Origin of the sequence: Xanthobacter luteus, from assembly GCF_040049235.1 — a bacterium.
GTDB lineage: Bacteria > Pseudomonadota > Alphaproteobacteria > Rhizobiales > Xanthobacteraceae > Xanthobacter.
Map to the genome: position 1 here is coordinate 495840 of NZ_JBDZDO010000001.1, position 448621 is coordinate 944460.

405 protein-coding genes, 8 tRNA genes, 3 pseudogenes and 2 riboswitches (2 of these 418 only partly in view) are annotated in these 448621 nt (G+C 69.5%); of the genes and pseudogenes, 239 read left to right on the top strand and 177 right to left on the bottom strand.

Annotation, left to right across the window (positions count from 1 at the left end):
• The 16 genes from ABLE88_RS02455 to ABLE88_RS02530 all read left to right on the top strand — a co-directional run.
• Positions 1 to 782 carry the 3' portion of a 2-oxo acid dehydrogenase subunit E2 gene (locus ABLE88_RS02455; RefSeq protein ID WP_348829826.1) on the top strand. Its footprint begins 367 nt before the window's first position, so the window shows 782 of its 1149 coding nt (coding positions 368-1149); the start codon falls outside the window, past its left edge; it ends in the stop codon at positions 780 to 782.
• 86 nt (positions 783 to 868) lie between these two features.
• Positions 869 to 1810 (top strand): LysR family transcriptional regulator, encoded by a 942-nt coding sequence (locus tag ABLE88_RS02460; protein WP_348829828.1) that lies wholly within the window; start codon positions 869 to 871, stop codon positions 1808 to 1810.
• A gap of 685 nt (positions 1811 to 2495) precedes the next feature.
• Positions 2496 to 3527, top strand: coding sequence for a helix-turn-helix domain-containing protein (locus ABLE88_RS02465; RefSeq protein WP_348829830.1), 1032 nt, complete (start codon positions 2496 to 2498; stop codon positions 3525 to 3527).
• Positions 3527 to 4258, top strand: a complete 732-nt coding sequence (locus tag ABLE88_RS02470) for a hypothetical protein (RefSeq protein ID WP_348829831.1) — start codon at positions 3527 to 3529, stop codon at positions 4256 to 4258. Before ABLE88_RS02465 ends, ABLE88_RS02470 begins: the two co-directional genes overlap by 1 nt.
• Complete coding sequence (locus tag ABLE88_RS02475) at positions 4251 to 6482, top strand: DotA/TraY family protein (RefSeq protein ID WP_348829832.1); 2232 nt, start codon at positions 4251 to 4253, stop codon at positions 6480 to 6482. Before ABLE88_RS02470 ends, ABLE88_RS02475 begins: the two co-directional genes overlap by 8 nt.
• Positions 6483 to 6567: 85 nt before the next feature.
• Positions 6568 to 7152, top strand: coding sequence for a hypothetical protein (locus tag ABLE88_RS02480; RefSeq protein ID WP_348829834.1), 585 nt, complete (start codon positions 6568 to 6570; stop codon positions 7150 to 7152).
• Between the two features lie 30 nt (positions 7153 to 7182).
• Entirely contained in the window at positions 7183 to 7563 is a 381-nt protein-coding gene (locus tag ABLE88_RS02485; protein WP_348829836.1) for a hypothetical protein, read from the top strand.
• The gene (locus ABLE88_RS02490; RefSeq protein ID WP_348829838.1) at positions 7553 to 7861 is read left to right on the top strand and encodes a hypothetical protein; all 309 of its coding nucleotides are present in this window, start codon (positions 7553 to 7555) and stop codon (positions 7859 to 7861) included. The genes ABLE88_RS02485 and ABLE88_RS02490 overlap by 11 nt, the downstream gene beginning before the upstream one ends.
• Positions 7861 to 8193 carry a helix-turn-helix transcriptional regulator gene (locus tag ABLE88_RS02495; RefSeq protein WP_348829839.1) on the top strand — a complete coding sequence of 111 codons (333 nt, stop codon included), beginning with the start codon at positions 7861 to 7863 and terminating at the stop codon, positions 8191 to 8193. Before ABLE88_RS02490 ends, ABLE88_RS02495 begins: the two co-directional genes overlap by 1 nt.
• Positions 8194 to 8411: 218 nt before the next feature.
• Positions 8412 to 9635, top strand: a complete 1224-nt coding sequence (locus tag ABLE88_RS02500) for a plasmid recombination protein (protein ID WP_348829841.1) — start codon at positions 8412 to 8414, stop codon at positions 9633 to 9635.
• Between the two features lie 10 nt (positions 9636 to 9645).
• A complete protein-coding gene (locus ABLE88_RS02505; RefSeq protein WP_348829842.1) occupies positions 9646 to 10380 on the top strand; it encodes a metallophosphoesterase in 735 nt (244 codons plus the stop codon).
• Positions 10381 to 10406: 26 nt separating this feature from the next.
• Entirely contained in the window at positions 10407 to 10622 is a 216-nt protein-coding gene (locus ABLE88_RS02510) for an AbrB/MazE/SpoVT family DNA-binding domain-containing protein (RefSeq protein WP_348829844.1), read from the top strand.
• The gene (locus ABLE88_RS02515) at positions 10609 to 10953 is read left to right on the top strand and encodes a type II toxin-antitoxin system PemK/MazF family toxin (RefSeq protein WP_348829846.1); all 345 of its coding nucleotides are present in this window, start codon (positions 10609 to 10611) and stop codon (positions 10951 to 10953) included. The genes ABLE88_RS02510 and ABLE88_RS02515 overlap by 14 nt, the downstream gene beginning before the upstream one ends.
• 343 nt (positions 10954 to 11296) lie before the next feature.
• The gene (locus ABLE88_RS02520) at positions 11297 to 14791 is read left to right on the top strand and encodes a hypothetical protein (protein ID WP_348829848.1); all 3495 of its coding nucleotides are present in this window, start codon (positions 11297 to 11299) and stop codon (positions 14789 to 14791) included.
• The gene (locus tag ABLE88_RS02525; RefSeq protein WP_348829849.1) at positions 14788 to 15651 is read left to right on the top strand and encodes a hypothetical protein; all 864 of its coding nucleotides are present in this window, start codon (positions 14788 to 14790) and stop codon (positions 15649 to 15651) included. The genes ABLE88_RS02520 and ABLE88_RS02525 overlap by 4 nt, the downstream gene beginning before the upstream one ends.
• A gap of 647 nt (positions 15652 to 16298) precedes the next feature.
• On the top strand, positions 16299 to 17660 hold the full coding sequence (locus ABLE88_RS02530; RefSeq protein ID WP_348829850.1) for a hypothetical protein: 1362 nt from the start codon (positions 16299 to 16301) through the stop codon (positions 17658 to 17660).
• A gap of 456 nt (positions 17661 to 18116) precedes the next feature.
• Here ABLE88_RS02530 and ABLE88_RS02535 read toward each other — a convergent pair.
• Positions 18117 to 18287: pseudogene (locus ABLE88_RS02535) on the bottom strand (IS3 family transposase); the annotation flags it as partial.
• Between the two features lie 197 nt (positions 18288 to 18484).
• Between ABLE88_RS02535 and ABLE88_RS02540 the strand changes: the two are divergent.
• Together ABLE88_RS02540 and ABLE88_RS02545 are read left to right on the top strand one after the other, a co-directional pair.
• Complete coding sequence (locus ABLE88_RS02540; protein WP_348831066.1) at positions 18485 to 20641, top strand: KAP family P-loop NTPase fold protein; 2157 nt, start codon at positions 18485 to 18487, stop codon at positions 20639 to 20641.
• Positions 20642 to 21003: 362 nt separating this feature from the next.
• Positions 21004 to 21192 carry a recombinase family protein gene (locus ABLE88_RS02545; RefSeq protein WP_510182840.1) on the top strand — a complete coding sequence of 63 codons (189 nt, stop codon included), beginning with the start codon at positions 21004 to 21006 and terminating at the stop codon, positions 21190 to 21192.
• Here the strand turns inward: ABLE88_RS02545 and ABLE88_RS02550 are convergent.
• A protein-coding gene (locus tag ABLE88_RS02550) for an IS5 family transposase (protein WP_348829851.1) occupies positions 21177 to 21937 on the bottom strand; the annotation gives its coding sequence in 2 pieces (ribosomal slippage) (positions 21177 to 21604 and positions 21604 to 21937; 762 coding nt in all). The genes ABLE88_RS02545 and ABLE88_RS02550 overlap by 16 nt on opposite strands.
• On the opposite strand from ABLE88_RS02550, the gene ABLE88_RS02555 reads away from it, so the two are divergent.
• The gene (locus tag ABLE88_RS02555) at positions 21854 to 22402 is read left to right on the top strand and encodes a recombinase family protein (protein ID WP_348829852.1); all 549 of its coding nucleotides are present in this window, start codon (positions 21854 to 21856) and stop codon (positions 22400 to 22402) included. The genes ABLE88_RS02550 and ABLE88_RS02555 overlap by 84 nt on opposite strands.
• A complete protein-coding gene (locus ABLE88_RS02560; RefSeq protein ID WP_348829853.1) occupies positions 22399 to 22812 on the top strand; it encodes a hypothetical protein in 414 nt (137 codons plus the stop codon). The genes ABLE88_RS02555 and ABLE88_RS02560 overlap by 4 nt, the downstream gene beginning before the upstream one ends.
• 448 nt (positions 22813 to 23260) lie before the next feature.
• Here the strand turns inward: ABLE88_RS02560 and ABLE88_RS02565 are convergent, their stop codons facing one another.
• The 6 genes from ABLE88_RS02565 to ABLE88_RS02590 all read right to left on the bottom strand — a co-directional run bounded on the left by ABLE88_RS02565 (position 23261) and on the right by ABLE88_RS02590 (position 26316).
• A complete protein-coding gene (locus ABLE88_RS02565; RefSeq protein ID WP_348829854.1) occupies positions 23261 to 23509 on the bottom strand; it encodes a hypothetical protein in 249 nt (82 codons plus the stop codon).
• A gap of 25 nt (positions 23510 to 23534) precedes the next feature.
• Positions 23535 to 23972 carry a type II toxin-antitoxin system VapC family toxin gene (locus ABLE88_RS02570; RefSeq protein ID WP_348829856.1) on the bottom strand — a complete coding sequence of 146 codons (438 nt, stop codon included), beginning with the start codon at positions 23970 to 23972 and terminating at the stop codon, positions 23535 to 23537.
• A gap of 2 nt (positions 23973 to 23974) precedes the next feature.
• A complete protein-coding gene (locus ABLE88_RS02575; protein ID WP_348829857.1) occupies positions 23975 to 24226 on the bottom strand; it encodes a type II toxin-antitoxin system Phd/YefM family antitoxin in 252 nt (83 codons plus the stop codon).
• A 92-nt stretch (positions 24227 to 24318) separates the two neighbouring features.
• The gene (locus ABLE88_RS02580; protein ID WP_348829859.1) at positions 24319 to 24936 is read right to left on the bottom strand and encodes a hypothetical protein; all 618 of its coding nucleotides are present in this window, start codon (positions 24934 to 24936) and stop codon (positions 24319 to 24321) included.
• 94 nt (positions 24937 to 25030) lie between these two features.
• Complete coding sequence (locus ABLE88_RS02585) at positions 25031 to 25381, bottom strand: hypothetical protein (protein WP_348829860.1); 351 nt, start codon at positions 25379 to 25381, stop codon at positions 25031 to 25033.
• Between the two features lie 14 nt (positions 25382 to 25395).
• Entirely contained in the window at positions 25396 to 26316 is a 921-nt protein-coding gene (locus ABLE88_RS02590) for a BrxR family helix-turn-helix transcriptional regulator (protein WP_348829861.1), read from the bottom strand.
• Between the two features lie 117 nt (positions 26317 to 26433).
• On the opposite strand from ABLE88_RS02590, the gene mblB reads away from it, so the two are divergent.
• Genes mblB through ABLE88_RS02605 form a run of 3 tightly spaced genes read left to right on the top strand, consistent with a single transcriptional unit; the run spans position 26434 to position 31064 of the window.
• Positions 26434 to 27564: an anti-phage 6A-MBL system MBL-fold protein gene (mblB, locus tag ABLE88_RS02595; protein ID WP_348829863.1), complete on the top strand. Its 1131-nt coding sequence runs from the start codon at positions 26434 to 26436 to the stop codon at positions 27562 to 27564.
• Complete coding sequence (cap2-3, locus tag ABLE88_RS02600) at positions 27564 to 29840, top strand: anti-phage 6A-MBL system cap2_3 protein (protein ID WP_348829864.1); 2277 nt, start codon at positions 27564 to 27566, stop codon at positions 29838 to 29840. The genes mblB and cap2-3 overlap by 1 nt, the downstream gene beginning before the upstream one ends.
• Before the next feature lie 15 nt (positions 29841 to 29855).
• The gene (locus ABLE88_RS02605; protein WP_348829865.1) at positions 29856 to 31064 is read left to right on the top strand and encodes a patatin-like phospholipase family protein; all 1209 of its coding nucleotides are present in this window, start codon (positions 29856 to 29858) and stop codon (positions 31062 to 31064) included.
• On the opposite strand, the gene ABLE88_RS02610 is transcribed toward ABLE88_RS02605, so the two are convergent.
• Positions 30988 to 31599 carry a nucleotidyl transferase AbiEii/AbiGii toxin family protein gene (locus tag ABLE88_RS02610; RefSeq protein WP_348829866.1) on the bottom strand — a complete coding sequence of 204 codons (612 nt, stop codon included), beginning with the start codon at positions 31597 to 31599 and terminating at the stop codon, positions 30988 to 30990. The two genes, ABLE88_RS02605 and ABLE88_RS02610, sit on opposite strands and share 77 nt — an antisense overlap.
• Positions 31600 to 33042: 1443 nt before the next feature.
• Positions 33043 to 33411 (bottom strand): hypothetical protein, encoded by a 369-nt coding sequence (locus tag ABLE88_RS02615; RefSeq protein WP_348829867.1) that lies wholly within the window; start codon positions 33409 to 33411, stop codon positions 33043 to 33045.
• Between ABLE88_RS02615 and ABLE88_RS23775 the strand changes: the two are divergent.
• Positions 33370 to 33741, top strand: a pseudogene (locus ABLE88_RS23775) (tyrosine-type recombinase/integrase); the annotation flags it as partial. The gene ABLE88_RS02615 and the pseudogene ABLE88_RS23775 sit on opposite strands and share 42 nt — an antisense overlap.
• A gap of 190 nt (positions 33742 to 33931) precedes the next feature.
• Here the strand turns inward: ABLE88_RS23775 and ABLE88_RS02620 are convergent.
• Positions 33932 to 34007: transfer RNA gene (locus ABLE88_RS02620), tRNA-Phe, on the bottom strand.
• 641 nt (positions 34008 to 34648) lie between these two features.
• On the opposite strand from ABLE88_RS02620, the gene ABLE88_RS02625 reads away from it, so the two are divergent.
• From ABLE88_RS02625 to ABLE88_RS02655, 7 genes are all read left to right on the top strand, one after another.
• A complete protein-coding gene (locus ABLE88_RS02625; RefSeq protein ID WP_348829868.1) occupies positions 34649 to 35308 on the top strand; it encodes a helix-turn-helix domain-containing protein in 660 nt (219 codons plus the stop codon).
• A 273-nt stretch (positions 35309 to 35581) separates the two neighbouring features.
• Positions 35582 to 36481 carry a class II glutamine amidotransferase gene (locus tag ABLE88_RS02630; RefSeq protein ID WP_348829869.1) on the top strand — a complete coding sequence of 300 codons (900 nt, stop codon included), beginning with the start codon at positions 35582 to 35584 and terminating at the stop codon, positions 36479 to 36481.
• Positions 36478 to 37185 (top strand): GltB/FmdC/FwdC-like GXGXG domain-containing protein, encoded by a 708-nt coding sequence (locus ABLE88_RS02635; protein WP_348829870.1) that lies wholly within the window; start codon positions 36478 to 36480, stop codon positions 37183 to 37185. Before ABLE88_RS02630 ends, ABLE88_RS02635 begins: the two co-directional genes overlap by 4 nt.
• Positions 37186 to 37370: 185 nt before the next feature.
• Positions 37371 to 38708 (top strand): FMN-binding glutamate synthase family protein, encoded by a 1338-nt coding sequence (locus ABLE88_RS02640; protein ID WP_348829871.1) that lies wholly within the window; start codon positions 37371 to 37373, stop codon positions 38706 to 38708.
• Positions 38709 to 38818: 110 nt separating this feature from the next.
• Positions 38819 to 40180, top strand: a complete 1362-nt coding sequence (gene glnT / locus ABLE88_RS02645; protein WP_348829873.1) for a type III glutamate--ammonia ligase — start codon at positions 38819 to 38821, stop codon at positions 40178 to 40180.
• A 476-nt stretch (positions 40181 to 40656) separates the two neighbouring features.
• On the top strand, positions 40657 to 42066 hold the full coding sequence (locus ABLE88_RS02650; protein ID WP_348829874.1) for an ammonium transporter: 1410 nt from the start codon (positions 40657 to 40659) through the stop codon (positions 42064 to 42066).
• A 40-nt stretch (positions 42067 to 42106) separates the two neighbouring features.
• Positions 42107 to 42307, top strand: a complete 201-nt coding sequence (locus tag ABLE88_RS02655; protein ID WP_348829875.1) for a hypothetical protein — start codon at positions 42107 to 42109, stop codon at positions 42305 to 42307.
• Between the two features lie 118 nt (positions 42308 to 42425).
• Here ABLE88_RS02655 and ABLE88_RS02660 read toward each other — a convergent pair whose 3' ends face one another.
• The 3 genes from ABLE88_RS02660 to ABLE88_RS02670 form a co-directional block, all read right to left on the bottom strand.
• Positions 42426 to 43019: an OmpA family protein gene (locus ABLE88_RS02660; protein WP_348829877.1), complete on the bottom strand. Its 594-nt coding sequence runs from the start codon at positions 43017 to 43019 to the stop codon at positions 42426 to 42428.
• Positions 43020 to 43057: 38 nt separating this feature from the next.
• Positions 43058 to 43477 (bottom strand): hypothetical protein, encoded by a 420-nt coding sequence (locus ABLE88_RS02665; protein WP_348829878.1) that lies wholly within the window; start codon positions 43475 to 43477, stop codon positions 43058 to 43060.
• 146 nt (positions 43478 to 43623) lie between these two features.
• Positions 43624 to 44601, bottom strand: coding sequence for a LysR family transcriptional regulator (locus ABLE88_RS02670; RefSeq protein WP_348829879.1), 978 nt, complete (start codon positions 44599 to 44601; stop codon positions 43624 to 43626).
• 178 nt (positions 44602 to 44779) lie between these two features.
• Here ABLE88_RS02670 and ABLE88_RS02675 point away from each other — a divergent pair, with 178 nt between their 5' ends.
• From ABLE88_RS02675 to atzF, 7 genes are all read left to right on the top strand, one after another.
• Positions 44780 to 46048 (top strand): sarcosine oxidase subunit beta family protein, encoded by a 1269-nt coding sequence (locus ABLE88_RS02675; RefSeq protein ID WP_348829880.1) that lies wholly within the window; start codon positions 44780 to 44782, stop codon positions 46046 to 46048.
• Positions 46049 to 46274: 226 nt separating this feature from the next.
• On the top strand, positions 46275 to 46547 hold the full coding sequence (locus ABLE88_RS02680; protein ID WP_348831067.1) for a sarcosine oxidase subunit delta: 273 nt from the start codon (positions 46275 to 46277) through the stop codon (positions 46545 to 46547).
• Complete coding sequence (locus ABLE88_RS02685) at positions 46544 to 49495, top strand: sarcosine oxidase subunit alpha family protein (protein WP_348829882.1); 2952 nt, start codon at positions 46544 to 46546, stop codon at positions 49493 to 49495. The genes ABLE88_RS02680 and ABLE88_RS02685 overlap by 4 nt, the downstream gene beginning before the upstream one ends.
• Entirely contained in the window at positions 49488 to 50111 is a 624-nt protein-coding gene (locus tag ABLE88_RS02690) for a sarcosine oxidase subunit gamma (RefSeq protein WP_348829883.1), read from the top strand. The genes ABLE88_RS02685 and ABLE88_RS02690 overlap by 8 nt, the downstream gene beginning before the upstream one ends.
• Before the next feature lie 94 nt (positions 50112 to 50205).
• Positions 50206 to 51075: a formyltetrahydrofolate deformylase gene (gene purU / locus ABLE88_RS02695; protein WP_348829884.1), complete on the top strand. Its 870-nt coding sequence runs from the start codon at positions 50206 to 50208 to the stop codon at positions 51073 to 51075.
• Positions 51076 to 51163: 88 nt separating this feature from the next.
• Entirely contained in the window at positions 51164 to 51367 is a 204-nt protein-coding gene (locus tag ABLE88_RS02700) for a hypothetical protein (RefSeq protein ID WP_348829885.1), read from the top strand.
• A gap of 286 nt (positions 51368 to 51653) precedes the next feature.
• Complete coding sequence (atzF, locus tag ABLE88_RS02705) at positions 51654 to 53447, top strand: allophanate hydrolase (RefSeq protein ID WP_348829886.1); 1794 nt, start codon at positions 51654 to 51656, stop codon at positions 53445 to 53447.
• Positions 53448 to 53457: 10 nt separating this feature from the next.
• Here atzF and accC read toward each other — a convergent pair whose 3' ends face one another.
• The 4 genes from accC to ABLE88_RS02725 all read right to left on the bottom strand — a co-directional run bounded on the left by accC (position 53458) and on the right by ABLE88_RS02725 (position 56727).
• Positions 53458 to 54819 (bottom strand): acetyl-CoA carboxylase biotin carboxylase subunit, encoded by a 1362-nt coding sequence (gene accC / locus ABLE88_RS02710; protein WP_348829887.1) that lies wholly within the window; start codon positions 54817 to 54819, stop codon positions 53458 to 53460.
• 25 nt (positions 54820 to 54844) lie between these two features.
• Complete coding sequence (accB, locus tag ABLE88_RS02715; RefSeq protein ID WP_510182868.1) at positions 54845 to 55312, bottom strand: acetyl-CoA carboxylase biotin carboxyl carrier protein; 468 nt, start codon at positions 55310 to 55312, stop codon at positions 54845 to 54847.
• Positions 55313 to 55376: 64 nt separating this feature from the next.
• Positions 55377 to 55817: a type II 3-dehydroquinate dehydratase gene (gene aroQ, locus ABLE88_RS02720; protein WP_348829889.1), complete on the bottom strand. Its 441-nt coding sequence runs from the start codon at positions 55815 to 55817 to the stop codon at positions 55377 to 55379.
• Between the two features lie 130 nt (positions 55818 to 55947).
• Positions 55948 to 56727 carry an SDR family NAD(P)-dependent oxidoreductase gene (locus ABLE88_RS02725; protein WP_348829891.1) on the bottom strand — a complete coding sequence of 260 codons (780 nt, stop codon included), beginning with the start codon at positions 56725 to 56727 and terminating at the stop codon, positions 55948 to 55950.
• A gap of 681 nt (positions 56728 to 57408) precedes the next feature.
• On the opposite strand from ABLE88_RS02725, the gene xth reads away from it, so the two are divergent.
• The 13 genes from xth (at position 57409) to ABLE88_RS02790 (ending at position 68859) form a co-directional block, all read left to right on the top strand.
• A complete protein-coding gene (xth, locus tag ABLE88_RS02730) occupies positions 57409 to 58197 on the top strand; it encodes an exodeoxyribonuclease III (protein ID WP_348829893.1) in 789 nt (262 codons plus the stop codon).
• 31 nt (positions 58198 to 58228) lie between these two features.
• Positions 58229 to 58636 carry a GFA family protein gene (locus tag ABLE88_RS02735; RefSeq protein WP_348829895.1) on the top strand — a complete coding sequence of 136 codons (408 nt, stop codon included), beginning with the start codon at positions 58229 to 58231 and terminating at the stop codon, positions 58634 to 58636.
• A gap of 357 nt (positions 58637 to 58993) precedes the next feature.
• Positions 58994 to 59866, top strand: a complete 873-nt coding sequence (locus tag ABLE88_RS02740; protein ID WP_348829896.1) for a branched-chain amino acid ABC transporter permease — start codon at positions 58994 to 58996, stop codon at positions 59864 to 59866.
• On the top strand, positions 59866 to 60708 hold the full coding sequence (locus tag ABLE88_RS02745) for a branched-chain amino acid ABC transporter permease (RefSeq protein WP_348829898.1): 843 nt from the start codon (positions 59866 to 59868) through the stop codon (positions 60706 to 60708). The genes ABLE88_RS02740 and ABLE88_RS02745 overlap by 1 nt, the downstream gene beginning before the upstream one ends.
• Positions 60705 to 61484 (top strand): ABC transporter ATP-binding protein, encoded by a 780-nt coding sequence (locus tag ABLE88_RS02750; RefSeq protein WP_348829899.1) that lies wholly within the window; start codon positions 60705 to 60707, stop codon positions 61482 to 61484. Before ABLE88_RS02745 ends, ABLE88_RS02750 begins: the two co-directional genes overlap by 4 nt.
• Positions 61484 to 62242, top strand: coding sequence for an ABC transporter ATP-binding protein (locus ABLE88_RS02755; protein WP_510182841.1), 759 nt, complete (start codon positions 61484 to 61486; stop codon positions 62240 to 62242). The genes ABLE88_RS02750 and ABLE88_RS02755 overlap by 1 nt, the downstream gene beginning before the upstream one ends.
• Positions 62239 to 63411 (top strand): ABC transporter substrate-binding protein, encoded by a 1173-nt coding sequence (locus ABLE88_RS02760; RefSeq protein WP_348829901.1) that lies wholly within the window; start codon positions 62239 to 62241, stop codon positions 63409 to 63411. The genes ABLE88_RS02755 and ABLE88_RS02760 overlap by 4 nt, the downstream gene beginning before the upstream one ends.
• Positions 63412 to 63538: 127 nt before the next feature.
• Positions 63539 to 64237, top strand: coding sequence for a DUF2848 domain-containing protein (locus ABLE88_RS02765; RefSeq protein ID WP_348829902.1), 699 nt, complete (start codon positions 63539 to 63541; stop codon positions 64235 to 64237).
• A 51-nt stretch (positions 64238 to 64288) separates the two neighbouring features.
• A complete protein-coding gene (locus ABLE88_RS02770) occupies positions 64289 to 65278 on the top strand; it encodes an ABC transporter substrate-binding protein (RefSeq protein WP_348829903.1) in 990 nt (329 codons plus the stop codon).
• A 65-nt stretch (positions 65279 to 65343) separates the two neighbouring features.
• Positions 65344 to 66150, top strand: coding sequence for an ABC transporter permease (locus tag ABLE88_RS02775; protein ID WP_348829904.1), 807 nt, complete (start codon positions 65344 to 65346; stop codon positions 66148 to 66150).
• 8 nt (positions 66151 to 66158) lie between these two features.
• Complete coding sequence (locus ABLE88_RS02780) at positions 66159 to 66947, top strand: ABC transporter ATP-binding protein (RefSeq protein WP_348829905.1); 789 nt, start codon at positions 66159 to 66161, stop codon at positions 66945 to 66947.
• A 14-nt stretch (positions 66948 to 66961) separates the two neighbouring features.
• Positions 66962 to 68161 carry an FAD-dependent oxidoreductase gene (locus ABLE88_RS02785; protein WP_348829906.1) on the top strand — a complete coding sequence of 400 codons (1200 nt, stop codon included), beginning with the start codon at positions 66962 to 66964 and terminating at the stop codon, positions 68159 to 68161.
• A complete protein-coding gene (locus ABLE88_RS02790) occupies positions 68158 to 68859 on the top strand; it encodes a GntR family transcriptional regulator (RefSeq protein WP_348829907.1) in 702 nt (233 codons plus the stop codon). The genes ABLE88_RS02785 and ABLE88_RS02790 overlap by 4 nt, the downstream gene beginning before the upstream one ends.
• Positions 68860 to 69052: 193 nt before the next feature.
• Here the strand turns inward: ABLE88_RS02790 and ABLE88_RS02795 are convergent, their stop codons facing one another.
• The gene (locus ABLE88_RS02795) at positions 69053 to 69787 is read right to left on the bottom strand and encodes a Crp/Fnr family transcriptional regulator (protein WP_348829908.1); all 735 of its coding nucleotides are present in this window, start codon (positions 69785 to 69787) and stop codon (positions 69053 to 69055) included.
• A gap of 370 nt (positions 69788 to 70157) precedes the next feature.
• Between ABLE88_RS02795 and ABLE88_RS02800 the strand changes: the two genes are divergently transcribed.
• Positions 70158 to 70766 carry a biliverdin-producing heme oxygenase gene (locus tag ABLE88_RS02800; RefSeq protein WP_348829909.1) on the top strand — a complete coding sequence of 203 codons (609 nt, stop codon included), beginning with the start codon at positions 70158 to 70160 and terminating at the stop codon, positions 70764 to 70766.
• Between the two features lie 2 nt (positions 70767 to 70768).
• Positions 70769 to 73300: an HWE histidine kinase domain-containing protein gene (locus ABLE88_RS02805; RefSeq protein WP_348829910.1), complete on the top strand. Its 2532-nt coding sequence runs from the start codon at positions 70769 to 70771 to the stop codon at positions 73298 to 73300.
• Between the two features lie 83 nt (positions 73301 to 73383).
• Here the strand turns inward: ABLE88_RS02805 and ABLE88_RS02810 are convergent.
• Positions 73384 to 73460 (bottom strand) — tRNA-His (locus ABLE88_RS02810).
• Positions 73461 to 73619: 159 nt separating this feature from the next.
• Here ABLE88_RS02810 and ABLE88_RS02815 point away from each other — a divergent pair.
• Positions 73620 to 74105, top strand: coding sequence for a cupin domain-containing protein (locus tag ABLE88_RS02815; protein ID WP_348829911.1), 486 nt, complete (start codon positions 73620 to 73622; stop codon positions 74103 to 74105).
• 72 nt (positions 74106 to 74177) lie between these two features.
• On the opposite strand, the gene thiC is transcribed toward ABLE88_RS02815, so the two are convergent.
• Positions 74178 to 76046, bottom strand: a complete 1869-nt coding sequence (thiC, locus tag ABLE88_RS02820) for a phosphomethylpyrimidine synthase ThiC (protein WP_348829912.1) — start codon at positions 76044 to 76046, stop codon at positions 74178 to 74180.
• An 83-nt stretch (positions 76047 to 76129) separates the two neighbouring features.
• Positions 76130 to 76264, bottom strand: a riboswitch (TPP riboswitch).
• A 179-nt stretch (positions 76265 to 76443) separates the two neighbouring features.
• Between thiC and ABLE88_RS02825 the strand changes: the two genes are divergently transcribed.
• The 6 genes from ABLE88_RS02825 (at position 76444) to ABLE88_RS02850 (ending at position 81996) form a co-directional block, all read left to right on the top strand.
• Entirely contained in the window at positions 76444 to 77238 is a 795-nt protein-coding gene (locus ABLE88_RS02825; protein ID WP_348829913.1) for a thymidylate synthase, read from the top strand.
• Between the two features lie 142 nt (positions 77239 to 77380).
• Positions 77381 to 78436 (top strand): tellurite resistance TerB family protein, encoded by a 1056-nt coding sequence (locus tag ABLE88_RS02830; RefSeq protein ID WP_348829914.1) that lies wholly within the window; start codon positions 77381 to 77383, stop codon positions 78434 to 78436.
• Between the two features lie 79 nt (positions 78437 to 78515).
• Positions 78516 to 79424, top strand: a complete 909-nt coding sequence (msrQ, locus tag ABLE88_RS02835; protein ID WP_348829915.1) for a protein-methionine-sulfoxide reductase heme-binding subunit MsrQ — start codon at positions 78516 to 78518, stop codon at positions 79422 to 79424.
• Positions 79425 to 79553: 129 nt separating this feature from the next.
• A tRNA-Cys gene (locus ABLE88_RS02840) sits at positions 79554 to 79627 on the top strand.
• Between the two features lie 231 nt (positions 79628 to 79858).
• Positions 79859 to 81700 (top strand): ABC transporter ATP-binding protein, encoded by a 1842-nt coding sequence (locus tag ABLE88_RS02845; RefSeq protein ID WP_348829916.1) that lies wholly within the window; start codon positions 79859 to 79861, stop codon positions 81698 to 81700.
• A 220-nt stretch (positions 81701 to 81920) separates the two neighbouring features.
• Positions 81921 to 81996 (top strand) — tRNA-Asn (locus tag ABLE88_RS02850).
• 187 nt (positions 81997 to 82183) lie between these two features.
• On the opposite strand, the gene ABLE88_RS02855 is transcribed toward ABLE88_RS02850, so the two are convergent.
• From ABLE88_RS02855 to ABLE88_RS02955, 21 genes are all read right to left on the bottom strand, one after another.
• Positions 82184 to 82546 carry a hypothetical protein gene (locus ABLE88_RS02855; protein WP_348829917.1) on the bottom strand — a complete coding sequence of 121 codons (363 nt, stop codon included), beginning with the start codon at positions 82544 to 82546 and terminating at the stop codon, positions 82184 to 82186.
• Complete coding sequence (locus ABLE88_RS02860) at positions 82543 to 82773, bottom strand: hypothetical protein (protein WP_348829918.1); 231 nt, start codon at positions 82771 to 82773, stop codon at positions 82543 to 82545. Before ABLE88_RS02860 ends, ABLE88_RS02855 begins: the two co-directional genes overlap by 4 nt.
• Positions 82774 to 83845: 1072 nt before the next feature.
• Positions 83846 to 84130 carry a hypothetical protein gene (locus ABLE88_RS02865; protein ID WP_348829919.1) on the bottom strand — a complete coding sequence of 95 codons (285 nt, stop codon included), beginning with the start codon at positions 84128 to 84130 and terminating at the stop codon, positions 83846 to 83848.
• On the bottom strand, positions 84127 to 86241 hold the full coding sequence (locus ABLE88_RS02870) for a tape measure protein (RefSeq protein ID WP_348829920.1): 2115 nt from the start codon (positions 86239 to 86241) through the stop codon (positions 84127 to 84129). The genes ABLE88_RS02865 and ABLE88_RS02870 overlap by 4 nt, the downstream gene beginning before the upstream one ends.
• A 10-nt stretch (positions 86242 to 86251) precedes the next feature.
• Positions 86252 to 86395, bottom strand: a complete 144-nt coding sequence (locus ABLE88_RS02875; RefSeq protein ID WP_348829921.1) for a hypothetical protein — start codon at positions 86393 to 86395, stop codon at positions 86252 to 86254.
• Positions 86392 to 86757 carry a hypothetical protein gene (locus ABLE88_RS02880; protein ID WP_348829922.1) on the bottom strand — a complete coding sequence of 122 codons (366 nt, stop codon included), beginning with the start codon at positions 86755 to 86757 and terminating at the stop codon, positions 86392 to 86394. The genes ABLE88_RS02875 and ABLE88_RS02880 overlap by 4 nt, the downstream gene beginning before the upstream one ends.
• A gap of 7 nt (positions 86758 to 86764) precedes the next feature.
• Positions 86765 to 87850, bottom strand: coding sequence for a phage major capsid protein (locus tag ABLE88_RS02885; protein WP_348829923.1), 1086 nt, complete (start codon positions 87848 to 87850; stop codon positions 86765 to 86767).
• Positions 87851 to 87911: 61 nt separating this feature from the next.
• Entirely contained in the window at positions 87912 to 88304 is a 393-nt protein-coding gene (locus ABLE88_RS02890) for a hypothetical protein (RefSeq protein ID WP_348829924.1), read from the bottom strand.
• 156 nt (positions 88305 to 88460) lie between these two features.
• The gene (locus tag ABLE88_RS02895; protein ID WP_348829925.1) at positions 88461 to 89522 is read right to left on the bottom strand and encodes an AAA family ATPase; all 1062 of its coding nucleotides are present in this window, start codon (positions 89520 to 89522) and stop codon (positions 88461 to 88463) included.
• Complete coding sequence (locus tag ABLE88_RS02900) at positions 89519 to 90175, bottom strand: hypothetical protein (RefSeq protein WP_348829926.1); 657 nt, start codon at positions 90173 to 90175, stop codon at positions 89519 to 89521. Before ABLE88_RS02900 ends, ABLE88_RS02895 begins: the two co-directional genes overlap by 4 nt.
• Before the next feature lies 1 nt (position 90176).
• Positions 90177 to 90416, bottom strand: coding sequence for a helix-turn-helix transcriptional regulator (locus ABLE88_RS02905; protein WP_348829927.1), 240 nt, complete (start codon positions 90414 to 90416; stop codon positions 90177 to 90179).
• 94 nt (positions 90417 to 90510) lie between these two features.
• Positions 90511 to 90963, bottom strand: a complete 453-nt coding sequence (locus tag ABLE88_RS02910; protein WP_348829928.1) for a hypothetical protein — start codon at positions 90961 to 90963, stop codon at positions 90511 to 90513.
• Entirely contained in the window at positions 90956 to 92149 is a 1194-nt protein-coding gene (locus ABLE88_RS02915; protein WP_348829929.1) for a tyrosine-type recombinase/integrase, read from the bottom strand. Before ABLE88_RS02915 ends, ABLE88_RS02910 begins: the two co-directional genes overlap by 8 nt.
• Positions 92150 to 92409: 260 nt before the next feature.
• Positions 92410 to 93813 carry an FAD-dependent oxidoreductase gene (locus ABLE88_RS02920; protein WP_348829931.1) on the bottom strand — a complete coding sequence of 468 codons (1404 nt, stop codon included), beginning with the start codon at positions 93811 to 93813 and terminating at the stop codon, positions 92410 to 92412.
• On the bottom strand, positions 93810 to 94106 hold the full coding sequence (locus ABLE88_RS02925) for a (2Fe-2S)-binding protein (protein WP_348829932.1): 297 nt from the start codon (positions 94104 to 94106) through the stop codon (positions 93810 to 93812). Before ABLE88_RS02925 ends, ABLE88_RS02920 begins: the two co-directional genes overlap by 4 nt.
• Complete coding sequence (locus ABLE88_RS02930) at positions 94087 to 95217, bottom strand: NAD(P)/FAD-dependent oxidoreductase (RefSeq protein WP_348829933.1); 1131 nt, start codon at positions 95215 to 95217, stop codon at positions 94087 to 94089. Before ABLE88_RS02930 ends, ABLE88_RS02925 begins: the two co-directional genes overlap by 20 nt.
• A gap of 25 nt (positions 95218 to 95242) precedes the next feature.
• Entirely contained in the window at positions 95243 to 96529 is a 1287-nt protein-coding gene (locus ABLE88_RS02935) for an NAD(P)/FAD-dependent oxidoreductase (RefSeq protein ID WP_348829934.1), read from the bottom strand.
• A complete protein-coding gene (thmT, locus tag ABLE88_RS02940) occupies positions 96526 to 96729 on the bottom strand; it encodes a 2-hydroxymuconate tautomerase (RefSeq protein ID WP_348829936.1) in 204 nt (67 codons plus the stop codon). The genes ABLE88_RS02935 and thmT overlap by 4 nt, the downstream gene beginning before the upstream one ends.
• Positions 96730 to 96757: 28 nt before the next feature.
• A complete protein-coding gene (locus tag ABLE88_RS02945; RefSeq protein ID WP_348829937.1) occupies positions 96758 to 97435 on the bottom strand; it encodes an amino acid ABC transporter permease in 678 nt (225 codons plus the stop codon).
• 11 nt (positions 97436 to 97446) lie between these two features.
• A complete protein-coding gene (locus ABLE88_RS02950; RefSeq protein ID WP_348829938.1) occupies positions 97447 to 98238 on the bottom strand; it encodes an amino acid ABC transporter ATP-binding protein in 792 nt (263 codons plus the stop codon).
• Between the two features lie 9 nt (positions 98239 to 98247).
• Complete coding sequence (locus ABLE88_RS02955) at positions 98248 to 99045, bottom strand: transporter substrate-binding domain-containing protein (RefSeq protein WP_348829940.1); 798 nt, start codon at positions 99043 to 99045, stop codon at positions 98248 to 98250.
• Positions 99046 to 99297: 252 nt separating this feature from the next.
• Here ABLE88_RS02955 and ABLE88_RS02960 point away from each other — a divergent pair, with 252 nt between their 5' ends.
• On the top strand, positions 99298 to 100215 hold the full coding sequence (locus ABLE88_RS02960; protein ID WP_348829942.1) for a LysR substrate-binding domain-containing protein: 918 nt from the start codon (positions 99298 to 99300) through the stop codon (positions 100213 to 100215).
• 43 nt (positions 100216 to 100258) lie between these two features.
• Here ABLE88_RS02960 and ABLE88_RS02965 read toward each other — a convergent pair whose 3' ends face one another.
• The 7 genes from ABLE88_RS02965 to ABLE88_RS02995 all read right to left on the bottom strand — a co-directional run bounded on the left by ABLE88_RS02965 (position 100259) and on the right by ABLE88_RS02995 (position 106744).
• On the bottom strand, positions 100259 to 101023 hold the full coding sequence (locus tag ABLE88_RS02965; RefSeq protein ID WP_348829944.1) for a TSUP family transporter: 765 nt from the start codon (positions 101021 to 101023) through the stop codon (positions 100259 to 100261).
• An 11-nt stretch (positions 101024 to 101034) separates the two neighbouring features.
• Positions 101035 to 102093, bottom strand: a complete 1059-nt coding sequence (locus tag ABLE88_RS02970) for a phenylacetaldoxime dehydratase family protein (RefSeq protein ID WP_348829945.1) — start codon at positions 102091 to 102093, stop codon at positions 101035 to 101037.
• A gap of 8 nt (positions 102094 to 102101) precedes the next feature.
• Entirely contained in the window at positions 102102 to 103160 is a 1059-nt protein-coding gene (locus tag ABLE88_RS02975) for an ABC transporter substrate-binding protein (RefSeq protein WP_348829946.1), read from the bottom strand.
• Positions 103161 to 103224: 64 nt separating this feature from the next.
• Positions 103225 to 104049, bottom strand: coding sequence for an ABC transporter ATP-binding protein (locus ABLE88_RS02980; protein ID WP_348829947.1), 825 nt, complete (start codon positions 104047 to 104049; stop codon positions 103225 to 103227).
• Entirely contained in the window at positions 104046 to 104888 is an 843-nt protein-coding gene (locus ABLE88_RS02985; RefSeq protein ID WP_348829948.1) for an ABC transporter permease, read from the bottom strand. Before ABLE88_RS02985 ends, ABLE88_RS02980 begins: the two co-directional genes overlap by 4 nt.
• Entirely contained in the window at positions 104885 to 105676 is a 792-nt protein-coding gene (locus tag ABLE88_RS02990) for an ABC transporter permease (protein WP_348829949.1), read from the bottom strand. The genes ABLE88_RS02985 and ABLE88_RS02990 overlap by 4 nt, the downstream gene beginning before the upstream one ends.
• Before the next feature lie 9 nt (positions 105677 to 105685).
• On the bottom strand, positions 105686 to 106744 hold the full coding sequence (locus ABLE88_RS02995; RefSeq protein ID WP_348829950.1) for a carbon-nitrogen hydrolase family protein: 1059 nt from the start codon (positions 106742 to 106744) through the stop codon (positions 105686 to 105688).
• Positions 106745 to 106868: 124 nt separating this feature from the next.
• Between ABLE88_RS02995 and ABLE88_RS03000 the strand changes: the two genes are divergently transcribed.
• The 8 genes from ABLE88_RS03000 to ABLE88_RS03035 all read left to right on the top strand — a co-directional run bounded on the left by ABLE88_RS03000 (position 106869) and on the right by ABLE88_RS03035 (position 116864).
• Complete coding sequence (locus ABLE88_RS03000; RefSeq protein ID WP_348829952.1) at positions 106869 to 107798, top strand: LysR family transcriptional regulator; 930 nt, start codon at positions 106869 to 106871, stop codon at positions 107796 to 107798.
• Positions 107799 to 108025: 227 nt separating this feature from the next.
• Positions 108026 to 109141 carry a transporter substrate-binding domain-containing protein gene (locus ABLE88_RS03005; RefSeq protein ID WP_348829953.1) on the top strand — a complete coding sequence of 372 codons (1116 nt, stop codon included), beginning with the start codon at positions 108026 to 108028 and terminating at the stop codon, positions 109139 to 109141.
• A gap of 373 nt (positions 109142 to 109514) precedes the next feature.
• Positions 109515 to 110435 (top strand): AAA family ATPase, encoded by a 921-nt coding sequence (locus ABLE88_RS03010; RefSeq protein ID WP_348831068.1) that lies wholly within the window; start codon positions 109515 to 109517, stop codon positions 110433 to 110435.
• 19 nt (positions 110436 to 110454) lie between these two features.
• The gene (locus ABLE88_RS03015; RefSeq protein ID WP_348829955.1) at positions 110455 to 111414 is read left to right on the top strand and encodes a DUF58 domain-containing protein; all 960 of its coding nucleotides are present in this window, start codon (positions 110455 to 110457) and stop codon (positions 111412 to 111414) included.
• Entirely contained in the window at positions 111411 to 111947 is a 537-nt protein-coding gene (locus tag ABLE88_RS03020) for a DUF4381 domain-containing protein (protein ID WP_348829956.1), read from the top strand. The genes ABLE88_RS03015 and ABLE88_RS03020 overlap by 4 nt, the downstream gene beginning before the upstream one ends.
• Complete coding sequence (locus ABLE88_RS03025; protein ID WP_348829957.1) at positions 111944 to 112990, top strand: VWA domain-containing protein; 1047 nt, start codon at positions 111944 to 111946, stop codon at positions 112988 to 112990. Before ABLE88_RS03020 ends, ABLE88_RS03025 begins: the two co-directional genes overlap by 4 nt.
• Entirely contained in the window at positions 112987 to 115074 is a 2088-nt protein-coding gene (locus ABLE88_RS03030; protein WP_348829959.1) for a VWA domain-containing protein, read from the top strand. The genes ABLE88_RS03025 and ABLE88_RS03030 overlap by 4 nt, the downstream gene beginning before the upstream one ends.
• Positions 115071 to 116864 (top strand): BatD family protein, encoded by a 1794-nt coding sequence (locus ABLE88_RS03035; RefSeq protein ID WP_348829961.1) that lies wholly within the window; start codon positions 115071 to 115073, stop codon positions 116862 to 116864. The genes ABLE88_RS03030 and ABLE88_RS03035 overlap by 4 nt, the downstream gene beginning before the upstream one ends.
• 25 nt (positions 116865 to 116889) lie before the next feature.
• On the opposite strand, the gene ABLE88_RS03040 is transcribed toward ABLE88_RS03035, so the two are convergent.
• The 3 genes from ABLE88_RS03040 to ABLE88_RS03050 form a co-directional block, all read right to left on the bottom strand.
• The gene (locus ABLE88_RS03040) at positions 116890 to 118941 is read right to left on the bottom strand and encodes a sensor histidine kinase (protein WP_348829963.1); all 2052 of its coding nucleotides are present in this window, start codon (positions 118939 to 118941) and stop codon (positions 116890 to 116892) included.
• Positions 118934 to 120325, bottom strand: a complete 1392-nt coding sequence (locus ABLE88_RS03045) for a sigma-54-dependent transcriptional regulator (RefSeq protein WP_348829965.1) — start codon at positions 120323 to 120325, stop codon at positions 118934 to 118936. Before ABLE88_RS03045 ends, ABLE88_RS03040 begins: the two co-directional genes overlap by 8 nt.
• A 260-nt stretch (positions 120326 to 120585) precedes the next feature.
• Complete coding sequence (locus tag ABLE88_RS03050; protein ID WP_348829967.1) at positions 120586 to 122292, bottom strand: OFA family MFS transporter; 1707 nt, start codon at positions 122290 to 122292, stop codon at positions 120586 to 120588.
• Positions 122293 to 122613: 321 nt separating this feature from the next.
• On the opposite strand from ABLE88_RS03050, the gene ABLE88_RS03055 reads away from it, so the two are divergent.
• From ABLE88_RS03055 to ABLE88_RS03125, 15 genes are all read left to right on the top strand, one after another.
• Positions 122614 to 123162: a hypothetical protein gene (locus ABLE88_RS03055; protein WP_348829969.1), complete on the top strand. Its 549-nt coding sequence runs from the start codon at positions 122614 to 122616 to the stop codon at positions 123160 to 123162.
• Between the two features lie 613 nt (positions 123163 to 123775).
• Positions 123776 to 124411, top strand: coding sequence for an SRPBCC family protein (locus ABLE88_RS03060; protein WP_348829970.1), 636 nt, complete (start codon positions 123776 to 123778; stop codon positions 124409 to 124411).
• The gene (locus ABLE88_RS03065) at positions 124408 to 125280 is read left to right on the top strand and encodes an FAD binding domain-containing protein (RefSeq protein ID WP_348829972.1); all 873 of its coding nucleotides are present in this window, start codon (positions 124408 to 124410) and stop codon (positions 125278 to 125280) included. The genes ABLE88_RS03060 and ABLE88_RS03065 overlap by 4 nt, the downstream gene beginning before the upstream one ends.
• Positions 125277 to 125768 (top strand): (2Fe-2S)-binding protein, encoded by a 492-nt coding sequence (locus tag ABLE88_RS03070; RefSeq protein WP_348829974.1) that lies wholly within the window; start codon positions 125277 to 125279, stop codon positions 125766 to 125768. Before ABLE88_RS03065 ends, ABLE88_RS03070 begins: the two co-directional genes overlap by 4 nt.
• Complete coding sequence (locus ABLE88_RS03075) at positions 125765 to 128110, top strand: molybdopterin cofactor-binding domain-containing protein (RefSeq protein WP_348829975.1); 2346 nt, start codon at positions 125765 to 125767, stop codon at positions 128108 to 128110. The genes ABLE88_RS03070 and ABLE88_RS03075 overlap by 4 nt, the downstream gene beginning before the upstream one ends.
• Positions 128107 to 128844, top strand: coding sequence for an enoyl-CoA hydratase/isomerase family protein (locus tag ABLE88_RS03080; RefSeq protein ID WP_348829977.1), 738 nt, complete (start codon positions 128107 to 128109; stop codon positions 128842 to 128844). Before ABLE88_RS03075 ends, ABLE88_RS03080 begins: the two co-directional genes overlap by 4 nt.
• A complete protein-coding gene (locus ABLE88_RS03085; RefSeq protein ID WP_348829978.1) occupies positions 128844 to 129632 on the top strand; it encodes an alpha/beta fold hydrolase in 789 nt (262 codons plus the stop codon). Before ABLE88_RS03080 ends, ABLE88_RS03085 begins: the two co-directional genes overlap by 1 nt.
• A gap of 46 nt (positions 129633 to 129678) precedes the next feature.
• Positions 129679 to 130380 carry a GntR family transcriptional regulator gene (locus tag ABLE88_RS03090; RefSeq protein ID WP_348829979.1) on the top strand — a complete coding sequence of 234 codons (702 nt, stop codon included), beginning with the start codon at positions 129679 to 129681 and terminating at the stop codon, positions 130378 to 130380.
• Complete coding sequence (locus ABLE88_RS03095) at positions 130377 to 130760, top strand: carboxymuconolactone decarboxylase family protein (RefSeq protein WP_348829980.1); 384 nt, start codon at positions 130377 to 130379, stop codon at positions 130758 to 130760. The genes ABLE88_RS03090 and ABLE88_RS03095 overlap by 4 nt, the downstream gene beginning before the upstream one ends.
• 200 nt (positions 130761 to 130960) lie before the next feature.
• The gene (locus ABLE88_RS03100; RefSeq protein ID WP_348829982.1) at positions 130961 to 132241 is read left to right on the top strand and encodes an MFS transporter; all 1281 of its coding nucleotides are present in this window, start codon (positions 130961 to 130963) and stop codon (positions 132239 to 132241) included.
• 352 nt (positions 132242 to 132593) lie between these two features.
• Positions 132594 to 133388, top strand: a complete 795-nt coding sequence (locus ABLE88_RS03105) for an ABC transporter ATP-binding protein (RefSeq protein ID WP_348829984.1) — start codon at positions 132594 to 132596, stop codon at positions 133386 to 133388.
• Between the two features lie 11 nt (positions 133389 to 133399).
• Entirely contained in the window at positions 133400 to 134260 is an 861-nt protein-coding gene (locus ABLE88_RS03110) for an ABC transporter permease (RefSeq protein WP_348829985.1), read from the top strand.
• Between the two features lie 29 nt (positions 134261 to 134289).
• A complete protein-coding gene (locus ABLE88_RS03115) occupies positions 134290 to 135324 on the top strand; it encodes an ABC transporter substrate-binding protein (RefSeq protein WP_348829986.1) in 1035 nt (344 codons plus the stop codon).
• Positions 135325 to 135403: 79 nt separating this feature from the next.
• Positions 135404 to 136417 (top strand): ornithine cyclodeaminase family protein, encoded by a 1014-nt coding sequence (locus tag ABLE88_RS03120; protein ID WP_348829987.1) that lies wholly within the window; start codon positions 135404 to 135406, stop codon positions 136415 to 136417.
• 41 nt (positions 136418 to 136458) lie between these two features.
• Positions 136459 to 137856 (top strand): UbiD family decarboxylase, encoded by a 1398-nt coding sequence (locus tag ABLE88_RS03125; RefSeq protein ID WP_348829989.1) that lies wholly within the window; start codon positions 136459 to 136461, stop codon positions 137854 to 137856.
• 189 nt (positions 137857 to 138045) lie between these two features.
• Here ABLE88_RS03125 and ABLE88_RS03130 read toward each other — a convergent pair whose 3' ends face one another.
• The 5 genes from ABLE88_RS03130 to hutI are packed head-to-tail and all read right to left on the bottom strand — an operon-like array spanning position 138046 to position 143970.
• Positions 138046 to 138681, bottom strand: coding sequence for a HutD/Ves family protein (locus ABLE88_RS03130; protein WP_348829990.1), 636 nt, complete (start codon positions 138679 to 138681; stop codon positions 138046 to 138048).
• A gap of 5 nt (positions 138682 to 138686) precedes the next feature.
• Positions 138687 to 140354, bottom strand: a complete 1668-nt coding sequence (gene hutU / locus ABLE88_RS03135) for a urocanate hydratase (protein WP_348829991.1) — start codon at positions 140352 to 140354, stop codon at positions 138687 to 138689.
• 25 nt (positions 140355 to 140379) lie between these two features.
• A complete protein-coding gene (gene hutG, locus ABLE88_RS03140) occupies positions 140380 to 141213 on the bottom strand; it encodes an N-formylglutamate deformylase (protein ID WP_348829992.1) in 834 nt (277 codons plus the stop codon).
• Position 141214: 1 nt separating this feature from the next.
• Positions 141215 to 142750 carry a histidine ammonia-lyase gene (hutH, locus tag ABLE88_RS03145; protein ID WP_348829994.1) on the bottom strand — a complete coding sequence of 512 codons (1536 nt, stop codon included), beginning with the start codon at positions 142748 to 142750 and terminating at the stop codon, positions 141215 to 141217.
• The gene (gene hutI / locus ABLE88_RS03150; RefSeq protein ID WP_348829996.1) at positions 142747 to 143970 is read right to left on the bottom strand and encodes an imidazolonepropionase; all 1224 of its coding nucleotides are present in this window, start codon (positions 143968 to 143970) and stop codon (positions 142747 to 142749) included. Before hutI ends, hutH begins: the two co-directional genes overlap by 4 nt.
• A gap of 110 nt (positions 143971 to 144080) precedes the next feature.
• On the opposite strand from hutI, the gene ABLE88_RS03155 reads away from it, so the two are divergent.
• The gene (locus tag ABLE88_RS03155; protein ID WP_348829997.1) at positions 144081 to 145454 is read left to right on the top strand and encodes a formimidoylglutamate deiminase; all 1374 of its coding nucleotides are present in this window, start codon (positions 144081 to 144083) and stop codon (positions 145452 to 145454) included.
• A 20-nt stretch (positions 145455 to 145474) separates the two neighbouring features.
• Complete coding sequence (hutC, locus tag ABLE88_RS03160; RefSeq protein WP_348831069.1) at positions 145475 to 146239, top strand: histidine utilization transcriptional repressor HutC; 765 nt, start codon at positions 145475 to 145477, stop codon at positions 146237 to 146239.
• Between the two features lie 36 nt (positions 146240 to 146275).
• Here the strand turns inward: hutC and ABLE88_RS03165 are convergent, their stop codons facing one another.
• Positions 146276 to 147049: an HAD-IIA family hydrolase gene (locus ABLE88_RS03165; protein WP_348829999.1), complete on the bottom strand. Its 774-nt coding sequence runs from the start codon at positions 147047 to 147049 to the stop codon at positions 146276 to 146278.
• A gap of 243 nt (positions 147050 to 147292) precedes the next feature.
• On the opposite strand from ABLE88_RS03165, the gene ABLE88_RS03170 reads away from it, so the two are divergent.
• From ABLE88_RS03170 to phnC, 3 genes are all read left to right on the top strand, one after another.
• The gene (locus ABLE88_RS03170; protein ID WP_348830001.1) at positions 147293 to 148162 is read left to right on the top strand and encodes a phosphate/phosphite/phosphonate ABC transporter substrate-binding protein; all 870 of its coding nucleotides are present in this window, start codon (positions 147293 to 147295) and stop codon (positions 148160 to 148162) included.
• Between the two features lie 77 nt (positions 148163 to 148239).
• Entirely contained in the window at positions 148240 to 149073 is an 834-nt protein-coding gene (gene phnE, locus ABLE88_RS03175; RefSeq protein ID WP_348830002.1) for a phosphonate ABC transporter, permease protein PhnE, read from the top strand.
• Positions 149070 to 149879, top strand: a complete 810-nt coding sequence (gene phnC / locus ABLE88_RS03180) for a phosphonate ABC transporter ATP-binding protein (RefSeq protein ID WP_348830003.1) — start codon at positions 149070 to 149072, stop codon at positions 149877 to 149879. The genes phnE and phnC overlap by 4 nt, the downstream gene beginning before the upstream one ends.
• A gap of 22 nt (positions 149880 to 149901) precedes the next feature.
• Here the strand turns inward: phnC and ABLE88_RS03185 are convergent, their stop codons facing one another.
• Complete coding sequence (locus tag ABLE88_RS03185) at positions 149902 to 150456, bottom strand: helix-turn-helix domain-containing protein (RefSeq protein WP_348830005.1); 555 nt, start codon at positions 150454 to 150456, stop codon at positions 149902 to 149904.
• A 375-nt stretch (positions 150457 to 150831) separates the two neighbouring features.
• Between ABLE88_RS03185 and ABLE88_RS03190 the strand changes: the two genes are divergently transcribed.
• Genes ABLE88_RS03190 through ABLE88_RS03215 form a run of 6 tightly spaced genes read left to right on the top strand, consistent with a single transcriptional unit; the run spans position 150832 to position 155793 of the window.
• Positions 150832 to 151887 carry a TRAP transporter substrate-binding protein gene (locus ABLE88_RS03190; protein WP_348830006.1) on the top strand — a complete coding sequence of 352 codons (1056 nt, stop codon included), beginning with the start codon at positions 150832 to 150834 and terminating at the stop codon, positions 151885 to 151887.
• Positions 151887 to 152438 carry a TRAP transporter small permease subunit gene (locus tag ABLE88_RS03195; RefSeq protein WP_348830007.1) on the top strand — a complete coding sequence of 184 codons (552 nt, stop codon included), beginning with the start codon at positions 151887 to 151889 and terminating at the stop codon, positions 152436 to 152438. Before ABLE88_RS03190 ends, ABLE88_RS03195 begins: the two co-directional genes overlap by 1 nt.
• Positions 152435 to 153799 carry a TRAP transporter large permease gene (locus tag ABLE88_RS03200; protein ID WP_348830009.1) on the top strand — a complete coding sequence of 455 codons (1365 nt, stop codon included), beginning with the start codon at positions 152435 to 152437 and terminating at the stop codon, positions 153797 to 153799. Before ABLE88_RS03195 ends, ABLE88_RS03200 begins: the two co-directional genes overlap by 4 nt.
• A gap of 50 nt (positions 153800 to 153849) precedes the next feature.
• On the top strand, positions 153850 to 154233 hold the full coding sequence (locus ABLE88_RS03205) for a Rid family detoxifying hydrolase (RefSeq protein WP_348830011.1): 384 nt from the start codon (positions 153850 to 153852) through the stop codon (positions 154231 to 154233).
• A 7-nt stretch (positions 154234 to 154240) separates the two neighbouring features.
• The gene (locus ABLE88_RS03210; RefSeq protein WP_510182842.1) at positions 154241 to 154843 is read left to right on the top strand and encodes an MOSC domain-containing protein; all 603 of its coding nucleotides are present in this window, start codon (positions 154241 to 154243) and stop codon (positions 154841 to 154843) included.
• Positions 154844 to 154845: 2 nt separating this feature from the next.
• A complete protein-coding gene (locus ABLE88_RS03215) occupies positions 154846 to 155793 on the top strand; it encodes a PDR/VanB family oxidoreductase (RefSeq protein ID WP_348830012.1) in 948 nt (315 codons plus the stop codon).
• A 25-nt stretch (positions 155794 to 155818) separates the two neighbouring features.
• Here the strand turns inward: ABLE88_RS03215 and ABLE88_RS03220 are convergent, their stop codons facing one another.
• Entirely contained in the window at positions 155819 to 157219 is a 1401-nt protein-coding gene (locus tag ABLE88_RS03220; protein ID WP_348830014.1) for a UbiD family decarboxylase, read from the bottom strand.
• A gap of 531 nt (positions 157220 to 157750) precedes the next feature.
• On the opposite strand from ABLE88_RS03220, the gene ABLE88_RS03225 reads away from it, so the two are divergent.
• From ABLE88_RS03225 to ABLE88_RS03280, 12 genes are all read left to right on the top strand, one after another.
• Positions 157751 to 158716, top strand: coding sequence for a Bug family tripartite tricarboxylate transporter substrate binding protein (locus tag ABLE88_RS03225; protein ID WP_348830016.1), 966 nt, complete (start codon positions 157751 to 157753; stop codon positions 158714 to 158716).
• Between the two features lie 189 nt (positions 158717 to 158905).
• Positions 158906 to 159355 carry a tripartite tricarboxylate transporter TctB family protein gene (locus ABLE88_RS03230; protein ID WP_348830018.1) on the top strand — a complete coding sequence of 150 codons (450 nt, stop codon included), beginning with the start codon at positions 158906 to 158908 and terminating at the stop codon, positions 159353 to 159355.
• Positions 159352 to 160863: a tripartite tricarboxylate transporter permease gene (locus ABLE88_RS03235; protein WP_348830020.1), complete on the top strand. Its 1512-nt coding sequence runs from the start codon at positions 159352 to 159354 to the stop codon at positions 160861 to 160863. Before ABLE88_RS03230 ends, ABLE88_RS03235 begins: the two co-directional genes overlap by 4 nt.
• 77 nt (positions 160864 to 160940) lie before the next feature.
• The gene (locus tag ABLE88_RS03240; RefSeq protein WP_348830021.1) at positions 160941 to 162410 is read left to right on the top strand and encodes an aldehyde dehydrogenase family protein; all 1470 of its coding nucleotides are present in this window, start codon (positions 160941 to 160943) and stop codon (positions 162408 to 162410) included.
• An 8-nt stretch (positions 162411 to 162418) separates the two neighbouring features.
• On the top strand, positions 162419 to 164089 hold the full coding sequence (locus ABLE88_RS03245; protein ID WP_348830023.1) for a thiamine pyrophosphate-binding protein: 1671 nt from the start codon (positions 162419 to 162421) through the stop codon (positions 164087 to 164089).
• 252 nt (positions 164090 to 164341) lie between these two features.
• Positions 164342 to 165301, top strand: a complete 960-nt coding sequence (locus ABLE88_RS03250; protein WP_348830025.1) for a LysR substrate-binding domain-containing protein — start codon at positions 164342 to 164344, stop codon at positions 165299 to 165301.
• Positions 165302 to 165513: 212 nt separating this feature from the next.
• On the top strand, positions 165514 to 166248 hold the full coding sequence (locus ABLE88_RS03255) for a GntR family transcriptional regulator (RefSeq protein WP_348830027.1): 735 nt from the start codon (positions 165514 to 165516) through the stop codon (positions 166246 to 166248).
• 27 nt (positions 166249 to 166275) lie between these two features.
• Positions 166276 to 167481, top strand: a complete 1206-nt coding sequence (locus tag ABLE88_RS03260; RefSeq protein ID WP_348830029.1) for a CaiB/BaiF CoA transferase family protein — start codon at positions 166276 to 166278, stop codon at positions 167479 to 167481.
• Between the two features lie 74 nt (positions 167482 to 167555).
• The gene (gene dctP / locus ABLE88_RS03265) at positions 167556 to 168560 is read left to right on the top strand and encodes a TRAP transporter substrate-binding protein DctP (RefSeq protein ID WP_348830030.1); all 1005 of its coding nucleotides are present in this window, start codon (positions 167556 to 167558) and stop codon (positions 168558 to 168560) included.
• 63 nt (positions 168561 to 168623) lie between these two features.
• Complete coding sequence (locus tag ABLE88_RS03270) at positions 168624 to 169157, top strand: TRAP transporter small permease subunit (protein ID WP_348830032.1); 534 nt, start codon at positions 168624 to 168626, stop codon at positions 169155 to 169157.
• Positions 169154 to 170464 (top strand): TRAP transporter large permease, encoded by a 1311-nt coding sequence (locus ABLE88_RS03275; RefSeq protein WP_348830033.1) that lies wholly within the window; start codon positions 169154 to 169156, stop codon positions 170462 to 170464. The genes ABLE88_RS03270 and ABLE88_RS03275 overlap by 4 nt, the downstream gene beginning before the upstream one ends.
• Complete coding sequence (locus ABLE88_RS03280) at positions 170461 to 171252, top strand: enoyl-CoA hydratase/isomerase family protein (protein ID WP_348830035.1); 792 nt, start codon at positions 170461 to 170463, stop codon at positions 171250 to 171252. Before ABLE88_RS03275 ends, ABLE88_RS03280 begins: the two co-directional genes overlap by 4 nt.
• 206 nt (positions 171253 to 171458) lie before the next feature.
• Here ABLE88_RS03280 and ABLE88_RS03285 read toward each other — a convergent pair whose 3' ends face one another.
• The gene (locus ABLE88_RS03285; RefSeq protein WP_348830036.1) at positions 171459 to 172505 is read right to left on the bottom strand and encodes a glycosyltransferase; all 1047 of its coding nucleotides are present in this window, start codon (positions 172503 to 172505) and stop codon (positions 171459 to 171461) included.
• Positions 172506 to 172949: 444 nt separating this feature from the next.
• Between ABLE88_RS03285 and gmd the strand changes: the two genes are divergently transcribed.
• Positions 172950 to 173969, top strand: coding sequence for a GDP-mannose 4,6-dehydratase (gene gmd, locus ABLE88_RS03290; protein ID WP_348831071.1), 1020 nt, complete (start codon positions 172950 to 172952; stop codon positions 173967 to 173969).
• A gap of 510 nt (positions 173970 to 174479) precedes the next feature.
• Here the strand turns inward: gmd and ABLE88_RS03295 are convergent.
• Positions 174480 to 175214 (bottom strand): GntR family transcriptional regulator, encoded by a 735-nt coding sequence (locus tag ABLE88_RS03295; RefSeq protein WP_348830037.1) that lies wholly within the window; start codon positions 175212 to 175214, stop codon positions 174480 to 174482.
• Between the two features lie 239 nt (positions 175215 to 175453).
• Here ABLE88_RS03295 and ABLE88_RS03300 point away from each other — a divergent pair, with 239 nt between their 5' ends.
• Entirely contained in the window at positions 175454 to 176266 is an 813-nt protein-coding gene (locus tag ABLE88_RS03300) for a maleate cis-trans isomerase family protein (protein ID WP_348830038.1), read from the top strand.
• Positions 176267 to 176358: 92 nt separating this feature from the next.
• On the top strand, positions 176359 to 177345 hold the full coding sequence (locus ABLE88_RS03305) for a Bug family tripartite tricarboxylate transporter substrate binding protein (RefSeq protein WP_348830039.1): 987 nt from the start codon (positions 176359 to 176361) through the stop codon (positions 177343 to 177345).
• Positions 177346 to 177645: 300 nt separating this feature from the next.
• Here the strand turns inward: ABLE88_RS03305 and ABLE88_RS03310 are convergent, their stop codons facing one another.
• A complete protein-coding gene (locus ABLE88_RS03310; RefSeq protein ID WP_348830040.1) occupies positions 177646 to 178770 on the bottom strand; it encodes an MFS transporter in 1125 nt (374 codons plus the stop codon).
• A gap of 181 nt (positions 178771 to 178951) precedes the next feature.
• Here ABLE88_RS03310 and ABLE88_RS03315 point away from each other — a divergent pair, with 181 nt between their 5' ends.
• Positions 178952 to 179854, top strand: coding sequence for a LysR substrate-binding domain-containing protein (locus ABLE88_RS03315; RefSeq protein ID WP_348830041.1), 903 nt, complete (start codon positions 178952 to 178954; stop codon positions 179852 to 179854).
• Positions 179855 to 180069: 215 nt separating this feature from the next.
• Here the strand turns inward: ABLE88_RS03315 and ABLE88_RS03320 are convergent.
• From ABLE88_RS03320 to ABLE88_RS03340, 5 genes are all read right to left on the bottom strand, one after another.
• Positions 180070 to 180146: transfer RNA gene (locus ABLE88_RS03320), tRNA-Pro, on the bottom strand.
• Between the two features lie 138 nt (positions 180147 to 180284).
• Positions 180285 to 181751: an O-antigen ligase family protein gene (locus tag ABLE88_RS03325; RefSeq protein WP_348830042.1), complete on the bottom strand. Its 1467-nt coding sequence runs from the start codon at positions 181749 to 181751 to the stop codon at positions 180285 to 180287.
• Positions 181752 to 181790: 39 nt separating this feature from the next.
• Positions 181791 to 182468 (bottom strand): hypothetical protein, encoded by a 678-nt coding sequence (locus tag ABLE88_RS03330; protein WP_348830043.1) that lies wholly within the window; start codon positions 182466 to 182468, stop codon positions 181791 to 181793.
• 121 nt (positions 182469 to 182589) lie between these two features.
• A complete protein-coding gene (locus ABLE88_RS03335; protein WP_348830044.1) occupies positions 182590 to 184782 on the bottom strand; it encodes a Wzz/FepE/Etk N-terminal domain-containing protein in 2193 nt (730 codons plus the stop codon).
• 344 nt (positions 184783 to 185126) lie between these two features.
• Positions 185127 to 185393, bottom strand: coding sequence for a hypothetical protein (locus ABLE88_RS03340; RefSeq protein ID WP_348830045.1), 267 nt, complete (start codon positions 185391 to 185393; stop codon positions 185127 to 185129).
• Positions 185394 to 185763: 370 nt separating this feature from the next.
• Here ABLE88_RS03340 and ABLE88_RS03345 point away from each other — a divergent pair, with 370 nt between their 5' ends.
• Positions 185764 to 186459 carry a cytochrome b/b6 domain-containing protein gene (locus tag ABLE88_RS03345; protein WP_348830046.1) on the top strand — a complete coding sequence of 232 codons (696 nt, stop codon included), beginning with the start codon at positions 185764 to 185766 and terminating at the stop codon, positions 186457 to 186459.
• 50 nt (positions 186460 to 186509) lie between these two features.
• Here the strand turns inward: ABLE88_RS03345 and ABLE88_RS03350 are convergent, their stop codons facing one another.
• Together ABLE88_RS03350 and ABLE88_RS03355 are read right to left on the bottom strand one after the other, a co-directional pair.
• Positions 186510 to 186944: a c-type cytochrome gene (locus ABLE88_RS03350; protein WP_348830047.1), complete on the bottom strand. Its 435-nt coding sequence runs from the start codon at positions 186942 to 186944 to the stop codon at positions 186510 to 186512.
• 124 nt (positions 186945 to 187068) lie between these two features.
• Complete coding sequence (locus tag ABLE88_RS03355; protein WP_348830048.1) at positions 187069 to 189378, bottom strand: xanthine dehydrogenase family protein molybdopterin-binding subunit; 2310 nt, start codon at positions 189376 to 189378, stop codon at positions 187069 to 187071.
• A gap of 511 nt (positions 189379 to 189889) precedes the next feature.
• On the opposite strand from ABLE88_RS03355, the gene ABLE88_RS03360 reads away from it, so the two are divergent.
• Complete coding sequence (locus ABLE88_RS03360; RefSeq protein WP_348830049.1) at positions 189890 to 191347, top strand: undecaprenyl-phosphate glucose phosphotransferase; 1458 nt, start codon at positions 189890 to 189892, stop codon at positions 191345 to 191347.
• A 145-nt stretch (positions 191348 to 191492) separates the two neighbouring features.
• Here the strand turns inward: ABLE88_RS03360 and ABLE88_RS03365 are convergent, their stop codons facing one another.
• Positions 191493 to 192245 (bottom strand): competence/damage-inducible protein A, encoded by a 753-nt coding sequence (locus ABLE88_RS03365; protein WP_348830050.1) that lies wholly within the window; start codon positions 192243 to 192245, stop codon positions 191493 to 191495.
• A 167-nt stretch (positions 192246 to 192412) separates the two neighbouring features.
• Between ABLE88_RS03365 and ABLE88_RS03370 the strand changes: the two genes are divergently transcribed.
• The 8 genes from ABLE88_RS03370 (at position 192413) to ABLE88_RS03405 (ending at position 200302) form a co-directional block, all read left to right on the top strand.
• The gene (locus ABLE88_RS03370) at positions 192413 to 193828 is read left to right on the top strand and encodes a circularly permuted type 2 ATP-grasp protein (RefSeq protein ID WP_348830051.1); all 1416 of its coding nucleotides are present in this window, start codon (positions 192413 to 192415) and stop codon (positions 193826 to 193828) included.
• A gap of 54 nt (positions 193829 to 193882) precedes the next feature.
• The gene (locus tag ABLE88_RS03375; protein WP_348830052.1) at positions 193883 to 194833 is read left to right on the top strand and encodes an alpha-E domain-containing protein; all 951 of its coding nucleotides are present in this window, start codon (positions 193883 to 193885) and stop codon (positions 194831 to 194833) included.
• 40 nt (positions 194834 to 194873) lie between these two features.
• Positions 194874 to 195704: a transglutaminase family protein gene (locus tag ABLE88_RS03380; protein WP_348830053.1), complete on the top strand. Its 831-nt coding sequence runs from the start codon at positions 194874 to 194876 to the stop codon at positions 195702 to 195704.
• 113 nt (positions 195705 to 195817) lie between these two features.
• Positions 195818 to 196672, top strand: a complete 855-nt coding sequence (gene pstB, locus ABLE88_RS03385; protein WP_348830054.1) for a phosphate ABC transporter ATP-binding protein PstB — start codon at positions 195818 to 195820, stop codon at positions 196670 to 196672.
• A gap of 63 nt (positions 196673 to 196735) precedes the next feature.
• Positions 196736 to 197194, top strand: coding sequence for an HIT domain-containing protein (locus tag ABLE88_RS03390; protein WP_348830055.1), 459 nt, complete (start codon positions 196736 to 196738; stop codon positions 197192 to 197194).
• On the top strand, positions 197191 to 198180 hold the full coding sequence (locus ABLE88_RS03395) for a beta-ribofuranosylaminobenzene 5'-phosphate synthase family protein (protein WP_348830056.1): 990 nt from the start codon (positions 197191 to 197193) through the stop codon (positions 198178 to 198180). The genes ABLE88_RS03390 and ABLE88_RS03395 overlap by 4 nt, the downstream gene beginning before the upstream one ends.
• A gap of 105 nt (positions 198181 to 198285) precedes the next feature.
• Complete coding sequence (locus ABLE88_RS03400) at positions 198286 to 199410, top strand: ATP-grasp domain-containing protein (protein WP_348830057.1); 1125 nt, start codon at positions 198286 to 198288, stop codon at positions 199408 to 199410.
• Between the two features lie 34 nt (positions 199411 to 199444).
• On the top strand, positions 199445 to 200302 hold the full coding sequence (locus tag ABLE88_RS03405) for a triphosphoribosyl-dephospho-CoA synthase (protein ID WP_348830058.1): 858 nt from the start codon (positions 199445 to 199447) through the stop codon (positions 200300 to 200302).
• On the opposite strand, the gene ABLE88_RS03410 is transcribed toward ABLE88_RS03405, so the two are convergent.
• The gene (locus ABLE88_RS03410) at positions 200284 to 201036 is read right to left on the bottom strand and encodes a HisA/HisF-related TIM barrel protein (protein WP_348830059.1); all 753 of its coding nucleotides are present in this window, start codon (positions 201034 to 201036) and stop codon (positions 200284 to 200286) included. The genes ABLE88_RS03405 and ABLE88_RS03410 overlap by 19 nt on opposite strands.
• Before the next feature lie 38 nt (positions 201037 to 201074).
• On the opposite strand from ABLE88_RS03410, the gene ABLE88_RS03415 reads away from it, so the two are divergent.
• The 5 genes from ABLE88_RS03415 (at position 201075) to ABLE88_RS03435 (ending at position 206475) form a co-directional block, all read left to right on the top strand.
• Complete coding sequence (locus ABLE88_RS03415) at positions 201075 to 202040, top strand: ATP-grasp domain-containing protein (protein WP_348830060.1); 966 nt, start codon at positions 201075 to 201077, stop codon at positions 202038 to 202040.
• A gap of 223 nt (positions 202041 to 202263) precedes the next feature.
• Positions 202264 to 202701, top strand: coding sequence for a dihydroneopterin aldolase (gene folB, locus ABLE88_RS03420; RefSeq protein WP_348830061.1), 438 nt, complete (start codon positions 202264 to 202266; stop codon positions 202699 to 202701).
• Between the two features lie 147 nt (positions 202702 to 202848).
• Positions 202849 to 203838, top strand: a complete 990-nt coding sequence (locus tag ABLE88_RS03425) for a class 1 fructose-bisphosphatase (protein WP_348830062.1) — start codon at positions 202849 to 202851, stop codon at positions 203836 to 203838.
• Between the two features lie 69 nt (positions 203839 to 203907).
• Positions 203908 to 204588 carry a ribulose-phosphate 3-epimerase gene (gene rpe, locus ABLE88_RS03430; RefSeq protein ID WP_348830063.1) on the top strand — a complete coding sequence of 227 codons (681 nt, stop codon included), beginning with the start codon at positions 203908 to 203910 and terminating at the stop codon, positions 204586 to 204588.
• A 276-nt stretch (positions 204589 to 204864) separates the two neighbouring features.
• The gene (locus ABLE88_RS03435) at positions 204865 to 206475 is read left to right on the top strand and encodes an acyl-CoA synthetase (protein WP_348830064.1); all 1611 of its coding nucleotides are present in this window, start codon (positions 204865 to 204867) and stop codon (positions 206473 to 206475) included.
• A 9-nt stretch (positions 206476 to 206484) separates the two neighbouring features.
• Here ABLE88_RS03435 and ABLE88_RS03440 read toward each other — a convergent pair whose 3' ends face one another.
• Entirely contained in the window at positions 206485 to 207048 is a 564-nt protein-coding gene (locus ABLE88_RS03440; protein WP_348830065.1) for an invasion associated locus B family protein, read from the bottom strand.
• 161 nt (positions 207049 to 207209) lie between these two features.
• Here ABLE88_RS03440 and ABLE88_RS03445 point away from each other — a divergent pair, with 161 nt between their 5' ends.
• Positions 207210 to 208433: a glycosyltransferase family protein gene (locus ABLE88_RS03445; RefSeq protein ID WP_348830066.1), complete on the top strand. Its 1224-nt coding sequence runs from the start codon at positions 207210 to 207212 to the stop codon at positions 208431 to 208433.
• A 39-nt stretch (positions 208434 to 208472) separates the two neighbouring features.
• Here the strand turns inward: ABLE88_RS03445 and ABLE88_RS03450 are convergent, their stop codons facing one another.
• The 7 genes from ABLE88_RS03450 to ABLE88_RS03480 form a co-directional block, all read right to left on the bottom strand.
• Complete coding sequence (locus ABLE88_RS03450; protein WP_348830067.1) at positions 208473 to 209531, bottom strand: FecR family protein; 1059 nt, start codon at positions 209529 to 209531, stop codon at positions 208473 to 208475.
• Between the two features lie 12 nt (positions 209532 to 209543).
• A complete protein-coding gene (locus ABLE88_RS03455; RefSeq protein WP_348830068.1) occupies positions 209544 to 210944 on the bottom strand; it encodes a tetratricopeptide repeat protein in 1401 nt (466 codons plus the stop codon).
• Positions 210945 to 211157: 213 nt separating this feature from the next.
• A complete protein-coding gene (locus ABLE88_RS03460) occupies positions 211158 to 211982 on the bottom strand; it encodes an SGNH/GDSL hydrolase family protein (protein ID WP_348830069.1) in 825 nt (274 codons plus the stop codon).
• Between the two features lie 236 nt (positions 211983 to 212218).
• Positions 212219 to 212295: transfer RNA gene (locus ABLE88_RS03465), tRNA-Asp, on the bottom strand.
• A 302-nt stretch (positions 212296 to 212597) separates the two neighbouring features.
• Positions 212598 to 212673: transfer RNA gene (locus ABLE88_RS03470), tRNA-Val, on the bottom strand.
• A gap of 285 nt (positions 212674 to 212958) precedes the next feature.
• Positions 212959 to 214134 carry a M24 family metallopeptidase gene (locus ABLE88_RS03475; RefSeq protein WP_348830070.1) on the bottom strand — a complete coding sequence of 392 codons (1176 nt, stop codon included), beginning with the start codon at positions 214132 to 214134 and terminating at the stop codon, positions 212959 to 212961.
• A gap of 5 nt (positions 214135 to 214139) precedes the next feature.
• Complete coding sequence (locus ABLE88_RS03480; protein ID WP_348830071.1) at positions 214140 to 215108, bottom strand: Bug family tripartite tricarboxylate transporter substrate binding protein; 969 nt, start codon at positions 215106 to 215108, stop codon at positions 214140 to 214142.
• 77 nt (positions 215109 to 215185) lie between these two features.
• On the opposite strand from ABLE88_RS03480, the gene ABLE88_RS03485 reads away from it, so the two are divergent.
• Positions 215186 to 215986, top strand: a complete 801-nt coding sequence (locus tag ABLE88_RS03485) for an IclR family transcriptional regulator domain-containing protein (RefSeq protein ID WP_348830072.1) — start codon at positions 215186 to 215188, stop codon at positions 215984 to 215986.
• Positions 215987 to 216141: 155 nt separating this feature from the next.
• On the opposite strand, the gene ABLE88_RS03490 is transcribed toward ABLE88_RS03485, so the two are convergent.
• The 6 genes from ABLE88_RS03490 to ABLE88_RS03515 form a co-directional block, all read right to left on the bottom strand.
• The gene (locus ABLE88_RS03490) at positions 216142 to 216420 is read right to left on the bottom strand and encodes an HU family DNA-binding protein (RefSeq protein ID WP_121622304.1); all 279 of its coding nucleotides are present in this window, start codon (positions 216418 to 216420) and stop codon (positions 216142 to 216144) included.
• Positions 216421 to 216632: 212 nt separating this feature from the next.
• Entirely contained in the window at positions 216633 to 219059 is a 2427-nt protein-coding gene (lon, locus tag ABLE88_RS03495; protein ID WP_348830073.1) for an endopeptidase La, read from the bottom strand.
• A gap of 336 nt (positions 219060 to 219395) precedes the next feature.
• On the bottom strand, positions 219396 to 220664 hold the full coding sequence (gene clpX / locus ABLE88_RS03500) for an ATP-dependent Clp protease ATP-binding subunit ClpX (RefSeq protein ID WP_348830074.1): 1269 nt from the start codon (positions 220662 to 220664) through the stop codon (positions 219396 to 219398).
• A 438-nt stretch (positions 220665 to 221102) separates the two neighbouring features.
• A complete protein-coding gene (locus ABLE88_RS03505) occupies positions 221103 to 221738 on the bottom strand; it encodes an ATP-dependent Clp protease proteolytic subunit (RefSeq protein WP_348830075.1) in 636 nt (211 codons plus the stop codon).
• A gap of 77 nt (positions 221739 to 221815) precedes the next feature.
• Positions 221816 to 223168, bottom strand: a complete 1353-nt coding sequence (tig, locus tag ABLE88_RS03510; RefSeq protein WP_348830076.1) for a trigger factor — start codon at positions 223166 to 223168, stop codon at positions 221816 to 221818.
• 163 nt (positions 223169 to 223331) lie between these two features.
• Positions 223332 to 223417, bottom strand: a tRNA-Leu gene (locus ABLE88_RS03515).
• 540 nt (positions 223418 to 223957) lie between these two features.
• Here ABLE88_RS03515 and ABLE88_RS03520 point away from each other — a divergent pair.
• Positions 223958 to 225217 (top strand): multicopper oxidase family protein, encoded by a 1260-nt coding sequence (locus ABLE88_RS03520; protein ID WP_348830077.1) that lies wholly within the window; start codon positions 223958 to 223960, stop codon positions 225215 to 225217.
• A gap of 36 nt (positions 225218 to 225253) precedes the next feature.
• Here ABLE88_RS03520 and ABLE88_RS03525 read toward each other — a convergent pair whose 3' ends face one another.
• The gene (locus tag ABLE88_RS03525; protein WP_348830078.1) at positions 225254 to 226714 is read right to left on the bottom strand and encodes an NAD(P)H-hydrate epimerase; all 1461 of its coding nucleotides are present in this window, start codon (positions 226712 to 226714) and stop codon (positions 225254 to 225256) included.
• Positions 226715 to 226962: 248 nt separating this feature from the next.
• On the opposite strand from ABLE88_RS03525, the gene ABLE88_RS03530 reads away from it, so the two are divergent.
• From ABLE88_RS03530 to ABLE88_RS03540, 3 genes are all read left to right on the top strand, one after another.
• Entirely contained in the window at positions 226963 to 227301 is a 339-nt protein-coding gene (locus ABLE88_RS03530; RefSeq protein ID WP_348831073.1) for a P-II family nitrogen regulator, read from the top strand.
• A gap of 53 nt (positions 227302 to 227354) precedes the next feature.
• Entirely contained in the window at positions 227355 to 228770 is a 1416-nt protein-coding gene (gene glnA, locus ABLE88_RS03535; RefSeq protein ID WP_348830079.1) for a type I glutamate--ammonia ligase, read from the top strand.
• Between the two features lie 244 nt (positions 228771 to 229014).
• Positions 229015 to 230994 carry a PhoX family protein gene (locus ABLE88_RS03540; RefSeq protein ID WP_348830080.1) on the top strand — a complete coding sequence of 660 codons (1980 nt, stop codon included), beginning with the start codon at positions 229015 to 229017 and terminating at the stop codon, positions 230992 to 230994.
• Between the two features lie 21 nt (positions 230995 to 231015).
• Here the strand turns inward: ABLE88_RS03540 and ABLE88_RS03545 are convergent, their stop codons facing one another.
• Both ABLE88_RS03545 and ABLE88_RS03550 read right to left on the bottom strand, forming a co-directional pair.
• On the bottom strand, positions 231016 to 231468 hold the full coding sequence (locus ABLE88_RS03545; RefSeq protein WP_348830081.1) for an AzlD domain-containing protein: 453 nt from the start codon (positions 231466 to 231468) through the stop codon (positions 231016 to 231018).
• Positions 231465 to 232229 carry an AzlC family ABC transporter permease gene (locus ABLE88_RS03550; RefSeq protein ID WP_348830082.1) on the bottom strand — a complete coding sequence of 255 codons (765 nt, stop codon included), beginning with the start codon at positions 232227 to 232229 and terminating at the stop codon, positions 231465 to 231467. Before ABLE88_RS03550 ends, ABLE88_RS03545 begins: the two co-directional genes overlap by 4 nt.
• Before the next feature lie 264 nt (positions 232230 to 232493).
• Between ABLE88_RS03550 and pabB the strand changes: the two genes are divergently transcribed.
• Genes pabB through ABLE88_RS03565 form a run of 3 tightly spaced genes read left to right on the top strand, consistent with a single transcriptional unit; the run spans position 232494 to position 235272 of the window.
• Positions 232494 to 233924 (top strand): aminodeoxychorismate synthase component I, encoded by a 1431-nt coding sequence (pabB, locus tag ABLE88_RS03555; protein ID WP_348830083.1) that lies wholly within the window; start codon positions 232494 to 232496, stop codon positions 233922 to 233924.
• Positions 233921 to 234712, top strand: a complete 792-nt coding sequence (locus tag ABLE88_RS03560; RefSeq protein WP_348830084.1) for an aminotransferase class IV — start codon at positions 233921 to 233923, stop codon at positions 234710 to 234712. The genes pabB and ABLE88_RS03560 overlap by 4 nt, the downstream gene beginning before the upstream one ends.
• Positions 234712 to 235272: a GNAT family N-acetyltransferase gene (locus ABLE88_RS03565; RefSeq protein ID WP_348830085.1), complete on the top strand. Its 561-nt coding sequence runs from the start codon at positions 234712 to 234714 to the stop codon at positions 235270 to 235272. The genes ABLE88_RS03560 and ABLE88_RS03565 overlap by 1 nt, the downstream gene beginning before the upstream one ends.
• 3 nt (positions 235273 to 235275) lie before the next feature.
• Here the strand turns inward: ABLE88_RS03565 and eda are convergent, their stop codons facing one another.
• Entirely contained in the window at positions 235276 to 235923 is a 648-nt protein-coding gene (gene eda / locus ABLE88_RS03570) for a bifunctional 4-hydroxy-2-oxoglutarate aldolase/2-dehydro-3-deoxy-phosphogluconate aldolase (RefSeq protein WP_348830086.1), read from the bottom strand.
• A gap of 225 nt (positions 235924 to 236148) precedes the next feature.
• Between eda and ABLE88_RS03575 the strand changes: the two genes are divergently transcribed.
• From ABLE88_RS03575 to ABLE88_RS03600, 6 genes are all read left to right on the top strand, one after another.
• Positions 236149 to 236433, top strand: a complete 285-nt coding sequence (locus ABLE88_RS03575) for a hypothetical protein (RefSeq protein WP_348830087.1) — start codon at positions 236149 to 236151, stop codon at positions 236431 to 236433.
• Positions 236430 to 237206: a zinc ABC transporter ATP-binding protein AztA gene (gene aztA, locus ABLE88_RS03580; RefSeq protein ID WP_348830088.1), complete on the top strand. Its 777-nt coding sequence runs from the start codon at positions 236430 to 236432 to the stop codon at positions 237204 to 237206. Before ABLE88_RS03575 ends, aztA begins: the two co-directional genes overlap by 4 nt.
• A gap of 27 nt (positions 237207 to 237233) precedes the next feature.
• Positions 237234 to 238106, top strand: a complete 873-nt coding sequence (locus ABLE88_RS03585) for a metal ABC transporter permease (protein WP_348830089.1) — start codon at positions 237234 to 237236, stop codon at positions 238104 to 238106.
• Between the two features lie 15 nt (positions 238107 to 238121).
• Positions 238122 to 239087 (top strand): metal ABC transporter substrate-binding protein, encoded by a 966-nt coding sequence (locus tag ABLE88_RS03590; protein WP_348830090.1) that lies wholly within the window; start codon positions 238122 to 238124, stop codon positions 239085 to 239087.
• A gap of 101 nt (positions 239088 to 239188) precedes the next feature.
• Positions 239189 to 240271, top strand: a complete 1083-nt coding sequence (locus ABLE88_RS03595; RefSeq protein WP_348830091.1) for a CobW family GTP-binding protein — start codon at positions 239189 to 239191, stop codon at positions 240269 to 240271.
• Positions 240272 to 240411: 140 nt separating this feature from the next.
• A complete protein-coding gene (locus ABLE88_RS03600; RefSeq protein ID WP_348830092.1) occupies positions 240412 to 241056 on the top strand; it encodes an alpha/beta hydrolase in 645 nt (214 codons plus the stop codon).
• 35 nt (positions 241057 to 241091) lie between these two features.
• Here the strand turns inward: ABLE88_RS03600 and dxs are convergent, their stop codons facing one another.
• Positions 241092 to 243020, bottom strand: a complete 1929-nt coding sequence (gene dxs / locus ABLE88_RS03605; protein WP_348830093.1) for a 1-deoxy-D-xylulose-5-phosphate synthase — start codon at positions 243018 to 243020, stop codon at positions 241092 to 241094.
• 214 nt (positions 243021 to 243234) lie between these two features.
• Entirely contained in the window at positions 243235 to 244125 is an 891-nt protein-coding gene (locus tag ABLE88_RS03610; RefSeq protein WP_348830094.1) for a glycosyltransferase, read from the bottom strand.
• Positions 244126 to 244297: 172 nt separating this feature from the next.
• On the opposite strand from ABLE88_RS03610, the gene ABLE88_RS03615 reads away from it, so the two are divergent.
• Together ABLE88_RS03615 and ABLE88_RS03620 are read left to right on the top strand one after the other, a co-directional pair.
• On the top strand, positions 244298 to 245608 hold the full coding sequence (locus ABLE88_RS03615) for a hypothetical protein (RefSeq protein WP_348830095.1): 1311 nt from the start codon (positions 244298 to 244300) through the stop codon (positions 245606 to 245608).
• Positions 245605 to 246195: a protein-S-isoprenylcysteine O-methyltransferase gene (locus tag ABLE88_RS03620; protein ID WP_348830096.1), complete on the top strand. Its 591-nt coding sequence runs from the start codon at positions 245605 to 245607 to the stop codon at positions 246193 to 246195. The genes ABLE88_RS03615 and ABLE88_RS03620 overlap by 4 nt, the downstream gene beginning before the upstream one ends.
• Before the next feature lie 160 nt (positions 246196 to 246355).
• On the opposite strand, the gene ABLE88_RS03625 is transcribed toward ABLE88_RS03620, so the two are convergent.
• Positions 246356 to 247336, bottom strand: coding sequence for a methyltransferase domain-containing protein (locus tag ABLE88_RS03625; RefSeq protein ID WP_348830097.1), 981 nt, complete (start codon positions 247334 to 247336; stop codon positions 246356 to 246358).
• On the opposite strand from ABLE88_RS03625, the gene ABLE88_RS03630 reads away from it, so the two are divergent.
• Together ABLE88_RS03630 and ABLE88_RS03635 are read left to right on the top strand one after the other, a co-directional pair.
• Entirely contained in the window at positions 247323 to 247490 is a 168-nt protein-coding gene (locus tag ABLE88_RS03630; protein WP_348830098.1) for a hypothetical protein, read from the top strand. The two genes, ABLE88_RS03625 and ABLE88_RS03630, sit on opposite strands and share 14 nt — an antisense overlap.
• Positions 247491 to 247661: 171 nt before the next feature.
• On the top strand, positions 247662 to 248879 hold the full coding sequence (locus ABLE88_RS03635; protein ID WP_348830099.1) for an alpha/beta hydrolase family protein: 1218 nt from the start codon (positions 247662 to 247664) through the stop codon (positions 248877 to 248879).
• A 14-nt stretch (positions 248880 to 248893) separates the two neighbouring features.
• Here the strand turns inward: ABLE88_RS03635 and ABLE88_RS03640 are convergent, their stop codons facing one another.
• A complete protein-coding gene (locus ABLE88_RS03640) occupies positions 248894 to 249163 on the bottom strand; it encodes an exodeoxyribonuclease VII small subunit (protein ID WP_348830100.1) in 270 nt (89 codons plus the stop codon).
• Between the two features lie 134 nt (positions 249164 to 249297).
• Between ABLE88_RS03640 and ABLE88_RS03645 the strand changes: the two genes are divergently transcribed.
• The 3 genes from ABLE88_RS03645 (at position 249298) to ABLE88_RS03655 (ending at position 252425) form a co-directional block, all read left to right on the top strand.
• Complete coding sequence (locus ABLE88_RS03645) at positions 249298 to 250446, top strand: ATP phosphoribosyltransferase regulatory subunit (protein ID WP_348830101.1); 1149 nt, start codon at positions 249298 to 249300, stop codon at positions 250444 to 250446.
• Positions 250443 to 251420, top strand: a complete 978-nt coding sequence (gene hisG, locus ABLE88_RS03650; RefSeq protein ID WP_348830102.1) for an ATP phosphoribosyltransferase — start codon at positions 250443 to 250445, stop codon at positions 251418 to 251420. Before ABLE88_RS03645 ends, hisG begins: the two co-directional genes overlap by 4 nt.
• A gap of 273 nt (positions 251421 to 251693) precedes the next feature.
• Positions 251694 to 252425 carry a cytochrome c biogenesis CcdA family protein gene (locus ABLE88_RS03655; RefSeq protein WP_348830103.1) on the top strand — a complete coding sequence of 244 codons (732 nt, stop codon included), beginning with the start codon at positions 251694 to 251696 and terminating at the stop codon, positions 252423 to 252425.
• Between the two features lie 42 nt (positions 252426 to 252467).
• Here the strand turns inward: ABLE88_RS03655 and ABLE88_RS03660 are convergent, their stop codons facing one another.
• Positions 252468 to 252956, bottom strand: coding sequence for a hypothetical protein (locus ABLE88_RS03660; protein WP_348830104.1), 489 nt, complete (start codon positions 252954 to 252956; stop codon positions 252468 to 252470).
• An 81-nt stretch (positions 252957 to 253037) separates the two neighbouring features.
• On the opposite strand from ABLE88_RS03660, the gene ABLE88_RS03665 reads away from it, so the two are divergent.
• Positions 253038 to 253643, top strand: a complete 606-nt coding sequence (locus ABLE88_RS03665) for a Crp/Fnr family transcriptional regulator (protein ID WP_348830105.1) — start codon at positions 253038 to 253040, stop codon at positions 253641 to 253643.
• Positions 253644 to 253739: 96 nt separating this feature from the next.
• Here ABLE88_RS03665 and ABLE88_RS03670 read toward each other — a convergent pair whose 3' ends face one another.
• From ABLE88_RS03670 to ABLE88_RS03700, 7 genes are all read right to left on the bottom strand, one after another.
• Positions 253740 to 254846 (bottom strand): branched-chain amino acid ABC transporter substrate-binding protein, encoded by a 1107-nt coding sequence (locus ABLE88_RS03670; RefSeq protein ID WP_348830106.1) that lies wholly within the window; start codon positions 254844 to 254846, stop codon positions 253740 to 253742.
• 242 nt (positions 254847 to 255088) lie between these two features.
• Complete coding sequence (locus tag ABLE88_RS03675; protein WP_348830107.1) at positions 255089 to 256189, bottom strand: branched-chain amino acid ABC transporter substrate-binding protein; 1101 nt, start codon at positions 256187 to 256189, stop codon at positions 255089 to 255091.
• Between the two features lie 259 nt (positions 256190 to 256448).
• Positions 256449 to 256967, bottom strand: coding sequence for a DUF6867 family protein (locus ABLE88_RS03680; RefSeq protein WP_348830108.1), 519 nt, complete (start codon positions 256965 to 256967; stop codon positions 256449 to 256451).
• Positions 256967 to 257746, bottom strand: a complete 780-nt coding sequence (locus ABLE88_RS03685) for an ABC transporter ATP-binding protein (protein ID WP_348830109.1) — start codon at positions 257744 to 257746, stop codon at positions 256967 to 256969. The genes ABLE88_RS03680 and ABLE88_RS03685 overlap by 1 nt, the downstream gene beginning before the upstream one ends.
• On the bottom strand, positions 257743 to 258705 hold the full coding sequence (locus ABLE88_RS03690) for an ABC transporter ATP-binding protein (protein WP_348830110.1): 963 nt from the start codon (positions 258703 to 258705) through the stop codon (positions 257743 to 257745). Before ABLE88_RS03690 ends, ABLE88_RS03685 begins: the two co-directional genes overlap by 4 nt.
• Entirely contained in the window at positions 258705 to 260240 is a 1536-nt protein-coding gene (gene livM, locus ABLE88_RS03695) for a high-affinity branched-chain amino acid ABC transporter permease LivM (RefSeq protein ID WP_348830111.1), read from the bottom strand. The genes ABLE88_RS03690 and livM overlap by 1 nt, the downstream gene beginning before the upstream one ends.
• Entirely contained in the window at positions 260240 to 261157 is a 918-nt protein-coding gene (locus tag ABLE88_RS03700; RefSeq protein ID WP_348830112.1) for a branched-chain amino acid ABC transporter permease, read from the bottom strand. Before ABLE88_RS03700 ends, livM begins: the two co-directional genes overlap by 1 nt.
• A 185-nt stretch (positions 261158 to 261342) precedes the next feature.
• On the opposite strand from ABLE88_RS03700, the gene ABLE88_RS03705 reads away from it, so the two are divergent.
• The 4 genes from ABLE88_RS03705 to ABLE88_RS03720 all read left to right on the top strand — a co-directional run bounded on the left by ABLE88_RS03705 (position 261343) and on the right by ABLE88_RS03720 (position 265854).
• Positions 261343 to 261810 (top strand): SRPBCC family protein, encoded by a 468-nt coding sequence (locus tag ABLE88_RS03705; protein ID WP_348830113.1) that lies wholly within the window; start codon positions 261343 to 261345, stop codon positions 261808 to 261810.
• 273 nt (positions 261811 to 262083) lie between these two features.
• Positions 262084 to 262581 carry a (2Fe-2S)-binding protein gene (locus ABLE88_RS03710; protein ID WP_348831074.1) on the top strand — a complete coding sequence of 166 codons (498 nt, stop codon included), beginning with the start codon at positions 262084 to 262086 and terminating at the stop codon, positions 262579 to 262581.
• Between the two features lie 91 nt (positions 262582 to 262672).
• Positions 262673 to 265042 carry a xanthine dehydrogenase family protein molybdopterin-binding subunit gene (locus ABLE88_RS03715; protein ID WP_348830114.1) on the top strand — a complete coding sequence of 790 codons (2370 nt, stop codon included), beginning with the start codon at positions 262673 to 262675 and terminating at the stop codon, positions 265040 to 265042.
• A gap of 11 nt (positions 265043 to 265053) precedes the next feature.
• Positions 265054 to 265854: an FAD binding domain-containing protein gene (locus tag ABLE88_RS03720; RefSeq protein ID WP_348830115.1), complete on the top strand. Its 801-nt coding sequence runs from the start codon at positions 265054 to 265056 to the stop codon at positions 265852 to 265854.
• Positions 265855 to 265900: 46 nt separating this feature from the next.
• Here ABLE88_RS03720 and ABLE88_RS03725 read toward each other — a convergent pair whose 3' ends face one another.
• Entirely contained in the window at positions 265901 to 266761 is an 861-nt protein-coding gene (locus ABLE88_RS03725) for a DMT family transporter (RefSeq protein ID WP_348830116.1), read from the bottom strand.
• A 160-nt stretch (positions 266762 to 266921) separates the two neighbouring features.
• Here ABLE88_RS03725 and ABLE88_RS03730 point away from each other — a divergent pair, with 160 nt between their 5' ends.
• The 5 genes from ABLE88_RS03730 (at position 266922) to ABLE88_RS03750 (ending at position 272037) form a co-directional block, all read left to right on the top strand.
• On the top strand, positions 266922 to 268271 hold the full coding sequence (locus ABLE88_RS03730; RefSeq protein ID WP_348831075.1) for an aminotransferase-like domain-containing protein: 1350 nt from the start codon (positions 266922 to 266924) through the stop codon (positions 268269 to 268271).
• Positions 268272 to 268410: 139 nt separating this feature from the next.
• Entirely contained in the window at positions 268411 to 269058 is a 648-nt protein-coding gene (locus tag ABLE88_RS03735) for a TMEM175 family protein (RefSeq protein ID WP_348830117.1), read from the top strand.
• 119 nt (positions 269059 to 269177) lie between these two features.
• A complete protein-coding gene (locus ABLE88_RS03740; RefSeq protein WP_348830118.1) occupies positions 269178 to 270497 on the top strand; it encodes a cytochrome-c peroxidase in 1320 nt (439 codons plus the stop codon).
• Between the two features lie 75 nt (positions 270498 to 270572).
• Positions 270573 to 271286: a vWA domain-containing protein gene (locus ABLE88_RS03745; RefSeq protein WP_348830119.1), complete on the top strand. Its 714-nt coding sequence runs from the start codon at positions 270573 to 270575 to the stop codon at positions 271284 to 271286.
• Positions 271287 to 271296: 10 nt separating this feature from the next.
• On the top strand, positions 271297 to 272037 hold the full coding sequence (locus ABLE88_RS03750) for a DnaJ domain-containing protein (protein WP_348830120.1): 741 nt from the start codon (positions 271297 to 271299) through the stop codon (positions 272035 to 272037).
• 15 nt (positions 272038 to 272052) lie between these two features.
• Here the strand turns inward: ABLE88_RS03750 and ABLE88_RS03755 are convergent, their stop codons facing one another.
• Positions 272053 to 274209, bottom strand: a complete 2157-nt coding sequence (locus tag ABLE88_RS03755) for a D-alanyl-D-alanine carboxypeptidase family protein (RefSeq protein WP_348830121.1) — start codon at positions 274207 to 274209, stop codon at positions 272053 to 272055.
• 290 nt (positions 274210 to 274499) lie between these two features.
• Here ABLE88_RS03755 and ABLE88_RS03760 point away from each other — a divergent pair, with 290 nt between their 5' ends.
• From ABLE88_RS03760 to ABLE88_RS03775, 4 genes are all read left to right on the top strand, one after another.
• Positions 274500 to 274832 (top strand): phasin family protein, encoded by a 333-nt coding sequence (locus tag ABLE88_RS03760; RefSeq protein ID WP_348831076.1) that lies wholly within the window; start codon positions 274500 to 274502, stop codon positions 274830 to 274832.
• 350 nt (positions 274833 to 275182) lie between these two features.
• Positions 275183 to 275515, top strand: coding sequence for an ATP-dependent Clp protease adapter ClpS (gene clpS, locus ABLE88_RS03765; protein ID WP_348830122.1), 333 nt, complete (start codon positions 275183 to 275185; stop codon positions 275513 to 275515).
• Between the two features lie 232 nt (positions 275516 to 275747).
• Positions 275748 to 278219 (top strand): ATP-dependent Clp protease ATP-binding subunit ClpA, encoded by a 2472-nt coding sequence (gene clpA, locus ABLE88_RS03770; RefSeq protein WP_348830123.1) that lies wholly within the window; start codon positions 275748 to 275750, stop codon positions 278217 to 278219.
• A 376-nt stretch (positions 278220 to 278595) separates the two neighbouring features.
• Positions 278596 to 280167, top strand: coding sequence for an acetate--CoA ligase (locus ABLE88_RS03775; protein WP_348830124.1), 1572 nt, complete (start codon positions 278596 to 278598; stop codon positions 280165 to 280167).
• A gap of 157 nt (positions 280168 to 280324) precedes the next feature.
• Here ABLE88_RS03775 and prfB read toward each other — a convergent pair whose 3' ends face one another.
• The 5 genes from prfB to ABLE88_RS03800 all read right to left on the bottom strand — a co-directional run bounded on the left by prfB (position 280325) and on the right by ABLE88_RS03800 (position 289199).
• Complete coding sequence (prfB, locus tag ABLE88_RS03780) at positions 280325 to 281455, bottom strand: peptide chain release factor 2 (protein WP_348831077.1); 1131 nt, start codon at positions 281453 to 281455, stop codon at positions 280325 to 280327.
• Positions 281456 to 281527: 72 nt separating this feature from the next.
• Positions 281528 to 284080, bottom strand: a complete 2553-nt coding sequence (locus ABLE88_RS03785; RefSeq protein ID WP_348830125.1) for an EAL domain-containing protein — start codon at positions 284078 to 284080, stop codon at positions 281528 to 281530.
• A 433-nt stretch (positions 284081 to 284513) separates the two neighbouring features.
• Positions 284514 to 285908 (bottom strand): glutamate--tRNA ligase, encoded by a 1395-nt coding sequence (locus tag ABLE88_RS03790; RefSeq protein ID WP_348830126.1) that lies wholly within the window; start codon positions 285906 to 285908, stop codon positions 284514 to 284516.
• Positions 285909 to 286011: 103 nt separating this feature from the next.
• Entirely contained in the window at positions 286012 to 287664 is a 1653-nt protein-coding gene (locus ABLE88_RS03795) for an SH3 domain-containing protein (RefSeq protein ID WP_348830127.1), read from the bottom strand.
• 113 nt (positions 287665 to 287777) lie between these two features.
• Positions 287778 to 289199, bottom strand: coding sequence for a helix-turn-helix domain-containing protein (locus tag ABLE88_RS03800; protein WP_348830128.1), 1422 nt, complete (start codon positions 289197 to 289199; stop codon positions 287778 to 287780).
• Positions 289200 to 289442: 243 nt separating this feature from the next.
• On the opposite strand from ABLE88_RS03800, the gene ABLE88_RS03805 reads away from it, so the two are divergent.
• The 9 genes from ABLE88_RS03805 to ABLE88_RS03845 all read left to right on the top strand — a co-directional run bounded on the left by ABLE88_RS03805 (position 289443) and on the right by ABLE88_RS03845 (position 302072).
• Entirely contained in the window at positions 289443 to 290978 is a 1536-nt protein-coding gene (locus ABLE88_RS03805; protein ID WP_348830129.1) for an acyl-CoA carboxylase subunit beta, read from the top strand.
• A gap of 224 nt (positions 290979 to 291202) precedes the next feature.
• Complete coding sequence (locus ABLE88_RS03810) at positions 291203 to 293230, top strand: acetyl-CoA carboxylase biotin carboxylase subunit (RefSeq protein WP_348830130.1); 2028 nt, start codon at positions 291203 to 291205, stop codon at positions 293228 to 293230.
• Between the two features lie 95 nt (positions 293231 to 293325).
• The gene (locus tag ABLE88_RS03815; protein ID WP_348830131.1) at positions 293326 to 293841 is read left to right on the top strand and encodes a hypothetical protein; all 516 of its coding nucleotides are present in this window, start codon (positions 293326 to 293328) and stop codon (positions 293839 to 293841) included.
• Positions 293842 to 293843: 2 nt separating this feature from the next.
• On the top strand, positions 293844 to 295073 hold the full coding sequence (locus ABLE88_RS03820) for a class I SAM-dependent methyltransferase (RefSeq protein WP_348830132.1): 1230 nt from the start codon (positions 293844 to 293846) through the stop codon (positions 295071 to 295073).
• 226 nt (positions 295074 to 295299) lie between these two features.
• On the top strand, positions 295300 to 297126 hold the full coding sequence (locus ABLE88_RS03825) for a methylmalonyl-CoA mutase subunit beta (RefSeq protein WP_348830133.1): 1827 nt from the start codon (positions 295300 to 295302) through the stop codon (positions 297124 to 297126).
• Positions 297127 to 297145: 19 nt separating this feature from the next.
• Complete coding sequence (locus ABLE88_RS03830) at positions 297146 to 297538, top strand: hypothetical protein (RefSeq protein WP_348830134.1); 393 nt, start codon at positions 297146 to 297148, stop codon at positions 297536 to 297538.
• Positions 297539 to 297616: 78 nt separating this feature from the next.
• Positions 297617 to 299773, top strand: coding sequence for a methylmalonyl-CoA mutase (scpA, locus tag ABLE88_RS03835; RefSeq protein WP_348830135.1), 2157 nt, complete (start codon positions 297617 to 297619; stop codon positions 299771 to 299773).
• A gap of 7 nt (positions 299774 to 299780) precedes the next feature.
• On the top strand, positions 299781 to 300680 hold the full coding sequence (locus ABLE88_RS03840) for an MBL fold metallo-hydrolase (protein WP_348830136.1): 900 nt from the start codon (positions 299781 to 299783) through the stop codon (positions 300678 to 300680).
• A gap of 297 nt (positions 300681 to 300977) precedes the next feature.
• Positions 300978 to 302072, top strand: coding sequence for a rhamnan synthesis F family protein (locus tag ABLE88_RS03845; RefSeq protein ID WP_348830137.1), 1095 nt, complete (start codon positions 300978 to 300980; stop codon positions 302070 to 302072).
• A 65-nt stretch (positions 302073 to 302137) separates the two neighbouring features.
• Here ABLE88_RS03845 and ABLE88_RS03850 read toward each other — a convergent pair whose 3' ends face one another.
• A complete protein-coding gene (locus ABLE88_RS03850; RefSeq protein WP_348830138.1) occupies positions 302138 to 302905 on the bottom strand; it encodes a DsbA family protein in 768 nt (255 codons plus the stop codon).
• Positions 302906 to 302934: 29 nt separating this feature from the next.
• Positions 302935 to 304359 (bottom strand): M48 family metalloprotease, encoded by a 1425-nt coding sequence (locus ABLE88_RS03855; RefSeq protein WP_510182843.1) that lies wholly within the window; start codon positions 304357 to 304359, stop codon positions 302935 to 302937.
• A gap of 357 nt (positions 304360 to 304716) precedes the next feature.
• Between ABLE88_RS03855 and ABLE88_RS03860 the strand changes: the two genes are divergently transcribed.
• Together ABLE88_RS03860 and aat are read left to right on the top strand one after the other, a co-directional pair.
• Positions 304717 to 305910, top strand: coding sequence for a pyridoxal phosphate-dependent aminotransferase (locus tag ABLE88_RS03860; protein ID WP_348830139.1), 1194 nt, complete (start codon positions 304717 to 304719; stop codon positions 305908 to 305910).
• A gap of 92 nt (positions 305911 to 306002) precedes the next feature.
• Positions 306003 to 306674, top strand: coding sequence for a leucyl/phenylalanyl-tRNA--protein transferase (aat, locus tag ABLE88_RS03865; protein ID WP_348830140.1), 672 nt, complete (start codon positions 306003 to 306005; stop codon positions 306672 to 306674).
• Here the strand turns inward: aat and ABLE88_RS23780 are convergent.
• The 4 genes from ABLE88_RS23780 to speB form a co-directional block, all read right to left on the bottom strand.
• Positions 306611 to 307210, bottom strand: a complete 600-nt coding sequence (locus ABLE88_RS23780; protein WP_510182844.1) for a DUF2155 domain-containing protein — start codon at positions 307208 to 307210, stop codon at positions 306611 to 306613. The two genes, aat and ABLE88_RS23780, sit on opposite strands and share 64 nt — an antisense overlap.
• Before the next feature lie 55 nt (positions 307211 to 307265).
• Positions 307266 to 307676, bottom strand: a complete 411-nt coding sequence (locus ABLE88_RS03875) for an NADH:ubiquinone oxidoreductase subunit NDUFA12 (protein WP_348830141.1) — start codon at positions 307674 to 307676, stop codon at positions 307266 to 307268.
• 80 nt (positions 307677 to 307756) lie between these two features.
• On the bottom strand, positions 307757 to 308857 hold the full coding sequence (locus ABLE88_RS03880; protein ID WP_348830142.1) for a calcium:cation antiporter: 1101 nt from the start codon (positions 308855 to 308857) through the stop codon (positions 307757 to 307759).
• A 105-nt stretch (positions 308858 to 308962) separates the two neighbouring features.
• Positions 308963 to 309943, bottom strand: a complete 981-nt coding sequence (speB, locus tag ABLE88_RS03885) for an agmatinase (RefSeq protein WP_348830143.1) — start codon at positions 309941 to 309943, stop codon at positions 308963 to 308965.
• Between the two features lie 197 nt (positions 309944 to 310140).
• On the opposite strand from speB, the gene ABLE88_RS03890 reads away from it, so the two are divergent.
• Positions 310141 to 311328, top strand: coding sequence for a GGDEF domain-containing protein (locus ABLE88_RS03890; protein WP_348830144.1), 1188 nt, complete (start codon positions 310141 to 310143; stop codon positions 311326 to 311328).
• A 17-nt stretch (positions 311329 to 311345) separates the two neighbouring features.
• On the opposite strand, the gene ABLE88_RS03895 is transcribed toward ABLE88_RS03890, so the two are convergent.
• From ABLE88_RS03895 to ABLE88_RS03905, 3 genes are all read right to left on the bottom strand, one after another.
• On the bottom strand, positions 311346 to 313199 hold the full coding sequence (locus ABLE88_RS03895) for an anti-sigma factor domain-containing protein (RefSeq protein ID WP_348830145.1): 1854 nt from the start codon (positions 313197 to 313199) through the stop codon (positions 311346 to 311348).
• Positions 313178 to 313717, bottom strand: coding sequence for a sigma factor-like helix-turn-helix DNA-binding protein (locus ABLE88_RS03900; protein ID WP_348830146.1), 540 nt, complete (start codon positions 313715 to 313717; stop codon positions 313178 to 313180). The genes ABLE88_RS03895 and ABLE88_RS03900 overlap by 22 nt, the downstream gene beginning before the upstream one ends.
• A 191-nt stretch (positions 313718 to 313908) precedes the next feature.
• Complete coding sequence (locus ABLE88_RS03905) at positions 313909 to 314304, bottom strand: flagellar export protein FliJ (protein WP_348830147.1); 396 nt, start codon at positions 314302 to 314304, stop codon at positions 313909 to 313911.
• A gap of 455 nt (positions 314305 to 314759) precedes the next feature.
• Between ABLE88_RS03905 and ctrA the strand changes: the two genes are divergently transcribed.
• Positions 314760 to 315461 (top strand): response regulator transcription factor CtrA, encoded by a 702-nt coding sequence (gene ctrA / locus ABLE88_RS03910; RefSeq protein WP_348830148.1) that lies wholly within the window; start codon positions 314760 to 314762, stop codon positions 315459 to 315461.
• A 120-nt stretch (positions 315462 to 315581) separates the two neighbouring features.
• Here the strand turns inward: ctrA and chpT are convergent, their stop codons facing one another.
• Entirely contained in the window at positions 315582 to 316235 is a 654-nt protein-coding gene (gene chpT, locus ABLE88_RS03915; RefSeq protein ID WP_348830149.1) for a histidine phosphotransferase ChpT, read from the bottom strand.
• A 238-nt stretch (positions 316236 to 316473) separates the two neighbouring features.
• Here chpT and cysQ point away from each other — a divergent pair, with 238 nt between their 5' ends.
• The 3 genes from cysQ (at position 316474) to ABLE88_RS03930 (ending at position 319471) form a co-directional block, all read left to right on the top strand.
• Complete coding sequence (gene cysQ / locus ABLE88_RS03920) at positions 316474 to 317280, top strand: 3'(2'),5'-bisphosphate nucleotidase CysQ (RefSeq protein WP_510182869.1); 807 nt, start codon at positions 316474 to 316476, stop codon at positions 317278 to 317280.
• A 216-nt stretch (positions 317281 to 317496) separates the two neighbouring features.
• Positions 317497 to 318093: a DUF1134 domain-containing protein gene (locus tag ABLE88_RS03925; RefSeq protein ID WP_348830151.1), complete on the top strand. Its 597-nt coding sequence runs from the start codon at positions 317497 to 317499 to the stop codon at positions 318091 to 318093.
• A gap of 85 nt (positions 318094 to 318178) precedes the next feature.
• Positions 318179 to 319471 carry a coiled-coil domain-containing protein gene (locus ABLE88_RS03930; RefSeq protein WP_348830152.1) on the top strand — a complete coding sequence of 431 codons (1293 nt, stop codon included), beginning with the start codon at positions 318179 to 318181 and terminating at the stop codon, positions 319469 to 319471.
• A 78-nt stretch (positions 319472 to 319549) separates the two neighbouring features.
• Here ABLE88_RS03930 and ABLE88_RS03935 read toward each other — a convergent pair whose 3' ends face one another.
• From ABLE88_RS03935 to ABLE88_RS03945, 3 genes are all read right to left on the bottom strand, one after another.
• Complete coding sequence (locus ABLE88_RS03935) at positions 319550 to 320404, bottom strand: DUF2865 domain-containing protein (protein WP_348830153.1); 855 nt, start codon at positions 320402 to 320404, stop codon at positions 319550 to 319552.
• Between the two features lie 153 nt (positions 320405 to 320557).
• Positions 320558 to 320689 (bottom strand): hypothetical protein, encoded by a 132-nt coding sequence (locus ABLE88_RS03940; RefSeq protein ID WP_348830154.1) that lies wholly within the window; start codon positions 320687 to 320689, stop codon positions 320558 to 320560.
• A gap of 214 nt (positions 320690 to 320903) precedes the next feature.
• Positions 320904 to 321215 (bottom strand): hypothetical protein, encoded by a 312-nt coding sequence (locus tag ABLE88_RS03945; RefSeq protein ID WP_348830155.1) that lies wholly within the window; start codon positions 321213 to 321215, stop codon positions 320904 to 320906.
• 419 nt (positions 321216 to 321634) lie between these two features.
• On the opposite strand from ABLE88_RS03945, the gene ABLE88_RS03950 reads away from it, so the two are divergent.
• The 6 genes from ABLE88_RS03950 to ABLE88_RS03975 all read left to right on the top strand — a co-directional run bounded on the left by ABLE88_RS03950 (position 321635) and on the right by ABLE88_RS03975 (position 329393).
• Positions 321635 to 322567 (top strand): LysR family transcriptional regulator, encoded by a 933-nt coding sequence (locus tag ABLE88_RS03950; RefSeq protein ID WP_348830156.1) that lies wholly within the window; start codon positions 321635 to 321637, stop codon positions 322565 to 322567.
• A 274-nt stretch (positions 322568 to 322841) separates the two neighbouring features.
• The gene (locus tag ABLE88_RS03955) at positions 322842 to 323363 is read left to right on the top strand and encodes a formate dehydrogenase subunit gamma (RefSeq protein WP_348830157.1); all 522 of its coding nucleotides are present in this window, start codon (positions 322842 to 322844) and stop codon (positions 323361 to 323363) included.
• Positions 323360 to 324922 (top strand): formate dehydrogenase beta subunit, encoded by a 1563-nt coding sequence (locus ABLE88_RS03960; RefSeq protein WP_348830158.1) that lies wholly within the window; start codon positions 323360 to 323362, stop codon positions 324920 to 324922. The genes ABLE88_RS03955 and ABLE88_RS03960 overlap by 4 nt, the downstream gene beginning before the upstream one ends.
• 257 nt (positions 324923 to 325179) lie before the next feature.
• Positions 325180 to 328017, top strand: coding sequence for a formate dehydrogenase subunit alpha (gene fdhF, locus ABLE88_RS03965; RefSeq protein ID WP_348830159.1), 2838 nt, complete (start codon positions 325180 to 325182; stop codon positions 328015 to 328017).
• Between the two features lie 265 nt (positions 328018 to 328282).
• The gene (gene fdhD / locus ABLE88_RS03970; RefSeq protein WP_348830160.1) at positions 328283 to 329173 is read left to right on the top strand and encodes a formate dehydrogenase accessory sulfurtransferase FdhD; all 891 of its coding nucleotides are present in this window, start codon (positions 328283 to 328285) and stop codon (positions 329171 to 329173) included.
• Positions 329163 to 329393 carry a formate dehydrogenase subunit delta gene (locus ABLE88_RS03975; RefSeq protein ID WP_348830161.1) on the top strand — a complete coding sequence of 77 codons (231 nt, stop codon included), beginning with the start codon at positions 329163 to 329165 and terminating at the stop codon, positions 329391 to 329393. The genes fdhD and ABLE88_RS03975 overlap by 11 nt, the downstream gene beginning before the upstream one ends.
• Before the next feature lie 9 nt (positions 329394 to 329402).
• Here the strand turns inward: ABLE88_RS03975 and ABLE88_RS03980 are convergent, their stop codons facing one another.
• From ABLE88_RS03980 to ABLE88_RS04010, 7 genes are all read right to left on the bottom strand, one after another.
• Entirely contained in the window at positions 329403 to 330464 is a 1062-nt protein-coding gene (locus tag ABLE88_RS03980) for a cation diffusion facilitator family transporter (RefSeq protein ID WP_348830162.1), read from the bottom strand.
• A 95-nt stretch (positions 330465 to 330559) separates the two neighbouring features.
• Entirely contained in the window at positions 330560 to 331546 is a 987-nt protein-coding gene (locus ABLE88_RS03985) for a proline iminopeptidase-family hydrolase (protein ID WP_348830163.1), read from the bottom strand.
• 221 nt (positions 331547 to 331767) lie between these two features.
• Positions 331768 to 332490 (bottom strand): class I SAM-dependent methyltransferase, encoded by a 723-nt coding sequence (locus ABLE88_RS03990; RefSeq protein ID WP_348830164.1) that lies wholly within the window; start codon positions 332488 to 332490, stop codon positions 331768 to 331770.
• A 287-nt stretch (positions 332491 to 332777) separates the two neighbouring features.
• Positions 332778 to 332987 carry a DUF3126 family protein gene (locus tag ABLE88_RS03995; protein ID WP_348830165.1) on the bottom strand — a complete coding sequence of 70 codons (210 nt, stop codon included), beginning with the start codon at positions 332985 to 332987 and terminating at the stop codon, positions 332778 to 332780.
• A gap of 120 nt (positions 332988 to 333107) precedes the next feature.
• Positions 333108 to 333980 (bottom strand): serine O-acetyltransferase, encoded by an 873-nt coding sequence (gene cysE, locus ABLE88_RS04000; protein ID WP_510182870.1) that lies wholly within the window; start codon positions 333978 to 333980, stop codon positions 333108 to 333110.
• 202 nt (positions 333981 to 334182) lie between these two features.
• Positions 334183 to 334935, bottom strand: coding sequence for an alpha/beta fold hydrolase (locus tag ABLE88_RS04005; protein WP_348830167.1), 753 nt, complete (start codon positions 334933 to 334935; stop codon positions 334183 to 334185).
• 85 nt (positions 334936 to 335020) lie between these two features.
• Positions 335021 to 336484: a hypothetical protein gene (locus tag ABLE88_RS04010; protein WP_348830168.1), complete on the bottom strand. Its 1464-nt coding sequence runs from the start codon at positions 336482 to 336484 to the stop codon at positions 335021 to 335023.
• Positions 336485 to 336672: 188 nt separating this feature from the next.
• Here ABLE88_RS04010 and ABLE88_RS04015 point away from each other — a divergent pair, with 188 nt between their 5' ends.
• Positions 336673 to 337479: a DUF2189 domain-containing protein gene (locus tag ABLE88_RS04015; RefSeq protein ID WP_348830169.1), complete on the top strand. Its 807-nt coding sequence runs from the start codon at positions 336673 to 336675 to the stop codon at positions 337477 to 337479.
• Positions 337480 to 337518: 39 nt separating this feature from the next.
• Here the strand turns inward: ABLE88_RS04015 and ABLE88_RS04020 are convergent, their stop codons facing one another.
• Complete coding sequence (locus ABLE88_RS04020) at positions 337519 to 339321, bottom strand: ABC transporter ATP-binding protein (RefSeq protein WP_348830170.1); 1803 nt, start codon at positions 339319 to 339321, stop codon at positions 337519 to 337521.
• A gap of 405 nt (positions 339322 to 339726) precedes the next feature.
• On the opposite strand from ABLE88_RS04020, the gene ABLE88_RS04025 reads away from it, so the two are divergent.
• Both ABLE88_RS04025 and ABLE88_RS04030 read left to right on the top strand, forming a co-directional pair.
• Complete coding sequence (locus ABLE88_RS04025) at positions 339727 to 339987, top strand: zinc-finger domain-containing protein (RefSeq protein WP_348830171.1); 261 nt, start codon at positions 339727 to 339729, stop codon at positions 339985 to 339987.
• 70 nt (positions 339988 to 340057) lie between these two features.
• Positions 340058 to 341245, top strand: a complete 1188-nt coding sequence (locus ABLE88_RS04030) for an FAD-dependent monooxygenase (protein WP_348830172.1) — start codon at positions 340058 to 340060, stop codon at positions 341243 to 341245.
• A gap of 48 nt (positions 341246 to 341293) precedes the next feature.
• Here ABLE88_RS04030 and ABLE88_RS04035 read toward each other — a convergent pair whose 3' ends face one another.
• From ABLE88_RS04035 to ABLE88_RS04065, 7 genes are all read right to left on the bottom strand, one after another.
• Positions 341294 to 342268, bottom strand: coding sequence for a glutathione S-transferase family protein (locus ABLE88_RS04035; protein WP_348830173.1), 975 nt, complete (start codon positions 342266 to 342268; stop codon positions 341294 to 341296).
• Positions 342269 to 342612: 344 nt separating this feature from the next.
• Positions 342613 to 343986, bottom strand: coding sequence for a (R)-1-hydroxy-2-aminoethylphosphonate ammonia-lyase (gene pbfA / locus ABLE88_RS04040; protein ID WP_348830174.1), 1374 nt, complete (start codon positions 343984 to 343986; stop codon positions 342613 to 342615).
• Positions 343983 to 344792: a phosphonoacetaldehyde hydrolase gene (gene phnX / locus ABLE88_RS04045; RefSeq protein WP_348830175.1), complete on the bottom strand. Its 810-nt coding sequence runs from the start codon at positions 344790 to 344792 to the stop codon at positions 343983 to 343985. The genes pbfA and phnX overlap by 4 nt, the downstream gene beginning before the upstream one ends.
• Positions 344789 to 345922, bottom strand: a complete 1134-nt coding sequence (locus tag ABLE88_RS04050; RefSeq protein WP_348830176.1) for a TIGR03364 family FAD-dependent oxidoreductase — start codon at positions 345920 to 345922, stop codon at positions 344789 to 344791. Before ABLE88_RS04050 ends, phnX begins: the two co-directional genes overlap by 4 nt.
• The gene (locus ABLE88_RS04055; protein WP_348830177.1) at positions 345919 to 347931 is read right to left on the bottom strand and encodes a putative 2-aminoethylphosphonate ABC transporter permease subunit; all 2013 of its coding nucleotides are present in this window, start codon (positions 347929 to 347931) and stop codon (positions 345919 to 345921) included. The genes ABLE88_RS04050 and ABLE88_RS04055 overlap by 4 nt, the downstream gene beginning before the upstream one ends.
• Positions 347924 to 349174: a putative 2-aminoethylphosphonate ABC transporter ATP-binding protein gene (locus ABLE88_RS04060; protein ID WP_348830178.1), complete on the bottom strand. Its 1251-nt coding sequence runs from the start codon at positions 349172 to 349174 to the stop codon at positions 347924 to 347926. Before ABLE88_RS04060 ends, ABLE88_RS04055 begins: the two co-directional genes overlap by 8 nt.
• A 236-nt stretch (positions 349175 to 349410) precedes the next feature.
• Positions 349411 to 350436, bottom strand: coding sequence for a putative 2-aminoethylphosphonate ABC transporter substrate-binding protein (locus ABLE88_RS04065; protein WP_510182845.1), 1026 nt, complete (start codon positions 350434 to 350436; stop codon positions 349411 to 349413).
• A 446-nt stretch (positions 350437 to 350882) separates the two neighbouring features.
• Between ABLE88_RS04065 and ABLE88_RS04070 the strand changes: the two genes are divergently transcribed.
• The 6 genes from ABLE88_RS04070 (at position 350883) to ABLE88_RS04095 (ending at position 357291) form a co-directional block, all read left to right on the top strand.
• A complete protein-coding gene (locus ABLE88_RS04070) occupies positions 350883 to 351989 on the top strand; it encodes a linear amide C-N hydrolase (protein ID WP_348830180.1) in 1107 nt (368 codons plus the stop codon).
• Between the two features lie 209 nt (positions 351990 to 352198).
• Complete coding sequence (gene bioB / locus ABLE88_RS04075; RefSeq protein ID WP_510182846.1) at positions 352199 to 353266, top strand: biotin synthase BioB; 1068 nt, start codon at positions 352199 to 352201, stop codon at positions 353264 to 353266.
• 32 nt (positions 353267 to 353298) lie between these two features.
• Complete coding sequence (locus tag ABLE88_RS04080; protein ID WP_348831079.1) at positions 353299 to 354411, top strand: 8-amino-7-oxononanoate synthase; 1113 nt, start codon at positions 353299 to 353301, stop codon at positions 354409 to 354411.
• Positions 354408 to 355052, top strand: a complete 645-nt coding sequence (gene bioD, locus ABLE88_RS04085; RefSeq protein ID WP_348830182.1) for a dethiobiotin synthase — start codon at positions 354408 to 354410, stop codon at positions 355050 to 355052. Before ABLE88_RS04080 ends, bioD begins: the two co-directional genes overlap by 4 nt.
• Complete coding sequence (locus tag ABLE88_RS04090; protein ID WP_348830183.1) at positions 355049 to 356299, top strand: adenosylmethionine--8-amino-7-oxononanoate transaminase; 1251 nt, start codon at positions 355049 to 355051, stop codon at positions 356297 to 356299. The genes bioD and ABLE88_RS04090 overlap by 4 nt, the downstream gene beginning before the upstream one ends.
• Positions 356300 to 356307: 8 nt before the next feature.
• Positions 356308 to 357291: a beta-ketoacyl-ACP synthase III gene (locus tag ABLE88_RS04095; RefSeq protein WP_348830184.1), complete on the top strand. Its 984-nt coding sequence runs from the start codon at positions 356308 to 356310 to the stop codon at positions 357289 to 357291.
• Positions 357292 to 357310: 19 nt separating this feature from the next.
• Here ABLE88_RS04095 and ABLE88_RS04100 read toward each other — a convergent pair whose 3' ends face one another.
• Complete coding sequence (locus tag ABLE88_RS04100; protein ID WP_348830185.1) at positions 357311 to 358132, bottom strand: hypothetical protein; 822 nt, start codon at positions 358130 to 358132, stop codon at positions 357311 to 357313.
• 294 nt (positions 358133 to 358426) lie between these two features.
• The gene (locus ABLE88_RS04105; RefSeq protein WP_348830186.1) at positions 358427 to 359128 is read right to left on the bottom strand and encodes a GntR family transcriptional regulator; all 702 of its coding nucleotides are present in this window, start codon (positions 359126 to 359128) and stop codon (positions 358427 to 358429) included.
• Between the two features lie 232 nt (positions 359129 to 359360).
• Between ABLE88_RS04105 and ABLE88_RS04110 the strand changes: the two genes are divergently transcribed.
• The 3 genes from ABLE88_RS04110 to ABLE88_RS04120 all read left to right on the top strand — a co-directional run bounded on the left by ABLE88_RS04110 (position 359361) and on the right by ABLE88_RS04120 (position 363037).
• Entirely contained in the window at positions 359361 to 360329 is a 969-nt protein-coding gene (locus tag ABLE88_RS04110) for a Bug family tripartite tricarboxylate transporter substrate binding protein (RefSeq protein WP_348830187.1), read from the top strand.
• Between the two features lie 185 nt (positions 360330 to 360514).
• Entirely contained in the window at positions 360515 to 362251 is a 1737-nt protein-coding gene (gene araD, locus ABLE88_RS04115; protein ID WP_348830188.1) for an L-arabinonate dehydratase, read from the top strand.
• 18 nt (positions 362252 to 362269) lie between these two features.
• Entirely contained in the window at positions 362270 to 363037 is a 768-nt protein-coding gene (locus ABLE88_RS04120) for an HpcH/HpaI aldolase family protein (protein ID WP_348830189.1), read from the top strand.
• Between the two features lie 132 nt (positions 363038 to 363169).
• Here the strand turns inward: ABLE88_RS04120 and ABLE88_RS04125 are convergent, their stop codons facing one another.
• Complete coding sequence (locus tag ABLE88_RS04125) at positions 363170 to 364006, bottom strand: c-type cytochrome (RefSeq protein WP_348830190.1); 837 nt, start codon at positions 364004 to 364006, stop codon at positions 363170 to 363172.
• 208 nt (positions 364007 to 364214) lie between these two features.
• On the opposite strand from ABLE88_RS04125, the gene acuR reads away from it, so the two are divergent.
• Together acuR and acuI are read left to right on the top strand one after the other, a co-directional pair.
• The gene (acuR, locus tag ABLE88_RS04130) at positions 364215 to 364850 is read left to right on the top strand and encodes an acrylate utilization transcriptional regulator AcuR (RefSeq protein ID WP_348830191.1); all 636 of its coding nucleotides are present in this window, start codon (positions 364215 to 364217) and stop codon (positions 364848 to 364850) included.
• An 88-nt stretch (positions 364851 to 364938) separates the two neighbouring features.
• Positions 364939 to 365919 (top strand): acrylyl-CoA reductase (NADPH), encoded by a 981-nt coding sequence (gene acuI, locus ABLE88_RS04135; protein ID WP_348830192.1) that lies wholly within the window; start codon positions 364939 to 364941, stop codon positions 365917 to 365919.
• 79 nt (positions 365920 to 365998) lie between these two features.
• Here the strand turns inward: acuI and ABLE88_RS04140 are convergent.
• The 18 genes and pseudogenes from ABLE88_RS04140 to ABLE88_RS04225 all read right to left on the bottom strand — a co-directional run.
• A pseudogene (locus tag ABLE88_RS04140) lies at positions 365999 to 366196 on the bottom strand (IS110 family transposase); the annotation flags it as partial.
• Positions 366186 to 366932, bottom strand: a complete 747-nt coding sequence (locus ABLE88_RS04145; RefSeq protein WP_348830193.1) for a sulfite exporter TauE/SafE family protein — start codon at positions 366930 to 366932, stop codon at positions 366186 to 366188. The gene ABLE88_RS04145 and the pseudogene ABLE88_RS04140, both read right to left, overlap by 11 nt.
• 153 nt (positions 366933 to 367085) lie before the next feature.
• Entirely contained in the window at positions 367086 to 368381 is a 1296-nt protein-coding gene (locus tag ABLE88_RS04150; RefSeq protein ID WP_348830194.1) for an NAD(P)-dependent oxidoreductase, read from the bottom strand.
• 14 nt (positions 368382 to 368395) lie between these two features.
• On the bottom strand, positions 368396 to 369556 hold the full coding sequence (locus ABLE88_RS04155) for a UxaA family hydrolase (protein ID WP_348830195.1): 1161 nt from the start codon (positions 369554 to 369556) through the stop codon (positions 368396 to 368398).
• Complete coding sequence (locus ABLE88_RS04160; RefSeq protein ID WP_348830196.1) at positions 369553 to 369849, bottom strand: UxaA family hydrolase; 297 nt, start codon at positions 369847 to 369849, stop codon at positions 369553 to 369555. Before ABLE88_RS04160 ends, ABLE88_RS04155 begins: the two co-directional genes overlap by 4 nt.
• A gap of 15 nt (positions 369850 to 369864) precedes the next feature.
• Positions 369865 to 371523 (bottom strand): GMC family oxidoreductase, encoded by a 1659-nt coding sequence (locus ABLE88_RS04165; RefSeq protein ID WP_348830197.1) that lies wholly within the window; start codon positions 371521 to 371523, stop codon positions 369865 to 369867.
• Positions 371520 to 372569 carry an Ldh family oxidoreductase gene (locus tag ABLE88_RS04170; RefSeq protein ID WP_348830198.1) on the bottom strand — a complete coding sequence of 350 codons (1050 nt, stop codon included), beginning with the start codon at positions 372567 to 372569 and terminating at the stop codon, positions 371520 to 371522. The genes ABLE88_RS04165 and ABLE88_RS04170 overlap by 4 nt, the downstream gene beginning before the upstream one ends.
• 29 nt (positions 372570 to 372598) lie before the next feature.
• Positions 372599 to 373627, bottom strand: coding sequence for an ABC transporter substrate-binding protein (locus ABLE88_RS04175; RefSeq protein ID WP_348830199.1), 1029 nt, complete (start codon positions 373625 to 373627; stop codon positions 372599 to 372601).
• A gap of 98 nt (positions 373628 to 373725) precedes the next feature.
• On the bottom strand, positions 373726 to 374892 hold the full coding sequence (locus ABLE88_RS04180) for a UxaA family hydrolase (protein WP_348830200.1): 1167 nt from the start codon (positions 374890 to 374892) through the stop codon (positions 373726 to 373728).
• Positions 374893 to 374894: 2 nt separating this feature from the next.
• Positions 374895 to 375182, bottom strand: a complete 288-nt coding sequence (locus ABLE88_RS04185) for a UxaA family hydrolase (protein WP_348830201.1) — start codon at positions 375180 to 375182, stop codon at positions 374895 to 374897.
• Positions 375183 to 375260: 78 nt separating this feature from the next.
• Positions 375261 to 376964, bottom strand: a complete 1704-nt coding sequence (locus ABLE88_RS04190; protein ID WP_348830202.1) for a thiamine pyrophosphate-binding protein — start codon at positions 376962 to 376964, stop codon at positions 375261 to 375263.
• 34 nt (positions 376965 to 376998) lie between these two features.
• Positions 376999 to 377907 (bottom strand): ABC transporter permease, encoded by a 909-nt coding sequence (locus tag ABLE88_RS04195; RefSeq protein ID WP_348830203.1) that lies wholly within the window; start codon positions 377905 to 377907, stop codon positions 376999 to 377001.
• On the bottom strand, positions 377900 to 378706 hold the full coding sequence (locus ABLE88_RS04200; protein ID WP_348831080.1) for an ABC transporter ATP-binding protein: 807 nt from the start codon (positions 378704 to 378706) through the stop codon (positions 377900 to 377902). The genes ABLE88_RS04195 and ABLE88_RS04200 overlap by 8 nt, the downstream gene beginning before the upstream one ends.
• A 117-nt stretch (positions 378707 to 378823) precedes the next feature.
• Positions 378824 to 379045 carry a biotin/lipoyl-binding carrier protein gene (locus ABLE88_RS04205; RefSeq protein ID WP_348830204.1) on the bottom strand — a complete coding sequence of 74 codons (222 nt, stop codon included), beginning with the start codon at positions 379043 to 379045 and terminating at the stop codon, positions 378824 to 378826.
• Positions 379046 to 379091: 46 nt separating this feature from the next.
• Entirely contained in the window at positions 379092 to 380429 is a 1338-nt protein-coding gene (locus ABLE88_RS04210) for an acetyl-CoA carboxylase biotin carboxylase subunit (protein WP_348830205.1), read from the bottom strand.
• A gap of 12 nt (positions 380430 to 380441) precedes the next feature.
• Positions 380442 to 381980 (bottom strand): acyl-CoA carboxylase subunit beta, encoded by a 1539-nt coding sequence (locus tag ABLE88_RS04215; protein ID WP_348830206.1) that lies wholly within the window; start codon positions 381978 to 381980, stop codon positions 380442 to 380444.
• The gene (locus tag ABLE88_RS04220; protein WP_348830207.1) at positions 381977 to 383254 is read right to left on the bottom strand and encodes a CaiB/BaiF CoA transferase family protein; all 1278 of its coding nucleotides are present in this window, start codon (positions 383252 to 383254) and stop codon (positions 381977 to 381979) included. The genes ABLE88_RS04215 and ABLE88_RS04220 overlap by 4 nt, the downstream gene beginning before the upstream one ends.
• Positions 383251 to 384258, bottom strand: a complete 1008-nt coding sequence (locus ABLE88_RS04225) for a GntR family transcriptional regulator (RefSeq protein WP_348830208.1) — start codon at positions 384256 to 384258, stop codon at positions 383251 to 383253. Before ABLE88_RS04225 ends, ABLE88_RS04220 begins: the two co-directional genes overlap by 4 nt.
• Before the next feature lie 14 nt (positions 384259 to 384272).
• Here ABLE88_RS04225 and ABLE88_RS04230 point away from each other — a divergent pair, with 14 nt between their 5' ends.
• The 9 genes from ABLE88_RS04230 to ABLE88_RS04275 all read left to right on the top strand — a co-directional run bounded on the left by ABLE88_RS04230 (position 384273) and on the right by ABLE88_RS04275 (position 396655).
• Entirely contained in the window at positions 384273 to 385859 is a 1587-nt protein-coding gene (locus ABLE88_RS04230) for an acyl-CoA carboxylase subunit beta (RefSeq protein ID WP_348830209.1), read from the top strand.
• Positions 385860 to 385927: 68 nt separating this feature from the next.
• Positions 385928 to 386938 carry an ABC transporter substrate-binding protein gene (locus tag ABLE88_RS04235; protein ID WP_348830210.1) on the top strand — a complete coding sequence of 337 codons (1011 nt, stop codon included), beginning with the start codon at positions 385928 to 385930 and terminating at the stop codon, positions 386936 to 386938.
• Positions 386939 to 387058: 120 nt separating this feature from the next.
• Positions 387059 to 388024, top strand: a complete 966-nt coding sequence (locus ABLE88_RS04240) for an NAD(P)-dependent oxidoreductase (RefSeq protein WP_348830211.1) — start codon at positions 387059 to 387061, stop codon at positions 388022 to 388024.
• Positions 388025 to 388767: 743 nt separating this feature from the next.
• Entirely contained in the window at positions 388768 to 388857 is a 90-nt protein-coding gene (locus ABLE88_RS04250) for a potassium-transporting ATPase subunit F (RefSeq protein WP_348830212.1), read from the top strand.
• Between the two features lie 10 nt (positions 388858 to 388867).
• Positions 388868 to 390559: a potassium-transporting ATPase subunit KdpA gene (gene kdpA, locus ABLE88_RS04255; RefSeq protein ID WP_348830213.1), complete on the top strand. Its 1692-nt coding sequence runs from the start codon at positions 388868 to 388870 to the stop codon at positions 390557 to 390559.
• An 8-nt stretch (positions 390560 to 390567) separates the two neighbouring features.
• Positions 390568 to 392610 (top strand): potassium-transporting ATPase subunit KdpB, encoded by a 2043-nt coding sequence (kdpB, locus tag ABLE88_RS04260; protein ID WP_348830214.1) that lies wholly within the window; start codon positions 390568 to 390570, stop codon positions 392608 to 392610.
• Positions 392611 to 392624: 14 nt separating this feature from the next.
• Complete coding sequence (gene kdpC, locus ABLE88_RS04265) at positions 392625 to 393215, top strand: potassium-transporting ATPase subunit KdpC (RefSeq protein WP_348830215.1); 591 nt, start codon at positions 392625 to 392627, stop codon at positions 393213 to 393215.
• 18 nt (positions 393216 to 393233) lie between these two features.
• Positions 393234 to 395957 (top strand): ATP-binding protein, encoded by a 2724-nt coding sequence (locus tag ABLE88_RS04270; RefSeq protein WP_348830216.1) that lies wholly within the window; start codon positions 393234 to 393236, stop codon positions 395955 to 395957.
• Positions 395954 to 396655 (top strand): response regulator, encoded by a 702-nt coding sequence (locus tag ABLE88_RS04275; RefSeq protein WP_348830217.1) that lies wholly within the window; start codon positions 395954 to 395956, stop codon positions 396653 to 396655. The genes ABLE88_RS04270 and ABLE88_RS04275 overlap by 4 nt, the downstream gene beginning before the upstream one ends.
• 223 nt (positions 396656 to 396878) lie before the next feature.
• Here ABLE88_RS04275 and ABLE88_RS04280 read toward each other — a convergent pair whose 3' ends face one another.
• On the bottom strand, positions 396879 to 397262 hold the full coding sequence (locus tag ABLE88_RS04280) for a helix-turn-helix domain-containing protein (RefSeq protein WP_348830218.1): 384 nt from the start codon (positions 397260 to 397262) through the stop codon (positions 396879 to 396881).
• A gap of 38 nt (positions 397263 to 397300) precedes the next feature.
• On the opposite strand from ABLE88_RS04280, the gene ABLE88_RS04285 reads away from it, so the two are divergent.
• The 7 genes from ABLE88_RS04285 to ABLE88_RS04315 all read left to right on the top strand — a co-directional run bounded on the left by ABLE88_RS04285 (position 397301) and on the right by ABLE88_RS04315 (position 402893).
• Positions 397301 to 397438 carry a hypothetical protein gene (locus tag ABLE88_RS04285; protein ID WP_348830219.1) on the top strand — a complete coding sequence of 46 codons (138 nt, stop codon included), beginning with the start codon at positions 397301 to 397303 and terminating at the stop codon, positions 397436 to 397438.
• A gap of 455 nt (positions 397439 to 397893) precedes the next feature.
• Positions 397894 to 399051 (top strand): trans-sulfuration enzyme family protein, encoded by a 1158-nt coding sequence (locus ABLE88_RS04290; RefSeq protein ID WP_348830220.1) that lies wholly within the window; start codon positions 397894 to 397896, stop codon positions 399049 to 399051.
• An 11-nt stretch (positions 399052 to 399062) separates the two neighbouring features.
• Positions 399063 to 399806, top strand: coding sequence for a TIGR04282 family arsenosugar biosynthesis glycosyltransferase (locus ABLE88_RS04295; protein WP_348830221.1), 744 nt, complete (start codon positions 399063 to 399065; stop codon positions 399804 to 399806).
• Entirely contained in the window at positions 399806 to 400558 is a 753-nt protein-coding gene (locus tag ABLE88_RS04300) for a glycosyltransferase family 2 protein (protein WP_348830222.1), read from the top strand. Before ABLE88_RS04295 ends, ABLE88_RS04300 begins: the two co-directional genes overlap by 1 nt.
• Before the next feature lie 18 nt (positions 400559 to 400576).
• Positions 400577 to 401647: an NAD-dependent epimerase/dehydratase family protein gene (locus tag ABLE88_RS04305; protein WP_348830223.1), complete on the top strand. Its 1071-nt coding sequence runs from the start codon at positions 400577 to 400579 to the stop codon at positions 401645 to 401647.
• Positions 401644 to 402012: a DMT family transporter gene (locus ABLE88_RS04310; RefSeq protein ID WP_348830224.1), complete on the top strand. Its 369-nt coding sequence runs from the start codon at positions 401644 to 401646 to the stop codon at positions 402010 to 402012. Before ABLE88_RS04305 ends, ABLE88_RS04310 begins: the two co-directional genes overlap by 4 nt.
• A 245-nt stretch (positions 402013 to 402257) precedes the next feature.
• The gene (locus tag ABLE88_RS04315) at positions 402258 to 402893 is read left to right on the top strand and encodes an NrsF family protein (protein ID WP_348830225.1); all 636 of its coding nucleotides are present in this window, start codon (positions 402258 to 402260) and stop codon (positions 402891 to 402893) included.
• 359 nt (positions 402894 to 403252) lie between these two features.
• On the opposite strand, the gene ABLE88_RS04325 is transcribed toward ABLE88_RS04315, so the two are convergent.
• From ABLE88_RS04325 to ABLE88_RS04335, 3 genes are all read right to left on the bottom strand, one after another.
• The gene (locus ABLE88_RS04325; protein WP_348830226.1) at positions 403253 to 405286 is read right to left on the bottom strand and encodes a hypothetical protein; all 2034 of its coding nucleotides are present in this window, start codon (positions 405284 to 405286) and stop codon (positions 403253 to 403255) included.
• Between the two features lie 61 nt (positions 405287 to 405347).
• Positions 405348 to 406139 carry a molybdopterin-dependent oxidoreductase gene (locus ABLE88_RS04330; protein WP_348830227.1) on the bottom strand — a complete coding sequence of 264 codons (792 nt, stop codon included), beginning with the start codon at positions 406137 to 406139 and terminating at the stop codon, positions 405348 to 405350.
• Positions 406140 to 406150: 11 nt separating this feature from the next.
• Positions 406151 to 406795, bottom strand: coding sequence for a cytochrome b/b6 domain-containing protein (locus tag ABLE88_RS04335; protein ID WP_348830228.1), 645 nt, complete (start codon positions 406793 to 406795; stop codon positions 406151 to 406153).
• 106 nt (positions 406796 to 406901) lie between these two features.
• Between ABLE88_RS04335 and ABLE88_RS04340 the strand changes: the two genes are divergently transcribed.
• Positions 406902 to 407387: a PRC-barrel domain-containing protein gene (locus ABLE88_RS04340; RefSeq protein WP_348830229.1), complete on the top strand. Its 486-nt coding sequence runs from the start codon at positions 406902 to 406904 to the stop codon at positions 407385 to 407387.
• Positions 407388 to 407437: 50 nt separating this feature from the next.
• Here ABLE88_RS04340 and mtnK read toward each other — a convergent pair whose 3' ends face one another.
• Entirely contained in the window at positions 407438 to 408703 is a 1266-nt protein-coding gene (mtnK, locus tag ABLE88_RS04345) for an S-methyl-5-thioribose kinase (RefSeq protein ID WP_348830230.1), read from the bottom strand.
• A 306-nt stretch (positions 408704 to 409009) separates the two neighbouring features.
• Positions 409010 to 409489 (bottom strand): MarR family winged helix-turn-helix transcriptional regulator, encoded by a 480-nt coding sequence (locus tag ABLE88_RS04350; protein ID WP_348830231.1) that lies wholly within the window; start codon positions 409487 to 409489, stop codon positions 409010 to 409012.
• A gap of 100 nt (positions 409490 to 409589) precedes the next feature.
• Between ABLE88_RS04350 and ABLE88_RS04355 the strand changes: the two genes are divergently transcribed.
• From ABLE88_RS04355 to ABLE88_RS04380, 6 genes are all read left to right on the top strand, one after another.
• Positions 409590 to 410015, top strand: a complete 426-nt coding sequence (locus ABLE88_RS04355; RefSeq protein WP_348830232.1) for a DoxX family protein — start codon at positions 409590 to 409592, stop codon at positions 410013 to 410015.
• 24 nt (positions 410016 to 410039) lie between these two features.
• Positions 410040 to 410345, top strand: a complete 306-nt coding sequence (locus tag ABLE88_RS04360) for a Rieske (2Fe-2S) protein (RefSeq protein WP_348830233.1) — start codon at positions 410040 to 410042, stop codon at positions 410343 to 410345.
• Positions 410346 to 410348: 3 nt separating this feature from the next.
• Positions 410349 to 411059, top strand: a complete 711-nt coding sequence (locus ABLE88_RS04365; protein ID WP_348830234.1) for a glutathione S-transferase family protein — start codon at positions 410349 to 410351, stop codon at positions 411057 to 411059.
• Positions 411060 to 411351: 292 nt separating this feature from the next.
• Entirely contained in the window at positions 411352 to 412662 is a 1311-nt protein-coding gene (locus ABLE88_RS04370) for an SDR family oxidoreductase (RefSeq protein WP_348830235.1), read from the top strand.
• Complete coding sequence (locus ABLE88_RS04375) at positions 412662 to 413141, top strand: DUF2269 family protein (RefSeq protein WP_348830236.1); 480 nt, start codon at positions 412662 to 412664, stop codon at positions 413139 to 413141. The genes ABLE88_RS04370 and ABLE88_RS04375 overlap by 1 nt, the downstream gene beginning before the upstream one ends.
• Positions 413142 to 413337: 196 nt before the next feature.
• A riboswitch (glycine riboswitch) is annotated at positions 413338 to 413423 on the top strand.
• 120 nt (positions 413424 to 413543) lie between these two features.
• Positions 413544 to 414764 carry a D-amino acid dehydrogenase gene (locus ABLE88_RS04380; RefSeq protein ID WP_348830237.1) on the top strand — a complete coding sequence of 407 codons (1221 nt, stop codon included), beginning with the start codon at positions 413544 to 413546 and terminating at the stop codon, positions 414762 to 414764.
• Between the two features lie 42 nt (positions 414765 to 414806).
• On the opposite strand, the gene ABLE88_RS04385 is transcribed toward ABLE88_RS04380, so the two are convergent.
• Positions 414807 to 415916 (bottom strand): M20 family metallopeptidase, encoded by a 1110-nt coding sequence (locus ABLE88_RS04385; RefSeq protein WP_348830238.1) that lies wholly within the window; start codon positions 415914 to 415916, stop codon positions 414807 to 414809.
• Positions 415917 to 416095: 179 nt separating this feature from the next.
• Here ABLE88_RS04385 and ABLE88_RS04390 point away from each other — a divergent pair, with 179 nt between their 5' ends.
• The gene (locus ABLE88_RS04390) at positions 416096 to 417409 is read left to right on the top strand and encodes an aminotransferase class I/II-fold pyridoxal phosphate-dependent enzyme (protein WP_348830239.1); all 1314 of its coding nucleotides are present in this window, start codon (positions 416096 to 416098) and stop codon (positions 417407 to 417409) included.
• A gap of 33 nt (positions 417410 to 417442) precedes the next feature.
• On the opposite strand, the gene ABLE88_RS04395 is transcribed toward ABLE88_RS04390, so the two are convergent.
• Positions 417443 to 418177: a DJ-1/PfpI family protein gene (locus ABLE88_RS04395; RefSeq protein ID WP_348830240.1), complete on the bottom strand. Its 735-nt coding sequence runs from the start codon at positions 418175 to 418177 to the stop codon at positions 417443 to 417445.
• 539 nt (positions 418178 to 418716) lie between these two features.
• Between ABLE88_RS04395 and ABLE88_RS04405 the strand changes: the two genes are divergently transcribed.
• The 8 genes from ABLE88_RS04405 (at position 418717) to ABLE88_RS04440 (ending at position 428791) form a co-directional block, all read left to right on the top strand.
• Positions 418717 to 418899, top strand: a complete 183-nt coding sequence (locus ABLE88_RS04405) for a hypothetical protein (RefSeq protein ID WP_348831123.1) — start codon at positions 418717 to 418719, stop codon at positions 418897 to 418899.
• 136 nt (positions 418900 to 419035) lie between these two features.
• Positions 419036 to 421876: a phospholipase D-like domain-containing protein gene (locus ABLE88_RS04410; protein WP_348830241.1), complete on the top strand. Its 2841-nt coding sequence runs from the start codon at positions 419036 to 419038 to the stop codon at positions 421874 to 421876.
• Positions 421877 to 421944: 68 nt separating this feature from the next.
• A complete protein-coding gene (locus ABLE88_RS04415; protein ID WP_348830242.1) occupies positions 421945 to 422871 on the top strand; it encodes a trypsin-like serine peptidase in 927 nt (308 codons plus the stop codon).
• A gap of 183 nt (positions 422872 to 423054) precedes the next feature.
• Entirely contained in the window at positions 423055 to 423219 is a 165-nt protein-coding gene (locus ABLE88_RS04420; RefSeq protein ID WP_348830243.1) for a hypothetical protein, read from the top strand.
• Between the two features lie 527 nt (positions 423220 to 423746).
• Positions 423747 to 424250 carry an RNA polymerase sigma factor gene (locus tag ABLE88_RS04425; RefSeq protein WP_348830244.1) on the top strand — a complete coding sequence of 168 codons (504 nt, stop codon included), beginning with the start codon at positions 423747 to 423749 and terminating at the stop codon, positions 424248 to 424250.
• Positions 424251 to 424354: 104 nt separating this feature from the next.
• Positions 424355 to 425311 (top strand): FecR family protein, encoded by a 957-nt coding sequence (locus ABLE88_RS04430; RefSeq protein ID WP_348830245.1) that lies wholly within the window; start codon positions 424355 to 424357, stop codon positions 425309 to 425311.
• 170 nt (positions 425312 to 425481) lie between these two features.
• Positions 425482 to 427905, top strand: coding sequence for a TonB-dependent siderophore receptor (locus ABLE88_RS04435; protein ID WP_348830246.1), 2424 nt, complete (start codon positions 425482 to 425484; stop codon positions 427903 to 427905).
• Positions 427906 to 428566: 661 nt separating this feature from the next.
• The gene (locus ABLE88_RS04440; protein ID WP_510182847.1) at positions 428567 to 428791 is read left to right on the top strand and encodes a YeeE/YedE thiosulfate transporter family protein; all 225 of its coding nucleotides are present in this window, start codon (positions 428567 to 428569) and stop codon (positions 428789 to 428791) included.
• Positions 428792 to 428807: 16 nt separating this feature from the next.
• Here the strand turns inward: ABLE88_RS04440 and ABLE88_RS04445 are convergent, their stop codons facing one another.
• From ABLE88_RS04445 to ssuD (ABLE88_RS04470), 6 genes are all read right to left on the bottom strand, one after another.
• Positions 428808 to 429677 (bottom strand): NADPH-dependent oxidoreductase, encoded by an 870-nt coding sequence (locus ABLE88_RS04445; RefSeq protein WP_348830247.1) that lies wholly within the window; start codon positions 429675 to 429677, stop codon positions 428808 to 428810.
• A 70-nt stretch (positions 429678 to 429747) separates the two neighbouring features.
• Positions 429748 to 431160: an LLM class flavin-dependent oxidoreductase gene (locus ABLE88_RS04450; RefSeq protein WP_348830248.1), complete on the bottom strand. Its 1413-nt coding sequence runs from the start codon at positions 431158 to 431160 to the stop codon at positions 429748 to 429750.
• Positions 431161 to 431175: 15 nt separating this feature from the next.
• Complete coding sequence (locus ABLE88_RS04455; protein WP_348830249.1) at positions 431176 to 432378, bottom strand: acyl-CoA dehydrogenase family protein; 1203 nt, start codon at positions 432376 to 432378, stop codon at positions 431176 to 431178.
• A 44-nt stretch (positions 432379 to 432422) separates the two neighbouring features.
• Complete coding sequence (locus ABLE88_RS04460; protein WP_348830250.1) at positions 432423 to 433010, bottom strand: MetQ/NlpA family ABC transporter substrate-binding protein; 588 nt, start codon at positions 433008 to 433010, stop codon at positions 432423 to 432425.
• A gap of 143 nt (positions 433011 to 433153) precedes the next feature.
• On the bottom strand, positions 433154 to 434644 hold the full coding sequence (locus tag ABLE88_RS04465) for an FAD/NAD(P)-binding protein (RefSeq protein ID WP_348830251.1): 1491 nt from the start codon (positions 434642 to 434644) through the stop codon (positions 433154 to 433156).
• Between the two features lie 26 nt (positions 434645 to 434670).
• Complete coding sequence (ssuD, locus tag ABLE88_RS04470) at positions 434671 to 435861, bottom strand: FMNH2-dependent alkanesulfonate monooxygenase (protein WP_348831082.1); 1191 nt, start codon at positions 435859 to 435861, stop codon at positions 434671 to 434673.
• 216 nt (positions 435862 to 436077) lie between these two features.
• On the opposite strand from ssuD (ABLE88_RS04470), the gene ABLE88_RS04475 reads away from it, so the two are divergent.
• The 4 genes from ABLE88_RS04475 (at position 436078) to ABLE88_RS04490 (ending at position 439339) form a co-directional block, all read left to right on the top strand.
• Entirely contained in the window at positions 436078 to 436617 is a 540-nt protein-coding gene (locus ABLE88_RS04475; RefSeq protein ID WP_348830252.1) for a flavin reductase family protein, read from the top strand.
• 29 nt (positions 436618 to 436646) lie between these two features.
• Entirely contained in the window at positions 436647 to 437618 is a 972-nt protein-coding gene (locus tag ABLE88_RS04480; RefSeq protein WP_348830253.1) for a sulfonate ABC transporter substrate-binding protein, read from the top strand.
• 96 nt (positions 437619 to 437714) lie between these two features.
• Positions 437715 to 438524 carry an aliphatic sulfonate ABC transporter permease SsuC gene (gene ssuC, locus ABLE88_RS04485; protein ID WP_510182871.1) on the top strand — a complete coding sequence of 270 codons (810 nt, stop codon included), beginning with the start codon at positions 437715 to 437717 and terminating at the stop codon, positions 438522 to 438524.
• Complete coding sequence (locus ABLE88_RS04490) at positions 438521 to 439339, top strand: ATP-binding cassette domain-containing protein (RefSeq protein ID WP_348830254.1); 819 nt, start codon at positions 438521 to 438523, stop codon at positions 439337 to 439339. Before ssuC ends, ABLE88_RS04490 begins: the two co-directional genes overlap by 4 nt.
• 252 nt (positions 439340 to 439591) lie before the next feature.
• On the opposite strand, the gene ABLE88_RS04495 is transcribed toward ABLE88_RS04490, so the two are convergent.
• The 5 genes from ABLE88_RS04495 to ABLE88_RS04515 all read right to left on the bottom strand — a co-directional run bounded on the left by ABLE88_RS04495 (position 439592) and on the right by ABLE88_RS04515 (position 444279).
• Positions 439592 to 440455 carry an ABC transporter permease gene (locus ABLE88_RS04495; protein ID WP_348830255.1) on the bottom strand — a complete coding sequence of 288 codons (864 nt, stop codon included), beginning with the start codon at positions 440453 to 440455 and terminating at the stop codon, positions 439592 to 439594.
• Positions 440448 to 441260 (bottom strand): ABC transporter ATP-binding protein, encoded by an 813-nt coding sequence (locus tag ABLE88_RS04500; protein WP_348830256.1) that lies wholly within the window; start codon positions 441258 to 441260, stop codon positions 440448 to 440450. Before ABLE88_RS04500 ends, ABLE88_RS04495 begins: the two co-directional genes overlap by 8 nt.
• A 10-nt stretch (positions 441261 to 441270) precedes the next feature.
• Positions 441271 to 442287, bottom strand: coding sequence for an ABC transporter substrate-binding protein (locus ABLE88_RS04505; protein ID WP_348830257.1), 1017 nt, complete (start codon positions 442285 to 442287; stop codon positions 441271 to 441273).
• A gap of 21 nt (positions 442288 to 442308) precedes the next feature.
• On the bottom strand, positions 442309 to 443496 hold the full coding sequence (ssuD, locus tag ABLE88_RS04510) for an FMNH2-dependent alkanesulfonate monooxygenase (protein WP_510182848.1): 1188 nt from the start codon (positions 443494 to 443496) through the stop codon (positions 442309 to 442311).
• A 336-nt stretch (positions 443497 to 443832) separates the two neighbouring features.
• The gene (locus ABLE88_RS04515; RefSeq protein ID WP_348830259.1) at positions 443833 to 444279 is read right to left on the bottom strand and encodes an RrF2 family transcriptional regulator; all 447 of its coding nucleotides are present in this window, start codon (positions 444277 to 444279) and stop codon (positions 443833 to 443835) included.
• Between the two features lie 309 nt (positions 444280 to 444588).
• Here ABLE88_RS04515 and ABLE88_RS04520 point away from each other — a divergent pair, with 309 nt between their 5' ends.
• The 5 genes in view from ABLE88_RS04520 to ABLE88_RS04540 are tightly spaced (at most 31 nt apart) and all read left to right on the top strand, a layout consistent with a single transcriptional unit that may run on beyond the window.
• The gene (locus ABLE88_RS04520) at positions 444589 to 445686 is read left to right on the top strand and encodes an LLM class flavin-dependent oxidoreductase (RefSeq protein WP_348830260.1); all 1098 of its coding nucleotides are present in this window, start codon (positions 444589 to 444591) and stop codon (positions 445684 to 445686) included.
• Between the two features lie 16 nt (positions 445687 to 445702).
• Positions 445703 to 446566 carry an ABC transporter permease subunit gene (locus tag ABLE88_RS04525; RefSeq protein WP_510182849.1) on the top strand — a complete coding sequence of 288 codons (864 nt, stop codon included), beginning with the start codon at positions 445703 to 445705 and terminating at the stop codon, positions 446564 to 446566.
• On the top strand, positions 446563 to 447276 hold the full coding sequence (locus tag ABLE88_RS04530) for an ABC transporter ATP-binding protein (RefSeq protein ID WP_348830262.1): 714 nt from the start codon (positions 446563 to 446565) through the stop codon (positions 447274 to 447276). Before ABLE88_RS04525 ends, ABLE88_RS04530 begins: the two co-directional genes overlap by 4 nt.
• A 23-nt stretch (positions 447277 to 447299) precedes the next feature.
• Positions 447300 to 448295: an NrtA/SsuA/CpmA family ABC transporter substrate-binding protein gene (locus tag ABLE88_RS04535; RefSeq protein ID WP_348830263.1), complete on the top strand. Its 996-nt coding sequence runs from the start codon at positions 447300 to 447302 to the stop codon at positions 448293 to 448295.
• A gap of 31 nt (positions 448296 to 448326) precedes the next feature.
• A protein-coding gene (locus tag ABLE88_RS04540) for an acyl-CoA dehydrogenase family protein (protein WP_348830264.1) crosses the window boundary here: on the top strand, positions 448327 to 448621 show its 5' portion. It continues 944 nt past the right edge of the window; 295 of the gene's 1239 nt are visible here — the first part of the coding sequence; it begins with the start codon at positions 448327 to 448329; its stop codon lies off the right edge, out of view.

A 448621-nucleotide genomic window follows, 5' to 3' on the forward strand; every position in this document is an offset into this window, starting at 1 on the left:
CGCCGCCACAGGGACCGAAAGCGGCAACGGAGCGTGCGGCGCCGCCGCCGGCACTACCGGTCGGCCCGGCGGCCGCTCTGGAGCCGCCGGGCCGCGATCGGCGCGTTCCGCTGGGTGTCCTGCGCGCCGCCCGCGCGGCGCAGCTGAAGGAGGCGCAGACCGTCGCGGCGATGATCACCACGTTCAACGACGTGGACCTGTCGCAAGTGGATGCGCTCATCGCGGCTCACGGCCCGGCGTTCCGCGCGCGCCACGGCGCGGCGCTCGACCGCGCGGCGTTTATCATCCGCGGCTGCGTCCACGCGCTCTTTGCGGTGCCGCATGTCAACGGACGCATCGAGGGCGATGAAATCGTGCTCAATCTCGATCTCCACATCGCCGTCCCCATGGAGACGCCGGCGGGGCCGGTGGCCCCGGTGCTGCGCCATGCCGGCAAACTGGGACTTGGCGGAATTGCCGTGGCCCTGGCGGATCTCAGGGCGCGCGCCGAGGCCGGCAAGCTCTCGGTGGCGGATCTCCAGGGCGGAACCTTCTCCATTGCCGATGCCGGTGCGTTCGGCGGGCTCTTTTCGGTGCCGACCCTCGCCGCGCCGCAGTCGGGCGTGCTGGGGCTTCACCGGGTGGAAAGCCGCCCCGTCGCGATCGGGGGGACGGTTGCGGTGCGGCCCATGATGTACATGTCCTTGAGCTACGACCACCGCCTCATCGATGGCCGCGATTCCGTGACCTTTCTCGTCAAGATCAAGGAGTTCCTGCAGACCCCGGAGCCCTTCCTCCTCTGAGGGCGCGGGCGCTACCATGGCCGGTGAAATTCATGATAGAAGCTCGCCCCACAGGGCCGGACCGTCGTAAGGTTGCGCATCAGGACATGGATCTGCGGGAACTTCGGTACTTTGCTGCGGTTGCTGAAACCGGCAGCTTTTCCCGCGCGGCCATCAAATTGGGCATCGCCCAGCCCACCCTGAGCCGTCAGATCCAGAACCTCGAGCAGGAGCTGAAGAGCGCGCTCTTCTACCGCCACGGGCGCGGAATCGCGCTGACCGAAGTGGGAGCAAAGCTCCACACCGCGCTTAGCCCCATGCTGCAGCAGTTCGATCAGGTCCAGCAGGAGATCATCGATCAAGCGAACACCCCGAGCGGTCTGGTACGCTTCGGCATACCTCCGTCCATCGGCAGCACCATCGTGGCGCCCCTGGCGGAGACCTTCCGGGCCGAATGCCCGGCGGTGCATCTGCATGTGGTGGAGGCGTTCAGCGGGACGTTGTTCGAATGGATCGAGGCGGGCGCCATTGACCTCGGCATCCTGTACGACTCGCGCCGTTCCCCCAGCATGAATGTGATCCCCCTGCTGCAGGAGGAGTTGCACCTCATCGACACCCCGAGCGACCGCTGCCCGCGACCCGTCGCTAGCCTCGAGGAGGTCCATCTCGACCGCCTGGTGCTGCCGGGCACCGGCCATGGCCTGCGCCGGGTGGTCGACGCCATGTTCCAGAATGCCGGCATCAAGCTCGCACTGACGCTCGAGATCGATTCCGTTCCGGCCCTGAAGCAATTGGTGGAGATGGGCGCGGCGCAGACCATTCTCCCCTTCGGGGCGGTTCACCGGGAAGTAATCGAGGGTCGCCTGACGGCGCGCCCCTTCGCCGCGGGCGATCTGCGCGCGACGCTGGTGCTGGCGACGGCTTTGCATCGGCCGGTAACGAAAGCCACGCGGCAACTCATCCAGATCATCCAGGATCAGATTGCCCAGCACGTGGATCGCGGCATCCTGCGCGGGACGCCGAGCAAGTCGGCGCGCATCAAGCTGTAGCGCGCATGGGGGACGTTGCGCGCCAATCCGGCGACCGGGGCATCGTGATCTGAGCCCGGCACACAGATCTGTTCCCTGGCGATGGTGGCGTTGACCTTCTCGAGCTTGCGGGCGGTGGAAGGCTCCTGACCGTCCCGCAAGGGCTTTTTGGCCTCATCCCGCTTCGGGTGCCTCGGCGCGCGCCGGAGGAGCGGGGCCGCAGGCGATCGGCCCGGGTTTGCCGAGGAGCCGATCGGCGCGGCGCCGGTTCCTGCTGCCGTTGGGATCGACGGGAAGACGCAGGCCACCACCGCCAAACAGCTCGTATGGCTTGCCCTGCGGCTTCGCATTCCGCGGCGCCGTGTCGGTCCGCACCCCGTCCGTCAGCGCCCCGTCCGTCAGCGCCCCGTCCGTCAGCGCCCGATGGGCAGCCCCTTTGTAGGCTGACGCGACAAAACTTGCCCCCACGCCCACAGGAAAAACAGGCGGGCCACACGGAACCAAGCCGGATCTCGCGCGCACTTGCCGCCGCGAAACCGCAGCAAGATCAGCCGCTATTGGACGCTATCGGAGCGCGAAATGGTGCCCAGGGGCGAGACCCTAGATGCACCACATTCAAAGGAGTTAGCGCAAAGGTGGGACGGCAAAACCACCACTGAAGCGCAAAGCTTTTCCGACGGGGGCTTCCCACCCCCGGAGAAGCAAGATGATTGAGAGGACCACAAACGAAAGACCCGAGAAGCGTGGCAGCGCTCCTCGGGTCCAATTCGACAGCAGCTCTTCTGAAGCCGTCGTAATTGAATATCACGACGACCAACTGCCAACAAGCCGAATCACCTTGCTCGACAAGTGGCGGCTGCTTCAGGCCTGTCTGGTGGATGGCACGCTGTGCTCCACGGCGAAGAACGTGTTCAGTTTGCTGCTGGATCACCTGAACAGCCGGACCGGCCAATGCAATCCCTCGGTCGCTCGCATTGCCTCCCTGCTCTCACTCAGCCGACACGCAATCATGCGGTCGATCGCGGAGTTGGAGAACCGCGGTTGGGTCAAAGCCGATCGTAAGCAAGGCAAGCGTACTGACTATGAGCTTCGCTTTGATCGGTTGGAGGTCCGGCATCTGGTGTCGGAAGGGCCGGAAGCCGGTTGCGAAAACGCGACCGCCCCTGAATTGGCCGCCCTTGGCACTGGTCGCGAGAATGCGACCGGAGGCAGTTGCAGGAATGCGACCCGAATCCAGGAAGAGAAACCGGTAAGAGGGGAGCATCCCCCTACCCCCTGCCGAATGCCGGAGGAGCAGCGCCACCATCAGCTTCACGAACCTCTCCGATCCGCCACTCCAGGGGCCGCGGTCGAGAGCGACTTCCAGGAGTGGTTCGGGCAGTACCCCAAACGCGAGGGTGAGGATGGTGCTCGGCGCGAATACCGGGCCGCACGTCAGCGTGGCGCCACAGCTGCTGACCTTCTGACCGGCGCCATGCGGTATGGATCTGCCTGTCGAGGCCGGGAGCCGCGCTTCATCGCCAGGGCATCTTATTGGCTTCGTGATGGTCGATGGAAGGATGCTCCACCGCCAGCTCTCGTCTCCGATCAGCCTGAGACCTCGAGATTCGGTTCCTCTCGGAGGTCTGTTGTCCCTGACCACCTAGTGGTTCAGGCGATCTGCTCCAATGTCCTGGAGCGGCATCGCAATGATTTGGCCTCCCGCGGAGGGCAGCATGTGCCCATGGGAGCGTTCTGATGTCCGAGATCATCAACTCGGCTCCCCATCACTCCATCACGCCGGTGGCGGCCCTAAAGGCCCACCTCGCGCCCTGGCGCTGGTTCCGGAAGTTCGCCGGCATCTGCTCCGATGTGAGCGTCATGGGCTTCTTCCACACAGCGGAGCATTGGGCAGCTGGAGAGCTTGCGCGAAAAAGCCGAGAGCAGGCCTGGATGGTGCACCGGCGAGTTCCGCCCGCGCCGGTGATAGAGGAGGCCAGGCAGTCATTGCGCGCCGGCTTGGCCGAACATGCATCCCCTGAGCACATCGTGGGCCTGGTCGCTGTCCTTACGAGCGGTCGCGCCAACTTCGACCCTATACGACGGGCGGCCTTCGTGGACACGATGGCGGCGCTGCTGATCGAAGAAAGCGAGATGGCTCCGTTCAGCACGGCTGCCTTAGCCGCAGCGGTGTACAAAACCCTGACCGAGAACAAATTCGTCCCTGAAGTCCCGGAGCTGCTCGGGGCGATCCGCAGCGCCGGCGTCGCTATGGCGGGCTGCGCTGACAGGCTCGACCGCCTTCAGACCGCAGCGGCGATGGCACGGCAGTGCCTGTGCTCCCTGGGCGACCTGAGCGCCGAGGAGCACCGGAGCCTTACGCATCAGGCCGGATTGACCGCCTCGAACCTCTCACCATCGCGCTTCGCCTCCGCCGCTTCGGCGTCTTCCCTCGTCCCTACCGTTGCTGAGGTCGCAACCCATGGCTGACACGTCATTTTCCAGCATCTTCACCCCGGTCCAGAACGATTATGCGCTGATATCCCTGCGCCGGATCCTCGGCTGCACGGTGGACACCATCTGGAAGGGGGCAATCTGCTCGGACGCGAACATGATCGCGACCGCGGCGGCCTTCTTCAACATCGCCGTCGCCATCGTCGGGGCGGCGCTCATCACCTACACGCTCTATGTCGGCGCCGCCGACACCGCCCGCGAAGGCGAGGCGATGGGAGGCAACAGCGTCAAATACACCGTGGCCCGCGTGGGTCTCGGGGCGGTGATGATCCTGCCGGTGAGCTCCGGGTTCACCCTGGCGCAGCTGCTGGTGATCCAAATCCTGGTGTGGGGTTCCGGCGCAGCCGACAACCTCTGGGCCAAGATCTCCCCCATGATCGCCTCCGGCGGCGACAGCCAGGTCGCGACGGTCCCGGAGGATGACTACAAGCTGCGCGGCATGATCGCCAGCGCGATCCGGGCCCGGGCGGTGGGCTATGTCTGCGCCTACAGGCTCAACGAGATCTCCGAGACGTTCGGACACGGAAGCGCATCGGGAGGCTCGCCGATCGTCGCCAGGACCCTGCCCGTGACGGGGTGGTTCGGCCAGAAGACGAACTCGGTCACGCAAGCCTTCGTCGATTCCGGCAGCTGGTACAACGGCTCCAACTCGCTCTGCGGTTCCGTGAAGTACCAGCTGCCGAAGGAGTCCTCCCTCGGCGTGACGGCGCAAGGCATCACCGGCGCAACGGACCTCGCCACCTGGGCGAGGATGAACGAGATCGCTATCAGCGCCGCGGCCAGCGGGCTGAATGCGGCCTGGAACCAGATCGGCAGCACGGCGAAGACCATCGCGAACCAGGTCTATCTCCAGGCACGCAACGACCAGGAGATCAAGACGCTGATCGGGACCGGCGTTGCCTCCGCGCAGTCGGCGCTGCGCAGCGCGGTCAACAACACCCTCTCTGGCAACGACGCCAGCATCAAACAGCTGGCCCAGTCCTATCTCGACGAGACCACCTCCGCAGGCTGGGTCTTCGCCATTTCGTGGCAGCGGGCCAACATCAACATCGCCCAATATTTCCAGAGCGTCGTCAATGCCACGAACATCGAGGGCGTGGCGCCCGATAGCCTTAGCTCCATCCTGCAGCCCATGTCGCAGGGCGGCTGGTTCGGCGCCGCGCCCCAATTGACCGGCAGCACCTGGCGCGTCCTCGCGGATAGCTATGAACGTGATGTCGGCTACATGCGCTCGTTCGACCCCTATTTCGCGGACTTCAGCAAGGCGAGCCCGACCGAGGTGGCCGGGCAGGTGGGCGTTCCCGATACCAACGCCGCCGGCGTCTCCTCGGCTTTCCGGTGGGTGCTTTCCAAGCTCAAGGTTGAGGGGGACAACGGTACCTCGCAGTGGAGCGATCCGCTCCTCATCCTGACGCAGATCGGCGTTGGCTTGGTAGATGCGGGCCTCTGGGCTCTTGGCGGCGCGGCCGTGTCGGACGTGGCTTCGGGTTTCATCCCCTATGTGGGTGGCCTGGTAAAGACGGCCGCCGCGGGCGCGTGGTTCGTGGGTGGCATTCTGGTTGTCGGGGGCTTCTGGATCGGCGGCGTCCTGCCGCTCATGCCGTTGATCTACTTCTTCGGCGCCGTCATCAGCTGGCTGGTGATCGGCCTCGAGGCGCTGATCGCGGTGCCCATCTGGGTCCTGACGCATTTCTTCCCGGCCCGGGAGCCGTCGCTGATCGGCGCGAGCCGGCAGGGCTATCTGCTGCTCTTCGGCCTCCTGGCCCGGCCAATCCTCATCATCATGGGGCTGATCGTCTCGCTGCTGCTCATGTCCGCGGCGTTCGCCGTTCTCAACAGCATGTTCTTCAGCGTGTTCGCATTGATGATCCCGCTCGATTCCGGTCCGGTCACGTCGGCCATCACGTCGGTGGCCGCCATCGCCATCTACGGGTCGGCCGCCACCATCGTGGTATGGAACAGCTGCGCGCTCATCTCCGAGCTTGGCGACGCGGCGCTGCGCTGGGTCGAGGTGGGTGTGCAGAGCCTCTGGGGCTCGAAGATGGGCACCGACCTGGTTGGGCAGCTCAATCCGGCCGCCGGCATCACGAACATGGGCCGAAGCCTCGGCGCCGGCGCGCTTCAGGGCGGAAAGCGCGCATCGCGGGGTCTCGCGGGCATCGGCGGGCGTCTGAAAAGCAAAAAGCCAGACTCGGACTGAATAAATTACGTATCAAATCGCAGTGCATCAGCTTTTATCTCGACTCTTAGGTTGTATTTGTTAGTATAAATGCACGGATATCGACATGACACATCATATGAATGACCTGTTACGCCAGCAGGATACGGAAGTGCTTGCTCGCGATGGCGATCCGGCCATCTATCGTCGGCTCTGTGGGGACTTTTTGTCCGCCTATGACCTGATGCGCAGCGAGGGGGCGACCGCATCTCCAGCGAAGATGACTGCGATGCTGGACCGCTTCACCCTTACGCGACGGGCCCAGCTCTTGCCGCCGGCGCCATTTTGCCAGCTGGCCTGGGCCGCCTTTCGGAAAGACCTCACGCCGGAGGCGCTGACCCTGCTGGCGAGGCATGTGCGCGCCGACATGGAGCGCCTCTATCGGGACGAGGAGCGCACGGTGGAAAACCTCCGCGACCTCGTCACGCGGTCCATCCTGCTCATGGCCCACATCCGGGCGGAAAAGGGCTTCCTCGGCTTCCGCTTCGATACCGATTGGCGTCTTGCGCGGCGCCGGCGGGCGTTTGCCTCCGCACGGATTGAGGCGATCTGGGAGGCGGAGCACCCCACGCCGCAGGTGGTGCGGGAGGCGCACACGCCCATCGTTCATCAGCACGTCCACGTCGCGCCGACGCCCAGCGGGCGGTTCTGATCGAAAGTTTCTCTGGGCAAAAGAGAAGGAGTGGAAACGATGTCGGAACGTTGCTCGCCTATCGGCGATGAGGACGCAGCGCTGGAGGACCTGAAGGCCATCGAAGGGTTCTTCGAAGGCTGGGAGCCGAAGCTCTATGGCCATCAGGGGATTGAAAAAGAGATCGAGCAGGACGGTCGGATTTTCTGCTGCGCCGTCGCGGCCCACACGACGATTCCCGGGCGCTGGACGTGGCAGCTTCTGGAGAACGCTGGCGGCCGCTGGAGAGAATGCCTTTTGGCGGAGGGGTCCGCAGGCAGCGAGGAAAGCGCAGTGCAGCACTGCCTCCTGGCGCTCGTAGTGATGCTCTCGGATGACTGCCCCAATCCGCTCACAGTCGGGCGTGCTAAGTGTGATCTCTATGCCGATTGAAAAGCCGGCGCTCCGCCGCATTGGCGAGGCTGCGACTGCCCTCTGGGTAGCCGGCACCCTGCTCCCCATCATGCTGCTCGGCTTCACGGACGATGGGCTGCTCGCGTCCGCGGCCGTGGCGATGGCCTTGCCATCGGCAGCTTTCTGCCTGTTCCTCCTAGGAGATGCGCTCGCGCGTGCTTTCGGACCACCGGTCGGCGCGGTGGTCGGCCTAGCCATCGTCTCCAGCCGGCAGATGGCGGCACTCACATTGGCCGCGGGACGGATCCTGTTCATCACCATCATCGGGAGGCGTTGATGCTGTCCTACCTCCGGGAAGAACCGATCGATCTGCCGTTTTCCGTCTTGGTCTACCGGACCCGCGGGATCCGGATCCGCAACGCACGCTGGCGACTGAAGCTCACGCAGCAGCAGCTCGGCCAGATCATCGGCGTCTCACGGCAGACGGTCTGCGTCGTCGAGACGACCGGACACATGCGCATGCAGACTCGCCGACGCCTCGAGAAGTTCCTGCGGCTCGACCTCACGCTGTTGCCGGAGCCTCCTGTCGAGGTGGAAGTCAGCGAGGAAGGGGGTCCAGGGGCTACCCCGGCACGCCTTTTTCCAAGCGCAGCGCCGGAAAAAGTATAGCGTGTTATCCTTTTCTTCAAAAAGGATAACCGCCTTGTTCTGAGGGAGGTTGTCGCGTGGTCGCTGGCAGTTCCGTCAAAGGTGTCTCCGGGGCCGTCAGGGTTCATCGCCGGGGGGGTGTAGCATTGGCGGCGGCCGAGTCACACGCGCTCCGCAAGGACCACAACGGACAGTCTCGTGGAGACGCGCGCGTGCCCCCGATGACGACCACGGGCCTGATGATCACCAAGCTCTATGAGAAGCACGTCGCGGGCTGCCTTGTTCAAAAAGGTCACACGAAGGCTTTGCACGTGGTTGTCCAGTTCCCCACCGAGCTGATTGACGGGAGGGATGCCACGTACATGCTCCAGCATGCGCGGGCCTTCGCGGAGGCTGTGTTCGGGACGGAGGCGATTTTCCACGATCGCGTCGACCGGGACGAAAAGAGCATGCACGTGGTCGATCTGATGGTCGCCCCCCGCTACCTCAAGGTAACGAAGCGAAAATCTCAGCTGGCCATCAGCACCAGCCGGCACCTCAAGCAACTCGCGATCAGCCGAAACCGGTCCGAGAATCTGCGCGGCCAAGGCCGCGCCTTGCAGGACGCCTGGTTCGCGTACATGCGGGACGTCATGATGCTCGAAGGCGTCAAGCGCGGCGAGAAAAAGAAGCGGCCGGGCGACGACTGGAAGACCCCCGAGGAACTCGCGGCCGAAGCGGACCGCAAAGCGGCCGAGCAGGAGCTTAAGGCCGCGCGCCTCAAGCATGAGGAGGTGCAGCGGATCCTCGATGCGCCGCCGACGGCAATCCCGACGATTGTGCCGCCCAGCTTTTCGGAGCGGCTGGCGCCCGACCGCCGGCTAGCCGAACAAAATTCCCGGCTAGCCGAAGCGGCCGAACAGGCCGCCGTCCGCATTGCGGCCGGCGACCACGAACGCCGCCGGCTCGCCGCCGAACTGGAGCAGGCGCGGGCACTCTCGACCGCGGCGGAGAAGATTTCGCGCGAGCGCGATCTTGCACGGATGAAGGCCGACAGGATGGCGGACGATCTCAAGGCCGAAAAGGCCGCCTCTGCCCGGCTGAAGTCGGAGCGCGCGGACGCGCTCCGCAAGGCGGAGGCGCTCGCCGCCGAAGTCCGTGAAATCCTTGAGACCCCCGCCCTCGACCTGGTGGAGGAGGTGGCGCCGGAGCTCGGCCTTTCTTCGGCGAGCCCGTTCCATCTTGCCGAAGACGGCCGGCGGTTCGTGCTGGATGCGGAGAGCTGGGAGGAGCCAGCTGACGACGCTCAGGGGCTCGGTGCGATTTCCCTGGTGATGCAGGTCCTGCGCGTGCGGTTCGAGCTGGCGATCCGCTGGCTCACGGAGCGCTTCGGCCTTGCCCGCGTCCAGGCGGAGATTGCCTCCGTCGTGGAGCTGGACGCTCTTGCGCCGGCTGGCGACGCCCCGCGCCGGCCTGGATTGTGAAAGGCGGGCCATGCCGCTCACCTTCGCCATCGGCGACCTGCACGGCCGGTTCGACCTCCTCGAGGCCGCGCTCGCCGCCATCGAGGCCCGCGCTCCAGGCGGCACGATCGTCTTCCTGGGGGACTATGTGGATCGCGGACCGCAGAGTCGGGAAGTCATCGAGTGCCTCATGGCCGGGCCATCGGCCGGCTGGCAGTGGATCTGCCTGATGGGCAACCACGAGGCCATGCTGGTGGAGCTGATGAAGTTCCCCGAGAACCGGATGTCCCGTTTCCTCGCCAACGGCGGCCGCGCCACGCTCGCCTCCTACGGCGCGGCGGCGTGGGACCCCGATGCGCCGCTCCCGATTCCCGCAGCCCATATCGCGTGGCTCTCCGCCCTCCCGCTCATGCACGTGGACCTGCACCGCGTCTACGTGCATGCCGCCGTCGACCGCTGGCGTCCCCTCCACCGGCAGCGCGAGCAGACGCTGCTCTGGGACCTCTACCCCGACGACGACGAAGGCGGGCATGGCGACTTCCATGTGGTCCACGGCCATCAGCAGGTCCCGGTGGGGCCGGTGCTGAAGAAGTACAGGACCAACCTCGACACGTTCGCCTGGCAGAGCGGACGGCTGGTGGTGGGGGTGTTCAACGACCAGCGGCCGGGCTGGCCGGTGGAGTTCATTGAAGTGGGCCAGGATCCGCGATCGAGATTCTGTTGCGTCCTTGGCGCCTTGATTGTGGTAAGGATATTCCTTACATAAATTCCCATTTCCATGGAGGCGCCGGCATGATCGTCAGCAAGCTCACGTCCAAGGCCCAGACGACAATTCCTCAGGCGGTGCGCACGGCCCTGCACCTGAAAGAAGGTGACGAGATCGCCTACAGCATCGAGGACGGCCGCGTGGTGCTCACCAAGGCCGCTACGAAGGCAGGCGATGACCCCTTCGCCACCTTCGGCGAGTGGGACAGCGACGCGGATCGCAAGGCCTATGTCGATCTTTGAGAAGGGCGCAGTGGTCCGCGTCCCCTTCCCTTATACGGACCGTTCCACCCGGCAGCATCGCCCCGCGCTGGTCGTATCTCCTGGCGGTGTAGGCGAGGCGGCCGAACTTCTATGGGTCGTGATGATCACCAGCGCCGAGAACCGGCCCTGGCCGGGCGATGTGCCGCTCGGCCCCGGCTACCGCGAGAGTGGTCTTCCGGCTCCCTCCGTCATCCGCCCGTGCAAGATCACCACGATCGAGGCACGGCTGGCGGAGCCTATCGGGGCTGTGTCGCCGGCCGTGCTGCAGAAGGTGGATGCGGAGGTTCGTGTGCTGCTGGGGTTTGGATGAGCCGAGGACACAGGACTGAAGGGGCTCTGGGGTCGCCGGGACATCCCACGGAGCCGGCACCTCTCCCCGTAAAGGCTGGTGTTGACCCATTGCGGCCTTCCCGGCACGGCATTGCGAACGTCCGCTTCGCGCCCAAATCTCGGCCGTTCAGCGCCGAATTAAGTGATGTCAGAAGCCGCCATCCGTTCAGGTTCGGCTGGCGGGTCGTGCGCTTGGTCAAACTGAGCTTCAACCATCTGGCCGTTTTCCTGCCCAGTACGTGCCGCCGCCTATAGCCGTCGAACCTCTTCTCTGAGTATCAACGGGCTATTGCTTCGATCGTAGGCGTCGTATCAAGGTCTACATGTCCGGCATAGGCGAATGTGATGACCGTACCGCATTGGTGGCGCGGATGACCTGGGGAACCGCTGTGTCGAGCGAAGCCATTGAGCTACTGAACGAGGCCTTCCAAGAAGGACGGCCCGTAGTGCTGTTCGCAGGGCAGGGCTTCGACCTCCAGGGCACAGCGACCGACCCAGTGCTGTCGTCCCTGTCCAGGCGACTTGGCGTCGATGAGGGCCTCGCCAGTTGGTCCGCCGCACTCAGAATAGGCCTGTCGGCGGCGGACACAGATTGGCTTGCGGAACGATTCAGTCGATCGGTGCCCACGGAGGGGGCGCTCGCCGCCTACGAGCTACCCTGGGCGGCTGCATTCACGTTATCTATCGACCCGAATTTCCCGCGGCGATTGGAGACGCGCGGCAGACAGCCCGAGGCGGTTCTAGCAGCTGGCACCTTCGCACGCGTCCCGCGCAGCCGCTCCAGGCCGCCAGTTCACTTCATCCTCGGTAAGGCCGGCGAAACAGCTTCCGACGCTGCGCCCCCGATCGATGTGGCGAGCCTAAAGCGCCGCATGGCACGTCACGGGGTAGAGCTGCTCAACCGCATAGCCGAAACAGCGACCGCTCGTGGTGTGATCGTGATAGCGGGCTTCAACCCGGCGGGCGACTGGATCGACATCGACGACCTTCTCGCCCCGCTCTCCGACAGGGCCGGTAGCAAGATAGTCTGGTTCGGGGCGCTCGACACCACGGATTCCGCGTTCGCTGCCGACATGGTCAAGGCCGGCTCCCTGCTCATTGAGCCCTATAGCCTGGCGAACGCGATTGCGGGACCGGGAGCGAACTGGACGCGCTTTTCGGCCTCCGCGACACCGGACGAGCCAAGTATGGTGACGCTCGCGTCGGGCATCCTGGACATTACGCCGGCGGTGAGGCTGCGGGTCGAGGCCTCGGCGGCGGTGGTTGACGACGGCTGGACGAGCGGCGCCGATCCGATCCAGCCGCGTGCCGTCGAGAGCGCATTCCGGCGCTTCCACGGCGATCTCGCCGGATTCCGCGGCCGGGTCGAGGGTATCGCGCACGGTTTCGCCTTCCGCAGGGAATTCGAGCACCACCTCATCAAGGTCATCGAAGCGGCCCTTCGACGCCGGGGCGAGTCGGACGGGGTAGTTATCGTTCATGGCCAGTCCGGCACCGGCAAGAGCATCGCGCTAGCGCGACTTGCTCGGGAGTTGCGCCTGCGCCTGCGGCTGCCGGTCGTCGTCTCGACTACGCGCGTTCCCGCCCATGCGGATCTCGACGCGTTCTGCGCGGAGGCGGAGCGGGCAGACGCCGTCGCAACAGTCCTTCTCTGCGACACCAACGAACCCGTACAACGGTACCTGGAACTCGCTTCCGCCATGAGGAGCAGAGGCCGCCGATTGCTGATCGTCGGCACGAGCTATCGGGTGGAGCGGCATCTGCAAACCACTGCCGGGCAGCATGTCGAGGCGCCAGCTGCGATGTCTGACGGGGAGATATCGGACCTCCGCGCGTTGCTCGCGAGGTTTGCGCCTGACCTGCCGGAGCCGCGCCAGCACAGCGCAGAAGAAGGAAACACGCTCGCGATGCTCTACCGCTTGATCGCGCAGGGCCGGGAGCACATAAGGTCTCGAGTGAACGCCGAGGCTCGGTTTGCCGAGCGGGGCATCCGTCAGAGGGCGCTGCGTGCACCCAGGCCGCCTGCTCGCTCCCAGCTCGCTGAAAGCCTGATCGCGGCCGGGATCGTCCCGAGCACGTCTAGCCTGTTCGTGGAGGACGAGTCGGCCGCCGCCCTCGGACTGGATGCGGCCGGGCGCCTCATCGACTATGTCATGGCACCCGGACGCCTAAACTGCCCTGTTCCGCTGAACCTGCTCATGCGCATGCTGACGCGCCACTCAGGCGCGCTGGAGCTGGAGCAGATCCTCCATGTCTTCGCCGACCTGGACATCTTTCGCTGGCACAGCTCGAACAATGAGGGGACCGAGCTCCTGATCTCCCCCCGGCTTCAACTCGAGGCGGAACTGATTTGCCGTAGCCGTCTCGGCGACGTGCGCACCGAAATCCAGCGATTGGTCGAGCTGATCGGAAGCATCGAGGCTTCGGGCGTTGATCGCGAGACCGAACGATCCTTCCTCATGGACCTCCTTCAGAAGCTGGACCGGCATGGACCCAGGAATGACGCCTATCGCGAGGGCTATCTCGACTTCGCCAAGGCGCTGACCAAGCTTAGGACCGAACGGGGCGTCGTCGAAGGTCCACTGATAGTCCGCGAGTGCACCTTCCGGCGCCAGGCGATCTGGGCGCAGGATGGAAGGTATCAGACGAATTCCATGGACGAGGGCCACCGCCTCAAGATCTTGGACGAGGCCAGATCAATCGTGGAGGAGGCGTTCCGGCTGATTGGTTCGGGTGCCCTCCAGGCCAGCAAGCGTACACGCCAGAACCTCGCCTCTGAGCGCGCGTCGATCTACGGATACCTCGCCGTTCAGCGGTCCCGGCTCAACGACGTTGAGGGCGCTTGGGCGGACTACCTCGCAGCAAAGACTGCCAGCACTCGGGCCATTGCGTTATCGGGGGACTACCACCCAGTGGATATCGCGCTCTGGACGTCGTCAGACCTCTTGGAGGAGCTCGATATGCTCCCGGAGCGGCGGGCCGAGGTGATTGCGGATATCTATGCTGGCCTCGACCTCGTCGATGTGGAGACGCTCGGCGGCGACCAGCGGGCGCGCTATTTTGAGCGCAAGACCAAGGCTGGTGACCTAGTGGGGAACGCCGAGCTGTCCTTCGAAGCCATCGCGGGCCTAGAGGGGGTCGCACCGGCTGCTGCGTCCTTCCTGATAGCCCGCAGGATAGCGGAGCCGCTCGAGAGCGCGGACAAGCCTTACACCGCCGGCGAGCGCGCCCTCGCGCGGGAAGCTGCCGACTTCATTTCGGGGCGGCGAGACCAAGAGACGGCCGACGACCCGCGCTGCGCGCGCCTACTGCTGCGCCTCCGATGGGCTGAGGCGACTGGTCAGCGGCTGCTATCAAGCCAGCGCGGTCTCACTCCTGGAGAGCCGGGGCAGGTGGCCAACCTGCTAACGATCATCACTGGCATAAACGAACGCGCCGGGTTGGATCAGCGGAATTCGGAAAGGTACCTGGAGGCGGTGCTCGCCTGGATGTCCCGAGACTTTCACCGATCCTCCGAGATTTGGCGCTCGCTGTCACGCGACAGCGAATTCGAGGATCGGGCCAGAGTCGTGCGCCGCCTCATAGCTTCTGGGGCAGACGGTGTGCCGCTCCGCTTCCGGGGACGAGTCGAGGGCGTGAAGGGAGACGCGGACTGGAAGGTCCGCATCGAGGGATTCAATACAACGGTCAACCTCCTCGTCCGCGAATTCGCCGATCAGGACCTGGCCCATGGCCGCGAGCTCCGGGACTTCGGCGTCGCCTTCAACTACGTCGGGCCAATCGCGGACCCGCTCACGCGTTCGGGCATACGGCGATGACCCCCGCCGAGCTTGCGAACCGCTATCTCCAGCTCCGGCAGCGGACCGACATGCACCTGCGGGGCGCCTGCCGTGACGTGTCGGTCCCGCTGCCCGCCGATTTCGGCGACGAACTCGCCTTCTACCGCTTGGTGAACTGGGCCTACGTCGTACTCACCGAGGCAGGCAAGCTCCCCATCGCCTTCCTCATCTCCCTTCCGCCGCTCAGCACGAACTCGAAGCTGCGCACCGAGGTTGGAAGCATGCGGACGTTCGTGGCGCACAACCTGGATGTTATGAGTCCAAGCGACTACAAGACTCGTAGCTTCGCTCACCAGTGGTTTAGGACTGCCTGCGGCGTGGGCACCCCGATGGCCGCCTCTGACTTCGCCAAATGCTGCGATTACCTTGCGACTAGGCTCGATCGCGTTCTGAAGGGGGCGATTGAGGCCTGCGACTCGCTCGACGATCCCGATGAAGGTCCGTCGCTGGTGACGGACCTTCGGAATCGGATCGAGCTCCAATGGGACGCGCATCGCTTCGATCCCATCGTCGCCGAAGCGGCGGAGGCGATCGGTAATCCTGGCCTTGATCTGCTTGCGATCAGGCGCCGGCACCTCGAGTCGTGGCGCAAAACCCTCGCGAACGCGGACGAGGGGCAGCGCGAGACCGCATTGCGGCTCAAAATTGAAGCCACCCTGATTGCCGAGTTCGCCGATACGCTACCTTCCCCGGTCTCGGAAATCTCCGCACGCCTTGCCATCGCTGGCCCGCCGGTGATCGTCGCTGCGCTTATTCTCCTGCGTGACGTCCGGCGCTTCGCGCCGTTCACGGTCCCCGAGATCCTAGCCGAGGTCAGCAAAGAAGTCCGAAGCGACTAGGTCAGTTGGGTGTGGAATGCCTTGGTCCGGAATGATCGTGCTCGCCACGAGCGGCGAGTAGCCGTACTTCTCCTCTTTCGAGATGTCGCCGTCCACCACGAGGAGCCGCGTCAGTTCTCCTGCATCGGCCTCTGCGCCTGCGTAGGCGTTCTCGACGTCTGGCCGCTCACTTCGGGGCGCGGACATGAAAGACGAGTTGGAAACCTCAACGAGCGCCGGTTCAGAACGATCCAGCTGCGTGCTGCCCTTCCGTGTCCGCTTTCAAATGGCCCGCGCCGTATGCAGACAGGCAGCTTTCGGCCCCGGAGCCGCCTGTCAGCAAAGCGCCCCCATCTCGGCCATCGATCTGTTAACCTCCGCGGCCCAAAAGCGGACATTGCCAGTCGAGGCACGTCGGCACCTTTGCGCCATGAGCGGACTCGGGCTCATCGCCAAGAAGCGGACCTCTGCACCGATGCGTTGCGGAGCATCTGGACGGGTGGATCGAGCCTAGCCGTGGCTCCAGATTCTATTCCGTCACCGCCAACCTCCAGCGTTCGATCCCAAACCCCGGGCGGCCATTCCAGACATTTTCTGTCCCTACCGATTACGATATCAACGCAGGCTCCAGTGACAGCATCAGAAACTGGCACATAGTCTGGGGGAAAATGGTGGACAAAGCCACATTGGTCGAAGCGATCATTTCCGACTTGATCGCCGCGCAAACCCGGACATTGGAGGATCTGACGAAGAATGACCCGTTCGGCTTGCCAAGGCTGCTGCCGGCGGGAAACGGGGAGACGATTCAGATAGACAAGGCCATCGACGACAACATCACGAAGCTCGCGAGCATTCTCAAGGCCGAGAAGCCGGAGCTCGTAAAGAATGTCCGCGAAGAGGAATGGCGTAGTTGGTTGCGCTCCGCGATCGGACTATTGCTAATGAATGTCAAGACTTCGGATCCCGTGAGCACGTCCGCGGCTAGCGTCCTGGCGGGGCTGAATGTCGAGATCACCTCGTTGATCGCTGGCCTCGGTCAGTCGGAGTTCGCTTTCGGCACCACGTTCCTGGACGTACGCGATCTCCCCACTTTCAACATCGGCCCCGTCACGTTCGAGACTAGGGAAAAGTGGCTCGATCGAAAGCTCACGGACGGCGGCATCAGCGAGACGATGCATCGCCGCATAGCGCGCGCCTGGGGCGGAGCCAAGTTGCGCCCGCGCAGGAAAAACGTCGACAACATTCGGGAGCGCGACATCCTGGATATCCTCGGGAATACCTGTTTCGTCTGCTCCGTCAAGCTCGACGGTCTGTCGGGGGAGGCCAGCCGCGAGTTCGCTCTGTCGGCGGCGCGTCTCGGGTTGACCTGCGTGGCGATGCTCTGGGAGCAGTCGGCGAAGGCACTGAGTGGCATGAACCTGCGAATCGACCAGGGTATGCGAAAAGAACGGATGCTCAGGTTCGTTCCCAGCAAGATCATTCTACAGGGGTCGCGCATGATCGGAAGGCCAAGCGGTCCTTCGATCAGCGCGTCTGATTTGAATAAGACGCTCGCCAGGGAAGCGAACTTCTTTTCCGCGGCGGGAGAGGTGCTGGCCTACTTCGTCAGCTCGGACGGTGGCGTCGCTCGTCCCGAGTTGATGAACGCGCTTATGCAGTCGCTGCTGTGGTTTCATGAAGGATGCAGAGAACGCAACGACCTATTGGCGGTAGTCGACTTCGCAGCGTCACTCGACGCGCTCGGCGGGGGCAAGAAGGCGCGGGCCATCCTGGAGGTAATCGAGGCCCGCCTCGGTGCAAAGGGGGCTGATTCAATCTACCCAGGCGGGCCAACCCTGAAGGTGGTCGTCGACACAATCTACAGCGACGGCCGCAGTCGCGCGATTCACGGAACCAGCGACAAGATTGGTCACGACTGGACCAGAATGAGAAGTCATGCCGAGGCGCTCGCGAGGCACAGCCTCTTTGCATCGCTTAGTTGGGCGGGTGCGACGCCGCAGGCGCGCGACCCAGAATTGCTCAAGAAATAGCCTTATCCGAACGTATTTACGCACAGACGGACAATAATAGCTAAATAATTTTTAGATCATGACCATTTTATTTGCGAGAAAATTATTGCATACTGAAATCAGTTCGATTTTACGCCGGTCTATCAAATTAGAAATTCCATCCTCGCAAGTGCGGAGCAATTGAGCATTTGAAGCCACATTTCGGAGGCGGTGAGGGCGCCCTTCCTCCATCCAGCCAAAAGGCAGTTTCCACCTCGGTACAAGTATACTATTTCAAACAAGTGCCAAAGAATTAAAAGTTGGCTTATTCCCAAATAAAACACGTTATACTTCGTACGTTATCTAAGAGCCCGTCCCGAAAGGGTTGAGCTGCTGGCGCGCTCGTGATTCCAGAGAGTTGTTCAGGCCATCTTGGAGCGAGCGATGTGGACCCCAGCCACTCGCCGGCAGCATAGTCGCGCGGGACTTCGATACGAAACGGATTTGACGGATGCTGGAGAGCGACGTGTGTGCCAGCAGGGTGAGGCCTTCCCGGGTCCGGTCATCCACCGCGGTGAGCATGCGGAAGCGGCGACCCCAGGTGAGCTGGTCCGATACGAAGTCGAGCGACCAGCGTTCGTTTGGCCGCATCGGGATGGTCACGGGCGCCGCCTCCCGATGGTTCACTTGCGGCCACACCGCGACGTCCCCATGTGTGCCAAGCTACGCCTGACAACGAGGAAGTGAGGGGGGGGCAGATTATGATTTGGCGACGCTGGTTCGGTCGAGGCGCCTCCCAAAACGCCGATCCGAAGGCCGCAAGTGCTGCGCCATCTATCAGCGCGAACGAAGGTCATCCTGTTACCATGTCACTGAGCGCCGACCACCCGATCGACAGGCCGAACCAAGACGCGTTCGGTTTCGATCCTTTCGCCCGTGCTATTGCTAAGAGCATCGCAGCACTAGTTTCGCCTGAGGGATTGGTAATTGGGGTACATGGCCCTTGGGGATCGGGCAAGAGTAGTGCCGTCAATCTCATCAAATACCACCTCGCGTCGGCAGACCTGAAGGGAGCGGGAGATCTTACCCTCCTCGAATTCAATCCGTGGTGGTTTAGTGGCGCAGATACCTTGGCTTTGGCCTTCTTCAGCGAACTCGGCTCGGCGATCAGCAAGTCGCTACCGGACAAGGCAAAGGAAGCGTTCCAGGCCCTTGGTCGCAAGCTGGGAAGCGCTAGCCCTCTGATCGAGGCAGCGATGAACTTTGCCACCGCCGGGGTGGCCGGTGGATTGTCGGGAGGAGCAACGAAATTCGTCAGTGACCTGCTCGGCGGAGGCCGTACTGTGCAGGAGGAGCATGCTGAGCTTGCCAAGGCGTTGCGAGAATCCAATAAGCGCTACCTCGTCATTATCGACGACCTTGACCGCTTGAGCGCCGACGACGCGCTTCTGATCTTCAAGCTGGTGAAGTCGGTCGGCCGGCTGCCCAACGTCATCTACCTGATGGTCTTTGACCGCGAGCTGACCGAGGCAGCTGTCGCGGAGCGCTTCCCGTCCGAGGGCGCCCACTTCCTGGAGAAGATCATCCAGGCGACATTCGAACTGCCGCCGCCGGAGGCGGACGACCTTCGCAATCTGCTGCTTGGCAATGTCAGCCGCATCATGGGCGATGTCGAAGAAGACCGGCTGACACGGTTCATGAACATCTTCTTTGACGTCGTCGCACCGAATATCGCGCGGCCGCGGGATGTGGTGCGCTTGACCAACGCGCTAGAGGTGACTTGGCCGGCCGTGGCGGGTGACGTGGACCAAGCGGACTTCCTGGCCGTCGAGACGTTCCGGCTGTTTTGGCCGCAGGTCCATCGTGCAATCTATAACAACAAGGCGTTGGTTTGCGGTCACCAGCTCGGCTTCGAACCGCATGCGCTGGCTAAGGACGAGTGCGACCGACGCCTGCTAGCTAGCGTTCCGGAGGCCAAACAGCCGGACCTCCGCAAAGCTCTCATGCGTCTTTTCCCTGCGCTGGAAAACGCTTGGAGCAACCGCTTTTACGGCGCCGATTTCGGGCAAGAGTGGCGCCTCCAGCGCCGCATCTGCGTGCAAGCCCACTTCGACCCCTATTTCCGTTTCGCCTTGTCAGACCAAGTCGCGCCGGCCACCGAAATCGAAGCTTTCATCGCCCATTCGGGCGACGGAAAATTCGTTCGGGAAGCCTTACGTCAAGCGCTGGCCACTCCGCGGCGCCGCAGGGGCACCCGAGCGGCAATTCTCCTGGACGAGCTGACGTTCCGTGCGTCACAGGTGCCCGAAGCGAATATCAGTCCGCTGGTAACCGCGATCTTCAGCATCGCCGACGAATTGGATGTCGAAGCCGATCAGGCCGGGGCCTTAGCTATCGGCGACAACCAAATCCGCATCCATTGGCTGCTCAACAGGTTGGTCGGGGAGCGCCTAGCGGTCGCGGAGCGCGATGCGGTCTTGGAAGAGGCGGCGAAGCATGCGTCCCTCCGCTGGCTTGTCAATTTTGCTCTTCGCTGCGTTGGGCAGCATGAGCCTAAGGAACGGGAACGTCAGCGCGATGAGCCTCTGACCAGTGCCGAGGCGGCGGAGCGGCTCCGGGCCTTGGCCCTCGCGCGGGTCGAAGTGGCTGCTGCCGAGGGCACTTTCGTTCAGCTTCCCGACTTTGTGTCGAAGCTGTTTCGTTGGCGGGACCTCATCGGAGACGGGGGCGTCGAGCGCGTGCGCGGGTGGCTGGCCGAGCAGCTTGTCGATGATGCCGTCGTGGTCGCTTTAGCGCGCTCGTTTGTGGCGACCGGATGGACCCATGCCGCCGGGGACGTCGTGGCCCGGCGCATCACGCACCTCAACCGCGGCACCGTCGAGGCGTTGGTCGATCCCAGCGCTTTTAGGGCCAGGATCGCTGAACTCCTAGCGAACGCGAATCTCGATGTGGACAGCCGTGGCGCCTTGGAGGCATTTGAGGGGGCGTGGACGCAATCAGATCGAGGCGATTTCGGCGATTGATCGTAGCACCTTGCAGGCGCCGCGAGCCGCGGCGCTACCATGCTCTATGGGTTGCCCCCCAAAAGCAGAGCTGACGAGCGCCCGCAACGGGTCAGTTTCCGCCACAGACATTTATCGGCGACATGTCCGCTTCTCGATTGAAGTAACCCAATAGCGGACAGTCCGCTCCCGGCCCCAAATCGGCCATTCGTCGTCGCCGCGGCGAACTTCCGGTTCTGGCGCAATGTGCGCTCTCCGATCGCTTGCATAATTCTTAATTTCCGCGACACCCGCGCCCCTCCCGATCCGCCTCAGCTTCAGCGTTGCAAAACTCGGTTGCAGAACGGATCATCTCTGCGACAAGTTTTGCGACAGGCCTTCTCATGCGCATCGGATACGCCCGCGTTTCCACCGACGACCAGGACCTCACCCGGCAACGCACGGCCCTACAGGCGGCCGAGTGCGAGCGGATCTTCGAGGAGAAAGTCAGCGGCGCGATCCGCGCGCGGCCCCAGCTCGAGGCGATGCTGGGCCATCTGAGGGCTAGGGTCCGGACTCAATTGAGCCAATAGGCGCATGTTGCGGCGATGAGGACTGCGGAGAGGTAGTTTCGGGCGAGCTTGTCGTATCTTGTGGCGATACGCCGGAAATCCTTGAGCCTGCACCACATGCGCTCGACGCGGTTGCGCTGCTTGTAGGCGTTGGTGTGGTAGGGGATCGGAGCCTTGCGGGAGGCGGTTGAGGGGATGACGGCCTCGGTGCCGCGCTCGGCGAGGCGTCTGCGCAGGTGGTCGACGTCATAGCCCTTGTCTGCAATCAGACGGCGGAAGGGGCCTGCCGCCTGGATCAGGGCCTCGGCCATGCTGATGTCGTTGATGTTGCCGGGACTGAGCAGCAGTACGCGCGGCCTGCCCCGTTCATCAACCAAACCGTGCACCTTGGTTGTGCGTCCGCCGCGCGAGCGGCCTATGGCTTGAGCGAAGGCCCCCCTTTTGCGCCCGCCGCCGAGCGGTGCGCCTTGACATGGGTGGCATCGATGGCCGCCCCATCGAAGATGCCGCTATGGCCGGTCAGGGCCTCGAACATCTTCAGCCACAAGCCCTGACGGCTCCAGCGGTTGAAGCGATTGTAGACCGTCGTGTACGGCCCGAATTCCGGCGGGCAATCCCGCCAGCGTGCTCCGCTCTTCAGCATATGGACGATGCCGGAGATCACCCGGCGGTCGTCCACGCGATGGGCGCCCTTGCGCCCTCGCGGCAGAAGCGGCTCGATCCGAGCCCACTCCTCATCGCTCAGCCACTGAACCCGTTTCGCCATCCCAAGGCTCCTTCCTGGAGCCTTGAATCAGCAATTCAATGTCCGCGCCACTGTTTATTGAGTACGGACCCTAGCGACGTGGTCACGGTTACGCGCCTCGACCGCCTAGCGCGGTCCACCCGCGATCTTCTCGACATCTCGGAGCGCCTGTCGGCCGCCGGCGCTGGTCTGCGGTCGCTTGCGGAGCCATGGGCTGACACCACCACACCGGCGGGCCGGATGGCCTTAACAATCTCTGCGGGCATTGCAGAGTTCGAACGATCCTTGATTGCCGAGCGGACCGGGGAAGGTCGCACGGCGGCAAGAGCGCGGGGCGTGCGGTTCGGTCGGCCGCCGGCCCTCGGTGGGGATCAGGTACGTCTTGTGAAGCGCCTCAGGGCCGAGGGGATGTCGGCCCGGGAAATTGCCGCCTCGTTGGGCGTCCATCGGTCCACGATCCATCGGCTGGAACAGGAGAAGTCGTGATCCATCGCATGCGCGTCACCGTCGCATCCCTTCTTCTCCTCCCTGTGCTTGCGGCGCCCTCTCTCGCCCAGCAACCCCCACTTGCCCGGGCACCGATGGAGCCGGGCAAGTGGGTGGTCTCCCAATCGAATGAAGAGCCCAAGACGGACGCTGAGCGCAAATCCATGTGCTCGAACCCGGTGGCATGGGTCGAGATCTCCGACAAGAGCTGGATCGAGGGCGATTCAGGTGGCCGCCGCGTCTGTGCCATGCCGAAGTGGACCGCGAAGGGAACGACCTATCGGGCTCCGCCCCTCAAGTGCAAGCCGGCCGCCGAGGCCGATGGTGACGGGAATGGATCGGTGAGCGTTCTCGTCAAGGGCCCGAATGCCGTCGAGATCAACAACGCCCTCTTCGTCCGCTGCAACTGAATGGGGCGGTAACCGCAGCCGGGCCCGTTCTTCGCCGCGGGCGCGTGAGCCCACGTGCCATGGTGCTCGCCCCGGGCAAAGGGGTGGCTCCTCGCCATGCTCGCCGGCACAGCCGGCTGCGCGTGGCTGCGGTGCCGGCCCGCGGCCGCCCTTGCCCGGTGCTGCGCTCCCTGGCGGGCCGGAAGGCGTCGGGACGCGGGGCGTCCCCCTTGATTTGTTCGCCGCCGCGGGCGCCGAACCCGGGGCAGCTGTTCTCGGGTTAAAAATGGGGTTCAGCCTGCCTGAACCCCTGCCACGTGGCGAACGCGGGGAAAGAGTGGGGAGCAAGCGGAATCGGTGCGGGTGGTGCGGGCGCACAAGCGCAGCGCGGAGCCTCGGCCGTGCCGATTGCGCTTGCTGGGGAGGGATGGGGCGGCGCCCCGTCCTCCCCCTTGCGGCCGGAGGGCACTCAATCCGGCCGCGTTGGCTGGGACACGTGGGCGCGCCGCCGTCGGGCATAGTTGTTCCAGAAATGGTGGCGCTGGGCGTAGGGGTTCGATAGCCGCGGTGCGCAAACGCGCGCGATCCTGTCTAGCAGCTCCGGCTGCCGCCGCGCCGCGTCTCGTAGCTCCAGCCAGTCCCGCATACGCCCGCGCTCGATCACGTTGTCGATGGCGGCGAGGGTGTAGCGCTGGTGGTTCAGGTGGCGGTGGAGCATGACGATTACGATCTTGCGCCAGCAGCTACAGGGCGGGCAGTTCTTTCAGCGGGTTGACGAACGGCACACCCAAGGGGGCGAAGTGCCGCTCGTTGGCGGTCAGAACGGTGAAGCCACGGACCGCCGCGGTTGCAGCGATGGCGATATCCTCGAATCCGGGATCGTGGGCGCGCGCACGATCAATCATCGTACCGGCCTCCCGCGCCTCCTCGGTGGCAAAGGGCAGGATGCGACCGGCGTAGAAATGCTCCACGACGTCCATCCAGCGGCGGAGCCGTTCGGCCTTGTCGGTCGCCCCGATGCGATGGGCCCGGGCGATCCCGGCCTCCACCTCCGCGACGGTCACTGCCGAGATATAGAGCTGTTCGCCGTGTGCGCGAACCCACTCGCCGAAGGCTTCGGTACCGACCTGGCGCTTGGCCGGAGCATCGGCCGACACGATGTTGGTGTCCAGCAGGAACACGATCAGCTTTCGCTTTCGCTGGCGGCGCGCGCGGGCTTCCGGCGGGGTTGAATGAGTTCGGCGGCATCGGCCGGGAACGACAGCAGCAAGTCTGCAAAGCTCGGTGCTTTCGACAGGCGCTCCCACTCGTCGAACGCCACCAGCACGGCGTCCTTCCGTCCGTGGCGAGTGATGATGGTTGGCTCGCCGGCGACGGCGCGCTCCACCACCGCCGACAGGGTCGCCTTCGCATCCTTCAGCTGGAGTTCCTTCATGGCACCGCTCCTAATATGACTACCAGTAGTCATATCATGGGGGCCCGTTGGAGCAAAGAGGGGCGGCAAAGCTCCTCGCTGCCTCTGTCCCATCAACGAGGGGCCACGGCCAGCTCCTGCAGCGGTCGCTCCTCGAGACCGAAGGCCTTGCAAGCCTCGGCCCAATCCGCCTCGTCTTCCCTAGTCACTTCGTCCCATTCAACGTCGTCGGGCCACAGGCCGCATTTCCCCCACCCCTCGCTCTGCAGCATGTCCGCCAACGCCCAGGCCGGCCGAAGAACCCGCACGGAAACGCGCTCGCGGTAGACGCCCTTCTCGATGGTGGCGAACCACTTGTCGGAACGCGGCACGATCTCATAGGACTCCACCTTGAAGACCGAGTAGCTGGCTTTGACTGCCGCGGTCGGGCGCGCCGGGATCTGTGTGGTCCAGCCGGCTTGCCGAAGCGATTCAACTCCGAAAATCACTGCCGAGGGCATCGCCTTGACGAGGGCCTGCTCCCAATCGGGGTACTGGCTCTTCACGAGGTTTGCGAACACATCACTGTGCCCGCCCAGCCCCTTTACCAGCCCGCGGCGCTTCCACAGGTAGAGATATTGGGACGCCGTCTTCGAGGTCCACTGGAACCGGACCGTCAGGTCGGCGCCGCGAAACACCGCCGGCAAGTGCTGCAGCCGCTCAAGCGCGGAGGTGTTTTGACGCCTCGCCATTGGCACACCGCATCTTTCTCTAAAGATTTTTAGAGAAGTTAAGCCGGTGAGCCCTCCTGTTCAATCCTCTGGCCCTGGATAAGAGCCGCCGGCCTCAGGGCCGAAAGCCCCCCGGCTCCGGGGTCGGGTCGAACCCCTCAAGGCGATCGAACAGCTCCCCCGCGAGATCGTCGCAGACAGCCTGGACGCCGGCCCAATCGTGCCAACGGGGATCGAGGTGCCTGTACTCGGTCAGATCGATCTCGCTCAGGTCGAACGACTGAGCGTTCGTGATCTGCGCCAGCAGCTGCTGCAGCGGCGCCCCCCTCGCCCGCCGCCGCCAAGATCGACGATTGCGACAAGCCGACCGCGGAGCCGGGTTCTGTGGTCCGTCACGCCACGATCGGAAGCGAGGGAAACTGTCACCCGCAGCATGTTTCTCACTCAACGCATATTTGGTCAGCATGACCGTTATTCTCTTCATCGGCGTGGCGCCGGCTGCGCATCCTCGTGGCTGGGCGTTGGCGCCTGCGCGCGGCCAAGCGCCTGTTGCACCTCGTCCCGATTCGCAAGCACGACGTGCTGTTCGCGCCCTGGTCGATTCTCTTCGTTGAAGTCGAGATTGAGCCGCTTCAGCAAATAATACAGGAGCGCAAGACGCACCTTCATGCCGAGTCGTGCGTCCGCCATCCCGTAGTCTTGCGCGATAACCCGCTGCTGATCCTCGGTGAGGCCAGGATGGGGCTTCAGCCAGATCGTCACGAGCTCGTTCCAGGCGGTATCCTGCTCGCGAAGCGCCCCGGAGGTGTCGCTCGCCCGCGTGCCCAAGATTCGCGGCAGCAGGAAATCCTTGAACGTATGGTCGATGTGGCAAAAGGCGCGGACATGCCAGCGGTGGCCGTCATGGGCGAATGCGTGGGGGGTGATCCACCGCCATATCGGCTTCGGCCGATTCGCGGAGAGCGATTGGTAGTGGATCTCGATCGACTGGCGGCGCCGCACTGCCTCGAGGACGAGGCGCAGGACCTTGGCGTCGCTATTCCTGCGGGGTAGTGGCAGGGCGTCGAATTCGGGGATCCGTGAGAGCCACGTTTCCTCCAGGCCCATCATCCCGTCCGCCATCGAGCGCAGATAGTTCAGGTAGCGGTCGGCGTCAGGCTTGAGGAAGACCGGCTTGAAGGAATCGCTCGCGAAATAGCGTTTCAGGCTTCGATCGTAGCGAATGTTCGCGCTGGCCAGCTCTTGGTAATGGCTGAGGTCCTTCGAGGCCTGCGGCACCGACACGCCAAAATAGCGTGTGATATCGGCCCGGTTGACGCCCCCCTCCCAGAACAGCCGGAACTCGATGAATTCCAGCCGCTGCTCCACCCCCCAGCGCAACTCTGCCGCTTGCCTTGCCATCATGCTCCCTGTGGATGCGTAGCTAAACTAGATTGACCGTAAAACATGATCCGTATAGTTTCGTAACCTAATCGGGCTCGCGCCGTCAATCTCTGAAACCTCATGGAGCCGATTCCCATGGCTGCGAAGGTGCATTTCTTCCCCCTCGGCAATGCCGACACTGTGCGCCTGGACCTCGCGGACGGGCGTAAGGTGCTGGTCGACTACGCTGACATGCATTGCCCCGATGACGAAGAGGACCTCCGCTGCGATCTCCCGGCGGAGCTGCGTCGCGATCTGGCGAAAGCGTGCCGCAACCATTTCGATGCCGTCTGCATCACCCATCTCGACAATGACCACTGCACGGGCTTCGGCGAGTTCTTCTGGCTCGAGCACGCTAAGGCCTATCAGGCGGACGACCGGATCCGCATGACCGAGCTCTGGGTTCCCGCCGCCGCCATCTGCGAAGACGGCCTCGACGGCGATGCCCGCCTCGTGCGGCAGGAGGCACGCCACCGCCTCAAGGAAGGCAAGGGCGTTCGGGTGTTCTCCCGTCCCGCGCGCCTCAAGGAATGGTTCGACAAGAACGGCATCGACTTCGAGAGCCGCAAGCACCTGATCGTGGACGCCGGCACCCTCGTCCCCGGCTACACCAAGGAAGGCGCGGCGCAGGCGGAGTTCTTCGTCCACAGCCCGTTCGGCTGGCGGCAGGATTCTCAGACCGTTATCGACCGCAACCAAGACTCCGTCGTGATGCAGGTGACCTTCCGCGAAGGTGGCAACGACACCTACGCGTTCCTCGGCTCCGACGTCGACTATGAGAGCCTCTCCGCCATCGTCCAGGTCACCCGGAAGAAGGGGAATGACCACCGGCTCCTGTGGGACCTTATGAAGCTGCCCCACCATTGCTCCTACCTCTCGCTCGGCCCGGACCGGGGAACCGACGAGACGAAGGCCGTCCCCGACGTGACGTGGCTGTTCGAGACACAGGGGCGCAGCGGCGGCATCATCGTCTCGCCGAGCTGGCCGATCCCGGCCAAGGGCTCGGAGGAGGATGACGACGTGCAGCCGCCCCACCGGCAGGCGGCCAACCACCACCGCCGGGTGACCAGGAACCTCGGTGGCCAGTTCACCGTGACGATGGAGAACCCCTCCAAGGCGCGGCCGGCGAGCTTCGGCTACGAGATCACCGCCTTCGGTCTCGCGGCCATCATCGCGGCGCCCATGGTCAGCACCTACGCCGCTGCCAGCACCCCGCGGGCCGGCTGATGACCGTGGCGTCCTGGCTCCACACGTTCACCGAGGCGGTCGACGGTGCCAGCTTTCGCCATGCGATGGCCGGAGCCGTCGTCGACTATCTCGGGCGTTATGCGGCGCAGGCAGGCTCCTTCGTCGAAGGCCGCCGGCGGGGCGAGCAGGAGCTCGTTATTCTCGACCTCATGACCGGCGCGCCGCAACGGCCCTTCTATGCGATCCACCGCAGCGAACTCGTCGGTCTTCTCTTCACCAAGGACGACGCACAGCCGCTGGTCATGATGCTACGCGAGGATTTCCCGGACACCGAGCACCAGCTGCTCGTCCCCGAGGGATGCCCGGCCGCCATCTGCATCGACGACCGGCCCTGGGCGGAGGCGCGGCTGACCTGGACGCCGGCCGAGCTCGTCGAGCGGATTCTGTCGTGGTTCCGCCGCGCCGGGCGAGGCGAACTTCACGACGCGCGGCAACCGATCGACCCGGTGCTGATGGGCTCCGTCCTCAGCTTCTTTATCCCGCGCTCGCTGCTCGACGCCGATCCGGTCCCCGATCTTATCGCGGAGATCGATTCCGCCGACGCATCGATCCTGCAAGTGAAGCGCGCCGAGCCCGGCAAGCTTCCCGCAACCGCCGAACCCTTCTCCATTGTGACCTATTGCATCGCACCCGAGCGCATGAAGCGGCTCCGATCAGCGCCCGACAATCTGGCGAGCCTCGCAGCCATCCTGGATGAACGCGGAATTGAGCTCCTCGACGACTTGCGCAAGCGGCTTGGGGGCTGGCTTGCCGAAGGGGAAGCTGCCGCGTGGCGGCTCAATGGACGCTTTGCCATCATCCTCGAAATGCCGATCGTCTCGCCGCGAGGCGAACAGCTGGAGGGCCTGGACCACCGCGCCTTCGTAACCGCCCACACTGCCGGCGATGTCGCCGTTGCGCTGGGCATTGCCGAGCAAGCCCCTGCCGGGGTGGGGAAGGTGGGTTATGCGTGCATCATCGGAGCAAGCCCGACGGCAACCGAGGCCGCGATTGCCGCCATCGAGGTGCAGTGCGCCGAAGTGCATCTCGCCTTCGAGCCGGATTTCGCCGCGCGCCTTGCCGGACGCAGCGCGCCGGACATGCGAAAGGCCGTTCTCGTCGGCGCCGGAGCCATCGGCGCGCACGTCGCCGACTGCCTTGCGCGTGAGGGCCGTTTCCGGTGGACCATTATCGATGATGACCGGCTGCTGCCGCACAATCTGGCCCGTCACGTTTTGCGCCGCGGCGAGGTCACCCAGCTGAAGGCGAAAGCGCTCGCCGATCACCTCAACGCCACGCTGGCCGGTCCGCCCTGCGCCACCGCCATCCCGGCTAATCTCTTTGCCGGCGGGGACAACGGCAAAGCCATTACCGCGGCCCTCGACGGGGCCGACCTCGTCATCGATGCGAGCGCATCGGTCCTGGCGGCGCGGCACCTCTCCGACCTTGAGGTGCCGGCGCGCCGCGCGAGCGTCTTTTTCAATCCGACGGGCGATGCCGCCGTGCTGCTCGCCGAGCCCGCCGACCGTGCGCTCACCCTGCGCGATCTCGAGGCGCAATATCTCGGGCTCGTGCTGCGCACCGAGCATCTCGGCGAGCACCTCGGAAAGGAACCCGAAACCATCGCCTACACCGGCGCGTGCCGCGCCATCACGAACCGCATTCCGCAATCGCGCGCCGCCGTGCTGAGCGGTCTTGTTGCCGGAGGTCTGACCGGTGCCCTCGATACCGACGCCGGCGCGATCACCATCTGGAGCCTCGCACCCGACGGGAGCGTGCGGGTTGACAGAGCGACGCCGGAGCCCGTCACGCGCTTCCGCGCCGGCGAGTGGGAGATCGCGTTCGACGCCGGCCTCATGCGGCGCATCCATCGCATGCGCGACGCACGGCTGCCCACCGAAACCGGGGGCATTCTGTTCGGCCTGGTCGATATCCCGGCCAAGCGCATCCACTTGGTCGATGCGTCGCCGGCGCCCCCCGACAGCGACGAGCAGCCCACGGGCTTCGTGCGCGGCGTTGCCGGCGTCGAGGAGCTGATGGACCGCGTACGCCAGAGGACGGGCGGTCAGGTCCGGTATGTCGGCGAGTGGCATTCCCACCCGCCCCGGAGTTCGGCGCGCCCGAGCACGACCGACGGTCGACAAATCGACTGGCTCGCTGCTTTGATGGGCATCGACTCCATGCCAGCCCTGATGGTGATCGCGGCCGAGCGTGAGGCCGCTGTCATCTTCGCCAACGAGCGGGCTGAAGCCATCCCGCACCGCCATGCGGCATAGACGGGGACGGCACAGATGACGGAGCCGAAGATCGGCCTTGCTCTTTCCGGTGGCGGGTCGCGCGCTATGGCCTTTCATCTCGGCTGCCTGCGCGCGCTGCACGACCTCGGGATCCTTGACCGGGTAAGGGTCCTGTCGACGGTGTCCGGCGGCAGCGTGATTGGCGCGCTCTACGCGGCGACCGACGCGCCGTTTCCGGAATTCGAAGCGCGTGTGCGTGCGGTGCTCGCACGCGGGCTCGCCGTTCCAACCGTTCGCGCCGCGTTCCTTACGGGCGAGGGGGTCAAGGCGCTCGCATGTTCGCTTCTCCTGGGGGGCGCCAACCTGGTCTTCCTTGCGTGCACTTGGCTCGTCTGGCTCGCTGCGTGTCTCATGCCGGCCAATGCGCGCCCGCGCTGGCGGACGGACAACTGGCACCTGCCTTTCCGCCGCTTCGCGAGCCGCACCACGATCTTCCGCAAGGCGGTCGATCGCGAGCTGTTCCAGGGCCAGAAGCTCTCCGATCTACGCGGGCGCGCACCGCTCCTGATCATCAATGCGGCTGAGCTCCGAACGGGATCCGCCTTCTATTTCTCCCCCAAAGAGTCGGGGTCCTGGCGCCTTGGCAAACTCGCTCAGCCCGACATTACGCTTGCACATGCGGTCACGGCTTCGGCGGCCTATCCCTTGCTTCTGCCGGCACTCGATGAAGATCTTCCCTTCGACAAGCGCGATGGCGCGCGCCGCATGGAGAGGATCACCCTCACCGATGGGGGCGTTTACGACAATCTGGGTTTGTCTCCGCTCTGGCCAGATCGCGAGTCCTCGATCAGTCTCAACGTGGAGCCGGTCGACACAATCATTTGCTGCCGGGCCGGGTACGGGTTGCGCCACGATCCGCCGAGCCAGTTCATGATCGCGCGGATGAAGAGCGCATTTGCCTGCATCCACGACCGTGCGCAGAACGCTGCCATGAAGCGGCTGTTCGAGCTGCGAGACGCGGGCAAGCTCCGCGCGGTCGTGGTGCCCTATCTGGGGCAGGACGACAGCAGGCTCAAATACCCGCCGGCCGATCTCGTGACGCGAGAAGAGGCCTATGCCTATCCGACCGATTTCTCGGGCATGAGCGATGAATGGATCGACCGCCTCGGCCGCCGCGGCGAGCAACTCACGCAAGCCCTCCTAGAGGAGCATGCGCCCGAACTTCTGCCGGGTTCCGCACCGATCCCCACGGCGGCCGGCTGATTGCCGGATCGCAAGGGCGCAGCTGTCTCGATGAACCGCCCCTAGATTCCTGGACGCCTTCTTTCCGAAGGAGGCTCCGACGGGCAAAGCGAACTTCACCGACTTCAAGCGCGACGCGGTCGTTCAGATCACCGAACGGGGCTAGTGCCGCCTCGGCCGTCTGCCACATCTCCACCTTGACCTTGACGGACCCGATCAGGTCCGGGCCGCCGATCGACACGATGAAGGCGTGAGGATTGCGCCCATCCTTCGCCTTGCCCACCTGCAGCTGCGCCCCGTCCGGCAGCCAGGGCAGGCCATCGAGGCCTGCGCGGACACTATCGGCGATCGGCCCCAGCTTGAGCGCGGAGCCGACGAGAAAATCCAGATCCTCACTGAGGCGCGGAGAGCCGTGAACCAGATGGAGGCTGGTCCCGCCTCTAAACACAAAATCCCCCGGCTCCCATCGACGGGACTCCATCAACGCATTGAAGATCACGACGTGCAAAGCTTGGCGAAGATTGAACATCTCAGTCGCCAGCTGCCGCTTCGCCATCGGGAGCACCGGATCGAATGTTTCTCTAAAGATTTTTAGATAAGTTGGGCCGACGCGGCACCCCGTTCAAGGCCCTGACATCAAAGATGGCCAGCAGCTTCCCGGTGTCCCTTACGGCTGAAAGCCGCCGGGCAACGGGGCCGGCTCATCCCCACCAGGCCGATCGAAGCTCAACCGCGAGATCGTCGCAGGCAGCCTAGATGGGGGTCAAAGCTGCGTGCTGCACAAACCACTCACCTCCCGCCATCGTCCTGCGCGATAATTAAGAGACCGGATTCGGCAAAAGCACGAATGGCCCGCGCATAGCGGAGATATGATTACCATCACAAATTTATAATAATCGATTCAGAGTGAAAAATATAATAGTACTACACGCGACGTTAACATCGAAATAAGCAATAGTGTATACAGCAATCCTGCGCGACTACAAAGAACAGACGACGCAAGATATCTTCTTTTTTCACTATCAACACAACTCTCCCGACTAACAGACTCGCGCCCCGTTGCGCGACCAACGAGGGCTGATCGCCAGACGTCACGAGCCGAACGGTATCCTAATGGGATCCACGATATCATCCGTTGTAATCCGATGATATCCGATGATATCCGATGATATCCGATGATATCGGGGAGGTCGATGAACCTCGATAAGAGACGATAAGAGCTGATCTGGTTCACATAGGGCATTCTGCTTAAGTCACGGATCCTATTTTCACTTCATAACTTCGACATATATTGACCGAAAAAATCCGCGCTGCACGCCTCCCGCGAATGCTCCGTTTAAAAACTTGACATGCGTCTGCCGACGCGGCTTTCATTCGTTAGCCGCTCAGTAATGACCGCAGTCGAGCACACCACCAATTCGTCCATGCGTCCACGCGCATGATGGAGGCATGGACGGGATGATGGTGTACTCTCCCTCGGGTTTGCATTTTTTGGGATGGACCGTTGACATGCGATCACCGGGTCGAGTCATCTATCGCGATTGCAAAATACTTCTGCGTAGCGCGAAAGAATTAGGATTCAAAAATCCCATATTGGAAGTGCTACCTGACGGAACATTCGTACTTATCGCTGAAAATATGGTAATCTCTTCTGAAGTACATCTGAAAAAATTCGACGAAGAACTAAATCCTTGGGACGATGTTTAGGTAGATGATAAATAATATGCCCCACCGCAACCCGCCTCATCTATCTCGCGATGTTGATCGGCATGGAAACACTTGCTGGTATGTACGAATGCCAGGAAAAAGGAAGATCCGGATCAGGGAGGAGTACGATAGCCCAGCGTTCTGGACGGCTTACCGCGATGCGTTGACGGGAACATATAAGCGAAAGCCCAAAGGGTCGCGGCCTGAGAAAGAGCCCGCGCATACCGGCTCCCTTCGGGAGCTTTGCGAGCGATATTTTGCGAGCGGCGACTTCCGTAAAAAATTGGGGGACTCAACCCGGCGCGTGCGGCGCTCGATTCTCGAGCGCCTCTGTCTTGAGACAACCACTGACGGCACCCTGATCGGCGACCTCCCGTTCAAGTCGATGCGTCCCCGACATGTCCGGATCTTGCGTGACAAAAAGGCCGAAACGCCCGGGGCGGCCGACTCTGTGGTCAAGGCACTCCGCCGCCTCTTTCAATTCGCAGTGGAGGAGGAACTGGTCGACACGAATCCCGCCACGCAGGTAAGCTATTTTGGTCCCGTTCGACCGGAAGGCATTCCCGCCTGGAGCAGGAAAGACGTCGAAAAGTTCGAAGCCGCACACCCGTCGGGCTCGATGGCCCGTTTGGCGCTCTTGCTTTTCATTGAGTTCGGTCAACGAATTTCGGACATCCACCGGCTGGGTCCGTCCATGGTTGAAAACGGAAAAATCACATTTACTCAGTGGAAAAATCGGAGACGTAAACCGGTCAAACTTACCCTGCCGATCAGCGATGGGTTGGCTGAGGTCCTGCGGAGGCTCCCACCGGAGCAAGAGACATTTCTGGTAAACGAATGGGGTCGCCCTTTCAGTTCGGCCGCCTCGTTTGGAAATCGGTTTCGCGACTGGTGCAAGATCGCTGGCCTGTCGGGCTTGTCCGCTCATGGGTTGCGGAAGTACTTTTCCTCCACTCTCGCGAATGCGGGGGCAAGCACCCGCGAGATCATGTCCTTCACCGGTCACCGAACCTCGAAAGAAGTAGATCGTTACACCCGATCTTCGGACCAGGAGCAGCTCGCGGAATCAGCGGAGCGAAAGCTGTCCGCGCTCAAACGTGTCCCACTTCGGTCGGCAACAGCCGAGGGTGGGACCAAAATCAACCCTAAGCCCTTGTCGGAAAAGGCTTCTGAAGAAGCGATGGTGCCCAGGGGCGGAATCGAACCACCGACACTGCGATTTTCAGTCGCATGCTCTACCAACTGAGCTACCTGGGCGTCCGGGGGCGGCCGCGGGGGCCGTTCGGAGCGGCGAGTGTATAATTTGCTTCGCCGGTGCTGTCCATAGGGGGCGGGTCATCGCGCCCGCGCCAAAGCGCGCCTGTGGAAAATTGGTTCGGCGCGCTGCCGAAGGCTCGCGCGGCCGGCCCTTCGCTCCCCGTCTTCGCTCCCCTTCGCCCTGACCCTGCTTCTGCTCCATCCCCGTTCCTGCGCCCGCGTCCGCGCCTTTGCCACCCCCTCGCCCCTCTCCTCGCCCCGCCCCTTCTCCTTCTCCACCCCCTCGCCTTTTCCTCTGGCCCTTCTCCGCCGCCACGGCCTTCGCCTTCCCGCCGCGCCCGCTCGCGCCCGCCCTCGCCCTTCGCCCCTGACCTTCCCGCTCCGCGCCGGCCCTCGACCCCTGCCTCTCCGCCCCTTCGCCCCTGCCCTTCCCTGAGGCCCCTGCGCGTCCGCCCGGGCGCGGCATGCAGTCCAACGGTGCCAAGCGGGCGGGCGGCGGCGGTCGCGAGCGGCACAGCCCCGCCCGCCGGCGCCGGCGGGCTTGGCCTCACCCCGAAAAGGGATGCCTTCGAGGACGCAAGCTGGCAATGTAGCCACAGCGCCGGCAGGCCGGCGCGCGACGAGGGCGAGGGAGCGCGACGGTGGCGGAACGCAAGGCGCGCGGGGCGGGCGAAGCCGCCGATGTCATCGACTACACCACCGGCTCGGGCGCCCCGGCCGCCACCTCCGCCACCCTCGAGCAGGCGCTCGGCGTCCAGGTGCGCACCATCCGCCGCCAGCTCGACCTCACGGTCTCGGACCTCGCCGGGGCCGCCGGCATCTCGGTGGGCATGCTGTCGAAGATCGAGAACGGGCAGATCTCCCCCTCGCTCGGCACGCTGCAGTCCATCTCCAAGGCGCTCAACGTGCCCATCACCACTTTGTTCTCCGCCTTCGAGGAGCGGCGCGACTGCTCGTTCGTGCGCGCGCGCCAGGGCGTGATCATCGAGCGGCGCGGCTCGAAGGTCGGCCACCAGTACGAATTGCTCGGCCACGGCCTCGGCGGCGACATCGTGGTGGAGCCCTATCTGATCTCGCTGGAGGCGGGCGCCGCGCCTTACACCCAGTTCCGCCACGCGGGGGTGGAGTTCATCTACATGCTCACCGGCGAGGTGCTCTACCGCCACGCCGACCGCACCTATCATCTGCGCCCGGGCGACGCGCTGATGTTCGATTCCGGCGCCGCGCACGGGCCCGAGAACCTGGTCGTCACCCCCATGACCTACCTGTCGATCATCGTCTACGGCCGCGACGGACGTTAGAGCCCGCGCCGATGAGCTTGCACCGCAAGCTGATCGGACAACGCGTTCTCTTCCATCGATTTAGGGCGCGATTCGCCGATCGAATTGAGTCCCTTTGATCGGCTCGCGCGCGAAGCCCGCGCCGCCTCGCAGCAAGTTTCTTGCGGCGAAACTTTTATTCTTTCGCATTGACGCCACCGACCGGCGGGCGTACCAGTGGAACCGAGGCCGCGGCAGCGGCCCGGCAGCGCGGCTCGAGGCGCCGCGGCCACGGATCGGAGCCAGTTCAGCGCCATGTGCGGCATCGTCGGAATTTTCCTCAAGGATCAGAGGCTCGAGGGCGAGCTCGGGGCGATGCTCGCCGCCATGCTCTGCACCATGACCGGGCGCGGACCGGACAGCGCGGGCTTTGCGGTCTATGGCGCGGGCACGCCCGGCAAGGTGAAGCTCTCCTTGCGCGCGGCGAAGGGGTATGACTTCCCCGCCCTCGCCCAGGGCTTGAGCGTGCCGGCGGACGGCGTGCCGGCGCTCGCCATCCGCGGCACCCATGCGGTGATCGAGGTGCCCGCCGCGCGCGAGGCCCTCGTGCGCGCCTTCCTGGCCGAGCGCCACCCGGAGGTGGCGCTGGTGGGCGCCGGCAGCCGCATGGAAATCTTCAAGGAGGTGGGCCTGCCCTCCGCGGTGGCGCAGGCCTTCGACCTGCCGTCCATGCGCGGCACCCACGGCATCGGCCACACCCGCATGGCCACCGAGAGCGCGGTGACCACCGCCGGCGCCCACCCCTTCTCCACCGGCGCCGACCAGTGCCTGGTGCACAACGGCTCGCTCTCCAACCACAACGGCCTGCGGCGCGCGCTCGCCCACGAGGGCATGACGTTCGAGACCGAGAACGACAGCGAGGTCGCCGCCGGCTATCTCACCTGGCGCATGAAGCAGGGGGCCTCGCTCGGCGCCGCTTTGGAGGCGGGGCTGAAGGACCTCGACGGCTTCTTCACCTTCGTGGTGGGCACCGAGAGCGGCTTCGGCGTGCTGCGCGATCCCATCGCCTGCAAGCCGGCGGTGATGGCCGAGACCGAGCAGTATGTGGCCTTCGGCTCCGAATACCGCGCGCTCGTCGACCTGCCCGGCATCGACAAGGCCCGCGTGTTCGAGCCCGAGCCGGCCACCGTCTATTTCTGGGAGCGCGCCCAATGAACGCCCTCACCCCCGACGTGACCTTCGACCTCGGCGCGACGCCGCTGCGCGAGCTCAACGCCGCGCTCCACCAGGCCACCGGCGAGAGCAACGCCCGCCGCTGGCGGGTGCTGAACCCCAACGGCCGCCACGCGGTCGCCGCGGGGATCGACGCCCCGCTCACGGTCGAGATCGAGGGCAATGTGGGCTATTACTGCGCCGGCATGAACGCGCAGGCGTCCATCATCATCCACGGCAATGCCGGCCAGGGCGTGGCCGAGAACATGATGAGCGGCTTCGTGCACGTGAAGGGCGACGCCAGCCAGTCGGCCGGCGCCACCGCCCATGGCGGGCTGCTGCTCATCGACGGCAACGCCTCGGCGCGCTGCGGCATCTCCATGAAGGGCGTCGACATCGTCGTGAAGGGCTCGGTGGGCCACATGAGCGCCTTCATGGGCCAGTCCGGCACGCTGATCGTGTTCGGCGATGCCGGCGAGGCGCTCGGCGACAGCCTCTACGAGGCCAAGCTGTTCGTGCGCGGCACGGTGAAGAGCCTGGGCGCCGACTGCATCGAGAAGGAGATGCGGGACAAGCACAAGAAGCTGCTGTTCGCCAAGCTCGAGGCGGCAGGCCTTGCCGGCAGCGTCGATGTCGGCGAGTTCAAGCGCTACGGCTCGGCCCGCAATCTCTACAACTTCCACGTGGACAACGTGGATGCTTACTGAGGCGCAGGGTCCCCCTCTCCCCTTGTGGGAGAGGGACGGGGTGAGGGGTGTCGCGCCGCTCGTCCAAGCGGAGCCAAGTCTCTGCTCCGCCGCCCCCTCACCCCCGACCCCTCTCCCGCGAGGGGAGAGGGGAGCAGGCGAGAGAAGGCTCTTCAGATCAGTCCAGTTTTTCGGGTGAGGACCCCATGACCGCCCATTCCAACGTGCCCCGCACCCCGCCGCGCTTTTCGGCCACCTTCGATCCGGCGACCCTGGCCGAGATCCGCCGCGCGGCGGCGACCGGCATCTACGACATCCGCGGCGGCGGCACCAAGCGCAAGGTGCCCCATTTCGACGACCTCCTGTTCCTCGGCGCCTCCATGTCGCGCTACCCGCTGGAGGGCTACCGCGAGAAGTGCTCCACCGAGGTGGTGCTCGGCACCCGCTTCGCCAAGAAGCCCATTCATCTGAAGACGCCGGTGACCATCGCCGGCATGAGCTTCGGCGCGCTCTCGGCACAGGCCAAGGAGGCGCTCGGGCGCGGCGCCTCGCTGGTGGGCACCTCCACCACCACCGGCGACGGCGGCATGACGGCCGAGGAGCGCAGCCAGTCGCGGACCCTGGTCTATCAGTATCTGCCCTCGCGCTACGGCATGAACCCGGTGGACCTCAGGAAGGCCGACGCCATCGAGATCGTCATCGGCCAGGGCGCCAAGCCCGGCGGCGGCGGCATGCTGCTGGGCCAGAAGATCTCCGACCGGGTGGCGCAGATGCGCAACCTGCCCAAGGGCATCGACCAGCGCTCGGCGTGCCGCCATCCCGACTGGACCGGGCCGGACGATCTGGAGATCAAGATCGAGGAATTGCGCGAGATCACCGACTGGGAAAAGCCGATCTACGTGAAGGTCGGCGCCTCGCGCCCCTATTACGACATCGCGCTCGCCGTGAAGTCGGGGGCGGACGTGGTGGTGCTCGACGGCATGCAGGGCGGCACCGCGGCGACCCAGGACGTGTTCATCGAGCAGGTCGGCCTGCCGATCCTGGCCGCCATCCGCCCGGCGGTGAAGGCGCTGCAGGACCTCGGCATGCACAGGAAGGTGCAGCTCGTCGTCTCCGGCGGCATCCGCTCCGGCGCCGACATGGCGAAGGCGCTGGCGCTCGGCGCCGACGCGGTGGCCATCGGCACCGCGGCGCTGGTGGCGCTGGGCGACAACGATCCCCAGTGGGAGGAGGAATACCAGAAGCTCGGCACCACCGCTGGGGCCTATGACGACTGGCACGAGGGCCTCGACCCGGCCGGCATCACCACCCAGGACCCTGAGCTTGCCGCCCGCCTCGACCCGGTCAAGGCCGGCCGCCGGCTCGCCAACTTCCTCTCGGTGATGACGCTGGAGGCGCAGACCATCGCCCGCGCCTGCGGCAAGAGCCACCTGCACAACCTTGAGCCCGAGGACCTCGTCGCCCTCACCATCGAGGCCGCCGCCATGGCTGGCGTGCCGCTTGCAGGGACGGGCTGGATTCCAGGCCAGACCGGCGGCCTCTGAGCCGCCGGCCGGCGCGCCCGCGGGCGCGCCTCGCTCTCCGCGCCCCGACGCCACGCCGGGGCGCCCACCAGCTTCAAAAAAACATCACCCACCTTCCGAGGATGAGACCCATGAAGCGCCAGTTCGAGATCGCGCGCGAGGCGGAGGGGCGCTCCTCCGGCGCCGCCAAGGCGACCACCGACCTTGAGAAGGCCGCGAAGGATCGCGGCATCAAGTATTTCCTCATCTCCTACGTGGACCTGTTCGGCGCCCTGCGCGCCAAGCTGGTGCCCGCCTCCGCCATCGGCGAGATGCAGAAGGCGGGCGCGGGCTTTGCCGGCTTCGCCACCTGGCTCGACATGTCTCCGGCCGATTCCGACATGTTCGCGATCCCCGATCCGGCGAGCCTGATCCAGCTGCCCTGGAAGAGCGAAGTGGGCTGGGTCGCCGCCGACCTCTACATGGACGGCGCCTTGGTCGCGCAGGCGCCGCGCGCGGTGCTCAAGAAGCAGCTCGCCGACGCGGCAAAGCTCGGCTACGAGATGAAGACCGGCGTCGAGTGCGAATACTTCCTCGTCTCCCCCGACGGCACGGCGATTTCGGATGCCGCCGACCGCGCCGAGAAGCCCTGCTACGACCAGTCCGCCTTGATGCGCCGCTACGACGTCATCAAGGAAATCTGCGACGCCATGCTCTCGCTCGGCTGGGGCGCCTACCAGAACGACCACGAGGACGCCAACGGCCAGTTCGAGATGAACTGGAACTACGACCATGCGCTCCTGACCGCCGACCGGCACGTCTTCTTCAAGTTCATGGTCAAGTCCATCGCCGAGAAGCACGGCCTGCGCGCCACCTTCATGCCGAAGCCGTTCCTGAACCTCACCGGCTCGGGCTGCCACGCCCACGTCTCGCTGTGGCAGAAGGGCAAGAACGCCTTCTCCGACCCCAAAGGCGAGCTCGGCGTCTCCAAGCTCGGCTACGCCTTCATCGGCGGGCTGATCCACAATGCCGACGCGCTGTGCGCGCTGACCAATCCGACGGTGAATTCCTACAAGCGCATCAACGCCCCGCGCACCCTGTCGGGCGCCACCTGGTCGCCCAACTCGGTGACCTATACCGGCAACAACCGCACCCACATGATCCGCATCCCGGACGCCGGGCGCTTCGAGTTCCGCCTCGCCGACGGCGCCGCCAACCCCTATCTGCTCCAGGCCGGCGTGCTGGCCGCCGGGCTCGACGGCATCGCCAATGGCCGCGATCCCGGCAAGCGGCTCGACATCAACATGTATACCGAGGGCCACAAGGTGAAGGCGGCCAAGAAGCTGCCGCTGAACCTGCTCGACGCGCTGCGCAACCTGGAAAAATCCAAGGTGCTGGCCGAGCGGCTCGGCGCTCCTTTCGTCGCCGGCTACCTCAAGTTGAAGACCGACGAGTGGAACGCCTATTCGCGTCATCTCACCCAATGGGAGCGGGACAACACGCTCGACATCTGAGGTCCGACACCTTCTTCATCTGCGACAGGTTCGGCAGGCCCCGGTGCGAACACCGGGGCCTGCCCTGTTTTCACCCCAGACAGAAGGTCAATTCCTTGACCTCTTGTTGAGCAGGCAGCGGAGAAAATCCTGAGCTTTGACAATGCTCAAACGAATACTCGCCGGTTTTCTGTGCAGCTCTGCCGACGCGCCTGCACCCAAAGGGTGCGGCGCGGCATTGATCGCGACGTCCGGCCGGGGCCGGCGGGCGGCCGGGACGGCCGCAGACCCGGTGCGGCGCCGGCCGGCGAACGAAAAAGTGTTCCGCAGCAAAAGCTTGCCTCTTCCCCAACGGAAAACGGGACATCGCCCTAGGTCTTCCGCACAGGCATCTGCCTCCCTGGCATAAAAGTTGCTCCACAGTGAAAACCTGGCCCGACCGGAGGGGATCCTGCGGCGGGCTCTGGCCAAAGGGGCAACAGCGTTCGGGGACCAGCATGACAGACCAATTGGCAGCCCTGACGACCATCTTCACGGAGTTCTACTACTTCCTGACGGTCGTCCTTATGTTCTTCATCCACGTCGGATTCTGCATGTACGAGGTGGGTGCCGCTCGGGTGAAGAACGTGCAGCACACGCTGCTCAAGAACACCATGGCGATCCCGCTCGTGGGCCTGGCCTTCTTCCTGTTCGGCATGTGGATTTACATCGCCTTCCAGGGCTGGCCCATCTCCACCTCGTCGCTCAGCTTCACCACCGGCTTCGAGCCCTGGTCCACCAAGATCGCGCCGAACCTGTCGGACCGCATCTCCGGCGTGTTCTGGGCGGCGTTCGCGCTGTTCGGCATGACGGCGGCCTCCATCGTCTCGGGCGCCCTCATCGAGCGCACCAAGACCTCGGGCTTCTTCATCATCGCCATCTATGTGGGCGCCATCGCCTGGGTGATCCCGGCGGCCTGGGGCTGGGCCGGCAACGGCTGGATGGCCCAGTATATGGGCTTCCACGACCAGTATTGCTCCGCGGTGCTGCACTCGGTGGCCGGCTTCGCGACCCTCGGCGTGCTGATCTTCCTCGGCCCGCGCATCGGCAAGTTCGCGCCGGACGGAACGCCGCGCGAGATCCCGGCCCACAATCCCTGGCTCATCACCATCGGCCTGTTCATGATCTATGTGGGCTTCTGGGGCTTTTATGCCGCCTGCCACATCCCGATCGTCGACGTGGGCACCCAGGGCGCGCCCTATTTCACCGCCACCAACATCTATGGCGTGCCGATCACCCTCTCGGGCGTCACCATGAACTTCCTGCTCGCTTTGTTCGGCGGCATGGTCACCGCCTACATGATCTCCAACGGCAACGCCTACTGGACCTATTCGGGCGGCCTGACGGGGCTGATCTCGGCCTCCGCCGGCAACGACTTCTACCACCCCATCATCGCGCTGGTGATCGCGGTGGCCGGCACCATCATGGCCTACAAGCTGCACTTCTGGGTGGAGCGGAAGTTCAAGATCGACGACGCCGTGGGCGCGGTGGCCGTGCACGGCTATTGCGGCCTGTTCGGCGGCATCATCGCGGGCTTCGCCCTGTGGGGCTATCCGGCGGTGCTGCCCTCCGCCGGCGCGCTCGTCACCCTCGGCGAGGGCGCGGGCTGGTTCGGCGTGAACACCGAGGGCCTGCCGGTCATCACCCCGGTCGGCAACATCCTCGGCTCGCTCATGTTCGCCATCGGCTTCGGGCTCATCCCGGGCCTCATCCTCGGCAAGCTGCTCGCCATGTTCGGCCTGCTGCGCGTGCCGGCGCACGTGGAGGTCATCGGCCTCGACGGCAAGCACGTGCACACCACCTACCCGCACCACTCGGGCACGGAAGCCGCGTTCGAGACCATTCAGCGCAAGGAAGCCAAGTTCTGACCGCCTGCGCGTCCGAACCATCCTTCAAGGGAGTATCAGCATGCACACCGGTGTCACGTCGCTCGCGAAGCTGACCGACATGGCGGAGGTCTATCCCTTCGCCGGATACGAGCCGCTCTTCTCGGTGATCGCGCTCGTGTTCTTCGTGGCGTTCATCGCCAAGCAGATCGCCATGGACAAGCAGGCCCACGAGGAGCAGCTCGACCACACCTCCGAGGCGGTCGCCACCCCGGCGGAGTAAAGGGATCGGGCGGCGGCGGCGCCTCCCTGTCCCGCCGCCGCAGCCCGAGACGTCGCGCGGCCCTTCGCGGGGCCGCGCGATTTCGCATGTTCGCAGGCGGGCGCGACGGGCGTCGGCCTCACGAGCCCGGCTGGACGCGGCCCACCGTGAAGATCTGCACACGGCGATTGACGGGATCGGTCGGCTTCTTCGGATCGAGCAGCACTTCCTCGCCGAGCCCCACCGCCTCGAGGCGCGTCGGGTTGACGTTGAACACCGAGACCAGCGCGCTCACCACCGCATCGGCGCGCGCCTGGCTGAGCTTGAGGTTCAGCTCGCGCGGGCCGGTGACATCGGTGTTGCCGGTCACGATGAACTTGTAGCCGTGCAGGATCGGGTTGTGCATGGCATCGGCGATGGCGCCGAGCGTGCCGTAGGAGGACGGCTCGATGATGGACGAGCCGAGCCGGAACTGGATCTGCACGTTGATCTGCGGCAGCCGGTCGAGGTTCAGCGCCAGCGACGGGCGGGTGAGCTGCTCGCCGGGGTTCTGCTCCATGTGGCGGCGGACCATGTCGCGCAGCTGCTGGGCGGTGATGCCCGGCGCCTTGTCGGTCAGTCCCTGGAGGCCGCTGAGGATCTGGCTGTCGGACAGGGCGGTCTGGGCCAGCGCGGGGCCGCTCGCGAGCGCGAGGGCGGCGATGAGCGCGAGGCGGGGCAAAGGCGACGTCATGGCGTTCGTCCTTGATCTGAGGGAAAGGGGCCGCACGATCACCGGTAGCCGGCGTCGGTGATCGCCTGGTTGCAGGCGGGGCTGACGACGCGCGTCGCCTGGAGCAGGCAGGAGAGCAGGTTGCCGTCCTGGGGCACCATGCCGGGGCACAGCCGCGCCGTGTCGGCGCTGCAGATGCGCGCGATCGAATCCTGCGCCGCATCGCGCTGGGCGATGGAGGCCTTGGCGACCGCATAATCGCGCCGGCACTGGGCGCTCACCTGGCCGATCTTCGAATCCATGCAGGCGTGCAGCGCGCCGTTGCCGAGATTGACGTTCGGACAGAGCCGGTTGATGTCCGGCCCGCAGCTCTTGGCGAGCAGCGCGCCCGCCTGGGCGTAGCTCATGGTCTGGGCCTGGGCTGTGCCGCCGGCGCCGGCCAACACCGCCGCAGCCAGGAGAAACTGTGTGATCTTCATGATTTGGCGCTCCGTCGCGAGGAGGTTCGAGGCCCTGAGCCAATTCCAGGAAACGGTATCTTCGCACAGCTTCGCCGCGCCCTCGCCCCGATCCCTTCCGTATGGTGAACGCGGTCGGCGGCGGGGCGGCCGGGGCGCGGGCATCCTCAGGGCCGGCCGGCGCCGGCCTCCCTCCCCGCCGCGCCGCCCGGCGGGTGCAGCCGCGCATCCCGATGGGCCTCCAGCTGGGCCCGGCAGAACGCCGCCACCTCCTTCGGCAGCCGGCCCCATTCCTGGCGCCGGGAGACCAGCGTGAGACTGCGCGCGAAGGCGGGGCCGGGCAGCGGCGCGACGGCGAAGGTCTCGGGATCGAGCCCCGCCTCGTGGATGCAGAGCGGCGTCGTGACGGCAAATCCCGCCCCCGCCGCCACCGTCGCCGCCACCCCGAGCGGGGTGTCGAACTCGAGCCGGCGCGGCAGATCGAGCTTCAGGCGCCGCAGATGGCGCTCCACCTCGATGCCGGTCTTGGACCGCGCGGAAAACCGCACCAAAGGCAGGTCCTGGGCGAGCCGCGCCATGTCCTCCACCCGCGCCGGCGCCGCCTGCCCCGCCGGCAGCATGAGCACATAGGGCTCGCCGACCAGGGCGTGGCGCTCCAGGCCCTCCATCTCCTCGAGCTCGTCCACGCCGGCGAGGAAATCGAGCTGCCGGGTCAAAAGCGCGCTGGCATGGGCAGCGGTGAGGCCGGAGCGGATCGAGACCTCCTCCGCGAGCTCCGCGAGGTGCGCCCCGAGCGGCGCCGCGAGCGCCCGCGTCAGCGAATCCACCAAGCCCACCCGCACCAGCGGATAGCGGCTCTTTTCGGTGTCGCGCAGCGCCGGGGCGATCTGGCGCGCCTCGGACAGGAGCGCGCTCGCCCGCTGGCGCAGCAGCCCGCCGGCCGGGGTCAGACCGAGCGGGCGCACCGAGCGGTCGAACAGCACCGCGCCGGTGCGCGATTCCAGCTCCGCCACCGCCTGGGAGACCGCCGGCTGGGTCAGGCCGAGCCGCCGCGCCGCCCCCGCCATGGCGCCCTCCTCGCACACGGCGAGGAAGATTTCGAGGCTCCTCAGGTCGAAGGGCAGGCTCTCGCCGCGCGCCGCCATGGGCCGGCTCTCCATAGGTCAAACATATAATTGAAAATTATACTAGCTGATGAAAGCGGGCCAGCTATGGTTTCAGGGACGGTCGGGCCGCCTGCGCCCGTGCCCGTTGCCCGACGCGATCACCAAGGCTTCGCAGCGACGCCATGCGCCAACGTTCCGCCCGTTCGGACCTCCCGTCATGCCGGTGAGCTGGTCCCCGCATTATTCGGCCTTCAGCCTGCTGGCGAACGCGCTGACCGGGCAGAAGGGCTGGCGCCCGGCCTGGCGCGACGCCGCCCCCAAGCCCTGTTACGACGTGATCGTGGTGGGTGGCGGCGGCCACGGCCTCGCCACCGCTTTCTACCTCGCCAAGGAGCACGGCATCCGCAACGTGGCGGTGCTGGAGAAGGGCCATATCGGCTCCGGCAATGCCGGGCGCAACACCACCATCATCCGCTCCAACTATCTGCTGCCCGGCAACGAGCCGTTCTACGAATGGTCCATGAAGCTGTGGGAGGGCCTGGAGGCGGAGCTCAACTTCAACGCCATGGTGTCCCAGCGCGGGGTGCTGAACCTGTTCCATTCCGACCCGCAGCGCGACGCCTATGCGCGGCGCGGCAACGCCATGCGCCTTGCCGGCGCGGACAGCGAATTGCTGGACACAGACGGCGTCAAGGTGCGCGCGCCCTTCCTCGACTTCGCCAATGCGCGCTTTCCCATCAAAGGCGGACTCTACCAGAAGCGCGGCGGCACGGCGCGGCACGATGCGGTGGTCTGGGGCTATGCCCGCGCCGCCGACCGGCTCGGCGTCGACATCGTCCAGAATTGCGAGGTCACCGGCTTCCTGCGCGAGAACGGCGCGGTTACGGGGGTGGAGACCACGCGCGGGCCGGTGCGCGCCGGCAAGGTGGCGCTCGCGGTGGCGGGGTCCACCTCGCGCCTCACCCGGCATCTGGACCTGCGCCTGCCGATCGAAAGCCATGCGCTCCAGGCGTTCGTGTCGGAGGGGCTGAAGCCGCTGGTGCCGGGCGTCATCACCTTCGGCATGGGGCACTTCTACATCAGCCAGTCGGACAAAGGCGGCCTGGTCTTCGGCGGCGACATCGAGGGCTATAATTCCTACGCCCAGCGCGGCAACCTGCCGGTGGTGGAGGACGTGTGCGAGGGCGGCATGGCGGTGATGCCGCTGATCGGCCGCCTGCGCCTGCTGCGCTCCTGGGGCGGGCTGCTGGACATGTCCATGGACGGCTCGCCGATCATCGATGTGGGCCCGCTGCCGGGCCTCTATCTCAACACCGGCTGGAACTACGGGGGCTTCAAGGCGACCCCGGCGTCGGGCTGGTGCTTCGCCCACACCATCGCGAACGACGCGCCCCACGCTTTGAACGCCGCCTTCCGCCTCGACCGCTTCAGGAGCGGCCACGTCATCGACGAAAAGGGGGTCGGCGCCCAGCCGAACCTGCACTGATGCGCCCTGCCTTCAATCGCTCCCCCTGCGCCCCCCTGCCGTCATCCTCCGGCTTGACCGGAGGATCCACGGGCCTCCATGCCGCGCGCCCGGCCACGGGATGGGCCCTCCGGTCAAGCCGGAGGGCGACGGCGGGAGAAACGGCGCCGATGCGAAAAACAGCGGCGGCGTGCGGGAGCGCGACACTGCGCTGGCCGGCGGCCGCACCCGGGAAGAGGGCCTGACCATGCGCATCCCCTGCCCCTATTGCGGCGCGCGCGACGCTCACGAATTTTCCTATCTCGGCGACGCAACGCTCGCCCGCCCCGATCCGGCGGCACCGGACGCGATCGATGCGTTCGCGGCCTATGTCTATGAGCGGTCGAACCCGGAAGGCCCGCACGACGAGTTCTGGTATCACGCCGCCGGCTGCCGCCGCTGGCTGAAGGTCACGCGCAACACGCGCACCCACGAGATCCTCGCGGTCGGCTTCGCCCGTGCCGAGGAGACGGCGCCATGAGCCGTCTGCTCCATGGCGGGCTGGTGGACCGCAGCCTCACCCTCTCCTTCGCCTTCGACGGCGCGACCTATCGCGGCCATCCCGGCGACACGCTGGCGTCGGCGCTGCTGGCGAACGGGGTGCGACTCGTCGGCCGCTCGTTCAAGTATCACCGCCCGCGCGGCATCGTCACCGCCGGCTCGGAGGAGCCGAGCGCCCTCGTCGAGCTGCGCATGGGCGCCCGGCGCGAGCCCAATACCCGCGCCACCACCGTCGAGCTCTATGGCGGCCTCGTCGCGGCCAGCCAGAACCGCTGGCCGAGCCTTTCCTTCGACCTGATGAGCGCCAACCAGTGGCTCGCGCCCATCCTGGGGGCGGGCTTCTACTACAAGACCTTCATGTGGCCATCGGCGCTGTGGGAGAAGCTCTACGAGCCGGTGATCCGGCGCGCCGCCGGCCTCGGCCGCGCCGCCGATCGCCCCGACCCGGACCCCTACGAGAAGGCCAACGCGTTCTGCGACCTGCTGGTGATCGGCTCGGGCGCGGCCGGCCTTTCCGCTGCGCTGGCGGCGGGCCGCGCTGGCGCCCGCGTGATCCTGGCGGAGGAGGATTTCCGTCTCGGCGGGCGGCTCCTGAGCGAATTTGCCGCCATCGGCGACGGCCCGGCGCGTGACTTCGCCGCCGCAGCGGAGGCCGAGCTTACCAGCCTGCCGAACGTGCGCCTCATGGCCCGCACCACCGTGTTCGGCGCCTATGACGGGGGCACCTACGGCGCGGTGGAGCGGGTGGGCGACCATCTGCCCGTCCCGGCGCCCTTCGCGCCGCGCCAGCGCCTGTGGCGCATCGTGGCGCAGCGCTGCGTGCTGGCGGCGGGCGCGTTCGACCGGCCCATCGTGTTCCCGGGCAACGACCGGCCGGGCGTGATGTCGGCGCTGGCGCTTTCCACCTATGCCACGCGCTACGGCGTGAGCGCGGGCAAGACCGCCGCCTTCTTCGTCAACAACGACTTCGCGTTCGCCGCCGCGCTCGATGCGGCGGAAGCGGGGGTGAAGGTCGAGGCCATCGTCGACGTCCGCCCCGATCCGGCGCTGGCATCGCGGGCGCAGGCGCTCGGCGTGCGGGTGATCCAGGGCGAGGTGGTGGGCGCCACAGGCAAGCAGCTTTCCGCCGTCACCGTGCGCACCCCCAAGGGCAGCGAGACGCTCAAGGTGGAGGCGCTCGGCGTCTCCGGCGGCGCGACGCCCAACCTCAACCTCGCCACCCATATGGGCGGCCGGCCCACTTATGACGAAACCCTCTGCGCCTTCGTGCCCGGCGCCCTGCCCCCCGGCATGGCGGTGGCGGGCGCGGCGGCGGGCGCCTTCCCGCTCCAGGATTGCCTTGCGGGCGGCGCGCAGGCGGGCGCGACGGCGGCCACCGATCTCGGCTTCGCCGTCCCGCCCGTGAGCGTGCCGCGCGCGGAAGGCGCGCCGTCCGGCATCTGCGCCTTCTGGCACGTGGCGGCGCCCGGCGGCTTCGCCTTCGTGGACCTGCAGAACGACGTCACGGCGAAGGACGTCAAGCTCGCCCACGCGGAGGGCTACCGCGCGGTGGAGCTCTTGAAGCGCTACACCACGCTCGGCATGGCCACCGACCAGGGCAAGACCTCCAACATGGCGGGCCTCGCCATCATGGCCCACCTCACCGGCCGGTCCATCGCCGAGACCGGGGTGACGGTGTTCCGCCCGCCTTACACGCCGGTGGCCATCGGCGCCCTCGCCGGCCACCACCGGGGCCGCGACTTCAAGCCCACCCGGCCGACGCCGACCCACCTGTGGGCGAAGGAGCAGGGGGCGGTGTTCGTCGAGGCGGGCTTCTGGCTCAGGGCGCAGTATTTCCCCAAGCCCGGCGAGACCGATTGGCTCACGACCGTCAACCGCGAGGTGACGGCGGTGCGCGAGCGCGTCGGCGTGGTGGACGCCTCCACCTTCGGCAAGATCGACCTCCAGGGCCCGGACGCAGGCCGCTTCCTCGACCGGGTCTATATCAACACATTCTCGACGCTCGCGGTCGGCAAGGCGCGCTACGGCGTGATGCTGCGCGAGGACGGCATCGTCATGGACGACGGCACCTCAGCGCGCCTCGCCGACGACCATTATGTGATGACCACCACCACGGCCAACGCCGCCAAGGTCTACCAGCATTTGGAATTCTGCCTCCAGGTGCTGTGGCGCGACCTCGACGTGCAGCTCGCCTCCATCACCGAGCAATATGCCCAGATCGCGCTCTCCGGCCCGCGCGCGCGCGACGTGCTGGCGAAGCTGGTGGACCGAGCGGACGTGTCCAACGCGGCCCTGCCCTTCATGGGCGTGCTTGAGACCTCGGTTGCCGGCGGCATCCCGGCGCGCATCTTCCGCCTCTCCTTTTCGGGGGAGCTGGGCTACGAGATCGCCGTGCCCTCGGGCCAGGGCGAGAAGCTCGTGCGCGCCATCATGGCGGCGGGCGCGGAATTCGGCATCACGCCCTACGGCACCGAGACGCTCGGCGTCCTGCGCATCGAGAAGGGTCACGTCTCGGGCAACGAATTGAACGGCCAGACCTCGGCGCGCGACCTCGGGCTCGGCAAGATGGCCTCCACCAAGAAGGACTATATCGGCCGCGTGATGGCCGCCCGCCCCGCCTTCCTGGAAGAGGACCGGCCGATCTTCGTCGGCTTCAGGCCCGTGGACCGCGCCGAGCGCCTGCGCGCGGGCGCGCATTTCCTCCCCGTGGGCGCCGAACCCACCCTGGCGAACGACGAGGGCTATATGAGTTCGGTCGCCTTCTCGCCGACGCTCGGCCATTCCATCGGCCTCGGCTTCCTGAAGAACGGGCTCGCGCGCATCGGCGAGACGGTGCGCGCCTACGATCCGGTGCGCGGCGGCGACATCGCGGTGGAGGTGTGCCATCCGGCCTTCGTCGATCCCGAGGGGGAGAAGCAGCGTGGCTGACATCCCTGCCGCCATCGAGCCCACCCGCCTCCTGCCGGAGGGCCATTACGGCGCGCCGGGGGACGGCGTCGCCGCGCGCCTGCGCGCCGGCTGCTCCGCCGCGACGCTGGCCGCCCGGCGCGGCGCCCTGCCGGCTCTGGCCGCGCGCTTCGCCGAGGCCGGCCTCCTTCTGCCCGATGGCCCGAAGGCCGCCACCGCCGGCGGCCTGACGCTGATCGGCACCGGCCCCGGCCGCTGGCTCGCCTTTGCCGAAGGGGCGCGCGTGCTGCCCGGCCGGCTCCTGCCGCTCGCCGAGGGCCTCGCCGCCGTCACCGACCAGAGCGACGCCAGCCTGCTGTTGGAGATCGCCGGCCCCAAGGTGCGCGCGGCGCTCGCCAAGGGGGTGATGGTCGACCTCGATCCTTCGGTCTTCCAAGCGGGGGATGCGGCGACCACCACCGTCGCCCATGTGAACCTCACCTTCTGGCGGGCGGGCGACAGGACCGGCGACAGGGCGGACGGGACGCCGTCCTACGTCTTCGCCGTGCCGCGCTCGTTCGCGCCGGCTTTCCTGCGCTGGCTGGCGTCGAGCGCCGCCGAATTCGGCTTCACCATGTCGGGTACCGGGCGAGGTTGACGGCGGCGCGCCGCGCGCTTCCCTTCCCGCTTCCCCGTTCTGCCCGAAGGCGCCGCACCGCGCGCCGGGGCGCCCCGGATTTCGAGACCCGACCATGAGCCAGCCCGAGCCGCAATTTATCCTGACCCTGTCCTGCCCGAACCGCCCCGGCATCGTCGCGGGGGTCTCCACCTTCCTCTTCCAGCACGGCTGCAACATCCTTGAGGCGCAGCAATTCGACGACACCGAGAGCGGGCGCTTCTTCATGCGCACGGTGTTCAACGTGGTCGAGGGCGCGGCGGAACTCGCCGGCCTGCGCGCCGGCTTCTCGGCGGTGGCCGAGCCGTTCAAGGCCGTCTTCAGCATCCGCCCCCGGGCCGAGAAGCGCCGGGTGCTGCTGCTGGCGTCGAAGTCCGACCACTGCCTCGCCGATCTGCTCTATCGCTGGCGCATCGGCGAGATCCCCATGGAGCTCGCGGGCATCGTCTCCAACCATTCGCGCGAGACCTACGCCCATCTCGATTTCGACGGCATCCCGTTCCACCATCTGCCGGTCACCAAGGCGACCAAGCTGGAGCAGGAGACGCAGGTCTGGGAGGTGTTCCGGGCCTCCGGCGCGGAACTGGCGGTGCTCGCGCGCTACATGCAGGTGCTCTCCGACGGGCTCGCCGCCAAGCTCGCGGGCCGGTGCATCAACATCCACCATTCCTTCCTGCCCGGCTTCAAGGGCGCCAAGCCCTACCACCAGGCGCACCAGCGCGGCGTGAAGCTGATCGGCGCCACCGCGCACTACGTCACCTCCGACCTCGACGAGGGGCCGATCATCGAGCAGGATGTGGAGCGCATCTCGCACCAGGATTCGCCCGAGGATCTGGTGCGCAAGGGCCGCGACATCGAGCGCCGGGTGCTCGCCCGCGCCCTCGCCTGGCACCTCCAGGACCGGGTGCTCCTCAACGGCTCGAAGACCGTGGTGTTCCGCGATTGAGGCACCGCTCCGGCGGGCGGCCGGAGCAAAGATCGAAACCTCCCGGCCGCAACGGCGTTCCCGAAAGGAGAGCATTCGGGAGCACACCATGCGAGGACGATACACCCTCATCGCCGGCGCCATCCTGCTGGTGGTGGCGCTGGCGGCGGCAAACCTGTTTTCCGGGCGGGGCTCGCCCGAGCCCACGGAAAGCGCTCCGGCCGCCTTGCCCGTGCCCGGACAGGAGCCGCCGCCGCCCACCGTCTCGCCCGCGACCCCGCCCGGCCGCACCGACCCGGAACCGGCGCGCTAGGCCATACGAATTGCATGCATGGCGCACAATATTGACTAAAAATTAGTCAAATAAGCTTTAGACCCCGAGCGGGACCCGTCCCCGCCCCCAAGGCCGGCCGTTGGTTGACCTTCCTCCAAGCCTTCTGCCGCAAAGGTTCCGCGTCGCCGGCGGAAGGCTTGGAGGGCGCGGGGCGGCTCTGGCGCGCTTCCTGCTAGCGCTTCCTTCTACGGGGCCCGTGCCCGGCCCGACCGGCCGCACCGCGCCCGGACCGATTTCCAAGAGAGCGTCTTTCCAAGAGAGCGTCATGCACACCCTTTCCGACCTCCTCGCCGCCCACCGCTCCGGCGCCCGATCGCTCGCGCAGACCGTGGCCGAAGTCTACCGGCGCATCGCCGCCCGCGACGACCCGGCGATCTTCATCACCCTGCGGCCGCAGGCCGAGGTCCAGGCGGAGGCCGCCGCGCTCGAGGCCCGCGGCGCGGGCGATCTGCCGCTCTACGGCATCCCGATCGCGGTGAAGGACAATATCGACGTGGCGGGCCTGCCCACCACCGCCGCCTGCCCGGCCTTCGCCTATCTGGCCGCGCGCGACGCGACCGCGGTTGAGCGGCTGAAGGCGGCGGGCGCGCTCATCATCGGCAAGACCAATCTCGACCAGTTCGCCACCGGCCTCGTGGGCGTGCGCTCGCCCTACGGCATCCCCAAGAACCCCTTCAAGGCGGAGCTGGTGCCGGGCGGCTCGTCCTCCGGCTCGGCGGTGGCGGTGGCGGCGGGGATCGTGCCGGTCGCCCTCGGCACCGACACGGCGGGCTCGGGCCGGGTGCCGGCGATGCTCAACAACATCGTCGGCGTGAAGCCGTCCTTGGGCCTCGTGCCCAATACCGGCCTGGTGCCGGCCTGCCGCTCGCTCGACTGCATCTCGGTCTTCGCCCTCACCGTGGACGACGCCATGGCGGTGCTCAAGGTGATGGCGGGGGACGATGCCGACGCCTATTCCCGCCCCCTCCCCCTCGTCCCGCTCGCGCCGCCGCCGCCCCAGCCGGTGCTGGGGGTGCTGGCGCCCGGCGATCGGGAATTCTTCGGCGACGCCGATGCCACCGCCGCCTATGAGGCCGCGCTCGCGCGCCTGCGGGGCCTCGGCGCAAGGCTCGTCGAGATCGATTTCGCGCCGTTCGCGGAGACCGCGCGGCTGCTCTATGAGGGGCCCTGGGTGGCGGAACGCTGGATCGTCGCCGGCGCGCTGATCGAGAAGGACCCCGAGGCGGTTCATCCGGTCACCCGCGCGATCACGGTGCCGGGCGGCAGCGCGAGCGCGGCGGACGCGTTCCGCGCCATGTATCGCCTCAAGGCGCTGCGCAAGGCGGTGGAGCCGACCCTCGCCGCCATCGACGCGCTGGTGCTGCCCACCGCCCCCACCGCCTATACGGTGGAGGAGGTGCTGGCCGCGCCGATCCTGCTCAATTCGCGCAACGGCACCTACACCAATTTCGTCAACCTGATGGACCTGTGCGGCACCGCCGTGCCCACCACGGTTGCCGCCTCTGGCGTGCCCTACGGCATCACTTTGCTGGCGCCGGCCGGACGCGACGGCGAGGTCGCCGCGCTCGCCCGCGCCTTCATGGCGGCCGGCAACCTGCCGCTGGGCGCCACCGGCGCGCCGCTGAGCGCGCCGCCGCTTCCCGTGCCGGCCGCCGAACCCGGCCGGCTGGAGGTGTGCGTGTTCGGCGCCCATCTGTCCGGCATGGCGCTCAACGCCGACCTCAAAGCCATGGGCGGGCGCTTCGTGGCGCAGGTGAGGACCGCGCCCTGCTACCGCATGAAGCTGCTGCCCGGCGCCCAGCCGCGGCCCGGCGTGGTGCGCGTCGGCGCGGGCGGCGGCGCGATCGCGGGCGAGGTCTGGTCGCTGCCGCTCGACGGGGTGGGCCGGCTTCTGGCCAGCATTCCCGCGCCGCTCGGCCTCGGCCGGGTGGAGCTCGAGGACGGGCGCCGCGTCGCCGGCTTCCTGGCCGAGGCGAACGAGGTGGCGGAGGCCGCCGACATCACCCGGTTCGGCGGCTTCCGCGCCTTCGCCGCGAGCCGGACCGCCGCCGCCGGATAGACGGCGCGGGTCAGCCCACCTTGCCCTTGCCCTCGCCCTCGGACAGGAAGTGCTCCAGCCAGTGGATGTCGTAGCGCCCCTCGGCGATGTCGCGGGTGCGCACCAGCGTGCGGAACAAGGGCAGCGTGGTGTCGATGCCGTCCACCACGAACTCGTCGAGCGCGCGCCGCAGCCGCCGCAGGCACTCGTCGCGGGTCTTGCCGTGGACGATCAGCTTGCCCACCAGGCTGTCATAGGTGGGCGGGATCACGTAGCCCTGATAGGCGTTGGAATCGACCCGGATGCCGAGCCCGCCGGGCACGTGATAGTGGGTGATCTTGCCGGGCGAGGGGCGGAAGGTGGCCGGGTGCTCGGCGTTCACGCGGCACTCGATGGCGTGGCCTTCCATGACGATGTCGCTCTGCTGGAGCGTCAGCGGCTCGCCGGCCGCCACCCGGATCTGCTCGTTGATGAGGTCGATGCCGGTCACCATCTCGGTCACCGGATGCTCCACCTGGATGCGGGTGTTCATCTCGATGAAGTAGAAGCGCGAATTCTCGTACAGGAACTCGATCGTCCCAACCCCGAGATATTTGAGGTCCCGCATCGCCTTGGCGCAGGTCTCGCCGATCTCGGCGCGCTGCTCGGGGGAGATCACCGGCGAGGGCGCCTCCTCCCACACCTTCTGGTGGCGGCGCTGCAGCGAGCAGTCGCGCTCGCCGAGATGGATCGCGTGGCCGCGCCCGTCGCCCAGCACCTGCACCTCGATGTGGCGCGGGGTGGCGAGGTATTTCTCCAGATAGACGGAATCGTCGCCGAACGCGGCCAAGGCCTCGGTGCGGGCCGCCGAGAGCGCGTGGGAGAGGTCCTCCCGGGTCAGCGCCACCTTCATGCCGCGCCCGCCGCCGCCGGCGGCGGCCTTCACCAGCACCGGAAAGCCGATCTCCGCGGCCACCCGGTAGGCCTCGTCGTCGGCGGTGATGCCGCCGTCCGAGCCGGGCACCACCGGGATGCCGAGCGCCTGGGCGGTCTTCTTGGCCTCGATCTTGTCCCCCATGATGCGGATGTGCTCCGCCTTGGGGCCGATGAAATGGATGTTGTGGTCGGCCAGGATCTCGGCGAAGCGGGCGTTCTCGGCCAAGAAGCCGTAGCCCGGATGCACCGCGTCCGCGCCCGTGATCTCGCAGGCGGCGAGCAGCGAGGGAATGTTGAGGTAGCTCTCGCGCGCCGACGGCGGGCCGATGCACACGCTCTCCTCGGCGAGGCGCACATGCATGGCGTCCGCGTCGGCCGTGGAATGGACCGCGACCGTGGCGATGCCCAGCTCCTTGCAGGCGCGCAGGATGCGCAGCGCGATCTCGCCCCGGTTGGCGATGAGGATCTTCTTGAACATCAGCTCTCCTCGCCTTCCGGCCCGCTCACTCGATGATGAGCAAGGGCTCGCCGTACTCGACCGGCTGAGCATTGCCCACAAGCACGCGCGTCACGATGCCGGAGCGCGGAGCCGGGATGGCGTTCATGGTCTTCATGGCCTCGATGATGAGGACCGTCTGGCCCTCCTTCACGCTCGCGCCCACATCCACGAACGCGGCGGCGCCGGGCTCGGGGGAGAGATAGGCGGTGCCCACCATGGGCGAGGTGAGGACGCCCGGATGCTTGGAGAAATCGGCCGCGCCCTCGGCCGCGAGCACCACCGGGGCCGCCACCGGCGCGGGCTGGGCGACGACCGACGGGCCCTGGGTGATGGTCACCGGGGCCGGCGCGCGGGCGACGCGGATGCGCAGATGGTCGTGCTGCACCTCGATCTCGGTGAGGTCGGTCTCCGAGAGCAGCTCGGCGAGCTCCTTGATCAGCGCGGTGTCGATGGGGGTCTTCGAGGGTTTCATCATGGTCCTGCTCTGGCCGGCCGCACGGGGCCGCACGAGGGCTGCTGGAGTGTCGCGCCACCCCTCAGGGGGAGGCGGGCATGGCGGCGAGCGCCGCGATGGCGAGCACGTAGCTCTGCGGGCCGAAGCCGCAGATCACGCCGCGCGCCACGGGCGACAGAAACGAGTGGTGGCGGAAGTCCTCGCGGGCGAACACGTTGGACAGGTGCACCTCGATCGTCGGCACCCCCGCCGCCGAGACCGCGTCCCGGAGCGCGACGGAGGTATGGGTATAGGCCGCCGCATTGAGCACCAGCCCCCGCGCGCCGCGGGCGGCCTGGATCAGGTCGACGAGCCCGCCTTCGGAATTGGTCTGGCGGAAGACGATGTCGAAGCCGTGGCGGCCGGCCTCCTTCAGGCACAGGGCCTCCACGTCGGCGAGCGTCGCCGCGCCATAGATGCCCGGCTCCCGCGTGCCGAGGAGGTTGAGATTGGGCCCGTTGAGGACGTGGACGGTGCTGGACATCCGCGCAAGGTTCTGGCGCCGGCCCCGATCGGCCGGCTGGCGCGTTATAGGGGCGCAGCCGTCCCATGGAAAGAGCGCCGGTTCGCGGCGGCGCCGGCCGGGTGTGGAGGACGGACCGCGCTGGCCCGCCTCACTGGGCGAGGAAGCCGCCGTCCACCGGCAAGGTGTGGCCGGTGATCATGCCCGCCATGGGGCTCGCCAGGAACAGGGTGGCCGCCGCCACGTCCTGCGGCTCCGCGAGGCGGCCCATGGGCATCAACGCCTCCAGCTTGAGCCGGGTCGCCTCGTCATCCAGCAGCGCGGCGATGAAGGGCGTGCGCACCCAGGTGGGCGCCACCGCATTGACGCGGATGCCGGCGGGCGCCAGCTCCACCGCCAGCCCGCGCGTGAGGTTCACCAGCGCCCCCTTGCTGGCCTGGTAGGCCGGGTTGGGATAGGGCCCGCCGCCGGACAGGCCCATGATGGAGGCGATGTTGACGATCGCCCCCGCCCCTGCGGCGCGCATGTGGGGCACCGCCGCGCGGGTGCACAGGAAGGCGCCGGTGACGTTCACCGCGAACACTGTGTCCCAGTCCTTCAGGCTCAGGTCCTCGATGCCCCTGCGGATGGAGAGGCCGGCATTGTTGATCAGGATGTGCGGCGCCGCGCCCTGCGCCGCGAGGGCGCTGAAGGCGGCATCGACCGCGCCCTCGTCGGTCACGTCGAGGGCGAGCGGGGCCGCCTGGCCGGCCGGAATGGCGCTCGCCTCCAGCGCCTGCGCCGCCGCCGCGGCGCTGAGATCGGCGAGGATCACGCGCGCGCCCTGCGCGGCGAAGGCGGCGGCGATGGCCATGCCGATGCCGCCCGCCGCGCCGGTGACGAGCACGCGCTTGCCGGAGAAATCGAGGTCGGCGGCGGGGGAAGAGGCCATGGGCTGCGATCCTGCGCGTGAAGCGCCTTCCATACGACCGCCGGCCGGGCCGTGAAAGGGGCAGGCGGCGGCGCCGCATGGGCCATGCGCCCGGCCGGGATATCCCCAAGGGGCGCCGCGGCACCTCTCCCCTTTGTGGGGAGGGGTGAGCCTTTATGGAGGGGGTGGCTCTTGGCAATCGCGCTCGAGTGCGCGGCCAGGACGTCCCAAGGCGCGCCGTGCCTCCCCTCCCCCCTTGCGGGGAGGGCTGAGGGGGTGGGGTCCGCACCGGCCTTTGGGGGCCGGGCCGGCCGCGTTGCGGAAGCGTTCCGGACACCCCCACCCCTGCCCCTCCCCGCAAGGGGGAGGGGTGAGCCTTTATGGAGGGGGTGGCTCTTGGCAAGCGCGTTCGAGTGCGCGGCCAGGACGTCCCAAGGCGCGCCGCGGCTCCCCTCCCCCTTGTGGGGAGGGGTGAGGGGGTGGGGGTGGCGCGCCGGAACTCCCGCTCCCCCGGCGACGCTGCCGTCCGGCGGTGCACCGGAGCTTGCCACACCCCCTCCCCTGCCCGCCCCCCAAGGGGGAGGGAAAGCTCCTCCGGCTAAAAGCGGGGACGCGATCCGGGGGTGGTCGCCGCACCCGCCCTCCCCGCCCTTGCGGCGGCGCCCGCGCGCGCTATCCTCGCCGGCCCGAGGAGCCCCCCGCATGCGCATCGCCACCTGGAACGTGAACTCCATCCGCCAGCGGCTCGACCATGCGCTGGCGTGGCTGAAGGAGACCGACCCGCAGGTGGTCTGCCTCCAGGAGATCAAGTGCCAGACCGAGGCGTTTCCGAAAGAGCCATTCGAGAGCCTCGGCTACAATGTGAGCGTGCACGGCCAGAAGGGCTTCAACGGCGTGGCCCTGCTCTCCAAGCTGCCGCTGGAGGACGTGACCCACGGCCTTGCCGGCGACGACGGCGACGAGCAGGCGCGCTTCATCGAGGCGGTGGTGTCGGCGAAGGGCGGCGTGGTGCGCGTCGCCTGCCTCTACCTTCCCAACGGCAACCCGCCGGACACCGAGAAATATCCCTACAAGCTCGGCTTCATGGCGCGCCTGAAGGCGTTCGCCGCCGACCGGCTGAAGCTCGAGGAGCCGCTGGTGCTGGCGGGCGACTTCAACGTCATCCCCACGCCGGAGGATGCCGCGGACCCGGCCCAATGGGCCGGCGACGCCCTGTTCCTGCCGCCCACCCGGCAGGCGTTCCGCGGCCTTCTCAATCTCGGGCTCACCGACGCCGTGCGCGCCGCCTCCGACGCGCCGCGCCTTTTCACCTTCTGGGACTACCAGGCGGGGGCCTGGCAGCGCGACAACGGCATCCGCATCGACCATCTGCTGCTCTCGCCCCAGGCGGCGGACAAGCTGATCGCGGTCGGCATCGACAAGCACGTGCGCGCCTGGGAGAAGCCGTCCGACCACGTGCCGGTGTGGGCCGATTTCGCCATCGCCACCTGAGGGACGCGGCGCAGATGAGAGATCGCGGAAGATGAGCGAGAACAGCCGCACATATCCGGGCGGATGCCTGTGCGGGGCGGTGCGCTACCGCCTGCGCCATCCGCGCGCGGCCTATTGGTGCCACTGCACCCTGTGCCGCCGCGCCTCGGGCTCCGCCGCCCTGCCCTGGGTCACGGTGGAGCGGGGAGATTTCGAGGTGGTTCAAGGGGTTCTGAAGCTCTACGCGTCGTCGCCGGGGGTGGTGCGCGGGTTCTGCGGCGCCTGCGGCAGCCCGATCCTGTTCGACATGGCCCGGGAGGACGCGGTCGACGTTTCGCTCGGGACCCTGGACGACCCCGACGCCCTCCCGCCGACCCACCACATCTGGACCTCCACCGCCCTTGAGATGGCGCAGGGCCTGGGCCCCGGTTTGCCCCGCCACGGTGCCGAGGCGCCCTAGGCCGCCGCGGCCCATTCGCCGAAGCGGGCCTGCCCGAGACGGCCCGGATCCCTGCCCCCAAGGGGCGCCCTCATGCCCCTTCCTTGGGCAGACGATCGCCCGCCGCTTCGGCATCCGGCCGTCGGCGGGGGCCTGAGCTGGCCGCGCCCCGGGCTTATTTATCAAATATTGTCAATAGTTTATAGATATATGGCAGCCATTCTGCCCCACCTGTGGATTGCCGGCAGACTTGTGAAATCCGCCTGAAATTTCAGCTTGAACGTGCCGCCGCGATAGCTTTGTATCATAGCCATCAGCCGTCCTGAGGCGGCCCGGTCACGGGCGGTCGGGGCGGGTCCCGGAGGCCCATTCCGCGTCATGCTTTCCCAGCAGATCGTCAACGGCGTGATGCTCGGCGCCATCTACATGTTGGTGGCGGTGGCCTTCACCCTCGCCATCGGCGTGCTCAATTTCCTCAACTTCTCCATCCCCGGCCTGTTCATGCTCGGCGGCATGCTCTCCTTCGGCCTGATGGCGAAGGGCTGGCCCGCTTTCCTCGCCTTTTCCGGCGCGCTGCTCGCCGCCGCCGTCGTCTCGCTGCTGGTGGAGCGCCTCGCCTTCCGCCCCATGCAGAGCGGCGATCCGGAGGTGCCGCTCGTGTCCTCGCTCGGCTTCCTCGTGCTGCTCGAAAACCTCATGCTCATCGCCTACGGCTCCGACCAGCAAGCGTTCCCGGCGCTGCTGCCCGACCTCAACATCCGCATTGGCGGGCTCGTCATCGGCATCGCCCAGCTGATCTCGCTCGGCCTCTCGCTGACGCTGGTCGCCCTCCTGTCCTACCTGCTCTCGGCCACCAATGCCGGCCGGCGCATCCGCACCGTGGCCGAGAACCGCGAGACCGCTTTGATCCTCGGCATCGACATCTCCCGCCTGGTGCCCCAGCTTTTCATCGCCTCGGCGCTGCTCGCCGCCGTCGCCGGCATCCTGTTCGCGGTGAACTACCAGCAGGTCTCGCCCTTCATGGGCGAGGGCGTCGGCTTCAAGGGCGTCGCCGCCATGATCGTCGGCGGCATGGGCTCGATCTGGGGCGCGGTGCTGGGTGGGCTTCTGATCGGCCTCGCCGAGGTGCTGTCCATCTCCTTCATCGGCGCCGACGTGGTGAACATCACGGTGTACGGCCTGCTGCTGCTGATCCTGATCGTGCGCCCGCAAGGCCTGCTCGGCCGCGCCCCGAGCCGGGAGAAGCTCTGATGAGCGGCTATCTCACCGGGGTCCTGGTCGTCCTCGCCTTCAACGTGATCGCCGCCTATGCGGTCTACCTGCCGCTGGCGGCGGGCCAATTGAACCTCGGCATCGCCGGCTTCATGGCCATCGGCGCCTACGGCGCGGCGTTCCTGACCAATGAATTTATGTGGCCCCTGTGGGCCGCGGTGCCGGTGGGCGCGGCGGCGGCGGGCCTCACCGGCATCCTCATCGGCATCCCGGTACTGCGCACCCACGGCATCTATCTCGCCATGGCCACCTTCGCGCTCGGCCAGGTGATCTCCGCGCTCTTCCTGAACCTCGAGGTGGTGGGCGGCGCCGCCGGCTATCCGGTGGCCGACTATGCCGGCCCCAACGCGGTGTTCGCGGCGGCGGCCGGCGTGGTGGCGCTGATGCTGCTGCTCTCGCGCACGCGCTTTCAGCTCTATCTCACGGCCGTGAAGAGCGACCCGACGGTCGCCGACCTCATGGGCATCTCGGTGCGCGGCATGCAGGTGGCGGCGTTCGCGCTCGGCGCGGCGGTGGCCGGCTTCGGCGGCGCCTTCTATGCGCATCACTACAATTTCGTCGAGGCCCAGCACTTCAGCGTGCTGCTCTCGGTCTACACCGTGCTCTACGTGCTGTTCGGCGGCACCCAGACGGTGTGGGGTCCGCTGGTGGGCGCCGCCTTCTTCACCCTGGTGCCGGAGTTGCTGCGCGCTTCGAACGAATGGCGCTACGCGCTGTTCGCGGTGTTCATCATCGTCTTCATGGCCGTGCGCCCGCAGGGCCTCGTGACGGCGGCGCTGCTGCGGATGTTCCGGCGCCGCACCGCGGAGGGCGAGGCATGAGCACGCCAATGCCCGCCGCCGCCCTCTCGGTCACCAATCTGGCGAAGTCGTTCGCCGGCGTGCGCGCCATCCGCGACCTGTCCTTCGAGGCGCCCAGGGGCCGCGCCACCGCGCTGATCGGCCCCAACGGCGCCGGCAAGACCACGGTCTTCAACCTCGTCAGCGGCGTCTACGCGCTGGATGCAGGCACCATCCACGTCAACGGCACCGACGTGACGCACATGCCCTCGCGCAAGCGCATCTCCACCGGCATCGCCCGCTCGTTCCAGAACGTGCGGCTCATGTCCCATCTCACGGTGCTGGAGAACCTCCTGGTGGGCCAGCACGTCCGCGCCGCGACGCTCAGGGACCTCCTCGCCCCCTTCCGCCTCGTGCCCGGCCACCGCTGGAAGAGGGAGGCCCGCGCGGCGCTGGAAGAGGCGGGCCTCGCCCGTTACGCCGAGGAGACCGTGAGCGCCCTGCCCTACGGCGTCAGGAAGCGCATCGACCTGGTGCGGGCGACGCTCGCGGGCGCCACCGTGCTGATGCTGGACGAGCCCGCCGCCGGGCTCAATCCCAGCGAGACGAACGCCCTGCGCGACCATCTCAAGGACCTGCTGGCGAGGGGCGTGACCCTGATCGTGGTCGAGCACGACATGCACTTCGTGGACAGCGTCTGCGCGAAGGTGGTGGTGCTGAACTTCGGCGAGAAGATCGCCGAGGGGCCGCTCTCCGCGGTGCGGCGCAATGCCAGGGTGCGCGAGGCCTATATCGGCTCCGACGGGGAGGCCGCGTGATGGCTCTGCTCGACGTCAGCGACCTCTCCGTCTCCTTCGGCCGCGTGGCGGCGCTGAGGGGCGTCTCGCTCCAGGTCCATGAGGGCGAGGTCGTCACCGTGCTGGGCGCCAATGGCGCGGGCAAGTCGACGCTGCTGCGCGCGATCCTGGGCGCGGTGCCGGCGAAGGGCGGCGGCATCACCTTCGCGGATGCGGACATCACCCGCGCCCCGGCCCACAAGCGCATCGAGAAGGGCATCGTCCTGGTGCCGGAGGGCCGACGCATCCTGATCTCGCTCACGGTGGAGGAGAACCTGCTCCTCGGCGCCCACATGCGCACCGACCAGGACGCCATCGCCCGCGAGAAGGACGCCATCTACGACCGCTTCGCCAACCTCGCCGAGCGGCGCCACATGGCCGCCTCGTGCCTGTCCGGCGGCGAGCAGCAGATGCTCGCCATCGGCCGAGCGATGATGGCAAAGCCCCGCCTGATGATGCTCGACGAGCCGTCGCTGGGTCTCTCGCCCCTGTTCGTCGCCAAGCTGTTCGAGCTGATCCGCGAACTCAATGCCGGCGGGCTGTCGGTGCTGCTGGTGGAGCAGAACACCGGCAAGGCGCTCGCCGCCGCCCACCGCGCCAGCGTGCTGGAGCTCGGCCGGGTGATCATGGCGGGCGATCCCGCCGCGCTCGCGCGCGATCCCCGGCTCCAGGAAGCCTATCTCGGCGAAGACGGGGCCCGCCCCGCGCCGAACCCATCCAGAGAGGAGTTGAGACCATGACCATGAGACTGGCAACCGGCGCGGCCGCGATCGCGGCGCTCCTCGTCGCGGGGCAGGCCCGGGCGGAGGGCGAGCTGGTGCTCGGCTACATGATGGCCAAGAGCGGCCCCTACGTGTCGCTCGCCAACACCAACGAGGTGGCGGTGGACCTGGCGGTGGAGCAGATCAACGCCAAGGGCGGCATCAACGGCAGGAAGATCAAGGTGGTCAAGTTCGACACCGCCGGCGATCCCAAGCAGGCCACCACCGCCGTGCGCTCGTTCGCGCAGGATGCCGGCGCGCTCGCCGTCATCGGCCCGTTCTCCTCCTCCGAGGTGCGCACCACCTTCCCGGTGGGCGAGCGCGAGGGCATCCCGCAGATGTCCATGGCCTCCTCGGCGCCGGGCCTCACCAAGGGCTTCACCTACGGCTTCCGCAACACCACCGACGAGGGCAAGGTCATCGACCAGGTGCTCGCCGCCCTCAAGGACAAGAAGCTGCCCATGGCCTCGGGCGCGGCGGCCTACGCCACCGACGATGTGGTGTCAAAGTCCATCGGCACCGGCGTGGTGCCCAAGATGTTCGAGAAATATTCCATCCCCTCCAAGGGCGCGGTGGACTTCCAGCTCGCGGCCTTCGATTTGTCGCCCCAGGTGGCGCAGCTGAAGCAGATGGCGCCCGACATCGTCGGCCTCGGCTCGCCGCCCGAGGGCGCGGTGAACATCGCCAAGGAGCTGAAGCGCCAGGGCGTGAAGACCCGCCTCGTCGGCGGCACCACCATCGCCGATCCCGAGCTGCCCAAGCGCATGGACGGCGCCGGCGAGACGCTGACCATCGGCACCACCTTCTTCCCCGAGGTGAACGCTGAGACCAAGGCGTTTGCCGCCGAGTTCGCCAAGCGCACCAAGGCGGCGGGCTACCCCCGCACCGACCCGAACCAGATGGACGCCTCGGTCTATGACATCGTCTATCTCTATGCCGAGGCGATGAAGCGCGCCGGCGTCACCGGCGACAAGACCAAGGTCGCCGCCGAACGCACCGCCATCCGCGACCAGCTCGCAAAGCTCAAGGACTTCCCGGCTCTTGAGGGCGCCATCTCCTTCACCGACGGCGACGCGGTGAAGCCCGTCTACATCCTCGAGGTGAAGGACGGGAAATGGACCCTTCTCGCCACGCGCACGCCCCATTGACCGGCGCGTGGCGTGGGGATCGGCGCCGCCGCCTCCACCCCCTGGGCGGCGGCGTCGATCCTTCCTCTGCAAGACCCAAGGTTCCCGCGTCTAAGTTCCAGCTTTTCCTGATCCTGGAGGAAACAAGATGTCCCCATCCGGACACGCCAAGGCCCTGACCTTCACCGTTCATGCCGACGGACGCAGCTTTGAGGAGACCTTCCTCATCGGCACTGCCGTGATCGCCGGCTGGACCGGGCGCGACAAGGTCGCGCTGGAGAAACACATCAAGGAGCTGGAGGAGCTGGGCGTGCCGCGCCCGGCCTCGACGCCGATCTATTACCGCGTCGCCGCCGCCCGCCTCACCACCGCGGACGCCATCGAATCCACCGGGCCGGATTCGTCCGGCGAGGTGGAGTTCATGATCCTGAAGGCCGGCGGCCGCCGCTTCCTCGGCATCGGCTCGGACCACACCGACCGCAAGGTGGAGACCTACAACATCACCGTCTCAAAGCAGATGTGCGACAAGCCGGTGGCCGCCGAGCTGTGGGCGCTCGACGAGGTGCTGCCCCACTGGGACAGACTGGTGCTGCGCGCCTTCGCGGTGATCGGCGGGGCGCGCACGCTCTACCAGGAGGGCTCGGTGGCGGCCATGCTGCCGCCCCTGGACATCCTCGCCGGCTATGACGGCCCGTTCGACGCTGGCGCCGCCATGTTCTGCGGCACGCTCGCCGCCCATGGCGGCATCCGCCCGGCGGACCGCTTCGAGTTCGAGATCGAAGACCCGGTGCTCGGCCGCGCCATCCGCCACGGCTACGACGTGACGGTGCTGCCGGTGCTTGGCTGAGGCATCGCGGATCGACCGCGTCCATCGAAAAAAACGGAAGGGAACCAAGCCATGAAGACCAGTTTCGGCCCACGCGCCCGCGGCGCCGCCCTCGCCGGCCTTCTGGCCGGCGCCCTGGCGCTCGCAGCGCCAGCCCTCGCGCAGGAGACGGTCTCCGGCGCGGGCGGCCTCGCCCCGCCCTCCAACGGCTCGTTCCTGGTGCCGATCATCCAGAAGCGCGGGCTCGACAAGAAATACGGGCTCGACTTCGACATCAAGCTCTACCCCAATCCCGGCATCCTCTATTCGGACTTCGCCGCCGGCCGCTCCACCCACGTCTTCGGGGCGCTGTTCTCGGGGGCGAACTTCTACACCCGCGGCATGCCGGTGCAGCTGCTGTTCACCATCTCCACCGCCAACCACGCTTTCGTCTCGAAAAGCCCGGACATCACCAAGCCAGCCGACCTCAAGGGCAAGACGGTGGCGGCCACCACCTCGTCCGGCTTCTACGGCATGGCCTCGTTCTTCCTGAAGCAGAACGACCTCGACCCGCGCAAGAACATCAATGTGGTCGATGCCGCGCCCTCGGCGGTGCAGACCATGCTGCTCGCCGACCGGGCGGATGCCGGCCTGCTGTTCGACCCGGCGCTGTCCTCGACGCTGATCAAGGGCTTCCACCTGGTGGGCGACATGAACGCCTCGATCCGGGACGCGCTCGGCATGGCCCCGACCGCGCCGGTCTGGTATCTCGGCGCCTTCGCCCACAAGGCCTGGATCGACGCCAACCCCGACAAGGTGCTCGCCACCTTGAAGATGTGGCAGGAGGCCGCCGACTTCTACAACAAGAATCCGGAAGAAGCCGACAAGATCATCTCCGAGTTCACCAAGGTGCCGGTGGAGGCGCTCCAGGAGAGCCGGAAGCTCAAGATCACCACCTTCGTCATCGAGCCGGCGATCGACCAGAAGGACAATCTCGACGCCCTGTTCAAGGGCTTCAAGGAAGCGGGCTTCCTCACCGCCATTCCCGACGCAGGCGTCTACTACGCCTGGCCCAAGAAGTAGCGGCGGGCCGGGTGGCCCGCAGCGGCGGGCCACCCTGATCCCGCGAAAGAATGGAGGATCGCCCCATGTCCGACATCGCAGTCGCGGCCCCCGCGCCGAGCCGCCTCCGGCGCGGCGCCGTGCGGGTCCTGAAGGCCGTCGCGCCGTTCGCGGTGCTCGCCCTCGCCTGGCAGACCGCCTCGCTGTTCTTCCCGCCGATCCTGTTCCCGAGCCTCGGCGACATCGCGAAGAACATCCTTGCCATCCTCACCACCTGGGACATGCTCTCCCAGGGGCTCATCACCTTCGCGCGCATGCTGTTCGCGGTGATGCTGTCGCTCGTCATCGGCGTGCCCATCGGCCTCGCCATGGGATTGTGGCGCGGGGCGGACGATTTCCTGCGGCCGATCATCAAGTTCATCATGGGCGTGCCGGCCCTGAACTGGGTCATCATCGTCGTGATCTGGTTCTCCAACGTGGAGCTGCGCATCGCCTTCGTGCTGGTGATGCTGTGCGTGCCGGTCACGGTGTTCTGCGTCTATGACGGGGTGCGCTCCATCGACCGCAAGCTCACCGACATGGTGCTCTCGTTCGGCGCCAGCCGCGCGCAATACATCCGCCTGCTTTTGTGGCCGTTCGTGAAGTCGTTCGCCTTCACCGCCACCAAGCTCAACATCGGCAATGCGGTGCGCACCGTGATCGTGGCCGAGCTCGTGGGTGCGCCGTTCGGCATCGGCCGCGAACTCGACCTCGCCAAGAACGTGTTCGACATGGCCATGGTGCTCGCCTGGACCCTCATCATGGTCGCGGTGGCGATCATGATGACCCACGGCGTCGAGGCCCTCGAACGCTTCGTGCTGCGCTGGCGCGGCGACCACCACGACCGCGCGTGAGGCACGCCATGACCGCTCAATCCCCCGTGAAGATCCGCATCGAGAAGGCCAAGAAGTCCTTCATCCAGAAGAGCGGCGGCGCCGTGGAGGCGATCCGCGAGCTGACCTTCGACGTGGCCGACAACGAATATGTCGCCATTGTCGGCCCCACCGGCGCCGGCAAGTCGGTGCTGTTCGACTGCCTGCTGGGCCTGAAGAGCCTGGACAGCGGGCGCATCACCATCGACGGCGAGCCGGTGGAGAAGTTCATCCGCAAGAAGGGGCGCATCGCCCGCATCTTCCAGGAGGACCGCCTGCTGCCCTGGCTCACCGCCACCGACAACGTGGCGCTCGGCCTGCAGATCCAGGGCGTGCCGGAGGCGGAGCGGCGCGAGCGGGCGCGCGAATGGCTGCGGGCGGTCGGCCTCGGCCCGTTCACCGAGGCGCTGCCGAGCGAGATGTCCGGCGGCATGCGCCAACGCACCAACATCGCCCGCGCCTTCGCCACCGGGCCGGAGATCATCCTGCTCGACGAGGCGTTCAGCGCCCTCGACGAGATCACCGCCATGCGCTTGCGTTCCGATTTCCGGGCGCTGGCCCGCCGGCAGAAGATGACGTTTCTTATCGTCACCCACGCCATCGACGAGGCGATCTATCTGGGCACGCGGATTCTCGTGTTCGGCGCGCCGGCGCGCCTCGTCCACGAGGTCGCGGTGCCCGAGGGCGCGAGCGAGAACCAGGCCGAGGTGGACCGCATCCGCGCCGAGATCCGCCACTGGATCTCGGTGTCCGGGCGCGACGCGTCGACGGCCGCCTGAAAGGAAGAGGTGAGATGGAAGAGCGGGTCTTCATCGCCGGCGCGGGGCCGGTGGGCATGGTGGCGGCGGCCGAGCTGCTGCGGCGGGGCGTGCCGGTGACGGTGTTCGAGGGCGAGAGCGCGCTGGCCACCGAGTCGCGCGCCTCCACCTTCCATCCTCCGACGCTCGACATGCTGGACGAGCTGGGCGCCGCCGGGGAGCTGATCGCCGAAGGCCTGATCGCGCCGCGCTTCCAATACCGGCGCACCGGCGGCGAAGTGATCGCCGACTTCGACTTCGCCGCCATCGCCGACGCCACGCGCCACCCCTACCGGCTGCAATCCGAGCAGTTCAAGCTCACCCGTATCCTGCTGGCGAAGCTCGAAGGCACGCCGGGCTTCGAGATCGCGTTCAACCGCCGCGTGGTGGGCCTCTCGCAGGATGCCGACGGCGTGACGGTGGAGATCGCCCGCGAGGGCGGCTCGGTGGAGACGCGGCGCGGGCGCTTCCTGATCGGCGCCGACGGCGCGCGCTCGCAGGTGCGCCATGCGCTCAACGTCGAGTTCGAGGGCTTCACCTGGCCCGAGCGCTTTCTGGTGCTCTCGACGCCGTTCGACTTCTATTCGGTGATGCCCAATCTCGACGCGGTGTCCTACGTCGCCGATCCGGAGCTGTGGCACTTCCTGCTGAAGGTGCCGGACCTGTGGCGGGTGATGTTCCCGGTCCACCCGGACATGAGTGACCAGGACGCGGTATCGGCCGCCTTCGGCCAGTCGCTGCTGAAGCGCGCCTGCCCGCAGGGACCGCTGACCTTCGAGATCGCCCACGCCACGCTCTACCGGGTGCACCAGCGCGTGGCGAAGAGCTATCGCGTGGGCCGCGCCTTCCTCGCCGGCGACGCCGCCCACATCAACAATCCGCTCGGCGGCATGGGCATGAACGGCGGCATCCACGACGCGGTCAGCCTCTCCCAGCGCCTCGCCAAGGTGTGGCACAAGGAGGCAAGCGAGGCCGAGCTCGACCGCTACGACCTCCAGCGCCGGCAGGTGACGGTGGAATATGTGCAGACGCAGACGATCCAGAACAAGCGCAACCTGGAGGCCGCAAGCCCCGAGGACCAGGCGCGCTTCACGCAGCAGATGCGCCGCGTCAAGGATGACCCGGCCGCCATGCGGGACTATCTGATGCGGGTGTCCATGTTCGCGAGCCTGAAGCGCGCGTCGGAGCTGGGATGATGCAAAGCGAGAGTGCGCGGGACCTGATGCCGCTCGACGCGGGCGAGGACCGCGAGGGCGCCGTCCCGCCGCGCTCGCTGCGCGACGAGGCCTATGAAACCATCAAGCGGCGCATCATCATGTGCGCCTTCCGCCCCGGCGAGGCGCTCAGCGAGGCGGCGGTCTCCGCCAGCCTCGGCCTGGGCCGCACGCCGGTGCGCCAGGCGTTCGACCGCCTGATGCGCGACGGCCTCGTGGAGGTGCTGCCGCGCAAGGGCATCATCGTGCGCCCCATCTCCCATGACGAGGTGCGCGACATGGTGGACGTGCGCCTCGTGAACGAAGGCTTCTGCGCCCGCCTCGCCGCCGAACGCGCCACCCCGCGGGTGATCGAGGCGCTGGTGGACAATGTGCGCCAGGGCAAGGCGGCGGCCGCGACGCGCGATGTCGACACGCTGATGGCGCTCGACCGGGATTTCCACGCCACCATCTCCGCCGCGGCGCGCAACCTGGTGCTGGGCGAAATCTTGCGCAACCTGCACGAGCATGCGCAGCGGGTCTGGTTCGTGTCGCTGCGCGCCCATGAGCACCACCGCCGCGTGGTGGACGAGCACGCGGCCATCGTCGACGCGTTGCGCGCCGGCGATCCGGACCAGGCGGAGGCGGCGACGCGGGCGCACATCCTGTCGTTCGCCGACAACCTGACACGCCAGCTCTAGCGACCGAACCGGGGCGCGCTTCCTGAGGGGTGGATCGTGCTCTGAAGGCCGCGCGGCGCAGGATGGTCGCGCCGCGCCCGTCCCGGTGGCGCTCGGTCCCGGCCGGGGCACGCCGGCGGCGCCGGCCGAGGCGGCCGGCCAGCGGTGCCGGGCAGCGGCGCGAAGCCGCGCGGGCAAGCCGGTGCCCCGGGCCTCACTGGCTGATCGGGTAGATGCCGTGCAGCACCTCGTCGAAATGGTTCTCGATGGCGATGGAGCATCCGCAGGCGGCCTGCTTCAGGCGCTTCTTGTTCTTCAGGACGATGACGCCGCGCCGCATCTCGACCAGCCCCTCCTCGCGCAAAGCGTGCAGCGTCCGGTTGACGAAGCTGCGGCCGACCCCGAGCAGCGCGGCAAAATCCTCCTGGGTCATCGCCAGTTCGTTGCTGCCGGTACGTTCCGACGCCGACAGCAGCCACTTGCAGGCGCGCTGGCGGATGGTGTGCCGGGCGTTGCAGGCGGCGGTCTGGAACAGCTGCGCGAACAGGCAGTCGGAATAGCGCGCGAACCAGTGGCGCAGATGGAGGGAATCGATCTTCGCCTGCTCGAGCGCCGAGGTGCGGATGCGCAGGAAGCGGCCGGCGCTGCGCACCTGGGCGGTGGCGAAGGCGGGAATGCGTCCGTTCGAGACGACGCCGCCCACCGCGCCCTCCCAGCCGATGATCGCGACCTCCATGAGGTCGCCAGGCTCGGACGACACGCAGAAGGACGCGAGCGCCGCGCCGCAGGGAAACCACGTGTGCACCACGTCTTCCCCTGCCGGCTGAAGAATCGCCCCGTTCTCGAAGTCGAAGGCGTGCAGATGGGGCAATAGGCGCGTGCGGTCGTTCTCGCTGAGCACTGCCAGCAGGCGGTTGCCGCGCACATCGTCCGGTGACGCAAGTAGCATGGGGGGTCTCCTGCCGTGCCATGTGCTCTGGAGCCGGAGCGCGTCAGGTTCAGGGCCCTGACGTTCCATTTCAGAACAGAGACTGCCCATCGTTTCAATGGCTTAAGGCGAAATCGGAGCAGATCGCGATGATCTGCCCGTTGAGCGGATCCTTCGCCTGCGTTCAGAAAACGCGCCCCCTCGGGGCGGACTTCCTCCTGCCGCCGCACGATCCGGACCCGATTCAAGCAGGTCGAAACAATTTGCTGCGTAAATTGCCCTCCAACCTCAGGAAAGAAAACACGTTATCCGATCAGCTCGGAATGCGGGCCGATCCCCGCGTGCTCTAGTGCACAGACGCCCGAGGGGCGCGTGTGTTACTCGAACACATATGTCCGTACAACTCCATACGTTTCCACCAGTTCCGACCGACGGCGAGAGGCGGCGCTCGCGTCTTCGCGCGGCGACGCGGTCGGCCCACGCTCAGGTCGACCGCACCATCCTTTCGCTGGTCGGGCGCGGGCGCGCCGGTTATGCCGACTATCTCGCCGCGTCCCTCGCCGCCCGTCAGCGCCTCGAGGCACCCGCTTTCGCTGCGGGCTCGCCCGTGGCCCGCTTTCTGGCCGCCGTGCGCCAGGATCTGGTGGCGGACCTCGCGGCATGCGCGGCGGCATCGGGCGCGGCGCCCCGGGCGCTCGCCCCAGCCGAGGCGCTGGAGCCGACGGACCATGCGGCCCTGTGGGGCATCGGCTATGTGCTGGCCGGCTCCTGCCTCGGCGCGGCGCATCTGATGCGGCACGCCGCGCCGCTCGGGGTCTCGGCCGATTTCGGCGCGCGCCATCTGGCGCGCCAGGCGGCGGCGGCCCGGCTCTGGCCGGCCTTCCTCGAGGCGCTCGCCGCGGCCCCCTTCACCCCCCGCGACGAGGCCCGCTGCATCGAGGCCGCGCTCGCGGCCTTCTCGGTCTACGACAGGGCGCTTGCCGCCGGACGAAGCGATTGACCGTGGCGGAGCACGTCAACCTCTCCAATTGCGACCGCGAGCCGATCCATATCCTCGGCGCGGTGCAGCGGTTCGGCTTCCTGGTGGCGCTCGACCCCGACTGGGTTGTGGCGCACGCCTCGGAAAACGTGGCGGAACATCTCGGGCGGCCCGCGGCCGACCTGCTCGGAACCGCGGCGGAGGACATCTTCGACCACGGCGCAATCCACACACTGCGCAACATGGCGGCGATGCTGTTCGGCCCGGACGCGGTGGAGCGCGGGCGTCTCGACCGGCTGACGCCGTCCGGCGGCGCGATGAACGTCGCCGTGCATGTCTCCGACGGGCTGTTCGTCATCGAGGGCGAACCCGCGCCCGGCGGGCGCGGCGACCCGACCTCGGTGGTGCGCGCCATGGTCTCGCGGGTGCGGGCGACGCCCTCGCTCGCGGGGTTTCTCGACGAGGCGACTCGCCAGGTGCGGGGGCTCACCGGCTTCGACCGCGTGATGGCCTACCGCTTCGATGCGGACGGCGCCGGCGAGGTGGTGGCCGAGGCGCGGCGCGGCGGCGTCGACAGCTTCCTCGGCCTCAATTATCCCGCCTCCGATATCCCCGCCCAGGCGCGCGCGCTCTACTTGCGCAACACCTTCCGGGTGATCGCGGACGTCGGCGAGACGCCGGCGCTGATCCTGCCGCGGTTTGACCCCGGCGGACGTCCCCTCGACCTGTCGCTCTCCTTCCTGCGCGCGGTGTCCCCCATCCACATCGAGTATCTGCGGAACATGGGGGTGGCGGCGTCGCTCTCCATCTCGATCCTGGTGGAGGGGCGGCTCTGGGGGCTGTTCGCGTGCCACCACTACACGCCGCGCCGCCCGACGGCGACGGAGCGCACCGCCGCCGAGCTGTTCGGCTCCATGTTCTCGCTGATGCTCGAGAGCCGGCTGCGGGCCGAAGAGGCGAATTACGAGGCGAGGGCCCGCGGCATCGCCGAGCGGCTGGTCTCCGCCATCGCGCGTGACCCGGGCACCATGGCTGACGCCGCGCGGTTCGGCAGCATCGTGGCCGAGGCCATTCCCAGCGAGGGGGTCGCCATCGCGGCGGACGGCCGGATCACCTTGTCGGGGCTGACGCCGGATGAGGGGCAGTTCCGCGGCATCGTCGCGTTCCTGCGCCGTTCGGCCGCGCGCCAGATCTTCACCACCGACCGCATCGCCGCCCACCTTCCGGAAGCGACCGCCTATGCCGCGAAGGCGGCGGGCATGCTCGCCATTCCCATCTCCCGGGCGCCGCAGGATTATCTCGTGCTCTTCCGCACCGAGCGGTTGCGCGCGGTGCGCTGGGCCGGCAATCCGGAAAAGCCGGTGGAGCTCGGGCCGAACGGCGAGCGGCTGACGCCGCGCCGGAGCTTTGCGGAATGGTCGCAGCTGGTGAAGGGTGCGGCGCTGCCTTTCACCGCCGCCGAAACGCGCATCGCGCAGTCCTTGCGCGTCGCGCTGCTCGAGGTGGTGCTGCGGCTCTCCGACGCGACGGCGGAGGAGCAGCGCAAGGCGCGCGAGCGCCAGACCCTGCTGATCGCGGAGCTGAACCACCGGGTCCGCAACATCCTCGCACTCATTCGCGGCCTCGTGGTGCAGACGCGCCAGAACACGCCCGATCCGGTGGACATGATGGAGACGCTCGATTTGAGGGTCCAGGCGCTGGCGCGCGCGCACGACCAGATCACCGCCGATCCACTCGCCACGGCGAGACTGTCGAACCTCGTCGCGACCGAGGCCGGTGCCTTCCTCGGCGCGGCGCAGGACCGCGTGCGGCTGGAGGGCCCCGACGTCCGGCTCGCGCCCGACGCCTTCACCGTCGTCGCCCTGGTGGTGCACGAGCTCGTCACGAACGCCGCCAAATACGGCGCGCTGTCGTCGGGCGGCGCCGTTTCGGTGCGCTGGCGCGTGGAGGGGGACGGCAGCCTGCGCCTAAAATGGCGGGAGACCGGCGGGCCGCCGGTGGCGGCGCCGAAGCGGCGCGGCTTCGGCTCGACGATCATCGAGAGATCCATTCCCCACGAGCTCGGTGGGACCGCCGAGGTACGCTACCGCGTCTCGGGCCTCGAGGTGGATCTTCTGGTGCCGGCGACCTACGTCTCGGAGGCGGAGGTGCACCTCGCGGCGGCCACGCCCCGCGCGCCGGCGCGCCAGGAGAGCCCGTTCAAGGACCGGACCGTGCTGGTCGTGGAGGACAACCTGATCATCGCGCTCGGCTGCGAGGCGACGTTGCGCGAGCTCGGCGCCAAAGAGGTGCTGCTGGTCAGCTCGGTCGCCGACGCGCGGGCCCACATCGCCGGGCACCGGGTGGACCTCGCGCTGCTGGACTTCAATCTCGGCCGCGAGACCAGCCTGCCCCTGGCGCGCGAGCTGAAGGCGCGCGCCGTGCCCGTCATCTTCACCTCGGGCTACGGCGCGTCCCTGGACCTGCCGCAGGACCAGCGCAGCGCGCCGGTGGTGGTGAAGCCCTACACCGCCGACGATCTGGTCCGGGGCGCGCTGCAGGCCGGCGGCAAGTGATCGCCGGCCCGCAGGCCGATCAGAGGGAGGCCCGGGAGGCCCGGGCGAACCCTCTTCATGCGTTATTTTATAATGGCTTGGCGTGGTACAGGTGGGTGGGCTCGAACCACCGACCTCCGGTTCCACAGACCGGCGCTCTAACCAACTGAGCTACACCTGCAAAGCTCGCCACTGCGGGGGCGGCAAAGCGAGCGCGGAACCTACGCGGGGCAAGGACCCATTTCAAGGATTTTTCGGCGCTTGCGCCCGGGGAATTTCGCCCTAGCTTGCAGCCCCGATCCGGCACCGCGGCGGCCGGGACAGGGAAAGGGCGGGCCACATGAGCGATACGGAGCGGGCGCCAGTGCGGGCCATCGCCGCCAAGTCGGCGCCGGCGAGGGCCAAATCGTCCAGCTATCCCGAGCCCTTCTTCTCGCGCATGACCAAGCGGGAGAAGCGCCCGCTGGGCGACCTCTTCGGCTTGAGCAATTTCGGGGTGAATCTCACCACCCTCGCCCCGGGCGGCGAATCGGCGCTGCTCCATCGCCATTCCCGGCAGGACGAGTTCGTCTATATCCTCGAGGGGGAGCCGACGCTGGTGACCGATGATGGGGAGATGGTGCTCTCTGCCGGCATGTGCGCCGGCTTCCCCGCGCGGGGGACGGCGCATCAGCTGGTGAACCGCACGGACAAGGCTGTGGTCTATCTGGAGATCGGCGACCGCACTGCGGGCGATGAAGGCGAATATCCCGTCGACGATATCAAGGCGGTGCTCGGCCCCGACGGCAAATGGATGTTCACCCACAAGGATGGCCGCCCCTATTAGGGCACGGGCCGCAAAGCGTGCCCAGGGGCGGCCCCGGGCACGGGCGCGCGGCCCGTGCTCGGGGCTTCGCGCTCATTCCGCCGCGGGCGGCGGGGCGACCTCCGGCGCGGGGGCATAGATCTTCCCGCCGCCGTCGCGGAACTTCTGCGCCATCTGCGCCATGCCGGAGGCGGCGAGGTTGTCGGCCTCGGCGCGGGCGATGTCGCCGGCTTCCACCTTCAGCTCCTGCGAGATCTTCATGGAGCAGAATTTCGGCCCGCACATGGAGCAGAAGTGCGCCACCTTCGCGCCTTCGGCCGGCAGGGTCTCGTCGTGGAACCGCTCGGCCGTCTCCGGGTCCAGCGAGAGCGCGAACTGGTCGCGCCAGCGGAACGAGAAGCGCGCCCGCGAGAGCGCATCGTCGCGGATGCGCGCCGCCGGGTGGCCCTTGGCGAGGTCGGCGGCGTGGGCGGCGATCTTGTAGGAGATCACGCCGGTCTTCACGTCGTCCCGGTCCGGCAGGCCGAGATGCTCCTTCGGCGTCACGTAGCAGAGCATCGCCGTGCCGAACCAGCCGATCATCGCCGCGCCGATGGCCGAGGAGATGTGGTCGTAGCCGGGGGAGATGTCGGTCACCAGCGGGCCGAGGGTGTAGAACGGCGCCTCGTGGCAGACCTTGAGCTGCTTTTCCACGTTCTCGCGGATGAGGTGCAGCGGCACGTGGCCGGGGCCCTCGATCATCACCTGGCAATCATGCTTCCAGGCGATCTCGGTGAGCTCGCCCAAAGTCTCCAGCTCGGCGAACTGGGCGGCGTCGTTGGCGTCCGCGATGGAGCCGGGACGAAGACCGTCGCCGAGCGAGAAGGAGACGTCATACTGGGCGAGAATGGCGCAAAGCTCCTCGAAATTCTCGTAGAGGAAGCTCTCCTTGTGGTGCGCGAGGCACCATTTGGCCATGATCGACCCGCCGCGCGAGACGATGCCCGTCACCCGGTTCGCGGTGAGGGGAACATAAGGCAGCCGCACGCCGGCATGGACCGTCACATAGTCCACGCCCTGCTCGCACTGCTCGATCACGGTGTCGCGGAAGATCTCCCAGGTGAGTTCCTCGGCGACGCCGCCCACCTTCTCCAGCGCCTGGTAGATCGGCACCGTGCCGATGGGGACGGGCGAATTGCGCATGATCCATTCGCGGATGGTGTGGATGTTCTTGCCGGTGGAGAGGTCCATCACCGTGTCGGCGCCCCAGCGGATCGCCCAGACCAGCTTGTCCACTTCTTCGGCGACGCCGGACGTGACTGCGGAATTGCCGATATTGGCGTTGATCTTGACCAGGAAGTTCCGGCCGATCGCCATCGGCTCGGTCTCGGGATGGTTGATGTTGGCGGGGATGATGGCCCGCCCCCGCGCCACTTCCTGGCGCACGAATTCGGGGGTGATGTCCTCGGGGATCGCCGCCCCGAGGCCCATGGCCCGGTGGTTGGGATGGGCGCCGCCATTGGCGCGGGCGAGGTTCTCGCGCGCCGCCACATATTCCATCTCGGCGGTGATGATGCCGGCGCGCGCATAGGCCATCTGGGTGGGGCGCTTGCCCGGCTTGGCGCGCAAGGGCCTGCGGCCGGTGAGGTCGAACTGCGGCAGGGACGAGGACTGGCCGTCCTTGAGGCCATTGTCCTCGGGCTTCACCTGCCGGCCGGCCACCTCTTCCACGTCGCCGCGCTCGCGGATCCAGGCCGCGCGCAATTGGGGCAGGCCGCGGGTAAGGTCGATCACCGCACTGGGGTCGGTATAGGGGCCGGAGGTGTCGTAGACCTTCAGCGGCCTCTCGCTCGGGTCCGAGAGCGCGATCTCGCGCATCGCCACCCGCACGTCCGGGCGGGCCGCGCCGACGAAGACCTTGCGGGAGGCCGCGAGCGGGCCGGTGGTGACCTTCAGGGACGAGGTCGAGCTTTCGTCGAGCATGCGGATCTCCTTCAAGCTTGCGCTTCCAGCGAGATCCGGGATTCGAGCTTCAGGAGACGGCGCGCGGCGGAACGAGACGTCCGCAGCCACGGGGTTCCGATCCCTTCGCCGGTATGACCCGGATCAGGTTCGAAGGGTCAGCGCGGTGTCCCCCGGCCATGACGGCCGTCGGACGTTGCGAAATCTCAGCCCCTTCCGGGGCCCCCCTTGGAACGGATCGAGTGTGAGGTATACCAAAGGCCAATGTCAACGCTGCGGCGCACAAAGCCGGCTCACGGCTCGGGGAGCGCCGGATGAAATCGCGGGAATATCGCGCGCCGGCGAGCCGGCACGGATGGCCCCTTGCGCCGCCGGCGCCTAGACTTATCTCCCCGACAGCGATTCCCGGGCCAGACGCGTGCGCCAATACCATCAGCTTCTCCGGCACATCCTCGATGAGGGCGTGCGCAAGGACGACCGCACCGGAACCGGCACGCTCTCGGTGTTCGGCCACCAGTCGCGCTTCGACCTGTCCGAGGGCTTCCCCCTCGTGACCACCAAGAAGCTGCACCTGAAATCCATCGTCCACGAACTGCTGTGGTTCCTCGCCGGCGACACCAATGTCCGCTACCTGAAGGAGAACGGCGTCTCCATCTGGGACGAGTGGGCGGACGCGTCCGGCGCGCTCGGTCCGGTCTACGGGCACCAATGGCGCTCCTGGCCGGACGGCGCCGGCGGGGTGATCGACCAGATCGCGCAGGTGGTCGCCGACATCCGCCGCAACCCCGATTCCCGCCGCCTGGTGGTCACCGCCTGGAACCCGGCGGACGTGCCGAAAATGGCGCTGCCGCCCTGCCACTGCCTGTTCCAATTCGCGGTCCTGGACGGCAAGCTCTCGTGCCAGCTCTACCAGCGCTCGGCGGACGTGTTCCTGGGGGTGCCGTTCAACATCGCCTCCTATGCGCTGCTGACCCACATGGTGGCGCAGGTCACCGGGCTGAAGCCGGGCGACTTCATCCACACGCTGGGCGACGCGCACCTCTACCTCAACCATCTCGACCAGGCGCGCGAGCAGCTCGCGCGGGCGCCGCGCGCGCTGCCCCGGCTGCAGCTGAACCCGCAGGTGAACGACATCTTCGCCTTCCGCTTCGCCGACATCGCGTTCGAAGGCTACGACCCCCATCCCCACATCAAGGCCGCGGTGGCGGTGTAGCGCCGCGGGGCGGTGGACATTCGGCGCACGCGCGGAACGTGCTATGTGAGCCGGGACTTGCCGCCCGGGTGCCGCCGCATGGCTGTCATCGCGCCGTGCAAGCTTGCGAGGGTTTTCGCTGGACATATCAAGGGAGGGTGGCATGGCAACGGATGCGGGAAGCCTGTTGGGGCAGCTCTTGGGCGCCGCGCTCGGCGGCGGCAGCGTGCGCGGGGCGGGGGCGGGTCCGGCGGCCGGCGCGGGCGGCAGCCCGCTTGAACAGATCCTCCAGAGCGTGCTCGCCGGCGGGGGCCAGCAAGGCGGGCAAGCCGGCGGGGCCGGCGGCCTGCCGGGCGGGCTCGGCGACATTCTCGGCCAGGTGCTCGGCGGCGCGGCCGGTGGCCAGGGCCGGGCCGGACAGGCCGGCGGCCTGCCCGGCGGGCTCGGCGACATCCTCGGCCAGGTGCTCGGCGGTGGCGCCCAGGGCGGTGCCGGCGGCGCCAAGGGCGGCGCCGGCAGCCTCAACGACATTCTCGGCCAGATGCTCGGCGGCGCAGCCGCGGGCGGCGCGACCGGCCGTGCCGGCGGCAGCCTGGGCGACCTCGCGCAGGACGCCCTCGGCGGCCCGTCCACCTCTCCGGCGCCCGCGCCGATGCAGGTGCCGACGCCTGCGCCTGCGCCCACCGGCGCGCCGTCCGCCGGCGGCACCCAGGCGAGCGGCGGCGCCGACCTCGTAAAGTATGGCGGCCTCGCCGTCATCGGCATGCTGGCCTTCAACGCCTTCCGCAAATGGCAGGCGCAGTCCGCCGGCGGCGCGCGGCTGATGGCCGACGACGCCCAGGGCTTCAGCCCGGCGCAGGCGCCCGGCGGGCCGGAGGCGTTCTCCCAGGTGCTGGTGGCCGCCATGGCCGCCGCCGCCCAGGCGGACGGTTCGCTGGACCCGGACGAACTCAACCGCATCGCGCAGGGCGTCACCCGCATGGGCGGCCAGGCGCCGGACAAGGCGGTGCTGGTGGAGATCCTCTCGACGCCCGTCAATCCCCAGGATCTCGTCAATGCCGCCTCCTCCCCCGAGGCGGCGATGCAGATCTATGCCGCCTCCGTGATGGCGATCCGGCCCGACAGCGCCGCCGAGCAGCGTTATCTGGCGAACCTCGCCGAGGCGCTCGCCATCGACCCCGCGCTCAAGGCCCAGATGGACCGCGACTTGACGGTCTGACCCGCACCTTGCGGCGCGCTCACGCCATCGTGCGTAAGCGCGCCGTAACCCTGCCCCGGCGCGCGACGTAGAAGGCGCGATGCCTGCCGCACCCCTCTCCCCGCTCCCGCGCCCGCTGCGCCCGCTGGTTCTCGAACGCTCCGGCGTCGTGAGCGCCGAGAAGTCGCTCGCGCTGGCGCTCGCCTTCGCTCCCCTGCTCTATCTGGGCTTTATCGCCGCGTCGGACGGCCTCGGCGCGCGGCCGGTGTCGGCGGCGATCCACTTCACCGGCCTGTGGACCCTGCGCTTCCTCATCGCGAGCCTCGCGGTGACGCCGCTGCGCCGCACCTTCGCCTGGAACAAGCTGATCCTCGCCCGCCGCACCATCGGCCTCGCGGCCCTGGGCTACGGCCTCCTGCATATCGGCCTGTTCTTCGTCGACCAGGGGGCGGCGCGCGCGGCGCAGGAGATCGTGCTGCGGGTCTACCTCGTCATCGGCGCGGCGGCGCTGCTCATGCTTCTGGCCCTCGGCCTGACCTCGACCAACGCCGCGATCCGCCGCATGGGGGCGCAGAACTGGTCGCGCCTGCACCGGCTCGCTTATCTGGCGGCGGCGCTGGGCACGCTCCATTTCTTCTTCCAGTCCAAGCTCGACGTGACCGAGCCGACCGTCATGGCCGGAATTCTCGTCTACCTCCTGGGATACCGCGTTCTGCTCATGGGGCGCGGCGGGGCGACGACCGCCGGGCTGGTCGCGCTCGCCGGGGCGGCCGCCCTCGCCACCGCCGGCATCGAGGCCGCATGGTACGCGCTTGCGACCCGCGTCGATCCGCAGCTGGTGCTGGAGGCCAATCTCTCCTTGGACCTCGGCCCGCGCCCCATGTGGTGGATCCTGGCGGGCGGCCTGCTCGTCGCGGCGCTCGCCGCGGTGGAGGCGCGCCGGCGCCCGCAGGCCATCGGACGGCGGACTCGTTCTGCGGCCCGGGACCCGCGGTCGGACGCCGCCTGAGCCTTTCGCTCGCAGCCCGGCCCCGGTGCCCGCAGAGCCTCAGCGTCCCGCGCCGGACCGCCGCCGGGGACAAGGTGGAGCCGGCGCTTGCGCCGCCCTGGCGAACCCCTTAAGAACGCCTCTCCGTGAGGCCACGTGGCGGAGTGGTTACGCAGCGGACTGCAAATCCGTGCACCCCGGTTCGATTCCGGGCGTGGCCTCCAGCTTCTCCCGGAGCGACGCACCGCCGCCCGACGGCCGCGCGCCCTGGCGCCCCGCGCCCTTGCTGCACCGCACCCGCGCGCATCCGAACCAACCCGTTTATATTCCTGTATTTTTTCAAATCGGGCGGGTCGTGACCCAGCGCGGCGGCGGCGGGCGACATTGACTTGGCGCCGCCGGGGGTCTTCAACGACCACGAAGCGGCCCGCGTGCACGCGCCGCCGGAGATGGGAATGAACCCGAAACAGCCCGCTGGGCCCAAGCCCCAGCTCGACCGCGACGAGACCGTCGCGGTGCTGCGCCGCCTGCTCGGTCAGGACGGCCGCCGCCATTGGAAGGGCTATGCCCTGGCGTTCGTGATGATGGGCGCGATGGGCGCCTGCACCGCCACGCTCGCCTATCTCATGAACGATGCCGTGAACGCCATCTTCGTCACCCCGACCGCCGAGGCGGTGTGGGGCGTGGCGCTCGCCGTCATGGCGCTCTCCATCGTCAAGGGGGCCTCCGCCTACGGCCAGTCCATCACCATGGCGCGGGTCGGCAACCGAATCGTCGCCGACAACCAGAAGCGCGCGTTCGAGCAGCTCCTGCACCAGGACGTCTCCTATTACGCCCAGCGCCACACCGCCGAGACCAGCATGCGCTTCAACGCCGGCGCCAATGGCGCGCGCGGCAGCCTGGAGATGGTGATCTCCTCCATGGGCCGGGACCTGCTCTCGCTCGTGATGCTGGCGGCGGTGGCGATCTTCCAGGATCCGTTCCTCGCCGTGATCGCGCTCGTGGTGATGCCGGCCGCGGTGCTCGGCACCCGGGTGCTGATCCGCAAGTCGAAGCACATCTTCACCACCGGCTTCACCTCGGGCGTGAAGCTGTCCTCCATCGCCCTCGAGGTGTTCCAGGGCATCCGCACGGTGAAGGCCTACACGCTCGAAGACCAGATGCGCGAGCGCACCCATGCCTTCATCGACCAGGTGGAGCATGCCAGCAATCGCCTCGTGCGCACCCAGGCGAAGTCGAGCCCGCTCATGGAGACGCTCGGCGGCCTCGCGATCGGCGGCGTGATCCTCTATGCGGGCTACAACGTGATCTCGGCGGGCCGCTCGCCGGGGCAGTTCTTCTCGGTGCTGACCGCCTTGCTGCTCGCCTACGAGCCCGCCAAGCGCCTCGCCCGGCTGCATGTGGACATCGTCCCCCACATCATGGGCGCGCGCATGCTGTTCCAGCTGCTCGACACCCCTGCCCCCGACCGCGACGCGCCCGGCACGCCGGCCCTGCCGCGCCCGCGCGGCCGCGTGGAATTCAAGGACGTGGTCTTTTGCTACCGCAAGGACGAGCCGGTGCTGCGCAGCCTGTCCCTGGTCGCCGAGCCGGGCCAGACCACGGCCCTGGTCGGCCAGTCGGGCGGCGGCAAGAGCACCATCATCAATCTCATCGAGCGCTTCTACGACCCGCAGGACGGCATCATCCTGCTCGACGGCATCGACCTGCGCTCGGTGACGCGCACCTCCGTGCGCGCCGCCAGCGCGCTGGTGAGCCAGGACGTCTACCTGTTCTCCGGCACCATCCGCGAGAATATCGGCTTCGGCCGGCCGGGCGCGAGCGAGGACGAGATCATCGCCGCGGCCAAGGCCGCGCACGCGCACAATTTCATCATGTCGTTCGAGCACGGCTACGACACGCCGGTGGGCGAGCACGGCGCCCAGCTCTCGGGCGGCCAGCGCCAGCGAGTCGCCATCGCCCGCGCCTTCCTGAAGAACGCCCCCATTCTGCTGCTGGACGAGGCGACCGCGGCGCTCGACAGCGAATCGGAGGCGGAAGTGCAGAAGGCGTTGCAGGAGCTCCAGCACGAGCGCACCACCATCGTCATCGCCCACCGGCTCCAGACGGTCGTCAAGGCGGACCGGATCTGCGTGGTGGAAGCGGGGCGCGTGGTGGAGAGCGGCCGCCACGAGGAACTGCTGGCCAAGCGCGGGCGCTATTACGGGCTCTATTACGCCCAGTTCGCCCACGAGCGCGCCGCCGATGCCGACGGGGCGGCCGACCCGCTGGTCGTCCAGGCCCGCGCCAGCGCCTGAGGTCCCGCGCCAGCGCCTGAGGTCTTCCGTGCCGGCGCGCGCCCACGGCGCGGAGCGTTGGGGCGCAAGGCCTCGCGCACCGCGCACAAGGTCCGCTGGCGCGGACGGCGCGGCGCGGTGCCCAGGCGACCTGCCGTCGCGGGGCGGGAAAAGATCGTCATTTCGCTTCACAAGGCGGCGGCCCGTTGCTATATGGCCCCCCTCGGCCGCTACGGTCTGATCCCTGATAGCTCAGTTGGTAGAGCGTTCGACTGTTAATCGAATGGTCGCAGGTTCGAGTCCTGCTCAGGGAGCCACCTTTTCGCATAGCGCCTTGATTTCGCTAGGTATTTTGAGCGAATAGGCGCCCAAACATAAATCCGTTCATAACTAGCAAGAACGAAAAACCCGCCGCTGGTGGGCGGCGGGTTCAACTGCACCGACAAATTCCGCCGGTCGAATTTTCGACCGATTGAAATCAATGCCTTGAGCGGCGCGGATGGGCTACCTCTGCACGTACCTTTTCGCTGTGGACATGGCGAATCCGCTAACCTCCTGCAGGAAGCCGACATGGACGCCGCCCCATTCCTTCCCAGCCTTCGCGCACTCGATCATGTCGTGGACGATCAGGTTGAGGAGCGTCGCTGATCCATAGGTCGGATAGTTGCCGATGTATGTGAGGAACTCGGCGGCTAGGCGCCGCCCAGCCTTGCAATCCTCGTCATAGTCGCCGGTAGGCGATACCACCCAATGGTCGATGCCACCGCCTCGGGGCTTTCGCCTTTTCACAAACGAAAGAATATCGGCATGGTGAGGTACGGCGGGCGTTGATTTCGCTGTGTCCATGACAGTGACTGCGCGGCTCATTGCATCACCTCCCCGTCTTCGCGGAGGCCCGAAAGTTCGCCCATGATGTCTTCATGGAACTGCCGCAGAAGGAAGAGCGTGCGGAGCCGGGTTTCGGGATGGATCGGCAATGCGCCGATAAGGGCGCACGCCTCAAGGCGCGCTTGCGTCTCATCCAGGGGATTAGCCAGCGGCGCGCTTCCCGGAATGGAAAGCTCGACAATCTTCGGGACAATATAGGGTTTCATAGGATTTACCCTTGCTGCGGGGTTGTGATACAGTTTGCATCATTGCATCAGACGCAATTTGCATCAACCGAGAAATCATGACGATCTCAGCGGCTCAGATTCGCGCAGCCCGTGGACTTCTCAACTGGTCCCAGTCCGCCCTCGCGGATGCTGCCAGCCTGTCGCGCCCCACGATTGATCGGGCGGAGCGGGTTAGTGTGTCCCCGCAGGCCGTGGCCGCTATCCAATCGGCTCTAGAGGCCGCTGGCGTGCAGTTCATTCCGGAGAACGGTGGCGGGCCGGGCGTGCGGCTAAAGGCGCCATAGGCGCTCCCCTGCGCGCGCGGGCGCGAGCATCTTCTGCAAATGACAAATTGTCACTTGCAGGGCGCTCCCCGCGCGCGTGCAGGTGCGGAAACTTTCCGGTAGGTGTCCTCAAAACTGAGGAAACCCCCGTGGCGCTCCCCGCGCGCGCGGGCGCGCACCGGACATTAATTCGCCATTTCGGGAAAATGCGTCTCAGCTCGGCGAAATGCATCGCAATGATCTGGACCGCGCCCAGCGCGCCTTGCATGAGGCGGAGTGGATTAAGCTGCGGGAAGATGAAGAAGAAAAACTGGGTCAACTTGACCCAGTTTCGAAGCGAGGCAGATCTGAGGGGCGAGGCAATGAGGGCGGCATTCGTCTCGCCGCTCGCGAGTTGCCGGTCCCTGGCGGCACGGAGGAGGCGAAGCGCATGCGCCTCCGTCGCGACATGGAAATCGCCAGCGCAGGCGAAGAGGTTCTCGCCGAGGGCTCCGCCGTGTGTGTGGTGAACGCAAAATTTGCGCTCACCCCCTTCGAGTGGACAAATTGGCCACCTGATCGCTCTTGCGGTCTTCGCCGAGGGCCTCACCACGGGCGACGTCGCGCCGAATGGTGCGCTCGTCTCTGCCAGTTTTGGCTGCGGCATCTGTGGTGAACGTTGCGGACAATTTGTCCGCAACGTCTCTCCCCATGGCCGCATTAGCTGCCCGCGCTCGGATGGATCCAGGCCGAGCCTCGGGGTGCAGCGTCTCGTAAATCTCCTTCCGCCGCGCCGTCTGATAGGCGGCTTATTGGAGCCACTCCGGAGGCCGCCCAGGGCCTTCCTCGGGATCGGCGCTCGTCTCCCCCTCCTCAAAGCCGGAATAGCCTGCAAGGATCGTTTCCAGCCATTCCCGCGCGCCGTCAGCACCGCGCGTCTCGGCGACCAAGAGTGTTGCCGTCACCATGAGGTGCGTTGCGACTGTCTCGGCCTCGAAACCGGCTTTGATGGCATTGCCGGCGAAAGTGCCGATTGCTGCCTCTAGCGCGGCCTTGCGGCTGTCCTCGATCTTCTGGCGAAGGGTTTCAGTCATCCAAACATCCCCCTTCTATCGTTGAGTCCGAAGCGCCCTTTGACCGCCTTCGCAACCGGCCCCATGCGCTCCATGTCGGAAACCATGTCTTTGCGAACTTCTTTCAGCACGATCTGAAGAATTTGCCGCCCGTCAATGCCGGGCTGCATCTGCGCTTCGGCCGTAGCCGGCGCGCTTGTCTGGTTCACGATCTGCACGCTCACGCCGCCGCCGCTGCCTCCATAGGAGGGCCTACCCACCGGGCCGCCCGTGGCGAAAGCCGGCAGGCGGAAATTGCCGGAGTTGATCGCCTGAAGGAGCGGGCCGTATTTCTTCGCCATCGCCGCGTTGACGACGTACTCCCCATTCGACAGCATCGCCGGGATGCTATCCGACGTGCCGGAGCCGGGGCCTCGGATCGAGCCGCCCGTCGCGGCCTGGACTGTGCCGCCGGTCGAGAAGAGCGAGACACCCGTCCCGCCGCCAACGGCGGATGAGCCCAGCATTTTGATAAAGTCCATGATCGCTTTTTCGGCCATCATGTCGATGATGCGATTAAGCAGGTTCTGGACCGCATCGCCAAAAGACTTGGCGGCTGTCTCCCCTTGCCTCATGCCGTTCGCGAAATCGCTGTAGAAGCCTGTCGCGATCTGGCCGATCTCGTTTAGCTGCTGCTGCGTCTTCCTATGACTTTCCGCCAAACTCTCTTGAGCGTTCTTTGTCTTCTCAATTTCGCCCGTGATCTTCCCGTATTCGGTCGCGAGCGCCTGAAGCTCGGCCCGCTGCTGCGGCGAAAGTTCGATCCCCTGGCGCTGCGCCTGAAGCAGCGCCTCTTGCTCGAACCGATAGGCCGCCGCCTGCTGCGCCGTCATGCCCAAGGTCTGCTGCTCGATCTGAAGATCTGCAATGCGCTGGCGCGATGCGGCCGTTAGCTGCGCGTATTCGTCGATCTCCTGCCTTGCGCTCTTGCCCGTCGCCGGGCCGGATTGCACGGGATAGTCCGCCGCGCGGACGGTCTGCCCACCGGGGCCGGGATCGATGCCGCCGGAACCATTGACGCCCAAGGCGTCATAGAATTTGTTCAACTCGGATTGAGAGCCTGGCGTTCCGACGCCCGCGCGCAGGAGTCCGGAGCCGGAAAAGTCGGTGCCGAGGAATTCCGCAATCTGGCGCCAGAAGGGCGAATTCCCAACGCTGGCTAGCCATTTCTGAAGTTCGGCGAGTTTCCCGGTTGTGGCGTCAACATAGCTGGGAATCGCCTCGATCGCCTTGGCCACATAGCCGAGGTTCTCAGTTGCGTTCTTGCTGGCGCCGCTCGTCTTGTCGATCTCGCCCACGGCCTTAGTAATTGCGTTGCCGATGCGCGTCATACCCTGCGCAATGGTGTCCTCGGCCTGCGCGGCTTGCTCGCGAAGGCCCGCCGCGCCAGCCTGGAAACCCTTGAAAAACGCAACGTTGGAAAGCTGCCCGTCGTTAACCAACTGCTTCAGCCGGTTGACGCTGCCGCCGGCTTCCTCGATCCCGTTCGCAACCGTTTGAAGGATGGGGGCCGCGCCCTCCATCACTGAATTAAACTCCTCGGCCGAAACGCGCGAGGAGCCGAGCAACTGGCCAAGCTGAAGCAGGGCGCCGCTTGCCGCCTCCGGAGAGGTGCCGGCCACCTTGAGGGCGCGCGCCACGTCCTCCGAAAAGGCGACAAGGTCGTCTTTCGTCGCGCCCAATTCCTTCGATGCCCGCGCCGCTCTGCCATAGAGTTGCGCCAGTGCCTCGATGGGCACGCCCTGGCGTTGTGCCGCCGCGAATAGCTCATCCATGACGCCGGCCAGCTCGGAGCCGGAGAGGCCCGCGACGCGAAGGACGTTATTGGCCCGTGTCCATGTGTCCGCATATTGCGCCAGCTCGCGCACGCCGAGCGCCGCCGTGATGCCGGCGAGGCCCCCGGCAAGCGAGCCTTTGAAGGTGGAGCCGATCCGGGAGAACGTCGCATCTATCCGGGTCTGCATCTTGGCATAGGTGCTTTCGACGCGCCGGGCAGACGATGCGGTGCGCCCCTCCATCTTGGAAAGTGCCCGCTCGAACTTGGTGATTGAGGCGTCAACCTGGACTGTCAGCCGCTCAAGATCAGTCGCCATCTACTACACCTCAGTGCGTCGTCTTGTGGGTTGCGAGCCAGTCGGTGACGGCGCGGGCGATGCTCGCCACCTCATCGGGATTCAGGGGCCGGCCCAGGAAGGCCGCCGCCTTGTGGTAGCAGCGGCCGAAGATCGCGGCGAAGCACGGGCTCATCGGGCGTCCTTCCCGTTCTTGCCGGCCTTGACTGCCAAGGTCCAATCCCGCGTCTTCCCAGGCTCAACGCCCGCCGTGTCGGTGTTCGCGTGCCAGAGGCCCCCGCGGTGCGTCACGAATGCGCCGCGGGCGTAGGCGTCTTTGCGCTGCCACACGCCCGAATACTTGACGCTCTCTGAATTTCCGGCGCGCTCCAGCGCGGCGATGCGATCCGCAAGCCGCTTGTTGCTTTCGGTCACAAGCTCCATGGCCGCCGCGAAGTGCGGCCATGGCACGTTGTGCTTGGCAAGCTCAGGGACTTGCCGCTTAAACCGGTCAATGCGCTCCAGCATTTCCCGATCGGACTTGGGTTCCGTGCTCATGCCGCCCTCAATACTCAACCTTGTCGATATAGGAAACGGCGCCGGACTTGCGCCACTGCCAGTTCACGAACCGGGTTGCCTTAAAGGCCGTCAGGTTGTGTTGCCAGAGGTTCACCAGGACAGAGGAGCCGGTCGGCGGGCTGTCGGGCTCGCTGTCCATCAGCAAGTCGGCCTGCTCGGTGATGTCCACTTCAAGGCCCACGTCGCCCACCAGGAGTTCCGCCGCGTCAAAGGCAATGATGCGATTGTGCGGCGGGCTCTCGGCCCCCTGCGGAACCGACGCGGTCGTGAGCACAGGGACACCCCAAATGGTGCCGCCGTTCGGGCCGAGGAACCGGAAGGCGCCATTGTCCGCGTCCAAGCCCCCGTCCGCCGCCGCAAGGTGCAGCGCCGTCGTCCGGCGCATGACGATGTAGGGCGCGACCATATCCGTGGTGATGCTGCCGAGCATGCGCCGCAGATCGTCCTTAGCGGCAACGGCAGTGACGCCGCTGGCGTCCACATGGGGGGCGCCATAGGTGATGCTTGCCGGGCTCTCCCCCACGACGCCCGCATTGTTGGGATCGAGGAACGCTTCATCCAGAAAGCTGCCGATGCCGGCCGCCAGATCGGCCGAGATGATGGTTTCCGCGTCCGGCGCTGCCAGCTTGGCGAGTTCCTGCGTGGTCACGACGATGCCGCCCACCTTCAGCGGCTTGAAGCTCGCCGTGGTGAAGGACATAGACGAACACGGGACGATCCCGCCGGAGGGCACCCACCCGAAGGACGCGGCGCCGGTCTGCACAGGGAAGCGGATGTTGAAGGGGACATTGCGCATGCCGGTGATCCGGCCGAACACGCTTTTGGCGATCGTGATCTCGACGAAAGCGGACGCCAGATAGCGCTCGGGCGAAAGCTCATCGCCCCAAGACTCGCCGTTGATCTTGCCGGGCTCCACCGCCGCCCGCTGGATCACGTCGATATTCCGGCTCTCCGGCCATCGCTGCTTGAAATATTCCGTCGCGGCGCCGCCGCCGGCTGCCTTCGCGATCATCAGCCGGACGAAATCCCGCGCCTCGCCGTGCCGCTTGGCCTTTGCAGTCGAATCGAACATTTCCACCTCACACAAAAAGAAATCCCACCTTTTTCATAGCAAACCGCGCCGCGCCGTGACGTTACGCGTCACTTCCAAGCCAAAACCGCACCACGCCTGACAATGCAGCGGATATCTTCCCCCGGTCTTCCGCGTCCTGTTCGGCCAATAACCCCGCCTCGATCAGACGTTCGGTCAATGCCACTCCGTCCACCTGGACCGCGACCACTTCGACTCCAGCATTGCGCCGGGCGCGGTATCTGCGCTGCCGATCCGCCGACGTTTTTCGTGATGACCGAACCTTTTCTCTATGGGTTTTAGCGCGTGAGTTTTGGCTGCCGGTGCAGGGATTGTCGCTCATCGCTCCTGTTTCACCCCCCATCGCCAGAATAGGGCGCGAGAACATCAATCTGGCTTTGTGCGAAATTTCGACACCCGCCGGTGTACTGTCCTGGCGCATCGCGTCTTGTTTCACCCCCCCCACCGGGCAGATCGTCCGTCCGCTTATGGAGGTTTTCGGATAGGGCGAACAAAGCGAACAGAGCGAACAAATGTTCGCAGTGTTCGGGCGAACAAAGCGAACACACCCCTTTAGGGGTGTTCGCTTTGTTCGCCCCCCTGTTCGCTGCCGTCAGGTTAGCCATACGTGGCGCTCCCATTGGGCAACACGGGAGGAGAGCAAGAGAGCCTCTGCGGCACGCTTGAATGCCAATTGCCGAGCGCGGGGTTCCGGCGAATTGGTGATGCCGCGAGCGTAGGCGTAGGAACGCCATTCGCTTTCCGTCGTGACAAGAGCCGAGGGCGGAATGTGCGGATCGGATGGGGGCTTCTCGCCCTTCTCTCCGATCGCCTCTTGAAGCGCGCGCAATGCGATCTTGGCCGAGGCGGAAAGGCGATCGGATGCCTTGGGCGCCGAGGGCACAACATCGCACGAGACAACAACAGGGGCCGTCGTTTCCTCGCCGGTGTCGGGGTCTGTGTAGAGCGTCACGCTTTCCAGATTGAAGGCAAGCCGCACGTCCTCGCCCACGTCGTTCGCCTTGTCGAGATTGGCGACGCGCGCGCCTTCGGTCTTCTCAATGCCGATGGTGCAGTCAACGGCACCTAGGAGGGCGCCGTGTCCACGCATCCGCTGTGAGCCATCGGCCGGGACGTGGTGCACGAGAAGAACGTGAGAACCGGTCGCCTCTTGAATGAGCCCAATATTGGCGATCAAGGCGCCCATGTCCTTAGGGCTGTTCTCATCGCCACCGGCGAGGGCGCGCGACACCGTGTCGACGACGATAAGCCGAACGTCGCCCGCTTCCTCGCGCAGCACCATCGCATGCCCGACGATCTCCTGCGCTTGATGGTGGGAGCCTCGAAGATCCACGGCGCCGGACACGATGCCGAGCGGCATATCGTCAAGACCGTGATACAGGCCAAAGGCGGAAAGGCGCCGCTGCACCAACGCCGCGCGTTCCGCCGCCACATAGAGCACCGGCCCGGCCATCACTCGCCGGCCAAACCACGGCAGGCCACCGGCAACATGCGCGGCGAGGTCGCCCACAAGAGCAGACTTTCCGGAACCGGGCGGGCCGAAGAAGCAACTCAGCTCGCCCGTGCCCAGGAGCCCATGCACGAGCCAGTCCTTTCGCGGCGCGCGCGGGAAGTCCGCAAAACGTGTGAGCGTCAGTGAAGGGCGCGTGTTCAAGCTGCCGCCCTCCTCATGTACGCGGCCTTGCGCACCGCCACGGAAGGCGGGCCGGGAGGTGCGAGGGCCGCACGGACTTCGCGGGCGTGCTCGTGATCTTCAGCGGCGAGCGCAGGGCCGGGCCGGAGCCGCCGCCATGCCGACACCGTGTCGAGGATGACAAGTCCGTCCCCGGCCGCCGCAAGCCATCGCAGCGGCGTTCGCCAGCACGGCACCGGCTCCCCCAGGCGTGCGAGGCCAAGCGATTCCTCCCCCAGGAGGATGGCCCGGCCGGTGAGCCGTGCCCACTTGTCCGGCCTGGTGACGGGCCACGCGAGCGCGTCGATGATCTCGCCGAAAGCATCGCGCATCGGGAACACCAGCGACGCTAGACCACCCTCGCCGAAGTCCCACCTCCGGAGCGGGAAAAAGCGGGCGTCAGTCTCCCGAACTTCGATGATCAGTGCATCGGCCACGCCAGCGGCGCGAAGGGCCGCAAGCCCCTCCCGCGACGGGAAGTCGGAGCGGGCCAGAAGCTCGCATTCAAGCCAGCCGGGAGGTGCTGCTTGGATTTCGGAGGGAATGTTGGTATCTTCGGACTTGTCCCCGCCAAAGGACTGTTTCCGAAGCCCGTGCGACGCCTCCGCGTCCACGGGCTTTTCGTCGGCCGCCACCTTAGGCCGCCGCCGTCTCGTCGGAATGCCGCGAATGCTGTGAGACTGCGCGCTCCGCGATGCGGGCGAACACCCACGACTGAACCTCATCGCGGATGAAGGCAACACGCTTGCTGCCGAGGGGAACCGCCACCGGGAACCGGCCCGCCGCGCGAAGGCGGTTCACGCCCGTCCGGGAAAGACTCGTGAGGCGGCACACCTCATTCAGGGAAATCAGAGCCGGGGCCTGTAGGTCGGACATAGCCGCTCCTTCCATTGAGGGAGCGGCCAACCGGAGCCGCTCCAACCAGAACGGCTATCCATATGGACCACGAAGCGCCCGCACGTCTCGACAGTTAAAAATCGGTTTTGGCTGTCTTCGACTTCTTGACGCGCCGATAGCTGGCCATGATGGCGCGCGCAGATACGCGTTTGCCCTCCTTCTCAAGCTCATCGGCCGCAAGCTCATATGCGGCTTCAAGTGTCAGACTTTGGCGGTCGATCCTGCTACGAAGTAAAACCCATTGAACTATGTTGTACCTTCGCATGTCTTTATCCCTTTGAGCCTCCTTTTCGGCTGGTGAACCGCCGCGCCCTTGCTGACGTTTCCCATTTGATCGGGGAGAAGCCTTAATAAATAACAGATCAAAAGCATCGCCAATGATCGGCAAAACCCATGTGGGAACTGGCCGCCCATTATTGATACACAAAACAATACAGCTAAATACGGCTCTTAAATCTTCGCACTCTCTCCAGCTTTTTTCCGCCCGTTCGATCTCGGCCGCAAAAAACCAATCATCGCTAGCCATCGGATACCCTCCCCGACGCGCAAAAGTCAGCCCATGCCGCCATGAGCGCCCGTCGCTTCTCCAGCGCGTCACCTCGCCGATAGGCGCGCTCCACCGCGTCGCCCACGGCATGGGATAGCGCCGCCTCGGCCACCTCGCGCGGATAGGTCGTCTCCTCGCCTGCCCAATCGCGGAACGACGAACGGAAGCCGTGCACCGTGAAGCCGGCGCCGCCGGCCGTCTTGAGGGCCTTTGCGAGCGTCATGTCAGAGAGGGGCTTTCCGCCCTTCTGCCCAGGAAACACAAGCTCGTTGATGGCGACCTTCTGCATTTCCCGCAGGATTTCGACGGCCCGGCTTGGAAGTGGGACGCGGTGCGCCTTGCCCTCCTTCATCCGCGATGGCGGGATGGTCCACACCTGCGACGCCAAGTCGATCTCGGTCCACGCCGCGCCGCGTGCCTCGCCGGATCGGACTGCGGTCAAGATGCAGAACTCTAGCGCCCGCGCGCCCGCGCCGCTGGCAGATCGAACCTTCGCCAGAAGGGCGGGAACATCCTTGTACGGCACCGCCGCATGATGGCCGCGAGTAAGGGCCGATTGCGTCGGCAAGATCTGATCGAGATGGCCTTTCCACGTCGCCGGGTTGTCGCCGGTGCGCAGGCCCCGCGCCTTGGCGTGGTCTAGGACAAGCTTGATCCGCTCCCGTACCTTGCTGGCGGTTTCGGGCTTGGCGTGCCACAGGGGCCGAAGGGTGCGGACCACGTCGTCGGTCGATATTGCGTCGACGGGAAAAGAGCGCAGCCCCTTGACGTAGGCGTTGGCGAATCTTTCCCATGCGACGGCGGTTTTCGCACCGCGCCACTTCGGGCGCATGGTTTCGATGTACTCGTCTGCGATCTGCCCGAAGGTGACGACGCGCACCGCCGCCCGTCGCTCTGCCATGTCCGCCTTGGGATCGCCACCGGCGCCGACTATCTGCCGGGCCTCTTCCGCCTTCGTGCGGGCCAAGGCAAGTGAGACGTGCCCCGCGCCCGATCCGTAGGCCCCCAGGCCCATTTCCCGCCGCACGCCGAAGCGGCGCCAGATGAACACCCATGACCGGGAGCCGGACGGTTGCACCCGCAGATAGAGGCCGTCCCCGTCGCCGTAGATGCCGGCTTGGGTTAGGCTCCTGATCTTCGCATCAACCAGCTTATGGCGCGCCATTCATAACGCCTTTCATAACCGGCCGTGTTGCCAGTCGGGATAACCCTACTGGCCATAGTGGCTCCCGTGTTATGAAAATCAACGCCCGCGAGACAATAAAGATAGCAAAATCAACAGATTGAAGTCTGCTCAGGGAGCCACCCCCTCGCCATCGGCGCTCGCTCGGGGTGAGCCAGCCCCACACCCGCCCCGAACGCGTGGCACCGCCCCCATCCCTGCCGGTCGTCGACCAAGGCACCCTGCCCGCCGTCCTCCGGCGCCTAGATGTGCTGCTCCGCCGCCTGCGCCAGCTCGCCCACCGTCACCGGCTTCAGGGGCGGGCGGATGGTGAGGCAGCCGACGCTCTCCATGCTGCGGCCCTGGACCTCGGCGACCAGGCGCGCGAGCGTCGCCGCGCATTGGCGCCCCTGGCAGGGGCCCATGCCGGTGCGGGTGAACGCCTTGATCTGGTTCGGGCCGGCGCCAGGGAGCGCGGCCGCGCGGCGGACCGCGTCGGCGCTCACCTCCTCGCAGCGGCACACCAGCGTCTCGCCCGACGGCGCCAGGACGTCCCTGCGGGGCCGGTAGAGCGCGTCGAGGAAGGCGCGGAAGCCGGCCTCCGACGCGAGCCGCCGCCGGAGCGGGCCGGCCTCCTGGGCCGCCGCGGCCGGGCTCAGGTGCCCGCCGCGGGCAAGCACGCCGAGCGCGGCAAGGGTGCCGGACCACGCCGCTCCCCGGGCGCCGAGGATGCCGCCGCCGTCGCCCGCCACGAACAGTCCGTCGCGGCTGGTCATGCGGAAGGCGTCGAGGCGCGGCGCGAAGCACTCCTGGTCGGGGCACCAGTCATGGACGCAGTCCAGCGCCAGCGTGGCATGGATGTTGGGGACCACGCCCTCATGCACCAGCAGCAATTGCGCCGGACGCCGCTCTTCCCGCCCCGCCTGGGTCACGAAGCGCACCGCCGCGATGCGCCCCTCCCCCTCCGCCGCCACCGCGCGCACGGAGATCACCGGCACCCGCGCCAGCGCCAGCTTGAGGCGCCAGCCGAGCCCTTTCATGAGATCGCCGGCATGGCGCGAAAGCGCGCGCGGCCGGCGCAGGCCGGCCAAAGCCGCCGCCGCCCGGTTCCCGGCCGGCGCGGTGTCGAGCCAGCCGGCGATGGCGCCGCCGAGCGCCAGGATCTGCGCCGCATAAAGCAGCACCAGCGGCCCGCTGCCGGCGATCCAGACCGGCCCTGTTGGCACCTGTCCCGCCGCCTTCAGCAGCGTCTGCGCGCCGCCCACGGTGACGACCCCGGGCAGCGTCCATCCGGGAAACGGCACCGGGCGCTCCAGCGCCCCGGTGGCGAGCACCACGGCGCCGGCATCGATGCGGCCGAGCGCGCCGTCCTGCTTCACATGCGCCTGCCAGCCCGGATCGAGCCGCCAGAGCTCGATGCCCGGGCGGTAATCGGCGCCGCAGGCGCGGAAGCGTTCCGCCACGCCGATCCCGCGCGCATAGTCGGCGCCCAGCGTGCCGGCCCGAGCGGCGTTCGCCTCGGCGGCGCGCCAGATCTGGCCGCCGGGCGCCGGCGCGTCGTCGACCACGCGCACCGAGAGGCCGGCATGCCGCAGCCGCAGCGCCGCCGCCATGCCGGCGGGTCCGGCGCCGACGACGAGCGCGTCCACGCGCGGAGGGCGGCTCATGGCGCCGCCTCGCGCCGCCCGTGCTGGCGCTCCACCCGCAGGCCGGCGCGCACCGGCACCATGCAGGCGCGGCGCGAGGGCACGCCGTCCACCACCACCAGGCAGTCGAAGCAGGCGCCGATCAGGCAATAGGGGCCGCGCGGCGCGCCGGTCACGGGGGTCGTGCGGGCGGTGAAGGGCGCGGTGCGCAGCAGGACCGCGGCCAGCGGCTCGCCCTCGCGCGCGGCAACGTCAGCGCCGTCGATCAGGATGCGCACGGCCGCGCCGGGAAGGTCAGGCAGTGTTCGGAACATGGAACCGGTCCGGATGGAAGGGCGCGAGCGCCGCGGGCAGCGCCCCGCGCGCAATGGCGGGGGCGATCTCGAGCGCGTGGGCGGCCGCCAGCGTCACCCCGGAATGGCACAGGGTGACGAAGGCGCCGCCGTCGGGCGATTGCGCATAGATGGGATGGCCGTCCGGCGTCATCACCCGCAGGCCCGCCCAGTGGCGCACCACCGTCATATGCTCGAGCGCCGGCAGGATGCGGCAGGCGCGCGCCGCCATGTGCGCCGCCCCCTCCACCGTGGTGCCGGTGTCGCGCCCGACCTCCTCCTGGGTGGAGCCGATGAGTACGCCGCCTTCCGCCGTCTGGCGCAGGGGCACGGTCGGCAAAGGCAAAAGCGGGGCGAGACGCTCGGTTACCAGCAGCTGCCCGCGCTGCGGGCGCAGCGGCACGCCGAGCCCCGCCTGCGCGGCGAGCGGGCCGAGGCCGTTGCCGGCGGCAATCACGATCCGCCCCGCCCGCACCGGACCCTCGGGGGTCGAGAGCGTGTAGGCCCCCTCGCGCACCACGATGTGCGAGACCGGGCTGGCGCCGCGGATCTCGGCGCCGAGCCGCATGGCCGCCACCTGGAAGGCGTGGAGCGCGCGCAGCGGGTTGACCTCGCCGTCGCCGGCGCAGAAGGAGGCGCCCACCACCTCCTGGCCGAGCCGCGCGCCGGGCAGCAGCCGCTCCAAGGCGCCGCGCTCGACCATCTGCGTGTCGTAGCCGTCGGTCCCGAGTTCGCCCGCGAGGCGATCGAGGAGGGCGGCGCGGGCCGCATATTCGTCGGCGCCGAGGCAGAAGTGCAGACCTCCGGACCGCCGGAAATCGAGGCCGACGCCGCTCGCCTCGGCGAGCTCGCGGGCAAGCTCCGGCCACAGGCTGGCGCTTCGCCGGGTCAGGCACTGGTAGGCCGGCATGCCCGGCCCCTTGCCCTGCACCCAGATGATGCCGAAATTCGCCCGCGCCGCGCGCAGATCGCGGTCGTCGCCGTCGAGCAGCAGCGGCTTTGCCCCTGCCCGCGCCAGCCCGTAGGCGAGCGCCGCGCCGACGAGGCCGCCGCCAATGACGACGATGTCCGCCGCGCGAGCCGCGGGCGTCATGGGCGCGCGCTCCCCAAAGCGGGCCTCACGCCGCGAACCGGCTCGCCCGATAGGGGGCGATGTCGATGCTCTGCGGCGTGCGGCCGGCGGCCAGATCGGCGACGATCCGCCCGGTGGCGGGTGCCGCCGTGAGGCCAAAATGGGAATGGCCGAAGGCGAACACGACGTTGGGATGGCGGGCCGAGCGGTCGATGATGGGCAGCCCGTCCGGCAAGGTGGGCCGGCAGCCCATCCATTCGCTCACCCGCGCCGTCGACAGGCCGGGATACATGCGCCGGCCGTGCTCCAGCAGGATGCGCGCGCGGCGCCAGTTGGGCGGCGCGTCGAGGCCGGCATATTCGGCCGTCCCGGCAAGCCGCAGGCCCATCTCCATGGGCGCGGTGGCGAAGCTCGAATCCCGGTTGGTCACGGGGATGCGCGGCATCGGGCCGGGGTCGGCGATGGTGACGTGATAGCCGCGCTCCGCCTCCAGCCGCACGTCGAGGCCGAGCTGGCGCGACAAAGCGTTGGACCAGGCGCCGGCGGCGAGCACCAGCCTGTCGAAGGCGATCTCCCCGTCCTCGGTGAGCGCCGCGACCGGAACCCCGGCCTCCATGCGGAAGCCGCGCACCGCGCCGCGCCGGATCGCGCCGCCGTCGCGCGCCACCTGCTCGGCGAGCACGGTGACCACGCGGTGCGGGTTGAGGCAGGTGCCGTTGTCGGGCAGCAGCAGGCCGCTCTGGAAATGCGGCGCCAAAGTGGGCTCCACCTCGCGCACCTGCGGGCCGCTGATGTCCTCGGCGCGGATGCCGGCGGCCTGGCGCAGCTCGCGGGCAAGCGGGCTGTCGAGCGGACCGGGCTTGGAGGAGACGTAGAGCTGGCCGGTCATGACGATCAGGTCCGATCCGCCCGCCGCCGCCAGCAGCGGCGCATAGGCCTCGAACACCGGCTGGTGCAAGGCGTGCATGGCCTTGGAGATGCGGCGCACCTGGGACGGCCGGCTCGCCGCCATCCAGCCCAGCAGCCAGGGCAAAAGCTTCGGCAGGTGCGCCGGAGGCAAGGACAGCGGCCCGAGCGGGTCGAACAGCCAGCGGGGCACGTTCAGCAGCGTGCCGGGCATGGAATAGGGCACCACCGCGCCGGGACTGACATTGCCGGCATTGCCGAACGAACAGCCCTCGCCCGGCGCCAGGCGGTCCACCACGGTCACCTGGAAGCCCGCGCGCTGGAGGTAGGCGGCCGAGCAGATGCCGACGATGCCCGCGCCCACCACGAGGACCCGGCGCCCAGCCGTGCCGGCGGGCGCCGGCGCGCGCGTCTGGCCGCCGCTCATTTGGCGGCGGCGCGCTTGCGCGCCGAGATCAGGGTGCCACCCACCGCCCAGTTCTCGGCCTTGACGTCCTCGAACACGACGAAGACGCTCTCGGCGCTGACGCCGGCGCATTCCACCATGGTCTCGGTGATGCGCTTGGCCAGCTCCGCCTTCTTTTCCTCGCTGCGGCCCTCGATCATCTCAACGCGCACGTACGGCATTTCCAGTCGCTCCCAATACCTGTTTGTCTCACCCGAAATACTTCTTGCGGTACTTTGCCTCCAAGGCGTTGGCGGCGAACGTCAACGGCAGGATGATGACGAGGAAGATCAGCGCCACGATGGTCAGCACCTCCAGCGGCCGGAAGGTGCGGATGCTGATCTGCTGGCCCTGGTAGAGGATTTCCGCCACCGCGATGTAGCCGGCGAGCGAGGTGTTCTTCACCACCAGCACGCACTGGCTCACGAGCGGCGGAAACACCCGCTGGAAGGCGAGCGGCCCGGTGATGCGGCGCAGGATCTGGCTGCGCGTCATGCCCACCGAGAGCGCCGCCTCCACCTGCCCCTTCTCGATGGACTGGAAGCCGGCGCGGAAGATTTCCGAATAGAAGGCCGAGCTGTAGAGCGAGAGCGCCAGCACCGCGGTCTGGAAGCCGCTGAGCGACAGCCCGGTGAGGATCGGCAGACAGTAATAGATCCACACCAGCAGCACCAGCGGCGGCACCGCGCGCAGCACCTCGACGATGCCGGTGACGGCGATGGTCACCACGCGCCAGGAATGGGCGCGCACCAGATAGAGCGCGAGCCCGAGCGCCATGCCGCAGACGATGACGGTCAGCGCCAGGGTCAGCGTCATGCCGATCGCCCGCAGGAACACCTCGCGATATTCGAGGACGATCGAGAAATCCCATTCGTAGGCGGGCTGCATGTCGGGCCGCCTCAGTTGCGGTGGTCGAGGTAGCGGCCGAGGAATTCCAGCGTGCGCCGGTTGCCGGTGCCGCCGAAGATGTGCTCCGCCGTGCCCATGTCGGCGATCACGCCCTGGTCGAGGAACACCACCTGGTCGCAGACCTGGTGGGCGAACCGCATCTCGTGGGTGACGACGACCATGGTCATGCCCTCTTTGGCGAGATCGGCGATGACTTTCAGCACCTCGCCCACCAGCTCCGGATCGAGCGCCGAGGTCGGCTCGTCGAACAGCATCACCTTGGGCTGCAAGGCGAGCGCGCGTGCGATCGCCACGCGCTGCTGCTGGCCGCCGGAGAGCCGGCTCGGATAAGCGTGCATGCGTTCGGCGAGGCCGACCTTGGTGAGGAGGGCGACGGCGCGGGCCTCGGCCTCGGCCTTCGGCACCTTCTGCACCACCACCGGGCCTTCCATCACGTTCTCCAGCGCCGTCTTGTGGGGCCACAGGTTGAACTGCTGGAACACCATGGCCATCTGGCGCCGCTGCCGGCTGAGCTCGCCGGCGCCGAGGCGCGCGCGCCGGCCGCCCTTCTCCGAAAGGCCGATCAGCTCGCCCTCCAGGCGCACCTCCCCGGCGGTGGGCTCCTCCAGGAAGTTGAGGCACCGCAGGAGCGTGGACTTGCCCGAGCCGCTGGCGCCGATGAAGCCCACCACCTGCCGGCGGGCGATGTCGAGGTCGATGCCCTTGAGCACCTCGATCGGGCCGAAGCTCTTGCGCAGGCCGCGGATGGTGAGCAGCGGCGCCGCGCCGGAAGTGTCCTGCATGTGGGCGGCTCAGCGCGTGCCGAGATACTTGGTCCAGATCTCGTTCACGGCGCCGGAGATCTTGTAGTATTCGAGCGTGATGTCCATCCACTCCTTGAGGTCCTTCGCCTCCTTGCGCAGGCCGAAATTGATCGGCTGGGCCCGCACCGGGGTCGGGATCACGAGGGTGCCCTTCTTCTTCGCCTGCAGAAACAAGGCGAGGGTCGGCTCGTTGGAGAGGATGACGTCGGCGCGGCCGGTCTCCAGCTCCAGGATCATGGCGTCGGTGGACTTCACCAGCGTCCAGGTGGCCTTGGGCAGGAATTCCTGGGCGGCGCGGGTGGTGGAGGCGCCGTCCACGGCGGCGATGCGCACCTCGGGGCGGTTCACCTCGTCCCAGGTGGAAAGGGCCTTGACCTTGTCGGCGGCGCCGACGATGCCGATCTTGCTCTCGGCGACGATGTCCGAGAAGCCGACCGCGAGCGCGCGCTGCGGCGTGGCGTTGAAGCCGCCGACGATGTCGAACTTGCCGGCCTGGAGGCCGGCGGCGGCGGTGCCCCACTCGGTGGGCACGAACTCCACCTTGACGCCGATCGAGCCGAACATCAGCCGCGCGAGGTCGGGGATGATGCCGGTCCAGGTGTCGGTGGCGAGATCCTTGCGATAGTAGGGATAGGCCTCGATGGCTCCCACGCGCACCACCTTCGAGGAGACGATGCGGTCGAGCTCGCCCTTGTCCTGGGCACTCGCCGGAGTGGCGGCGGCAAGCCCGATCACGGCCACCGCGGCCAGCAGGGTTCTCCAAGGCGTCGCATGCGCGTGGTTCATGTGTCGATCCCCTCTTTTCGCCGGATTTTGACCTCGCGAGGTCGCTGTAGGGTGCGGGCCGCGGCCGCGGCGACTCTGGCAGGTGCGCAAGGCTAGGGGCTCACCTGCGCGCTGAGAAATTGAATCTCCGCATGCGCCATGCAAAACTTGCATAGGGCGCGGATTTGGGCACCGCCCTGCCCGCTTGTCCGCCAAGGGGCGCCCGAGGGGGCGTCAGGGCGGCGGAGGGAGCCGAAGGGGATCGCGCATTCCATGGAGATCGCCTGGCTGGAGGACTTCCTTGCCCTCAGCACCACCCTCAATTTCTCGCGCGCGGCGGAGATGCGCAACGTCACCCAGCCGACCTTCAGCCGGCGGATCCAGAATCTGGAAGCCTGGCTGGGCGCGCCGCTGGTGGACCGCAGCACCTTCCCGGTCTCCTTGACCGACGAGGGCAAGGTGTTCCGCAAGACCGCCGAGGACATGGTGCAGATGCTGTACCGCGAGCGCGACCAGCATCGCGTCACCTCGGCGAGCCGTCGGCCGCTTCTCACCTTCGCGACGCTGCACACCATCGCGCTGAGCTTCTATCCGGACTGGATCGAGGACGTGGAGCGAGCCCTCGGCCCGGTGCGGGCGCGCATGATCTGTTCGTCGCTGCACGATTGCGTCGCCCAGCTCGCCTCGGGCGGCTGCGACTTCATGCTGTGCTATTTCCACCCCTCCGGGCCGCTGCTGCTCAACGGCGCCGATTTCCCGTCCTTGCGCATCGCCCGCGACCGGCTGGTGCCGGTGTGCGCGCCCGACGCCGCCGGCCGCCCGCTCCACGGCCTCGATGGGCCGGGCGGCCACAAGGTGGCGTATCTGGCCTACGCGCCGCACACCTTCATCATCAAGCTGATCGACAGCGTGATGGCGGGCCACGCCCGTCCGCCGGTGCTCGACCCGGTGTTCGAGAGCGCGCTCGCGGTGGCGCTCAAGGCCATGGCGCTCAAGGGCCGCGGCGTGACCTGGCTGCCGGAGAGCGCGGTGGCGGGGGATATCGCCGGCGGCCAATTGGTCTATGCCGGCGGGCCGGAATGGATGACCACCATGGACGTGCGCATCTACCGCTCCGCCAAGCCCGGCAAGGCGGAGGCCGAGCGCCTGTGGAAGCGGCTCGCGGGACAGGATCGGATCAGCCCGATCTAGCGCCGGAACACGCGCCTGGCGCGCCCGGGTCGGGTGGCCCCGCTCAGCCGCCGGAAATGAGCAGCATCGCGCCGCGACCCGCCGCCATCAGCCCCACCAGGGCCAAGGCCAAAAGCGCGACGGCGCGGTGGCCGCCCGGCGCGCGGCGGAAGATCCAGCCACCGGCCAGCGTGCCCAGCACCAGCGCCGGCAGCAGCGCGGCGGCGAGCGCGACGTCGTGGCCCGCGATCTGGCCGGCGGCGGCGCTGAACGCCAGCGGCGCCGCGCAGAACACGGTGAACACCATGGTCATGGAGGCGCGCGCCGCCGCCGGAGCGAACCAGCCTCGCAGATAGAAGGCGGTGAGCGGCGGCCCGCCCATGGCGACCAGCCCCTGGAGGAAGCCGGACGACGCCCCCGTCGCCAGCGTGAGGAGCCGGCCCGGCCGCGGCGAGCGCACGGGCGGCGCCAGCGCCAGCGCCACCGAGGCGCCGACGGTGATCAATCCCACGGCGACCCGGACCAGGCTCTGCGGCGCGAGATGGAGCATCGCCGCCCCCAGCACCACGAACGGCAGCCCGGCCGCCGAGATGAACGTGCTGCTGCGACGGTCGATGGTGCCGAGATCGCTGCGCAGCGTCACCGCTCCGGAGGCGAGCTGGAGCGCCAGCACGACCGGCACCGCGCGCACCGGTTCCATGAACAACGTGGCGAACGGCACCGCGAACAGGCCGAAGCCGAAGCCGGTGAAGCCGCGCAGCACCGCCGCGGCGGCGACCACCACCGACAGGACGAGCGCCGTCGTGACGAAATGGGCGTCGAAGGACATGAAGGGAACGGTCAGCCGGCCGGCGGCAGCGCCCGCGCCGGAAAATAGGGGAGCAGTCCGGTGGCGGGATCGCAATTGACGTACTCGAACTCGGGCGCGCCGGGCTCCAGCACATAGATCTCGTTGTAGGTGCGCAGCTCCAGCGCCGCCTGGTACTTCTTACGCTCCGCCATCGCCCGGTGATAGATGGCAAGGTGCGTCGGGTGATGCTTCGCCCACGCCTCGAGGTGGCCGAGCGAGAGGAAATGGCCGAGCGAATAGGCCTCCTCCAAAAGCCTGCCGTCGCCATCGGCCAGCACCACCTGACGCAGCGAGGGGCAGCCGGCATCGAGCGGGCTGCGGCGCAGATAGTCCATGCCCGCGTCGAGCTTGGGCTTGACGTTGCGCGCATAGCTTTCGCGCTGTTCGGCGCCGCAGGCGGCCCAGGAGACCCCCGACCGGATCACCGCCAGCCCCGCCGGCGGACGGACCGCGAGACGGGCGCCGCGCGCGCGCGGCGGCGCGTCCAAAGGGGCAAGGCGTGGCACCTCCGCTTCCAGCGGGTCGAACGCCGCGGCGGGGATGCGGTCGCGCGCGGCGCCCCAATAGCCGGTTTCCTCCATCGGCTCCAGGCGCGAGAACGGACAGGCCGACAGACCCCGCCGATACTCCGCGAACGCGATGGTCTCGGCGCGCTGCGGGGCGACGCTCACCGGCTCCCACCATTGGGCGAGGTCCTCGGCGAGCGCCCGCGTGCCCCGTCGCCATTCACCAATGAGGGGCGTCGCGGCCCAGCGGTCGAAAGCATCCCGATCGGGCCAATAGAGCGCCGCCATGTGGTTCGCCCGCCCCTCGGCGTCGGTGAACCGGGCGCGGTCGAAGTGGCATGGCGCATCGGGCGCAGCCCCGGCGGCAGCGAGGAAATCGGCAAGCGCGCGCCCCGCGCGGTTCCCGTCCGGCGCCGACAGGCCCATAAACAGCACCGCGAGGCGCTCGGGGGCATGGTCGAAGCGGGACGAGTAGCGCACGATCGGCGGGACATGCCCCGCCGGCCGACTGCTGGGAAAAAGGCGCGGGCGACCGTCGCTCATGGGCTGGCTCAGCTCTGGTCCATGGCGAAGGCCCGCAGCTTCGGATCGTCGGCGATCATCTTCAGGAACTTGTCGGTGATGTAGTCCTTCGCCTCCGGGGTCTTCTGGAGCGTGCCGGTGGACTTGAGATACTCGGCGAGGTCGGTGTGCCAGGTGTCCATCACGGACGCGCCCTTCGAGCGATCGAACAGCTTGAGCTGCTCCTCCAGGGTGTAGATCGGCCGCTTGTCATAGTCGACCGCAATGAAGTGGTCCGAGAGCGTGGTGCCGCCTTCGGGATAGAAGGTCTTCATGTAGGCCATGGTCTCCGCCCGGTGCTTCTTCTGCCAGGCGATGGAGCGCAGATAGACCGCCAGAACCTTCGCCACCATCTCCGGGTGCTCGGCGGCATAGTCGGCGCGCACCACCACCGCGGCGGTCACCGCGGCGCCGCCATCGCGGCCGGTGCAGAGTGTCTTGGTGTCGGCCTTCTCCTGGAGCGTGTAGGAGAATGGCGGCCAAGCGGCGGCGAGCGCGCCGTTGCCGGAGGCATAGGCGGCGATGGTCTGCGCCGGGCCGAGATTGACCACCCGGACGTCGTTTGGGCCGAGGCCGAGCTTCTTCAGGCACGCCACGGCCGTGTAGTGGCCGGTGGAATTGGTGGTGAGCAGAATCTCCTTGCCCTTGAGGGTGGACGGATCCTTCAGGATCGCGTCGGCGTCCTTCGCGCGGGCGGCGACCCAGGCGGTGTCGGACTGGTCGTCGGCGAGGGCGATGGTGACGAGGTTGAAGCGCACCGCGCCGAGCACCGCGGGGGGCGAGCCGGTGCCGCCGATGTCCCAGGATTTCGAGGGCGCGGCCGCGATCTGCTGCGGGCCGGCGGGGAAGGTGGAGAAGCTCGGCTCGATCCCCATCTCCTTCCACCATCCCCGCTCGGTGGCGATGTAGAACGGCAGCGACCAGTAGAGCGCCGGCTGGTAGGAGATCTTCACCGGCTCGGCGCCGGCCGGGGCGGCGCGCATCGGCGCGGCGAGGGCCAAGCCGGCGGCAAGAAACGTGCGTGCGCAAAGCGCTCTGCGAGTGACCATGGTCTGTACTCCGGTTCCCGGTTTCTTTGGAAGGTCTTGTCTTCTTATGGTTGTTCCGCCCCTCTCAGGAGGCGATGGACAGGCGGCGCGCCGCCCCCTCCTCCCGGTGCGCGCCCGCCGAGCGCAGCAGGCGCCAGAGGCGGGTGCGGATGCGGATGAAGGATTCGAGCTCCATCACCTCTTCCACCGTGCGCTCGGCCCAGCGCTCCGACGTGCGCAGGGAGGCGACGTCGACGATCTCGCGGATGGAGCCGGGCCGGCCGGCCATCACCACCACGCGGTCGGCGAGGTAGGTCGCCTCCTCCACGGAGTGGGTGATGAACAGCACGGTGCGGCGCTGGCCGGCGGTGAGGCGGATCAGCTCCTCCTGCATCTCGATGCGGGTCTGGGCGTCGAGGGCGCCGAACGGCTCGTCCATGAGCAGCACCTCGGGCTCCAGGATGAAGGAGCGGGCGATCGCGACGCGCTGCTGCATGCCGCCGGAGAGCTGGTGCGGATAGCTGTCGCCATGGCCTTCCAGGCGCATGGTGGCCAAATAGCGATCCACCAGCGGGCGCGCCTCGGCATCGCCCATGCCACGGCATTTCAGGCCGAAGCCGATGTTCTGGCGCACCGTCTTCCAGGGCAGCAGGGCGAACTGCTGGAACACCACCGCCCGGTCCGGCCCCGGCCCGGTCACGGTCCGCCCGCCCACCGTGACGGTGCCGGTGGTGGGATGGTCGAGCCCGGCGGCGAGGCGCAGCAGCGTGGTCTTGCCGCAGCCGGAGGGGCCGACGATGGCGACGAACTCGCCGTCGGGCACGCTCAGCGTGACGGGCTCCAGCGCCTGGAAGGCGCCGCCCTTGCGCTCGAAGGCACGGGTGACGTCGGTGAATGCGATGCCGCTCATGCGTCCACCCTCCAGTTGCGGCCGATATGGGCGTCGATGCGCCTCAGGCCGAGGTCGATGACGAGGCCGACGAAGCCGATGGTGGCCATGCCGGCCATGACGATGGGGGTCTCCACCGAGCCCTGGCCCTGCACGATCAGGTAGCCCACCCCCGACGAGGCGACGATCAGCTCGGCGCCGATCAGCGACTGCCAGCCCAGCGCCGCCGCCACCCGGATGCCCGTCATGATGGAGGGCAGCGCCGAGGGCAGGAGCACGTCGACGATCAGGCGCCAGTTTCCCGCCCCCATGGTGCGGCAGGCCTCGATGAGCCGGGCATCGGTCATCTGCGCGCCGCGGAAGGTGTTGATGACGCAGGCGGCGAAGGCGCCGGAGAAGACGATCAGGATCGGTCCGCCGATGCCGGTGCCGAACCACAGGGCCGCGAACGGCACCCAGGCGAGCGGGGCGATGAAGCGGAAGGTCTCGAAGAAGGGCGCGATGGCGTAGCGGAACGGCGCGAACCAGCCCATGGCGAGCCCCACCGGCACCCCCAGCGCCACCGCCAGAGCAAAGCCCGAGAAGAAGCGCCCGAGGCTCGCCAGCAAATGCTGCTGCAGCGTCGCCCCGGCGAACGGGACGCCGATATTCTTCACCAGCGCCTGCGCCACGTCCCAGGGCGATGGCAGGAGCATCTTGGGCAGCAGGCCGGACCAGGCGAGGCCGAACCACAGGCCGAGCGCCACCGCGATGCTGGCGGCCGACAGCAGGGTGAGCCGCGTGCCCGGCCGCAGGCCAAGGCGCGGGGGCTGCCGCCGCGCCGGTCGCAGACCGGACCTGGCGAGGATGTCCATGGTCATGGCGTCACCCTCAGCCAGGGCAGGCAGCGGCGCTCAACGACGCCGAGCAGCCAGGTCATGGTGGCGCCGCACGCCGCCACCGCCGCCATGGCGACGACGATCATGCCGGGGAAGATGTCCTGGGCCGCCGTCATCAGCACCCGGCCGAGGCCGAAGAAGGCGCCGATCAGCTCCGCCGCTACCAGCGCCATCCAGGAGGCCTGGAGCGACACCTTGAGCCCCGTGAAGATCAGCGGCGCGGCGCCCGGCAGGATCACGTCGAGCAGCATGCGACGCGGGCCGGCGCCGTGCACCCGGACGGCGGCGACGATGGTGGGATCGACGTTGCGCACGCCGGTGAAGGTGTTGATGAGGGTGGGCACGAAGGCGGTGAACCAGATGACGAAGATCTTCGCCCCGTCCCCCAGCCCGAACCAGATGATGGCGAGCGGGATCCAGGCCAGAGGCGGGATCGGCCGGATGAAGGCGACGATGGGACCGAACACCGCTTCCGCGCTGCGGCTCATGCCCATGGCGAGGCCGATCGGCAGCGCCGTGCCGGCGGCCACCGCGAAGCCCATGAAAGCGAGCGTGATCGACTGGAGCGTGTGCTCGATCAGCGTGCCGCCCGCATAGCCGGTGGTGGCGAGCTGCACCGCCGCATCCCATACGTCGCCCGGCTGCGGGATGCGCATGGGGTCGAACGTGTTCGCCGAGACCCACCAGGCGGCGAGGAAGGCGAGCACGGCGGCGCCGCCGATGGCGGGCGCGCTCAGGAGGGAGCGGCGCAGGGGCGTGGCGACAGCCATGGCGCCCCCCTATTCCGCCGCCGCGCCGAACGGCGCCGGCTGCTCCATCTCGCCGTCGAAGCCGGAGGGATCGATGCTCAGGCTCTCCAGCAGGCGCGGGCGCTCCCGCCGCACCCTGAGGGAGAACAGCTCGTGGCGGTTATAATAGCCCGCCATGTCGTGGTGCTGCTTCAGCTCCACCAGCAGGGAAAGGTCGATCTCGGCCACCACGAGGCCTTCCGCGTCGGGCGGACGGTCGGCGAGGAGCTCGCCGGTCGGACCGACGATCATGGAGGAGGCCCGCGGGCAAGCGCGCATCATGCGCTCCACCTCGTCGTCGCCTTCGCTCATGGCGGCGATGGTCGCCTCGTCGAGCACCCCGGCCGCGACCACGCAATAGACCTTGGCCTCGAAGGCGTGGGCGGCGGTGCGGAAGCGGATCGAGTCCTTCAGGTCATAGGGCGTCCCGCCCAGCGGATTGCGGAACGGCCAGATGGCCGGATAGCAGGAGCAGTGGATCTCCTCGCCCTCGCTCATGAGCACGTAGCGGGCGAGCGGATTGTTGTTCTCGCCGCAGATCAGGCCGCCGATGCGGGCGAGCGAGGTCTCGACCACGCGCAGGCCGGCGGCGTCGCCGCGGTTCCAGGACAGCTGCTCGTAGAAGGTGGGCACCAGCTTGCGGTGCAGGTTCACGATCTCGCCCGCCTCCGAGATCAGCGCCTGGGAGTTCCACATGCAGCCGGGGCTGGTGGGCGAGACCTCGCAGAAGCCGAGGCTGACGAAGATGCGGTGGCGCGCGGCGGCGGCGGCGATCTCGCCGATAGGGCCGCGGTCCGAGAGCAGCGCGTGCTCGGCAAAGCGGCGGAAGAAGCGATGGGCGTCGATGGGCCGGTAGAGCCCGGCCCAGATGGGGAAGCCGGGAATGAAGGATTCCGGAAAGACGACCAGCCGCGCGCCCGCCTGCGCCGCCTCGGCGATCACCTTCACCGCCTTCGCCACGCCCCCGCGCAGGTCGAAGGGCGGCGCCGCCACGTGCGCTGCAGCAACCACCACCCTGCGGCTTGCGCCCGACCCCGAAATACCTTCCATGCCAAGAGCTTCCCTTAAAATGCGCTGGGTGCGGCGGAGCCGCGTTCGGCCCCTCTTGCAAGCATCGTATCGCGGGAGCAGCATTCGAAAAGACGTAAGAAACAGAATTTGAGGTTCGGAAAAAATGAACCACTTTTCCCTGCGCGCCTTGCGCACCTTCGTCACGGTGGCGGAGTGTGGAACCATCGCCGCGGCGGCGGTCCGGCTCGGCCGCAGCCAAGGCTCGGTGTCGACCACCGTGAGCGAATTCGAGGCGCACGTTGGGCTCCAGCTGTTCGTGCGAAAGCCGGCCAAAGGGCTCGCGCTGACGCCATCCGGACAGCTCGTGGCGCTGGAGGCCCGCGGGCTGCTCGCCCATGCGGACGAGTTCGAGAGCATTGCCGGGGCGCTGGGCAACGCCGTGGAGGGCGAACTCACCGTGGGTTGCTTCACCAACCTCGCGCCGGTGGTGTTCGCCAACATCATGGGCTCGTTCTCGGCGCGCTATCCGAGCATCCGCCTCCAGATCGAGATCGGCGACCAGGAAGAGATCCTCCAGGGCCTCAAGAGCGGGCGCATCGAGACCGCCCTCACCTTCGACCTCGGCCTCTCCGCCCAGTTCCAAGCGGTGCCCATGGCCGAGCTTCCGGCCTTTGTCGTACTGCCCGAGAGCCACCGGCTGGCGGAGCGACGCAGCGTGCGGCTCGGCGAACTCGCCCCCGAGCCGCTGATCCTCATGGACCTGCCGCACACGCGCGAATACTTCCTGTCGCTGTTCTACGCGCTCGGGCTCGAGCCCGACATCCGCTATCGCTCGTCCTCCTTCGAGGCGGTGCGGACGCTGGTGGGCAACGGGCTCGGCTATTCCATCTTGAACCTCAAGCCGGCGCTCTCCACCACCTATGACGGCACGCGCATCGTCAACGTGCCGCTGGAGGACGGCGTGCGCCCGCTCAAGGTGGTGCTGGTGACCCTGAAGCGCGTCGCCAAGCGCCGCCTCACCATGACCTTCCAAGACTTCGTGCGCGGCTTCCTGGTGACCTGGGGCAAGGGCCAGACCGACGCGGCGGCCTGAGGCCGGCCCGCCGGGCGCGCGCGTCGAGGCGCAGCGTCACCGATCTTACGGGCGAGGCCCGTCGTCCCGCGTCTGGCCCAGCGCGCTCCGATACCACCGCAATTCCTTGATCGGCAGGGAAATATGTGCGAACCGAGCGCGTTGGGGCAAAGGGTTGGGCAGGGGAGCCGGGGGGCCAAATGATCGAAGGAAAGCGCAGCGGAGGGCATGCGCGCCCTCGCGCCCTGATGCATGCGGCCGGCGCGGCGCTGCTCCTGCTCTGGTGCCTCCTCGCCGCGCCCGCTGCGGCGCAGGCGCCCGCCGCCGATCCGGCCCCGCCCGCCGCCCGCGCCGAGAATGGCGAGGTCAGCGTCGCGACCCGCATCGTCGCGCCCTTCGTGGTGCGCAACGCCGACGGAACCCTGAGCGGCTTCTCGGTGGACCTGTGGCGCGCCATCGCCGCCGAGGCCGGGATCCGTAGCGAGTTCAAGGTCCACGGGCCGCTGCCGGAGCTGCTGAACGCGGTGCGCGACGACCAGGACCAGGTCGGCATCGCCGCCATTTCCATCACCTCCGAACGCGAGCAGTATCTCGACTTCTCCCAGCCCATGTTCCGCTCCGGCCTCGCCATCCTGGTGCCGGAGGAGCAGGGCGGCACCCTGGGCGCCCTGCTCGGCCTGCTCTCGGAGGAGGCCCTGAAGGTGTTCGGGCTGTTCTTGGTGGTGCTGCTCATTCCCGCCCACCTCATCTGGTTCACCCACCGCGGACGCGTGGACGACGCGCTCCACATCTCGCGGCGCTATTTTCCCGGTCTCTTCCAGGGCATGCTGTGGGCGGCGGAGGGCATGGTGGGCCAGGCCCAGAACGTGCCGACGCGCCTGGTCGGACGCCTGGTCTGGCTGATCTGGGTCTATGCCGGCGTGATCCTGATCGCCTATTTCACCGCGCTCGCCGCGACCACGCTCACGGTGTCCTCGCTGAAGGGCGACATCAACGGCCCCGCCGACCTCGTGGGCAAGGCAGTGGCGACGGTGAAGGGCAGCACCTCGGCCCGCTTCCTCGCCGACATCCACGCCGTGCCGATCGAGTTCGCGACCTTCGCCGAGGCGGTGGCGGCGCTCGGCTCCAGCCAAGCGGTGGCGGTGGTCTATGACGCGCCGGTGCTGCTCTTTTATTCGAGCGCCGAAGGCGCCGGTAAGGTGCGGGTCACGGGCGAGCCGTTCCGCACCGAGAATTACGGCATCATCTTTCCGCTCGGCAGCAAACTGCGCCGGCCGATCAACGCGGCGCTCCTGAAGATCGCCGAGAACGGCACCTACCAGCAGATCTACGACAAGTGGTTCGTCAAGAAGGAAGCCCAGTAGGACGCGGCAGCCGCGCGGAATGACGCAGGGCACCGTCGTGCCTTCCCTGCGGCCGCCCGCGCTCCGCGGAAGCGGGCGGAACACGCGGCCGATGCAAAGCGCGCATTTTCAGGCGCGCGGACGGAATTCGGCCACGGAGGCGCGACAAAAAGGGCGCTCCGTTCGACCGGTCCGCCGCGCGAAGGGCCCACCGGCTTGCGCCGCGCCCTGTTCCTGACGGTATAAGCTCTGCGACCGGAGCCTTTTTCCGCTGGAACATATTCTGACGATGAACTCGAGCCACGACCCCGCCTTCGCCCGCGACGCCGCCCGCACCGTCGCATCTGCCGACGCCGAGGGGCTCCGGAGGGCCTTCCTGCGACTCGCCGAGTATATGAACAGCTGCATCCTGGGGCAGCGCGGCTTTGTGGAACTGCTGCTGGTGGCGGTGCTCGCCGACGGCCACCTCCTGGTGGAGGGCGCGCCCGGCCTCGCCAAGACCAAGGCCATCAAGGCGCTTGCCAAGGCCATCGACTGCGACGACCAGCGCATCCAGTTCACGCCCGACCTTTTGCCCTCCGACCTCACCGGCACCGACATCTACCGGCCCGAGGACGGCAGCTTCACATTCCAGCCGGGACCGGTATTCCACAACTTCATCCTCGCCGACGAGATCAACCGCGCCCCCGCCAAGGTCCAGGCGGCCCTGCTGGAGGCCATGGCCGAGCGGCAGGTGACGGTGGGCGGCGTCACCTATGCCCTGCCCAAGCTGTTTTTGGTCATGGCGACGCAGAACCCGATCGAGCAGGAGGGCACCTATCCTTTGCCCGAGGCGCAGCTCGACCGCTTCCTGCTCCAGGTCAAGCTCGGCTATCCCGACCTCGCCGCCGAGCGCGCGATCCTGCGCCTGGTGCGCGGCGAGCAGAGCGGCGATGTGATCTCCTTTGGCGAGCCGCTGCCCCAGGCCACGATCTTCGCCGCGCGCCAGCAGGCGCTCGCCACCTACATGTCCGAGGCGGTGGAGGAGTATCTGCTCCAGTTCGTGTTCGCGACCCGCAATCCCGAACTCTATGGCGATGAGCTCGCCGGCACGGTGGCCTTCGGCGCCAGCCCGCGCGGCACCATCGCCCTCGATCGCTGCGCCCGCGCCCATGCCTGGCTGCGCGGGCGGGACTACGTGACGCCCGAGGACGTGCAGGCCATCGCCAAGGCGACGCTGCGCCACCGGGTGCTGCTCACCTTCGAGGCCCAGGCGGACGGCCTCGACACCGATCGGTTCCTGGACCTGCTCATCGCCCGCGTGCCGGTGAGCTGAGCGCGGGCGCGGCGGGGCGATGAGCGAGACCAGAAAGACCGCCTCCTACGGCCTCGTGGCCGGGCTCGACGAGCTGATCGCCGCCCGGCCGGGCGGCGGCGCCAGTTTCACGCCCGGCACGCGGGTGCGCACCCGCCAGCTCGGCGGCTACCGCTCGGCGTTCCGCGGCCGCGGCATGGAATTCGACGAGGTGCGCGCCTATCAGCCGGGGGACGACATCCGCACCATCGACTGGCGCGTCACCGCCCGCACCGGCCGCACCCACACCAAGCTGTTCCAGGAGGAGCGCGAGCGGCCGGTCCTGATCCTCGCCGATATGCGCGCGCGCATGCGCTTCGGCACGCGGGACTGCTTCAAGTCGGTGCTGGCGGCGCGCGCGGCGGCGTTGCTGGGCTGGACCTGCGCCGCCGAGGGGGACCGGGTGGGTGGCGTGGTCATCACTCCGTTCTCGGTCGCCTCCCACCGCCCGGAGCGCAGCCGCGCCGGCCTCCTGCGCTTCATGAAGGCGCTCGCCGAAGGCACCCGGGAGGGCTTCGGCCGGCCCGCGCCAAAGCAGGAGCCGCGCTTGTCCGACGCCTTGCTGCGGCTGCGGGTGGCGGCGCGGCCGGGCACGCTGATCTTCCTCGTCAGCGACTTCCACGACTTCGACGAGGCGGCGGCGCGCGAGCTGGGACGCCTCGCGCTCCAGTCCCAGGTCACCACCCTGTTCGTCTATGACCGCCTGGAAGCGGCCATGCCCGAGCGCGGGGCCCACAAGATCTCGGACGGCGCGGGCGTCGCCACCCTCGACGCCGACCAGCCCGGAAACCGGGAGGCGTATGCACGCCGCTTCGCCGCACGCCGGGCGGCGGTGGAGCAGACGGCGCACCAGCGCGGCATGGCGTTCGTGCCGATCGAGACCGGCTGCGACCTGAAGGAGGCGCTCCATCCCGAGCGCATGGGGCGCAAGCGCGCGCCGGCACGGAGCCCGGCCGCATGAGCGACACGCCCTTCGCCTCGCCCTTCGGGGCGCCGACCTCGCCGGTCTACGACCAAACCGCGCCGTTCGACCCCTTGGCCTCGCTGCGCGACGTCCATCTGCCCGCTGCGGTGGGCTGGTGGCCGCCCGCGCCCGGCTGGTGGATGCTCGCCGCCCTCGTGCTGGTGCTCGGCGCGATCGTGGCCGTCCTCGAATGGCGGCGCCGGCAGACCCTCGCCTACCAGGCCGCCCGCGCGCTCGACGCCATCGCCCGCGACCGCGGGCGCTACGCCGACGCCCGCGCCGTGGCGGCGGAGGCGGCGCTGCTGATGCGCCGCGTTCTGGTGACCCGCGCGGGCCGACCGCGGGCCGCTGCGCTCACCGGGGCGGAGTGGCAGCGCGTGCTCGGCGACGGCAAGACCGGCCTGCCGGAGGAGGTGCGCGCCTTCGTGGCCGAAGCGCCTTATCTGCCGCCCGGCCTGCCCGATGCCGATCGGATCGACCGCACGCGCGTGGTGGCGAGCGTGCGCCGCTGGATCCGGAGCAACGCATGATCGCGTTCGAATGGCTCTGGGCCTTCGCGCTGCTGCCTCTGCCGCTCCTGGCGCGGGGGCTGATGCCGCGCGCCCGGCAGACGCGCTCCGGCGCGCTGCGGGTGCCGTTCTTCAGGGATCTCGCCGAAGCCGGCCTCGCCACGCCCGGCGCGCGGCGCGGCAAGGCCTTGCGGCTGCTGCTCCTCACGCTGGTCTGGGCGCTGCTGGTGACGGCGGCGGCCCGCCCGGCCTATCGGGGCCAGCCGATGCCGGTGCCGGTCGCCGGGCGCGACCTGATGATGGCGGTCGACCTGTCCGGCTCCATGGCGCGGGATGACCTCTCGCTCGACGGCATCCTGCTGTCCGACCGGCTCTCGGTGGTGAAGTCGGTGGTGGACGAATTCGTCGCCCGCAGGACGGGCGACCGGGTGGGGCTGATCCTGTTCGGCAGCCGCGCTTATGTGCAGGCGCCCCTCACCTTCGACCGCAAGGTGGTGCGCGAGCTGCTCGCCAGCGCCAGCATCGGCCTCGCCGGGCCGGAGACCGCCATCGGCGACGCCGTCGCCCTGGCGGTCAAGACCCTGCGCGACCGGCCCGAGGGCCAAAGGGTGCTGATCCTGCTCACCGACGGCGCCAGCAATTCCGGCATGCTGGGCCCCCTGGACGCGGCGGAACTGGCGCGCCAGGCGGGGGTGAAGATCTACACCATCGGCGTCGGCGCCGACCGCCTGCCCGGCGGGCTCGGCTTCGGCCAGCGGATCGTCAATCCCTCCGCCGACCTCGACGAGGCGACGCTCGCCAAGATCGCCGCGCTCACCGGCGGGCGCTATTTCCGCGCCCGCGACGGGCGCGGGCTCGCCGCCATCTATGACGACATCGAGCGCATGGAGCCGGTGACCGGAGATCCGCTGTTCCTCACGCCCACCGTCTCCTTGTTCCAGTGGCCGCTCGGCCTCGCGCTGGTGCTGAGCCTCGCCTTCGCGGTGGCGCTCGCGCGCCCGCGCTTTGCGGCCCGCCCGGCCGCCGAGGCCGCGCCGCCTGCCGGGGAGGGCGCGCGCCCATGATCCCGGCTGATTTCCACTTCCTGCGGCCGGAATGGCTGCTCGCGCTGCTGCCGGCGGCGCTGCTGGCGGCCCTTGTCTGGCGCCGGCTCGGCACTGGCGGCAATGCCTGGGGCAAGCTCGTGGATGCCCATCTGCTGCGCCACCTCGCCATGAGCGAGGAGCGCGGCGCCCGCAAATGGCCGGTGGTGGCCTTGCTTCTGGGCTGGGGGCTGGCGAGCCTCGCCATGGCCGGGCCCACCTGGCGCAAGCTGCCGACCCCCGCCCTCGACCGGATCGATCCCACGGTGGTGGTGCTGAGCCTTGCCCAGTCCATGAATGCGCAGGACCAGAGCCCGAGCCGCCTCGGCGCGGCGCGGCACAAGGTGGAGGACATCCTGAAGCGCATGCGCGGCGGGCAGGTGGGCCTCGTGATCTATGCGGACCGCCCGTTCGTCGCCTCCCCGCTGACCGAGGATGCACGGGTGGTGGGGCTGATGCTGCCCGAGCTCGCCACCGACCTGATGCCGGTGCTGGACGACCGGCCCGACCTCGCCATCGCCAGGGCGGTGGAGCTGCTGAAGGGCGCCGACGCCCCGACCGGGCGCATCGTGCTGATCGCCGACGGCGCCGGCGACGACGTCGGGCGCACCGCGGCCGCGGCCGCGGCGGCCGCGGCCGCCGGCTATCAGGTGAACGCGATCGGCATCGGCGGCGCCGAAGCCAGCCCCTATCTCATCTATGACGGCACGCCGCTGCGCGCGAAGGACGGCACCACCCTCACCACGCGCCTCGACGCGGCGGGCCTCGGCAGCGTCGCCGCCGCCGGCGGCGGCATCTTCACGCCGGCCCGCGCGGACGGCGCCGACCTCGAGCGCATCTATGCCGGCAGCCTCTCCCACCCGCTGGAGGACGTGCTGAAGCAGAGCGGTCTCGCCGCCGACCGGTGGGCCGACATGGGGCCGTATCTGCTGCTCGGGGTCCTGATCCTCGCCCCGCTCGCCTTCCGGCGCGGCTGGATTGCCGTCCTGCTCGTCGGCGCGCTGGTCCCGGGCGCGCTGCCGCTCGGCGGCCCCCTCGCCGGCCGGGCGCAGGCGGCGGAGGTGCTCTCGGCGGAGGGCTGGCGCAATCTGTGGCTCACCCCCGACCAGCAGGGCGCGGCGGCCTTCGCGCAGCAGGACTATGCCGCCGCCGCCGGTCTGTTCGAGGACCCGGTCTGGCGCGCCAACGCGCTCTACCGCGCCGGCGAATTCGCGGCGGCGGCGGACGCCTTCGCCGGCATTCCGGGCGGCGACTACAACCGCGGCAATGCGCTCGCCCGCGCCGGCCGGCTGGAGGAGGCCGTCGCCGCCTACGATACGGCGCTCGCCGCCGACCCGAGCCACGAGGACGCGGCCTACAATCGCGACCTGCTGCGCAAGCTCCTCGAAAAGCAGAAGCAAGAGGAGGAGAAGAAGCAGCAGGGCTCCGGCTCCGGCGACGAGCCGTCGAAAGGTGGCGGGCAAGGCAAAGGCGGCGAACAAGGCAAGGACGGGCAGCAGAAGCAGGATCAAGGCAAGCCCGATCCGCAGAAGCAGGGCGCCGATCAGCCGCCGCAGGACAAGACCGACGCGAAGGACCAGAAACCGGCGGAAAACGACAAGGCCAAGAGTGGCCAGGACAAGAAGGACAAGGACAAGAACGACCAGGACAAGAACGACCAGGACAAGAACGAGCCGGATAAGAACGACAAGGCCAAGAGTGGCCAGGACAAGAAGGACAAGGACAAGAAGGAGCCAAAGGACCAGGACAAGAAGGATCCGGCCGAGGAGAAGAAGGACCAGGCGCAGGGCGAGCAGCCCCCGGCTCCGCCCAAACCCGGCCAACAGCCTCCCGGACCAAAACCTCCCGCCGCCCAGGCTTCCGGCCTGCAGAAGCCGCCGCCGCAACAGCAGCCGCCGCCGCAGCAGCCCCCGCCCAGCGCCGCCGCGCTCGCGCGCGCCAAGGCGGAGCAGGACCAGACCGGCGAGCAGATGCTGCGCATGGTGCCGGACGACCCCGCCGGCCTGCTGCGCGCCCGCATCCGCAGCCACTATTTCGGCACCCCGCCGGGGACGGAGCCCCGATGAGCCGCGTCCGCGCCCTGCCGCCGGCCGCCGGCGCGTGCGCCCTCGCCGCGCTCCTCCTCCTCGCGCCCGCCGCCCGCGCCGCCTTTCTGACCGGCTCCGTGGACCATGACTTCATGGGCGCCAACGAGACCTTCAACTACGTGCTCAGCCTTTCCGACGGCGACAGCAGCGCGCCGCCGGACCTGACCCCCCTCGCCAGGGACTTCGAGATCGTCGACCGCACGCGGCGCAGCCGCACCGACGAGGTGGGCGGGCGCCAGGTGGACGTGAACGAGTGGGTGATGACGCTGGCGCCGAAGCGCGCCGGCGTCCTCACCGTGCCGGGCCTCACCGTGAAGGGGCAGACCTCCGCCCCGCTCAAGGTGCAGGTGGTGCCGGCCGTGCCGGTGGAGCCGCCGGCCGGGAACCCGCCGCTGTTCGTGCGGGTGGACGCGGGCGAGGTCGGCGCCTACGCCCAGAGCCTGGTGCCGGTGTCGATCCGCATCTTCGACAGTCTCGGCATGCGCTCGGGCCGTTTCGGCGAGCTGAAGGCCGACGGCGCCGCCTTCACCCCCGAAGGCAAGCAGCGCGTCTATTTCCGCACCATCGGCGGCAAGCGCTACGGCGTCATCGAGCAGAGCTTCCTGATGCAGCCGCAGAAGAGCGGGCGGATCGAGATCGAGCCGCTCACCGTCAACGCCACCGTGCCCGCCCGCACCAATCCGGCCGCCTCGGCGATGCCGAACCTGCTCGGCCGCGGCGGCTTCCTCCCGACCCAAGGCGAGGATGTCACCTTACGGGCGCGGCCGGTGACGCTCAACGTGGCGCCGCGGCCGGAAGCGGCGCAGGGCTGGTTCCTGCCGGCCCGGGAGGTGCGCCTGACGCAGCAATGGTCGGCCCCGCCGGAGACCGCGAAGGCCGGCGTCGCGCTCGCCCGCACCATCCGCCTCAAGGCGCGCGGGGCGAGCCCCAACCAGCTGCCGCCATTGCCCTTGGCCGAGGTGGACGGCGTGCGCCAGTACGAGGACGCCGCCCAGTCCGGCCGCGTCACCATCGACGGCGAGACCGGGGCGGAGCTGGTGCAGACGGTCTCGGTGGTGCCGGCGCGCGCCGGCACCTTCACCCTGCCGGCCATCGAGGTGGGCTGGTGGAACACCGCCACCGGGCGGCAGGAGCGCGCCGCGCTCCCGCCGGTGACGCTCCAGGTGACGCCGGAGGACGGCGGATCCGGGTTCGGCGCCGCCACCGCCGCGCCCGCCGCTCCGCCGGCGCCCGAGCGCGCGGCGCCGACGCCCGCCGCGCCGGGGCCGAACCTCATGGAACTGCTGGAACGCGTGCCGGTGCTCGCCTGGGCGGGAGCGGCGGCAGCCCTGCTGCTCGCGCTCGTCGCGATGCTGGTGCGGCGCGGCCTGATCCGCCGCCGCGCGGCGCGCGCCGCGGCCGCCCGTGCGGCCCGACCACGCTTCGCCCCGGCGCGGCCGGACCGACCGGCGAAGGCGCGCGCGCCGGCATTCGCGAGCGCCGGCGCGGCCGAGGATGCCCTGGTGCGCGCCTGCAAGGCCGGCGACGCGCCCAGCGCCCATGCCGCCTTCGTTGCCTGGATGCGGCTCTCGGCCGGCGCCGATGGCCTGCGCACGCCGCGCATGGCGCTTGCGGTGCGCGGCCTCTATCACGCGCTCTATCGTCCGGAGGCGCCGGTGTGGAAGGGACGCGAGTTCCTCGCCGCGTTCCGGGCCGAGCAGACGGCGCGCCGCAAGGCCGCGCGCGGCGCACGGAAGACGCGCATCGCCCCGCTCTACCCCTCCGGCTGAGCAGGGCGTGATCGACGCGCGCCCGTCAGGCGTCGGTCGCCTGCGGCAGCCAGAAGGAAAAGCAGGCCCCCCTCCCCGGCGGACTGGCGACCGCCATCGTGCCGCCCGCCCGCTCCACCAGGGTGTAGCTGATGGAAAGGCCGAGGCCGGTTCCGCCCTGCGGCTTGGTGGTGAAGAACGGGTCGAACACCCGCTCGATGCGGCCGGGCGGAATGCCCGCGCCGGTATCCTCCACCTCCACCTGAACGCCGGCCTGCCCGTTCCGGCAGGCATCCATGGTGCGCAGGATCAAGGTGCCGCCATCGGGCATGGCATGGATCGCATTGACCATCAGGTTGATGAGCACCTGCTGCATCTCCACCCGATTCATCAATACCACCCGGTGCGCAGCGTCGGCACGCACCACGTCGATCTCGCTGCGCGAGAGCATATGCTGCACCAGCACCAGGGCGTCCGACACCACCTCGCCGGGGGCCACCGGGTCGAGATGGCCGGCGAATTCCGCCGGCCGGGCGAACTGGAGCAGCTTGGAGACAATGACGGTGATGCGGTGCACCTGCTGGTCGATGAGGTTGAACTCGGTCTTGACCGGCGTGCAGGTGGCGCCCAGCACCTCGCGCGCCACGTCGAGATTGCCCTGGATCACCGCCACCGGATTGTTGATCTCGTGCGCCACCCCGGCGGTGATCTCGCCGATGGCGGCGAGCTTCTCCGACATCACCAGCTGGCGCTGGGTCTCGGCGAGCTCGGCATTGGCCGCCCGGAGCTCGGCGGTGCGCTCGGCGACCCGGCGGTCCAGTTCCTCGGTCCAGCGCCGGAGCTCGGCATCGCGCTGCTGCAGCAGGTCGAGCATGGCGTCGAGATGGTGCGCCACCCGGCCGATCTCGTCCGCGGTGGCGGCGACGCCGGTGCGGGCTGCGAGCTGGCCCGCTTCCACCTCGGCGATCGTGGCGTTCATGGCCTCGATGGGCCGGAAGATGGCCGCCGCCCAGCGCAGCAGCACTGGGATCGCCACCAGCGCCACCAAGAGGAAGCCGATGCCGACCGCCATCAGGCTGGTGCGCTTCAAGGCGAGGAACGGCGCCTCCAGGAAGCCCACATAGAGCATGCCGATGCGCCGGCCGCGGCCGTCCATCACCGGCTCGTAGGCGGAGATGTACCAGTCATTGACGACGAAGGCGCGGTCGCGCCACACGCGCCCCTCGCCCAGCACCGCCTCGCGCACCTCCCTCGAGACCCGCGTGCCGAGCGCGCGGCGGCCTTCGAACAGGCGCACGTTGGTGGAGACGCGCACGTCGTCCACGAACAGCGTCGCCGTACCGGCGCTCCCCTCGGGCAGGCTGCCCGAGCCGTAGACGAGGTCGTTGATGGTGTCGATGAAGTCCAGGTTCTGGTTGAGCAGCATGCCGCCAACCAAGGCACCGTGCCCGCCCGCCGCGCCGGCGGGCAGCACCACCGGCGTGCCGGACTGAACCACCATGCCCCGGTCCTCGGCCGCCCGCGCCGTCGGCGCCGCGCCGGGCGTCGGCACGAGGGTGATGTGGGCGCGCGATTCGAGGTCCGGAGAAAGCCGGGCGAGTTCGGCGGCGCCGAACACGTCGATCTCGGTGGAGGGCTCGCCCGCGAGGGCACCCGTCTCCACCGGCCACAACTCTCCCGCCGCTCCGCTCGCGGCGCTCGCCGGAGAGGCCGCCACGCGCCGGCCGTCGGCGTCCAGGAGGTAGAGAAAGTCGAGCCCCAATGCGCGCCGCCGGGTCTCCAGAAACTCCGCCATCACCGCGCCGTCGCGCTGCGCGGCCACCTGCGCGAAGGCGACCGAATCGCCGAGCGCGTGGAGCTTTTCTTCGCTGCGCTCCATGAGCCGGTCGAGATACTGGCGGGCGATGGTGAGGTCGCCCGTCACCTTGGCGATGAGCAAGTTGTCGAACTGCTTGGTCCACCAGGTGACCACCAGCGCCAGCACCGCCGGCAGGATCAGCAGCGTCGGCAGCAGCGCGATGGCGAGCAGGCGCATGCGCACCGAGCGCAGGCGCTGCAGCAGTCCGCCCGCCGACAGATGCTCGGCTGCATCAGCCATTCCAGGCCTTCAGCTTGCGGTCCAGGGTCTTGCGCGAGACGCCGAGACGCCGCGCCGCCTCGGCGCGGTTGCCGCCGGCCTCGCCGAGCACCCTCAGCATGTGCGCCTTCTCCACCGCGTCGAGCGCCAGCGGGAAGATTTCCTCGTCCTCCTGCATGTCGGACGGCACCACGTCGCGCGGAAAGTCGCCGAGGATGAGCGACCGCTCGATCACGTTGCGCAGCTCGCGCACGTTGCCGGGCCACGAATAGCGGGCGAGCGAGCGCAGCACCGCCTCGCTCAGGTCGAGGGGGGCGACGCCGAGCTGGGCGCTGAGCTCGGCCATGAAGAGACGCGCCAGCGGTGCCACGTCGGCGGCCCGCTGGCGCAGCGGCGCGAGGTGGATGTTCACCACGTCGAGCCGGTAATAGAGATCCTGCCGAAAGCGGCCCTGCGCCACCGCTTCGGCGAGGTCGCAATTGGTGGCGGCGACGAGGCGCACGTCCACCGGGATCTCGCGCTCGGCGCCCACCGGGCGCACCTTCTTGTCCTCGATCACCCGCAGCAGCTTGGACTGCAGGGCGGGCGGCAGCTCGCTCACCTCGTCGAGGAACAGTGTGCCGCCCTGGGCGTAGAAGAAGAGCCCCTCGCGGGAGGAGGCGGCGCCGGTGAAGGCGCCCTTCAGGTGACCGAACAGCTCGCTCTCGATGATGTCCGGCGCGATGGCGGCGCAATTGACCGGCACGAACGGCTTTCCCGCGCGCGGCGAGACCGTGTGGAGCGCGCGCGCGGTCACCTCCTTGCCGGTGCCGGATTCGCCGGTCACCAGCACGGTGGTGGGCATGGGACCGACGCGCTCGATCATGGTCCGGACGGCGCGGGTGGAAGGGCTCTCGCCCACCATCATGTGGGCGGCGGCGCCGGGCAGCGCGTTGAGCGCGCGCCGCAGCACGAAATTCTCGCGCATCAGCCGGCTGCGATCGAGGCAGCGCGCGACGGCGTTGAGGATCTGGTTGGAGCGGAACGGTTTCAGGACGAAGTCCGCCGCCCCGGCCCTGAGCGCCTTGATCGCCGTGTCGAGATCGGCGAACGCGGTGATGAGGATCACTTCGCGGAAGAAGCCCGAGCCGCGCAGGTCCTCGAGCCATTCGAGGCCAGAGCGCCCGGCCATGACATTGTCGAGGATGATCAGGTCGAACGGTGTCGCCTCGAGCAGGCGGGAGGCGCTCGCCACGTCCCCCGCCTCGGCCACGTGCCGGCAGCGGGTGGAGAGCATGCGCACCAGGAAGTTGCGCATGCCTGGCTCGTCGTCCACCACGAGAATGGAGGCTCCCGCGAGGTGCGGGCTGAAGGCGATATCCCCGGTGGAGTCGGCCGGCAGGGCGGCGGTGGTCGCGGTGGTCATGGGCTGTGAAACCGTCGATCTCGGACCCTCGCCGTCACGCGATAAAGGTCGTCCTTGAAAGACGATCGGCTCCGGCCTGAATGGCGGGCGTCTCGCCCTTCCTCCCCGACGTCGGCGCGCTGCGGCCATCGGGCCACACTGCCAGCATCGGCCCCATCAATCGCGCGAATCGTGCGACCGATCAAACGGCAAAGGAGCGCGCCCCGGCCCGCGGACGGGCGTGGGGCGCGCAAGGAGGAGCCGGGAGGGCTCGCAGAGGCTCACTGGAAGAGGATCACGGCCTTCTGGAGCGTGATCCACACACCCCAGGCGAGCGGCAGGCCGACCGCGAGCCATGCGACGACCACAAGGGCTTGGGGCGTCGAGCCCGAGGCGACCGGGGTCGAGCCGCGCGCCGCGGCGGTGGCGATGCCATCCTTGGCCTCCTCCTCGAAGTCCTCGAAGTCGGCATGCACCGCCTCCGCCTTGGCCATCGGGGCGGCCGCGCCGGCCTTCTTGAGCTGGTCATCCTTCATGTAGAGATGCTCGGCCACCGGCTTCACCAGCAGGTTCGCGACCAGGCCGAGCACCAGGAGACCGGCGAGGATGTACATGGTCTGGTCGTAGGCCGCCGCCTGCGGCACCCCCGAGGCGATCTGGTACTCGCGCAGATAGTTCACCAGCACCGGGCCGAGCACGCCCGCGGTCGCCCAGGCGGTGAGCAGCCGTCCATGGATGGCGCCCACCATGTGGGTGCCGAAGACGTCGGCGAGATAGGCCGGGATGGTCGCGAAGCCGCCGCCATACATGGACAGGATGATGCAGAAGGCGATGACGAACAGCACCACCGAGCCCATGTGCGCCGTCGTGGGCACGAGCGCATAGAGCGCGAAGCCGAGCACGAAGAACACCACATAGGTCATCTTTCGGCCCAGCCGGTCGGAAAAGGAGGCCCAGGCGAAGCGCCCGCCGATGTTGCAGAGGCTGAGCAGCCCGGTGAAGCCCGCGGCGATGGCGGCGATCTGCGCCTTCTGGCCAGCGTCCAGCTGGGAGAAGGTGAGGTCGAGGCCGATCAGTCGGCCGCCGAACACCTCCTGCAGCATGGGCGAGGCCATGCCGATGACGCCGATGCCGGCCGACACGTTGAGGCACAGCACCGCCCACAGCAGCCAGAACTGCGGCGTCTTCCAGGCCACGTCCAGATGCACGTGGCGGTGGGTGACGAGCGCGTTGGCGGCCGGCGCCGGCGGCGTCCAGCCCTTCGGCGCCCAGCCCTCGCGCGGCACCCGGTATCCGAGCGCGCCGCCCACCATGAACACGAAATAGAGCCCCGCCATCACCAGGAAGGTCTGCCACACGCCAACCGAGGTGGGCGAGGCGAAATGCTGCATCAGGATGTTGGCGAGCGGGGCGCCGATCATGGCGCCGCCGCCGAAGCCCATGATCGCCATGCCGGTGGCCATGCCGCGCCGGTCCGGGAACCACTTGATGAGGGTGGAGACCGGCGAGATGTAGCCGAGACCGAGGCCGATGCCGCCGATGACGCCGGAGCCGAGCCACAGCATCCAGATCTGGTGCAGGTAGACGCCGAGAGCGGAGATGACGAGGCCGCCGCACCAACAGAAGGCGGAGACCAGGCCGGCCTTGCGCGGGCCGGCGTGCTCGAGCCAGCCGCCCCAGACCGCGGCGGAGGAGCCCAGCAGCACGAAGAACAGCGTGTACATCCATCCCAGCGCGGAGATCTGCCAGTCGCATGTGGTGGCGAACATGGCGGCGATCGCGCTCATGTCCGCCGGGCAGGCCACCGGTTTGGTGATGCCCACGGCGCGCGACAGCGGCAGCCAGAACACGCTGAAGCCGTAGGCCATGCCGATGCACAGATGGATGGCGAGTGCGGCGGGCGGGACCAGCCAGCGGTTGAAGCCGGCCGAGGCGACGGTGCGCTCGCGGCTCAGGAACGGCGGCGGCGCCAATGTGGTGACGGACATGTCTCCTCCTGCGTTTTCTTGCTTGGCGCCGACTTTGGGAGCCGGCGCTGCATCGTCGCCCTAGCAAGACCAGGGCCAGAGGATTTTCTTTCAATAAATCAATGCAGTGATGCCATTTTCCGGGGCGATGGTGGACATTTTGTCCAGCGCTGCGGGCCGGCGGATCGGGGCGAGGGCCAAATCTGACCATGGCCCGCGCACTCGGCACCTAAGCGGGGCTTCGGCGCGCGGGCGGGCCGGCCCTTGGCGCCGGCCGCGTCGCGCGCGGCAGGCAGCGGTGCTATGTGTTCGAGCGGCGCAGGCGCGCCTCGGGAGGGCGGAATGGCGGACGGACTGTCGAGCGGCGGCGCGGCGCCGCAGGCTGCGGGGGCGGGCTTCTGGCTGCGCGAACTGCCCTATCTCGCCATCCTGCTGCTCACGGTGGGCGGGGTCGCCTATGTGAGCATGGAGCGCACGCCCATCGTGCCGTTCTGGGAGCTGGTGGCGGTGGCGAGCTGCGCCACCTGCATCTATTCCGGCTGGCACGACGCGTCCGACAAGGACGAGCGCTGGCACCTGGTCTGGACCCAGCTGCTGCATTGGGGCGCCTTCCTCGCCGCCATGAACCTCGTGTTCCTGCCGAGCGTGCAGGCGGTGGCGGACGCCGATTCCACCAGCCTCATCGTGCTTCTGCTGCTGGCGCTCGGCACCTTCGTCGCGGGGGTGCACACCGCGTCCTGGCGCATGGGTCTCAACGGCGTGGTCATGGGCCTGTGCGTGCCGGCGGTGGCCTGGCTCGACCAGTCCGCCTTGTTCGTCGCCCTCGCCGCTCTGGTGATCGTCGCGGGCGGCGCCGGGCTCATGTGGGCCTATCTCAAGCTGAAGGGGTGAGCGCGCCCTTCATCGCCGGGACCGGCGGCGCCCGCCGCGGAGTTCTTTCCTGCGGCCCCGCGGGGCGCAGCACCGGCTTCCGCGCGGCCCCGCTCGCCGCGGTGCCGACCGGCGCCCGGGGGCGGGCGCGTCACCAACCGCGACGGCCGGGTGACGCCCAGCGGGCAGGTGCCGCCCGGGCCCATGTCACCGGCTGGATGAAGCGCGGGCACAAGCGGCGTGATCGGCACCAGCCCCCTCAGGGCAGGTGACCGCGCGCGGTCACCTGCCGGTGCCGCTGGACGCGGGCGCCGACGGGCGGCGTGTCAACCACCTGACCGCGCCGGTGGCGCACACCGCCACCTGCCGGTTCCGCAGGACGATCGGATAATCCCTCATAATCAATATGTTGAATGGCATTCCCGGCACGCCCGCGACGCCCGGCTTCCGGGTGCGCCGCATTGCGACGGCACGGCACCTTGCCTCGGCGACCGTCCTGTCCCGTCCTCAGCGGGGCGAGCGTCATCTCATATGTTTGTCGTACAAACTGATGGTCATATGTTGACACGCTATGACTTTGGTCTCATAGAGGCCCGCAGGAAAACGCCAAAACCAGCCGGAGGGCGCGGCCGAGATGAAGATCACCAACCGGTTTCGCGTTCCGCTGCCGGTCTCCGAGGCCTGGATCGCGCTCAACGACATCCCCCGCGTGGCGCCGTGCGCGCCGGGGGCGCAGCTGGTGGAGGCGCGGGCGGACGGGAGCTATGTGGGCACCGTCGCGGTGAAGCTCGGGCCGGTGGCGCTCACCTTCAAGGGGACGCTCGCCTATAAGGAGCGGGACGAGGCCAACCATCGCGTCGTCGCCGAGGCCTCGGGCAGCGAGACGCGCGCCCGCGGGACCGCGCGAGCCATTGTCATCTTTGTGCTTTCTCCCGATGGAGAGGGGACCAGGGTGGATGTCGACACCGACGTCCAGCTCGCTGGCGCGATCGCCCAGTACGGGCGCGGGGCGGCGCTGATCCAGTCCACGGCCCAGGTGCTGATGGACGAGTTCGCGAAGAATTTCGCCGCCCAGCTGTCCGCGCAACCCGTTGCCGCACCTCGATCCGAGGCCGCAGGCCCGGCGCCTCTGGCGCCCGCCGGCGCGCCCCCCGCGCCGCCGCCCCCGCCGGCGCCGGCGCCCGCCATCTCGGTCTTCACCCTGATGTGGAAGTCTTTGATTTCACTTATTAAATCTACCTTCTCGGGCAAGGACGGAGGGCGCGCGTGAAGGCGTCGCGGTTCGACTACCACCGCCCGGCGACCCGCGCCGAGGCGCTGGACATGCTCCAAACCCTTGAAGGCGCGAAGATTCTCGCCGGCGGCCAATCGCTCGTGCCGATGCTGAACATGCGCTACGCCTTCGTCGACCACGTCGTCGACATCAACCGCGTGGACGGGCTGTCCGGCATCGAGATCGGCGGCAATGTGCGCATCGGCGCCATGACCCGTCAGCGCCATATCCTCGCTGATCCCGCGCTCAAGGCGCGACTTCCCGTTGTTGCCGCCGCGCTCGGCTTCGTCGGCCACCTCCACACCCGCAACCGGGGCACCATCGGCGGCAGTCTCGGCCACATGGACCCGGCCGCCGAGCTGTTCGGCATCGCCACTTTGCTCGACGCCACCATCCATGTGGAGAGCAAGCGGGGGCCGCGCGCGGTCGCCATCGCCGATTACCCCCAGGGCTACATGACCCCCAATCTCGACCCGGACGAGATGATCGTCGGCATCTCCCTCGCCCCGCCGGCCGAAGGGCATGGCTGGAGCTTCATCGAGTTCGCCCAGCGGCACGGCGACTTCGCCGTCGTCGCGGTGGGCACCACGCTCGCCTTCGACGCCGCCGGCAAGGTGAACGATGCCCGCATCGTGCTGTGCGGCATGGGCATCGCCCCGCTGCGCCTCGCGGCGGGGGAGGCGCTGCTCATGGGCACCGCCGCCGAGCCGGCCGCCATCGCCGCCGCGGCCGACCTCGCCACGCGCCAGGATGCCATGTCCGACGCGCTGGCGAGCGAGCGCTACCGCCGCCACCTCGCCGGCGTGCTCACCCACCGCGCCTTGACCGAAGCCCGCGCCCGCGCCAGCCACGGGAAAGTCCAATGAGTGCCGTTTCCATCCGCGTCACCGTCAACGGGACGCCCTATGAGCGCCAGGTGGAGCCGCGCACCCACCTCGCCGATTTCCTGCGCCACGACCTCGGGCTCACCGGCACCCATCTGGGCTGCGAGCACGGGGTGTGCGGCGCCTGCTCGCTCCTGGTGGACGGGCGCGCGGTGCGCGGCTGCCTCATGCTGGCGGTCCAGGCGGACGGCGCCGAGGTGGTCACCGTCGAGGGCCTCGCCAGCGCCGCGGGCCTGAGCCCGCTCCAGGAGGCGTTCCGCGAGTTCCACGCGCTCCAGTGCGGCTTCTGCACCCCGGGCATGCTCACCACTCTGGTGCAGCTCCTGGAAGACCATCCCGAGCCCACGGAGGCGATGCTGCGCGAGGAGCTGTCCGGCAATCTGTGCCGCTGCACCGGCTATGCCGGCATCATCCGCGCCGCGCTCAAGGCCGCCCCGCTGATGAAGGCGCAGAAGGAGACGGCGGCATGACCACCCGCTTCTTCGGCGCCCCGGTCCAGCGGGTGGAGGACGAAGCCCTCATTACCGGCGCCGGCCGCTTCACCGACGACATCAAGCTCAAGGAGACGCTGAGCGCGGCCTTCGTGCGCTCGCCCTTCGCCCATGCCCGCATCGTCGCCATCGACGCGTCGGCGGCGAAGGAGATGCCGGGCGTCCACCTGGTGCTGACCGCCGCCGATCTGCCGGACGCCTGGCGCGACAAGCGCCTGCCGCTCGACGTGCCGGCGCCCGCCATCCGCCACCCGCTCACCCAGTTCGCGCTCGCCGCCGAAGAGGTGTGCTTCTGCGGCGAAGCGGTGGCGGTGGTGGTCGCCGACACCCGGGCGCTGGCCGAGGACGCGGCCGAGCAGGTGATGGTGGAATACGATCCGCTGCCCGCCGTGGTGGACTGCCGCGAGGCGCTTTCGCCCGAGAGCCCGCTCGCCCAGGCCTCCACCGGCGACAACCTCGCCGCCAAGTGGACGAACGAGTATGGCGACATCGAGCGCGCCTTCGCCGGCGCGGCGCATGTGATCGCCGAGGAGTATTTCCAGCATCGCGGCACCGGCTGCCCGCTGGAGCCACGCGGCGTGCTCGCCCAGTACGACCGCGCTGCCGACAGCTTCACCGTATGGTCCGCCACCCAGGCACCGCACGGCATCAAGCGCGCCTTGGTGGAGATGTTCGACATCGCCGACACGCAGGTGCGGGTCATCGCCCCGGACGTGGGCGGCGGCTTCGGGCCGAAGCTGCTCACCTATCCCGAAGAGATCGTCATCCCCCACTGCGCCCAGGTGCTCGGACGCCCGGTGAAGTGGATCGAGGACCGGCGCGAGCACATGATGGCCACCGCCCAGGAGCGCGACCAGCTCTGGAGCGTGAAGCTGGCGCTCGACGCCGAGGGCCGCATCCTCGGTCTGCGCGGCACGCTGCTGCACGACACCGGCGCGTTCGTGCCGTGGGGCATCATCATGCCCTACATCTCGGCCACCACCTTCCCGGGCCCCTATGTGGTGCCGGCGTTCAAGCTCGACACCTCGGTGGTGTTCACCAACAAGATCTCCACCTCGCCCATGCGCGGGGCGGGCCGGCCCCAGGCGGTGTTCGCCATCGAGCGGCTGCTCGACCGGGCGGCGCGGCAGCTCGGCCTCGACCGCGCCGAGATCCGCCGCCGCAACCTCATCCCGACCGAGGCGATGCCCTACAAGGTCGGCCTGATCTATCGCGACGGCCAGCCGCTGACCTATGACAGCGGCGATTATCCCAAATGCCAGCAGATGGCGCTCGACACAGCCGGCTGGGACGGCTTCGAAGCGCGCCGCGCCGCGGCGCGCGCGCAGGGGCGCCATCTCGGCATCGGCCTTGCCAATTACGTGGAGGGCACCGGCCTCGGCCCGTTCGAGGGCGCCACCGCGCGCCTGCTGCCCTCGGGCCGCATCCTGCTGCGCACCGGCGCCGCCTCCCAGGGCCAGGGCCACCGCACGGTGCTGGCGCAGATCGCCGCCGACGCCTTCGGCGTCGCGGTGGACGAGGTGGACGTGGAGGTGGGCGACACCGCCTCGGTCTCGGTGGGCGTCGGCGCGTTCGCGAGCCGCCTGATGGTGAATGCCGGCTCGGCGGTGGGCACCTCCTCCCAGCAGCTGGCTTTGAAGCTCCGGCACATCGCCGCCGCCGTGCTCGACGCCAGGCTCGAGGACATCGAATTGTCCGGCGGCGCGGCGCGGGTCATGGGCACGCAGGGCGGGCAGATCACCTTCCGCGAGATCGCCAAGATGTCGTCGGGGCGCCCCGGCTTCTCGCTGCCCAAGGGAATCGAGCCGGGGCTGGAGGCGACCTATTATTTCGCCCCGCCCCAGGCCGCCTATTCCAACGGCAGCCACGTCGCCGAGGTGGAGGTGGACCCGCAGACCGGGCTCGTGAAGGTCACGCGCTACGTGGTGGCGCACGATTGCGGGCGGGTGATCAACCCGCTGCTGGTGGACGGGCAGATCCAGGGCGGCGTCGCCCACGGCATCGGCAACGCGATCCTGGAGCGCATGCGCTACGACGAGGCCGGCAACCCGCAGACCACCTCGCTCGCCGACTATCTCCTGCCCGACGCCGGCAACGTGCCGGACGTGGAGATCGTCCACATGGAATCCCCCTCCCCGCTCAATCCTTTGGGCGTGAAGGGCGCGGGCGAGGGCGGCACGATCCCCGCCGCCGCCGCCATCGCCTCCGCCATCGAGGACGCGCTCTCGCCCTTCGGGGTGAAGATCCTCGACGCGCCCATGCTGCCGGAAACCATCGCCATGCTCGTGAAAGACGCGCAGGCCCGCAAGGACGCCCGATGACCGACACCGACGCCTTCACCCCCTCCCGCGACGGCGCCGTCGGCATCGTCACGCTCGGCCGCCCCGACGACGGCAACCGGCTGACCGCCGCCGAGGTGCGCGCGCTCGGCAAGGCGATCCGCGCCCTCGGCGAGGACCCGCAGACCAAGGTGGTGCTGGTGCGCGCGGAGGGCGCGGCGTTCTGCCTCGGCCGCACGCCCGCCGCGCCTGGCTCTGCGCCCAAGAGCGCGCTCGCGGTGCGCGCGGGGGTCACCCAGCCGATCCTCGACCTCTATGCGGACGTGCGCGCCACCCCGGTGCCGGTGATCGCCGCGGTGCAGGGCGAGGCGAAGGGCTTCGGCTGCGCCTTCGTCGGCCAGTGCGACCTCGCCATCGCCAGCGAGAGCGCCGTGTTCTCCATGCCGGAGATGGACACCAACCTGCCGCCCACCCTCGCGATCTCGGCGATCCTCGGCAAGGTGCCGCCGAAGCGCGCTTTGCACCTCGTCTATACCCGCCGCAGGATCGGCGCGGCGGAGGCGCTCTCCCTCGGTCTTTTGAGCGAGGTGGTGCCGGCGGGCGAGCTGACGGCGGCGGTGGCGGCGACGCTCGCCACCATGACCGACCGCACCCGCGCCGCGCTCTGCGCGGTCAAGGAATATATGGCCGTCGCGCCTTACATGGATCCGCACGCCGCCGCGCGCATGGCGGGCAACCTTCTGTCCGTGGTCCTGTCCTCCCCGGGAGACGCCTGATGCCCACGATCGACGTCAATGGCGAGACCCTCGCTTATCACCGCGCCGGCAAGGGGGCGCCGCTGCTGCTGATCCACAGCCTCGGCACCGGCGCCTGGATGTGGGCCGGCGAGATCACCCACTTCTGCGACCGCTTCGACGTGATCGCGTTCGACGCCCGCGGCCACGGCGCCTCGAGCCATAACGGGCCAGTGACGATCGACACGATCGCCGCCGACCTCGTCGCGGCGCTGAAGGCGCTCGGCGTCGGCCCGGCGCACGTGATCGCCATCTCCATGGGCGGGCCGATCGCCGCGCTCATGTATGCCAAGGCGCCCGAGGCGTTCGCGAGCCTCGTCATCGCCGACAGCTTCGCCCGCCAGGGCGAGGCCGGGGCGGCGCGGGTGAAGGGGCTCGAGGAGACGCTCGCCAAGACCGCCATGCGCGACTATGCCGACGCCTATGCCCGCGGCACGCTGCACCGCGACGCCGCCCCGCGCCATTTTTCGGCGCTGGTGGAAAGCGTCGCCGCCATGGACAAGCAGACCTACCTGGAGGTCGCCCGCAGCGTGTTCACCGCCGACGTCGCCGACCTCATGGCGAAGCTCGCCGTGCCGGTGCGCGTGGTGGTGGGGGCGGAGGACAGCCGCACCCCGCCGGCCATGTCGGAGGAGATCGCCCGTCTCGTGCCCGGCGCCGAGCTGGAGGTGATCGCGCACGCGGCGCACCTTGCAAATCTCGACAATCCCGACGGCTTCCGCGCCGCGGTCGAGCCGTTCCTGGCCCGCCGGGCGCCCAAGGTCGCATGATGGGCCGTTGCAACGAGGGGGGCGCTGCCCTGCGGCGAATGACGCGATGAACAAGTCAGTCCACGGCCTCGCGCCGGTGCGCCAGGAAGCTGCTCCGCTCCGGCGCAAGATCACCTCGGCGCTGCGGCGCGCCATCGAGACCGGCGCGCTCGCCCCCGGCAGCCGGCTGGTGGAGAAGGACCTGTGCGCCGACCTCGACGTGAGCCGCACCTCGCTGCGCGAATCCCTGCGCGAGCTGGAGGCCGAGGGGCTCGTCACCAACGGCTCGAAGGGGCTCGTGGTCACCGCCATCTCGCCGCGCGAGGCGCGCAACATCTATGCGGTGCGCGGCGTGCTCGAGGGCCTGCTGATGGAGCAGTTCGCGCGCGAGGCGGACGACGCCGCCATGGCGCGGCTCGACGCGGCGGTGACCGAGCTCGCCGCCGCCTACGAGGCGGGGGAGATCGAGCGCATCATCGCCTCCAAGGCCGACTTCTACGAGGTGCTGTGCACCGGCGCCGACAACATGATCGTGCTGGAGCTGCTCTCGCGCCTCAACACCCGCATCAACCGCCTGCGCTTCGCCTCGCTGTCCCAGCCGCTGCGGGCCAAAGCGAGCATCGCCGAGATCTTCGCCCTCGCCGCCGCCTTGAGGCGCCGCGACGGCGCCGAGGCGCGGCGCATCGCGCTCGCCCACATCGACGCCGCGGCCTGCGCGGCCCTGGGCGCGGTGCAGATCCACCCCCCCGCCGAGGAAGCCACGCCATGACCGACGATCTGTACGAGAAGGGCCTGAAGACCCGCCGCGAGGTGGTGGGCTCGGCCTATGTGGACAAGTCGCTCGCCGACATGACCGAGTTCACCCGGCCGCTGCAGGAGCTGGTGACGCGCTATTGCTGGGGCGAGGTGTGGAACCGGGAAGGCCTGTCGCGCCGCGACCGCTCGATCATCAACCTCGCCGCCATCTCCGCCCTCAACCGCCCGCACGAGCTGAAGCTGCACGTGCGCGGCGCGCTCAACAACGGCATGAGCGAGGAGGAGATCCGCGAGGTGCTGCTGCAGATCGCCATCTATTGCGGCCTTCCGGCGGCGCTCGACGCCTTCCGCATCGCCCGCGAAGTGATCGAGGAAGAAGCCAGGAAGGCCTGATCCCGAAGGGGCGCCCGCCCCGGCCCGATCCGGCCTTCAGAAAAAGCGCGGCGGGCCCGCGCCCGCGGCCGCCAGGCCGCAGGCGCTCCGCCGGCACGGCCAGCTTTCAAGCCCCGGCGTTCGCCGTCCGCCCCCGCCGGGGCGGAAGCGACGGCGTGCGCCCGAACCACAAGCACAATCCCATTTCGGGAGGGATCAACATGTCGTCCATAACCGCCGCGGGGACGGGTTCGCCCTCCATCACCCGCTATCAGTGGCTCACCCTCGGCTCGGCCTTCCTCGGCTGGGCGTTCGATTCCATGGACCTCAATCTGTTCACGCTGGTCATGGTGCCGAGCGTGGCGGAGCTGACCGGAACCCGCGATCCCGGCGCCATCGCCCACATGGGCGGGCTGATCCTCGCCATCAAGCTGCTGTGCTGGGGCCTCGGCGGCATCGTCTTCGGCGTCGTCGCCGACCGCTTCGGCCGCGCCCGCACCATGATCGTCACCATCGTCATCTACGCCGTCTTCACCGGCCTCAGCGGCCTCGCCCAGAGCTGGACCCAGCTCGCCATCCTCCAGGGCATCGCCGGCTTCGGCATCGGCGGCGAATGGGCGGCGGGGGCGGCGCTGGTGGCCGAGACCTGGCCGGAGAAGCACCGGGCGCGCGCCATGCAGGTGATGCAGATGGCGTTCGCGGTGGGCTTCTTCTTCGCCGCCATCGCCAATCTGACGCTCGGGCCGATCTCCTGGCGCTGGGTGCTGGCGGCGGGCGCGCTGCCGGCGGTGGTGAGCCTCTTCATCCGCCGCTTCGTGCCGGAGCCCGAGCGCTGGCTCACCGCCCGTGCCAAGGAGGAGGCGCGCGGCGACGCCGGCGCCTTCGCCACCTTCAAGGCGATCTTCGCACCGGAGCTGCGGCGCAAGACCATCGTCGGCGTGCTGGTCTCCTCGGCGATGATGATCGGCTGCTGGGGTGGGCTCGCGCTGCTGCCCAACTGGATCAACCAGCTGGTGCGGGCGGCCGGCGGCACCAGCGGCGTCGCCGCGGTGAGCTATGCCTTCATGATCATGATGGCGGGGGCGATCCTCGGCTATGCCTCGCTGATCTGGATCACCGAATGGCTCGGCCGGCGCGGCGCCTATTTCGTGTTCTGCCTCGGCGCGCTCGCCTCCTCGCTCTATCTGTTCATGGTCATCACCGACCTGAACTCCCTTTTGTGGTTCATGCTGGTCTACGGCTACTTCGTGATCGGCGGCTTCGGCACCTTCGCGCTCTACCTGCCGGAGCTGTTCCCGACCCGGGTGCGCGCCACCGGCCAGGGCTTCGCCTGGAACGCGGCGCGCTGCATCACCGCCGCCGGGCCGCTGCTGGTGGGCACCATGCTCGCCGCCTTCGGTTCCTTTCCAGCGGCCGCCGCCGCCACCACCGCGGCCTATGTGATCGGCCTCATCGCCATCTGGTTCGGCCCCGAGACCAAGGGCCAGCCGCTGGAAGACTGATCTGCGTGGATCTCCTCCCGCAGACCCCTGGGGCGGCGCTTCGGCGCCGCCCTTTTTCGTCCGCCGGTCCATGACCGCCCGCGGCGGGGGAAGCCGCCGCCTTCGGCGCTGCCTTGCGCCGGCGCGGCGCCCCCCGCGCACGCCCCTGCCGGCCGGGCCGCGCGGCGGGCGATGCGCCCGCCATCCCGGCTCCGGGGCGCGGGTGGACGCCCCCCGCCGGTGGCAGGGCCCCCGCTCCGGCCCAGGATGCCTAATCCATGCGCAGCCAGGCGCGCATCCGCCCATCTTTTGGACTTGCCTGATCGCCAGTCGAATTCATTATGTCTAGACAAGATTTAGAGGTGGGCAGGCGGTGCAGGACCCGGTTCTGGCATTCGACGACATCCGGCAGGACTTTCCGGTGCCAGGCCGGAACGCCGCCATGCGGGTGCTGGACGGCATCAGCTTCGCGGTCCGCCCCGGCAAGTTCACCGCCGTGATCGGGCCGTCGGGCTGTGGCAAGAGCACCTTGCTGCAGATGGCGGCCGGCCTGCTCGCTCCCACCTCCGGCATGGTGCTCCACCGGGGACGGGTCGTGCACGGCGTCAACCGCGAGGTGGGCTTCGTCCCCCAGCAGGCCCAGCTGTTCCCCTGGAAGACGCTGGCCGAGAACATCGAGCTGCCGCTGCTGCTGCGCGGCGTGCCCGCCGAGGAGCGGCATGCGCGCGTGGCGCAGGCGATCCGCTCCGTCGCCCTCGACGGCTTCGGCAACCATTATCCCAATCAGCTCTCCGGCGGCATGCAGAAGCGCGGCTCCATCGCCCGCACCCTGGTGTACCGGCCGGACGTGATCCTTATGGACGAGCCGTTCGGCGCGCTGGATGCGCAGACCCGCATGGTGATGCAATCCGACCTCCAGGCGCTGGCGGCCGAGGTGGGCGCCACCGTGGTGTTCGTCACCCACGACATCACCGAGGCGATCCTGCTCGCCGACGACGTGGTGGTGCTGAGCCAGCGCCCCTCGCACCTGCTCGCCCACATCCCCGTCGACCTGCCCCGCGCGCGCGACATGTTCGAGCCGTTCCGCAATCCGGGGTTCGAGCGGGTCTACGAGACCGTCTGGTCGGCCTTCAGCTCGCAGGTCGCCGGCGCGCGCCGGCACCATTGAGGCGATTGCGCATGAACGAGATCGCCGAGAGAGCCCTCGACCACGCCGCCCCCAAGGCGGCGCCGGAGCGGTCCGGCGCCGCCTTGCGCGCCCGGCTCGCCGCCTTCGGCCAGCGCCTGCTTGTGCTCGCGCCCGGCATCGCCCTCATCGCCTTCTGGCAGTGGGCGTCGGGCCGGCTCATCAAGGAGCTCTACGTCTCCAAGCCCACCGCCGTGGCGGAGCGGCTCTACGAGCTGTTCGCGTCCGGCGAGATCTTTCCGCATCTGTGGATCACCGGCCAGGAGCTGGTGCTCGGCTATGTCATCGGGGTCGGCGCCGGCATCGTCGGCGGCTATGCGCTGGGGCGCTCGCCGCGTCTGTCGGCGATCTTCGAGCCCTATGTGATGGCGTTCTACGGCGTGCCGAAGATCGCGCTCGCCCCGCTGTTCATCATCTGGTTCGGCATCGGCATGTGGTCGAAGGTGGCGCTCGCCGCCATCATGGTGTTCTTCCTGGTGTTCTATAACGTCTATTCGGGCGTGAAGAGCGTCGACCGGGAATTGGTGAACCTCGCCAAGGTGATGGGCGCCAACGAGCGCCAGCTCACCACCCACGTCTACCTGCCCGCCGCCGCGCCTTATGTGGTGCTCGGCATGCGCATGGCGATCCCCTATTCGGTGATCGGCGTGATCGTCGGCGAGTTCACCTCCTCCATGCAGGGGCTCGGCCTGTTCATCCACGAGGCCTCCGCCACCTATGATCCGGCGGGCGTGTTCGCCGGCATCACCATCCTGCTCGCCTTCGTGATCACCGCCAATTTCCTCGCCGGCCGGCTGGAGCGCCGCCTGCTGCGCTGGCGCACGCCCCTGGGCGCGGCACCCACCGACATCTGACATCCCCGAACCGTCTTCAGGAGGGCATCATGCGCGTGGTCCACAAACTGGTTGCCGCCGCCGCCGTCGGCGCGTCGCTGTTCCTTGCTCCGACTCTGGCCGCCGCGCAGCAGACCGTGCGCATCGGCCAGGCCACGTCGGCGCTGAGCTTCATGCCCATCTGGGGCGCCCGGGCGCTCGACACCTTCGGGGCCAACGGCCTTTCGCTCACCCTCGCGGTGGTGCCGGGCGGCGATCCCAACGCGCTGGCCGCGCTCGATTCCGGCGACATCGACCTCGCCGCCGTGGGCTCCGAGGCGGTGCTGCGCGCGGCGGCCAAGGGCCAGCCGTTCCAGATCGTCTCCTCGCTGATGTCCAAGGTGACGCTGGAACTGGTGGTCTCCAAGGAATTCCTGGACAAGGCCGGGGTGAAGCCCACCGATCCGCTTCAGAAGCGCCTCGCGGCGCTCAAGGGCGCGCTGGTGGGCGTGTCCTCCATCGGCGGCGCGCAGGACACCGCCGCCCGCTGGCTCGCCGCCAAGGGCGGCCTCAATCCGAAGGACGACATCAAGGTGGCCCAGGTGGGCAATCCGCCGGCGCTGCTCGCCGCGCTCGAGAACAAGCGCATCGACGCCTTCGTTCTGTCCCCGCCCCAGGGCTTCCTGGCGGAACAGTCGGGCGCCGGCGTGGTGCTGGTGAAGCTGGGCGACGACTTCCCCCAGCTCGCCAATTTGCCGTTCCTGGTGCTGGTGGCGAAGAAGCCGCTGGACGAGAAGGCCACCGAGCTCACCGTGCGCACCCTGAAGGCGCTGCGCGCCGCGAGCGCGGACCTGGTGGCCAAGCCCGAGCCCACCGCGCGCGCCATCCACGCCAAGTTCTTCGCCAAGTCCTCGCCCGAGAGCATCGTCTCCGCCGTGAAGGCCATGGCGAGCGGCGTCGCCGACGGCGGCCGGCTCAACGCCGAGGGCTTCCAGAACCTCCTGACCTTCGCCAGGGAGGTCGGCACCGACTTCGGCAAGGACTTCGACGCCAAGGCGATGGAGAACGACATCTGGACCAACGCCTACATCGCCAAGGCGAAGTGATCGCGGCCACCGCCTTTCTCCCCTGCCGGCAGGAGCGGCGCCGGGCCCCCGGCGCCGCCGAAGACCCAAGAAGACGCCCATGAGCAGCCACCCTCCCATCTACATCGACTTCCTCAACGGCCCGGACATCGCCGCGCTCGCCATCACCGACGACGAGATTCTGCGCGCCATCGAAAAAAGCCTTGCCGCCCAGGGCCGAGGCGAGACGGTGATCGAGCCGCGCGTGCACCTGCACCCGAACCCGGCGGTGGAAGGCCACTTCAACGTGCTGCGCGGCGCCATCGGCGGCGAGGTGGACATCGCCGGCGTGAAGGTGGTGAGCGACTTCTATCTGAACTACGAGAAGGGCCTGCCCTCCGAGATGGCGGTGCTGACCCTGATGTCGCGCGACACCGGCATGCCCCGCGCCATCATCGAGGCCGGCGGCATCACCGACATGCGCACCGGCGCCATCACCGCCATGGGGGCGAAGTATCTCGCCCGCAAGAATTCCAAGATCCTCGGCCATATCGGCGCGCGCGGCTCGTCCTACTGGAACGTGCGCCTGCTGGACCGGCTGTTCGACTTCGACGAGATCCGCGTCCATTCGCGCCGGCCGGAGAGCTACAAGCCGTTCGCCGAGAAGCTGGAGCGCGACCTCGGCAAGACCATCCGCGCGGTGGACACCTGGGAAGAGACGGTGCGCGGCGCCGACATCGTGGTGGAGGCCTCGCGCCTCACCAGGCCCGAGCCGCTGCTGAAGACCGAATGGATCAAGCCCGGCGCCCTGGTGGTGCCCTACGGCACCAAGAGCGCGGTCGAGCTCTCCCTCACCGACATCATGTCGAAGCTGGTGGTGGACGATTGGGGCCAGTGCCGCGAGGGCGAGCTCGGCTCGCTGCGCGCCCATGTGCGCGCCGGCAAGCTCTCGGAAGAGACGCTGCATGCCGAAATGGGCCAGATCGTCGCCGGCCTGAAGCCGGGCCGCGAGACCGAGGAGGAGACCATCCTGTTCTGGCACCGCGGCCTGTCGCTCTCCGACATCGCGCTCGGCCACGCCATGCTGGAGAAGGCGGCCCGCCTCGGCATCGGCCAGCGCCTGCGCTTCGCCTGAATCCATCCCGGCGCCCGGCGCCGCAGCAAGAGAGCCCGCCCATGGACGCCCAGACCCTTTCCCGGCAGGGCCTTTCCCGCCAGGACCTGCGCAGCTTCCTCGCGGCGTTCGAGGCCGCCCATCCCGACCAGGTGCTGCGCGTCAAGGACGAGGTGGACCTCGACTACGACACCACCGCCATCGCCTTCGCGTTCGAGAAGCGCGGCAGCCCGATCCTGATCTTCGAGAACGTGAAGGGCTCGCGCTTCCCGGTGCTGATGAACGTGTTCGGCCATCGCAGCCGCTTCGCCGCCGCGCTGGGCGTGCCGGAGGACAAGCTGATCGAGGCCTGGTCGGCGGTGGACGCCTCCCCGCTGAAGCCCGAGGTGGTCAAGAGCGGCCCGATCCTCGACGTGGTGCTGAAGGGCGAGGCGGTGGACCTGTCCTATCTGCCCATCATGCGCCATTTCCGCGAGGACGGCGGGCCCTACATCACCAATGCCATGTTCATCGCCAAGGACCCGGAGACGGGCGTGCGCAACGCCTCGTTCCACCGCATGCAGAGGAACGGCAAGACGCGCTTCGGCACCTCGCTGCACTCGCGCCGGCATCTGTGGAACCTTGCCCGCAAGGCGTCCGCCATGGGGCTGAAGGAGATGCCCGTGGTGGTGGTGGTGGGCTGCCACCCGCTCATCACCTTCGGCGCCGGCCTGTGGAAGGGCCCCATCAGCGCCGACGAGTACGAGATGGCCGGCGGCTTCCTCGGCGAGCCGCTGAAGGTGGTGGAGGGCGTCACCGGGCCGATCGAGATCCCCGCCTTCGCGGAGCTGGCCATCGAGGGCAAGCTGCTGCTGGACGCCGACGAGGACGAAGGCCCGTTCGGCGAGTTCACCGGCTACGCCTCCGAGCGCTCGACGCGCAACGCGGTGGAGGTGACCGGCATCCTGCACCGGCGCGACGCCTTCTATCAGAACATCGTCGCCGGCATCTCCGACGAGCACACGCTGCTGCTCGGCGTCTCCCAGGAGGCGCGGCAATTGAAGTCGCTGCGGGTGCATTATCCGAACGTGACGGCGGCGAGCTATCCGAAGTCCGGCACCTGCCTGCTGCACACCTACATCGCGGTGAAGAACCCGGCGCCGGGCGAAGCCGCCAACATCGCCGCCGCCGCCTTCGGCGACAATCTCTCGCTCAAGCTCGTGATCGTCGTGGACGACGACATCGACGTCTATGACGAGGAGCAGGTGATGTGGGCGGTGTGCACCCGCTTCCAGGCGAACGAGGACATGGAGCTGATCCGCAACGGCATGGGGGCGATCCTCGACCCCTCCAACCGCAACGGCGCGACCGCCAAGCTCACCATCGACGCCACCTGCAAGAAGCGCCCCTACGCCCGCCGCCACTCGCTGCCGGAGGACGTGATCGCCAAGGCGAAGGCGCTGGTGGAGAAGCTGGCGTAGAGGGGTGAGCGTCGCGCCCGCTCCACCGGCCGGCTTCTCCGATCAAGGCGCCGCACCTCCCGTTCGCGCCCCCTCTCCCCTTGTGGGAGAGGGCCGGGGCGAGGGGTGCGCCGGGACCCGGCGTGCGCCCGGCCCAGCCGTGAAAGGTCCGCCAGGCAATGCGCGGGCCGCCGTCCGTGGATGCTCGGGTCAAGCCCGAGCATGACGGCGTGAAGGCGGCGCGGGCCGTCGCGCGCCCCCTCGGGCGGGCGCGATCTCGATCAGATAGAGGCGGCAGCCCTCGCCTATGGGCGTGAGCGTCAGGGCGGCACCCGACACCAGCGCCGCATCGCCCGGCTCCAGCCGGGCGACCTCGGCCGCGCCGCCGGCCTGGGCCTGCGCGCGGCCCGCCGCCACGAAGGCGAGCGCGAGCGCGCCCTCCCCCGCCTCGAGACGCGCCGGCGCCGCGCCCTCCACCCGCCTCACGCGGTGCGCGAACACCCCGCGCCGGGTCATCACGTTGAGGTCGGTGATCGGGCCACCGATGGGCGTGCCCGTCACCTTGATGTCCGCCGCGAACGCATAGGGCGCCGACGCCTGGTCGAGCCGCACCGCCGCCCCGTCGGCGAAGCCGAGTTCCAGCCCTTCGCCCGACAGCACCACAAGCGTGCGATCGACGCCGGGAAACAGCGAGAACGGCCCCGCCGCCGCCACCCGCGCCGCACTCACGCGCCAGCCGAAATCGGCGAGCCCCGCGCCCTCGGGGAAGCAGGCGATCTCGATGGTCTCGCCGCCGCCGTTCTTCCACGGCATGCGCCGGCCCTCGGCGGCGCGGATGAGGCGCACCGCTTTCAGCCCAGTATGCCGGGCAGATCGAGCTGGCGCTCGCGGGCACAGGCGAGCGCGTCCTCGTAGCCCGCATCCGCGTGGCGCATGACGCCGGTGGCGGGGTCGTTCCACAGCACCCGCGCGAGCCGCCGCGCCGCCGCCGGCGTGCCGTCGGCGACGATCACCATGCCCGCATGCTGACTGAAGCCCATGCCCACCCCGCCGCCATGGTGCAGCGACACCCAGGTGGCGCCGGAGGCGCAGTTGAGCAGCGCGTTGAGCAGCGGCCAGTCGGACACCGCGTCCGAGCCGTCGCGCATGGCCTCGGTCTCGCGGTTGGGCGAGGCGACCGAGCCGGAATCCAGGTGGTCGCGGCCGATCACCACCGGCGCCTTCAATTCGCCCCTCGCCACCATCTCGTTGAAGGCGAGGCCGAGCCGGTGCCGGTCGCCGAGCCCCACCCAGCAGATGCGCGCCGGCAGGCCCTGGAACTGGATGCGCTCGCGCGCCATGTCGAGCCAGTGGTGCAGATGCGTGTTGCCCGGCAGCAGCTCCTTCACCTTGGCGTCGGTGCGGTAGATGTCCTCCGGGTCGCCGGAGAGCGCCGCCCAGCGGAACGGGCCGACGCCGCGGCAGAACAGCGGGCGGATATAGGCCGGCACGAAGCCGGGGAAGTCGAAGGCGTTCGCCACCCCCTCCTCCAGCGCCATCTGGCGGATGTTGTTGCCGTAGTCGACCACCGGCACGCCTTGCTTCCAGAAGTCCAGCATGGCGCGCACATGGGTCGCCATGGAGCCCTTGGCCGCCTTCTCCACCGCCTTGGGATCGGCGGCGCGCTTGTCCTCCCAGTCGGCGAGCGACCAGCCGGCGGGCAGATAGCCGTTCACGGGATCATGGGCGGAGGTCTGGTCGGTCACCGCGTCGGGGCGGACGCCGCGCCGCACCAGCTCGGGCAGCAACTCGGCGGCATTGCCGCGCAAGGCGACGGAGAGCGGCGTCTTGTCGGCGCAGGACCGCTCGATCATCGCCAAGGCCTCGTCGAGGTCCTTCGCCAGCACGTCCACGTAGCGGGTCTTCAGCCGCATCTCGATGCGGCTCGGCTGGCACTCGATGGCGAGGCAGCTCGCCCCCGCCATCACCGCGGCCAGCGGCTGGGCGCCGCCCATGCCGCCGAGCCCGGCGGTGAGGATCCAGCGGCCGGAGAGGTCGCCGCCATAATGGCGCCGGCCCATCTCCACGAAGGTCTCGTAGGTGCCCTGCACGATGCCCTGGGTGCCGATATAGATCCAGGAGCCGGCCGTCATCTGGCCGTACATCATGAGGCCCTTCTTATCGAGCGCGTTGAAGTGGTCCCAATTGGCCCAGTGGGGCACCAGGTTGGAATTGGCGATCAGCACCCGCGGCGCGTCCTCTTGGGTGCGGAACACGCCCACCGGCTTGCCGGACTGCACCAGCAGCGTCTCGTCCGCGTTGAGGCGCCTCAGGGCGGCGGCGATGCGGTCGAAGCTCTCCCAGTCGCGCGCGGCGCGGCCGATGCCGCCATAGACCACCAGCTCGCCCGGCTTCTCGGCCACCTCGGCGTCGAGATTGTTCATCAGCATGCGCAGCGGCGCCTCGGTGAGCCAGCTTTTCGCGGTCAGCTCGGGCCCGCGCGGGGCGCGGATGCGGCGCTCATTGTCGATGCGGGTCATGGGTGGAATTCCTGCTGCACGTGGGTCAGGCCCGCGCCCGCGCGAAGGCGAGGCAGGCTTCGAGGATCTGCGTGAGGGTGGCGCGCACCGGCGCGGCATAGACCGGGTCGTAGGGCGTCGGCCAGGCGTCGTCGGCGACGAAGCCGAGCGGCTCGCTCATGTAAGCACGGCACGCCAGCTCCATCTGCACCGCATGGACGCCCTCGGCCGGCCGCCCGTACTGGCGGGTGATGTAGCCGCCGGTGAAGCGCCCGTTCAGCACGTGGGGACGGCCGGAGCCGGCGCAGATGTCGAGCACCGTCGCCGCGAGGTCGGGATCGCAGCTCGCCCCGTTATTGGTGCCGATGTTGAACTCCGGCAGCGTGCCCGGAAACAGGCGCGGGATCACCGAGCGGATGGAGTGGCAGTCATGGAGCGCGACGGTGCCGAAGCGGGCGCGGGCGTCGGCGATCTCGGCGGCGAGCACCTGATGGAACGGCGCGAAATAGGCCGCCTTGCGGGCCGCGATCTCGGCGGCGTCCGGCGCGCGGCCTTCGCGATAGAGCGGCTCGCCGTCGAAGGTGGTGGTGGGGCAGAGTTCCGTGGTCTGCTGGCCGGGATAGAGCGAGACCCCGGAGGGGTCGCGGTTCACGTCGATCACGGTGCGCGAGATCGCGGTGCGCACCACGGTGGCGCCGAGGCCGGCGGCGAAGTCGTAGAGCCGATGGATCCACCAGTCGGCGTCCTTGCGGGCGCGCTCGGGCGAGACCAGGTCCTCGAGATAGGCCGCGGGGATGTCGGTGCCGGTGTGGGGCAGGCTCACCACCAGCGGGGCGGTGCCGCGGGTCACGCTGATCCAATGGGGATGGGAAGCTGTCACGTCAGTCTCCGCAGAGGGTGGGCAGCGCGTCTTCGCCCGCCGCCGCGGCGAGCGCGCCGGCGCGCACGAGGCCGATGGCCGCCGCGATGTCGGGATGGAAATAGCGGTCCTCGCCGAGCGGCGGCACCTTCGCCCGCAGCAGCGCGCGCACCTTCTCCAGGCGCGGGCTGGAGGCAAGCCCCGCATGGAAGTCGCAGCCCTGGGCGGCGGCGAGCAGCTCGATGGCGACCACCGCGGTGAGGTTCTCCGCCATGGGCGCGAGGCGCCGCGCGCCGTGCGCCGCCATGGAGACGTGGTCCTCCTGGTTGGCCGAGGTGGGGATGGAATCGACGCTCGCCGGATAGGCCCGCTGCTTGTTCTCCGAGACCAAAGCGGCGGCCGTCACCTGGGGGATCATGAAGCCGGAATTGAGCCCCGGGCTCGGGGTCAGGAAGGCCGGCAGGCCGGAGAGCGCCGGGTCCACCAGCATGGCGATGCGCCGCTCGGCGAGGGCGCCGATCTCGCACACGGCAAGCGCGATCATGTCGGCCGCGAACGCCACCGGCTCGGCGTGGAAATTGCCGCCGGAGAGTGCCTCGCAGGTCTCGGCGAAGATCAGCGGGTTGTCGGAGACGCCGTTGGCCTCGATCTCCAGCGTTCCGGCCGCCTGGCGCAGCACGTCGAGGGCGGCGCCCATCACCTGCGGCTGGCAGCGCAGGCAATAGGGGTCCTGCACCCGCTCGTCGCCGACGAGGTGGGAGGCGCGGATCGCCGAGCCCGCCATCAGCGTGCGCAGCGCCTGCGCGGTCTCGACCTGCCCGCGATGGCGCCGCAGCTGATGGATGCGCGCATCGAAGGGGGCGTCCGAGCCGCGCGCGGCGTCGGTCGAGAGCGCGCCCGTCACCAGGGCGGCGCGCAAGGCGGTCTCGGCCGCGAACAGGCCGGCGAGCGCGCAGGCGGTGGAGAATTGCGTGCCGTTGAGCAGCGCGAGCCCCTCCTTGGGGCCGAGCTCCAGCGGCGCGAGCCCGGCCTGCGCCAGCGCCGCGGTGGCGGGAACGCGAGTGCCCGCCACCAGGAATTCGCCCGCCCCGATCATGGCCGCCGCCATGTGGGCGAGCGGGGCGAGGTCGCCTGAGGCGCCCACCGAGCCCTGCGCCGGCACCACCGGCATCAGGTCCCGCGCCACCAATTCGCCCATGAAGGAAAGGGTCTGGGGCCGCACGCCGGAAGCGCCCTGGGCGAGGCTCGCCAGCTTCAGCGCCAGCATCAGGCGCACCACCGCGGCCGGCATGGCCTCGCCCACCCCGGCAGCGTGGGAGAGCACGATGTTGCGCTGGAGCCGCGCGAGGTCCGCCGCCGCGATGCGCACGCTCGCGAGCTTCCCGAACCCGGTATTGATGCCGTAGACCGGCGCCCCCGCCGCGACGATGGCCTCCACCGTCTGCGCCGCCGCCGCGACCTTGGCGGCGCAGGCGGGATCGATCCTGAAGGCGGCGCCGGCATGGATCGCGCGCCAGTCGGACAGCGGCACCGCTCCGGGGACGAGGACGAGGCTCATCGCCCACTCCGGATGCGCGCGTGGAGCGGGTTGAAGCCCATGCGATAGACCAGCTCCGCCGGCCGCTCGATGTCCCAGATGGCGAGGTCGCAGGCCTTGCCCGCCTCCAGCGTGCCGATGCGCTCCTGAAGCCCGAGCGCGCGCGCCGCCTCCCGCGTCACCCCGGCGAGGCATTCGTCCACCGTGAGACGGAACAGCGTCGCGCCCATGTTCATGGTCAGCAGCAGCGAGGTGAGCGGCGCGGTGCCGGGATTGCAGTCGGTGGCGAGCGCCATCGGCACGCCGGCCGCGCGCAGCAGGTCCACCGGCGGCGCCTTGGTCTCGCGGATGAAGTAATAGGCGCCGGGCAGCAGCACCGCGACCGTCCCGGCCTGCGCCATGGCGGCGACCCCGGCCGCGTCGGTGTGCTCCAGATGGTCCGCCGAGAGCGCGCCGAAGCGGGCGGCGAGCGCGGCGCCGGAAAGGTTCGAAAGCTGGTCCGCGTGCAGCTTCACCGGCAGGCCGAGCGCCTTCGCCGCCGCGAACACCCGCGCCACCTGGTCGGGCGAGAAGGCGATGGCCTCGCAGAAGGCGTCGACCGCATCCGCGAGCCCCGCGCCGGCCACGGCGGGCAGCATCTCGGCGATGAGCCGGTCCACATAGGCGTCGGCATCGCCGTTCGCCTCCGGCGGCAGCGCATGGGCGCCGAGGAAGGTGGTCGTGACCGTGATCGGCCGCGCCGCGCCGAGCGCGCGGGCGGCGGCGAGCTGGCGCAGCTCCGTCTCCAGCTCCAGGCCGTAGCCCGATTTGATCTCGATGGTGGTGACACCCTCGGCGATCAGCGCGTCGAGCCGCTGCAGGGCGGCCGCCACGAGGTCCGCCTCGCTTGCCGCGCGGGTCGCCCGCATGGTGGAGACGATGCCGCCGCCGGCGCGCGCGATCGCCTCATAGGGCACGCCGGAAAGGCGCTGCTCGAACTCGTCCGCCCGGTCGCCGCCATAGACGAGGTGGGTGTGGCAGTCGATCAATCCGGGGGTGATCCAGCGGCCGGCGCAATCCTCGATCCGCGGCGCGTCGAAGGCCGGCGCCTCGGCTGCCGGGCCGGCATAAAGGAGGCGCCCGTCGCGCGCGGCAACGAGGCCGTCCTGAACCACGCCGAGGCCGGGGCGGCCGGGCGCGAGGGTGGCGAGGCGGGCGCCTCGCCAGATGCGGTCGCAGCGGATCGCCGCCCCTGTGGGCATCCCCGTGGGCCTCCTCTTGGCGCCGGAATCCATTGGCGCGGGCGCCGATAATGTATATACATAAATGCGCGCTTCGGCGCTTGTCCAGCCTTCTGTGAGCCTGAGAGGCGATGCCGTCGTCCCTGCCCCGCAGCCTGTGGTTCGCCCGCGCCCTCCTGCCCGGGGGCTGGGCCGGGCGCGTGCGCCTGCGCCTCGCCGCCGGCCGCATCTGCGCGATCGAGGCGAACGTCGATCCTGCAGGCCAGGACGAGCGCCACGGGCCGGCAGTTCCCGGCCTGCCCAACCTGCACAGCCACGCGTTCCAGCGCGCCATGGCGGGCCGCGCCGAGGCGCGCGGGCCCGGCGCCGACAGCTTCTGGACCTGGCGCGAGGCCATGTACCGCTTCGTCGACCGCCTGGACGCCGACGACGTGGAAGCCATCGCCGCCCTCGCCTTCATGGAAATGCTCGAGAGCGGCTTCACCCGCGTGGGCGAGTTCCACTATCTCCACCATGCGCCGGACGGGACCGCCTATGGCGATCCCGGCGAGCTTGCCGCCCGCATCGCCGCGGCCGCCGCCGACACCGGCATCGCGCTGACCCTGCTGCCGGTCTTCTACGCCCATGCCGGCTTCGGCGGCCTGCCCCCCGGCCACGGCCAGCGCCGGTTCGTGAACGACGTGGACGGCTTCGCCGCCGTGATGGCCTCGGCCCGCCGCGCGGTCGCCGCGCTGGAGGACGGCGTCGTCGGCATCGCCCCCCACAGTCTGAGGGCGGCGACCGGCGCGGAGATCGGCGCCATCCTGCCGCTCGCGCAAGGCGGGCCGGTGCACATCCATGTGGCGGAGCAGACGAAGGAAGTGGAGGACTGCCTCGCCTTCTGCGGCCGGCGGCCGGTGGAGCGCCTGTTCGACATCGCCCCCGTGGATCGGCGCTGGTGCCTGATCCACGCCACCCACATGAGCGAGGCCGAGACCCGGCGCCTCGCCGGCAGCGGCGCCGTGGCGGGCCTGTGCCCGATCACCGAGGCCAATCTGGGCGACGGCCTGTTCCCGGCGCGCGACTCCCTGGCGCACGGGGGCCGCTTCGGCGTGGGCACCGATTCCAACGTGCTGGTGGATGCGGCCGAGGAGCTGCGCACGCTGGAATACGGCCAGCGCCTCGCTCTTCGCGCGCGCAACGTGCTCGCCGGCGCCGCCGGCCGCTCCACCGGCCGCGATCTGTTCGACGCGGCGCTTGCGGGCGGCGCGCAGGCGCTCGCCGCGCCGGCGGCCGGCATCCGCGTCGGCGCGCCGGCGGATATCGTCACCCTCGATGCCGCGCACCCATCCCTCGTCGCGCATGCCGGCGACACGCTGCTCGACGGCTGGATCTTCGGCGCGCGCGGGGGCGCGGTGGACGGCGTCTGGCGTGCCGGGCGCAAATATGTGACCAACGGGGTCCACCATGAGCGGGAACGGATCCGCCGGGGCTTTGCCCGCGTGATGGAGAAGGTGCTGGCGTGAGCGAGGCGGCGGACACGGGGATCGAGACCGAAGGCGAGGCCCAGGGCAAGGCCCAGGGGCCGGCCTCGCCCACCCTCAACCGGCGCATCCGCGCCGACATCGAGGCCAAGATCCTGTCGGGCGAATGGGGGCCGGGGCACCGCATCCCCTACGAGCACGAGCTGATGGCGCAGTATGGCTGCGCCCGCATGACCGTGAACAAGGTGGTGTCCGAGCTCGCCGCCGCCGGCCTCGTGGAGCGGCGCCGGCGCGCCGGCTCGTTCGTCGCCGCCCCGCGCATCCAGTCGGCGATCCTCCAGATTCCCGACATCGAGGCCGAGGTCACCGCCCGCGGCGAGGCCTACCGCTACGAGCTGCTGCGCCTGGAGCGGCGCCCCGCCTCGCGCGCCGCGCCGGTGGAATGGGAGCTCGCGCCGCGCGGCCGGGTTCTGGAGATCGAGTGCCGCCACATGGCCGGCAGCCGGCCGTTCGCGCTGGAGCGCCGGCTCATCAACATCTCCGCCGTGCCGGAGGCGGAGGCGGTGGACTTCGCGCGCCAGTCGCCCAGCTCCTGGCTGGTCACCCACGTGCCGTGGACCGCGGCGGAGCACAAGATCACGGCGGTGAACGCGGTGCCGGAGATGGCGAAGCTGCTCGACATTCCCGATGCCAGCGCCTGCCTCGAACTCCAGCGCCGCACCTGGCGCGGCGACGAGAACATCACCACCGTGCGCCAGACCTTCCGCGGCGATCTGTTCGACCTGATCGCCCGCTTCACCCCCGCCCAGGCCTCCGGCGGCGGCTGAGGGGGCCGGCCGCGCGGTGCCCCCACGCCCCGCCCCTCAGGCGAGCAGCGCGCGCAAAGGCAGACGCTCGCCGATCAGGATGTGGGGGATGCCGAGCCGGCGCGCGCCGGCGCCGTCGGTCTCGGGATTGTCGCCCACCATCACCACCTCCCCGGCGGCAAGGCCCAGGCGATCGAGTGCGGCGCGGAACAGCTCGGGCTGCGGCTTGCCGAACACCCGCGCCGGCGCGCGCCCGGACGCCGCGGCGATGGCGGCGGCGAGCGCGCCGGTCTCGGGCACGAGGCGCCCGTCCGCGCCGGGGTGGGAGGTGTCGGGGTTCGCCACCACGAACGCCGCGCCGGCGCGCACGGCGTTGGCGGCGCGCGCCAGCGCCGCATAGTCGAAGGCCGGCGTGCGGGCCACCAGCACCACGTCCGGCCGCTCGTCGGTGACCTCGAGCCGCAGGGCCCGCGCCTGGGCGATGAGCGGCGCGCTGGCGAGCATCATGGTGCGCGCGCCGGGCCAGAGGGCGGCGACGGCGCGCACCGCCTCGATGCCGGCGAGCACGATGCGCGCCGCCGCGACGTCGAGCCCCGCGCCGGCGAGCCGGCGCGACAGGCCCTCGGCGCAATCGGAGGAATTGTTCGACAAGATCATGGCGCGCGCGCCGTAGGCGGCGAGCACCTCGCGGGCGCCGTCGATCACCTCCTCGCTGCGGATCAGCGTGCCGTCGAGATCGAACAGGATGCCGCGCGCCGCGCGCAGCACCGCGCGCGCCGCGCGGGCGTCCGCCACCTGCCCGCATCCGTCCCGAAGGGTCTCAAGCGTCATCTCGTCCTCGCGCGGGCGGCCTCAGTAACAACACGGAATGAGTGAGGAAAGCTCAATCAGCAGGTCCGCGCCTGTTCGCCGGGCATCATTTTGAGTTTTCCTCAATGTCACTATCATGTCATTGAGCTTCGATAAATCGACACCCGTTCGAGGCCGCGTTCCACCGCCCTTCCATCGCTTCCGGTCCAGCCCGCGCCGAAGCGATCGCCCTCGCCTTTGCCTTCGCTGAAAGGAGATCGACCCATGATCCGCCGCCGCACGTTCCTCATCGGCGCCGCCGCCGGCGCCCTCGCCGCGCCGGCCGTGGTGCGCGCCCAGTCGGTGACCCGCAAGACCATCAAGGTGGCGCTCGCCCCCTCCCAGCCCACCCAGCAGGAAACCCGCAAGGTGTGGGAGCCGCTCTACCGCATGGTGTGCGAGCGCATCGGCGCCGATCTCGACCTGAAGGTCGCCAACGACTGGGCCGGCGTCTCGGTCGCCATCGGCTCCGAGCAGGCCGACCTCGCCCAGCTCGGCCCGTGGGGCTACGTGCTGGCGAAGAATTCCTCCGGCACGCGCGTCATCAACGTGATGCTGGTGGAGGGCAAGCCCACCTATCACGGCCTGATCGTCGCCCGCCCGGACCTCAAGCTCGAGAAGTTCCCCGAAGGCGCCAAGGGCATGTCCATGCAGATGCTGGACACCGGTTCCACCACCGGCTGGATGGTGCCGACCCACTATTTCCGCGCCCAGGGCATCGAGCCGAAGACCTTCTTCGGCAAATATGCCGAAGGCGCCTCCGCCGCCGCCGCCCAGATGGCCACCATCAACGGCCAGGTGGACCTCGCCACCGGCTGGGACATCCACCGCAACACCATGATCCGCAACGGCCTCATGAAGGCGGATTCCAACAAGATCGTCTGGCAGTCGGTGCCGCTGCCCAACGAGCCCGTGGTGGTGCGCAAGAGCATGGACGACGAGACCGCGGCCGCGCTCCAGGCCGCCTTCAATAACCTCACCGCCGAGGAGCTGAAGGTGCTGCCCTGGCCCTATACCGGCTACCGCACCACCACCCCCGAGCCCTATGTGGTGCTGGAGGTGATGGGCCGCGACCTCGGCGTGCTGAAGACCTGAGGGCGCCGCGTCAACGCCACAGGCGGCCGGGGGCGGCTTCAGCCCTCCCGGCCGCATCTGCCATGGGAGCCTGGGCCATGTGGGACATCGAGCGGACGCCGCCCGCGCGCGACGGCGCGGGGCAGTATGTGGAGACGCCCCTGAGCCTCGCCTCGCCGGCGGTGCTGGCGCGCCTCGCCCTCGCCGCCGTCCTGGTGATCCTGTTCGCCGCCTGCTGGCGGCTCGCCGAGGTGGATCCCGCCGCGCTCCTCGCCGGCATCCCGCGCCTCCTCACCTGGGCGGCGAAGGCATGGCCGCCTTATCTCGCCGACCTCGACGTCTATTGGCTCAGGGCGGCGGAGACGGTGGCCATCGCCACCGTGGCCACCGTGGTGGCGACGCTCCTCGCCTTCCCGCTCTCGATCTTCATCGCCCACAACACCGCGCCCTCCCCTTGGCTCGCCGCGCCGGTGCGGCTGCTGGTGAATTCGTTCCGCGGCGTCGACACCATCGTCTTCGCTTTGCTGTTCGTGGCGGCGGTGGGGCTCGGGCCGTTCGCCGGCGTGCTGGGCATGATCGTCCATTCGCTCGGCGTCCTCGCCAAGCTCAACAGCGAGGCCATCGAGACGGTGCCGAAGGCGCCGCTGGAGGCCGCCGCCATGACCGGGGCGAACCGCACCAAGATCGTCGCTTACGCGCTCCTGCCCTCGGTGCTGCCGAACCTCACCTCGGTCTCGCTCTATGTGTGGGAGGCGAACGTGCGCACCTCCACCATCCTCGGCATCGTCGGGGCGGGCGGCATCGGCATCGAGATCAAGGCCGCCATCGATCTGCTCGACTTCCCCAAGCTGCTGACGGTGACGGTGATCATGCTCATCATGGTGAGCCTCATCGACCAGTTCAGCGCCTGGCTGCGCCGGAGGCTGGTATGACCCTCGCCGCGCCCCCCGCCTCTCTCACGGCCGCCGCCGCGCCGGCGCTGAAGCTCGAGGCCGTCACCAAGACCTTCGGCGCGACCGTCGCGCTCGACTCCGTGAGCTTCGCCATCGCCCCTGGCGAGGTGGTGGCGCTGCTCGGCCCGAGCGGGGCGGGAAAGTCCACCGTGTTCCGCTGCATCTCCCGCCTCGCCGAAGTGGATGGCGGGCGCGTGCTGGTGCTCGGCCGCGACATCGGCGGGCTGAACCGCCGCGCCCTGCGCCAGCACCGCGGTGCCATCGGCCTGATCTTCCAGCAGTTCAACCTGATCGCGCGCATGACCGCGGTCGACAACGCGCTCGCCGGCCGGCTCGGCCAGGTGCCCACCTGGCGCGCGGTCACGCGCTGCTTCTCCCGCGCGGACCGGCAGATCGCGCTCGCCGCCTTGGACCGCGTGGGGCTGCTGGAGAAGGCCTATCAGCGCGCCGATTCGCTCTCCGGCGGCCAGCAGCAGCGGGTCGCCATCGCCCGCGTGCTGGCGCAGAGGAGCCGCCTCGTGCTCGCCGACGAGCCGGTGGCGAGCCTCGACCCGGCCTCCGCCGCCAACGTGCTCACGGTGCTCAAGGACATCGCCCGCGAGCACGGCATCGCGGTGCTGTGCGCATTGCACCAGACCGACCTCGCCTGCCGCTATGCCGACCGCATCGTCGCCATGCGCCGGGGCCGCGTGGTGCTGGACGCGCCGTCGGCCGCCGTCACCGCCGCGCAGCTCGACGCGGTCTATTACGAGGCGGGAGAGGGGCCGCGCGCGGCGGGCGGGTGAGCCGCGCCGGGCCGGCCGCGTCTCAGGGCCCGCAGACCGAGATCAGCACGCAGCTGCGATCCTTGAGGCGGCGCACCTGATGACGCAGCGGGCCGGGGAACTGCACCGAATCCCCGGTCTCGAGCACCAGCACCTTCTCCGCGAACCGCACCTCCACCCGGCCGGCCACCACGAACAGCAGCTCCTCGCCGCGGTGCGCGGCCTCCGGCTCGTTGGCGAATTCGGCCGGCGGATACATGAGGAACACCTCGAGCCCGGCGCTGCCGGTGGCCTGGGTGAGCACCTCCATGTGGTAGTTGCCGTCGTCCGCGGTCAGCGCGTCGCGGTCGCCGGCGCGGGTGACGAAGATCAGCTCGTGGTTCTCCGCGGCGCCGAACAATTGCGCGGCCGAGACCTGAAGCGCCGTCGAAATGCGCAGCACGATCGCCACCGAGGGCACCTTCAGCCCGCGCTCGACGCGCGAGAGATAGCCCTTGTCGACCGCCGCCGCGAGCGCGAGCTGCGACAGCGAGAGCCCGCGCTCCGCGCGCAGGGCGCGGATGGCGCGGCCGAGGCTGACCCCGGTCGGAAGGGGCATGCTTTGGGACGGATCCAGCGTGACCATCGGATCAAAGAACTCCTGACGTCTGCCCGGGGACGGGGGCCGAAAATCTGGGCAACCCCGCTGTGCCCCCCGGCCTCAATGCGCAAGCACGAAAAGTCACCAACGACAGGGAAAACATTTCCCCACTCTGGAGCAATTGCAAGAGGGACCGTAGTCCAAGGAGCAATGTTGATCATTGGGCAACAATGGCTCCCGCCCTCCTCCTTCCCTGGCCCAACAATCTTGGCACGGCGTTTGCGTGGAAGGGCTTGCCGGCCCCGGATTGGCCTCTGGAGCGGCAAAAATGGTTGCTCGTTAGGCAACGTTGTCTAAATTGATTGCAGCCGGCAATCACAGGGGAACAAGTTGATGAAGATCACCAATCACTTGCGCCGCGCACTGCTGGTACTCTTGGCCGCAGCCCTGCCCGTCTCGGCCGCATCGGCCCAGGACCCCAAGGTCAAATGGAAGATGGCCGCCACCTTCTCGAGCTCGCTGCCGCAGCTCGGGACGCTCGGCAAGCGCCTCGAATCGCAGATCGCCAAGGTGTCGGGCGGCAATATCGAGCTGCGCTTCTACGAGCCCGGCGCCCTGGTGCCGCCGCTCGAGACGTTCGACGCGGTGGCGGCGGGCGCGGTCGACGCGGCCTTCTCCACCCCCGGCTTCTGGGGCGGCAAGGTGCCCGCGCTGCAGGTGTTCGCCGCCTTGCCGTTCGGCCCGCCGGCCCCCGAATACATGGCCTGGTACTATTTCGGCGGCGGCAAGCAGATCTTCGACGAGATCTACGCCAAATACGGCATCAAGTCGGTGATGTGCGGCATGCTCGCGCCCGAGGGCTCGGGCTGGTTCAAGAAGGAGATCAAGAGCGTCGACGACCTCAACGGCCTGAAGCTGCGCTTCTTCGGCCTCGGCGCCAAGGCGCTCGGCAAGTTCGGCGTCTCCGCCCAATTGCTCGCGCCGCCGGACGTCTATCCCGCCCTCGACCGCGGCGTCATCGACGGCCTGGAATTCGTGCAGCCGGCCATCGACCTCAAGATGGGCTTCTGGCAGATCGCCAAGCACTATTACTTCCCCGGCTGGCACCAGCAGTCGACCTTCTTCGACCTGATGATGAACAAGGCCAAGTGGGACGCGCTCAGCGAGACCCAGAAGGCGCAGATCGAGTCGGTGTGCGGCGACAACATCCGCTACGGCATCGCCGAGGGCGAGGCGATCCAGATCCCGGCGCTCAAGGAGCTCCAGGCCAAGGGCGTGCAGATCCACAAATGGTCCGACGCGGACCTCAAGAAGCTCAAGGGCGCCGTGGACGAGGTGATCGCCGAGCAGGTGGCCGCCGATCCCGATTTCGCGCGGGCCTATGCGAGCTTCTCGAAGTTCCGCGAGGATTACGCCACCTGGCGCGACATCGGCTACCTGAAGAACTGATGTCCGCGCTCCTGGCTTCGGCCCAAATCCTCAAGGCGATCGCGCGGCGGGTGGGGCAGGCGGCAGCGTGGTGCGTCGTCGCTCTGGTGCTGACCGTCGTGCTGGACGTCGTCACCCGCCGCTTCATCGTGCTCGGCTCGACCAAGCTGCAGGACCTCGAGTGGCATCTGCATGCCACTCTCTTCCTGCTGTGCCTCGGCTATGCCTATGTGGAAGGCGAGCACGTGCGGATCGACGTGCTGAGCAACCGCTTCGGCACCCGGACCGCGGCGGCGATCGAGCTGATCGGCGCCGCGCTCTTCATCGTGCCGTTCTGCGCGGTGGTGCTCTATTACGGCTGGCCGTTCCTCGCCAGCTCCTTCCGGCTGAACGAGGGCTCGCCCTCCCTCACCGGCCTGCCCTACCGCTGGATCATCAAGTCGACGCTGCTGATCGGCTTCTCGACCCTGCTGCTGGCGGCGCTCGGCGCCATTGCCGCCGCGCTCGCCACCCTGCTCGGGTCTCCGCCCAAGCCGGAAGCCCCCCACCACCCGCAGGAGGTCGGCCTGTGACCGTGTTCGAGACCGCCCTTCCCTTGTCCATGCTGGGCCTTCTGGTGGTGATCCTGTTCTCGGGCTTCCCGGTGGCGTTCTGCCTCGCCGGCGTCGGCCTGGTGTTCACCGTCATCGGCGGCGCCTTCGGCCTGTTCCAGCCGGCCCAGTTGTTCCTGATCGTCAGCCGCATCTGGGGCTCGATCGCGGACAATCTGGTGCTGGTGGCGATCCCCATGTTCATCTTCATGGGCATCATGCTCGAGCGCAGCGGGGTGGCGCGCCACCTGCTGGAAATCCTCTCGGTGCTGCTGAAGCGCGTGCCCGGCGGGCTCGCGCTCTCGGTGGTGCTGATGGGCACCATCATGGCGGCGACCACCGGCATCGTCGGCGCCTCGGTGGTGATGCTGACCATGCTGGCGTTGCCGGTGATGGTGGAGCGCGGCTACGACAAGGGCATCGCCGCCGGCGTCATCTCCGCGTCGGGAACCCTGGGCATCCTCATCCCGCCCTCCATCATGCTGGTCATCATGGGCGACCTGCTGGCGATCCCGGTGGGCGACCTGTTCACCGGCGCAGTGATCCCGGGCCTGCTGCTGTCCGGCCTCTACCTCGTCTACATCCTCGTCGTCGCCATCCTGCAGCCCAAGCGCATGCCGCGCCCGCCGCAGGCCCGCGAAGGGACGCGGGGCGATCTCGTCAAGCTCGTGTTCCGCGGCTTCGTGCCGCCCACCGTGCTGGTGGTTCTGGTGCTGGGCTCGATCGTCGGCGGCTTCGCCACCCCCACCGAGGCGGCGGGCGTGGGCGCGTTCGGGGCGACGCTGCTCGCGATCTTCAACCGCACCTTCACCCTGAAGCTGCTGAACGACGTGGTGCAGGCGACCGCCCTGACCAACGCCATGATCTTCGGCATCTTCTGCGGCGCGACGCTGTTCTCCTACGTGTTCCGCGAGCTCGGCGGCGACGACGCCATCATCCACGTCATCGGCCTTCTCGGCCTGCACGACTGGTCGCTGCTGGCGCTGCTCATGGCGGTGATCTTCCTGCTGGGCTTCTTCTTCGACTGGCTGGAGATCACCCTCATCATCCTGCCGGTGTTCCGGCCGGTCGTGATGGAGCTCGACTTCGGCGGCGCCGTGCCCAAGGACCAGATCCTGCTCTGGTTCGCCATCGCGGTCGCGGTGAACCTTCAGACCTCCTACCTGACGCCGCCCTTCGGTCCGGCCTTGTTCTATCTGCGCCAGGCCGGGGCGGGCTACCTGACCCTGCCGGACATCTATCGGGGCATCGTTCCGTTCACGCTGCTGCAGCTGACCGGACTTATTCTTTGCCTCCTCTTTCCGGCGCTCGTGCTTTGGCTGCCGAACTACCTGGGATACTGACAAATGCCCGGGATCAACGAAGAACCATTGCGAACGACCAGGAGACCCGCATGTCGCGCAAAATGATCTCGACCCCGGCGGCGGCGCCGGCCGTCGGCCCCTATTCCCAGGGCATCGGCTTCGCCAGCCTCGTCTTCGCCTCGGGCCAGCTGCCGGTCGACCCGAAGAGCGGCGCGCTCGCCGACGGCATCGTCGCCCAGACCAAAGCCTCGCTCGCCAATCTGGAGGCGGTGCTCGCCGCCGGCGGGGCGAGCTTCGCCAGCGTGCTGAAGACCACGGTGTTCCTCAAGAACATGGACGACTTCGCGGCCATGAACGAGGTCTATGCCGCCGCCTTCCCCGCCAACCCGCCCGCCCGCTCGACCATCGAGGTGGCGCGCCTGCCCAAGGGCGCCCTGGTGGAGATCGAAGCCATCGCCGCGCGCATTGATTGAGGCCGCCATGACCGCCCATCCCCCACCCCCGGCCCTCCCGGTCAAGGACAGCGGCCCGCTGAAGATCGTCGAGGCCTACGACCACCCCGCCGCGCAGGCGGCCCGCGCCACGCCCGGCGGCGCGGTGAACTTCAAGGGCACCCTGCTCCATATCCACATCGCCCAGGCGGCGAGCTACGAGATGACGGCGCTCGACGAGGCCGAATGCGTCGCCGGGCGCGGCATCGTCGGCGACCGCTATTTCCTCGGCAACGGCACCTATTCGGGCCGGCCGGACGTGCGCGAGATCACGCTCATCGAGCAGGAGGCGCTGGACGCGCTCGCGCGCAATGATCCCCCGCTCCAGGACGGGCCGATCACGCTCGACCCGGCCGACCACCGGCGCAACCTCACGGTGCGCGGCGTGCCGCTCAACCATCTGGTGGGACGGCGGTTCCGGGTGGGCGAGGTGATCCTGCGCGGCGGGCGCCTCAACTTCCCCTGCAAGTATCTGGAGCAACTGCTCGATTTGCGGGTCTACCTGCCGCTCTACAACCGCTCGGGGCTCAATTGCGGCATCGAGCGCGGCGGCATCATCCGGCCCGGCGACGAGATCGAGCTGGTGGACTGAGGATGTCCGGACGCCTGATCATGAAGCTGCGGGTCGCCGAGGCGGCCCCGGCCGCCGCGGACGTGATGGCGCTCGCCTTCGTCCACCCGCGCCGCCCCGAACTACCGGCATGGACCCCCGGCGCGCACCTGGACGTGCACCTGCCGGACGGCGCGGTGCGGCAGTATTCGCTCTATGGCGATCCCGCCGACCGCGGCTGCTACCGCATCGCGGTCAAGCGCGAGGGCGCCGGCCGGGGCGGCTCGCAATGGATCCACGACCACTTGACGGAAGGCGCCGAGATCTTCGTCTCGGCGCCGCGCAACCATTTCGCGCTCAATCCCGACGCCGCGCGGCACGTCTTGATCGCCGGCGGCATCGGCGTCACGCCGCTGCTCGCCATGGCGCGCCAGCTGGCGGCGCAGGGGGCGGACTTCGCGGTCCATTTCTGCGCCCGCAGCCGCCAGACGGCGCCGCTGGTGGACGCGCTCGAAGCGGTCTGCGGGGATCGGCTGACGCTCTGGCTCTCCGGCGAAGGCGGGCGCATGGACGTCGGCGCGGTGCTGGACCAGGCGGCCGGGGCCGACCTCTATGTCTGCGGCCCGCACGGGCTGACGCAGGCGGTGGAGGCCGCCGCCGCGGCCCGCGCATGGCCCGAGAGCCGCTATCACACCGAGCACTTCGCCGCGCGCCTGGACGCCAACTTCCGGCCCGAGCCGTTCGAGGCGGTGATCGCCTCCAGCGGGGCGCGGCTCCAGGTGCCCGCCGACCGCAGCCTGCTGGCGGTGCTGCGCGAGGCCGGCTTCGTGCGCGGCTCGTCCTGCGAGATCGGCGTGTGCGGCACCTGCGAATGCGGCTATCGCGACGGCGCGGTGATCCACCGCGACGTGGTGCTGCCCTTTGAGGCCCGCAAGAGCCGGCTGATGCCCTGCGTCTCCCGCGCCATCGGCACGCTGACGCTCGATCTGTGACGCCGCCGGCCCTGGGGAACAGCCCTCAGAGCAGGCCCTTCATGGCCTCCCCCCCAGGGCCGAACATGCCGGCGGTCACCTCCACCGGCGCGAAGGAAACCCGGCGGAAGCGCTCCTTCTCCCCGGCGGGCACGGTGGCGTCGATGCCGAGCTTGGCGCGCACCCCGTTGCGGCTGATGCGGACATATTCGTGCCCGCGCGCCTCGGGCACGACGACGATGTCGCCCGAGGCCTCCATGCGGGTGGCGAGCGCGTATTCCACGTCGGCGGGGTCGCGGATGTCGATGTCGTCGTCCACCACGATCACCATGTCGAGGTCCTTCAGGGCGCCGAAGGCGGCCAGCATGGCATTGCGCTGGAGCCCCTCATGGTGCGGGCCCTGCTTGTTCACCTGCAGGATGGCGTGGAAGCGGTGCAGCCCGCCCGCCGTCATCTCGGCGTCGGTGACGATCGGCACCGCGGCGCGCAGCACCTTCAACAGGCTCGCCTCCAGCACGTATTTGCGCAGCATCACGGTCTCGCGGCCGAAGCCGTTGATGGCGTGGTAGACCGGCTTGGCGCGCCGGGTGAGCGCCTTCACCCGCAGCACCGGGGCGTCCGCGGGCGGCGCCGCGAAGCCGACGAACTCGCCGAACGGGCCCTCCATGTGGACCTCGCTGGCGCTGATCTCGCCCTCCAGCACGTATTCGCACTCCGCCGGCACCATGAGGTCGACGGTCTTCGCCTTCACCACCGCGAGCGGCCGGCCGGCGAGCCCGCCCGCCACCGCCAGCTCGTCCAAATTCTCGGGCATCTGCGAGCCCATGGTGGCGGCGGTGAAATGGAGCGCGAGGTCGGCGCCGATGCAGATCGCCACCGGCAGGTTCCTGCCCTGCGCCTGGGCGCGCTCGAAGGCGAGGCGCAAATGGCGGCCGAAATCGAGCTTAACCGCGAAAGTGTCCGGCCCGATCAGCTGGAGCCGGTGATAGGAGGCGTTGTAGATGCCGGTCTCCGGGTCCTGCGCCACCAGGATGCCCGAGGTCACGTAGCGCCCGCCGTCCTTGGGGGCGTGGAACAGCGCCGGCAGGGTCTTGCCGAGATCGATGCCGGAGGTCTGAACCACCTCGTGCACCGGGGCCTTCTCCACCACCTGCGGCGCCATGGGCTGGGCCAGCGCCTGGGAGATGGTCTCGCGGATGCCGCGAAAGTCCCGGCCGAAGGCGGATTCGCAATTCTCGCGGCAGCTCAGGAGATTGCCCACGATCGGCGTGTCGAAGCCTTTGACCTTCGGGAACAGGAGCATCTCCTGTCCGTCGAGCTTCTTCATCAGCGCGGCCACCTCCAGGTGCGGGTCCGCCGCGCCGGTGAAGACGCGCACGCGCCGGTCGGCGGCAAGCCGCTCCAAAGCGGGCCGGAAGCCCGTGTCCACGGTGTTGGAGATGGCCATGAGAGTCCCGGAATGCTGGAAGATGCGAGGCGCGGTGGCGCCGGAAACGCGGGTCGCGCTTCGCGGCTCAAATTACCTTGGTAACAAAGTCAGTCAATACGCACCGCAGCATCCGGCGCCCCGCACCGGCGGTGCGGCGCGACGGTGTCCGGCGCTGCGGATGCGTGCGCCCCTGCCGCGCGCCGGGCCTGCCGCCGGCCTGCGCCCCAGGCCGTGGGCCCATGGGTTTAGCTTTGTAAGAAAGCAAATCTGACTGTTTCCGGGCTGTCGGCCCGGCCCCCGTCTTCGGCGCCCGACGCCTGCCGGAGCCGCGCCGGAAAAGGTCTGCCTCTGCCTCCATCGGCGCCACCCACTGCCCGCAATCGCGGCTTGACTACCTTTGCCGCTTAGCTAACACTCCCCCTCCAATAGGGCGGTAAGCGGGCGCAGCCATGCCCTTGCCGGCCCGGCCGGGCGCGTCAGCCTCGCTCTCGGCCCGAAACGACAAAGCGGCGCCAGCGCCCGCACCTTCCAAGGCATGAGGAGAACAAGATGAAGACACTGGCGGTGGCCGTGATGTCCCTCGCGGTCCTGGCATCGCCCGGTGCGATGGCGCAGGAGAAGTGGCCGGCCAAGACCATCAAGCTGATCGTGCCCTACGCGCCCGGCGGCTATACCGACCTCACCGGCCGCATCACCGCCCGCTTCCTGGAGAAGGAGCTGGGCCAGACGGTGGTGGTGGAGAACAAGCCCGGCGCCGGCGGCATCGTCGGCACCGATTTGGTGGCGAAGTCGGCGCCCGATGGCTACAGCTTCTGCGTCTGCAGCGTCGGCGCGGTCTCGGTGGCGCCGGTGGCCCAGACCACCCAGTACGATCCGCTGAAGGATCTCGCGCCCATCAGCATCGTCAGCACCATCCCGCAGACCGTGATCGTCAATCCCAAGCTGCCGATCAAGACCATTCCAGAGCTCGTCGCCTACGCCAAGGCCAATCCCGGCAAGCTGACCTACGGCTCCAGCGGCGCCGGCGGCCTGATGCACTTCTCGGTGCAGCTGTTCGATGCGCGCACCGGCACCAAGATGGTGCACGTGCCGTTCAAGGGCGGCGCCCCGGCCACCGCCGCCGTGGTGGCCGGCGAGGTGGACCTGTCCTTCACCAACATGACCGACGCGCTGCCGCAGATGGAGGCCGGCACGGTGCGCGGCATCGCCGTCACCTCCGGCAAGCGCAGCCCCTTCGCCCCGGACCTGCCCACCGTCGAGGAGACCGGCGTCAAGGACTTCTCGGTGGAATCCTGGAACGGCATCATCGCCCCTCCCGGCACCCCGAAGCCGGTCATCGAGCGCATGTCCGCGGCGCTCAAGAAGATGTCCGAGGACCCGGAGGTGAAGGCGGCGTTCGCCAAGATCGGCGCCTCGCCGGTGTTCACCACGCCGGAGGAATACCAGGCCGCCATCGCCAAGGAGGTGGCCCAGTGGACCGGCCTCCTCAAGGAAATCAAGGCGACCAAGAACTGAGGCCCCGCCGGCCCGCTCTGACGCGGGCCGGCGCCGCCGCACCCGCTTGCCCGCGCCGGACCACCCGCGCATCGTCTGCCAGGGGCGCTCCCGTCGTCGCCCCGTGGGCGTCCCGCCGCCGGGACGGCAACAGCATGGCGCGCGGCGCCTGACGAACGGCGCCGGCAGAGGGACGTCTGGAGAGGGACGATGAGGATCAAGCTTGTGCAAGGCGGCGTGGACTTCTGGTCCGGCCTGCTGCTGGTGGCGATCGCCGGCGCCGCGCTATGGTACATTTCGAGTCTGGAGATCGGCACCGCCCTGGAGATGGGGCCGGGCTATTTCCCGCTCCTGATCGCCTCGGTGCTCGCCGTCATGGGCGCGGGGCTGCTGATCAAGGGCCTCGTAGTGGAAGGCCCCGCGGTGCCGCCGCTGAACCTGCGCGCGACGGCGCTGATCCTCGGCTCCTTCCTCGCCTTCGCGCTGCTGCTCGACCGCTTCGGCCTGGTCGCCGCCATCCTCGCCCAGACCGTCATCGCAAGCTTCGCCTCGCGCGAGAGCGTGCTGTGGCAGACGCTGCTGTTCGGCGCGGCGCTGGCCGCCGCCTCGGTGGCGCTGTTCGTCTGGCTGCTCGGCATTCCCGTGGACGTGTGGCCATGATCGAGAGCCTGCAGCTGCTGGGCCACGGCTTCGCCGTCGTCCTCACCTTCGACAACCTGCTGTTCTGCCTCATCGGCGCGCTGTGCGGCACGCTGATCGGCGTGCTGCCGGGCCTCGGGCCGGTGGCCACCATCTCGCTGCTGCTGCCGGCCACCTTCGCGCTCGAGCCGGTGGGCGCCATCATCATGCTCTCGGGCATCTATTACGGGGCCCAGTATGGCGGCTCCACCACCGCGATCCTGGTCAACATCCCCGGCGAATCCACCTCCGTGGTCACCGCCATCGACGGCTACCAGATGGCCCGCCAGGGGCGCGCCGGCGAGGCGCTCGCCATCGCCGCCATCGGCTCCTTCATCGCCGGGTGCATCGGCACGCTGGTGATCGCCTTTGCCGGCCCGCCTTTGGCGCGGGTGGCGCAGTCCTTCACCTCGCCGGATTATTTCTCGCTCATGGTGTTCGGCCTGGTCTCGGCGGTGGTGCTCGCCAACGGCTCGCTGTTCCGCGCGGTGGCGATGATCGTGCTCGGCCTGCTGTTCGGCATGATCGGCATGGACGTGAACACCGGCATGCCACGCCTCACCGGCAACTTCATCGAGCTGTCCGACGGCGTGAGCTTCGTCGCCATCGCCCTCGGCCTGTTCGGCGTCGCCGAGGTGATCTGCAACCTGGAGCAGGACACCACGCGCGCCATCACCACCGCCAAGATCACCAATCTGTGGCCCTCCCTCGCGGTGCTGCGCCAGTCCCTGGGCGCGATCCTGCGCGGCACCGCGCTCGGCTCGCTCATGGGCGTGCTGCCGGGCGGCGGCGCCACCATGGCCGCCTTTTCTTCCTACGCGCTGGAAAAGAAGGTCTCGCGCACCCCCGCGCGCTTCGGCAAGGGCGCGGTCGAAGGGGTGGCGGCGCCGGAATCGGCCAACAACGCGGCGGCGCAGACCTCCTACATCCCGCTGCTGACCATGGGCCTGCCCACCAGCGCCACCATGGCGCTGATGGTCGGCGCGCTCACGCTGCACGGCATCGCGCCGGGGCCGAACGTGATCAGCCGCCAGCCGGACCTGTTCTGGGGCCTCGTCGCCTCCATGTTCATCGGCAATCTGATGCTGATCATCATCAATCTGCCGATGATCGGCCTGTGGGTGCGCCTGCTGCGCCTGCCCTACCGGTTCCTGTTCCTCTTGATCGTGGTGATCAGCGCCATCGGCGTCTATTCGGTCAACAATTCGGTGTTCGACATCTATCTGATGATCGGCTTCGGGCTGCTCGGCTATCTCCTGCGCAAGCTCGACGCCGAGCCTGCGCCGATGCTGATGGGCTTCGTGCTCGGGCCGATGCTGGAGGAGAACTTCCGGCGCAGCCTGATCACCGGGCGCGGGCACCTCTCGGTCTTCATCGAGCGGCCGATCAGCCTCGCCTTTCTTTTGCTCTCGCTCGCCCTCCTGATCTCGGTGGCGCTGCCCTTCATCCGCAAGCGCCGCGAGGAGATCTTCCAGGAGGAGGAGCAGTAGGACGGCAAGAGGCCGCCACCGCCAAGACTCCCCGACGCGATTTCACGAGAACAACAAGAATCCAGGAGGCGCCGCCCATGAGCCAGCTCGATCCGGTTCCCTGCTTCATCGGCGGGCGCGCCGCGCCGCTCGGCGCCGCCTTCGAGAAGCACGACCCTGCCACCGGCCGGCCCGCGGCTTTGGTGGCGGAGGCGGACGAGGCGGTGGTGGACGCCGCCGTCGCGGCCGCCCGCGGCGCGCTGCGCGGCCCCTGGGGCCGCACCACGCTCGACCAGCGCCTCGCCTTCCTGGAAACGCTCGCCGCGCACATGGAGGCGAACCTTCCCGCCATCGTGGCGCAGGAGATCGCCGACACCGGCAAGCCGGTGACGGTGACGACCAACGTCGAGATCCCCCGGGCCATCGCCAATCTGCGCGCCTTCGCCCAGATCGCCCGCGCGGAGCGGCAAGAGACGTTCGAGACCCCCGTCGCCGGCGGGCGGGCGCGCAACACCGTGCTGCGCCACCGGGTCGGCGTGATCGGCATCGTCGCGCCCTGGAACCTGCCGCTGCTGCTGCTCACCTGGAAGGTGGCGCCGGCGCTGGCGTGCGGCAACGCCATCGTGGTGAAGCCGTCCGAGCATTCGCCGCGCACCGCCGTGATGCTGGCACGCATGGCGAGCGCCTGCGGCCTGCCGGACGGCGTGCTCAACGTGGTGCACGGCCACGGCGCGGGCGCGGCCGGCGCCTTCCTCGTCTCCCATCCCGGCGTCGATGCCATCACCTTCACCGGCGAGACCCGCACCGGCGAGGCCATCATGCGCGCGGCCGCCGCCGGCCCGCGTCCGGTCTCGCTGGAGCTCGGCGGCAAGAACCCGGCGCTGATCTTCGCCGATAGCGACGTCGAGGCCGCCGTCGCCGGCACCGCCCGCTCCATGTTCGACAATTGCGGCCAGGTGTGCCTCACCACCGAGCGCGTGTTCGTCCAGCGGCCGATCTTCGAGCGATTCGCCGCCGGCCTGGTGGCCGCCGCCGCGGCGCTGAGGCCGGGCGATCCGCGCGCGCCGCAGACCACGCTCGGCCCCGCCATCAGCGCGGTCCAGCGGGAGAAGGTCCTCGGCCTCTACGCGCGCGCCAAAGCGGACGGCGCGCAGGTGCTCGCCGGCGGCGGCGCGCTCGACATGCCGGCCCCCTTCGCGGACGGCTACTGGGTCGCGCCCACGCTCTGGGCCGGCCTGCCGGACGATGCGGAAATCTGCCGCCGCGAGGTGTTCGGCCCGTGCGCCCACCTCAGCGTGTTCGACGAGGAGGACGAGGTGGTCGCCCGCGCCAACGGCTCCGAATTCGGCCTCGCGGCCACCGTTTGGAGCGCCGATCCCGCGCGCGTGGAACGGGTCGCCGCCGGGCTCGAGAGCGGCACGGTGTGGGCCAATTGCTGGCGCGTGCGCGACGAGCGCGCGCCCTTCGGCGGCTTCAAGCGCTCCGGCATCGGCCGCGAGGGCGGGGCGCGCTCGCTCGATTTCTATTCCGAGCTGAAGACGGTGTGCGTCTTCGAGCCGGCGGCGTGAGGGCGGCCATGACGTGCTCGCCGGCCCCCTCCTCCGCCCCCCTGCGCGCGGGCGGCGCGATCCTGGTGGACGCGCTGCGCATCCACGGCGCGGACCGCATCTTCGGCGTGCCGGGGGAAAGCGCGCTGCCGGTGTTCGACGCCTTGCGCGACGGCGCGCGCGGCGTGCGCTTCATCGTCTGCCGCCACGAAGCCAATGCCGCCCACATGGCGGAGGCCGACGGCAAGCTCACCGGGCGCCCCGGCGTGTGCATCGTCAGCCGCGGTCCCGGCGCCATGCATGCGGCGGTGGGGGTCCATACGGCGTTCCAGGATTCGACCCCCTTCATCCTCATCATCGGCCAGGTGCCGCAGGCGCACCGGGGCCGGGAGGCGTTCCAGGAGATCGACTACAGCCGGACCTTCGCCGACATGGCGAAATGGGCCGCCGACATTCCGCGCGCCGACGCGATCCCGGAATATCTCAGCCGCGCCTTCCATGTCGCCACCCACGGCCGGCCCGGCCCGGTGGTGCTCTCGGTGGGCGAGGACGTGCTGAGCGAGATGAGCGCGGTCGCCGACGCGCCGGCCTTCAAGACGGTTGCCGCCGTGCCGGCGCCGGCCGACATGGCGCGGGTGCGCGAGAGGCTGCAGGCGGCCGCGCGGCCGCTGCTGATCGTCGGCGGCAGCGGCTGGACCGCCGAGGCCTCCGCCGACATCACCGGGTTCGCCCTCGCCAACAATCTGCCGGTGGTGGCGGGCTTCCGCGCCCAGGACATCGTCTCCAACGACGCGCCGGTCTATGTGGGCGACCTCAGCCTCGGCTCCAGCCGCGCCTTGACCCAAAGGGTGAAAGACGCCGACCTGCTGCTCGTCCTCGGCGATCGCATCGGCGAGGTGACCAGCAAGGCGTATGACGCGCTGAAAGTGCCGGACCCGGACCAGGCGCTGATCCACGTCTTCCCGGGCGCCGAGGAGCTGGGGCGGGTCTACAATGCCGACCTGCCCATCCTCGCGGCGCCGCCGGAATTCGCCGCCGCCCTCCGGGACATGGCGCCGCTCGACCCGGCGCGCTGGGCGCCCTGGCGCGCGGAATGCCGCGCCGCCTACGAGGCCTATCAGGTGCCGCCGGAAAAGACCGCCGGCTTCGACTATGCCAAGGTGATCCAGCACCTGCGGGCGGCGCTGCCGGACGACGCCATCGTCACCAACGGCGCCGGCAACTACACCATCTGGCTGCACCGCTTCTTCCGCTATCGCACGTTCCGCACCCAGCTCGCCCCCAAGTCCGGCTGCATGGGCTACGGCCTGCCGGCGGCCATCGCCGCCAAGCTGCGCCATCCCGGGCGCACCGTGGTCGCGCTCGCCGGCGACGGCTGCTTCCAGATGGCTTCGCCCGACTTCGCCACCGCCGTGCACCACAAGCTGGCGATCGTGGTGATCGTGGTGAACAATGCCACCTACGGCTCCATCCGCGCCCACCAGGAGCGGCAGTTTCCCGGCCGCGAGAGCGGCACGCGCCTCACCAATCCGAGCTTCGCGGAGCTTGCCCGCGCTTACGGCGCCCACGGCGAGCGCGTGGAGGCGGACGCCGACTTCCCCGCCGCGCTGGAGCGGGCGCTTGCGGCCGGCGGGCCGGCGCTGATCGAGATCCTGCTGCCGCCGAGCCAGCTCACGCCCGATCTCGTCATCGGCGCCTGAGGGCCCGCGCCCGGCCGCGCCGGGCGGCCTTTGCCCCGGTCCCCGCCCACCCGCTATGCTGTGCGCTCCGGCCGGCGGTCGGGCGCCCTGGCGCGCCCTCCGCCGCCGCAGCCTGCGCGCCGGCGCCCCCATGGGGCGCCGCGCCGGGATCGCGGAACAAGCGGCAGCCCGTCCCGCCTTGCTCTTTCGGGGGCGGCGCCCGGCGAAGCCGCCTGCCGGGAACGCCGGGATCGGGAGCGCAGACGGATGGCCATGAGCGAGACAAAGCCGCGCCCCCCGGGCGACGAGGCGCCCCCCTTCCGGCTCCAGGGCCGCCCGCTCATGCGCACCCGCCTGCCCTCCACCATGAGCCTCATCGTGTTCGAGGCGGTCGCGCGTCACCTCAGCTTCACCCGGGCGGGGATCGAGCTCAGCCTCAGCCAGACGGCGGTGAGCCATCAGATCCGCAAGATGGAGGAGATGCTGGGGGTCAAACTGTTCGACCGCACCGGCAACAACGTGAAACTGACGGACGTCGCCGCGGAATACCTGCAGACCGTGCGCCAGTCTTTGGTCAGCCTTTCGGCGGCCACCGACCGCGCGGCCGAGAGCAACAACGAGAACGTCCTCACCATCCAGTGCCTCGGCACCTTCGCCATCAAGCGGCTGATCCCGACCTTGCCGCGCTTTCGCGCGCAATATCCCGCCATCGCGCTCAAGCTGATGACGGTGCAGTCCTTTCAGCCGTTCGGGCCGCACGGCTTCGACGTCGGCATCTGGCACGGCGACGGCGACTGGCCGGCGCTGAACGCGCAGAAGATCGGCGAGGAGGAGATCTTCCCGGTCTGCAGCGCCGCTCTGCGCGACGCCGAGCGCCTGCGCAGTCCCGCCGACCTCGCCGGCAAGACCATCATCCGCACCGTCTCCACCATCCTGTCGGACGAATGGCCGTTCTGGCTCGACCATGCGGGCATCTCGGAGATCGCCTTCGGGCTCGAATTCACCAGCGACTATCTCGTCACCTCCATGCAGGCGGCCACCGACGGCCTCGGCATCGCCCTCGGCCGCTCGACGGTGGTCGCCGACGATCTGCGGTCCGGCCGGCTGGTGGCGCCGTTCGCGCTCCGGGCGCCGTCGAAGGCGGCCTATTATTTGGTCTCGCCGCCCGGCGCCGCCAAGCTGCGCAAGACCCAGCTGTTCCGCGACTGGTTCCTGGAGCAGCTCGCCGACTGAGCAGGCGCCCCACCCACGCCCCCTCGCGATGTCCCCGCGCGCCCCGCGCGGGCGGCTGCGGTCGCCGCGACGGGACTGCAAAGGGCCGTGAATCTCAGCAAAATCATATGCTTGACTAAAATGAGAATGACAAAACTCGGATATAATATTTTTTTTCGCTTGATTGGCACATTCCTTCGGTCCACGATCTGGTGAAGCAAAGGGAGGCGCCCATGAGCAAGCGGCCGACAAAGGCCGCGCCGGTGGCGAAAGAGGACAAGCCCGCCAAGACCGGCGGGAGCCATGCGGACGCGATCTACCGTTATCTGGAGCAGGAAATCGTCTCCGGGCGCCTCGAGCCCGGCGCGAAGCTCGACGACGTCGCGCTGGCGACGCGATTCGGCGTGTCGAAGACGCCGATCCGCGAGGCGATCCTGCAATTGGTCGCCATCGATTTCGTCCAGGTGCGCCAGCGCGTCGGCGCCATCGTCGCGCCGCTCTCGCTCCAGCGCATGGTGCAGATGTTCGAGGTGATGGCGACGCTCGAAGGCATGTGCGCCGGCCTCGCCGCGGCCCGCATGACCAGCGCCGAGCGCGAATTGCTGGAGCACGCCCTCGGCTGCTGCCGCCGCCTCAGCCAAGACGAGGGCCCGGACGCCAGCAAGGACTATACCGAGGCCAACTTCAACTTCCACGAAATCATCTATCGCGGCAGCCACAACGACTATCTGTGCGAGCAGGCGAGCCACCTGCGCAAGCGCCTCGCGCCCTACCGGCGCTTCTGGCTCACCACCCCCTCGCGCATGCGCAAGTCCTGCGCCGAGCACGCGCAGGTGGCGACCGCGATCCTCGCCTGCGACGAGGCGGAGGCGGAGCGCGCCATGAAGGGGCACCTGACGATGCAGACCGACCTCGTCTCCATCCTGCTGGAGCAGCTGCCCGCCTCCTACCTCACCGTCGTCAAATAATCCCATCCTTCAGGTGACGCCTTGAGCATGTCCGCGCCCGCCGCCGCCCTCCCGCTCGCCGGCATGAGGGTCCTCGACCTCACCCGCGCCCTCGCGGGACCATTCTGCACCATGATCCTCGCCGACCTCGGCGCCGACGTGATCAAGGTGGAGCCGTCCCCCGCCGGCGACATGAGCCGCGCCTGGGGCCCCTTCGATCATGGCGAGAGCGTCTATTACCTCTCCGCGAACCGCAACAAGCGCGCCATCGGCGTCGAGTTCCGCACCGACGTCGGGCGCGCTCTGCTGCGCCGGATGGCGCTCGCCAGCGATGTGGTGGTGGAGAACTTCAAGCCCGGCACGCTCAAGGCCATCGGCCTCGACCCGGCCGCGCTGCGGGGCGAGAAGCCGGACCTCATCGTCGCCAGCATCAGCGGCTTCGGCCCGGACGGCCCGCTCGGCGACCGGCCCGGCTTCGACCAGATCGCCCAAGGCTATTCCGGGCTCATGAGCATCACCGGCATGCCCGGCGCGCCACCGACCCGGGTCGGCACCGCCATCGGCGACCTGACCGCCGGCATGTGGACCGTCATCGGCATTCTTGCCGCCTGGATCGAGCGTGGCCGCACGGGCCAGGGGCAGGCCGTGGAGACCTCGCTGCTGGGCAGCCTCATCGGGCTCCTGAGCGTCCAGGGCCAGCGCTATCTGAGCGTCGGCGAAGTGCCCGGGCCGTCCGGCTCCGCCCACCCGGTGATCGCGCCCTACGGCGTGTTCCGGGCCGGCGACGGCGACCTCAATATCGGCGCCGCCACCCAGGAGATGTGGCTGCGCCTGTGCGACATCATCGGCGCCCCCGAGCTGAAGAGCGACCCGCGCTTCCGCGACAATGCCGGGCGCATGACGAACCGGGACGCCCTCGAGCGTCTGATCGATGAGAAGCTCGCCTCGGGCTCCCGCCACCATTGGACCGAGCTGCTGGTGGCGGCGGGCATTCCCGCCGGCCCGATCAACGACATGGAAGGCGTGTTCGCCGAGCCGCAGGTGGCGCACGCGCGCCTCGTGGAGACGGTGGAGCACCCCGACATCGGGCCGCTGCGCCAGGTGGTGAGCCCGGTCGGCCTGGCCGCGCTCGCCGGCCGCTGCGTGCGCAGCGCCCCGCCGCGCTTCGGCGAGCACACCGACGCGGTGCTCAAGGAATTCGGCCTCTCGGCGGCCGAGATCGAGGACCTGCGCCTTGGCAAGGCCATCGCCTGACCGGCGCGGCCACACCGACGACTTGAAGAAGCGGACCCGCGCGAAGAACCGGGTCGATGAAGGAGGAGACGCCAATGAAGACCACGTTCCGGGCGGCAGCCATCGCCCTTGCCATGGCCGCCGGAGCAACCACCGCCTCGGCGCAGAGCGTCGAGCTGAAGCTCACCCACCAGTGGAAGCAGGGCACCGACGGGCGCGACCGCGCCGCGCGGGAGTTCGTGAAGGAGGTGCAGAAGCGCGACCCCTCCATCAAGTTCCGCATCTATCCCGGCTCCTCGCTGATCTCGAACCCGATCCAGCAGGTGGACGCGCTCCAGCAGGGCACCATCGAGATGTCGGTGTTCCCGCTGATCTACGGTGTCGGCAAGGTGCCGGAATTTTCCGCCACCATCCTGCCCGGCGCGGTGGGCAACGTCGCCAATGCCGCCAAGCTCAAGGGCGGCGCGTTCCACCAGAAGGTCCAGGAGGTGGCGGAGGCCAACGGCCTGCACATCCTCACCTGGTGGTGGACCGAGGGCGGCTTCGCCAACCGGGTGCGGCCGATCACCGGGCCGGACTCGGTGAAGGGCCTCAAGATGCGCGGCGCCGACAAGACCGTCGACCTGATGCTCGCCGCCGCCGGCGCCTCGGTGTTCTCCATGCCCTCCACCGAGCTCTACAACGCGGTGCAGACCGGCGTGCTCGACGGGCTCATGACCTCGTTCGAGACCCTGCTCTCCACGCGGCTCTACGAGCAGACCAAGTACGCCACCATCGGCGGCGACTATTCGGTGTTCATGGTGCTCCAGCCGCTGGTGATCTCCAAGTCCGCCTGGGACAAGCTGACCCCGGCCCAGCAGAAGGCGTTCGACGAGGCGGCCGCCATCACCGACGCCTCGTTCCTCGCCGAGCAGCTGGAGGTGGGCCAGAAGACCGTCGACACCTTCAAGAAGGCCGGGGCGGAGGTGCGCCAGATGACCAAGTCCGAATACGACGCCTGGATCGCGATCGCCCAGAAGACCTCCTGGACCGCGTTCGAGGCCGTGAGCCCGCGCGCCAAGGAACTCGTCGCCATCCTGCGCGCGCAGATCAAGAACTGACGTTGCCGCGCCCGGCCGGCCCCGCCTGCGTGCGGGACCGGCCGGGCGCGGGAGGGGATTGCCATGGAAAAATTCGCTCGTCTGGTGGACACCGCAGGAACCGTGATGGCGGGCGGCGCCGCGCTGTGCCTGCTCGGCGCCATCCTGGCGGTCTCCTGGATGGTGTTCTGGCGCGCCATCGGCGGCGTCAACAGCTGGGAGCTGGAGACCAGCATCTATCTGGCGGTGGCGGCGGTGTTCCTCGCCTCGCCCTTCACGCTGCGCACCAACGGCCACATCGGCATGGAGCTGCTGGACGCGACCCTGTCGGACGCCGCCCGCCGCCGGCTGGCGCTGGCGGGCAACCTGCTCGGCCTCGTGGTGTGCGCCTATCTCGCTTATGTGGGCCTGGAGCTGACGCTGCGCGCCTACGCCTCGGGCGAGAAGGTGCTCGGCGTGTGGACCCCCTATCTGTGGCCCAAATACGCCACCATGCCGCTCGGCCTCGGCGTGACGGCCCTGCAATACATCGTCGCCATCGACCGGCTGCGCCGCCCCGGCCGAGCCGCAGCACCGGTCGCCGCCGAACCCGCCCAGGCCAGGGGAGACGCCTCGTGAGCGAGCTGGAAATCGGCGCCCTGCTGCTGGTCGCCACCATCGTCGTTTTGTGCTCGGGCGTGTCCATCGCCTTCGGCCTCGCCGCGGTCGCCATCGCCTTCCTGGCGATCTTCGGCGGGCCGGACGCGCTGAAGGCGATCCCCGAGACCTTCATGTCGGAGCTGTCCTCCTTCGCGCTGCTCACGGTGCCCATGTTCGTGGTGCTGGGCGCGGCCATCGGCCTGTCGCGGGCCGGGACCGACCTCTATGAGAGCCTGCACCGCTGGCTCTACCGCATGCCCGGCGGCCTCGTGATCGCCAACATCTTCGCCTGCGGCCTGTTCTCCGCTTTGTGCGGATCGAGCCCGGCGACCGCCGCCGCCATCGGCAAGGTGGGCATCCCGGAGATGCTGCGCCGGGGCGTGCCGCGCGCGCTCGCCGCCGGCTCCATCGCCGCCGGCGGCACGCTCGGCATCCTCATCCCGCCCTCCATCACCTTCATCATCTACGGGCTGGTGACGGAAACCTCGATCGCCCGCCTGTTCCTGGCCGGCGTGGTTCCCGGCATCCTGCTGGTGCTGATCTTCTCCGCTTATGCCTGGCTCGCGAGCTGGCACGCCGCGCGCGGCGTGCCACTGACCGAGCATTTCTCGCTGAAGGAGAAGATGGAGGGCATCGCCCGCGTGCTGCCGTTCCTCGGCATCATCGTCGCGGTCACGGTGTTCATGTATGGCGGCATCGCCACGCCGTCCGAGGTGGCGGGGGTGGCGGCCTTGATGGCCCTGGTGATGGTGGCCGTGGTCTACCGCACGCGCCTGCCGCAGCTGTGGCTCATCCTCGTCAGCTCCACCCGCGAGACCTCGATGATCTTGATGATCATCGCCGCCGCGGCGCTGTTCTCCTTCATGATGAGCTACCTCTACATCACCCAGACGCTGGCGGAATGGATGGTGGGGCTCGACCTCGGCAAATGGGGGCTGATCCTCGTCATCAACCTGTTCCTGCTGGTGGTGGGCTGCTTCCTGCCGCCGGTGGCCATCATCCTCATGAGCATGCCGGTGCTGGCGCCGGTGCTCGCCACCGGCGACGTGGACCTGATCTGGTTCGGCGTCATCCTCACCATCAATCTGGAGATCGGGCTGATCACGCCGCCGGTGGGCATGAACCTGTTCGTGATCCGCGGCGTGGCGCCCAGCATTCCCGCGGCTGACGTGCTGTGGGGCTCGCTGCCGTTCGTGGCGCTGATGGCGGCGTTCATCGTGCTCATGTGCGTCTTTCCCGGCATCGCCACCGGCCTGCCGGATCTTCTTCTGGGGGTCGGACGATGAACGGACAGACCGGCGCCATCCGCGTCGAAGCCGATGGCGACATCGCCCGGGTGGTGATCGACAATGCCGGGCGCTTCAACGCGCTCACCGTGGAGATGTGGGGCGCGCTCAACACCGAAGTCCGCCGGCTGGTGGCCGCCGGCGCGGCGCGCTGCATCGTCTTCGCCGGCGCCGGCGAGAGCTTCGCGGCCGGCGCCGACATCAGCGAGTTCGAGCGCGAGCGATCGAACCGCGCGCAGGTCACGCACTATCACGAGAACCACGTGCGCCCGACCCTCGAGGCCATCCTGTGCGCGCCCATGCCCACCGTGGCGATGATCCGCGGCGTGTGCATGGGCGGCGGGCTGGAGATCGCCGCCATGTGCGACATCCGCGTCGCCGCGGCCGACGCGCGCTTCGGCGTGCCGATCAACCGCATGGGCTTTCCCATGGCGCTGGGCGAGACTGAGCTCTTGTTCAAGTTCTTCGGCCGTGGCGTGGTCTCCGAGCTGCTGCTCGAAGGGCGCATCTTCGATGCCGCCGAGGCGCTGCAGCGCGGCATCGTCCAGCGTGTCGTTCCCCTGGAGGCGCTGGAGGCGGAGGCCATGGCCACCGCCGGGCGCATCGCCGCCGCCTCGCCGTTCGCGCAGCGGCGCAACAAGGAGCAGCTCCTGCGCCTGCTGCGCGACTGGTCGCCGGTGACGCTGGACGAGCGCGTCGCCCATTACGACTTCGCCGACACCCGCGACTACCGGGCCGGCTACGAGGCCTTCCTCGCCAAGCAGCGCCCCCGCTTCACCGGCACCTGAGGCAAAGCGGCGCAGGCTGCGCCTTGTCCGACCGCCCCGCCCGCCGGGCGGCCAGCGGCCGCGGGAGCAAACGCGCCCGGCTGGGCCGCGCGGCGCGCGGCTCAGCCGGGCGAACGCGGTCTCCTCCCCTGAAGACCTGCACTGGCGGCGCCGTCCTGCTGCCCCCTGCCCAGCCCGCCGCCGGCCCCCGCCGGGCGGCGCCGGTCTCAGCCGTCGGCGCCGAGCAGACTCCGGATGCGGGCGCCGACCGCCTCGGGGGAATTGTTGCGCTGGAGCAGCGCATGGCCGGCGCGCACCTTGGGCGCGATGCTTGCCGGGTCGTCATAGATCGACCGGAGGATCGCGGCGGCGTGGGCGATGTCGGGCTCGGCCCAATAGCTCCCCTCGCCGCCCGGATAGTCGCCCGCGCGCACCGCGATCTGGCGGAAGCGCACCGGAAAGCCCGTCTCCTCGGTGAGGAAATCCTGCGTGCCGCCGAAATCGGTGGCAACCACCGCCTTGCCCAGCGCGAGCGCTTCCGCGCAGCCGAGGCTGAACCCCTCCGAGCGGTGCAGCGACACGAACACGTCGCACCGCTCCATGATGGCGCCCATCTCGTCCCGGGACACGGTGCGGTCGATCACGCGCGCCCGGCGGTCCCGCGCGGCGATTCGGGCGATGGCCGCGCGCGCCTCGAAGGAGGCCGTGCCGCGCGCCTTCACCACCAGCTCCACGTCCTCGGTGCCGGCGGGAAACGCGGCGAGGAAGGCTTCGAATGCACCCTGGGGGTTCTTCCGCGCCACATACGAATCGTAGTCGAATAAGGTGAGCACCCGCAGCGGCCCGCCGGCGCGCGGCGGCGGCGGCGCGGCGGGCAGGCGAATCGCCTGCGGCACCAGATGGACCGGTCGCTTCTGCACCGACATCAGCATGTCCCGCACGAAGGTCGTGGGGGCCCAGAATGCGTCGAAGCCGTCGAACATCGCCCGCCAGCTGTCCGGCACCGTGGGCAATTCCCAGAACGTGTAGTGCACGTTCTGCTGGCCGCGGCAGGCCCGGCCGGCGAAAGCGCCGATCTCCAGGGCGCCGGACACGGTCAGGGCCAGCCGGTGGCCGCCGCTCGAAACCAGCCGCGGCCTGAGCATGCCTTCCGCCTGGCGACCCGCGAGCGGCACATTGACGAGGCTGGTGGGGATGGAAGCGGCATCGAGCGCGCTCACCAGGAGGCGCGCGGCCTCGCCAAGGCCGATCTCCGACAGCAGATAGCCGACCACATCGATCCCGAACGGCCGCGCGGCGCCCCGGCTACCATGCAACCAGCACGGCTTGGCGAGCGCCGGCGGGCAATTGGCCCGATTGCAGCGCAACGACCACAGGCCGCGGTTGATGCCGCGATCGGAGACCGAACCTGGGCCCAGGGTTATTGTCTTTGGCTCCATGTCCCCGCGCACCTGCCACCTCGGTCACCCATCGCCGGGGCCCGGGCTACCTCTTAGCGGATGAAGCCGCATTCCTCCAGACGGGATCAGCCGGCGGCCGGCCTGTCAGTCGGCACATGACGCGATCTCGGCTGGCGGGGCCGGTCCATCATGGCACGCTGACGCGCCGCCCGCGACAAGGGGAGGGAATGCCAACTTGCCGTACCGCGATAACTCTAGACAGCAGGGAACTCTACCCTTATCAAGCGCAACTACAAGCTTTAGATCGGAGTGGGGATCATTAAAATGCGTGCACTGATAACAGGGATCAGTGGGCAGGACGGTGCATATCTCGCGAAACTACTGCTGGAAAAGGGGTATCATGTCACTGGCGCGGTGCGCCGCAGTTCGCATCCCGAAACTACGCGCCTTCAAAAACTCGGCATCGCCGATGATATCGAGTATGTATATTTCGATCTAATTGAAACGAATAATATTATTCGCATCATTCGCGATTCGACCTTCGACGAAATCTATAATCTTGCCGCCCAGAGCTTCGTCGGCTCGTCGTGGGAGCAGCCGGTCTATGCTGCCGACGTGAACGGCCTCGGCGTGGTGCGCCTGCTCGATTGCATCCGCACCTTCACGCCGCAGTCGCGCTTCTACCAGGCGTCCACGTCGGAGATGTTCGGCCTCGTTCGGTCCACGCCGCAGAACGAGGACACGCCCTTCCACCCGCGCTCGCCCTACGGGGTCGCCAAGACCTACGGCCACTACATCACGGTCAACTACCGGGAATCGTTCGGCATCCACGCATCCTCGGGGATCTTGTTCAATCACGAGAGCCCGCTGCGCGGCAGCGAGTTCGTCACCCGCAAGATCACATTGGGCCTCGCCCGATTCGCCCGCGGCGAGCAGGTGCCGCTCGCGCTCGGGAATCTGGACGCCAAGCGCGACTGGGGCTTTGCCGGCGACTATGTGGAGGGCATGTGGCGCATGCTCCAGCAGGAGACGGCGGACGACTACGTGCTGGCCACCGGCGTGACCACGCCGATTCGCGACTTCGTCCGCTTCGCCGCCGAGGCGATCGGCATCGAGCTCGAATGGACCGGCACGGGAGAGGCCGAGCAGGCCTTGGAACGCAAGACCGGCAAGGTGGTGGTGCAGATCAATCCCCGGTTCTACCGCCCGGCGGAGGTGAGCCTGTTGCTCGGCGACGCCGCCAAGGCGCGCGCCAAGCTCGGCTGGGAGCCGAAGGTCGGTGTGCGGGAGCTCGCCGCGATGATGGCGCAAGCGGACTTCGACAACTGGCCGGCCTGACGGCCGCGCGTATGCGCCGGGTCGTTTTCCTGCCGCGCAAGGCTCGAGCGTCCTGACCGGAGAAACCGGAGGCGCGGGCATCGCTTCGAATCGCGTGGCGGCGCGACGGCCCGGACCCGCGCGGCGAGCACCGGCCCGCTCGCCGCCAGCAAGAGCGCGGGCTTCGGCCTGCCGCCGATGGAGGCGGCCCGGCACCGCCTGCCGATCCTCGCCCGCACCCTGCCCGTGTTCCGCGAGGTGGCGAGCCCGCATGCGGCCTATGTCGGGGCCCGGCGCCGGACGACCTCGCCCGCGCGGTGAAGGCCCGGCTCGACGCCTGGCGCCAGGACCGCGGCGTGCACGCGGAGGCGATGCCGTGGCAGACCTGACCCAGCGCGCCCGACAGCCGATGCGCGCCAAGGGGATGAGCGCCGCTCGCGCGTTCCCGAGCGCCCCGGCGAGGCCTGACCGGCCGCTCCGGCGGGGCCGGCCTCCACCTCATCAAATCGAGACCGATGGCCAGATCCGGCTCTAGGTCCCCTCCCCGGCAGGCCGCTTGCGGCGCGGCGGCCGCCGGCGCGGCGGCGGCGCGTCGGCCGCGCCGTCGTCGTGGTCGACCGCGAAGCCGGCCTCCACCACCTGCTTGCTCTTGTTCTGCAGGTGCTGCTTCAGGATGGCGCCGAGGGTCGCGCCGTCGCGGCGGACGAGTGCGTTGAGGATGCCCTCGTGCTCGCTCATGGCCTGATCCCACCGGTCAAACGGCATGGCGGCGACGAAGCGCGCGCGACGGATGCGCGCGCTCACCTGCTCGTAGAGGCCCTGCAGCACCTTGCTGCCGGAGGCCCGCACCAGCGCCTCGTGGATGCGCCGGTTCAGCGTGTAGTAAGCGGGCAAATCGCGCTTGTGGTGGTAGAGCGCCATCTCGTAGTGCAGCGCCTTGATCTCGGCGATTTCGGTATCGCTGATGCGGGCGCAGGCGAGCTCGCCGGCCAGCGCCTCCAACGCGCCCGAGACCTCGAACAATTCCTCCACGTCCTGCGTGGTGAGGCGGGTGACCCGCGCCCCCTTGTTGGGCAGCCGGCTGACATGCCCCTCGGAGGCGAGCACCTTCAGCGCCTCGCGCAGGGGCGTGCGGGAGACCTCGAACCGCTCGCATAGCTCGCGCTCGGGTATCCGGGCGCCGGGCGGCAGCTCGCCGTCCACGATCATGGCGCGCAGCCGCGCCACCAGCTCGTCGTGCAGCAAGGCATTGCCGGGCGTTCCCAAGCGTCGGTCTCCTCATTTTTCGGTTCGCCGGCGAATCTAAGCGGCATTGCATTCATTTTGAACCCTCGCGGCAGGCCGGCGCCACAGGCAACGCGCCCCCAGCGGCACAGGGGCACGGCCGGATCATTTATGAATTCATTTTGGCAATTTTGGCTTGCCTGCAGGGCGAGCATTGCCTATTGCTACGGAAAATGAATTCCTTTTGTGTGTACCGGCTGAACGGACAAGGGAGGACATTCGTGACCACAGCCACGGCCCTGAAGGGCGGAGCGGACCTCAACACCAACATTCGCCTCGATGACGAGCGGTTTCCCGACGCCATCGGATGGCGCGCGAAATTCGGCGTGCTCACCCCCGCGCCCAACACGGTGGTGGAAAATGAATTCCATGAGATGGCGCCGACCGGCGTCGTCAATGTGGTGAACCGCTATTACGTGCCCAACCAGAAGGTGCGTTCCGACGACGACTGGCGCCTCATCATGGCCCACACCCGCCGCAACGTGGCGGACGCCGTCGAGGCCCTGGTGCAGGCCCAGATGGACCATCTCATCATGGGCATGTCCTCGGAGAGCTTCATGGGCGGCGTCGAGGGCAGCATGGCCCTGCGCAAGGAGCTCAAGGACCGCGCGGGCTGCGACGTCACGGTGGGCGCCGAGGCGGCGGAGCGGGCCTTCGAGGTGGTCGGCGCCCGGCGCATCGCGCTGCTCACGCCCTATTACCCGGTGATCGACCAGAATGCGGTGCGCTACTTCACCGAGAAGGGCTACGAGGTGGTGGCGGTGGAAGGGCTCAAGTGCAAGAGCATCATCCATGTGGGCGCGCAGCGCGCCGACACGCTCATCCCGGCGGTGAAGACGCTGGCCGCGGCCAAGCCCGACGCCATCATCCAGCTCGGCACCAATCTGCGCTTCGCGCGCATCGCCGACGAGGCGGAGCGCTGGCTCGGCTTGCCGGTCTTCTCGGTCGGCACGGCGATCTATTGGACCGCCTTGCGCAAGCTCGGCATCACCGACCGCTTCGCCGGCTTCGGCCGCCTGTTCGAACACCACTGAGCCAAGCCACGGCGCCGAGCCGGCCCGGTGCCGCCCGCCCATGCGTGCGGCGCCGAGAAGCCGGCCAACGCCAGGGACCCAAGGAGACGCCCATGCCATCGAACGCCACGCGGCGCACGGTCGTGTCGACCCTCTGCGCCGGCCTTCTTGCCCTGTGCACGCCCGCCGCCGCGCAGGAGAAGTATCCGAGCCGGCCCATCACCCTCATGGTGGGCTTCGCCCCCGGCGGCGGCACCGACATCATCGCCCGCCTGATCGCCCCGAAGCTTTCCGAAGTGCTCGGCCAGCCGGTGGTGGTGGAGAACCGATCGGGCGCCAGCGGCACCATCGCCGCCGCCGCCGTCAGCCGCGCCGCGCCCGACGGCTACACCATGCTGATGGGCCATGTGAGCTCCAACGCCATGGTGCCGGCGGTGATGCGCGTGCCCTACGATCCGCTGCGCAGCTTCACCCCCGTCGCGGTGGTGGGCACGGTGCCGCAGGTGGTGGTGGTGCCCGCCGCCTCGCCGGTGAAGACCCTTCAGGAGCTCATCGCCTTCTCCAAGAAGAGCGCGCAGAAGCCCAACTACGCCTCCTCGGGCGTCGGCACCCAGCAGCATCTGGCGGCCGAACTGTTCAAGCAGGCCACCGGCGCCGACCTGGTGCACGTGCCCTACAAGGGCAGCGGCCAGGCCATCAACGATCTGGTCGCGGGCGTGGTGGACCTCAATTTCGACACCGTGCCCACGGTGCTGCCCCACATCCGCGCCGGCACCCTGCGGCCGCTGGCGGTGACGACCAAGACCCGCGTCCCCACTTTGCCGGACGTGCCGACGGTCGCGGAGAGCGGCGTCCCGGGCTTCGACGTGGACACCTGGTACATGGTGATGGGCCCGGCCCACCTGCCCCAGCCCATCGTCGATCTGTGGTCCAATGCGGTGAAGCAGGCGCTCACGGACCCGGCGGCCCGTCAGCGCCTCACCGACCTCGGCACCGTGATCGTCGGCGGCACGCCGGCGGAAGCGGCGGCGGTGCTGGACGCCGACGTCGCCAAATGGGGCCGTGTCGTGAAGGATGCCGGCATCAAGGCGACCGATTAGCGCCGGATCTGCTCCCGAATCCTTTTCCATCGAATGGTTAGAGGGCGGCTGCGCGCCCCCGTGGAACCGCCGCGGGTCCATGGGGGCGGATCGCGCTCCGGCCCGCCGCCGGGCGGCGCCGGGCCCGCGTGACGGGGCGGGCGGGCCGGGAAGCGATGCGCTTTGCGACCTTGCTTGACGAAAGCGGCGCGCCGCGCGCACAGATCGGCCCGCTCCGGGGCGGTGCCGGGAAGGCACGGCCCATCGTCAGAGATCGTGCAAAGCCTGCAACGCATGGCTCTGCCGGAGACGGGCCCCCGCTCAACGCCGCATCAGTTTCGGCCCGAGGGCCAGTGCGAGCGGAAGATTGGCCAAGGCGGTGGCCGCCGTCGCGAAGGTCGCGACGACCGGGCCGGCCTGGTCCCCGAGCGCGCCGAACAGCAACGGCGACAGCGCCCCCGACCCGATCACGGCGGTGTAGAAGATGGCGAAAGCCCGCTCGGTGCGCTCGGGCGGCGACAGCTCGGGTACCGTGCCGTAGAGCACCGACGAGGTGCCGTTCAGCGTCAGGCCGAGCAGCGGCAGGATGAATAGCAGCGGCAGCAATGGCAGGACGGCGGCGAGCGCGATGAGCAACGCCGTGAGTCCCTCCGTGCATAGGGTGACGCCAACGACGCCCCAGCGTTGAGCGAGCCAACCGCAGGCGAGCTTGCCAGCGGCGCCGCCCAGAAAGACGAGGGCAAGGGCGGTCCCGACGAGCGGCTGCGAAGCGCCTTTCAGCAGCAGGAGAAACGGCAGGAAGGTCAGGAACCCCATTCGCGTGCCGGTATCGATAACCCCGATCGCCAGCAGCAACGGGAAGCCGTGTCCGCCGCGGGCCGGCGCGCGCGCGGCGGCGCGCGGCGCCGGCGCTGGATGGATCTTCGGCAGCGACAGGGCGATGATGGCGGCCACGGCGATCCCCGCCAGGGCCAGCAGCCACAATGCGGACCGCCAGGGCGTCACCGTCAGGCCGAAGGAGAGCGCGGCCGGGATGACGGCCTTGCCGAGATCGCCGCTGAAATTATAGGTGCCAAGCGGCCCGCGGGCCGCGGAACCGTAGGCACGCGAGACCGCGCTGGAAGCGATGGGATGCTGGACGCTGGAGCCGGCACCGCAGACGAACAGCGCGGCGCACAGCCCCATCGCGCCGCCGCTGAAGCCGGCCAGAACGTAGCCGGCCGCGGCGAGCAGGGTGCCGAAGATCAGGACCGCCCGCCCGCCGAGGTGACCGGCGAGCCAGCTCGCGGGCATCTGCAGCGCGGCCATGGCGCCGGCATAGAGGCCGCGCAGCAGCGCGAGAGCAGCATAATCGAGCCCGAACTCGGCGCGCCACACCGGCAACAGGACATAGATGGCGTCGGTGTAGCCGTCGTGCAGGGCATGGGCGAGGCCGGAAAGGACCAAGGTCCGCCGGCCAGTATCGGGCGCCCCGGTCAGGGCCGGCGATGTGGTGGAACGACGGGCGTTGGGCGAATTTGTCACGCCGGAACTTTGCGCTTGCGCGAAAGCTGCACGCAAACGACAAATTAAGATGCCTGATGTCAGAAAAAATCACATGATAGACAGACCGTCAAAGAGTCGGCCCGTGCCGCCTCTCAATGCCATCCGTGCGTTTGAGGCGGCCGCGCGCCGGTCGAGCTTCAAGGACGCCGCGGCCGAACTCGGCGTCACCCATGGCGCCGTCAGCCGGCAGGTCCGGCTCCTGGAGGAATGGCTCGGTCCCCCGCCGCTGTTTCGGCGTCTGAGCCACGGCGTCGCCCTGACCGCGGAGGGCCGAGCGCTACGCGCGGAGATTCAGCCCGCGCTCGAGCGCATCGCCCGGGCGGCGGTTCTCCATGGGCAGCCGGCCAGCGGAACCGTCCTGCTCAAGGTCAACGCGCTGGCCACTTTCAGCCTGCGCTGGTTGATCCCCAAGCTTGGCCTGCTGCGCGGGGCGCATCCCGGGATTGAGATCGAGCTGACGACCGGCCAGGAGCCTGTGGACGCGCTGGCCTGCGACTATGACCTGATCATTCGCGGCGGGCCGGACCAGTTCCATGGCTTCGAGGCCCGTTTCCTGCTGGCCGAGAGCCGGCTGCCGGCCTGCAGTCCTTCGCTGCTCCAGCGCCAGCCTCTCGACGAGGTGGGGGATCTGGCGCGGCACACCCTGCTCCACGTGACCAGCATGCCGCGGCTCTGGCGCGACTGGCTGGCGAAGGCCGGACATGGTTCGCTCGAGCCGGCGGCGACACTGACTCTGGACCACTTTTACCTGGCGATCCAGGCCGCCATCGACGGCCTCGGCGTGGCGATGGCGCCATCCGCGCTGATCGAAGACGATCTGCGGGCCGGGCGGCTGGTGGCGCCGTTTCCGCACCTCTCGCTGCCCTCGCGCAGCTATTTCGCCTACACCCCCCTCGGCTCGCCGCTGCGGGCAGCCAGCGACCGGGTTTGCAGGTGGATCGAGAGCCACGACGGCAAATCCCAAATGCAGCCCGGCGGCCAGTAGGGCACGGCCAGGGTCGGGGGCCTCGCTCAGAGGTGCGCTTCCCGGCCCAGCAAAGCCATCCGCTCCTGGCGCCTTGCAGACGAGAACCTCCGGAACCCGAGCTGCCCCGGGCTGGCGCGCTGGTTCCCTGGCGACGCGGCGGCGACAAGGTCCAACTTCACGCCCCGCCCGCATTTCCGGAAAGACAAAAAATCTTTTAAAATCAACATGTTTTATGGTCGGAGCAGCAGGATTTGAACCTGCGACCCTCTGCTCCCAAAGCAGATGCGCTACCAGGCTGCGCTATGCTCCGACACCCGCAACGGGCGCGCCGTTATGCCATCGTGCCGCCGGTAAAGGCAAGGCAGGCGAGGGCGGGCGGGCGAAGCGGCGGCGGGCGGGGCGCATCGGGGCGGTCGTGCGGGCCGGCGCGCCGGGCGGCCCACCGACATCATCCGGCCGAGGGTTCGGCGTCCGGCACGCTCGCGCGGCGACGGCGCACCCGCTCGATCGCGCCGGCATTGGCCGGCCGCAGGGCCCGGCCGACGCCGAGGCCGGCGACCGCCGCATAGATCATGAGATAGCCCGGGATCTGCAGCGTGAAATCCACCATCGAATGCAGCGCCCCGAGCAGGCCCACCAGCAGCGCGCCCATGATATAGGGGTCGTTGGGCCGCCGGATCACCCCCCGCAGCAGCAGCACCAGGCATAGGCCGAAGAACGCGAAGACCACCCCGGCCAGCGGCAGGCCGCCGACGAACGCCAGCTCGAGCGGCGTGCTGTGGCCCATGCTCCAGACCCCCTCCATCCGGATGCTCGGGTCGCGCACCACGGGAAAGACACTGGGAAAGGTTCCAAGCCCGTAGCCCAGCAGGGGATGCGCGGCGACGCCCTCGACCATCGAGCGGTAGACCGCCGCGCGTCCGGCGTCCTCGAGCCCCCTGAGGGCGAACCGTATCATCACCCCTTCGCCTGCCACCAGAAATGCCAGCGCGAAGGCGGCGAGCGCGAGCGGCGCGATGATCAGCCAGGAGCCCACCCGGCGCCGGAAGAGCGAGAGCCCGCAGAGCACGGCCAGCACCAGGACGATGGCGAGGCTGGCGCGCGACCGCGCCAGCGGGACGAGCATGGCAAGGATCAGCGCGGCGGCGACCAGCCCGCCCAGGATGCGCTTGGCCGAGGGGGTGGGCGCGAGCGCATCCAGCGAGACCAGCCGGCCGCCGGCCTGGCGCAGCGCCAGGCGCACGCGCACGAGCAGAAGCGCGAGGCACATCAGCAGGGCCGAGCCGAGATAGGTGGAGGTGGTGTTCTTGTTGAGGAAGAAGGTCGTCAGCGCGCCCGGATTGTTGGCCGGCCGCAGGGCGCCGATGTCCAGCAGGAGCGCGGCGAGGCCGATCAGCCCGCTGATGCAGGCGACGGCGATCAGCACCCGATAGACCAGCTCCGCGCGGCGCCCATCGTCGGAGAGCACCACGCCGGCGATGAACAGCAACGACGCCAGGATCGGGGGGCCCACCGCCATGAGCGGGGCGTCGCGCACGGCCGTCGACAGGGGGGGCAGATCGATGCCGATCAGGCGGCTCGCCTGGTCCCAGATGGGCAAAGGAAAAGGTCCCGGCGTCTGGGACTGCAGCACCGCGACGACGATGTAGGCCGCGGCGACCACGCCGCACGCCAGGATCACCGCCGCCGCGCCGCCGGTGACGGAGCGGTAGGACAGGAGCAGCACGCTGACGCTGGCCAAGGCACCCCAGACCACGGTCCAGATCAGGTCGTTGGAGCCGTCCGGCAGTGGGCAGAGCGCCACCGCGGCAAGGAAGAGGAGGAATCCCAGGCGATCGACGATCCCGTGCTGCTGGCGCGCATCGCCCCCTTTGGCTGCCGGCTGATCCAGATCCCGGCTATCCTGAAGCTCCATCCGCATGTTCCAGTCAGGTCCGGGGCTTGCGCGAGCCCTTCAGTTCCAGGGACGCGTGCCGCGCGCGGGGGTCAGGGGCAGATCGATGTCCTCGCCCGAGCGCCAGACCTCCGCCGCGATCTTGGTCTGCTGATCCTTGTCGCCGGTGGCGAAGATGTCGGCCAGGAAGCGTCGCTCGGCGTCCTCCAGGCGGACATAGTGGAAGGCCAGGATCCTATTGTAGCCCCCGGCCATCAGCCGCCGCACCTGGCCGGCGAGGAGGTCGCGCATCTGCGGATCGGTCATTTTGGGCAGCGCCTCCAGCAGAAGCTGCACCCGGCGGGCGATGCTCCACCCCTCGTTGGCGCCCGTCACCATCGACATGCGCACCAGCTCGGCCATGCGGGGCGTATAGTCGTTCCTGACGAACTCGGCCCACGCGAGCGCGATCCAGGCCAGCGACATGTTCGGGTCGCACGAGATGGCGTGGCGCGCGCTCTCCTCGGTCGCGTTCAGGTCCTGCTCCACCGCGTCCGCGTTGCCGAGGCTGATCTGCAGCTCCACCTGGGCGACGCGGATCACGACCTCGTTCCGCAGATCGAGGGGAACGCAAAGATTGTTCGCCCGGTTCGTCAGCAGGGTCTCCTCCAGCGACTGGAGATCTTCCTGGGAATACAACTCCCCGTCGAGAAGGGTCTGACCCACGAGGTTGACCGCGAGGCGATCGCTGTCGGCCACGGTCGGGGCGACCTGAAGGCTCCAGGTGGCCAATGCCGCCGCCAGCCCCAGACCGACCAGACGCGCGGTCAGCCCGGCGACCCACCGGCGGCGCCGCGGCGCGGCCGGTGCGCGGCTGGGCTCAGGTGTCCGCGCCATACCGCGAATGGTACTTGTAGTAGTAGTACTTGCCGCCATAGTTTTCGAGATTGCGCAGCGCGGCCAAATCGGCCTTGTTCAGCAGGCAGCCGAGCACCTTCTCGGAAATCTTCGGATTGTTGTCCAGGATGTTGCCCACCAGGTCGCGGTTCGACCGGCCCCATTCGAGGACATAGACGAAGCAATCCACCAGATGCGAGCAGGCCTGGACGTCGACCACGGGCGCCACCGGCGGAAGGTCGAGGATCAGGTAATCGACGCTGTCCTTGAGCTTCTCGATGGTGGCCGCCATCTCGGCGGAAGCCAGGATCTCGTTGGTGTGGACGATGTGGCCGGCGACCAGCGACGGGAAGAAGCGCAGGCCGGTGATGGGATCGACGTGGCTCACCTCCTCGATCGTCGCCCGCCCCACGATCAGTTCCAGCAGGCCGGCCTTGACGTTGGGCGTGATGCGGCGCGTGAGCGAGGGATTGCGCAGATCGAGGTCGACCAGCGCCGCGCGGGCGCCGCTGTGGGCGATGAGCTGCGCGAAATTGGCGGCAATGGTGGACTTGCCTTCCTTCGGCAGCGTCGAGGTGATGCCGATCACCTTGGCGCGGCCGAGAATGGAGATGTCGGCGCTCACCTTCACCGCCCGCAGGGTTTCAGTATAGCGCGAGAAGGGATCTGTCAGCACCTGGCGCAGGATGCCGGTGGCGCTGTCGAACGCGCTGCCGGTCTCCGACGTCGAGGTGACCGGCGTGGGCGCCACGCTCGCGGAGACCGTGAGCTTCGGCAGCACGCCGAGGCAGTCCAGCCCGAGATGCTGTTCCACTTCCGCCGGAGAGCGGATGGAGCGGTTCATGGACTCCCGCCAGAATGCCGCGAGCAGGCCGAACACCAGACCGAGCATGGTGCCGCCGGCGACGATCAGTCCCGACTTGGGCTCCGAGGGCGCCAACGGCCGCGAGGCTTCGGTGATCAGTCGCGCTTCGGTCAGCGGGAACGACTGCCGCTGGGTCGCCTGCATGAACCGCTGGAGGAAGTTGTCATAGAGCGCGCGATAGGATTGCGCCGTGCTCTCGAGTTCGCGCAGCTCCACCTGCTTCTGGGCGCCGAGCTTGTTCTCGGTCACCAGCTGCTCGAGGCTCTGGTTCAGGCTGTCCTCGCGCGCCTTGGCGATCTGGAAGTCGCTCTTGTAGCTTTCGGCGATGCGCGACAGCTCGGTGAAAATCGCGCGCTGGAGGCCCGCCATGTCGGAGCGCAGATTGACCACCGCCACATGGTCCTCGCCGTAGCGCTTGGTCCATTCCGCCTCGCGCTTGACGGCGTCCAGATACTGTCCGCGCAGCCGGGTGATGATGGAATTGCTCAGCACGTCGGCCACCGCCTCGTCGCTGGCCCCGAGCGCGGATCCCTGCTTGATGATCGACTGCACGCGCTCGTAGCGCGCCTGGGCCTCCGCCACCTGGGCCCGGGACTGGATGAGCTGCGAATTGACCTCCGACAGCTGCTGGTCCGAGACCAAGCCGCGACCGGTGTTGACGATGTCGTTCTTGGCCTTGAAGTCCTGCACCGCCCGGTCGGCGGCGAGCGCCTGCTCGCGCAGCTCGGCGATGCGGTCCTGCAGCCAGATGCTCGCCCGCCGGGTTGCCTGATACTTCGATTCCAGCTGATCGACGATGTAGGATTCGGCCAGCTGGTTGATGATGTCCGCCGCCTGCTGCGGGTTGGGCGACTTGTAAGAGAGCCCGATCACGAAGGACGATCCGACGCGCTGAACCTTGAGGTTGCCCTTCAGGCCGGCGATGACGCCACGCTCCAGCTCGAACTCGCCCTGCGGCACCTTCTGAAACCAGAATGGCAGGACGGCCTTCAGTACCGAAGGAACGTTGTCATTGTTGTCCCGCGCCGCCAGGCGCTGCTTCGCGGCCTCGACGAGCTTCAGCTCCTTGATGACCGCCTTGAGATTGCGTTCCGACTTCAAGATCTCGACCTGGCTGTCGAGCATGCCGGTGTCGACCACGTTGGTCCCGTCGCCGAAGTCGAGGGTGCGCGACTGCTGCGTATCGATCAGCAGCTGCCCTTCGACGACGAATTGAGGGGTGATGGACGCCGCGTAAATCGCCGACAAGCCGGCCATCGAGGCGACGATGGCGCCAATCAGCCATTTGCGCCGCCGGAGCACCGCCAACATGCCAGCAATGACCTGCTGGCCGCCGGCACCCGATTCACCCGCCACTCTGGAACCTGCATTGACGCGCAACATGGCGGACTCCGAACCTCCGTGGCCTCGTCGCCCGGCACCAGTCGTACCGAGATCGCCAGCTGCCGATCCGTTCGGCGCGCAACCCTCGAATCAGGCCCTACCGATCAGGGAGATCCCTGCAAGAAGTCAGACCACCCCAGGGCGCACACAGCCAGCCGCAATGATCGGGTGCCGAACCCAACAAACAAAACACCCTTGGCACGCCATACCCCAACAGTTCGAGGTGAGAGCGACCAAGGGTGCCACTATCGAGCCAGAGCCAATCTGGGCTGTCAGCAGAAGAAGCGGCAGAACGCGCTGACCGGGCGCCGGAACACGATGCTAAGATAGCGATCGTAGGAGTAGGCACGGAACGCGAGCAGGGTCCGCGTGCCGGGGCCGATCCCGAACATCGCCGGACGATAGCTCGACACCAGCGGAACGGAACTCGACCTCAGCATCTGGATCCGCTGCAACATGCTGGCCTCAGCAGCCGGCGCCGCGACCAGGACCGAAGCGAATGCGGCAGCGCAAAAAAGACGACGTGCGTAGGTGGCCATGACCGGCTCCCTTATTCGAGCATGCCAAAAAGTATCATGGTCTGTGCCGCGGCGCAATCTGAAAACACCCCAAATCCATCATGAAATCGAGTATTTTCAAGCGATTTGAGGCGGTCCCTTGGTACCGACACAGGCGCTTTCCCTGGCATTTCCGGGGTCGGTAGCCGGCGATCCGGCCGGACGCGGGGGTCCAAAGGTCCCGCAGTGCAGCATAGGGATGCGCCAGCGACCAAGCGCCGCTCCCGCCTTTCGCCCAACGGACGCGGCACCATCTGGTAGGGCCAAGAACCGCCGCGCCATCGCACGCGCGGGTTGCGGATCCTATCTTCCCCAACGCCAGCAAGTATCGCGCAAGGGTGGGGCGCTCTGCATGGACGACATCACGCGACCCGTTCCGACACTTGATCCCGGCCTGGAACACAAGGTGCGGGTGTGGGACGCCCCGACGCGGCTGTTCCACTGGAGCATCGTCCTGCTCGTGGCATTTTCCTATGCGAGCGCGCGCACGGGCCGGATCGACTGGCATTTCCTCTCCGGCTACGCGATTCTGGCTCTGGTCCTGTTCCGCATCGCCTGGGGCATCGTCGGCAGCGATACCGCGCGCTTCGCGCACTTCGTCCGCACACCCAGGGCGGCGCTTCGCCACCTCGCGCGCTTCGGCCGGGGCCGAGGCGATCCCCATGCCGGGCACAATCCTGCCGGCGCCCTGATGGTGCTCGCCTTGATCGGGCTCCTGCTGGCCCAGGCGGTCAGCGGCCTATTCTCCAGCGACGGGCTGATCGTGGAAGGGCCCCTCGCCCGGTTCATGGACGGCGCCACCAGCGCGGCCGCCACCGCGTGGCATGCCTTCCTGTTCGACCTCATCCTCGTTGCCGTGGGCCTGCATGTGGCTGCGGTACTCGCCTACGCACTCGTCGCGCGCCGGAATCTGGTGCGCCCCATGATCGTCGGCTGGGCCCGCCTGCCGGCTTCGGTCCCCGCCCCGCGCATGGCCTCGCCGCTTCTGGCGGCCGCTCTCCTCGCGGCCAGCGGAGCGGTGGTCTGCGCCTTGGCCTCGCTCGGCTGAGCGGCGGCGGTCAAGAGCGGCCGGAACCCCGGAGGTCCCGGCCGCGGTCGTCAGCGGGCCTTGAAGCCTTGGTGGCACCCGCGGCAGCCGTCGGCGACCGCGACGAACGCCGCCTTGAAGCCGTCGGCGGTCGCCGCCTTCGGAGCGTTCTCGGCGACCAGCTGCTCGAACTTGGCGATGGCGGCCTCGAAGCCGGCACGGTCGCTCCAGATCGCCGGCTGCGCCTTGGTGTCGCCCTTGTCGGAACCGGGCGGAAACAGGCTCGCATAGCCCTTGATGCTGTCGCCGAAGGTCTTGAACATGAGCGCGGCCTTGGCCGGGTCGTAGGGCGCCTGGCCCTTGAGGATGGCGGCGCCGATCTCCGCCTGGTCCTGCATCGCCTTCATGGCGTGCTGGCGGGCGCCGATGGGGCCGCCTTGGGCCAAGACAGGGCCGGCGGCGGCCAGTCCTGTCAGCAACAGGACGGCGACGGAAGCAAATCGCATCTCGATCTCCGAATACGACGGCGGGGCAGGCCGTCACCTTGCAGAAATTCCATTCTGACCCAACCGCGCTACGCTCACGCTTTCGCGAGACCCGGCGCGGCGTTTCGCCACCCAGCGCGGGATTTCAGACCGACGCCGTGTCGGAGCGGCCGCGTGCGCTGAACGCGGCGGCCACCGTTTGCGGCGTCGCCGGCATGTCGAGGCGGGCGGGGCGGCCGGCACGCGCAAGCGCGTCAACCATGGCGTTCATCACCGCCGGGCAGGCGCCGATCGTGCCCGCCTCCCCCGCGCCCTTCACGCCGAGCGGATTGGTGGCGCACGGCACGTTGGCGGTCTCGAATGCGATCGGCGGCAAATCGGCGGCGCGCGGCATCGCATAGTCCATGAAGCTTGCCGTCAGCAGCTGGCCATCGCGGTCGTAGACCGCGTGCTCGCTCAGCGCCTGGCCGATGCCCTGGGCGACGCCGCCGTGGATCTGGCCCTCGAGCAGCAGGGGGTTGAGCGTGGCGCCGAAGTCGTCCACCACCGTATAAGCGACGATGCGGGTGGCGCCGGTCTCGGGGTCGATCTCCACCTCGCAAACATGGGTGCCGTTCGGATAGGTGGCCTCCGGCGGCTTGAAGGCGTGGGTGGCCGACAGAAGCTCGGGCGCGGCCGCCGGCAGCGCGGCGACCGCCGAGAGGTCGAGGCCGCGGTCGGTGCCGGCGACCACGGCGCGCCCGTCGCGGAACTCGATGTCGGCCGCGTCGGTCTCGAGCGCGTCGGCGACGAGCGCGCGCAGCTGGTCGCCGAGCGCGCGCGCCGCCCCGTCGACCGCGGCGCCGCCCACCGGGATGGAGCGCGAGCCGCCGGTGCCGTTGCCGGTGGGGGTGTCGTCGGTGTCGCCCTGGAGCACGCGCACCCGCTCCGGCGGCAGCTGCAGCTCGGCTGAGACCAGCTGGGCATAGGCGGTCTGGTGGCCCTGCCCGTTGCTCTGGGTGCCGATCTTCACCGTCACGCCGCCGTCGGCGTCGAGGGTGAGATAGGCCGGCTCGGGCGAGCCGCCGCCGCACGCTTCGATGTAGGTGGCAAGGCCGATGCCACGGGCCAGGCCCCGCGCGGCCGCCGCCGCGGCCCGCGCCGGGAACGCCTCCCAGCCGGCGCGCGCCAGGGCGCGCGTCAGGTGCCGGTCGAAGGCGCCGCTGTCATAGGTGCGCCCGGAGGCGGTGAGGTAGGGCATCTGCGCGGGGGCGATGAAGTTGCGCCGGCGCAGCTCCACCGGGCCGATGCCGGTCTCCCGCGCCGCTTCGTCCACCAGGCGCTCGATGACATAGGCCGCCTCGGGCCGGCCCGCACCGCGATAGGCGTCCACCGGAGCGGTGTGGGTGAGCACGCCGCGGATCCGGGCATGAAAGGCGGGGATGTGATAGACCCCCGGCAGCATGGTCGCCCCGATCCACGGGATGACGGGCGCATAATAGCCGAGATAGGCGCCCATGTTGGCGAGCGTGTCCACCTTCAGGGCGAGGAAGCGGCCCTCGGCGTCCAGCGCCAGCTCCGCCCGGGTGAGGTTGTCCCTGCCCTGGCTGTCGGCGAGGAAGTGCTCGGTGCGCTCGCCGATCCAGGCCACCGGCCGGCCGAGCTGGCGCGCGGCCAGGGCGGCGAGCGGATATTCGCTGAACGGGAACGCCTTGGTGCCGAAGCCGCCACCCACGTCGGGCGTGACCACCCGCAGGTCCTCCCGCGCCCATCCCAGCACCTTGGCGACGGCGTCGCGCAGACCATGCGCGCCCTGGCTGCCCAAAGTGAGGCGCACCCGCCCGCTGTCCTCGACCTCGGCGAGCACGCCGCGCGTCTCCATGTAATTGGTGACGAGCCGATTGTTCACGAGGTCGATGCGCACGATGCGGGCGGCGGCGGCAAAGGCGGCCTCGGTCGCCGGGCCGTCGCCCATCTGCGTGGTGAATGCGATGTTGCCGGCCCGCTCCTCCCACACCCGCGAGGCGCCCTCGGCCACCGCGTCCGCAAGCCCGGCGACCGCGGGCAGCGGCTCCCATCGGGCATCGACCGCCTCCGCGGCATCGCGCGCCGCATCGAGCGTATCGGCGACGATGAAGGCGACCGGGTCGCCCACATGGCGCACAAGGTCGCGGCACAGCACGGGACGGGTCGAGGTCCACATCTGCGGCTCGCCCTCCACCCGCACGGTGCCGGCGACCGGGATCGCGCCGAGCCCGGCCAGGTCGGCACCGGTCAGCACCAGGCGCACGCCGGGCATCGCCCGCACCTGGTCCATGTTGGCGAGGGAGAATCGCGCATGGGCATGGGGCGCCCGCAGCACCAGCGCCGGCAGGGCGTCGGCCTGCGCAGCGAGATCGCCCACGTAGCGACCGCGGCCCGTGAGCAGCGGAATGTCTTCCTTGCGCCTCAGGCTCTGGCCGATGCCAAATTTCATGCCCATCCCCCTGCGAGTCGGCACCGAACTACCACGCGCCCGGCGCGGCGGGCCACAACCTCACCGGATCGTGAGTCGAGCGCCCGCCACGCCGGCGATTTTATGGTTTTATGATACCATCAACCGCAAGGGGGTCAGCGCCCAAAGGTTCATCAAACCGGATTTTTGCAGTGCACAACTGCCCATGCGGCGACCAAATGCCGGCTGCGGCAAATTAGGCCTCTATAACAACACCCGATATGCAATAATATCTATCATAATTTGCTCGGGTGAACACCTGCTTTTCTTCTTCAGCCCCAGCCGATCATGCCAATAATTAAATGATACAAATCCTATCCCGGATATTTATTTTAGGACGTTAGCACCGATGACACTTATATTACAGTTGGCGGTATAATTGATATATGCCAATACTCGCTTGCATGCCGCAGGGTTGCGTGATAACACTTCCACCATCGCGAGATCACGACGATGCCAGGGGAGCGGCGGGTCCTACCCGTCTGGAGGCAGGATGTCATTGTCGGCGGACGAGGGACGAATCGGACCGAAGGCCGGCGGTTACGCTGCGGGGCTTTCGGCTTCCCGAATTGGCTACGGCTCCACCGCGCTCATGTTCGCCGCGGCGGACGTGGTGGCGATCCTCGGCCTCAGCATGGTCGTCTCCTTCCTGTTTTCTGAGGCCTGGCAGGAGTCTTTCGATCTCGCCCGCACTTTGGGCATCGGCATCGCCGCCTCCGTTGCGTTCGTCCTCACCACCCAGGCGCGCGGGCTCTACAAGCCCTGGCAGATCGCCCGGGTGAGCGACGAGGTGAGCGCCGCCGTCGTGAACTGGACCTTCGCCGTCCTGTTCGTCGGCACCATGATTTTCTGCCTGAAAGTCGGCAACGAAACCTCGCGCCTGTCCACCGGAACCTTCGCCGCGCTCGGCTTTATCGTGGTGCCGTCCTTGCGGTGGTTCTACGCGCTCTGGCTCCGGCGCAGCATCGCCGCCGGCGCCGTCGCCGGCCGCTCCGCCATCGTCATCGGCGACGAGAAGGAACTTTCCAAGCTCACCCACGACGACATGATCTTCGGCCTCGGACTGACCGAGCGCCGGCGCTTCATTTTCCCCACCGCCGGGGCGGAGGCGGCCGCAACCTCCGTACAGGACGTATTGAAGAGCGCGCTCCAATATGCCCGCCAGCACAGGGTGGAGGAGATCGTCCTCGCCATGCCCTGGAGCGACCGCGCGCGGCTCGACGAGGTGCGCGGCCGTCTGCGCGCGCTGCCGATCCCGGTGAAGCTCCTGCCGGACGCCTCCATCAGCCCGCTGCTCAATGCGCCGCGCGTCGAGTTCGGCACCTCGGTCGCCATCGAGATGCAGCGCGCGCCGCTGTCGCGGGTGGAGCTGACCCAGAAGCGGGCGCTCGACATCGCCGTGTCGGCGCTGGCGCTCACCGTGCTGCTGCCGCTGTTCGCGATGATCGCGCTGCTCATCAAGTTCGACTCGAAAGGCCCGGTGATCTTCCGCCAGCGCCGCAATGGCTTCGGCGGCCGCGAGTTCACCATCTTCAAGTTCCGCTCCATGACGGTCATGGAGGACGGGGCCGAGATCACCCAGGCCCAGAAGAACGACAAGCGCGTCACCCGGATCGGGCGCGTGCTGCGCGCCACCAGCCTCGACGAGCTGCCGCAGGTGGTCAACGTCCTGTTCGGGCACATGTCCATCGTCGGCCCCCGACCGCATGCCATCGCCCACGACGACGCCTACTCCAAGCTGATCTCGGGCTATGCCTTCCGCCACCACGTCAAGCCCGGCATCACCGGCTGGGCGCAGGTGACGGGCCTGCGCGGCGAGACTGCCAAGCTGGAACTGATGGAACGCCGCATTGAGATGGACCTTTGGTACATCAACAACTGGTCCATCTGGCTCGACATCACCATCATCCTGAAGACCTTCATCGAAGTCCTGCGCAAGCAGGCCTATTGAGGCGCTGGGACGCGCTGCCGGGTGCGGTCCGCCGCTCGGACTAGCCCCGTCTCCCTGCCCGCTGCCGCCGGCCGTTCTGCTGCCGTGAGCCGTCCCGCAGCGCCGCCCGACCGACATTTGCCACCGCCTGCCGACGTGCGAGCTTTCACCGCGCCCAGTCCCTGCGCGCCAGCATCTGCGCCACCGCGGCGCGCGCCGCGGCCAGAACCTCGGGATCGCGCGCGCGCACCACCAAATGGGCATTGGGCTCGCCGTTCTCGTCCCGGAACGGGTAGGAGCCGATCAGCGCCGCCGGATAGCGCGTCGCGATCTCCTTCAGCGGCGCGGCGATGTCGCCCTCCTTGGCCCCGGCCAGCAGCGTCTCCGAGAGCATGGGCACGCCCTTGTCCAGCTCCGGCAGCACCGCCTCCAGCATCGCCTGCATGATGCGCGGGACCCCGGCCATGACGATCACGTTCTCGATCCGGAAGCCCGGCGCCTTCGACACCTCGTTCACCACCAGCGAGGCGCCGGCGGGGATGCGGGCCATGCGCAGGCGCGCCTCGTTCAGGTCCTTCTCGGGGATGTATTCCAGGAGCAGCGCGCGCGCCCGCGGATCCACGTCGATCGCGACGCCGAATGCCTTGGCCACCGCGTCGGCGGTGATGTCGTCGTGGGTGGGGCCGATGCCGCCGGTGGTGAAGACATAGCTGAAGCGGGACCGCAATGCGTTGATGGCGGCAACGATGTCGTCCTCCACGTCGGCCACCACCCGCACCTCGCGCAGGTCGATCCCCACCTGGGTAAGGCGCTCGGCGATATGGCCGATATTCTTGTCCTTGGTGCGCCCGGAAAGGACCTCGTCGCCGATCACGACGAGCGCCGCCGTGACCGATTGCGCGCCGTCTGCCTCTCCCATGACGTAGCCTCCTGCCCTCTGCTGTGGCAGGCTCTGGCGTCCTGCCCAATAATGCGCCATGCCGGCACCTTGGCCTTGACGGCGCAACCTCCTTCCCCGTTTAGCACTTCTTTGGCACGATGTTTGTAGAGATCGATGACGGTCCCGCCCCCGGAGTGTCAGCCCCCATGCGGCAAGCGTTCGACGAGATGTCCAGCACCGACGGCGCCATCCGCCCCGCCTATGAGACGCTCAAACAGTGGCTGGCCTCGGTGCCACAGGACGTGCTGGACCACCGCCGCAAGGAGGCGGAATTCATCTTCCGCCGCATCGGCATCACCTTCGCGGTCTATGGCGAGCAGAACGCCCAGGAGCGCCTGATCCCGTTCGACATCGTGCCGCGCATCCTCACCAAGGAGGAATGGGGCCGCCTCTCGAAGGGCCTGGAGCAGAGGGTGAAGGCGCTCAACCTCTATATCCGCGACGTCTATTCCAAGCGCGACATCCTCAGGGCCGGCGTGGTGCCGGACGAGCTGGTCTACCAGAACCCCGCCTTCCGCCCCGAGATGAACGGCCAGAGGGTGCCGCACGACCTCTACGTCCACATCGCCGGCATCGACATCGTGCGCACCGGCCCGGACAATTTCTACGTGCTCGAGGACAATGCCCGCACCCCCTCCGGCGTCTCCTACATGCTGGAGAACCGGGAGATCATGCTGCGGCTCTTCCCCGAGCTGTTCTCCATGCACAAGGTCGCGCCGGTGGAGAATTACGCCGACGACCTGCTCGCCACCCTGCGCTCGCTCTCGCCCCATGGCGGGCACGAGCCGAACGTCGCCATCCTCACCCCGGGCATCTACAATTCGGCCTATTACGAGCATTCCTTCCTGGCCGACAAATTGGGCGTGGACCTGGTGGAGGGGCGCGATCTGTTCGTGAAGGACGAGACCGTCTACATGCGCACCACCGAGGGGCCGAAGCGGGTCGACGTGATCTATCGCCGGCTCGACGACGACTTCCTCGACCCGCTCGCCTTCCGGCGCGACAGCGTGCTCGGCGTGCCCGGCCTCATGAGCGCCTACCAGGCTGGCAACGTCACCCTCACCAATGCCGTGGGAACCGGCGTCGCCGACGACAAGGCGGTGTATTCCTACATGCCGGAGATCATCCGCTTCTACCTCGACGAGGAGCCGCTGCTGCCCAACGTGCCCACCTGGCGCTGCCGCGAGGCGGAGCACCTGAAGTACGTGCTCGACCACCTGCCCGAATTGGTGGTGAAGGAGGTGCACGGCTCCGGCGGCTACGGCATGCTGGTGGGCCCGGCCGCCGACAAGGCGCAGATCGAGAAGTTCCGCGAGAAGCTCAAGGCCGATCCGGCGAACTTCATCGCCCAGCCGACGCTGGCGCTCTCCACCTGTCCCACTTTGGTGGAGAAGGGCATCGCCCCGCGCCACGTGGACCTGCGCCCGTTCATCCTCTCCGGCTCGGACAAGGTCCGCATCGTGCCGGGGGGCCTTACCCGGGTCGCCATGAAGGAGGGCTCGCTCGTGGTCAATTCCAGCCAGGGAGGCGGAACGAAGGACACCTGGGTCCTGGACGCCTGACGCCGCGCGCGACGCTCTCGCCTTCGCCCATCCTCCCTTTCCGATAGGCCCGAAATGCTCTCCCGCACCGCCGACAACCTCTACTGGCTCACGCGATACGTGGAGCGCGCCGACTGCCTCGCGCGCATCCTCGACGTGTCGCAGCGCCTCGCCTACACGCCGGTGACCTATGGCGGGTCCACCAATGAGTGGGGCTCGGCGGTGCTCACCGCCGGCTGCGCGGACGTGTTCACCGAACGCTACGGCCCGCTCGACGAAGCGAGCGAGGAGAACGTGGTCTCCTTCCTCGCCTTCGAGCCGGAGAACCCCTCCTCGATCCGCAACTGCTTCGAGGTGGCGCGCACCAACGCCCGCTCGGTGCGCACCGCGCTCACCTCGGAGATGTGGGACGTCATCAACTCGGCCTGGATCGAGCTGCGCAACTTCCCCAACCGGTCGCTCACCCGCGACGAGCTGGCGCGCTTCCTCGCCTTCGTGAAGGAGACCTCGCTGCGCTTCGACGGCGCCACCTTCCGCACCATGCTGCGCAACGACGCCTACTGGTTCGCCCGCTCCGGCGCCCAGCTGGAGCGCGCCGACAACACCGCCCGCATCCTCGACGTGAAGTATCATGTGCTGCTGCCGGAAAAAGAGCACATCGGCGGCCCGCTCGATTATTTCCAGTGGGCCTCGATCCTGCGCTCGGTCTCGGCGCTCACCGCCTTCCACTGGGTCTATCGCGACAGCGTGAAGCCGTGGCTGGTGGCGGACCTGCTGATCCTGAACCGGCAGATGCCGCGCTCGCTCGCCGCATGCTACGACAGCCTGGCGCGCAACCTCGACGACATCGCCTCGGCCTATGGTCGGCAGGGCCCGTCCCAGCGGCTCGCCCGCTCCATGCTGGCGCGGCTCTCGAACCGCTCCATCGAGGACATCTTCCAGGCCGGGCTGCACGAATTCATCTCCGAGTTCATCTCCGACAACAACAAGCTCGGCGCCGAGATCGGCGAGCAGTATCTGACCTGACGCGAGGGGCCGCGAACACCTTCAGCCGGCGAGGATTTCCATGCGCGTGCGCATCCGCCACGAGATCACCCAGAAGTTCGAGCCCGCGGCCCGCAACGCCTCCGCCATCGTGCGCCTCACGCCGCGCGGGCACGAGGGCCAGTACGTGCAGCGCTGGACGCTCGACCTCGACAGCGACACCCGCTTCCACCCCCAGGAGGATGCGTTCGGCAACCTCTGCCACGCCTTCACCATCGACGGGCCGGTCGCCGCCTTCACCATCGCCGCCGAGGGCGAGGTGGAGACCCAGGACACCACCGGCATCGTGCGCGGCACGGTGGAGCGCTTCCCCCCTTCGCTGTATCTGCGCCAGACCGATCTGACCCATCCTTCGGCGCGGGTGAGCGACTTTGCCGCCGCGGTCGAGCCCCAGCCGGACGACCCGCTCGCCTTCCTCCACGCCCTCATGGAGCACGTGCACGCGAAGGTGAAGGACGCGGAGGGCCCCGCCATGGGCGATCCGCTCGCCGCCGAGGCGGCGCTGGAGAAGGGTGCCGCCTGCTCGGGCGGCATCGCCCACCTGTTCACCGCCGCGGCGCGCATCGCCGGCGTGCCGGCGCGTCATATCTCGGGCTATCTGGCGGTGGACGGGGAAGCCGCCGCGCGCCATTGGGCCGAGGCCTACGTGCCGGCGATCGGCTGGGTCGCCTTCGACTGCGGGCGCAATCTCTGCCCCACCGAGGATTATGTGCGCCTCGCGGTGGGCCTCGACGCGGTGGGCGTTGCCGCCATGCGCGGCATCGGCGGCGACATCCGCGAGCATGTGGTCGCGTTCGACGGGCGCAACCCGCCCAAGCTCCAGGTGCAGGTCCAGAGCCAGGGCCAGAACTGAGCTTAGCCGGCGCGACGAAAACCCCGCCGCCGCGCTGTGGCACATGACATGGCGCAAGGAAACCAAAGCCCTCCTGTCTCACTTTCCAAGGGAGCAAGGAAGGAAGGCGCGCCATGTCCATGCACCTCCCGGCGGAGGCCGGGGAGACCGCCCTGCCCGGCGGCCTGCCGGTCCCGGGGCGCCTGAAGGCCGCCGGCGGCGAGGCGCCCCGGGTCAAGCTCGAGGCGCGCCACGTGGATTTCTATTATGGCGCGCAGCAGGCCCTGCGCGACGTGAGCGTCGGCCTGCGCGCCAACCGCACCACCGCCTTCATCGGCCCCTCGGGCTGCGGCAAGTCCACTTTGCTGCGCATCTTCAACCGCATGTACGAGCTCTATCCCGACCAGAGGGTGGCGGGCGAGGTGCTGATGGATGGCGAGAACATCCTCGCCCGGTCGCTCGACCCGGTGATCCTGCGCGCCCGGGTCGGCATGGTGTTCCAGAAGCCGACGCCGTTCCCCATGACGATCTACGACAACGTGGCGCTGGGCATCCGCATCAATGCGGTGAAGGAGCCCACCCGCGCCGATCTCGACGAGCAGGTGGAGCACGCCTTGCGCCAGGCGGCGCTGTGGGACGAGGTGAAGGACATCCTGCGCCAGAGCGGCCTCGGCCTTTCGGGCGGGCAGCAGCAGCGTTTGTGCATCGCCCGCACCATCGCCGTGAAACCGGAGGTGATCCTGCTGGACGAGCCGTGCTCGGCGCTCGATCCCATCACCACGGCGAAGATCGAGGAGACCATGGACGAGCTGAAGCAGCACTACACGCTGGTGATCGTCACCCACAATCTGCAGCAGGCGGCCCGCGTCTCCGACTATACCGGATTCATGTATCTCGGCGAGATGGTGGAGTTCGCGACCACCAACGACCTCTTCACCAAGCCCAAGGAAACCCACACCCAGCGCTATCTCACCGGGCGGTTCGGCTGAGGGGCGCGCGCGCCCCGCTTGAGGCCCCCTTGACCCCCCTCGCCGGCCTTGCGATGTCCTGCCATGAACGATCAGGAGGACGCCGAGATGAGCGCCACGCCGGCTTATGACCCCAGCAACGTGTTCGCCAAGATCCTGCGCGGCGAATTGCCGGCCCATAAGGTCTATGAGGACGACAAGGCGCTCGCCTTCCTCGACATCATGCCGCGCGCGCCCGGCCATGCGCTGGTGATCCCCAAGGCGCCGTCGCGCAACCTGCTGGACGTGGCGCCGGACGACCTCGCCCACGTCGCCAAGATCGCCCAGAAGGTGGCCAAGGCCGCCATGGCCGCCTTCGCGGCGGACGGCGTCACGCTGCAGCAGTTCAGCGAGGAGGCGAGCGGCCAGGTGGTGTACCACCTGCACCTCCACGTCATCCCGCGCCATGCGGGCGTGCCCCTGAAGCCGCCGCACACCGAGATGGAAAAGCCCGAGGTGCTGGCCGAGACCGCGGCCCGGCTGCGCGCCGCGCTCGCCTCGTGAGCGGCGGCGCGCCGGCTGCGGCGCTGCGGGTGGAGGCGCCGGGCCGGCTCCACCTGGGTTTCATCGATCTCGGCGGCGCGCTGGGGCGGCGCTTCGGCAGCCTCGGCGTGACGCTCGACGAACCCCAAACGGTGATCGAGGCCGCGTGCGCCGACCGCGACAGCCTCGAAGGCCCCGAGGCCGAGCGCGCCGGCGCGGCGCGCGATGCGGCACGGGCCGCGCTCGGCATCGCCGATCGCTGCGCCATCGCCGTCAGGCAGGCGCTGCCGGCCCATGCGGGCTTCGGCTCGGGCACGCAGATGGACCTCGCCGTGGGCGCCGCCGTGGCGCGCCTCGCCGGACGCCCCCTCCCCGCGCGCGCGCTCGCCGACCTCATGGGGCGCGGCCGCCGCTCCGCCATCGGCACCGAGGCGTTCGCGGGCGGCGGCGTGATCCTGGACGGCGGGCGCCGCCCGGACCGGGAGGCATCGCCGCCGCTGCTCGCCCGCCTGCCCTTCCCCGACGCCTGGCGCGTGATCCTGATGCTGGACCGCGACCGGCACGGCCTCAGCGGCGCCGAGGAGACCCGCGCCATGGCGCAGCTGCCGCCGTTCCCGCAACAGCTCGCCGCCCATCTCAGCCACCTCGTCCTGCTCAAGGCGCTGCCCGCGCTGGCCGAAGCGGACGCGGACGCCTTCGGCGCCGCCATCGGCGAATGGCAGGAGCGGCTCGGCGATCATTACGCCGCCGCCCAGAGCGGGGCGCGCTATCTCAGCCCGGACGTGGCGCAGGCCGCCCACTTCCTGCGCGGCGAAGGCGTCGCCGGCGTCGGCCAGAGCTCCTGGGGGCCCACGGGCTTTGCCGTGGTGGGCGACGGGCCGCAGGCGGAAAGGCTCGTCGAGGCCTTGCGCCGGCGCTTCGCATCGTTCACAAACCTGTCATTCCTTTGCGTGCGCGGTCGCAACCAGGGCGCCGCGTTCAGATCCATCGGCGCAGCCGTCCCGTGACCAGAAGGAGGCCCCGCATGGCTGCAGCCACGAGCCAGCCCACCCGCGCTCCCGACGTGCGCACCCGCGCGTGCGCCGGCGCGCGTCCCGCCGCGGCCTGACGCCATGGATCTCGCCATCATCGCGCTGTCCGCGCGCCCGCTGGTCGCCAGCGCCGCCCGCGCCGGCCTCGCCGCGCTGACCTTCGACCTGTTCGCCGATCTCGACACCTGCGCCCACGCGGCGCGCTGCGTGAAGGTGCACAAGAAGCACGGCTTCGCTTTCGACGGCGACGACCTGATCCAGGCCCTCGCCTCGCTCGCCCCCGCCGGCTTGCCGGTGGTGCTGGGCGGCGGGCTGGAGGACGAGCCGGAGCTCATGGTGCGCATCGCCGAGCGCAACCCGATCCTCGGCAACGCGCCCCAGACCGTGCGCATCATCAAGGACCCGCTCGCCCTCGCCGCTCTGTGCGGCCATCTCGCGATCCCGTTTCCCGAAGTGAGCCTGGGCACGCCCGAGGGCCTGGCGGAACCGATCATCGAGAAGAAGATCGGCGGCGCCGGCGGCGGCCACATCCGCCGCCGCGCCGCCGGCGACCTCTCGCCGCCCTGGCCGGACCACTATCTCCAGCGCGAGGTCGGCGGCATGTCGGTCTCGCTGCTGGTGCTGGCCAACGGGTCGGAGAGCGTGGTCGTGGGCGCCTCGCGCCAGTGGCGCGCGAACGATCCGGACCATCCCTTCCGCTATGGCGGCGCCGCCGGTCCGATCACGCTGCCCGAGCCGGAGGGAAGCGCGATGCGCGAGGCGGCGCACCGCATCGTGCGCGCCTGCGGCCTCGTCGGCCTTCTCTCCATCGACTTCATGGTCGGGCCTGAGGGCTGGTTCCTGGTGGAGGTCAATCCCCGCCTCGGCGCCACCCTCGACATCTTCGACGTGGACCCGCTGCCGCCACTGCTCGGCCTGCACCTTGCCGCCTGCGGCGGGCGCATCCCACCCGGCCTGCCGCAGCCGTCCGAGGCCCACGCCGCGGGCGTGATCTATGCCGACCGGGACATCATCGTGCCGCCCGGCCTGTGGCCCGAGGAGGTGGCGGACCGGCCGGCGGCGGGCGCCGCCATCGCCCGCGGCGCGCCGGTCTGCACCGTGCGCACCCAGGGTCCGACGCTCGAGATCGCCGAGGAGCGCCTCCTCGTCCGCAGCCGCGACGTGCGGCTCCAGCTCGGCCTCGGCGCGCTCGCGCCGGCGCCGTGAGAGGCCCGGCGGCGCCGCGCGGGGAGCGCCGGCCATGGCGCTGACGCCGGCCGTGGTCGCCCGCGCCTTCGCGGCCGCCTGCCGCGCCGAGCTCGACGCGCTGAAGCCCGGCAACGTGCACCGCTTCGCCGCCGGGCACGCCATGGAGCCGGCCCATTTCGAGGCGGCGGCCGCCGCCTCGGCCCCGTTCATCGGCGCGCCCAGCCTGACGGTCGGGGCGCGCATCGCCCGCGCCGTGGACGCCGCGCGCGCGGCGAGCGGGCTCAACGCCAATCTCGGCATCGTCCTTCTGTGCGCGCCGCTCGCCCAGGCGGCGCTGGCGCCCGCGCCCGCGCCGCTGCGCGCGCGGCTCGCGCAGGTGCTCGCCGGCCTCGACCTAGACGATGCGCGCGAGGCCTTCGGCGCCATCGCCCGCGCCAATCCCGGCGGCCTCGGCGCCGCGCCGGAGGCGGACGTGCGCGCCCCCGCCACCCTCCCGCTCGGCGCCGCCATGGCGCTGGCGGCCCATCGCGACACCATCGCCCGGCAATACGGCACCGGCTTCGCCGACGTGTTCGAGCGCGGCCTGCCGCTGCTCGCGGACGACCCGCTCGCGCCGGCGCGGCTCGAGGCGGCCTTCCTCGCCTTCCTCGCGGCCCTGCCCGACAGCCACATCGCCCGCAAATTCGGCGCCGACGCCGCCGAGGCGGTGCGGCAGGAGGCGGCAGCGGTGCAGTCGCAGATCGACGGCCTGCCGGCGACGGACCGGCACGCTTGCCTCCTCGCCTTCGACGCGCGGCTGAAGGCCAAGGGCCTCAATCCCGGCACCAGCGCCGACCTCACCGTGGCGAGTGCCTTCGCGGCGCTGCTGGACGCCGCCGAGGCGGGCGCCGTTCAGCCGCCCTCGGCGTAGCGGCGCGCCGCCGCGCGGCCGATGCGCCCGTCATGGAGCGCGCTCGCCACCAGCGCCCCGGCGACCCCCATCTGCGCCAGCCGGTCGAGATCCGAGGCGTCGCGCACGCCGCCCGCCGCATAGAAGGCGCCGGAGCGCCGGCGCGCCATGGCGGCGGCGAGGGCGGCGCAGTCGGGCCCCGCGCCCGAGCCCACCCGCGCCAGCGTCATGACGATGACGCGCTCGGGCCACAGGTCGGGCGCCCCGTGCACCGCCTGCGGCCCGCGCGGGCCGGCGGCGTCCTGGTCGAGCGACAGGATCACCCCCGGCGCGGCGAGCGCCGCGCGCGCCGCTGCGATCCCGTCGAGGCTCTCGGTGCCGACCACCGGGGTGCCGAGGCCGGCGCGGCCCCGCGCCGCCAGCCGGTCCGGCGTCGTCTCGCCGGCATCGACCCACAGGGCGAGATCGGGAAATTGCGCGCGCAAGGCGCGAATCTCCTTATCGTGAGGGCGTCCGCCCGTGATGGCGTCGAGATCCGCGAGGTAGAGGGTGGAAAAGGGAGCGAGTTCGAGCAGGCGGGCGACCACCTGGAGCGGCTCGGCCGAACCCGCGAGCGGGGAGTGCCAGGGTTGGTAGGCGTGGCGTTCGCCGCGGACGGCGCGCACCACTTGGCCTCCCTTCAGGTCAAGGACGGGAATAAGATGCATGAGGTCGATTCCCCGGGCACGCGTCGATTGGATTGCGCGTCCTCGCATTGGAAGTCAGTGGGATCGCCGGCTGAGAGAGGGACGACATGCGCGTCTTCGTCTGCGAATACGTGACATCCGGCGGCCTGCGCGACAAGCCCTTGCCGGAGACGCTGCTGCCCGTGGCGCTGCAGGTGCGCGACGCGCTCATCCGGGATCTCGAGGCGCTGCCCGGCGTCAGCACCGTGCTCGCCCATGACGACCGCCTGCCGAAGCCGAACGAGGACAGCGTGCCCGTGGGCAAGGGGGACGATCCCTGGATCTGCTGGTCGGGTCTCGCCCACGAGGCGGACGTGGTCTGGCCCGTGGGACCGGAGACCGGCGGCGTGCTCGCCCGCATGGTGCGCCTCATGCACGAGAGCGCCGACCGGCTCATCGCCTCCTCGCCGGCGGCGGTCGACCTCGTCTCGAGCAAGCTGCGCACCGCGCAGGTGCTGGCGCAGAATTTCATTCCCCATGTCGCCACCTACACGCTCGACACCATTCCGGCGGACCTCACCGGCGACCTGATCACCAAGCCGGACGACGGCGCGGGCGGCGAGAACACCCGCGCCTGGCCGAACCGCGACGCGCTGCCCCGCAACGGCCGGCTGGTGGTGCAGCCGTTCGTGCACGGCACCCCGGTGAGCCTCACCGTCTTGGTGCGTCCGGACGGGGTGACGCTGCTGTGCGTGAACCAGCTCCACATGAGCCATCTCGTTGGGGTGCTGTCGGTCACCGGCATCACCGTGGGCGCCATCGACGACAAGGACGGCGCGCTCGCGGTGCTGGCGCAGAAGGTGGTGGCGGCGATCCCGGGCCTGTCCGGCATCATCGGCATCGACGTGATCCTGTCCCCATCCGGGCCGCTGGTGGTGGAGGTGAACCCCCATGTGACGGTCGCCTATGCGGGCCTGCATGCCGCGCTGGGGGTGAACCCGGCCGCCTTCCTGCCGGAGCTGATCCGCGACGGGCGGCCGCCCGCCATGCCCCATCTGCCGCGCCCGCGCCCGGTGGAGGTGGACCTGCGCTGAGCGGAGCCGCGTGCGCTCGACCCGCGCGGCCCGCGCCAGCGGCAGGGAGAAATTGCCGCGATCGTCTTGATCTTGCTCGCCCAAGGGGGTCCCATGGGCGGCCCAAGGCGCCGTGGCCGGCGCGCCGGGGCAGCGCCCTCGCCGAGTCCGGCGCGGGCGCTGGCGTAGGTCCGGCCTCATGGCGGCGCCCGCGACGCGGGCTGGCCGCCGGCACGAGGCGTCGATGAGAGCAGATGAACCCGAAGCGGCGGCCGACGCCGAGACCATGGCGGCCGAAGTCCAGTCCGCGCCGCGCCACGGCCTCGACCGGCTGTTCGTGAAGGGCATGCCGTTCTATGCCCGCCACGGCGTCTACGAGGCCGAGCGCGAGCTCGGCCAGCGCTTCGTGGTGGATTGCGACTGCCGGCTCGACACCCGCCCCGCCGCCTGGGCCGACGACGAGGCCCTCACCATCTCCTATCAGAAGATCTACGAGCAGGTGCGCGCGGTGGTGGAGGACGATCTCGTCCATCTGATCGAGACGCTGGCGGAGCGCATCGCCACCCGGCTGCTGGATCATTTCCCGCTCCTGGAGGAGGTGGTGGTGACGGTGCACAAGCCGAACGCGCCGGTGAGCGGCGTCTTTGCCGACGTCGGAGTGGAGATCACCCGCCGCCGCTGACCAGGACCTGGCCGGGCCTTGCGGCGCGGCGCGCCGGAGGACGGCGCGGCGGGGGCTGCGTCGCCCGCCTTCCCCGGCGCCGCGCTCTGGGCCATAAGGGCGCCGGGCGGCCCCGCGCCCATCCGGCAGAGCCTTCAGGAGACGGCGGTGAGCGAGATCGTGACCCTTCAGACCTATCTCGAGCGATGGGCAGGCGGCGCCCCGGCGAAGACCGCGGTGGCCGAGGCGGTGCGCGCCATCGCCGCCGCCGGGGTCGGCATCGCCGATCTCGTGGCGCGCGGTCCGCTGGAGGAGAGCCTCGCCAAGATCCGCGGCGCCGAGGCCAATGCCGGCGGCGACACCCAGAAGGAACTGGACGTGGTGGCGGAGGAGCGCATCCTCGCCGCCCTGAAGCCGACGCCCGTCGCCTTCCTCGCCTCCGAGGAGAGCGAGGCGCTGATCCCGGTGAACCCGGCCGGGCGCCTCGTGGTGGCCGTGGACCCGCTGGACGGCTCCTCCAACATCGACACCAACGTGTCGGTGGGCACCATCTATTCCATCCTGCCCTATGATGCGGGGAACCACGCCGATCCCAAGGACGCGGTGATGCGGCCCGGCCGCGACCAGGTGGCGGCGGGCTTCCTCGCCTACGGGCCGGCCACGGTCCTGGTGGCGACCTTCGGCGCGGGCACGCAGGTGTTCGTGCACGACCGGGAGAGCGGCGACTTCCTGCTCGCCCGCGCCGGCGTCGAGATCCCTGCCGAGACCAAGGAATACGGCGTCAACCAGTCCAACGTCCGCCACTGGGACGCGCCGATGACGCGCTACATCGAGGATTGCCTCGCCGGCAAGGAGGGCCCGCGCGGCAAGGACTTCAACATGCGCTGGGTGGGCTCCATGGTGGCCGACGCGTTCCGCATCTTCACCCGCGGCGGCGTCTATCTCTATCCCGGCGACAAGCGCAAGGGCTATGAGAGCGGCCGCCTGCGCCTGATCTACGAGGCCAACCCCGTGGCCTTCCTCACCGAGCAGGCGGGCGGCGGCGCCACCGACGGCAAGACGCGCATCCTCGACATCACACCCCATCACATCCACCAGCGCATTCCGCTGGTGTTCGGCTCCAAGGCCGAGGTGGAGACGATCGCCGCCTATTACTGAACATGAGGCGGGGCGCCATGGCGGCGCCCCAATAGGCGCCGAAGAGGCGCGCCGAACGGAGTTCCTCCCATGACCACGCCGCTGATCGCCCCGTCCATGCTCGCCTGCGACTTCTCGAAGCTCGGCGAGGAGGTGCGCGCGGTGGCGGCGGCGGGGGCGGACTATATCCATCTCGACGTGATGGACGGGCACTTCGTGCCCAACCTCACCTTCGGGCCGGACATCATCAAGGCGCTGCGCCCGCACACCGACAAGGTGTTCGACGTGCATCTCATGATCTCGCCCGTGGAGCCGTATCTGGAGGCCTTCGCCAAGGCCGGGGCGGACATCATCTCGGTCCATCCCGAGGCGACGCCCCATCTCGACCGCTGCCTTCAGGTCATCAAGGGGCTCGGCAAGAAGGCCGGTGTCGCCATCAACCCGTCGACCTCCGAGCGGGTGCTGGACTATGCGCTGGAGAAGGCGGACCTGATCTGCGTCATGAGCGTCAATCCCGGCTTCGGCGGGCAGGCCTTCATCCCCGAGATGGTGGAGAAGATCGCCCGCATCCGCGACATGATCCGCGGCCGCGACATCCGCCTGGAGGTGGATGGCGGCGTCAATCCCGAGACCGGCGCCCTGTGCGCCAGAGCGGGGGCGGACGTGCTGGTGGCGGGCTCGGCGGTGTTCAAGGACGGCCCGGCCCACTACCGGGCGCGGATCGAGGCCATCCGCCATGCGGCCGCCGGCGCGGCGGGCCTTGTCGCCTGAACCGGCGCCGGACGTTCGAGACGCGCCGACGCCGACCGCCAGCGTCCACCGAAGCGGACGCCGGCCGGCCTGAGGACCCGGTCCGCAGACCCGGCTCTTGACCTCGCCAGGAAAAAAACGTTCGATCGTTTATATGGGACGAAAGTCCGCTCGGCCCGTGCGCGCGGTGCTTCGCGCGCCGCTTGAAGTATGGTTAATTTTACATTTTAAAACAAAATCTTAACGGCACATGCTCAGGTCCGCGACGAGGCGGTGTCCGCGTTCTGGGAGGAAAATATGGCCCACGATGCATCGCGCTACGAGGCGCTGGTCCGCGCCTTCCGATGGCAGGTCCCTGCCCGCTTCAACATGGGCGTCGCCTGCGTGGATGCCCATGCGGACGGCTCGGGCAAGCCTGCTTTGGTGTTCGTGGAGGAGAGCGGAACCGTACGCAGCTATTCCTTCGACGAGGTTAAGGGCCTCACCAACCGCTTCGCCAACGCCCTCCGCACGAAGGGCCTGAAGCGCGGCGACCGGGTGGCGGTGTTCCTGCCCCAGGCGCCGGAGACCGCCATCGCCCACCTCGCCGCCTTCAAGGCCGGGCTCGTCTCGGTGCCGCTCTTCACCCTGTTCGGCGACGAGGCGCTGGAGTTCCGCCTCGCCGCCTCCGGCGCCAAGGCGCTGGTCACCGACGCCGCGGGGCTCGCCAAGCTGGAGCGGGTGCGCGATCGCCTGCCGGACCTCGCCACCGTCTACCTCACCGGCGCGTCCGCGCCGCCCGGCACGCTCGCCTTCGACGCCGCGCTGGCGCACGCAAGCGATGCCTTCACGCCCGCCGACACCGGGCCGGACGACCCGGCGATCATCATCTTCACCTCCGGCACCACCGGGAACCCAAAGGGCGCCCTGCACGGCCACCGGGTGCTCATCGGCCATTTGCCCTGCATCACCTTCATCCACGAGGGCATGCCCCGGCCCGGCGACCTGCACTGGACGCCGGCCGATTGGGCCTGGATCGGCGGCCTGTTCGACGTGCTGTTCCCGAGCCTCTATCTGGGCGTGCCGGTGCTCGCCCACCGGGCGAAGAAGTTCGACCCCGAGGCGGCCATGGACCTGATGGCGCGCCACCAGGTGCGCAACGTGTTTCTGCCGCCCACCGCCTTGAAGCTGCTGCGCCAGGCGGACGTGCGGCACGACGGCCTGGTTCTGCGCTCCCTGCTCACCGGCGGCGAGAGCCTGGGGGCGGAGCTCGGCGCGTTCGTGAAGGAGCGGCTCGGCGTCGAGGCGCGCGAGATCTACGGCCAGACCGAGTGCAACCTGGTGGTGGGCTCCAATTCCGATTTCTTCCCCATCCGCCCGGGCGCCATGGGCAAGGCCATCCCCGGCCACGACGTGCGCATCGTCGACGCGGAGGGCCGCGAACTGCCCGACGGCACCGAAGGCGAGGTGGGCGTGCGCAAGGGCGATCCAGTGATGATGCTGGAATACTGGCAGAACCCCGAGGCCACCCGGACCAAATATGCCGGCGACTTTCTGCTCACCGGCGACATGGGCCGGCGGGACCGGGATGGCTACCTCTGGTATGTGGGCCGGGCGGACGACGTCATCACGTCGGCCGGCTACCGCATCGGCCCGGGGGAGATCGAGGACTGCATCCTGAAGCACCCGGCCGTGGCCCTGGTGGCGGTGGTGGGGGTGCCGGACCCGCTGCGCACCGAGGCGGTGAAGGCCTGGGTGGTGCTGAAGGACGAGGCGCGCCCAGGCGAGGACCTCGCCCGCGAGATCCAGGAGTTCGTGAAGACCCGGCTGTCCGCCCACGAATATCCGCGCCAGGTCGCCTTCACGGACACATTGCCCATGACCGCCACGGGAAAGATCCTGCGGCGCGAGCTGCGCGCGCGGGGCTGAGCGCGCGCCTCAGCCCTTCAGCGCCTCTTCCATGGCCTTGCCGAGGCCCTGGAACGAGACCGGCAGGATGATGGGGCTGCGCGAGCCGTTCTCGAACTGGAACTCGCCCTTGCCGGCGCTGGCTTTGAGCGCGTCGAGCTGCGCCCTGGTGAGCTCGGTGGAGGCGACGCAGTGCTGGCCGCAGCGCTTGTAGGTGAGCGTGATGTCGGAAACGCCCGGCACCTTGAAGGTGACGTTGGCCGGCAGCCACACGCCCGGCGGCACCAGCACGATGAGGCGCACTGGCCCGTCCTTCTCGGCGCGCACGGCAATATGGGCGAGGACGCCTTTGAGGTCGGTGGTCTGGAGCGTCTGCACCGCCTCGCATTCCGCCTTGGCGCCGCCGCCCTTCTTGCAGCGCACGGTCCAGTCGTCGTGGACCGAGTGGGTCTCCGTGGCGGGCGCAGGGGTCTGGGGCGGGGCGATCTGGGGTGCGGGCGCCTGGGCGAGGACCGGGCCCGCGAGCGCGAGCACCGCGAGCGCGGCGCCGGCCAGGGACAAAAAGCCGAGGGACCTGTGCGAGAACCTGTTCATCAGCCTGCTCCTTGATCGCCTCGCGCGCCCGCCCGCCGGCGCGCCGGCCCGCCACCGGCATCGCGCGCCGCCCGCGCGCTCCGGGATATCCGACCCGCCCCCCCGCAGGCAACCGGAATTGCCGCCGCTCGCCGCCGCCGCCGCAAGGATGCCTTCATCGGATGGCGTCAAGCTGGCCCATCGCCGGGGCGCCGCAGGAGGCAGCATTGGGTTCGCGACGGGTGCTCCTGGCCTGGGAGCTGGGGGTGGGCTACGGCCATTCGACCAAGCTCGCCCGGGTCGGCGCACGCCTGCGCGCGGCCGGCCACGAGGTGGTGGCGGCGTGCAGCCGGCCCTATTTCTCTGCGCCCCTGGTCGAGGCCGGCATCCCTGTCATCGCGGCGCCCGAGACCACGCCTCCCGACTACCGGACCATTCCGGCCTCGGCGACGCTGACGGATTCCCTCGCCCAAGCGGGGCTGCTGGATCCGCGCGCCATGCAGCGTTCGCTTGCCGGCTGGCGCGCGATCCTCGACCGGGTGAGGCCGGACCTGGTGGTGCTGGACTATGCGCCCATGGCCACGCTCGCGGCGCGCAACCGGGCGCTCAGGATCCAGACCGGCGTCGGCTTCTGCCTGCCGCCGCAGGAGCTGACGGCATTCCCGCTGCTGCACACCCTGATGCCGCCCCTGGCGCGGGACGAGGACATGCTCGCCGCCGTCAACCGCGCGCTCGCGGCCGAGGGGAGCGACGGCATCGACCGCGTGGGCGCGCTGTTCGAAGGCAACGACGCCTTCGTCACCACCTTCCCGTTGCTCGATCCCTATGCCGACCTGCGGCAGCGGCCCGCCGACGGTCCGCTCATGACCGAGCCCATGCGCGAGCGCCGGGCCGACGCCGCGGGCATCTTCGCCTATCTCAACGGCGATGGGCTGGCGCGGCCCGGCGTGCTGGCGGCGCTGTGCGTGCTCGGGCCGATGCTGGAGATCTACCCGCCCGGCGCGACCCCCGCATGCCTCGCGGCGCTGCGGGCCGCCGGCGCGCGGGTGTATGGCGAGCCCCAGCGGCTGAGCGTGGTGCTCGCGCGCACCCGTCTGGTGCTCCACCAGGGCAATGCCGGGATCGCGGCGGACGCGCTCGCGGCGGGCGTGCCGCAATATGTCCTGTGCCAGCACGTGGAGCACTATCTCAACGGCGAAGCCATCGCCGCGGCGGGCGTGGCGCGCAGCCGGCCGCTGTTCGATCCCCGCTACGTTCCTGATCCCACGGACATCCTGGCCTTCGCGGAGGATCAGGACGCGGCGCACGTCGCCCTTGCGGCCGGTCGCATACATCGCGCCCTGCTTGAGCAGCGCCCGCCGCTCGAGCACCTTGTGGCGCGCTGCCTCGCCCTTTTGTCCGCGTGAGGCGGCTCGCCGCTGCGCAGGCGCAACGTCCGGCGGACGTCAGTCCCTGCCGCCATTGCCCAGAATGCCATGGAAGGCGGACGATCCGGGCCAATTCGGCAGGTTCGGGAAGCCCGGGCCATTCGTGCCATGCTGGTTGCCACCAACATTGCCGCCGGGGCCATAGCCGCCGTACCCTCCGGGGCCGTAACCTCCGGGGCCGTAACCACCGGGACCATAGCCACCGGGACCGTAGGGATTGGGCGTGTAGACCGGGATGAAGACGTTGTCCTGGCCCTGCTGGGAGGCCTGCTGGGCCGCCGCGTCGGCCTCGCTCTGCAGCCGGGTGTTGAAATAGCGGCAGGAGACCGCCGCCAGATCCATGGTGGTCTGGCCCTGGGCCGGCAGGGAGCACGGCCCGCCGGCATTGGGCGCGAGCCCGGCGAGGTCGGGCGTGGTGCCGGGCCGCCCGCCGGTCTGGCGTCCCTGGCTGAGCGTCTTGGCGATCAGCGCGTCAATCTCGGCCTGGCTCACGCGCACCGGGCCGACGATGCCGTTCGGACCGACGATCACCATGAAGCCCGGCCGGCGCACCACCACCGGGGCACCCGAGGGGCCCTGCACCGTCAGCGTGCCGAACTGCAGGATGGCGCGGGTCTCGCCGCCGAGATGGGTGATGCCGGCGACGCCGCCGCGGATGCCGATGGTGGCCACCGGGGTCTTCACCTCGGCGCCACCGGTGTGGCTCGCCGACCCGCCCACGAAGCGCACCGCGCCCTTGGTGAGGGAGAGCGCCATCGACCCCGCCTTCTTGTTGGGGTCGTAGACGAATTCGTCGATCAGCAGGTTCGAGCCGGGGCCGATATTGAGCGTGGTCTTGTCCACGAACATGACCTGCACGCTGCCGGTGTCCGAGGTCTGGATCCGCTCGCGGTGGATGATGCTGGAGCCGAGTTCCAGCACGCGGGTTCCGCCGCCGCCCTGGCCCGTGGAGCGCGGGTTCACGGCCGCGGCGGTGCCCACCTGCGGGCTCTGGGCGAGGGCCGGCGCGCCTGCGGCGGCGACCAGCGCCAGCGAGGCGACGGAGGCGAGGAGCCGGGCGGGAGTGCTGATGGGCATGGCGCGAGCTCCTCAGAACCGGACGTTCGGCCCGATCGACACGCTGAAATTGTCGAACGAGTAATTGGGCAAGGACGAGCTCGACCAGGTGTACTGCACCTGGGTGAGCAGGCCGTATTGCTCGTGGATCGGAACGTCGAGGGCGATGCCCACGCGGTACTGGTCGTCGGTGCGCGCGAGGAGGCGCGAGACAAACGGGTTGGCGGCATCGTAGCCGTAATAGGAATAGCCGGCGGAGGGGATCACCACCCACCGCTTCACCCCCCACAAGCCCTGGAACTCCACCGGCAGCGCCAGGTCGAAGTTGAAATTGTCGTAGGCGTACCAGGGCACGCTGGCGTCGGCGTCATTGTAGGCCAGCCGGGCGCGCCAGCTCACGGTCTCGGTGACGCGGCCGAACAGGCCGGCGCCGACCGTCCACATGCCGCCGCTCTGGAAGCCGGCGGTGGGATAGTTCGAGCTGTTCTGGTAGTCGCGCTGGCGCGCCTCGACGAACGGCTCGATGGAGAAATAGGGGCTGAACGGCAGGTAGACCGACACGCCGGCGCCATAGGTGCCAAGATAGCTCGCGCCGCCGAGCGTGATGCCGCCGGCCAGCACGTAGGGGCGCACCGAGGAGCCGGGCAGCGCATCCGGCGCCAGGGCGAAGCGCGGGCCGGTATTGGCCTCGGCGAAGCCGAGATTGAGGCGCTCGATCTGGAACTGCTGGGAATAATAGAGGTTGAGATTGCTCTCCCAGACGTCGCCGCGCTGGTTGCCGAAATCGTAGACGTGCCGCACCGTGGCGAGGCCGAACACGTTGCCGTCCGCCTTCGAGGCGTAGCTCGGCGGCAGCAGCGCCGCCACGTCGTCGCCGATGATGATGCGGCTCGACGGGCCGTAGCTGGCATTGGACTGGTAGCGCACGCCGGCCTGGGCATAGACGCTCCACTGGTTGGTGGAGAGCCGGCGCTCGATCTCCTCGAGATAGGCGGTGACGTTGGCCTGCTCGGGGCCGCTGAGTCCCGGATTGCCGGAGATCGGCTGCAGATAGGCGCGGGCGGATTCGTAGGCGCCGAGCCGGTAATAGAGCCGGCCGAGCTCCAGCCTCACCCGGACCAGCTTGGTATTGTAGAACAGGATGCGCTCGTAGACGCCGATCGCGGCCTCGTAGTCGCCGAGCCGGGTCGCCCGCTCGGCCAGCCGGAAGGCGAGCTCGACATCCGCCGGACGCCGCAGGGATTCGTGGAAGAGCGCGTTGAACTCCGGGTCCGCGTCCGCCGCGGCGGTCTGCTGCGCGAGGACCGGCGCAGCCGCGCCCACGAGGGCGCCGACGACGGCGCAGAGCGCGACGGCGCCCATGAGGGCTTGGGCCTTGCTGCTCCGCGCGCCGCCGGACCTGCCGGTCCGCGCGACGTTGAACGTCGAATGCATGCCAAAAAATCCGGCTGTTGTCGCCGGCAAGGCCCGCCCCTTGCCTTAACTCCGTCTTAACACTTGGCGCCCTGCGATGGGATCGCCGCCTGCCGTTAGGGTTACGATTTGTAACCCATTTGATCTGCAGGCATGTATTTTTGCCACAGGTCAAGCCTCACCTTGATACCGGAGGCCCCAATCGGCGCGCGCCGCCGCCGGCGCAGGGCTCGATCAGCGCCCGGCGGCACCCGCCGGCGGACGGCCGGGAGCGGGCGTCGGCTCGGACGATTGGGGGCTTGCGGCCGGCGGGTTCGCCAGAATGCCGGCGGCGAGCAGGTCGGCAAGGCAGGCATAGCCCCGGTCGCCCATGTGGAAGCGGTCGAGCGCCATGATGGTCTCGAAGGCGCCCGGCGCGGCGAGCGCCCAATGCTTCATGACCGCGTAGCGCCCCAGCAGCGCGGCCCCGCGCGCCGCCGCGGCCCGGTGCACCGCCGCCACGAAGGCCTCGTAGTGCGCGAGGTTAAGGATGCCGCGGAAATACTGCTGGTCCACGATGATCGGCACGCCTCCGGCGGAGAGGACGGCGTCGAGGCCGCGGACCACCAGGGCCTCGAGGCCCGCCGGCGTGCCGCCGAACAGGACGTCGTTGGTGCCCACCTGCCAGATCACGATCTGCGGCGGCTCGGGCGCCGCCATGGCGGCCTCGAGGCGGCGCAGCGTCGCCGGCCCGGTCTCGCCGGAGACCCCGGCATTGGTCACGGCGACGGCGCGCGGGGCGAGCGCGGCGCTGAGGCGGCCGGCGAGCTGGGCAGGATAGGCCTGGCCGCTGCCGGAGGCGCCGAAGCCGGCGGTGCTGGAGGAGCCGATGGCGAGGATGCGCAGCGGCGCGCCGGCGCCGATGGCGCCCACCGCGCGCGGCAGCGTGAACGGCGGCGCGCTGGCGGGCACCTCGAACGGGCACTGGCTCGCATGGGGATCGGACGCCTGCGCAGCAGCCGGCATCGATGGCAGGAGGAGCGCGGCCAGCAGGGCCAGCGCGCGGGTGCCGGCGGTCATGGGCGGGAGGCGGCGGGGTGGGACATGATCTTGGACCGGTCCTGCGGGCCCCCTCGGGCGGGCTCCGACGCCGGACTCTGCCAGGATTTCCCGATGATCTTCAAGGCCTTCCTCAAACCCCTGCCACCCCGCCCGAGCCGACCGGAGCGCCCTGACGGCGCCGCCGGCAGCCGGGCTGAGGGCCAGGCCGAAAGCGCTGGCGCCGGCTGGACTTTCGCTAAAAGTCATTGGAAATCTGGCGGGAGTGACGGGGCTCGAACCCGCGACCTCCGGCGTGACAGGCCGGCGCTCTAACCAACTGAGCTACACCCCCGAACCGGCATCAGCCTTGGCGACGCCGGGGAGAGCGGCGTGGTAAGGCACCCCCCGGCCCAAGTCAAGCAAGGCCGGCGCATTTCCCCGCGGATTTCGGCGCCGGCGCCGCACGGGCCGTTGCGGCCCTTCGTTCGGCGGGAAAGTTGCGGCTGTTCGCGCGCACATTCGCGCGGCTTCGTCCTGCCCGCCCGCACCGGCCGCCGGCAATGCCCCGGCCCCGCCGGATCGCCGGCCGCGGCACGCCGCGTCGGACGGCAAAGGACAGGAAGGACGGGCGGGACAGGAAGGACGGGAAGGCGATGGTGGGCGGTGACGGGCTCGAACCGCCGACCCTCTCGGTGTAAACGAGATGCTCTACCAACTGAGCTAACCGCCCGGCGTCCGCCCTTAAACCACCGCGCGGCGGGGCGGACAAGAGCGCGCGACGGAGCGGGCCCCGGACCGGCACCGGGCTGCCGGGCAGCACGGCGAACACGCGGCCCAGGCCGCAGCTTTCCCGCTCCCCGGCGCGCCCCCGCAAGCGGGAGAGGGCGGGCGCCCGGCCGTCAGCCGGAGCGCCACCGGCGCCAAGCGGCAGTAGCGCCAGACCGTTCGGCAAGGGCTGCCGCGACGCGGCTGTGCCCTCCACCGGGGCGCGCCTGCGCCCGCCCCGGCCTCAGCCTCACGGCAGATAGCGCACCTTGGGCGGCAGGCCGCTGAGGCCCTCGCCGCCGGTGGCGGTGACCAGGGTCGGAAATTCCAGCCGCAGCCCGCCGAGGCCGGGCGCGTAGAGGTGGGTGCCGAGGGCGATCACCATGCCCTCCTGAACCGTGTCGGTGCTCGACGGGTTCACGAACGGCCGGGTGCGGGCGCAGGTGCCGAGGCCGTGGCCGAACAGGGGCAGGCCGAAGCTGCCGAAGCCGTGGCGGGCGAACACCTGATGGCCCTCGGCGGCGCAGTCCTTCACGGCCCGGCCCGGGCGCAGCCCGGCGAGCATGGTCGCGGCCGCCTCCTCCCAGCAGGCGGCGAGCGCGTTCTGCTCCGGCGTCGGCGTGCCGAGGAACACCGGCAGGGACAGATCGGAGAGATAGACCCCCACCATGGTGTGGAGGTCGATCACCACGAACTGGTCGCGTCCGATCACCGCGTCGGTGGCCTGCTGGGTGACGCCGCGGGCGAAGGCCGAGCGGTCGCCGGCGCCCACCTCGGTGCCGCCGGTGATGGCCCAGGCCCAGGACGAGCCGGCATCGCGGATCGCCGCCTCCACCACGCCGGCCACATGGTTCTCGCTGACCCCCGCGGCCACCGCCGCGACGCCGGCCTCGTAGCCGGCGGCCGCCACCTCGGCGGCGCGGCGCAGCAGCGCGATCTCCGCCGGCGACTTGATGAGCATCAGATCGTCGATCCAGTCGACGCCATTGACCAGCGGCGCCTCGGGCAGCGCCTCGGTGAGGGCGAGATACTCGCCCGCCGTGAGCATGCCGGGCGCCACCTGGGCGGCGCCGGGATGGGCGAGGTCGAGGCCCACCGGAAGCCGCGCGAGGCCGTGGCGGGCGAGCAGCGCCGCCACCCCCTCCACCAGCGCCGAGCCGGTGAAGTCGGTGACGGTCTGGGCGCAGCCCTCGGCCCGGGCCCGCTCGGCGTCCATGGCCCAATAGAGGATCTCGCAATGGCCCTCGCGGGTGACCACCACGGCGCCGCGCCACGGCATGAAGACGCCGCCGAGATAATGCAGGGCGCCCTGGCGGGTGCCCACATAGGCCCCCGCCCCTTCCGCCCTCACGCGGGCGGCCAAAGCGGCGACGCGGGCGGCGAACTCGGCCTTGGGGATGGATTGGGGGACCGAATGGAAGGTCATGCCGCTCACTCCACCTGCGCGCCCGAGGCCTTCACCGCCACCGCCCAGAGCTTGGTCTGGTCGGCGATGAAGGTGCGGAACTGATCCGGCGTGGAGCCCACCGGCTCGGCGCCCTGGGCGATCAGCGTCTCGCGGATCTTCGGGTCCTTGAGCGCATCGGCCACCGCCTTCGAGAGCATATCCACCACCGGGCGCGGCGTGCCCTTGGGGGCGACGATGCCGATCCAGCCGAACGCCTGGTAGCCGGTCAGCCCCTGCTCGGCGATGGTGGGCACGTCCGGGGCGATGGGCGAGCGGCTGGCGCCGGTGACGCCCAGCGCCTTCAGCTTGCCCGCCTTCACCAGCGGCATGGCGGTCATGAGCGAATCGAACATGATCTGCACATGGCCGCCGGCAAGATCGGTGAGCGCCGGGGCGCTGCCCTTGTAGGGCACGTGGGGCATGTCGACGCCGGCCTGGGAGCGGAACAGCTCGCCGGTGAGGTGCATGGAGGTGCCGCTGCCGCCGGAGGCGCGCAGCACCTTGCCGGGATTGGCCTTGGCATAGGCGATCAGCGCGGGGACCGTGCTCGGCGGGAAATCCGCGTTCGCCACCAGGACGAGGGGATACTGCACCAGCTGCGACACCGGCTCGAAGTCCGCGATCGGGTCGAACGGCATCTTCTTGTAGAGCGTCTGGTTGATGGCGTGGGTGCCGATGGTGGCCACCAGCAGCGTGTAGCCGTCCGGCTCGGCGCGGGCCACCTGGAGCGCGCCGGTATTGCCGCCGGCGCCCGGCACCGGCTCGACGATCACCGGCTGCTTCAGGCTCTCCGTCATCTTGTCGGCCACCATCTTGGCGGTGATGAAGGTGGGCCCGCCGGTGGCGGCCGGCACCACCAGCCGGATCGGCCGGCTCGGGAAGCCTTCGGCGAGGGCCGTTGCGGGCAGCAGCGCCGCCAGCGCGAGAACCGGGACAAGTTTCTTGAGGAACATCCGTACCCTCCCTTGAAATGTTCGTTTAACGAACATATGATCGATAGACGAACAACCTAGAACGGATGGGTCCGGCTGTGAAGCAGCTTTGGAGTGCGGCGGAAATCGCCGCGTGGCCGAAGGGGGGCGACGGCTTCGTCGAGGCTTTCGCCAAGGGGCTCGCGGTGATGTCGGCCTTCGAGGGCGCGGCGGGCGGCCTCACCATGGCCGAGGCGGCCCGCCGCACCGGGCTGACCCGCGCCGGCGCCCGGCGCATGCTGCATACCCTGGTGGCGCTCGGCCTCGCGCGCCAGGACCCGACCGGGCGCTTCGCGCTCACCTCACGGGTGCTGCGGCTCGGCTATTCCTATCTGTCCTCGCTCGACATCGCCGAGCGGGCGCGCCCGGTGGTGGAGGCGCTGTCGGCCGCCACCAACGAGACCGTGGCGGTGTCCGTGCTCGACGGGGGGGAGGTGACGTTCGTGGCGCGCGCGGACGTGGCGCGCATCCTGCGCAACCGCCTCTCGGTGGGCAGCCGGCTGCCCGCCTTCTGCACCTCTATGGGGCGGGTGCTGCTCACCCAGCTGGCGCCGGAGGCGCTGCGCGCCCTGCTCGCGGGCGCCGAGCGGCCGGCCTACACGCCGCAGACCCTCACCGGCGTGGATGAGATCGCGGCCGAGATCGCGCGCGTGAAGGCGCAAGGCTGGGCGCTGGTGAGCGAAGAGCTGGAGCCGGGCGCCTGCGGCATCGCGGCGCCGATCCGCGACGCGCAGGGCCATGTGGTCGCCGCGCTCAATCTCAGCACCAATCTCGCGCGCACGTCGCGCGCGGCGCTGGAGGGCGACCTGCTGGCAAAGCTGCTGGAGGCGGCCGAGGGGCTCTCGGCGTCGGCGGGATGATCCTTCGGGATGTCGCGGCTGGCGGGTGCGGCGCCGGCGTGGTCCGGAAGCCTGCCCCGCTGCGCCACGTTGCGCGCCGGGAGCCCAGGGGTCCGGGCGGCGCGCAACGTGTGCAGTGCGCGCGTCGGATCAGGGCGATCCGACCGCGCGGCGCATCAGCCGTTGACGGCTTCCTTGAGGCCCTTGCCGGGGGTGAACTTCGGCGCCTTGGACGCCTTGATCTTCACCGGCTTGCCGGTGCGCGGATTGCGGCCTTCGCGGGCGGCGCGCTTCACCACCGAGAAGCTGCCAAAGCCGATCAGCTTGACTTCCTCGCCCTGCTTGAGCGCCTTGGCGATGATGTCGAAGGTGGCGTCCACCGCCGCCGCTGCGGCCGTCTTCGTCAGCTTGGCCTCTTCAGCCACCGCGGCGATCAGTTCGTTCTTGGTGGTCATCTGACCATTCCCTTCCGTTGAATACACTCGAATCGCGCGGGATCGAGCCCAGGGCGATCGGCGCGAAGCATCACGGAAAATGCGGCTTTTGCAAGCGTCATCGTCGACAAACCCGCACCAGTGCACGATTTCCCGATGTGCGAGTGCGAAAGGAAAAGGGGCGGCGCGTTCCCCGCGCCGCCCCTCATTCTGCCATAACCCTTTGAAATCACTCAGTGAGCGACGACGCCAGGGGTCTCTTCTTCCGCAACCGGAGGTTCGGGCGCGTTGACCGGCCGCTCCTCCCAGGTGATGGGGTCCGGACGACGCACCAGCGCGTAGCCGAGCACCTCGTCCATGCGGGAGACCGGAATCACCTCCAGCGCGTTCTTCACGTTGGCCGGAATGTCCGCCAGGTCCTTGGCGTTCTCCTCGGGAATCAGCACCCGCTTGATGCCGCCCCGGAGCGCCGCCAGCAGCTTCTCCTTGAGGCCGCCGATCGGCAGCACCCGGCCGCGCAGCGTGATCTCGCCGGTCATGGCCACGTCGCGGCGCACCGGGATGCCGGTCATCACCGAGACGATGGCGGTGGCCATGGCGACGCCCGCCGACGGACCGTCCTTCGGGGTCGCCCCCTCGGGAACGTGGACGTGGATGTCGCGCCGCTCGAACAGCGGCGGCTCGATGCCGAAGTCCACCGCCCGCGAGCGCACGTAGGACGCCGCCGCGGAGATGCTCTCCTTCATCACGTCGCGCAGGTTGCCGGTGACCGTCATCTTGCCCTTGCCGGGCATCATCAGGCCCTCGATGGTGAGCAGCTCGCCGCCCACCTCGGTCCAGGCGAGGCCGGTGACGACGCCCACCTGGTCCTCCATCTCCACCTCGCCGTAGCGGAAGCGCGGCACGCCGAGGAAGTCCTCCAGCGTCTTGGCGGTCACCTTCACGGCCTTCTTCTTCGAGACCATGAGCTCCTTCACCGCCTTGCGGGCGAGGGTGGAGATCTCGCGCTCGAGATTGCGCACGCCCGCTTCCCGCGTGTAGCGGCGAATGAGGGTCATGAGCGCCTCGTCGTCGATGGTCCACTCCTTCGGGCCGAGGCCGTGCTTGGCGATGGCGTTGGGGATCAGGTGCTTGCGCGCGATCTCCACCTTCTCGTCCTCGGTGTAGCCGGCGATGCGGATCACCTCCATGCGGTCCAGCAGCGCCGGCGGGATGTTCAGCGTGTTGGCCGTGGTCACGAACATCACGTTCGAGAGGTCATAGTCGACCTCCAGATAGTGGTCGTTGAAGGTGTGGTTCTGCTCCGGGTCCAGCACCTCGAGCAAAGCCGAGGACGGGTCGCCGCGGAAATCGGCGCCCATCTTGTCGATCTCGTCCAACAGGAACAGCGGGTTCGACTTCTTGGCCTTGCGCATGGACTGGATGATCTTGCCCGGCATGGACCCGATATAGGTCCGCCGGTGGCCGCGGATCTCCGCCTCGTCGCGCACGCCGCCCAGAGCGACGCGCACGAACTCGCGGCCGGTCGCCTTGGCGATCGACTTGCCGAGCGAGGTCTTGCCGACGCCGGGCGGGCCGACGAGGCACAGGATCGGCCCCGTGAGCTTGTTGGCGCGGCTCTGCACGGCGAGATACTCGACGATCCGCTCCTTGACCTTGTCGAGGCCGTGGTGATCGGTGTCGAGGATCTCCTGGGCGAAGCCGAGGTCCTTCTTGACCTTGCTCTTCACGCCCCACGGGATCGACAGCAGCCAGTCCAGATAGTTGCGCACCACGGTGGCTTCCGCCGACATGGGCGACATCTGGCGCAGCTTCTTCAGCTCGTGGGTGGCCTTCTCGCGCGCTTCCTTGGTGAGCTTGGTGCGCTTGATGCGGTCCTCGAGCTCCTGCAGGTCGTCGCGGCCCTCCTCGTCGCCCAGCTCCTTCTGGATCGCCTTCATCTGCTCGTTGAGGTAGTACTCGCGCTGGGTCTTCTCCATCTGCCGCTTGACGCGGGTGCGGATGCGCTTTTCCACCTGCAGGACGGAGATCTCGCTCTCCATCAGGCCGAGCACCTTCTCCAGCCGGTCGGCGACCTTCACGGTCTCCAGCACCGCCTGCTTCTCGGGGATCTTCACCGCCAAATGCGAGGCGATGGTGTCGGCGAGCTTGGAGTGGTCGTCGATCTGGCCGACCACGCCCACCACCTCGGGCGACACCTTCTTGTTGAGCTTCACATAATTCTCGAACTCGTTGACCACCGAGCGCGCGAGCGCCTCGGCCTCGACCACGTCGCCCTCCTCCTCGGACAGCGTCATGGCCTCGGCCTCATAGAGGTCGGCGCGGTCGGTATACTTCACCACCTGGGCGCGGCTGACGCCCTCCACCAGCACCTTCACGGTGCCGTCGGGCAGCTTGAGCAGCTGGAGCACGGTGGCCAGCGTGCCGACGCGGTAGATGGCGTCGGCCGCCGGGTCGTCGTCGGAGGCGTTCTCCTGGGTCGCGAGCAGGATGTAGGTGTCGCCGCGCATCACCTCCTCGAGGGCGCGGATCGACTTCTCGCGGCCCACGAACAGGGGCACGATCATGTGCGGGAAGACGACGATGTCCCGCAGCGGAAGCACCGGGAAGGTCTGAGACATTCCGGCAACGAGCGGGGGACGCGGCTTCGAGCTCGTCATGGGGCAATCCTTTCAAGAGCTGCACGCGCGAAAACGCTGCCGCGCGTGCACGCGGCCGGGACCGGGTTTCGATTTTCCATGCTGACGCGGCCTGGGCCGCTGGAGACACGATCTTCGAGCCCCGAAACCGGAACTTTCCAGACCAAGATGGAGAGGCGGCGCACCCATTTCAAGGGCGCCGCCGGGGGGAAGCCCTTGGGGACTCTCAAGCGGAAGCGCCCTTCGGAGCGCCGGTTGAGACCCCAAGGCGCGCCCACAGCGCCGACCGCCGGCGCGTCCCAAGCGCCCGCCTCCCCCGCGCGGTCGGCGCGGGGGAGGCGGGCGGAGCCTGGGGCGTTACGCACTGGCGCCCGCATCGCCGACGCGATCCGCATAGATGTAGAGCGGACGCGCGTTCTGCTCGACGACTTCCTTCGAGATCACCACCTCTTCCACCCCCTCGAGGCCGGGCAGGTCGAACATGGTGTCGAGCAGGATGCCCTCCATGATCGACCTCAGGCCGCGGGCGCCGGTCTTGCGCTCGATCGCCTTGCGGGCGATGGCGCCGAGCGCCTCCTCGTGGATGGTGAGGTCCACATTCTCCATCTCGAACAGCCGCTGGTACTGCTTGACCAGGGCGTTCTTCGGCTCGGAGAGGATCTTCTTCAGCGCCTCCTCGTCGAGATCGCCGAGCGTCGCCAGCACCGGCAGGCGGCCGATGAATTCCGGGATCAGGCCGTACTTCAGCAGATCCTCGGGCTCGACCTCGCGGAACACCTCGCCCGGGCGGCGATCCTCGGGCGGGGCCACCTTGGCCTGGAAGCCGATCGAGGTGGAGCCCTTCGAGCGCGAGGAGATGATCTTGTCGAGCCCGGCGAAGGCGCCGCCGCAGATGAACAGGATGTTGGTGGTGTCCACCTGCAGGAATTCCTGCTGCGGGTGCTTGCGCCCGCCCTGGGGCGGGACCGAGGCGACCGTGCCCTCCATGATCTTCAGGAGCGCCTGCTGCACGCCCTCGCCCGACACGTCGCGGGTGATGGAGGGATTGTCGGACTTGCGACTGATCTTGTCGATCTCGTCGATATAGACGATGCCGCGCTGCGCCCGCTCGACATTGTAGTCGGCGGCCTGGAGCAGCTTCAGGATGATGTTCTCCACGTCCTCGCCCACGTAGCCGGCTTCGGTCAGCGTGGTGGCGTCGGCCATGGTGAAGGGCACGTCGAGGATGCGCGCCAGCGTCTGCGCGAGCAGCGTCTTGCCGGACCCGGTGGGGCCGATCAGCAGGATGTTGGACTTCGCGAGCTCCACGTCGCCGTGCTTGGAGGCGTGGTTGAGGCGCTTGTAGTGGTTGTGCACCGCCACCGAGAGCACCTTCTTCGCGTGGTCCTGGCCGATGACGTAGTCATCGAGGACCTTGCGGATCTCCTTCGGGGTCGGGATGCCGTCCCGCGACTTCACCAGCGAGGACTTGGACTCTTCCCGGATGATGTCCATGCACAGCTCGACGCACTCGTCGCAGATGAACACGGTCGGTCCGGCGATGAGCTTCCTGACCTCGTGCTGGCTCTTGCCGCAGAACGAGCAGTAAAGCGTGTTCTTGCTGTCGCTGCCGCCGGTCTTGCTCATCTTCGTCTCCTGCGATCCGCGGTCGGTGGCGTCCAAGGACGCATCCTTTCCTACGGATCCGATTGGGGATTGGACCAAGCAAAAAGTCGGCCAATCCCGCATTCCGTCATTCGGGTCGACATGGAGCCAACCACCCTCGGGCGACACGATCAAGGCAGGCGTGAGGGTATCCCCCGGAAGGTCGTGCTTCCGGACGGGGAAAGTGCCGCCGCGCACCCGGTCCGCTTCGTCCCCGGCATCGCCCGTCCGTCGGGCACCGTCGCGGCGCGCCCCCCGACGCTGAGCGGAGGAGGCCGACGACGCGACGGCCGATGCCGGCTATGGACCATGCAAGCGCGATCTTGCACTGCACGCAAGGGGGAATTCCACCCCCCATGCGGCGTGCTGCCGCGCCCCGCAGGGCGCGGCCCGCATGGACCCTGCCGATCGCCGAGGGGGTCAGGCGGCCTTGGCGGTGTCGTCGCTCGGGCGCTTGTCGATCACGGAATCGATCAGCCCGAACTCCTTGGCCGCATCGGCGGTGAGGAAGTTGTCGCGCTCCAGCGCATCCTCGATGGCCTTCAGCGGCTGGCCGGTGTGCTTCACATAGATTTCATTCAGCCGCTTCTTCAGGTTCAGGATCTCCTGCGCGTGCAGCATGATGTCCGTGACCTGGCCCTGGAAGCCGCCCGACGGCTGGTGGACCATGATTCGGGCGTTGGGAAGCGCGAAGCGCATGCCCTTCTCGCCCGCAGTCAAAAGCAGCGAGCCCATGGAGGCGGCCTGGCCGATGCACAGCGTCGACACCGCCGGCTTGATGAACTGCATGGTGTCGTAGATCGCGAGGCCCGACGTCACCACTCCCCCGGGGGAGTTGATGTACATCGAGATCTCCTTCTTCGGATTGTCCGCCTCCAGGAACAGCAGCTGCGCCACGGCGAGCGTGGCCATGCCGTCCTCCACCATGCCGGTGAGGAAAAGGATGCGCTCCTTCAGGAGGCGGGAAAAAATGTCGTAGGACCGCTCGCCCCGGTTGGTCTGCTCGACCACCATGGGGATGAGGTAATTCATATAAGTATCGACGGGATCACGCATGTTGCATCCTCGGGGCGCGGGGGAGGCCGGCTCTCGCCGCGCGCGTTCGCAAGTTCAGCGAAGCCGGCCCGAGGAAATCAGGCCGCCTTCTCCTCATCCTCCTCCTTATAGAGCTCCTCCTTGGTGACCTTCTTCTCGGTCACCTCGGCGAGCTCCAGGAGGAAGTCGACCACCTTCTCCTCGAACAGGGGCGCACGCACGGACGCCATCGCCTGGGGATTGCGGCGATAATAGTCCCACACCTGCTGCTCCTGGCCGGGGAACTGACGCGCCCGCTCCACCACGGCCCGCGTCACTTCGTCGTCGGAGACCTGGATATTGTTGCGCTCGCCGATTTCCGCAAGGACCAGGCCGAGCCGCACCCGGCGCTCGGCGATCTTGCGGTACTCGGCCTTGGCCTCGTCCTCGGTGGTGTCCTCGTCGGCGAAGCTGCGGTTCTGCGCGGCGAGGTCCTGCTTGACCTGGTCCCACACGCCGGCGAACTCCTGCTCCACCAGCCCGGCGGGCACCTCGAACTTGTGCGCCGCGTCGAGCGCGTCGAGCAGCGCCCGCTTCACCTTCTGGCGCGCGAGGCCGGCATGCTCGGACTGGATGCGCTGGCGCACCAGCTCCTTGAGCTTGTCCATGCTCTCCTGGCCCAGCGTCTTGGCGAACTCGTCGTCGAGCGTCAGTTCGCCGGGCGCCTCGATGGTCTTGGCGGTGACCGCGAACGAGGCCGGCTTGCCGGCGAGCGCGCGCGCCGCATAGGCCTCGGGGAAGGTGACGGTCACGGTGCGCGCCTCGCCCGGCAGAATGCCGTCGAGCTGCTCCTCGAAGCCGGGGATGAAGCTGTTCGAGCCGATCACCACCTGGACGTCCTCGCCCGAGCCGCCCTCGAACGCCGCGCCGTCCATGGTGCCGACGAAGTCCACGGTGACGCGGTCGCCCTTGGCGGCGGCGCCGTCCTTGGCGCTGTAGGGGCGGTTGGCGTCGGCGATGCGCGCGATGGTCTCGTCCACCTCGGCGTCGGTCACCTCCACCACCGGCTTCTCGACCTTCAGCTCCTTGAAGTTGCCGAGCTCGATCTTGGGCAGCAGCTCCAGCTCCACCGTGTAGGTGAGGTCCTTCTCGCCCTCGATGACGCCCTTCACCTCGTCCTGGTCCTCGGGCAGCGCCACCTTGGGCTGGAGCGCGAGGCGGAAGCTGTTCTCCTCGATGATCTTGCCGTTGGCCTCGGTGACCGTCTGCTCGATCACCTCGGCCATCACCGACTTGCCGTACATGCGCTTCAGGTGCGCCATCGGCACCTTGCCGGGACGGAAGCCGTTGAGCTTGACCTTGTCCTTGAGGTCGGAGAGGCGCGCGGCCGCCTTGGCGTCCAGCTCGGTGGCGGGAACCACCACGCGGAACGCGCGCTTGAGGCCTTCGGCTTGGGTCTCGGTCACCTGCATCGTCTTGCCTTCACCTGTCCTGGCCGCGCCCGGCGCGGCCCTTGTCGCAACTGTTCCGGGCCGCGACCGGCGCAGCCCGGGTTCGAAATCTCGTCCCCTCGCGGGTCCCGCGCGCGCCGGCCCCGGGCCGGAGGCGGGCTGCGCAACGGATGCGCCGGCGAGATGGTGCGGGCGGAGGGGCTCGAACCCCCACGACTCATCGTCACGGGAACCTAAATCCCGCGCGTCTACCAGTTCCGCCACGCCCGCATGCCGCAGGAGACATTCCCGGCCGAGAACCCGCCGTCCCGCGCGCGGGCCCGCGGGCATCCGCCCGTTCCGTGCCTTCGCCCCGCTTGCCACGGCCAGGCGCGCACCACGGCGTAGACCGGTCGCCGGAGCGCCGATCGGAGAGGCGGCTTATATCACGCCCGCTCCCGCGCGCAGCAAGAAAATGGCGCCGGCGGGCGCACGCCGGACCCGCCCGCTCTTGGCCGCGCCCCGGCCTTGCCCCGCGCGGCGGCCGGGCCCCCGCCTTCCGCGGGCGGAGGGGGCTCGCGTCCGCGGCGGGCGCAGGGCGCCAGGGCTCACCCGCCCGGGCGAATCGCGCCCCGGGGCCGCGCGGGCCAAGGTTCAGCCCCGGGGGTGCCGCGACCCGGCCCGTGGCTGGCGCGGCGCCGGCGCCCGGCCGCGACCCGCCCGCCGCGCCCGGCGCGCCGCAAAGCCTGCGCCCGAGCCCGCAGCGAATGGCGCTTGCCCTTTTTCCGGCGCCGTAAGATGGTCCGCGAAACGAGCCGCGGAGAGCCCAGCGTGAGCACCCCCTGCCCCACCCGACGCAGTCTCCTTAAGGGCGCGGCCGCCACCCTCCTGCTGCCCGCGACCGGGCGCTTGGCGGCCGCCCAGGCGCAGCCCGCGACGGCCGGCGCGCCGCCGGTGCCGGCGCCGGTCGCGGTCCAGCTCGCCGCGGCCGAGGCGGCGCGCCCCGAGCTCGCCGGCCAGGGCCGCCTCGCTCTGTTCAACCAGAGCCTGCCCGGCCCGGTGCTGCGGCTGAAGAAGGGGGGCGCCCTCAACCTCACCCTCGCCAACGGCCTGAAGGAGGAGATCGCGCTCACCTGGCACGGCCTGCGCGGCGCCTCGGCCGGCGCGAACCTCGCCGCCGCGCCGGTGCCGGGCGGCAAGAGCGGCACCATCGCCCTCACGCCGCCGGATGCCGGCACGTTCTGGTACCACGCCGCCAACCCCACCCTCGCGCGGCGCGCGCTCGCCGGCGCCCTGGTGGTGGAGGAGCCGGGCCCGCCGCTGTATGCCGCCGACCACGTGCTGTTCATCCAGTCGTTCCCGCCCGAGACCGGCATGCCGATCTTCCCGGTCAACGGCGCCATCTCGCCCACCTTCCAGGGACCGGCGAGCGGGCGGGCGCGGCTGCGCTTCGTCAACGCCACGACGCTGTTCCTCCGGCTGCGCATCAAGGGGCCGCCGGCCTATGTGATCGCGGTCGACGGCCAGCCGGCCGAGCCGTTCGAGCTCAAGGACGGCCGGCTCCAGCTGCCGCCCGGCGGGCGGGTGGACGTGGCGGCGACCCTCGACGACGCCGACGTGTCGATCATCGACCTCGAGACCACCCAGGAGCCGATCCGCCTCGCCGTGGTGGCGCCGGTGGGTCCGGCCGGCACCGCGCCCGACGGCCCGCCGCCGCCGCTGCCGCCGAACGCCCTGCCGAAGGAGATCCCGCTGCAGAACGCGGCGCGCTTCGACGTGCCGATCGGCGAGAGCGCCGTGGGTCCCCCGGTGGTGGGCACGGTGAAGGCCGGGCGGGCGGTGGTGCTCACCCTCGCCAACACCATGGAGGCGCCGGTCTCGGTGCACATCCAGGGCACGCCGGTGCGCCTGCTCGACGGCAAGGACGACGGCTGGAAGCCCTGGTGGCACGACACCGTGCCGGTGGGACCCAAGGACACGGTGCGGGTCGCCTTCCTGGCGGACAGCCCCGGCCGCTGGCCGATCATCGCCCAGCGCAGCGGCGACGGCGCGGTGGTGACGAGCCGCGCCTACGAGGTCACGCCCGGCTGAGGCGAAGGCCGGTCGCCTCGCCCGCCAGAGGCCGCCTCATCCCGCCAGCGCCGTGAACAGCCGCCCGTAGACCGCGCGCAGCGCCTCGGGCAGGTCGTCGGCGATCAGGCCGGGACCGGCCTCGCGCGCGGCCTCGCCGTGCAGCCAGACGGCGGCGCCCGCCGCCTCGAAGGCGGGCATGCCTTGCGCCAGCAGCCCGGTCACGAAGCCCGCCAGCACGTCGCCCGCGCCCGCCGTGGCGAGGAAGGCCGGCGCGTTCTCGGCGATCATGGCGCGCCCGCCGGGCTCGGCCACCACCGTGTCCGGCCCCTTCAGCACCACGACCGCGCCGAGCCGGCGCGCCGCCGCCCGTGCGCCGGCGAGCTTCGAGGCGGCGCCAAGCACCTGCGCCTCGCTGGCGAACAGGCGCGCGAACTCGCCCGCGTGGGGCGTGATCACGCAGGCCTCGGCCTCAGCCAGCAGGCCCGCCAGCGCCGGCACGTCGCCGGCGAACGCGGTCAGCGCGTCGGCGTCCAGCACCAGCCGGCGGCCCGGCGCCGCCGCCGCGACCCGCAGCCGGGTCTCCGCGCCGACCCCGAGGCCGGGGCCAAGCGCCACCGTGTGGAGCCGCCGGTCCTCCAGCAGATAAGCGAGGCCGCGGGCATCGGCGGCCTCGCGCGCCATGATGGCGGCGTAGGAGCCGGCCTGGAGCGCCAGCACGCCCGCCGGGCAGGCGAGCGTGACGAGGCCCGCCCCGGCCCGCAGCGCCCCGCGCGCGCAGAGGCGGGCGGCGCCCGAGGTCCAGGCGTCGCCGCTCGCCACCACCGCATGGCCGCGGTCGTATTTGTGGCCCAGCGACGCGGGCCGCGGAAAGGCGTGCTGCCAGGCGGCGGGCAGGTTCACGAAGGCGGCGGGCCGCACCGCGGCGATGGCCGCGTCCGGGATGCCGATGTCGGCGACCCGCACCTTGCCGCACAGGCTGCGGCCGGGCTCCAGCAGGTGGCCCGGCTTGCGGCGGAAGAAGGTGACGGTCTCGCGCGCCGGCGCCGCCGCGCCGCGCACCCGGCCGGTCGAGCCGTCGAGGCCCGACGGCAGATCGACGGCGACGATGGGCCGGCCGGCGGCGGCCATGCGCTCCACCAGGGCCTTGGCGGCGCCGTCCAGGTCGCGGGCGAGGCCGGCGCCGAACAGGGCGTCGACGATGATATCGCAGGCGGACAGGTCCAGCGCCGCCGGCTCGTCCACCGGCCCCTTCCACTGGCGCGCCACTGTCGCCGCGTCGCCGGCGAGGCGATCGAGGTCGCCGAGCAGCGCGAGGCGCACCCGAAAGCCGCGCTGGGCCAGCACGCGCGCCGCCACGAAGCCGTCGCCGCCATTGTTGCCGGGGCCGCACAGCACCAGCACGCGGGTGGTGAGCGGGGCGCGCGCCACCGCGTCCGCCACCGCGGTACCGGCCCGCTCCATGAGCGCCAAGGATGGCGTGCCCATTTGCACGGCGAAAGCGTCCGCACGCGTCATTTCCGAGGGTTCGAGAAGCTCGCAGCCCACATCCAGCTCCCGCCTGCCTAGTTCATATCCAGACCACCATCGATCGCCTGGCCTTTTTCGCCTAACTTTTACGCATCGTGCCTATCACTGGTGCATATTTCCTGCGCTGAACGGCAGGGGCACGGCACGGGCCATGGAGCCCGAGCATGGCACGCATCCTGCTTCAAATGCGCCGGCTCGGCCATGCGGCGGAGGGCCGGGCCAGGGAGACGGAGCGCATGAAGAAGATCGAGGCAATCATCAAGCCCTTCAAGCTCGACGAGGTGAAGGAGGCCCTCCAGGACGTGGGCCTGCAAGGCATCACCGTGACCGAGGCGAAGGGCTTTGGGCGTCAGAAGGGCCACACCGAGCTTTACCGCGGTGCCGAGTACGTCGTGGACTTCCTGCCCAAGGTGAAGATCGAGATCGTCCTCTCCGACGAGATGGTCGAGAAGGCCGTGGACGCGATCCGCCGCGCCGCCCAGACCGGGCGCATCGGCGACGGCAAGATCTTCGTCTCCTCCATCGAGGAGGCGATCCGCATCCGCACCGGCGAGTCCGGCCTCGACGCCATCTGAATTTCCCTTCCTCGCCCAATTTCACTGCTGATCGAAGAAAGGTAGACCCTCTCATGAAGCTCAAGACGGTCAAGGACGTCCTCGACGCCATCAAGTCCGAGGACGTGAAATACGTCGACCTGCGCTTTACCGACCCGCGCGGCAAGTGGCAGCACGTGACCTTCGACATCGGCATGGTGGACGAGGAATTCCTCTCCGAAGGCACCGCCTTCGACGGCTCCTCCATCGCCGGCTGGAAGGCCATCAACGAGTCCGACATGCTGCTCATGCCGGACCCGGCGAGCGCCTGCATCGACCCGTTCTTCTCAGAGACCACCATGTCCATCGTGTGCGACGTGCTGGAGCCCACCACCGGCCAGCCCTACGGCCGCGACCCGCGCTCCATCGCCAAGAAGGCGGAGGCCTACGCCAAGTCCACCGGCATCGGCGACGCGGTCTATTTCGGCCCCGAGGCCGAGTTCTTCATCTTCGACGACGTGCGCTTCAAGGCCGACCCGTACAACACCGGCTTCAAGCTCGACTCGATCGAGCTGCCCACCAACTTCGACACCGAGTATGAGGGCGGCAATCTCGGCCACCGCGTGAAGACCAAGGGCGGCTACTTCCCGGTCCCGCCGATCGACAGCGCCCAGGACATGCGCTCCGAGATGCTCGCCTCCATGGCGAAGATGGGCGCCCACGTCGAGAAGCACCACCACGAGGTCGCCTCCGCCCAGCACGAGCTCGGCCTCAAGTTCGGCTCGCTCGTGACCATGGCCGACCACCTGCAGGTCTACAAATACTGCATCCACCAGGTGGCGAACATCTACGGCAAGACCGCGACCTTCATGCCGAAGCCGGTGTTCGGCGACAACGGCTCGGGCATGCACGTGCACCAGTCGATCTGGAAGGACGGCAAGCCGCTGTTCGCCGGCGACAAGTATGCCGATCTCTCCGAGTACTGCCTGTGGTACATCGGCGGCATCATCAAGCACGCCAAGTCGCTGAACGCCTTCACCAACCCGCTGACCAACTCCTACAAGCGTCTGGTCCCGGGCTACGAGGCCCCCGTGCTGCTCGCTTATTCGGCGCGCAACCGCTCGGCCTCCTGCCGCATCCCCTACACCAACAACCCGAAGGCCAAGCGCGTCGAGGTCCGCTTCCCCGATCCGGGCGCGAACCCCTACCTCGCCTTCGCGGCCCTGTTCATGGCGGGCATGGACGGCATCCTGAACCGCATCGATCCCGGCCAGGCGATGGACAAGGACCTGTACGACCTGCCCCCGGCGGAGCTGAAGCAGATCCCCACCGTGTGCGGCTCGCTGCGCGAGGCGCTCGCCTCGCTCGCGGCCGACCACGAGTACCTGCTGAAGGGCGACGTGTTCCAGGCCGACTTCATCGAGTCCTACATCGAGCTGAAGATGGCCGAGGTGATGCGCTTCGAGATGACGCCGCACCCGGTCGAGTTCGAGATGTACTACTCGGTCTGAGGACCCCGGCGCGGCCCGGTTCGCCGGGCCGCGCTTGACCACGACGCATCGCGTTCTCGTCCAGACTTCAGGACTCTCCCACCTGGGGCGCCGGTTCGGCGCCCCTTTCCTTTTGCCGCGCCCCGTCCCGGTGGCGGTCGGACGATCCCGCGCCCCGCGCCGCGGGCACCGTCGCCTGACCTTCAAGGCAACGTCACGGGCGGCATCTAGACTCGTTCCAGACACCATCACTGGGACGGCCCCCATGAGCTCCGAATCCTTTCGCAGCCAGCCCTTCTTCGTGCCCGGCGCCCGCGCCCGGGAGGCCGGCGACGACGTCGCCACCAATCCCTCCGACGCCCCCACCTTGGGCGACGTGGTCGCCGCCCGCTACGGCCGGCGCGATCTGCTGAAGGGGCTGCTCGGGGTGGCCGCCATCTCGGCCACCGTGTCGCCGCTGGCGCTCGCCGCCGCGCGCCGCGCCGCGGCGTCCGACGAGCTCGCGCGCTTCCCCTTCCCCGAGCTCACCGCCCCCCCCGACGAGACCATCCATGTCGCCGAGGGACACCGGGCGCAGGTGCTGATCTCCTGGGGCGACCCGGTGCTGCCCGGCGCGCCGGCCTTCGACCCCAAGGCCCAGAGCGCGCAGGCCCAGGCGCAGCAGTTCGGCTACAACAACGACTTCGTCGGCTTCATCCCGCTCGATGGGCCGGATCACGGTTTGCTGGTGGTGAACCACGAATACACCAACGAGGAGCTGATGTTCCCGGGGCTTGGCAACCAGAGCGCCAAGAACGGTTTTTCCGGCATGACGCGCGAGCTGGTGGACATCGAGATGGCCGCCCATGGCGGCGCGGTGATCGAGATCCGCCGCGGCCCCGAGGGCTGGCAGGTGGTGCCGGGCTCGAAATATGCCCGCCGCATCACCGCCGAGACCCCGATCATGCTGACCGGACCGGCCGCCGGCACCGAGAAGCTGCGCACCAGCGCCGATCCCGACGGCCGGAACGTGAAGGGCATGCTGAACAATTGCGCCGGCGGGGTGACCCCATGGGGCACCTGGCTCACCTGCGAGGAGAACTTCAACTACTACTTCTCCGGCAAGCGCGAGGGCCTGCCCGAGCCGGAGATGCTGAAGCGCTACGGCCTGCCCACCAGCGCCGGCGCCTGGGGCCGCTACCACGACCGCTTCGACATGAACAAGGAGCCGAACGAGGCCAACCGCTTCGGCTGGGTGGTGGAGATCGACCCGTTCGATCCCGCCTCGACGCCGAAGAAGCGCACCGCCATGGGCCGCTTCAAGCACGAGGGCGCGGCCAACGTCGTCAACACCGACGGGCGCTTCGTGGTCTATCAGGGCGACGACCAGAAGATGGAGCACGTCTACCGCTTCGTCACCGACGCCAAGGTGGATGCGGCCAATCCCGCCGCCAACCGCGACATCCTCGATGCCGGCACGCTCGCGGTGGCGGTGTTCCGGCCCGACGGCTCGGGCGAATGGCGCCCCCTGGTCCAGGGCGAGGGCCCGCTCACCGCCGAGAACGGCTTCGCCAGCCAGGCCGACGTGCTGATCAACGTGCGCGGCGCCGCCTCCCATCTCGGCGCCACCAAGATGGACCGGCCCGAGGACGTGGAGGTGAACCCGAAGACCGGCAAGGTCTATGTGATGCTCACCGCGAACGACACCCGCACCGAGGCCGAGATCGAGCCCGCCAACCCGCGCGCCAAGAACGTGTTCGGCCACATCGTCGAGATCACCCCGGCGGGCGGCGACCACGCCGCCAAGGATTTCGCCTGGGAGGTTCTGGTCCGGTGCGGCGATCCGAGCGTCGCCGAGGTGGGCGCCACCTTCTCGCCCGCCACCACGCAGCATGGCTGGTTCGGCAATCCGGACAATTGCGCCGTGGACGGCGCCGGCCGCCTGTGGGTGGCGACCGACGGCAATTCGCGCGGCTCCACCGGCCGCACCGACGGCGTGTGGGGCGTGGAGACCGAGGGGCCCGGCCGCGGCACCGCCAAGCGGTTCTTCTCGGTGCCGATCGGCGCGGAGATGTGCGGGCCCTATTTCACCGCCGACGACACCACCTTCTTCGTCGCGGTCCAGCATCCGGGCGAGAGCGAGGACGGGCGCGTCTCCACCTTCGACGACCCCTCCACCCGCTGGCCCGACTTCAAGGACGGAACGCCGCCGCGCCCCTCGGTGGTGGCGATCACCCGCATCGGCGGCGGCCGGGTCGGCACCTGACGCCGACGCGCCCGCGCGCGATCAGGGCAGGTAATAGGCCGCTGCGGCGATCAGGATGAGTTCGCCGACGACCACGCCGGCGAACACCGAGCGGCGCACCAGGTAGAAGCCCAGCACGCCGCCGGCAAGGGCGGCGAGCCGCAGCGCCAGCGGCACCGCCACGATCAGCCCGGTGGGCGCGAACACGAGCCGCGCCACCACGGCGGCGAGCAGCGCCGTCGCCACCGCCTTCACCCAGTGGAAGACCTCGCTGCCCTCTTCCACCTGGCGGCCGGCGATCAGCGCCAGCATGCGCCACACCTCGGTGGGCAGGAAGCCGACCAGGATGACGATCGCCACCGCGCTCCAGGCGTCCATGTGGAGCTTCGCGCCGGGGACCGCGGGCGCCGCGGCGTCGGCGGAGGCCGCGGCGAGGGTCGCCGGCGCGCCCGCGAGCGCGGCGAGGTCGGGCAGAAACGAGAGCAGGCCGCTCACCGGCGTTTCTCCAGCCGGCGGCCGACGAGATATGCGAGCGTGCCGCCGCCGACCCCGGCGATCATCAGATCGAGCCCGCCGTCGAGCCCCATGGTCAGCGGCATCAGCACGAGGCCGGCGCCGAGCGCCAGCCAGTCCGTGGCGGCGCGCGCATTGCGCACCATCAGCACCGTGAAGGACAAAGGCGTCAGCAGCAGCAGCCCGGCGGCGAGCGGACCCGGCACGCTGCCGGCGAGCATGTAGCCGGCGATCGTTCCCGCGCCCGATATGACCACATAGGCATGGCCGAGGCCGAGCGTGTAGGGCACGCGGCCCTCGCCCGGCACCTTGGGCAGCAGCCGCAGGCCCTCCACCCACAAGGTCATGGCGACGAAATGGGCGCAGGCCGCCTCGGATACCAGGCTGCGGCGCGGCCCGCGCATATAGGGGGCGAGCGAGACCACCATGGGCAGCAGGCGGATGGAGGACAGCGTCACCGCCAGCGCCACCGCCGGCAAGGCGGTGCCCGAGACGATGCCGCCCACCAGGATCACCTGGGCCGGCAGCGCCCAGATCAGCAGGGTCGAGACCAGGCCCGCCACCAGCGGGAAGCCGACGCCTTCCAGCAGCGCCCCGAAGCCGATGAAGCTGCCGAGCAGCATCACCGTCGCCACCGAGCGCACCCCCCGGACCAGCCCCAGACCGAACCAGGCCAAAGCGGAACGATGGGGGTGCGGCGCCTCCACGGGCGGCGGGGCGAGATTTCCGATCGGCAGGTTCACGCGGGCCGGGCTTTCACGAAGATGCGGAAACGGAGCGTGCCGGCTGCGGCGCGCCGTCACGTCGGGGTGAAATATCACTCCCCCGCGCCCCCGCCCAGCCGGAGCGGCGCAGAGCTAATCCTCCGGTTATGCAAGGGCGAGCCCCATCGCCCCGGCCGGGCGACGGCGCGACCGGCGCGGCGCCGCGCCGATTGTGCTTCGCGGCGCGCGCGGCCATGGTGCGCCGGCAAGCCACGGCCACGCAGAGAATCGGTCCATCCGCCCGTGCACGTCATCGCCTTCCCCTATGGCGACGCCCTCGCCGCCTTCGCGGCGCTCGCGGGCGATCCGTTCTGCGCCGTCCTCGACAGCGCCGCTGTGGGCGACCCGCGCGCGCGCTGGTCCTTCATCGCCACCGACCCGTTCGCGGTGATCTGCGCCGACGCGCGCGGCACCACGGTGGACGGCCGGCCGGTGGCGCAGGACCCGTTCGCGGCGCTGGAGGCGGCGCTCGCCGCCCATGGCGGGGCGGACGTGGGGGCGGAGGTGGGGGCGGAGGTGGGGACCGACCTCGAAGGCCCCGCCCCGTTCCTCACCGGCGCGGTGGGCTTCCTCGGCTACGAGCTCGGCCGGCACCTGGAGCGGCTGCCCGCGCCGCGCCCGGCGGCCCCGGCGATTCCCGAAATGGCGTTCGGCCTCTACGACACCATCGCCGCCTTCGACCATGACGCGCGCCGCGCCTTCGTCCTTTCCAGCGGCCGGCCGGAGCGCGACCCCGCCGCCCGGCAGGCGCGGGCGAAGCGCCGCGCGGCGTGGCTCCACGGCCGGCTCGCCGGCGCGCCGGCCGCCCCGCCCAAGGCGGACTGGCGCGCGCGCGGGCGCTTCGTTGCCGACCAGCCGCGCGCCGCGGTGGAGCGCGCGGTCGCCCGCGTCATCGACTACATCCGCGCCGGCGACATCTTCCAGGCCAACCTCACCCACCAGATGCGCGCCGCCGTTCCGGCCGGGCTCGACGACTTCGAGCTTTATCTCCGGCTGCGCGAGACCAGTCCCGCGCCCTTCGCCGCATTCCTGAAATGCGGCGCCGACCTCAGCGTGATGAGCGCCTCGCCCGAGCGCTTCCTCAGCCTCTCGACGGACGGACGGGTGGAGACGCGGCCGATCAAGGGCACCCGCCCGCGCGGCGCGGACCCTGCGGCCGACGCGGCGCTGGCGCGCGAGCTCGTCGCCTCGGCCAAGGACCGGGCCGAGAACCTGATGATCGTCGACCTGATGCGCAACGATCTCGGCCGGGTGTCGCGGACCGGCAGCGTCAAGGTGCCGGTGCTGTGCGGGCTCGAGACTTTCGCCAGCGTGCATCATTTGGTCTCGGTGGTGGAGAGCACGCTCAAGGAAGGAAAGGGCCCGGTGGACCTCCTGCGCGCCTGCTTCCCGGGCGGCTCGATCACCGGGGCGCCGAAGATCCGCGCCATGGAGATCATCCACGAGCTGGAGCCGGCGCCGCGCGGCGTCTATTGCGGCGCCATCGCCTGGATCGGCTTCGACGGGGCGATGGATTCGTCCATCGTCATCCGCACCGTGACGCGCGCCGGGTCGACGCTGCTCACCCAGGCGGGCGGCGGCATCGTCGCCGATTCCGATCCCGCGGCCGAATACGAGGAGAGCCTGGTGAAGCTCGCGCCCATGCTGCGCGCCCTTTCGGGAGCGGACCGATGAAACTCTGGCTCGTCGACCGGCTGGTGGAGGAGGAAGCGGCGCGCATCTCCCCCTTCGACCGCGGCTTCACCCTCGGCGACGGCCTGTTCGAGACCCTGCGCCTCGCCGGCGGGGCGGTGCTGCGGCTGGACGCCCACCTCGCGCGGCTTGCCGCCGGCGCCGGCGTGCTGGGCATCCCGCTGCCCGCCCTCGACCTCGGCGCCGCGCTCGTCGTCACCGCGCAGGCGAACCAGCTCGCGGATGGCGTGCTGCGCCTCACGCTCACCCGCGGCGTCGGCCCGCGCGGCGTGCTGCCGCCGGCCGTGCCGACGCCGACCCTGGTGATCACCGCGGCGCCGGCCGGCCCCGCCCTTCCCCCGGCCCGGCTCGTGATCGCGCAAACGACCCGGCGCAACGCGCGCTCGCCGCTGGCGCAGGTGAAGTCGCTCAATTATCTCGACGGCATCCTGGCCCGGCAGGAGGCAGCCCGGCGCGGCGCCGACGACGCGGTGCTGCTCAACACCGAGGACCGGGTGGCCGAGACCACCATCGCCAATGTGTTCGCGGTGATCGACGGCGCGCTCGTGACGCCGCCCGTCGCCGACGGCGCGCTGCCCGGGGTGATGCGCGCGGCGGTGCTTTCGGAAGGCGCGGAGGCGCGCCCGCTCGACGCCTTCGACCTCGCCCAGGCGGACGAGATCTTCCTGACCTCGGCCCTGGGCATCCGCAGCGTGAGCGCGATCGAGGGCCGCGCGCTCTCCGTCTTCACCGCCGCCGCGCGGCTGCGCGCGCGCATCGCGGGGGCCTGATGGCGCCGCCGACGCTCGCCACCTTGCGCCTCGTGCTGCGCCCCTGGCGCGCGTCGGACCGCGACGGCCTGTGGCGCATGCAGTCGAACCCGCGCACCATGGAATTCCTGCTGCCGGTGGCCGACCGCGCCGCCAGCGACGCGGTGGCGGACCGGGCGGAGGCGCATTTTTCCCGCCACGGCTTCGGCCTGTGGGTGGTGGAGGCAGCGGGCGTCACCGACTTCGCCGGCTATTGCGGCCTCGTCCATGTGCCTTACGCCGCGCCCTTCACCCCGGCGGTGGAGATCGGCTGGCGCTTCGACCCCGCCTTCTGGGGCCGCGGCTACGCCACCGAGGCGGCGCGCGCGGCGCTCGCCTTCGGCTTCGACCGGCTGGGGCTCGCCGAGATCGTCGCCATCACCGTGCCGGCCAACCGGCGCTCGCGCGCGCTCATGGACCGGCTCGGCATGACCCGCGACGCGGCCGGCGACTTCGATCTGCCGACGACGCCCGAGGGCCATCCCCTGCGCCGGCAGGTGCTCTACCGGCTGAAGGCGGGCGAGGTCTCGGCCGGCAAGTAGCCCTCAGGCGAAGGTGGCGGCGCGCTTCAGCGTGGCGGCGGCGGCGGCGAGCGCGTGCACCTTGGCGAAGTCGCCCGAGCGGATGGCCTCGTTCGGCACCACCCACGAGCCGCCCACCGCCAGCACGTTGGGCAGGCTCAGATAGTCCATGACGTTGCCGGGGCCGATGCCGCCGGTGGGGCAGAACCGCAGATGCGGCAGCGGGCCGGCGATGGATTTCAGGAATCCCGCGCCGCCGGACGCCTCGGCGGGGAAGAATTTCAGCACCTCGAAGCCCATCTCGAAAAGGCGCATGGCCTCGCTCGCGGTGGCGCAGCCGGCCATGACGGGCACCTGGAGCGCCGCGAACGCCTCGGCCAGAGCGGGCGTGGTGCCGGGGCTGACCAGGAAGGTGGCGCCGGCCTCCAGGGCGGCCTCGATCTGGGCCCGCTCCACCACCGTGCCGGCGCCGACGACCGCGCCCTCGACCTGCGCCGCCACGGCGCGCACCGCCTCCAGCGCCACCGGCGTGCGCAGCGTGATCTCGATCAGCGGCAAGCCGCCGTCCACCAGCGCGCGGGCGAGCGGCACCGCATCGGCGAGGCGCTCGATCACCACCACGGGCACCACCGGCGCCTTGGCCAGGAGCGAAAGCGGACTGGGCAGGCTCATGGCGGCGGTCTCCGGCGCGGGACGGGTCGGGACCGGCACACTAGGATATCAGCGCCCTCGGGGCGAGCCCGTCGCCGGGCTGGACATGGATAAGGATACACTATATCAGAATGGCGACATCCAATTTCCCGATCGCGCCATGCCCCTCGCCGCCTCGCTCCATTCGCGCCAGCCTCCGCCAGCGGCCCGGCCCGCGCGCCCGAGGCGCCCCAACGGAAACCAGCCATGACAGACGCGCCGCCCGACGCCGCGCGCGGCGCGATGGCCCGCGCGGGGTCGTCGCCCCACCACGGCGCCCACGACCACCCGGCGCACGAGCATCCGGGCCATGAGCACGCCGTCCCTGGTCACGGCGGCCGCGACCAGCGACGCAACGACCGTCGCCCCGTCCGCCCGGCGGGCGGCGGCTTCTCGCTGCTGCGGCTGTCGCTGATGGTGCGGCTCGCCCTCGTGGCCGGCCTTCTGGCGCCGCTGTGGGTCGCCGTCTTCTTCGTGGTCGGCGGCCCATGAGCGCCCATGTGAACCCGCAGGCCGGGGCGCGCGGCGGCGCGCAGATCGCCTTTTCCGACCTCACCCTCGGCTATGAGCGCCACCCGGCGGTGCATCATCTGTCGGGCCTGGTGGAGGAAGGCGCGCTGCTCGCCGTGTGCGGCCCCAACGGCGCCGGCAAGTCGACGCTGCTGAAGGGCATCACCGGCGCGCTCCGCCCGCTCGGCGGGCGCATCGACCTGAAGGGCCTTTCCACCCGCGACATCGCCTATCTGCCCCAGGGCGCCGAGATCGACCGCTCGTTCCCGATCGCCGTCTTCGACATGGTGGCCATGGGCCTGTGGCGCCGCGCCGGCCTGTTCGGCGCGATCGGTGCCAGAGACCGCGCCCGCATCGAGGCGGCGCTGGCCGCGGTCGGCCTCCAGGGCTTCGAGAAGCGCCCCATCGGCACGCTCTCCGGCGGGCAGATGCAGCGCACCCTGTTCGCGCGCCTGCTGCTCCAGGACGCGCGGCTGATCCTCCTGGACGAGCCGTTCACCGCGCTCGACGCCGCCACCGTCTCCGATTTGCTCGCGCTGGTCGGGCGCTGGCACCGGGAGGGCCGCACCGTGCTGGCGGTGCTGCACGATTTCGACCTCGTGCGCGCCACCTTCCCGCAGACCCTGCTGCTGGCGCGCGGCCCGATCGCCTGGGGGCCGACGCCGGACGCCCTTTCGCCCGAGAACCTGCTCAAGGCGCGCCGCATGGGCGAGGCCTGGCACCAGGACGCCGCCTCCTGCACCCACGCCGCCTGAGCCGCAAAGACCACAAGGCCATTCGTCATGACCCCCTTTGAGGCGCTGGTGGCGCCGTTCGCCGAGTTCGAATTCATGCGCCGCGCCTTGGTGGGCGTGCTGGCGCTGTCGCTCGGCGCCGGTCCGGTGGGCGCGTTCCTGATGCTGCGGCGCATGTCGCTCACCGGCGACGCCATGGCGCACGGCATCCTGCCCGGCGCCGCCATCGGCTTCCTGGTGAGCGGGCTGAACCTGTACGCCATGACCATCGGCGGGCTCGTCGCCGGGCTCGTCGTTGCGGTCGGCGCCGGGGTGGTGGCGCGCGCCACGCAGATGAAGGAGGACGCCTCGCTCGCCGCCTTCTACCTGATCTCGCTGGCGCTCGGCGTGCTGATCGTCTCGCTGAAGGGCTCCAACCTCGATCTGCTGCACGTGCTGTTCGGCACCGTGCTCGGCATCGACGACGCGACGCTGCTGCTCATCGCCGGCATATCGAGCGTGACGCTCGTGACGCTTGCGCTGATCTGGCGCCCGCTGGTGATGGAGTGCGTCGACCCCACCTTCCTCGCCTCGGTGAGCCGCGCCGGCGGGGCGAGCCACATCGCCTTCGTCTCGCTCGTGGTGCTGAACCTCGTGGGCGGCTTCCACGCGCTGGGCACCCTGCTCGCCGTGGGCCTGATGATGCTGCCCGCCGCCACGGCGCGCTTCTTCGCCCGCGATTTGACGGGCCTGGTGGCGCTGGCGACCCTCATCGCCGCGGCCTCCGGCGTGGCGGGACTGCTGGTCTCCTATCACCTCGGCGCGCCGTCCGGACCCGCGATCATCCTCGTGGCCGGGTGCGCCTATGCCCTCGCGGTGCTGTTCGGCCCCGTCGGCGGCCTGATCTTGCGCCTCGTCCCGCGCCGCCATCTCGAAGCCTGAAAAGGAGCTGCCACCATGGTCTCCCGCCGCCTCGTCCTCGCCGCGCTCGCGGCGGTCCCCCTGTTCGCCGGTCCCGCCGGCGCGCAGGAGGCGAAACTCCCGGTCGCCGCCTCGTTCTCGATCCTCGGCGACTTCGTGAAGCAGGTGGGCGGCGATCGCGTCGCCGTCTCCACCATCGTCGGCCCCAACGGCGACGCCCACGTCTACCAGCCCACCCCGGCGGACGCGAAGAACCTCGCTGCCGCCAAGGTGGTGTTCGTCAACGGCCTGGGCTTCGAGGGCTGGATGGAGCGCCTTGCCAAGGCGTCCGGCACCAAAGCGAAGATCGTCGTCGCCACCGCCGGCATCACGCCGCGCGAGATGGCGGACGAGGACGACCACGACCACGGCAAGGACAAGCACGCCCACGACAAGAAGGGCGGCAAGAAGGAGGCGCACGGCCACGACCACGGCGCCGCCGATCCGCACGCCTGGCAGTCCATCGCCAATGCCAAGATCTATGTCGCCAACATCCGCGATGCGCTGATCGCCGCCGACCCGGCGGGCAAGGACGCCTACACCGCCAATGCCGCCGCCTACACGGCCAAGCTCGACGCGCTCGACGCCGAGGTGAAGGCGGCGCTCGCCAAGATCCCGGCCGAGCAGCGCCGCATCATCACCTCGCACGACGCCTTCGGCTATTTCGGCGCCGCCTACGGGGTGGAGCTGATCTCGCCGGAGGGCGTGTCCACCGAGAGCGAGGCCTCGGCCAAGGACGTGGCGCGCATCATCCGCCAGATCAAGGCGGAGAAGATCCCCGCGGTGTTCCTCGAGAACGTCACCAATCCGCGCCTCATCGAGCGCATCGCCAAGGAGACCGGCGCCAAGATCGGCGGCGAGCTCTATACCGACGCCCTGTCCGATGACAAAGGCCCGGCAAGCACCTACATCCTGATGATACAGTCTAACGTGCGCACCCTGAGCTCGGCGCTGTCGAGCTGAGCGGCGCGCCGGAAGCGGCAAATCCGGCGGCGGGCGGGATCGCGTCTGCCGCCTTTCGGCGATCGCGGACCCCGCGGCGCCGGCAAGACCAGGTGTGAGAAATGGCCGAGACCCCGTCCGCGAAGATCCCCGTCACCGTCCTCACCGGCTATCTGGGTGCGGGCAAGACCACGCTGCTCAACCGCATCCTCTCCGAGCCGCACGGCAAGAAGTTCGCCGTCATCGTCAACGAGTTCGGCGAGATCGGCATCGACAACGACCTGGTGGTCGGCGCCGACGAGGAAGTGTTCGAGATGAACAACGGCTGCATCTGCTGCACCGTGCGCGGCGACCTCATCCGCATCATCGACGGGCTGCTGCGCAGGAAGGGCCAGTTCGACGGCATCATCGTCGAGACCACCGGCCTCGCCGACCCCGCCCCGGTGGCGCAGACCTTCTTCGTGGACGAGGAGGTGCAGGCCAAGACCAAGCTCGACGCGGTGGTCACCGTGGCCGACGCCAAGTGGCTGTCCGACCGCCTGAAGGATGCCCCCGAGGCGAAGAACCAGGTGGCGTTCGCGGACGTGATCCTCATCAACAAGACCGACCTCGTGAGCGCCGACGAGCTCGCCGAGGTGGAGGCCCGCATCCGCGGCATCAATCCCTATGCCAAGCTCTACCGCACCCAGAAATCGCAGATCGCGATCGACAAGGTGCTGAACCAGGGCGCCTTCGACCTCGACCGCATCCTGGAATTGGAGCCCGCCTTCCTCGAGGAGGACGAGGGGCACCATCACCACGACCATGAGCACGGCCCCGACTGCGGCTGCGGCCACGACCATGCCCACGATCATGGGCACGCTCACGGGAACGGGCACGCTCACGGCGGGCTCAAGCATGTCCATGACGAGGAGATGCAGTCGGTGTCGTTCGCCACCGACAAGCCGCTCGACCCGGACAAGTTCTTCCCCTGGGTCCAGGACCTGGTGGCCAAGGAAGGCGCGAACATCCTGCGCTCCAAGGGCATCCTCGCCTTCAAGGACGATCCGGACCGGTTCGTGTTCCAGGGCGTGCACATGATCCTCGATGGCGACCACCAGCGCCCCTGGAAGGACGACGAGAAGAAGCTGAGCCGCATCGTCTTCATCGGCCGCCAGCTCGATGCCAAGGCGCTGGAGGCCGGCTTCCTCTCCTGCGCGGCGTAGGGGCTACGGGTGCGGTGAGAACCGCAGCAGCGCCCTGGACGCGGACTTCGACCGACAAATCGTACCGACCTGACCTCGCGTCAGGATTGCAAGACCCCAACTGCGCGCCGATACTTTGGTGCGCAGCCTGGGGGGGCACCATGCCGCGTACAAACGAGTTCCTGATATGTTTTCGCCTGGCACGCATTGCGTGTCTCGCTGCTGCTGCGATGGCTGCGGGCCTGGTCGTCCTGACGTCGCCGGACGCCGCGGCTCAGGCCGGCAAGCCGCGCGCGACCGCGATCCTGGTGCCGGGCGCCGGTGGGGCGGTGCCATCCGATTTCCTCATCCGCAATCGCGCCGCCCTTGAGCAGAGGGGCATCGCCACGGTCGTGGCGCAGGACGGCGTGGCCGCCGCGGTGGCCCGAGCCGGTCACCCCGTGGTGGTGGTCGGCATGAGCAAGGGCACGCCGACCGCCGCGGCGGGAAGCAGCCAGGCCGACGGCCTCGTCCTTGTCTCGGGCATGCTGATGCCCGGACCGGCGCCCCTGTCCGTGAAAGCCGCGGTGGGCTCCCCTGGCGCGTTGCCGCGCACCCTCATCGTCCACAACCCCGACGATCCCTGCGCGCTGACGCCGGCATCGGGTGTGGCGCCGTTCCAGGCATGGAGCGGGCGGGCGCAGGTGGCGTGGATCCGATCGGGACCGGGCCAGGGCAAGCCCTGCGGCCCATTCTCGGGCCACGGCTTCGCCGGCAACGATGCGGCAGCGGTGGCCGCGATCGCGAACTTCATTCTGGCGCGCTAGGCGGCGCACCGCGCGCGCACAAACTGCCCCCGCCCCTACCCCGCCTTCGGCAGGCTCCGGCCGGCGCTCGCCCTAAGGCCCAGAGCCTCCACCTTCGCCACGATGGCGGCGGCGTCGAGCCCGGCCTCGGCCAATTGGCGGGCCTGGCTGTCCTGCTCGATATAGATGTCCGGCAGCACCATGGCGCGCACCTTCAGCGCGCCGGCGTCCAGCGCCCCCTCCTCGGTGAGGAGCTGGAGCACGTGGCTGCCGAAGCCGCCCACCGCGCCCTCCTCCACCGTCACCAGCGCCCCGTGCCCGGCGGCGAGCTTGAGGATCAGATCGCGGTCGAGCGGCTTGGCGAAGCGCGCGTCGGCGACGCTCACCTTGAGGCCCTGCGCCTCCAGGCGCTCGGCCGCCTCCAGGCAGGCGGCAAGCCGCGTGCCGAGGGAGAGCAGCGCCACGTCGCCGGCGCCGGTGCCGCGCACCAGGCGCCCCTTGCCGATGGGCAGGACCTGGCCCTTCTCCGGCCGCTCCGCCCCCTCGCCTTCCCCGCGCGGGAAGCGCACGGCGATGGGTCCGGCATCGTGGGCCGCCATGGTGGCCATCATGTGGGTCAGCTCCGCCTCGTCGGCGGGCGCCATCACCGCCATGCCCGGCAGGCAGGCGAGGAAGGCGACGTCGAAGGCGCCCGCATGGGTCGCCCCGTCCGCCCCCACGAGGCCGGCGCGGTCGATCACGAAGCGCACCGGCAGGCCCTGCAGCGCCACGTCGTGCACCACCTGGTCGTAGCCGCGCTGGAGGAAGGTGGAATAGAGCGCGCAGAACGGCTTGAAGCCCTCCGCCGCGAGGCCGGCGGCGAACGTCACCGCATGCTGCTCGGCGATGCCCACGTCGAAGGTGCGGTCGGGATAGACCTGCCCGAACAGATCGAGGCCGGTGCCGGACGGCATGGCGGCGGTGATCGCCACCACCTTGGGGTCGCGCTTCGCCTCGGCGATCAGGCTCTCGGCGAACACGCGGGTATAAGACGGCGCGTTGGACTTCGCCTTCACCTGCGCGCCGGTGACCACGTCGAACTTCACCACGCCGTGATACTTGTCGGCGCTCGCCTCGGCGGGGGCGTAGCCTTTGCCTTTCTGGGTCACCACATGCACCAGGATCGGCCCGGTCTTGGCGTCGCGCACGTTCTTCAGCACCGGCAGCAGGTGGTCGAGATTGTGCCCGTCGATGGGGCCGACATAATAAAAGCCCAGCTCCTCGAACAGCGTGCCGCCGGTCCAGAAGCCGCGCGCGAACTCCTCGGCCCGCTGCGCGCCGCGCTCCACGAACTTGGGCAGGTGGCCGGCGATCTGCTTGCCGATTTCCCTGAGCGAGCGGTAGGTCTGGCCGGAGATCAGCCGCGCCAGATAGGCCGACATGGCGCCCGTGGGCGGGGCGATGGACATGTCGTTGTCGTTGAGGATGACGATCAGGCGGCTGTCCATGGCGCCGGCATTGTTCATGGCCTCATAGGCCATGCCCGCCGACATGGCGCCGTCGCCGATCACGCACACCACGTTGCGCTCCTCGCCCGCGAGGTCGCGCGCCACCGCCATGCCGAGGCCGGCCGAGATGGAGGTGGAGGAATGGGCGGCGCCGAACGGGTCGTACACGCTTTCCGAGCGCCGGGTGAAGCCGGACAGGCCGCCGCCCATGCGCAAAGTGCGGATGCGATCGCGCCGGCCGGTGAGGATCTTGTGGGGATAGCACTGGTGGCCCACGTCCCAGATCAGCCGGTCGTGCGGCGTGTTGAAGACATGGTGCAGGGCGACCGTCAGCTCCACCACGCCGAGGCCCGCGCCCAGATGCCCGCCGGTCACGGAGACCGCGTCGATGGTCTCGGCGCGCAGTTCCGCGGCGAGCTGGGGCAGCTTGTCCTGGGGCAGGCGCCGCACGTCGGCGGCATCCTTGATGGTATCGAGCAACGGTGTCTTCAAGCTCACGGAACGCTCCGGGCCGGTCCGAGCCGGCAAATCGAGCCTTACACAGCTGGGAAGGCTGACGCAACGCGCAAGAGGGCGGAGGCCGCCCCGGCCCAAAATGGCGCGGCGCGGGCCGCGCGGCCCGCCGTCCCACCGCCCCGCCCGCCTCTTGCCGCATCCCCTCGCCGTCGGCAAGACAGCTTTTCCGCAATGCCCGATGAACCTCGCGGGACCCTCACGAGGGTCCCGCGGCTTTCGCGCCGAGCACGCCCGCGAGCTTGCCGGCGCGGATCATGAAGCGGTGCGGGTCGAGCAGCAGCGCCGCCAGGACGCAGCCGCCCAGCAGCACCGCCGCGTCCCGCACGCGCGAGCGGCGGCGGCGGTACTTTGCATAAAGATAGAGCTCGGAGCGCTTCTTGGCGCGGTTGACGCGAAACGTGTGGGCAAGGCTCGGCGTGCTCGCCCCGCCGCCCGCATGCACCACCCGCGCATCGGCCACGACCGTGATGGGAATGCGCCGCTCGACCAGGCGCAAGGAGAGGTCGTCGTCCTCGTGATAGAGGAAGATCGCCTCGTCGAAGCCGCCCAGCTCCAGGAAGGCCGCGCGCTCCATCATGAAGGCGGCGCCGTGGACGAAGCGGGTGCAATAGTCGCCCGCCACCTCGTTTCGGCCCAGGCGGGCGCGGCGCGGCACCGGCTCGAACACCGAGCCCTCCTTGCGCATCGCCTTGCCGTCTTCGCCGACGATGGTGGGCATGAAAACGCCCGGCGCCCCGTAGCGCCTTGCGGCCTCGAGCAGGCGCGCGAGACTGCCGGGCTCCAGCACCGCGTCGGGATTGAGGAACAGCACGTAGCGGGCGCGGGCGGCGCGCGCGCCGGCATTGCAGGCGGTGCCGAAGCCGGCATTGCGCCCCATCGCCACGAATTCGGCGGGACGGGCGAGGCCGGAGCGCCAGGCGGTGCCCTCGGGGCTCGCATTGTCGACGATCACCGCCGCGCAGCCCGCCGGCACGGACGCCACCGCGCGGCCGATCACGCCGGCGCTATTGTAGGTCACGAACACCACCGCGACCTCGCCAGCGGCGGGGGCGGCCTCGGCGGCGGGAACGGGCTTCGACGGGAACACGCGCGCGCCTTTCGCCTCCGTGGTCGGGCCTTCCCCGCGCCGCGCGGTCCCGCAAAGGCGGATCGCGCATCGCCGGCGCGGGCCGGCGCCGCACTCTCCTGCCTCCATGCCGGCGCGAATGCAAGGCCGCGCCCCATAGCCACCCGGCGCGAACTTCGCTAGAAGCCCGCCCATGTGGGATGGCGCGAGATGGCGGACCGAGCGCCGGCACCTGTTCCTGGTGCCGGGCTACGACCCGATGCCGGCGGACGGCCACCGCCGGATCTTCGAGCGGGAGCTGAAGCGGTTCCGCGAGACCTGGGGCCTCGCCGACGCCCGCTGCCTGGACGAGGCGCCACGCCCGACCCCAACCGGCGCCGCCTGGACCATCGCCGCCGAGGGCGCCGACTGGCGCACCACCGCCACCTTCGAGCTCTTGGCCTGGAACGACCTTGTTGCGGCCGACATGGCGCGCGGCCCGCTTTCCCATCTCCTCGGCTCGCTCAGGGCGCTCGCCGACATGGTGTCGAGCGGCACCCTGGCGCGCTACTTCAAGAGCAGCCCGCGCTACGGCTTCTTCTTCATCTTCACCTATGTGCTGCTGGCCTTGTTCTGGGGCGCCGGGATCGGCCTCGGCCTGCTGGCCTATGGGGCCGCCGCGCCGGCGATCGGCGCGCCGCTTGCCGGCCTGCTCGGGGCTGCGGTGGCGGTGGGCGCCGGCGCCCTGCTGATGCGCTGGCCGGGGCGCAAGCTGCGCCTCAAGCAGTCGCTCGACCTCGCCGAATTCTCGGTGGATTTCGTGCGCGGGCGGCACCCGGCGATCGACGCGCGCATGAAGGCCTTCGGCGCGCGCATCGCCGAGGTCGCGGCGGACGGCGGGGCGGAGGGCGGGCTGGACGAGATCGTGGTGGTGGGCCACAGCCTCGGGGCGATGCTCGCCGTGAGCGCGCTGGCGCACGCGATCGCGAGCGACCCCGGCTTCGGCCACGGCGTGCCGGTGCGCCTGCTCACCGTGGGCTCGACCACCGCCAAGTTCGCGCTGCATCCGGCCGGCGGCCGGCTGCGGGACGCCGCCGCGACGGTGGCGCAGGCGCGCGCCATCGGCTGGCTGGAGATCCAGGCGCGCGACGACATGGTGAGCTTCTACCGCATCAACCCGGTGACCCTGGAGGAGGCGCGGTTCGCGCCGCTGCGCACCGTGACCGGCGATTTCTCCGACCGGCCGCTGATCCGCGCCCACCCGATCCGCGACATGCTGAGCGCGGCGACCTTCGCCCGCTTCCGGCTCGACATGATGCGCCTGCACTGCCAGTACCTGCTCGCCAACGACAAGCGCGCCGGCTACGACTTCTTCGCCGTGCTGGCGAGCCCGCTGCGCTTCGACCTTCTGGCGGCGAGCGCCAACGGCCTGAAGACCTATCTCGACGCCGGCGGCGGCCTGATGCGGCCCTATGGCGCCGGCCATCCGGGGCCGTGGCGCGACCCTGATGTGAGGACCCCATGAGCCTGCTCGCCTTGTCCAAGATCGCCTGGGTCCTGGGCGTGATCTCCTGGTTCGTCCTGCGCCTGCCGTTCGAGCGCAAGGCGCGGCGCATGAAGGTGCAGGACGCGCGCCACCGCACCGCGCGGGAGATGGCGCTTTTGTCCATCTCCACCCTCGGCCTCGGCGTCATCCCGGCGGTCTATGCGGCCACCGGCTTTCCCGGCGCCCTGTCCTATGCCCCCGCGCCGGCGCAGGTTGTGGCGGGCGTCGCCGTGTTCCTGGCCGCGCTCTGGCTGTTCTGGCGCACCCATACGGCGCTCGGGCGCTACTGGTCGGTGACGCTGGAGATCAAGGACCGGCACGAACTCATCACCTCGGGCGTCTATGCCAAGGTGCGCCACCCCATGTATTCCGCCTTCTTCCTGTGGGCGCTGGCGCAGGCGCTGCTGCTGCCGAACCTGCTGGCGGGCCTGTCCGGCCTGGTGGGGTTCGGCACGCTGTTTTTCTTCCGCGTTGGCCGGGAGGAGAAGATGATGCGCGAGGCCTTCGGCGCCAAGTATGACGCCTACATGGCGCGCACCAAGCGCATCATCCCCGGCATCTATTGAGAGCCGCCCGCGCAGACCGGCAGGTGCGCTGTCCGGCAGGGCTGGGGCGCTGGCGCATGACGGGTCGACCGACGCCCGGCATCGCAGACACGCCGCATCGCCCGCGCGCCCTCGGCCCCGGGATCGATCCCTGCCGGTTCATTTTCTCAAGGCAACAGACTCAGGTGGCCTGGGAGCCGGCTTTCGCCAGGAAGTAGTAAGCATAGCAAACTTCGGGCATCAATTTCAACGCCAAGGGCCTAAAGCCGCGCTCTTCCGCCGCAATCCAGAATTCATCGATTTTGTATGATGTAAAAAACATCGCATTCTCGCGATAGTTCGAATTCTTTGCACGCATTCGGATGGAGCCGTCATCGTATCTGATTTGAATCAGAGCAACGCCGTCTGGCTTCATCAGCCGATTGGCCAAGGACAGAATTTCAAGGCCGAACGCCTTGCTGGGAAAATGCTGGAAGACGGCGACCGATAGGAAGAAATCTACAGGCTCGATGCCTGCCAAGCACGCGTCCTTGACGAGATCGATATTTGCCGGATCGACGAGAACCGGATCATAGTTCGTAAATCCCACGGATCGAAGCTGTCTCCCGCACTCGTCCAGATTGGCTTGCGAGATGTCGACGCCGTAAAACTTCTGCATCGTGGGGGCGAGCGCAACGGCATTGCTGCCTCCGCCGGGGCCCCATTCGATCATGCTCTGAGCCGGCCCCCGGCCCGCGAGCGCCAGAAGGCTTTCAAGCTCGTGCAGCCTCGTATGGCCGATCTTCAGCCACACGTCGTCGTCCGCATAGCGCCCGAAGCCGCGCCAGTGGGACTTGTCTTTGATCGTTTCGTTATTCTCACTCTCCGACCAAAACTGCGCAGCTTCCGCGGCGCGCTTCTCTTCCGACTGCGTCAGCATCACCCCAGACAGGAAAGCACCTTGGCGGCGAAGAGCACGTGTTGCGCGCCGAATCAAGTCTTGCGCCATCGACTTCCTCCAATGGGCTTGGATAAGCATACGATGTTTGATACCAAGTCGGCTTAGAATGAAAATCAGCTGATTTTTTCTTCCCGGTCCGAAAATTGGCGCTGGGATAGCATATCGCGACAATGCCAGGGGCGGCACCTGCTGCGCAAGGATGAATCGAATGGCCAGCCACATTCCTCAATCTGTGAGGGAAGAGGCGTTGCCAATCGACAACATCACGCCCGAACGCGGCAAAACAACGGGCGGGACCTTCGGCGCGGGTGCACATCGCCATCTTGTTCTTCTTCCGCGTCGGCCGGCCGGCGCAGGCGGAGCGAACAAAGCGTGACGCTGGCGCCGCGTCCGATTCGGTCCCGCTTGGTTCCTGCTGCGTGCCGGCGGCCGGAGTGGCGGCGTCCCGGAACGGGACGGCCGATGCCGCCGCCGGCAACAATGCGGCAATGGTCCGCTGCTAGCGTGGTCCGGCTCCGCCCGCCGGGAGCCTGACCGCGAGACCGTGATGTCCCTTCCCGTCCGCTTGTTCCTCGCCGCGCTCGCCGCCGCCGCGCTCGGCCTCCCGCCCGGCGCCCACGCCCAGGCGGACCGCATGATCCCGGTCACCTCCGGCGTGAGCTATGAGGAGATCGGCCGCTGGGATGCGGACCGGCTCAACGCCGTCCTCTCCACCGAGGTGCCGAAATTCTTCGGCGTCGCCCCCGCCTTCACGCCGGCGCGCAACGCCGTGCGGCTCTACCGGATCACCTATGCCTCCGTGATCCCGGAGAAGGGCAATGCGCCGACCGTGGCGAGCGGCCTGCTGGCGGTGCCGGACACCGGGGCCTCGGACTTTCCCCTGCTCTCCTACCAGCACGGCACGGTCTACGGGAAACAGCAGGTGCCCTCCTTCCCCGAGCAGTCGCCGGAGACGCAGCTCGCCCTCGCCCAGTTCGCCGGACAAGGCTATATCGTCGTCGGCGCCGACTATTTCGGCCTCGGCACGTCGAGCGCGCGCGAAGGCTATCTGGTGAAGGAGAGCCAGCAGCAGTCCGCCTACGACATGCTGATGGCGGCCCGCGCGGTGCTCGCCCACCTGAAGCTCACCAGCTCCAAGCTGGTGCTGGGCGGCTGGTCGCAGGGCGGGTTCGTCACCATGGCGCTGTTGGAGAAGCTGGAGCGGGCGGGCGTTCCGGTCGCGGGTGCGGCCACCGCCAGCGCGCCGTTCGACGGCTTCGCCACCCTGAGCGGCTTCCTCGACTTCCCGCGGCCGAACGATGCCGACTGGGTGTCGACCTTGTTCATCCTCACCGCATTCTCGTTCGAGAATTATTACGGCCTGCCGGGCCTCGCCCGCGCTTTGCTGCGGGAGGAGGTCTACGCGCTCGCCCTCAAGGCCTATGAGCGCCAGCCGGTGGATGCCGCGCAGATCCCCACCGACCTCCACAAGCTCATCAACCCGGCCTTCTTCGACCCGCGCGCGTTCGCCGCCTCGGCCTATGGCCGCCTGCTGCGCGACCGGACCACCGCCTATCGCTGGGTCATCGGCTCGCCGGTGCGCAATTATTTCGGCGCCAAGGACGAGGTCATCACCGAGGGCCAGGGCCAGCTCGCCATGACCTATCAGCGCGCCATGGGCAGCGGGAACACCCGGGTCGAGGCCATATCCACCGGCGCCACCGACCATCGCGGCACCTATGCCACGGCGGCGCCGCTGTGGAAGGCGTGGTTCGACGGCCTGTGAGCGCCCCGACCCCGCTACCCCTCCGGGTCGAGGGGGGTGGTGCCGGCGGGGCGGCCGTCGGCGTCGCGGGTAATGGTGGCGACGCGCGCCTCCGCCTGCGCGAGCAAGGCCTCGCAGCGTTTCTTGAGCGCCTCGCCGCGCTCGTAGATGGTGATGGACTGCTCCAGCGGCACATTGCCCCGCTCCAGCGCGGCGACGATGGATTCGAGCTCGGCCAGCGCCTCCTCGAAGCTCATCTTCGCCACCTCCGGCGCGCTTGAAGCGCCTGTCGTCGTCTCGGCCATGTGCGCCTCGTCCGCGTCGCGGGTGATTCCCCGGCCCCACCATAGCCGAGGAGCCCGCGCGCCTTAAGGGCGGGCCGGGGTGGCTAGCGGGCTTCGGCTTTGCTAGAAGCCGCGCGACCATGGAAGAAACGCTCATGCCCAAAGCGGCACCGACCATCGCTGCGCGCGACCCCCGCGCGCTGGAGGAAGCCCTGCTCGCCCGCTTCGAGGCGGCGGGCTTTTCCCATCTCGATCCGCCCGTGCTCCAGCCGGCGGACGTGTTCCTCGACCTGTCGGGCGAGAGCATCCGCCGGCGCATGTATCTGACGGTGGACGCCGAGGGCCGCGAACTGTGCCTGAGGCCCGACCTCACCATTCCCGTGGCGCGCGCGATCCTGGCGGCTCAGGCCGCCGTGCCGGCGGCGGTGAGCTATCTCGGCCCGGTGTTCCGGTTCCGCGGCGAAGGCTCCGGCGAGTTCCGCCAGGCCGGGGTGGAATCCTTCGGCCGTACCGACGTCGCCGCCGCCGACGCCGACATCCTCGCGCTCGGCCTCGACGCCTGCGCGCTCTATGGCCTGCCGGAGCCGCTGATCCGGCTCGGCGACGTGGGCCTGTTCGCGGCGCTGCTCGACGCGCTGCCGCTCGCCCCCGCCATGCGCCGCCGCCTGCTCAAGGATTTCGGCCAGAGCCGGCTCGACGTCGACCTCTCCCGCGTGGGCGCGCCGGCCCCCGAGGCGGCAAGCACCCATTCCGGCGTGCTCGCCGCGCTCACCGGCGCCGACCCCGAGGCGGCGCGCGCGCTGATCACCGATCTGCTCTCCATCGCCGGCATCTCCACCGTGGGCGGGCGCTCGGTGTCCGAGATCGCCGCCCGCTTCCTGGAGCAGGCGGCGCTGGAGAGCGGCGCGGGCCTCTCCAGCGAAGCCGGCGCGGTGCTCAAGCGCTACCTCGCCATCGCCGGCGACCCCGACGGCGCCTCCGCCGCCATGCGCGCGCTGGCGCGGGAGGCCGGCCTCGACCTTTCCCGCCCGCTCGATCTGTTCGACGCCCGTGCGGGCTTCCTCAGCGCGCACGGCGTGAACCTCGCCGCGGTGCGCTTTTCCACCGCCTTCGGGCGGCCGCTCGATTATTACAGCGGCATGGTGTTCGAGCTGCACGCGCCGACCGGGCACGGGCTCGGCCCGCTGGTGGCGGGCGGGCGCTACGACCGTCTGCTCTCGCGCCTTGGGGCGCCGTCCTGCGTGCCGGCGGTCGGGCTCGCGGCCTGGGTGGAGCGCCTGGCGATGGTGGGGGGTGCGCGATGAGCGGCAAGCTGATCCTCGCGGTGCCCTCCAAGGGCCGGCTGCAGGACAATGTCCACGCCTTCTTCGCCCGCGCCGGCATGCCCTTGTTGCAGGCGCGCGGCGCCCGCGACTATCGCGGCGCGCTCGGCGGGGTGGAGGACGTGGAGGTGGCCTACCTCTCGGCCTCCGAAATCGCCGCCGCCCTCGCCTCCGGCGCCGCCCATCTGGGTGTCACCGGCGAGGATCTGGTGCGCGAGAACATCCTCGATGCCGACCAGAAGGTGGCGCTGCTGGAAGGCCTCGGCTTCGGCCAGGCCAACGTGGTGGTGGCGGTGCCGCAGGCCTGGATCGACGTCAATTCCATGGACGACCTCGACGACGTGGCCGGCCATTTCCACGGCCGCACCGGCCGGCGCATCCGCGTCGCCACCAAATACGTCAACCTCACGCGCGGCTTCTTCGCCCGCCACGGCATCGTCGACTACCGCATCGTCGAGAGCGCGGGCGCGACCGAGGGCACGCCCGCCGCCGGCACCGCCGAGCTGATCGTCGACATCACCACCACCGGCGCGACGCTCGCCGCCAACGCGCTCAAGGTGGTGGACGACGGCGTGATCCTGAAGTCCGAGGCCAACCTCGTGGCCTCGCTCTCGGCGCCCTGGACCGGCGCGGCGCGCGCCGCCGCGGCGGTGATGTTCGACCGCATGGCGGCCGAGAAGCGCGCCCGCACCATGCGCGAGGTGCGCACCCGCTTCGCCAGCTGCGACGGCTCGCTGGTGGACCAGGCGGTGGCGCGCTTCCGCTGCATCGCGCCGTTCGGCGGGCCCACCTCCTCGGGCATGCTGACCTTGCACTGCCCGCCGGACACCTTGCACGGCCTCGCCAGCTTCCTGCGCGCGCGCGGCGCGAGCATGGTGACCGTGGGCGCCATCGACTACGTCTTCTCCACCGAGAACCCGCTGTTCGCGGCGCTGGAGGCGCGGCTCGGCGCCTGAGCGCGCGAGCGCGCCTTGGATACCTGAGCGCGCGCGGCGCGCCGGAGCGCGGCCTCACAAGGCGGAGAGCGCGGCGACGTGCGCCTTGCGGGGGCGCCCTTCGGCGCTCACAAGGAGCGCGGCCCGGCTAGAGCGCGATCCGCCTCCATGCGGAACCACCACGTGGTTCCCCATGGGCGGTGAATCGCCCTCTACCTGTTGAACAGAGCTGGCGCCGCCGCTTCAAAGGGCAGCCCACGAAGGGCGCCCGCAAGGGATTGCCACCAGGTTTCCATGGCCGACGTCACCCTCCCCGCCGCCTTCCTCGCCGGCTTCGTGAGCTTCGCCTCGCCCTGCGTGCTGCCTCTGGTGCCGCCCTATCTTGCCTATCTCGGCGGCGCGACGCTGGACGAGCTCGCCGGCGAGGAGCCGGTGAAGGCGGTGGCACGGCGCGCCATGCTGGGGGCTTTGCTGTTCGTCGCCGGCTTCTCGGTGGTGTTCGTGGCGCTCGGCGCCGGCGCTTCCGCCATCGGCGACCTGCTGCGCGCCCATCTCGACACGCTCTCCATCATCGCCGGGCTCGCCATCGTGGTGATGGGGCTCAACTTCCTCGGCGTGTTCCGCATCCATCTCCTGCACCGCACCGCGCGGGCGAACGTGCGCGCGCCGGCCGGCATGTGGGGCGCCTTCGTGATGGGCCTCGCCTTCGCCTTCGGCTGGACCCCGTGCCTCGGCCCGGTGCTGGGGGCGATCCTGGCGGTGGCGGGCTCGGAGGCGACCGTCTCCAAGGGGGCGATGCTGCTCGCGGTCTATTCGCTCGGCCTCGGCGTGCCGTTCCTGGTGGCGGCCATGGCGGTGCGCCCGTTCCTCGCCGGCATCAAGCGCATGCGCCGCTTCCTGCCGGTCATCGAGAAGACCATGGGCGCGCTGCTGGTGCTCACCGGCATCGCCTTCATGTCCGGCTGGATCGCCCATGCGAGCTACTGGCTGATCGAGACCTTCCCGGCGCTCTCCACCATCGGCTGAGGCGCGGCCGGGCAATCACCCTGCGCCCCGCGGCTTCGGCGCCTATTTGATGCGGTAGCCTGCGTGGCAGCCGACGCAGGCGCCGGTGACGGCGGCGAGCGCGGAGAAGACGGGCGCCATCTCGCCGGTCGCCGCGGCGTCGGTGGTGACAAGGGCGAGCCGGCTCGCCGCCTTGTGCATGGCCGAGCCGGCGTCCTGCATCCCTGGCGGCATGAACCGCGCGACCTCATGGGCCCCGTGGAGCCCGAGAGACGAAAAGCCGAGGCGCGTCTCGGCGATCCGCGCGGCGACGTCCATCTGCCCCGTGCCGAGATGCGCCTGGATCTCCTGGAGCGCCGCCAAATGATCGCGCATGTTGGCGAGCATGTGCTGCGCGAGAGGCTGGGGCATAGGCACCAACGCGCGCGGGTCTGAGGCGGCCGCCGGAGCGGCGTGGGCCGCGGGCCCGTTGGCGTGATCGAGCGGCGCTTGCGCGGCGGCCATGGCGCAGAGCAGGGCGAGGCTCCCGACCGCGAAGAGGACTCGGCGCATGAAAGGTCTCCGCTCTTTCGGCGCACCCTAGCCCGGCGCCCGGCCTCCCCCTATGATCGCGATCATAGGGGGGATGTCGCCATGGAATGCCTCGACCTCCTCGCCCTGTTCGACGCCGCGGTCGGCGGCGCCGGCGTGGAGAAGTCCTACAAGAGGGGCGAAGCGCTGTTCCGGCGCGGCGATCGCCCGCAATCCATGTTCTTCATCCTCGCCGGGGAAGCGCGGCTCGTGCGCGGCTCGCCGACCGGGATGGAGGTGGTCTTCCAGCGGACGGCCCAGGGGTTCCTGGCCGAGGCGAGCCTCGATCAGGCCGCCTATCACTGTGACGCGATGGCGGCCATCGGCACCCGCGCCTGGGTGGTTCCCCTGACGAAATTTCGCGCGGCGCTCGCCCTGCCGGAGGTGCGCGAGGTGTGGCTGCGCCATCTGAGCAACGAGCTCAGGCGGGTCCGCGCGCACGCGGAACGCCTCGCGCTGCGCGCCGCTCGGGACCGGATCCTCCATTTCATCGAGACCGAGGGCCGCGGCGGCAGGCTTGTCCTGTCGCAGTCCAAGAAGAGTTGGGCCGCGGAGCTCGGGCTGACGCACGAGGCCCTCTATCGGACGCTCGGTGTGATGGTGCGGTCCGGGCTTCTCGAGATGTCCGGCACCTGCCTGCGGATCCGGCCCTCGCCGGAGCGGCCGTAACCTGCCGGGCCGCCGGATGCGCGCGGCTGGTCTTGCCTGGTCCGGCAACGGCTCCGGACCGGAAGCGGACCGGAGCCGCAGCCCCGGCCGGGCTCATCACAACGGCGTGTAGGCCCCGTCCTTCCAGACATAGACGATGTAGTCGAGCTTGGTGATGTCGCCCTTGGCGTCGAAGGAGAGCGGCCCCAGCACGGTGTCGAACACCTTTCCGGAGTGCATCGCCTGCGCCACCTTCTGCGGGTCGAGCGACTTCGCCGCCTCGGCCGCCTGCTTCATCACCTGCATGGCGGCGTAGGCATAGAGCACGTAGCCTTCCGCATCGATGCCCTTCTGCTTGAACTTCGCGACGGTCGCGGCCGCCGCCGGATTCTTGCGCGGATCGGGGCCGAAGGTCATCAGCGTGCCCTCGGCGCCCGGGCCGGCGACGCTCCAGAACTCCTTGTCGGTGATCGCGTCCCCACCCATGAGGACGGTCTTCATGCCCTGGTCGCGCATCTGGCGCACGATCAGGCCCGCCTCCGGATGCAGGCCGCCGAAATAGACCAGATCCACTCCGGCCGCCTTCATCTTGGAGACCAGGGCGGAATAGTCCTTCTCGCCGGGATTGATGCCCTCGTAGAGCGCCTCCTTGAGGCCATCCTTGTTCATGGCCTTCAGCGTCTCGTCGGCGAGGCCCTTGCCGTAGGGCGACTTGTCGTGCACCACGGCGACCTTCTGGCCCTTGTGGTTGGCGGCAATGTAGGCGCCGGCCACCGAGCCCTGCTGATCGTCGCGGCCGCAGGTGCGGAAAGTGTTCCACAGCTTGCGCTCGGTGAAGACCGGATTGGTGGAGGCGGGCGAAATCTGCAGCACGCCCGCATCCTGGTAGTCCTGCGAGGCGGCGATGGAGATGCCCGAATTGATGTGCCCCACCACGAACTTTGCCCCGTCGGTGATGAGCTTGTTGGCCGCCGCGACGCCCTGCTCGGGCTTGCCGCCGTCGTCGGCGACCATGAGTTCGATCTTCTGGCCGAGGATGCCGCCTTCCGCGTTGATGTCGGCGACCGCCGCCTCCACGCCGCTGCGCATCTGGGCGCCGAAGGCGGCGATGCTGCCGGTGAACGGCCCGGCGGCGGCGATCTTCACCTGAGCGAGCGCCGGCGTGACCACGCCGGCGCACAGGCCCGCGCCGATGGCGAGCAAGGCAAGCTTGAGCTTCGTCATCTGGTACCCCTCGAATGTGCGGCCGATTGTTCGGCCTGCCGCTTATGGTGCCTAGCGCCTATGCCATGAGCGGCAGGCGGCTTCAACGCCAAGCAAGCGGCGTGCCTCGCCCGGGCGCGGATCGATGCATTCGGGGGAAAGGGGCCGGGGCGGCGGCTGGGCAGGCCCCGGGGCCTGGACGCAAAGGGTCGAGCGCCGAAGGCGCGCGGCGCTTGCGCCGCGCGCCTTCGATGCGCCTTGGATCAGAGCTGTTCGTAGGTGCCGTTCTTCCAGACATAGACCACGTAGTCGAGCTTGGTGATGTCGCCCTTCTTGTCGAAGGAGAGCGGGCCGAGCACGGTCTCGAACGTCATGCCGGAATGGATCTTCTCGGCCACCTTCTTCGGGTCGAGGGATTTGGCCGCCTCGGCCGCCTGCTTGATGATCTGCACCGCGGCATAGGAATAGAGCACATAGCCTTCCGGATCGATGCCCTTGGCCTTGAACGCGTCCACGATCTTGGCCGCCGCCGGGTTCTTGCGCGGGTCGGTCCCGAAGGTGGTGAGCGTGCCGGTGGCGCCGTCGCCGGCAATGGCCCAGAACTCCTTGTCGATCATGCCGTCGCCGCCCATCAGGACGGTCTTCATGCCCTGGTCGCGCATCTGCCGCACGATCAGGCCGGCCTCGGGATACAGGCCGCCAAAATAGACCATGTCGGCGCCGGTCGCCTTGATCTTCGAGACCAGGGCCGAATAGTCCTTCTCCTTCGGGTTGACGCCCTCGTACATCACTTCCTTCATGCCGCCCTTGTTGATGCCCTTCTGGGTCTCGTCCGCGAGGCCCTTGCCGTAGGGCGTCTTGTCATGGACGATGGCGACCTTCTTGCCCTTGTAGTTCTTCAGGATGTACGCGGCGGCCACCGCGCCCTGCTGGTCGTCACGGCCGCAGGTGCGGAACGTGTTCCACATCTTGCGGTCGGTGAAAGTCGGGTTGGTGGAGGCCGGGCTGATCTGGAGGACGCCGCCCTCCTCATAATCCTGCGAGGCGGGGATGGAGACACCGGAATTGTAGTGCCCGACCACGAACTTGGCGCCGTCGGTGATGAGCTTGTTGGCGGCCGCCTTGCCCTGCTCGGGCTTGCCGCCGTCGTCGCCCACCAGGAATTCCACCTTCTGGCCGAGGATGCCGCCCGCCGCATTGATGTCGGCGATCGCCGCTTCGGTGCCGTTCTTCAGCTGGGCGCCCACCGCGGCGAGCTCGCCGGTGATGGGGGCGGCCACCGCGATCTTGACCTGCGCCTGGGCCTGGGCGCCAAAGGCAAGGCCGGCGCCAAGGGCCAGCGACGCCAACAAGAGCTTCTTCATCACAACCTCTCCCCTTCTGCGGGTTCCGGCGCGCAAGGTCCGGTCCCTGGAAACAGTAGCACGCGCAATGCGGGAACGCGCCGAACCCCCTGCCGTGCCGGGCGCCGCGAGGCCGGCGCGTGCCGTTGCGCGCATTGTGCGCAAAATCGCGACTCTGTCGATGGTTCGGGCACCAGAACCGGGTCGGCCCATGGCGCATCGCCCGAGCGGTTCACCATGGGCAGTGCAGGCGTCTTTGTTCGATCAACAGGCGGGCGTTTCACCGACCAGAGGGGTCGCGGCGCGGCTCCCTCTGGTCCGCTCGCGCTCCAAGCTCGTCGGTCGGGACCACATCGCGCGCCGCGCCGCGGGCGCGCCAGGAAAACCGGCCGTCGGGCTCGAACATCCAGCCGTATTGCGTGGTCATCTGGCGCCGGCGCACGAAGCGGAAGCCCAGCGCCGCCACCGCCATCAGCAGCACGAATTCCAGGGCGAAATGCTGGAGCGAGAACATGGTGTCGTCGAACAGCGCGAAGTGACAGAAGCGCACCGCGAAGGCGAGCAGCACCACATAGGCGACGAGGTGCCAGAACGAGCCCCAGCCGCGCGCCACCGCCTGTCCGGTGCGCCATGCGGCGGAGCCGCCGAGGATCAGGCTGACGAGGATGAAGTCGGCCGCCGAGGTCTCCATCAGCAGGCTCGGCCACACCACCAGCGCGCCCGCCAGCGCCAGCAGCGCCGCAATCGGCGCCACCAGCATGGGCGCGGAGGGGCGACCCGGATTGCGCACGACCGCCATCAGCGCCCCCCCTCCAGATAGGCCGCGCGCACCTCGGGCCGCGCGAGCAGCTCGGCGCCGGTGCCGGACATGGTGACGAGCCCGTTCACCATCACATAGGCGCGGTGGGCGAGCTTCAAAGCGTGGAAGGCGTTCTGCTCCACCAGGAACACGGTGAGCCCGCGCTCGGCATTGAGCGCGCGGATCACGTCGAAGATCTGCCGCGCCACCAGCGGCGCGAGGCCGAGCGAGGGCTCGTCCAGCAGCAGGAGGCGCGGGCGGCCCATGAGCGCGCGGGCGATGGAGAGCATCTGCTGCTCGCCGCCCGACAGCGTGCCGCCGCGCTGGCCGATGCGCTCCTTGAGGCGCGGGAACAGCTCGAACATGGCGGCGAGGTCCTCCTCGAAATGCGCGCCGCCGTCCAGCGACGCGCCCATCTGGAGGTTCTCGTACACGCTCATGCGCGGGAAGATGCGCCGCCCCTCCGGCGACTGGGCGATCTTGAGGCGCATGATCTCGTGGGTGGGCAGGCGGGTGATGTCCTGCCCGTCGAACAGGACCCGACCGTCCCGCGCCCGCGGCGCGCCGCAGATCGTCATCATCAGCGTGGACTTGCCGGCGCCGTTGGCGCCGATCAGGGCGACGATCTCGCCCTCGCTCACCTCCACGTCGACGCCCTTGAGGGCGATGATGTTGCCGTAGAAGGCGGTGACGCCCTCCACCTTCAGCAGCGCCGGGCGCGCGGCAGCGGCCCCGGCGCGCGGGGCGGCGAGGTCCTGCGGGACGGAGGGGGCGCTCATGGATTGGCCTCCGCGCTGAGCGCCTTGGTGGCCTTCGCCTCGGCCACCGCCTCCTCCTCGTCGTCGACGCCGAGATAGGAGGCGATGACCCGCGGGTCGTGGCGCACCTCGTCGGGGGTGCCGTCGGCGATCTTGCCGCCATATTCCAGCACCACCACGTGGTCGGAAATCTCCATCACCACGCTCATGTCGTGCTCGATCAGCAGCACCGAGGTCGCGTGCTCGGCACGGATCGACAGCAGCAGCGCGTTGAGCGCCGCCGACTCGCGCGGGTTGAGGCCGGCGGCGGGCTCGTCGAGGCACAGCAGCACCGGCTCGGTGCACATGGCGCGGGCGATCTCGAGCCGGCGCTGGTCGCCATAAGCGAGGTCTCCCGCCGGGTCGTCGGCGCGATGCACCAAATGGGTCTTCTCGAGCCAATAGACGGCGCGCTCCACCGCCACCTTCTGCTTGCGCCGCCAGGAGGGCAGGCCGATGAGCGCGGCGGGGCTCAGCAGGCCGGCGTCGGACAGCGACATGTGCTGCGCCACCAGCAGGTTCTCCAGCACCGTCATGCCGGAGAACAGGCGGATGTTCTGGAACGTGCGCGCCACCCGCGCCCACGAGGCCACCTTGTGGTCCGGCAGGCGCTCCAAGAGATAGACCGCGCCCTTGGCGGTGCGCGCCCAGGCCTCGCCGGCGGCGGTCACCGCGGTGAGTTCGGTCGCGCTCACCGGGCCGCCGTGGTTCATGGCGAGGCGGCCGGCGGAGGGCTTGTAGAAGCCGGTGATGCAGTTGAACACCGTGGTCTTGCCGGCGCCGTTGGGGCCGATGACCGCGGTGACGTCGCCGCGGCCGGCGCGGAACGACACGTCGTTGACGGCGATCAGCCCGCCAAAGCGCATGGACAGGTGGTCGACCACCAGGATGGGATCGGCGTCCCAGGAGCGCGCGGAAGGAGCGGCGGGCGCGGCGCACATCAGCCGTGGCCCTCCTTCACGAGGCTGCCGGAGACCGATTTGCGCTCCTTCAGGAAGACCGTAGGCATGCGGTTGGCCACCAGCCCGCGCGGGCGCCACACCATCACCGCCACCATGGCGAAGCCGAAGATCAGCATGCGGTAGAGGGTGGGGTCGAAATCGGGGCCGAACAGCCACGCGCTCTTCAGGAACGAAAGGTTACGCAGCATCTCCATGCCGCCGATGAGCAGGATCGCGGCTGCCGCCACCCCCATCTGCGAGCCCATGCCGCCGAGCACGACGATGGCGAGGATCACCGCCGATTCCATGAAGGTGAAGCTCTCGGGCGAGACGAAGCGCACCCGGACCGCGAAGAACGCGCCGGCGAAGCCGCCGAACATGGCGCCGATGGCGAAGGCGGTGAGCTTGGTCAGCGTGGTGTTGATGCCGAGCGAGCGGCAGGCGATCTCGTCCTCGCGCAGCGCCTCCCAGGCGCGCCCCACCGGCATCTTGCGCAGCCGCACGGTGACGAGGGCGGTGAGCGCGGCGAGCCCGAGGATGACGAAGTAAAGAAAGATCATCCGGTGCATGGAATCGTAGGTGAGGCCGAAGGTCTCGGCGAAGCCGCCCTCCCCCGACGTGAACGGCATGCCGAAGAAGGTGATGGGCGGGATCGAGGCGATGCCCGCCCCGCCATTGGTCAGCGACACCCAGTTGATGAGCACCAGGCGGATGATCTCGCCGAACGCCAGCGTGACGATGGCGAGGTAGTCGCCGCGAAGGCGCAGCACCGGGAAGCCGAGGATCACCCCCCAGAAGGCGGCGAGCAGGCCGGAGAGCGGCAGGCACACCCAGAACGACCACGCCTTCCAGAAGTCGTCGCCCAGATGGCCGGCGAGGAAGTCGTTGATCGGCACCGAGGTGGACAGCAGCGCGAAGGTGTAGGCGCCGACCGCGTAGAAGGCGACATAGCCGAGGTCGAGCAGGCCGGCGAGGCCCACCACGATGTTGAGGCCCCAGCCCAGCATCACATAAGTGAGGATGTAGATGCCGAGGTCGATCCAGTAGCGGCTCGGCCCGAGCCCGCCCACCAGCGTCACCGCGATCAGCGGATAGGCGATGGCGATGCCGAAGAAGGCTGGCTTCACCAATGACGAGAGCGCGGCGCCGAGCCGCGGCCAGGGGCTGGCGACCGCCTCGGCCTCGGCCACGCTCGCGGGGGGCACCCGCGCCACGCGCCGGGACGCGCCCCGCTCGCGCCAGACGGTGAGGTTGAGCACCAGGCGCCCCGCCGTGACCACCAGGGCGAACACCCCCACGAGGCCGAAGCGGTAGTCCAGCATGAGCGAGCCGGTGCCGGATTCCGTGGCGTGGAAACCCACCAGCGGCAGCAGGACGAAGAAGGTGAGCAGGCCGCTCGCCAGCGCGTCCCCCGCCGCGCGCTTGAGGCGCGGCGCCTCGCGCCGCGCCGGCCGCCCGACGGGCGGCCCGGCTGCGGAGCCGGAGGAATTCAGGAGACCGGGATCTTGAACGTCCACCGGGCCCGCAGACGCCATCACACCTTCTCCACTTCCGGCCGGCCGAGCAGGCCCTGGGGCATGAAGATGAGCACCACGACGAGGATGGAGAACGCCGCCACATCCTTGTATTCGATAGAGAAATAAGCCGACCAGAAGGTCTCGATGAGGCCGATCAGCAGCCCGCCCAGCACCGCGCCCGGCAGCGAGCCGATGCCGCCCAGCACCGCCGCGGTGAAGGCCTTCACGCCCGGCACGAAGCCGTCCGCGAAGTTCACGACGCCATAATACATGAGGTACATCACCCCGGCGACGGCGGCGAGCGCGGCGCCGATCACGAAGGTGAGCGAGATCGTGCGGTCGACGTTCACGCCCAGCAGCGCCGCCATCTTGCGGTCCTGCTCGCAGGCGCGCTGGGCGCGGCCGAGCGAGGTCTTCTGCACCAGCCACCAGAACACCACGAGCAGGCCGGCGGTCACCGCCATGATGATCACCTGCTTGTAGGCCAGCGTCACCTGGTAGCCGTCGCGCTCCATCAGCACGATCACGTCGGTGACCATGGGCGGGATCGGCTTGTTGCGCGGGCCCTGGGCCACCTGCACGAAGTTCGACAGGAAGATCGACATGCCGATGGCGGAGATCATGGGCGCGAGACGGAACGAGCCGCGCAGCGGCCGGTAGGCGACGCGCTCGATGGTCCAGCTCACCAGCCCGGTGAAGATCATCGCCACCACCAGGGTGATGGCGAGGATGAGGAAGATCGAGCTCATGCCGAGCACGGTGGTCAGCAGCAGGATGCAGATCAGGCCGGTGAAGGCGCTGACCATGAAGACGTCGCCGTGGGCGAAATTCACCATGCCGATGATGCCGAACACCATGGTGTAGCCGATGGCGATCAGGCCGTAGATGGACCCGAGCGTGAGTCCGTTAATGAGCTGCTGGACGAAGATTTCCATCCGCCGCTTGACCCCTCTGATTCTGGTTCGCCTACGATTTCATCGTGCCCTGGGATTGGGCTTGGCTTTTTCATGTCATAACCCGCTCCGGCGGCGTGCACAATTCGCCGCCGCGCCTTCACGCGTCCCCCTTATGGATGCAGCATGGCGCTGAAGATCGTGCCCCCAAGCGGGAGGAGGCCCCCATGGCGCTCGAGATGACCGGCAGCTACGACATCGCCCTGCCGCGCGAAAAGGTGTGGGCGGCGCTCAACGATCCGGCGGTGCTCAAGGCCTGCATTCCCGGCTGCGAGGAGCTGGAGCGCATCTCCGACACCGAGCTGAAGGCGCTGGTGGTGGCCAAGGTCGGCCCCGTCAAGGCGAAGTTCCGCGGCAAGGTCATCCTTTCGGACATCGATCCGCCGGCGGGCTACCGCATCGGCGGCGAGGGGGAAGGCGGCGTCGCCGGCTTCGCCAAGGGCGGCGCCGTGGTGCGGCTCAGCGAGATCGAGGGCGGCACGCGGCTCGACTACGAGGCGGAGGCGCAGATCGGCGGCAAGCTCGCCCAGCTCGGCCAGCGCCTGGTGGCCGGCACCGCCAAGAAGCTCGCCGACGATTTCTTCCGCAACCTCGCCGCCACGGCCGATCCGGCCGCGGCGCCCGCCGAGGGCTAGACCCCCTCGCCCCGCATCTGCGCCCTGCCCGACCCGAACCGCTCCGCCGCGGCCGCCAGGCTTGCGGCGGCGCAGCCGTGGCCGCGCAAGCGGGCGTGATCGCATCGGGCCGGGCCGGGGCATCTCCTCGCTTGACCGCGCAAGCGGGACAGTCTCACACTGGAACAATGAAAAGGTCCGGCCCGACCGGCCCTGCGGACGCGGATCAACAAGCCCGCGCGCTCGACCGGAACCCGGTGGAGGATGAGGATGCCCGAGACCCCCGACACGGCAATGGCCAAGATCAGCATCTCGATGGCGGTGAACGGCAAGCCCGTGTCCACCACCCTCGATCCGCGCACGCTGCTGGTCCAGTTCCTGCGCGAGAAGCTGCTGCTCACCGGCACCCATGTGGGGTGCGACACCAGCCAGTGCGGCGCCTGCGTGGTCCTTGTGGACGGCGCGGCGGTGAAGTCCTGCACCATGCTCGCGGTCCAGGCGGACGGCACGAGCGTGACCACCATCGAGGGCGTCGCCGGCCCGGCCGGCCTGCACCCCATGCAGGAGGCGTTCCGCGAGCATCACGGCCTGCAGTGCGGCTTCTGCACTCCCGGCATGATCATGAGCGCGCTCGACATGGTGGCCCGCCTCGGGCCCGCCCTCGACGCGGCGACCATCCGGGAGAACCTGGAAGGCAATCTCTGTCGCTGCACCGGCTATCACAACATCGTCAAGGCGATCGCCGCCGGTGCCGAGGCCATGGGCGCGGGCGCGAAGGCGGCCGCCGAATAGGCCCACGCCGATCCGCCGCGCGCGCGGCGCGCCGACCGACCGCGCGCCGAGACCGTCCCGTCCTCCGGGAGGACACGCCAAGGACATCGCCATGAACGAGAGCATCGTCACGCCCATCGGCGCCGCGGTCCGGCGCAAGGAAGACCAGCGTTTCATCACCGGCAAGGGCCGCTACACCGACGACATGAACCGGCCCGGCCAGGCCTTCGCCTATTTCCTGCGCTCGCCCCATGCCCATGCGCACATCCGCGCGATCGACGCGAGCGCGGCCAGGGCCATGCCCGGCGTGGTCGCGATCCTCACCGGCGCCGACCTGGCGCAGGACAAGATCGGCGACCTCATCTGCGGCTGGATGATCACCTCCAAGGACGGCACGCCCATGCGCATGGGCTCGCACCCCGCGCTCGCCAAGGACAAGGTGCGCTATGTGGGCGACCATGTGGCGGTGGTGATCGCCGACACGCTCGACGCCGCCAAGGATGCGGCCGCCGCCATCGCGGTGGACTACGAGGTGCTCCCCGCGGTCGCCGACCTCGGCACCGCCGATGCCGGCGCGCAGATCCACGATTGCGCGCCGCGCAACGTCGCCTTCGAATGGGAATTGGGCGACCGGGCGACGACCGACGCCGCCTTCGCCCAGGCGGCGCACGTGACCAAGATCGACATCGTCAACAACCGCCTCGCCCCCAACGCCATGGAGCCGCGCGCCGCGATCGGCGAGTACGATCCCGGCGACGAGGCGTTCACGCTGTGGACCACCAGCCAGAACCCGCACGTGGCGCGGCTCGTGCTCTCGGCCTTCGTCGGCATCGCCCCCGAGCACAAATTGCGCGTCATCGCCCCGGACGTGGGCGGCGGCTTCGGCTCGAAGATCTTCATCTATGCCGAAGAGACGGTCTGCGCCTGGGCGTCGAAGCGCGTGGGCCGGCCCGTGAAGTGGACCGCCGACCGCTCGGAAGCCTTCCTCTCCGACGCCCACGGGCGCGACCACGTCTCCCATGCCGAGCTCGCCACCGACGCCGCGGGCAAGATCCTCGGCTTAAAGGTGCACACGCGCGCCAATCTCGGCGCCTACATGTCCACCTTCTCCTCCTGCGTGCCCACCTATCTCTACGCGACGCTGCTGTCGGGGCAGTACGCCATCCCGGCCATCCATTGCGAGGTGGACGCGATCTACACCACCACCGCGCCGGTGGACGCCTATCGCGGCGCCGGCCGGCCCGAGGCCACCTTCCTGGTGGAGCGCATCGTCGACAAGGCGGCGCGGGAGCTGGGCCTGGACCCGGCCGAATTCCGCCGCAGGAACTTCATCACCACCTTCCCGCACCAGACGCCCGTGATCATGAACTATGACGCGGGCGACTATGCCGCCTCGCTCGACCTCGCTTTGGAGATGGCGGACTACAAGGGCTTTCCCGCCCGCCGCGCGGAGGCGGAGGCGCGCGGCAAGCTGCGCGGCATCGGCCTGTCCAACTATATCGAGGCGTGCGGCATCGCCCCGTCGGCGGCGGTGGGCTCGCTCGGCGCCGGCGTCGGCCTGTGGGAGAGCGCGGAGGTGCGCGTGAACCCGACCGGCAACGTCGAGGTGCTCACCGGCTCGCACAGCCACGGCCAGGGCCATGAGACCACCTTCGCGCAACTGGTCTCGGCCCGGCTGGGCATCCCCATCGACCAGGTGAGCGTGGTGCATGGCGACACCGACAAGGTGCAGTTCGGCATGGGCACCTACGGCTCGCGCTCGGGCGCGGTGGGCATGAGCGCCATCGTCAAGGCGCTCGACAAGGTGGAGGCGAAGGCCAAGAAGATCGCCGCCCACATTCTCGAGGCCGCCGAGGGCGACATCGAGTTCAAGGACGGCAAGTTCACGGTGGCCGGCACCGACCGCGCCCTTGCCTTCGCCGAGGTGGCGCTGAACGCCTATGTGGCGCACAAATTTCCCACCTCGGAGATCGAGCCGGGGCTGAAGGAAGGCGCCTTCTACGATCCCACCAACTTCACTTTCCCCGCCGGCTGCCACATCTGCGAGGTGGAGGTGGACCCGGAGACCGGGGTCACGCAGATCGTCAACTTCACGGCGGTGGACGATTTCGGCATCGTCATCAATCCGATGATCGTCGAGGGCCAGGTGCATGGCGGCATCGCCCAGGGGGTGGGCCAGGCGCTGCTCGAGGGCGTCACCTACGACGCCGACGGCCAGCTCGTGACCGGCTCCTACATGGACTACACCATGCCGCGCGCCGATGACCTGCCCTCCTTCAGGCTCGGCCTGACGCAGACGCGCTGTCCCTCGAACCCGCTCGGCATCAAGGGCTGCGGCGAGGCGGGGGCGATCGGCGCCCCGCCCGCGGTCATCAACGCCCTCGCCGATGCCCTGGGCACGCAGGACGTGCCCATGCCCGCCACCCCGGCCAAGGTGTGGGCGCTCGCCAAGACCCGCGCCGTGCGCCAGGCGGCCGAATAGGAGGACGCCTCATGTATGCCTTCGACTATCAGCGTCCCGCCGCCCTCTCGGAGGCGGCGTCCCTGCTCGGCGCCGACCCCGAGGCGAAGATCCTCGCCGGCGGGCAGACTTTGCTGCCCACCCTCAAGCAGCGCCTCGCCCAGCCGACGATGCTGGTCGATCTCGGCCGCCTGCCCGGCCTCTCCGCCATCGAGAAGACGGCGGAGGGCGTCGCCATTGGCGCGCTGGTGAAGCATGTGGCGGTCGCCACCTCCGACGTGGTGCGGCAGGTGATCCCGGCGCTCGCCGACCTCGCCGGGATGATCGGCGACCCTGCCGTGCGCAACCGCGGCACCATCGGCGGCTCGCTGGCGAACGACGATCCCACCGCCGACTATCCCGCCGCCGTGCTGGCGCTGAACGCCACGGTGGTCACCGACCGGCGCTCCATCGCCGCCGGCGATTATTTCCAGGGCCTGTTCACCACGGCGCTGGAGGAGGGCGAGATCATCGTCCGCGTCGACTTCCCGCAGGTGGAGCGCGCCGGCTACGCCAAGTTCCCGAACCCGGCCTCGCGCTACGCCATGGCCGGCGTGTTCGTGGCCAAGACCGCCGCCGAGGTGCGGGTCGCGGTGACCGGGGCCGGCCAGTCGGGCGTGTTCCTGTGGGAGGAGGCGGGCGACGTGCTCAGCTCCGACTTCGCCCCCGCCGCCATTGCGAGCCTTCAGCTCGACCCGGCCGACCTGATGAGCGACCTGCACGGCAACGCCGAATATCGCGCCCAATTGGTGAAGGCCATGGCCAAGCGCGCTGTGGCCCAGGCGCTCGCCTGAGCCCGGAGGGGGGTCGCGCGCGGCCCCTCCCCGCATTGAGGCGGCGTCAGGCGAAGCGCTTGGCGCCGGCGACGCACAGCACCACCAGGGCGGTCACCGCCACCATGCTCCAGGCGACCTGCTCGCCGAGCAGCACGGCGGCGAGCGCCAGCCCGAAGAACGGCTGGAGCAATTGGAGCTGGCCCACCGCGGCGATGCCGCCGCGCGCCAGGCCCCGATACCAGAACACGAACCCCGCCAGCATGCTGAACACCGACACATAAGCGAGGCCGAGCCACGCCGGCACGCCGATGCCGGCAAAGCCCTGCGGCAGCGTGGCGAGTGCGAGCCCCGCCATCGCCGGCAGCGCCAGAACCAGCGCCCAGGAGATCACCTGCCACCCGCCGAGCCGGCGCGAGAGCCGCGCGCCCTCCGCATAGCCGAGGCCGCACACCAGGATGGCGGCGGCCATCAGCAGGTCGCCGGCGAGCGAAGCGGCGGCGCCATGCGCCAGGGCGAAGCCCGCCACCGCAGCGGCGCCGAGGAGCGAGAACAGCCAGAAGGCGGGCTTGGGCCGCTCGCCGCCCCGGACCACGCCGAACAGCGCGGTCGCGAGCGGCAGCAGGCCGACGAACAGGATCGAGCGCGCTGCGGTGATGTGCTGGAGCGCCAGCGCGGTGAGCAGCGGGAAGCCCACCACCACGCCGAGCGCCACCACCGCGAGCGGGCCGACGTCGCGCCCCGCCGGCCGGCTCTGGCGCAGCGCGAGGAGCAGCGCCGCCCCGAGCAGCGCGGCGATCACCGCCCGCGCCGAGGTGAGGAACAGCGGCGTGAAGCCGGCTACCGCCACCCGGGTCGCCGGCAGCGAGCCGGAGAAGATGACGACGCCGAGGAGGCCGCTGCCCCACCCGTCCATTCCGCGCTGCATGAGGTGCTCCGCCGCTACCCCCCGGCGATAGCGCGCGCGGGGTTGCGCCGACAGGCACACATCCATACGGTAGAAGCGAACAGTATGGGCAGCAGGAGCCATACAGTTGACCCTCATCGACGGCGACGGCGCGGTGGGTGCCACCCGCACGGAACAGGTCATGGGCGCCATCCGGCGCCGCATGGCGCGCCACGCCGTGTCGGCCGGCGAGAAGCTGCCCTCCATCCGCCGCCTCGCCCGTGAGCTGCAGGTCTCCCCCTCCACCGTGGTGGAGGCCTATGACCGCCTGGCGGCCCAGGGGCTGATCCGCTCGCGGCCCGGCTCGGGCTTCTACGTGGCCGGCCCGCCGGCGGCGCCCCTGGGCCTGGCGGAGGCCGAGCCGCGGCTGGACCGCGCCATCGATCCGTTCTGGGTGTCGCGCCAGTCGCTCGATGCCGGCCCGCATATCCGGCGCCCCGGCTGCGGCTGGCTGCCGCCCGACTGGATGCCCGAGGCCGCCCTGCGGCGCGCCCTGCGCGCGCTCGCCAGGGCCGACGCCGCGGTGCTCACCGATTATGGCCAGACCCGCGGCAGCCCGGCGCTGCGCCACCTGCTGGCGCGCCAGCTCGCGGCCGAGGGCCTCGAGGCGGGGCCGGACCAGATCGTCCTCGCCCCCTCGGGCACCCAGGCGATCGACCTCATCTGCCGCTTCCTGCTGGCGCCCGGCGACACGGTGCTGGTGGACGATCCCTGCTACTTCAATTTCCAGGCCCTGCTGCGCGCCCACCGCGTGAACATCGTCGGCGTGCCCTTCACGCCCACGGGCCCGGACGTGGTGTGCTTCGCCGCGGCGCTCGCCGCGCACCGCCCGCGCCTCTACGTGACCAATTCGGCGCTCCACAATCCCACCGGCGCGACGCTCGCCCCGCGCACCGCGCACCAGCTCCTCACCCTGGCGGCGGCGCACGACCTCACCATCGTCGAGGACGAGATCTTCGCCGATTTCGAGCCCGAGCCCTCGGCCCGCCTCGCCGCGCTCGACGGGCTCGCGCGGGTGGTGCGCATCGGCAGCTTCTCGAAGACCCTGTCGGCCTCCATCCGCTGCGGCTACATCGTCGCCCGGCCGGACTGGATGGAGGGCCTGAGGGACCTCCAGGTGGCCACCAATTTCGGCGGCCCGAGCCCGCTCGCGGCCGAGCTGGTGCTGCGGACCCTCAGCGACGGCAGCTACCGCAAGCATCTCGCCGCCTTGCGCGGGCGCCTGGCGAAGCGGCGCCGGGAGGTGGCGGAGGCGCTCGCCGGCCTCGGCGTCCGCCTTTGGTGCGAGCCGCGCGGCGGCTTCTATCTCTGGTGCCGGCTCCCCGCCGGGCGGGATGCGGCACAGGTGGCGCAGGCGGCGCTCGCCGAAGAGGTGGTGCTGGCGCCGGGCAACGTCTTCAGCGTCAGCCAGTCGGCCCCCGACTTCATGCGCTTCAACGTGGCGCAGACCGACGGCGCGGCGCTGCGCGTGCTCGCGCGCGCGCTCGGCTGAAGGCGGGCTCGGCCGCAGCGGGCGCGGGCGGCGACGCACGGGACGGGGCGGGTTCACCGCCTGGCTTGCAAGCGGATCGGTGAAGGCGTTCTCTCCCGCTAAGCTGGAGGGCGCGCGATCCCCGCGCCCCGGGGGGCCCATGAACCAGTCGTCCGAACACCGCGCCCTCGCGCCGCAAGGCCACCGCAGCCTGTTTCCCAAGGCGCGCGTCGACGCCCTGACCGACGGCGTCTTCGCCTTCGCCATGACGCTGCTGGTGCTCGACATCCGGATGCCGGACGGCCTGACGATCGAGGACGGGCGCGCGCTGGCCCAGCACCTGCTATCGCTCGGCCACGAGACCTTCACCTATCTGGTCAGCTTCCTGGTGCTCGGCGCCTTCTGGCGCGGCACCATCGAGGCGCGGGCGAGCGTGGAGCAGGTGGGCCAAGGCGCGGTGAGCATCTGCCTGTGGATGCTCTTCCTCGTCACCGTGGTGCCGTTCTCCTCGGGCCTCGTCAGCCGCTACGGGCAGTTCACGCCCGCCATCCTGGTCTATGCCGCCAATATGGGGGCGCTGGCGCTGCTGGTGGTGGCGCTGCGCTATTTCGACGTGGTGCCGGAGCGGCGCAGCCTGACCGCCGCCTTCGGTCCGCGCCTGCCGCTGTTCCTGGCGAGCGTCCTGGTCTCGGCGCTGCTCGGCGTCCTGGCGCCGCATTTCGCCATGTATGCCTATTTGCTCAATGTCGCGCGCCGCCTGCCGTTCTGGCCCGCCCCGGCGGCGGACGCAGGGGAAGCCAAAAACTAGAGCCATTCCAATCTTTTGCGGTCCGTAGTCGACCGGATTGCCGAACCGCGCCGCGATCCCCACCCTTTGCGGGCAATGCAAGGCAAGGCTCCCGCTCGCGGGGGCCGGGAGCGCGGGCCATGGCGTGTCCTCATCGCCGGGGAAGAGGGGCGGCAGCGGGCAAGGTCCTGCATGCGGGCGCGGTCCTGTGCGCCCTGCTCGCCCCGCTGACGGGTGGCTCGGCGGGGGCCGGCGAGACCGCGACGCAGGGGATCGCGACGCAAGGCATGGCAACCCCCGAGGCGCTCGGCGAAGCGCTGTTCTTCGACACCACTCTGTCGAAGAACCGTACCCAGGCCTGCGCCTCCTGCCATGCCCCGGACGCCGCCTTCACCGACCCGCGCGAGGGGCCGGCGGGGCACGCCGTCTCGGTGGGCGACGACGGCCGCTCGCTCGGCGACCGCAACGCGCCGAGCGCCACCTATGCCCGCTTCAGCCCCGCTTTCGGCAGGTCCGCAAGGCCCGGCCGCTATCGCGGCGGCCTGTTCCACGACGGGCGCGCGACGAGCCTGGAGGAGCAGGCCGGCGGCCCGCCCCTCAACCCGGCCGAGATGGCCATGGGCTCGAAAGCCGAGGTGGTGGCGCGCCTGAAGGAAAATCCCCATTACGTGGCGGCGTTCGAGAGGCTCTACGGCAAGGCCGTCTTCACCTCCGATGGCCGCGCCTTCGCGGCCATGACCCGCGCCATCGCCGCCTTCGAGCGCACCGAGGCCTTCGCCCCCTTCGATTCCAAATACGACCGCTATCTGAAAGGCGAGGCGACGCTCACCGACCAGGAGGAGCTCGGCCGGGTCCTGTTCTTCTCGAAGCAGTTCACCAATTGCGCGCTCTGCCACCAGCGGAACGCGCAGGGCGGCACGCCGGGCGAGACCTTCACGAACTACGAGTTCCACAATATCGGCGTGCCGGAAAACCCGGCGCTCGCCGCCGCCGGGGCGGTGGCGGCGCCGGACCTCGGTCTCGCGCGCAATCCCAAGGTCAAGGACAAGGCGGCCCAGGCCGGGCGCTTCAAGGTGCCGTCTTTGCGCAACGTCGCCGTCACCGGACCCTACATGCACAACGGCGTGTTCCAGGACCTGCGCACGGCGGTTCTGTTCTACAACACCTTCAACACGACGAACCCGGCGCGCAAGACGAACCCGGAGACCGGCGCCCCGTTCGGCCCGCCCGAAGTGCCCGGCACGCTCTCGCTGAAGGAGCTGGAGACCGGCCCCGCCCTCGACGACCGGCGCATCGACGCGCTGGTGGCGTTCCTCGAGACCCTCACCGACAGGCGTTACGAGCCCCTGGTGGCGGAGCGCCGTGCCGCCCGCGCGGCGGCCCTGGCGGCGGCGAAGGCGGCGGCGCCCCAAACCCTCGCGCCCCAATCCCCCGCACCGCGGGCCGCGGCCGCCCATTAGCCCCCTGGGCCGGCGCCGCCCTTCCGTCCGCGCGCCCTTGCCCCTATGTGTGAAGCTGGAGGACCGGCGCGATCCATGGGCGAGAACAAAAGCAAGGATGTCACATCGGCACCCGCGGGGGGCCTGTCCAGCGCGGACGACACGGCGCGCTTTCTCGAGGCGGTGAAGCGGGCGCCCGGCACGCCCGCGGGGCGCGGGCGGCTCGCCTTCGCGCTCGACGCCACCGCCTCGCGCCAGCCCACCTGGAATCTGGCCTGCGAGATCCAGTCCGGCATGTTCGCCGCCGCCGCCCGGCACGGCGGGCTCGACATGCAGATCGTCTATTATCGCGGCCAGAGCGAATGCCGCGCCTCGCCGTTCGTCGGCGACGCCGCCACACTGGCGGGCCTCATGGGCCGCATCTCCTGCGAGGGCGGGCTCACCCAGATCAACCGCGTGCTGTCCCACCTGCTGAGCGAGGCCGAGCGCTCGGGCCTGCGCGCCGCCGTGTTCGTGGGCGACGCCATGGAGGAGAACGAGGACCGGCTGCACGCCCTCGCCGGCCAGCTGGCGCTGCGCGGGGTGCGCCTGTTCGTGTTCCAGGAGGGCGACGCGCCGCACGTGGAGCGCTGCTTCCGCGCCCTCGCCGCGGTCACCGGCGGCGCCTATTGCCGCTTCGACGCGCGCGCCGCGGCGCAGCTGCGCCAGTTGCTGGAGGCGGTGGCGGCTTATGCGGCGGGCGGGCGCGCCGCCCTCGCCGCGCGCCGCGATGCCGGGGCGCTCAAGCTCATCGCGGCCCTCGGCGGATAGGAGCCATCTGGTGATTTCCCTCATCGCCGGCGTCGCGCTGCTGGCGCTCGGCCTCTACGGCCTCAAGCTCTGGACCAAGGCCGACCCCAAGGTGCTGGTGGCGGTGCTGTTCCGCGCGCTGGCCTATGCCGCGCTGCTGGGTGCGGTGGGCGCCCTGGTGACCGGGCGCTATGCGGCGGTGGTGCCGCTGGCCGCGGTCGGCATCGCGCTGCTCGGGCGGCTCGATCCCGGCGGGGTGGGCGGCGCGCTGGGCGGCATGTTCGGGGGCCTGTTCCGGTCGGGGGCGAAGCCGCAGCAGACCTCGCGGGTGCGCTCGCCGATCCTCGAAATGGAGCTCGACCACGCCACAGGCGCCTTGTCAGGGCGCGTGGTGGACGGCCCGGACGCGGGCCGCGCGCTCGAGACCTTCTCCCTGCCCGAGCTTCTGGAGCTCAGGCGCATGTGCGATCCGCAGTCGCTCGCCCTACTCGAAGCTTATCTCGACCGCCGGGCGCCCGCCTGGCGTGAGAACATTGAGGGTGATCAGGGTGCGGGGGGTGTCGGCGGACGCGGCGCGGCGCTCGGCGGGGACGCGATGACGGAGCAGGAGGCCTATCAGATTCTTGGGCTTCAGCCGGGAGCGGACGCGCAGAGCGTCCGCGCGGCCCATCGCTCCCTCATGAAGAAGCTCCACCCCGATCATGGCGGATCCAGCTATCTTGCGGCCCGGATCAATCAAGCCAAGGAAGTGATCCTGCGCAAACATGGCTGATTCTCCCTCAAGACTTCAATTCTTGAGAGTCATGCAGCCAAAATCGTTACGCACTAGTAAACGGCAGGCCTCGCGCGCACCCTTCTCGTCGAGCCCGGAGAAGCGGGCGCGGTAGAGCTGGGCCGAGCCCTTGGCCACCTTTTCCGTGTAGGCGTCGGCCTTGGCGAGCTGCGCCTTGGCCTTGGCGCGGGCGCTGTCGAGCTTGGCGCGGGCTTCCTTCTCGCCGTCGAAGGCGCCGACCTGGATGATCCAGCCGGAACGGGCGCTGGCGGGGGTCGAGGCACGCGCGGAGGCCGCGGCCGAGGGCGGCAGGGGCGTCGGCGTAAGCGAGGCGGTGCGCACCAGCGCGGTTTCCTCGGCGCGCCGCGCCGGCCGCGCCGGCGCGGCCACATCGTCCAGCACCGGCCACACGCTCGCCTCGTAGCGTGCGCGTTCCTCGGGCGAGGGGTCGAGCGTGGAGACCAACTGCACCGGCGCCGACGGCGGGGCGGACCGCGCCGTGGCGGACGGGGGCGCGGACCGGGGCGCCGGCTTGGCGGCGGCCTTCGCGGCGGTGCCGGTGTTGGGCCTGCCGTCCGCGGTGAAGGCGCCGGTGGTCGGAGCGAAGGCGGAGAGCGCGGTGGGGCCGGCATAGCCGAGCGCGCCGGTCACGGGGACGAAGCCGGCGGCGGACGCCGTGGCGGCGGAGACGCGCTTCACGGCGATGGTCTTCACGCCGGTGGGCTTGATGGGTTCGTCGGTGCCGATTGCGGCGGTCTGGACCGGCTCCGCAGCGGGGGCGGGCGACGGCGCGGCGGCGGCGGCTCCCGCACGGCCGATCGAGGCGGTGACCGCGGGATCGGGCCGGGCCGCCGGCGCCGCTTGAGCCTGGGCCGCCGACCCCTTGTCGGCCGGAGCCGGCGCGGGCTTGCCCAAGGCGAGCTGCGCCAGGGCGGCCTCGGCGGGTGCGGCCGGGGCGGGAGCGGCGAGCGCCAGAGCGAGCGCGGCTGGCGCCGCCGGTGCCTTGGGCCGCGGGGCGGCGACGGGCAGCGGCGCGGGCGCGGGCTTGGCGGCGGAGACCACCGGGGCCGGCTTCGGCGCCGGCTCGGCGCCGCGCTCCCATCGCGCCGCCGCGGGCGGCGCGGCGAGCGCATAGCGGTCGTCCTCGGGCGTGGCCGGCTGCGGCGGCGGCAGCGGCGCGGCGAAGCCGAGCCCCACCGGCCGCTCCTCCGGCGTCGCGGCGGCGGTCTCGATCACGCGCGGCGCGGTGCGGGCGCCGGCATAGGCGCGCGGCAGATGGGCCTCGATCAGGTTCGCCATGCGCTCGTCGCGGGCGCCGCCCGACGTGCCGCCCAGGACGACGCCGACGAGGCTGCGGTCGTCGGCCTTCAGCGAGGTCAGGAGATTGAAGCCCGAGGCGCGGGTGTAGCCGGTCTTGATGCCGTCGACCCCCTCGATGCGCCCCAGCAGGCGGTTGTGATTGCCGATCGCCTGGCCGCGATAAAAGAAGGTGCGGGTGGCAAAGTAGCGAAACTGGCGCGGGAAGCGGTCCTGGATCGCGCGCCCGAGGATGGACAGGTCGCGCGCCGTGGTCACCTGGCCCGGATTGGGCAGGCCCGAGGCGTTGCGGAAGGTGGTGCGGCTCATGCCGAGGGCGCGCGCCTTGGCGGTCATCAACTGCGCGAAGTCCGCCTCGCTGCCGCCGATCGCTTCGGCGATCACCACCGCCACGTCGTTGGCCGAGCGCGTCACCAGCGCCTTGATGGCGTCCTCCACCTCGATGGTGGAACCCGGCCTCACCCCGAGCTTGGTCGGCGACTGGGCCGCGGCCCTGGCGGATACCGGCAGGTCGCTGGTGAGCTTCAGCCGGCCCGCCTCCATCTGCTCGAACAGCAGATAGAGCGTCATCACCTTGGTGACCGAGGCAGGATGCCGCAGTGCGTCGGCGTTATCTTCGTACAGCACCCGGCCGGTCTTGGCATCGACCATGATGGCGGCGGAGCCGTAGCGCCAGCGCGCGCCGTCCGCGTCCGCCACCGGCGCAGGGGTGCTCTTGCGCTTGACGGTGCGCTCGGCCTGGTTGCGCTTGCGTGGCTTGGCGTCCGCCACGGTACTGGTGAAGGCGAAGATCGCCAGCACTGCAGCCGCAAGGACTTTGACGCCCCGAGCGGTGTTCGCGGACGCAATACGCATGAACGGCCCCTGAATGTACAAAACGCAATCCGCCCCCGACCCTGGCGAAGGCCCCTCGACTGGAAGGACCCACCGCAGTGCGGGAGCGGCGTGGGGGAGCGACAGGGGAAACGTTAAGAACGGGGAGTTACCAAGGCGTAAACAGGGCATGGGAGTCATATTGTGCACTGCACAATAGAGCTTGACATTCATGCTGCACTGCATAATATCACAGTCGAGCGGAGATAAATCCACTCATGGAAACGTCTGGCCCGGCGCCGCGCGCCGTGCTGCGGATCGAGGACACTCCCATGGTGCAGAGCCCGGAAGAATTCCAGAAGCTGAGCAAGGACAACATCGACGCCGCGATGAAGAGCTTCGGCACGCTCTCCAAGAGCGCCCAGGCGATCGCGGTCGAGGTGGCCGACTATACCAAGACCTCCTTCGAGCAGGGCACCGCCGCCCTGGAGAAGCTGCTTGGCGCCAAGAGCGTCGAGCAGGCGATCGAGATCCAGCAGAGCTACCTGAAGTCCGCCTATGAGGGCGCCGTCGCCCAGGCGACCAAGATCGGCGAGCTCTACACCGAGCTGGCGAAGGAGACCTACAAGCCCTTCGAGAGCGCCTTCGGCAAGTTCCCGCGCTGAGTTCCGCGCGTCGGTTTCCGCGCTGCGTATCCGCGCGCGCGCCGGGTTGCGGCGCGCTGGAAGAGGGCCCGGTCTTGCGCCGGGCCTTTTTCATGGGCAAAAAGGGGCTGCATCGATCAGCCGCCCGCCGCGACCCTGGCAAAACGCCGGGCGGCTTCCTATCATTTGGCGCGAGCGCCGAGACTCCGCGGCCCGATGGCGGAGCCCTGGCAGAGGGCGCGACGGACATGACAGGCACCGCTCCTATGGCGAGCTCCGCTTCTGCTGCGAGCGCATTTTCTGCTGCACGCGCCGCCTTGGTGGCGCGGCCCGCGCGGCCGTCCTGCGCACCGCGGCGCGGCGCTTTCGCCATGGCCGGACCGGACACGCCGCGGCGCAACGGCGACGGGCCTGGAACCTCCGTCATCACCCGCACCAAGCCGCAGACCAAGCGGCCGAGCCTCTACCGGGTGCTGCTGCTGAACGACGACTACACCCCCATGGAGTTCGTGGTCCACGTGCTCCAGCGCTTCTTCAACAAGACCACGGACGAGGCCAACCGCATCATGCTCCACGTGCACCATCACGGCGTGGGCGAGTGCGGCGTTTTCACCTACGAGGTCGCCGAGACCAAGGTGACGCAGGTGATGGACTTCGCGCGCAAGCACCAGCATCCGCTCCAGTGCGTGATGGAGAAGAAGTAGGGTCCGGTCCGCGCGCGCCGGCATCGGCGCGCCCGCATCCGCACCGGCGCCAGCCTGAAGCGTGGCCGCGCCCCGCAGAGCCTTCCTTGTGACAATTTCGGAACGGTGAACGCCCTCGACGCATCGAAGGGCTTGCGCACTGCCGCAACCGGTACGAAGTTTATCAGGACGGCGCGTGCTCCGCGCCCCGGCGCAGCTCGCCGGACCGGCGGCACGCGCGAAAGAGGTGTCGATGCCCACATTCTCCCGCAGCCTCGAACAGTCGCTCCATCGTGCCCTGGCGCTCGCCAACGAGCGCCACCACGAGTATGCGACGCTCGAGCATCTGCTGCTTTCCCTCGTCGACGACCAGGATGCCGCTGCCGTGATGCGCGCCTGCAATGTCGACATGGAGAAGCTCCGCCGCAATCTCATCGAGTACGTCGACACGGAACTCGAGAACCTGGTCCAGTCCGGCTCGGACGATTCAAAGCCCACCGCCGGCTTCCAGCGCGTGATCCAGCGCGCGGTGATCCATGTGCAGTCCTCCGGCCGCGAGGAGGTGACGGGCGCCAACGTGCTGGTGGCGATCTTCGCCGAGCGCGAGAGCCATGCCGCCTATTTCCTGCAGGAGCAGGACATGACGCGCTACGACGCGGTCAACTACATCTCCCACGGCATCGCCAAGCGCGCCGGCATGTCCGAGAGCCGCCCCGTGCGCGGCGCCGAGGAGGAGACCGAGACCAAGTCGGGCGAGGATTCCAAGAAGAAGGCCGACGCGCTCGACGCCTATTGCATCAACCTCAACAAGAAGGCGCACGAGGGCAAGATCGACCCCCTCATCGGCCGCGACAGCGAGATCAACCGCACCATCCAGGTGCTCTGCCGCCGGCAGAAGAACAACCCGCTGTTCGTGGGCGATCCCGGCGTCGGCAAGACCGCGATCGCCGAGGGCCTCGCCAAGCGCATCAATGACGGCGACGTGCCGGACGTGCTCGCCACCGCCACCGTGTTCGCCCTCGACATGGGCGCGCTGCTCGCCGGCACCCGCTATCGCGGCGACTTCGAGGAGCGCCTCAAGCAGGTGGTGAAGGAGATCGAGGCCTATCCGAACGCGATCATGTTCATCGACGAGATCCACACGGTCATCGGCGCCGGGGCGACCTCGGGCGGGGCCATGGACGCGTCGAACCTGCTGAAGCCGGCGCTGGCCTCCGGCACGCTGCGCTGCATGGGCTCGACCACCTACAAGGAATACCGCCAGTATTTCGAGAAGGACCGCGCCCTCGTCCGCCGGTTCCAGAAGATCGACGTGGCCGAGCCCACCGTGCCCGACGCGATCGAGATCCTCAAAGGGCTGAAGCCCTATTTCGAGGACTACCACAAGCTGCGCTACACCAACGACGCCATCAAGGCGGCGGTGGAGCTCTCCGCCCGCTACATCCACGACCGCAAGCTGCCCGACAAGGCGATCGACGTGATCGACGAGAGCGGCGCGGCGCAGATGCTGCTGCCCGAGACCAAGCGCAAGAAGACCATCGGCCTCAAGGAGATCGAGGCCACCGTCGCGACCATGGCGCGGATCCCCCCCAAGACCGTGTCCAAGGACGATGCCGAGGTGCTGGCGAACCTCGAGACCACACTCAAGCGCGTCGTCTACGGGCAGGACAAGGCCATCGAGTCGCTTGCGGCCTCGATCAAGCTCGCCCGCGCCGGCCTGCGCGAGCCGGAAAAGCCCATCGGCTGCTACCTGTTCTCCGGCCCCACCGGGGTCGGCAAGACGGAGGTCGCCAAGCAGCTCGCCTCGGTGCTGGGCGTGAACCTGCTGCGCTTCGACATGTCGGAATACATGGAGCGCCACACGGTCAGCCGCCTCATCGGCGCGCCGCCCGGCTATGTGGGCTTCGACCAGGGCGGGCTGCTGACCGACGGCGTCGACCAGAACCCGCACAGCGTGCTGCTGCTGGACGAGATCGAGAAGGCCCATCCGGACCTGTTCAACATCCTCCTGCAGGTGATGGACCACGGCAAGCTGACCGACCACAACGGCAAGCAGATCGACTTCCGCAACGTGATCCTCATCATGACCACCAATGCGGGTGCCGCCGATCTTGCCAAGCCCGCTTACGGCTTCACGCGGCAGAAGCGCGAGGGCGACGATTCGGAGGCCATCAACCGCACCTTCGCGCCGGAGTTCCGCAACCGGCTCGACGCGGTGATCCCGTTCGGCCACCTGCCGACCGAGGTCATCACCCAGGTGGTGGAGAAGTTCGTGCTCCAGCTGGAGGCGCAGCTCGCCGACCGCAACGTCACCATCGAGCTCTCCGACGAAGCGGGACACTGGCTGGTGGAGCGCGGCTATGACGAGCAGATGGGCGCGCGGCCCATGGCCCGCGTGATCCAGGAGTACATCAAGACGCCGCTGGCCGATCAGGTGCTGTTCGGGCGCCTGAAGAGCGGCGGGCACGTGCGGGTCGTGGTGGAGGGCGAGGGCAAGGAGTCCAAGCTCGGCTTCGAGTTCCCCGAGGGGCCGGTGACGCCCAAGCCCGACAAGATCGCGCCGCCCGCCGCCAAGCGTCCGGCGCGCCGCAAGACCTCCGCCGCCGCCAAGGCGCGCGCGGCGAAGGCCAAGCCCGGCAAGCCGGGGCCGAAGGGCGGCAGCGCCACCAGCGGGCCGGGGCGCTCCGGCAGCCCGGTGCCGAAGCTGCCGCTGGTCAAGGCCTGACATCCGCCGGGGCCTGCGCACCCCGGCCCGGAGCAACGACGATGCCCGGCCCCGCGCCGGGCATTTTTTTGGCCGTGCGCCGGAGAGCCCCCAAAAGGGCCGCCTCGCCCCGTTCGCGCCCCCTCTCCCACGAGGGGAGAGGGGAGCAGCGCCAGGATTTTTGCGGCCGGGACGAAGTATCGGCGCGCGCGTCCAGGCTGGCCGGCAAACCAGGAGCCGCCCCAGCCGTTCGCATCCCCTCTCCCGTTGCGGGAGAGGGCCGGGGTGAGGGGTCGCCCGACGCAGGGATTCCCGGCGCCCCGATGCGGCGCGCCGCCAACTCGCTTAAGCTGCCTGCGCCCCCCCCCTGACCCCGAGAGCGCTCCGAACCGCCACCATGCCCCCCTCCCCCCGCTCTGCATGGGCGCCGCTCGCCCACGGCATCGCGCCGGACGCCCGCTTCAATCTGGCGGCGTACTGCCTCACGGCGCAGGCCGCCCGCGCCGCCGGCAAGCCCGCCCTGATCCTGGTGGGCGCGGACGGCGCCGAGCGCTGGACCTATGGCGAACTCGAGGACAAGGTGCGCCGCCTCGCCGGCGGCCTCTCGACGCTCGGCCTCGCCCCCGGCGCGCGGATCCTGATCCGCGCCGGCAACGACGCCGGCTTCGTCATCGCATTCCTCGCCGCCATCGCCGCAGGCTATGTGGCGCAGCCCACCTCCTCCCAGCTCACAGTGGAGGAAGTGCGCGCGCTCGCCGCCGATTCCGGCGCCGCCGCGGTGGTGCTGGGCGAGGACCATCTCGCCGAGCGCGCCGGCCTCGGCCCCCTGCGCATCATCGCGCCCGACGAAATGGCCGCGCTCGCCGCCGCCCCACCGATCGCCGCCTATGCCGCGACCCGGGCGGATGATCCCGCCTATCTGGTCTACACCTCCGGCACCACCAGCCGGCCCAAGGGCGTGCTGCACGCCCAGCGCGCCATCCTCGGCCGCCGCCCCATGTATGCCGACTGGCTCGGCCTGACCGAAGCCGACGTGCTGCTCCATGCGGGCGCGGTGAACTGGACCTACACGCTGGGCGTCGGCCTCACCGACCCGTGGGCCCAGGGGGCGACCGCGGTGCTCTATAACGGCCCGCGCGATGCGGCGGTCTGGCCACGGCTGATCGAGGCGTACGGCGCCACCATCTTCGCCGCCGTGCCAACCGTGTTCCGGCAGGTCCTCAAGGCCTGCGACATGGCGCGCTTCGACCTGAAGCGCCTGCGCCACGGGGTGGCGGCGGGCGAGGCGCTGGCGCCAAGCCTGATCGAGGAGTGGCATGCCGCCACCGGCACGTGGATCTACGAATCCCTCGGCATGAGCGAGATCTCCACCTTCATCTCCTCGCGCCCCGGCGCGCCGATCCGCCTCGGCTCGCCGGGCCGCCCGCAGCGCGGCCGGCGCGTGTGCGTGCTGCCGGTGGAGGGCGGCACCGAACCGCTGCCGGCGGGCGAGACCGGCCTGCTCGCCGTGCACCGCTCCGACCCCGGCCTCATGCTCGGTTACTGGCAGCGGCCGGAGGAGGAGGCGGCGGTGATGCGCGGCGACTGGTTCGTGGGCGGCGACCTCGCCGCCGTCGATGCCGACGGCTGGTTCTGGTTCCACGGCCGCAACGACGACGTGATGAACGCGCTCGGCTACCGGGTCTCGCCGCTGGAGGTGGAGAAGGCGCTCGCCGACTGCCCCGGCGTGCTGGAGGCGGCGGTGGCCGAGACCCGGGTGCGCGCGGACGTGAGCGTCATCACCGCCTTCGTGGTGCCGCGCCCGGAGGCGGCGCTCGACGAGGCGGCGGTGCTGGCCCATTGCGCGCAGCATCTGGCCGCCTACAAGTGCCCGCGCCGGGTGATCTTCGTGGACCATGTGGAGCGCACCGCCAACGGCAAGGTGAGCCGCAAGGCAATGGCCCGGCGCGTCGAGGGGATGCTAGGCTGACGCGGGTTGGCGACGCGTGTGGCGGCGTCCCAGGACGCGCCGCCGCGCGCGCCGCTTGCCCCTCCTCCCGCCCTGTCGCCCACCGGGCGCTCCGCCCCGCTCCCCGCGCGGGAGCGGGACGGGGGCGGGGGGCGGCCGGGCGCCCCGCGCAGCCGCCTCAGTCCACGTCCTCCACCTGGTCCGGGCCGCCGCCATAGGCGCGCTGGGCCAGCGCCGCCTGCATGAAGGGGTCGAGGTCGCCGTCCAGCACCTCCTGCGGCGTGCCGGAGGTGACGCCGGTGCGCAGGTCCTTCACCAGCTGATAGGGCTGGAGCACGTAGGAGCGGATCTGGTGGCCCCAGCCGATATCGGTCTTGGCCGCCTGCTCGGCCATGGCCTCCGCCTCGCGCTTCTTCAGCTCCAGGTCGTAGAGCTTGGCGCGCAGCATGTTCCAGGCGGTGGCGCGGTTCTTGTGCTGGGAGCGGTCGCCCTCGCTCACCACGGCGATGCCGGTGGGAATGTGGGTGAGGCGCACCGCCGATTCCGTCTTGTTCACGTGCTGGCCGCCGGCGCCGCCGGAGCGCATGGTGTCCACCCGCACGTCGGCTTCCTTGATGTCCACGACGATGCGGTCGTCCACCACCGGATAGACGTCCACGCTGGCGAACGAGGTCTGGCGCCGGGCGTTGGAATCGAATGGCGAGATGCGCACCAGGCGGTGCACGCCGGCCTCGGTCTTCAGCCAGCCATAGGCATTGTGGCCCTTCACCTGGATGGTGGCGGACTTCAGGCCCGCCTGCTCGCCCTGGCTCTCGTCCATCAGCTCCACCTTGAAGCCGTGGCGCTCGCACCAGCGCCGGTACATGCGCAGCAGCATCTCGGCCCAGTCCTGGCTGTCGGTGCCGCCGGCGCCCGCATGGACCTCCAGGTAGCTGTCGTTGGCATCCGCCTCGCCGGAGAGCAGGGCCTCCAGCTCGCGCCGCGCCAGCTCGGCCTTGAGACCGTCGAGGGCCGCGGCGGCTTCGGAGATGACGCCCTCGTCGCCCTCCGCCTCGCCCAGCTCGATCAGCTCGATATTGTCGGCAAGATCCCGCTCCACCCGGTCGATGGCGCCGAGGCCGTCCTCCAGGCCGGTGCGCTCCTGCATCAGCTTCTGGGCGCGCTCGGGATCGTCCCAGAGCTTGGGGTCTTCCACGATGGCGTTGAGCTCGGCCAGGCGCCGGCGCGAGCGGTCCACGTCCAGGTGGGACCGCAGGAGGTCCAATGAGGAATTGATCTCGTCGACCTTCGCGGCGAGTTCCGCGCGCATGCTCATGGTTCTCCGGCTGAGGGCCGGGGAAAATAGCGGCGGGGCGCGCAGGTGTAAACGCCGGGGAAAACCTCAGCCGGCCGCGGCGGCGTGGCGGCGCAGCCAGTCCTCGAACTCGGGCACCTCCAGCGGCCGCGCGAACAGGAAGCCCTGGGCCGCATGGCAATTGAGCTCGCCCAGCAGATCGAGCTGGGCCTTGGTCTCGACGCCCTCGGCCACGACCGTCATGCCGAGGCTGTGGCCGATGCGGATCACCGCGGTGGCGAGCGCCTGGGCGTTGGCGTCCTCCTCCAGGGACAGCATGAAGGAGCGGTCGATCTTCAGCTCGGCGATGGGCAGCTGGGCGAGCGAGGACAGGCTGGAATAGCCGGTGCCGAAATCGTCCATGGCGAGGTGCACGCCCATGGCCTCGATGGCGCGGGCGGTCTGCAGCGAGTTGGGGTGCTGGTCCATCATCACCCGCTCGGTGATCTCCACCCGGAGGTCCGCGGGCTGAAGCCCGTTGTCGGCGAGCGCCCTGGTGATCACGTCGAGCACCGCGCTCGAGCGGAAGCTCACCGGCGAGACGTTGACCGAGACGTGCGGCACGTCGAGCCCCTTGGCGCGCCATTGCGGGATCAGGCGGCAGGTCTCCTCGATGGCCCAGTGGTCGATGCTCTCGATCAGGCCGTATTCCTCGGCCAGCGCGATGAAGCGCGGCGCCGGCACCTCGCCGTGCACCGGATCGCTCCAGCGGGTCAGCGCCTCGACCCCGTGCAGCGCACGGCTCTTGATCGACACCTGCGGCTGGAACACCAGGCGCAGCTGGCGATGGATGATCGCCTCGCGCAGCGCCACGCCCAGCACCAGGCGGTTCTGGGCCTTGAGGTTGAGGTCCTCGGTGAAGAAGTGGAACTTGCCGCGCCCGTCGCGCTTGGCCTCGTAGAGCGCGGCGTCCGCGTGCTTGAGCACGGTCTCCGCGTCGGAGGCATGGAACGGATAGATGGCGATGCCGATGCTGGCGCTCATGGTGAGATGCAGCCCCTGCACCGCGATGGGCGCCGAGGAGAGCACCTCCAGCAGGCGCTCGGAGATCAGCGCCGCCTCCTCCGCCGCGCAGCCGCGCAGCAGCACCGCGAACTCGTCGCCGCCGATGCGCGCCACCAGGTCCGCCCCGCGCAGCTGCACCGTGAGGCGGCGCGCGAACTCCAGCAGGATCTGGTCGCCGGTGGAATGGCCGAGCGTGTCGTTGACGTCCTTGAAGTGATCCACGTCGAGGATCAGGCACACCACCGTCTCGCCGCTCTCCTCCACCTCGGCCATGGTGGAGGCGAGGGTCTCGAGCAGGCGGCTGCGGTTCGGCAGGCCGGTGAGCGCGTCGAGCGAGGACAGGCGGGCGATCTGATCCTCGGCCTCGTTGCGCTCCAGCGCCAGCGCGCACAGGGGCACGCACCGCTCCATGATGTGCTCGTGCCACAGCCCCGGCGCCCGGCGCTCGCGGAAATAGAGCGCGAAGGTGCCCGACACCTGCCCGGTGCGGTTCTTCACCGGGATCGACCAGCAGGCGACGAGGTCCGACGGCAGCGGCAGGTGGCGGAAGGCGGCCCAGAGCGGGCTGGTGGCGATGTCGGTGACCACCACCGGCTCGCCCCGGAACGCGGCGGTTCCGCACGAGCCCGCGGACGGGCCGATGGGCATGCCCTCGAGGGCGGTGCTGTATTCCTCGGGCAGGCTCGGCGCGGCGACCGGGTGCAGGCGGCCGTCCTTGGTCACCGTCATGATGGTGCAGATGACGCCAGGCAGGATCGCCTCCACCTTGCGGCAGATGAGCTCGGCGACGTGCGCCAGCGGGACGTCGGCCGTGACCGCCGCCAGCACCTCCCGCTGCAGGGAGTCGATCTGCTTGCTCTCGGTGATGTCCGTGAGCACGGCGACGATGTTCCTCAACTCATTGCGTTCGCGATCGTAAACCGGGCTGATTGCGGCGGAAACCCAGATCTGGCCGCCGGACTTGTTGCGGCAGAGCAGCTCCTCGGAGAACGGCACGCGTTCGCGCACCTTCTGGCGCAGGCGGCTCTCGATGGCGGAATCGCCGAACTCCCCGCCGAGAAACTCCAGCGGGCTGCGCCCGGCGATCTCCTCCCGGCTGAACCCGAACAGCTGCACGAAGGCGCGGTTGACATAGAGGATTCGCAGCTGGCCGTCGGTGACCAGCACCACCCGGTCGGTCTCGTTGGCGACCAGCGAGAGGATGTAGAGTTCTCCCCGGCGCGCCACCTCGTCGGTCACGTTGCGGATGAAGGCGGCGTAGTTCACCGCCTCGCCCACCTGCGCGCGGCTGAGGGAGACCAGCCCCCAGATGCGCGAGCCGTCCTTGCGCTGGATGGCGACCTCGCGGCTGGTGCCGACGACCCGGTCCTGCCCGACCGCGCGCGGCACGCCGGTGACACCGTCATTGGCTTCGCGCAGTTCCAGCGGCACGAAGCTGCGCACGTTGCGGCCCATGACCTCGCCGCGCGCATAGCCGAACATGCGCTCGGCGGCAGGATTGAAATAAGTGATCCGGTTCGCCTGGTCGATGAAGATCACGGCGTCTAAGGCCTGATTGAGCGCCGCCCAGGAGAGATCACCGGTCTGCTCAACCATTGCCGCTTACTCCGATGGCTCAAGAACTCAAGCTGAACAAGAGCCCAGGGACCTGGAGCCCTCGGATGCGCGCAGTCCTCCCGCGATCCGGCCTCGGATATTACCTCTAATCCTTGCGCATTGTGACGGAAAGTCAAGGAATGGTTGCGCTCACGCTTGAATGCGAAGGTCTCGGCGGCGGGCGATGGTGTGGCGCGCCCGCCATCCCGGGGACGGCGCCGCGCCGGGTTGAGCGACGGCGCGCGCGGTGCCGAAAGAATCGAGCCCGGCGCCCGCTCAACCCAAGCCTGCCGCGCCTGGCCCCGAACCACCGCAGGGAGCGCGACATCCTGGCACGGTAATGAGCGGGGGAGTCGACCGCAATCGTCCCATCGACAGGCGATGGGCCGACGGCGCGCCTCGCCGCCCGCGAGGACCGCGCGGGGCGGTCCCGTCATGGGCGTGGAATGGCTGCACCGTCCGCAGCCTGGAGATCGCCGTCCGATGCGCGCAGGCGCGCCGCGACGCGCGCGCGGCCCATGAGCGGCAGCAAGGCGGCGAGCTCCGGCCCCTTATCCTCGCCCGTGAGCGCCCGGCGCAGCGGGAGGAACAGCGCCTTGCCGCCGCGCCCGCTCACCGCCTTGAGGCCGGCGATCCAGGCGCCGTAGGTCTCGCCGTCCCACGGCTCGGGCGGCAGCGCCGCCGCGGCGGCGGCGAGGAACGCGCCATCCTCGGCGGCGCGCACGCCGGCCAGCGGCCCCCGGCACACGCGCCACCAGAACGCGGCCTCCTCGAAGCGCGCGAGGTTGCCGCGCACCGCCAGCCAGAAATCGGCTCCCCCCGCAATGCCGAGCGCGAGGAGGCGCGGGCGCGCCGCCGCGTAGGACATCACATGGAGCGTGCGGGCGGACAGGGCCGTGAGCTCCTGCGGATCGAAGCGGGCCGGGGCGCGCGAGATCTCCGAAAGGTCGACCAAGGCGGCGAGCTCGTCGAGGCTCGCCACCGGCTGGAGCGGGCGCGAGGTGCCCACCAGCACCGCCGCCGCGGCCACGGCGAGCGACTCCAGGCCGTCCTCCCTGAGCGCCTTCAAAGACAGGTGGCCGAGGCGCTTCGAGAGCCCCTCGCCGCTCGGCAGCGTCAGCAGGTTGTGGTGCGCGAAGCGCGGCGGCCGCGCGCCCAGGGCCTCGATGATCTCGATCTGCACGGCGGTGTTGGTGACATGGTCCTCCCCGCGCACCACCTGGGTGACGCCGAGGGCCACGTCGTCCACCACCGAGGGCAGCGTGTAGAGGAAGGAGCCGTCCGCGCGCACCAGGACGGGATCGGACAGGCTCGCCGTGTCCACCCGCTGCGGCCCGCGCACGCCGTCGTCCCAGGCGACCTCGAGGTGGGCCAGCAGGAAGCGCCAGTGGGGGGCGCGGCCCTCGGCGGCGAAGCGCGCGCGCGCGGCCGGGTCGAGGCGCAAAGCGGCGCGGTCATAGACCGGCGGCAGGCCCCGCGCGCGCTGGAGCTTGCGCTTGAGATCGAGCTCCTCTTCGGTCTCGAAGCAGGGATAAAGGCGCCCGGCCGCCTTCAGGCGCTCGGCTGCCTCCCCATAGAGCGCGAGGCGGTCGGACTGGCGCACGCTGAGGTCGGGCGGGATGCCGAGCCAATCAAGGTCGGCGGCGATGGCGGCGGCGAATTCCGGCCGCGAGCGTGCGGTATCGGTGTCGTCGAGCCGCAGGATGAAGGTGCCGCCGCTGCGCCGCGCGAGCAGCGCGTTCAGCAGGGCGGTGCGGGCATTGCCCACATGGAGGAGGCCGGTGGGGGACGGCGCGAAGCGCAGCACCGGTGATGACGCGTCAGGCATGGCCCCGCCATAGCCCGCCGCGCGCCATTCGTCGATGGCCGCCGCGGTTTGCGGGTGACCGGCGGGCGGGGAAGCCCCGTCCGCCGGAATGGTTGGCGCGGTCTCAGGGCCGCGGCTGCGGGCAGTTCGGCCCCTGGCAGTTCGGGCGCTGCTGCCGCTGCTGGTTCTGCTGCGGCTGCTGGCGCGGCTGCTGCCGCTGCTGCTGTTGCTGCCGCTGCTGATTCAGCTGCTGTTGCTGGCGCTGCTGCTGTTGCTGGCGCTGCTGGTTCAGCTGCTGCTGCTGGCGCTGCTGCTGTTGCTGGCGCTGCTGGATCTGCTGCTGCTGAAGCTGCTGGCGCTGCTGGTTGTACTGTTGCTGGCGCTGCTGGTTCTGCGGATTGGCCTGCGGCTGCTGCGGCAGCCGCTGCTGGTTCTGCTGGAACTGCTGCCGCTGCTGCTGCTGCAGTTGCTGCCGCTGCTGCTGGATCTGCCGCTGGTACTGCTGCTGCGGTGTCAGACCTCCGCCGCCTGGACCGCCGGGAACGTTGCCGGGAATGCCTGGACGGCCGGGACCACCGGGCATGCCAGGGCCGCCCGGTCCACCGGGACCACCGGGACCACCAGGAGTGACGCCCGGACCACCGGGCCCGCCCGGACGGCCGGGACCACCGGGCATGCCGGGGCCGCCCGGTCCACCGGGACCGCCGGGACCGCCAGGAGTGACGCCCGGACCACCGGGCCCGCCCGGACGGCCGGGACCACCGGGCATGCCGGGGCCGCCCGGTCCACCGGGACCGCCGGGACCGCCAGGAGTGACACCCGGACCACCGGGTCCGCCCGGACGGCCGGGACCACCGGGCATGCCGGGGCCGCCCGGTCCACCGGGACCGCCGGGACCGCCAGGAATGACGCCCGGACCACCGGGCGTGCCGGGGCCGCCCGGTCCACCGGGACCACCGGGACCGCCGGGAATGACGCCCGGACCACCAGGCCCGCCCGGACGGCCGGGACCGCCGGGACCACCGGGCGTGCCGGGGCCGCCGGGACCGCCAGGGCTACCCGGACCCCAGCCGGGTCCGCCCGGTCCTCCGGGGCGACCGGGGCCTCCTGGCCCGCCTGGCCCACCAGGACCGCCGGGACCGCCGGGTCCCCAGCCAGGACCGCCCGGACCGCCGGGTCCCCAGCCGGGACCGCCGGGACCGCCCGGCCGGCCGGGGCCGCCGGGATAGCCCCATCCGGGACCGGGACGCCAGCCGGGAGGCGGCGGCGGGCCCATGCCGGGGGGAGGCGCATAACCGGGGCGCCACCAGCCGGGCGGACGCACGCCGGGAGGCGGCACCGGCCAGCCGGGCCGCGGGCGCCAGACATAATTGTTCCAGCGGTACCGGTCCGCATACCAGGGCCGGCCCACATAATAGCGGTTCCAATAATCGTTCACCGCAAACGCGACCACCGGGATGCCCACCGCGGCCAGCGCCACGTCGGGCAGCAGCGAGGTCACCACCTGCCCCTGGTCCTGCATCTGGTAGCCGAGATATTCGGCGAACACCCAGCCGCGATAGTCACCCCAGAGCACGTCGCACCAGGACTGGTCGTCGAGACATCCCTCGATGTCGACGGGCGTTCCTTCCGGGATCACGCCGATGCTCTGAAACTCGGTGTCCGGCCCGGTGCGCATATTGACATTGGCCGTCGTGAACCCTGGTGCTGCCACAGCGATGCTGGAGGCCGCCGCCAACAGGCCGGCAACGAGGCCGACCGTGCTCCATATCCTCATGGATTGCTCCCTACGGCTCCGTCCGAGCCGATAATTTAAGTGTAGCAAACACCTCGTGGCGTTTCCTATGCGCAGGCGCGGCTTTTACCGAGCGGGAGAAGGGCTTAATTACGTCAGGAGATGGTGAACGGAACGATATCCCGCACGTTTTCGTCGATGCGGATGTCGCGGTCGAGCGGGGGAAAGGCTCTGAGGTCGCAGTCGCGGCGCGGGCAGATGCGGCAGGAGACGCCGAGCCGGGCCACCGGCGCCGCCTTGAGGTCGAGGCCGTCGGCATAGACGATGTCGTGGGCGAACGAGGCGTCGCAGCCGAGCCCCAGCGCGTAGGCGCGCGCCGCCTGGCCATGCCGCACGGCGGGCGCCGTCACCGAGCGGGCGAGGCAGATGTAGCGCACCCCGTCCGGCATCTCGCCCACCTGCACCAGCGTGCGGCCCGCCATCTCGAACGCCTCGTGCACGTTCCAGGCGGCGCACGCTCCGCCGTGGCGCGCGAACTGGAAACGCGTCGCCGAATGGCGCTTGGTGATGTTGCCGGCCCGGTCCACCTTGGCGAAATAGAACGGCACCCCCTTCGCGCCCGGCCGCTGCAGGGTGGAGAGGCGGTGACACACCTGCTCCAGGCTCGCCCCGCTCTCGAGGGCGAGCCGGTCGAGGTCGTGCCGGCGTCCGCGGGCGAGGTCGAGGAAGCGCCGATAGGGCAGCATCAGCGCGCCGGCGAAATAGTTGTAGAGCGCGAGCTTGCAGATCTCCGCCGCGGTCTGGCTGCGGAAACGCGCCGAGGCGACCGTGGCCGCCACCAGATCCGCATGCTCCAGCTGGGCGATGGTGGCGGCGAGGCGGAAGGCGCGCGAGGACGGGGTCAGCGTGCCGGAGAGCACCAGCCGCCGCGTCCGCGGATCGAAGCTCGACATGGGCTCGGCCGGGTCGGCGCGGCCGGTCTCGACGACGACCCCGTGGCGGGCGGCGAGGTGGGCGGCGAAGGCCGGCTCCGGCGGCGCGCCTTCGAGGATGCCGAGCGTGAGCGCCACCGCTTCGGCGGCGCGGTCCAGCGGGTCGACGTAATTGTCCACGTAGTGGAAGTAGTCGCGCACCTCCTCGTAGGGCACGAGCTTGGCCTCGTCGCCGGGGGCGATGCCCGCGCTCAGCATGTCGTCGAGGGAGGCGCGCCATTCGGCGGTGCGCCGCAGCGCCACATGCATGCGCAGGAAGGCATGAGCGAAGGCGGGCGAGAGGTTCGCCACCGCCTTCACGTCCTGCAAACCAAGGTCGAGGTCGCGGAACAGCGGGTCGGCGGCGGCCTCGCGCAGGTCGGCGACGAGACGGTCGAGGTCCTCGGCGCCGAACGAGGTGATGTCGACCGCGAAGGTGCGCGAGATCGCGATGAGGACGGAAGCCGTGAGCGGGCGCTGGTTGCTCTCGATCTGGTTGATGTAGGAGGCCGAGACGGCGAGGCGCACGGCGAGTTCGCTCTGCTTCAAGCCGAGCTTTTCCCGCAGCCGCCGGACCGCATGGCCCGCATAGACCTTCTGACGCATGGCGGCTCCCGATGGCGGCGGCTTCTGGAAACCTCCCCTTGGGTCAGGTTGGCATTCCGATGGGCCGTCGGCGTTGTGAATATTTCACAATAAACAACACAGAACTTTTACATATTCAAGATTGCTCCACTTCTTGCTAGCCACGGGGAGAACCGCCCTTTCCGGCCAAGCTGCGATGCTGCATCATCGCGGCGTGACGGGCGGCTACAATTTCGCGATCGCGATCGCGCAAGGAGTGGCGTCATGAAGGAAGTGCTCGAAGAGCTCGACAGCCGCCGCGCCGTGGCCCATCTCGGCGGTGGCGAGGCCCGCATCGCGGCGCAGCACCAGCGCGGCAAGCTCACGGCGCGCGAGCGCATCGACCTGTTGCTCGACCGCGGCACGTTCGAGGAATACGACACCTTCGTCCAGCACCGCTGCGTCGACTTCGGCATGGCCGACCAGAAGAAGATCCCCGGCGACGGCGTGGTCACCGGCTGGGGCACCGTGAACGGCCGCAAGGTGTTCGTCTTCGCCAAGGACTTCACGGTGTTCGGCGGCTCGCTCTCCGAGGAGCACGCGCGCAAGATCACCAAGATCCAGGACATGGCGCTGAAGACCCGCGCCCCCATCATCGGCCTGTTCGACGCCGGCGGCGCGCGCATCCAGGAGGGCGTCGCCGCGCTCGGCGGCTATGGCGACGTGTTCAAGCGCAACGTCGCCTCCTCGGGCGTGATCCCGCAGATCTCGCTCATCATGGGCCCGTGCGCCGGCGGCGACGTCTATTCCCCCGCCATGACCGATTTCGTCTTCATGGTGCGCGACACCTCCTACATGTTCGTCACCGGCCCGGAAGTGGTGAAGACGGTGACCAACGAGACCGTCACCTCCGAGGAGCTGGGCGGCGCCAAGGTGCACACCACCAAGTCCGCGGTCGCCGACGGCGCCTACGACAACGACGTGGAGATGCTGCTGGAGACGCGGCGTCTCATCGACTTCCTGCCGTCGAACAATTTCGAAGGGGTGCCGGAATGGCCCTCCTTCGACGATCCGGGCCGCAGCGACGAGAGCCTCGACACCCTAATCCCGGACAATCCCAACAAGCCCTACGACATCCGCGAGCTGATCTTGAAGGTGGCCGACGAGGGCGACTTCTTCGAGATCCAGGCCGCCTACGCCAAGAACATCGTCATCGGCTTCGGCCGCATCGAGGGGCGCACGGTGGGCTTCGTCGCCAACCAGCCCATGGTGCTCGCCGGCGTGCTCGACTCGGACGCCTCGCGCAAGGCGGCGCGCTTCGTGCGCTTCTGCGACGCGTTCGAGATCCCGATCGTCACGTTCGTGGACGTGCCCGGCTTTCTGCCCGGCACGGCGCAGGAATATGGCGGCCTCATCAAGCACGGCGCCAAACTGCTGTTCGCCTATTCCCAGGCCACCGTGCCGCTGGTCACCGTGATCACCCGCAAGGCGTTCGGCGGCGCTTATGACGTGATGGCCTCCAAGCACGTGGGCGCGGACGTGAACTATGCCTGGCCCACCGCCCAGATCGCGGTGATGGGCGCCAAGGGCGCGGTGGAGATCATCTTCCGCCAGGACCTCGGCGACCCGGAGAAGATCGCCGCGCACACGAAGAATTACGAGCAGCGGTTCCTGTCGCCGTTCGTGGCGGCCGAGCGCGGCTTCGTGGACGAGGTGATCATGCCCCACTCCACCCGCCGCCGGCTCGCCCGCGCGCTCGCCATGCTGCGCACCAAGAAGCTCGAGCAGCCGCACCGGAAGCACGACAACATGCCGGTGTGAGGGCGGGGCAGCGTGAAGGTCATCCGGTGTCCTTCCCGTGCGGCCGCCATCGCCCCTCAACCGCCGTCATGCCCCGGCTCGTGCGGGGCATCCATCCAGATGCTTGAACCCGTTGCGGAGTGGATCCCCCGGACAAGCCGGGGGATGACGGTGCGGAGGCGATGCGGCCGGCACCAAGGAGACGCCAGTTACGGAATTCAGCGCCCAAGGCGCGGGAGACACAAATGTTCACCAAGATCCTGATCGCGAACCGGGGTGAGATCGCCTGCCGCGTCATCAAGACCGCGCGCAAGATGGGCATCAAGACGGTGGCCGTCTATTCCGATGCCGACAAGGACGCGCTCCATGTGGAGATGGCCGACGAGGCGGTGCACATCGGCCCGCCCCAGGCGGCCCAGTCCTATCTCATCGCCGAGAAGATCGTCGAAGCCTGCCTGAAGACCGGCGCCGAGGCGGTGCATCCCGGCTACGGCTTCCTGTCCGAGCGCGCCTCGTTCCCCAAGCTCTTGGCCGAGCACGGCATCGTCTTCATCGGCCCGACCCCCCACGCCATCGAGGCCATGGGCGACAAGATCGAGTCGAAGAAGGCGGCGGCGGCGGCCAATGTCTCCACCGTGCCCGGCTATCTCGGGGTGCTGGAGAACGGCGCCGAGGCGGCGAAGATCGCCGACGAGATCGGCTATCCGGTGATGATCAAGGCCTCCGCCGGCGGCGGCGGCAAGGGCATGCGCATCGCTTATTCCCGCGACGAGGTGCAGGACGGCTTCGACCGCGCCAAGAGCGAGGCCAAGTCCTCGTTCGGCGACGACCGCGTGTTCGTGGAGAAGTTCATCGTCGACCCGCGCCACATCGAGATCCAGGTGCTGGGCGACAAGCACGGCAACGTCATCTATCTGGGCGAGCGCGAATGCTCGATCCAGCGCCGCAACCAGAAGGTGGTGGAGGAGGCCCCCTCCCCGCTGCTCGACGGGGCCACCCGCAGGAAGATGGGCGAGCAGGCGGTGGCGCTCGCCAAGGCCGTGGGCTACGACAGCGCCGGCACGGTGGAGTTCGTCGCCGGGCAGGACAAGAGCTTCTACTTCCTGGAGATGAACACCCGCCTCCAAGTGGAGCATCCGGTCACCGAGCTGATCACCGGCTTCGACCTCGTGGAGCAGATGATCCGCGTCGCCGCCGGCGAGAGGCTCAAGATCACCCAGGACGACGTGAAGCTCTCCGGCTGGGCGGTGGAGAGCCGCATCTATGCGGAAGACCCCTACCGCAACTTCCTGCCCTCCACCGGACGCCTGGTGCGCTACCGCCCGCCCCAGGAGGGCAAGACCGGGCCGATCACCGTGCGCAACGACACCGGCGTCTATGAGGGCGGCGAGATCGCCATCTATTACGATCCCATGATCGCCAAGCTGGTCACCCACGCGCCCACCCGGGCGATGGCGATCGAGGCCCAGGCGGACGCGCTCGACGCCTTCGCCATCGACGGCATCGGCCACAACATCCCCTTCCTCTCGGCGCTGATGTCCCATCCGCGCTGGCAGGAGGGGCGGCTCTCCACCGGCTTCATCGCCGAGGAATATCCCGACGGCTTCCAGGCCCGCGCGCCGGAAGGCGAGCTGATCCACTTCATCTCCGCGGTGGCGGCGGTGATCGACCACATCCAGAACGTCCGCAAGCGCAAGATCACCGGCCAGACGTCGGGCGTGACCTGGCGCATCGCCAAGCGGCGCATCGTCAATCTGACGGCGGGCGAGGACGTCATCTCCACCGCCTGCGAGGTGGAGCCGGTGGACGGCGGCTTCCGGGTGCAGATCTTCGAGCCGGACGGCAAGCCCGGCCACGCCCATCTGGTGCGCTCCGCCTGGAAGCCGGGGGACGCGGTGTGGACCGGCACCATCGACGCCGACCAGGTGGCGATGCAGGTGCGGCCGATCCCCAACGGCGTGGCGCTCGCCCATCGCGGCGTCGCCACCCTGGCGCGGGTCTACACCGAGCGCTCGGCGGCGCTCGCCGCCTTGATGCCCAAGAAGGAGAATGCCGGCGGCGGCAAGGAGCTGCTCTGCCCCATGCCGGGGCTCGTGGTCTCCATCGCGGTCACCCCCGGCCAGGCGGTGAAGAGCGGCGACGTGCTCGCCATCGTCGAGGCCATGAAGATGGAGAACGTGCTGCGCGCCGAGCGCGACGGCATCATCAAGGCGCTGCACGCCAAGGCCGGCGACAGCCTCGCGGTGGATGCGGTGATCCTGGAATTCGCGTGACGCTTGTGGCGCGGGCTGTTCCTTCTGGCTTCAAAGCGCTACGCAGAGAAGGTACAAGCCGCGCCGCATTTTGCACGCGCGGGGGGGAGCAAAGCATGATCCAGCGCCTCAGCTTAACTCGGACAAGCTATGCCCTGATCGTCGTGGCCTATGTGATTTTTTCCGCCGCCTCGTTCTGGTTCGCTGAAGAATTTGCGCGTCTACCTTTCGCAAGAAATTTAAACACAGCGATCAGCGTAGTTTTCATGATCTTTTCGGCAGCTCGGCTACAAGATGCGGGCTTCCGATACTGGCGTAGTTTTTTATTAATTGTATTTATTCTCTTCGTCGTACCAACGGCGTCGCTGTTTGCCTATATGATTTTCTCAGATTTTAACCGCCAATCATTGGACGATCAGTACCAAGTTCTCGGGATCATGGTGCTTGCCGGCATTTCACTTCAGATGCTCGTCGCCGGCTTCTGCCTGCTGTTCCCCTCCGTGTCGCCGGTGGGGAACGACAAACGCTCCCCCCTGCCGTCGCCAGGCAAAGCACCTCCGGAGGACGATATCCTGAATTGGACGCCGCCGGGATCCAGGCCCCCGCCCGCGCGACAAGACCCGAGGATCTGACCATGCGTCTTCTCTCCAACCTCCTGAAGCGCTTCGTGGAGAAGGGCCAGCTCACCGTCGTCGACGCGGGAGGCCAGCGCCACGTGTTCGGCTCGGGGGTGGACGGGCCGTCCGTCACCGTGCGCATGCACGACAAGAAGCTGGAGAAGGAGCTGTTCTTCAATCCGGAGCTGGTGGCGGCCGAAGCCTATATGGACGGGCGGCTCACCTTCGAGGACGGCGCCGGCGCGTTCGACCTGCTGCATCTGTTCTCGGTGAACCGCAAGGGCCTTGCGAGCCATCCGGTGCAGCAGGCGCTGCGCAAGGCCTGGCGCTCGGTGCGCCGGTTTCAGCAGGCCAATCCGGTGGGCAAGGCGAAGGAGAACGTCGCCTCCCACTACGACCACCCCGCCGCCTTCTACCGGCTGTGGCTGGACGAGACCATGGCCTATAGCTGCGCCTATTTCCGCGCGCCGGACGAGCCGCTCGCGGACGCGCAGCGCAACAAGTTCCGCCACATCGCGGCCAAGCTGAAGATCACCCCCGGCATGCGGGTGGCCGAGATCGGCTCGGGCTGGGGCGGCCTTGCCATCTATCTGGCGAAGGAATGCGGCGCGCACGTCACCGCCATCAACGTCTCGCCCGAGCAGCTGGCCGAGAGCCGGCGCATCGCCGAGGCCGCCGGGGTGGCGCATTTGATCGACTTCAAGGAGATCGACTACCGCCACCTCGAGGGCAAATTCGACCGGGTGGTCTCCATCGGCATGATGGAGCATGTGGGCGTCTCCCACTTCGACGACTATTTCAATACCGTCCGCAATCTCCTGGCCGAGGGCGGCTTCGCCCTGGTCCACGCCATCGGCCGCATGTCGCCGCCTGGCACCACCGGGCCGTTCATCCGCAAGTACATCTTCCCCGGCGGCTACGTGCCGGCATTGTCGGAGGTGTTCGCCTCCACCGAGCGGGTCGGCCTGTGGGTGGACGACTGCGAGGTCCTGCGCCTGCACTATTACTGGACCATCCGCGCCTGGCGGCGGAACTTCATGGCCAAGCGCGCCGAGGTGGACGCCATGATGGGCGAGCGCTTCGGCCGCATGTGGGAATTCTACCTCGCGGCGGTGGAGCTCGGCTTCCTGCACGGCTCCAACATGGTGTTCCAGCTTCTCCTGTCGCAGACGCGCGACGACGTGCCGGTGATCCGCGACTACATCGTCGACGAGGAGCGCGCCCTGGCGGCGCGGGAGGCGCGGTGATGGAAACCGCCGCCTCGCTCCCCGGACCCGCGACGGCGCAGCCGGAGCGCAGATCCGGGGCCCAGCGCAAGACTCCCGCGCAGCGGGCCACACCCTGCCGTCGCAAGAGTTCATGCCGCCTTCGGCGCACTCTTGCGCTGGGTCACGGCTCTCCTTCCACTGTGCTGCGTGCCGTTGCAGTCGGCCGGGACGCGCGCGCCCCTCTTCTCCTCCTGGAGACCCTGCCATGACCGCCCTGCCCTTCGCCACCGATTTGCCCCCCGCCACCCGCGCGGACTGGCTGAAGCTGGTGGAAGGCGTGCTCAAGGGCGCGCCCTATGACCGGAAGCTCGTCACCCGCACCTATGAGGGCCTGTCCCTCGACGCCCTGCCCGCGCGCAAGCCCCATGCGCCCGTGGTGGCGGGGCGCCCGGCCGGCGCGCCCTGGATCGTCTCCATGCGGGTGGACCAGCCGGACCTCACCGAGGCCAACGCCCAGGCGCTGGAAGACCTCGATGGCGGCGCCTCCGGCCTGACCCTGGTCTATGCCGCCTCGCCCCACGCTTATGGTTTCGGCCTGCCGGACGGCGCCGACCTTTCCCTCGTGCTGAAGGACGTGCTCGCCGACCTCGTCGAGACCCGCATCGAGAGCGGCGGCTTCACCGGCCGCGAGGACGCGCTCGCCTTCGCCGACTTCGCTGCGGCGCGCGGCTTCGACCCGGCCGGCCTCGCCGTCAGCTTCGGGCTCGATCCGCTCGCCGATTTCGCCGCCAAGGGCACCTTGCCCATGGCGTGGCCGCTGCTCGCCAAGCGCTTCGCGGAGACCGCGGCCATCCTCAAGGCGCGCGGCTTCACCGGTCCGTTCGCGCGCGCGGACGGCGCGGTCTATCACGCCGCCGGCGCCTCGGACGCGCAGGAGCTCGCCGCCGTCCTCGCCACGCTGGTGGCCTATCTCAAGGCCTTTGCCGAGGCCGGCATCCCGCTCGCCGAGGCCGCCGGCCGCATGGAGGCGGCGTTGGTAGCGGACGTGAACCAGACCGCCACCATCGCCAAGTTCCGCGCCATCCGCCTGCTCTGGGCGGCGGTGCTGCGCGAGTGCGGCGTGGCGGCGCCGCCGCTCAGGCTGCACGCCACCACCGCCTGGCGCTCCATGACCCGGCGCGACCCCTATGTGAACCTGCTGCGCAGCACCGTCGCCGCCTTCGCCGCCGGCGTCGGCGGAGCGGACAGCATCACCGTGCTGCCCTTCACCCAGGCGCTCGGCCTGCCGGACGCCTTCGCGCGCCGCCTCGCCCGCAACACCCAGGTGATGCTGCTGGAGGAGAGCAACGTGCACCGCGTGGCCGATCCCGGCGCCGGCGCCGGCGCGGTGGAAGCGCACACGGACGGGCTCGCCGCCGCCGCCTGGGACCTGTTCCGCACCATCGAGGCGCGCGGCGGCATGGCGGACGTGCTGGAGGACCGCTGGCTCAAGGCCGAGATCGCCGAAGTGAAGGCGCGCCGCGACAAGGACGTCGCCACCCGCCGCCTGCCGATCACCGGCACCTCGGAATTCCCGATCCTGGCCCAGGAGATGCCCGAGGTTCTGGCGCCGCTCGCCCCCGCGGCGCCGGCGAATGACGGCGCCTTCGCCGCCACCCGCATCGCCGCCGCCTTCGAGGCGCTGCGCGACAAGGCCGAGGCGGCGACCCCTGCGCCGACGGTATTCCTGGCGACGCTCGGCCCGGTCTCGGCCTTCACGGCGCGCGCCACCTTCGCCAAGAACTTCTTCGAGGCCGGCGGCATCGCCGCCGCGGTGCCGGACGGCTTCGCGAGCCTTGATGCCATGGTGGCGGCCTTCAAGGCGGCCGGCACGCCGTTTGCTTGCCTCGTCTCGTCGGACGAGGTCTACGGCGCCGAGGCGGCCCATGCGGCCGCGGCGCTCCTGGCGGCCGGCGCCGGCGCGGTCTGGCTCGCCGGCAAGCCGGCGGACCTGGTGGCGCAGATGGAGGCGGCGGGCGTCTCGGGCTTCGTCTTCGCCGGCTGCGACGCGCTGGAGACGCTGAAGCTGGCGCAGGACGCGGCGGGCATCTGAGGACGAAGGAGGCGCGGGCATGACAGGCAAGGGCAATCGGATGCGGATCCGCACACTGGCGGCGCCGTTGCTTGCGCTCGCGGCGCAGCTGGCGGCGCCGGCGACCGCGCTTGCCGACAACGCCATGCGCTTCGACGGCACCTGGAGCGTGCGCACCTCCGCCGAAACCGGAAGCTGCGGCAAGAATTACGACTTCAAGCTGAACGTGAAGGGTGGCAAAGTCACCTATGCGGGATACTGGCCGGTTGAGGCGGCCGGCGGCATCAACAAGGTGGGCGTCGTGAAGATGACGCTCGCCCACAATGGCGGCAAGGTGATCGCCACCGGCCTTGCCGAGGGCGATCAGGCGTCGGGCGACTGGTCCTCGCCGCAGCCGAACTGCTCGGGCTCCTGGTTCGCCAGAAGGGCGTGAGGCCGCAGCGAGCACCCGATCCTGGGCCAAAGCGCGGCGCGCGCCGCCCGAAGCGGGCCGATTTCGAGGAAAGAGACGATGAGCCGGATCCCCAATTTCGCCGAGATCGACTGGCGCGCGCCGGAGAGCGCCGCGTCGCCGGCCGCCGTGCCGGCCTGGATGACGCCCGAGGGCATCCCGGTGAAGCCGCTCTACGGCCCGGCCGACATTGAGGGGCTCACCTTCATCGACACCTTTCCCGGCATCGCGCCGTTCCTGCGCGGGCCCTATGCGGCCATGTACGCCACCCAGCCCTGGACCATCCGCCAATATGCCGGCTTCTCCACGGCGGAGGATTCCAACGCCTTCTACCGGCGCAACCTCGCCGCCGGCCAGAAGGGCCTCTCGGTGGCCTTCGACCTCGCCACCCACCGTGGCTATGACAGCGATCACCCCCGCGTCGCCGGCGACGTGGGCATGGCGGGGGTCGCCATCGATTCCATCTACGACATGCGCACCCTGTTCTCCGGCATCCCGCTGGACCAGATGAGCGTGTCCATGACCATGAACGGGGCGGTGCTGCCGATCCTGGCGCTGTTCGTGGTGGCGGCGGAGGAGCAAGGCGTTCCCGCCTCCAAGCTCTCCGGCACGATCCAAAACGACATCCTCAAAGAATTCATGGTGCGCAACACCTATATCTATCCGCCCGCCCCCTCCATGCGCATCATCTCCGACATCTTCGCCTTCACCTCGAAGGAGATGCCGCGCTTCAACTCGATCTCCATCTCCGGCTACCACATGCAGGAAGCCGGGGCGACGCAGGATCTGGAGCTCGCTTATACCCTGGCGGACGGCGTCGAGTACGGCCGCGCCGGTGCCGCCGCGGGCCTGCCCATCGACGTGTTCGCGCCGCGTTTGTCCTTCTTCTGGGCCATCGGCATGAACGTCTTCATGGAGGTGGCGAAGCTCCGCGCCGCCCGCCTCCTGTGGACGCGCCTGATGACCGATCTCGGGGCGAAGAACCCCAAGTCCTTGCCGCTGCGCACCCATTGCCAGACCTCGGGCTGGTCGCTGACCGCGCAGGACGTGTTCAACAACGTCATGCGCACCGCCATCGAGGCCATGGCGGCGACCCAGGGCCAGACCCAGTCGCTGCACACCAACGCGCTGGACGAGGCGCTGGCGCTGCCCACGGACTTTAGCGCCCGCATCGCCCGCAACACCCAGATCCTGCTGCAGCAGGAGAGCGGCACCACAAGGCAGATCGACATCTGGGGCGGCTCTTTCTTCGTGGAGAAGCTCACCGCGGATCTTGCCGCCAAGGCGTGGGCGCACATCCAGGAGGTGGAGGCGCTGGGCGGCATGGCCAAGGCCATCGAGGCCGGCATCCCCAAGCTGCGCATCGAGGAGGCCGCCGCCACCACCCAGGCCCGCATCGACGGCGGCGCCCAGACCGTGGTGGGCGTGAACAAGTTCAAGCCGCAGAAGGACCGCCTCATCGACGTCCTCAAGGTGGAGAACGCCACCGTCCGGGCCGCGCAGATCGAGAAGCTCAATCGTCTCAAGGCCGAACGGAACCCCGCCGAGGTGGCCGCGAAGCTGGAAGCGCTCACCAACGGCGCCGCCGGCAACGGCAACCTCCTGGCACTGGCCATCGAGGCGGCCCGGGCCAAGGCCACGGTGGGCGAGATTTCCGACGCTCTGGAAAAGGTGTTCGGCCGCCACCGCGCCGAGATCCGCGCCATCTCCGGCGTCTACAAGCGGGAGGCCTCCGCCATGACCGACAAGGTGGGCAAGGTGCTGAAGCTGGTGGAGGCGTTCGAGCACGCGGAAGGCCGGCGCCCGCGCATCCTGGTGGCCAAGGTGGGCCAGGACGGCCACGACCGCGGCCAGAAGGTGATCGCCTCCGCCTTCGCCGACCTCGGCTTCGACGTGGACATCGGCCCGCTCTTCGCCACCCCCGAGGAAGCCGCCCGTCAGGCGGTGGAGAACGACGTGCACGTGGTGGGCATCTCCTCGCTCGCCGCCGGCCACCTCACCCTCGTGCCGGCGCTGAAGCAGGCGCTGGAGGCGGAGGGCCGCGGCGACATCATGGTGGTGGTGGGCGGCGTGGTGCCGCCGCAGGACTATGAGGCGCTCAAGGCGTTCGGCGCCGAGGCCATCTTCCCGCCCGGCACGGTGATCGCCGATGCGGCGAGCGAGCTGGTGCGCACCCTCTCCCACCGCCTGGGCCACACGCTCGAAGCGGCGGAGTGAGCGCCGCGTGAGCGAGGCGCCCGCCCGCCTCGCCCCCCTGGGGTCGACCCTGCGGGTGCTGGAGCCGGCGCCAGGCGTGCTCGCCTTCTATGACGGGCGCATCCCCGGCGTTCGCCTGCATTCGGCCGCCGAGAACTGGCTCGACGACGGCGCCTTCGCCCTCGGCATCGCCTCCTATGCGGTGATCGACGGGGAAGACGCGCTGGTCTACGACACCCACGTCTCGCTCGCCCACGCCCGCATGATCCGCCGCACGCTGGAGGAAATGGGCGTCCGGCGCATGCGCGTGGTGCTGAGCCACTGGCATGACGACCATGTGGCCGGCAATGCGGTGTTCGCCGATTGCGAGATCATCGCCAATGCCGAGACCGACGCGCTGCTGCGGGCGAACCGGGCCCGCCTGGAAGGCGCCGATCCGCCCATCCGCCCGCTGGTGCTGCCGAACCGCCTGTTTGAGGACCGCCTCGCGCTGAAGGTGGGCGCCATCCCCGTGGCGCTGATCCAGATGGACATCCACAGCCGCGACGGCACGGTGGCGCTGCTGCCCGGCGGCCTGCTGCTGGCCGGGGACACGCTGGAGGACCCCATCACCTATGTGGACGAGCCGGAAAGGCTTGCGGCGCACCTGGAAGGACTGAAGCGCCTCGCCGCGCTCGGGGTGACGCGCATCCTGCCGAACCACGGGGCGGCGGAGGTGATCGCCGCCGGCGGCTATCCGCCGGAGCTGATCGAGGCCACGGAGCGCTACGTGGCGCGCCTGCTGCAACTGAAGCGCGCGCCGGAACTGGCGGCGCTCGATCTTGCCGCCTTCGCGGCGGACGCGTTCGCGACCGGCGCCATCGGCTGGTTCGCGCCCTATGAGGCGGTGCACCGCAGGAATCTCGAGGCGGTTCTGAACCGCTATTGACGGTCCTTCCGTCAGGGCGTGGCGTCCATCACGGGGATCGAATTGAAACGGCCCCCTTCACATGATACAAATTCAGCATCGCGGCCTGAACCTCGCTCATCCGGAGGCATGATATACTTCTGTACATTGCCGCCATGGGCCATGAGATAAATTAAAAACTGACAAAAACCGGAGGGTCAGGTCAATCACATGCGGATAAATTTTGATCGCGCACGTATCTTTTGGTATGTTTGGTCACGTAAAATATCACAGTTACCAAAAATCTTCAAAGATCACACCCCACAGATCCTTTCTGACGTGACTTGCCGCCCCGCTCAAGGGGACATCTACGCGATCGTCGTAAAGTATGTGAAATTCGGATTAAGCACCGACTTCCTTGCAGTCCTCGATAGTCTTGCGGCCGCCTCGGTGAACGCAATCGTTGTGTGCAATGGCGAGCCCACGCCGCAGATGCGGGCGCAGATCGCGACCCGCGCCCACCGCATCCTCGTGCGCCCCAATATCGGCCGGGATTTCGGCGCCTATCGGGCCGCCACCCTGCATATCCTGGCTGACGGCCTGAAACCGGCGCGGGTCATCTATCTCAATGACAGCATCTATTTCCTGGCCGGCCCGGCGCTCGACCACCTGACGCGGCAGCTCGCATCGACCACGTACGACGTGGTCGGCGCGCTGGAGAATCACGCCTTCAGCCACCATCTGGGCTCATATGCCCTCTCGCTCTCGGGCGCCGCCTTCGCGGACCGCAAGATCGTTCGCTTCTGGCGTCGGTATCGTCCCTACGACCTGCGCCTGCACGCCATCAATAAAGGCGAGATGAGGTTGAGTTCGACGCTGAAGCGATGCGGCTACCGGTTCGACACGGTATACGGCGCCGAAAAGCTCGCGGACCGTCTAACCGCCCTGAGCCTCGCCCAGATCGTCAACCATATGCGTTATCTGCCGCGCGATTTCCAGCTCAAGGACCTGTCCTCTACCTTGAATGCGGTCGCATTGCTCGACAGCATGTTCTCCGAAGAGTCGAGCATGCAGGTTTACGGGTCCCCCAAGCCGCAGGCATACGTGCCGCTGCCGCGCCTGCGGCTGGACCAGGACGACCAAATTGAAGCGGCGCTGGTGAAGGCGACCCTTATCGACACCATCATGCATGTGGTCTCGAACAGCAGCCAGATTCACTTCGGCTTCGGGCTGTTCCACAAGCTTCTCGGCTGCCCGATCGTGAAGAAGGACCTGCTCCAGCGCGACGTCTTCACCGAGCATCAGATGATCTCGATCCTCGACGACGTGTCCGAAGAGGAGCGCGCGACGATCCTGCGCGAACTCATCAACCGGGGACGGCCGACCCACCCGACCAAGAAGACCCACTTCCTGATGCGGTATGGCCTCATCTGAGCGCCGGCCGGCCGCGTTGCGCCGTCTCAATTCATCCGTGAGCGGCGCAACGCGGCCCTGCCGCCTTACTTCCCCGCTTTCGCCTGATTGCGCGCCTGGGCGACGGCGGATTTGAGCACGTCGAGGCCCTGGGCGCCCATCACCACCTGCTCGCCCACCACGTAGAAGGGCGTGCCGCTCTGGCCCAGCGCCTGGGCGAGCTTGATGCTCTCGTCGAGCGTCGCGTTGAGCTCCGGCGAGGCGGCCTGCTTCTCCAGCAGCGCCACGTCGATGCCCGCCTGCTTGGCGGCCGCGAAGGCCCGGGCGCGGTCGGCCTGGCCACGCATGCCCATCAGCGCCTGGTGGAACGCCATGTACTTCTCCGGCGCCACCATGCGCACCGCCACCGCCACCTGCGCCGCCTCCACCGAGCCCTGGCCGAGCACCGGGAATTCGCGCAGCACCACGCGCACGTTGGGATCGGCCTTCACCAGCTCCTGCAGGTCGGCGAGCGCGCGCTTGCAGTAGCCGCAATTGTAATCGAAGAACTCGACCAAGGTGACGTCGCCCTTGGGGTTCGCCACCACCACGCCGCGCTGCCCGTCGAACAGCACAGAACTCAGCTCCTTCACGGCCTTGGAGGCGTGCTCGGCCTGCGCGGCCTGGTTGCGGGCCTCGAGGACCGAGACCACCTCCTCCAGCACCTCGGGGTGCTTCAGCAGATATTCGCGCACGATCGTGCCGATTTCCGACTTCTCCGCATCGGTGAAGGCGGCGGCGGGCGAAGCGAAGGCGCACGCGGTGGCCGCGACCAAAACGGCATTGCGGGACAGGCGGCCCAGGCGGGCAAGCATGGAAGTCTCCATCGGCTCGAGAAAAGGCATCAGCGGTTGTTCTGCGCTGACTTCGGCGGCTTGAAGTTCACGAGGTCGTCGGCCTTGAGCCAGCCCGGCGTGCCGGTGGCGAAGCGCTGGCGCGCGCGGGCGGCAAGCTCGCGCCCGATCTTGAAGTCTCCCGACGCGAAATAGCCGTGCGCCGCCGCGAGGTCCGCATTGGCCACGTCCCCCTTGCGTCCATAGGCGATGGCGAGCGAACGCCAGGCGCCGGCGGAATTGGGGTCGCGCTGGGTGGCGAGGATCAGCTCACGCAGCGCCTCCTCGTTATAGGTGGGGTTGCCGGACTGCACCAGCGCCTGTCCGAGCATGGCGCGGATCAGCGGCGCCCCGTTGGTCATGGCCACCGCCTTGCGCAGCGGCGCCACCGAATCGGGCGCCCGCCCGCTCTCCAGCAGCGCCTGGCCCTTCAGCTCGTAGAAATAGGGATTGTCCGGCTGGCGCGCGATGAGCGCGTCGATCTGGCTGATGGCGCCGTTCACATTGCCGAAGCGATAGGCCGAGATCGCCCGCGCATAGAGCGCCGGCATCGACGCGTCGGAGGGCGGATATTTGCGCGCCACCGCGTCCGGCCGCTCGGTGAAGCCCACCAGCTTGGCGCGCATCATGTCGTGCCGCTCCTGGAGCGCGGGGGGATCCTTGGCGTCGTAATAGGGGCTCGCCTTGGCGAGGGTCTCGAGCGCCGCGATGCGCTCGCGCGCCATGGGATGGCTCAACAAATAGGGATCGACGCGCTGGCTGATGAACAGCTGATCCTCCTGGAACCGCTGGAAGGTCTCGATCATGCCCTTGGCGGACTGGTGGGTGGCGTTGAGGTAGGACACGGCGGAGCGGTCGGCCGCCTGCTCCTCGCCGCGCTGGTAGGTGAGCAGCGAGCGGCGGATCATCTCCTGCGGCGCGATCAGGCCCGCGGCGGCGGCGCTGCCCATGTCGCGCCCGCCCATGCCCGAAGCGGCGCCGGCGGCGATGCCCGCGCCCGCCAGCAGCATGGTGACGATGGCCATGGTCTGCATGCCCTCCACCTGCTGGCGCATGCGGGCGAGATGGCCGCCGGCGATGTGGCCGGTCTCGTGCGCCAGCACGCCGATGATCTGGTTCGGGGTCTTGGAATCCAGCAGCGCGCCGACATTCACGAAGATCCGCTTGCCGTCCGCCACGAAGGCGTTGAACGAGCGGTCGGAGATCAGCACCACCTCGACATTCTGCTGCCCGAGCCCCGCCGCCTTCAGGATCGGCCGGGTATAGTCGCGCATCAGCGCCTCGATCTCGGTGTCGCGGATGGTCGGCGGACCCTTCTGCGGCGCGCCCGACTGCGCCGCGGCGCCGTGGAACGGCAGCGCCGCCACAGCCGCCACGCACAGCGCGCGGGCGAAGGCACGGACCGTCTTGCGGGCGACCATCCGGCGCGCAGCCATATGGCGATCAGGGAAGGAGAGGCGCGGGCGATCCATGGAGGCGTGCTTCGTCGTTCCGTTTCCGCCCCGTGCCCGGAGCCGTTCGATGATGGAGCGGCAGGGCCGCAGGTAGATGCCCTGCGGGCGGCGCGCGGGAGGCACCCTGACCCCGCTTGGCGCCGACCTTTGCCGCCGCTGCTCCCTTGGCGCCCGGCGGGCCGCGCGCTAGGAGTGGGGACACTGGCCTCGACATCGCGTCGGGTCAATGCGCCCGAGGTCATGTCGGGGCGTCGCCCCGGTGCCCTACGGACAGACAGAATGCGGCGGCAAGACGGCGTTCCGGCACGCCGCGCCGCCGCCCGCGAGGAAGTGAACGCCATGCATGCGCCCCGTCCGCCCGCGTCCGGCCCCCACGCCGTCGCCGCCTCCGCGCGCAGCGCCGTCGCCCCCTTCATGGTGATGGACGTCATGGAGCGGGCCGCGCGCATCGAGGCGGCGGGCGGCAAGGTGATCCACCTGGAGGTGGGCCAGCCCGCCGCCCCCGCCCCCGCGCAAGCCCGCGCCGCGGCGGCGCACGCGCTCGCCGCCGGACCGGTCGGCTACACCACGGCGCTCGGCATCCCGGCGCTGCGCGCGCGCATCGCCCGGCACTACGGGGAGGCCTACGGCCTTGCCCTCGACCCCGAGCGGGTGGTGGTGACGAGCGGCTCGTCGGCCGGCTTCATCCTCGCTTTCCTCGGCCTGTTCGAGGCCGGCGACCGGGTCGCCATCGCCGCGCCCGGCTATCCGCCCTACCGCCATGTGCTGAGCGCGCTCGGCTGCCGGCCGGTGCTGATCGAGACCCACGCCGAGGACCGCCACGCGCTGACCCCCGCGCAATTGCGCCGGGCGCACCGGGAGGCGCCGCTCGCCGGCGTGCTGGTGGCGAGCCCCGCCAATCCCACCGGCACCATGATGGACGAGACGGCGCTCGCCGCGCTCATCGACTGCGCGCGCGAGCTCTCCATCGCCTTCATCTCGGACGAGATCTATCACGGCCTCGATTATGCCTTCCCGGCCGTGAGCGCGGCGCAGTTCGGCGCGGACGTGACCGTCATCAACTCGTTCTCCAAGTATTTCTGCATGACCGGCTGGCGCGTCGGCTGGATGGTGGTGCCGCCCGCTCTGGTGCGCACCATGGAGCGCCTCCAGCAGAACCTCTCCATCTCGGTGCCGACCCTGTCGCAGATCGCCGCCGCGGCGGCCTTCGAGGGCCGCGCCGAGATGGAGGCGATCAAGCGGACCTATGTGGAGAACCGGCGCATCCTCACCGAGGGCCTGCCGAAGGTGGGGCTGACGCGCTTCCTGCCGGCGGACGGCGCCTTCTACCTCTATGCGGACGCCTCGGACTTCACGGCCGATTCCCTCGACTTCGCCACCCGCCTGCTGGATGCCGCCCATGTGGCGCTCACCCCCGGCGTCGACTTCGACCCGTTCCACGGCCACCAGCATCTGCGCATCTCCTATGCCGGCTCGGCCGACGACATGCGCGAGGCGGTGGCGCGCATCGGCGCCTTCCTGGCAAGGGGCTGACGCCGGCTCCGCGCGGCCGGAGCGGTGCCGAGATTTGGCCCCAAGCGTGGGCCTGCCATGAAGTCGCGCGAATTGGTGTTAGTCTTGAGGTCATGAGCCGCCTGTCAGACCAGATCGTCGAGATCACCCCGGACGTGCTGCTGAAGGCCTATGCCTGCGGCATCTTCCCCATGGCCGAGAGCGCCGAGGATCCCGGCCTCTATTGGATCGAGCCCGAGCGGCGCGGCATCATCCCGCTGGACGGCTTCCGCGTCTCCTCCCGGCTCGCCCGCACGGTGCGCTCGGACAAGTACGAAATCCGGGTCGACACCGACTTTGACGGCGTCATCGACGGCTGCGCCGAGCCCCAGGACGGGCGCGAGAAGACCTGGATCAACGAGCGCATCCGCAAGCTCTACGGCGAATTGTTCCGGCGCGGGCGCTGCCACACGGTGGAGGCCTGGCGCGACGGGCAATTGGTGGGCGGGCTCTACGGGGTGCGCCTCGGCGGCGCGTTCTTCGGCGAGAGCATGTTCCACCGCGAGCGCGACGCCTCGAAGGTGGCGCTGGTGCATCTGGCGGGGCGCCTCATCGCCGGCGGATTCCGGCTGCTGGACACCCAGTTCGTCACCAGCCACCTGAAGACGTTCGGCGCCGTGGAGGTGTCGCGGCGCCAGTACCACCGCCTGCTCGACCAGGCGCTCCAGACCGAGGGCGACTTCTACCGCTGGCCGGCGGTGGTCTCGGGGATCGGCGCCTTGCAGCCCACCAGCCACACGTCATAGATCGGGTGCTCCACGCCGTGCAGGCCCGGGCTCGCGGCGAACATCCAGCCGGTGAAGATGCGCTTGGCCTCGCCCCTGGGCGTCACCTCGTTCACCTCGGCGAAGGCGGTGGTGTTCTGCTGCTCGGTGGCCGGGCGCGTGTAGCACACGCGGGGCGTCACCTGCAGGCCGTGCTCGTTGGGGAACTGCACGGTCTCGCCGATCGCCACGTCGAAGGTGCGGATGCGCCCGGTGATCTTGTCGAGCCCGGCGAACACCGCGAAGGCGTTGGCGATCTTCACCGACGGCGGCTGCACCACCACCACGTCACCCTCCGGCGTGGTGGTGGTCTGCGGCCCCGCCGGCGGCACGGGCTGGGCGGGCGCGGCGGGCTGTGCCTGCTGCGGGCGCGGCTGGATCGGCTGACGGGGAACCAGGCCGGGCGGCGCCGGGGCCGGGGCCGGCAGGGATTCGATGCCCTGACGCTGGCCGGCCTGGGCCAAGGCCGCCGCCGGGGCAAGCGCGAGGGCGATCGCCACCAAGGGCGCCAGCGTCACGGAAAGCTGCGCCCGCGCAGCTGCCGCGTGCCCGTGGGAAATCCGCGGCACCGCGTTACTCGCCCGGCGTCCAGGCCTTGTAGTCGCCGGTGACGCGCGGCCTCAGGCCGCCGGCGAGCACGGAGCCCTTGGGGCGATACGCGGCCGGCGTGCCGGTCATGTTGCGCCGATGCGGCTTCTGCCAGTCGCGGGGCTGGTAGTTCTCCTCGGTGGGCGGCGTGTCCACGCGGTGGTGCATCCAGCCCCACCAGCTGGGCGGGATCATCGAGGCCTCGGCGTAGCCGCTATAGATCACCCAGCGGCGCTCGAAGCCCAGGGTCGGATCGATGGCACCGCCCTTGGTGCGGTAATACCGGTTGCCGAACTCGTCGTCGCCCACGTGCTCGCCGAAGCGCCGGGTCCACCACCAGGTGCCCACGGTCTGCTTTTCCCACCAGGTGAAGATATAGAGCAGAAGGGTCTTCACGGCTCATGCGCCTCGCTTGCGACGTCGGGCGGGACCATGCCACCTCGCTTTGCCCCTGTCCACCGGCGAACCGCCGCGGCTCAGGGGACGAACAGCAGCATCACATAGACCCCGAACACGATCAGATGGATGATGCCGGTGAGGGCGTTGGTGCGCCCGGTGCCGAACGACAGGATGCACAGCACGAAGGTCAGCACCATCAGCGTCCGGTCCTCGGGATCGAGGCCGAGCACCATGGGCTTGCCGATATAGATGCTGATCGCCGCCATGGCGGGAATGGTCAGCGCGATGGTGGCGAGCACCGAGCCGAGCGCGATGTTGAGGCTGTGCTGCAGATGGTTGCGCGCCGCCGCCCGGACCGCGCTGATGCCCTCCGGCATGAGCACCAGCGCCGCCAGCAGCGCGCCCTTCACCGCGTCCGGATCGGCGAGCTGGAACTGGCCGAGGAAGGTTTCCACCCCCGACGCCACGTGGCGCGAGAGCGCCACCACCGCGCCGAGGCTCAGGAGCAGCATGACGAGCGCGGTCGCGAACTGGCGGGGCGACGGCTTATCGTGCCCGTGGCGCGGCTGCTGGGCCTCGAAATGCTCCGCGTAGCGCACCGTCTGCATGTAGAGGAACACGCCGTAGAGGCCCACCGACACGAACGCCATATAGGCCAGCTGGAACGGCGTGAAGGTGCCGCGCGTGTGCGCGTGGGTCTCGTTGGGCAGGATCAGCAGCATCACGCCGAGGGCGACGATCACCGACAGATAGCCGGTGATGCCCTGCTGCATGATGTGCTGCTCGCGGTGCTTGAAGCCGCCCAGCAGCAGGCACAGGCCGACGATGCCCGAGGTGACGATCATGATCACCGACAGCACCGACTCCCGCGCGAGGGTCGGGTTGTTCTCCTGGTTCAGCATCAAGGAGGCGATCACCGAGACTTCGATGGTGGTCACCGACAAGGTGAGCACCAGCGTGCCGAAGGGCTGGCCGAGGCGCGCGGCCACGAGGTCGGAATGGGCCACGGTGGCGAAGGCGGCGCCAGTGAGGAGCAGGGTCGCCATGAGGCTCGCGACCCCCGCGCCCGGACCGTTGTGCTCCGGCGCGAGGTTCGGCCACAGGAACAGAGCCAGCGCAAATCCGAGCGCCAGAACCGGAATGAGATAATCCGTCCGCCCGGGCCGCTGTCCGCCCACATCCGCCTCCGGTTGCTCGCCGGGCGGCGGTCTCGCACATCGTGCCGCACCGCACAAGCCGGGTTCCGGCAAGACGCCGGAACCCGCGGGCGGGGTAACCGCGCCTCACACCGAAGGGCTCGCTCCTTTGCCCTTGCGTTCGGCGATGAGGCACAGATAGACGCTCGCCAGCGTCGCGCCCGCGAGCGCGGTGATCTCCGCGTGGTCATAAGGCGGGGACACTTCGACCACGTCGAACCCCTTGAGGTTCAAGGCGCCGAGGCGCCTCAGGCAGGACACCGCCTCGCGCGTGGTGAGCCCGCCGCAGACCGGCGTGCCGGTGCCCGGCGCAAAGGCCGGGTCGAGCGCGTCGATGTCGAACGTCAGGTAGCAGGGCGCATCCCCCACCCGGGCGCCGATGCGGGCGGCAAGGGCGGCCGGCCCCATCTCGCCGGCGGTCAGCGCGTCGATGATCTCGATGCCGTAGGTCTGCGGCGCATGGGTGCGGATGCCCACCTGGACCGAACGCTCGGGCCGGATCAGCCCGTCCTTCACCGCGCGGGTGATCATGGTGCCGTGGTCCACCCGGTCGCCGGCGTCGTCCCAGGTGTCCTGGTGGGCGTCGAACTGCACCATCGCCACCGGCCCGCCGAGCCGCTCGGTGAGCGCCTTCAGCATGGGATAGGTCAGGAAATGGTCGCCGCCCAGGGTCACGAGGTGGCTGCCGCGCGCATAATGGGCGCGCGCTTGCGCGGCGATGGCGGCGGGGATGCCGGCCGGCAGGCCGTAGTCGAACACGCAGTCGCCCGCATCCGCGACGTCGAGCGTCGCGAACGGATCGAAGCCGAACGGGAAGAACGGGTCGCCGTCGAGGATGGTGGAGGCGGCGCGGATGGCGCGCGGGCCGAAGCGCGTGCCGGGCCGGTTGGAGACGGTGACGTCGAGCGGGATGCCCCACACCACCACCTCGGCGCCGCCGCCGTCGCGCGCGTAGCGCCGGCGCAGGAACGAGGCGGCGCCGGAATAGTTCGGCTCGGTCGACTGGCCGTGGCGGAAGCTCGGATCGAGCGCGCGGTCCACGGGGCGAGGCAGGATCGGATCGGCCATGACGGTCTCCTCGGGCAGGCGGCCAGATCTAGAGCGCGATGCGGGAAAATTGAAACCATTTGCGCGGCGGCCCCGCCTTCCGCGCCGGATCGGCATCGCCCGCGGGCCGGTGGCGTACCCCATTGCCGCCTGCATCAATTCGTTTAATTTTGCCGACCTAGCTCGCGATGCGCGCAGGGAGGGGCAATCAGGACGTGATGGGACTCGACATCGGAACCCTCTTCCTGACCGCGACCATCCTCAGCCTGCTCGTCGGCACGATGCAGGCCATCGCCTATGCGCGGGTGGAGGCGGAGGCGCTCTCCCATTGGGCCGGCGCCAGCCTGTGCTTCGGCCTGGGGTGCTTCATCGTCTATCTACGCGAGAGCCTGCCGGTCCCGGTCTCCGCTCTGCTCGGCAATGGGCTGATCTTTCTCGGCCTCGGCTTCCTGATCTCCGGCGTGCGGGTATTCGACGGGCGGGAGCCGCATATGGGCCTGGTGCTGGGGGGAACCGGGCTGGGCCTCGGCCTGATCGCCTTCACCTTCGCGTTCGGCGACGAGCTGGGCGTGCGCATCGTCATCGTTTCGCTGGCGGTGGCGCTGTGGGCCGGCTTCGGCAGCGCGACGCTGCTGCAGAGCGAAGCGGGTGCCCCGCTCCTGTCGCGCATGGTTGCGGCGGTGCTGCTGGCGAGCTTCGCCTTGCTGCATCTCGCGCGCTGCATCGGCGTCCTCAGCGGCAAGCTGTCGCCAGACGCGGCGATGTACGGCTTCCCGCAGGCCGTCGTGCTGCTCACCGCCATCTGCCTGGCCGTCGCCTGGGGCATGGGTTCGCTCTTCATGGTGCTCGATCGTCTCGCCTCCCACGATGCGCTCACCGGTCTGGTCAACCGCCGCATGACGCTGCTGCGGGCGCGCCTGCTGCTGGAGGAGGCCCAGGCGAAGCGCCGGCCGCTCTCGGTGCTGATGGCGGATATCGACCACTTCAAGCTGGTGAACGACCGGTTCGGCCACCAGGCCGGCGACGCGGTACTGCGCGCCTTCGCCCGCAGCGCGCGCTCCGCCTTGCGCGCCGGCGACTTCATCGGGCGCTATGGCGGCGAGGAATTCTGCGTGGTGCTGCCCGGCGCCGATGCCGAGATCGCCCGCATGGTCGCCGAACGGCTGCGCGCCGTGGCCCAGGCGCAGCTGCCGCCGGTCCGCGGCCAGGAGGCGCAGGTGACCGTGACCATCGGCACGGCCAGCTACGATCCGGGCGCGCCGGGCTTCGGCGACGTGGAGGACCTGATCCAGCAGGCCGACCACGCGCTCTACGAGGGCAAGCGCCTCGGCCGGAACCGGGTGGTCGCCTTCAGCCCGGCGGGCTCTGCGGTGTTCGAGCCGAGGGCGGTCCAGGCCGGCGCCTGAACGGCGCGGGCACGGCCTCATTCGGGAACCAGACGTCCTTCGAACAGGACCCCGCCGCGCGGCGCCCGCGGCGCCTCCCCGCCCGCGGGCTCGAGCGTCACCGCCACCGTCGCCGTCCGCAGCCCCCCGCGGCCCACGGCGCCGAGCCCCGGCGCGCGGACCATGAGGCCGGACGAGAACGCCCCGAGCGGCAGCGCCTGCCCCTCCACCGGCCGCAGCCAGGCATGATAGGCCATGCCCGCCGGCGGCGGCGGCGTGAAGGCGCGCACGAACAGCACGCCGGTCTGCGGGTCGATGCGCACGGCCACCGCCGGGCTTGCCTGCGGCTGGAGCACGGCGACGTAGTTCCCGTCCCGCGGCCAGACCCACTGACGATAGGCGACGAGCGAGGCGAGACCGACCGCGACGATGGCGAGCACCGCCGCCGCGGCGCGCCAGAGGCCGGGGTCCTGGGACGCGCGGCGCGGCGCGGCGGACGCCTCGGCTGCCGGCAAAGCGGCCGTCCCGGGTGCCGCGCCTGCGGCGGATGCGTGCGGCACGGCCTCGGCGCCGGACGGGACCGCGGCGGCGTCCACGGGTTCGCATGCGGCGTCGCCGGGACCGGCGGGCGCGGACCGTTCCGGATCGGCCGCGGCCGGCTCCGGCGGCGCGGACTGCGCCAGCACGGTTTCGCGCAGCGCAGGCCCGGGAGCAGCCGGTTCCGCGGCCGGGAGATCGGCCAGGGTCAGCCCGCCGCCGGACAGGTCCGGCGCGCTTGCCCCGTCGCAGCCGTTCCGCAGCAGGTCGGCGCCGACGGCGTCGTCCTGCTGCGGCGCGCGGTCCGGCGGCGCCGATCCCTCGCGCGCCCCGGCGATGCCGGCGGACGGGGCGGCACCCGCGAAGGGCGGCGTGCGGTCCGCCGACGCGGCCGGCGCCCCGTCTCCGGGATGGTCCGGCCCGGAAACCGGCGGAGCGGCCGCGTCGGCCACCGCTGGCGGCGGCAGGTCCTTGGCCGTTTGGAGCAGGACGATCGGCCCGTCCGGAACCGGCGCGGCGCCGCCCGCGTCCAGGGCCGGCGCCGTGACCGGTGGCTCCGGCAGGGCCGCGCCGGACGACGGGGCGGACGCGGGGCGCCCCCACCGCGCGACGATGCGGCCGAGCAGCCCGCTGCGCACCGTGCGCAGCGGCGCCTCCGCGGGCGGCGCGCCGTCCCCTTCTGCGCCGTCCCTTTGTGCCTCTTCCTTTGCCGCGTCGCCGGACGCCGCCGCATCCGCCGCCGGCCCGCCCGGCGCGGCAGCTGCCGATGCCGCCTCGCTTCGCGGCGGGGCCGGAGCGGCGCTCGCCGCCGCGCGGATATCCGCCTCCAGCTGGTCGATGCCCGCGAGCAGGCTCTCCCATTCCCCCGCGATGGCCTCGCTCATGGCCCGCAGCGCCTCGGTGCGGTCCAGGGGAACCGGCGCCGGCAGCGCGGCCACCGCGTGCCCCGCGGCCGCCGACATCACCTTGACCGCTTGAGGCCGAGGGCCGACCTGCCGGACCGGCACCGGCCGCCGCGGCGGAGCGCGCGGCGCGGGCGGCGGCGGCGCGCGCTCCGGCGCGGCGGTCGGGGCCGGCTTCGGTTCCGGCGCGCGCGACGGCCGCAGCGGCTGCGGCAGGTCGGCGAGGATGGCGCGCAGCAGCGCGGGCGGCGGCGCGATCGGCACCGCCAGTTCGTGCAGGGGCGCCAGGCGCCGCTCCCAGTTGCGCACCAGCCCCGCGAAGGCGGGATCCGCGCGCAGGCGCTGGCGCGCCGTCTCGCGCTCCGCGCCGTCCAGCGTGCCGAGAACATATTCGGCCGCAAGATCGCGATCCTGGTCGCTGGCCTGGGATTTCACGGACGACGGGCGAGGCACGTTGCGATCTCGCTGCTGCTGCGGGCGATCCACGCTTTCACTGCGGGCACCGGCGCATCGAAATAGACCGAGAGGGCGTCGCGGCTCCAGCCGTCGTAATAAGCAAGGAGCACCATGCGCCGGCGCTCCTCGGACAGGGCGCCAAGGCAGCCGAGCAGGCGCCGCAGGGCCGGGCTACGCTCCGGCCAGCGCAGGGGATCGTCGGCCGCGGGCGGCGCATCGAACGGCTCGAAGGCGCCGTCCTCGGCATGCGAACGCGCGATGTCGAGGGCACTCGCGCGGGCGATCGCGACCAGCCAGGCCACAGGCTCCTCGGACGCCTGATACTGCCCCGCCTGGGCGTGGATGCGCACGAACGCGAGCCGCATGGCCTGCTCGGCGCGCTCGGGGCGCCGCAGCATGCGCAGCACGATGCCGTAGAGCTTGGCTCCCGACAGGCGATAGAGCTCGGCCAAAGCGCGCCGGTCGTCCTCCGCGACCTGCGCAATCAGATCTTGGACCTCGCGGGTGAGCGCCATGACGACCTCATGAACCGTTGGTCGCCGTCAACCTAGCGGAGCCTCGGCCGTTTGTCGCCACGCGGCGCCCCCGACGGGGTGCCGGAATGGGGGGAATTTCCTTCTTTTCTCGCAACTTCGCTACGGCGATACCAGCCGCGACCGCCGCCGGTGGCCGCGCGCCGCGCGCCAGGCGGCATGCCGCACCCCAATCAGGGGCGGATGGCTTCGCCGGAACGCCAGGCGGCCCGGCGCGCTCCCGCCTCCGCCTTGCCGGCGCGGTCGAGCTCGCCGGCCGCTTCCACCAGAGCAAGATCGGCCTCGGCCTCGGCGAGCGCGGCGCTCGCCTCCTCCCGCTGGGTCCTGAGTTCGCCGACCGAGTGAGTCAGATTGTCGCGCCGGTTGCGCGCGGCCATGGCGAGCGGCGGATAGGCGAAGTGCCTCGGGTCGGAGAGGCCGGAGCGCCGCTCCTCGGCCGCGATGTCGCGGTCGAGCTCCTGGGCCATGCGCTCGAACTCGCAGATCATGGTGTCGATCTGCGCGAGCCGCCGGCGTTTGTCGTCGATCTGGAACCTCTTGGCGCGGATCAGGGGCTCTCGCGACTTCATCACCGTCTACTCCGGACGCAACTGGGATGAGAAGGTCGCGGCGCTCAAGCGGGGACCCTCGACCGAGGGAGAATGGGCCATTGCGGTTGCGCCTTTCTTACCGCCGCGGTGCGCAGGACAAGAAAATCGCGGGAACCTGCCCCACGGCAACCAATCGTTTACCCCCTTCATTAATCATGACGTTGAGGCTCGGGTGGCGTCGAGTGCGTCGCCCGACCGGCGTCCGGGGGAACTCGGGCGGGGATCGTCGCGTGCCGGGGGCGCGCGGAAAGACTTAAGTGCTTGGAACAGAGTCAGTCTTGACTCCCGTGCACAAGGATTTTTCCGCGCACCCTTGTGGAAGAGAATCGGTATCTGTTAACGATTCTACAGACCTAACGCGAATCACCCGTCGCCCGAGCACGCGAAAGGCGGCCCAGGCCGTCTTTCGAGCAGTTGCGAGGAAAGGGATTGCCATGCGCGTCTTGCTCATCGAGGACGACAGTGCGACGGCCAAGGGCATCGAATTGATGCTGAAGACCGAGAGCTTCAACGTCTACACGACCAACCTCGGTGAGGAAGGCGTCGATCTCGGCAAGGTCTACGAATACGATATTATCCTTCTCGACCTCAACCTGCCGGACATGTCCGGCTTCGAGGTGCTGCGCTCGCTCCGGGTCGCGAAGGTGAAGACGCCGATCCTGATCCTCTCCGGCCTCGCCAACACCGAGGACAAGGTGAAGGGCTTCGGCTTCGGCGCCGACGACTACCTCACCAAGCCGTTCCACAAGGACGAGATGGTGGCGCGCATCCACGCCATCGTGCGGCGCTCCAAGGGCCATGCCCAATCGGTGATCCAGACCGCGGACCTGATCGTCAACCTCGACACCAAGACGGTGGAGGTGGAGGGCAACCGGGTGCATCTGACCGGTAAGGAATACCAGATGCTGGAGCTGCTCTCGCTGCGCAAGGGCACCACCCTCACCAAGGAGATGTTCCTCAACCATCTCTATGGCGGCATGGACGAGCCGGAGCTCAAGATCATCGACGTGTTCATCTGCAAGCTGCGCAAGAAGCTCGCGAACGCTTCGGCCGGCAAGAACTACATCGAGACCGTGTGGGGCCGCGGCTATGTGCTGCGCGAGCCCATGCCCGGCGCCGAGCGCATCGCCGTCTGATCCCTTTCCGGCCTTCCTCGCAACAACAGCCCCGCCCGGCCACGGGCGGGGCGCTTTATTTGCCGCCGGCCCATCGGCAACGCCCGTCGGTCCGAACGCGGCGTGCCGTCGGGGCGAGCGTCAGGCGGCCGTGAGCGTCACCGTGTCGCCGTCGAGCGCGAAGCGCACGGCAAGGCCGCATTCGCGCGCCAGCATCCCGGCATAATAAGGCTGGACCACGTGGGCATCGAGGCCGCCCTCCGGGGCCACGCCGGCGATCAGCGCCTCCACCCCCTGGGGGATGCGCGCGCTCACCCCACTGCCCGCCAGCCTGAAGCCCATGGCGTCGCCCTCCCCCTCGGCCGAGACCACGATGGTGCCGCCGCGCGGAATGGTGGTGGTCGAGATCAGGACGAGATTGAGCAGCAGCTTCACCCGGTTCTTCGGCAGAAGCTCGCGCGGCAGGCGCCAGTCCACCGCCGTGCGCTCGTCCTCGATCATGCCGCGCACCACCTGCTCGGCGTCGCCGAGGTCGAGCCGCGCGCCGGCCGAGCCGGCCGCGCCGAAGGCGAGGCGCGTGAACTGGAGCCGGGCGGAGGCCTGGCGCGCGCTCTTGGCGATCAGATCGAGCGCCACCTCGCGCATGTCGGCGGCGTCCTTGTCCTCCAGCACCTCGACGCCGTTCACCACCGCGCCGACGGGGCTGATCACGTCGTGGCACACGCGCGAGCACAGGAGCGCGGCGAGATCGAGCGCGGAAACCTCAGGCGCCGTGCCGGCGGCGGTGGTGGACATGGCGGCTCCCGCTTGGTCGAGGGCAGGCCGGGGCGCCCGGATCCTGCATGGGCCGGGCCGCCCGCCCGAATCCCTATGGGCAAGGTCGGCTCTGATACAACGGAGCCGGCACGAGAGGCAAACCACCGCGTGCGGCGCCGCCGCCCTCCCGTCGACGCGGTCCGGGAACGGTGGTAGGAGGCGCGTCATGACCGAGCCCCGCTTGATGCCTCGCGCCCCGCTTCCCACCGACTCCCCGCTGCTGGCCGGCCTCGCCGAGGCGGCGCTGGCGGCCGGCCTCGCCATCCGCCGGGTCGAGCAGGAGGGCTTCACGCCGGAGGAGAAGGCGGACAAGAGCCCCGTCACCAAGGCCGATCGCGAGGCCGAGGCCATCATCTGCGACCACCTCGCGCGGCTCGCCCCAAGCGTGCCGGTGATCGCCGAGGAGGCCAACGCGGCGGGCGCGGACGTGGAGCCGGGCCTGCGCTTCTTCCTGGTGGATCCGCTCGACGGCACCCGCGAATTCCTCTCCGGCAATGGCGAGTACACGGTGAACATCGCGCTGGTGGAGGACGGCCTGCCGGTGCTCGGCGTCGTCTACGCCCCCGCCCTCGCTCTGCTCTATGCCGGCCGGCCCGGCGCCGCCTTCCGCGCCGTGCGGGCGCCCGGCGCGCCGGTGGACGCGCAGGACTGGCAGCCGATCGGCTGCCGCCGGGTGCCGGACGGGCCGCTGTGCGTCGCCACCAGCCGCTCCCACGGCGACCTCTTGACCGACGCCTTCGTGGCGCGCCACGAGGTGGCCGAACTGATCCCCGCCGGGTCGGCGCTCAAGTTCGGGCTCGTGGCCGAAGGCAAAGTGGACCTCTATCCGCGCTTCGGCACGGTGATGGAATGGGACACCGCCGCCGGCCATGCTTTGGTGAACGCCGCCGGCGGCACCGTCGCGCGCACCGACGGCGCGCCCCTCACTTACGGCCACAAGGACCGCGGCTTCAAGGTCAACGGCTTCGTCGCCTGGGGCGCGGGGCGCGCCGCCGGCCGGACCCCTGGGGCGGCACCCGGTTAAGGGAACGATAATCCGAATCCGCCATGGTGATTGGCGTGCGACAGGGCGGCAAAACCCGTGCGGCGCCTCAACAGCGTCACACTACCCGCCACAATGTCCCGTGAGTCGGAGCGCGCCGCGTCCATCGGCCGTGTCCATTCCGCCGTATTCCAGCCGCCGCGTCCGCACGCCGTCGTTTCGTGCGCCACCTCATCGAAGCTCACCGTCGGAGCCCCCATGCCCCTGGTCCCGCGCTTCCGCCTGCCGCGTCTGAGCCCCGCCAGCCTGCTGCTGGCGCTCGGCCTCGCCATCGCCGCCCTCGGCCCGGCCGCGGCCCAGCAGCAGCCGCCCCAGACCTATTCCACCAACGAGCTGGTCAGCAAAGGCCACTCCTTCTTCGGCAGCATCTCGCGCGGGCTCGCTTTGTCGATCGAGAAGGCGGTGGGCCAGTGGGGCCAGCCCAACGGCTACATCCTCGGCCAGGAAGGCTCGGGCGCCTTCATCGGCGGCCTGCGCTACGGCGAGGGCGTGCTCTACACCCGCAATGCCGGCGACCTGAAGGTCTACTGGCAGGGCCCCTCCGTGGGCTGGGACTTCGGCGGCGACGGCGCCCGCACCATGGTGCTGGTCTACAATCTGCGCAGCGTGGACGACATCTTCCGCCGGTTCGGCGGCCTCTCCGGCTCGGCCTATGTGGTGGCCGGCTTCGGCATGACAGCGCTCGGCGCCGACGGCATCGTGGTGGTGCCGATCCGCTCGGGCGTGGGCGTGCGCCTCGGCGCCAATCTCGGCTACCTCAAGTTCACGCCGACCCCCACCTGGAACCCGTTCTGAACCGCCGCGCGTGCGCCGCTCTGGCGGGCGCACGCGCGGCGTGGCATGAAGGGATCCTCGTGGAGCGATAAGGGCGCGTGCGCGGGTGATCGAGCAGATCCTGTACTTCCTTCTGGGTGTCCTCCTCGCGACGCTCGTGGCCCTGCTCGTGCTGCCGGCGGTCTGGCATCGCGCCGTGCGGCTCACCACCCGCCGGGTCGAGGCGGCGGTTCCGGTCTCGCTGTTCGAGATCCAGGCCGACAAGGACCAGCAACGCGCCTTCTTCGCCTTGAGCCAGCGCCGGCTGGAACTGCAGGTGGACGAGCTGCGCGCGGCCATCGTCGCCGATGCCGACACCATCGAGACCCAGCGCCAGCGCATTTTCGAGCTGGAGCAGGCCACCGCCGAGCTGGGCCGGGCCGGCGAGAGCGCCACCGCCCTCGGCGCCGAGCGGGCGGTGCTCATCGGCGAGCTCGAGGACCAGGTGGGCGACCTGACGGCGCGGGCCGCCGCCCTCACGCAGGATCTGGACGCCGCCCGAAAGTCCATCGCCGCCCACGCGGCGGCCGAGGCGCAGCTGAATGAGCGGGTCGCCGACCTCGCCCAGACCCTGTCCGCCCGCGAGGCGCGCCTCGCCGAGGAGCGCGCGCGCGCATCTGACCTCGAATCCGAGGTGGCGCTGCTCACCACCAATCTCACCGCCACCACCCATCGCCTGGAAACCACCGCCAGCATCCTGGAGGCGGAGCAGGCGAGCGTGACGCGCCTCACGGGCGACCTCGAGCGCACTAGCGCCGCGCTCGCCGATGCCGAGGCGCTGGCAACCGCCCGGGCCGAGGAGATCGCGCGCCTTTCCGGCGAGCTGGAGCGCGCCACCGGCGAGCTTTCGGCGGCACGCACCGACCTCGACGCCACCCGCTCGGTGGTGCATGCCTTCGAGCAGCGCCGCGCCAGCGAGTTCGCGCAGGCGGAGGCGGAGACCCGCCGCATCGCCTCCGACCTCGACCGGCTGCGCGCCGACCATTCTTTGATGGCGGACGCGCTGGACCGGGCGCGGTCCGGCCCCGCTATGGCCGAAGGCGCGGCCGCGGCGCCGGTCGAGCTGGCCGCCGGCGCGGAACCGGCCGAGCCGGTGGATCTGGCGCCGGTGAAGGACGCGCTCGCCGATCTCGCCGCCCGCATGGTGGCGCTTACCGCGCGCCTGGAAGGCGCCGCCTCGCCGGTGCCCGCTCTCGTGGGTCAGGCAGAGGCCGGCGGGTCGAGCCTCGCCGAGCGCATCCGCGCGCTGCTTGCGCCCGACGGCGCGGACGGCGCCGAGGCCGATGGCCAGGCCGAGGCGAGCGACGGGCGGCAGGCGGCCGCCCCCCCGCCCCGTGCGCGCAAGCGCAAGGGCGCCTGAAGCGTCCACGCCGACGATCACCCATCGGCGCCGAAGCCTCGCGCCGCAGGGCGATCGCGGCGCGCGCCGACCCGCGCCTCACCGCGCGGAGAGTTCGGCGATCCGCTTGCGCATGGCCGGCGGCAGTTCCGGAAACCGCTCGGGGGCGACGAAGTCGCGGTCGCGGAACGGCGGCTTCGCCTTGCCGCTGGCGGCGAACACCTTCGCGCCCGATGCGGTCATCACGATGTCGCCCCGCTTCAGCGTCGGATCCTGCCTGACGTCGATGCGCTGCATGCCGCCCACCCTGCCGTCGGCGGTGCAGGTGCAGTCCGGCACCAGGCGCTCGCGAAACACGAAGGCGGTGGCGAGCGAGGTGTAAGGCTTGCCCTGGGTATTGACGGCGCTGTCGATGGCCTTGTCGGAGCTGTGGGTAAAATAGACGTCCATCTGCGCCGCCGGACAGAAGCTGTTGCATTGGGCGAGCGCGGCGCCCTCGCTGCCCGGCGCGGGGCGCCCCTGGAGCGGGAAATACCGGCCATCGCAGGTGCGCACGCAGAAGGCGTAGCTGCCCACCCCGCCGGAGGCCTTGCCGTAGCCCTCCCCGCTCTCCGGGCCCTCCGGCCGCCGGCCCGGCGTGATGATGATGCGCTGGCGCTCGACCTCGGGCTCGGGCTCGTAGCGCGGACCGAACAGCGCGGAGAAGAAATCGCGCGGCGGCGCGGCCTGGGGCGGCGGCTGACGCACCACCACCTGCCGTGCCGCCGGCGGCGGCTTCGGCTTGGTGGGGGTGGGCGCGGCGAGGGTGGGCGCGACGGCGCCGGAGCGGCGCAGCCACTCCTGCCGGTTGAACTCGACCGCGCTCTCCTGCGCCGCGGCTCCCGAGGTCCACAGCGACACGCTCCCGAGCGACACGGTCGCGACGGCAATCGCAACAGCCTTCAAATAGCTCATCCGCCCGGCTCCCCCTGAAGATGCCGTTCGAAACTTCGACCCCCACGCACGCAGCTTTAGCGCGACATGATTAAACCACAATGTCAGGACGTCGCGCCTCCAAACATCTACCTATGCGGCGCATCGCTGCGGCACGCAGAAGCGCGTTGGGGCTCAGGCCAGCGCCGAAACGTGGCTGGTGATGCCGGGCAATCGCGGCGGCGCGCTGTCGGGGGCGGTGAGCAGGGCGATGGCGGGCGTCGCCACGAGCAGGGCGGCGAACAGGCACGCGACGAGGGAGATCAAGACCGATCCATGGGCCAGGCTGGGCATGGCACGAACCTTTGCGACTCAGATCCTCCAGATTCGGCCACCGCTCCGAATGGAGATGTTAATAAAAAGTAAACGGGGCTCCCTGGTTCCAATGGTCGCGTTCACGGTTGCGCGAGCAGACGAAGGAACGGGCGGCCGCTGGGCCGGCCGCCCGTCAGAAATCGCGGCGTTCCGATGCCGCCAAGGCTCAGCGCTTGCAGACCTGGACCCACTGCACGCCGCCATAGGGGCCGCGCACCTTGCTCCAGTAGCACCACGGATAGCGCGGCGCGCCCCAGGCTGCGGCGTATCCCGGCACCACCACCGTGGCTCCGGGCTGCCAATAGCAGCGATAGGGCCCGCAGACCCACCGCACCGGCGCGGCGGCGGACGGGGCGGCCTGCGCCGCCGCGGCGGCGATGCCGGAAGAGACGGGGGCGGCGGACGCCGCCCCACTCCAGCCGCACCCGACGGCAATGACGGCGGCGCCGAACGCTGCTCCAATTCCATATCGCATCATGATGAGACCCCGTCGCCAGATGTCGCTGTCGCCGGATTCGCTGTCATCAAGATTCCGGCGCGTGCCATGTGATCGATTTCACCGTGCCATCTTCGCCAAAACCCGTGCATGCCCCGCCGGCCGTGTCGGCCTGTTGCGAACACTGCGATTGCGCGGCTCGGTGGCGGCGATTTGGCGAGCACGCCCGAGCCTGGGCAAGCGCGAAATTGTAACGATCCAAGACAGCGGGCGCCGTCCGGCCCGTGCCGATCCGAAATTCTCGTTGCGGAAAAAGGGCATGACGTTCAGGAAAGCGGAGGGCGGCGGGGCGCGGCGCGCGCGCCTTCTCGTCGTCACGATAGAAGGATGGTTAACGCCGTGGCGCGGCGGGGCGACGATGGCCAGTTGCGCCCAGGATGCGAAGGCCCTGATATGCGGCGATGATCGACAAGCTCGAATATCTGATCGCCCTCGCCCGCGAACGCCACTTCGGCCGCGCCGCCGAGGCCTGCGGCGTCACCCAGCCCACCTTGTCCGCCGGGGTAAAGCAGCTGGAGGAGACTCTCGGCGTGCTGCTGGTGCAGCGGGGCTCACGCTTCCTCGGCTTCACGCCGGAGGGCGAGCGCACCCTCGAATGGGCGCGCCGCATCGTCGCCGACCATCGCGCCATGCGGCAGGACATCGACGCCCTGAAGCGCGGCCTGTCCGGCCCGCTGCGCATCGCCGCCATCCCCACCGCGCTGCCCATGGTGGCGGCCCTGACCACGCCGTTCCGCGAGCGCCATCCGGACGTGCGCTTCACGGTGATCTCGCGCACCTCCATCGAGATATTGAACCACCTGGAAAATCTCGAGATCGACGCCGGCCTCACCTATCTGGACAACGAGCCGCTCGGGAAGGTGAACACGGTGCCGCTCTACCGGGAACGCTATCGCCTCGTGACCTCGCCCAGCGCCCGCTTCGGCGACCGCGCGCAGGTGAGCTGGGCGGAGGTGGCCGAGCTGCCGCTGGCGCTGCTCACCCCCGACATGCAGAACCGGCGCATCGTCGACAGCCTGCTCGCCGCCGCCGGCGGCCCGCCGAAGCCGACCCTGGAGTCGAACTCCATGATCGTGCTCTTCACCCATGTGCGCACCGGCTACTGGGCCAGCGTGATGCCGGCCATGCTGGCGGATTCGCTCGGACTGACCACGCTGGTGCGCTCGATCCCGATCGTCGAGCCGGAAATTTCCCACTCCATCGGCCTCGTGGTGCCGCACCGCGAGCCGACCACCCCCATTACCGCCGCCTTGGTGGCGGAAGCGCGCCGCATCGCCCCCAAGCTCGAAGCCGCGGCGATTGCCGACCCGGCGCTTGCCGCGCTGCAGCATTGAGGACCCGCGGATCGCGGAGGCGCCAGGCCCGCGGGCATAGATAATCGCGATTGAAATACCCAGAATGACCCTAAACTACCCAAATTGTCGCACCTCAAGCCCAGGATACGCGTAAACTTACCTCCTCCGGGCAAACCGCAACGATAGAGATGTTCTATCGCAACATCCCACAGCTGGCTTGATCGGGGCGCCCGCTGTGAGAGACTCTTTTGAAACGATCACAAGAGGGGAGCCCGTTCGGCGCGGCCCCCCCGGTTTCAAAAGGGTGGAAGCGATGGCGGTCCATGAACCGTGGAGCACCGAGCGCGCGGCACAGGTCATTCAGCAGCACCGCCATCTGGACGGTGCCGCCATGCCGATCCTGCACGCGCTCCAGGAGACCTTCGGCTTCGTCCCCGAGCCCGCCGTGCCGATGATCGCCGAGAGCCTCAACCTCTCGCGCGCCGAGGTCTGGGGCGTCGTCACCTTCTATCACGACTTCCGCCGCGAGCCGGCCGGCCGCCATGTGGTGAAGCTGTGCGCCGCCGAGGCGTGCCAGTCCATGGGCGGGGCCGCCCTCGCCGCTTATGCCGAGGACAAGCTCGGCGTCGCCATGGGCGAGACCTCCGCCGACGGGCGGGTGACGCTGGAGCCCATCTACTGCCTCGGCCTGTGCGCCTGCGCGCCCTCGGCGCTGGTGGACGGCCAGCTGCTCGGCCGGCTCGACGAAGCCGCCATCGACGAGATCGCCCAAGACATTGCCCAAGACATCACCCGCGACATCGCCCGCGACGGCGTCAAGGAGATGGCCCGGTGACGCTCCCCCGCATCTTCGTTCCCAACGACGCCACCGCCGTCGCCTGCGGCGCCGACCGGGTGTTCCGCACGCTGAAAGAGGCGCTGGCCGCCCGCGGCGTCCCCTACGAGATCGTGCGCAACGGCTCGCGCGGCCTGTTCTGGCTGGAGCCGCTGATCGAGATCGAGACCCCGGCCGGCCGCGTCGGCTACGGGCCAGTCAAGCCCTCCGACGTGGAAGGCCTGCTGGAGGCCGGCTTTCTGAACGGCGCGCCGCACCCGCTGTGCGTCGGGCTGGTGGAGGAGATCCCCTACCTCAAGAGGCAGACCCGCCTCACCTTCGCCCGCTGCGGCATCATCGATCCGCTCTCGCTCGCCGACTACAAGGCCCATGGCGGCTACAAGGGCTTCGAGCGCGCCGTGGCGCTCGGCCCGGCGGCGACCGTGGAGGAAGTGTTCGAGAGCGGCCTCAGGGGCCGCGGCGGCGCGGGCTTTCCCACCGGCATCAAGTGGCGCACCGTCGCCGCCGCCCCGGCGGACCAGCGCTACATCGTCTGCAACGCCGACGAGGGCGACAGCGGCACCTTCGCCGACCGCCTGATCATGGAGGCGGACCCGTTCTGCCTGATCGAGGGCATGACCATCGCCGGCCTCGCGGTGGGGGCCACCAAGGGCTTCGTCTATTGCCGGTCGGAATATCCGCTCTCCTACGCGGTGATGGAGAAGGCGATCGCCATCGCCCGCCAGGCCGGCCTGCTCGGCAAGAACATCGCCGGCTCCGGCATCGACTTCGACATGGAGATGCGGCTCGGCGCCGGCGCCTATGTGTGCGGCGAGGAGACGGCGCTGCTCGACAGCCTGGAGGGCAAGCGCGGCGTGGTGCGCGCCAAGCCGCCGCTGCCGGCCCACAAGGGCCTGTTCGGCAAGCCCACCGTCATCAACAATCTGATCTCGCTCGCCACCGTGCCGGTGATCCTGGAAAAGGGCGGCACGTTCTACAAGGACTTCGGCATGGGCCGCTCGCGCGGCACCATGCCGATCCAGCTCGCCGGCAACATCAAATATGGTGGCCTGTTCGAGACCGCGTTCGGCGTCCCGCTCGGCGAGCTCGTCTACGACATCGGCGGCGGCACGGCCTCCGGCCGGCCGGTCAAGGCGGTGCAGGCGGGCGGGCCGCTCGGCGCCTATCTGCCGGTGTCCCAGTTCGACACGCCGTTCGACTACGAGGCGTTCGCGGCCAAGGACGCGCTGATCGGCCATGGCGGCATCGTCGTGTTCGACGACACGGTGGACATGGCGCACATGGCGAAGTTCGCCATGGAATTCTGCGCCCACGAGAGCTGCGGCAAATGCACCCCGTGCCGCATCGGCTCCACCCGCGGGGTGGAGACCCTCGACAAGGTGATCGCCGGCGAGCGGCGCGACGCCAACCTCGTGGTGCTGCGCGACCTGTGCCAGACCATGAAGCTCGGCTCGCTGTGCGCGCTCGGCGGCTTCACGCCCTATCCGGTGCTGAGCGCCCTCACCCATTTCCCGGAAGACTTCGGCGTGGCGCCGAAGCTGCCCGTGGCGGCGGAGTGAGGGGGATGGGCCAGCTTCTCATGCGCCGTTCGCGGGTGTTCCCCTCTCCCCTTGCGGGAGCGGGAGCCGAGCGAAGCGAGGCGGGTGAGGGGTTCGCCCCCGCTGGCGCATCGCCGGCGATGGTCTCGCCGGCGGCCACGCCCCCTCACCCCATCCCTCTCCCGCGGGAGGAGAGGGGGCAGGTCGCGCCCGGCCGCTGGTCGCTTTCCCATTCCTGGCGCACCGCGCGCCTTCACCTTTCCTGAGAGGAACGCCTGATGTCCCTCGTCCATGAAATCGACTACGGCACGCCGGCTTCCAAGTCCGAGAAGCTGGTCACCCTCACCATCGACGGCATGAAGGTGTCGGTGCCCGAGGGCACATCCATCATGCGCGCCGCCATGGAGATCGGGAACCAGATCCCCAAGCTGTGCGCCACCGACATGATCGAAGCGTTCGGCTCCTGCCGGCTGTGCCTGATCGAGATCGAGGGGCGCAATGGCACGCCCGCCTCCTGCACCACGCCGGTTCAGGACGGCATCGTGGTGAAGACCCAGACCGAGCGCCTGAAGCAGATCCGGCGCGGCGTCATGGAGCTCTACATCTCCGACCACCCGCTGGACTGCCTGACCTGCTCCGCCAATGGCGACTGCGAGTTGCAGGACATGGCGGGCGTGGTCGGCCTGCGCGAGGTGCGCTACGGCTACGAGGGCGAGAACCACACCGCCCTCGGCAAGGACGAGAGCAACCCGTACTTCACCTACGAGCAGTCGAAGTGCATCGTCTGCAACAGGTGCGTGCGCGCCTGCGAGGAGGTGCAGGGCACGTTCGCGCTCACCATCTCCGGCCGCGGCTTCGGCTCGCGCGTCTCGCCCGGCATGAGCGAGAGCTTCCTCTCCTCCGAGTGCGTGTCCTGCGGCGCCTGCGTGCAGGCCTGCCCGACCGCGACGCTGAACGAGAAGGCGATGTACGAGATCGGCACCCCCGAGCATTCGGTGGTGACCACCTGCGCCTATTGCGGCGTTGGCTGCTCCTTCAAGGCCGAGATGCGCGGCGACGAGCTGGTGCGCATGGTGCCCTTCAAGGACGGCAAGGCGAACCGCGGCCATTCCTGCGTGAAGGGCCGCTTCGCCTATGGCTACGCCACCCACAAGGACCGCATCCTCAAGCCCATGATCCGCGCCTCCATCCACGAGCCGTGGCGGGAAGTGAGCTATGAGGAGGCGATCCAGTACGCCGCCTCCGAGTTCAAGCGCATCCAGGCAAAGTATGGGCGCCGCGCGGTGGGCGGCATCACCTCCTCGCGCTGCACCAACGAGGAGACCTTTCTGGTCCAGAAGCTGATCCGCGGCGCGTTCGGCAACAACAACGTGGACACCTGCGCCCGGGTCTGCCACTCGCCCACCGGCTACGGCCTCTCCCAGACCTACGGCACCTCCGCCGGCACGCAGGACTTCGACAGCGTCGAGGCCTCCGACGTGGTGCTCATCATCGGCGCCAACCCGACCGACGGCCATCCGGTGTTCGCCTCGCGCCTCAAAAAGCGTCTGCGCGCCGGGGCAAAGCTGATCGTGGTCGACCCGCGCCGCACCGACATCGTGCGCTCGCCCCATGTGGAGGCGGCCTATCACCTGCCGCTGAAGCCCGGCACCAACGTCGCCATCGTCACCGCTTTGGCCCATGTGGTGGTCACCGAAGGGCTGGTGAACGAGGCCTTCGTGCGCGAGCGCTGCGACTGGGCCGAGTTCCAGGACTGGGCCGCCTTCGTCGCCGACGAGCGCCATTCCCCCGAGGCGGTGGAGAAATACACCGGCGTGCCGGCCGCCGACGTGCGCGGCGCGGCGCGGCTCTACGCCACCGGCGGCAACGGCGCGATCTATTACGGCCTCGGCGTCACCGAGCACTCGCAGGGCTCCACCACGGTGATGGCGATCGCCAACCTCGCCATGGCCACCGGCAATGTGGGCCGCAACGGCGTGGGCGTGAACCCGCTGCGCGGCCAGAACAACGTGCAGGGCTCGTGCGACATGGGCTCGTTCCCGCACGAGCTTCCGGGCTACCGCCATATCTCCGATGATGCCACCCGCGCCTCCTTCGAGGCGCTGTGGGGCGTGCATCTCGACGACGAGCCGGGCCTGCGCATCCCCAACATGTTCGACGCCGCCGTCGACGGCACCTTCAAGGGCATGTACGTGCAGGGCGAGGACATCCTGCAGTCCGACCCCGACACCAAGCACGTCTCCGCCGGCCTCGGCGCGCTCGAATGCCTGGTGGTCCAGGACCTGTTCCTGAACGAGACCGCCAATTACGCCCACGTCTTCCTGCCCGGCTGCTCATTCCTGGAGAAGGACGGCACCTTCACCAATGCCGAGCGCCGCATCCAGCGCGTGCGCAAGGTGATGGCGCCGAAGAACGGCTATGCCGACTGGGAAGTCACCCTCATGCTCGCCAAGGCGCTGGGCTATGAGATGGACTACGCCCATCCCGCGCAGATCATGGATGAGATCGCCGCGCTCACGCCGACCTTCAAGGGCGTGAGCTACGCCAGGCTCGATGAATTGGGCTCGGTGCAGTGGCCGTGCAACGACAAGGCGCCGGAAGGCACGCCCATCATGCATATCGGCGGCTTCGTGCGCGGCAAGGGCAAGTTCATCCTCACCGAATTCGTGCCGACCGACGAGCGCACCGGGCCGCGCTTCCCGCTGCTGCTCACCACCGGGCGCATCCTCTCCCAGTACAATGTGGGCGCCCAGACCCGGCGCACCGCCAACAGCGTCTGGCATCAGGAAGACGTGCTGGAGATCCACGCCCATGACGCCGAGAACCGGGGCATCCGCGACGGCGACTTCGTGAAGCTGGAGAGCCGCGCCGGCTCCACCTCGCTGCGCGCGGTGATTTCCGACCGGGTGGCGCCAGGGGTGGTCTACACCACCTTCCACCACCCGGTGACCCAGGCCAACGTGGTCACCACCGACTTTTCCGACTGGGCCACCAACTGCCCCGAATACAAGGTGACGGCGGTGCAGGTGGCGCCCTCCAACGGGCCGACCCCGTGGCAGGAGGAGTATGAGGACCTCTCGCGCAAGAGCCGGCGCATTTCCGAGGCGGCGGAGTAGGGTTGAGAGAATGCGCGAGGTGACGGGAGAGGTGGCAGCGCGGCGTGCGCGCCCTCGCCTCCCGCGGGTCTCCCTGCCTTGCGGGCAGGGTCGGGGTGGGGGCGTCGCCGCGACGCGGGCCCTGCGGGGTTCTGCCGAGAGGGCTGCCCCACCCTGCCCTCCCCCCGGGGGGAGGGTTCGACCCTGCGGACGGGATGGCGCCCTCCCCTTCCGTTGCCGCCGTGCGGCACCCATGTGATGCTTTCGAGTTCATGATGCGCTCGCGATGACCGACGAAACCGAACGGCCCCTTGCCTGCGCCGCGCCGCAGGATGTCGCGCAGGACCCGCCCCCGCCGGCGCGGCGGGTGGCGCGCGCGCAGGTGCGCGACGGCGCGCTCAGCGCGGGCACGCGCGCGGTGCCGGAGGAAACCCCGGTCGCCCTCACCTATAACGGCACCACCCATGCGGTGATGATGGCGAGCCCCACCGACATCGCCGACTTCGCGCTCGGCTTCTCGCTCACCGAGGGCATCGTCGCCACCCCGGCCGAGATCGAGAGCCTGGAGGTGATCGTGGTCGAGGCGGGCATCGAGGCGCGGATGTGGATCGCGCCCGAGAAGGTCGCCCGCCTGTCGGCCCGCCGCCGCGCGCTCGCCGGCCCCACCGGCTGCGGCCTGTGCGGCGTGGAGAGCCTCGCCGAGGCGGTGAAGCCGGCCGCCCAGGTCACTGCGGCGACGCGCTTTTCCGCCGCCACGGTGCTCGAGGCCATGGCGGCGCTCGGCCCGGCCCAGGCGCTCAACCACGAGACGCGGGCGGTGCACGGCGCCGCCTATTTCGAGCCCGACGCCGGCCTGCTCGCGCTCGCCGAGGACGTGGGCCGCCACAATGCGCTCGACAAGCTGGTGGGCAAGGCCGCCGCGCTCCGGCTCGACACCTCCAAGGGCCTGCTGCTGCTCACGAGCCGCGTCTCCATCGAGATGGTGCAGAAAGCGTGCGTGCTGGGGACGGGGGTGATCGCGGCGGTCTCCGCGCCCACCTCGCTCGCCATCCGCACCGCCGAGGCGGCGGGCATCACCCTGCTCGCGGTGGTGCGCGCCGACGGCTTCGAGATCTTCACCCATCCCGAGCGCGTCGCGCTCGCGCCTTCCAAGGGGCAGACCACCCATGTCGCATAGCATCGAGGACAAGCTGGTCTACATGGCCAACCAGATCGCCACCGCGTTCGGGCAGCTGAAGCACGAGGCGGCGGTGGAGCAGACGCGCACCCACATCGCCAAGTTCTGGGACCCGCGCATGCGCGCCAAGATCGCCGAACACCTGGCCCATGGCGGCGAAGGCCTCTCGCCGATCGCCAGGGAGGCGCTGGAAGGCCTCGCGCCGGTCAAGGCCGCCTGAGGCGGCGCCTCACACCACGTCGGCGGGGGCGAGGGCGCAGGCCACGGTGCCGGCTTCCACCTGGATCGCCGGATGGCCGATGCCGAAGCGCGCCTTCAGCCCGGCCGCCGCCTCGGCCAGGAAGGCGTCGTCGAGCCCCGCGCCCGGACGCACCAGATGGGCGGTGAGCGCCACCTCGGTGGTGGACAGCGCCCAGATGTGCAAATCGTGCACCGCGCTGACGCCCGCGAGCGCCGCGAGATAGGCCTCCACCTCCGCCCGGTCGATATGGGCCGGCACCATGTCCATGGCGAGGTTCACGCTGTCGCGCAGAAGCCCCCAGGTGCCGGCGACGATGGCGAGCGCGATCATGAGCGACACGACGGGATCGAGCCAGAGCCAGCCGGTGAGCGCCATCACCGCCGCGGCGACCACCACGCCAAGGGAGACGGCGGCGTCCGCCACCATGTGCACGAAGGCGCCGCGCACGTTGAGGTCGCGCTTGCGGTCCGCCATGAAGAGCAGCGCCGTGCCGACGTTCACGCCGATGCCCACCAGCGCCACCGCCATGACGATGCCGGTCTTCACCGGCTCCGGATCGCCGAGGCGCGTCACCGCCTCCCACATGATGCCGCCGGTGCCCAGCAGCAGCAGCATCGCATTGGCGAGCGCGGCGAGGATGGACGAGCGCCCGTAGCCGTAGGTGCGCCGCTCGGTCGGCGCACGGCGGGCGAGCCAGGCGGCGCCCCAGGCGAGCAGCAGGCCGAGCACGTCGGAGAGATTATGGCCGGCGTCCGCCACCAGAGCGAGCGAGCCGGCGAAGAACCCGAACGCCGCCTCGACGATGACGAACCCGAAGTTCAGCGACGCGCCGACGGCGAAGGCCCGCAGCGAGGTGGGCATCGCATGGGCATGGCCCGCATGGCCATCGCCGGAATGGGAATGGCCAGAATGGGCATGGCCGGCATGGTCCTGGCCCGCATGGTCATGCCCTTCGGGGTCATGGCCCGCATCGTGGCTGTGGCCCGCATGAGGGTGGTCGCGTTCGTCCGTGCGGCCCGCGCCGTCCTGCCCCTTGCCCGGCTCCGTCATGGCGCTCTCCTCCTGGCCGAACGGCCTCGGCCGCCCATTGTCCATAGCCGCCGGACCGTGTCACGGGCGTGTCGCCTGGCAGGCGCCCCGGCGCGTCAACGCCTTTCGTCCTGCCGCCGCAGCCAGGCGCGCAGGAGCGCGGTCGTCTCGTCCGGCCGGTCGTTGAAGATGTCATGGGCGGCGCCGGGGATCACGCCCAGCTCGGCACCGGGCGACTGCTCGGCGAAGGCCATCGCCGTGATGGGCCGCGCCTCGTCGTGCTGGCCCACCAGGAGGAGCGTGCGCGGCCCGTCCAGCCCCGCCAGCAGGGGCGCGCCGTCATAGTCCCTGAGCGTGCCGGTGGAGACGAACTCGCTGGCGCCCCACATGTGCCTGTAGAGGTCGAGATTGACGCCGCGGTCCTCGGGGTGGGTGTAGGTCCGCCGGGCCTGCGAGAGGGGCTCGCGGCGGTTGAACGACTGATAGAAGGCACCGGAGGCGGCGTCGCAGCGCGCCTCAGGTGGCGGGGCGGCGCTCTCGCAGCGGACCAGATCGGCCTGGACTTCGGCCGGAAGCCGACCGCGCAGGGCGTTCGCGTCCGAAAGCCAGGCCTTGGTGGAGATCAGCGGACTGGCGAGCACGAGGCCGGCCAAGGCGGCAGGGCGCCGCGCGCCGTATTCGAGGGCGATGGCGCCGCCCCAGCTGTGGCCGAGCACATGCCACCGGGCGACGCCAAGCGCCGCGCGGATCGGCTCCAGCTCGCCCACGAAGCGCGCCAGCGTCCAGTTGGCGGGATCGTTCGGCCGGTCCGAGCGGCCGCCGTCGAGCTGGTCGTAGAGGATCACCATGCGCTCGTCGGCCAGTGCGAGCGCGTCGAGGAGGGAACCATGGGTGCCGCCGGGGCCGCCGTGGATCAGCACGATGGGAAGCCGCTCCGCGCTGCTGCCGGCGCCATTGGTGCGGACATAGAGGCGGCCGCCCGGCACCGTCGCCATCAGCTCGCGGGCGGGGGCCGGATAGGCCGCGGGGCGGGCCGACGCCGGGCGCGCGAGCAGGGCGGCGCCCGCAAGAGCGATGAACTCGCGCCGCCGAATCCCCGTCATCCCTGCGCTCCCCGACGGCGGCCCGACACGCGCGCCTCCGAGCAAAAGCTACCATCGCGCCGAAAGACCGAGTCTGGAACAGGGACAGCAGCAAAGCCTGCCCCTGTCTCGCCGCCGCCCGGCCCGTTCCGCGCCGGCGCAAGGCCCGACCGGCCGCACGGGAAAACCATGGTCGATGCCTCCCGCGCAGCGCCCAACCACCGGGCCCCGAACGATCCGGCCTAGGCCTGTTTGGTCCGCACGAACCCGGGTTCGTACTGGCCCCGGTTGGTCGTCAGACGGCCACTGACCTGAACCGGCAGATCGTAACGGAAGCAGGCCGCATGGAATGCCACGTCGGAACCATATGCCTCCATGTAGTTCAGCAGCGCGAGGCTTTCTTCGCCCGTGAACTCGTCGAAGACAAACTCATAGGAATCGAACAATTTGTGCAATTCATTCAACAAGAACAGGGTCGCAGAATAGATATCGGCGTCAAAATGAACAATGATCGTCTTTCCAGCCCCATGCGCTTTGACGATATCGATGACCTGAGGGAATGTGTTCTGGAACCATCCCTTCACGAATTGGATTCTTGCGTCGTCGGTCTGCGGAATGTTGCCCTCGGTGCTGAACCGCCCCGCGGGGGAATCGCCCCATTCGACCGGCAGGCCATAGAACGAATCGCAGCCGACGAAGCGGCTCTCCGGATTGGTGAAATGCTGGGCGAAATACTTGATCGAATACCCCTGCCAGACGCCGAACTCCAGGTACAGCACCGGTGTCGAAGGCTTGACGTCGGCAATGAGCTTGTCCCAGACGCCCTCGCGCTCCTCGGTCCTCGGGATCGAGAAGACCTCCCTGAACTGCCGCTGGAGCGCAGCATGGGCAGCGCAACGGCCATAGAAGGTTGCAGGAAAGGCATTGCCAACGGCGCGCTTCAGGACCGTTTTGATACGTCGCAAGACGAAGCCTCCTCGAAAAGGTTCCCAGCTACATATTGCACTGCAGCGATGGCCGGTCCATGACGAAGCTGCCGCGCCAGCCAAAATTTCAGGCCGGCGCACGCGCAGCGCCAGAGACGCGCCGAACCGCTGCGCCTTGGCTAGGATCTTAGGGTGCGCGGAAGCAGCGGGAAAAGAGCATCAAGGGGGCGGCACACGCCGGCCGCGCACACTCGGACCGGGCGCTCGGCCTCGACGCACCCTTGCCGGAGAAGACGGGCCTCGATGCTCACCCGCGGCCGCCGACCTCACTCCAGGTCGGCGTCGAGGATGGCCATCTGGAAGTTGTAGGAGAGGTCGCCGTCCTCGTCGTCCCTGAAGAGCACGCCGATGAACTCCTCGCCGAGATAGACCTCGGCGCTGTCCTTCTTCTTCGGGCGCGCGGTCACCTTGATCTGCGGATTGCCGAACAGGGTCCGCAGGTAACGCTGCACGCGCTCGAGTTCCGTCTTGTCCAAATCGCTTCCTCCTGGAATGCCTCGGCCCGCCTGCCTCGGCCCACATGCGCCGCCTGGCGACACCGGTCCGACTTGTGGCGGGCGGCGCCGCCCGGTTCAAGGGCTGGAGCGTCACACCGCTCAGATATCCGCTCCGGCGAAGATGTTGTCCTCGAACATCTGGTCCATGGAGCGCGCCGGCTCGGCGCAGCCCGCCTCGCCCACCACCTTGGCCGGGATGCCGGCGACCGTGGTGTTGCGCGGCACCGACTTCAGCACCACCGAGCCCGCCGCCACGCGGGCGCAGCGGCCCACCTCGATGTTGCCGAGCACCTTGGCGCCGGCGCCGATCAGCACGCCGCGGCGGATCTTGGGATGCCGGTCGCCGGTCTCCTTGCCGGTGCCGCCCAGCGTCACGCCCTGCAGCAGCGACACGTCGTCCTCGATCACGCTGGTGGCGCCGATCACCACGCCGGTGGCGTGGTCGAAGAAGATGCCGCGCCCCATGGGCACCGCCGGGTGGATGTCCACCGCATAGACCGAGGAGGCCCGGCTCTGCAGATAGAGCGCGAAATTGGGCTGGCCGTGGGTCCACAGCCAATGGGCGAGGCGGTGGGTCTGGATCGCGTGGAAGCCCTTGAAATAGAGCACCGGCTCCAGGGTGCGGGTGGCCGCCGGGTCGCGGTCCACCACCGCCATGATGTCGGCGCGCAGCGCCTGGGCGATGGTCTTGTCGTCGTTGGTGGCCTCGAAATAGGCGGCGCGGATGGCGGAGCCGGGAATGTCGGGATGGTCGAGCCGCGCGCCGATGCGCTCGCCGATCACCGCCTCGAGGCTCGGCTGGCCGAGGATGGCGCCCTTGAGGAAGCTCGCCATCAGCGGCTCGCGCCCCATGGCGTCCTCCGCCTCGTTGCGCAGGCGCGCCCAGACCGGGTCGACGACCTCGTGCCAGCGCTCGGTGCCGGTGCGCGTCAGGCGCGGCCCGGCGGGCTCCGCGGCGGGCCCGGCGGGCAGCACGGGCATGGTGGTTTGCGGCATCTCTGCCTCCTCGGATGAAAGCACTTGCCCTCTTTCTAGCACAAGCGCGGCGCCGTGCGCAGGTTCCCCGCAGGGGCGGTCTCGGTCGCGGGCCGACGGGCTGTCCGCCCTCCGGCGCGGGGAACCGCACGAACCCGCGCCCCCCGCGCCGCGCGTCTTGCCCCTCGCGCCGGCCCGCTCACGGCCGGCGCGCGAGGAAGTCGAGCACGCCTTGCTTGAACACCTTGTCGCCCACCGCCGGGTTGTGGTCGCGGTTGGGGATGTCGAGGGCGACCGCGTCCGGCATCAGCGCCGCGAGCTTGTGGGCATCGCCCGCCACCGCGTCGCGCGTGCCCACCGCCACCATCACCGGCTGGTAGATGCGCGCCACCTCTTCCGGCGCCAGCACCTGGCGCGAGCCGCGGATGCAGGCGGCGAGCGCCTTGAGATCCTGCCTGTTGGCGTCGGCGAAGGACCGGAACATGCGGCCCATGGGGTCTTTGACATCGTCGAGGCTGGGCGCCTCCATGGCGTCGGCGATGGATCGCGGCAGGCCCACGCCCTCCACCAGATGGTAGCCGAGCCCGCCCATCACCAAGGAGCGCACCTCCTGCGGGAAATGCAGCGCCATCTGCGCGCCCACCCGCGCGCCCATGGAATAGCCGATCACGTCGGCGCGGGCGATGCCGAGATGGTCGAGCAGGCGCTTGGCGTCTTCGGCCATCAGGCGGGTGTCGTAGAGCGCGGGATCGTAGACCTTGCCGGAAGCGCCGTGGCCGCGATGGTCGAAGGCGATGGCGCGGTAGCCGGCATCCGTGAGGGTGCGCATCCAGGACGGGCCGACCCAGTTGATCTCCTTGGTGGAGCCGAAGCCGTGGATCAGCAGCACCGGATCGCCGGCGCCTTCCTCCAGATAGGCGATGTCGATTCCGTCGGAGGTGAAGTGGGGCATGGCGGACCTTCTCGGGCGGCGCGCGCGGCGCAGGCTGGCCGGGGGGTGGGGCGCCGAACTTAGAGCGCAGGCCGCGGAAATTGAATCAGAATTGATCGGGCAAACGCCCGCTGGGACGGGGAAAGAGGATGCGCTTGCCGATCTGGACCCGCGCCGCGCCGGACGGGGCGTGGCCGAGTTGCACCCGGTCGCGCCGCACCGCCTCGTCCGGCCCCGCCGCCTGCCGCAAACCTTTCGCCAGCACCCCTTCCTCCCGCGAGGCATCCGACCGGAAATCGTCGCTCGCTTTGATCCGCTCCGCCGGCGCCCGCGCGAGGGCGGCGGCCTCGCGCACGGCCGCAGCGAATCGCTCGGCTTCGGCGCGGCCGCGCGCGTCCAACGGGTCCGGCGCAGGGCGACGCAGCTCGAGGCGCGGCTCCTCGGGAAGGGCGACGCAGACCGGGGCCTCTCGGCGGCGCCACCAGCGGCGGCGGGCGGGCGCGGCCTCCGCGCGGCGCCGGCGCCGCCCGCGCCGGCCGCCCCAGGTGGCGCGGGCGCAGGAGACGCAGAAGGCGTTGAAGGAGGAGACCAGCAGATAGACGTACACCACCGCCACGAACACCCACCACACCAGCTTCAGCAGCGCGCCGGTGATGAGGATGGCGCCGCGCCCCAGGGTCTTGAGGATGGCGAGGGTCTGCGGGCCCTTGGCGTCGGCGAGGCGCGCCACGCGCCTGAGGTCGCCGGCATTGTCGGCCACCCGAAGGCCCTCCAGCGCCGCCCGGGTGCCGGCCTTGGACTGCACCACGGCGACGTCGTCGAGCATGCGGGTCAGGGACTTCAGATGCGTGGTGCGCACCACGCCCTTCACCGCCGCCCCGTCCACCGCGCCGGGCGCGTTCAGGAGCCGGCGCAAAGCGACGAAGTCGACGCTCTGGCGCACCGCGCGCATGAAGGCGCGCCCCAAAGCGGCGGAGAGCTTGCCGGTGCGCTTGGCGACCTTCACCAGAGTGATGCCGGCGCGCACCGGCAGGCTCGCGCCCACCGTGACATAGGTGCCGGCGGTCACGGCGATGCCGACCGCCGAGAGGCCGAGGATCAGTTCGTCCGCGTCCTCGCCCTGCGCCAGCTTCCAGCCCTCGCGGCTGGCGTCGCGGATGTCGCCCCACACCATGAGGTCGCCGGTGGCGGCCCCGGCGAGGCCGGCAAGGTCGCTCGGCGCGCCGGTGATGAAGCCCATGCCGAACTCCTTGGCGCCGCGCAGGGTGCTCGCGAGCGCGCCGTTGGCGGCGGTGACGCGGGCGCGCAGCGCCGGGTCGACGGCGATGCCGCGCGCGTCGGCGAGGGCGAGGAAGGAATTGGCGAGGGCGACGTCGTCGCTCGCGAGCGCGGCCGAAACCTCCCGGTCGACCCGCGCGGCGTCGAGGTCGGCAAGGCCGAGGTCGGCGAGCGCGGCGGGATCGTCCCGCGCCTCCATGAGGCGCAGGCTCTGCTTCGCCACCGGCACCAGCCAGGGCGCGGATCCCAGCAGGGCCGCCAGAACCGTGAACAGCGCGAAGATGCGTGCCATCTGTCTCGTCAGTCCGATGCCGAGCCCGGCTTCGCTGTGCCGAGATCGTGTATTCGCCCCCGGCGACGCGAAATTCGCCCTGAGCTAGACTGCGCACTGCACCAGAAGCCGCGCGCCGGGGCCGGAGCGATACTTAAGGTTTCCGCCGGCGGGCACAAGCGGCCGCGTGCCTATGTTGGAGGAACGCCATGGTCCCTTCCGTCATCCGGCCCGCTTATGACCGGCCGGAAACCGCCTTCGGCGGCGCCGCGCTCAGGGTGCGCCGCATCTCGCCCGCCGATCTGGTCCACTGCCTCAAGGCCGGGGTCGCGGATTTCCTGCGCCACCCCAGCCAGTTGATCTTCCTGGCGCTGATCTATCCCATCGTCGGGCTGTTCCTCGCCCGCCTCTCCTTCGGCTACGACGTTCTGCCGCTGCTGTTCCCGCTGGTGGCGGGCTTCGCCTTGCTCGGCCCTTTGACCGCGGTCGGCCTCTACGAGCTGAGCCGGCGCCGGGAGGCGGGCCTGCCGGCCGGCTGGGACCACGTCTTCGCCCTCGCCCATGCGCCGACGATCCTGTCCATCGCCGTCATCGGCTGCGCGCTGGTCGCCACCTTCCTTCTGTGGCTTCTGGCGGCGCTGGTGATCTACGAATTGACGCTGGGCGGCTACGTGCCCGCCTCGCTCGCCAGCTTCGCGCAGGAGGTGTTCGGCACCCGCGCGGGCTGGGCGCTGATTGTCTTCGGCAACGGCGTGGGGCTTGTGTTCGCGGTGTTCGCCATGAGCCTGTCGGTGGTGTCGCTGCCGCTGCTGGTGGACCGCGACGTCAGCACCGCGACCGCCGTGCGCACCTCGTTCTCGGCGGTGGCCGCCAATCCCGCGGTGATGGCGCTGTGGGGCCTCATCGTCGCCGCCCTGCTGGCGCTCGGCGCCCTGCCCTTCTTCGTCGGCCTCGCGGTGGTGCTGCCGATCCTCGGCCACGCCACCTGGCATCTCTACCGGCGGCTCGTGGTGTGAGGCGGCCCGCCCGCCGGGATCACCCGGCGGGCGGCGGGCTCAGGCGGCAAGGCCGCGCATGAGCTCCAGCGCCTGGCGCTCGAACAGGCGGCGATAGAGGCCGCCGTCGCGCGCCACCAGCGCCGCATGGTCGCCCTCCTCGACGATCCGCCCCTGGTCGAACACCAGCAGGCGGTCGAGGGCGCGCACCGTGGAGAGCCGGTGGGCGATGACCAAGGTGGTCCGGCCCACCATCAGCCGCTCCATGGCCTCCTGGATCAGCGCCTCGGATTCCGAATCGAGGCTGGAGGTGGCCTCGTCCAGGATCAGGATCGGCGCATCGGCGAGGAAGGCCCGGGCGATGGCCACCCGCTGGCGCTCGCCGCCGGAGAGCTTGACGCCCCGCTCGCCCACCAGCGTGCCGTAGCCGCGCGGCAGCGCCGCGATGAAGCCCGCCGCATTGGCGAGCTCCGCCGCCTTGCGGATCTCCGCGAAGCTGGCGCCGGGCCGGGCATAGGCGATGTTCTCGGCCAGCGAGCGGTGGAACAGGATCGGCTCCTGCTGCACCACCGCGATCGACCGCCGGAGCGAGCCCTGGGTGACGTCGCGCACGTCCTGGCCGTCCACCGTGACGCGCCCGCCGGTCACGTCGTGGAGCCGCTGGATCAGCTTCACGAAGGTGGACTTGCCGGAGCCGGAATGGCCCACGAGGCCCACCCGCTCCCCGGCCTCGATGACCAGCGAGAGGTCGCGGTAGAGCGGGGCGCGGTGGCCGCCATAGTGGAAGGTCACGGCCTCGAAGGCGATGCGCCCCGCGCCGACCTGCGCCTCGGCCGCCCCCGGCCGGTCGGCGACGGCCGGGCTCTGCCGGTGGATCTCCACCAGTTCCTCGAGCTCGTTCACCGAGCGCTGCAGATTGTGCACATGCATGCCGATGTCGCGCAGATAGGAGTGCACCACGAAATAGGTGGTGAGCACGTAGGCCACGTCGCCCGCGTCCGCCCGGCCGTCCCACCACAGCCACAGCGCCATGCCGATGATGACGGCGCGCAGGCCGAGCAGCGCCACCAGCTGCGCCGTGCCGGCCCAGGTGCCGGCCATCCAGGTGCGCTGGGTGCGGGCGTTCCACTTGCCGAGCACGCGCCGCAGGCGGTCGTCCTCGCGCGCCTCGGCGCCGAAGCCCTTCACCACGGCGTTGCAGCTCACCGCGTCCGCGAGCACGCCGCCGACACGGGTGTCCCAGGCGTTGGAGAGCCGCGCCGCCGGCGCCACGTAGCTCAGCGACAGCACGAGGGTGAGCGCGACGAATCCGGCCCCGCCCAGCACCACCGCGAGGCCCATCACCGGCCAGTGCCAGCCGAGCAGCAGCGCCGAGCCCACCAGCGCCACCACCGAGGGCAGGAGCGCCACCAGCAGCGTGTCGTCGAGCAGATCGAGCGACCACATGCCGCGCGAGATCTTGCGCACGGTGGAGCCGGCGAAGGTGGCCGCGTGCCAGTCGGCCGAGAATCGCTGCACCCGCGCGAACGCCTCCGCGGCGATGTCGGCCATCATGCGCAAGGTGAGGCGCACCAGCGTGACGAACGACAGATGGCGCGCCGCCACCATCACCGCGCCGAGCGCCAGCATGGCGAGGAACGCGTCCATGGCGGCGGCATGGGCCGCCGCCCGGTCGCCGCCCGTGGCCATCGCCCCGACGAGGCGGCCGGCATAGACCGGCACGAACACCTCGGCGAGGGTGGAGACGAGCACGAACAGGCCGGTGGCGCCGACCAGCATCGGGCGGCGGCGCCAGTGGCCCCAGAGGAAGGCGAAGACGGCGCGGGCGGGCACCCCGCGCTTGTGGGTCCGGTAGAGCGACATGGCGTGTTTCCGGCCGCGCGCGGCGCGCGGGCCGGCCTTCGGAAGACGGGAGATTGCGCGGCGGAGGCGCCGCGGGCGGACGTGCGGTCCTGGAAAGGTCTGCGGACTGAGGACCCCGGAGCGGGCGCAAGGCGCGCCGGCAGGGACCGCGGGGCGGCTCAGCTAGCCGTCGGCGCCCGGTCGGGGGATGCCGAAGGCGGACATGCAATCATTCATGGATCGCCCCTCCCCTCGTCGTTGCGGTGCCGTTTCATAGTGCCCGCGCGCACGGCGGCGGGCAAGAGCCGGGAACCGCGGCGCGGCTGGTCCGGGCCCACGCCGATGTGACGCGGCGCACGGGCCTTTCATGGCGGCGCATGAGGGGGTAAGGTCGCGGCGTTTTTTTGATGAGGCTCGGGCGGAACCATGGCGCACGCGGACATTCCTCACTTCTGCAACGACCTCGGCGTGACGGTGATCGAGGTGGGCAGCAAGGAATTCATGTGCATCGGCGCCAAGCCGCCGTTCGACCACCCGCACATCTATTGCGATCTCGGCGACGACACCGAGATCGTATGCCCCTATTGCTCCACCCTCTATCGCTACAATTCCAGCCTCGCGGCCGGCGCGGCGAATCCCGAGGGGTGCGTGTGGCATGACGCGGACGCAAAGCGCGCCGCGGCCTGAGCCGGCGCCCCCTTCCGAAGTCCGCGCCGCCGCGGCTGGTCCCGCGCCCGATCCCGAAGCTGAACCCGAGATGGCCGTCATTCCATTCCAGCCGCGCCGCCCGCTGGCGGCCCGCAGCGCCGTCATCGTCGGCGGCGGCATCGGCGGGCTCGCCTGCGCGCTCGCCTTGCGCCGGGCCGGCGTCACCGTCCAGGTGCTGGAGCAGGCGCGCAAGCTCAAGGAGGTGGGCGCCGGCCTGCAGCTCTCGCCCAACGCCACGCGCATCCTGCGCGACCTCGGCGTGCTGGGGCGCATCGAGCAGGTGGCGGTGGCGCCGCGCGCGCTGCTGGTGCGCGACGGGCGCACCGGGGCGACGCTCTCGCGCTCCAACTACGCCCCCGCGGCGCGGCGCTGGGGCGCGCCGTTTCTGGTGATCCACCGCGCCGACCTGCAGGACGCGCTCGCCCAGGCGGCGCAGGAGGCGGGCGCGGCGGTGGCGCTCGGGGTCGACCTGCGCAGCATCGAGCGCACCGCGACCGGCGTGCGCGCCGTGGTGGGCCAGGGGGACCAATTGGTGGCCCACGGCGCCGACGTGCTGATCGGCGCCGACGGGGTCCGCTCGGCGGTGCGCGCCCATCTGGGCTTTGCCGCGCCGCCGGTGTTCGCCCACCGCGTCGCCTATCGCGCCACCATCGAGACGCCGGACGGCCATCCGCCGGAAGTGCACCTCCATCTCGGCAAGAACGCCCATGTGGTGGTCTATCCGGTGCGCGGCGGCAAGGCGCTGAACCTGGTCGCCATCGTCAAGGAGGCGCGGCCGGTGACGCGCTGGAGCGCGCCGGGCGACGCCGCTTATGTGCACGCCGCGTTCGCGGGCTGGAACCCGGAGCTGCAGCGCCTGCTCGCCCGTGCCGGCCATTTCCTGTGCTGGGGGCTCTACGACATCGACCCGCTGGCGCAATGGGGCACCGGGCGGGTGACGCTGCTGGGCGATGCCGCCCACGCCATGCTGCCCTTCCTCGCCCAGGGCGCCGCCCAGGCGATCGAGGACGCCGCCGCGCTCGCCGGCGCCGTCACCGGCGCGGGCGATGCCGAGAGCGCGCTGCGCGCCTACGAGGCGGTCCGGCGCGAGCGCACCGCCCGCATCCAGAGCACGGCGCGGCGCAACGGCGTGGTCTATCACCTCTCCGGGGCACCGCGCATGGCGCGCGATTTGGTGCTGCGCCGCACCGGCGGCGACAGCCTGCTCAAGCGCTACGGCTGGATCTACGGCGCCTAGGCGCGGGCAGCCGCTCGCGCACGCCCGGCGCGCCTGCGTTCGGCCCGCCTAAAAAGCGAACGCCAGCGGCCCGCGCCCGTGCGGCGCCTCCAAATCAAGCGCCGGACCCACCGGCACGATGCCGGTGGGGTTGATGGTCTTGTGGCTCTCGTAATAGTGCCGCTTGATGTGGGTGAAATCCACCGTGGGGCGGATCTGCGGCGCCTGGTAGAGCGCGCGCAGATAGGCCGACAGCGCCGGATAATCGGCGATGCGGCGGATATTGCACTTGAAGTGGCCCACATAGACCGCGTCGAACCGCACCAAAGTGGTGAACAGGCGCACGTCCGCTTCGGTGACCACGTCGCCGGCGAGGAACGGCTGGCGCGCCAGCCGCTCTTCCAGCCCATCGAGGCGCCGGAACAGCTGGCCCACCGCCTCCTCGTACGCCTCCTGGGTGGTGGCGAAGCCGGCGCGGTAGACGCCGTTGTTGACGTCCGGATAGACCCCCGCATTGACCGCGTCGATCTCGGCTCTTAGCGGCGCGGGGTAGAGATCGCGCGCCGTCGCGCCCACCGCCGCGAAGGCGGAATTGAACATGCGGATGATCTCGGCGGATTCGTTGCTGACGATGGTGGCGCGCGCCGTGTCCCACAGCACCGGGACCGTCACCCGGCCGGAATAGGCCGGGTCGGCGGCGGTGTAGACCTCGTGCAGGCGCCGCTTGCCGAGCAGCGGATCGGGCGTGGCGAAGGTCCAGCCCTCGGCGCCCATGAACGGCTCCACCACGCTGACCGAGATCGCCGCCTCGAGCCCCTTCAGCGCGCGCACGATCAGGGTGCGGTGCGCCCACGGACAGGCGAGCGAGACATAAAGGTGATAGCGCCCGGCCTCGGCCGGAAAGCCGCCTTCCCCCGTGGGGCCGGGCGCGCCGTCGGCGGTGACGAAATTGCGGAAGCGCGCAGCCTGGCGCTCAAACCGGCCGCCGGAAGCCTTTGTGTCGTACCACTGATCGCGCCAGACGCCGTCGACGAGCAGGCCCATGGGAAGTCCTTTCCGCGCGGCGCGGGAGCGGCGCCGCCTGGGTCCTCACATGGCCTCGGGCCGCCGGCGATGCAATGTTCGGCAACACCGTGAACATCGGCCCGGCGCCGATGCAGGCCGTTGCACCACCGTCCCGCCCGGTCCCCCGCCGCCCGGCCCGGCCCATCGCCGCCATGCCCCGGCTCGCCCGGGAGGTCCGCCGGGCCGCCGGCGCACCCTTCCCAATCCCGAGCCGGGACCGCGTCGCAGGGTGGATCGCCCGGACGAGCCGGGCGATGCCGGCGCGAGGAGGAAGGGGGCGCGAGGGGAAAGAGAGGGCAGCCGCCGAAGCCCGGTCGTGCCGCCTAGCCGGCGTGGACCGCCCCGAGCGCCTCCTCGAGGATCTCCAGCGCCCGGCGGAAATCCCGGTCCGAGATGGTGAGCGGCGGGCACAGGGTCAGCACCTTGCCGCCGCCGACCTTGAAGGACAGGCCGCGCTCCAGCGCCGCATACATCACCCGGTCGGCCCGCGCCGCGGCCGCGACGCCGTCCAGGTCGCGCAGCTCGACGCCGAAGAAGGCGCCCATGCGCCGCACCGCGGCGATCTCCGGCCGGCGCGCCGCCATGGCTGCGAGCGCCGCGCCACCAGCCTCGCCGAGCGCGCAAGCGCGGGCGATCAGGCCCTCCGCTTCGATCACGCCGATGGCGGCGAGGCCCGCGGCGCTGCCAAGCGGGCTCTTTTCGTGGGTGTAGTGGCCGAGCGCCAGATGGGGCGCCACGTCGAGGTCGCCGCGCACCACGAGGGCCGCCTGGGGCACGATGCCCCCGCCGAGCCCCTTGCCGAGGGCCACCATGTCCGGCACGCAGCCCATCTGCTCGAACACGTAGAATGAGCCGCAGCGCCCGAGGGCGGAGGGGATCTCGTCGAACACCAAGAGCGCGCCGTGGCGGGTGCAGCTGGCGCGCACCTTGGCCCAGAAGCCTTCCGGCGGCGGCTCCACCGTGGTCCAGCGCACCGGCTCGGCGATCAGCGCCGCCACGTCGCCCTGAACCTCCAGCACATAGTCGATATAGTCCGCGAGGCGGTCGGTCGCCTGGTCGTCGTCGCCGAAGAAGCGGCGCGCGAGGCCGGGCGGCGGCAGGTGCTCCGTGCCCGGCAGAAGCGGTCCCACATCCTTGCGGAACAGCGCCTCCCCGCCCACCGAGATGGCGTCGAGATTGGCGCCGTGGAAGGCGTCCCACATGGAGAGGGTCTTGTGGCGGCCGGTGGCGAGCCGGGCGAGCTTCAGCGCCACGCCGATGGCCGCCGCGCCCGAGGGCACCAGCAGCACCTTGCCGAACGGCGGGCCGGCGAGCTGAACCAGCTTCTCGGCGAACGCCACCGCCTCCTCGCAGGTGAAGCGGCGCGGGCAGAAGGGCAGGCGCTCCATCTGCGCGCGGATCGCCGCCACCACCGCCGGGTGGCCGTGGCCGAGCTGGTGCACGCTGTTGCCGTGGAAATCGAGGATGCGCCGCCCGTCGAGGGTCACGAGGTACGCCCCCTCGGCGCCGACGATGGCGTCGAGGCAGGGGCTGGAGAGCGACTGGTGCAGGAACACGCCCGCGTCGCGATCGAGCAGGGCGCGGGTCGGCGCGCCGTGGCGCGCGTCCCAGGCGGCGCGCGCAGGCGAGGTGTTGACGTCGCCCTCGCTCGCGCCGCCGGCCGCGGTCCCGCCCCCTGCCCCGCTTGCTGCGCTCAAGGCTGCTCGCCGCGCGCCAGCGCGCCCTCGATCTCGTCCAGCACCTCCTCCAGATCGGCGACGCTGTCGATGACGAAATGGGCGCCGGCCCGCGCCAGGGCGCCATAGGCGGCGGCGCGGCGCGCCTCGAATTCTTCCGGCGCGAGCGCCTCGGTCTCCGCCGGGTCGAGGCCGAACAGGTTGCCGGTGAGCGCCACGCCCACGGTCCAGCAGCCGGCGTTCAGCCCCTCGGCGATGCCGACCTCGGTGTCGTCCACCTTCACCACCCGCGCGGCGGGCCACACGCCGAGCTCGACCAGGGTCTTGTAGAGCATGAGGGGGGTCGGCCGGCCGAAGGCGAGGTCGCCGGCGCACACCATGCTGTCGGGCGCATAGCCCTGGGCCGCCGCGCGCGGCAGGATGGGGGCCATGATCTCGCGGGTATAGCCGGTGGTGGAGCCGATCTTGAGCCCCGCCGCCTTGAGGCGCGCGACCACGCCGGCGACGCCGTCGATCAGGTCCGCATAGTCCGCCGCCACGGCGACGTTCATGGGCACGAACACCTCATAGACCTTGTCGATGTCGGCCTCGCCCGGCGCCTGGCCGTGCTTTTCAGCCCAGGCGGCGGCGACGCGCGGCAGCGCCATCAGGGCGGCGATGTGGTCGCGCTTGGCCATGCCCATGGGCCCGCGCGCCTCCTCGACCGAAATCTCCACGCCGAACTGGGCGAAGGCGCGCTGGAACACGCCCATGGGCGCCTTCGAGCCGTGGTCGATCATGGTGCCGGCCCAGTCGAAGACGATCGCGGCGATGTGCTGGTAGGTCATAACGCGGCTCCAGTAAGTTCGTCCAACGTCTCTTCGGCGATGGCGAAGGCGGTGGACGCCCCGGTGCCGGAAGTGACGATGACGAGACGGATGTCGGCGGCGGGCGCCTCGCGCACCATCAGGCGGTCCGGCAGCGAAGCATAGGTGCCGCTCCAGCGTTCGTCGACGCGCGCGCCCGGCACGGCCAGAACGCGGTCGAGCTCGGCGAGGATGATGTCGTCCACCGCCGCGCGCGAGAACGGCGCGGGCGAGAAGCCGTAATGGTGGCTGTCGCCGACGATCAGCCCGCCGTCCGCGCCCTGCACGGCGATCAGATGGATGCCGTTCGCGAGCGCCTCGGGCTGCTCGGCGGCGAGGCGGGAGGCGAGCGCCGCGGCCTCGGGCAGTTCGCTGTAGCCGAGATAGCGCACCAGCGAGAGGTCGCTCATCACCGCGCAGGGCAGGCGGAAGCCCTCGGGCGGCGTCACCTTCAGCATGTGCAGGCGGCAGCGGGTGATGCCGAGGCGGGCGATGGCGTCGGGAAAGAGGGTGAGCAGATCGTCGCCCGGGCACACCACGATGTGCCGTGCCCGGATGTCGCCGTCGGTGGTGGCGACGAGGCCGCTCTCCACCCCCCGCGCCAGGGAGCGGCGGCGGAACGAGACGCCCTGTTCCTCCAGAAAGGCGGCGAGCAGCGGCACTGCCTGCCGGCTCTCCACGCGCCGCTCGTGCGGGCTGTAGAGCGCGCCGGCGAACGGCCGGTCGGCGAGCGCGGCGCCGTAGGAGCGCATGGCCTCCTCGGCGGTGAGCAGGTGGCAGTCCTCACCCATCTCGGTGAGGCGAAAGGCCTCCAGCACCGCCATGGCCTCGGGCCGCTGGGCGACCACGAGCAGGCCCTGATGCTCGACGCGGATGCCGGCCTCGGGCGCCACCTCCTCCCAGATGTCGCGCGCGCGCATGGCGCGGCGCCAGCATTCCCCGCGCTGCTGACCGGTGACGGTGACGAAGCCGAAATTGCGCACCGAGGCGCCCACCGCTTCGGCCTCACGGTCGATCACCACCACCGAGAGGCCGCGCCGCAGGCCCGAGAGCGCGTGGGCGAGGCCGACGATGCCGGCCCCCACCACGGCGAGGTCGAAGGTGTTGCTCATCGCTGGCGCCAGGCCTGGGTGCGTGCGATCAGGCGCGTGAGGATGGCGTGCACGAGACGGGCCCCGAGATTGGTGTAGAAGATCAGCATGCACATGGCGGCGGCCGCCTGGATCTGGCCGGCGTCGTCCATGTTCAGCGCCGCCACCGCCGCGAGCGTGGTGGAGGGCGCATAGAGGAACACCACCGCCGAGACCGTGGTCATGGCATTGACGAAGTAATACGCGGCGATGTCGAGCCCGGTGGGCAGGCACACCGGCATGGTCACGCGGGTGAACATGCGCGTCACCGGCTGCTTGAGCGAGGCCGCCACCGCCTCGAACTCCTTGTCCATGGCCTTCAGCGCGGTCAGCGCGGTCAAGTGCGAGACGGTGTAGAAATGGGTGATGGAGGACACCACCAGGATCGCCATGGTGCCGTAGATGACGTTGAGCGGGTTGGCCCGGTCGTTGAAGAAGAAGATGTAGGACAGGCCCAGCACCAGGCCGGGAATGGCCATGGGCATCATGGCGAGGAAATGCAGCCCCGCGCGCGCGGCGGCAAAGCCCCGCCCCTTCTCCACCAGATAGGCGCCGACGAACACCACCGCGGTGCCGATCACCGCCACCAGGAACGCCATGCGCAGGGAGTTGAAGTAGGATTCCCAGCCGCCGCCGTCCACGCCCTCGAACGCGAAGTGGGCCAAGGTGAGCGAGAGGTTGTAGGGCCAGAACTTGACCAGAGCGGCGTATTGGGCGACGCCGAGCACCAGCAGCAGCAGCCCCGCCACCAGGCAGCAGAACAGGAAGGCGGCGGCGTCGAGGCCGATCTTGCGCGACGGCAGATAGGGCACGGCGCGGGCGGTGAGCAGCGCCACCTGCTTGGCGGTCACCATGCGGTCGACGAAGAAGGCCACCACCGCGGGGATCAGCAGGATCACCGAGACCACCGCGCCCATGGCAAAGTTCTGCTGGCCCACCACCTGCTTGTAGATGTCCACCGCGAGCACCTCGAACTCCCCGCCCACCACCTTCGGCACGCCGAACTCGGTGATGGTGAGGGTGAACACCACGAACGCCGCGGAAATCAGCCCGTAGCGCGCCCCCGGCAAGGTGACGTTGAAGAAGGTGCGGGTCGGCGAGGTGCGCAGCGCCCGCGCCGCCTCGAACAGCCGTGCGTCGGAGATGGAGAGCGCGGTGGCGATGATCAGGAAGGCGTGCGGGAAGGTGAAGAACACGCAGCCCGCGACGATGCCCGGCGCGCCATAGATGCTGGCGCCCATCATCAGGTTCTTCATCAGCCCCTGATTGCCGAACAGATAGACCAGCGACAGGCCGGCGAGCAGCGAGGGCACCAGGATCGGCACCACGGCGATGGTGCGGAACAGGCCCTTCAGCGGCATGCAGGTGCGCTGCAGCGCATAGGCGAAGCCGAAGGCGAGCAGCACCGTGATCGCCGTGGTGGCGAGCGACACGATGAGGCTGTTGGCGATCGACCGGGTGAGCGCGGGATTGCTGAAATAGGCGATGTAATTGCCGAGCGAGCGCCTGGTGCCGGCGCGCAGCACCAGGCGGCGCAGGTCGCGCGCTCCCGCCTCCACCCATTGGCCGGAGGCCGCGGCCTCGCCGGCGCGTTCCAGCACCCCGTCGTCGGCGCCGCCCGACAGGCGCATGCGCACCGCCGTCACCTGCTGGCCCTCGAAGCGGCCGTCGGGGAAGAGCTGCGCCGCGGTGAGCGAGGTGGAGCGGCGCGCCTGCTCGACGGGCGCGATGAGGCCGAGGCGCGGCGCCGCCTGCTCCAGCGTGCCGAGCGGCACCGGCCCCTGGCCCACATTCACCTCGATCTCCACCGCGCCGTAGGCAAACGCACGCACCTCGGTGGACTTCCACAGCATGAAGCCGAGCGGCAGAGCGAGGCTGACCACCAGATAAAGGCCGATCATCAGCACGAAGACCAGCATCAGCTTGTCGTCGCGCCCGACCTTGGGGCGGATGGCGGGGGCGCTGCGCGCGCCGATGGCGACGTCAGCCATGGGTGCCACCGGCGCCGCTGGCCGGCGCGCCGCCGGTGCCGTGGGGCTTCAGCGCCTCGAACACCCGCAGGCGCTCGGCCGGCAGCACCACGTCGAGCCGGCGGCCGGGGACCATCTGCAGCGCCCGCGCCACGGTCTGCGACAGCTGCGCCACCAGAGGCTTGGCGTGGAAGGCGGGGTGCAGGAAGCTGGCGCGCACGTGCGCGCCGAGGAATTCGACCGACCCCACCTCGACCTCGATGCGGTTCATGTGCTCCCAGTCCGCATGGGCGTCGGCGCCGACGATGCGCACGTCCTCGGGGCGGATCGCCACCACCACCGGCTCGCCGGCGGCGGCGGGCCGGCCCTGGCGCCGCAGCACCAGGGTGAGGTCGCCGATCCGCGCCTCGTCCGGGTTCAGCATCCGGCCCTCGACGAAATTCATGGCGCCGATGAAGTCGGCCACGAACTGGCTCGCGGGCGTGTCATAGATCTCCTGCGGCGTGCCCACCTGCTCCACCACGCCCATGTTCATCACGACGATGCGGTCGGCGATGGAGAGCGCCTCGTCCTGGTCGTGGGTCACCATCACCGTGGTGACGCCGAGGCGCGCCTGCAGCTGCTTCAGCTCCGCCCGCAGATGGAGCCGCACCTTGGCGTCGAGCGCGGAGAGCGGCTCGTCCAGCAGGATCAGGCCCGGGCTCGGCGCCAAAGCGCGGGCGAGCGCCACGCGCTGCTGCTGGCCGCCGGAGATCTGCGCCGGATATTTGTGGCCGTGGGTCGGCAGGCCGATGAGCTCGAGCAGCCCCTCCACCCGCGCCGAGACCTCGGCGCGCCGCATGCCGCGGTTCTCCAGGCCGAAGGCGATGTTCTGGCGCACCGTGAGGTTCGGGAACAGCGCGTAGGACTGGAACACGATGCCGAAGTCGCGCTCCTCCGGCGGCAGAGCGGAGATGTCGCGCCCGCCCTGGTGGATGGTGCCGGAGGACTGGATGTCGAGCCCGGCGATGGCGCGCAGGAGCGTGGTCTTGCCGCAGCCCGAGGGGCCGAGGAAGCAGACGAACTCGCCCTCGCGCACGTCGAGCGAGACGTTCCTGAGCGCCGCGAAGTCGCCGAAGCGCTTGGAGACGTCGGCGACCACGAGGTAAGGCGGCCGCGGCGCGGAGGCGGCGAGCCCCTGGACGATGGCGGCGCCGGGATCGGCGGCCGCGCCGCCGGACAGGCCAGGCGCGAGGCCCGAAAGGTCCACGGTGTGCTGGCTCATGGATCGCCCCCTTTTCCGGTTCTCTGTGGGGCCATGCCTTGGCCGCGGCGTTCCGCCCGTCGCCGCGCCATGCCCCGGCATGTCCGAGGCATCCGCCGGCCCCAGGGCGCAACGAAATCGCGCGTGCGACGGCCCGCTGCGTGGATCCCCCGGAGACGCCGGGGGATGACGGTTCCGGTGGTGCCGGGCGATGAGGGGGCGGAGGCGGCGGCGCCCTCCCCCTCAGCCCTCGGCCGTCAGCCCTTCTTGGGCTCGGACTTGGCGTCGTAGCGGCGCTGCCACTCCTGGAGGATGGCGGCGCGGTTGGCGGCGGCCCAGTCGAACTTGTTGTCGATCAGCTTGGCCTTGAGGCCGGCCGGCAGGTTCTTGATCGGCTCCTCGAGCGCCGCATTGCCGAGGATGGCGTAGTTCTTGGCGTAGATCTTCATGGCCTCGTCGGAGACCACCCAGTCCATCAGCTTCTTGGCGTCCGCCTCGTTGTCGGTGCCCTTGATGATGGCCGAGGCCTCCATGTCCCAGCCGATGCCCTCGGACGGGATCACGGCGACGAGCGGCGCGCCCTGGTTGATCAGGCGGGCGGCGCGGAACTCGAACGAGATGCCGATCGGATATTCGCCCGAGGCGGCGAGCGCGCAGGGCTTGGAGCCGGAATGGGTGTAAGTGGCGATGTTCTTGTCGAGGGCGTCCATGAAGGCCCAGCCCTTCTCTTCGCCGAACAGCTGCAGCCAGCTGGAGACGTCGAGGAAGCCGGTGCCCGAGGAGGCCGGGTTCGGCATCACGATGAGGCCCTTGTATTCCGGCTTGGTGAGGTCGGCCCAGCTCGCCGGGATGGGCAGCTTGCGCTTGTCCATCTCGACCGTGTTGACGCACAGCGCCGCCGCCCACGCATTGGTGCCGACCCAGGCCGGCGGGGCGCTCTTGTCGACGAAGCGCGCCTCGATCTTCTTCACGCCGTCCGGCGCATAAGGCTGCAGCATGCCTTCGGCATCGAGCAGGAGCAGCGAGGTGGCGGCCGTGCCGAGCACCGCGTCAGCCTGGGGATTGTTCTTCTCGGCCAGTAGCTTGGCGGTGATGATGCCGGTCGAGTCGCGGACCCAGCGGATGGTCGTGCCGGGGTTCTTCTCCTCGAACGACTTCTTGTAGACCGGCAGCAGGTCCGCCTCGAGGGCGGTGTAGACCGTGATCTCGCCGGCCGTGGCGGCACCCGCCAGGGCAAGGAAGGCCGCAGTGGCGGCCAGGGTCGTCATGCGCGTCATCGTCACCCCCGGTTCAAGCAGGATCGGCCGCGGGCGGAGCCCGTGTCATCGCGCACAACCGTTGGCCGAACCGCGATCGTGCGAAGTAGAGTTTCCGCGCGCTTCTAGCATTGCGCCGGCGACGTTCGTGTGACGGAGCAGCCGACGTCACAAAAGCGTTGGGATTACTGCTAACCTACTGCGATTTCATCGGCTCTGCGTGAAGAAACGCGGCCCGCCATAGCTGCCTCCTCGTGCTGCTTTGCCAGCTCTATGACCGCCGTGACCGGGGCCGGCGCCGGGCGCGCGCCAGCCTTGCAATGGCTGGCGCATCGGGCATGCTCGGCGCGCTGCACGAAACCGGTGGACCGCAGCCGCACGCCGCCGAGGCCCGTCACGCCAGGGCAGATCTCGCCGGGGCGGCAGCCGCCAACGCGGCGCGCGAGGTCGCACCGACCACGGAGGGAAGCCCCATGTCCGCCCGCTCTCGCATCACTTGCGCGGCCCTTGCCGCCTCGCTCGCGCTCGCGCCGGTTTCAGGCGCCTCCGCCTGTACCGGCGTCATGCTGAAGGCGAAGGACGGCAGCCTCGTCCATGGCCGCACCGCCGAGTTCGGCATCCCGCTCGACCTCGGCATGGCCTTCGTGCCGAAGGGGACGGCCTTCGTCGGCCACACGCCCTCCGGCGAGGGCATGGCCTTCGCCGCGAAATACGCCGCGCTCGGCGCCACCGCGTTCGGCGCCCCGTCCATGCTCGACGGCATCAACGAGGCGGGCCTGTCGGCCGGCGCGTTCTATTTCCCGACCTTCGCCGGCTACGCCGAGATCACGCCCGAGAACCGCAAGCGCGCGCTGGCGCCGACCGAGTTCCTCAATTACGTGCTCACCCAGTTCGCCACCGTCGAGGAGGTGAAGAAGGCGGTGATGGGGGGCGAGGTGGTGATCGCCCCCACCGTGGTGGCCGAATGGGGCCCGGCCCCGGCGCCGTTCCACTTCGTGGTCTACGACAAGACCGGCGCCATCGTCATCGAGCCGCTCGGCGGCAAGCTGGTGGTCACCGACAACCCGCTCGGCGTGATCACCAACTCGCCGGCCTTCGACTGGCACATGACGAACCTGCGCAACTACGTCTCGCTGCGCCCGCTCAACGTGCCGCCGGTGACCGTGGACCGCATCAAGCTCCAGCCGCTCGGCCAGGGCAGCGGCATGGTGGGCCTGCCGGGCGACTTCACCCCGCCCTCGCGCTTCGTGCGCGCCGCGGTGTTCAGCGCCACCGCCGTACCACCCGCCAGCGCCGCCGAGGGGGTGACGCAGGTATTTCACGTGCTCAACAATTTCGACATTCCGGTGGGCGTCGCCGCCGACAAGGACGGCGACAAGGTGGGCTACGATTTCACCCTCGCCACCGTCGCCCGCGATCCCGTGGCGCTGCGCTATTACTGGAAGACCTACGAGGACCAGACCATCCGCGTGCTGGACCTCAAGGCGCTGATCGCCCAAGGCGGCCCCGCCAAGGTGCGCCACTACGTTCTGCCCAAGACCCAGCCGATCGCCGACATGACCGCCGACGTGCCGCGCTGAGGCACGCACCAGGGGCCAAGAGAACAGGCCAGGAGAACGGGCCAAGAGAACAGGCCAGGAGAACGGGCCAGGAGAACGGGCCAGGAGAACGGGCCAGGAGAACGGGCCAGGAGAACGGGCCAGGAGAACGGCCCGAGCAGCCGGCCGGCCGGGACAAGTCCGGCCGGCTCGCCCGCGGCTCTGGCGATCCCAGCGCGCAGGGGCTATCAATGACGCCTTGCAGCAAAAGCAACATCAAGGGAGGGCCGAAGATGCCTCAGGTTCGATCGAACGCCACCGCCATCCACAGCACCGGCAGGCGCAAGACCTGGACCCGCGACGAGGCCCTGGCCCTCTACAACGCCCCGTTCAACGACCTGCTGTTCCGCGCCCAGAGCGTGCACCGCGCCAATTTCGACCCCAACGAAGTGCAGATGAGCCGCCTGATCTCCATCAAGACCGGCGGCTGCGCTGAGGATTGCGGCTATTGCAGCCAGTCCGCCCACCACGGCACGGATCTGAAGGCCTCCAAGCTCATGGAGGTGGAGCGCGTCGTCGGCGAGGCGCAGAAGGCCAAGGACGCCGGCGCCACGCGCTATTGCATGGGCGCCGCCTGGCGCTCGCCCAAGGAGCGCGACATGGACACGCTGGTCGCCATGGTGGAGGGGGTGCGCGCCCTCGGCATGGAGACCTGCATGACGCTCGGCATGCTGGAGCCGGGCCAGGCGCACCGGCTCGCTCAAGCCGGCCTCGATTACTACAACCACAACATCGACACCTCGGAAGCCCATTATTCCAAAGTCATCTCCACCCGCACCTTCGCCGACCGGCTCGACACGCTGGCCAACGTGCGCGACGCCGGCATCAAGGTGTGCTGCGGCGGCATCCTCGGCATGGGCGAGAGCGCCCAGGATCGGGTCGACATGCTGGTGACGCTGGCCAACCTCGAGACGCCGCCGGAGAGCGTGCCGGTCAACCAGCTGATGCCGATCCCCGGCACGCCGCTCGCCGGCGCCGAGCCGGTGTCGCCCATCGATTTCGTGCGCACCATCGCGCTCGCCCGCATCCTGATGCCCGCCGCGCATGTGCGCCTCTCCGCCGGCCGCACGCAGATGAGCGACGAGATGCAGGCGCTGTGCTTCTTCGCCGGGGCCAATTCCATCTTCGTGGGCGACACCCTGCTCACCGCCGAGAATCCCGGCGAGGACAAGGACATGGCGCTGTTCGCCACGCTCGGCCTCAGGCCCCAGGAGGGGGAGGTCGCCGGCGCGGACGGCGCGCGGGTGGACGCGGCGTGAGCGAGGCCGCGCGCCTCGGCCGGTACGAGGCGATGCTGCGGGGCCTCGACCGGCGCCAGTCCCTGCGACGGCTGTCCGGCCGCGCGGGGATGGACTTCGCCTCCAACGACTATCTCGGCCTCGCCTCTTCGCCCCGCCTGAAGGCGGCGGTCGCCGCCGCTCTGGAGCAAGGGGTGCCGGTGGGCGCCACCGGCTCGCGCCTGCTGCGCGGCAACGACCCCGCCCATGCGGCGCTGGAAGAGGCCGCAGCGCGCTTCTTCGGGAGCGAGGCGGCCTTGTTCTTCTCCGGCGGCTACATGGCGAACCTCGCGGTGATCGGCACCCTGCCGCAGAAGGGCGACCTGCTGCTGATGGACGAATTGATCCATGCCAGCGCCCATGAGGGCGCCCGCGCCGGCAAGGCCGAGCCGGTGCTGTTCGCCCACAACGATGCCGGCGCCGCCGAGGACGCCATCCGCGCCTTCCGCGCCGCCGGCGGCATGGGCAAGGTGTGGATCGCCGCCGAAAGCCTCTACAGCATGGACGGCGACCGCGCCCCGCTGGCCGATCTGCTGGCGCTGGCGGATGCGCACGACGGCTTCCTTCTGGTGGACGAGGCCCACGCCACCGGGGTCTACGGGCCCGACGGGCGCGGCCTTTCGGCGGCGTTCGAGGGGCGCGAGAACGTGGTGGTGCTGCACACCTGCGGCAAGGCCATGGGCGGCTCCGGCGCGCTGGTGACGCTGCCGCAGGTGCTCGCCGACATCATCGTCAACCGCTGCCGGCCCTTCATCTTCGCCACCGCCCCCTCGCCGCTGATGGCGGTGGCGGCGCTCGAGGCGCTCGCCATCATGCGGGACGAGCCCGAGCGGCGCGCCCGCCTCGCCGGGCTCGTCGCCCATGCCGGCGGGCGGCTTGAGGCGACGTGCGGCCTAGCCCCCTCCGGCTCTCAGATCCTGCCGGTGATCGTCGGCGACAACGGCCGCGCCATGGCGCTGGCAGGCCTCCTGCAGCATGCCGGCTACGACGTGCGCGGCGTGCGCCCGCCCACGGTGCCGGCCGGCACCGCGCGGCTGCGCATCTCGCTCACCCTCAATGCCGACGCGGCGGCGGTGGACGGCCTGTTCGAGGTGCTCGGCGCGGCGCTCGCGGAGAAGGCGGCGTGACGCGCGCCATCGTCGTCACCGGCACCGATACGGGGATCGGCAAGACGGTGTTCTGCGCCGGTCTCGCCGGCTTCCTCGACGGCTGCTACTGGAAGCCGGTGCAGGCCGGCCTCGACGGGGAGACCGACAGCGCGGCGGTGGCGCGCCTTGCCGGCCTGCCGGCGGAGCGCATCCTGCCCGAGGCGCGGCGCCTCGCGCTGCCCGCTTCCCCGCACCTGGCGGCGGAGCGCGCGGGCGTCGCCATCGACCCCGCCGCGCTCATTCCCCCGGCCGCGCCGCGCCCCCTCGTCATCGAGGGCGCGGGCGGCCTGCTGGTGCCGCTGACGCGCGAGGCGCTGCTCATCGACGTCTTCGCCCGCTGGGGCCTGCCGGTGGTTCTGTGCGCGCGCACCGCGCTCGGCACCATCAACCACACGCTGCTCTCGCTTGAGGCGCTGCGGGCGCGCGCCATCCCGGTGCTGGGCGTCGCCTTCATCGGCGAGGCGCACGACGAGAACGCGCGCATCATCGCCGCGCTCGGGAAGGTCAATGTGCTCGGCCGCCTGCCGCGGCTCGATCCGCTGACCCCGGACACGCTGGCGGCGGCCTTCGCGCGCGCCTTCCGGCGCGCGGATTTCGCGGCCGGGAGGGCAGCGGCGTGACCTCCCCGGTCTGGCATCCCTTCACCCAGCACGCGCTCGCGGGCGCGATGGTGCCGATCGCCCGCACCGAGGGCGCGCACCTCGTCACCGAAGACGGCCGGCGCATCCTCGACGCCATCTCCTCCTGGTGGGTCATCACCCACGGCCACCGCCACCCGGCCATCATGGCGGCGATCCGGCAGGCGAGCGAAAGCCTCGACCAGATCATCTTCGCCGGCTTCACCCACGCCCCGGCGGAAGCGCTCGCGCGCAGGCTGGTGGCGGTGGCGCCGGAAGGCCTCAACCGGGTGTTCTATTCCGACAGCGGCTCCACCAGCGTCGAGGTGGCGCTGAAGATGGCGCTCGGCTTCTGGCGCAACACCGGCGAAGCGCGCAGCCGCATCGTGGTGATGGCGGCGAGCTATCACGGCGACACCATCGGCACCATGTCGGTGGGCGAACGCGGTGTGTTCAATGCCGCTTATGCGCCGTTGCTGTTCGAGGTGGAGACCGTCCCCTTCCCTGCCGCAGGGAAGGAGGAGGCGACGCTCGCCGCGCTGGAGGCCGCCTGCGCGCAGGCGCCCGCCGCCTTCATCGTCGAGCCGCTGGTGCTGGGCGCGGGCGGCATGCTCATGTACGGGCCGGAGCTCCTGAAGGCCATGCACGCCATCTGCGCGCGCCACGGCGTGCTGTTCATCGCCGACGAGGTGATGACCGGCTGGGGCCGCACGGGCACGCGCTTCGCCTGCGACCAGGCGGGTATCGTCCCGGACATCCTGTGCCTGTCGAAGGGCCTCACCGGCGGCGCCCTGCCGCTCGCCGTGACGCTCTGCCGGGAGGAGATCTTCGCGGCCCATTATTCCAATGACCGGACGAAGACCTTCTTCCATTCCTCGTCCTACACCGCCAACCCCATCGCCTGCGCCGCCGGCCTCGCGAACCTCCAAGTGTGGGAGAGCGAGCCGGTGATGGCGCGCATCGCCGCGCTGTGCGCCCTGCAGGAGGAGCTGATCGCGCCGTTCCGCGATGATCGGCGCTTCGAGACCGTGCGCCGCTGCGGCACCATCGCCGCGCTCGATCTCAAGGCGCGGGACGCGGGCTATCTCGCCGGCATCGGCCCGCGCCTCTACGATTTCTTCCTTGCGCGCGATCTGCTCATTCGCCCGCTCGGCAGCACCCTCTATCTGATGCCGCCTTATTGCGTGACCCGCGCCGAGCTGGAAGGCGCCTACGGCGCCATCCGCGCCGCCGCCGACGCGCTCGCCTGAGGCGCGCCATGGCCCGCTCCAGCCGCATCGTCGCCTTCGGCCGCCACGCGCCCGCGCGGCGCGTGCCCAATGAGGAGCTGGAGGCACGGCTGGGACTTGAGGCCGGCTGGATCGAGCGGCGCACCGGCATCCGCGCGCGCCGCTACGTGGCCGAGGACGAGGCGCTCACCGACCTGGCCTTGCCGGCCGCAGAGCAGGCGCTGGCGGCGAGCGGCCTCGCCCGCGCCGACATCGCCCTGACGCTGCTCGCCACCTCGACGCCGGACCATCTGCTGCCGCCCTCGGCGCCGCTGCTCGCCCACCGCCTCGGCCTTGCCTGCTCGGGGGCGGTGGACCTTGCGGGCGCCTGCGCCGGCTTCCTCTACGCGCTGGCCCTCGCCGACGGCTTCGTGCGCGCCCAGGGCCGCCCGGTACTGGTGGTGGCGGCCAACGTGCTCAGCCGCCGCATCAATCCCATGGACAAGGTGAGCGCGGTGCTGTTCGCGGACGCCGCCGGCGCCTGCGTGCTCGCGCCCTCGGAGCGCGCGGACGTGGGCGTGATCGGCGCCGACCTCACCTCGGACGGCGGGCAATACGGCCTGATCCGCATTCCCGCCGGCGGCAGCCGCCAGCCCTTCTCGCCGCAGACGGCGCCGCAGGACATCTTCATGGCGATCGCCGACGGCGCGGCGGTCTATGCGGAGGCCGTCACCACCATGACCGACTGCGCCCGCAAGGCCATGGCGCAGGCGGGCCTCGGCGCCACGGACGTGCAGCGCTTCGTGCCGCACCAGGCCAACACCCGCATCTTCGAGGCGGTGCGCCGCAATCTCGGCCTGCCGCACGAGAGCCTCGTCTCCACCATCGCCGAGTTCGGCAATTCCTCCGCCGCCACCATTCCCTTCTCGCTCGCCGCGAGCGCGGAGCAGGCGCCGCTGCGGACGGGAGAAAAGGTGCTGCTGACGGCGGTCGGCGCCGGCCTCACGGGCGGGGCGCTGGTGGTCGGCTTCTGAGGCCGCGCTCCGCCCGGCGTCAGAAGTGATAGCCGATGCTGAACATCGGCCCGTGCATGGTCGTGTCGTAGCGGAAATTGCTGCGCGGGCCGGTGATGGACTCGTAGTCGGTATAAAGCGCGCGATAGCCGATGGCGGTGGACCAGGACTTGTTCCAATTGTAGCCCAGGGCCACGAAGCCCTGCGAGGTGAGCTTGGAGCCGAGGCCGAAGCCGCCCACGTCGGCGAGCGCGTTCACGAACCAGCGCTCGTTGATCTGATACTGCAGCACCAGGCCGAACACCGGGTCGAGCCAGTCCTTCACATAAGTGGAGGACACGCCCGCGGGAAAGCCGGCCGGGGTAATGGTGGTTTCGGCGGTCAGCTTCTGATAGCGGAAGCCCGCCGTGGCGCTGAGGTCAAAATTGTCCGGCCCCACCGGCAGGCGGTAGCCGGCAATGGCCTGGAGCACCAGCAGGCGCTGGCTGAAATCGAGCTGCGGCCCGCCGGCACCCAGCGCCTTGTCGGCCGAGATCTTCGACCAGAACACGTCGGCCAGCAGCGTCCAGTCGCCGTTCTTGGCGAGGAAGTCGCCCATCAGCGCGCCGTCCAGGTTGCTCAGCAGGTCGCCGAAGCTCACGTCGATCGGGACCGCGGGCAGAGCGCGCACGCCGATGTCGCCGGTGAGGCTCGTCCCCCAGCCGTAGAGAGTGGCCTGGAACTCCCAGCCGGACGGCGGCGCCGCCGGCATGGGGGGCGTCGAGAGGTCGGCGGCGCGCGCGGGCTGGCCCGCCGAGACGATCGCGGCGACGATCGCGGCGGCGAGATGCCGTCCGTGTGGCGAAAGATACCCCCAAGACATGGCAGAGCCCCCCGCCCGCGTTTAAGGCAATGATCTCTTATCCCATTTTCCGTGCGCCGAAAGGGGCCCGGATGCACGATCGGTTGCAGCATGGCCCGCCGGCCACACCGCCTCGCCGACGACAAATAAGACCGCAATATCAAAAGTATAATAATGATTTCCCAGGATCCGACTGCCGGCGGGCCGGCGTTCCTTTGGCGGCTGTGGCGGGTGTGCAACCATTTTGGCCGCAAAGATCAAGCGCCGATCGCGACGATGGCGCGCGCCGAAGGGGACGCACCGGCCGGATCGGCCTCAGTCGCGGAAATAGTGGGGCCAGCGGGCCCGCAGGTCCGGCGTGAAGGCGAGCGACTTGGACAGATGCTCGCGCAGCGCCGCCTGGGCGCGGGCCGCATCGCCGGCCTTGAGGGCGGCGGCGATGGCGCGATGATCGGCGATCACCTGCGCGGCCTTGCCGGGCATCGGCAGATGCAGCCGGCGAATGCGGTCGATGTGCCCGGAATAGCGCCGCACCAGGACATACAGGCCGGGAACCGCCGCGATCTCGAAGAACACCCGGTGGAACTCCCGATCGGCGGCCTCGAAGCCGGGCAGGTCGCCGCGGGCGAGCAGGGTGGCCTGGACCTCGATCCCGGTCTCGAGCCGCGCCACCACCTCGCCGCGGTCGGCGGCAAGAGCGATGGTGCGCACCGCCTCCTGCTCCAGCGAGCGGCGCAGGAACTGCGCCTGCCGGGCGAGCTTCAGGTCGATGGGGCTGACCATGGTGGCGTGCTGGGGGAAGATGTCCACCAGCCCCTCCTCCTGGAGCCGGAGCAGCGCGTCGCGCACCGGGGTCGAGGAAAAGCCGAACAGCTCCTGGAGCTCGGCGCGGGAGATCAGCGTGCCGGGCGGCAGCTCCAGCGCGATGATGCGCTCGCGCAGATAGTCGAACACCTGCGGCGCGGCATGGCGCGACGGGTCGCGGGGCGGCCTGGAAGAGGAGCGCGCGGTGTCCATGGCGCGAGCATAGCGCAGGACGAGTTTGACTTCACTAATGCATTAGCGTTTTAATCCATCAGCCGGAAGACGGCACGCCCAACCACGGCCGAGGACGCGGCCCGGGCAAGAGCTTGCCTGCACCCGATCCGATCGCGCGGATCGGGTGCAGGCAGGACGGGGGAGACGGCCGCCACGCCAACCATCAGAGCGGCGGCTCCCTCGAACGCGCGTCCGAGCGACAGGAGGAAACATGTCCCGCTTGAAGATCGTCTCGCTCGCGCTGGCCGCAGCGCTCTGCGGCGCGCCGGCGCTCGCGCAAACCTTTCCCGACCGCGTGGTGACGGTGGTGGTGCCGTTCCCGCCCGGCGGCGCTTCCGACAGCACCGCCCGCTTCATGCAGCCGAAGATGCAGGACAAGCTCGGCCAGAGCGTGGTGATCGACAACCGCCCCGGCGCCAACGGCGCCAACGGCGCGAGCCATGTGAAGGGCCAGCCAGCGGACGGCTACACCCTGCTGGTGGGCTCCATCGGCGTGTTCGCCATCAATCCGGCGCTCAACCCGAACCTCAGCTACCAGCCCGGCAAGGACCTCGACCTGCTCACGGTCGCGGTGCGCACCCCCAACGTTCTGGTGGCCAATCCCGACTTTCCGGCCAGCTCGGTGAAAGAGCTGATCGCCTATCTCAAGGCGAATCCGGACAAGGTGACCTTCGCCTCCTCCGGCGTCGGCTCCTCGGACCATCTGACCGCGGCCCTGTTCTGGCAGAAGACCGGGACCAGCGGCGTGCACGTGCCCTACAAGGGCGGCGGGCCGGCGATCGCCGATCTGATCGCCGGCCACGCCAACGTGTCGTTCCAAAATCTCGGCGCGGTGGCGAACCAGATCAAGGCCGGCAAGCTGAAGGCGTTCGCGGTGACGGCGCAGGACCGCAACCCGGTGCTGGCGAACGTGCCCACCATGAAGGAGGCCGGCGTCGACGGCATCGACGTGTATTCCTGGCAGGCCGCCGCCGCCCCCAAGGGGCTGCCGGCGCCGGTGAAGGCCAAGCTCTTCGAGGCGCTGAAAGCGAGCCTTAACGATCCCGAGGTCAAGGCCAAGTTCAACGGCCTCGGCTTCGAGGTGGTGGCCAACACGCCCGAGGAGTTCGTCGCCTTCCGCAACGCCGAGGAGCAGCGCTGGCGCGAGGTGGTGAAGCTCGGGAAGATCGAGACCAACTAGCGCACGCGCCGATCAGCTTGCGCCGCAAGCTGATCGGACAACGCGTTCTCTTTCATCGATTTAGAGGGCGATTCACCGATCAGATTGAGTCAATTTGATCGGATCGCGCTCTAGCGCGATTCCCAATGCCGCGATGCGTCGCCGGGCCTCCCGTCGAGGCCCGGCCCATTCCCGAGGTGGAGTTCATGACGCCCCGCAAGAACCCCGACGCGCTGCGCAGCGCCCGCTGGTTCGCCGCCGACGATCTGCGCAGCTTCGGCCATCGCTCGCGGCTGCGGCAGATGGGCTACGCGCCCGAGGACTGGGCCGGCCGGCCGGTGATCGCCATCCTCAACACCTGGTCGGACTTCAATTCCTGCCACGCCCACTTCAAGGACCGCGTGCAGGACATCAAGCGTGGCGTGCTGCAGGCCGGCGGGTTCCCGCTGGAGGTGCCGGTCCATTCGGTGTCGGAGACCTTCCTCAAACCCACCTCCATGCTCTACCGCAACATGCTGGCCATGGAGGTGGAGGAGGTGATCCGCGCCCACCCGGTGGACGGCGCGGTGCTCATGGGCGGCTGCGACAAGAGCACCCCCGCCCTCCTGATGGGCGCCACCAGCGCCGGCGTGCCGGCCATCTACGTGCCCGCCGGGCCGATGCTGCGCGGCAATTGGAACGGCAAGACGCTGGGCTCGGGGTCGGACGCCTGGAAGTTCTGGGACGAGCGCCGCGCCGGCAACATCGACGAGGCCGCCTGGGCCGAGATCGAGGGCGGCATCGCCCGCTCCTACGGCCATTGCATGACCATGGGCACGGCCAGCACCATGACCGCCATTGCCGAGGCGCTCGGCATGACGCTGCCCGGCGCCTCCTCCATCCCCGCCGCCGACGCCGGCCACATGCGCATGTGCGCGGCGTCGGGCCGGCGCATCGTCGACATGGTGTGGGAGGACCTCGTCCCGGCCCGCATCCAGACCCGGCCGGCGTTCGAGAACGCCATCACGGTGGCGATGGCCATGGGCTGCTCCACCAATGCCATCATCCACCTGATCGCCCAGGCACGCCGCGCCGGCTGCGACATCTCGCTGGACGACTTCGACAAAGCGAGCCGCATCGTGCCGGTGCTGGCCAATGTGCGGCCCTCGGGCGCGGCCTATCTGATGGAGGACTTCTACTTCGCCGGCGGCCTGCCGGCGCTGATGGGGCGCCTCAAGCCGCTCCTGCACCTCGATGCGCCGACCGTGTCCGGCCGCACGCTCGGTGCGACGCTGGAGGGCGCGCAGGTCTACAATGACGACGTGATCCGCCCGCTGGAGAACCCAATCTATGCCGAGGGCGCGCTGGCGGTGCTGCGCGGCAACCTCGCGCCCGACGGCTGCGTCATCAAGCCGAGCGCCTGCGCGCCGCATCTGCGCGTCCATACCGGCCCGGCGCTGGTGTTCGACGACTATCCCAGCATGAAGGCGGCGAGCGAGGACGAGAGCCTCGACGTGACGCCCGACCACGTCCTCGTTCTGCGCAATGCCGGCCCGCTCGGCGGGCCAGGCATGCCGGAATGGGGCATGCTGCCGATCCCCAAGAGGCTGGTGAAAGAGGGCGTGCGCGACATGCTGCGGATCTCCGATGCCCGCATGAGCGGCACCAGCTACGGCGCCTGCATCCTGCACGTGGCGCCGGAAAGCTTCGTGGGCGGGCCGCTGGCGCTCATCGCCACCGGCGACCTCGTGCGCGTCGACGTGCCGAACCGCACCATCGACATGCTGGTCGCGCCCGAGGAGCTGGCGCGCCGCCGCGCCGCATTGCCCGCCCCGGAGCCGCGTTTCGAGCGCGGCTATGGCTGGATGTTCTCGCGCCATATCGGCCAGGCCAATGAGGGCTGCGACTTCGACTTCCTCGAGACCGCCTTCGGCGCCGCCGTCGGCGAGCCCGCCATCTACTGACGAAGAAGGACAGATCCCTTGGACGTGCCAGCGAACACCTTCAAGCGCGCCATCCATGCCGGCCGCCAGCAGATCGGCCTGTGGTCGAGCCTTGCGAGCCACCTGTCGGTGGAGATCCTCGCCGGCTCCGGCTTCGACTGGCTGCTGATCGACACCGAGCACTCGCCCAACGAGCTGCCCATGGTGGTGAACCAGCTCCACGCCATGATGGAGCACCCGCAGACCCAGCCCATCGTGCGCCCGCCGGTGAACGACGCGGTGATCCTGAAGCGCTATCTGGATGCCGGCGTGCAGAGCTTCCTGATCCCCATGGTGGACACGCCGGCCCAGGCCGCCGCCGCGGTCGCCGCCACGCGCTACCCGCCGGACGGCATCCGCGGCTTCGCCTCCGCCTCGCGCGCCTCGCGCTTCGGCCGGGTGAGCGACTATTACGCCCGCGCCCACGAGGAAATCTGCGTGCTGGTGCAGATCGAATCGAAACTCGGCCTCGACAATCTCGACACCATCGCCGCGGTGCCGGGGGTGGACGGGGTGTTCATCGGCCCCGGCGACCTCTCCGCCGCGCTCGGCCATCTGGGCGGACAGGGCGACGAAGCCATCGTCGCGCTGATCGAGGAGATGATCGCCCGCATCGGCAAGGCCGGCAACCGCGCCGGCATCCTCACCGGCGACGCGGCGCTGGCGCGCCGCTACATCGCCGCCGGCTGCGTGTTCACCGCGGTGGGCTCGGACACCGGCATCCTGGCGCGCGGCTCGGAGGCGCTGGCGCGGGCGTTCCGGGCCTGAGCGGCGGCTGCGCGATCGCCCCCCGACGGCGCGCCACCCCCTCACCCCTCCCCACAAGGGGGCGGGGAGATGCGCCAGGACTGGATCGCGCGGCGCGCGCGGGAGAACGGCCGGCCAATGGTCCCCGCCGCCTCACCGGCGGCGGTGGCGCATGGCGTCGAGATAGGCGATCAGGTCGTCGAGGTCCCGCTCCGGAATGGTCGCGGCGCCGAAGCCCGGCATGCGGCGCTCGGGCCAGGCGCGCACCGCCTCCGGGTCGCGGATCAGCGCGCGCAGCGCCTCGGGGCGGAAATATTCCGTCGGATTCATCGGCAAATTGAGGTCCGGCCCGATGGTGCTCTCCCCGCCGCCGTTCATGCGGTGGCACGGCAGGCAATTGTGGATGAAGACGGACAGCCCCCGCCGCGCGGGGGCGTCGGCGCCGACGGCCTCCGGCAGGTCGATCTGCGGAAACCTCAGCACCGGATCGCGCGTGCTCTCGATGGTCGCCACCTGATAGGCCCAGTGCTCACTGCTCACGCGGCCCGCCTGCGGGTTCTGCCAGACGATGTAGAACGGCCCGGCGGTGGCGGACTTGCCCTTGAGCTTCGGCCAGGGGGCGTGGCGTGGCTCGATGGCGACGAAGGCGCGCGCGCCGTCCGCCCCGCTTTGCGTGAAGAGGCCGGCGGGATACTGCGCCACGAAGCCGTCGAGCGCGCGGATCTGGATCGGCGCGTCGGCCGGAATGCCCGCCTCCTTCAGCAAATTGAGCACCGGAACGGCGCGATAGGTCGCCGTCCCGCCATAGGCCACGTCCGAAGGCACCGTCACCGAGACCGCGTCCGGACGGGCGAGAAGCTGGACGGCGGTATAGGTGCGCGTTCTGCCGTCCGCTGTCAGGGACAGTTCCGGCTCCGACCGCGCCGCGGCGGACGCCACGAGCATGAAGGCGAGCGCGCAGGCCAGCGCCGCCATGAGCCGTCCGCGCATTTCGTCCTCCTGGTCCGCATTCAGAGCGTCACCCCCCGGCCGGTCCGGCGGTCCACCCTGCGACCGGGCAGGCCTACACGTCCTGGAGCGCGGCGCAAGCGGCGCGGTGGATGCCCCGGACAAGCCGGGGCATGACGCGACTTGATCCGGACGCCGCAGCATGCAGTGCCCGCTTGAATTAAATAGACGATCGGTCTAATTTCTCGCCATGGATGCCGCCACCCCCCAGCCGCGCAAGCGCGGTCGCCCGCCCAAGGCGCTCGACGCCCCGAGCGAAACCCGCGAGGCGCTGGTGCGGGCCGGCCTCGTGGCGCTCACGGAGAAGGGCTTCTCGGCCACCGGCATCGACGAGGTCCTGAGCGGCGTCGGCGTGCCGAAGGGCTCGTTCTACCACTACTTCAAGAGCAAGGAGGCGTTCGGCGCCGAGCTGATCGACCAGTATGCCGGCTATTTCGCCGGCCGGCTCGACCGCTTCTTCGCCGATGCCGGGCGTTCCCCCCTCCTGCGGCTGGAGGCGTTCACCCGCGCGGCGGAAGAGGCCATAGCGCGGCACGATTTCCGGCGCGGCTGCCTGGTGGGCAATCTGGGCCAGGAGATGGGCGCGCTGCCGGAGAGCTTCCGCCAGCGCCTCAACGACGTGTTCGCCGACTGGCAGGCGCGCACCGCCGCCTGCCTCAGGGCCGCGCAGGCAGCCGGCGAGATCGGCCGGAGCCACGATCCCGACCAGCTCGCCGCCTTCTTCTGGATCGGCTGGGAAGGCGCGGTGCTGCGGGCCAAGCTCGAGCGCTCCAACGCCCCCCTGCGCGCCTTTGCCGAGGGCTTTTTCGCCCTGGTCCGCCGATGAGCCGGCGGCAGGCCGTAACGCCCCCCGGGCAGCCGCGCGAGGCCTGAGACAAGGCCGCAACCAACCGGCAAACACCCAAGGAGGCACCATGCGGGCCATTGTTGTGGAGAAGACCGAAGCCGGGCAGGCCGTCGCGCTGAAGACGTTCGACGAGGCCGAGCTGATGGAGGGCGACGTCACCGTCCGCGTGACCCACTCGACCCTCAACTACAAGGACGGCCTCGCTCTGACCGGCAAGGCGCCGGTGGTGCGCCGCTTCCCCATGATCCCCGGCATCGACTTCGCCGGCGTGGTGGAGCGCTCCGACGCCGACGCCTTCAAGCCCGGCGACAAGGTGCTGCTCAACGGCTGGGGCACCGGCGAGACCCATCTCGGCGCCTATGCCGAGAAGAGCCGCGTCAAGTCCGACTGGCTCATCCCTTTGCCCGACGGCCTCAGCCCGGCCCAGGCCATGGCCATCGGCACCGCCGGCTACACCGCCATGCTGTGCGTGATGGCGCTGGAGCGCTATGGCCTCACGCCTGCCAACGGGCCGGCGGTGGTCACGGGCGCGGCCGGCGGCGTCGGCTCGGTCGCCACCTCCCTGCTCGCGGGCGCCGGCTGGCACGTCATCGCCGCCACCGGGCGCGAGCAGGAGGCGGACTATCTCAAGGGCCTCGGCGCCGCCGAGGTCATCGCCCGCCAGGAATTGGCCGCGCCCGGCCGGCCGCTCGCCAAGGAGCGCTGGGCGGCGGGCGTCGACTGCGTCGGCAGCACCACGCTCGCCAACCTGCTCTCCATGACGCGCTACGGCGGCGCCATCGCCGCATGCGGCCTCGCCGGCGGCATGGACCTGCCCACCTCGGTCGCGCCCTTCATCCTGCGCGGCGTGTCGCTGCTCGGCGTCGATTCCGTGATGGCGCCCAAGGCCCGCCGCCTGGAGGCATGGCAACGCCTCGCCCGCGACCTCGACCACGCCAAGCTCGCGGCGATGACCACCACGGTGCCGCTCGACGCGGTGATCGCCAAGGGCACGGAGATCATCGAGGGCAAGATCCGCGGCCGCGTGGTGATCGAGATCGCCCCCTGAGCAACCGGGCTTGCGCTCCGACCCGCCGGGAGCGGCGGGGGATGGGCTCCCCTCCCCTTTGTGGGGAGCGACTGTGTTGTCAAGCGGTCCTCCATGGGGTTTTGGATCGGAGCATGGCGTTTAGGATGGTGATGAGCTTTCGCATGGCGGCGGTGATGGCGAGCTTTGGCGGCTTGCCGCTTGCGCGCAGGCGGGCGTGGAAGGCCTTGAGCACGGCGTTGCAGCGGATGGCCGAGAGGGTGGCCATGTAGAGCACCGCGCGCCCCTCACATCGCCCCGCGCCGCAGCAGCTCCAGCGCGATCATCGCCACGGCGGCCAGCATGATCTTGCGGAAGGTGGCCTGGGAGAGGCGGTTGCGCATGACGGTGCCGAGGCGCATGCCGGCGAGCAGCGGGACCAGCCCCAGCGTCGAGATCAGTGCCTCGCGCCAGCCAAGCGCGCCGTGCGCCACCAGCGTCACCATCAGCGGCACGCCGGTGAGGAAATAGACCGAGGCGCTGGTGCCGACGAAGACGTCCTTGTCCACCCGGAGCCACATGAAATAGAGCACCAGCGGCGGCCCCGGGAACGAGGACAGGCCGCCGACGACACCGATGCCGAAGCCGGCCAGCGGGTTCCACAGACGCTCGTTGACGGCGAAGCGCCCCTCCGGCACCGGCACCAGCCCGACCAGCGAGAAGATCAGCAGCGCCGCCCCGAGCACCAGATAGAGCTGGTGCTGGTCGAGGCTCATCAGCAGCGAGGCGCCGATCACCGCCCCGGGCACGAGGGCGATGAGCAGCCAGCGGAAGCGCCCGAGCGCCGGCAGCACGGTCTTCAGCTCGGCCACCTGCACGAGATTGCTCACCAGCACCGGGATGCTGACGAGGGCGATGGCGCTCGGCACCGGCATGGTCAAAGACAGGATCGGCACGATGATGAGCGGCATGCCGATGCCGATCACGCCTTTCACGAACCCGCCGAGGGCATAGGCCGAGGCGATGAGCGGCAGGCTGGCGGCTAGGGTGTCCATGGGCTCGTTCCGCGCCGGGAGGCGGCGCTCCGGCAACGCGAAGGCGGGCGGGCGCCGATCAGATCACTCGATCGTCAAATATCTGATGAAAGACAGGTTTTCGCTTCCTGCTGGACGCGGGCGCAAGCCGATGAGGGCGGATCGGCGGACGCGCTAGCATGCGGCTGCCACCTCCCGCGCGGCGAGCGCCGCGACGGCCGCCCCCGCATCGCTTCCGTCCATGCCGGGCGCCGCGGCGAGGGTGCGCGCCGCCGCGGCCAGAAGCTCGCCGACCGGCTCGGCGGCCGGCCCGGCGAGCGCCGCCCGCGCCTGATCGAGCGCCGCGACCAGCGCGCCAGGCGCGAGCCGCAGCGACGCCGCCTCGCCCCGGAGCGCCGGCAAGGCGACGCGGCTGCCCATCCGCGATCCGCCGGAGCTCGCCGCCAGCACAAGCGCGAGGGCGAGCGGCGCGAGCCCCGCCGCCCGCGCCACCGCGAACGCCTCCAGCAGCCCGGCGAGCGTGACCGCGGCGAGCGCGAAGCCGAGGCGCTCGGCACCCATGGCGGTGCGGCCGGACGCTGCGGCGGTGGCATCCTCCACGCGGCGGAAGACGAGGGTGTTGTCGGCCCCGGCGAGGCCTTCCGCGCACAGCGCGTCGTAGAGCGCGAGCACCTCGGCGCAGAGCGGCGCCGCCACCCCGGCGTCGCGCGCCAGCGCGGCGGCGATGGCGATGTCCTTGCGCATCAAACCGAGCGTGAAGGTGGAGGCGAGCGTGCCGGAGAGGACGTATTTCGGATAGTGGCTGGCGGTCATGAACGAGCCGCCGGGGCCGGCTTCGAGCGCGGCAACGAGGTCGCCCGCCCGGCCCCCTGCCCGCCGGCCAAGACCCACCAGCGCCGAGACCGCGACCAGGTTGACACCCATAGCGAACATGTTCAGCGACTTGGCGGCGTGGCCCGAGCCCAGCGCGCCGGTGCGGACGATGTCGGTGCCGAGCAGCCGCAGCACCGGCTCCGCCCGGTCCGTGTCCCGCGCGGCGCCGCCGAGCATGATCGAGAGCGTGCCCGCCTCCGCCGCGGGAACGCCCCGGCTCACCGGCGCATCCACCATTGCCCCGCCGCGCGCTTCGAGGAGGGCGCCAAGCCGGCGGGTGACGGACGGCAGCGAGGTGGTGGTCTCGATCACCAGCAGGCCAACGGGCGCGTCCCCAAGGCCGCTCGGTCCGGCCACCACCTCCTCCACGTCGCCGGCGTCGGTGACGCAGGTGATGACGATGCGCGCCGCCCGCGCCACCGCGGCCGGCGAGGCGGCGATGGACGCGCCCGCTGCCGCCGCCGTCTCCAGCGCCGCAGCGCCGCGGTCGAAGACCGTCACCCCGTGGCCATGCGCCATCAGCCGCCGCGCCATGCGCAGGCCGATCGCGCCGACGCCGACGATCCCGATCTCCTCGCCCTTTTCCTGCGATTCCATGGCTTTGGCCCGGCTTACATGGAGGGCAGGAAGCGGCTGATGCAGGTCTCGCGCACGTCGAGGATCTCGCTGGAGGTCAGTTCGCCGGAGGCCACCGAGACCATGTAGTCGGCGAGCCGGCCGCCCGCCTCCATGAGCGGCTCGCCCCGCTCGAGCACCCCGGTGACGTCGAAATCCACATTGTCCGCAAAGGCATCGATGGTGTTGCGATTGCCCGAGACCTTGATGGTGGTGGACACCATGGAGCCGATGGGATTGCCGACGCCGGTGGAGAACAGGCAGATCTGGCATCCCCCGGCGGCCAGCGCGGTGAGGGATTCCACCGCCGGGGCCGGCGTCGCCATGAAGTTGAGGCCCTTTTCCCGCGGCGCCTCGCCATAAGCGAGCACCCCGTTGAGCGGCGACTTGCCGGCCTTGGCCATGGCGCCGAGCGCCTTCTCCTCGATGGTGGTGAGGCCGCCGAGGATGTTGTCCGGGGTCGGGTTGGAGCCGCGCAGATCGATGCCGTGGGCCATGATCTCCCGCTCGAAGCCCTGCACCGCCTCGAGGAACTCGGCCTTGACCCGGGCGTCGCGGGCGCGCTCGGCGAACAGGTGCTCGGCGCCGAAGAATTCCGAGGTCTCCGAGATGATGACGGTGCCCCCCTCGCCGACCAGCCGGTCGGCGACGACGCCGATGGACGGGTTCGAGGCCAGGCCCGAGGTCGTGTCCGACCCGCCGCACTCGACGCCGATGACGAGCTTCGACAGCGCAAACGGCGCCCGGCGCTGGCGCGAGGCTTCCCGCACCAGCCGCGCGGCGGCGCGGGTGGCCTCGGCGACGGCGTTGATGGTGCCGCCGACCTCCTGGATCACCACCGCCGCCACCGTCTTGCCGCAGGGCCGGATGCGCTTTGCCAGCGCCTCCGTCATCGCCGCTTCGAGGCCGATCAGGAGCACGGCGGCGACGTTCGGGTTGCGGGCAAGGCCGGCCAGCGTGTCGAGCGTGATGTCGAGGTCGCGCCCGAGCTGGCCGCGCACGAACAGCGTCGTCACTGGAATGGTGCCATAGACCGCCTCGGCCACCCTGCGGGTGACCGGGTTGCAATTGTCCATCACCGAGACGACGGCCACGTGGTTGCGCACGCCCACCGCGCCGTCCGGGCGGCCATAGCCGAGGAAGGTCGCGCCGCTCATGCCGCCCTCCCGCTCACGTCGCCGCGCGCCCTGAGCGCCTCCACATTGTGCACATGGACATGCGCGCCCGCCGGAATGGCGGCGGTGGCGCGGCCGATCACCTGGCCGTATTTCAGGATGTCGGTGCCGGCCGCGATGTCGGCGAGCGCGATCTTGTGGCCGAACGGCACGTCGGCGACGAGGCTCACGGCGCCGGAACGCTGGCCGCCGAGGGCGACCGCTTCGCCGGTCCGGCCGGGATCGATCAGGGTCGCGACATTGTCGGCGGGGTCGAGGACGATGGCTCTCGGCATCGCGGTTTCCTTCCCTCAGGTGTTGGAGCGACGGGCGGCATCCTCGAGCACGAGGTCGGCCGCCTTCTCGCCGATCATCATGGCCGGCGCATTGGTGTTGGAGGACGCCATGGTGGGCATCACCGAGCAGTCGGCGACGCGCAGGCCCTCGACCGCGCGCACCTTCAGCCGCGCGTCCACCACCGCGCCGGCATCCACGCCCATGCGGCAGGTGCTGATGGGGTGCCACGAGGTCTGCCCGGTGCGGCGGATATAGTCGACGATGGCGTCCTCGCGCGCCACCTCGGGCCCCGGCCGGCGCTCGGCGACGATCAGGTCCGCGAGCGGCCTTGCCGCGGCGATGCGGCGGATGAGGGCGATGCCGTCCAGATAGGTGGGAAGGTCCGAGGGATCGGAGAGATAGCCGGCGACGATGCGCGGCGGCGCCAGCGGGTCCGGCGAGACCGCATGGATGGAGCCGCGCGAGGCCGGGTGCAATTTGAACACGCCCAGCGAGAAGCCGGGGAAGGGATCGATGCCGAGGTCCGCCGAGCGCGAGTAGCGGTCCTTGCCGCTGATCAGCGCGATCTGGATCTTCACGTCCGGCCGCGTCAACTCGGGCCGGGTGCGGGCGATGGCATGGACCGAGGAGGAGGTGGAGGACAGCAGCCCCCGGCGGGTGATGAGATAGCGCAGCCCTTCGAGCGCGGCGCGGGCGCGGCTGCGGATCACGTCGTTGATGGTGAGCGGCAGCCGGCACTCATAGCTGAGCCGCACCTGCAGGTGATCCTGCAGGTCCTCGCCCACGCCCGGCACATCCGCCACCACCGGGAGGCCGAGCCCGGCGATGCGCGCGGCGCCGCCGATCCCGGAAAGCTCCAGCAATTGCGGCGACTGCACCGCCCCGGCGCACAGGATCACCTCGCCGCGGCACGGCAGGCGATGGACCACGCCGCCCTTGCGATATTCGACCCCCACCGCGCGCGTGCCCTCGAACAGCACGCGCGAGACCGGCGCGCGGGTTTCCTGGCGGAAGTTCGGGCGCCTGCGGGCATCGCGCAGATAGGCGGTGGCCGAGGTCCAGCGCCGGCCGCGCCACACGGTCTGCTGCAGATAGCTCACCCCTTCCGGCGCGCCGCTATTGTAGTCGCCCACGGGCGGAATGCCGGCGGCGACGCAGGCGTCGCGGAAGGCGTCGGACAGCGGATCGGGGTCGAAGACGCCGCGGTCGGTGATGCGCACCGGGCCGTCGTGGCCGCGCCGCGCCGCGCTCGCGCGGCCGAAATTCTCCATGCGCCGGAAATAGGGCAGGAGGTCCGAAAAGCCCCAGCCGGCAAGGCCCCGTTCGCGCCAGCCGTCATATTCGCCCGCCTCGCCCCAGGCATAGACCATGCCGTTGACCGCGCTCGACCCGCCGAGCACCTTGCCGCGCGGCCAGTACATGGACTGTCCGTGGAGTTCCGGCTCCGGCTCGGTCTGGAACTTCCACATATAGCGCTCGTCCTGGAGCAGCTTGCCGATGCCGAGCGGCATGTGGATCCAGATGCTGTCGTCCGGGCCGCCGGCCTCCAGCAGGACCACCGTGTGACGCCCGCTCTGCGCGAGCCGGCCGGCCAGCGCGCACCCGGCCGAGCCGGCGCCCACCACGATGAAGTCGCACGCGGCGTCGGTCACGTAGGAGCGATCCTCCTTCACGGCACCCTCTCTCCCTTCAGCGGCGCGACGTCGAACGGCACGCCTGCCTTTTCGCCCGCACGCACGAGGTCGGCGACGGTCTCAGGCGGCAGGGGAATGCCGGTGCGGCCGCGCTCGGCCTCCAGCCCGAAGGCGCGCTCGCCGGGATAGCGGCCCTGATCGCCCGAGGCGGCCTTGTAGGTCTCCATCCATTCGGTCAGGTGGGCGCCATAGGCGCCCGGCCCGGCGGCGAGCGCGGGGTTCACCAGCATGAGGAAGGCGCCGACCCGGCTCGGCGCGCTGCCGCCGGTGGCCGCCATGGGCGGCGGCTTGGCGCCGGAGAGCGAGCCCGCGAAGCATTCCACCAGCATGGCGAGGCCGATGCCCTTGTGGCCCGCCACCGGCAGCATGGCGCCGCGCAGCGCCGCCTGCGCGTCGGTGGTGGGATTGCCCTCGGCATCGATCGCCCAGCCTTCGGGGATCGCCCGGCCGGCGCGCGCCGCCATCACCACGTTGCCGCGCGCGACGCCGCTCGTCGCCATGTCGAAGACCAGCGGCGCGCCGCCGTCCACTGGGCTCGCGAAGGCGATGGGATTGTTGCCGATGGCGGCGCCGCGCGAGCCCGGCAGCGCCATCACCGGCGGGGTGGACTGCACCATGAAGGCGAGCATGCCCTGGTCCGCCGCCTCCAGCACATAGAGGCCGAGCGCGCCGAGATGGCCGACATCGTGGAGGATGGCGACCACCGCGCCGGTCTCGCGCGCGCGCGCCGCCGCGGCGTCCACCGCCATGAGGCCGGCGCCCTGGCCCAGCGCCCCGTCCGCATGCACGTGGAGGATGCCGTTCCGGTCCTCGAAGCGGACCTCGGCGGCCGGGTTCAGCTCGCCCGCCATCAGCTTGTCCACGTAGATCAGCACGCGGGCGACCCCGTGGGTGTCGATGCCCCGCGCGTTGGTGCGCACGATCGCCCGCGCCGAGCGGTCGGCGAGCGCGCGCTCCACGCCGAGGGCGGCGAAGACGGTCCCGAGCCAGTGCGCGAGCGGTTCCGTTGGATAGGACTTCTTCATCGGCCTTGGCTCCAGCTCGGGACGCGTCCTCAGGATCCGGACCTTGTATGGACCGGCGGGAAGAACAGCGTCTTCCAGTTCTCCGCCTTGTTCTTGATGGCGCCGTTGCGCTGCATGAACTCCGCATAGACCATCAGGTTCTGCGGCGAGGAGGTGAAGATCACGTCCGGGTCCTTGATCATCTCCTCGACGAAGTCGAGCGGCAGCTTCGACTTCTCGGCGGCGATGAAGATCTCCGCCGCCTGGCGCGGATTGGCCTTGATGAAGGCGTTCGCCTCCTCCAGCGCCGCCAGCACCGCCTCGAAGTATTTGGGATAGGTCTTGTAGAACTTCTCCGTCGTCCACATGAGGATGAAGCTGGTCGCCCCGCCCATCACGTCGTAGGAGGTGAGGATGCGCCGCGCCTTGCCGTCCTTCACCTGGAGATACATGAAGGGCGGGCTGGTGAAGTTGGCGGTGATCTCGGTGCCGCCGCTCATCATGGCGTTGTGGGCGTCCGGGGGCGCCACCGACACGGTGAACTTGTCCAGCTGGGCGTGCTTGCCCTTGCCGAACAGCTTCTCCGCCGCGATCTGCAGCGTCACCGCCTGGGTGGACACGCCCACGGTCGGCACCGCGATGCGGTCCTTGTCCGTGAAGTCGGCGATGGTCTTCACGTTGGGATTGATGGTGTTGAGATAGACCGGGATCGAGGAGACCGCGGCGATCCCCTTGATGTTGAGGTTGCCCTTGGTGCGGTCCCACACCGTGAGCAAGGGGCCGGGCCCGCCCGTGGCGAAATCGAGGTTGCCGGACAGCAGCGCCTCGGTCATCGCCGCGCCGCTCGCAAGCTGCATGTAGACGCCTTTCACCGGGCCGAGGCCGGCGGCGGCCACCTGCTTCTCCACCAGCTGCTGCTGCTGCATCACTGTGATCGGCAGATAGGGGATGCCGAACCCCTTGGCGAACCGGATCTCGGTCAGCTGGGCGCTCGCCGGGCCGGCGAGCGCGAGGAGGGCGACGGCGCCCGCCGCGGCCCCGGCGAGATGGCGCAAGGTATTGGAAATAATTGGCTTCATGTGCGTTTCTCCCTTCCGAACAGCCGCATTTTCGCGGTCTCGTTCCCATGTTTGGACGGCGCCGGGCGATTGGCGTTGGGCGCGCCCGGCGCCGCCGGTCACGCGCTGCGATAGAGCTTCGTCATCGAGAATTCCCGGTGGCGCAGCGTCTCCGAGCAGGTGTAGCGGCCGTCGCAGGTGCGCAGCGTCATGTCGATCAGAGCCTCCCCGGCCTGGTCGATGTTCATGCGCCGCTTGAGCAGGTCCGAGACGTCGAGGTCGATGTGCTCGGGCATGGTGCGCGCCGTGTGCGGATTGGCGGTCAGCTTCACCACCGGCATGATGGGATTGCCCACCACGTTGCCCTGCCCGGTCGGGAACAGGTGCACCACGAAGCCGGTGGCCGCCTGCACGGTGAGGCACTCGGCCGCCGCGCTGGAGGTGTCCATGTAATAGAGGCCGGGCCCCTTGGCGGGCGCCTCGGCCGGGGCGAGCACGTCGATGTAGCGGCAGTTCCGGCCGATCTTCTCCAGGTTGCCGAACGCCTTCTCCTCGATGGTGGAGAGCCCGCCCGCTTTGTTGCCCTTGGAGGGCTGGCTGTCGAGCAGGTCGTCCACCTTGAAGCGCGTCACCTCGTCCTGGTAGTCCTGGAACACCTTCATGAACTTGGCGGCGACTTCGGGGGACGCCGCGCGCGAGGCGCACAAATGCTCGCCGCCGGTGATCTCGGTGGTCTCGCCGAAGCACTGGGTGGCGCCCTTGGCGTCGAACTTGTCGAACAGGTTGCCCACCGTGGGGCACGAGCCGAGGCCGGACGTGGTGTCGCTCTCGCCGCATTTGGTGGCGACCCACAATTCGTCGATGCCGGCCTTCACCCGCTGCTGCTCGGTCGCCCACTTCACGAAGTCCTGGGCGGCCTTGGAGGCGGCGGCGATGGTCGCGAGCTCGCCGCGGCCCTCGATGTGGAAGCCCGCCACCGGCTTGCCGGTCTTGGCGATGCCCTCCACCACCTTCTCGGTCCAGCCCGGCTCGATGCCGATCACCACCACGGCGGCGACGTTGGGGTTGGCGCCGCAGCCGATGATGGTGCGGAAGTGCAGGTCGAGGTCCTCGCCATATTGCAGCCGGCCGTAGGAATGGGGCAGCGCCATGGTGCCGAAGACCAGGCGCTCGACGCCCTCGCAGCAGGCGTTGGAGATGTCGTCCACCGGCAGGATGAGCACGTGGTTGCGCACGCCGACGCGGCCGTTCTCGCGCCGGTAGCCGTAGAAGTAATCGCGGGCCATCGTCACCACCTGTTGCTCTTGATGTTGTGGAAATGGACGTAGCCGCCCACCGGGATGACCTCGACGGCCTTGCCGACATTGTTGCCGTACTCGATCACGTTCTGGCCGTCGCCGATCGCGGCGAGCGCGATCTTGTGGCCGAGCGGAATGTCGACCAGCACCTTCACCTCGATCGTCTCGTCCGCGTCCATCACCCAGCCGCGCAGGGTCTGGCCCGCTTTGACCCCCTCCACGACGACGACGCCGAGCGTGTCGCCCTTGTGGTGCACGAGGAAGTCCGGTTCCTCCATGGTGTCCTCCCGTCTTTATTGATCTTCGTCGATGATTATTGACTTCTTGGCTTTGGCTTCTGGTTCTTGGCTTCGTCGTCAGGCCGTGGCGGCCGCCGCCGCGCCGCGGTGCTTGAAGGCGTCGCGTCGGAACGAGACGATGGCGTTGGCGTCCACCTTGGCGTGGATGACGGACGGGCGGCCGCTGGCAAGCGCGGCCTCCAACGCGGCGGACAGTTCGCCCGGCTTCTCGGCGCGGTAGCCATTGGCGCCGCACAGCTCCGCCACCTTGTCGTAAGGCGGGCTCGTGATGTCGGCGCCGATGTAGCGGCCATTGTAGAAGTCGCGCTGATAGGCCTTCTCGGCGCCCCAGCAGCCATTGTCGAGCACCACGCAGACGGTGGGCAGGTGCGCCTCCACGGCAGTGGTGATCTCCGCCATGTTCATGGCGAAGCCGCCGTCGCCCATGAGCGAGACCACGGGCCGCTCCGGCGCCGCCGCCTTGGCGCCGAGCCCGGCGGCGTAGGAGAAGCCCACCAGGCCGAAGTCGAGCGGGGTGATGAGGCTCGGCACCGTGTAATAGCGCAGCTGGTCGGTGGCCTGCAGGCACATGGTGCCGGCATCGAGCGTGACGATGGCGTCGCGCGGCATGGCGCGGCGCAGTTCGGCGAACACCCGCTCGGCCGAATAGGGTGTGCGCTCGGCGCGGCCGGCCTCCTCGCGCGCGCGCCACAGCTCGTCGCGGGCGTCCGCAAGACCGGCCATCCGCTCGCGCCAGCCGGCGGGCGGGGAGAGGTCGGCCAGTTCGATGTCGAGCCCCTCCGCCACCGCGCCGGGATCGCCGACGAACCCCACGTCGGTGGGGAAATAGCGGCTGACATAGTCGGCCGACACGTCCACCTGGACGATGCGGGCATCGCGGGAAATGTCGTTGTAGGTGAAGAAGGTGGTGTTGAAGCCGAGCCGCGCGCCGAGGGCCAGGATCACGTCCGCCTCGCGGGTCGCCCGGCTCGCCACCGGATTGCCGCGCGGGCCCACCTGGCCGAGCACGCAGGGTTGATCGTTGGGCAGCGCGTCGCCGTGACCGGCGGCGAGCGCGACCGGAATCTGCAGCCGCTCGGCGAGCCGGGCCACCGCCCGCCAGGCGCCGTTCTTCTTGACCCCCGCCCCGGCGAGGATCACGGGGGCGCGGGCGCCGCGCAGCAGCCGCGCCACCTGCGCCACCTCGGCCGGATTGGTGGTGCCGGCGAAGGTCACCGGAAAGCGTTCCAGCGGCTGCGGCTCGACGTCCATCTGCTGGGCGAACATGTCGCGCGGAATGTTGAGCACCACCGGCCCGCGCCGCTCGGCCAAAGCCACACGGAACGCCTCCTTGACGAATTCCGGCAGCCGCTCGCCGCGCGGCACGCTCACCGTGCGCTTGGTGACCGGGGTGAACAGCGCCTGCTGGTCCACCTCCTGGAAGGCGGCCCGCCCCACATGGTCGGTCGAGACCGTGCCGGCAATGGCCACCACGGGCGAGAAAGCATGCATGGCCTGGGCGAGGCCGGTGACGAGGTTGGTGGCGCCCGGCCCCGCCTGGCCGGCGAGGATCACGCCGGGCCGGCCGCTGACGCGGGCATAGGCGTCGGCCATGTGGGTGCCCGAGCGCTCGTCGCGCACCCCCACATAGGTGATGTCGGGGGCATCATAGAGCGCGTCGTAGAGCTCCATGGTGGAGGAGCCGAGCAGGCCGAAGACATGCGTCACCCCGGCCGCCCGGAGCGCCTCGACGATCGCGGCGCCGCCGTTCATCTGGGTCATTGTCGTCCTCCCGCTTGTTGCCGGCCTGCAGACGCTAGTTCTGCATGCCCCACTTCTGGACGGTGCGCTTCTCTATGGTGCGGAAGATCACGCTCTCGACCAGCAGGCCGATGATGATGACCATCAGCAGGCCGGCGAAGACATTGGCGGTGAGCAGCTGGTTCCGGTTCTCGAAGATGTACCAGCCAAGGCCTCCCGAGCGGGAGGAGACGCCGAACACCAGCTCGGCCGCGATCAGCGTGCGCCAGGCGAAGGCCCAGCCGATCTTCAGGCCGGCGAGGATCGAAGGAAAGGCGGCCGGGATCAGCAGCAGGATCACGTAGCGGACGCCCCGCAGACCGTAATTCTGCCCCGCCATGCGCTGGGTCTGGGACACCGACATGAAGCCGGTATGGGTGTTGAGCGCCACCGCCCACACCACCGAATGCACGATCACGAAGACGAGGCTCGGGATGCCGAGGCCGAACCACAGCAGCGCCAGCGGCAGCAGCGCGATGGCGGGCAGCGGATTGAACATGGCGGTCAGCGTCGACAGCACGTCGTTGCCGAGCCGGGTCGACACCGCGAGCGTGGTCAGCACCGCCGCCAACGTCAGGCCGACACCGTAGCCGATCAGCAGCACCTGGATGGTCGTGAAGGTGCGGTCGATCAGCGGGCCGCGGACGGTCTCCTCGTAGAGCGCGCCCACCACCTCCGAGAAGGAGGGCAGCATCAGCGGGTTGTTGATCCAGCGCGCATAAAGCTCCCAGGCGACCGCGAGCACCACGAGGATGAACAGCCGCCGCAGCCAGGCATAGCCGTAGAGCCGCTCCCACAGGGAGAGCGGCCGCTCCACGGCGCCCACATAGCCGAGCTGGCGGCGATCGGCGGCGCGCTCGGGGCGCACCGGGGGAACGCGGCGGCCGGCCGTGCCGGCGCCTCCGGACATCGAAACGTCAGCCATGACGCACCTCCGCGACTTCGGGCTCGAAATCCTCGGCGAACAGCATTTCGTGGATGCGCAGCTGCAGCGACTGGAACTCGGTGCCGCCCTGGTGGGCATGGGTGAATTCGTGGGCGTTCAGCTCGGCGCGCACCTGGCCGGGATGGGGCGAGAGCACGAGGATGCGCGAGCCGACGATGATCGCTTCCTCAATGGAATGGGTGACGAACACCACGGTGAAGCGCAGGTCGTCCCACAGGAGCAGCAGTTCCTCCTGCATCTTGCGGCGGGTGAGCGCATCGAGCGCGGCGAACGGCTCGTCCATGAGCAGGATCTTGGGCTCCATGGCCATGGCGCGGGCGATCGCCACGCGCTGCTTCATGCCGCCGGAGAGCATGTGCGGGTGCACGTCGCGGAATTTGGTCAGGTTGACCTTGGAGATGGCGGCGAGCGCGCGCTCGCGCGCTTCCTTGTGGCCCCAGCGATGCGACACCAGCATCGGGAACATCACGTTCTCGAGCACCGTCTTCCACGGCAGGAGCTGGTCGAACTCCTGGAACACCATCATGCGGTCGGGGCCGGGGCGGTCGACCACCTTGCCGTCGAGCCTGATCTCGCCCTCCACCGGCTTCATGAAGCCGGCGATGCCCTTGAGCAGGGTCGATTTCCCGCAGCCGGACGGCCCGAGCAGCACGAAGCGGTCCGCCTGGTGCACCTCGAAGCCGACCTGGTAGGTCGCGGTGACGAGATGGTCCTTGGTTTTGTATTGGAGGGTGACGCCCTCGACGCTGAGGACCGGCGTCTCCCGATCCTTCTGCATCCCGTCCACCCTGGCGTAAGCGAACGCCGCGTTCGTCTGTCCTTCCGGAGCGTGTGCCAGCACTGGATCCTCCCTCCATCGAGCGCCCGGTTTTCCGGTGCGCGGCTGCTGGGTTGGTCAGGTCTCGACGATAGCCACCACCTGACCCTCTTGGATTGCCTCTCCTTCGGCCACGGTAATCTGTGAGACCACGCCGCCATCTTCGACGATAACAGGAATTTCCATCTTCATGGACTCAAGAATCATCAAGGTGTCGCCTTCGGCGACGTCCTGTCCTGGTTGTGTCAAAATCTTCCAGACAGTGCCGGTAATTTCAGATTTTATTTCCTGACGGCTCATCATTGCCTCTCACGCTTCGCAGTTTCGTGATCACTGTGAAAATATTTCATGCCGCCATGACTTCCGCGACGAGCCCCGTGTGCACCAGCCCGTCACGGAAGGCCTGCGACCTCAGGATCGACTGGAGCGCGGGAATGTTGGTCTTGACGCCTTCGATGACGAAGCCGTCGAGGGCGGCGGACAGGCGCGCGGTGGCTTCCTCGCGGGTGGCGCCGTGGGCGATCACCTTGGCCACCAGCGGGTCGTAGAAGGTGGAGATCTTGCAGCCCTCGCCATAGCCGGTCTCGACGCGCACGCCCGACGGCGGGCGGAAGACCTGGAGCGTTCCGGGCGAGGGCAGGAAGCGCTTGGGGTCCTCGGCGTAGACGCGCGCCTGCACCGCATGGCCGCTCACCTGGGGCGGCACGGGCAGCACGGCATCGATGGGCTCGCCGGCGGCGAGGCGGATCTGGCTCACGACGAGGTCGATGCCGGTCACTTCCTCGGTCACGCCGTGCTCCACCTGGAGGCGGGTGTTCATCTCCAGGAACGAGAAGGTGCCGTCGGCGTCCATCAGCATCTCGACGGTGCCGATATTGTCGTAGCCGATCTCGGTGAGCACGGTCGCGATCTTCTCGCCCAGCGCCTCGATCACGGCGCGCGGCACGCCGGGGGCGACCGCCTCCTCGATGATCTTCTGGTTGCGGCGCTGGGCCGAGCAGTCGCGCTCGAACACGTGGCGCACGTTGCCGGCGCGGTCGCCCACCACCTGGAACTCGATGTGGCGCGGGGTGCGCATGAGCTTCTCGAGATAGATCTCGGCATTGGCGAAGCCGCGCTGGGCCATGGAGCGCGAGCGCTCCACCGCCGCCGCGAGCTGGCTCTCGTCGTGCACGGGCAGCATGCCGATGCCGCCGCCCCCGCCCGCGGGCTTGACCATCAGCGGGTAGCCGATGGAACGGGCGGCGGCGAGGAGGTCGTCCAAACTCTCGCTCACGAGCTGGGTGCCCGGTGCCACCGGAAGCCCGTGCTCCGCCGCAAGGTCGCGGGCGCGGGTCTTGTGGCCCATGGCGCGGATGAAGCGCGGCGCGGGTCCGACGAAGGCCAGTCCGCGGGCGATCACCTTCTCGGCGAAGTCGGCATTCTCGGAGAGGAAGCCGTAGCCGGGATGGATGGCGCGCGCCCCCACCCGCTCGGCCAGCGCCAGCACCTTCTCCTGGTCGAGATAGGATTGCGGCGCCGGGCCGGGGCCGATCTCGTGCGCCTCGTCGGCGTCCTTCAGGAAGGGAGAGGCGGCGTCGGCCTCCGAGTAGATGCAGATGGACCGCACGCCGAGCGCCTTGCAGGCGCGCACGATGCGCGCCGCCACGGCGCCCCGGTTGGCGATGAGGATGCTCTCGAACATGGGCGTCCTCCTTCAGAAGCTCGTGGGCCAGGCGCGCATGAGGTGCTGGCCCACCCCGCCCGTCAGGCGCAGCTCGTGCGCCTCCAGCATCTGCACCAGCCAGTCGCGGGTCTCGTCGGGCCGCACCACCGCCTGGGCGGCATAGATCGAGGCGATGTCCCAGACGCTGGTCTCGCGCTGCATCTTGGCGAGCGCCGCGTCGTAAGCGGGGTCCCCGGCCTCGGCGCCGGTGACCACCGCGGCGGCGAAGGCGGGCTCCATGAAGGAAATCTCGGCGGTGGGCCACACCGCCATCTCGTCCGAGTTCCGCCCGCCGCCCATGTTGAGATAGGCCTGCCCGTAGCTCTTGCGCACCACGACCGAGAGCTTCGGCACCGAGCACAAAGCGAGCGCGTTCATGAAGTTCATGATCTTGCCCGGCGCGCGGCGCTGCTCCGCCTCCTTGCCGATGATGAAGCCGGGGGTGTCGACGAGGATCACCACTGGGATGTTGAAGCTGTCGGCCATCACGAGCAGGCTCGTGCCCTTCTCGCAGGCGTCCACGTCCATGGCGCCGCCCTTGTGGAGCGGGTTGTTGGCGATGATCGCCACGGTGCGCCCGTCGATGCGCGCGAGCCCGGTGAGCAGCGCCCTGCCGAAGCGCGCCTTCAGCTCGAAGAAGCTGTCCGTGTCGACGATGGTGCGCACGATCTTGCGCATGTCGTAGACCTGGGTGCGCTTCTCCGGCATCAGATCGAGGATGCGGCCCATGTCGGCGCCGGAGCCTTCCGGAACCGGCGCGCGCGGCGGCGCCTGGCGGTGGTGGGCGGGCATGTAGGACAGGAAGGTCTTCACCGCGTCGAGGGCCTGCTGGTCGGTGTCCACCACGAGGTCGACGAGGCCGGTCGTCTCCGCATGCAGGCGCCAGCCGCCCAGCTCTTCCGGATCGATGGTCTCGTTCACCGCCTTCGACACGAGGAGCGGGCTCGACACCGCGAGCACCGCGCCCTTGCGCATCACGTTGAAGTCCGACAGGCACGCATACCAGGAGGACGAGCCGAAGCAGTGGCCGAGCACGGCGGAGGCCCAGGGGGTCTCGCGCATGCGCTGGTACTGGGTCGGGTCGTTGCCGAGCATGGTGCCCATGCCGGCGGCGCCCATGGTGTCCGGCATCCGGGCGCCGGAGGATTCGCCGAGGAACACGATCGGCATGCCGCGCGCCGTGGCGGTGCGCTTCATGTGGCCGATCTTGCGGCCGTTCACCGCGCTGGAGGAGGCACCCTTGACGGTGAAGTCGTTGGAGATCACCGCCACCTGGCGCCCGGCGATCTTGCCGTAGCCGGCGATCTTGCCGTCCGCCGGGGTGCGGGCGCGCTCCTCGGCCATGATGGAGGTGCCGAACAGGCCGCTCTCGACGAACGTGCCGGGATCGAGCAGGTGGTCGACGCGTTCGCGGGCGTCGAGCAGGCCCTTCTCGCGCCGCGCCGCGAGCTTGGCCTCGCCGCCCATGCCGAGGGCCTGGGCCTTGCGGGCGTCGAATTCGCAGAGCTGGGCTTCCTTCATGGTGGTCATGCCGAGATCCGCTCCCCCCTGGCCGCGCTGCGCGCCGCTATATCCGTGTGAATCACGCCCGCCTGTTCGAGCGCGTCGAGTTCCGCCCCGTCGGTGCCGAGCCAGTCGGCGAGCACGGCGCGGGTATCCTGGCCGATGCGCCGCCCGGCATGGCGCACGGCGCCCTTGCTCTGCGACAGCACCGGCGCGATGCCGGGAATGACCACCTCGCCGAACTCCGCGCTCGGCGCCTTCACCAGCATGCCGCGGGCGGCGTAGTGCGGGTCGGCGAAGATGTCGGCCATGGTGAAGATGCGGGTCGCCGGCACGGCGGCGGCGACCAGCAGCGCCTCCAACTCCGCGCGCGGCAGGCGCGCGGTCCAGTCGCAGATGATGGCGTCGAGCGCGTCGACATTGCCGACCCGTTCCTTGGCCCTGGCGAAGCGCGGGTCGGCGGCGAGGTCTTCCCGCCCCATGGCCGAGCACAAGCGCGCGAACACCGCGTCGCCCATGGCGGTGATGTGGACGAAGCTGTCGTCGGCGGTGGGATAGAGGTTGTTCGGCACGCTGCCCGGCAACGCCGAGCCGGTGCGCCCGGCCACATGGCCGAGCTTGTCGTAGGCTGGAACGTGCGGCTCCATGAAGGAGAAGGCGCATTCCGAGAGCGCCGCATCCACCACCTGCCCGCGCCCGGTGCGGGTGCGGGCAAGCAGCGCCATGGTGGCGCCGAAGGCGGCATAAAGGCCCGTGATGTAGTCCGTGAGCGAGACCGAGACCCGCGCCGGCGGGCGGTCCGGATCGCCGGTGATGTGGCGCATGCCGCTCACCGCCTCTCCGATCACGCCGTAGCCCGGCCTTGTGCTGTAGGGCCCGGTCTGCCCAAACCCGCTGATGCGCACCAGCACCAGGCCGGGATTGGCGGCGCTCAGAACGTCGTAGCCCATGCCCCACTTCTCCAGGGAGCCGGGGCGGAAATTCTCCACCAGCACGTCGCAGCGCGCCGCCATCTGGCGCACCAAAGCGCGGCCCTCCTCGGTGCGCATGTCGAGGCTGAGCAGGCGCTTGTTGCGGAAGATGCTGGCGGCATAGAGGGACTTGCCCTCCACCATCTTGCCCATGGTGCGCACCACGTCGCCCTCGGGCGGCTCCACCTTCACCACCTCGGCGCCGAAATCGGCCAGAAGGCGCCCGCAGAATGGGCCGGCGACGGTGGAGCCGAGCTCCAGCACCTTCATGCCTTCGAGCGGGCCGGCCGCGGCGCCGCGGCTGTCGGGGGAGGTGCGGGGATCGCTCACAGCACGTAGGCCTCGAACCGCTTGAGGAAGGACTTGGCGCTGCGGATGTTGGCGCGGGCGCAGCGCTCCGCCTCGTCCGGGTCGCCGGCGCGCAGCGCGGCGAGGGTCGCCCTGTGCTCCTGGAGACCCGTGGCCATGCGGCCCGGCAGCACGATGATGCGGCGGATGATGACCTTGGTCTGATCGCGGATGGAATCGAGCGCGTCGCTCAGCACCGGGTTCGCGGCAGCAGCCACAAGGCGCCGGCGAAAGGCATCGAGCTCGGTGACGAAGGCGCTCACGTCCGCATCCTCCACATAGCGCTCCATCGGGCCGTCGAAGATCTCGATCAGGTCCTGCCAGGACGCGGGCTCCGCCTTCTCGGCGGCAAGACGGGCGCACAGCCCTTCGAGCATCTCGCGCACCTCGTAGAGCGCGAACACCTGCCCCACCTCGAGCCGCACCACGACGGCGCCGCGATTGGGCTCCCGGCGGATCAGGCGGCGCTGCTCGAGGAAGCCGAGCACCTCGCGGATGCAGGAGCGGGAGACGGCGAACTCCTCCGCCAGTTCCACTTCCTGCAGCTTGCTGCCCGGCGGCAGTTGATGGCCGGAAATCCTCTCCCTGAGGATCAAGGCGATTTCCGCTGCCGTGCGACCGTCACGCGCCTTCCCCACGCAGCCCCCCATTTCCAGAAGCGTCTTGACGCCATGAAAGTTACATTCGACACTTCTGTCAACAAAAGTATCTGCATTATTGCACTGCAAACGTCGACAATTTTGTCGACACAATATGAGAGGGCGGCTGATGACGCTTGCGACAGCCGGGTGGACGCTGGAAAAATCTTGCAAATCCATTGTCTTGGCTCGGGAGCACGGCGCCGGGCCGACGCTCCCGGTGGTCCCCGTCCATGCCCCCGACCGCGTTGTCGCGATGCAAAATGCGCCGGATCCGCTTCGCACGTGCAGCATGTTCGCGCAGCGGCATCCGCCGTCCCGGGGCGCCGCGCCCCTCTTCAGCACCATCCGGAGCACCGACCATGAATGAGCGCCCCGCCCTCCCCGACAGCTGGGCCGCGGAAGTAGAGGAGATCGCCCAGCGCCGCCGCCATGCCGCCGCCCTCGGCGGCGAGGCGGCGGTGGCGCGCCACCATTCCCTCGGCCGCCTCACCATCCGCGAGCGCATCGACGGCCTGGTGGACCAGGGCTCGTTCCAGGAGGTGGGATCGCTCACCGGCCAGGCGCGCTATGAGGACGGCAAGCTCGCGGGCGTGACGCCTGCCCCCTACGTGATGGGCCTCGCGCAGATCGACGGGCGCCCGGTCGCCGTGGGCGGCGAGGACTTCACCGTGCGCGGCGGCACCAGCTGGGGCGGCTTCCGCCGCAAGGGCGGCCAGGGCGGCTTCGTGGAAGACCTCGCCGCCAACTACCGCATCCCGCTGGTGAGCCTCATCGACGGCGCCGGCGGCACGGTGACGGGCGCGCGCCGGCGCGGTTACACCGTGTTTCCCGGCGTGGACAGCTTCGACCGCTCCATCGAGCTGCTCGGCAAGGTGCCGGTGGTGTGCGCGGTGATGGGCACCGCCGCCGGCGGCCCGGCGGGGCGCGCCATCCTCGCCCACTGGTCGGTGATGGTGAAGGGCACGAGCCAGGTGTTCGCCGCCGGCCCGCCGGTGGTGGAGCGCTCGCTCGGCCAGAAGATCGACAAGGAGGAGCTGGGCGGCGCCGCGGTGGCGGTGGACGTGGCCGGCACCATCGACAATTTCGCCAAGGACGAGGCGGCGTGCCTGGAGATGATCCGGCGCTATCTCTCTTACATGCCCGCCAATGTGTGGGAGCTGCCGCCGGTGGTGCCGACCGGCGATCCGGTGGACCGCATGGAGGAGGCGCTGCTCTCCATCGTCCCGCGCGAGCGGCGGCGTCCCTATGACATGCGCCGCCTCATCAAGCTGATCGTCGACAAGGACAGCGGTTTCGAGATCCAGCCCTCGTTCGGCAAGTCGGTGATCACCCAGTTCGCGCGCCTCAACGGCAAGGTGGTCGGCATCGTCGCCAACAATCCCATGGTCCATGGCGGCGCCATGGACGTGAAGGCGGCGCGCAAGCAGACCCATTTCATGGAATTGTGCGACGGCTTCAACATCCCGCTCATCTTCCTCGTGGACGTGCCGGGCTTCATGGTGGGCCAGCAGGCGGAGGTGGCCGCCACCCTGCGCGAGGGCATGCGCTGCGTCTATGTGGGCGGACAGCTCACGGTGCCCACCATCACGCTGGTGATCCGCAAGTGCTACGGCATGGCCGGCATGGCCACCACCTCGAAGCGCGGCCTCGATTTGAAGATCGCCTGGCCCTCGGGCGAATGGGGCTCGCTGCCGGTGGAGGGCGGCGTCGCCGCCGCCTTCAAGCGCGAGATCCAAGCCGCACCCGATCCGCTCGCCCGCGAGCGCGAGATCGAGGCCGAACTGCGCTCGCTCGCCTCGCCTCTGCGCACCGCCGAGGCATTCGCGGTGGAGGACGTGATCGATCCACGCGAGACCCGCCCCTATCTCATCCGCTTCATCGACGCCGCCCAGGGGGCGCTGGCGCAGAACGTGGGACCCAAGCTCAAGGCCGGCGTCCGGCCCTGAAGAAGCCGCCACAGAGCGGCGCCGCAGGCGACCCTGCCTGCACACGCAACGATAAGAGGAGGAAGACCATGGGCGTTTTCACCCGCAGGGCGGCGTTCGCGCTCGCCCTCGCCGCCGGGGCCGCGCTCGCCGCGCCGGCCCAGGCCGAAGTGTCGAAGATCCGCATCGCCAAGGGCTTCGGCATCAGCTACCTGCCGCTTTTGGTGATGGAGCACGAGAAGCTGTTCGAGAAGCACGCCAAGGCGGCGGGGCTCGACAGCAGCACCGAATGGCTGGTGGTGGATGGCGGCACGGTGCAGGCCAACCTGCTGATCGGCGGCAATCTGGAAATCTCCTCAGGCGGCCTCGGCCCGCTCATCACCATCTGGGACCGCACCAAGGGCAACCTGGACGTCAAGGGCATCGGCGCCATCAACTCGATGCCGCTCTATCTCAACACCATCAATCCCAACGTGAAGACCATCAAGGACTTCACGGACAAGGACCGGATCGCGCTGCCGGTGGTGCGCTCCTCGATCCAGGCGGTGGTGCTGCAGATGGCCGCCGAGAAGGCGTTCGGACCCGGAAAATATGCCGAGCTCGACCGCCTCACCGTGGCCATGGCCCATCCGGACGGCGCGGCTGCGCTGATGTCCGGCCGCACCGAGGTGACCGCCCACCTCACCGCGCCGCCCTTCATGTATCAGGAGCTGCGCGACCCGAAGGTGCACCGGGTCTTCTCGTCCTACGACGTGGTGGGCGGGCCGCACACCTTCAATGCGGTCTGGACCACGGCGAAGTTCCGGAATGAAAATCCGAAGACCTACGCCGCTTTCGTTGCCGGCCTCAACGAAGCGATTGAAAACATCAATGCGGATAAGCTGAAATATGCCCGCTTCTACAAGGAATACGACAAGTCGAAGCTCGACCAGGCGTTCATCGACGAGATCATCACCAAGCCCGAGGTGATCTATACGATGGCGCCGCAGGGCACCATGGCGTTCGCGACGTTCCTGAACCAGGTGGGATCCGTCAAGACCAAGCCCACCGGATGGCAGGACCTGTTCTTCCCTGAAGCACATCAGCTCAAGGGAAGCTGAGTCCGGGCCGACTGCGACCGGGCCAGCCCTGATCGCCCGGTCGCTCTTCATTTCTGCCCGCGCCGGGGGTCCTGCCCCCGGGCGGGCAGATCCGTTCGCCCCTTCGCGGAACCCCTCGCCATGCCCGCCGTCGTCATCACTGAATTCATGGACCGGGAAGGCGTCGATCTGATCGCGGCGCGCTTTGACACCGTCTACGATCCCGATCTGGTGGACCGGCCGCAGGCGCTCGACGCCCTGCTCGCCGACTGCCGCGGCCTGATCGTACGCAACCGGACCCAGGTGCGCCCGCCGCTTCTCGCCAAGGCGCCCCATCTCAAGACGGTCGGACGCCTCGGCGTGGGGCTCGACAACATCGACCTCGGCGCCTGCGCCGGGGCGGGAATATCAGTACTGCCGGCCACCGGGACCAATGACGAGACGGTGGCCGAGTTCGTCATGGGCGCGCTCTTGAGCCTTACCCGCGGCGGCGCCTTCCAGGCCACCGCCGACGTCGCCGCCGGCACCTGGCCGCGCACCCGCTTCAAGGCGCGCGACGCCAAGGGCCTGCGGCTCGGCCTGATCGGCTTCGGCGCCATCGCCCGCCAGGTGGCGCGGCGCGCCAGGGCATTCGGCATCGCGGTCGCAGCCTATGACCCGTTCGTGTCGGAGGGCGACCCGGCTTGGGCGCTGGCCGACCGGCGCTGCGCCGACGTGGGCACGCTGCTCGACGGCGCCGACATCCTCAGCATCCACGTACCGCTCACCGATGCGACGCGCCATCTCGTCGATGCCGCGGCGCTGGCCCGGCTGCCGGCCGGCGCCGTTCTCATCAACACCGCGCGCGGCGGCATCGTCGACGAGCACGCAATGGTCGCGGCGCTGAAATCGGGTGCGCTCGGCGGCGCCATGCTCGACGTGATGGAGGCCGAGCCGGTGGCCGCCGGCTCGCACCTCGCCGGCGTGCCGAACCTGCTGCTCTCACCCCACATCGCCGGCATCACCAAGGACGCGGTGCTGCGCGCCAGCCTGCTGGTGGCGGACAATGTGGCGCGGGTGCTGGAGGGCGGAACGCCCACCGTCGCCGACGCGGCGCGGGGCCGCTAGGGACGCACCCGCCGCCCCCCAGGAGCCTTCCGGCGCGCCATGCCGGCTCGAGGACCACGCGCCGATCTCCGTCGCGACGTCGCCAACGCGGGATCGGAGCCAGCGGTGGCCCGGGCCGTTGCGGCAGCGGACAGGCCAGGCCATCTCGAACGGGAAGGTGCCGAGATCGATCGGCGCGGGCACGACCTTCAGCCGCGGGGCTGGCGCGCGGCGGGCGCAGATGAGTGAGGCGCGGCAGCGTGGCGCAAGCCGGCGACCGCGATCATCTCGGGCACCGCGCGGACGGCGTCGCCGACACCGCGACCTCGCGCCGGCGGCCCTCCCGCCCAAGGGCTCCCGCCCAAGGCCTCCCGCCCAGGGCCTCCAACGCCGCCCGCATCGAGATCCAGGGCGGCCGCACCGGCCACCGGACAATGTCCCAGCGGCACCGGGGCGCCGCCATGGCCCTGATCGGGGCCAGCGCCGGCGACGATGGGGCGGGCCGCCGATCATTGTCTGAGACATTGCGGCAGTGTTGAGGGCGTGAAGGTGCACAGGCAAGCTATGCGGCGCCGCCTTACGCGCGCTTTATGCGGTCCATGCCAATCCACCTATCCGCTTTATGCGCGTGAGGCGTAGCTTTGGGGAAGTTTGAACCGGAGTTCGTCATGCTCGCCGACCTTGCTTTCCTTGCCGGAGGGCTCGCACTCTTCGCCATAGCCTCCGCCGCCGTCCGCGCGGCCGACCGGCTCTAGGGGGCGCAGATGTCCTTCGATCTCGTCCTCGGCCTCGCGACGGCCGCCCTCCTCTTCACCTATCTGGTCGTGGCGCTGGTGCGCCCCGAGCTGTTCTAGGGACATCGTCATGACCAACGATCTCCTCCAGTTCGCGCTGTATTTCGGCCTTCTCTGCGCCATCGCCGTCCCGCTCGGCGCCTACATGGCGGCGACCTTCGCCGGCGACGTGCGCTTCCTCGCGCCCGTGGAGCGCGCGCTCCTCTGCGCCGCCGGCGCGGCGGCGCAGAAGGAGCAGCGCTGGACCTCGTATGCCTTCGCGCTCCTCGCCTTCAACGCGGCGGGCTTCGCCTTGCTGTTCCTGGTCCTCGTGTTCCAGCATCTTTTGCCGCTGAACCCTCAGGACTTTCCCGGCCTTTCGGGCCACCTCGCCTTCAACACCGCGATCTCGTTCGTGACCAACACAAACTGGCAGTCGTATGGCGGCGAGACCACGCTCTCCAACTTCAGCCAGATGGTGGGGCTCACCACCCAGAACTTCGTCTCCGCCGCCACCGGCATGGCGGTGGCGGCGGCGGTGGCGCGGGGCTTTGCCGCGCGCCAGGGCCGGGCGATCGGCAATTTCTGGGTCGATCTCACCCGCGCCACGCTCTACATCCTGCTGCCCGGCGCCGTCCTCCTCGCCGTGGTGTTTTCCGCCTGCGGCATGCCCCAGACGCTGTCCGCCGCCTTCGACGCCACCACCCTCGAGGGCGCGCAGCAGACCGTGTCGATCGGCCCGGTGGCGAGCCAGGTGGCGATCAAGCAGCTGGGCACCAACGGGGGCGGCTTCTTCAACGTGAACTCCGCCCACCCGCTGGAGAACCCCACGGCGCTCACCAACCTCCTCTCGACGCTGGCCATCCTCGCCATCCCGGCCGCCTTCTGCTTCACCTATGGCCGCTTGGTGGGGGACCGCCGGCAGGGGCGCGCGCTGTTCGCCGCCATGGCGATCCTGTTCGTCGCGGGATTTGCCGCCATCTATGCCGCCGAGCAGGCCGGCAACCCGCTGCAGGCGGGCCTGGTGGATGCGGCCTCGGGCAACATGGAGGGCAAGGAGGTGCGCTTCGGCGTCCTCGGCTCCGCGCTGTGGGCCGCCGCCACCACCGCCGCCTCCAACGGCTCGGTCAACGCCATGCACGACAGCTTCACGCCGCTCGGCGGGCTCGTCGCCATGCTGAACATCCAGCTCGGCGAGGTGGTCTTCGGCGGCGTGGGCGTCGGCCTGACGGGCATGCTGCTGTTCGTGATCCTGACCGTGTTCCTGGCCGGCCTCATGGTGGGCCGCACGCCGGAATATCTCGGCAAGAAGATCGAGGCGCGGGAGGTGAAGCTCGCCGCGCTCACGCTCCTCATCATGCCGCTCGGCGTGCTCGTGCTCGCCGCCCTCGCCATCGCGGCGGGCACCGCACAGACCTCGGTGCAGGACGCCGGGCCGCACGGCCTCTCCGAGTTGCTCTACGCCTATTCCTCAGCCAGCGGCAACAACGGCTCGGCGTTCGCCGGATTTACCGCCAACACGCCGTGGCACAACACCTTCCTGGGGATTTCCATGATGCTCGGCCGGTTCGGCTACATCATCCCCATCCTCGCCATCGCGGGGAGCCTCGCCGCCAAGAAGACGGCCGCGCCCACCGCCGGCACCTTCCCGACCCACGGCGCGCTGTTCGTCACGCTGCTGATCGCCACGATCCTGATCGTCGGCGCGCTCACCTTCCTTCCCGTCCTCGCCCTCGGCCCCATCGCCGAGCAGGTCTCCCTGCTGTCCGGCCGGACCTTCTGAGGCATCCCATGAGCAAGCATTCCCCCGTCGAATTCGGCCTCCTCGCGCCCGAGATCATCGGCCCTGCCGCGCTCCAGGCGCTGCGCAAGCTCGACCCGCGCAGCCTCGCCCGCAACCCGGTGATCTTCTCCACCGCCGTGGTGAGCCTCATCGCCACCATCCTGGTGGTGCGCGAGGGGCTGGCGGGCGGCCCGTCCTTCCTCATCGGGCTGCAGATCGCCGTCTGGCTCTGGTTCACGGTGCTGTTCGCCAACTTCGCCGAAGCCGTGGCCGAGGGCCGCGGCAAGGCGCGGGCCGACGCGTTCCGCGCCACCAAGTCGTCCGCCAAGGCCAAGGTGCTGGTGAACCCCAGGGACCGCACGGTCTCTCGCGACAGGGACATCGAGCGCGTGGAGCTCGGCGAGCTGATCCTCGTGGAGGCGGGCGACACCATCCCCACCGACGGCGAGGTGGTGGAGGGCGTCGCCTCGGTGGACGAGAGCGCCATCACCGGCGAGAGCGCGCCGGTGATCCGCGAATCCGGCGGCGACCGCTCGTCCGTCACCGGCGGCACCCGGCTGGTCTCCGACTGGCTGGTGGTGCGCGTGACCGCCAAGCCGGGCGAGACCTTCCTCGACCGGATGATCGCCCTCGTGGAAGGCGCCAAGCGCCAGAAGACGCCCAACGAGATCGCCCTCGACATCCTGCTCGCGGGCCTCACTCTGGTGTTCCTGCTGGTGGTGGTGACGCTGCCCTTCTTCGCGGCGTGGTCCGGCACCACCATCCCCGTGGTCTATCTCGTGGCGCTGTTCGTCACCCTCATCCCCACCACCATCGGCGGCCTGCTCTCGGCCATCGGCATCGCCGGCATGGACCGGCTCGTGAAGGCCAACGTGGTCGCCAAGTCGGGCCGTGCGGTGGAGGCGGCGGGCGACATCGACGTGCTGCTCCTCGACAAGACCGGCACCATCACCTTCGGCAACCGCATGGCGGACGCGTTCGAGCCGGCGCCCGGCGTCAGCGAGCGGGACCTGGCGCAAGCCGCCTTCCTCGCCTCCCTCGCCGACGACACGCCGGAGGGCAAGTCGATCGTCGATCTGGCGCGGCGCAAGTTCGGCCTCGACCCGGACTTGGACGCGGGCGCCCAATTCGTCCCCTTCAGCGCCCACACCCGCATGTCCGGCGTCGATCTGCCCGGCGGAACCTCGATCCGCAAAGGCGCCTCCGACGCCATGGCGGCGCTCTCGGGCGCCCCGCTCAGCCCGGCGGTGGACCAGATCGTCAAGCGCATCGGCTCGTCCGGCGGCACGCCCCTGGTGGTGGCGAAGGACAAGCGCGTGCTCGGCGTCATCCACCTGAAGGACGTGGTCAAGCCGGCGATCCGCGCGCGCTTCGCCGAGCTGCGCCGCATGGGCATCCGCACGGTGATGATCACCGGCGACAACCCGCTCACCGCCGCCGCCATCGCCGCCGAGGCGGGGGTGGACGACTTCCTTGCGGAGGCGACGCCGGAGAGGAAGCTCGAGTTGATCCGCCGCGAGCAGGCGGAAGGCCGCCTCGTCGCCATGTGCGGCGACGGGTCCAACGACGCGCCGGCGCTCGCCCAGGCGGACGTGGGGGTGGCCATGAACACCGGCACGCCGGCCGCCAAGGAGGCCGGCAACCTGATCGACCTCGACAGCGATCCCACCAAGCTCATCGAGATCGTCATGGTCGGCAAGCAGCTGCTCATCTCGCGCGGCGCGCTCACCACCTTCTCGGTGGCCAACGACGTGGCGAAATACTTCGCCATCCTGCCCGCGCTGTTCGTGGCGGCCTATCCGGGCCTCGGCGTGCTCGACGTGATGGGGCTGGGAACCCCGCAATCGGCGATCCTGTCCGCCGTCATCTTCAATGCGCTCGTCATCGTGGCGCTCATTCCCATCGCGCTCAAGGGCGTCGCCTACAAGCCCGCCCCCGCCGCGACGCTTCTCGGACGCAACCTGCTGGTCTACGGGCTCGGCGGGCTCATCGTTCCCTTCATCGGCATCAAGGCCATCGACCTGCTCGTCGATCTGCTTCATCTGGCCTGAGAGGACGCACGGTCATGAACAGCTATCTTCGCCCGGCTCTGGTGCTCCTCGTGCTCTTCGGCGCGCTCACCGGCATCGCCTATCCGCTCGCCGTCACCGGCCTCGCCCAGGCGATGTTCCCCGGCGCGGCCAACGGCTCGCGGGTCACGGTGGACGGACGGGTGGTGGGCTCGGCCCTGGTCGGCCAGGCGTTCACCTCGGACCGCTACTTCCACGGGCGGCCGTCCGCCACCACCGGCGCCGACCCGCAGGACCCCGCGAAGAGCGTGGACAGCCCCTACAATGCGGCAAGCTCCACCGGCTCGAACCTCGCGCCGAGCTCGGCGGCGCTCGCCGATGCCGTCAAGGCGCGGGTCGAGGCCCTGGGCGGCGGACCGGTGCCGGGCGATCTCGTGACCGCCTCGGGATCGGGGCTCGATCCCGACATCTCGCCGGCGGCGGCGGCGCTCCAGGTGGCGCGCGTCGCCAAGGCTCGGTCCCTGCCGGAGGACGAGGTGCGCGCGCTCGTGAAGCGCCATACCATGGGCCGCACCTTCGGCCTCCTCGGCGAGCCGCGCGTCAACGTGCTGGCGCTCAACCTCGCCTTGGATGGCCTGAAGCGGTGACGGGCTAGGTGTAGATTGATGCCGACCACCTCCGAGGAGCGTCCAGCGCCCGAAGCCTTCCTCGAGGAGGCGCGGACCGAGGAGCGCGGCCGCGGCGGGCCGGGGCACCTGAAGGTCTTCCTCGGCGCCTCCCCCGGCGTGGGCAAGACCTTCGCCATGATCGAGGAGGCGCGCTCGCGGCAGCTCGCGGGCGTCGACGTGGTGGTGGCCCTGGTGGAGACCCACGGCCGGTCGGAGACCGCGGCGTTGCTCGGCACCCTGGAGCAGTTGCCGCGCCGGTCGGTGGAGTATCGCGGCCAGAGGCTGAGCGAGCTCGATCTCGATGCGCTCCTCGCGCGCCGGCCGCAGCTCGCCCTCATCGACGAGCTGGCCCACACCAACGCGCCGGGCTCGCGTCATCCCAAGCGCTGGCAGGACGTGCTGGAGGTGCTGGACGCCGGCATCGACGTGACCACCACCCTCAACATCCAGCACATCGAGAGCCTCAACGACATCGTCTCCCGGATCACCGGCGTGCGGGTGAGCGAGACGGTGCCGGATCACGTACTCCAGCGCGCCGACGACATCGAGCTGATCGACCTGCCGCCGGAGGAGCTGATCAAGCGCCTCAAGGACGGCAAGGTCTACGTGCCCCAGCAGGTCGGCCAGGCGCTCGAGAACTTCTTCTCCAAGGGCAATCTCACGGCGCTGCGCGAGCTGGCGCTGCGCACCGCGGCGAGCCGGGTCGACGCCGAGATGCTGGCCTACATGCGGGCCAATGCGGTGAAGGGGCCGTGGCCGACCGAGGAGCGCCTGCTGGTCTGCGTCAACGAGGCGCCGGTGGCGAAAACCCTGGTGCGGGCGGGGCGGCGCATGGCGGACCGGGCCAAGATCCCCTGGATCGTCGCCACGGTGCTCACGCCGCGCCACGAGACCCTGCCGGCGGACGCGCGCGCCGCCACCATGGACGCGCTGCGCCTCGCGGAGACGCTGGGCGCGGAGACCGTCACCCTCCACGCGGAATCCGACGCGGTCGCCGAGCTCCTGCGGTTCGCCAGGGGCCGGAACGTCTCCCGCGTGGTCATCGGCCGCCCCCGCGCCCGTGACGCCTGGTGGGGGAAGCTGGCCGGGCTGTTCCGCGAGCCGGTGGCCGACCGCCTTTTGGACACGGCCACCGATTTCGAGGTGACGGTCGTCACCCCCCACGGTCCGCTCGACCGGCGCGCCAAGGCGCGCGCGCCGCTGATCCGGCCGGACTGGCGCGGCTATGTGGCGGCGATGACCGCCATCGCGCTGGCGAGCCTCGTTGCCTGGCCCATCGGGGTGTGGGACGCGATCCCGGGCGGCGCGGTCTCCGCCATCTATCTCACCGCGGTGCTGGTGGTGGGCGCGAAATACGGGCTCGGCGCCTCGCTGGTGGCCACCGCGCTCGGCTCGATGGCCTACAATTTCCTGTACACTGAGCCTTATTTCACCCTCGCCGTGAGCAATCCCGAGGACGTGGTGTCGATCCTCGTCTTCCTCGTCGGCGCGGTGTTCACCGGAACCCTCGCCGGCCGGCTGAAGGCCCAGGTGGAGAGCATGCGCGCAGCCCAGCGGCGCACCGAGACGCTCTACGACTTCGCCCGCAAGATAGCCTCCGCGAGCCAGGCCGACGACGTGCTGTGGGCCGCCGCCTATCACATCGCGGCGACGCTCGACTGCCAGTCCCTGATCCTCATGCCCGACCCGTCGGGGACCCTGGAACAGGTGCAGGGCCATCCTTCCATCGAGGAGCTCGACGCCCGCGCCGAGGGGGCGGCGCGCTGGGCCTACGAGCGCAATGCGCCGGCCGGCTCCGGCACCGCCACCCTTCCCATGAGCGAATGGCTGTTCGTGCCGCTGGCCGCGGGCGACAGGCCGCTCGGCGTCATCGGCGTGCGGTTCCGCGACCGCACCCGCAGCCTCGATCCCGAGACCCGGCGCCTGCTGCTCGCGGTGGAGGACCAGGTGGCCGTGGCGGTGGAGCGGGTGCGTCTTGCCGAGCAACTGGCCGATGCCCGCGTTTCGGCGGAGAGCGAGCGGCTGCGCGGCGCGCTGCTGAATTCCGTGAGCCACGATCTGCGCACCCCGCTCGCCACCGTCATCGGCACCGTCTCCTCGCTCGCGGAGGACAAGGGAACCCTCAGCGGCGACGACCGGCGCGAGCTGATCGGCACCGCCCTCGACGAGGCGCGCCGGCTCGATCGCTACGTGCAGAACCTGCTCGACATGACCCGGCTCGGCCATGGGGTCCTGAGCCCCAAGCGCGCGCCGGTGGACCTTGCCGAGATCGTCGGGCGCGTGCGCACCGATCTGTCCCGCATCCTCGCGGGCCACCGGCTCGAGGTTCAGATCCCGCGCGACCTGCCCATGCTGAACGTGGACCCGGTGCTGATCGGCCAGGCGCTCACCAACGTGATCGAGAACGCCGCCAAATATGCCCCGCCGGGCACCGCCATCACCCTGGCGGCCCGAGCCGAGGGCGGCGAGGCGCAGGTCACCGTCACCGACCAGGGGCCGGGCATCCCCGAAGGCGAGCGGGAAAAGGTGTTCGACCTGTTCCACCGCGTCACCCAGGGCGACGGGCGGCCCGCCGGCACCGGCCTCGGCCTTGCCATCGTGCGCGGCCTCGTGGAGGCTCACGGCGGCACGGCAAAGGCGCTGGAGGGCCCAGGCGGGCAAGGCGCGAGCATCGCCCTGCGGCTGCCTCTGGCCGCGGCGCCCATCGACGATGGCACATGACGGACCTCGACACGCACCGCGCCCGCATCCTCGTGGTGGAGGACGACGCGCCGATCCGCCGCTTCCTGCGCATCGCTCTCGGCAGCGGCGGCTACGAGGTGGCCGAGGCCGAGCGCGGACGGCAGGGGATCGAGCTTGCCGCCACCTCGGCCCCAGACTGCGTGGTGCTCGACCTCGGCCTGCCGGACATGGACGGCAAGGCGGTGATCGCCGCCATTCGCGAGTGGTCGCGCGTGCCGATCCTGGTTCTGTCGGTGCGCGACCAGGAGGCCGAGAAGATCGCGGCTCTGGACGCGGGCGCCGACGACTACGTCACCAAGCCGTTCTCGGTCGGCGAGCTGCTGGCGCGCCTGCGGGCGCTCCTGCGCGCCCGGCTCGACCGCGCCGCCGAGCCCGCCGAGCAGATGCTCGGGGCCCTCGTGGTCAATCTCGCGAACCGCACGGTGCGGGTGGACGGGCGCGAGGTGAAGCTCACCCGTAAGGAGTTCGACGTTTTGGCGCTGCTGGCACGCCATCCCGGGCGGCTGGTCGCCCATCGCCAGTTTCTCGCCACCGTCTGGGGCCCGGCCCACCTGGACGACACCCATTACCTGCGCATCGCCATCGGCCACATCCGCGAGAAGCTGGGCGACGATGCCGCCGACCCGCGCTTCATCATCACCGAGCCCGGGGTGGGCTACCGGTTGAAGGACGATTGACGGCGTGGCGCGGTCGGCCTGCCGGAGCGCACCGACCTTGCCCGGGGGCGAAGCATGAGCGGCCGGCTCCCAGGTCGCGCGGCCTTCGATGCGGACGGGCGGAACAGAGGCGTGCCGACAATCCTTCCGCCTGCGGGCATCGGGCATGTCAGCAAAGCTGAGCGGCTGGCCTGACAAAACAGGGAGCGCCAGACAAGAGCGCATCACGCCCGGCGCGGCAGCCTTAGCGCCGCGTCTCGCGCGCGCCCTTCATCTTGCGGACGATGGTGGACTTGCTCACCCCGAGATGGCGCGCCGCGGCCCGCGTGGTGGGGAAACGCCGCAGGGCGCCCTCTATGAGCGCGGCTTCAAAGCGGCGCACCTGTTCGCCGAGGCCCAGCCCCTCCACGCCAAGCGGCTCGACGCCCGGCCCTTCGGGGCGTTCGACAGCCGGCTGCGCCGGGGCAATCGCCAATTCATCCGCCTCGATCACCGCGCAGTTTCCGGTCGTCAACCCCGCCATTGCCAGCGTGCCGATCGGCTTCCTCGGTGCAATCCTTGGCGCGATCCTGCCGCGATGCGATCCCCTGTTGGAAGCGCAGTTCGATGAAGTCGTCTTGCGGGCCAACACCGGCCTGCGCGACGAGACATCGGCCGACCCTTACCATGTTCAAGGCGCTCAGGATGCAGGAGGAGGCCTACGCCGAGGCGGCGGATTTCGCCGTGCAGACGCTCTCTCAATTGCCGCAGCTGGTCGTCGCCGAGCAGGCGGGACCGATGCAGAAAGCGGGCGGCAGGGTCTGACGCGGCTCCCATGCGCGGGGGGACCGAGAGGATGGCGCGCAGACGCGAGCGGATCGGCATCGCCGCCGCCCTGTTCGCCGCGGTCTCGGTCCTCGCCCCGCGGGGCGGGGCGCGGACATCGGAGCCGGCGGACATTCCCCTTGTGGCACCCCTTGTCCTCGGCTGCGGCGGGCCGAGCGGCCCGCCCGCGCGCAGCCGCGCCATCGCCGCGGCCCCATGACCTGCCGGGCGCCCGTGGTCCGGTCCGACCCTTCCGGCGCGTTGCCTTGGGCCGATCCGGCGCGTCCGGCGATCCGGCGGCGCGCTCCGCGGCCGCGCCCAATGCCGGTCCGTCCCAAAAATGGAGGCGCGCTGTAACGAAGTGGCTCCTCCCCGCGTAGAGGACACAGGATGCCGCCGGCCGCGGGCCGGGGCGCATCACGTTTGACTCTGGCCGCTCACCGATCGCAGGTGCCATGGACGACCGTCCCTCCAGCCCCTTTCAGCCCCGGACCGTGGCCACCCGCGCCCTCGGCGTCGGACGGCCGCCGTCGACCGCGCTGACGCCCTCGATCGACGTGAGCACCACCTACGTGCGGGATCCCGACAATGGCTACAGCTCCGGCCACGTCTACGGCCGCAAGGACAATGCGACGGTCCAGCAGGCCGAGCGGCAGATCGCCGAGCTCGAACATGCGCGGGACGCCGCTCTGTTCGGCTCGGGCATGGCGGCCGCCATCGCCGTGTTCACGGCCCTGCCGCAGACCCACATCGTGGCGCCGCGCGACATGTATTGGGGTCTGCGCGTGTGGCTGCAATCCCCCCACCGCCACCGTCACGAGGTGAGCTTCGTCGACATGTCGAGGCCCGACGAAGTTCGGTCGGCCCTTCGCGCCGGCAAGACCGGGCTGGTCTGGATCGAGACCCCGAGCAACCCGCTCTGGACCGTGACCGACATCGCCGCCGTGGCCGATCTCGCCCACCGGGCCGGGGCGATGGTCTGTGCCGATTCCACCGTTGCCACGCCGGTGCTGACCAATCCGCTGGTCTTCGGCGCCGACCTCGTGATGCACTCCGCAACCAAGTATCTCAACGGCCATTCGGATGTGGTCGCGGGCGCCTTGGCGAGTGCCGACCGTTCGGAACTCTGGTCGCGCATCAAGGACATGCGCGACCAGCAGGGGGCCGTGCTCGGCTCGTTTGACGCCTGGCTTCTGACGCGCGGGCTGCGCACGCTCGACCTGCGCGTAAAGGAACAGAGCCGCAGCGCCGCCTTGATCGCCGAGCGGCTGCGCGGACATCCGGCGGTCGGCGCGGTCCTGTATCCCGGACTGCCCGACCATCCCGGCCATGCGATCGCCGCACGGCAGATGCCGAGCGGTTTTGGCGGCATGCTGTCCCTGCGCCTGCGCGGCGGCGTTGCGGCAGCCATCACCGCCGCCGCCCGGGTTCAGCTGTGGCGCCGCGCGACCTCGTTCGGCGGCATCGAAAGCCTCATCGAGCACCGCGCCTCGATCGAGGGGAAAGGCTCGCCCTGCCCCGACGACCTGCTGCGGCTTTCCGTCGGCCTGGAAGACCCCGGCGACCTGTATCGCGACCTTGCCGGCGCGCTCGACCTTGTGACCCACATGTGAGGATGCGCATCATGTCTGCCGTCGCCGTGGCCATCATCTGCAAGACGCCCGCGCCGGGCAAATCCAAGACCCGCCTGTCGCCGCCCTTGCGCCCCGAGGAATGCGCGGAAATCTCCGCCTGTTTCATTGCCGACCTTTCCGCCACCATCGCGGAGCTTGCCGCCGAGGGCGAGGCGGAGGGCTATGCCGTCTATACGCCGGCGGGAACGGAAGACGCTTTGAGCCGACTGCTCCCGCCCGATTTCGGACTGGTGCTTCAGGGCGAGGGCGATCTCGGCCGGCGGCTCGACAAGGGCATCGCCGACCTGCTCGCGCGCGGACATGCGGGCGCCATCCTCATCAATTCCGACAGCCCCACCTTGCCGAAAGCGGTGCTCCGGCAGGCGGTCGACGCGCTGAAAGGCGGCGACCGGGCGGTCCTCAGCCCGGCGCTGGACGGCGGCTACACCTTCGTCGGCCTTTCCCGCGCGCATCCGCAGCTGTTCACGGACATTCCGTGGAGCACATCGGAGGTGTACCGGTTGACGCTGGAGCGGGCCCGCGACATCGGTCTGCCGGTTGTCGAGCTCGCGCCCTGGTACGACGTGGACGACGCCGCATCCTATGCGCTTCTGGAGCGGGAGCTGGACGGTCTGCCGCTGGCCTTCGCGTCCGCCGACCTCGCGCGCCAGCCCGCGGCGCGCACAGCCGCTTTCGTGCGACGCCGGCGCGCCGCTCTGGCCGCGCCGCAACCCGCGCGGGCAGGTGCGGCATGATGGAGCAGGGCGCTCTGCGGCGTGTCGCCGTCATCATTCCCTGCCTGGACGAAGAAGCGGCCATCGGGGCGGTGGTGCGCGACGTGCTGGCCGAGGGGGTCGGCGAGGTGATCGTCGTCGACAACGGCTCGCGTGACCGCACGGCCGAGCGGGCGGCCGCCGCGGGGGCGCGCATTGTATCCGAGCCGGTGCGCGGCTACGGCCGCGCCTGCGCCACCGGGCTCGCCGCGGTCGGCGCCGGGAGCGACATCGTCTGCTTTCTCGACGGCGATGGCAGCGACGTGCCTGCCTTCCTGCCCTTGGTGGTGGCGCCCGTGTTGGCCGGCACGGCGGATTTCGTGATGGGCTCGCGGCTGCGCGGCCGGCGCGAACCCGGGTCCATGACGCCCCAGCAACTTGTCGCGGGCCGGCTCGCCGGCGTGCTCCTGCGCCTGACCTACGGCGTGCGCTTCACCGACATGTCGCCGCTGCGGGCGATGCGGACCGACCATCTCGTCGCGCTCGGCATGCGCGAGCAGACCTATGGCTGGAATCTGGAGATGCAGATGCGCGCGGCAGGAGCCGGCCTGCGCTGCCTGGAAGTGCCGGTCGATCACCGCTGCCGACGCGGTGGGCAGTCGAAGGTCTCCGGCAATCTCGTCGCCGGACTGAGCGCGGCCTGGAAGATATCGACCACCTTCATGCGCTTGGCGCGGCACCAGCGCGCGGGACGACCGTCCGGGCCGGCGGTGGTGCCCGTGGCGCGCCGTTGAGCGATCAGGGAGAAAATCATGCGCGTCCTTCTCACCGGCGCCGCCGGCTTCATCGGCCAGCATGTGCTCGCCCAGCTGCTTGAGCGTGGCCACGACGTGCGGGCGCTGGATTCCCTGCGGCCGGACGTGCATCGTTCCGGGCCCGCATGGACGACGCCCCGCGGCGTCGAAACGCGGGTGGGCGACATGCGCGACGCGGCATTCGTCTCGCAGGCCGTACGCGGCGTCGATGCCGTCATCCATCTCGCCGCCAAGGTGGGATTGGGTGTCGATATCGACGACATGCCCGATTATGCGTCCTCCAATGATGTCGGCACCGCCGAACTGCTCGCCGCCATGGCGCGGGCGGGCGTGGCGCGGTTGACGCTGGCCAGCTCGATGGTGGTGTATGGCGAAGGCTTCGGCCAGTGCCCGGAGCATGGCGCCGTCCGGCCCGGACCGCGCGTCGAGCGCGCGCTCGCCGCCGGCGATTTCGAGCCGCCCTGTCCGGTGTGCGGCCGGCCGCTGGCCGTCGGGCTTGTGGCTGAGGAGACCTCGTTCGATCCGCGCAACGCCTATGCCACCAGCAAGGCGGCGCAGGAGTTCTACGCCGCCAACTGGGCGCGCGCGACGGGCGGCTCGGCGGCGATGATGCGCTACCACAATGTCTACGGTCCCGGCATGCCGCGCGACACACCCTATGCCGGCGTCGCTTCCATCTTCACCTCCGCGCTGCGGCGGGGCGAGGCGCCGAAGGTGTTCGAAGATGGTCGGCAGCGGCGCGACTTCGTGCATGTGCGGGACGTGGCGGCCGCCACCGTGCGCGCCTGCGAGCGGCCGGCCGAGGGCGTCAGAGCCTACAATGTCGGCTCCGGCGCCCCGCGCGCTGTGGGCGACATGGCCCATGCGCTGGCGCGCGCGCTGGACGGCCCGGCGCCGGTGGTGACCGGACAGTACCGGCTCGGCGACGTCCGTCACATAACCGCCGATTCGTCCCGGCTGCGGCGCGAACTCGGCTGGACCCCAACGGTCGACTTCGCCGACGGCATGGCCGAGCTGGCAGCCCTTTCGGCGGCGGAACCGGCACCACCGCGCGCGGCGCTAGGATGACACGGACCGCGGTGATCGGCCTGATTCTCGCCAGCGTGACGCTCAACGCGCTCGCGCAGATATTGTTGCGGATCGGAGCACGATCGGCGGCCCAGGCGGGGAACGGCTCGGTCCTCGCCGGCTTTGCGGACCTGGCCTTGCGCCCCACCATTCTGGCGGGACTGGCCTGCTATGGATTTAGCCTCCTTACTTGGCTCTACATCCTGGGCCGCATCGACGTCTCTTTCGCCTATCCGTTCCTCGCCCTCGGGTTCGTCCTGGTGGCGCTGGCGGGATGGCAGCTGCTCGGCGAGCCGATGTCCCCCGCCCGCGCGACGGGGATCGCCATCATCCTCGTCGGCGTGCTCGTGCTGGCGCGAAGCTAGCGGGATTTTGCCGCCACGCGGGATCCCGCCCGAGATCGCCTGGCACCTCGCGAAGACGCGGGCGGGGAAGTTCCCTCCGCGCAGCGGCGGCGCGGCGGCCGGAGCCCGCTGCGCCGCCGGCGGCGCCGTCGCGCGAACTGCCGCCACGGGCACCGTCCCGCAGCGCGGAGTCCCCTCCCCGAGGCTGTAACGAAAGCGCATCGTCCAGCGTATCTCCTCGTATGAGCGTGATGCGGGAGGCCGACGTGAAGACCGATGAACTCATCGAGCTTCTGGCCCAGGATGCCACCCCCGGCTGGCCCTTTCACTCGCTGTTCCTGGTGATGGCGACCGCCGCAGTCTTGATCGCGGGACTGGCCTTCTTTTCGTTCATCGGCGTTCGAACGGATTTCGAACACGCATTGAGAACGGTCCGCTTTCTTTTCAAGTTTGCGATCGCAATGCCTCTGGCAGCGGGAGCCACCGCCCTCGCCTTGGCGCTGGGGTGTCCCGGCGCGCGTGGCGGCTGGGCCCTGAGGGTCCTCTGCGCCGCTCCGCTGCTGCTCGCCGGTGCCGTCGCGCTCGAATTGGTGACGACGCCACCGGAGGCCTGGAAGGGGAGCATGATTGGCCACAATGCCCGCTTCTGCCTCACCCTCATCCCGTTGCTGGCATTGGGGCCGCTCACCTGCCTCATGGCCGTGCTGCGCCGGGGAGCGCCCACGCGACCGGGCCTGACGGGTGCCGTCGCCGGCCTGGGTGCCGCAGCCATCGCCGCGACGTTCTATGCCGCCAATTGCGACGATGACAGCCCGCTCTTCATGGCCTTGTGGTACCCCATGCCCCTCGCCCTGGTCTCGGCGGCGGGGTACGCCCTCGGCCGGCGCTTCCTGATGTGGTGATGCCATGAAGCGATCGTGCCGGTAGGTCGAGAAACGGGGCTATCCCCTTCTCGAAACCGGGGGGCGCGGCGTCCATGTCTCGGTAGCTCTCGCTGGCCATCTGATAGATGCCGGCGTGATCGAGCCGCCGCGATCCGGCAGACCCGCGGGTGAAGACGGGGTCCGGCAACGACCCGGCATGGTCGGGCCGTGCCAGCGCCGTCGCCGTCGCGGCCGCCGCCGCGACCGGCCCGACGCCGCAGATCAGCGGATCCATCCGCGCGCGCAACGCGGGTCCGTATTCGTGCGTCGTCGCCATGACGAAGAGCACCTTGCCATGATCGATGGACAGGATGTGCTGGCCGGGATCGTCCCCGTGGCTACCGGCGCCACCCCTTTGGGGTGGTGGACGGCGCCGGCCGCACCGGATCGCTCGAGGACGGCGTCGCAACGTACACGCGCCAGGCCCCGGGCTCGGTCACGGCCAGGCGATAAAGCGGGCTGTGCGCAAAGGGGTCGCGCGCCCAGGCTCCGTCGCGGGCGGTGATCAGGACGATCTGGCAGCCATAGGTCTCGGCCATCGCGCGGATATCGTCCGCGGATCCCGCGCCTGCGAACGTCCGCAGGAAGCGATCGGATATCGCGCCACGCCGCTGCGGCGAGAGCGGCGCGAAGGCAATCGCCAGTTCGTTGCCGGCGAAACAGGACCGGCGATCGGCCAGCAATGCCCAGGAAATGTTGACGGGCCACGGCGTCATGGTGGCGAACAGCGCCGGATTGTTCGCCACCCGCGCCTCCACCGATGCGTGGCGCCGCACCGCCGCCCACATGGCGGGCGCGCGTGCGAACCATGCGGCGTCGGTGGATACCTCACCCCGCGCATTGCCGGCAGCGATGCCGATGCCTCCCACGAGGCTCGCCGCGAAGCCGGCGAGTGCCAGCGTGGACGCGATCCGGCCGCGCCGTTCCATGAGACGCACCAGACCCGCCGCCGCCGCCGCCGTGAGCACCATCAGCCCCGGCAGCACCGCGCGCCAGCCGAGGTCGTTGTTCTCGCCGACCGTGCTGACCAGCAGCCAGCTCGCGGCCAGGCTGACCAGCGTGAGCAGCCCGAGCGCCCGCGCATCGCGGGCGGCAAGCGGGCCTGCGTCCCTTCCCGAGGTCAGCCGCCAGAGCGCCACCGCGCCGATGGGATAGATCAGCGGGAACTCGACCACCAGCAGCACCAGCCAATAAGCGGGGAGGTCGACAAGCCACCCGAAGCGCCCGGCGGCGTCCTCGGCGAGAACCGGGAACGGGGAGATGGCGACCGGGCTCGCGCCGCCGCGCATCATGCCGGCGTGATATTGCTCGACCAGAAGCGGGGCGGCGAGCGCCAGCGCCAGAGCCGCCGCGCCCAGCCCGGCGAGAAGGAAGCGCGGCACGCCGCCAGGCGGGACGCTGCGCAGCAGCAGGGGCAGCAGCGCCAGCATGGCGAGGGCCAGCACGACGCCGCCGACCCAGATCGAGCTTTGATAGGCACCGGTGCCCACCAGCCCCAACACGAGGGCCGTCAGCGCCCTTGGGGTTGCGGCGAGCCGCACCGCCAGGAGCGTGGCCATGACCAGGGCGCCGGCTGCCGCAACATGGTGCGGGCTCCAGCTCGACTGAAACAGCCAGCCGGCAAGGCCGGTTGCCGGACTGAGCACGCCCGCGAGCCGTTCTTGCCCGATCGCCCCCGCGAGCACCGAGCGCAGCGAGCCGGTGGCGCAGAGTGCGATGGCGAGCGCCGGGGCGCGGGGCGAGCGCGCGAAGCGCAGCGCCAGGGCGGCCATCAGCAGCAGCGTGGAGAATGCCGTGAACCAGCTCGCCGCGGCATCGGCCTCCCACCCGCGGGCACCGGTGAGAGCGGCGAGCTGGGCCGCGCCGAAGTGCCAGAAATAGTAGTAGGCGACACCCGCCGGCGCGCCCGGGGGACCGTAGAACGGATTGACCGGCGGCATCCCGTCCCGGACGATGGCGTCGATGAGCGCGATCTTCGAATGGTCGAAGATCGCCGGGGCCAGGGCGATGCCGGCGTGCGTCTCCTTCGGCACCACGGCCATCGCCGGCGCCAGCGCGAGGATGGCGGCGGCGAGATAGATCCAGACCGGCATGGCCGGCGTGTCGTCCGGCGCCTCGACGCGGCTCCTGTCGCCCAGCAAACAGGCGCCCACCACCAGGGCGAGCGCGGCCATGGTGCCGACGGTCGGGATGCCGCCCCACCGCGCCAGTTCCAGCGCCAGGGCGTTCAGCACGGTCCAGCCGAGCACCGGCGCGACCGGCAGCGCCAGGGCACGGTCGAATCCGAGAGCGCGCGCCAGCCCATAGCCCGCACCGGTCCACAGGACAAGGCCGACCGCAGCGGCCAGGAAGGTCGATCCGAACGAGAACATCACGGCTTGCTGGCCGCGCCATTCGGACGGCGAATCCGATGCGCGGTTCCTCCCGTCGCGCTCACAGGCCGCTGAACCAGTTGAAGCCCTGCTTCTCCCAGAACCCCTCCTGATAGGTGTTCGTCACCTCGATCGCCCGGATCCATTTGGGGTTCTTGAAGCCAAGCTTCACGGCGGTGCGCAGGCGCAGGGGCGCGCCGAACGGATCGGTGATCGGCTCGCCGGCATATTTGGTGGCGAGGATGGTCTGCGGGTGCAAGGCGGAGGCCATGTCGATGCTCTCCATATAGTCGTCCTGGCCGTGGAAGGCGACGTACTTGGCCGTCAGGTCCGCGCCGATGCGGGTCAGGAACTGCCGGAGATTGGGCCCCGACCACTGGCCGATATAGTCCCAGCCCTCCACGCAGATATGCTTGATGATCTCTTCCTGCTCGGGAAGGGCAGAGATCTGATCGAGACTCCACGGGCGCTTGTCGGCGATGAGCCCGCTCAGTTCCAGCTTCCAGCTGGCGAGGTCGACCGGCTTGACGTCCTCGATCTCGTAATAGGCGTTGAAGCGGGGCGGCTTGACCACCTGGTCGACGGAATAGGTCGGCGCCAGCTTGTTCGGATCGAAGATCGCGGCCTGCACCCAGTCATTGAACGCGGAGACCGTGCGCAGCGCGCTCTGCACCTGGCTCTGCTCGGCGATGTCGCAGCCCGTGAGCATCGACAGCGCGCCGAGGCTGACGGCGCCGCGCAGCAGCTTGCGCCGGTCGATCTCCTCGACCAGCGACCGGTTGTCCGTGAGGACCGCCTGGTCGGGACCGCGGCGCGGACGGAACAGCGAGGCCGGACGTCGCATGATGGCCATGGTTCGATCTCTCACCTGTTCGCGGCGGGGACCGACGCGGCGCGTCGGGCGGTGTCGTCGGCCACGCGGGGGCCGCCGGTGATCATGGCGATCAGCGTCTTCGGCACCAGCAGCGCCAGGGCGACATGCACGACCATGAACAGACAGATCGCGACCATGCCGAAGAAATGGGCCAGCCGCGCGCCCTGAAAATCATAGAACAGGGCGGTCAGGAAAGAGAACTGCACGGGCTTCCAGATCGCCAGCCCCGAGATCACCTGCAGGATGATGATCAGTATCACCCCGACATAGAGCGTCTTCTGCACGGCATTGTAGTGGGTGAGGTCGGCATGCTGCAGGCGGAAGCGGAGCGCGGCCAAGGCCTCGCGGAGGACGTCGCGCGGCGAGATTGGCAGCAGCAGGCGGCGGAACCGGCCCGATGCCAGGCCATAGGCGAGATAGGCGAGCCCGTTCAGCCCTAAAATCCACATGCCGAAGAAGTGCCACTGCAGGCCGTGCTGGGCCCAGGGGCCGAGCGTGATCGCATCGGGGAAGTGCAGAAACCCAAAGATAACTTCGTCATTATATATTTTCCAGCCGCTCATGATCATGATGATCATTGCGACCGCATTTATCCAATGCATAACCCTAACGACAACAGGATGCATTCTCTTCATTTCAGTTCTCTTTTCCGAATTCTGCAGAGCGCGATGCGAAATTTACTTGATGATAAAGAAGATTATCACTACACATCCGCCAACATCATTGAAGGAGATAGCCGTCATGCGCCGCGAATTTGCCTGTTCTCTGCTTGGGGTCTTGCTTCTCGGCGCCATGCCCGGAGCCGCCCGTGCCGACGAGCCGAAGCCGATGCGCGCGGAAGGCGGGGCGCACACCCTGCCGCGACCGGAGCAGAACGGGCTCACGCCGCAGCAGCGGATGGAGCGCCGCTTCCCGCAGAAGGTCCGGGTCGGCGATCTGATCGGCCTGCCGATGCAGGATTTCGACGACCGCGTGCTGGGTCACGTCGAGGCCGTCGTGCGCACCCCCGACGGCCACATCGTGCTGGTGATGCCGTACGGCGGGTGGTTCGGGCACGGCGCGCGCCCGGTCGGCGTGCCGATCGAGACCGTGGCCATCCTCGCCCGGCACCTCAACGTGCTGGACCTGCCACGGGAGGACTTCCCGAAGCTTCCAACGTGGAAGGCCGGCGAGGGAACGCCGATCCCGCCCGACGACATCATCCGGATCGCCATTTCCCGTCGCTGAACGGCGCCGGCCATTCGGCCGTGCATATGGGCCGGAGGACCGCGCGTCCGTCATAGGTCGTCGCCCTCCAGCCTGGCGATGAGCGTGCGCACCTGCCCGATGGTGGCGAAACGTCCGCGCTCGACCGCAAGGACCCGTCCGGCCCTCAGCGCCCGATGCTCGCAGCCGGCGCGCAGCGCCGCGTCCGTGATCGATTCGAATTCGGGGATATGGGCGAGACCGAGGATGCGGCGGTGGATCTCGATGCCGGAGAAGCCGACCGCGTCATGCCAGATGCCATCAATCATCGCGTTGAGCGCGAGCTCGCCGCCGACCGGGTCCGCCTGATCTTCGAACAGCTCCCGGCCGCCGAGAATGCCGTTGCGCTCGCAGCGCCACAGCCGCGTGAACTCCTCCACGAAGACGTTCCAGATCGTCTCTGCCGTGTCGAGTATCCAGCGGCGGTAGGCACGCGTCTCGCCATCGTCCGGACGGAGCCCGGGCTGGGCGAAGACCGCCATCCACAGATTGGCGAGCAGCGAGCCGATGTCGAAGCCCATCGGCCCATAGGTGGCGAACTCCGCGTCGATGACGCGGGTGTCCTCCTGGCAGACCATGATCGACCCGGTGTGCAGATCCCCGTGCAGCAGCGTCTGCGCGGTGCCGCAGAAGCGCGCCTTCAGCTCGAGCGCGGCGAGCTTCAGGTCGCGGTCGGCGCGGATGGCGGCGACCGCGTGGTCCAGCGCCGGGTTATGGCTGTTGCGCGCGCACTCGTGGAACGGATCGGTGAAAAACAGGTCCTCGGTGATGCCGCACAGTTCCACATTGCCGGCGAACACGGCGAGATCTGCCTTCCGCCGCGTCGTATCCATGGCCCAGTCGGACCCCCGGAACAGCGTCCGCGCGAGATAGCGCCCGAGCTGCCCGGCCATGAGCGGGAAGCGCTCTCCCGCCATCAGGCCCTTGCGCAGGATGACGTGAGGCCAAAGGTGCTCCATCACCTGGATCGCCTGGTGGCGATCGAAATGATAGATCGCCGGCAGGCGGCCGGGATCGCGGCTGTCCAGGCGCAGCAGCGCCTCATGCTCGAAGAAGGATCGGTCGAGCGACATGGGCCAGCTTTCGCCGACCACCCGCGCATAGGGTAGCGCCTGCTTGACCACCGCCGATCCGGCCCGCCCCTCGACGATGAAGACGAGGTTGAGATTTCCGTCACCGACCTCGCGCACCCGCCAATGCGCGGCCGGGCCCACACGCTCCATCATCGCCGGCAGAGCGCCCAGCCGGTCGACCAGAGAATCGGCATCGAGCGGCTCGTAAGGCGAATGAGTGAGCATCCCGGTCTCCGCATCCTTATGCGAAGGCCGACAGATCCCTTCTGTCCTTCGCCTAAGCCGTACGGCGGCACGATCGCTCTCATTACACAGGTCACGGCTTCGTGAATGAAGGGACCGGGCCGCCCCGCCTGCCGGACGTCGAGGCGTCAGCCGGCAACGGCACGGGCGCCGCGAAGACGGCATGAAGCCGCCTCGCCGCCACCGTCATGCGGCCTGACGGCTATGTGTCGGTTCAGAAAACAGCCTAAACCAAACCGGACCGGATGCCTTCACATTTGGAATGGCGGCCGCGATCGCGCAGTGCCCTCACGCGCTCAAGGCCTTTGATGCCGCCTTCGGAACGGTGCGGCCGTCCACCAATCGGCCAAGCAGATCGCCGAGGACTTCTGCTTGTTCCGCCGACAGGCGGCCTCCAATTGCGCGCTCGATCTCTCGGGCGTAGATGGGCCACATTTGGCGGCGGATCGCCTTGCCCGCGTCGGTCATGACGATCCGCTGCCCGCGGCCGTCATCGGCGCACAGCTTTCGTTCCACATATCCGGCCGCTTCTATGCGGTCGATCAGGCGCGACAGATTATATTGCGCCAGAAGCATGGCCCGTTCCAGTTCGTACGGGCGCAGGCCATCGGGGCCGGCACGCTCGACCTCAAGCAGCACATCGTACCAGACCAGCGGCGGCAGGCCCGCGGCCTTCAGAGCGCCTTCGATCGAAGCGAGCGCAAGCCGCTGGGCCCGCATCAGGCGCGTCCAGGCGCGAACCACCGTTTCGGAAGGCATCTGTTCCATGGCGCCATTCTACCGAGATACATGCGTTTGCATCAAGCTTGACGGATATATGCAATTACATTAAAAATCATGCAACTACATCTATCGGAAGCGGAGCCCAATGAAATCGTCGCCTGACCTAGCGGCGCTCGTCCTGCGCCTGAGTTTGGGGGCCATGTATCTTGCCCACAGCATCGTGCTGAAGGTTCTAACCTATGGCCTTGGAGGGACGGCGGCCTTCTTCGTCCAGGCGGGACTGCCCGGCTGGCTGGCCTATGTCCTCGTTGCAGGCGAAGTGATCGGCGGTGTTCTGCTGATCCTCGGCGTACAGACGCGCTGGGTGGTCGTGGCCCTGTCTCCGGCCCTGCTGGGGGCCATTATCGTAGTTCACGCCGCCAATGGCTGGGTCTTCACCGCGCCTGGCGGCGGCTGGGAATACCCGGCCTTTCTTCTGGCTGTCAGCCTCGTTCAGTTCCTGCTCGGCGACGGCGCCTTTGCCGTGTCGCACCTTCTTGCCCGCCGGCGCTGCCTCGCCGAGCACCCCTGAACGACATTCAACGGGGAAATCATCATGAAACACGAGCTTTGCAAGATTGCCGACATTCCTCAGGTGGGCACCCTCGTCGTCCCCTTCTTCGGCCGCGACGTGCATGTCTACAAAAGCAAAGACAAGATGCAGGCGGCGGCCAATGTCTGCCTGCATTTCGGCGGACCGCTGGAATGCAAGGAGGGCAGGCTGGTCTGCCCCTGGCACAATGCCGCCTTCGACATGGCCACCGGCGCGCGCACCGAAGGCCCCGCCCCCGAGGGATCGCGCCTCATGTTCCTGTCAACACGCATCGAAGGCGATGCTCTCTTCTACGTATGGGGCGAATAGATCATGAACCGTCTCACGCTGATCAGTCATCATCTGTGCCCCTACGTGCAGCGTGCCGTGATCGCGCTTGCCGAAAAGTCGGTGCCCTATGACCGCATCGACATCGATTTGGCCAATAAGCCTGACTGGTTTCTGGCGATCTCGCCCCTGAGCAAGACGCCGGTGCTCAGGGTGGGTGGGCATGCCATTTTCGAAAGCGCGGTCATTCTCGAATATCTGGAAGAGACCGAACCCCATCCCCTTCATCCCGCCGATCCCCTCGCGCGCGCCCAACATCGTTCGTGGATCGAGTTCGGATCATCAGTTCTGAACGACATTGCGGGGCTCTATAATGCGCCAGATGCCATGTCATTCGAGGCGAAGGCCGTTTCGATTTCAGCCAAGTTCGCCCAGATCGACGCGAGGTTGACGGATCGCCCCTATTTCGCGGGGGCCAGGTTTTCTCTGGTCGATGCCGTTTTCGCGCCGGTGTTCCGGTATTTTGACGTCTTCGACCGGATCGGGGACTTCGGCATGGTCGCGAACAAGCCGCGGCTCTCGGCCTGGCGGACGGCGGTGGCGGCGCGGCCGTCCGTGCAAAATGCCGCGCCGGCGGATTACCCGCAGCGCCTCTTGGACTTCCTGTTGGCACGTCCCTCTTACCTTGCAAGCCTGGGGAAAACCCAAGGGTTGGACCAGGGTGATGGATCATCGTCCCAGCGAAGTCGAACCTGACGTTGCACCGCGTGCGGGACCGGCGCTCTCCGGTCCAGCCGTGGGCCGCGGCGCCGCTTCAGCGCGAAACACCCCGATTGGTTCCGCAGCTTCCGCCGCGGGCTCACGTCCCGTTGCGCCACCGCCGGATCGCCAGAACCCGAGCCGCGCGGAAGCCGCTGCGGCCGGGACGACAATCTGATACGTCCATGCCTCGATCACAGCGGGGACGTTGCTGCGAGACCCGGCGCGGGGCGCCCGACGCGCCACAATTCGGGCGTCGCCGCGATGCGAAGCAGGGGAGGCGTGGGGCATGCCGGAAGAACCCTCCTTGTGCCGAGTTCTCATCGTCGGAGCCACGGGGCTCATCGGTTCACAGATCGCTGCGGCGCTCGCCGGCCGCGGCCACCCGGTGCGCGGGGTCGCGCGTGACGTGACGGTCGCCGCGCGTGCCATGCCGTCCATTCGCTGGTCGGCCCTCGACATCGGCCGAGCGGATCCCGCGGAATGGGCGGCGGTTCTCGATCGCGTCGATGCCGTGGTGAATTGCGCGGGCGCGCTGCAGAGCGGTCCGGCCGATGACCTCGTCGGCACCCACGCGCGCGGTCTGTCCGCCCTCGTGGCCGCGTGCGAGCGGGCGGGCGTGCGGCGGCTGGTCCATTTCTCCGCCATGGGGGTCGATCGGGCCACACCGACGGAGTTTTCGCGGAGCAAGCGGGCCGGCGACGAGGCGCTGACCGCCAGCGCGCTCGATTGGATCATTCTGCGCCCGTCCGTGGTGCTCGCTCCCGCGGCCTATGGGGCCAGCGCCCTCGTCCGGGGGCTCGCGGCGCTGCCCATCCTGCCGGTCATGCCGGCGACCGCGCCGCTCCAGCCCGTGGTGCTGGAGGATGTCGTCGAGACGGTGGTCTTTTTCCTGGCGCCGGCCGCGCCTGCCAAACTTGCCTTGGAGCTCGCGGGGCCGGACCGGATGGATTTCTCGGACCTGATCCGGATTTTTCGTGCCTGGCTCGGCGCCCCCCCGGCGCGGGAATTGCGCGTGCCAAAACCGGTGGCCCGCGCGCTCTACGGGCTGGGCGACGCGGCGGGCTGGCTTGGCTGGCGTCCGCCGGTGCGCACGACGGCGCAAAGGGAGATCGCGCGCGGGGCGACGGGCGACCCGTCTCAATGGCGGCGGATCACAGCCATCGCGCCGCGCTCCGTGGCGGCCATGCTGGCCGCCCATCCGGCCTCCGTTCAGGAGAGATGGTTTGCCGGCCTCTATCTGCTGAAGCCGCTCGTTCTCGTCAGCCTCGCGATCTTCTGGATCGGCTCCGGCGTCGCCTCGCTCGGGCCGGGATTTGAATCGGGCATCGCCATGATGCAGCAAGGCGGCGCGAGCGGCTTGGCCGTGCTCGCCGTGCTCGGCGGCGGCGCGGCCGATTTGCTGGTGGGATTGGGCATCTGCCTGCGCCGCACGGCCCGCCCGGCCCTCGTCGCGGGCATTGCGGTTGCTTTGTTTTATGCCCTGGCCGGCAGCGTCCTCACGCCCTGGCTCTGGCTCGACCCCCTGGCGCCACTGCTCAAGATCGCGCCGGTCGCGGCGCTGCATCTGGTTGCCCTGGCCATTTTGCGAGGCCGCTGATGCTCTATTTCGCGCTGAAGTTTCTTCATCTCATCGGCGCCATCGTGCTGATCGGCACCGGTGCGGGCATCGCCTTCTTCATGGTGATGGCCCATCGCACCGGCAATGTCGCGAAGATCGCCGGGGTGGCGCGGATCGTGGTCACGGCCGATTTTCTGTTCACGGCGAGCGCCGTGGTCGTTCAGCCGATCACCGGGTTTCTGCTCGCCCGGCATGTGGGGTATCCCCTGTCGGAGGGATGGATCGTGCTGTCCCTCCTTCTCTACCTTCTGGTCGGTGTCTTCTGGCTTCCGGTCGTCTTCATGCAGATGCGCATGCGCGATCTGGCGGAGGCGGCGGAGAAGGCCGGAGCCGCCCTTCCCCCCGCCTATCATCGCCTGTTCTGGACCTGGTTCGCCTTCGGCTTTCCCGCCTTCGGCGCGATTTTGGGCATCCTGTGGCTGATGGTCGCCAAGCCGAGCATCGCCCTCTTCGGCTAAGGGCGCGCGGCGGGCGAGCGCGCGCCGACGCGATCCTGCAGACGGGGCTTGGAGCGCCGCCGCGCCCCAGGGGCCATCCCGGCCGCTGCGCGGACCTGCCGGTGCCCCATGACGGGCCGCGCTGCGAGCTAGGCCATGGGACAAATTCGGTTTTGTCTTGAACGGGGCAACGGGCCCTTTATACTGTGGGCGCCAATCAGATGGATCGGGAGAGCGCGCGCCAGCGCCGCCGAAGGAGCAACCGCCCCGGAAACTCTCAGGCAAAAGGACCGATTCATCAGGCACTCTGGAGAGAGGTCAGGGCGATCCTGATCCACCGAAGGGGATATCCGCCGCAGGCGGAGAAGCTCTCAGGTTCCGTGACAGAGGGGGCATGGACTGTCACGGAAGAGAGCATCGACCATGGGACATGTGATCGTCATCGGCGCCGGCATTACCGGCGTCACAACAGCCTATGCCCTGCTGCGCCGCGGACACGCGGTGACGGTGCTGGAGCGCCACCCCTACGCCGCGCTGGAAACGTCCTTCGCCAATGGCGGCCAGCTTTCCGCCAGCAATGCGGAGGTCTGGAACCAGTGGTCGAACGTCGCGCACGGCATCCGCTGGATATTCACGCGCTCGGCGCCGCTGCTGCTGAACCCCAAGCCCAGCTGGCACAAGTTTTCCTGGCTCGCAGAATTCGTGGGCCAGATCGGCAGATACGAGGAGAACACCGTCGAGACGGTCCGGCTTGCCATCGAGGCGCGTCGACATCTGTTCGAGATCGCCGAGCGCGAGGGCATCGCGTTCGATCTCGAGAGGCGGGGGCTCATGCATGTCTATCGCGACCCGACGAGCTTCGCCCATGCCACAAAGGTGAACGCCCTGCTGAAGCGCGGCGGCCTGGAGCGCGAGCCCCTTACCCCGGACGAAATCAAGACCATCGAGCCTGCGCTGGAAGGCACGTTCCACGGCGGCTTCTTCACCCCGCAGGATGCCTCCGGCGACATCTGCCGCTTCACGCGTGGCCTCGCCCAGGCCTGCACGCGCTTGGGCGGCAGGTTTGTCTACGGGGTCGAGGTGGGCGCAATCCGCGAGGCGGATGGCCGGCGCGTGGTGGAATGGCAGGACGTGGACGAGCCGCAGGCGAAAGGCGCCCTCGCTGCGGACCAGGTGGTCATCTGCGCGGGCGTCGGCAGCCGGCAGATCGCCGCCTGGGTGGGGGAACGGCTCAATGCCTATCCGGTCAAAGGCTACTCCATCACGGTCGCGGTGAAGCCGGCGGACGTGGACCATGCCCCGCGCGTCGCCCTGCTGGACGACGCTGCGAAGATCGTCACCAGCCGCCTCGGGGACACCCGCTTCCGGATCGCCGGCACCGCCGAACTGAACGGCTACAACCGCGACGTTCGGGCCGACCGCATCGCGCCGCTGGTCACCTGGACACGGCGGCATTTTCCGCGCCTCGACACGAGCGATGTGGCGGTCTGGGCGGGGCTGCGCCCCATGCTCCCGGGCATGCTGCCGCGGGTGGGCGCGAGCCGGCGCGCGCGCAACGTATTCTTCAATACCGGCCACGGCCACCTGGGCTGGACGCTCTCCTGCGCCACCGCCGAACTGGTCGCGGCGCAGATGTCCGCCTGAGGACCGGCCGGGCGGCGGGGTGCGCGTCCCGCCGCCCCGCGCCTAAGGGGCGGCGGCGTGCATGCGGATGAGGCGCCCGTAGATGTTCTGGGCGGTTTCGATCTCGTTCACGCCGCACCATTCATCGGTCACATGGGCCTGGCTGGGCTCACCCGGCCCGAGAAGGACGACGGGCGCCGGGGCAAGGTGGCAAAGCACCGAGGCATCGGTGAAGAAGGAGGCTCCGCGCGGCGGTTCCGCCACATGGCCCTCCGCTTCCCGGGCGGCGGCGCACAGGGCGACGAACGGGGCGGCGGGATCGGTCCAGACCGGGGCGAGGTCGTGCACGCATTCGAGGCGGCTGCCCTCGCCCGCGAGCCGGGCAAGACGGGCCAGAACCTGCGAATGGTCCATGCCGGGCAGGGTCCGGACGTCCACGTGCAGGCGGGCGCGATCGGGCACCGCATTGGGCGCGTGGCCCCCCTCGATCAGGCCGACATTGGCGGTCGCCTGCCCCAGCACCGGGTGGCGGGCGGCGAAATCCATGTCGGCGAAGGCAAGGGCGGCCGTGCAGGCGCGATAGATGGCATTCACCCCCAGATGCGGGGCGGATGAATGCGCCGATACGCCGGCGAAATGGGCGAAGCAGAACAAAGCGCCCTTATGGCCCAGGGCGATGGCGTTCGACGTCGGCTCGGCGACGATCCAGCCGGAGATTTCGGGCAGCGCAATCTGGGCCCGCGCCAGAGCCAATGCGCCCTCACATCCGCGCTCCTCGCCGCTCGTGATCACCAGGGCGAGGTCCGCCTCGACGCGCTGGGCGTCCAGCGCGGCGGCGACGAAGGCCGCGACCGCCGCCTTCATGTCGGAGGCGCCGCGGCCATAAAGACGCCCCCCGTGAATTTCGCCCGCGAAAGGATCGTGGCGCCACGGCGCGGTGCCCAGCGGCACGGTGTCAAGATGACCGGTGAATGCCAAGACCGGACGCATCCGACCGCTCCTGCGGACCGCCACGAGATTGACGCGCCCCGGCGCGAACCGATGCTGCTCGATGGCGAATCCGGCACCCGCGAGCCGCGGCACGAGGACCTCTGCCGCGGCCTGCTCGTTGCCGGGCGGGTTGCAGGTATCGACCCGCATCAGGGCCCGGGCAATTTCGATGGCATCCGTCATGGCCGACCTCCCCGCCCATCAGGCATGTCCGCCCGCCGAAGCGCAAGACAAAATACTCAATGTACTCGATTTGACTTTTCATGTCTGAGTGGCTTAGGAGAGACGCCGCGTTGTGCCAGGATACGTTTGGCGCGCTCGCCTAGCGGCGAATTGCTGTCGGCGCGGTGTCTGGGTCAGCGATGGAATGGCGGGAGACGGTGGTGATTGCGGGCCGAACGGCAATAGAAATCGCTGAATCCATCCGGTCAGCCGTCGATTCGGGCCGCCTGAAGCGGGGCGCGTCGCTGCCGACGGTGCGCCAGCTGGCAGAGGAGCTGGGAGTCAACCGAAACACGGTCGCTGCGGCCTACAAGCAACTGTCCGACTGCGGCCTTCTGCAGGGTCGGGGCCGGCAGGGCAGCAGGGTCGCGCCCGACACCGCCGCGCCGCCGCCCGCCGCGTCCCCGCGCGATCTCGCAGGGGGCAATCCCGACCCCGCCCTCCTTCCCGACATGACATCGGTGCTGCGCGGCGTCGGCTGGCATCAGCGGTCCTACGAGGACCCGCCGGACGATCCGGAGCTCATTCGCCTGCTGGGCCAGCAGTTTGCGCTGGACGATCTGCCGGTCGGCGAACTCTGGCTGGCGTCCGGGACCTTCGACGCCATCGGCACCATCCTGCGCAAGCTGCTGGCCGTGGGCGACGCGGTGGGGGTCGAGGATCCCTGTTTCATGACCACCCTCGGCCTGATGCGCCAGGCCGGCTACGTGCCGCTGAGCATGCCCGTGGACGACGAGGGCCTGACGCCCGGAGGGTTGCGGCGGGCGCTGGAGGCGGGCGCAAAGGCGGTCATCCTCACCCCGCGCGCCCACAATCCCGTGGGTGGCTCCTGGAGCTTGGCCCGGCTTGCGGCCCTGCGCGAAGAGATGCGGGCCTATCCCGACGTCCTGCTCATCGAGGACGACCATTTCGCCGTCCTCTCGCGCTTTCCGCCCATGACGCTGGTCGAGGCGGGGCGTCCCCGGTGGGCCATCATCCGCTCGGTGTCGAAATATATCGGCCCGGATCTCCGGCTGGCGGTGGTCAATTCGAGCCACGAGCTGAGCCGCGCGAGCCTGTCGCTCAGCGCCTTCACCACCCGATGGGTCAGTTCCATCCTCCAGAAGTCCGTGCTGGCGGTGCTCACGGCGCCGGGCTACCGGCAGCTGATCGCAGGCGCGGCGGCGGCCTATGAGCGGCGGCGGGAGGACGTTGTGGCGGCATTGGCCGGGCGCGGCATCAAGGCCCATGGCCGGGATGGCATGAACGTCTGGATCCCGGTGGAGGATGAGCAGACGGTGGCGCGGCGGCTGCTCGAGGCAGGCTGGACGGTACGCACAGGGTCGGTGTTCCGCCTTGCGGCCCCCCCAGCCGTCCGCATCACGACGAGTGTGATCCCGAAGCCGTTGGCGGAGGAATTCGCCCGCACCCTGCATCTGATCCTGCGGGAGGAAGTGGTCGAAAGGGGCGCGTAAGCTTCTTTCGACCTGGGCATTTCCGCGACGTCCTCAGGCCGAGCGCGCCAGCCCCGCATCATCCGGAACGGCGACGCCCAGGCGGCGCGCCACGCGGCGGGCGGTCTCGATCCGCTGCGCCGTCAGTTCCTTCACGGACTCCCGCGCGGCGGCGACGATGTTCTCGGGCGCCCGCTCAGGCGTACCGGCGTCGAACGGCGGCTCGGGGTGGTACTGCATGTAGAGCTGGATCTGCTGCGCGGCCTTCTCGCCGCGGAGCACCGCGGCAAGCTGCAGCGCCCCGTCGATGCCTGAGGTGACGCCGCCGGTGAAGATGTAGTTGCCCTCCACCACCACCCGGTCCGTGAGGGGAATGGCGCCGAAATAGGGCAGCACCCCCAAAGCCGCCCAATGGGTGGTCGCGCGCTTGCCCTTGAGCAGCCCAGCCGCGCCGCAGATGAGGGCGCCGGTGCAAACCGAGAACACGTACAGGGCGCCGGCCGCCTGGGTGCGGATGAAGTCGAGCGTCTCCTCATCCTCCATCAGCGCCTGCTGGCCGGGACCACCGGGGACATGCAGCACGTCGAGCTTCGGCATTTCGGCGAAGGTCTTTTCCGGCGTGAGCACGAGGCCGCGCATGTCCTTCACCGGCGCCCGCGTCTTGCCGGCGATGTGGAGCGTCGAATTGGGAATGCGGGCGAGGACCTCGAACGGTCCCGTGAAATCGATCTGATCCAATCCGTCGAACAGGATCGAGCCGATGTGAAGGTGCTGGTCTGACGGAATCATCGCTGGCCTTTCCTGAGGCACTTCCCGCGCCGCCGCGGATGCCCATGGTGTGACAGCCGCACAGCCGATCGTCAAGACAAATAAGGTACAAACTCATTAATGACTTTAAATGTCACAACGGAGCCGCCCTATGAAACTGTTATAAAAGGCGACTTCTGGCGCCCCTTCCGGCCAACGGGATAATCTGTTTTGGCGTTTCCCCTCGCTAGTGATCAGACAAAACGTGGGATATAGAGACAAATATATGACAAAAAGAAGGGGGAACTGGAATGCCTACCGCAGATGCACCCGTCGCCCGCTTGGTCCGATTGCGCTGGCGAGTCGCGAGTGCCCTCAGCCTTGCTATGATGCTGATCTATTTCGGCTTCATGGGGCTTCTTGGCTTCGACAAGGCGCTGCTCGCCACGATCGTCGCCCCTGGTCACGGCGCTGCCCCTCGGCCTTGCCGCCCTGATGGCGCGACGCCCCTCGCTCCAGCGGCTTTGACGCCGCGTCGGCAAGGCAACGCGCCCCGCTCCCCTTGTGCAGGAGATGACCCCATGACGGCGACCTGGGTCGACCGCATCACCGGCCATCTGGCGCGACGGCCATCCGGCCGCATCGGCCGCACCCTCTACCGCCATGCGGCCGGCCATCAGGCCGGCTTCCAGTTCGCCCTTCAGCAGGTGCCACGCGGTCCGGCCGATCGGAACGGCGCGCGTGCTGCTCATCGGCGCCGCTGAATGATGCCGGACGCGGCCCCATCGGAGGATCTGATCAGCCACTTGGTTGCCGACGGCTGCAACTCTTGGTTTAATCGTCGTGGACGGGTGGTAATGTGTCCCGATAACGGCCAGCAAGGTCGAAGAAGGGCAGCGCATGGGCGATTATGTCGAGAAGCTCCGGCGCTATATCGCCGGCATCGAGCTCCGCGACGGCACCACCTACGCGCCGCCCACCCCGAGCTTGCCGGGCTTCGACCCTGCCGCGCAGCCCTTCGATGCCGCCCGCAGCGAGGCGAGCAGCCTCGAGGCGGTCATCCGGATGGCGCGGCCGGTCCTCGATGTCATCTCGGATCTGGCCATTGGCATCCCCGAGATCGTGCCGCTGCACCCAGAGGCGCGCGAGATGGCCGATCGCGTGGCCACGAAAGCCGCGGCGCTGGCGCCAGTCATGCGATCGGTGGGACGGATCGAATTGGCCGGCAACGATGACTATGCGTGGGTGGGCACCGGCTGGCTCATCGCCAGCGAGATGGGTGACGACATCATCGTCACCAACGCCCATGTCGCGCTGATCTTCTCCGAAGCTGCCGGCAAGAGCTTCGTTTTTCGGGAGACCACCGACGGCCGCATGGGCCAGCAGACGGCTCATATCGATTTCCGGGAGGAGGTCCGCCCCACGACCCCGCGCGAATTCCCGGTGAAGGACATCGTCTACGTCTCGCAGACTCGCGGGATGGACGTCGCCTTCCTGAGGGTCAGCCGCACGTCCGGCGCGGACCGGTTGACCGCGCCCATTGTTCTGGCACCGGCCATCCCGTCGCCGACCGCGCTCCTGGCCGCGATCGGCTACCCTGGGTACAGCAGCACCGACCACGATTCAGAGACGCTTCAGCGCATCTTCGGCAATGTCCACGAGCGCAAGCGCATCTCGCCCGGGCGTCTCATGGGGCTCGAGCCGCGCGGGCTCGCTCATGACTGCTCGACCCTGCCGGGCAGTTCGGGATCCCTGCTGGTGGATCTCGAGACCGGCACCGCCGTCGGCCTTCATTATCGCGGGCGCGCGCTGGAGGCCAACCACGCTGTGCCGGCGGCGGACATCCTGCGGCTCATCCGGGAGCGGCCCTGGCAAGGCACCGGGCTCGCCGATGGCAGCCCGGTCAAAACGGACCCGCCGATCGTGGGATCGGCCAAAGAGGATGCGGCACAGGGGGACACCATGGCGACCAAGGCAACCGTGACCACCGTCTCGGCGACGCGTGCTGATGGCTCCATCACGCTCACGATCCCGCTGGAGATCACAGTTCGGCTGGGCTCCATGCCGCGCGGCGCCGATGCCGCACCCGCGGTGGAAAGAACCTTGCCCCCCACCCGGCGCAATGCCGAACGCGCCGCCGAAGCGGCGAAGGAGCGGATGACGGGCCACGCCCAAGTGCTGTCGGTGGCCGCCGGCCTGATGTTCAAGGAAGGCCTCATAAGCGAGGATTACGGCGTCATCGTCAAGGTCCGGCCCGAGGCGCCGAAGAGCGCCGCCGCCTACGGCCTGCCGGACGCCATCGAGGGCATTCCGATCGTGGTCGAGACCGCGTCGGTCGAAAGGCTGCTCGCGGCCGATTTCGGCATTGCGGCGGAGGAAGCGGCGCTGCCGGCGCGGTTCGGCTACGAGCGCGATATCACGGCGCCGGAGTTCAGCCTCGCGCCGGTCACCGAGGAGATGACCATCACGCTTCATGTCAGCCCGGAGGCCGGCTGGTCCCAGCTCTCTTCCTTCCTGGGCCGGACGGATTTCAACCGTATGACCGTGGGCATGTACCACATGTCGGCGCCGCACGTCCTCGAGGCGATCCTCAAAGCGATGCAGCCTGCCGGCAGGGAGCTGAAGCTGACCATCGACCGCAAGAAAGGGGACGACATCGGCGAGGGCACCAAGAAGAACGACAAGCCCGAAAGCGAGACGCTCGCTGCCTGGGGCGAGGCGCTCGGCGCGCGTTTTGAATTCACGCCCGCCGCCATCAGCGGGCGCAACAAGCTCTTCCATTCCGCCTATCACATCAAGGTCGCGGTCATCAGCGAGGAGACCGGCGCGAGCCCGGGAGACAAAGCGTTCTGGCTGTCGAGCGGCAATTGGCAGTCGTCGAACCAGGCCCCTCTCAAGAAAGCGGTGTCCGAGCTCACCTTCGGCGACGTCCGCGACTACAACCGAGAATGGCACGCCATAGTCGAGAGCCCGACCCTGGCCGGGGTCTTCAGGCGGCATCTAGAGCAGGACTTCCTGGACAACAAGGCCGCTGGCGGCGAGGAGGCGGCCGCCCTCGAATTGCCCCTCGTGCTCGTGCCGGAGGCGCTGTTCGACGCGGACGTGGAGGCGCCGCGCGCCTTCCGGGCCTTCGAGCCCCTACGTCTCGACCGGCGCCGGGTCACCGTGACCCCCGTTCTCACGCCGGACAATTATGCCGATGTGGTGATCCCGCTGATCGAGAGCGCGCGGACCTCCGTTCTATTCGAGAACCAGAGCTTCGGCCTGAGCGAGGACGAAGACAACATGCCGGATCATTTCCTGGATCTGGCCAAGGCCCTGCGCCAGCAGCAGCGGCGCGGACGGGACGTGCGGATCATCTTCCGCTCGGGCTTCGGCAAGGAGCGCGACACCGTCCGCAAGCTGGTGGAATTCGGCTTCAAGGCGGGCTCGATCCGCTTCTTCGACAAGGTCCACACCAAGGGCATCGTGGTCGATGCCGCGAAGGTGCTGCTCGGGTCGCAGAACTGGACTGGGGCCGGCACAGGCCCCAACCGGGACGCATCGCTGCTCATCGAGACCGAAGAAGCCGGCGCCTATTTCCAGCAGATCTTCGAATATGACTGGCGTGAGATGGCCCGGAGCCGGGTGCGGGACGATCTGGAGGCGCTGCCGCCGATCCGCGTGCTGCGGGGCGGCAACGAGGCTGGCATACCAAATGGCTATCGCGTCGTGCGTTGGGCCGACGCCATGGATTTCTGAACGCCATGTCCAAGGCCCCAAAGACCAAGGCTACGGCGCCTGCGGCTGTCCGCGAGCGCCCCTGCTTCATGACCGAGACCAATGGCGGCAGCAGCATTGAGCGGGTGCCCGGCTTCGACATCTCGCGCGCCATGACGGCAGGCTTCAGGCCCGCCCGGATTTCGGGGCCGACCATCCTCTCCGGACGCCCGGACAGCGCAACCTTCTCGGTGCCGAAGGTGATCATGCCGCCCGGCGCGACGCCGCAGCTTCCGGGCAGCAGCGTCGCGCGGCCAGAGAATGTCCTGGGCTTCGACGACCGCATTCAGATCGCGGACACCACGGCCGTGCCCTGGCGCTGCATCTGCCATTTGGAGATCACCTATGACAGTGGGGCGGTCGGTCTGGGATCGGGTTGGCTTGCAGGCGCGCGCGTCGTCGTGACGGCGGGCCATTGCCTGCATGACAGGGCAAATGGCCGCCGGGCCAAGTCCGTCCGGGTGATACCCGGCAGGAACGGTCCTTCCGCGCCTTACGGTTATGTGGTCGCCGACACGTTTCATGTGCCGGATCCGTGGGTCAAGCTGCCGAGCCAAGCCGAGGCCGCCGCATTCGACTACGGCGTTATCGAGCTGCCGTCGATCGAGGTGGAGAATGAACAGTTCGGCACGCGCATCGGCTTCTTCGGCATGCGGGTCTATTCGGACGCCGCGGCGGAGAAGGACCTGCAGATGCTCATGATCAACAATGCCGGTTATCCGTTCGAGGCCGACAAGCCCTATGGCACCATGTGGTTCAATGCTGGACGCGTGAGCAGCGTTCAGCCCGCCTTCCTCGAATACATGATCGATACCGAAGGCGGCCAGAGCGGCAGTCCCGTCTTCGTCTTCGATTCCTCCCGCAACGAACGGCAGGTCGTGGCGATCCACACGACCGGGGACTTCGTGAACCGCGGGCTGCGCATCACCGAAGCCGTGTTCGACTGGATCTCGCAGCGGATCGAGGCCGCGCGATAGAGGAGCCGGGGTGCCGGTCAGGCATCTCAATCACAATCGACGAGGGAACGGGCCAGAGGCAGGCCAGTCCGCATCATTCGTCAGGGAGGGGGCCTGCAGCCATCTCTGCGCCCGGCGCGACATGAAAACCTGAAATCGCCGAGCGGGGGCGAGGACACCGGAAAGCCTACCTACCAGGAGGCGTTGGCGAAACTCATCCCTGCCGAAGTCGTCGGGCTTCATCCGGGTGGCAAGAACGCGATCGAGGCCTATTTCCAGGCGGCGACGCGATCTCAGGAATCGCCGACGGGTTTCTGGATCGGCTGGACGGTGCTTTGCGTTCTCGGCCTTCTCATCTATCGCGCCTAGGGCACCTCGGGTCTTAAGGCGCAGGTCCCCCCGGAACATCCCGCGATCGCGATCAACCTCGGCTCGTTCCTCGCATGGGTCTATTCCTTCGGGGATGCCTTCCGGATCCTCGGCCTCTGGCATCCCCTGTTTTCCACCCTGCTGGTCCTCGCCTGGACCTTCCCGGCGCTGCCAATCTATCAGCGCTGGCTGAACTCCAAGGAAACCGATGGACGTCGTCTCTTCTTGCGTCGTCGTGCAGGATCGTCTGGTCGACCAATGGGTCAGCCTGATCGGCCGATCCAGCGGATTACGGCTCAGCACAGCCGTTCACGAGCCTAGAGGGCGTTCTGCTTTGAAGGCTGGCCCAACTGTCTGAAGACGCTGATGTTTTACAGACGGATCTGAGCGAGACCGAGAGTTCAGCAGTTTCGCCTTAGAATAGGTATAGATCATTGGTCTTGCGTGACAATTTTTCTTTGCGCTAAGCCCTCTCCGTCGTGTTGGACGCCCGTGGCGTTCGCCGGCGCGCGGAGGGTGGTGCTTCAATGGGCTGGGATCTCGCCACATTGTTCAAGCGGCACGCGAAGGATATCGCGCAGGCGTTGCGCCGGCGCGGCCTGACGGCGGACATGGCCGCGGACATCACACAGGACACTTTCGTCCGGGTGCTCGTGTCGCCGCCCGCCGACACGGCTCCGGTGAGCAATCCCGCCGCCTATCTCTTCCGCGTGGCGCGTAATCTCTCCATCGATCATCAGCGCCGCGAGCGGCTGCTGAATCGCGTTGACCTGGACCCGGACGGGTTCGAGGCCATCCTTGATCCGTCCCCCTCTCCGGAGGCGGCCGTCTATGACAGGCAGAAGCTGGCCTTGACCGCAGCCGCGCTGGCGGCGCTGCCGGAAAAGACCCGGCGGGCCTTCGAACTGCACCGCATCGAGGAGATGACGGTCGCGGAAGTGGCTGCCGAGCTTGGCCTGTCCCGGTCGCGGGTCTGGGCCCTCGTGCGGGACGCTTACGAGCAGATCGACCAGCGGCTGAGCGGCCTTTGAGCGGCCGGCGCCGCCCGCGCTGAACATTCGCGCGGTCCATTCGTATAGTGATAGGAAGCCTGCGATCCTGCCACCCTGGCAGCCCGCCCGCATGAGGGATGTCCATGAGCGAAATTCCGGAAGAGCGCCTGCTGTTTCGGGAAGCCGCCGATCTGGCCATTCGCCTGCAGAATGATCCTGCCAATCCAGTCTCGCTCGAAATGGTCCGCGCCTGGGCCGCCCGCAGCCCCGGCCATGCCGCAGCCTGGGCGCGCGTCGCGCAGATCCACGGCATGACCGGCAAGGTCCTCGGCGACCAGCGAAAGGCGGGCGATGCCCAAGGGGGGCTGACACGCCGCGCGGTCATCGGCGGCGGCGTGATCGGCCTCGGCGCCGCCGTGGCGGGAACCTGGCTCGGACCCGAGGCTATCCGCCGCGCCCGTGCGGACCAGGCGACATCCACGGCCGAGATCCGGCAGATCACGCTTGCCGATGGCAGCATGATCACCCTCGGCCCGGACAGCACGCTCGCCATCCATTTTTCAGAAGCCAGGCGGGAGATCACGCTGCTCGACGGAATGGCCTTCTTCGAGGTCGCGCGCGATCCGGCCCGGCCTTTCTCCGTGCTCACGGGATCGGTGTCGGCGACGGCGATCGGCACGGCGTTCGACGTGTCCAGCGACGGGGGCTACGTGACCATTTCCGTCGACCAGGGCATCGTGGAGGTGCGCGGGCCGGACGCGGCGCTCGGACCCGGAGAGCGGCTGAATGTGGGCGACTGGATGACCCTCGATCCGTCCGCGCACAAGCTGGCCCGTGGTGTGCGCGATGCCTCCCAGATCGCCGCGTGGCGCGACGGCATGGTCATCGCGGATGGCGAGACCGTCTCGGCGATGGTGGCGCGGATCGCCCGCTGGCAGCCGGGGCCCGTGGTGATCGCGGACCCCTTCCTCGGGTCGCGCGTGGTGAGCGGCGTGTTCGACCTGAGCGACCCCATCCGTGCCCTTGAGGCCGTGGTGCGCCCCTTCGGCGCGAAGGTGCGCCGGATCGGGCCGTTCGCGACCGTTATTTTCCCCGTCTGAGAAAAAATCGCGGGATCGCAGGAGAATCCGGAGCCCCGTTCGTAAGGCCCTTAGGGGCTCCAGCAACCAACCATTCGGCCATGCCAGCCCTCCTGTGAAAGCGACGGAGAGGCTGGGACATGCGGCCAGGGTCTGGGACGAGGGGTTTCGCCGGCATTGGCCGGAAGGTGATGGTCGCGACGCTGCTGGCGACGACCGCAATCCTGACGCAGGGCGCGCTCCTGGGCGGCGAGGCGCATGCCCAGTCCAGCGTCCAGATCACCTTCGACATTCCGGCTGGCCCCTTGAGCCGCGCCCTTGTGGCCTTCGGGAAGCAATCGGGCACGCAGGTGTCCTACGAGGCCGCGATCGCCAACGGCAAGACCTCGCTCGGATTTCGGGGAACCGCCACGCGCGGGCAGACGCTTGCGCAGCTTCTCCAGGGATCGGGGCTCACCTATGCCTTTCCGGACGCCAGGAATGTCCTGATCACCCAGCCGCGTCCCCAGGCTGGAGCGATGGGAAACGATGGCTCGATTGTCCTCGATACGGTCAATGTCGAAGCGGAAGGGATCAACAATTGGGATGCCCCGCCATCCTATGCCGGGGGCCAGGTTGCCACCGGCGCGCGGCTCGGTGTGCTCGGCAATGTCAGCATTATGGATGCGCCCTTCAGCATTACCAGCTACACCTCCAAGGTGATCCAGGAGCAGCAGGCGGTGACGGTGGCCGACGTCATGGCCAATGATCCGTCCGTGCGCGTCTTCACCAACGGCATCAGCTCCTCCGCCGGCGCGGGCGAAGTCTTCTTCATCCGGGGCTTCAGCGTCACCAACCAGAGCATCCTGATCGACGGTTATGGCGGCATCTCTCCCGATCGCCTCATCCCTGTGGAAACCATGGAGCGGGTGGAGGTGCTGAAGGGGCCGAACGCGCTGCTGACCGGGTATACCCAATATGGCTCCCTGGGCGGGTCCATCAATGTGGTTCCCAAGCGTGCCACGGACGAGCCCATCACCCGCGTCACGGCGAGCTATTTTTCCGATACCCAGCTTGGCACCCAAGTCGATGTGGGGCGGCGCTTCGGCGCCAACAAGGAATGGGGCGTGCGTGTCAACGGAATCTTCCTGGATGGCGACACGTCCGTCGACGGCCAGTCCGCCCGGCTCGGGGCGGGCACATTGGCCCTCGATTATCGGGGAGAGGACCTGCGGGCGAGCTTCGACGCGGGATATATCGACCAGAAGACCTATGCCCCCACCGGCGCCGCCGGTTTTAGCTTTGCCTCCGACATCGCCATTCCCCGCGCGCCGGACGCCAGCAAGCAAATCTACCAGGATTGGGAATATTCCGGCACCAAGACGGCCTATGGGCTGGCAAAGTTCGAGTATGACATCAATCCGGCATGGACCCTCTATGGCGGCATCGGTGGCAGCACGTATCGGCAGACCATGCTGTCCACGGACATCAATGTCCGCGATTCCGCCGGGAACGCAACGGCCACGGCCTATTATAGCCCGATCAACGGGAACGCCGTTTCCGCACAGGCGGGCCTTCGCGGCGAGTTTGCCACCGGCCCCATCGGCCACAAGGTCAACCTGAACACCTCGTACCTGTACCAGAACCTGTACCAGGAAAGTAATTATTACGGATTCCTTTCCTTTGACACGAACATCTACAACGCGCCCACCATCGCTGCCCCGTCCACGTTCGGCTTCAGCGACGATCCTCCCAAGTATTGGGATATCAATGCGCCGGCCGTGACGCTGACGGACACGCTCTCCTTCCTTGACGAGCGCATCTTGTTCACCGCCGGGGTGCGCTACCAGCAGATCAAGGTGGACGTGTTCAACCCCGATGGAAGCGTTTCGCAGGCGTATGACAAGCAGGCGGTCACGCCCGCCTTCGGCCTCGTTGTGAAGCCTGTCGACCGGATGTCGCTCTATGCCAACTATATCCAGGGCCTCCAGCAGGGGCCGATCGCCTACCAGGGCACGGTGAATGCCGGCGAGGTGTTCCCGCCGATGATGACCGAGCAGATGGAGGCCGGCATCAAGTATGATTTCGGCGTCTTCACCGCCACCGCCAGCATTTTCCAGATCACCAGGCCCAGCAGCATCATCACCACCAATGCCGCGGGCGAATCCGTCTTCAGCGTGAATGGCGAGCAGCGCAACCGGGGCGTGGAGGTCAACGTCTTCGGCCAGCTCTGGCAGGGCCTGCGCTTGTTGGGCGGCGTCGCCTATACACAGGGCACGCTAACCCAGACGGCGGACGGCCTCTTTGACGGCAATTCGGCGGTTGGCGTCCCCGCCTGGCAGACCAACATCGGCGTTGAATGGGACCCGGAGCCCATTGCCGGCCTCACCCTTTGGGGCCGAATGATCGCCACCAGATCACAATACGTGGACCAGGCGAACACCCAGCAGATCCCAAGCTGGATCCGCTTTGATCTCGGGACCCAATACAAGACACGGGCCTTCGACCATCCTCTCGCCTTGCGCTTCGCGGTGGAGAACGTCTTCGACAAGAGCTATTGGGCGGCGGTAAATGATGGCTGGGTCTCGACCGGCCTTCCGAGAACCTTCAAGTTCTCGGCCGTGATGGATTTCTGAGGCTGGAGCTGGCCAGTGCGCGGCCCAGCATGCCCGGTTATTCGGCGACCGATGCGGGGCACTGTCCCCTCATCAACCGCGACGAGTGCCTTCGGCCAGAAGCAGTCACGTCGCGGATGCGGGGCCAGATCTGCGCGCGGCGGATGCGCGGGACGGACATGCGGAATGCGAGCTTGCGCCAATTATCAGATGCCCGCTTCCGGACGAAGGCCTCATTGCCGCTTCTGGCGCAAAGCGGACCTTGCTGAAAGGGCAGTCAAGGGGCAGGTATGGCTCACCCTAGACCCTTGCGAACAGGGCTCTTCCCTCCGGCCCGATCGTTAGGGCTCGACCAATCCTTGAAGCACAGTCCCGTTGGAAGCGGAGACGGGAGCCCCCTGCTGCGGTTGCTGTGCGAGAGCAGCCGGATAGCGCCCTCCTTGGCAGGACGCATCCGTCACAGGGCGTGTCAGATCAGCGACCAAGGAGCGAGAAGTGGAGGCGAGAGCTGGGCAGCAGGATGAAAGACAGAAGCTGCCCGGTGTTTTGCAAAAAAAGACCTGATCGCTGCGGTGAGACATCGGGGGCTACCGACCTCGTGGCACGCAGGAAACGGTGGGAGCCAGGAACGCCAAGCCGCGCGTCTCGCACGCTGCCAAATTTTGGAGAAGACGGGATTCGGATGCAGGCAGGCGCCTTCGCACCGCGCGCGCCACGCATCGCCGACATGGCGTCCGGCCTTGCCGGCGGCCTGCTCATGGGCTGGGGCGCCATGACGGCGCTGGGCTGCACGGTCGGCGTCCTGCTCTCCGGCATCCATGCCGGCGCCCTGCCCGGCTGGGTCTTTCTCGCCGCGGCCTTCGCCGGCATGCTCGCCGGGCTGCCGATCCGCCGCCGGATCGCCTGAGCGCGCGCCCGCCGCCTCAGCGCAGGCCGAAGCCGAGGGCCGCGAGCGCCTCTCGCATCCGGTCGCGGCCGCTCAGGGCCTCGGCACCGCGCACACGGGTGAGGGCGGCGCTGGTCCAGCCCACCTCCGGCAGGCCCTGCCCCTTCTGGAAGTCCTTGAGAGCCTGCTCATAGTGATCGAGCGCCGGCTGCGGCAGGCTGGCATCGTAGCGCTCCCGGTGGAGCACGAGCCGCGGCGAAAGGCGCGGCTTCACCTGCGCCGGCCGTTCCGGGTCGGGATGGCCGATGGCGAGGCCGAACACGCCGAGCACGTGGGGCGGCAGGCCGAGCAATTCGGCCACCTCCACCGGCCGGTTGCGGAAGGCGCCCAGATAGACCCCGCCGAGGCCGAGGGATTCCAGCGCCACCAGCGCATTCTGGGCGGCCAGGGCGGCATCGAAGATGCCCACGAACAGCGTCTCCAGGAAGCCGAGCGCGTCGGTGGGCTTCGCTTCCCGGCGGCCGATCTCCTCGAGGCGGGCGAGGTCGGCGAGCCACACCAGCACCAGCGGGGCCTCGACCACGTGCTTCTGGCCGCCCGCGATCTCGGCGAGGCGTGCCTTGGTGGCGGGGTTCTCCACCGCCACCACGCTGAAGGTCTGCAGGTTGGAGGACGATGGCGCCGACTGGGCCGCCGCCACCAGCGTCTCGACCAGCCCGTCGGGCAGCGGGCGATCAACAAAGGCCCGGACGGACCGATGGCAGAGTAGGCCGGCGATGGTGTCGTTCAGGAGAATGCCTGACGGCGCCTCCGCCGCCCCGTAGCGCGCCTGGAGGAGGGTCCGCAGGGCGGAAGCGTCGATGGACGGTCCGGACCGGGCGGGTGTATCGACGACGGCGGCAGTCATGGGCATCTCCTTCGAGGGCGCGGCGACGGGGTCGATCTAGACCGTCCCCCGGCGACAGGTATCGGACGGATCAGGCCCGGGCGACGCGCGGACGCGGCGTCGCGGCCGCCCCGCCCGTCCCCCGGACGCCCGCCGCGGGATGGGTGTCCGGAAGGGTCGGGCCGCGGCCCGGAAACAGCTTCTCGCGCAGCGTGCCGCCCTCATAGGCGGTCTTGTACACGCCGCGGTCCTGCAGCTCCGGCACCACCAGATCGACGAACGCCTCCAGCGTCTCGTGCGAGACCAGCCGGTTGAGGTTGAAGCCATCCACATCCGTGTCCCGGACCCACGACACGATCTCGTCCGCCACCTCGCCGGGCGCACCGACGATGAAGGGCGCGCGGGCGCCGGTGGCCGACAGCGTCGCGAGGTCCTTCACCTTCAGCGGCTCGGGACTGCGCAGGGTGAGGTTTTCGAGCGTGGACTGGATGGCGTTGCTCTTCACGTAGGAGATCGCCTCCTCCGGATCGAGGGTCGAGAGGTCCACCCCCGTCCACCCCGAGAGCAGCGCCAGCTGCCCGGCCGTGTGGACATATCGGGCATAATCGGCGAGGCGGTCGAAGGCCTCCGCCCGCGTCGGCGCGACGATCACGGTGGCACCGGCGAACATGCGGATGTCGTAGGGGTCGCGCCCGAAGCCCGCCGCCGCCTGCCGCACCGCCTGAACCGCCTCGGCCAGGATCGGCCGGGTCTGGCCGTTCAGGAAGATGCCTTCGGAATGCTTCGCGGCGAACAGCCGTCCCCGCCCCGAGGTGCCCGCCTGGTAGAGCACCGGGGTGCGCTGGGGCGAGGGCTCGGTGAGCTGGATGCCGTCCACCTTATAGAACGGCCCGTCGTGGCGGATGGCGTGCACGCGGGCGGGATCGCTGAAGATGCCGGCGTCCCGGTCACGCCGGACCGCGCCATCCTCCCAGCTTGCCTCCCACAGCTTGTAGGTGGCGGCGAGGAAGTCCTCCGCCGCCTCGTAGCGCAGGTCATGGGAGCGGTTGGCCGTCTGGCCCATCCCCCGCGCGCCGCTGTCGAGATAGCCGGTCACGATGTTCCAGCCCACGCGCCCGTTGGTGAGATGGTCCAGCGTCGCGAACCGGCGGGCGAACTGGTAGGGGTGTTCGTAGGTGAGGTTGGCGGTGACGCCGAAGCCGATGTGGCGCGTCGCATGCGCCATGGTGGGCACCACCAGCGCCGGGTCGATCTGCGGCGTCTGCGCGCCCGACAGGAGCGCGGCGTCCGGGCTGCCGCCATAGACATCATAGAGGCCGAACACATCAGCGATGAAGATGCCGTCAAGCAGGCCGCGCTCGGCGATCCGTGCCAGATCCACCCAATAGTCGAGGCTGTTGTAGTCCGTGGCCCGGTCGCGCGGGTGCGCCCACAGGCCGGCCCAGGTGTGGCCCGGGGCGGCCATGTTGAAGGCGTTGAAGCGGATTTGCCTCGGACGGCTCATGGCAGATCCTCGCGCTCAGCTGTAGAGTGGGGTGGCGGTGATGGTGCCGTTGAGCGCGAAATTGCCCACCTCGCGCGATTTGTAGACCACCGGATCATGCAGGGTATGGGTGCGGATGTTCCGCCAGAAGCGGTCGTAGCCATAATGGGCGGCGGTGGCGCGGGCGCCCATTAGCTCGAAGATCTTCGAGGTCACCTCCAGCGCGGTGCGGCTGGCATGGACCTTGGCGGCATAGATGGCGGCGGCCGCCACGTTGCGCTCCTCGGGCGTGATGTCGTTGCCGCGGGCGGCCGCGGCCTCGAACTCGTGCCCGGCCACATCGGCAAGGGCAACCGAAGCCCGCAGGTCCACATCGAGATTGCCGTAGTGCTCAAGGATGTAGGGGTCGAGGCGCGCCGTCTCCACGCCGGAGGCCTGCCAGGGCCGCGACGTGGTGCGGACATAGCGGGCGGCCTCCGCGAGCGCCCCCTGCGCCGTGCCGATGTAGAAATTGACGATGAGGAGCTGATGGAACGGCACGACGAGGCTGGTGCGCGGCGCCGGCGCGGCGGTCGGGTCGCCCAGCACCTCGTCCTCGTCCACCCGCACGTCCGCGAAGGTGATGGTGCCGCTCTCCGACAGCCGCTGGCCGAAGGCATCCCAGTCGTTGCCGTGGGTCACCCCCGCGCGATCGCCGGGCACGACGATGACCGCGAAGCCGTCGCCGAGCTGCGCGCGCAAGGTGATCTTGTCGGCAAGCGCGGCGTTGGAGGCGAAAGTCTTGCGCCCGGACAGGCGATAGCCGCCCGCCGCCGGCGTGAGCCGCGATTCGGGATCGCGCGGGTTGGACGCGCCGCCCCAGAACCATTTGCCTGCCACCGATCCGCGGGAGAGCCGCTCGGCTTGCTCCGGCGTCGCTCGCCACACCGCATTGGTGAGGTGGAGATAGTGGTAGGCGAGGAGTTGCGCGATGGAGGCATCCGCCTGCCCGATCACCCGGGTGGCGACCAACGCGTCGGTGAAGCTCCCCCCGCCTCCACCATGGGCAACGGGATTGAGCAAAGCGAGCAACCCCGCCTCCCGCAGCAATTCCAGCTCCCGTCGCGGCGATGCGCCGACGTGGTCGCGGGCAGCGGCATCCGGCACGAGCACGTCGGCGACGCTTCGGGCGAGGGCCGCCCAGTCCGGCTGCGGCGACGGACGCGCCACAGCCACGGGCTGCAGGGAAGAACGGGTCATCAGCGAGGCTCCTGTGGCGCGGATCGACTGCAGCGGACGGGCTCTCACCAGGCCGGCAGGATACTTCCCTTGAACTTGGCGAGGGTGAAGTCCTTCATCGGCTGGGACCGATAGATCTCGATGAACGTCTTGATCCGCGGGTCGTCCTTGCGGTCCTCGCGGGCGGCGAAGACCCGGGTGAAATAGGGTTTGGCCTCCTCCGCCGCCGGCTCGGAAACCAGCCCCGTGTTCAGGTCAAGGCCGGCGAGATAGGCATAGTTGGAGGTGACGAACGCCGCCGCGACGTCATCCAGCGAGCGGGGCAGCTGGGCGGCGTCGGTCTCGACGATCTGCAGCTTCTTCGGGTTCTCTGCCACATCCAGCACGCTGGTTTCGATGTCGCCGGCCTGCAGGGCCGCGTTCGGCTGGTTCCAGTCGGTGAATTCGATGATCTCGGCCTTGATCCCCTGCCTCACGGACAGCCGGGCCGCTTCGCGAGGGACGTCGCCATAGGGGCCGGCGGATACGCCCACCTTGAGCGGCTTATCGCTCGCTGCCGCGGGGGCCTGCGCGGGGGCAGCGCTGCCGACCGAAAGAAAAGTCAGGCCGGAAAGGAGCAGCGCAAGGAAGCGGGAGCAGGAAAGGGAGGTCATGAGTCCGCCACGGTCTGGGCCGGCAACGCCGGAGATTGGGGGGGCTGTGCACCCGATCAATATCGATTGATTTAGTAAGTTATGAATCAGAGAAATGCTCCTCCTTGTGGCGCTCCCGGGAGTTGGCACCGCCGGGGGGTATGCTAGGGAAGCGCGCCCGCCAAAGCCGTTCGCTCAAATCCCTCCGCCGATATTGACGAATCGGCGATCAGCCGGGCGTCGGGGCGATGGGGCGGGGGCGCGGCGCGGGACAGTTCCCCGACCAGCTGCTGCACCTGCACCGCGATCTCGGGCACTGCGGTCACCTCCCAGAATGCGGGCCGGGTCAGCGGGCCGAGGGCGAACAGCCAGGTCGAGGCGTGGCCATGGCGATCCACGACGGCCGAGCCGTGGGTCTCAAGGCCGAGGCCGAGGGGGTCCGGGGTGATGCGCCCGGCCTCGCGCAAGGCATCGAAAGGCGGCAGGGCGAGGCTGGCAAAGTCCGAGCGCGGGCCGGTGCAGTTCACCACACGGGCCACCTCCAGCGCGACGGAGCGCCCGGAGTGGCGGCGGCGCACGGTGGCGGCGACACCGCCGGGCACCCGCTCCAGGCCGGTGATGCGGCCGGGAACCACCTTCAGCTGGCCCGAAGCCAGCAGGGGATCGAGCAGGGCAGCGACGCGCGGCGCCATGCGATGGCGGTGGATGTCCCAATAGGTGCGCGCATGGCGCAGGAACCGCTCCCGCGCCACCCGCGGCCAGCCCGCCCACACCTTCGCGACGGCGGGCCGCGCCGCGTCCATCACCCGCTGCCACGGCACCCCCTGCGCCGCGGCCCGCGCCACCGCCGCGCGGATGAAGCGCAGCGCCATGACCGGGTCGCGCGCCGCGGCGGGATGGAGGAAGGGCTCACAACCGGGGCCGCGACCCGCCACGTCCACATGGACATGGGGCAGGAGCCCATGGCGCGACACGCTCCAGATCGGGCCGCGATGGCCGCGTCCGGCAAGCATCACCGCCACGTCCACCATGGTGAGGCCGGAGCCGATGAGCAGGACCGGAGCATCGGGGGAGAGGCCGTCCAGGTCTTCCCAGCGCCACGGATCAGGCACGAACAACGGGCTGTCATAGACCCCGCCGTCGCGGCAGCGGGGCGGCTTGGGTGGAAGGTTGCCGGTGGCGAGCACCACGTGGGTGCCCTCGATCCGCCGCCCGTCGGCGAGCTGGACGCCGGGGACCGGGCGGTCGGAGACGCGCACCACGTCCCCGCACACCCGCCGCAGCCGCGTGTTCCCAGCGGCGAGCGCCTCCTCCAGCCGCTCGGCGAGATAGGCGCCGAACAGGGCGCGGGGCACGAAGGCGCGGGCAAGATCCCCGCCAGCCTCCTCCAGCGCGGCCGACAGGTCGGCGCCGGAGGCCGCGAGCCAGCGGGCGAATGTGGGTGACAGCCCCACCTCCATGCGCGCCATAGGCACGTTGAGGAGGAGATCGGGACCGCACGCGCCATAGGCGAGGCCGGGGCCCGCCACCCGCTCGCGCTCCACCAGCACCACGTCGAGGCGTGGCGCCGCAGCCGCCGCGAGGGCGAGCAGGGTCCCGGTGAAGCCGCCGCCCACGATGACCACGGATATGTTCGGTTCCCAGACGTTCAGCATGGCGTTGCTCTCCGCGTTCCGCCGGATCAGGAGGCCGAGACGCGCCGCGCCTCCGGGACGATAGCGTTGCCGATGATCTCGCCGAACGGACCGCGATGGGTGGTCACCACGCCCGGCGCCCCGGTGGTGGCGGCGCGGGGCAGCAGAGGAAGCACGCTCTCGCCGAAGCGCCAGGCTTCCTCCAGGTGGGGGTATCCGGAGAGGACGAAGGTATCGATGCCCAGCGCCATATATTCCTTCATCCGGTCTGCCACGGTCTGCGGATCGCCCACCAGCGCGGTGCCGGCCCCGCCGCGCACCAGGCCGACGCCGGCCCACAGATTGGGGCTCACTTCCAGCCTGTCGCGGCGCCCGCCATGCAGGGCGCTCATCCGCCGCTGGCCTTCCGAATCCATGCGGGCGAACACCTTCTGCGCCTCGGCGATGGTGGCGTCGTCGATGTAGCGGATGAGGTCGTCCGCCGCCGCCCAGGCCTCCCGCGCCGTGTCGCGGACGATGACATGGAGGCGGATGCCGAAGGTGACCGCGCGGCCCACCGCGGCGGCGCGGGCGCGGATATCGCGGATCTTGTCCGCCACCGCCGCCGGCGGCTCGCCCCAGGTGAGATATTTCTGCACCTGCCGGGCCGCCACGTCATGGGCGGGGGCGGAGGAACCACCGAAATAGAGCGGCGGATGGGGCTGCTGCACCGGCGGATAGAGCAGCTTGCCGCCCTCCACCTGCAGATGCTTGCCGGAGAAGGTGACCTCCTCGCCTTTCAGGAGGCGGGTGTAGATGTGAAGGAACTCGGCGGTGATCTCGTAGCGCTCCGCATGGTCGGCGAAGAAGCCGTCGCCCTTGTTCTCGGTGGGATCGCCACCGGTGACCACATTGATGAGCGCCCGCCCGCCGGAGATGCGGTCCAGCGTCGCCGTCATGCGCGCCGCCACGGCCGGGGAGAGCAGGCCCGGCCGCACCGCCACCAGGAAGCGCAGGCGCTCGGTGAGACCGGCCAGCGCCGCGGCGACCACCCAGCTGTCCTCGCAGCTGCGGCCGGTGGGGATCAGCACGCCGTAATAGCCGATCTGGTCCGCCGCCTGGGCGATCTGCCTGAGATAGGCAAGGTTCACCTCCCGCGCCTTGTGGGACGTGCCGAGATAATGGCCGTCGCCATGGGTCGGCAGAAACCAGAGGACGTTGGCTTCGCGGGCGGCGGGCAGGGTCGGATCGGCGGTCATGTCGGACATGGACAGGCTCCGGCTCGGGAACCCGGCGCGGCGGGCGACGCCGGCGCCGAGGTCAGTATATAAACTTGATAGAATTTATTGACTAAGTTCCGGCACCCTGTCTATCGTTTTCTCCGATCCGTCGCCTCCGATGTCCCGGAGCCGCCACCCACGCCCCACGCTGGACCTCCTGCCGGCCCCAGCGCTCCGCCCCGCGAAGGCTTTCCCATGAACGCTCATGTCTCTTCCGCTGCCGTCGTTCCCTCCCCTGCCGGCGAGGAGCCGGGGGCTTCGCTCGTCTTCCGCGCCGCCATGCGCAAGCTCGCCGGCGCGGTCAGCGTGCTCACCGTCGGCCAGGGCGAGGCGCGCACAGGGCTCACCGCCACCTCCGTTTCCTCCCTGTCGGTGGAGCCGCCGACCCTGCTCATCTGCGTGAACCGTGGGGCCTCGTCCTTCGCGCCTCTGCTGGCAGAGCGGACCTTCGCCATCAACGTGCTGCGCCCGCACCACGAGCCGGTGGCGGACCGCTTCGCCGGCAAGGGCGGGCTCAAGGGCCCCGCCCGCTACGAGGGCGCCGACTGGACGCGGCTTGCGACCGGCGCGCCCGTGCTTGCGGACGCGCTCGCCGCCTTCGACTGCGAGCTGGAGGACGCCATCGAGCGGCACTCCCACGTCATCGTCATCGGCCGGGTGGTGGCCTCGCGCATCACCGAAAACGCCGACCCCCTCCTCTACTGGGCCGGCAGCTATCGCGGCCTCGCCCTTTGATCCCCATCCGCCCTCCAAGGAACGCTCCCATGCCCTTCGACATCAGCCGCCGCCGCTTCGCCCTCCTCTCCGCCGGCCTCGCCGGCGCTCTCGCGAGCGGGCTGGCCCTCACCGCCGTGCCCGCGCTGGCGCAGGAGAAGGTGGTGCGCATCGGCTACCAGAAGTACGGCACCCTCATCCTGCTGAAGAACAAGGGCCTGCTGGAGGGGCGGCTGAAGCCGCTGGGCTACAGCGTAAAGTGGGCTGAGTTCCCCGCCGGCCCGCAGCTGCTGGAGGCGCTCAATGCCGGCGCCATCGACTTCGGCAACACCGGCGAGGCCCCGCCCATCTTCGCCCAGGCGGCCGGCGCGCCGCTGGTCTATGTGGGCTTCGAGCCCGCCGCGCCGCAGGGCGAGGCCATCCTCGTGCCCAAGGGCAGCCCGCTGCAGACGGTGGCCGACCTGAAGGGCAAGACGATCGCCCTGAACAAGGGGTCCAACGTCCACTATCTGCTGGTGAAGGCGCTGGAGAAGGCGGGCGTCTCCTACGCCGACGTCAAGACCGCATTCCTCACCCCAGCCGACGCCCGCGCCGCGTTCGAGCGCGGGTCGGTGGACGCGTGGGCGATCTGGGACCCGTTCCAGGCGGCGGCGGAGAAGACCATCGCGGCCCGGCAGCTGGCGGACGGCACCGGCATCGTCTCCAACTACCAGTTCTATTTCTCCACCAAGGCGTTTGCGGACCAGGCGCCGCAGGTGGTGGACGCGGTGCTCGCCGGCGTCGCCGAGATCGGCGCCTGGGTGAAGGCTAACCCCAAGGCCGCCGCCGCCGAATTCTCCCCCCTCATCGGCATTCCCGCGCCCATCCTCGAGGTCGCCCTGGCCCGCCAGCAATATGACGTGAAGCCTATCACCCCCGAGGTGGCGGCGGCGCAGCAGCAGGTGGCGGACGCCTTCCTCGCCCTCGGCCTGATCCCGAAGCCGATCCGCATCTCTGACGCCCTGCGCGCGCCGAAGTCGTGATGCGGACGTGAGGAGGCATCCGTGAGCCCACCTGCCCGGAGCGAGGCCGCCGTCCTGCCGGCGTCGGCCGCCGTCCCGTCCGCCGCTGCGGATACCATTGAAATCCGCCAGACCGGCGCGCGGGCCGCCGCCGTCGGCCGGGCGCTCCTGCCCTGGGCCCTGCCCCTCGGCGTGCTCGCCATCTGGCAGGCGGCGGCCAGCCTCGGCCTCCTGTCGTCGCGGGTCCTGCCGGCGCCGAGCGACGTGGCGCTGGCCTTCTGGCAGACGCTGAATGACGGTACGCTCGTTACCAACATCTCCGTCTCCACCGGCCGGGCGCTGACCGGCCTCGCCATCGGCGGTGGCATCGGCTTCGCGCTGGGCGTGGTGAACGGCGTGTGGCGGCCGGCGGAGACCGCGTTCGATTCGACGCTGCAGATGCTGCGCAACGTGCCGCATCTCGCCATCATCCCCCTCGTCATCCTGTGGTTCGGCATCGGCGAGGAGGCGAAGATCTTCCTGGTCGCGGTGGGGGTGGCCTTCCCCATCTATCTCAACACCTTCCACGGCATCCGCACGGTGGACCGGGGTCTCGTGGAGATGGCGCGGGTCTATGGCCTGTCCAATGCGGCGCTGTTCTGGCGCATCGTCCTGCCCGGCGCCCTGCCGTCCGTGCTGGTGGGTCTGCGCTACGCGCTCGGCATCATGTGGCTGACCCTGATCGTCGCCGAGACCATCTCCTCCACCGAGGGCATCGGCTACATGACCATGAACGCGCGCGAATTCCTGCAGACCGATGTGGTGGTGCTGGGCGTCCTCGCCTACGCCCTGCTCGGCAAGCTCGCCGACAGCCTGACGCGGGCCATCGAGCAGCGCGCCCTCGCCTGGCATCCGGCCTACCAAAGCGAAGCGGGAGGCGTGGCGTGACGGAAATCTTCGCGGCCAGCGATGCCGATATCGCCGCCGAGGTGCGCGCGGCGGACATCCGTGCCACCTTCCGCCCGCCCGCGCCCGCTCAGCCGCCCCGGCGCTGGAAGGGCGAGGCCCTTCGCCTGTCCGCCGTCACCAAGAGTTTCGGCGCCCGCCCGGTGCTGCGCCGGCTCGATCTGGACGTGCCCGCCGGGCAGTTCCTCGTCGTGGTCGGCCGCTCCGGCGGCGGCAAGACCACGCTGATGCGGCTCATCTGCGGGCTCGACACGCCGACGTCCGGCGACGTGTTCGTGGGCGAGGCCCGCGTCGCCGGCCTCATGCCGCAGGTGCGCCTGCTGTTCCAGGATCCACGCCTCGCGCCTTGGCAGCGGGTGCTGGGCAATGTCGGCATCGCCCGCGGCCCGTCATGGCGTGAAGAGGTCTATGCGGCGCTCAAGGACGTGGGCCTGGCCGATCGCGGTCGGGACTGGCCGTCCGTGCTCTCCGGCGGGCAAAGGCAGCGCGTGGCGCTGGCGCGCGCCCTCGTCTCCCGGCCCGGCGTGCTGCTGCTCGACGAGCCATTCGGCGCTCTCGATGCCCTGACGCGGGCCGAGATGCATCGACTGACCGAGCGCATCTGGACGGAGCATGGCTTCACCGTCGTGCTCATCACCCACGACGTGGCCGAAGCGGTCGCGCTGGCGGATCGCGTGGTGGTGCTGCGGCAGGGCGAGATCGCCCTGGACGTCGCCGTGGACCTGCCGCGGCCCCGGACCGAGGCCGATGGGGCCGAAGCTACGGACCTGCGCCGACGGATCCTCGCTGCGGTGTGAAGCGCCAAGTCCGCATGCAGTCCGCACCGACACCGGTGCGGACTGCATGCGGACGTGGGCCGGCGAGCGACTTGGGCCGGCGAGCGACTTGGGCCGGCGAGCGACTTGGGCCGGCGAGCGACTTGGACCGGCGAGTTGCGTCCCCATTCGATCCACGCCCGGCTCGCTTCAACAGCACCGGGGGGCGCGTTTCGCCTTTTCTCCACCCGCCGCGCACCACCTCGCGACCTGCACCCAAGTCAGCGCTGCAGGTCAGCGCTGCAGGCCCCAGCGGCGCACCGTGCGCTGCTCCACCAGCCGGAACAGCACCTCCACCATCAGGCCGATGAGGATGACTGTCACCAGGCCGGCAAAAACCTTGTCCGTGAGCAGCTCGTTGCGGTTGCGATAGATGTACCAGCCGAGCCCGCCGGAGCGGGAGGACACGCCGAACACCAGCTCGGCCGCGATCAGCGTGCGCCAGGCGAAGGCCCAGGCGATCTTGAGGCCCGAGAGCAGGGACGGAAGGGCCGCCGGAATCAGGATGAGGGCGATGTAGGAGATGCCCCGCAGCCCGTAGTTTCGCCCCACGAGGCGCTGGGTCTCCGGCACCTGCTCGAAGCCGGTGAGGGCGGCAAGGGCGAACGGCCACAACACCGCATGCACCATCACCAGCAGCAGGCTCGCCTCGCCGAGGCCCAGCCACAGCATGGCCAGTGGCAGGAGGGCGATGGCCGGGAGCGGGTTGAACATGGCGGTCAGCGTCAGCAGCACCTCCTTCACGAACGGCACCGCGATCGACACCGAGACGAAGGCGAGCGCCAGCGCCACGGCGAGCACATAGCCCTTCAGCAGCACGGTGATGGAGGCGACCGATGCGGGGAAAAGGTCCTCGTGGCGCAGCCCCTCGGCCAGCGCGGCAATGGTATCGGTGAAGGTGGGGAACAGCAGCGGATTGTTCTGCCACAGCGCCGCCACCTGCCACGCCGCCGCGAGGCCGGCAAGCACAACCGCCCGCCGCACCAGCGTGACCTGCCAGAGGGCCGCGAGCACCGCCGAAGGCTCGAAGCGGCGCCGCGATACGGCCGGCGCGCCGGCGACGAGCCGTCCGGCGCGGGCGAGGTCAGCGTCAGACATGGTGGCCTCCATCGGCGAACAGCAGCTCATGAACGTCGCGCACCACCTGCTCGAAGGCGGGAGTGCCGCGCTCGGCAAGGCCGAGGCCCGCGGTCTCGAAGGTGGCGATGGTCCGGCCCGGATGGGCGGCGAGGAGGTGAAGCCGGGTGCCCACCAGCACCGCCTCGTCGATGGCGTGGGTAACGAACACCAAAGTGAAACCCTGCTCCTCGGCGAGCTTGAGCAGGTCTTCCTGCAGCGTCCGGCGCGTGAGCGCGTCGAGGGCGGCGAAGGGCTCGTCCATCAACAGCACGTCGGGTTCGGCCGCGAGCGCCCGGGCGATGGCGGCCCGCTGCTTCATGCCGCCGGACAGGGTGTGAGGATAGGCATCGAGGGCACGGGCAAGGCCGACCTTCACCAGTGCCGCATCCGCCCGCTCGCGCGCCTCCATGAGTGGCACCTTGCGGGCGACGCGCAACGGAAAGGCCACGTTGTCGCGCACGCTCTTCCACGGCAGCAACTGGTCGAATTCCTGAAACACGACGATGCGGTCCGGCCCGGGTCCCTTGATGGCCGCGCCGCGGATGCTCACTGTCCCTGACGCCGGCCGAATGAAACCCGCCAACGCCTTCAGGATGGAGGACTTGCCGCAGCCGGACGGCCCCAGCAGCACCAGCCGCTCCCCGGCCGCGACGTCGAAGCTCACATCCTCCACCACCCTGAGGCGCCCGGCCGATGTCGGATACTCGAGGGTAAGGCCACGCGCCTCCAGCACCGGAACGACGCTGCGGACTTCGCCGGGTGGGATCACGGGCAGGACCGTCATGAGCACCTCCTCAGCTGCCGGAGGCCGAATGCAGGTCTTTGAAAGTGAAGTCCCTGAAGCTCGTCGGCTTTGCCTTGATGGCACCGATCCGGTTCATGAAATCCGCGAACTTCAAAGTGCCCAGCGGCACGAGGGTATATTGGGTGTCGGGGTCGGAGAGCACTTCGGTGACGAAGGCCGGATCAAGCTTGGACTGCTCCACCTTCACATAGATCTGCGCCGCCTCCGCGCGGTTCTGGTCGACCCATTTGGTCGCCTCCTCGAACGCATCGAGGAAGGCCTTGTAGGTTTTCGGATTGTCCTCGCGGAACTTCACCTTGGCGTAGGCCACAGTAGGGGTCAGCGGGCCGCCGAAGATCTCGTAGGAGGAGAAGACCTTGTGAATCCTGGGATCCTTCAGCGCATGGTTCTGGAACGGTGCGTTGGAGAGATAGCCGGTGATCTCGGTGGAGCCGGAGAGCAGGGCCGCGGTGGCGTCGGGATGCGGCAGCGTCACCATCAGCGGATCCAGCTTCTTCGCATTGCCGGGGCCGAAGGTCTCCTCGGCCGCAAGCTGAAGGATGCGCGCCTGCACCGACACGCCGGCCACCGGCATGGCGATGCGGTCCTTGTCGGTGAAGTCCTTGATGGTCTTCACATTGGGATTGTTGGTAAGCAGGAAGTTCGGCTGCGCCCCGAACGCGCCCGCGATCTTCACCTCATTGGCCGTGCCGCGCGTCTTGTCCCACAGGGTCAGGAACGGCCCGATGCCGGCAGAGGCGATGTCGATGTTGCCGGCCAGCAGAGCATCGTTGACCGCCGAACCGCCGGACAGGCGCGTCCAGTCCACGGTGATGTCGATGCCGAGCGCCTTGCCGTGCTTCTCGATCAGCCCCTTCTCCTTCATCACATGAAAGGGCGTGTAGAGGGTGCCGAACTGCTGGGAGATGCGCAGCGTGCCCTCGGCCTGAGCCGGCGGAGCGGCGAAAGATGGCCCAAGCGCAAGGATCAGGGCGGCGAGACGGGAGAATGTGCGGCGGGTGGTCATGGATGCGTCCTCTGCTCGAGCTCAGGAAACGGCGGCGAGGCGCCGGTCCACGCTGTGGGAGCCCACGGCGAACTCATTGACGATATTGTCGGAAACCTTGCGGCGGCGGCCGTCGATGCCAAGTTCCGGGAACAGCAGCTCGGCGACGCGGTAGGCCTCTTCCAGATGCGGATAGCCCGAGCCGATGAAGGTCTCGATGCCGATGTCCTGATACTCGCGGATGCGCGCGGCGACGCTCTTCGGATCCCCCACCAGCGCGGTTCCGGCGCCGCGCCGCACCATGCCGATGCCGGCCCAGAGGTTGGGCGCGATCTCGAGCTTGGTGCGATCTCCCGGCTGAAGGGCGGCCATGCGCGCCTGGCCGACGGAATCCATTTCCACCTTGAAGCGCTTCTGCGCATTTTCGATCTGCGCGTCGGAAACGCGGGAAATGAGCCGGTCGGCCGCCGCCCAGGCCTCGGCCTCGGTCTCGCGCACGATGAAATGGATGCGCAGGCCGAACTTCAGCTTGCGCCCGCGCTTGGCCGCGCGCGCCTGCACGTCCGCCAGCTTGTCCTTCAGGATGTGGGGCGGCTCCCCCCAGGAGAGATAGACGCTGGTGTGCTCGGCGGCGACCTCGTGGCCGGCCTCCGAGGATCCGCCGAACCACAGCGGCGGATGGGGCTGCTGCACCACCGGGAAGTCGAGCCGGCCGTGCGCCACGCGATAATACTTGCCCTCGAAGTCCACCGTCTTGCCGGCGACGAGATCCCGCCAGATGGCCAGGAACTCGTCGGCCTGGGCATAGCGCGCGTCATGGTCAAGGAAGATGCCGTCGGCACCGAGCTCAGCGGGATGGCCGCCCACCACCACGTTCAGCAGCAGCCGCCCGTCGCTGAGCCGGTCGAGCGCCGCGGCCTGGCGCGCGGCGAAGGCCGGGGACGTCACGCCCGGACGCAGGGCCACCAGGAATCGCAGGCGCCCGGTGGCGGTGGCAAGGCCGGCGGCGGTGATCCAGCTGTCCTCGCAGCTCTGGCCCGTGGGCAGCAGGACGCCCTTGAATCCGAGCCGGTCCACCGCCTGCGCCACCTCTCGGAAATAAGCGAATTCCGGCGGGCGCTGCTGCGTCTCCGAGCCGAGATAGGCGCCGTCGCCATGGGTCGGGATGAACCAGAAGAAGTCGGGGCAGCCAAGCCGTTCATTAGGCGCACTCATGGGGGGCTCCGTCATTTCCGCAAAAATGACGGGCAATTTTAGATAATGTCAATTGATTTAATATACTAATATCGGGAGTGGATTTCTCAGGCCGAGGCTGCGTGGGTTACCTCGCTTGGTTCACGGATTCAGGGCGTGTCGGCATTTGGCGCGGTCGACCATTCTGACCAGAATGGCCGACCGGCATTGAGTGGTATCTCTGGAGATGTTCCGCGCTGGTCGATCACGGCGGGACGGCGAGGGGCACGACGACCCTGCGTTCGGCGAAACCATCCACGATTTCACGGTGAGCCACTTTCAGGTGCGGGTTAATTCCAGCGATGTGTTGTCGCCCGCACGGAAAGTGGCCGCTCAAATATAGTCCACGAACATTGCCAAGGTGTCGTCAGTGAGGTCCCGCATCTCGGCAAGCGTATAAGTATCGAGGACAGTTCCGATTGCATCGCGGACGCGCACCATAAGGCGGCGGACCTCACACTTGGCCACATCGCAATCGTCGCAGGCAACATAGGCATTGCGGCTGGCACACGGAATAGGCGCTAGCGGCCCGTCCAGGGTGCGGATCATTTCGCCCACCACGATGTCTTCCGCCGGCTTGCCGAGGCGGTACCCGCCGAGTTTCCCCTTCTTTGAGGCCAGAAATCCGCCGTTGCGAAGCTCGTTGAGGATCACGTCCAGAAATTTCTTCGGAATATGGTTGGCTTCGGCAATCTCTGCCACCTGTATCGACGCTCCGGAAGGCAGGCGCGCAAGATAAACGGCCGCCTTCAGCCCGTACTTTCCCTTCTTCGTCAGCATAAATGACCTCGCGCGGGCTCTCGTTTCATGCACCCGAGCGCCGCTCGGCCACACGTGGATCCACTGGAAAATTCGGAAGCCTTCTGGCGCCCCATATCCCGAACTCCGGCCTACCACATTTCTTCGTTGTTAAAACTTGAAACCCGTACGGCAGTTGGCGCTCCTCTGAAGCGGCCGCCCGCGCATTCGCGATTTGTTCCGTCTTTCGACAATTTCCCAAGCCGGTCAACCCTTGTCCGGAAACGCAAATGCGGCTTGACACACGATAAAAATACTTATTCTATAAATTTGATAGATTTAAGGTGAGACATGCCGATTTCCCCTCTCCGCATTGGCGTTTGGGCTCCCGTCCACGGCCCGCGCGCCGCTTGGCAGGACCCGGCCGAACCTTTCGATGCCTCATGGCAGCATAACCGGGATACCGTGCTTGACGCCGAAGCCTTGGGCTATGACGCCACGCTCGTCGCTCAGCACACAGTCAACCCGCATCTGCCCGAGAAAGACCAGATCGAGGCCTGGACGGCCGCAGCGGCCCTTGCGGCACTGACGAGGCGCATCGAGATCATCGCCGCCATCAAGCCCTATCTGTATCACCCCGTGGTGCTGGCGAAGATGGCGCTCCAGATCGAGAACATCTCGAACGGCCGGTTTGCCTTCAATCTGGTGAATGCCTGGAATCGTGCGGAATTCGAGAAGGCGGGCATTCCCTTCGGTGACCATGACGCGCGTTATGCCTATGGGCGCGAATGGCTCAGCGTGGTGGAACGCCTCGTCTCCGGCGAGAGCGTCACCCATGCGGGCGAGAGCTTCCACATCAGCGATTACAAGCTGTCTCCAGCCAGTCCCGTGCGCGCCCGCCCCCGCATCTATCTCGGCGGCGAATCCGAGCCGGCGCGCGCCCTCGCGGCGGACCATTCGGACGTGTTCTTCATCAATGGCCAGCCCCTTGAGGACGTGAAGGCCATGATCGCCGATCTCGCCGCCCGTCCCCGGCGCGGCGCGCCCCTCGCCTATGGCCTCGCGGCCTTCGTCATCGCCCGCGAAAGCCAGCAGGAAGCGGAGGACGAATATCACCGCCTGCTCGCCCTCGCCGCCAAGGACGCGCCCGCCAAGCAGGAGCAGGCCGCACGGACCGATCCCAACGTGGTGATGATCCGCACCTTCGCCAAGTCTGTCCGCGTCGGGACCAATGGCGGCACGGCCGCCGGACTTGTCGGGAGCTACGATCAGGTGGCGGAGCGGATCAAGGTGTTCCACGGCGCCGGAATCGAGCTGTTCATGCTCCAGTTCCAGCCCCTGCGCTCTGAGCTCCGGCGCTTTGCCGAGCATATCTTCCCGCGGCTCGGCCGCCCCGCGACCGGCACGACGGCCGCGGTCGCCAGCCCGCGCGCCACGCGCATCGGCTGAGGGAGCCGGACATCCGATGACACATGCAGATCACACCGCAAGCCTTCCGCTCCCTGCCCTCGCCGCAGACCGGGCGCAACCCCGCACACGCCGCCGGCCCGCGGTCGTCAGCCCCCGCTTGTTCATCATCCTCTCCTGGATTGCACCGATGCTGCTGGTGGTGATCTGGGAGGTCCTGGCCCAGACCGGTTTCGTGACGCCGCAGGTGCTGCCCGCGCCCAGCAAGGTGGTGCGCACGGCCTTCAAGCTGGCCACCACGGGCTCGCTGCTGGAAGACCTCGGAACCAGCCTGCTGCGCGCGGCGACAGGCTTCATCATCGGCGGAGCCATCGCCTTCGCGCTCGGCATCCTCGTCGGCTTCTCGCGCCTCGCCGAAGCACTCGTGGATCGCAGCGTGCAGATGGTGCGCGCCATTCCCTTCCTCGCGCTGCTGCCGCTTGTGATCGTGTGGTTCGGCGTCGGCGAGGCACAGAAGATCTTCCTGGTGGCCCTGGGTGTCGCCTTCCCCATCTACATCAACACCACCCTCGGCATCCGGCAGGTGGATCCCAAGCTCATGGAACTCGGCCGCGTCCAGGGGCTCTCCACGCGCCAGATGATCACCCGGATCATCCTTCCCGGCGCCCTGCCCTCCATCCTGACCGGCGTGCGCTATTCGCTGGCCACCGCATGGCTGGCGCTGGTGGTGGCGGAGACCATCGGAGCCCAGGCGGGCATCGGCTTCCTCGCCATGGATGCGCGCGAGTTCCTGCGCACCGACGTGGTGGTGCTCACCATCGTCATCTACGCCCTCATCGGCGTGGCAGCGGATTCCGTGGCGCGCCTGCTGGAACGCCGGTTGCTGGCCTGGCATCCCAATTTCGGGGGCGCGGGACGATGAGTGCGCCGTGGCTTGCGCAGGTCGCCCCCGCCGTGCGGGTCGCCGGCCTCACCCGGGCCTATGGGGATCGGGTGGTCATCGATCGCCTCGACCTCACCATCCCCCGCGGCGAATTCGTCGCCCTTCTGGGCGAGAGCGGCTGCGGCAAGACCACCCTGCTGCGCGCCCTCGCGGGGCTCGACCCCATCGACGGCGGGCGGATCGAGGCGCCCGGCAAGCCGGCGGTTGTCTTCCAGGAACATCGCCTGCTGCCATGGGACAGCCTGTGGCGCAACGTGTCGCTGGGCTTGCCCGAGAGGGGCGCCCGGGAGCGGGCGGCCACAGCATTGGCCGAGGTCGGCCTCGGCGGCCGGCTCGACGACTGGCCGCGCAATCTCTCCGGCGGTCAGGCGCAGCGCGTCGCGCTGGCCCGCGCACTGGTGCAGGAGCCGGAATTGCTGCTGCTGGACGAGCCCTTCGCCGCCCTCGACGCCCTCACCCGCATTCGGATGCACGTGCTGGTGAAAGACCTTGTCGCCCGCCACCGGCCGGGCGTCCTGCTCGTCACACATGATGTGGAAGAGGCCATCGCGCTGGCCGATCGCATCCTCGTCATGCGGGGCGGGGCCATTGCGGCCGAACATCGCCCGACAGAGCCCGGACGGCCCGCCGCCACCCGCGCCACCCTCCTCGCCGAACTCGGGGTCGAGAACGACCTGCCGAGCGCCTGATCCAAACCCGAACGAGACGCCCTATGCCTGCATTCCTCACGCCGTCCCGCCGCCAGTTCCTCGCCACCGGCCTTGCCGGCCTCGGTGCCGGCAGCCTCCTGCCCTTCGCCGCTGCGGCGCAGAAGGACACCCGCAACACCGACGTGGTGCGCCTCACCTGGGGCTTCCACGGTCTGACGCTGATCGCCAAGGAGCGTGGCGTGTTTGAGAAGACGCTGGCGGACAAGGGCATCAAGGTGGAGTGGCTCGGCCCCTTCCCCAACCATGCGCCGACGCTCCAGGCTGTGACCGGAGGCAGCGCCGACTTCGGCTTCGGCGGATCCACCACCCCGGCCTTCGCCGCCATCCTCGCCGGCTCGCCGCTGGTCTTCTCCCAGTTCGTGCTCTACGAGCCGCGCACCACCGCCATCATCGCCAAGGACGATTCCGGCATCAACACGGTGCCGGACCTCATCGGCAAGTCGGTGGCGGTCAATCGCTCCGGCCTCGGCGAGTTCCTTTTGGTCGCCGCGCTGGAAAAGCACGGCATCGACCGTTCAAAAGTGAAGTTCGTCTATCTGAACCCGCCGGACGCCGCCCCCGCGCTCGCATCCGGCAAGGTGGACGCGTGGTCCATGTGGAGCCCCGGCGTCGATATCGCCCGGCTCGAATACAAGGCGCATGATGTCTTTCTCGAAGGTCGCGACCTCGATTTCTTCATCGACTACAGTTCCTACGTGACGCGCCGGACGTTCGCGACGGAGAATTCGCAGATCGTGAAGGCTGTGGCGGCCGCATACGAGGCCGAGGCCAAGTGGACCAACGCCAACGTGGTGGAGGCCGAGGCCATCGTGCAGAAGCGCGCCGGCTACAGCGAGATCATCCGCGACCAGTTCATCGAACGCAAGCGCCATTACACGCTGATCCCCGTCACCGACAAGGCCTTCATCGCCCAGTTGCAGACGGCGGCGGACTGGCTCGCAGCGCGCAAGATCCTGCCCGAGAAGATCATCGTCGCCGATCACCTCGCCCAATACTGATTGCCGCACGCGTCACACCCCGAGGATTGCCATGAGCAAGCCCGTCATCCCCTTGCCCACCGAGACCGCCGGCGCGCCCGCCAGCCGGCGCTCGGCCGACCCAGCCGACTGGCGCGCGCTGTTCAAACAGATCGGCGCCGGCTCCAGCGAACGGGAGCGCGACCGCGTGCTCCCGTTCGAGGCGATCGGACTGCTGAAGGAGGCGGGCTTCGGCGCGCTAAGGCTCGCGCAGGTGGACGGCGGGGCGGGCGCCACGTTCCGCCAGACCTACAAGCTGGCGCTGGACCTCGCGGCGGCCGACGCAAACGTGGCGCACATCTTCCGCA

What these genes read in the sequence shown, in the direction of transcription:
- ABLE88_RS02460 (WP_348829828.1), top strand. Translation starts at nt 869, where the DNA reads ATGGATCTGCGGGAACTTCGGTACTTTGCTGCGGTTGCTGAAACCGGC.
- ABLE88_RS02465 (WP_348829830.1), top strand. Translation starts at nt 2,496, where the DNA reads ATGATTGAGAGGACCACAAACGAAAGACCCGAGAAGCGTGGCAGCGCT.
- ABLE88_RS02470 (WP_348829831.1), top strand. Translation starts at nt 3,527, where the DNA reads ATGTCCGAGATCATCAACTCGGCTCCCCATCACTCCATCACGCCGGTG.
- ABLE88_RS02475 (WP_348829832.1), top strand. Translation starts at nt 4,251, where the DNA reads ATGGCTGACACGTCATTTTCCAGCATCTTCACCCCGGTCCAGAACGAT.
- ABLE88_RS02480 (WP_348829834.1), top strand. Translation starts at nt 6,568, where the DNA reads ATGACACATCATATGAATGACCTGTTACGCCAGCAGGATACGGAAGTG.
- ABLE88_RS02490 (WP_348829838.1), top strand. Translation starts at nt 7,553, where the DNA reads ATGCCGATTGAAAAGCCGGCGCTCCGCCGCATTGGCGAGGCTGCGACT.
- ABLE88_RS02495 (WP_348829839.1), top strand. Translation starts at nt 7,861, where the DNA reads ATGCTGTCCTACCTCCGGGAAGAACCGATCGATCTGCCGTTTTCCGTC.
- ABLE88_RS02500 (WP_348829841.1), top strand. Translation starts at nt 8,412, where the DNA reads ATGATCACCAAGCTCTATGAGAAGCACGTCGCGGGCTGCCTTGTTCAA.
- ABLE88_RS02505 (WP_348829842.1), top strand. Translation starts at nt 9,646, where the DNA reads ATGCCGCTCACCTTCGCCATCGGCGACCTGCACGGCCGGTTCGACCTC.
- ABLE88_RS02510 (WP_348829844.1), top strand. Translation starts at nt 10,407, where the DNA reads ATGATCGTCAGCAAGCTCACGTCCAAGGCCCAGACGACAATTCCTCAG.
- ABLE88_RS02515 (WP_348829846.1), top strand. Translation starts at nt 10,609, where the DNA reads ATGTCGATCTTTGAGAAGGGCGCAGTGGTCCGCGTCCCCTTCCCTTAT.
- ABLE88_RS02520 (WP_348829848.1), top strand. Translation starts at nt 11,297, where the DNA reads ATGTCCGGCATAGGCGAATGTGATGACCGTACCGCATTGGTGGCGCGG.
- ABLE88_RS02525 (WP_348829849.1), top strand. Translation starts at nt 14,788, where the DNA reads ATGACCCCCGCCGAGCTTGCGAACCGCTATCTCCAGCTCCGGCAGCGG.
- ABLE88_RS02530 (WP_348829850.1), top strand. Translation starts at nt 16,299, where the DNA reads ATGGTGGACAAAGCCACATTGGTCGAAGCGATCATTTCCGACTTGATC.
- ABLE88_RS02540 (WP_348831066.1), top strand. Translation starts at nt 18,485, where the DNA reads ATGTCACTGAGCGCCGACCACCCGATCGACAGGCCGAACCAAGACGCG.
- ABLE88_RS02545 (WP_510182840.1), top strand. Translation starts at nt 21,004, where the DNA reads ATGCGCATCGGATACGCCCGCGTTTCCACCGACGACCAGGACCTCACC.
- ABLE88_RS02555 (WP_348829852.1), top strand. Translation starts at nt 21,854, where the DNA reads ATGGGCGCCCTTGCGCCCTCGCGGCAGAAGCGGCTCGATCCGAGCCCA.
- ABLE88_RS02565 (WP_348829854.1), bottom strand. Translation starts at nt 23,509, where the DNA reads ATGCTCCACCGCCACCTGAACCACCAGCGCTACACCCTCGCCGCCATC.
- ABLE88_RS02575 (WP_348829857.1), bottom strand. Translation starts at nt 24,226, where the DNA reads ATGAAGGAACTCCAGCTGAAGGATGCGAAGGCGACCCTGTCGGCGGTG.
- ABLE88_RS02580 (WP_348829859.1), bottom strand. Translation starts at nt 24,936, where the DNA reads ATGGCGAGGCGTCAAAACACCTCCGCGCTTGAGCGGCTGCAGCACTTG.
- ABLE88_RS02585 (WP_348829860.1), bottom strand. Translation starts at nt 25,381, where the DNA reads ATGCTGACCAAATATGCGTTGAGTGAGAAACATGCTGCGGGTGACAGT.
- ABLE88_RS02590 (WP_348829861.1), bottom strand. Translation starts at nt 26,316, where the DNA reads ATGGCAAGGCAAGCGGCAGAGTTGCGCTGGGGGGTGGAGCAGCGGCTG.
- mblB (WP_348829863.1), top strand. Translation starts at nt 26,434, where the DNA reads ATGGCTGCGAAGGTGCATTTCTTCCCCCTCGGCAATGCCGACACTGTG.
- cap2-3 (WP_348829864.1), top strand. Translation starts at nt 27,564, where the DNA reads ATGACCGTGGCGTCCTGGCTCCACACGTTCACCGAGGCGGTCGACGGT.
- ABLE88_RS02605 (WP_348829865.1), top strand. Translation starts at nt 29,856, where the DNA reads ATGACGGAGCCGAAGATCGGCCTTGCTCTTTCCGGTGGCGGGTCGCGC.
- ABLE88_RS02610 (WP_348829866.1), bottom strand. Translation starts at nt 31,599, where the DNA reads ATGGCGAAGCGGCAGCTGGCGACTGAGATGTTCAATCTTCGCCAAGCT.
- ABLE88_RS02630 (WP_348829869.1), top strand. Translation starts at nt 35,582, where the DNA reads ATGTGCGGCATCGTCGGAATTTTCCTCAAGGATCAGAGGCTCGAGGGC.
- ABLE88_RS02635 (WP_348829870.1), top strand. Translation starts at nt 36,478, where the DNA reads ATGAACGCCCTCACCCCCGACGTGACCTTCGACCTCGGCGCGACGCCG.
- ABLE88_RS02640 (WP_348829871.1), top strand. Translation starts at nt 37,371, where the DNA reads ATGACCGCCCATTCCAACGTGCCCCGCACCCCGCCGCGCTTTTCGGCC.
- glnT (WP_348829873.1), top strand. Translation starts at nt 38,819, where the DNA reads ATGAAGCGCCAGTTCGAGATCGCGCGCGAGGCGGAGGGGCGCTCCTCC.
- ABLE88_RS02650 (WP_348829874.1), top strand. Translation starts at nt 40,657, where the DNA reads ATGACAGACCAATTGGCAGCCCTGACGACCATCTTCACGGAGTTCTAC.
- ABLE88_RS02655 (WP_348829875.1), top strand. Translation starts at nt 42,107, where the DNA reads ATGCACACCGGTGTCACGTCGCTCGCGAAGCTGACCGACATGGCGGAG.
- ABLE88_RS02660 (WP_348829877.1), bottom strand. Translation starts at nt 43,019, where the DNA reads ATGACGTCGCCTTTGCCCCGCCTCGCGCTCATCGCCGCCCTCGCGCTC.
- ABLE88_RS02665 (WP_348829878.1), bottom strand. Translation starts at nt 43,477, where the DNA reads ATGAAGATCACACAGTTTCTCCTGGCTGCGGCGGTGTTGGCCGGCGCC.
- ABLE88_RS02670 (WP_348829879.1), bottom strand. Translation starts at nt 44,601, where the DNA reads ATGGCGGCGCGCGGCGAGAGCCTGCCCTTCGACCTGAGGAGCCTCGAA.
- ABLE88_RS02675 (WP_348829880.1), top strand. Translation starts at nt 44,780, where the DNA reads ATGCCGGTGAGCTGGTCCCCGCATTATTCGGCCTTCAGCCTGCTGGCG.
- ABLE88_RS02680 (WP_348831067.1), top strand. Translation starts at nt 46,275, where the DNA reads ATGCGCATCCCCTGCCCCTATTGCGGCGCGCGCGACGCTCACGAATTT.
- ABLE88_RS02685 (WP_348829882.1), top strand. Translation starts at nt 46,544, where the DNA reads ATGAGCCGTCTGCTCCATGGCGGGCTGGTGGACCGCAGCCTCACCCTC.
- purU (WP_348829884.1), top strand. Translation starts at nt 50,206, where the DNA reads ATGAGCCAGCCCGAGCCGCAATTTATCCTGACCCTGTCCTGCCCGAAC.
- ABLE88_RS02700 (WP_348829885.1), top strand. Translation starts at nt 51,164, where the DNA reads ATGCGAGGACGATACACCCTCATCGCCGGCGCCATCCTGCTGGTGGTG.
- atzF (WP_348829886.1), top strand. Translation starts at nt 51,654, where the DNA reads ATGCACACCCTTTCCGACCTCCTCGCCGCCCACCGCTCCGGCGCCCGA.
- accC (WP_348829887.1), bottom strand. Translation starts at nt 54,819, where the DNA reads ATGTTCAAGAAGATCCTCATCGCCAACCGGGGCGAGATCGCGCTGCGC.
- accB (WP_510182868.1), bottom strand. Translation starts at nt 55,312, where the DNA reads ATGAAACCCTCGAAGACCCCCATCGACACCGCGCTGATCAAGGAGCTC.
- aroQ (WP_348829889.1), bottom strand. Translation starts at nt 55,817, where the DNA reads ATGTCCAGCACCGTCCACGTCCTCAACGGGCCCAATCTCAACCTCCTC.
- ABLE88_RS02725 (WP_348829891.1), bottom strand. Translation starts at nt 56,727, where the DNA reads ATGGCCTCTTCCCCCGCCGCCGACCTCGATTTCTCCGGCAAGCGCGTG.
- xth (WP_348829893.1), top strand. Translation starts at nt 57,409, where the DNA reads ATGCGCATCGCCACCTGGAACGTGAACTCCATCCGCCAGCGGCTCGAC.
- ABLE88_RS02735 (WP_348829895.1), top strand. Translation starts at nt 58,229, where the DNA reads ATGAGCGAGAACAGCCGCACATATCCGGGCGGATGCCTGTGCGGGGCG.
- ABLE88_RS02740 (WP_348829896.1), top strand. Translation starts at nt 58,994, where the DNA reads ATGCTTTCCCAGCAGATCGTCAACGGCGTGATGCTCGGCGCCATCTAC.
- ABLE88_RS02745 (WP_348829898.1), top strand. Translation starts at nt 59,866, where the DNA reads ATGAGCGGCTATCTCACCGGGGTCCTGGTCGTCCTCGCCTTCAACGTG.
- ABLE88_RS02750 (WP_348829899.1), top strand. Translation starts at nt 60,705, where the DNA reads ATGAGCACGCCAATGCCCGCCGCCGCCCTCTCGGTCACCAATCTGGCG.
- ABLE88_RS02755 (WP_510182841.1), top strand. Translation starts at nt 61,484, where the DNA reads ATGGCTCTGCTCGACGTCAGCGACCTCTCCGTCTCCTTCGGCCGCGTG.
- ABLE88_RS02760 (WP_348829901.1), top strand. Translation starts at nt 62,239, where the DNA reads ATGACCATGAGACTGGCAACCGGCGCGGCCGCGATCGCGGCGCTCCTC.
- ABLE88_RS02765 (WP_348829902.1), top strand. Translation starts at nt 63,539, where the DNA reads ATGTCCCCATCCGGACACGCCAAGGCCCTGACCTTCACCGTTCATGCC.
- ABLE88_RS02770 (WP_348829903.1), top strand. Translation starts at nt 64,289, where the DNA reads ATGAAGACCAGTTTCGGCCCACGCGCCCGCGGCGCCGCCCTCGCCGGC.
- ABLE88_RS02775 (WP_348829904.1), top strand. Translation starts at nt 65,344, where the DNA reads ATGTCCGACATCGCAGTCGCGGCCCCCGCGCCGAGCCGCCTCCGGCGC.
- ABLE88_RS02780 (WP_348829905.1), top strand. Translation starts at nt 66,159, where the DNA reads ATGACCGCTCAATCCCCCGTGAAGATCCGCATCGAGAAGGCCAAGAAG.
- ABLE88_RS02785 (WP_348829906.1), top strand. Translation starts at nt 66,962, where the DNA reads ATGGAAGAGCGGGTCTTCATCGCCGGCGCGGGGCCGGTGGGCATGGTG.
- ABLE88_RS02790 (WP_348829907.1), top strand. Translation starts at nt 68,158, where the DNA reads ATGATGCAAAGCGAGAGTGCGCGGGACCTGATGCCGCTCGACGCGGGC.
- ABLE88_RS02795 (WP_348829908.1), bottom strand. Translation starts at nt 69,787, where the DNA reads ATGCTACTTGCGTCACCGGACGATGTGCGCGGCAACCGCCTGCTGGCA.
- ABLE88_RS02800 (WP_348829909.1), top strand. Translation starts at nt 70,158, where the DNA reads ATGTCCGTACAACTCCATACGTTTCCACCAGTTCCGACCGACGGCGAG.
- ABLE88_RS02815 (WP_348829911.1), top strand. Translation starts at nt 73,620, where the DNA reads ATGAGCGATACGGAGCGGGCGCCAGTGCGGGCCATCGCCGCCAAGTCG.
- thiC (WP_348829912.1), bottom strand. Translation starts at nt 76,046, where the DNA reads ATGCTCGACGAAAGCTCGACCTCGTCCCTGAAGGTCACCACCGGCCCG.
- ABLE88_RS02830 (WP_348829914.1), top strand. Translation starts at nt 77,381, where the DNA reads ATGGCAACGGATGCGGGAAGCCTGTTGGGGCAGCTCTTGGGCGCCGCG.
- msrQ (WP_348829915.1), top strand. Translation starts at nt 78,516, where the DNA reads ATGCCTGCCGCACCCCTCTCCCCGCTCCCGCGCCCGCTGCGCCCGCTG.
- ABLE88_RS02845 (WP_348829916.1), top strand. Translation starts at nt 79,859, where the DNA reads ATGAACCCGAAACAGCCCGCTGGGCCCAAGCCCCAGCTCGACCGCGAC.
- ABLE88_RS02855 (WP_348829917.1), bottom strand. Translation starts at nt 82,546, where the DNA reads ATGAGCCGCGCAGTCACTGTCATGGACACAGCGAAATCAACGCCCGCC.
- ABLE88_RS02860 (WP_348829918.1), bottom strand. Translation starts at nt 82,773, where the DNA reads ATGAAACCCTATATTGTCCCGAAGATTGTCGAGCTTTCCATTCCGGGA.
- ABLE88_RS02865 (WP_348829919.1), bottom strand. Translation starts at nt 84,130, where the DNA reads ATGACTGAAACCCTTCGCCAGAAGATCGAGGACAGCCGCAAGGCCGCG.
- ABLE88_RS02870 (WP_348829920.1), bottom strand. Translation starts at nt 86,241, where the DNA reads ATGGCGACTGATCTTGAGCGGCTGACAGTCCAGGTTGACGCCTCAATC.
- ABLE88_RS02875 (WP_348829921.1), bottom strand. Translation starts at nt 86,395, where the DNA reads ATGAGCCCGTGCTTCGCCGCGATCTTCGGCCGCTGCTACCACAAGGCG.
- ABLE88_RS02880 (WP_348829922.1), bottom strand. Translation starts at nt 86,757, where the DNA reads ATGAGCACGGAACCCAAGTCCGATCGGGAAATGCTGGAGCGCATTGAC.
- ABLE88_RS02885 (WP_348829923.1), bottom strand. Translation starts at nt 87,850, where the DNA reads ATGTTCGATTCGACTGCAAAGGCCAAGCGGCACGGCGAGGCGCGGGAT.
- ABLE88_RS02905 (WP_348829927.1), bottom strand. Translation starts at nt 90,416, where the DNA reads ATGTCCGACCTACAGGCCCCGGCTCTGATTTCCCTGAATGAGGTGTGC.
- ABLE88_RS02910 (WP_348829928.1), bottom strand. Translation starts at nt 90,963, where the DNA reads ATGGCTAGCGATGATTGGTTTTTTGCGGCCGAGATCGAACGGGCGGAA.
- ABLE88_RS02915 (WP_348829929.1), bottom strand. Translation starts at nt 92,149, where the DNA reads ATGGCGCGCCATAAGCTGGTTGATGCGAAGATCAGGAGCCTAACCCAA.
- ABLE88_RS02920 (WP_348829931.1), bottom strand. Translation starts at nt 93,813, where the DNA reads ATGAGCCGCCCTCCGCGCGTGGACGCGCTCGTCGTCGGCGCCGGACCC.
- ABLE88_RS02925 (WP_348829932.1), bottom strand. Translation starts at nt 94,106, where the DNA reads ATGTTCCGAACACTGCCTGACCTTCCCGGCGCGGCCGTGCGCATCCTG.
- ABLE88_RS02930 (WP_348829933.1), bottom strand. Translation starts at nt 95,217, where the DNA reads ATGACGCCCGCGGCTCGCGCGGCGGACATCGTCGTCATTGGCGGCGGC.
- ABLE88_RS02935 (WP_348829934.1), bottom strand. Translation starts at nt 96,529, where the DNA reads ATGAGCGGCGGCCAGACGCGCGCGCCGGCGCCCGCCGGCACGGCTGGG.
- thmT (WP_348829936.1), bottom strand. Translation starts at nt 96,729, where the DNA reads ATGCCGTACGTGCGCGTTGAGATGATCGAGGGCCGCAGCGAGGAAAAG.
- ABLE88_RS02945 (WP_348829937.1), bottom strand. Translation starts at nt 97,435, where the DNA reads ATGCAGCCCGCCTACGAATGGGATTTCTCGATCGTCCTCGAATATCGC.
- ABLE88_RS02950 (WP_348829938.1), bottom strand. Translation starts at nt 98,238, where the DNA reads ATGCAGGACACTTCCGGCGCGGCGCCGCTGCTCACCATCCGCGGCCTG.
- ABLE88_RS02955 (WP_348829940.1), bottom strand. Translation starts at nt 99,045, where the DNA reads ATGAACCACGCGCATGCGACGCCTTGGAGAACCCTGCTGGCCGCGGTG.
- ABLE88_RS02960 (WP_348829942.1), top strand. Translation starts at nt 99,298, where the DNA reads ATGGAGATCGCCTGGCTGGAGGACTTCCTTGCCCTCAGCACCACCCTC.
- ABLE88_RS02965 (WP_348829944.1), bottom strand. Translation starts at nt 101,023, where the DNA reads ATGTCCTTCGACGCCCATTTCGTCACGACGGCGCTCGTCCTGTCGGTG.
- ABLE88_RS02970 (WP_348829945.1), bottom strand. Translation starts at nt 102,093, where the DNA reads ATGAGCGACGGTCGCCCGCGCCTTTTTCCCAGCAGTCGGCCGGCGGGG.
- ABLE88_RS02975 (WP_348829946.1), bottom strand. Translation starts at nt 103,160, where the DNA reads ATGGTCACTCGCAGAGCGCTTTGCGCACGCACGTTTCTTGCCGCCGGC.
- ABLE88_RS02980 (WP_348829947.1), bottom strand. Translation starts at nt 104,049, where the DNA reads ATGAGCGGCATCGCATTCACCGACGTCACCCGTGCCTTCGAGCGCAAG.
- ABLE88_RS02985 (WP_348829948.1), bottom strand. Translation starts at nt 104,888, where the DNA reads ATGACCATGGACATCCTCGCCAGGTCCGGTCTGCGACCGGCGCGGCGG.
- ABLE88_RS02990 (WP_348829949.1), bottom strand. Translation starts at nt 105,676, where the DNA reads ATGGCTGTCGCCACGCCCCTGCGCCGCTCCCTCCTGAGCGCGCCCGCC.
- ABLE88_RS02995 (WP_348829950.1), bottom strand. Translation starts at nt 106,744, where the DNA reads ATGGAAGGTATTTCGGGGTCGGGCGCAAGCCGCAGGGTGGTGGTTGCT.
- ABLE88_RS03000 (WP_348829952.1), top strand. Translation starts at nt 106,869, where the DNA reads ATGAACCACTTTTCCCTGCGCGCCTTGCGCACCTTCGTCACGGTGGCG.
- ABLE88_RS03005 (WP_348829953.1), top strand. Translation starts at nt 108,026, where the DNA reads ATGCATGCGGCCGGCGCGGCGCTGCTCCTGCTCTGGTGCCTCCTCGCC.
- ABLE88_RS03010 (WP_348831068.1), top strand. Translation starts at nt 109,515, where the DNA reads ATGAACAGCTGCATCCTGGGGCAGCGCGGCTTTGTGGAACTGCTGCTG.
- ABLE88_RS03015 (WP_348829955.1), top strand. Translation starts at nt 110,455, where the DNA reads ATGAGCGAGACCAGAAAGACCGCCTCCTACGGCCTCGTGGCCGGGCTC.
- ABLE88_RS03020 (WP_348829956.1), top strand. Translation starts at nt 111,411, where the DNA reads ATGAGCGACACGCCCTTCGCCTCGCCCTTCGGGGCGCCGACCTCGCCG.
- ABLE88_RS03025 (WP_348829957.1), top strand. Translation starts at nt 111,944, where the DNA reads ATGATCGCGTTCGAATGGCTCTGGGCCTTCGCGCTGCTGCCTCTGCCG.
- ABLE88_RS03030 (WP_348829959.1), top strand. Translation starts at nt 112,987, where the DNA reads ATGATCCCGGCTGATTTCCACTTCCTGCGGCCGGAATGGCTGCTCGCG.
- ABLE88_RS03035 (WP_348829961.1), top strand. Translation starts at nt 115,071, where the DNA reads ATGAGCCGCGTCCGCGCCCTGCCGCCGGCCGCCGGCGCGTGCGCCCTC.
- ABLE88_RS03040 (WP_348829963.1), bottom strand. Translation starts at nt 118,941, where the DNA reads ATGGCTGATGCAGCCGAGCATCTGTCGGCGGGCGGACTGCTGCAGCGC.
- ABLE88_RS03045 (WP_348829965.1), bottom strand. Translation starts at nt 120,325, where the DNA reads ATGACCACCGCGACCACCGCCGCCCTGCCGGCCGACTCCACCGGGGAT.
- ABLE88_RS03050 (WP_348829967.1), bottom strand. Translation starts at nt 122,292, where the DNA reads ATGTCCGTCACCACATTGGCGCCGCCGCCGTTCCTGAGCCGCGAGCGC.
- ABLE88_RS03055 (WP_348829969.1), top strand. Translation starts at nt 122,614, where the DNA reads ATGGCGGACGGACTGTCGAGCGGCGGCGCGGCGCCGCAGGCTGCGGGG.
- ABLE88_RS03060 (WP_348829970.1), top strand. Translation starts at nt 123,776, where the DNA reads ATGAAGATCACCAACCGGTTTCGCGTTCCGCTGCCGGTCTCCGAGGCC.
- ABLE88_RS03070 (WP_348829974.1), top strand. Translation starts at nt 125,277, where the DNA reads ATGAGTGCCGTTTCCATCCGCGTCACCGTCAACGGGACGCCCTATGAG.
- ABLE88_RS03075 (WP_348829975.1), top strand. Translation starts at nt 125,765, where the DNA reads ATGACCACCCGCTTCTTCGGCGCCCCGGTCCAGCGGGTGGAGGACGAA.
- ABLE88_RS03080 (WP_348829977.1), top strand. Translation starts at nt 128,107, where the DNA reads ATGACCGACACCGACGCCTTCACCCCCTCCCGCGACGGCGCCGTCGGC.
- ABLE88_RS03085 (WP_348829978.1), top strand. Translation starts at nt 128,844, where the DNA reads ATGCCCACGATCGACGTCAATGGCGAGACCCTCGCTTATCACCGCGCC.
- ABLE88_RS03090 (WP_348829979.1), top strand. Translation starts at nt 129,679, where the DNA reads ATGAACAAGTCAGTCCACGGCCTCGCGCCGGTGCGCCAGGAAGCTGCT.
- ABLE88_RS03095 (WP_348829980.1), top strand. Translation starts at nt 130,377, where the DNA reads ATGACCGACGATCTGTACGAGAAGGGCCTGAAGACCCGCCGCGAGGTG.
- ABLE88_RS03100 (WP_348829982.1), top strand. Translation starts at nt 130,961, where the DNA reads ATGTCGTCCATAACCGCCGCGGGGACGGGTTCGCCCTCCATCACCCGC.
- ABLE88_RS03110 (WP_348829985.1), top strand. Translation starts at nt 133,400, where the DNA reads ATGAACGAGATCGCCGAGAGAGCCCTCGACCACGCCGCCCCCAAGGCG.
- ABLE88_RS03115 (WP_348829986.1), top strand. Translation starts at nt 134,290, where the DNA reads ATGCGCGTGGTCCACAAACTGGTTGCCGCCGCCGCCGTCGGCGCGTCG.
- ABLE88_RS03120 (WP_348829987.1), top strand. Translation starts at nt 135,404, where the DNA reads ATGAGCAGCCACCCTCCCATCTACATCGACTTCCTCAACGGCCCGGAC.
- ABLE88_RS03125 (WP_348829989.1), top strand. Translation starts at nt 136,459, where the DNA reads ATGGACGCCCAGACCCTTTCCCGGCAGGGCCTTTCCCGCCAGGACCTG.
- hutU (WP_348829991.1), bottom strand. Translation starts at nt 140,354, where the DNA reads ATGACCCGCATCGACAATGAGCGCCGCATCCGCGCCCCGCGCGGGCCC.
- hutH (WP_348829994.1), bottom strand. Translation starts at nt 142,750, where the DNA reads ATGAGCCTCGTCCTCGTCCCCGGAGCGGTGCCGCTGTCCGACTGGCGC.
- hutI (WP_348829996.1), bottom strand. Translation starts at nt 143,970, where the DNA reads ATGCCCACAGGGGCGGCGATCCGCTGCGACCGCATCTGGCGAGGCGCC.
- ABLE88_RS03155 (WP_348829997.1), top strand. Translation starts at nt 144,081, where the DNA reads ATGCCGTCGTCCCTGCCCCGCAGCCTGTGGTTCGCCCGCGCCCTCCTG.
- ABLE88_RS03165 (WP_348829999.1), bottom strand. Translation starts at nt 147,049, where the DNA reads ATGACGCTTGAGACCCTTCGGGACGGATGCGGGCAGGTGGCGGACGCC.
- ABLE88_RS03170 (WP_348830001.1), top strand. Translation starts at nt 147,293, where the DNA reads ATGATCCGCCGCCGCACGTTCCTCATCGGCGCCGCCGCCGGCGCCCTC.
- phnE (WP_348830002.1), top strand. Translation starts at nt 148,240, where the DNA reads ATGTGGGACATCGAGCGGACGCCGCCCGCGCGCGACGGCGCGGGGCAG.
- phnC (WP_348830003.1), top strand. Translation starts at nt 149,070, where the DNA reads ATGACCCTCGCCGCGCCCCCCGCCTCTCTCACGGCCGCCGCCGCGCCG.
- ABLE88_RS03185 (WP_348830005.1), bottom strand. Translation starts at nt 150,456, where the DNA reads ATGCCCCTTCCGACCGGGGTCAGCCTCGGCCGCGCCATCCGCGCCCTG.
- ABLE88_RS03190 (WP_348830006.1), top strand. Translation starts at nt 150,832, where the DNA reads ATGAAGATCACCAATCACTTGCGCCGCGCACTGCTGGTACTCTTGGCC.
- ABLE88_RS03195 (WP_348830007.1), top strand. Translation starts at nt 151,887, where the DNA reads ATGTCCGCGCTCCTGGCTTCGGCCCAAATCCTCAAGGCGATCGCGCGG.
- ABLE88_RS03205 (WP_348830011.1), top strand. Translation starts at nt 153,850, where the DNA reads ATGTCGCGCAAAATGATCTCGACCCCGGCGGCGGCGCCGGCCGTCGGC.
- ABLE88_RS03210 (WP_510182842.1), top strand. Translation starts at nt 154,241, where the DNA reads ATGACCGCCCATCCCCCACCCCCGGCCCTCCCGGTCAAGGACAGCGGC.
- ABLE88_RS03215 (WP_348830012.1), top strand. Translation starts at nt 154,846, where the DNA reads ATGTCCGGACGCCTGATCATGAAGCTGCGGGTCGCCGAGGCGGCCCCG.
- ABLE88_RS03220 (WP_348830014.1), bottom strand. Translation starts at nt 157,219, where the DNA reads ATGGCCATCTCCAACACCGTGGACACGGGCTTCCGGCCCGCTTTGGAG.
- ABLE88_RS03225 (WP_348830016.1), top strand. Translation starts at nt 157,751, where the DNA reads ATGAAGACACTGGCGGTGGCCGTGATGTCCCTCGCGGTCCTGGCATCG.
- ABLE88_RS03230 (WP_348830018.1), top strand. Translation starts at nt 158,906, where the DNA reads ATGAGGATCAAGCTTGTGCAAGGCGGCGTGGACTTCTGGTCCGGCCTG.
- ABLE88_RS03235 (WP_348830020.1), top strand. Translation starts at nt 159,352, where the DNA reads ATGATCGAGAGCCTGCAGCTGCTGGGCCACGGCTTCGCCGTCGTCCTC.
- ABLE88_RS03240 (WP_348830021.1), top strand. Translation starts at nt 160,941, where the DNA reads ATGAGCCAGCTCGATCCGGTTCCCTGCTTCATCGGCGGGCGCGCCGCG.
- ABLE88_RS03245 (WP_348830023.1), top strand. Translation starts at nt 162,419, where the DNA reads ATGACGTGCTCGCCGGCCCCCTCCTCCGCCCCCCTGCGCGCGGGCGGC.
- ABLE88_RS03250 (WP_348830025.1), top strand. Translation starts at nt 164,342, where the DNA reads ATGAGCGAGACAAAGCCGCGCCCCCCGGGCGACGAGGCGCCCCCCTTC.
- ABLE88_RS03255 (WP_348830027.1), top strand. Translation starts at nt 165,514, where the DNA reads ATGAGCAAGCGGCCGACAAAGGCCGCGCCGGTGGCGAAAGAGGACAAG.
- ABLE88_RS03260 (WP_348830029.1), top strand. Translation starts at nt 166,276, where the DNA reads ATGTCCGCGCCCGCCGCCGCCCTCCCGCTCGCCGGCATGAGGGTCCTC.
- dctP (WP_348830030.1), top strand. Translation starts at nt 167,556, where the DNA reads ATGAAGACCACGTTCCGGGCGGCAGCCATCGCCCTTGCCATGGCCGCC.
- ABLE88_RS03270 (WP_348830032.1), top strand. Translation starts at nt 168,624, where the DNA reads ATGGAAAAATTCGCTCGTCTGGTGGACACCGCAGGAACCGTGATGGCG.
- ABLE88_RS03280 (WP_348830035.1), top strand. Translation starts at nt 170,461, where the DNA reads ATGAACGGACAGACCGGCGCCATCCGCGTCGAAGCCGATGGCGACATC.
- ABLE88_RS03305 (WP_348830039.1), top strand. Translation starts at nt 176,359, where the DNA reads ATGCCATCGAACGCCACGCGGCGCACGGTCGTGTCGACCCTCTGCGCC.
- ABLE88_RS03325 (WP_348830042.1), bottom strand. Translation starts at nt 181,751, where the DNA reads ATGGAGCTTCAGGATAGCCGGGATCTGGATCAGCCGGCAGCCAAAGGG.
- ABLE88_RS03335 (WP_348830044.1), bottom strand. Translation starts at nt 184,782, where the DNA reads ATGTTGGCGGTGCTCCGGCGGCGCAAATGGCTGATTGGCGCCATCGTC.
- ABLE88_RS03340 (WP_348830045.1), bottom strand. Translation starts at nt 185,393, where the DNA reads ATGGCCACCTACGCACGTCGTCTTTTTTGCGCTGCCGCATTCGCTTCG.
- ABLE88_RS03345 (WP_348830046.1), top strand. Translation starts at nt 185,764, where the DNA reads ATGGACGACATCACGCGACCCGTTCCGACACTTGATCCCGGCCTGGAA.
- ABLE88_RS03350 (WP_348830047.1), bottom strand. Translation starts at nt 186,944, where the DNA reads ATGCGATTTGCTTCCGTCGCCGTCCTGTTGCTGACAGGACTGGCCGCC.
- ABLE88_RS03355 (WP_348830048.1), bottom strand. Translation starts at nt 189,378, where the DNA reads ATGAAATTTGGCATCGGCCAGAGCCTGAGGCGCAAGGAAGACATTCCG.
- ABLE88_RS03360 (WP_348830049.1), top strand. Translation starts at nt 189,890, where the DNA reads ATGTCATTGTCGGCGGACGAGGGACGAATCGGACCGAAGGCCGGCGGT.
- ABLE88_RS03365 (WP_348830050.1), bottom strand. Translation starts at nt 192,245, where the DNA reads ATGGGAGAGGCAGACGGCGCGCAATCGGTCACGGCGGCGCTCGTCGTG.
- ABLE88_RS03370 (WP_348830051.1), top strand. Translation starts at nt 192,413, where the DNA reads ATGCGGCAAGCGTTCGACGAGATGTCCAGCACCGACGGCGCCATCCGC.
- ABLE88_RS03375 (WP_348830052.1), top strand. Translation starts at nt 193,883, where the DNA reads ATGCTCTCCCGCACCGCCGACAACCTCTACTGGCTCACGCGATACGTG.
- ABLE88_RS03380 (WP_348830053.1), top strand. Translation starts at nt 194,874, where the DNA reads ATGCGCGTGCGCATCCGCCACGAGATCACCCAGAAGTTCGAGCCCGCG.
- pstB (WP_348830054.1), top strand. Translation starts at nt 195,818, where the DNA reads ATGTCCATGCACCTCCCGGCGGAGGCCGGGGAGACCGCCCTGCCCGGC.
- ABLE88_RS03390 (WP_348830055.1), top strand. Translation starts at nt 196,736, where the DNA reads ATGAACGATCAGGAGGACGCCGAGATGAGCGCCACGCCGGCTTATGAC.
- ABLE88_RS03400 (WP_348830057.1), top strand. Translation starts at nt 198,286, where the DNA reads ATGGATCTCGCCATCATCGCGCTGTCCGCGCGCCCGCTGGTCGCCAGC.
- ABLE88_RS03405 (WP_348830058.1), top strand. Translation starts at nt 199,445, where the DNA reads ATGGCGCTGACGCCGGCCGTGGTCGCCCGCGCCTTCGCGGCCGCCTGC.
- ABLE88_RS03410 (WP_348830059.1), bottom strand. Translation starts at nt 201,036, where the DNA reads ATGCGAGGACGCGCAATCCAATCGACGCGTGCCCGGGGAATCGACCTC.
- ABLE88_RS03415 (WP_348830060.1), top strand. Translation starts at nt 201,075, where the DNA reads ATGCGCGTCTTCGTCTGCGAATACGTGACATCCGGCGGCCTGCGCGAC.
- folB (WP_348830061.1), top strand. Translation starts at nt 202,264, where the DNA reads ATGAGAGCAGATGAACCCGAAGCGGCGGCCGACGCCGAGACCATGGCG.
- rpe (WP_348830063.1), top strand. Translation starts at nt 203,908, where the DNA reads ATGACCACGCCGCTGATCGCCCCGTCCATGCTCGCCTGCGACTTCTCG.
- ABLE88_RS03435 (WP_348830064.1), top strand. Translation starts at nt 204,865, where the DNA reads ATGGCCCACGATGCATCGCGCTACGAGGCGCTGGTCCGCGCCTTCCGA.
- ABLE88_RS03440 (WP_348830065.1), bottom strand. Translation starts at nt 207,048, where the DNA reads ATGAACAGGTTCTCGCACAGGTCCCTCGGCTTTTTGTCCCTGGCCGGC.
- ABLE88_RS03445 (WP_348830066.1), top strand. Translation starts at nt 207,210, where the DNA reads ATGGCGTCAAGCTGGCCCATCGCCGGGGCGCCGCAGGAGGCAGCATTG.
- ABLE88_RS03450 (WP_348830067.1), bottom strand. Translation starts at nt 209,531, where the DNA reads ATGCCCATCAGCACTCCCGCCCGGCTCCTCGCCTCCGTCGCCTCGCTG.
- ABLE88_RS03455 (WP_348830068.1), bottom strand. Translation starts at nt 210,944, where the DNA reads ATGCATTCGACGTTCAACGTCGCGCGGACCGGCAGGTCCGGCGGCGCG.
- ABLE88_RS03460 (WP_348830069.1), bottom strand. Translation starts at nt 211,982, where the DNA reads ATGACCGCCGGCACCCGCGCGCTGGCCCTGCTGGCCGCGCTCCTCCTG.
- ABLE88_RS03475 (WP_348830070.1), bottom strand. Translation starts at nt 214,134, where the DNA reads ATGACCTTCCATTCGGTCCCCCAATCCATCCCCAAGGCCGAGTTCGCC.
- ABLE88_RS03480 (WP_348830071.1), bottom strand. Translation starts at nt 215,108, where the DNA reads ATGTTCCTCAAGAAACTTGTCCCGGTTCTCGCGCTGGCGGCGCTGCTG.
- ABLE88_RS03490 (WP_121622304.1), bottom strand. Translation starts at nt 216,420, where the DNA reads ATGACCACCAAGAACGAACTGATCGCCGCGGTGGCTGAAGAGGCCAAG.
- lon (WP_348830073.1), bottom strand. Translation starts at nt 219,059, where the DNA reads ATGACGAGCTCGAAGCCGCGTCCCCCGCTCGTTGCCGGAATGTCTCAG.
- clpX (WP_348830074.1), bottom strand. Translation starts at nt 220,664, where the DNA reads ATGAGCAAGACCGGCGGCAGCGACAGCAAGAACACGCTTTACTGCTCG.
- ABLE88_RS03505 (WP_348830075.1), bottom strand. Translation starts at nt 221,738, where the DNA reads ATGCGTGATCCCGTCGATACTTATATGAATTACCTCATCCCCATGGTG.
- tig (WP_348830076.1), bottom strand. Translation starts at nt 223,168, where the DNA reads ATGCAGGTGACCGAGACCCAAGCCGAAGGCCTCAAGCGCGCGTTCCGC.
- ABLE88_RS03525 (WP_348830078.1), bottom strand. Translation starts at nt 226,714, where the DNA reads ATGACGCGTGCGGACGCTTTCGCCGTGCAAATGGGCACGCCATCCTTG.
- ABLE88_RS03530 (WP_348831073.1), top strand. Translation starts at nt 226,963, where the DNA reads ATGAAGAAGATCGAGGCAATCATCAAGCCCTTCAAGCTCGACGAGGTG.
- glnA (WP_348830079.1), top strand. Translation starts at nt 227,355, where the DNA reads ATGAAGCTCAAGACGGTCAAGGACGTCCTCGACGCCATCAAGTCCGAG.
- ABLE88_RS03540 (WP_348830080.1), top strand. Translation starts at nt 229,015, where the DNA reads ATGAGCTCCGAATCCTTTCGCAGCCAGCCCTTCTTCGTGCCCGGCGCC.
- ABLE88_RS03560 (WP_348830084.1), top strand. Translation starts at nt 233,921, where the DNA reads ATGAAACTCTGGCTCGTCGACCGGCTGGTGGAGGAGGAAGCGGCGCGC.
- ABLE88_RS03565 (WP_348830085.1), top strand. Translation starts at nt 234,712, where the DNA reads ATGGCGCCGCCGACGCTCGCCACCTTGCGCCTCGTGCTGCGCCCCTGG.
- eda (WP_348830086.1), bottom strand. Translation starts at nt 235,923, where the DNA reads ATGAGCCTGCCCAGTCCGCTTTCGCTCCTGGCCAAGGCGCCGGTGGTG.
- ABLE88_RS03575 (WP_348830087.1), top strand. Translation starts at nt 236,149, where the DNA reads ATGACAGACGCGCCGCCCGACGCCGCGCGCGGCGCGATGGCCCGCGCG.
- aztA (WP_348830088.1), top strand. Translation starts at nt 236,430, where the DNA reads ATGAGCGCCCATGTGAACCCGCAGGCCGGGGCGCGCGGCGGCGCGCAG.
- ABLE88_RS03585 (WP_348830089.1), top strand. Translation starts at nt 237,234, where the DNA reads ATGACCCCCTTTGAGGCGCTGGTGGCGCCGTTCGCCGAGTTCGAATTC.
- ABLE88_RS03590 (WP_348830090.1), top strand. Translation starts at nt 238,122, where the DNA reads ATGGTCTCCCGCCGCCTCGTCCTCGCCGCGCTCGCGGCGGTCCCCCTG.
- ABLE88_RS03595 (WP_348830091.1), top strand. Translation starts at nt 239,189, where the DNA reads ATGGCCGAGACCCCGTCCGCGAAGATCCCCGTCACCGTCCTCACCGGC.
- ABLE88_RS03600 (WP_348830092.1), top strand. Translation starts at nt 240,412, where the DNA reads ATGCCGCGTACAAACGAGTTCCTGATATGTTTTCGCCTGGCACGCATT.
- ABLE88_RS03615 (WP_348830095.1), top strand. Translation starts at nt 244,298, where the DNA reads ATGTGGGATGGCGCGAGATGGCGGACCGAGCGCCGGCACCTGTTCCTG.
- ABLE88_RS03620 (WP_348830096.1), top strand. Translation starts at nt 245,605, where the DNA reads ATGAGCCTGCTCGCCTTGTCCAAGATCGCCTGGGTCCTGGGCGTGATC.
- ABLE88_RS03630 (WP_348830098.1), top strand. Translation starts at nt 247,323, where the DNA reads ATGGCCAGCCACATTCCTCAATCTGTGAGGGAAGAGGCGTTGCCAATC.
- ABLE88_RS03625 (WP_348830097.1), bottom strand. Translation starts at nt 247,336, where the DNA reads ATGTGGCTGGCCATTCGATTCATCCTTGCGCAGCAGGTGCCGCCCCTG.
- ABLE88_RS03635 (WP_348830099.1), top strand. Translation starts at nt 247,662, where the DNA reads ATGTCCCTTCCCGTCCGCTTGTTCCTCGCCGCGCTCGCCGCCGCCGCG.
- ABLE88_RS03640 (WP_348830100.1), bottom strand. Translation starts at nt 249,163, where the DNA reads ATGGCCGAGACGACGACAGGCGCTTCAAGCGCGCCGGAGGTGGCGAAG.
- ABLE88_RS03645 (WP_348830101.1), top strand. Translation starts at nt 249,298, where the DNA reads ATGCCCAAAGCGGCACCGACCATCGCTGCGCGCGACCCCCGCGCGCTG.
- hisG (WP_348830102.1), top strand. Translation starts at nt 250,443, where the DNA reads ATGAGCGGCAAGCTGATCCTCGCGGTGCCCTCCAAGGGCCGGCTGCAG.
- ABLE88_RS03655 (WP_348830103.1), top strand. Translation starts at nt 251,694, where the DNA reads ATGGCCGACGTCACCCTCCCCGCCGCCTTCCTCGCCGGCTTCGTGAGC.
- ABLE88_RS03660 (WP_348830104.1), bottom strand. Translation starts at nt 252,956, where the DNA reads ATGCGCCGAGTCCTCTTCGCGGTCGGGAGCCTCGCCCTGCTCTGCGCC.
- ABLE88_RS03665 (WP_348830105.1), top strand. Translation starts at nt 253,038, where the DNA reads ATGGAATGCCTCGACCTCCTCGCCCTGTTCGACGCCGCGGTCGGCGGC.
- ABLE88_RS03670 (WP_348830106.1), bottom strand. Translation starts at nt 254,846, where the DNA reads ATGACGAAGCTCAAGCTTGCCTTGCTCGCCATCGGCGCGGGCCTGTGC.
- ABLE88_RS03675 (WP_348830107.1), bottom strand. Translation starts at nt 256,189, where the DNA reads ATGAAGAAGCTCTTGTTGGCGTCGCTGGCCCTTGGCGCCGGCCTTGCC.
- ABLE88_RS03680 (WP_348830108.1), bottom strand. Translation starts at nt 256,967, where the DNA reads ATGGCGGTCGTGCGCAATCCGGGTCGCCCCTCCGCGCCCATGCTGGTG.
- ABLE88_RS03685 (WP_348830109.1), bottom strand. Translation starts at nt 257,746, where the DNA reads ATGAGCGCCCCCTCCGTCCCGCAGGACCTCGCCGCCCCGCGCGCCGGG.
- ABLE88_RS03690 (WP_348830110.1), bottom strand. Translation starts at nt 258,705, where the DNA reads ATGTGCGCCGCGCCCGCCGCTCCTTCCGCGCGCTCCTGGGACGCCGAT.
- livM (WP_348830111.1), bottom strand. Translation starts at nt 260,240, where the DNA reads ATGGCGTCTGCGGGCCCGGTGGACGTTCAAGATCCCGGTCTCCTGAAT.
- ABLE88_RS03700 (WP_348830112.1), bottom strand. Translation starts at nt 261,157, where the DNA reads ATGGAAATCTTCGTCCAGCAGCTCATTAACGGACTCACGCTCGGGTCC.
- ABLE88_RS03705 (WP_348830113.1), top strand. Translation starts at nt 261,343, where the DNA reads ATGGCGCTCGAGATGACCGGCAGCTACGACATCGCCCTGCCGCGCGAA.
- ABLE88_RS03710 (WP_348831074.1), top strand. Translation starts at nt 262,084, where the DNA reads ATGGCCAAGATCAGCATCTCGATGGCGGTGAACGGCAAGCCCGTGTCC.
- ABLE88_RS03715 (WP_348830114.1), top strand. Translation starts at nt 262,673, where the DNA reads ATGAACGAGAGCATCGTCACGCCCATCGGCGCCGCGGTCCGGCGCAAG.
- ABLE88_RS03720 (WP_348830115.1), top strand. Translation starts at nt 265,054, where the DNA reads ATGTATGCCTTCGACTATCAGCGTCCCGCCGCCCTCTCGGAGGCGGCG.
- ABLE88_RS03725 (WP_348830116.1), bottom strand. Translation starts at nt 266,761, where the DNA reads ATGCAGCGCGGAATGGACGGGTGGGGCAGCGGCCTCCTCGGCGTCGTC.
- ABLE88_RS03730 (WP_348831075.1), top strand. Translation starts at nt 266,922, where the DNA reads ATGGGCGCCATCCGGCGCCGCATGGCGCGCCACGCCGTGTCGGCCGGC.
- ABLE88_RS03735 (WP_348830117.1), top strand. Translation starts at nt 268,411, where the DNA reads ATGAACCAGTCGTCCGAACACCGCGCCCTCGCGCCGCAAGGCCACCGC.
- ABLE88_RS03740 (WP_348830118.1), top strand. Translation starts at nt 269,178, where the DNA reads ATGGCGTGTCCTCATCGCCGGGGAAGAGGGGCGGCAGCGGGCAAGGTC.
- ABLE88_RS03745 (WP_348830119.1), top strand. Translation starts at nt 270,573, where the DNA reads ATGGGCGAGAACAAAAGCAAGGATGTCACATCGGCACCCGCGGGGGGC.
- ABLE88_RS03755 (WP_348830121.1), bottom strand. Translation starts at nt 274,209, where the DNA reads ATGCGTATTGCGTCCGCGAACACCGCTCGGGGCGTCAAAGTCCTTGCG.
- ABLE88_RS03760 (WP_348831076.1), top strand. Translation starts at nt 274,500, where the DNA reads ATGGTGCAGAGCCCGGAAGAATTCCAGAAGCTGAGCAAGGACAACATC.
- clpS (WP_348830122.1), top strand. Translation starts at nt 275,183, where the DNA reads ATGGCCGGACCGGACACGCCGCGGCGCAACGGCGACGGGCCTGGAACC.
- clpA (WP_348830123.1), top strand. Translation starts at nt 275,748, where the DNA reads ATGCCCACATTCTCCCGCAGCCTCGAACAGTCGCTCCATCGTGCCCTG.
- ABLE88_RS03775 (WP_348830124.1), top strand. Translation starts at nt 278,596, where the DNA reads ATGCCCCCCTCCCCCCGCTCTGCATGGGCGCCGCTCGCCCACGGCATC.
- prfB (WP_348831077.1), bottom strand. Translation starts at nt 281,455, where the DNA reads ATGCGCGCGGAACTCGCCGCGAAGGTCGACGAGATCAATTCCTCATTG.
- ABLE88_RS03785 (WP_348830125.1), bottom strand. Translation starts at nt 284,080, where the DNA reads ATGGTTGAGCAGACCGGTGATCTCTCCTGGGCGGCGCTCAATCAGGCC.
- ABLE88_RS03790 (WP_348830126.1), bottom strand. Translation starts at nt 285,908, where the DNA reads ATGCCTGACGCGTCATCACCGGTGCTGCGCTTCGCGCCGTCCCCCACC.
- ABLE88_RS03795 (WP_348830127.1), bottom strand. Translation starts at nt 287,664, where the DNA reads ATGAGGATATGGAGCACGGTCGGCCTCGTTGCCGGCCTGTTGGCGGCG.
- ABLE88_RS03800 (WP_348830128.1), bottom strand. Translation starts at nt 289,199, where the DNA reads ATGCGTCAGAAGGTCTATGCGGGCCATGCGGTCCGGCGGCTGCGGGAA.
- ABLE88_RS03805 (WP_348830129.1), top strand. Translation starts at nt 289,443, where the DNA reads ATGAAGGAAGTGCTCGAAGAGCTCGACAGCCGCCGCGCCGTGGCCCAT.
- ABLE88_RS03810 (WP_348830130.1), top strand. Translation starts at nt 291,203, where the DNA reads ATGTTCACCAAGATCCTGATCGCGAACCGGGGTGAGATCGCCTGCCGC.
- ABLE88_RS03815 (WP_348830131.1), top strand. Translation starts at nt 293,326, where the DNA reads ATGATCCAGCGCCTCAGCTTAACTCGGACAAGCTATGCCCTGATCGTC.
- ABLE88_RS03820 (WP_348830132.1), top strand. Translation starts at nt 293,844, where the DNA reads ATGCGTCTTCTCTCCAACCTCCTGAAGCGCTTCGTGGAGAAGGGCCAG.
- ABLE88_RS03825 (WP_348830133.1), top strand. Translation starts at nt 295,300, where the DNA reads ATGACCGCCCTGCCCTTCGCCACCGATTTGCCCCCCGCCACCCGCGCG.
- ABLE88_RS03830 (WP_348830134.1), top strand. Translation starts at nt 297,146, where the DNA reads ATGACAGGCAAGGGCAATCGGATGCGGATCCGCACACTGGCGGCGCCG.
- scpA (WP_348830135.1), top strand. Translation starts at nt 297,617, where the DNA reads ATGAGCCGGATCCCCAATTTCGCCGAGATCGACTGGCGCGCGCCGGAG.
- ABLE88_RS03850 (WP_348830138.1), bottom strand. Translation starts at nt 302,905, where the DNA reads ATGCTTGCCCGCCTGGGCCGCCTGTCCCGCAATGCCGTTTTGGTCGCG.
- ABLE88_RS03855 (WP_510182843.1), bottom strand. Translation starts at nt 304,359, where the DNA reads ATGGCTGCGCGCCGGATGGTCGCCCGCAAGACGGTCCGTGCCTTCGCC.
- ABLE88_RS03860 (WP_348830139.1), top strand. Translation starts at nt 304,717, where the DNA reads ATGCATGCGCCCCGTCCGCCCGCGTCCGGCCCCCACGCCGTCGCCGCC.
- aat (WP_348830140.1), top strand. Translation starts at nt 306,003, where the DNA reads ATGAGCCGCCTGTCAGACCAGATCGTCGAGATCACCCCGGACGTGCTG.
- speB (WP_348830143.1), bottom strand. Translation starts at nt 309,943, where the DNA reads ATGGCCGATCCGATCCTGCCTCGCCCCGTGGACCGCGCGCTCGATCCG.
- ABLE88_RS03890 (WP_348830144.1), top strand. Translation starts at nt 310,141, where the DNA reads ATGGGACTCGACATCGGAACCCTCTTCCTGACCGCGACCATCCTCAGC.
- ABLE88_RS03900 (WP_348830146.1), bottom strand. Translation starts at nt 313,717, where the DNA reads ATGGCGCTCACCCGCGAGGTCCAAGATCTGATTGCGCAGGTCGCGGAG.
- ABLE88_RS03905 (WP_348830147.1), bottom strand. Translation starts at nt 314,304, where the DNA reads ATGAAGTCGCGAGAGCCCCTGATCCGCGCCAAGAGGTTCCAGATCGAC.
- ctrA (WP_348830148.1), top strand. Translation starts at nt 314,760, where the DNA reads ATGCGCGTCTTGCTCATCGAGGACGACAGTGCGACGGCCAAGGGCATC.
- chpT (WP_348830149.1), bottom strand. Translation starts at nt 316,235, where the DNA reads ATGTCCACCACCGCCGCCGGCACGGCGCCTGAGGTTTCCGCGCTCGAT.
- ABLE88_RS03925 (WP_348830151.1), top strand. Translation starts at nt 317,497, where the DNA reads ATGCCCCTGGTCCCGCGCTTCCGCCTGCCGCGTCTGAGCCCCGCCAGC.
- ABLE88_RS03935 (WP_348830153.1), bottom strand. Translation starts at nt 320,404, where the DNA reads ATGAGCTATTTGAAGGCTGTTGCGATTGCCGTCGCGACCGTGTCGCTC.
- ABLE88_RS03945 (WP_348830155.1), bottom strand. Translation starts at nt 321,215, where the DNA reads ATGATGCGATATGGAATTGGAGCAGCGTTCGGCGCCGCCGTCATTGCC.
- ABLE88_RS03950 (WP_348830156.1), top strand. Translation starts at nt 321,635, where the DNA reads ATGATCGACAAGCTCGAATATCTGATCGCCCTCGCCCGCGAACGCCAC.
- ABLE88_RS03955 (WP_348830157.1), top strand. Translation starts at nt 322,842, where the DNA reads ATGGCGGTCCATGAACCGTGGAGCACCGAGCGCGCGGCACAGGTCATT.
- fdhF (WP_348830159.1), top strand. Translation starts at nt 325,180, where the DNA reads ATGTCCCTCGTCCATGAAATCGACTACGGCACGCCGGCTTCCAAGTCC.
- fdhD (WP_348830160.1), top strand. Translation starts at nt 328,283, where the DNA reads ATGACCGACGAAACCGAACGGCCCCTTGCCTGCGCCGCGCCGCAGGAT.
- ABLE88_RS03975 (WP_348830161.1), top strand. Translation starts at nt 329,163, where the DNA reads ATGTCGCATAGCATCGAGGACAAGCTGGTCTACATGGCCAACCAGATC.
- ABLE88_RS03980 (WP_348830162.1), bottom strand. Translation starts at nt 330,464, where the DNA reads ATGACGGAGCCGGGCAAGGGGCAGGACGGCGCGGGCCGCACGGACGAA.
- ABLE88_RS03985 (WP_348830163.1), bottom strand. Translation starts at nt 331,546, where the DNA reads ATGACGGGGATTCGGCGGCGCGAGTTCATCGCTCTTGCGGGCGCCGCC.
- ABLE88_RS04005 (WP_348830167.1), bottom strand. Translation starts at nt 334,935, where the DNA reads ATGCCCCACTTCACCTCCGACGGAATCGACATCGCCTATCTGGAGGAA.
- ABLE88_RS04010 (WP_348830168.1), bottom strand. Translation starts at nt 336,484, where the DNA reads ATGGCACGCATCTTCGCGCTGTTCACGGTTCTGGCGGCCCTGCTGGGA.
- ABLE88_RS04015 (WP_348830169.1), top strand. Translation starts at nt 336,673, where the DNA reads ATGGTCCCTTCCGTCATCCGGCCCGCTTATGACCGGCCGGAAACCGCC.
- ABLE88_RS04020 (WP_348830170.1), bottom strand. Translation starts at nt 339,321, where the DNA reads ATGTCGCTCTACCGGACCCACAAGCGCGGGGTGCCCGCCCGCGCCGTC.
- ABLE88_RS04025 (WP_348830171.1), top strand. Translation starts at nt 339,727, where the DNA reads ATGGCGCACGCGGACATTCCTCACTTCTGCAACGACCTCGGCGTGACG.
- ABLE88_RS04030 (WP_348830172.1), top strand. Translation starts at nt 340,058, where the DNA reads ATGGCCGTCATTCCATTCCAGCCGCGCCGCCCGCTGGCGGCCCGCAGC.
- ABLE88_RS04035 (WP_348830173.1), bottom strand. Translation starts at nt 342,268, where the DNA reads ATGGGCCTGCTCGTCGACGGCGTCTGGCGCGATCAGTGGTACGACACA.
- phnX (WP_348830175.1), bottom strand. Translation starts at nt 344,792, where the DNA reads ATGACCTACCAGCACATCGCCGCGATCGTCTTCGACTGGGCCGGCACC.
- ABLE88_RS04050 (WP_348830176.1), bottom strand. Translation starts at nt 345,922, where the DNA reads ATGAGCAACACCTTCGACCTCGCCGTGGTGGGGGCCGGCATCGTCGGC.
- ABLE88_RS04055 (WP_348830177.1), bottom strand. Translation starts at nt 347,931, where the DNA reads ATGGCTGACGTCGCCATCGGCGCGCGCAGCGCCCCCGCCATCCGCCCC.
- ABLE88_RS04060 (WP_348830178.1), bottom strand. Translation starts at nt 349,174, where the DNA reads ATGAGCCAGCACACCGTGGACCTTTCGGGCCTCGCGCCTGGCCTGTCC.
- ABLE88_RS04070 (WP_348830180.1), top strand. Translation starts at nt 350,883, where the DNA reads ATGTCCGCCCGCTCTCGCATCACTTGCGCGGCCCTTGCCGCCTCGCTC.
- bioB (WP_510182846.1), top strand. Translation starts at nt 352,199, where the DNA reads ATGACGCCTTGCAGCAAAAGCAACATCAAGGGAGGGCCGAAGATGCCT.
- ABLE88_RS04080 (WP_348831079.1), top strand. Translation starts at nt 353,299, where the DNA reads ATGCTGCGGGGCCTCGACCGGCGCCAGTCCCTGCGACGGCTGTCCGGC.
- ABLE88_RS04095 (WP_348830184.1), top strand. Translation starts at nt 356,308, where the DNA reads ATGGCCCGCTCCAGCCGCATCGTCGCCTTCGGCCGCCACGCGCCCGCG.
- ABLE88_RS04100 (WP_348830185.1), bottom strand. Translation starts at nt 358,132, where the DNA reads ATGTCTTGGGGGTATCTTTCGCCACACGGACGGCATCTCGCCGCCGCG.
- ABLE88_RS04105 (WP_348830186.1), bottom strand. Translation starts at nt 359,128, where the DNA reads ATGGACACCGCGCGCTCCTCTTCCAGGCCGCCCCGCGACCCGTCGCGC.
- ABLE88_RS04110 (WP_348830187.1), top strand. Translation starts at nt 359,361, where the DNA reads ATGTCCCGCTTGAAGATCGTCTCGCTCGCGCTGGCCGCAGCGCTCTGC.
- araD (WP_348830188.1), top strand. Translation starts at nt 360,515, where the DNA reads ATGACGCCCCGCAAGAACCCCGACGCGCTGCGCAGCGCCCGCTGGTTC.
- ABLE88_RS04125 (WP_348830190.1), bottom strand. Translation starts at nt 364,006, where the DNA reads ATGCGCGGACGGCTCATGGCGGCGCTGGCCTGCGCGCTCGCCTTCATG.
- acuR (WP_348830191.1), top strand. Translation starts at nt 364,215, where the DNA reads ATGGATGCCGCCACCCCCCAGCCGCGCAAGCGCGGTCGCCCGCCCAAG.
- acuI (WP_348830192.1), top strand. Translation starts at nt 364,939, where the DNA reads ATGCGGGCCATTGTTGTGGAGAAGACCGAAGCCGGGCAGGCCGTCGCG.
- ABLE88_RS04145 (WP_348830193.1), bottom strand. Translation starts at nt 366,932, where the DNA reads ATGGACACCCTAGCCGCCAGCCTGCCGCTCATCGCCTCGGCCTATGCC.
- ABLE88_RS04150 (WP_348830194.1), bottom strand. Translation starts at nt 368,381, where the DNA reads ATGGAATCGCAGGAAAAGGGCGAGGAGATCGGGATCGTCGGCGTCGGC.
- ABLE88_RS04155 (WP_348830195.1), bottom strand. Translation starts at nt 369,556, where the DNA reads ATGAGCGGCGCGACCTTCCTCGGCTATGGCCGCCCGGACGGCGCGGTG.
- ABLE88_RS04160 (WP_348830196.1), bottom strand. Translation starts at nt 369,849, where the DNA reads ATGCCGAGAGCCATCGTCCTCGACCCCGCCGACAATGTCGCGACCCTG.
- ABLE88_RS04170 (WP_348830198.1), bottom strand. Translation starts at nt 372,569, where the DNA reads ATGAAGAAGTCCTATCCAACGGAACCGCTCGCGCACTGGCTCGGGACC.
- ABLE88_RS04175 (WP_348830199.1), bottom strand. Translation starts at nt 373,627, where the DNA reads ATGAAGCCAATTATTTCCAATACCTTGCGCCATCTCGCCGGGGCCGCG.
- ABLE88_RS04180 (WP_348830200.1), bottom strand. Translation starts at nt 374,892, where the DNA reads ATGGCCCGCGATTACTTCTACGGCTACCGGCGCGAGAACGGCCGCGTC.
- ABLE88_RS04185 (WP_348830201.1), bottom strand. Translation starts at nt 375,182, where the DNA reads ATGGAGGAACCGGACTTCCTCGTGCACCACAAGGGCGACACGCTCGGC.
- ABLE88_RS04190 (WP_348830202.1), bottom strand. Translation starts at nt 376,964, where the DNA reads ATGACCCAGATGAACGGCGGCGCCGCGATCGTCGAGGCGCTCCGGGCG.
- ABLE88_RS04195 (WP_348830203.1), bottom strand. Translation starts at nt 377,907, where the DNA reads ATGGCTGACGTTTCGATGTCCGGAGGCGCCGGCACGGCCGGCCGCCGC.
- ABLE88_RS04200 (WP_348831080.1), bottom strand. Translation starts at nt 378,706, where the DNA reads ATGCAGAAGGATCGGGAGACGCCGGTCCTCAGCGTCGAGGGCGTCACC.
- ABLE88_RS04205 (WP_348830204.1), bottom strand. Translation starts at nt 379,045, where the DNA reads ATGAGCCGTCAGGAAATAAAATCTGAAATTACCGGCACTGTCTGGAAG.
- ABLE88_RS04210 (WP_348830205.1), bottom strand. Translation starts at nt 380,429, where the DNA reads ATGTTCGAGAGCATCCTCATCGCCAACCGGGGCGCCGTGGCGGCGCGC.
- ABLE88_RS04215 (WP_348830206.1), bottom strand. Translation starts at nt 381,980, where the DNA reads ATGACCACCATGAAGGAAGCCCAGCTCTGCGAATTCGACGCCCGCAAG.
- ABLE88_RS04225 (WP_348830208.1), bottom strand. Translation starts at nt 384,258, where the DNA reads ATGGTGCTGAAGAGGGGCGCGGCGCCCCGGGACGGCGGATGCCGCTGC.
- ABLE88_RS04230 (WP_348830209.1), top strand. Translation starts at nt 384,273, where the DNA reads ATGAATGAGCGCCCCGCCCTCCCCGACAGCTGGGCCGCGGAAGTAGAG.
- ABLE88_RS04235 (WP_348830210.1), top strand. Translation starts at nt 385,928, where the DNA reads ATGGGCGTTTTCACCCGCAGGGCGGCGTTCGCGCTCGCCCTCGCCGCC.
- ABLE88_RS04240 (WP_348830211.1), top strand. Translation starts at nt 387,059, where the DNA reads ATGCCCGCCGTCGTCATCACTGAATTCATGGACCGGGAAGGCGTCGAT.
- ABLE88_RS04250 (WP_348830212.1), top strand. Translation starts at nt 388,768, where the DNA reads ATGTCCTTCGATCTCGTCCTCGGCCTCGCGACGGCCGCCCTCCTCTTC.
- kdpA (WP_348830213.1), top strand. Translation starts at nt 388,868, where the DNA reads ATGACCAACGATCTCCTCCAGTTCGCGCTGTATTTCGGCCTTCTCTGC.
- kdpB (WP_348830214.1), top strand. Translation starts at nt 390,568, where the DNA reads ATGAGCAAGCATTCCCCCGTCGAATTCGGCCTCCTCGCGCCCGAGATC.
- kdpC (WP_348830215.1), top strand. Translation starts at nt 392,625, where the DNA reads ATGAACAGCTATCTTCGCCCGGCTCTGGTGCTCCTCGTGCTCTTCGGC.
- ABLE88_RS04270 (WP_348830216.1), top strand. Translation starts at nt 393,234, where the DNA reads ATGCCGACCACCTCCGAGGAGCGTCCAGCGCCCGAAGCCTTCCTCGAG.
- ABLE88_RS04275 (WP_348830217.1), top strand. Translation starts at nt 395,954, where the DNA reads ATGACGGACCTCGACACGCACCGCGCCCGCATCCTCGTGGTGGAGGAC.
- ABLE88_RS04285 (WP_348830219.1), top strand. Translation starts at nt 397,301, where the DNA reads ATGTTCAAGGCGCTCAGGATGCAGGAGGAGGCCTACGCCGAGGCGGCG.
- ABLE88_RS04290 (WP_348830220.1), top strand. Translation starts at nt 397,894, where the DNA reads ATGGACGACCGTCCCTCCAGCCCCTTTCAGCCCCGGACCGTGGCCACC.
- ABLE88_RS04295 (WP_348830221.1), top strand. Translation starts at nt 399,063, where the DNA reads ATGTCTGCCGTCGCCGTGGCCATCATCTGCAAGACGCCCGCGCCGGGC.
- ABLE88_RS04300 (WP_348830222.1), top strand. Translation starts at nt 399,806, where the DNA reads ATGGAGCAGGGCGCTCTGCGGCGTGTCGCCGTCATCATTCCCTGCCTG.
- ABLE88_RS04305 (WP_348830223.1), top strand. Translation starts at nt 400,577, where the DNA reads ATGCGCGTCCTTCTCACCGGCGCCGCCGGCTTCATCGGCCAGCATGTG.
- ABLE88_RS04310 (WP_348830224.1), top strand. Translation starts at nt 401,644, where the DNA reads ATGACACGGACCGCGGTGATCGGCCTGATTCTCGCCAGCGTGACGCTC.
- ABLE88_RS04325 (WP_348830226.1), bottom strand. Translation starts at nt 405,286, where the DNA reads ATGTTCTCGTTCGGATCGACCTTCCTGGCCGCTGCGGTCGGCCTTGTC.
- ABLE88_RS04330 (WP_348830227.1), bottom strand. Translation starts at nt 406,139, where the DNA reads ATGGCCATCATGCGACGTCCGGCCTCGCTGTTCCGTCCGCGCCGCGGT.
- ABLE88_RS04335 (WP_348830228.1), bottom strand. Translation starts at nt 406,795, where the DNA reads ATGAAGAGAATGCATCCTGTTGTCGTTAGGGTTATGCATTGGATAAAT.
- ABLE88_RS04340 (WP_348830229.1), top strand. Translation starts at nt 406,902, where the DNA reads ATGCGCCGCGAATTTGCCTGTTCTCTGCTTGGGGTCTTGCTTCTCGGC.
- mtnK (WP_348830230.1), bottom strand. Translation starts at nt 408,703, where the DNA reads ATGCTCACTCATTCGCCTTACGAGCCGCTCGATGCCGATTCTCTGGTC.
- ABLE88_RS04350 (WP_348830231.1), bottom strand. Translation starts at nt 409,489, where the DNA reads ATGGAACAGATGCCTTCCGAAACGGTGGTTCGCGCCTGGACGCGCCTG.
- ABLE88_RS04355 (WP_348830232.1), top strand. Translation starts at nt 409,590, where the DNA reads ATGAAATCGTCGCCTGACCTAGCGGCGCTCGTCCTGCGCCTGAGTTTG.
- ABLE88_RS04360 (WP_348830233.1), top strand. Translation starts at nt 410,040, where the DNA reads ATGAAACACGAGCTTTGCAAGATTGCCGACATTCCTCAGGTGGGCACC.
- ABLE88_RS04365 (WP_348830234.1), top strand. Translation starts at nt 410,349, where the DNA reads ATGAACCGTCTCACGCTGATCAGTCATCATCTGTGCCCCTACGTGCAG.
- ABLE88_RS04370 (WP_348830235.1), top strand. Translation starts at nt 411,352, where the DNA reads ATGCCGGAAGAACCCTCCTTGTGCCGAGTTCTCATCGTCGGAGCCACG.
- ABLE88_RS04375 (WP_348830236.1), top strand. Translation starts at nt 412,662, where the DNA reads ATGCTCTATTTCGCGCTGAAGTTTCTTCATCTCATCGGCGCCATCGTG.
- ABLE88_RS04380 (WP_348830237.1), top strand. Translation starts at nt 413,544, where the DNA reads ATGGGACATGTGATCGTCATCGGCGCCGGCATTACCGGCGTCACAACA.
- ABLE88_RS04385 (WP_348830238.1), bottom strand. Translation starts at nt 415,916, where the DNA reads ATGACGGATGCCATCGAAATTGCCCGGGCCCTGATGCGGGTCGATACC.
- ABLE88_RS04390 (WP_348830239.1), top strand. Translation starts at nt 416,096, where the DNA reads ATGGAATGGCGGGAGACGGTGGTGATTGCGGGCCGAACGGCAATAGAA.
- ABLE88_RS04395 (WP_348830240.1), bottom strand. Translation starts at nt 418,177, where the DNA reads ATGATTCCGTCAGACCAGCACCTTCACATCGGCTCGATCCTGTTCGAC.
- ABLE88_RS04405 (WP_348831123.1), top strand. Translation starts at nt 418,717, where the DNA reads ATGACGGCGACCTGGGTCGACCGCATCACCGGCCATCTGGCGCGACGG.
- ABLE88_RS04410 (WP_348830241.1), top strand. Translation starts at nt 419,036, where the DNA reads ATGGGCGATTATGTCGAGAAGCTCCGGCGCTATATCGCCGGCATCGAG.
- ABLE88_RS04415 (WP_348830242.1), top strand. Translation starts at nt 421,945, where the DNA reads ATGACCGAGACCAATGGCGGCAGCAGCATTGAGCGGGTGCCCGGCTTC.
- ABLE88_RS04425 (WP_348830244.1), top strand. Translation starts at nt 423,747, where the DNA reads ATGGGCTGGGATCTCGCCACATTGTTCAAGCGGCACGCGAAGGATATC.
- ABLE88_RS04430 (WP_348830245.1), top strand. Translation starts at nt 424,355, where the DNA reads ATGAGCGAAATTCCGGAAGAGCGCCTGCTGTTTCGGGAAGCCGCCGAT.
- ABLE88_RS04435 (WP_348830246.1), top strand. Translation starts at nt 425,482, where the DNA reads ATGGTCGCGACGCTGCTGGCGACGACCGCAATCCTGACGCAGGGCGCG.
- ABLE88_RS04440 (WP_510182847.1), top strand. Translation starts at nt 428,567, where the DNA reads ATGCAGGCAGGCGCCTTCGCACCGCGCGCGCCACGCATCGCCGACATG.
- ABLE88_RS04445 (WP_348830247.1), bottom strand. Translation starts at nt 429,677, where the DNA reads ATGACTGCCGCCGTCGTCGATACACCCGCCCGGTCCGGACCGTCCATC.
- ABLE88_RS04450 (WP_348830248.1), bottom strand. Translation starts at nt 431,160, where the DNA reads ATGAGCCGTCCGAGGCAAATCCGCTTCAACGCCTTCAACATGGCCGCC.
- ABLE88_RS04455 (WP_348830249.1), bottom strand. Translation starts at nt 432,378, where the DNA reads ATGACCCGTTCTTCCCTGCAGCCCGTGGCTGTGGCGCGTCCGTCGCCG.
- ABLE88_RS04460 (WP_348830250.1), bottom strand. Translation starts at nt 433,010, where the DNA reads ATGACCTCCCTTTCCTGCTCCCGCTTCCTTGCGCTGCTCCTTTCCGGC.
- ABLE88_RS04465 (WP_348830251.1), bottom strand. Translation starts at nt 434,644, where the DNA reads ATGCTGAACGTCTGGGAACCGAACATATCCGTGGTCATCGTGGGCGGC.
- ssuD (WP_348831082.1), bottom strand. Translation starts at nt 435,861, where the DNA reads ATGACCGCCGATCCGACCCTGCCCGCCGCCCGCGAAGCCAACGTCCTC.
- ABLE88_RS04475 (WP_348830252.1), top strand. Translation starts at nt 436,078, where the DNA reads ATGAACGCTCATGTCTCTTCCGCTGCCGTCGTTCCCTCCCCTGCCGGC.
- ABLE88_RS04480 (WP_348830253.1), top strand. Translation starts at nt 436,647, where the DNA reads ATGCCCTTCGACATCAGCCGCCGCCGCTTCGCCCTCCTCTCCGCCGGC.
- ABLE88_RS04495 (WP_348830255.1), bottom strand. Translation starts at nt 440,455, where the DNA reads ATGTCTGACGCTGACCTCGCCCGCGCCGGACGGCTCGTCGCCGGCGCG.
- ABLE88_RS04500 (WP_348830256.1), bottom strand. Translation starts at nt 441,260, where the DNA reads ATGACGGTCCTGCCCGTGATCCCACCCGGCGAAGTCCGCAGCGTCGTT.
- ABLE88_RS04505 (WP_348830257.1), bottom strand. Translation starts at nt 442,287, where the DNA reads ATGACCACCCGCCGCACATTCTCCCGTCTCGCCGCCCTGATCCTTGCG.
- ssuD (WP_510182848.1), bottom strand. Translation starts at nt 443,496, where the DNA reads ATGACGGAGCCCCCCATGAGTGCGCCTAATGAACGGCTTGGCTGCCCC.
- ABLE88_RS04515 (WP_348830259.1), bottom strand. Translation starts at nt 444,279, where the DNA reads ATGCTGACGAAGAAGGGAAAGTACGGGCTGAAGGCGGCCGTTTATCTT.
- ABLE88_RS04520 (WP_348830260.1), top strand. Translation starts at nt 444,589, where the DNA reads ATGCCGATTTCCCCTCTCCGCATTGGCGTTTGGGCTCCCGTCCACGGC.
- ABLE88_RS04525 (WP_510182849.1), top strand. Translation starts at nt 445,703, where the DNA reads ATGACACATGCAGATCACACCGCAAGCCTTCCGCTCCCTGCCCTCGCC.
- ABLE88_RS04530 (WP_348830262.1), top strand. Translation starts at nt 446,563, where the DNA reads ATGAGTGCGCCGTGGCTTGCGCAGGTCGCCCCCGCCGTGCGGGTCGCC.
- ABLE88_RS04535 (WP_348830263.1), top strand. Translation starts at nt 447,300, where the DNA reads ATGCCTGCATTCCTCACGCCGTCCCGCCGCCAGTTCCTCGCCACCGGC.